Annotated in this window: 360 protein-coding genes, 3 tRNA genes, 4 pseudogenes and 1 riboswitch (1 of these 368 only partly in view); of the genes and pseudogenes, 234 read left to right on the top strand and 133 right to left on the bottom strand. The window is 38.1% G+C overall.

All coding sequences use genetic code 11. The features are described from left to right. From AC3ITD_RS15700 to AC3ITD_RS15665, 8 genes are all read left to right on the top strand, one after another. A protein-coding gene (locus AC3ITD_RS15700; protein ID WP_489361128.1) for a SusC/RagA family TonB-linked outer membrane protein crosses the window boundary here: on the top strand, nt 1–2972 show its 3' portion. The gene continues 679 nt to the left of window position 1, outside the view; the window shows 2972 of its 3651 coding nt (coding positions 680–3651); its start codon lies off the left edge, out of view; the stop codon is at nt 2970–2972. Between the two features lie 13 nt (nt 2973–2985). Further along, nucleotides 2986–4458 carry a RagB/SusD family nutrient uptake outer membrane protein gene (locus tag AC3ITD_RS15695; protein ID WP_489361126.1) on the top strand — a complete coding sequence of 491 codons (1473 nt, stop codon included), beginning with the start codon at nt 2986–2988 and terminating at the stop codon, nt 4456–4458. A 9-nt stretch (nt 4459–4467) separates the two neighbouring features. Beyond that, nucleotides 4468–5847, top strand: a complete 1380-nt coding sequence (locus AC3ITD_RS15690) for a substrate import-associated zinc metallohydrolase lipoprotein (protein ID WP_489361124.1) — start codon at nt 4468–4470, stop codon at nt 5845–5847. Between the two features lie 2 nt (nt 5848–5849). Beyond that, nucleotides 5850–7199: a DUF4302 domain-containing protein gene (locus AC3ITD_RS15685; protein ID WP_489361122.1), complete on the top strand. Its 1350-nt coding sequence runs from the start codon at nt 5850–5852 to the stop codon at nt 7197–7199. A gap of 95 nt (nt 7200–7294) precedes the next feature. Then, nucleotides 7295–7570 (top strand): hypothetical protein, encoded by a 276-nt coding sequence (locus tag AC3ITD_RS15680; RefSeq protein WP_265798424.1) that lies wholly within the window; start codon nt 7295–7297, stop codon nt 7568–7570. A gap of 2 nt (nt 7571–7572) precedes the next feature. Next, nucleotides 7573–7968, top strand: a complete 396-nt coding sequence (locus AC3ITD_RS15675) for a DUF983 domain-containing protein (protein WP_489361119.1) — start codon at nt 7573–7575, stop codon at nt 7966–7968. A 102-nt stretch (nt 7969–8070) separates the two neighbouring features. After that, nucleotides 8071–8733: a DUF2461 domain-containing protein gene (locus AC3ITD_RS15670; protein ID WP_489361117.1), complete on the top strand. Its 663-nt coding sequence runs from the start codon at nt 8071–8073 to the stop codon at nt 8731–8733. Nucleotides 8734–8823: 90 nt separating this feature from the next. Next, nucleotides 8824–9663: an OmpA/MotB family protein gene (locus AC3ITD_RS15665; RefSeq protein WP_489361115.1), complete on the top strand. Its 840-nt coding sequence runs from the start codon at nt 8824–8826 to the stop codon at nt 9661–9663. Between the two features lie 55 nt (nt 9664–9718). On the opposite strand, the gene AC3ITD_RS15660 is transcribed toward AC3ITD_RS15665, so the two are convergent. Further along, the gene (locus tag AC3ITD_RS15660) at nt 9719–12295 is read right to left on the bottom strand and encodes a tetratricopeptide repeat protein (protein WP_489361113.1); all 2577 of its coding nucleotides are present in this window, start codon (nt 12293–12295) and stop codon (nt 9719–9721) included. Nucleotides 12296–12511: 216 nt separating this feature from the next. Between AC3ITD_RS15660 and AC3ITD_RS15655 the strand changes: the two genes are divergently transcribed. The 4 genes from AC3ITD_RS15655 to AC3ITD_RS15640 all read left to right on the top strand — a co-directional run bounded on the left by AC3ITD_RS15655 (nt 12512) and on the right by AC3ITD_RS15640 (nt 31165). Further along, the gene (locus AC3ITD_RS15655; protein WP_489361111.1) at nt 12512–25213 is read left to right on the top strand and encodes an Ig-like domain-containing protein; all 12702 of its coding nucleotides are present in this window, start codon (nt 12512–12514) and stop codon (nt 25211–25213) included. 41 nt (nt 25214–25254) lie between these two features. Further along, nucleotides 25255–26256: a PorP/SprF family type IX secretion system membrane protein gene (locus tag AC3ITD_RS15650; RefSeq protein ID WP_235527259.1), complete on the top strand. Its 1002-nt coding sequence runs from the start codon at nt 25255–25257 to the stop codon at nt 26254–26256. A 9-nt stretch (nt 26257–26265) separates the two neighbouring features. Further along, nucleotides 26266–28266 (top strand): OmpA family protein, encoded by a 2001-nt coding sequence (locus AC3ITD_RS15645; RefSeq protein ID WP_489361108.1) that lies wholly within the window; start codon nt 26266–26268, stop codon nt 28264–28266. A 115-nt stretch (nt 28267–28381) separates the two neighbouring features. Then, the gene (locus tag AC3ITD_RS15640; protein WP_489361106.1) at nt 28382–31165 is read left to right on the top strand and encodes a lantibiotic dehydratase; all 2784 of its coding nucleotides are present in this window, start codon (nt 28382–28384) and stop codon (nt 31163–31165) included. On the opposite strand, the gene AC3ITD_RS15635 is transcribed toward AC3ITD_RS15640, so the two are convergent. Beyond that, a complete protein-coding gene (locus AC3ITD_RS15635) occupies nt 31155–32276 on the bottom strand; it encodes a sensor histidine kinase (RefSeq protein WP_489361104.1) in 1122 nt (373 codons plus the stop codon). The two genes, AC3ITD_RS15640 and AC3ITD_RS15635, sit on opposite strands and share 11 nt — an antisense overlap. A gap of 144 nt (nt 32277–32420) precedes the next feature. Here AC3ITD_RS15635 and AC3ITD_RS15630 point away from each other — a divergent pair, with 144 nt between their 5' ends. After that, the gene (locus AC3ITD_RS15630) at nt 32421–32564 is read left to right on the top strand and encodes a hypothetical protein (RefSeq protein ID WP_489361102.1); all 144 of its coding nucleotides are present in this window, start codon (nt 32421–32423) and stop codon (nt 32562–32564) included. Here AC3ITD_RS15630 and AC3ITD_RS15625 read toward each other — a convergent pair whose 3' ends face one another. Then, nucleotides 32565–33308 (bottom strand): LytR/AlgR family response regulator transcription factor, encoded by a 744-nt coding sequence (locus tag AC3ITD_RS15625; RefSeq protein WP_056848420.1) that lies wholly within the window; start codon nt 33306–33308, stop codon nt 32565–32567. Nucleotides 33309–33705: 397 nt separating this feature from the next. On the opposite strand from AC3ITD_RS15625, the gene AC3ITD_RS15620 reads away from it, so the two are divergent. Then, entirely contained in the window at nt 33706–34194 is a 489-nt protein-coding gene (locus AC3ITD_RS15620; protein ID WP_265798415.1) for a type I restriction enzyme HsdR N-terminal domain-containing protein, read from the top strand. A 124-nt stretch (nt 34195–34318) separates the two neighbouring features. On the opposite strand, the gene htpG is transcribed toward AC3ITD_RS15620, so the two are convergent. The 6 genes from htpG to AC3ITD_RS15590 all read right to left on the bottom strand — a co-directional run bounded on the left by htpG (nt 34319) and on the right by AC3ITD_RS15590 (nt 43517). Then, complete coding sequence (gene htpG / locus AC3ITD_RS15615; RefSeq protein WP_265798414.1) at nt 34319–36205, bottom strand: molecular chaperone HtpG; 1887 nt, start codon at nt 36203–36205, stop codon at nt 34319–34321. Between the two features lie 403 nt (nt 36206–36608). Continuing rightward, nucleotides 36609–37001: a response regulator gene (locus tag AC3ITD_RS15610; RefSeq protein ID WP_265798413.1), complete on the bottom strand. Its 393-nt coding sequence runs from the start codon at nt 36999–37001 to the stop codon at nt 36609–36611. A gap of 82 nt (nt 37002–37083) precedes the next feature. After that, nucleotides 37084–37977 carry an N-acetylglucosamine kinase gene (locus AC3ITD_RS15605; RefSeq protein WP_265798412.1) on the bottom strand — a complete coding sequence of 298 codons (894 nt, stop codon included), beginning with the start codon at nt 37975–37977 and terminating at the stop codon, nt 37084–37086. Nucleotides 37978–37994: 17 nt separating this feature from the next. After that, a complete protein-coding gene (locus tag AC3ITD_RS15600) occupies nt 37995–39305 on the bottom strand; it encodes a TolC family protein (protein WP_489361098.1) in 1311 nt (436 codons plus the stop codon). A 1-nt stretch (nt 39306) separates the two neighbouring features. Continuing rightward, nucleotides 39307–42417 carry an efflux RND transporter permease subunit gene (locus AC3ITD_RS15595; protein WP_265798410.1) on the bottom strand — a complete coding sequence of 1037 codons (3111 nt, stop codon included), beginning with the start codon at nt 42415–42417 and terminating at the stop codon, nt 39307–39309. A gap of 2 nt (nt 42418–42419) precedes the next feature. Then, the gene (locus AC3ITD_RS15590; RefSeq protein ID WP_265798409.1) at nt 42420–43517 is read right to left on the bottom strand and encodes an efflux RND transporter periplasmic adaptor subunit; all 1098 of its coding nucleotides are present in this window, start codon (nt 43515–43517) and stop codon (nt 42420–42422) included. 410 nt (nt 43518–43927) lie between these two features. On the opposite strand from AC3ITD_RS15590, the gene AC3ITD_RS15585 reads away from it, so the two are divergent. Beyond that, nucleotides 43928–45709 carry a M61 family metallopeptidase gene (locus AC3ITD_RS15585; protein WP_489361095.1) on the top strand — a complete coding sequence of 594 codons (1782 nt, stop codon included), beginning with the start codon at nt 43928–43930 and terminating at the stop codon, nt 45707–45709. 261 nt (nt 45710–45970) lie between these two features. Here AC3ITD_RS15585 and AC3ITD_RS15580 read toward each other — a convergent pair. Beyond that, nucleotides 45971–47421: pseudogene (locus AC3ITD_RS15580) on the bottom strand (IS1182 family transposase). 164 nt (nt 47422–47585) lie between these two features. Then, complete coding sequence (locus AC3ITD_RS15575) at nt 47586–48050, bottom strand: hypothetical protein (RefSeq protein WP_010600581.1); 465 nt, start codon at nt 48048–48050, stop codon at nt 47586–47588. A gap of 268 nt (nt 48051–48318) precedes the next feature. Between AC3ITD_RS15575 and AC3ITD_RS15570 the strand changes: the two genes are divergently transcribed. The 9 genes from AC3ITD_RS15570 (at nt 48319) to AC3ITD_RS15530 (ending at nt 61074) form a co-directional block, all read left to right on the top strand. Next, nucleotides 48319–50094, top strand: a complete 1776-nt coding sequence (locus tag AC3ITD_RS15570) for an AMP-dependent synthetase/ligase (protein WP_265798407.1) — start codon at nt 48319–48321, stop codon at nt 50092–50094. Continuing rightward, nucleotides 50066–51787 (top strand): gamma-glutamyltransferase, encoded by a 1722-nt coding sequence (ggt, locus tag AC3ITD_RS15565; RefSeq protein WP_489361092.1) that lies wholly within the window; start codon nt 50066–50068, stop codon nt 51785–51787. Before AC3ITD_RS15570 ends, ggt begins: the two co-directional genes overlap by 29 nt. A 93-nt stretch (nt 51788–51880) precedes the next feature. Beyond that, nucleotides 51881–53197, top strand: coding sequence for a DUF6089 family protein (locus AC3ITD_RS15560; protein ID WP_489361090.1), 1317 nt, complete (start codon nt 51881–51883; stop codon nt 53195–53197). 133 nt (nt 53198–53330) lie between these two features. Next, nucleotides 53331–53765 carry a MarR family winged helix-turn-helix transcriptional regulator gene (locus AC3ITD_RS15555; RefSeq protein ID WP_056848431.1) on the top strand — a complete coding sequence of 145 codons (435 nt, stop codon included), beginning with the start codon at nt 53331–53333 and terminating at the stop codon, nt 53763–53765. A gap of 99 nt (nt 53766–53864) precedes the next feature. Further along, nucleotides 53865–56270, top strand: a complete 2406-nt coding sequence (locus tag AC3ITD_RS15550; RefSeq protein ID WP_489361087.1) for a 3-hydroxyacyl-CoA dehydrogenase/enoyl-CoA hydratase family protein — start codon at nt 53865–53867, stop codon at nt 56268–56270. 178 nt (nt 56271–56448) lie between these two features. Next, a complete protein-coding gene (locus tag AC3ITD_RS15545; RefSeq protein WP_489361085.1) occupies nt 56449–57624 on the top strand; it encodes an acetyl-CoA C-acyltransferase in 1176 nt (391 codons plus the stop codon). 73 nt (nt 57625–57697) lie between these two features. Next, nucleotides 57698–59491 carry an acyl-CoA dehydrogenase FadE gene (locus tag AC3ITD_RS15540; RefSeq protein WP_489361083.1) on the top strand — a complete coding sequence of 598 codons (1794 nt, stop codon included), beginning with the start codon at nt 57698–57700 and terminating at the stop codon, nt 59489–59491. Nucleotides 59492–59658: 167 nt separating this feature from the next. Continuing rightward, nucleotides 59659–60150 carry an FKBP-type peptidyl-prolyl cis-trans isomerase gene (locus tag AC3ITD_RS15535; protein WP_265798401.1) on the top strand — a complete coding sequence of 164 codons (492 nt, stop codon included), beginning with the start codon at nt 59659–59661 and terminating at the stop codon, nt 60148–60150. Beyond that, nucleotides 60151–61074, top strand: coding sequence for an FKBP-type peptidyl-prolyl cis-trans isomerase (locus AC3ITD_RS15530; RefSeq protein ID WP_265798400.1), 924 nt, complete (start codon nt 60151–60153; stop codon nt 61072–61074). On the opposite strand, the gene AC3ITD_RS15525 is transcribed toward AC3ITD_RS15530, so the two are convergent. From AC3ITD_RS15525 to AC3ITD_RS15515, 3 genes are all read right to left on the bottom strand, one after another. Further along, nucleotides 61071–62369 carry a cryptochrome/photolyase family protein gene (locus AC3ITD_RS15525; protein ID WP_489361080.1) on the bottom strand — a complete coding sequence of 433 codons (1299 nt, stop codon included), beginning with the start codon at nt 62367–62369 and terminating at the stop codon, nt 61071–61073. The two genes, AC3ITD_RS15530 and AC3ITD_RS15525, sit on opposite strands and share 4 nt — an antisense overlap. 32 nt (nt 62370–62401) lie before the next feature. Next, a complete protein-coding gene (locus AC3ITD_RS15520) occupies nt 62402–63307 on the bottom strand; it encodes a TIGR01777 family oxidoreductase (protein WP_489361078.1) in 906 nt (301 codons plus the stop codon). 124 nt (nt 63308–63431) lie between these two features. Continuing rightward, complete coding sequence (locus tag AC3ITD_RS15515; protein ID WP_489361076.1) at nt 63432–65069, bottom strand: DUF4139 domain-containing protein; 1638 nt, start codon at nt 65067–65069, stop codon at nt 63432–63434. A 176-nt stretch (nt 65070–65245) separates the two neighbouring features. Between AC3ITD_RS15515 and AC3ITD_RS15510 the strand changes: the two genes are divergently transcribed. The 3 genes from AC3ITD_RS15510 (at nt 65246) to odhB (ending at nt 70917) form a co-directional block, all read left to right on the top strand. Next, nucleotides 65246–66520: a DASH family cryptochrome gene (locus AC3ITD_RS15510; RefSeq protein WP_265798396.1), complete on the top strand. Its 1275-nt coding sequence runs from the start codon at nt 65246–65248 to the stop codon at nt 66518–66520. 262 nt (nt 66521–66782) lie between these two features. Continuing rightward, a complete protein-coding gene (locus tag AC3ITD_RS15505; RefSeq protein ID WP_489361073.1) occupies nt 66783–69581 on the top strand; it encodes a 2-oxoglutarate dehydrogenase E1 component in 2799 nt (932 codons plus the stop codon). Nucleotides 69582–69687: 106 nt separating this feature from the next. Next, entirely contained in the window at nt 69688–70917 is a 1230-nt protein-coding gene (odhB, locus tag AC3ITD_RS15500) for a 2-oxoglutarate dehydrogenase complex dihydrolipoyllysine-residue succinyltransferase (RefSeq protein ID WP_489361071.1), read from the top strand. 156 nt (nt 70918–71073) lie between these two features. Here the strand turns inward: odhB and AC3ITD_RS15495 are convergent, their stop codons facing one another. Further along, on the bottom strand, nt 71074–72609 hold the full coding sequence (locus AC3ITD_RS15495; RefSeq protein ID WP_489361069.1) for an IS1182 family transposase: 1536 nt from the start codon (nt 72607–72609) through the stop codon (nt 71074–71076). A gap of 282 nt (nt 72610–72891) precedes the next feature. Between AC3ITD_RS15495 and AC3ITD_RS15490 the strand changes: the two genes are divergently transcribed. After that, the gene (locus tag AC3ITD_RS15490) at nt 72892–73251 is read left to right on the top strand and encodes a ribosomal maturation YjgA family protein (RefSeq protein ID WP_489361067.1); all 360 of its coding nucleotides are present in this window, start codon (nt 72892–72894) and stop codon (nt 73249–73251) included. Nucleotides 73252–73553: 302 nt separating this feature from the next. On the opposite strand, the gene AC3ITD_RS15485 is transcribed toward AC3ITD_RS15490, so the two are convergent. Beyond that, a complete protein-coding gene (locus AC3ITD_RS15485) occupies nt 73554–74072 on the bottom strand; it encodes a DUF4269 domain-containing protein (RefSeq protein ID WP_489361064.1) in 519 nt (172 codons plus the stop codon). Nucleotides 74073–74237: 165 nt separating this feature from the next. On the opposite strand from AC3ITD_RS15485, the gene AC3ITD_RS15480 reads away from it, so the two are divergent. Then, complete coding sequence (locus AC3ITD_RS15480; protein ID WP_489360578.1) at nt 74238–75689, top strand: IS1182 family transposase; 1452 nt, start codon at nt 74238–74240, stop codon at nt 75687–75689. A 276-nt stretch (nt 75690–75965) separates the two neighbouring features. Here AC3ITD_RS15480 and AC3ITD_RS15475 read toward each other — a convergent pair whose 3' ends face one another. The 3 genes from AC3ITD_RS15475 to ileS are packed head-to-tail and all read right to left on the bottom strand — an operon-like array spanning nt 75966 to nt 80485. Beyond that, complete coding sequence (locus AC3ITD_RS15475; RefSeq protein WP_265801774.1) at nt 75966–76640, bottom strand: lipoprotein signal peptidase; 675 nt, start codon at nt 76638–76640, stop codon at nt 75966–75968. Further along, entirely contained in the window at nt 76640–77023 is a 384-nt protein-coding gene (locus AC3ITD_RS15470) for a TraR/DksA family transcriptional regulator (RefSeq protein ID WP_010600357.1), read from the bottom strand. The genes AC3ITD_RS15475 and AC3ITD_RS15470 overlap by 1 nt, the downstream gene beginning before the upstream one ends. A 30-nt stretch (nt 77024–77053) precedes the next feature. After that, on the bottom strand, nt 77054–80485 hold the full coding sequence (gene ileS, locus AC3ITD_RS15465) for an isoleucine--tRNA ligase (RefSeq protein ID WP_489361061.1): 3432 nt from the start codon (nt 80483–80485) through the stop codon (nt 77054–77056). Between the two features lie 268 nt (nt 80486–80753). Between ileS and AC3ITD_RS15460 the strand changes: the two genes are divergently transcribed. Continuing rightward, nucleotides 80754–81026 (top strand): isoleucyl-tRNA synthetase, encoded by a 273-nt coding sequence (locus AC3ITD_RS15460; RefSeq protein ID WP_489361059.1) that lies wholly within the window; start codon nt 80754–80756, stop codon nt 81024–81026. 681 nt (nt 81027–81707) lie between these two features. On the opposite strand, the gene AC3ITD_RS15455 is transcribed toward AC3ITD_RS15460, so the two are convergent. Next, nucleotides 81708–84059, bottom strand: coding sequence for an efflux RND transporter permease subunit (locus AC3ITD_RS15455; RefSeq protein ID WP_489361057.1), 2352 nt, complete (start codon nt 84057–84059; stop codon nt 81708–81710). A gap of 121 nt (nt 84060–84180) precedes the next feature. On the opposite strand from AC3ITD_RS15455, the gene recO reads away from it, so the two are divergent. From recO to AC3ITD_RS15420, 7 genes are all read left to right on the top strand, one after another. After that, entirely contained in the window at nt 84181–84906 is a 726-nt protein-coding gene (recO, locus tag AC3ITD_RS15450) for a DNA repair protein RecO (RefSeq protein WP_265801769.1), read from the top strand. 63 nt (nt 84907–84969) lie between these two features. Then, nucleotides 84970–85044 (top strand) — tRNA-Val (locus AC3ITD_RS15445). A 49-nt stretch (nt 85045–85093) separates the two neighbouring features. Then, nucleotides 85094–85168, top strand: a tRNA-Val gene (locus AC3ITD_RS15440). 173 nt (nt 85169–85341) lie between these two features. Continuing rightward, entirely contained in the window at nt 85342–85524 is a 183-nt protein-coding gene (locus AC3ITD_RS15435) for a GIY-YIG nuclease family protein (RefSeq protein ID WP_265801768.1), read from the top strand. Between the two features lie 200 nt (nt 85525–85724). Then, nucleotides 85725–86636, top strand: coding sequence for a UbiA prenyltransferase family protein (locus tag AC3ITD_RS15430; RefSeq protein ID WP_489361054.1), 912 nt, complete (start codon nt 85725–85727; stop codon nt 86634–86636). A 21-nt stretch (nt 86637–86657) separates the two neighbouring features. Beyond that, nucleotides 86658–87284, top strand: coding sequence for a class I SAM-dependent methyltransferase (locus tag AC3ITD_RS15425; protein WP_265801766.1), 627 nt, complete (start codon nt 86658–86660; stop codon nt 87282–87284). A 68-nt stretch (nt 87285–87352) separates the two neighbouring features. After that, nucleotides 87353–88249: an NAD(P)/FAD-dependent oxidoreductase gene (locus AC3ITD_RS15420; RefSeq protein ID WP_489361051.1), complete on the top strand. Its 897-nt coding sequence runs from the start codon at nt 87353–87355 to the stop codon at nt 88247–88249. A gap of 13 nt (nt 88250–88262) precedes the next feature. Here AC3ITD_RS15420 and AC3ITD_RS15415 read toward each other — a convergent pair whose 3' ends face one another. Together AC3ITD_RS15415 and AC3ITD_RS15410 are read right to left on the bottom strand one after the other, a co-directional pair. After that, nucleotides 88263–88427 (bottom strand): hypothetical protein, encoded by a 165-nt coding sequence (locus AC3ITD_RS15415; RefSeq protein ID WP_489361049.1) that lies wholly within the window; start codon nt 88425–88427, stop codon nt 88263–88265. A gap of 191 nt (nt 88428–88618) precedes the next feature. Next, nucleotides 88619–90052, bottom strand: coding sequence for an amino acid permease (locus AC3ITD_RS15410; protein ID WP_489361047.1), 1434 nt, complete (start codon nt 90050–90052; stop codon nt 88619–88621). A 501-nt stretch (nt 90053–90553) separates the two neighbouring features. On the opposite strand from AC3ITD_RS15410, the gene AC3ITD_RS15405 reads away from it, so the two are divergent. The 8 genes from AC3ITD_RS15405 to AC3ITD_RS15370 all read left to right on the top strand — a co-directional run bounded on the left by AC3ITD_RS15405 (nt 90554) and on the right by AC3ITD_RS15370 (nt 100532). Continuing rightward, entirely contained in the window at nt 90554–90889 is a 336-nt protein-coding gene (locus AC3ITD_RS15405) for a PadR family transcriptional regulator (protein WP_056848457.1), read from the top strand. A 15-nt stretch (nt 90890–90904) separates the two neighbouring features. Beyond that, nucleotides 90905–92641, top strand: a complete 1737-nt coding sequence (locus AC3ITD_RS15400; RefSeq protein WP_265801761.1) for a PspC domain-containing protein — start codon at nt 90905–90907, stop codon at nt 92639–92641. Between the two features lie 45 nt (nt 92642–92686). Continuing rightward, entirely contained in the window at nt 92687–95134 is a 2448-nt protein-coding gene (locus tag AC3ITD_RS15395) for an outer membrane beta-barrel protein (RefSeq protein WP_489361044.1), read from the top strand. Nucleotides 95135–95217: 83 nt separating this feature from the next. Continuing rightward, on the top strand, nt 95218–95583 hold the full coding sequence (locus AC3ITD_RS15390) for a hypothetical protein (RefSeq protein ID WP_489361042.1): 366 nt from the start codon (nt 95218–95220) through the stop codon (nt 95581–95583). Nucleotides 95584–95675: 92 nt separating this feature from the next. Then, entirely contained in the window at nt 95676–96338 is a 663-nt protein-coding gene (locus AC3ITD_RS15385; RefSeq protein ID WP_489361040.1) for a GDSL-type esterase/lipase family protein, read from the top strand. A 52-nt stretch (nt 96339–96390) separates the two neighbouring features. After that, complete coding sequence (locus AC3ITD_RS15380; RefSeq protein ID WP_489361039.1) at nt 96391–98715, top strand: TonB-dependent receptor; 2325 nt, start codon at nt 96391–96393, stop codon at nt 98713–98715. Between the two features lie 4 nt (nt 98716–98719). Further along, on the top strand, nt 98720–99520 hold the full coding sequence (locus tag AC3ITD_RS15375) for a DUF4249 domain-containing protein (protein WP_489361037.1): 801 nt from the start codon (nt 98720–98722) through the stop codon (nt 99518–99520). A 52-nt stretch (nt 99521–99572) separates the two neighbouring features. Continuing rightward, nucleotides 99573–100532 carry a 2-hydroxyacid dehydrogenase gene (locus AC3ITD_RS15370; RefSeq protein ID WP_489361035.1) on the top strand — a complete coding sequence of 320 codons (960 nt, stop codon included), beginning with the start codon at nt 99573–99575 and terminating at the stop codon, nt 100530–100532. Nucleotides 100533–100592: 60 nt separating this feature from the next. On the opposite strand, the gene AC3ITD_RS15365 is transcribed toward AC3ITD_RS15370, so the two are convergent. The 6 genes from AC3ITD_RS15365 to mutL all read right to left on the bottom strand — a co-directional run bounded on the left by AC3ITD_RS15365 (nt 100593) and on the right by mutL (nt 108875). Further along, on the bottom strand, nt 100593–103319 hold the full coding sequence (locus AC3ITD_RS15365; protein WP_489361033.1) for a carboxypeptidase regulatory-like domain-containing protein: 2727 nt from the start codon (nt 103317–103319) through the stop codon (nt 100593–100595). A gap of 161 nt (nt 103320–103480) precedes the next feature. Continuing rightward, nucleotides 103481–104113: an NAD(P)H-dependent oxidoreductase gene (locus AC3ITD_RS15360; RefSeq protein WP_489361031.1), complete on the bottom strand. Its 633-nt coding sequence runs from the start codon at nt 104111–104113 to the stop codon at nt 103481–103483. A 113-nt stretch (nt 104114–104226) separates the two neighbouring features. Next, complete coding sequence (locus AC3ITD_RS15355; protein ID WP_489361029.1) at nt 104227–105333, bottom strand: endonuclease/exonuclease/phosphatase family protein; 1107 nt, start codon at nt 105331–105333, stop codon at nt 104227–104229. Continuing rightward, entirely contained in the window at nt 105333–106187 is an 855-nt protein-coding gene (locus tag AC3ITD_RS15350) for a rhomboid family intramembrane serine protease (protein WP_489361027.1), read from the bottom strand. The genes AC3ITD_RS15355 and AC3ITD_RS15350 overlap by 1 nt, the downstream gene beginning before the upstream one ends. Continuing rightward, nucleotides 106180–106884, bottom strand: a complete 705-nt coding sequence (locus AC3ITD_RS15345) for a rhomboid family intramembrane serine protease (protein WP_056848468.1) — start codon at nt 106882–106884, stop codon at nt 106180–106182. The genes AC3ITD_RS15350 and AC3ITD_RS15345 overlap by 8 nt, the downstream gene beginning before the upstream one ends. Before the next feature lie 155 nt (nt 106885–107039). Next, on the bottom strand, nt 107040–108875 hold the full coding sequence (mutL, locus tag AC3ITD_RS15340) for a DNA mismatch repair endonuclease MutL (protein WP_489361024.1): 1836 nt from the start codon (nt 108873–108875) through the stop codon (nt 107040–107042). A gap of 275 nt (nt 108876–109150) precedes the next feature. Here mutL and AC3ITD_RS15335 point away from each other — a divergent pair, with 275 nt between their 5' ends. Together AC3ITD_RS15335 and AC3ITD_RS15330 are read left to right on the top strand one after the other, a co-directional pair. Continuing rightward, nucleotides 109151–110785: an amidohydrolase gene (locus AC3ITD_RS15335; RefSeq protein ID WP_489361022.1), complete on the top strand. Its 1635-nt coding sequence runs from the start codon at nt 109151–109153 to the stop codon at nt 110783–110785. Further along, complete coding sequence (locus AC3ITD_RS15330; protein ID WP_489361020.1) at nt 110772–112589, top strand: serine hydrolase domain-containing protein; 1818 nt, start codon at nt 110772–110774, stop codon at nt 112587–112589. Before AC3ITD_RS15335 ends, AC3ITD_RS15330 begins: the two co-directional genes overlap by 14 nt. 100 nt (nt 112590–112689) lie before the next feature. Here the strand turns inward: AC3ITD_RS15330 and AC3ITD_RS15325 are convergent, their stop codons facing one another. The 5 genes from AC3ITD_RS15325 to AC3ITD_RS15305 all read right to left on the bottom strand — a co-directional run bounded on the left by AC3ITD_RS15325 (nt 112690) and on the right by AC3ITD_RS15305 (nt 116639). Further along, the gene (locus tag AC3ITD_RS15325; protein ID WP_489361018.1) at nt 112690–113082 is read right to left on the bottom strand and encodes a tetratricopeptide repeat protein; all 393 of its coding nucleotides are present in this window, start codon (nt 113080–113082) and stop codon (nt 112690–112692) included. A gap of 259 nt (nt 113083–113341) precedes the next feature. After that, entirely contained in the window at nt 113342–114061 is a 720-nt protein-coding gene (locus AC3ITD_RS15320; protein WP_489361016.1) for a sterol desaturase family protein, read from the bottom strand. A gap of 67 nt (nt 114062–114128) precedes the next feature. Next, nucleotides 114129–114722: a Crp/Fnr family transcriptional regulator gene (locus tag AC3ITD_RS15315; protein ID WP_489361014.1), complete on the bottom strand. Its 594-nt coding sequence runs from the start codon at nt 114720–114722 to the stop codon at nt 114129–114131. Nucleotides 114723–114735: 13 nt separating this feature from the next. After that, nucleotides 114736–115578 (bottom strand): DUF6929 family protein, encoded by an 843-nt coding sequence (locus AC3ITD_RS15310; protein WP_489361012.1) that lies wholly within the window; start codon nt 115576–115578, stop codon nt 114736–114738. Between the two features lie 98 nt (nt 115579–115676). Next, nucleotides 115677–116639: an isopenicillin N synthase family dioxygenase gene (locus tag AC3ITD_RS15305; RefSeq protein ID WP_489361010.1), complete on the bottom strand. Its 963-nt coding sequence runs from the start codon at nt 116637–116639 to the stop codon at nt 115677–115679. A gap of 246 nt (nt 116640–116885) precedes the next feature. On the opposite strand from AC3ITD_RS15305, the gene msrA reads away from it, so the two are divergent. Together msrA and cysS are read left to right on the top strand one after the other, a co-directional pair. After that, a complete protein-coding gene (msrA, locus tag AC3ITD_RS15300; protein ID WP_056848477.1) occupies nt 116886–117485 on the top strand; it encodes a peptide-methionine (S)-S-oxide reductase MsrA in 600 nt (199 codons plus the stop codon). A gap of 336 nt (nt 117486–117821) precedes the next feature. After that, nucleotides 117822–119282 (top strand): cysteine--tRNA ligase, encoded by a 1461-nt coding sequence (gene cysS, locus AC3ITD_RS15295; RefSeq protein ID WP_489361007.1) that lies wholly within the window; start codon nt 117822–117824, stop codon nt 119280–119282. A 21-nt stretch (nt 119283–119303) separates the two neighbouring features. Here cysS and AC3ITD_RS15290 read toward each other — a convergent pair whose 3' ends face one another. Next, a complete protein-coding gene (locus AC3ITD_RS15290; RefSeq protein WP_489361005.1) occupies nt 119304–119468 on the bottom strand; it encodes a hypothetical protein in 165 nt (54 codons plus the stop codon). A gap of 16 nt (nt 119469–119484) precedes the next feature. Between AC3ITD_RS15290 and AC3ITD_RS15285 the strand changes: the two genes are divergently transcribed. From AC3ITD_RS15285 to AC3ITD_RS15275, 3 genes are all read left to right on the top strand, one after another. Continuing rightward, complete coding sequence (locus tag AC3ITD_RS15285; RefSeq protein WP_489361003.1) at nt 119485–120465, top strand: M28 family peptidase; 981 nt, start codon at nt 119485–119487, stop codon at nt 120463–120465. An 80-nt stretch (nt 120466–120545) separates the two neighbouring features. Then, nucleotides 120546–121403 carry a DUF4440 domain-containing protein gene (locus tag AC3ITD_RS15280; RefSeq protein WP_489361001.1) on the top strand — a complete coding sequence of 286 codons (858 nt, stop codon included), beginning with the start codon at nt 120546–120548 and terminating at the stop codon, nt 121401–121403. A 224-nt stretch (nt 121404–121627) separates the two neighbouring features. Next, nucleotides 121628–122512 carry a glycerophosphodiester phosphodiesterase family protein gene (locus AC3ITD_RS15275; RefSeq protein ID WP_489360999.1) on the top strand — a complete coding sequence of 295 codons (885 nt, stop codon included), beginning with the start codon at nt 121628–121630 and terminating at the stop codon, nt 122510–122512. 98 nt (nt 122513–122610) lie between these two features. Here AC3ITD_RS15275 and AC3ITD_RS15270 read toward each other — a convergent pair whose 3' ends face one another. Then, entirely contained in the window at nt 122611–122811 is a 201-nt protein-coding gene (locus tag AC3ITD_RS15270) for a hypothetical protein (RefSeq protein ID WP_056848482.1), read from the bottom strand. A 262-nt stretch (nt 122812–123073) separates the two neighbouring features. Beyond that, entirely contained in the window at nt 123074–123649 is a 576-nt protein-coding gene (locus tag AC3ITD_RS15265) for a YdeI/OmpD-associated family protein (protein ID WP_489360997.1), read from the bottom strand. Nucleotides 123650–123831: 182 nt separating this feature from the next. Here AC3ITD_RS15265 and AC3ITD_RS15260 point away from each other — a divergent pair, with 182 nt between their 5' ends. Then, nucleotides 123832–125367: an IS1182 family transposase gene (locus AC3ITD_RS15260; RefSeq protein ID WP_489360995.1), complete on the top strand. Its 1536-nt coding sequence runs from the start codon at nt 123832–123834 to the stop codon at nt 125365–125367. Between the two features lie 150 nt (nt 125368–125517). Here AC3ITD_RS15260 and AC3ITD_RS15255 read toward each other — a convergent pair whose 3' ends face one another. The 3 genes from AC3ITD_RS15255 to AC3ITD_RS15245 are packed head-to-tail and all read right to left on the bottom strand — an operon-like array spanning nt 125518 to nt 128429. After that, a complete protein-coding gene (locus AC3ITD_RS15255; protein WP_489360993.1) occupies nt 125518–126480 on the bottom strand; it encodes an AAA family ATPase in 963 nt (320 codons plus the stop codon). Between the two features lie 5 nt (nt 126481–126485). Next, nucleotides 126486–127853 carry a peptidylprolyl isomerase gene (locus tag AC3ITD_RS15250; protein WP_056848484.1) on the bottom strand — a complete coding sequence of 456 codons (1368 nt, stop codon included), beginning with the start codon at nt 127851–127853 and terminating at the stop codon, nt 126486–126488. A gap of 51 nt (nt 127854–127904) precedes the next feature. Next, entirely contained in the window at nt 127905–128429 is a 525-nt protein-coding gene (locus AC3ITD_RS15245) for a hypothetical protein (protein ID WP_265801725.1), read from the bottom strand. A gap of 167 nt (nt 128430–128596) precedes the next feature. Here AC3ITD_RS15245 and AC3ITD_RS15240 point away from each other — a divergent pair, with 167 nt between their 5' ends. After that, entirely contained in the window at nt 128597–129253 is a 657-nt protein-coding gene (locus AC3ITD_RS15240; protein ID WP_489360990.1) for a hypothetical protein, read from the top strand. Nucleotides 129254–129312: 59 nt separating this feature from the next. Then, a complete protein-coding gene (rdgB, locus tag AC3ITD_RS15235; protein ID WP_489360988.1) occupies nt 129313–129888 on the top strand; it encodes an RdgB/HAM1 family non-canonical purine NTP pyrophosphatase in 576 nt (191 codons plus the stop codon). A 194-nt stretch (nt 129889–130082) separates the two neighbouring features. Here the strand turns inward: rdgB and AC3ITD_RS15230 are convergent, their stop codons facing one another. Continuing rightward, a complete protein-coding gene (locus AC3ITD_RS15230) occupies nt 130083–132398 on the bottom strand; it encodes an OstA-like protein (protein WP_489360986.1) in 2316 nt (771 codons plus the stop codon). A 65-nt stretch (nt 132399–132463) separates the two neighbouring features. Between AC3ITD_RS15230 and tilS the strand changes: the two genes are divergently transcribed. From tilS to AC3ITD_RS15195, 7 genes and pseudogenes are all read left to right on the top strand, one after another. Further along, nucleotides 132464–133795 (top strand): tRNA lysidine(34) synthetase TilS, encoded by a 1332-nt coding sequence (gene tilS, locus AC3ITD_RS15225; RefSeq protein ID WP_489360984.1) that lies wholly within the window; start codon nt 132464–132466, stop codon nt 133793–133795. After that, nucleotides 133796–134284 carry a hypothetical protein gene (locus AC3ITD_RS15220; RefSeq protein WP_010601266.1) on the top strand — a complete coding sequence of 163 codons (489 nt, stop codon included), beginning with the start codon at nt 133796–133798 and terminating at the stop codon, nt 134282–134284. 135 nt (nt 134285–134419) lie between these two features. Beyond that, nucleotides 134420–134971, top strand: a complete 552-nt coding sequence (locus AC3ITD_RS15215) for a hypothetical protein (protein ID WP_489360981.1) — start codon at nt 134420–134422, stop codon at nt 134969–134971. A 14-nt stretch (nt 134972–134985) separates the two neighbouring features. Further along, nucleotides 134986–135315: pseudogene (locus AC3ITD_RS15210) on the top strand (GxxExxY protein). A gap of 315 nt (nt 135316–135630) precedes the next feature. After that, the gene (gene bshA / locus AC3ITD_RS15205; protein ID WP_489360979.1) at nt 135631–136773 is read left to right on the top strand and encodes an N-acetyl-alpha-D-glucosaminyl L-malate synthase BshA; all 1143 of its coding nucleotides are present in this window, start codon (nt 135631–135633) and stop codon (nt 136771–136773) included. A gap of 246 nt (nt 136774–137019) precedes the next feature. Continuing rightward, complete coding sequence (locus AC3ITD_RS15200) at nt 137020–138900, top strand: glycoside hydrolase family 35 protein (protein ID WP_489360977.1); 1881 nt, start codon at nt 137020–137022, stop codon at nt 138898–138900. Between the two features lie 358 nt (nt 138901–139258). Then, nucleotides 139259–139705, top strand: coding sequence for a KTSC domain-containing protein (locus AC3ITD_RS15195; protein ID WP_463485115.1), 447 nt, complete (start codon nt 139259–139261; stop codon nt 139703–139705). 191 nt (nt 139706–139896) lie between these two features. Here AC3ITD_RS15195 and AC3ITD_RS15190 read toward each other — a convergent pair whose 3' ends face one another. The 3 genes from AC3ITD_RS15190 to AC3ITD_RS15180 form a co-directional block, all read right to left on the bottom strand. Further along, on the bottom strand, nt 139897–140391 hold the full coding sequence (locus AC3ITD_RS15190; protein ID WP_489360974.1) for an SRPBCC family protein: 495 nt from the start codon (nt 140389–140391) through the stop codon (nt 139897–139899). Nucleotides 140392–140394: 3 nt separating this feature from the next. Beyond that, nucleotides 140395–141504 (bottom strand): lactonase family protein, encoded by a 1110-nt coding sequence (locus AC3ITD_RS15185; protein WP_489360972.1) that lies wholly within the window; start codon nt 141502–141504, stop codon nt 140395–140397. A gap of 138 nt (nt 141505–141642) precedes the next feature. Further along, nucleotides 141643–143232: a pseudouridine synthase gene (locus tag AC3ITD_RS15180; protein ID WP_265799083.1), complete on the bottom strand. Its 1590-nt coding sequence runs from the start codon at nt 143230–143232 to the stop codon at nt 141643–141645. A gap of 265 nt (nt 143233–143497) precedes the next feature. On the opposite strand from AC3ITD_RS15180, the gene AC3ITD_RS15175 reads away from it, so the two are divergent. From AC3ITD_RS15175 to AC3ITD_RS15140, 8 genes are all read left to right on the top strand, one after another. Next, nucleotides 143498–144280 (top strand): lytic transglycosylase domain-containing protein, encoded by a 783-nt coding sequence (locus AC3ITD_RS15175; protein WP_265799082.1) that lies wholly within the window; start codon nt 143498–143500, stop codon nt 144278–144280. A 307-nt stretch (nt 144281–144587) separates the two neighbouring features. Further along, the gene (locus AC3ITD_RS15170; RefSeq protein ID WP_265799081.1) at nt 144588–145631 is read left to right on the top strand and encodes a ferredoxin--NADP reductase; all 1044 of its coding nucleotides are present in this window, start codon (nt 144588–144590) and stop codon (nt 145629–145631) included. A 759-nt stretch (nt 145632–146390) separates the two neighbouring features. Next, a complete protein-coding gene (locus tag AC3ITD_RS15165; RefSeq protein ID WP_489360968.1) occupies nt 146391–147299 on the top strand; it encodes a hypothetical protein in 909 nt (302 codons plus the stop codon). A gap of 112 nt (nt 147300–147411) precedes the next feature. Then, entirely contained in the window at nt 147412–150339 is a 2928-nt protein-coding gene (gene uvrA / locus AC3ITD_RS15160; RefSeq protein WP_489360966.1) for an excinuclease ABC subunit UvrA, read from the top strand. A 121-nt stretch (nt 150340–150460) separates the two neighbouring features. Further along, a complete protein-coding gene (locus tag AC3ITD_RS15155) occupies nt 150461–151228 on the top strand; it encodes a TatD family hydrolase (protein ID WP_489360964.1) in 768 nt (255 codons plus the stop codon). A 489-nt stretch (nt 151229–151717) separates the two neighbouring features. Further along, nucleotides 151718–152737: an asparaginase gene (locus AC3ITD_RS15150; protein WP_265799077.1), complete on the top strand. Its 1020-nt coding sequence runs from the start codon at nt 151718–151720 to the stop codon at nt 152735–152737. Nucleotides 152738–153068: 331 nt separating this feature from the next. Beyond that, a complete protein-coding gene (locus AC3ITD_RS15145; RefSeq protein ID WP_489360961.1) occupies nt 153069–154481 on the top strand; it encodes an MBL fold metallo-hydrolase in 1413 nt (470 codons plus the stop codon). A gap of 271 nt (nt 154482–154752) precedes the next feature. After that, on the top strand, nt 154753–155661 hold the full coding sequence (locus tag AC3ITD_RS15140) for a YpdA family putative bacillithiol disulfide reductase (protein WP_489366691.1): 909 nt from the start codon (nt 154753–154755) through the stop codon (nt 155659–155661). Here AC3ITD_RS15140 and AC3ITD_RS15135 read toward each other — a convergent pair. Both AC3ITD_RS15135 and AC3ITD_RS15130 read right to left on the bottom strand, forming a co-directional pair. Beyond that, the gene (locus AC3ITD_RS15135) at nt 155658–156470 is read right to left on the bottom strand and encodes an alpha/beta hydrolase (RefSeq protein ID WP_489360959.1); all 813 of its coding nucleotides are present in this window, start codon (nt 156468–156470) and stop codon (nt 155658–155660) included. The two genes, AC3ITD_RS15140 and AC3ITD_RS15135, sit on opposite strands and share 4 nt — an antisense overlap. 23 nt (nt 156471–156493) lie before the next feature. Next, complete coding sequence (locus AC3ITD_RS15130) at nt 156494–157525, bottom strand: alpha/beta hydrolase (RefSeq protein ID WP_489360957.1); 1032 nt, start codon at nt 157523–157525, stop codon at nt 156494–156496. 282 nt (nt 157526–157807) lie between these two features. Here AC3ITD_RS15130 and AC3ITD_RS15125 point away from each other — a divergent pair, with 282 nt between their 5' ends. From AC3ITD_RS15125 to AC3ITD_RS15115, 3 genes are all read left to right on the top strand, one after another. Further along, nucleotides 157808–158779 carry a polyprenyl synthetase family protein gene (locus AC3ITD_RS15125; protein WP_489366689.1) on the top strand — a complete coding sequence of 324 codons (972 nt, stop codon included), beginning with the start codon at nt 157808–157810 and terminating at the stop codon, nt 158777–158779. After that, entirely contained in the window at nt 158779–159828 is a 1050-nt protein-coding gene (locus tag AC3ITD_RS15120) for a TerC family protein (RefSeq protein ID WP_463485127.1), read from the top strand. The genes AC3ITD_RS15125 and AC3ITD_RS15120 overlap by 1 nt, the downstream gene beginning before the upstream one ends. Nucleotides 159829–160327: 499 nt before the next feature. Further along, the gene (locus tag AC3ITD_RS15115) at nt 160328–161776 is read left to right on the top strand and encodes a M20/M25/M40 family metallo-hydrolase (protein WP_489360954.1); all 1449 of its coding nucleotides are present in this window, start codon (nt 160328–160330) and stop codon (nt 161774–161776) included. 147 nt (nt 161777–161923) lie between these two features. On the opposite strand, the gene AC3ITD_RS15110 is transcribed toward AC3ITD_RS15115, so the two are convergent. Beyond that, entirely contained in the window at nt 161924–162352 is a 429-nt protein-coding gene (locus AC3ITD_RS15110) for a CBS domain-containing protein (RefSeq protein ID WP_265799068.1), read from the bottom strand. 318 nt (nt 162353–162670) lie between these two features. Between AC3ITD_RS15110 and ahcY the strand changes: the two genes are divergently transcribed. From ahcY to rpsJ, 9 genes are all read left to right on the top strand, one after another. Continuing rightward, nucleotides 162671–163987: an adenosylhomocysteinase gene (ahcY, locus tag AC3ITD_RS15105; RefSeq protein WP_489360952.1), complete on the top strand. Its 1317-nt coding sequence runs from the start codon at nt 162671–162673 to the stop codon at nt 163985–163987. 342 nt (nt 163988–164329) lie between these two features. Beyond that, on the top strand, nt 164330–164665 hold the full coding sequence (locus AC3ITD_RS15100) for a DUF6370 family protein (RefSeq protein ID WP_265799066.1): 336 nt from the start codon (nt 164330–164332) through the stop codon (nt 164663–164665). 135 nt (nt 164666–164800) lie between these two features. Continuing rightward, nucleotides 164801–167614 carry a TonB-dependent receptor gene (locus tag AC3ITD_RS15095; RefSeq protein WP_489360949.1) on the top strand — a complete coding sequence of 938 codons (2814 nt, stop codon included), beginning with the start codon at nt 164801–164803 and terminating at the stop codon, nt 167612–167614. Between the two features lie 94 nt (nt 167615–167708). Next, on the top strand, nt 167709–168167 hold the full coding sequence (locus tag AC3ITD_RS15090; protein ID WP_489360947.1) for a hypothetical protein: 459 nt from the start codon (nt 167709–167711) through the stop codon (nt 168165–168167). Nucleotides 168168–168570: 403 nt separating this feature from the next. Beyond that, on the top strand, nt 168571–168981 hold the full coding sequence (locus AC3ITD_RS15085) for a RidA family protein (RefSeq protein ID WP_489360945.1): 411 nt from the start codon (nt 168571–168573) through the stop codon (nt 168979–168981). 191 nt (nt 168982–169172) lie between these two features. Further along, nucleotides 169173–169586, top strand: a complete 414-nt coding sequence (gene rpsL / locus AC3ITD_RS15080; protein WP_010599925.1) for a 30S ribosomal protein S12 — start codon at nt 169173–169175, stop codon at nt 169584–169586. Between the two features lie 17 nt (nt 169587–169603). Continuing rightward, nucleotides 169604–170071 (top strand): 30S ribosomal protein S7, encoded by a 468-nt coding sequence (rpsG, locus tag AC3ITD_RS15075; protein ID WP_489360942.1) that lies wholly within the window; start codon nt 169604–169606, stop codon nt 170069–170071. Between the two features lie 131 nt (nt 170072–170202). Continuing rightward, nucleotides 170203–172317 carry an elongation factor G gene (gene fusA / locus AC3ITD_RS15070; protein WP_265799062.1) on the top strand — a complete coding sequence of 705 codons (2115 nt, stop codon included), beginning with the start codon at nt 170203–170205 and terminating at the stop codon, nt 172315–172317. Between the two features lie 131 nt (nt 172318–172448). Beyond that, on the top strand, nt 172449–172754 hold the full coding sequence (gene rpsJ / locus AC3ITD_RS15065) for a 30S ribosomal protein S10 (RefSeq protein WP_008244591.1): 306 nt from the start codon (nt 172449–172451) through the stop codon (nt 172752–172754). Between the two features lie 339 nt (nt 172755–173093). On the opposite strand, the gene AC3ITD_RS15060 is transcribed toward rpsJ, so the two are convergent. Beyond that, a complete protein-coding gene (locus AC3ITD_RS15060; RefSeq protein ID WP_489360939.1) occupies nt 173094–173756 on the bottom strand; it encodes a response regulator in 663 nt (220 codons plus the stop codon). 443 nt (nt 173757–174199) lie between these two features. Here AC3ITD_RS15060 and AC3ITD_RS15055 point away from each other — a divergent pair, with 443 nt between their 5' ends. Beyond that, entirely contained in the window at nt 174200–174469 is a 270-nt protein-coding gene (locus tag AC3ITD_RS15055) for a hypothetical protein (RefSeq protein WP_489360937.1), read from the top strand. A gap of 262 nt (nt 174470–174731) precedes the next feature. On the opposite strand, the gene AC3ITD_RS15050 is transcribed toward AC3ITD_RS15055, so the two are convergent. Both AC3ITD_RS15050 and AC3ITD_RS15045 read right to left on the bottom strand, forming a co-directional pair. Then, the gene (locus tag AC3ITD_RS15050) at nt 174732–174926 is read right to left on the bottom strand and encodes a YtxH domain-containing protein (RefSeq protein WP_489360935.1); all 195 of its coding nucleotides are present in this window, start codon (nt 174924–174926) and stop codon (nt 174732–174734) included. 10 nt (nt 174927–174936) lie between these two features. Next, a complete protein-coding gene (locus AC3ITD_RS15045) occupies nt 174937–175299 on the bottom strand; it encodes a hypothetical protein (RefSeq protein WP_489360933.1) in 363 nt (120 codons plus the stop codon). Between the two features lie 115 nt (nt 175300–175414). On the opposite strand from AC3ITD_RS15045, the gene AC3ITD_RS15040 reads away from it, so the two are divergent. Beyond that, nucleotides 175415–176758, top strand: a complete 1344-nt coding sequence (locus tag AC3ITD_RS15040) for a deoxyguanosinetriphosphate triphosphohydrolase (RefSeq protein ID WP_265799056.1) — start codon at nt 175415–175417, stop codon at nt 176756–176758. Between the two features lie 58 nt (nt 176759–176816). Here the strand turns inward: AC3ITD_RS15040 and AC3ITD_RS15035 are convergent, their stop codons facing one another. Continuing rightward, nucleotides 176817–177428, bottom strand: coding sequence for a hypothetical protein (locus AC3ITD_RS15035; RefSeq protein ID WP_056848522.1), 612 nt, complete (start codon nt 177426–177428; stop codon nt 176817–176819). A 173-nt stretch (nt 177429–177601) separates the two neighbouring features. Between AC3ITD_RS15035 and AC3ITD_RS15030 the strand changes: the two genes are divergently transcribed. The 34 genes from AC3ITD_RS15030 (at nt 177602) to AC3ITD_RS14865 (ending at nt 197298) form a co-directional block, all read left to right on the top strand. Next, entirely contained in the window at nt 177602–178858 is a 1257-nt protein-coding gene (locus AC3ITD_RS15030; RefSeq protein WP_265799054.1) for a prephenate dehydrogenase, read from the top strand. Between the two features lie 38 nt (nt 178859–178896). Then, complete coding sequence (locus AC3ITD_RS15025; RefSeq protein WP_489360930.1) at nt 178897–179439, top strand: hypothetical protein; 543 nt, start codon at nt 178897–178899, stop codon at nt 179437–179439. Between the two features lie 248 nt (nt 179440–179687). Further along, complete coding sequence (locus AC3ITD_RS15020; protein ID WP_265799052.1) at nt 179688–180521, top strand: sulfite exporter TauE/SafE family protein; 834 nt, start codon at nt 179688–179690, stop codon at nt 180519–180521. A 1-nt stretch (nt 180522) separates the two neighbouring features. Then, nucleotides 180523–180918, top strand: coding sequence for a DUF1634 domain-containing protein (locus AC3ITD_RS15015; protein ID WP_056848526.1), 396 nt, complete (start codon nt 180523–180525; stop codon nt 180916–180918). Nucleotides 180919–181090: 172 nt separating this feature from the next. Then, nucleotides 181091–181708: a 50S ribosomal protein L3 gene (gene rplC, locus AC3ITD_RS15010; RefSeq protein WP_056849254.1), complete on the top strand. Its 618-nt coding sequence runs from the start codon at nt 181091–181093 to the stop codon at nt 181706–181708. Nucleotides 181709–181712: 4 nt separating this feature from the next. Further along, nucleotides 181713–182342, top strand: a complete 630-nt coding sequence (gene rplD / locus AC3ITD_RS15005; protein WP_010599909.1) for a 50S ribosomal protein L4 — start codon at nt 181713–181715, stop codon at nt 182340–182342. Between the two features lies 1 nt (nt 182343). Continuing rightward, on the top strand, nt 182344–182634 hold the full coding sequence (gene rplW / locus AC3ITD_RS15000) for a 50S ribosomal protein L23 (protein ID WP_056848527.1): 291 nt from the start codon (nt 182344–182346) through the stop codon (nt 182632–182634). 20 nt (nt 182635–182654) lie between these two features. After that, nucleotides 182655–183479, top strand: a complete 825-nt coding sequence (gene rplB / locus AC3ITD_RS14995; protein ID WP_056848528.1) for a 50S ribosomal protein L2 — start codon at nt 182655–182657, stop codon at nt 183477–183479. Further along, on the top strand, nt 183479–183745 hold the full coding sequence (rpsS, locus tag AC3ITD_RS14990) for a 30S ribosomal protein S19 (RefSeq protein WP_010599906.1): 267 nt from the start codon (nt 183479–183481) through the stop codon (nt 183743–183745). Before rplB ends, rpsS begins: the two co-directional genes overlap by 1 nt. A gap of 7 nt (nt 183746–183752) precedes the next feature. After that, nucleotides 183753–184112 (top strand): 50S ribosomal protein L22, encoded by a 360-nt coding sequence (gene rplV / locus AC3ITD_RS14985; protein ID WP_489360925.1) that lies wholly within the window; start codon nt 183753–183755, stop codon nt 184110–184112. A gap of 9 nt (nt 184113–184121) precedes the next feature. After that, entirely contained in the window at nt 184122–184967 is an 846-nt protein-coding gene (gene rpsC / locus AC3ITD_RS14980) for a 30S ribosomal protein S3 (protein ID WP_056848530.1), read from the top strand. Between the two features lie 40 nt (nt 184968–185007). Continuing rightward, complete coding sequence (gene rplP, locus AC3ITD_RS14975) at nt 185008–185430, top strand: 50S ribosomal protein L16 (protein WP_010599903.1); 423 nt, start codon at nt 185008–185010, stop codon at nt 185428–185430. A gap of 71 nt (nt 185431–185501) precedes the next feature. Continuing rightward, nucleotides 185502–185714: a 50S ribosomal protein L29 gene (gene rpmC / locus AC3ITD_RS14970; RefSeq protein ID WP_025145217.1), complete on the top strand. Its 213-nt coding sequence runs from the start codon at nt 185502–185504 to the stop codon at nt 185712–185714. Between the two features lie 13 nt (nt 185715–185727). Next, nucleotides 185728–185982 (top strand): 30S ribosomal protein S17, encoded by a 255-nt coding sequence (gene rpsQ, locus AC3ITD_RS14965; RefSeq protein ID WP_010599901.1) that lies wholly within the window; start codon nt 185728–185730, stop codon nt 185980–185982. 1 nt (nt 185983) lies between these two features. Next, nucleotides 185984–186352 (top strand): 50S ribosomal protein L14, encoded by a 369-nt coding sequence (gene rplN, locus AC3ITD_RS14960; RefSeq protein WP_010599900.1) that lies wholly within the window; start codon nt 185984–185986, stop codon nt 186350–186352. Between the two features lies 1 nt (nt 186353). After that, nucleotides 186354–186695: a 50S ribosomal protein L24 gene (rplX, locus tag AC3ITD_RS14955; protein ID WP_265799051.1), complete on the top strand. Its 342-nt coding sequence runs from the start codon at nt 186354–186356 to the stop codon at nt 186693–186695. Beyond that, nucleotides 186692–187258 (top strand): 50S ribosomal protein L5, encoded by a 567-nt coding sequence (rplE, locus tag AC3ITD_RS14950; protein ID WP_086547740.1) that lies wholly within the window; start codon nt 186692–186694, stop codon nt 187256–187258. Before rplX ends, rplE begins: the two co-directional genes overlap by 4 nt. Beyond that, the gene (gene rpsN / locus AC3ITD_RS14945; RefSeq protein ID WP_025145214.1) at nt 187258–187527 is read left to right on the top strand and encodes a 30S ribosomal protein S14; all 270 of its coding nucleotides are present in this window, start codon (nt 187258–187260) and stop codon (nt 187525–187527) included. Before rplE ends, rpsN begins: the two co-directional genes overlap by 1 nt. 149 nt (nt 187528–187676) lie before the next feature. Continuing rightward, nucleotides 187677–188075, top strand: a complete 399-nt coding sequence (rpsH, locus tag AC3ITD_RS14940; protein WP_025145213.1) for a 30S ribosomal protein S8 — start codon at nt 187677–187679, stop codon at nt 188073–188075. A gap of 18 nt (nt 188076–188093) precedes the next feature. Then, nucleotides 188094–188651, top strand: coding sequence for a 50S ribosomal protein L6 (gene rplF, locus AC3ITD_RS14935; RefSeq protein ID WP_265799050.1), 558 nt, complete (start codon nt 188094–188096; stop codon nt 188649–188651). A 5-nt stretch (nt 188652–188656) separates the two neighbouring features. Further along, nucleotides 188657–189010, top strand: coding sequence for a 50S ribosomal protein L18 (gene rplR / locus AC3ITD_RS14930; protein WP_025145211.1), 354 nt, complete (start codon nt 188657–188659; stop codon nt 189008–189010). 17 nt (nt 189011–189027) lie between these two features. After that, nucleotides 189028–189546, top strand: coding sequence for a 30S ribosomal protein S5 (gene rpsE, locus AC3ITD_RS14925; RefSeq protein WP_056848532.1), 519 nt, complete (start codon nt 189028–189030; stop codon nt 189544–189546). Between the two features lie 4 nt (nt 189547–189550). Next, nucleotides 189551–189730, top strand: coding sequence for a 50S ribosomal protein L30 (rpmD, locus tag AC3ITD_RS14920; RefSeq protein ID WP_010599892.1), 180 nt, complete (start codon nt 189551–189553; stop codon nt 189728–189730). 135 nt (nt 189731–189865) lie between these two features. Next, nucleotides 189866–190312: a 50S ribosomal protein L15 gene (gene rplO / locus AC3ITD_RS14915; protein ID WP_056849255.1), complete on the top strand. Its 447-nt coding sequence runs from the start codon at nt 189866–189868 to the stop codon at nt 190310–190312. Between the two features lie 7 nt (nt 190313–190319). Next, entirely contained in the window at nt 190320–191660 is a 1341-nt protein-coding gene (secY, locus tag AC3ITD_RS14910) for a preprotein translocase subunit SecY (protein ID WP_056848533.1), read from the top strand. Nucleotides 191661–191761: 101 nt separating this feature from the next. Further along, nucleotides 191762–192547: a type I methionyl aminopeptidase gene (map, locus tag AC3ITD_RS14905; RefSeq protein ID WP_489360917.1), complete on the top strand. Its 786-nt coding sequence runs from the start codon at nt 191762–191764 to the stop codon at nt 192545–192547. A gap of 71 nt (nt 192548–192618) precedes the next feature. Next, complete coding sequence (gene infA / locus AC3ITD_RS14900) at nt 192619–192837, top strand: translation initiation factor IF-1 (protein ID WP_010599888.1); 219 nt, start codon at nt 192619–192621, stop codon at nt 192835–192837. A 1-nt stretch (nt 192838) separates the two neighbouring features. Next, the gene (gene rpmJ / locus AC3ITD_RS14895) at nt 192839–192955 is read left to right on the top strand and encodes a 50S ribosomal protein L36 (RefSeq protein WP_010599887.1); all 117 of its coding nucleotides are present in this window, start codon (nt 192839–192841) and stop codon (nt 192953–192955) included. Between the two features lie 70 nt (nt 192956–193025). Further along, entirely contained in the window at nt 193026–193403 is a 378-nt protein-coding gene (gene rpsM, locus AC3ITD_RS14890; RefSeq protein WP_010599886.1) for a 30S ribosomal protein S13, read from the top strand. 152 nt (nt 193404–193555) lie between these two features. Continuing rightward, complete coding sequence (gene rpsK / locus AC3ITD_RS14885; protein ID WP_010599885.1) at nt 193556–193945, top strand: 30S ribosomal protein S11; 390 nt, start codon at nt 193556–193558, stop codon at nt 193943–193945. A 61-nt stretch (nt 193946–194006) separates the two neighbouring features. After that, nucleotides 194007–194615 carry a 30S ribosomal protein S4 gene (gene rpsD / locus AC3ITD_RS14880; protein ID WP_056848535.1) on the top strand — a complete coding sequence of 203 codons (609 nt, stop codon included), beginning with the start codon at nt 194007–194009 and terminating at the stop codon, nt 194613–194615. Between the two features lie 85 nt (nt 194616–194700). Further along, the gene (locus AC3ITD_RS14875; protein WP_056848536.1) at nt 194701–195693 is read left to right on the top strand and encodes a DNA-directed RNA polymerase subunit alpha; all 993 of its coding nucleotides are present in this window, start codon (nt 194701–194703) and stop codon (nt 195691–195693) included. 119 nt (nt 195694–195812) lie between these two features. After that, nucleotides 195813–196343: a 50S ribosomal protein L17 gene (gene rplQ, locus AC3ITD_RS14870; protein ID WP_489360911.1), complete on the top strand. Its 531-nt coding sequence runs from the start codon at nt 195813–195815 to the stop codon at nt 196341–196343. 85 nt (nt 196344–196428) lie between these two features. Beyond that, nucleotides 196429–197298: a hypothetical protein gene (locus AC3ITD_RS14865; protein ID WP_489360909.1), complete on the top strand. Its 870-nt coding sequence runs from the start codon at nt 196429–196431 to the stop codon at nt 197296–197298. Here the strand turns inward: AC3ITD_RS14865 and AC3ITD_RS14860 are convergent, their stop codons facing one another. The 3 genes from AC3ITD_RS14860 to AC3ITD_RS14850 form a co-directional block, all read right to left on the bottom strand. After that, a complete protein-coding gene (locus AC3ITD_RS14860; RefSeq protein WP_489360907.1) occupies nt 197299–198717 on the bottom strand; it encodes a TlpA family protein disulfide reductase in 1419 nt (472 codons plus the stop codon). It lies immediately after the preceding gene. Between the two features lie 72 nt (nt 198718–198789). Beyond that, on the bottom strand, nt 198790–199422 hold the full coding sequence (locus AC3ITD_RS14855; protein WP_265799045.1) for a gluconate 2-dehydrogenase subunit 3 family protein: 633 nt from the start codon (nt 199420–199422) through the stop codon (nt 198790–198792). An 11-nt stretch (nt 199423–199433) separates the two neighbouring features. Continuing rightward, nucleotides 199434–201170: a GMC oxidoreductase gene (locus AC3ITD_RS14850; RefSeq protein ID WP_056848541.1), complete on the bottom strand. Its 1737-nt coding sequence runs from the start codon at nt 201168–201170 to the stop codon at nt 199434–199436. A 280-nt stretch (nt 201171–201450) separates the two neighbouring features. Here AC3ITD_RS14850 and AC3ITD_RS14845 point away from each other — a divergent pair, with 280 nt between their 5' ends. Then, nucleotides 201451–202656: a class I SAM-dependent methyltransferase gene (locus AC3ITD_RS14845; RefSeq protein ID WP_489360904.1), complete on the top strand. Its 1206-nt coding sequence runs from the start codon at nt 201451–201453 to the stop codon at nt 202654–202656. 234 nt (nt 202657–202890) lie between these two features. Here the strand turns inward: AC3ITD_RS14845 and AC3ITD_RS14840 are convergent, their stop codons facing one another. Further along, a complete protein-coding gene (locus AC3ITD_RS14840; protein WP_265799042.1) occupies nt 202891–203307 on the bottom strand; it encodes a DUF1304 domain-containing protein in 417 nt (138 codons plus the stop codon). Nucleotides 203308–204045: 738 nt separating this feature from the next. Between AC3ITD_RS14840 and dnaK the strand changes: the two genes are divergently transcribed. Beyond that, entirely contained in the window at nt 204046–205950 is a 1905-nt protein-coding gene (gene dnaK, locus AC3ITD_RS14835; protein WP_056848543.1) for a molecular chaperone DnaK, read from the top strand. A 347-nt stretch (nt 205951–206297) separates the two neighbouring features. Here dnaK and AC3ITD_RS14830 read toward each other — a convergent pair whose 3' ends face one another. The 8 genes from AC3ITD_RS14830 to AC3ITD_RS14795 form a co-directional block, all read right to left on the bottom strand. Next, on the bottom strand, nt 206298–207374 hold the full coding sequence (locus AC3ITD_RS14830) for a phosphotransferase enzyme family protein (protein ID WP_489360901.1): 1077 nt from the start codon (nt 207372–207374) through the stop codon (nt 206298–206300). Beyond that, the gene (locus AC3ITD_RS14825; protein WP_489360899.1) at nt 207365–208264 is read right to left on the bottom strand and encodes a nucleotidyltransferase family protein; all 900 of its coding nucleotides are present in this window, start codon (nt 208262–208264) and stop codon (nt 207365–207367) included. Before AC3ITD_RS14825 ends, AC3ITD_RS14830 begins: the two co-directional genes overlap by 10 nt. 138 nt (nt 208265–208402) lie before the next feature. Further along, entirely contained in the window at nt 208403–209974 is a 1572-nt protein-coding gene (locus AC3ITD_RS14820) for a helicase HerA-like domain-containing protein (protein ID WP_489360897.1), read from the bottom strand. Between the two features lie 104 nt (nt 209975–210078). Beyond that, complete coding sequence (locus AC3ITD_RS14815) at nt 210079–210375, bottom strand: chaperone modulator CbpM (protein WP_489360895.1); 297 nt, start codon at nt 210373–210375, stop codon at nt 210079–210081. A 5-nt stretch (nt 210376–210380) separates the two neighbouring features. Continuing rightward, nucleotides 210381–211280, bottom strand: coding sequence for a DnaJ C-terminal domain-containing protein (locus AC3ITD_RS14810; protein WP_489360893.1), 900 nt, complete (start codon nt 211278–211280; stop codon nt 210381–210383). 158 nt (nt 211281–211438) lie between these two features. Continuing rightward, complete coding sequence (locus AC3ITD_RS14805; protein WP_489360891.1) at nt 211439–213856, bottom strand: alpha/beta hydrolase family protein; 2418 nt, start codon at nt 213854–213856, stop codon at nt 211439–211441. A 179-nt stretch (nt 213857–214035) separates the two neighbouring features. Continuing rightward, nucleotides 214036–214332 carry a hypothetical protein gene (locus AC3ITD_RS14800; protein ID WP_489360889.1) on the bottom strand — a complete coding sequence of 99 codons (297 nt, stop codon included), beginning with the start codon at nt 214330–214332 and terminating at the stop codon, nt 214036–214038. Nucleotides 214333–214918: 586 nt separating this feature from the next. Beyond that, nucleotides 214919–215335, bottom strand: a complete 417-nt coding sequence (locus AC3ITD_RS14795; RefSeq protein WP_489360887.1) for a DUF1810 domain-containing protein — start codon at nt 215333–215335, stop codon at nt 214919–214921. A gap of 143 nt (nt 215336–215478) precedes the next feature. On the opposite strand from AC3ITD_RS14795, the gene AC3ITD_RS14790 reads away from it, so the two are divergent. Together AC3ITD_RS14790 and AC3ITD_RS14785 are read left to right on the top strand one after the other, a co-directional pair. Further along, complete coding sequence (locus AC3ITD_RS14790) at nt 215479–215877, top strand: LytR/AlgR family response regulator transcription factor (protein WP_489360885.1); 399 nt, start codon at nt 215479–215481, stop codon at nt 215875–215877. A gap of 114 nt (nt 215878–215991) precedes the next feature. Continuing rightward, nucleotides 215992–217710 carry an FAD/NAD(P)-binding protein gene (locus AC3ITD_RS14785; protein ID WP_489360883.1) on the top strand — a complete coding sequence of 573 codons (1719 nt, stop codon included), beginning with the start codon at nt 215992–215994 and terminating at the stop codon, nt 217708–217710. 45 nt (nt 217711–217755) lie between these two features. On the opposite strand, the gene AC3ITD_RS14780 is transcribed toward AC3ITD_RS14785, so the two are convergent. The 4 genes from AC3ITD_RS14780 to AC3ITD_RS14765 all read right to left on the bottom strand — a co-directional run bounded on the left by AC3ITD_RS14780 (nt 217756) and on the right by AC3ITD_RS14765 (nt 220013). Then, entirely contained in the window at nt 217756–218343 is a 588-nt protein-coding gene (locus AC3ITD_RS14780; protein WP_489360881.1) for a DUF4142 domain-containing protein, read from the bottom strand. A 78-nt stretch (nt 218344–218421) separates the two neighbouring features. After that, nucleotides 218422–219003 (bottom strand): DUF1543 domain-containing protein, encoded by a 582-nt coding sequence (locus tag AC3ITD_RS14775; RefSeq protein WP_265799032.1) that lies wholly within the window; start codon nt 219001–219003, stop codon nt 218422–218424. Between the two features lie 73 nt (nt 219004–219076). Further along, nucleotides 219077–219580, bottom strand: a complete 504-nt coding sequence (locus tag AC3ITD_RS14770; protein WP_489360879.1) for a hypothetical protein — start codon at nt 219578–219580, stop codon at nt 219077–219079. Beyond that, nucleotides 219570–220013, bottom strand: coding sequence for an RNA polymerase sigma factor (locus AC3ITD_RS14765; protein WP_265799030.1), 444 nt, complete (start codon nt 220011–220013; stop codon nt 219570–219572). Before AC3ITD_RS14765 ends, AC3ITD_RS14770 begins: the two co-directional genes overlap by 11 nt. Before the next feature lie 193 nt (nt 220014–220206). On the opposite strand from AC3ITD_RS14765, the gene xth reads away from it, so the two are divergent. From xth to AC3ITD_RS14735, 6 genes are all read left to right on the top strand, one after another. Further along, nucleotides 220207–220989 (top strand): exodeoxyribonuclease III, encoded by a 783-nt coding sequence (xth, locus tag AC3ITD_RS14760; RefSeq protein WP_489360876.1) that lies wholly within the window; start codon nt 220207–220209, stop codon nt 220987–220989. Between the two features lie 196 nt (nt 220990–221185). Then, a riboswitch (cobalamin riboswitch) is annotated at nt 221186–221379 on the top strand. A 97-nt stretch (nt 221380–221476) separates the two neighbouring features. After that, entirely contained in the window at nt 221477–223510 is a 2034-nt protein-coding gene (locus tag AC3ITD_RS14755; protein ID WP_489360874.1) for a TonB-dependent receptor plug domain-containing protein, read from the top strand. 6 nt (nt 223511–223516) lie between these two features. After that, nucleotides 223517–224626, top strand: a complete 1110-nt coding sequence (locus AC3ITD_RS14750) for a YncE family protein (protein WP_265799027.1) — start codon at nt 223517–223519, stop codon at nt 224624–224626. Nucleotides 224627–224647: 21 nt separating this feature from the next. Continuing rightward, nucleotides 224648–225772, top strand: a complete 1125-nt coding sequence (locus AC3ITD_RS14745) for a PKD domain-containing protein (protein WP_489360871.1) — start codon at nt 224648–224650, stop codon at nt 225770–225772. Nucleotides 225773–225908: 136 nt separating this feature from the next. After that, nucleotides 225909–226592, top strand: coding sequence for a Crp/Fnr family transcriptional regulator (locus AC3ITD_RS14740; RefSeq protein WP_489360869.1), 684 nt, complete (start codon nt 225909–225911; stop codon nt 226590–226592). A 9-nt stretch (nt 226593–226601) separates the two neighbouring features. Next, complete coding sequence (locus AC3ITD_RS14735; RefSeq protein WP_489360867.1) at nt 226602–227186, top strand: NTP transferase domain-containing protein; 585 nt, start codon at nt 226602–226604, stop codon at nt 227184–227186. On the opposite strand, the gene AC3ITD_RS14730 is transcribed toward AC3ITD_RS14735, so the two are convergent. From AC3ITD_RS14730 to nirB, 7 genes are all read right to left on the bottom strand, one after another. Next, nucleotides 227181–228662 carry a rubredoxin gene (locus tag AC3ITD_RS14730; protein WP_489360865.1) on the bottom strand — a complete coding sequence of 494 codons (1482 nt, stop codon included), beginning with the start codon at nt 228660–228662 and terminating at the stop codon, nt 227181–227183. The genes AC3ITD_RS14735 and AC3ITD_RS14730 overlap by 6 nt on opposite strands. Nucleotides 228663–228664: 2 nt before the next feature. Then, nucleotides 228665–229171 carry a nitrate reductase associated protein gene (locus AC3ITD_RS14725; protein WP_489360863.1) on the bottom strand — a complete coding sequence of 169 codons (507 nt, stop codon included), beginning with the start codon at nt 229169–229171 and terminating at the stop codon, nt 228665–228667. 9 nt (nt 229172–229180) lie between these two features. After that, nucleotides 229181–232726: a molybdopterin-dependent oxidoreductase gene (locus AC3ITD_RS14720; protein WP_489360861.1), complete on the bottom strand. Its 3546-nt coding sequence runs from the start codon at nt 232724–232726 to the stop codon at nt 229181–229183. 30 nt (nt 232727–232756) lie between these two features. Further along, the gene (locus AC3ITD_RS14715; protein ID WP_489360859.1) at nt 232757–234058 is read right to left on the bottom strand and encodes an MFS transporter; all 1302 of its coding nucleotides are present in this window, start codon (nt 234056–234058) and stop codon (nt 232757–232759) included. A 92-nt stretch (nt 234059–234150) separates the two neighbouring features. Continuing rightward, entirely contained in the window at nt 234151–234546 is a 396-nt protein-coding gene (locus AC3ITD_RS14710) for a hypothetical protein (RefSeq protein WP_489360857.1), read from the bottom strand. Between the two features lie 25 nt (nt 234547–234571). Continuing rightward, nucleotides 234572–234940, bottom strand: coding sequence for a nitrite reductase small subunit NirD (nirD, locus tag AC3ITD_RS14705; RefSeq protein ID WP_489360855.1), 369 nt, complete (start codon nt 234938–234940; stop codon nt 234572–234574). A 45-nt stretch (nt 234941–234985) separates the two neighbouring features. After that, the gene (gene nirB, locus AC3ITD_RS14700; RefSeq protein WP_489360853.1) at nt 234986–237493 is read right to left on the bottom strand and encodes a nitrite reductase large subunit NirB; all 2508 of its coding nucleotides are present in this window, start codon (nt 237491–237493) and stop codon (nt 234986–234988) included. Nucleotides 237494–237766: 273 nt separating this feature from the next. Between nirB and cobA the strand changes: the two genes are divergently transcribed. Next, a complete protein-coding gene (gene cobA, locus AC3ITD_RS14695) occupies nt 237767–238525 on the top strand; it encodes a uroporphyrinogen-III C-methyltransferase (protein ID WP_489360851.1) in 759 nt (252 codons plus the stop codon). 110 nt (nt 238526–238635) lie between these two features. Here the strand turns inward: cobA and AC3ITD_RS14690 are convergent, their stop codons facing one another. The 5 genes from AC3ITD_RS14690 to AC3ITD_RS14670 form a co-directional block, all read right to left on the bottom strand. Beyond that, complete coding sequence (locus tag AC3ITD_RS14690) at nt 238636–239772, bottom strand: M42 family metallopeptidase (protein WP_265799014.1); 1137 nt, start codon at nt 239770–239772, stop codon at nt 238636–238638. Nucleotides 239773–239908: 136 nt separating this feature from the next. Further along, nucleotides 239909–240322, bottom strand: coding sequence for a GNAT family N-acetyltransferase (locus AC3ITD_RS14685; RefSeq protein WP_489360848.1), 414 nt, complete (start codon nt 240320–240322; stop codon nt 239909–239911). Nucleotides 240323–240324: 2 nt separating this feature from the next. Next, nucleotides 240325–240918 carry a hypothetical protein gene (locus AC3ITD_RS14680; RefSeq protein ID WP_489360846.1) on the bottom strand — a complete coding sequence of 198 codons (594 nt, stop codon included), beginning with the start codon at nt 240916–240918 and terminating at the stop codon, nt 240325–240327. Continuing rightward, entirely contained in the window at nt 240915–242093 is a 1179-nt protein-coding gene (locus AC3ITD_RS14675) for an MFS transporter (RefSeq protein WP_489360844.1), read from the bottom strand. The genes AC3ITD_RS14680 and AC3ITD_RS14675 overlap by 4 nt, the downstream gene beginning before the upstream one ends. A gap of 88 nt (nt 242094–242181) precedes the next feature. After that, nucleotides 242182–243723, bottom strand: a complete 1542-nt coding sequence (locus tag AC3ITD_RS14670) for an acyl-CoA carboxylase subunit beta (protein ID WP_489360842.1) — start codon at nt 243721–243723, stop codon at nt 242182–242184. A 388-nt stretch (nt 243724–244111) separates the two neighbouring features. On the opposite strand from AC3ITD_RS14670, the gene AC3ITD_RS14665 reads away from it, so the two are divergent. From AC3ITD_RS14665 to AC3ITD_RS14655, 3 genes are all read left to right on the top strand, one after another. After that, nucleotides 244112–244456: a hypothetical protein gene (locus AC3ITD_RS14665; RefSeq protein ID WP_489360840.1), complete on the top strand. Its 345-nt coding sequence runs from the start codon at nt 244112–244114 to the stop codon at nt 244454–244456. A gap of 125 nt (nt 244457–244581) precedes the next feature. Then, on the top strand, nt 244582–246186 hold the full coding sequence (locus AC3ITD_RS14660) for a SulP family inorganic anion transporter (RefSeq protein ID WP_489360838.1): 1605 nt from the start codon (nt 244582–244584) through the stop codon (nt 246184–246186). Nucleotides 246187–246191: 5 nt separating this feature from the next. Next, entirely contained in the window at nt 246192–246848 is a 657-nt protein-coding gene (locus AC3ITD_RS14655) for a carbonic anhydrase (protein WP_489360836.1), read from the top strand. A gap of 52 nt (nt 246849–246900) precedes the next feature. On the opposite strand, the gene AC3ITD_RS14650 is transcribed toward AC3ITD_RS14655, so the two are convergent. The 10 genes from AC3ITD_RS14650 to AC3ITD_RS14605 form a co-directional block, all read right to left on the bottom strand. Beyond that, nucleotides 246901–247161: a hypothetical protein gene (locus AC3ITD_RS14650; protein ID WP_265799002.1), complete on the bottom strand. Its 261-nt coding sequence runs from the start codon at nt 247159–247161 to the stop codon at nt 246901–246903. A 637-nt stretch (nt 247162–247798) separates the two neighbouring features. Continuing rightward, a complete protein-coding gene (gene pruA / locus AC3ITD_RS14645) occupies nt 247799–249433 on the bottom strand; it encodes an L-glutamate gamma-semialdehyde dehydrogenase (protein ID WP_489360833.1) in 1635 nt (544 codons plus the stop codon). 98 nt (nt 249434–249531) lie between these two features. Next, nucleotides 249532–250080, bottom strand: a complete 549-nt coding sequence (locus tag AC3ITD_RS14640) for a 4'-phosphopantetheinyl transferase family protein (protein WP_489360831.1) — start codon at nt 250078–250080, stop codon at nt 249532–249534. Beyond that, nucleotides 250067–250330, bottom strand: a complete 264-nt coding sequence (locus AC3ITD_RS14635) for an acyl carrier protein (protein WP_489360829.1) — start codon at nt 250328–250330, stop codon at nt 250067–250069. Before AC3ITD_RS14635 ends, AC3ITD_RS14640 begins: the two co-directional genes overlap by 14 nt. Further along, the gene (locus AC3ITD_RS14630; RefSeq protein ID WP_489360827.1) at nt 250323–251603 is read right to left on the bottom strand and encodes a beta-ketoacyl-[acyl-carrier-protein] synthase family protein; all 1281 of its coding nucleotides are present in this window, start codon (nt 251601–251603) and stop codon (nt 250323–250325) included. Before AC3ITD_RS14630 ends, AC3ITD_RS14635 begins: the two co-directional genes overlap by 8 nt. Then, complete coding sequence (locus AC3ITD_RS14625) at nt 251596–252042, bottom strand: 3-hydroxyacyl-ACP dehydratase FabZ family protein (protein ID WP_489360826.1); 447 nt, start codon at nt 252040–252042, stop codon at nt 251596–251598. Before AC3ITD_RS14625 ends, AC3ITD_RS14630 begins: the two co-directional genes overlap by 8 nt. A gap of 1 nt (nt 252043) precedes the next feature. Next, nucleotides 252044–253096 (bottom strand): type III polyketide synthase, encoded by a 1053-nt coding sequence (locus AC3ITD_RS14620; protein ID WP_489360824.1) that lies wholly within the window; start codon nt 253094–253096, stop codon nt 252044–252046. Then, nucleotides 253093–253806: a methyltransferase domain-containing protein gene (locus tag AC3ITD_RS14615; protein WP_489360822.1), complete on the bottom strand. Its 714-nt coding sequence runs from the start codon at nt 253804–253806 to the stop codon at nt 253093–253095. The genes AC3ITD_RS14620 and AC3ITD_RS14615 overlap by 4 nt, the downstream gene beginning before the upstream one ends. Next, a complete protein-coding gene (locus tag AC3ITD_RS14610; protein ID WP_489360820.1) occupies nt 253806–254936 on the bottom strand; it encodes an NAD(P)/FAD-dependent oxidoreductase in 1131 nt (376 codons plus the stop codon). Before AC3ITD_RS14610 ends, AC3ITD_RS14615 begins: the two co-directional genes overlap by 1 nt. A 77-nt stretch (nt 254937–255013) precedes the next feature. Continuing rightward, the gene (locus AC3ITD_RS14605; RefSeq protein ID WP_265798991.1) at nt 255014–256153 is read right to left on the bottom strand and encodes a sterol desaturase family protein; all 1140 of its coding nucleotides are present in this window, start codon (nt 256151–256153) and stop codon (nt 255014–255016) included. Nucleotides 256154–256686: 533 nt separating this feature from the next. On the opposite strand from AC3ITD_RS14605, the gene lpxK reads away from it, so the two are divergent. Genes lpxK through AC3ITD_RS14590 form a run of 3 tightly spaced genes read left to right on the top strand, consistent with a single transcriptional unit; the run spans nt 256687 to nt 260534 of the window. After that, nucleotides 256687–257748 carry a tetraacyldisaccharide 4'-kinase gene (gene lpxK / locus AC3ITD_RS14600; RefSeq protein ID WP_489360818.1) on the top strand — a complete coding sequence of 354 codons (1062 nt, stop codon included), beginning with the start codon at nt 256687–256689 and terminating at the stop codon, nt 257746–257748. Continuing rightward, nucleotides 257720–258535 carry a purine-nucleoside phosphorylase gene (locus AC3ITD_RS14595; protein WP_265798989.1) on the top strand — a complete coding sequence of 272 codons (816 nt, stop codon included), beginning with the start codon at nt 257720–257722 and terminating at the stop codon, nt 258533–258535. Before lpxK ends, AC3ITD_RS14595 begins: the two co-directional genes overlap by 29 nt. Nucleotide 258536: 1 nt before the next feature. Beyond that, on the top strand, nt 258537–260534 hold the full coding sequence (locus AC3ITD_RS14590) for a putative porin (protein WP_489360815.1): 1998 nt from the start codon (nt 258537–258539) through the stop codon (nt 260532–260534). 82 nt (nt 260535–260616) lie between these two features. Here the strand turns inward: AC3ITD_RS14590 and AC3ITD_RS14585 are convergent, their stop codons facing one another. Then, nucleotides 260617–261324: a porin family protein gene (locus AC3ITD_RS14585; protein WP_489360813.1), complete on the bottom strand. Its 708-nt coding sequence runs from the start codon at nt 261322–261324 to the stop codon at nt 260617–260619. Nucleotides 261325–261562: 238 nt separating this feature from the next. Beyond that, nucleotides 261563–262744, bottom strand: a complete 1182-nt coding sequence (locus AC3ITD_RS14580; RefSeq protein ID WP_489366687.1) for an asparagine synthetase B — start codon at nt 262742–262744, stop codon at nt 261563–261565. 234 nt (nt 262745–262978) lie between these two features. On the opposite strand from AC3ITD_RS14580, the gene AC3ITD_RS14575 reads away from it, so the two are divergent. Together AC3ITD_RS14575 and AC3ITD_RS14570 are read left to right on the top strand one after the other, a co-directional pair. Further along, entirely contained in the window at nt 262979–263437 is a 459-nt protein-coding gene (locus AC3ITD_RS14575; protein WP_010601314.1) for a peptidylprolyl isomerase, read from the top strand. A 73-nt stretch (nt 263438–263510) separates the two neighbouring features. Continuing rightward, nucleotides 263511–264053 carry a DUF5606 family protein gene (locus AC3ITD_RS14570; protein ID WP_265798985.1) on the top strand — a complete coding sequence of 181 codons (543 nt, stop codon included), beginning with the start codon at nt 263511–263513 and terminating at the stop codon, nt 264051–264053. Between the two features lie 245 nt (nt 264054–264298). On the opposite strand, the gene rlmH is transcribed toward AC3ITD_RS14570, so the two are convergent. Beyond that, the gene (rlmH, locus tag AC3ITD_RS14565; RefSeq protein WP_489360809.1) at nt 264299–264772 is read right to left on the bottom strand and encodes a 23S rRNA (pseudouridine(1915)-N(3))-methyltransferase RlmH; all 474 of its coding nucleotides are present in this window, start codon (nt 264770–264772) and stop codon (nt 264299–264301) included. Nucleotides 264773–264815: 43 nt separating this feature from the next. Between rlmH and AC3ITD_RS14560 the strand changes: the two genes are divergently transcribed. After that, complete coding sequence (locus AC3ITD_RS14560) at nt 264816–266630, top strand: MutS-related protein (protein WP_489360807.1); 1815 nt, start codon at nt 264816–264818, stop codon at nt 266628–266630. 1 nt (nt 266631) lies between these two features. Here the strand turns inward: AC3ITD_RS14560 and AC3ITD_RS14555 are convergent, their stop codons facing one another. Further along, nucleotides 266632–269175 (bottom strand): PKD domain-containing protein, encoded by a 2544-nt coding sequence (locus AC3ITD_RS14555; protein WP_489360805.1) that lies wholly within the window; start codon nt 269173–269175, stop codon nt 266632–266634. 97 nt (nt 269176–269272) lie between these two features. On the opposite strand from AC3ITD_RS14555, the gene AC3ITD_RS14550 reads away from it, so the two are divergent. Then, on the top strand, nt 269273–270610 hold the full coding sequence (locus AC3ITD_RS14550; RefSeq protein ID WP_489360803.1) for a GH1 family beta-glucosidase: 1338 nt from the start codon (nt 269273–269275) through the stop codon (nt 270608–270610). Nucleotides 270611–270720: 110 nt separating this feature from the next. Beyond that, complete coding sequence (locus tag AC3ITD_RS14545) at nt 270721–271134, top strand: putative signal transducing protein (protein WP_265798979.1); 414 nt, start codon at nt 270721–270723, stop codon at nt 271132–271134. Nucleotides 271135–271347: 213 nt separating this feature from the next. Here the strand turns inward: AC3ITD_RS14545 and AC3ITD_RS14540 are convergent, their stop codons facing one another. The 3 genes from AC3ITD_RS14540 to AC3ITD_RS14530 all read right to left on the bottom strand — a co-directional run bounded on the left by AC3ITD_RS14540 (nt 271348) and on the right by AC3ITD_RS14530 (nt 277691). Next, nucleotides 271348–273627, bottom strand: coding sequence for an aconitate hydratase (locus tag AC3ITD_RS14540; RefSeq protein WP_265798978.1), 2280 nt, complete (start codon nt 273625–273627; stop codon nt 271348–271350). 191 nt (nt 273628–273818) lie between these two features. Beyond that, nucleotides 273819–276584: a bifunctional aconitate hydratase 2/2-methylisocitrate dehydratase gene (locus AC3ITD_RS14535; RefSeq protein ID WP_489360799.1), complete on the bottom strand. Its 2766-nt coding sequence runs from the start codon at nt 276582–276584 to the stop codon at nt 273819–273821. A gap of 438 nt (nt 276585–277022) precedes the next feature. Then, nucleotides 277023–277691, bottom strand: a complete 669-nt coding sequence (locus tag AC3ITD_RS14530; protein ID WP_489360797.1) for a polysaccharide deacetylase family protein — start codon at nt 277689–277691, stop codon at nt 277023–277025. A 20-nt stretch (nt 277692–277711) separates the two neighbouring features. On the opposite strand from AC3ITD_RS14530, the gene AC3ITD_RS14525 reads away from it, so the two are divergent. The 4 genes from AC3ITD_RS14525 (at nt 277712) to AC3ITD_RS14510 (ending at nt 282310) form a co-directional block, all read left to right on the top strand. Beyond that, nucleotides 277712–279121, top strand: coding sequence for a TolC family protein (locus AC3ITD_RS14525; RefSeq protein ID WP_265798975.1), 1410 nt, complete (start codon nt 277712–277714; stop codon nt 279119–279121). Between the two features lie 136 nt (nt 279122–279257). After that, nucleotides 279258–280598, top strand: a complete 1341-nt coding sequence (locus tag AC3ITD_RS14520; RefSeq protein ID WP_489360794.1) for an efflux RND transporter periplasmic adaptor subunit — start codon at nt 279258–279260, stop codon at nt 280596–280598. Nucleotides 280599–280769: 171 nt separating this feature from the next. After that, nucleotides 280770–281768 (top strand): NAD(P)H-dependent glycerol-3-phosphate dehydrogenase, encoded by a 999-nt coding sequence (locus AC3ITD_RS14515; protein ID WP_489360792.1) that lies wholly within the window; start codon nt 280770–280772, stop codon nt 281766–281768. Between the two features lie 200 nt (nt 281769–281968). After that, the gene (locus AC3ITD_RS14510) at nt 281969–282310 is read left to right on the top strand and encodes a hypothetical protein (protein WP_056848597.1); all 342 of its coding nucleotides are present in this window, start codon (nt 281969–281971) and stop codon (nt 282308–282310) included. 68 nt (nt 282311–282378) lie between these two features. Here the strand turns inward: AC3ITD_RS14510 and rimO are convergent, their stop codons facing one another. From rimO to AC3ITD_RS14480, 6 genes are all read right to left on the bottom strand, one after another. Beyond that, complete coding sequence (gene rimO, locus AC3ITD_RS14505; RefSeq protein WP_265798971.1) at nt 282379–283710, bottom strand: 30S ribosomal protein S12 methylthiotransferase RimO; 1332 nt, start codon at nt 283708–283710, stop codon at nt 282379–282381. A gap of 101 nt (nt 283711–283811) precedes the next feature. Then, on the bottom strand, nt 283812–284774 hold the full coding sequence (gene ftsY, locus AC3ITD_RS14500) for a signal recognition particle-docking protein FtsY (RefSeq protein ID WP_265798970.1): 963 nt from the start codon (nt 284772–284774) through the stop codon (nt 283812–283814). Between the two features lie 82 nt (nt 284775–284856). Further along, nucleotides 284857–285012, bottom strand: coding sequence for a DUF4295 domain-containing protein (locus AC3ITD_RS14495; RefSeq protein ID WP_010599808.1), 156 nt, complete (start codon nt 285010–285012; stop codon nt 284857–284859). An 82-nt stretch (nt 285013–285094) separates the two neighbouring features. After that, nucleotides 285095–285277, bottom strand: a complete 183-nt coding sequence (gene rpmG / locus AC3ITD_RS14490) for a 50S ribosomal protein L33 (protein WP_010599807.1) — start codon at nt 285275–285277, stop codon at nt 285095–285097. A 44-nt stretch (nt 285278–285321) separates the two neighbouring features. Next, nucleotides 285322–285555, bottom strand: coding sequence for a 50S ribosomal protein L28 (gene rpmB, locus AC3ITD_RS14485; RefSeq protein WP_010599806.1), 234 nt, complete (start codon nt 285553–285555; stop codon nt 285322–285324). A gap of 95 nt (nt 285556–285650) precedes the next feature. Next, nucleotides 285651–286127, bottom strand: coding sequence for a hypothetical protein (locus AC3ITD_RS14480; protein WP_489360786.1), 477 nt, complete (start codon nt 286125–286127; stop codon nt 285651–285653). A gap of 131 nt (nt 286128–286258) precedes the next feature. On the opposite strand from AC3ITD_RS14480, the gene acs reads away from it, so the two are divergent. Then, a complete protein-coding gene (gene acs, locus AC3ITD_RS14475; RefSeq protein ID WP_489366685.1) occupies nt 286259–288169 on the top strand; it encodes an acetate--CoA ligase in 1911 nt (636 codons plus the stop codon). Nucleotides 288170–288239: 70 nt separating this feature from the next. On the opposite strand, the gene AC3ITD_RS14470 is transcribed toward acs, so the two are convergent. Next, nucleotides 288240–289610: a RagB/SusD family nutrient uptake outer membrane protein gene (locus AC3ITD_RS14470; RefSeq protein ID WP_489360784.1), complete on the bottom strand. Its 1371-nt coding sequence runs from the start codon at nt 289608–289610 to the stop codon at nt 288240–288242. A 20-nt stretch (nt 289611–289630) separates the two neighbouring features. Then, nucleotides 289631–292636 carry a SusC/RagA family TonB-linked outer membrane protein gene (locus AC3ITD_RS14465; protein ID WP_489360782.1) on the bottom strand — a complete coding sequence of 1002 codons (3006 nt, stop codon included), beginning with the start codon at nt 292634–292636 and terminating at the stop codon, nt 289631–289633. A 195-nt stretch (nt 292637–292831) separates the two neighbouring features. On the opposite strand from AC3ITD_RS14465, the gene AC3ITD_RS14460 reads away from it, so the two are divergent. The 7 genes from AC3ITD_RS14460 to AC3ITD_RS14430 all read left to right on the top strand — a co-directional run bounded on the left by AC3ITD_RS14460 (nt 292832) and on the right by AC3ITD_RS14430 (nt 306206). Beyond that, on the top strand, nt 292832–293017 hold the full coding sequence (locus tag AC3ITD_RS14460) for a CsbD family protein (protein ID WP_056848604.1): 186 nt from the start codon (nt 292832–292834) through the stop codon (nt 293015–293017). A gap of 150 nt (nt 293018–293167) precedes the next feature. Continuing rightward, nucleotides 293168–297298, top strand: coding sequence for a hybrid sensor histidine kinase/response regulator transcription factor (locus AC3ITD_RS14455; protein WP_489360779.1), 4131 nt, complete (start codon nt 293168–293170; stop codon nt 297296–297298). A 115-nt stretch (nt 297299–297413) separates the two neighbouring features. Beyond that, complete coding sequence (locus tag AC3ITD_RS14450) at nt 297414–300488, top strand: SusC/RagA family TonB-linked outer membrane protein (protein ID WP_489360777.1); 3075 nt, start codon at nt 297414–297416, stop codon at nt 300486–300488. 20 nt (nt 300489–300508) lie between these two features. Beyond that, nucleotides 300509–301993: a RagB/SusD family nutrient uptake outer membrane protein gene (locus AC3ITD_RS14445; protein WP_489360775.1), complete on the top strand. Its 1485-nt coding sequence runs from the start codon at nt 300509–300511 to the stop codon at nt 301991–301993. Between the two features lie 110 nt (nt 301994–302103). Beyond that, a complete protein-coding gene (locus AC3ITD_RS14440) occupies nt 302104–303162 on the top strand; it encodes a glycoside hydrolase family 130 protein (RefSeq protein ID WP_489360773.1) in 1059 nt (352 codons plus the stop codon). Then, nucleotides 303152–304438, top strand: coding sequence for an MFS transporter (locus AC3ITD_RS14435; RefSeq protein ID WP_489360771.1), 1287 nt, complete (start codon nt 303152–303154; stop codon nt 304436–304438). Before AC3ITD_RS14440 ends, AC3ITD_RS14435 begins: the two co-directional genes overlap by 11 nt. A gap of 52 nt (nt 304439–304490) precedes the next feature. Then, the gene (locus tag AC3ITD_RS14430) at nt 304491–306206 is read left to right on the top strand and encodes a hypothetical protein (RefSeq protein WP_489360769.1); all 1716 of its coding nucleotides are present in this window, start codon (nt 304491–304493) and stop codon (nt 306204–306206) included. Between the two features lie 322 nt (nt 306207–306528). Here AC3ITD_RS14430 and AC3ITD_RS14425 read toward each other — a convergent pair whose 3' ends face one another. Then, complete coding sequence (locus AC3ITD_RS14425; RefSeq protein ID WP_489360767.1) at nt 306529–309462, bottom strand: M16 family metallopeptidase; 2934 nt, start codon at nt 309460–309462, stop codon at nt 306529–306531. Nucleotides 309463–309668: 206 nt separating this feature from the next. On the opposite strand from AC3ITD_RS14425, the gene surE reads away from it, so the two are divergent. From surE to AC3ITD_RS14335, 18 genes are all read left to right on the top strand, one after another. Continuing rightward, nucleotides 309669–310514, top strand: a complete 846-nt coding sequence (gene surE / locus AC3ITD_RS14420; RefSeq protein WP_489360765.1) for a 5'/3'-nucleotidase SurE — start codon at nt 309669–309671, stop codon at nt 310512–310514. 17 nt (nt 310515–310531) lie between these two features. Beyond that, a complete protein-coding gene (locus AC3ITD_RS14415) occupies nt 310532–310804 on the top strand; it encodes a stationary phase survival protein SurE (RefSeq protein WP_489360763.1) in 273 nt (90 codons plus the stop codon). A gap of 50 nt (nt 310805–310854) precedes the next feature. Continuing rightward, nucleotides 310855–311979 (top strand): lipid-A-disaccharide synthase, encoded by a 1125-nt coding sequence (lpxB, locus tag AC3ITD_RS14410; protein WP_489360761.1) that lies wholly within the window; start codon nt 310855–310857, stop codon nt 311977–311979. Between the two features lie 271 nt (nt 311980–312250). Continuing rightward, nucleotides 312251–315286 carry a SusC/RagA family TonB-linked outer membrane protein gene (locus AC3ITD_RS14405; RefSeq protein ID WP_489360759.1) on the top strand — a complete coding sequence of 1012 codons (3036 nt, stop codon included), beginning with the start codon at nt 312251–312253 and terminating at the stop codon, nt 315284–315286. 11 nt (nt 315287–315297) lie between these two features. Beyond that, nucleotides 315298–316950, top strand: coding sequence for a RagB/SusD family nutrient uptake outer membrane protein (locus AC3ITD_RS14400; protein WP_489360757.1), 1653 nt, complete (start codon nt 315298–315300; stop codon nt 316948–316950). 204 nt (nt 316951–317154) lie between these two features. Then, entirely contained in the window at nt 317155–318156 is a 1002-nt protein-coding gene (locus AC3ITD_RS14395; RefSeq protein WP_489360755.1) for a LacI family DNA-binding transcriptional regulator, read from the top strand. Between the two features lie 206 nt (nt 318157–318362). Then, nucleotides 318363–320807: a glutaminase family protein gene (locus AC3ITD_RS14390; RefSeq protein WP_489360753.1), complete on the top strand. Its 2445-nt coding sequence runs from the start codon at nt 318363–318365 to the stop codon at nt 320805–320807. A gap of 94 nt (nt 320808–320901) precedes the next feature. Beyond that, nucleotides 320902–324096, top strand: coding sequence for a SusC/RagA family TonB-linked outer membrane protein (locus tag AC3ITD_RS14385; RefSeq protein WP_489360751.1), 3195 nt, complete (start codon nt 320902–320904; stop codon nt 324094–324096). A 12-nt stretch (nt 324097–324108) separates the two neighbouring features. Further along, complete coding sequence (locus AC3ITD_RS14380) at nt 324109–325929, top strand: RagB/SusD family nutrient uptake outer membrane protein (protein ID WP_489360749.1); 1821 nt, start codon at nt 324109–324111, stop codon at nt 325927–325929. Between the two features lie 106 nt (nt 325930–326035). Next, nucleotides 326036–327202, top strand: a complete 1167-nt coding sequence (locus AC3ITD_RS14375; RefSeq protein ID WP_489360747.1) for a glycoside hydrolase family 76 protein — start codon at nt 326036–326038, stop codon at nt 327200–327202. 8 nt (nt 327203–327210) lie between these two features. Continuing rightward, on the top strand, nt 327211–329388 hold the full coding sequence (locus tag AC3ITD_RS14370) for a hypothetical protein (RefSeq protein WP_489360745.1): 2178 nt from the start codon (nt 327211–327213) through the stop codon (nt 329386–329388). 208 nt (nt 329389–329596) lie between these two features. Continuing rightward, a complete protein-coding gene (locus tag AC3ITD_RS14365) occupies nt 329597–331864 on the top strand; it encodes a GH92 family glycosyl hydrolase (protein ID WP_489360743.1) in 2268 nt (755 codons plus the stop codon). 15 nt (nt 331865–331879) lie between these two features. Further along, on the top strand, nt 331880–332809 hold the full coding sequence (locus tag AC3ITD_RS14360; protein WP_489360741.1) for an ROK family protein: 930 nt from the start codon (nt 331880–331882) through the stop codon (nt 332807–332809). Nucleotides 332810–332921: 112 nt separating this feature from the next. Next, nucleotides 332922–333902 carry a basic secretory protein-like protein gene (locus tag AC3ITD_RS14355; RefSeq protein ID WP_489360739.1) on the top strand — a complete coding sequence of 327 codons (981 nt, stop codon included), beginning with the start codon at nt 332922–332924 and terminating at the stop codon, nt 333900–333902. Between the two features lie 245 nt (nt 333903–334147). Beyond that, nucleotides 334148–334819, top strand: a complete 672-nt coding sequence (locus tag AC3ITD_RS14350; RefSeq protein WP_489360737.1) for a basic secretory protein-like protein — start codon at nt 334148–334150, stop codon at nt 334817–334819. A 102-nt stretch (nt 334820–334921) separates the two neighbouring features. Next, entirely contained in the window at nt 334922–337210 is a 2289-nt protein-coding gene (locus AC3ITD_RS14345; protein ID WP_489360735.1) for a GH92 family glycosyl hydrolase, read from the top strand. A gap of 307 nt (nt 337211–337517) precedes the next feature. Then, nucleotides 337518–338198, top strand: coding sequence for a ribose-5-phosphate isomerase RpiA (rpiA, locus tag AC3ITD_RS14340; RefSeq protein ID WP_489360733.1), 681 nt, complete (start codon nt 337518–337520; stop codon nt 338196–338198). A gap of 150 nt (nt 338199–338348) precedes the next feature. After that, nucleotides 338349–338738, top strand: a complete 390-nt coding sequence (locus tag AC3ITD_RS14335; RefSeq protein ID WP_489360731.1) for a LiaF transmembrane domain-containing protein — start codon at nt 338349–338351, stop codon at nt 338736–338738. 208 nt (nt 338739–338946) lie between these two features. Here AC3ITD_RS14335 and AC3ITD_RS14330 read toward each other — a convergent pair whose 3' ends face one another. After that, nucleotides 338947–339933: a GlxA family transcriptional regulator gene (locus tag AC3ITD_RS14330; RefSeq protein WP_265798932.1), complete on the bottom strand. Its 987-nt coding sequence runs from the start codon at nt 339931–339933 to the stop codon at nt 338947–338949. Nucleotides 339934–340168: 235 nt separating this feature from the next. Here AC3ITD_RS14330 and AC3ITD_RS14325 point away from each other — a divergent pair, with 235 nt between their 5' ends. The 3 genes from AC3ITD_RS14325 (at nt 340169) to AC3ITD_RS14315 (ending at nt 343542) form a co-directional block, all read left to right on the top strand. Next, nucleotides 340169–340585 (top strand): VOC family protein, encoded by a 417-nt coding sequence (locus AC3ITD_RS14325; protein ID WP_265798931.1) that lies wholly within the window; start codon nt 340169–340171, stop codon nt 340583–340585. 382 nt (nt 340586–340967) lie between these two features. Beyond that, on the top strand, nt 340968–342287 hold the full coding sequence (locus AC3ITD_RS14320) for an alpha/beta hydrolase (RefSeq protein ID WP_489360728.1): 1320 nt from the start codon (nt 340968–340970) through the stop codon (nt 342285–342287). Between the two features lie 277 nt (nt 342288–342564). Further along, entirely contained in the window at nt 342565–343542 is a 978-nt protein-coding gene (locus AC3ITD_RS14315; protein WP_489360726.1) for a YihY/virulence factor BrkB family protein, read from the top strand. Between the two features lie 104 nt (nt 343543–343646). On the opposite strand, the gene AC3ITD_RS14310 is transcribed toward AC3ITD_RS14315, so the two are convergent. Together AC3ITD_RS14310 and AC3ITD_RS14305 are read right to left on the bottom strand one after the other, a co-directional pair. After that, nucleotides 343647–344069, bottom strand: coding sequence for a secondary thiamine-phosphate synthase enzyme YjbQ (locus tag AC3ITD_RS14310; protein ID WP_265798928.1), 423 nt, complete (start codon nt 344067–344069; stop codon nt 343647–343649). A gap of 8 nt (nt 344070–344077) precedes the next feature. Continuing rightward, nucleotides 344078–345382 carry a peptidoglycan DD-metalloendopeptidase family protein gene (locus tag AC3ITD_RS14305; RefSeq protein ID WP_489360723.1) on the bottom strand — a complete coding sequence of 435 codons (1305 nt, stop codon included), beginning with the start codon at nt 345380–345382 and terminating at the stop codon, nt 344078–344080. Between the two features lie 304 nt (nt 345383–345686). Here AC3ITD_RS14305 and AC3ITD_RS14300 point away from each other — a divergent pair, with 304 nt between their 5' ends. The 3 genes from AC3ITD_RS14300 to AC3ITD_RS14290 all read left to right on the top strand — a co-directional run bounded on the left by AC3ITD_RS14300 (nt 345687) and on the right by AC3ITD_RS14290 (nt 351520). After that, a complete protein-coding gene (locus AC3ITD_RS14300) occupies nt 345687–348953 on the top strand; it encodes a SusC/RagA family TonB-linked outer membrane protein (RefSeq protein WP_265798926.1) in 3267 nt (1088 codons plus the stop codon). A 31-nt stretch (nt 348954–348984) separates the two neighbouring features. Then, the gene (locus tag AC3ITD_RS14295; RefSeq protein WP_489360721.1) at nt 348985–350508 is read left to right on the top strand and encodes a RagB/SusD family nutrient uptake outer membrane protein; all 1524 of its coding nucleotides are present in this window, start codon (nt 348985–348987) and stop codon (nt 350506–350508) included. Nucleotides 350509–350614: 106 nt separating this feature from the next. Next, nucleotides 350615–351520, top strand: a complete 906-nt coding sequence (locus AC3ITD_RS14290) for a glycerophosphodiester phosphodiesterase family protein (RefSeq protein WP_489360719.1) — start codon at nt 350615–350617, stop codon at nt 351518–351520. Between the two features lie 244 nt (nt 351521–351764). Here the strand turns inward: AC3ITD_RS14290 and AC3ITD_RS14285 are convergent, their stop codons facing one another. Next, nucleotides 351765–352205: a hypothetical protein gene (locus AC3ITD_RS14285; protein WP_489360717.1), complete on the bottom strand. Its 441-nt coding sequence runs from the start codon at nt 352203–352205 to the stop codon at nt 351765–351767. Nucleotides 352206–352541: 336 nt separating this feature from the next. Between AC3ITD_RS14285 and AC3ITD_RS14280 the strand changes: the two genes are divergently transcribed. The 5 genes from AC3ITD_RS14280 to AC3ITD_RS14260 are packed head-to-tail and all read left to right on the top strand — an operon-like array spanning nt 352542 to nt 358709. Further along, nucleotides 352542–354644, top strand: coding sequence for a WG repeat-containing protein (locus AC3ITD_RS14280; RefSeq protein WP_489360715.1), 2103 nt, complete (start codon nt 352542–352544; stop codon nt 354642–354644). Between the two features lie 22 nt (nt 354645–354666). Then, nucleotides 354667–355512: an XAC2610-related protein gene (locus tag AC3ITD_RS14275; protein ID WP_489360713.1), complete on the top strand. Its 846-nt coding sequence runs from the start codon at nt 354667–354669 to the stop codon at nt 355510–355512. 17 nt (nt 355513–355529) lie between these two features. After that, entirely contained in the window at nt 355530–356999 is a 1470-nt protein-coding gene (locus AC3ITD_RS14270) for a hypothetical protein (protein WP_489360711.1), read from the top strand. Nucleotides 357000–357013: 14 nt separating this feature from the next. After that, nucleotides 357014–358072 carry a hypothetical protein gene (locus tag AC3ITD_RS14265; RefSeq protein WP_489360709.1) on the top strand — a complete coding sequence of 353 codons (1059 nt, stop codon included), beginning with the start codon at nt 357014–357016 and terminating at the stop codon, nt 358070–358072. Between the two features lie 10 nt (nt 358073–358082). Then, nucleotides 358083–358709, top strand: coding sequence for a hypothetical protein (locus tag AC3ITD_RS14260; protein ID WP_489360707.1), 627 nt, complete (start codon nt 358083–358085; stop codon nt 358707–358709). Nucleotides 358710–358724: 15 nt separating this feature from the next. On the opposite strand, the gene AC3ITD_RS14255 is transcribed toward AC3ITD_RS14260, so the two are convergent. The 5 genes from AC3ITD_RS14255 to AC3ITD_RS14235 form a co-directional block, all read right to left on the bottom strand. Continuing rightward, a complete protein-coding gene (locus AC3ITD_RS14255; protein ID WP_489360705.1) occupies nt 358725–359243 on the bottom strand; it encodes a hypothetical protein in 519 nt (172 codons plus the stop codon). 117 nt (nt 359244–359360) lie between these two features. Further along, the gene (locus tag AC3ITD_RS14250) at nt 359361–362033 is read right to left on the bottom strand and encodes a carboxypeptidase-like regulatory domain-containing protein (RefSeq protein WP_489360703.1); all 2673 of its coding nucleotides are present in this window, start codon (nt 362031–362033) and stop codon (nt 359361–359363) included. A gap of 10 nt (nt 362034–362043) precedes the next feature. Beyond that, nucleotides 362044–362883: a GLPGLI family protein gene (locus AC3ITD_RS14245; RefSeq protein WP_489360701.1), complete on the bottom strand. Its 840-nt coding sequence runs from the start codon at nt 362881–362883 to the stop codon at nt 362044–362046. Nucleotides 362884–362934: 51 nt separating this feature from the next. Beyond that, complete coding sequence (locus AC3ITD_RS14240; RefSeq protein ID WP_489360699.1) at nt 362935–363273, bottom strand: hypothetical protein; 339 nt, start codon at nt 363271–363273, stop codon at nt 362935–362937. A gap of 59 nt (nt 363274–363332) precedes the next feature. Beyond that, on the bottom strand, nt 363333–363671 hold the full coding sequence (locus tag AC3ITD_RS14235) for a hypothetical protein (RefSeq protein WP_489360697.1): 339 nt from the start codon (nt 363669–363671) through the stop codon (nt 363333–363335). A gap of 220 nt (nt 363672–363891) precedes the next feature. On the opposite strand from AC3ITD_RS14235, the gene AC3ITD_RS14230 reads away from it, so the two are divergent. Together AC3ITD_RS14230 and AC3ITD_RS14225 are read left to right on the top strand one after the other, a co-directional pair. Continuing rightward, nucleotides 363892–365913, top strand: a complete 2022-nt coding sequence (locus AC3ITD_RS14230) for a tetratricopeptide repeat-containing sensor histidine kinase (protein WP_489360695.1) — start codon at nt 363892–363894, stop codon at nt 365911–365913. A gap of 10 nt (nt 365914–365923) precedes the next feature. Continuing rightward, on the top strand, nt 365924–366670 hold the full coding sequence (locus AC3ITD_RS14225; protein ID WP_265798910.1) for a LytR/AlgR family response regulator transcription factor: 747 nt from the start codon (nt 365924–365926) through the stop codon (nt 366668–366670). Nucleotides 366671–366684: 14 nt separating this feature from the next. Here AC3ITD_RS14225 and AC3ITD_RS14220 read toward each other — a convergent pair whose 3' ends face one another. Then, on the bottom strand, nt 366685–370719 hold the full coding sequence (locus AC3ITD_RS14220) for a hybrid sensor histidine kinase/response regulator (protein WP_489360692.1): 4035 nt from the start codon (nt 370717–370719) through the stop codon (nt 366685–366687). 233 nt (nt 370720–370952) lie between these two features. Here AC3ITD_RS14220 and AC3ITD_RS14215 point away from each other — a divergent pair, with 233 nt between their 5' ends. The 7 genes from AC3ITD_RS14215 to AC3ITD_RS14185 all read left to right on the top strand — a co-directional run bounded on the left by AC3ITD_RS14215 (nt 370953) and on the right by AC3ITD_RS14185 (nt 382260). Then, the gene (locus AC3ITD_RS14215; RefSeq protein WP_489360690.1) at nt 370953–374150 is read left to right on the top strand and encodes a SusC/RagA family TonB-linked outer membrane protein; all 3198 of its coding nucleotides are present in this window, start codon (nt 370953–370955) and stop codon (nt 374148–374150) included. A gap of 20 nt (nt 374151–374170) precedes the next feature. Further along, nucleotides 374171–376075: a RagB/SusD family nutrient uptake outer membrane protein gene (locus tag AC3ITD_RS14210; protein ID WP_489360688.1), complete on the top strand. Its 1905-nt coding sequence runs from the start codon at nt 374171–374173 to the stop codon at nt 376073–376075. A 19-nt stretch (nt 376076–376094) separates the two neighbouring features. Beyond that, complete coding sequence (locus AC3ITD_RS14205; RefSeq protein WP_489360686.1) at nt 376095–377018, top strand: DUF5017 domain-containing protein; 924 nt, start codon at nt 376095–376097, stop codon at nt 377016–377018. Between the two features lie 102 nt (nt 377019–377120). Continuing rightward, nucleotides 377121–379127 (top strand): polysaccharide lyase family 8 super-sandwich domain-containing protein, encoded by a 2007-nt coding sequence (locus tag AC3ITD_RS14200; RefSeq protein ID WP_489360684.1) that lies wholly within the window; start codon nt 377121–377123, stop codon nt 379125–379127. Between the two features lie 16 nt (nt 379128–379143). Beyond that, the gene (locus AC3ITD_RS14195) at nt 379144–380331 is read left to right on the top strand and encodes a glycoside hydrolase family 88 protein (RefSeq protein ID WP_489360682.1); all 1188 of its coding nucleotides are present in this window, start codon (nt 379144–379146) and stop codon (nt 380329–380331) included. Nucleotides 380332–380483: 152 nt separating this feature from the next. Further along, complete coding sequence (kduI, locus tag AC3ITD_RS14190) at nt 380484–381323, top strand: 5-dehydro-4-deoxy-D-glucuronate isomerase (protein WP_489360680.1); 840 nt, start codon at nt 380484–380486, stop codon at nt 381321–381323. Nucleotides 381324–381495: 172 nt separating this feature from the next. Further along, nucleotides 381496–382260 carry an SDR family NAD(P)-dependent oxidoreductase gene (locus AC3ITD_RS14185; RefSeq protein WP_056848655.1) on the top strand — a complete coding sequence of 255 codons (765 nt, stop codon included), beginning with the start codon at nt 381496–381498 and terminating at the stop codon, nt 382258–382260. A 194-nt stretch (nt 382261–382454) separates the two neighbouring features. Here the strand turns inward: AC3ITD_RS14185 and AC3ITD_RS14180 are convergent, their stop codons facing one another. The 3 genes from AC3ITD_RS14180 to AC3ITD_RS14170 all read right to left on the bottom strand — a co-directional run bounded on the left by AC3ITD_RS14180 (nt 382455) and on the right by AC3ITD_RS14170 (nt 384370). Further along, nucleotides 382455–383081, bottom strand: coding sequence for a carbonic anhydrase (locus AC3ITD_RS14180; RefSeq protein ID WP_489360678.1), 627 nt, complete (start codon nt 383079–383081; stop codon nt 382455–382457). A 45-nt stretch (nt 383082–383126) separates the two neighbouring features. Beyond that, nucleotides 383127–383636 carry a flavodoxin family protein gene (locus AC3ITD_RS14175; protein ID WP_489360676.1) on the bottom strand — a complete coding sequence of 170 codons (510 nt, stop codon included), beginning with the start codon at nt 383634–383636 and terminating at the stop codon, nt 383127–383129. Nucleotides 383637–383761: 125 nt separating this feature from the next. Continuing rightward, nucleotides 383762–384370: a Crp/Fnr family transcriptional regulator gene (locus AC3ITD_RS14170; protein WP_489360674.1), complete on the bottom strand. Its 609-nt coding sequence runs from the start codon at nt 384368–384370 to the stop codon at nt 383762–383764. A gap of 80 nt (nt 384371–384450) precedes the next feature. Between AC3ITD_RS14170 and AC3ITD_RS14165 the strand changes: the two genes are divergently transcribed. From AC3ITD_RS14165 to AC3ITD_RS14140, 6 genes are all read left to right on the top strand, one after another. After that, nucleotides 384451–385146 carry an HAD family hydrolase gene (locus AC3ITD_RS14165; RefSeq protein ID WP_489360672.1) on the top strand — a complete coding sequence of 232 codons (696 nt, stop codon included), beginning with the start codon at nt 384451–384453 and terminating at the stop codon, nt 385144–385146. Next, nucleotides 385143–385778, top strand: a complete 636-nt coding sequence (locus AC3ITD_RS14160; protein ID WP_489360670.1) for a CatA-like O-acetyltransferase — start codon at nt 385143–385145, stop codon at nt 385776–385778. The genes AC3ITD_RS14165 and AC3ITD_RS14160 overlap by 4 nt, the downstream gene beginning before the upstream one ends. Nucleotides 385779–386146: 368 nt before the next feature. Continuing rightward, nucleotides 386147–386220 (top strand) — tRNA-Ala (locus AC3ITD_RS14155). Nucleotides 386221–386237: 17 nt separating this feature from the next. After that, nucleotides 386238–386906, top strand: coding sequence for a hypothetical protein (locus AC3ITD_RS14150; protein WP_489360668.1), 669 nt, complete (start codon nt 386238–386240; stop codon nt 386904–386906). A 152-nt stretch (nt 386907–387058) separates the two neighbouring features. Continuing rightward, nucleotides 387059–387343, top strand: coding sequence for a tyrosine-type recombinase/integrase (locus AC3ITD_RS14145; RefSeq protein WP_489360666.1), 285 nt, complete (start codon nt 387059–387061; stop codon nt 387341–387343). Next, entirely contained in the window at nt 387333–387590 is a 258-nt protein-coding gene (locus AC3ITD_RS14140; RefSeq protein WP_489360664.1) for a hypothetical protein, read from the top strand. Before AC3ITD_RS14145 ends, AC3ITD_RS14140 begins: the two co-directional genes overlap by 11 nt. 15 nt (nt 387591–387605) lie before the next feature. Here the strand turns inward: AC3ITD_RS14140 and AC3ITD_RS14135 are convergent, their stop codons facing one another. Both AC3ITD_RS14135 and AC3ITD_RS14130 read right to left on the bottom strand, forming a co-directional pair. Continuing rightward, nucleotides 387606–388178 (bottom strand): hypothetical protein, encoded by a 573-nt coding sequence (locus tag AC3ITD_RS14135; RefSeq protein WP_489366744.1) that lies wholly within the window; start codon nt 388176–388178, stop codon nt 387606–387608. Between the two features lie 90 nt (nt 388179–388268). Continuing rightward, nucleotides 388269–388406 (bottom strand): annotated as a pseudogene (locus AC3ITD_RS14130) (HNH endonuclease); the annotation flags it as partial. Nucleotides 388407–388665: 259 nt separating this feature from the next. Between AC3ITD_RS14130 and AC3ITD_RS14125 the strand changes: the two are divergent. The 3 genes and pseudogenes from AC3ITD_RS14125 to AC3ITD_RS14115 all read left to right on the top strand — a co-directional run bounded on the left by AC3ITD_RS14125 (nt 388666) and on the right by AC3ITD_RS14115 (nt 390924). Further along, nucleotides 388666–388830 (top strand): hypothetical protein, encoded by a 165-nt coding sequence (locus AC3ITD_RS14125; protein ID WP_489360662.1) that lies wholly within the window; start codon nt 388666–388668, stop codon nt 388828–388830. A 205-nt stretch (nt 388831–389035) separates the two neighbouring features. Then, nucleotides 389036–390486: pseudogene (locus AC3ITD_RS14120) on the top strand (IS1182 family transposase). A gap of 231 nt (nt 390487–390717) precedes the next feature. Continuing rightward, entirely contained in the window at nt 390718–390924 is a 207-nt protein-coding gene (locus AC3ITD_RS14115) for a hypothetical protein (RefSeq protein WP_489360660.1), read from the top strand. A 228-nt stretch (nt 390925–391152) separates the two neighbouring features. On the opposite strand, the gene AC3ITD_RS14110 is transcribed toward AC3ITD_RS14115, so the two are convergent. The 3 genes from AC3ITD_RS14110 to AC3ITD_RS14100 form a co-directional block, all read right to left on the bottom strand. Beyond that, the gene (locus AC3ITD_RS14110) at nt 391153–391923 is read right to left on the bottom strand and encodes a LytR/AlgR family response regulator transcription factor (RefSeq protein WP_489360658.1); all 771 of its coding nucleotides are present in this window, start codon (nt 391921–391923) and stop codon (nt 391153–391155) included. A 110-nt stretch (nt 391924–392033) separates the two neighbouring features. Next, nucleotides 392034–393125: a sensor histidine kinase gene (locus AC3ITD_RS14105; RefSeq protein ID WP_489360656.1), complete on the bottom strand. Its 1092-nt coding sequence runs from the start codon at nt 393123–393125 to the stop codon at nt 392034–392036. 217 nt (nt 393126–393342) lie between these two features. Beyond that, on the bottom strand, nt 393343–394083 hold the full coding sequence (locus AC3ITD_RS14100) for a LytR/AlgR family response regulator transcription factor (RefSeq protein WP_489360654.1): 741 nt from the start codon (nt 394081–394083) through the stop codon (nt 393343–393345). Between the two features lie 858 nt (nt 394084–394941). On the opposite strand from AC3ITD_RS14100, the gene AC3ITD_RS14095 reads away from it, so the two are divergent. From AC3ITD_RS14095 to AC3ITD_RS14005, 19 genes are all read left to right on the top strand, one after another. Continuing rightward, nucleotides 394942–396537, top strand: coding sequence for a cysteine peptidase family C39 domain-containing protein (locus tag AC3ITD_RS14095; protein WP_489360652.1), 1596 nt, complete (start codon nt 394942–394944; stop codon nt 396535–396537). 220 nt (nt 396538–396757) lie between these two features. Next, nucleotides 396758–396985 carry a hypothetical protein gene (locus AC3ITD_RS14090; protein ID WP_489360650.1) on the top strand — a complete coding sequence of 76 codons (228 nt, stop codon included), beginning with the start codon at nt 396758–396760 and terminating at the stop codon, nt 396983–396985. A gap of 55 nt (nt 396986–397040) precedes the next feature. Beyond that, on the top strand, nt 397041–397883 hold the full coding sequence (locus tag AC3ITD_RS14085; RefSeq protein WP_489360648.1) for a GLPGLI family protein: 843 nt from the start codon (nt 397041–397043) through the stop codon (nt 397881–397883). Beyond that, nucleotides 397850–400531 (top strand): peptidase associated/transthyretin-like domain-containing protein, encoded by a 2682-nt coding sequence (locus tag AC3ITD_RS14080; RefSeq protein ID WP_489360646.1) that lies wholly within the window; start codon nt 397850–397852, stop codon nt 400529–400531. The genes AC3ITD_RS14085 and AC3ITD_RS14080 overlap by 34 nt, the downstream gene beginning before the upstream one ends. Before the next feature lie 10 nt (nt 400532–400541). Continuing rightward, on the top strand, nt 400542–402080 hold the full coding sequence (locus AC3ITD_RS14075; protein ID WP_489360644.1) for an alpha/beta hydrolase family protein: 1539 nt from the start codon (nt 400542–400544) through the stop codon (nt 402078–402080). Nucleotides 402081–402086: 6 nt separating this feature from the next. Continuing rightward, a complete protein-coding gene (locus AC3ITD_RS14070) occupies nt 402087–403049 on the top strand; it encodes a hypothetical protein (RefSeq protein ID WP_489360642.1) in 963 nt (320 codons plus the stop codon). Then, nucleotides 403049–405253, top strand: a complete 2205-nt coding sequence (locus AC3ITD_RS14065) for a peptidase domain-containing ABC transporter (RefSeq protein WP_489360640.1) — start codon at nt 403049–403051, stop codon at nt 405251–405253. Before AC3ITD_RS14070 ends, AC3ITD_RS14065 begins: the two co-directional genes overlap by 1 nt. Nucleotides 405254–405262: 9 nt before the next feature. Continuing rightward, entirely contained in the window at nt 405263–406570 is a 1308-nt protein-coding gene (locus AC3ITD_RS14060; RefSeq protein WP_489360638.1) for a beta-barrel domain-containing protein, read from the top strand. An 18-nt stretch (nt 406571–406588) separates the two neighbouring features. Then, on the top strand, nt 406589–407956 hold the full coding sequence (locus AC3ITD_RS14055) for a glycosyltransferase family 32 protein (protein ID WP_489360636.1): 1368 nt from the start codon (nt 406589–406591) through the stop codon (nt 407954–407956). Nucleotides 407957–407959: 3 nt separating this feature from the next. Continuing rightward, complete coding sequence (locus AC3ITD_RS14050; protein ID WP_489360634.1) at nt 407960–409714, top strand: glycosyltransferase family 32 protein; 1755 nt, start codon at nt 407960–407962, stop codon at nt 409712–409714. A gap of 27 nt (nt 409715–409741) precedes the next feature. Continuing rightward, on the top strand, nt 409742–410875 hold the full coding sequence (locus AC3ITD_RS14045; RefSeq protein ID WP_489360632.1) for an alpha-mannosyltransferase: 1134 nt from the start codon (nt 409742–409744) through the stop codon (nt 410873–410875). Between the two features lie 19 nt (nt 410876–410894). After that, complete coding sequence (locus AC3ITD_RS14040) at nt 410895–411821, top strand: FkbM family methyltransferase (protein WP_489360630.1); 927 nt, start codon at nt 410895–410897, stop codon at nt 411819–411821. A gap of 1368 nt (nt 411822–413189) precedes the next feature. After that, nucleotides 413190–413765, top strand: coding sequence for a hypothetical protein (locus AC3ITD_RS14035; protein ID WP_489360628.1), 576 nt, complete (start codon nt 413190–413192; stop codon nt 413763–413765). Nucleotides 413766–414087: 322 nt separating this feature from the next. Beyond that, nucleotides 414088–414585 (top strand): cupin domain-containing protein, encoded by a 498-nt coding sequence (locus tag AC3ITD_RS14030; RefSeq protein WP_489360626.1) that lies wholly within the window; start codon nt 414088–414090, stop codon nt 414583–414585. Nucleotides 414586–414712: 127 nt separating this feature from the next. Next, the gene (locus tag AC3ITD_RS14025; RefSeq protein WP_056848680.1) at nt 414713–415441 is read left to right on the top strand and encodes an acyl-CoA desaturase; all 729 of its coding nucleotides are present in this window, start codon (nt 414713–414715) and stop codon (nt 415439–415441) included. 401 nt (nt 415442–415842) lie between these two features. Next, nucleotides 415843–418281 (top strand): TonB-dependent receptor domain-containing protein, encoded by a 2439-nt coding sequence (locus AC3ITD_RS14020; RefSeq protein ID WP_489360624.1) that lies wholly within the window; start codon nt 415843–415845, stop codon nt 418279–418281. A gap of 291 nt (nt 418282–418572) precedes the next feature. Further along, on the top strand, nt 418573–421704 hold the full coding sequence (locus tag AC3ITD_RS14015; RefSeq protein WP_489360622.1) for a SusC/RagA family TonB-linked outer membrane protein: 3132 nt from the start codon (nt 418573–418575) through the stop codon (nt 421702–421704). A gap of 11 nt (nt 421705–421715) precedes the next feature. Further along, nucleotides 421716–423152, top strand: coding sequence for a SusD/RagB family nutrient-binding outer membrane lipoprotein (locus AC3ITD_RS14010; RefSeq protein WP_489360620.1), 1437 nt, complete (start codon nt 421716–421718; stop codon nt 423150–423152). Nucleotides 423153–423236: 84 nt separating this feature from the next. Next, a complete protein-coding gene (locus AC3ITD_RS14005; RefSeq protein ID WP_489360618.1) occupies nt 423237–425324 on the top strand; it encodes a S9 family peptidase in 2088 nt (695 codons plus the stop codon). A 5-nt stretch (nt 425325–425329) separates the two neighbouring features. On the opposite strand, the gene AC3ITD_RS14000 is transcribed toward AC3ITD_RS14005, so the two are convergent. Beyond that, a complete protein-coding gene (locus AC3ITD_RS14000; protein WP_489360616.1) occupies nt 425330–426874 on the bottom strand; it encodes an ABC transporter substrate-binding protein in 1545 nt (514 codons plus the stop codon). Between the two features lie 136 nt (nt 426875–427010). Between AC3ITD_RS14000 and AC3ITD_RS13995 the strand changes: the two genes are divergently transcribed. Together AC3ITD_RS13995 and AC3ITD_RS13990 are read left to right on the top strand one after the other, a co-directional pair. Next, nucleotides 427011–427463: a substrate-binding domain-containing protein gene (locus AC3ITD_RS13995; RefSeq protein WP_463485306.1), complete on the top strand. Its 453-nt coding sequence runs from the start codon at nt 427011–427013 to the stop codon at nt 427461–427463. Between the two features lie 80 nt (nt 427464–427543). After that, a complete protein-coding gene (locus tag AC3ITD_RS13990; RefSeq protein ID WP_489360613.1) occupies nt 427544–428617 on the top strand; it encodes a DUF2891 domain-containing protein in 1074 nt (357 codons plus the stop codon). A 153-nt stretch (nt 428618–428770) separates the two neighbouring features. Here the strand turns inward: AC3ITD_RS13990 and AC3ITD_RS13985 are convergent, their stop codons facing one another. After that, complete coding sequence (locus tag AC3ITD_RS13985) at nt 428771–429292, bottom strand: NADPH-dependent FMN reductase (protein WP_489360611.1); 522 nt, start codon at nt 429290–429292, stop codon at nt 428771–428773. Nucleotides 429293–429473: 181 nt separating this feature from the next. Here AC3ITD_RS13985 and AC3ITD_RS13980 point away from each other — a divergent pair, with 181 nt between their 5' ends. The 10 genes from AC3ITD_RS13980 to AC3ITD_RS13935 all read left to right on the top strand — a co-directional run bounded on the left by AC3ITD_RS13980 (nt 429474) and on the right by AC3ITD_RS13935 (nt 444487). Beyond that, complete coding sequence (locus AC3ITD_RS13980; protein ID WP_056848688.1) at nt 429474–430277, top strand: ParA family protein; 804 nt, start codon at nt 429474–429476, stop codon at nt 430275–430277. A 7-nt stretch (nt 430278–430284) separates the two neighbouring features. Further along, nucleotides 430285–431193: a ParB/RepB/Spo0J family partition protein gene (locus AC3ITD_RS13975; protein ID WP_489360609.1), complete on the top strand. Its 909-nt coding sequence runs from the start codon at nt 430285–430287 to the stop codon at nt 431191–431193. After that, a complete protein-coding gene (locus AC3ITD_RS13970) occupies nt 431193–431924 on the top strand; it encodes a DUF5683 domain-containing protein (RefSeq protein WP_489360607.1) in 732 nt (243 codons plus the stop codon). Before AC3ITD_RS13975 ends, AC3ITD_RS13970 begins: the two co-directional genes overlap by 1 nt. A 10-nt stretch (nt 431925–431934) precedes the next feature. After that, complete coding sequence (gene dapB / locus AC3ITD_RS13965; protein ID WP_489360605.1) at nt 431935–432669, top strand: 4-hydroxy-tetrahydrodipicolinate reductase; 735 nt, start codon at nt 431935–431937, stop codon at nt 432667–432669. A 156-nt stretch (nt 432670–432825) separates the two neighbouring features. Beyond that, entirely contained in the window at nt 432826–434019 is a 1194-nt protein-coding gene (gene lepB, locus AC3ITD_RS13960; protein WP_489360603.1) for a signal peptidase I, read from the top strand. 141 nt (nt 434020–434160) lie between these two features. Next, nucleotides 434161–435351: an ROK family protein gene (locus AC3ITD_RS13955; protein ID WP_489360601.1), complete on the top strand. Its 1191-nt coding sequence runs from the start codon at nt 434161–434163 to the stop codon at nt 435349–435351. Between the two features lie 89 nt (nt 435352–435440). Beyond that, entirely contained in the window at nt 435441–438704 is a 3264-nt protein-coding gene (locus tag AC3ITD_RS13950; RefSeq protein WP_489360599.1) for a SusC/RagA family TonB-linked outer membrane protein, read from the top strand. Nucleotides 438705–438723: 19 nt separating this feature from the next. Then, the gene (locus tag AC3ITD_RS13945; protein ID WP_489360597.1) at nt 438724–440319 is read left to right on the top strand and encodes a SusD/RagB family nutrient-binding outer membrane lipoprotein; all 1596 of its coding nucleotides are present in this window, start codon (nt 438724–438726) and stop codon (nt 440317–440319) included. A 56-nt stretch (nt 440320–440375) separates the two neighbouring features. Next, a complete protein-coding gene (locus AC3ITD_RS13940) occupies nt 440376–441800 on the top strand; it encodes an alpha-L-fucosidase (protein WP_489360595.1) in 1425 nt (474 codons plus the stop codon). A gap of 11 nt (nt 441801–441811) precedes the next feature. Then, a complete protein-coding gene (locus tag AC3ITD_RS13935) occupies nt 441812–444487 on the top strand; it encodes a glycoside hydrolase family 3 C-terminal domain-containing protein (protein WP_489360593.1) in 2676 nt (891 codons plus the stop codon). Between the two features lie 107 nt (nt 444488–444594). Here AC3ITD_RS13935 and AC3ITD_RS13930 read toward each other — a convergent pair whose 3' ends face one another. From AC3ITD_RS13930 to AC3ITD_RS13890, 9 genes are all read right to left on the bottom strand, one after another. Further along, nucleotides 444595–445680, bottom strand: coding sequence for an Ldh family oxidoreductase (locus AC3ITD_RS13930; protein WP_489360591.1), 1086 nt, complete (start codon nt 445678–445680; stop codon nt 444595–444597). 82 nt (nt 445681–445762) lie between these two features. After that, nucleotides 445763–447349 (bottom strand): bacillithiol biosynthesis cysteine-adding enzyme BshC, encoded by a 1587-nt coding sequence (gene bshC, locus AC3ITD_RS13925; RefSeq protein ID WP_489360589.1) that lies wholly within the window; start codon nt 447347–447349, stop codon nt 445763–445765. A gap of 197 nt (nt 447350–447546) precedes the next feature. Beyond that, nucleotides 447547–448080, bottom strand: coding sequence for a GNAT family N-acetyltransferase (locus AC3ITD_RS13920; RefSeq protein WP_489360587.1), 534 nt, complete (start codon nt 448078–448080; stop codon nt 447547–447549). A 139-nt stretch (nt 448081–448219) separates the two neighbouring features. Next, a complete protein-coding gene (locus AC3ITD_RS13915; protein ID WP_489360585.1) occupies nt 448220–449131 on the bottom strand; it encodes a helix-turn-helix domain-containing protein in 912 nt (303 codons plus the stop codon). Beyond that, nucleotides 449118–449477, bottom strand: coding sequence for a DUF4345 family protein (locus AC3ITD_RS13910; protein WP_489360582.1), 360 nt, complete (start codon nt 449475–449477; stop codon nt 449118–449120). Before AC3ITD_RS13910 ends, AC3ITD_RS13915 begins: the two co-directional genes overlap by 14 nt. Next, nucleotides 449477–450391, bottom strand: coding sequence for an alpha/beta hydrolase (locus AC3ITD_RS13905; RefSeq protein WP_489360580.1), 915 nt, complete (start codon nt 450389–450391; stop codon nt 449477–449479). The genes AC3ITD_RS13910 and AC3ITD_RS13905 overlap by 1 nt, the downstream gene beginning before the upstream one ends. Nucleotides 450392–450862: 471 nt before the next feature. Next, nucleotides 450863–452314 carry an IS1182 family transposase gene (locus AC3ITD_RS13900; protein WP_489360578.1) on the bottom strand — a complete coding sequence of 484 codons (1452 nt, stop codon included), beginning with the start codon at nt 452312–452314 and terminating at the stop codon, nt 450863–450865. A gap of 146 nt (nt 452315–452460) precedes the next feature. After that, on the bottom strand, nt 452461–454395 hold the full coding sequence (locus AC3ITD_RS13895) for a DEAD/DEAH box helicase (protein ID WP_056848702.1): 1935 nt from the start codon (nt 454393–454395) through the stop codon (nt 452461–452463). A 394-nt stretch (nt 454396–454789) separates the two neighbouring features. Next, nucleotides 454790–455257, bottom strand: a complete 468-nt coding sequence (locus tag AC3ITD_RS13890) for a DUF4293 domain-containing protein (RefSeq protein ID WP_489360576.1) — start codon at nt 455255–455257, stop codon at nt 454790–454792. Between the two features lie 283 nt (nt 455258–455540). Here AC3ITD_RS13890 and AC3ITD_RS13885 point away from each other — a divergent pair, with 283 nt between their 5' ends. The 4 genes from AC3ITD_RS13885 to AC3ITD_RS13870 all read left to right on the top strand — a co-directional run bounded on the left by AC3ITD_RS13885 (nt 455541) and on the right by AC3ITD_RS13870 (nt 461371). After that, nucleotides 455541–458033: a prolyl oligopeptidase family serine peptidase gene (locus AC3ITD_RS13885; protein ID WP_489360574.1), complete on the top strand. Its 2493-nt coding sequence runs from the start codon at nt 455541–455543 to the stop codon at nt 458031–458033. A 69-nt stretch (nt 458034–458102) separates the two neighbouring features. Beyond that, nucleotides 458103–458855 (top strand): tRNA pseudouridine(38-40) synthase TruA, encoded by a 753-nt coding sequence (gene truA / locus AC3ITD_RS13880; RefSeq protein ID WP_489360572.1) that lies wholly within the window; start codon nt 458103–458105, stop codon nt 458853–458855. Nucleotides 458856–458974: 119 nt separating this feature from the next. Continuing rightward, complete coding sequence (locus AC3ITD_RS13875; RefSeq protein WP_489360570.1) at nt 458975–460747, top strand: ABC transporter ATP-binding protein; 1773 nt, start codon at nt 458975–458977, stop codon at nt 460745–460747. A gap of 36 nt (nt 460748–460783) precedes the next feature. Beyond that, nucleotides 460784–461371 carry an RNA polymerase sigma factor gene (locus AC3ITD_RS13870; RefSeq protein WP_489360568.1) on the top strand — a complete coding sequence of 196 codons (588 nt, stop codon included), beginning with the start codon at nt 460784–460786 and terminating at the stop codon, nt 461369–461371. Nucleotides 461372–461373 lie beyond the last annotated feature (2 nt).

The following is a 461373-nucleotide window of genomic DNA, read 5'->3' as shown; positions in this document are numbered from 1 at the left end:
AACGTAATGGTATTCCGGATGTATCAAGAATGTTAGAAGGACAGGTTGCGGGTGTTTCTGTTCAAAACGTTTCTGGTACATTTGGTGCAGCACCAAAAATTCGAGTTCGTGGAGCAACTTCACTTTCTGGAGATAATAAACCGCTTTGGGTTGTTGACGGTATCATATTGGAAGATGTGGTAAATATTTCCAATGAAGCATTATCTACGGGTGATGCCAATACACTAATTGGTTCATCTGTTGCAGGTTTAAATCCAGATGATATTGAAAGCTTTACGATTTTGAAAGATGCTGCCGCAACGGCACTCTACGGTGCCCGTGCCATGAATGGTGTGGTTGTTGTAACCACAAAAAAAGGTAGAGTAACAGATGGTGCTCCGAAGATTAGCTATACCGGAAATTTGACCACTTATTTAAAACCAAGTTATAATAATTTTGATATCCTAAATTCAGCAGATCAAATGTCCGTTTTGTTGGAATTAGAAAATAAAGGATTCTTCCAGCATACTAGTGCATCTAGAGGTTCTGAAGGTGGTGTTTTTTATAAAATGTATAACTCGTTATATGATTACAATCCATCAACAGATTCATTTGCTTTACGCAATGATATTCAGAGCAGAAGTAACTTCTTAGCCCGTTATGCTAATGCCAATACAGATTGGTTTGATGTGTTGTTCAAGAATTCACTTTTACAGGAACATTCCTTAAGTGTAAATTCAGGTACAGAGAAGTTTCAAACTTATGCTTCAACGTCTTACTTGCATGATAATGGCCAAACCATTGGAAACAGTGTGGATCGTTTTACAGGTAATTTTAGAATTAACGGTAAAGTGACCGATAAATTGAGCTTTGAGTTGTTGGCAAACGGATCTGTTCGTGATCAGCGTGCTCCCGGTACTTTAGAAAGAACATCTGATCCGGTTTATGGTAAATTTTCAAGAGATTTTGATATTAATCCTTATTCGTATGCTTTAAATACAAGTAGAACGATGACGGCTTTTGATGAAAATGGCAACCGTGAGTTTTTTACTAGAAACTTTTCGCCATTTAATATCCTTCATGAAATTGATAACAACTATCTAAAATTAGGTCAGATTGATTTCAAAGTACAGGGCGGTTTGAGGTATCAAATTATTCCGTCTTTAAACTATTCTGTTGATGCAGCTTACCGTTTTGCGAAAACTGAACGTCAGCACTATATTTTAGAAAATGCAAATATGGTGTTGGCTTATCGCAATACTTCTGATGCAACAACCATTGGTTCGAACAAATATTTGTATACTGACCCTGAAGATCCGACAAGATTACCGGTAAGTGTATTACCAGAAGGTGGTTTCTACAACACAAAAACCGATAACCTAAAAAACTATTACTTCAATCAAAAATTAACATACGATAAAATCTTCGGCCAAGATCACCACGTATACGGAATGGGTTTAATGGAAATACGTTATACCGACAGACAAGCTGAAAATTTCGATGGTGTTGGTTACCAATATGAAAATGGTGGTATTGTAAACTCTGCCTATAAATATTTTAAATGGGCTCAGGAATCGGGTTTTCCTTATTTTGGAATGCGCAACACCTATGATAGATTCGCAGGTTTCTTATTAAACGGAGCCTATTCCTACAAAGAACGTTATACTATTAATGCTTCAGGTCGTTTAGATGGATCGAACAAAATGGGGAGTAGCAGAACGGGAAGATGGCTACCTACTTGGAATGTGTCTGGAAAATGGTTTATCAATCAAGAAGAATTCTGGCCTCAGGATAGCAAAATCTTTACCGCGGCGGCGTTACGTGCCACTTATGGTTTAACGGCAAATATTGGTAATGCAACTAACTCTTCAGCTGTATATTATAACCAGATAACAAGGAGACCATATGATAATGAGAAGGAAACAGCTACCTACATTTCTGGTTTAGAAAACTCAGAACTTACCTGGGAGAAAAATAAAGAGTTAAACATTGGTGCAGATTTGGCCTTCTTCCAAAACAGGGTAAATGTTACTGTTGATGTTTACAAAAGAAATATCTTTGATTTGATTGGCACCATCAGAACTTCAGGTATCGGTGGTCAGTTTGAAAAAACAGCCAATTATGCTTCAATGAAAAGTAAGGGGTTGGAGTTAACAATTGGCGGTACGCCAGTTAAATTTGGAGACTTCGGCTGGAGAACAAATTTCAACTTTGGTTACAACACCAACGAAATTACAAACCTTGAAGTGAGTCCTAACATCTTTAGTTTAGTTGATGCTGATGGCGGTGTTTTAAAAGGCTATTCTCAAAGAGGTTTATTCTCTATCCAGTTTGATGGATTAGATCACAATAGAGGGTTTCCTTACTACATCGATGAAGATGGAAGAAGAAATACTTACATCAACTTACAAAGTACAAATACGCAATATTTGAAATATGAAGGTCCGGTTGATCCAAAGTTAACAGGTGGTTTTTATAACCAATTCAGGTACAAAAACTTTACTCTTTCGGCTTTATTTACATTTCAAGCAGGTAACTACGTACGTTTAGATCCAACTTATCAGGCATCTTATTCAGATATCTATTCCATGTCGAAAGATATGTTAAACAGATGGATTAAGCCTGGAGATGAAGCGTTTACCAACATTCCTGCCTTGCTCGATCCATACGATGTGAATCAGACCGTTAAGGATGCTGATGGATCAACGGTTTGGGCTGTATATCCCTACAACCTTTACAATTATTCAACAGAGCGTGTAGCAAAAGGTGATTTTATCAGATTTAAACAAATCTCGATAGGTTACGATGTTCCTAAACAATGGGCTGCCAAACTGGGCATGTCAAATGCATCTATTTCATTAATTGGAAATAATATTGCGCTACTGTATTCAGATAAACGATTAAATGGTCAAGACCCTGAGTTCTTCGGATCGGGTGGTGTTGCTTTACCAATTCCAAAACAATATACACTATCATTAAAGGTTGGATTCTAAAAAAAATAAAGTTATGAAACTAAATAAGATACATATCTTATTATTCGGTTTAGGTGTGATGTTTTCTACACAATCGTGTAATAAATATTTAGATACTGAACCGGATAATAGAACACAAATTAATTCGGTTGAAAAAGTTGCACAACTGGTAACGACAGCATATCCTGGTCGTGACTATTACTACTTTACCGAAGCTGCATCAGATAATGCTGAAGATAAAGGTAATGGTGTTGGAAGTTTGGATGACGTAATCAGCAGGCCATACAACTGGCAAGATGTGATTGGTGATGGCACAGGTTCTACAACCGCTTACTGGAATAGCTGTTATGAAGCCATTGCAGCTGCTAACCAGGCATTAGAAGCCATAGAAAAAAACAACTTTGGCAATGCGGTTTTACCTTATAAAGGTGAAGCTTTAGTCGCCCGTGCTTATGCGCATTTTATGTTAGTTACGCTTTTTTCAAAAGTTTATGCCATTGGAGGTGCAAATGATTCTCCTGGTATTCCTTATGTAACGGCTCCAGAAACAAAAGTAATTGCTCAGTATGACAGAGGTACAGTAAAATCTACCTATGAGAAAATTGAAAAGGATTTAGTAGAAGGAATGGCGTTGTTATCGGCAAGTGCATATGAAGTACCAAAATATCACTTTACACCGGCAGCTGCACATGCTTTTGCTTCACGTTTCTACTTATTCAAAGGTGAATGGCAAAAAGTTATTGATGAATCATCAGCTACAGTAACCGGTGGTGATTTCTTCAATAATTTAAGGCCAGTTAATAGTACATATAGGGCTGCTGGAACAGAAGATTTCAGAACGATGTTTACCAGGTCAGATCAGAAATCTACTTTATTATTAACTGAACAATATTCTGGCTGGCAAAGACAAACCTCGCCTCGTTATGGTTATGGCATCAACATGGTAAAAATGTTCCAGCCGGCGGGTAATTTCACAGGCAAATCCAGAGCAGATAAAATTTTATCTTATGGTGTTCCTCATTATACTACTTATAAATTCAATGAGTATTTCCATCGTGTAAGCCCTGGTGCTGATATCGGTTTTCCTTATTTAATTGCACCATTGCTTACCGTTGATGAATCTTTATTAAACAGGGCCGAAGCCTATGCACAATTAGGTCAGTTTGACAATGCATTAAGAGATATGAATATATTCTTAAGTACGAAGATCAGCAATTATAGTGCAAGTGCTGATGCGGCAACACTACCAAAAATTACTGCATTTTACAGTATCTCTGATCCTAAAGCTGTAATTATTAAATTAATTTTAGAAAGCAAAAAAGCAGAATTTTTACAAGAGGGCTTAAGATGGTTGGATATCATCCGTCATGGCCTAACCGTTAGACACAATAAGTATGATACGGCTGGAGTCGAAAGTTTTGATGATTTAGGGCCAACTGATCTTCGCAGAGTTTTCCAGATCCCTCAAGAAGCTGTGTTGTCAAATGTTCCACAAAATCCAAGATAATCTCAAATTATGAAAAAGAACATATTTAAATTATTTGCTTTACTGCTCGTTGTAGTTTTGGCAAACTCTTGTAAAAAAGAGGATCCTTTAAATGTTGATTTTAGCCAATACAATATCGATAATCCGGTAGCGAATACAGCACTTGATAAATGGCTTACCAGTACATTTTTAGATGAATACAATATTGATGTGATCTACCGCTACAATCGTTTCTATCATGGAGATGACCGAGATGTAGCAGCTGTAAAAGTTGATAAAGTTCAGGCGCAGATGCAAACCGTTTTGGAAGGTTTTATTTTGCCTTACCGTAAAATTGCCGGTACAGCTTTTATCAAAAAAATGGTGCCGAAACAATTTGTGTTATTTGGTTCTGGATCTTACAATCCTGATAACTCATATACCTTGGCAACAGCTGCCGCAGGCAGAAACATTACCATTTATGCGGTAAATGATTTCGATGTGAATGTCCCTGGTGATGTGGTGGGCAAATTGAAAACCATCCATCACGAATTTACGCACACATTGAATCAAATAGTGCCGATGCCTGATGATTTCCAGAACATCACAAAATCAACCTATTTAGCTACATGGACAACTACCCAAGATACGGTTGCCAGAAATAATGGTTATGTGACCCCTTATGCTTCAAGTCAACCAGGCGAGGATTTTGCAGAAACGGTATCACACCTACTGGTATTTGGTCAGGCGTGGTTTGATGCTCGTGCAAATAGGTCTACAATAGTTGGTAAAGCAGCATTAAAAGCTAAAGAAGCAAGTGTGGTTCAATATTTTACCAATATGGGGATCGATTTTAGAGCCTTGCAAATGGAAATTCAGAATATTGTGCGCAATCAATATAAATACCAGCAAGCAAGTTTCCGTTATTGGATGGGTCAGAATTTATATAAAACAATGACCATCAATCTAGAGGATGGAATTTATGCTGCTAATGGAATTTCTACTGAATTTGCAACGGCATATAATAATTTCAAAGCAGCCGTATTAGCTTATAGCGCAACACAAAAATATCATGTAGATTATATTCAGCTTAGATTTGAGTCTGCTACTGTTTTAACTGTTAGAGCTGCATTTTCAAACGCTAGCACTCAATATTTTGGTGATTATTCGTTTAATTACACAATTAATACAACCACCGGCGCTGTGACATTTACAAAAGTAGCCAATGCAACTGGGACTACTTTCAGCAATGGTGCACTGTTTACAACTTCATTTACCAATACCATTCAGGCTTACCTAACTGGTAAAACATTTATTGCTGATTGGTTGCCACCAATGATAACTTCTGCCAATTATAACTCATACGGTGGTTTCTATCTTCAAGGTTCAACAACTAATAACTTCTACGGACTTTTAGGCCAAACACTATAAACATGAAAAGGATATTACATTTATTTATGGTCTTGCTGGTATTTGCAGGCTGTAAAAAAGAAGAAGAATTAAATTTCGATGATCGCCCCGAGGTTCGTATGAATCAGTCAATTGAAGAGGTGAATACCATCTTGGCCTCGTCTCCAAATGGTTGGATCGCCACTTTACCAACTGCAGGTGGTGGTGGATACGGGTTTTATATGACTTTTGATCGTGCGAATCAAGTGGTACAAATGGCAGGAGATTTAACAGATGAGTCGGCGACTAAAATTGCACCCTCAACTTATCGGGTCAAAGCTAATGCCGGCGCTGAATTAATTTTCGACACCTATAACTATATCTCTTTATTAAGTGACCCAAATCCAAGTTCATTTGGCGGAGTAACCGGAACCGGATTAAGAAGTGACGTAGAGTTTTTATTTGAAAGATCGACAGCGGATAGCTTGATCTTAACTGGTAAAAAATATCGTCAGGTGCTTAAAATGGTTAAGGCTACGCCAGCACAAAAAACTGCTTACGAAAGCGCTCAATATAAAATGCTTATCGATAAGTTTAAGGCGTTTTTTGTGAGCAATGCAAATCCTTTTATCGAAGTGCTATCTGGCACAACTACTTTAAAAGTAACCCTAACGTTAAACTCTACAAACTCTTTAAATTCCGGCAAGAGAATTGATTTAACAGGCGTTTTGGCTGACGGAACAACGATAGCTTCTGCAAATATGAAGTTTGCATACACCATTAATGGCGTTTCTATTCTTGGAGACGGCTTGGTTTGGAACGGGATTAAATTTGTGCGTATGGCATGGAAAGATGCCAATACATTAGCAATTTATGATAGCACTGGTAAAGAGTATATCGTTAACAACTCTACTGTTCCATTGGTTCCGCTATACTTATTGTTTGGATCTAAATACTCAGGATTGAGATCAGAATACAAAACAATTTATCCTGGAACATCCACCGCTGGTGCAGATATTCTAAACTATTTTCACAACGGTTTGATTCCTGCTATTACCGGTGGTTTTGCATTTAATTATGGCAGAATCGATTTGGATTGGAATATTGTAAATAAGAGATTAATAATAAATGGTTTTAGTAGTCAGAACGGTGGATCATCAGGTTGGGTAACCACTTCAGCCTATACCTATACTACTGAGGCTAATGGTATTTATAAGTTCGCTCAGTTTTCGGCTCCATCTGGTGGTTATGTTTCAGGTCCGCTATCGCGATTCTATACTTTCATTTTAAATAATCGAGTAGCTTTCGATTATTTCTCAAGTGGAGGGGTGTTATATGGTCGCATGACAAGTGTAGAAAATCCTGCAATTGTGATGACCTTTTTATTAAAATAATTCAATAACACTCTCCCACAAACCCCGCCTCATCAGCGGGGTTTTTTTATGACATAATTTTTGCTACCCCTCACACGTTAAATCTTATATTTGCAATGATGAAAAAGACATTCACTTTTATCTTATTTTCAATTGCCTGCATTTTACTTTTTACTGCAAATGCACAAGCACAATGCGCCATGTGTAGCATCAATGCAGAGCAAGGTGTAAAAAATGGCAATACCGTTTCGGCTGGTTTAAATACAGGTGTTCTATATTTACTGGCCATTCCTTACATTATGGCAATAGTAATTGGGGTGATCTGGTACAAGAAATACCGAAAGAAAAATGTGGCGTTAAATATGAAAAAAGAACCTTTTCATTTAAACTAAACATGTCTGGTAAAACTTCCAAGCTTTCTGCAATCGTAAACTGCAAATGCCCACACTGTCGTAGAGGAGATATATTTACGGGCAGTATGTATGGCTGGAACATTCAGCATACCAAAGAAATTTGCAGTTATTGTGCACAGCGGATAGAAATTGAACCTGGATATTTCTATGCGGCCATGTACGTTAGTTATGCCATGAATGTAATCGAAATGCTTCTTGTAAGCTTTGTTACCTACCTGTTTTTCGGCCCACTAACTGATGCAACTTTTTGGCATTATTTGATTGCGATTTTTGCTGGTTGTTTTATTCTTTATCCATTTAACTACCGCTACTCACGTATTATTTTACTGCATGTGTTGTCGCCAAATATTAAGTACAAAGCTTATTACGATCAATAAAAGTCGGGAGTTTTAAGTTAGAGTGTTTAACACAATATATTAATTACCGAAGATTCTAAATTGGATAGTTGTTCTACAATTTATCCGATTAATCATATCTATATGCTAAAAAAAGAAACCTTAAAATTTATCAAAGAGGTAGCGGAAAATAACAACCGCGAATGGTTTGCAGAAAATAAACCTAGATACGAGGAAGCAAAAGAAGATACTCTGAAACTTGTAGCAGCGCTTATACCGGAGCTGGCCAAGGTAGATTCCTTAATTTCCTCAGAAACTGATCCAAAGAAAAGCTTAATGCGTATTTATCGCGATGTGCGGTTCAGCAAAAATAAAGATCCCTATAAAAATAACTTCGGCATTTGGTTTTCTGCCAAGAGCAAAGGCGGTAATGAACCTGGTTACTATTTACACATCCAACCCAGTAAAAGCTTTATTGCAGGAGGGTATTGGATGCCCGAAGCACCACATGTTAAACTTATCCGCCAGGAAATAGATTACAATATTGATGAGTTCAAAAGCATTATTGAAGCTAAAGCATTCAAAGCAAATTTCACATTGGGCACAACAAATGCCCTGAAAAATGCGCCGAAGGGCTATGATCCTGCAGATCCAAACATCGAGTTTTTAAAGTTAAAAAGCTTTGAGGCTACCATGCCACTAAAAGATGAAGACTTTTTTAAAGCTGATCTCGTTAATAAGTTGATAAGTTCTTTTGCAACAATACAACCATTAGTTGCATTTTTACGAAATGCGATTGAGCAATAACCGAGTGTTAATTTAATACTCAAAATAACCAACAGTCAATGTTTAACCCTTGATAGGACTTGTACTTGATACTAATCTTGATTCTATAATATGAAAAATACCTTCTTAGCTTTTGTCATTCTTTTATTCATTTCATCCTTTACCTCATGTGTGGTTTTATCGCCAAAAAAATATAAAGCTTTATTGGGCAGCAAAGATTCTTTATATACTGCCTTTAATGAGGGCTTGGTAAAAATTGAAAATTTAGAGAAAGAGGTTGCGAAACTGAAGAAAGACACCACTTTGATGGCTGAAGAATTAAGAGCTTTGCAAAGCAGTTACAATGAAGTAGATGCAAATTATAAAAAGCTAAAAAATAATTCGACCACCGAAATTACAAAACTATCTGGTGATTTAGCTGCCCGCGAAAAGCGTTTAAAAGAGGTGGAAGAGGTTTTGCGTAAACGCGATGAAGCAACCAATTCATTAAAAGAGAAGTTGCAACAAGCACTGCTCGGCTTCACCAAAAGCGGCTTAACTGTAGAAATTAAAAATGGAAAGGTTTATGTTTCGCTAACTGATAAATTGTTATTTCCATCAGGTAGTATTATCATAGATGAAAAAGGGAAGCAGGCACTAACACAGTTGGCTAATGTTTTAAAACAACAGCCAGAAATTAACATTGCTGTAGAAGGCCATACCGACAATCAAAAAATAAACAACTTAGGTCAGATTAAAGATAATTGGGATTTAAGTGTATTAAGGGCAACTTCGGTGGTACGTTATTTAACAGATAATGAGAAGGTAGAAAGCGTTAGAATGACGGCCACAGGTAAAGGAGAATTTCAGCCGCTCGGTTCAAATGCAAATGCAGACGGAAGAAGCAAAAATAGAAGAATCGAGATTGTACTTTCTCCAAAATTGGATGAACTTTACAACCTGATCAAATAATTTAACAGTATTAATGAATAAGAATGCCCTTTTGATTTAATTATCAGGGCATTTTTTATTTATAAGACTTCAGGATTTTAAATGATTGTTCGAATTCGAAATTGTTTAAGTTGGCATACTCTGGCATCGATATTTTGTTGATCGATATAAACTTAAAAAGTTCTTTTATAGCATTTGATACCTCTTCGGGTTTATCGCAATGCTTCAACACATCTATTTTTAGCAGAAGCAATGAAACTTCGTAAATTATGAAATCATTTTTAAAGGCCATTTTTAACCCTGTTTCTATTTCGGTAACTGCTTGTTCATAATTGTCTGTGTAGTTGTAAAAGCTCGCCTTGAATAAACTAAAACCTACGCTAATAAAATTGGTGTAGTAAGTATAGTCGCATTCTATCACTTTCTCCATAAATTCTAAAACTCTTTTAGCCTTCTTATAATAGTTAAGTTTAAGATAGGTATGGCCCAAATGCAACAGTAGGAACGGAGAAAAGACCGAATGGCGTACATTAAAGATATTAGGATATTTAGTTAGAATAGCCATAATAAAGCGGTGGCACTCAGCATAATTTTTCTGTGCGAATAAAGCCAATAAAACTAATCGATAGGCCAGAATTTCAGGGGTAGTAATTAATTGGTTGCTCAGAGGTTCACTCTCATCAATTTTTTGGCATAGCCTGATAATTTTATCTTCGAGTGTTTTACTTTCATGTGGTTTGCCTAACAGGTTGTTGTGGAAATATAAAATGATGTCGTACGGATTTATGGGGAATAGTTCACTCAATCTCTTGTAATGGCGTTTAAGTGTATGCATTGTACTGATCAAAGAAGATTTGTCGATATCAATTAAGGCGATATTACATTCGATAACCAATAGCATGATCTGGACATCTTCATTTAATACATTATCCGAAATAGTTTTAATAGTTTCCTTGTAAAGTTTACTCATCGTTCGGCCTGCAGCCAAAATATCAATAAAATTTAAGTCGATACTTTGTTTATTGAAGTTTGAGTTGGGCTTGCTAAGCTCATATTTCGAAACATTGCAAATGAAATCAAACGACATGTTTTTTTCTTCATTCGTAAATGACAGCTTTAGGATGTTTTTTAACTCAGAAATTTCATTTCTATTGATACAGAAGCGAATAGCCCAGTTTAAAATGTGATATCGTAATACTGTTCCTTGCAGAAAGGTTGCTAAGATGTATTCAAAAAATTCCTTGCCTGGTTTGTAATCAAAGCGTTCGGTAATTTGAATAAAAATGAAATAGGTATAGATATCATCGTTCAAAAAGCGAACAATTTCTGTGGGTATTGCAGTGCTAAGCCGCTTTTCTTCAATTAGAATACCATCGTACAACAGTTCTTGATAAGCATCAGGATATTGATTTACAATGTCAAGAATAGCTTCTTTAGCCACACGAAGACCTTTATTTCCTTTAGATATACTTCCGCTTATTTTTTTTAACAGATATATTTTCTCGGTACTTTTTTTCGCTAAAAAGATTTTCTTTTCTAAGAAAAAGTTAATAATCTCATAACAGAGAAGCGTATTATTCAATTCGAGGGCAAGATTATCTTTTTTTAATTGATAATATACCTGCAGCCAAAACGGCGTTTTAAATTGCGTCAAGAGGGCGGGGCTTACCTCATCCTGAATAACCGTTTTATCTTCAAGCTGGCTTAATACATTTAATATCTCTTCGGTATTTAGCGGCGGAACATTGCTAAGTACATCAAGATCGTAAAACAAGCCATTATACCAGCTCTTTGTTAAAAAAGCCGAGCCTGTTATAACAGGTTGCAGATTAATCCAACTATTGGTTCGTAAACCAAATACCATTTTTAGGAAGTTGTTTTCTTCTATGCTGTATAAAAAATCTATAAATGTTTGTAAATATTCTGTCTTGGTGAGAAATTCGTCAATTCCATCAACGATTAATATAAACCGGCCCTCTTTTTTTTCTGGATTAACTTTGAAAAAACTGATTAAATCGTTAACGCTTTCAAATTTAAATTCCTTTAAAAACCATTGTTTTAGCGTTAGTCCATCTCGGATAATCGTATTGATACTATTCACGTTCATCAGTAAAACAATATCATTTTTATACAATGCTTGTTCCGAATAAAAAAAGCGGTGAACCAAATGTGCCAGTAGGATGGATTTACCTTGGCCGGGCAAAGCACTCAAAGTTGTAAACTGATAATCGTTATTTAAAAAATAATCAAAATCAGGATAATAGAAACTTCTATTGGCTGTGTATACGAATGGAATGCCTGAATTATTTTTCTTTGAAACCAGTGCAATCTCACTGATATACTTCGCTTTTAATTTAAGTGTTTCCCAGGTGCTTTGTTCAGCTGAAACCTGAGTTTCTTTTTCCTTACAGAATGTATTCCAGTCTGAATAGCCTATGTATTGTGATAAGCTGTTCAAAGTAAACAAAGAAAATTTGTGTTGGGTGTTTGCGAAGCCAAAAAACCTTTTGATAGTGGTTTCACTAACATAGTTTTTAGTTTCTTGAAATATATACTCAGAAATTAGCTTACAGTGAGAAGGATCTATATTTTTTAATCCCGACTTTATAAGTACAAACTTCCTGAGTTCAGAGAGGAGTTCGTTAGTGTTCATTAATTTACAGGGATGACTTCACTAATGTCATCATAATTTCACAATGCAGGAAATTAAATAAATGTTAATTGAACGGATGAACAAAATGAATGAAAATTTCGAAAATATAATGAACAGGAATGGATAGAAAGCATGTTCATGCGAAATGTAGATTTGTCATTGAAATGTTTATGTACAAGTACTGAACACAATCAATCATCCCCAACTACGCCTGACATGATGAAAATCTTTACCTCTCATTTCCATAAAGGAACAATTCGCTGTGCGCTTGCATTCGCAATCATCACTTTATTAACGTTCTTCGGTTCTGTTTCGTATGCGCAAACAAAAAATTATGCAAATTCAGTTACTGAAATTAAGCCTTTTTCATTTAGTCCATCTCGTGTGGATAATATCAACAATGCGATAAGTACCAGTGATGCTAATTTTGCTACACTTAATTCGTTTGGGGGAGTAGCGTTGGGTGCAGGTTCCTATTCTGGCGGAATTAATTTAAAATTTCCAAGCAGCATTGCGGCAAATAAAACCACCTATATCAGAATTGATTTCGATCAATCGGCACTAAACGGCTTGCTGGGAGGAACATTAGGAGGGCTCGTAGCAGACATTGTCGGAACCCTGGTTATTGGAAACCATCAATTTGAAGTTGGAGCTTTACGCCCCAATGGATCCACTATTTTAAATCGGTCGAGTGCTTCAGGTTTCGATAATAACTCAAATATTAAAATTGTTAAGGATAAGAATGGCTACACTTTTATTGCCATTACCCCAAATGAAATTTACGATCAGGTTTATGTTGTTGACAAAACCACTGGTCTTTTACTTACTACCACTGGCAAAACCAATGTTTATTATGCCTACACTATCGATGGAAATGATAATTGCGATGTTAATACCTATGCAAATTTTGATGCAGAGGGTATCTCTTTAGATGCATTAAACCTAGCTGGAGCAGAAAATTTCGATTTCCAAAAGGTAATAGATAATGATAAAAATAGTTTTTATAACTTAAGTACAGGTGTGTTGGGCGTAGCGGCCTCAAAAAGTGTTAACGTTTACTTTCCTACACTTTCTAACACAACCGATAATATAAATTTACGTTTCAGAACTTCGCCAGCTTTGGTAAACCTAAAGCTGTTCGATAATTTAAGGGTTACTGCTTACCGCGGAAATACGCCAGTTTACAGTGCTGCGGCATCCAGCTTACTGGGCTTAGATTTGTTGGGCTTGTTAAACAGTAGTCAGGCAGTAACAGTACCATTTGCTCCGGGGGTTGCTTTTGATCGGGTTTCGGTGAGATTATCAACACTCGTAAGTGCTAACATTACTCAGTATGTAGAGATTTTTGACATTAGTCGAAGCCCTGCATTTCCGACATTTACGGCGCCGGTTTCAAATGCAGTTAATATCTGTTACAATACAAACGCTAATTTACAAGCTACCACTGCACTCGGAAATCAGTTGATATGGTATGACGTTGCCGATGGAGGAAGTGCTGTATCAACACAGACATATAATGGCACATTTACAAGGCCAGCGTTAACGGCAAATAAAACTTATTATGTTGCCTCACGTAGAGCAGGCTGTACAGCAGAATCTGTACGTATTCCCGTGACCGTAACGGTAAATCCAATCATCAATTTTGCTGGTGGCACGCTTACAAATGCCACAAGTGGTTCAACTTATAATAAACAAATTTCTCCTGCTACAGGCGGAACGCCAGGTTTTACCTATGCGTTGGCTGCAGGTAGCACTTTGCCAGCTGGATTAACACTTTCTACAACTGGAGATATAGCTGGCAGACCAACTGTTTCCAATAATTATAGTTTTTCTATAATTGCCACCGATACGAAGGGCTGTAGTGCAACCGCAACATACACCCTTACCGTTACAGGTCCATTAACTTTAGTTCCAGGTGCTTTGCCTGACGGGGTAGCAAATGTTTCGTATCCTACTCAGATTATTCCAGCTGCTACAGGAGGTACTGGGCCTTACATTTATTCAGCTACCGACGTTCCTGCTGGTTTAACATTCAATGAAACAACAAGAGAAATTACCGGAATGCCAACGGTACCAGGCAATAATACTGTTCTGGTTAGTGTTACGGATGCAAACGGCAATACGGTAACATCAAATTATACACTTAAAATAACCGATCCATTCGTTCTGCCACCTGCAACTTTAGCAAATGGAACAACCGGAACAAATTATACTCCACAAATTATCCCTGCGGCTACGGGTGGTACAGGGCCTTATAGTTATTCAGCTACAGGTTTACCGGCAGGATTAACATTTACACCTGGCACCAGAGCGATAGCGGGAACGCCAACTTTGGCAGGTACCTATCCAGTGTCTGTTACAGCTACAGATGCAGATGGTAAAACGGTAACAACTGTTTATTCTATTACCATATTAGATCCGCTGGTATTGCCACCAACTAGCCTTACTGATGGAACTGAAAAAGTTGTTTACCCATCACAAACCATCCTTCGAGCCACTGGAGGTTCAGGAGCTTACACTTACGTTGCTTCAAATCTTCCAGCAGGAATTACTTTTGATACGAGCACCCGCAGCATTTCGGGTACGCCAGCACAAGCAGGTAACTATTCTATTTTAATTACTGTTACTGATGATGGTGGAAGAACGGCAAGCAGATCTTATCCTTTAAAAGTAATAGGAATGCTCAATTTGCCATCAATTACATTAGCAGTTGGAACGGTTGGAACGGCTTACCCAGCCAGAACTTTACCAGCCGTATCTGGAGGAACTTCACCTTATACCTATACAGCAACTGGTCTGCCGCAAGGAATGACTTTTAATCCGAATACACGAGAAATTTCAGGGACCCCAACTGAAGGAGGAACTTTTGGAATATCCTTAACCGCAACAGATGCTGGCGGTAATAGTGCCACAACAACCTATACGCTTAATGTCAATGTTAGTTCGCCAATAGTTGCTTCTGCCACGGTTTGTTCGGGTGCTGGTGCAACATTATCGTTAAGCAATCTTATTTCTGGGGCAAACATCACTTATAGATTATACAGTTCAACTGGCAATACGCCAATACAAACTAATACAACTGGAATATTTAATACACCAGTAGTAACCACTCAAACTACTTTTTACATCGATGCTGTTTCTGGCACCGCGGTAAGTTCTAAAACGTCGGTTGTTGTTTCGGTAAATCCACCGGCAACGTTACCTACAGTAGCAACCAGCAATATTGCTATCAATGCCGGTCAAACAGCTACTCTGACAGCTACTTTTGATACAGGAAATACCATTGCCTGGTACGAAGCTGCAACAGGTGGAAATCCGGTAAGCACGAGCGCTTCATTTACTACATCAGCGTTATCGGCAACTAAAACTTACTATGCTCAAGCAACCAGTTCAGCGGGTTGCCTAAGCGCTTCTCGTGTTCCGGCTACCGTTACGGTTGTTCCAATTTCGGGTACTATGGCCTGTAATGCTGCTGGAAGCCAAAACACAGCAATTACAGGAGTCTGTATTGCATGTGGCATAACAGGCGCAGGAAATTCTACTGATGCTAATCCAAATAATTTTACCAGATTGACATTAGGTGTGGGGGTTGGAGCAACAGGTGTGCAACAACTTATTTTTCCAAATGTAGGTGTCGGCACAGATAGTATTCGGTTAAACTTAGGTTTGCCAGGTGGTTTGGCCGACGTTGGTGTTTTGAATAACATTACCCTAACGGTTTTAAATGGAACAACAGTTGTAAAATCAGTTCAGATAAACGGCGGATTGTTATCTCTAACGCTTTTGGGTGGAGGGAGATTTGCCTCTACATTAGTTGCAGGCGGAGCTTATGATCGCGTTCAGGTAAGTTTCGGAGGTGTAGTTTCAGCAGTAAGCAGCTTAGATATTTATGGTGCAACGGTTATTTACCCAAATCCAACCATTATCTTTGGTGCTCAATCTATTTGTGCTGGTACTACCGCTAAGTTATCTGTTACACCGGTAGCCGGAACTACTGTTAGTTATTTTGATAGCCCGATAAGTGCAACTGTTTTAAATCCTGACGGGGGTGATTTTACAACACCAGCACTTTCATCTACTACAACCTATTACCTTCAGGTTAATAAATTGATCAACGGTGTTTTATGTTCAAATCCAACCAGAACTCCGATTACCTTAACAGTGAATCCTACTATTGTATTTAATGGCAGTACATTAACAAATGCAAGTATCTCTTTCCCATATAATCAACAATTACCATTAGCCACAGGTGGTACACCGGGCTTCACTTATGCCTTAGCATCGGGAAGCACTTTACCAGCAGGTTTATCCTTATCTAGTTCAGGATTAATCACGGGAACACCAACTGCCGCAGGAGATCCCACATTCTCAGTAGTTGCTACAGACACTAAAAATTGTTCGGCAACGGCAACATTTAATTTCGCAGTAACGCCAGCATTGACTTTGGCTGGGGCGGCGTTACCTGATGGCGTAACCGGAATATTATATCCAACACAAACCATCCCTGCCGCAACCGGGGGTACAGGGCCATTAACTTATTCTGCTGTAAGTCTTCCTCCTGGATTAAGTTTCAATCCAACAACCAGAGGAATTACGGGTACACCTACTCAACCTGGGAATTATATTATCCCGGTAACAGTTACTGATGCTAATGGATATTCCATCACTTCAAATTATACTTTAAAAGTAACCGATCCATTATCATTACCGGTAGCAAGCCTGGCAAACGGAACAAATGGAGTACTTTATCCTACCCAGACTATTCCTTCCGCAATTGGAGGAACAATGCCATATAGCTATGCAGCAACAGGTTTACCAACGGGATTAACATTTAATCCGGCGACACGAGAAATCTCTGGAACGCCAACACAATCTGGTACTTTCCCAATCCCAGTTACAGTAACTGATTCTACAGGAAAAACGGCTACTACAACTTATTCTATTACAGTTATCGATCCGTTAACGCTGCCGCCAGCAACATTAGCAGATGGGAATGAAAACGTAAATTATCCTGCTCAAACTATTCCTGCTGCAATTGGCGGCGTTGGTCCATATACTTATACGGCAACCAATCTTCCAGCAGGATTACAATTTAACCCCGGCACACGCGAAATTACTGGTGTTCCAACACAAGCTGGAAATTATGTGGTAACTGTAAGCATTGTTGATAGCGAGGGTAGAACCGCAAGTAATAATTATGCACTGAAAGTAATAGGTGCACTAAACTTGCCTTCAGCAACATTGCCAAATGGTGTAGTGGGTACCAGTTATCCAACACAAACACTTCCGCAAGTTACAGGAGGAACAGGCCCTTACACTTATGCAGCAACCAATCTTCCCCCTGGATTAAATTTTAATACCAATACCAGGGAAATTACAGGCGTACCAACTTTGGGAGGCAATTATACCATCTCGCTAACTGCAAGAGATGCCAATGGTAATGTAGCCACAACAGGTTACAGCATCACGGTAACGGTAAATGCGCCTGTAATAGCAAATGTTGCAGTTTGTTCTGGTTCGCCAGCTACGTTAACTGTAAGCAACCCAATTGCTGGTGTCACTTATAATCTGTACGGGACAACTGGTTCCGCACCGCTAGCAACCAACAATACTGGCGTATTTACGACAGGAGTAATAACCGATCAAACTGTATTTTATGTTGAGGCTGTTTCTGGAACTGCAGTAAGTGCCAGAACAGCGGTAACGGTTTCAATTAATCCACCGGCAACTTTAGCAACTGTATCAACCAATAATCAGGTCATCAATCCAAATCAATCAACTACTTTATTGGCAACAGCTGATTCAGGTAATACTATTACCTGGTTTGATGCAGCTACTGGCGGTACACAAGTTGGATCTGGAACGTCATTTACTACACTAGCATTAAATTCTACAACAACATATTATGTTGAAACCACCAATAGTAATGGTTGCGTAAGTGCAAGCAGGGTTCCGGTAACAGTAACTGTTATTCCTGGTGGTACTGGCACCGAATGTAATGCAGCCAATAGTCAAAGCAGTGGCATTACGGGCATTTGCTTGTTGTGCGGAATTTCCGGAGCAGGGAACTCTACAGATACCGATCCGAATAATTTTACAAGGATCACTTTAGCGGTTGGTGTGGCATCAAGCGGATATCAACAATTAAGATTCCCGATAGCAGGAACCGCTACAGATAGTGTTCGCTTGGATTTGGCTTTGCCAGGCGGTTTATTGGATCTTCAGCTGCTTAATAACACAACCGTAACCATTTTAAACGGAACTACTGTTGTAAGAATGGTACAGTTGGGGTCGTCACTTGTTAATCTTCAACTTTTAAGTGGAAGCCGATTTGCCGCAAGCATTTTAGCTGGCGCACCATTTGATCGGGTAGAGATACGTTTCGGTGGTGTGGTTTCTGCTGTAACCAGTTTAGATGTTTATGACGCAACAATCGTGTATCCAAATCCAACGGTTACCGCTGGCTCACAAACAATTTGTGCAGGTAGTACTGCTACGTTAACAGCAACAGCAAACGGGGGTACAACTATAGCGTGGTATAATGCCGCTGGCGATGAAGTAGGCACGGGTGCTACCTTTACCACTCCAGCATTAACCGCTACAACCACTTATTACATTCAGGTATCAAGAGGTACTTGTGCAAATCCAAACCGTATTCCGGTAACGGTTATGGTAACTCCAGCCCTGGTTGTACCTACAGTAGCAACGGTTACCGCAAGCTGTGCAGGTAGTCCAGCTACATTATCTGTAAGCAATCCAATAGCTGGGGTAACGTACAATTGGTACAGTACTCAAACTGGTGGAACTCCAGTTTTAACAGGTGCAACGGTAACTACTCCGGCACTTACCGCTAACACTACGTATTACGTAGAAGCCTCACAAGGAAGTTGCGTGAGCACAGGCAGAGCGACAGTATTGGTTCCGGTTAATCCCGCACCTTCGTTACCTGTATTGGCAACAAGCTCATCTTCAGTAGCACCAGGGCAAACTGCAATTTTAACAGCTAGCTCATCAGAAGCAAATGTTACTTTCAATTGGTATAATTCAGCAACATCTACTACGCCGGTTTATCTTGGTCCAACGTATGTGACACCAGCATTAACCACTACCAGCACTTATTATGTTGAAGCCGTTTCTGCAAATGGTTGTGCTTCAACTGCTCGGGCTCGGATTACAGTCACCGTGAACACGGGAGGAGCGCCAAATCCTGTTCCTTGCGAAGCGGCAATAGCACAAACCAACGGTGTTGTAGGTTTAGGCTTGCTGGCTGGTGTATTTAACCCAGGTTTAGCCATTGATAATGATACCCAAACAGGATCTTCATTAATTTTACCGGTTGGCGCCTTAGGCGGATCGGTTTTCCAAAGGGCAGGTTTTGGTTCGGTATCTACTTTAGGTGATACCGTGAGGGTGTTGGTTTCAGCGCCTGGAAGATTGCTTTCATTAAGTGTTTTGGGCAATACACAAATCACCACCTATCTTGGAACAACCAGCAACGGCGATTCGAGAACAGTAAATAGTGGGTTATTGAACGTTCAGTTATTAAGTGGAGATACTCAAGCCTTACTTACGTTTGTACCGACGGCAACATTTGATGGGGTTGAGGTGAGATTAAACGGAGGAATTGCTTCCGCATTAACGTCGTTGAATTTTAACTATGCACAACGCATTCTGGTTGCACCAACGGTTGCTTCTGGAAATGTAACCGCATGCGAAGGTCAAACTACTCAGTTAGCAGTAACCAATCCATCATCAAACTTAACATATAGATGGTATGATGGTGCCGGTACTTACCTTCCAGGCAAGGATGGCATTATTTTTACCACACCAACTTTAACTGCCGATACTAAGTTCTTTCTAGCAGTTGTATCTGCATCGGGTTGTGTGAGTTACAGATCGGCAGTAAATGTGTCCGTTACTCCGGCGCCATTGCAACCAGAATTATTATCGCCAGAGGTGGAAACCTGCCTAAATGCTTCGGTTGTATTCCAGGTTAAAAATCCAATTGCTGGAACGACCTACAGATGGTACAATAGTGCAGATGTTTATCAGGCAGGTTTTGATGGACCAACCTTTACGGTTTCTAATGTTACTGCAAACAGCACTTATCGTGTTGAAGCAGTGAACAGCTGCGGTTCAACATCTGCTAAAGCTATAGCAACCATTACCATCGGTAACATTGAAGTTCCGGTTGTAACTCCATCGGTTGTGACTATTACAGAAGGATCGGTAGCCTCTTTAACTGCCACTTCGAGCACAGCAGGTGTAACGATTAACTGGTACACCACCGAAACAGGAACAACTCCGGTTTTCAGCACTGTAAATTCTGCTACAAGTAATTATGTTACGCCTCCACTAACAGGCAACACATCGTATTTTGTTGAAGCGACCATCCCTGGTGGATGTACTTCTGCAACAAGGGCACGTGTTGATGTAACTGTAATTCCTAATGGTTCACCAGTGCCTACCCCATGTGGTGCCGCAATATCGGAAACCAATGGTGTATCAGGAGGTATAAGCGTGGGAGCAGGTGTAATTAATCCAAATAACGCTATTGATGGCAATGTAAATACAGGCTCAACATTAGTTATTCCTGTCGGATTATTGGGGTCGTCAGTTTATCAAAGATTAAAATTCTCATCTATTTCAAATGTGGGTGATACTTTAAGACTAAAAATTACTACTCCAGGTCAGTTGTTATCATTGGGCCTATTGCCTAACGTTGCTGTAACCACTTATTTAAATGGAAACAGTAATGGTGATGTTACTGCAGTATCAAACCCATTAATTAGTTTGAGGTTATTAGCTGGTAGCAACTCGGGAATATTAACCATTGTTCCAACAAGTCGTTTTGATGAAGTGGAGTTAAGATTAAATGCCGGTTTACTTGGTGCTTTAACAGCCATCAATTTTGATTATGCACAAAAAACCATCGTTACACCTACTTTAACTACCAATACTGTAAGTGTATGTCAGGGTTCTGCTGCAACACTAAGTGTTCAAAATCCTCAGACAGGAACTACTTACAAATGGTATGCAGGAACAACCTATACAGGAAAAAATGGGGCGACCTTCACAACCGACCCGACGTTAGCAGCAGGTACTTATGAATATGCTGTAACTGCTAGTGCTGATGCTTGCGAAACAGTTAAAGTAAAAGCAACAGTTACCGTTCTGGCGCCACCAGCACCACCGGTTCCTTCTACAGGTAATCCATTAACAACTTGTTTAAATACACCGGTTGAGTTAAGTGTGGTTGCTGTAACGGGTATCACTTATAATTGGTACAATCAAGCTGTAAATGGTAACCTTTTGGTAACCAATAATAACAAATTTACAACGCCAGCAAATTTATCAGCTGGAACATATCACTATTATGTAGAGGCTGTGAGTGCTAATGCTTGCGCCAACCCAACAAGAACGAAAATTTCGGTTACTGTAAGTCCTGCGGCTTTAGCCAGCGATATTACCGTGACAGGCAATACATCGCTTTGCGAAACTGGACCTACTGTATTAACCGCAACAAGTGCCATCGCTAATCCAGTGTTTAATTGGTATAGCGATGCCGCCTTAACCCAGTTATTGGCTGGTAATACCGCAACCTTTACTACACCTGCAATTGCCGCCCCAACTAAGTTTTATGTTAGCGTTAGCGGCGACAACAGATGTGTCAACACAGCAGGTAATGGAAAAGAGGTTTCGGTGAACATTAATCCTGTGGCAGTGGCAACAGACATCGTTCTAAGCGGACCAACATCGGTTTGTGGCGGAGCATCAGTTACCCTGAATGCCCAAAGCAATACGGTAACTAATCCGGTGTTTACCTGGTATAGCGATGCAAGCTTAACTACCGTAGTCAATACAACTTCACAATTTACTACACCTCTTATAACTGCTAATACAACTTACTATGTAACGGTTAAGGGCGATAATAAATGTGAAAATACTGCGAGCACAGCAAGAGCGATTACGATTACGGTAAACCCATACGCTACAGCTGGTGATATTAATGTAAATGGCATCACTTCAATTTGTAAAGGTGAAAGTGCATTATTATCCGTTTCAGCTGCCTCAATCATAAATCCGATATTTACCTGGTATAGCGATGCGGCATTATCAAATGCAGTGTTTACCGGCGCATCGTTTAATGCGGGTAGCTTAAACAATAGCGCTACTTATTATGTAACTGTTAAGGGCGATAACAAATGTGAAAATCAGCCCAATGCAGCTAAAGTGATCACGGTAACAGTTAAAGAATTTGGAACTGCAGCCGATATCACAGTGGCCAATACACAAATTTGTTCGGGTTCATCAACTGTGTTGGTAGCTTCGAGCCTAACCGTTGCCGATCCTGTATTTACCTGGTATAATGATCCATCATTAACCAGCGTAGCATTTACCGGTCCAATTTTTACTGTAAATAACTTAACAGGAACTACCACATATTATGTAACAGTTAAAGGATCCAACAGATGTGAAAATACTGCTGCGAATGCCAAAGTTGTTGTGGTAACGGTTAACCCGCTTGCTACACCTACAGATATTATTGTAACGGGTGGTACAACTGCTTGTGCAGGATCTTCAATTGTACTCACAGCAAGTTCGCCAAGTGTAACCAACCCGCAATTTACCTGGTACAGTGATGCCGCTTTAACCAACATTACTGCTCTGGGCAGTACCTTTACCACACCGGTATTATCGGCAAATACCACTTACTATGTAACTGTTAAAGGGGAAAATAAATGTGAGAATGCTGCTGGAAATGGTAAGGCAATAGCCATTACTTTAACACCAGCTGCCAGTGCAAGTGATGTTACTGCCAACGATGCTTCTATCTGCGCAGGTTCATCTGCGGCGTTAGTGGCAACAAGTACAGTGGTTATCAACCCGGTATTTACCTGGTACAACGATGCTGCCTTAACTTCGGTTGCATTTGTAGGTGTAACATTTAATACACCGCCATTAACCGCAACAACAAGATACTACTTAACTGTTAAGGGCGATAACAGATGCGAAAGTTCTGCATCAACAGCGAAAGTAGTTACGGTAACTGTAAACGAAGTGGCTATGGCAGCAGATATCACGCTATCAAATCCAACAGTAATTTGTGGTTCTGGAACAGCAACAATCAATGCAAGTTCTTCAACCGTAACTAGTCCGGTGTTTACCTGGTACAACGATGCTTCGTTAACGAGCGTGGCATTTGTTGGTCCGATTTTTATAACGCCAGTTTTGAGCACCACTACCACTTATTATGTCACTGTTAAAGGAAGTAATAAATGTGAGAACACTGCTGCAACCGCTAAAGTGGTAACGATCATTGTAAACCCAAGAGCGGTAGCAACTGATATTGTTGTTGGTGGAACAACTACTGTGTGTACAAGTCGTACAACAACATTAACAGCAACGAGCACCACGGTTACTAATCCAATTTTTACCTGGTACAGCAATGCAGCGCTAACATCGGTAGTGTTCACAGGTGCATCATTTACTACACCTGCATTAACTTTCAATACCACCTATTATGTTACGGTGAGAGGAGATAATAAATGCGAAAATGCAGCCTCAAATGCGGTTGCAGTAGCGATCACACTGAGTGAAATTCCAAATAGTCCTATAGTGGCAACGGCAGGAACCAGTATATGTTCTGGCGAGCCAACCACACTTACGGTTACAAACGCACAAACAGGTGTAACCTACGAGTGGTACACTGCTGCAACAGGTGGTAGTTTATTGTTCACTGGTACCCCTTACACCACTTCGGTAATCAATACTACTACCGATTATTATGTACAAGCAGTGGGCGCTGGAGGATGTAATAATAATGGTGGAAGAGTAAAAGTTACCGTAACGGTTAATCAGAAACCGAACGTTCCAACGGTTACATCAGCAAATGTGAGCGTTTGTATAGGAAACTCGGCAGTGTTAACCGTTTCAAATCCACAAGCAAATGTAGTTTACAACTGGTATAGCGCACCGAATGGAGGTGTAATTGCAGGAACAGGCAGTTCTTTCACTACTCCAGTAATAACAACCAATACCACTTATTATGTAGAAGGTGCAAATGGATCTTGTTCATCATCAACAAGAACCCCGGTAAATGTGGTTGCGTTACCAGTGCCAGTGGCGCCTGCTTCGGTTACTGCTGCAAATGCAACTATTTGTGCCGGAAGCAATACCATATTAACTGTTAATAATCCAGTATCAGGTTTAATTTACAGATGGTACACAACCAGTTCAAACGGAAGTTCGATTGGCGAGGGCATTACATTTACTACACCTAACATTACTACCACCACCATTTTCTATTTGGAAAGTATTGCAGTGGGTGGTTGTGCAAGCCCAACAAGAACAGCGGTTACCGTAACGGTGCTTCCAGTGTTAGCTGCGCCTTCGGTTGTCGTTCAATCTACTACACCAAATAGTGTAACGTTTGCATGGGCGGCGGTTAATGGCGCAACAGGCTACGAAGTTTCAACGGATAATGGTTTAACATGGCAAGCTGCAGTAGGAACCAGTTACTTCGCTTCAGGTTTAAAACCAGATCAGGCTGTTAACATAATTGTTAGAGCTAAAGGCCAGTTAGATTGCCAAACCAGTGCAAATTCTACCCCGGTAACCGGTAAAGCAAGTAATCCATTGGGTAACCAGATTTATATTCCGAATGCATTTACACCGAATAACGATGGTAAAAATGATGTGTTCTTAATTTATGGAAATACCATAGCAAGTGCCAAAATGTCCATTTATACACAATGGGGCCAGTTGATTTTCCAATCTGATAACGTTTCTAATGGATGGGATGGAACTTTCAAAGGTGTTAATCAACCAATCGGTGTATATGTGTTCATGGTAGAGATTCAGTTAACAGATGGATCAACTGTGGTTAAAAAAGGAACAGTTACTTTATTAAGATAACGATGTGCAGGTTAATTTATAAACAGAAAAAATCAAATTCCATGAAAATAATTTCGAATTTAAAAGTATATGTAGCTGTTTTGGGCTTGGTTATCTGCACAGCTAAATCATTTGCTCAAACAGATCCACATTTTTCACAATACTATGCGTATCCACTTTGGCTAAACCCGGCTTTAACGGGGGTGGTTGATGGAGATTATAGGGCAAGTTTAAATTTTAAACAGCAGTGGGGAGCCCTGAATAGCTCGTTCCTTACTGGCGGGGCCTCTTTTGATATGGCGCCGAAGAAAAACCTTGCTTTTGGTGCTACAGTATTAAACCAAAGGGCTGGTGAGTTGGATTTCAACTATCTAACAGCTCTTGTGTCTGGTTCGTATCGTTTGAGGTTCGGTTTCGAGGGCTTGCAAATGATTAGTTTTGGTTTGCAGGCTGGGATTATCAACAGAAGTTTCGATTTTTCACAGGGCCGCTTTGGTAACCAGTTTAATCCAATCTCTGGTTATGATGGTGGCATGATGAGCGGCGAAACTTTCCAGTCTCAGTCTTCTTTAGTACCCGATGTAAATGCAGGTATTATGTACTTTGATGGTAACCCAAATAAGAGTGTAAATGTCTTCGTAGGAGCAAGTGCTGCCCACCTCACCATGCCTGTTGATCGTTTTTCCGGTTCAAATTCTCGCATTCCGGTACGTTTTACCGGGCATGGCGGCGCCAGGATTAGGGCGTCGGAGTTGTTAGATATCGTTCCAAATGCATTGGTAATGTATCAGGGAAATACTAATGAAATTTCTTTAGGTGCATACGCACAGTTGAATATTAATCCATCATCAAATATTCTTTTTGGTGGTAATTACCGTGTAAAAGATGCGGCCATAGCTTTTGTAGGCTTGCAATTGCAAAATATGGTTTTCGGACTAAGTTATGATGTTAATACTTCAAATTTCAGCAGAGCTTCAAACAGTAACGGCGGTTTTGAATTGTCTATCTCGCTTATCGGGCGAAATGGCATCATCGGTCCAAATTTCTTCTGTCCACGTTTATAATAATTTAAAATGAAAAGAATACTACTGCTTTTATTTTTAGCATCTTTTGGCTATGCAAACGCTCAATTTGTAGTCAATTACAAAAGAGTTGCTGATACTTATTTCGAGAACAAAGATTATTATGCGGCATCAACCTTTTACAAAAAGGCATTAAAAATTACCGGCGATAGCACACAGGCCATCTTGCCTTATGGTACGGAGAGAAAAACTGCAAAGGATGATAAAGTGATGGACGATTATGAAGAATCAATCTATAACCTTGCAGAATCTAGTCGTTTATATAGAGAATATGCGGAGGCAGAAAAATATTATGCAGTAGCGATAACTTTTTCCCATACACGTTACCGCAAAGCTCAATTTTATTACGCTGAATGTTTAAGAGCCAATAAAAAATTTACACCTGCTATTCAGGCTTTTGAAACTTTTATCTCGAAGAATCCAAACGATCCATTAGTTAAAAATGCAAACAAGGAGATTGCCTCTTGCAAGTTGGCGCTTGAGGAAATGCGCTTTCCGAGAATGGTGGAGGTTAGAAAGCTGGCCAATAATGTAAATGGATTAGGATCTAATTATGCTCCTGTTAAATTGGGTGATGATTTTTATTTTACATCTTCTCGCCCGGTATCTATCACCGGGAAAAAGGACGTCGTGAAAACCGACGCCGGCGATGTGCAAATTTCCACAAAGGCAAATCCGTTCATTAACAACCTGTATACTACCAAAAGCGATTTAAAGGTATCTGATATTTCGGTTAAAATGATAGACCTCAATCTGCCGAAAAGCATAGAAGTTGCTGCGGCAAGCTTTACTCCTGATGGAAACAGGGTATATTTTACTTACTGGAGAGAACGGGAGAAATATGCGATTTATACCGCAACAAAAATGGATAATAAATGGTCTGATCCTTTACCTGTAGGATTAGAGATCAATAGTAAAGACTTTAACTCGAGCCAGCCATATGTAACGGCAGATGGAAAATTTTTACTTTTTTCATCTGATAGAAGTGGGGGCTACGGAAAGTTCGATTTATGGTACTGTGCGCTCCGCGGAGATGGAACTTTAGGTCAGGCAATAAATATGGGGCCAACCATTAATACAGAAGATGATGAACGTGCGCCATATTACAATATCATAACCAGAAAATTATTGTTTAGTACCGATGGAAGAGTGGGCTTGGGCGGCTTGGATTTTTTTGAAGCTGAAGGAGACTTAATTACCTGGACAGCGCCCAAAAACCTGGGTTATCCGTTTAATTCATCGAAAGACGATATCTATTTTACCGCCATTGATGATCAAGGTACTAAAGGATACATTAGTTCTGACAGGGAATCATCATGCTGTTTAGAAGTTTTCGAAGTTAAAAAGGAGTTTTTTAATATCAGCGGCATTCTTAATGATTGCAAGACAAAATTGCCATTGGCAGGTGCAACGGTGAGTTTCTCCAATATAGAAAACAATCAAAAACAAACCACTGGTACCAATGGTAAATATATATTCAGGACAGATTCAAAACGGCCTGTAAAGTTGCTTTTTGCGAAAGATAATTATTTCTCCATCACCAAAAATTATTCTTTCGAGGAGCTTGCGAAAGCCGATACTATGATTTATAAAGACTATTGTCTGAGTCCTTTTAAACTAGGGATTCCAATTGCGTTAGATAATATTTATTATGAATTTAACAGCGCAGAACTTACGGAGCCATCTAAAAAAGTACTGGATTTTCTTATCCCAATTATGGAAGATAATCCAGAGATGGAGATTGAGTTGGGTTCGCATACCGATAATATTGGTGCCGATGAATACAATTTAAATTTATCGAACGAAAGGGCGAAATCTTGCGTCGATTACCTGGTTAGCAAGGGAATTTCCGAATCTCGGTTAACATCTAAAGGTTATGGAGAATCGATGCCTATTGCGCCAAACGAGATTGGAAAGGGCAAGAAGAAAAAAGATAATCCAGGTGGGAGAGCCAAAAACAGGCGTACAGAATTTAAAGTTACAAAGAAATAGAATTAATTATGTCTCTTCTTAAAGCCGTCTTCAGTTTTGAAGATGGCTTTTTACTTTATATACCATGTGGGTTTTAACATTAATCTTTGTAATTTCCGCCCAATAAAATATCTCTATGAAACCCCTGATTCATCCCTCTATTATTTTCAGAACGCCGAAATTTTCACATCAAGCTGATCTTGAAAGTAGTTGGGATGAACTTAAGAAAGCCATTTCCATTTCATCATCTGCCTTTTACGAAACCATAAAAGACGTAGAAGCCCATGAATTGAAAAACCTGCCGCCAAAAATTTTTTTCACAGTTTGGAAATATTTTAACCGGGCGAAATATCGCTCAACACCCTATGGCACATTTGCAAGTTTCAGCTTTTTGGCAAATGCCTTTAATGAAAGCGAAAGCAAAATCATTGTAAACAGTGAGCAGATTGTACATCAGTTTATTGATTGGCCATATCGGAATGAACTTCATTTTGATTTCGAGAAATTGATGGCTGATAACGTTCAGCTGTTCAGCAACACTAGCTATTATTCAACAATCAACAGCATCAGGTATATTGCCTGCACGGAAGGGGTTTTTGAACTGGCAGAGATTGATCAAAATGAATCTGTAATGCAAATTCTCGAATCATGTGCCAAACCGATTGCGGTAAATGATTTGATTAACACGCTGGGGGTAGATGAAGCGGGTAAGGTAGAATTTTTAGAATTGCTTCAGGATATGCACTCCATCCAACTTCTTTTTACGGAGTTCGATCCCAATGTGATAGGGGAAGATTATTTCGAAAGAATTGGAATCGATGACAGCAATCTCCCAAAATATTTAATTGCAGAAAGAAAAGTAATTGTTGGCGGTTTAGATGAGCGTTTATTGAAGCCGATACCGACACTGATCGATCTTTTATCGAAAATCTTGCAATCTGATGAACGTGAAGCGCTGAAAAGCTTTATTTCGAGATTCAAGAATAAGTTCGATCAGCAGGAAGTTCCGCTTTCCATCGCACTCGACCCTGAAATGGGTGTGGGCTACGATGAATTGGAGCAGGTAAGCGACGATGATTTTGTAGCGCAGTTTAATTCGAAGAAAAAGAATGCTGAAGACAAACAAGATCTGAAATCAACATTAAAAACCAAACTTTCTGTAGCTGGTTTTGAAAACAAGGAGCCTATTTATTTGAATAAGCTTGCGTTTGAAACAAAAGAAAGTGAAAGCATTCTGCCAAACTCATTTAGCTTTTTGATGTCGTTAGCGGATGATTTAATTTGTGTTGATCAAATTGGTGGTGTAACGGCAAATGCTTTAACCGGGCGCTTTTCTATGGCCGATAAAGCTGTAGAACGGTTTTGCGTAGAAACTTCGGCCATTGAGCAAAATGCAAACCCGGAGGTGCTTTTTTTTGATGTTGCCTACCTCGTTGAAACCAATGTGGATAATATCAATCGTAGAAAGCAGATTTACGGGCACCAGTTATCCATACTGAATTTCGATACATCATCAGCACCTCTTTCACTAGGTGATATTCAAATTTCGGTGAGTAATAACGAAGTCATTCTTAGATCAAAGAGCTTAAATAAAAGGCTTATTCCCCGCATGGCTTCGGCTTATAATTACACCCGGTCAGATTTGTCGGTGTTTAGGCTGTTGTGCGATTTGCAACATCAGGGTCTGCAAACTTCCCTGTCACTATCCCTTGATAGTATCTTTCCCGATCTGGACTTTTATCCTCGCTTTCAGTTTCATAACATTGTATTAAGCGGTTCAAAATGGCGAGTAAGCAAAACACATTTCTACCCCAATAAAAGAGCCGTCTCTATTGAAGATTGTCGTTCTTATCTTACGCAAATCGGAGTAGGCAAGTACTTTAAAGCGGGTTTGTCAGATCAAACTTTATGCTTCGGTTTAGATAGTGATGAGGATTTGAATGCTTTTCTTCAATTTATCCAAAAGCAGAATAAATTATATTTAGAGGAAGTCATCTTGCCCAAAAATAATGTTATTGAAGATCAGGCGCAAAAGCCTTATCTAAGTCAATTTATTTTAAACCTGTATCATAACAATAGCATTTACAAAAAAACAGAAATTAGCAGTAATAATGCAAATCCTGTTCAGAAGGTATTTCTTCCGGGAAAGGAGTGGCTCTATTTTGAAATTTATTGTCATCAACAACGTTCCGATGAATTGTTAATTGGGGTGATCCCATCTTTCTTAAATCAATTTTCAGCGCAGATAAGATCGTGGTTTTTTATCAGGTACAATGAAAATGGAAACCATTTGCGTTTGAGGATTTTACTGCGTAACAACGAAGACGGACAAGCATTGGTTTCTGCGCTAGGCGATCTTCTGAAGGATTATATGGCGAGTGGTTTGATTTCAGATTTTCAATTAAAAACCTACCGGCGAGAGTTGGAAAGATATGGAGCAGAAATCATTTCGGATGTTGAAAATCATTTCTCTATTGATAGTGATTTCGTCATATCGCAGTTGCAGCAGCAAACAGATGCTTTTACCAAGTATAAATGGTGTTCTTATTTGGTAGATGAACTGTTAAAAGCTGGCGTTTTCGATTCTGAAGTGATGTTAAAAGTAATAAGAATGATTTCCGATTCATTCAATAAAGAGCATCATTTGGATGCGACAGATTTCAAAAAACTCAACCAGCAATATCAACAATATAAAACTGCGCCAAATTGCGATCCAAAACAAAACGAAAATTTCGACCGTTTTAGGCAATCGTTTATCGGCGTACTTAATTTAACCCATGGAAACAGAAAAGTAAAACTCTTTACCGATCTAATGCACATGCATGTTAACCGATTGTTCAACAAAGATCAACGGACGAATGAAATGGTAATGTATTATTTTTTACTTAAGGACCTTCAACGTAGAAGAGCTATTGGTTGAGGTTTAATTTAGCCAATGGATTAATCACAGGCACATCTATTTCAGTTATGTATCGATTTAAGGGGTCTTTATAGTATCTGAAAATATAATCGTCCTGGTAAAAATTGGCTAGCCTTTTATTGATGTTGTCGATACCAACGTGATGACTTTCATGTTCTTTCCCTTTATTATCATTCACCATATTAATGGTGCTGATGTTTAAATTATTGTTCTCATAATCAATTTTAATGATGGCCGGTTGCGTGGAGTGAGTCACATTGCCATGCTTGAATATGTTTTCTACAAGGGTTAATAAGATAAGTGGTGGAAACCTTAAGCCGAATAAATCACCACTAACCTCTAAGTTTAAATTAATAGTATTTGCTGTTCTGAGTTGATGAAGGTTAATTAAATGTTCAATTTGTTCTACTTCCTCGCTTAATGGAACCATTTCAGATGCTTCTGGCCTCTTTAAAGCATAACGCATCATTTCGGCCAGGTTCATGATAGCATCAGCAGCCATTGGCGCTTTTTTACGGGCGTCGTTGTATATAAAATTTAAGGTATTGAACAGAAAGTGAGGGTTAATCTGGCTGCGAAGAAAATTATTTTGCGATTGGACCAAATCATTCTCTAAAGCCTGTTTTTCTATTTGTGTAACGAGACTTTGACGCTCCAAAGCCTCCACCTTTTTTCTATCTTCAAAAGATTTCAAAATGTAAACATAACCCGTAGAAAAACCGATAAAATACAAGGAGCGCCATATGCTACTTAATAGAAATTCTTTATCTAAAGTTACTGGAGCGCTAAGTTTAATTAATCCAAAATGATTAAAGGTATAACGAAAGCAAAAAGCTCCTAAGGCATATAAAATTATCTCAGCTATAATTAGAATTGGAATAGTTATGAAAAGTAAAGACTTAGTTGAGCGTTCTAATTCCTTCTTAAAGAAAAAACTGTGAGTGTAAAATAAAGAAATCGCAAAAAAATAAGCGATGATATAGCTTCCAGTCTGTGCGAAAACATTATTCATCAGACCCGTAATAAAAACCTCATAAATAATGTAACATCCCCATGAAATAAAGTGGACTTTATAGTTTTTAGAAAAATTTTTGATAGAAGAAATATTCATTATTTTGGCATCAAATCTATTAATAGTGGGCTTTTATCTCCTAAAATTGCTGTTTTGTGTAAAAAAATATGTGTGATTGGTTAAGTGTTGCACCTTTACAGAAATTAATAACAACAATCATTAAATCACATTAATCAAAATATTATGAAAGCTCCATTCGCTACTAAACTTGCTAAAAAAACTATTTTCGTTTACAAAAGTGTTAAAGATCAAAACGGTTTCCAAACTGATCCATCTACAGTTACAATGAAAACAATTTTATCATCGATTGAAGTTTTCAAAAAGTAATTATTGGCTTCTATTCGATTTCAATAAGCTACTTTGTACGTAGGCGAAGAAAGCTTCTTTATAGCCTTCGCCAATTTGAATCATTTCATTATTTACAAGACGGATTATATTTCCATCTACCTTTTTGATTGCTGCTTTAGCAACTATATTCGATTTATTAACTCTAATAAATGCGTGGTTCTCTAAAGCTTTTTCAATCTCCTTTAATGTAAGGTAGGTGGTGTGCGTTTCACCCTTGGTAATGATTTGAATATAATTTTGAAGTGCTTTTATGTAAAGTATTTCATCAATAGCAATATTGGAAAAAGCATATTTGTGGTCGCCTTTGATATAAAGCGCCGCCACCTGTTCGGCATCTTTTGAAGTAGCTTTGGCATTATTAGCCTCCTTCTTCAAAATTCTATCAATACCTAAAGCAAATTTGGCAAATGAAATTGGCTTTAATAGATATTGATCTGATTGAACATCAAAAGCTTGTAAAGCATAGTCTGGATGTGCGGTAGTGAAAACTAAATACTTAGCTTTCTCTCGGATATTTTTGGCGAGTTCTAAGCCATTAATTCCAGGCATATCAATATCCATGAAGAGGAGATCTATCTCGTCGTCAATGCTAATTTCGGTTAAGGCTTGAACTGGACTTGTAAAAGTCTTGAATACTGTTAGTCCAGGCATTTCTGCTATATGGTCTGTAAGTACCTCAATCGCATGTTGTTCGTCATCGATGACAACGCATTTTAGATTCATGATATGATAAATATGAGTTTGGAATGATTTTAATGCAAGTTAAAGAAAAATATAATCAAATTACTTCTTGCCTAAAAAAAAGCCTTGTTGCCGTTTTCTTACTACAAGAAAATCTTGGTTTCGTGTAATAATCCACATGGTTGATGTAAAAAAATAACTTACTCATTTCTTTTTAATAATCTTTAGACTGTTTGCCAAAAACAGATAATTAATGGATTTACCTCTAAAAAGTAAATAGATTAATTAACCCTTTACATCTGCCTACCCAAGCTTGTGTAGCCTGTGGATAAGAAAATTAAAAACAGGCCATACAATATTGGGATCAGCTAATAGTTGGAAGTTGTAAGTGAAGTTGGTACAACACAAATGAAAAACATAGAAATTACAAATACTCAACATGGAACTTAAAGACGAAATAGGTCAGTTTGCAGTAAGAATTAAGAAGATGCTTCCTCAAGTTCAAAATGAAGACTTAACCAGGAACGCATTGGTAATGCCATTTATTCAAATTTTAGGATTTGATCCTTCAGAAGTTCAATCTGAAGCGGTTTTGGATTTTGGTGTTAAAAAAAGTAAGAAAGTAGACTACACCATTATGAAAGATGGTGAGCCAACTATTTTGGTGGAATGTAAGCACCATGAGGATAGTCTTGATATCCACGATTCTCGTTTATCAAAGTATTTTCGTAAAACTAAGGCAAAATACGGTTTGCTCACAAATGGTTTGGTTTATCGCTTCTATACCGAGAAAATGGTTAAATCGAAAAAAAATCAGCAGCCATTATTTGAGTTTAAAATTACTGATACTAAAGCTGCGACAATTGCAAAATTGATTGAAGAACATAAAGATTACTTTAACGTTGAGCAAAAGTCTGTAGCCAGTTAATATATTATTTGATCTAAGAGCCCCGAAATTCTAGAGGAACTAAAGTCCCTTTGCGGGGTTTTTTTGTGCCCAAAAAGGGAGGAGTCTTTCGGCTTCTCCCTTTTTAAATAATCGTTATTGTGAATTAAATCAGTTCAACGCTTCTGCTCACAAATGCTGTTAGTTCTGCACCCGTTAACATGCCTTGCGCTAATAAAGCTAAATCTACAGCTTGCTTAGCCAAATTACTTTGCTCTTCGCCTTCTGCTTTTAGAATTTTGCTTACCAACTTGTGGTTGCCATTAATAGCCACTTTATAGCTATCAGGCATTTGGCCGTAAAAGCCCATTCCACCTCCCATTGCAGCCATATCTTTCATGCGACGCATAAATTCATCCATGGTTATGGTTACCGGTAATTCATCAGGGTTTAGCGCTACCACTTCTACCTGCATACCTGGTTTGGTAATTGCTTTCTCAAAAATTGTGGTCACTTCCTTTACCTGATCTTCACTTAACACATGTTCGTTAACTTCGTCTTTCTCAATTAACTTATCAGCAACGCTCGAATCAACACGTTTAATAGAAGTTTTTTCTAGCTTTTGCTCTAATTGCTGAATAAAATGATTATCAATTGGTGAATCTAAAACCAATACATCATAATCTTTTTTATTGGCCGATTGAATGAAAGCATCTTGTTTAGAAGCATCGTTGGAATATAGATAAACCACTGTTCCGTTTTTATCAGTTTGCAGTGGCGAAACCTTCTCTTTGTATTCGTTTAAAGTAAATAGTTCGTTTTTAGTGTTTCCAACCAAGGCGAAATCTTTGGCTTTATCGTAGAATTTCTCTTCGCTAATCATGCCATATTTAACGAACAAGCCGATATCTTTCCATTTATCTTCGAAAGATTTACGGTCTTTGTTAAACAGTTCCGATAATTTGTCAGCAACTTTCTTGGTGATATAGTTGTTGATTTTTTTAACATTGCTATCTGCTTGTAAGAAACTACGCGATACGTTTAGTGGTATATCAGGAGAATCGATTACGCCGTGTAACAACATCAAAAACTCAGGAACGATATCTTTCACCTCATCGGTAATAAATACCTGGCGAGAATATAATTTGATTTTGTTGCGTTGCATTTCGAAGTCGTTCTTCAACTTAGGGAAATACAATACACCAGTTAAATTAAATGGATAATCTACGTTTAAGTGAATCCAGAACAATGGCTCTTCACTAAATGGATACAACTCGCGATAGAAGTTTAGATAATCTTCGTCTGACAAATCTGCAGGTGCTTTTGTCCAGATTGGATTAGTCGTATTGATGATATTATCAACTTCTACGTCTTTATATTTTTTCTTGCCTTCTTCATCTTCACCGTCCTCAACAGATTCATTTTTGGTGCCGAATTTGATAGGAACAGGTAAAAATTTAGCGTATTTATCAAGGATTTCCTGCAGTTTCGATTCCGCTAAAAACTCTTCCGAATCTTTATTTACATGAAGAATAATATCGGTACCACGGGTAGTTTTAGTTCCTTCAGTAATTTCGAATTCAGTACTTCCATCGCACACCCAACGAGCTGGTTCTGCCCCGTCCTGGTAAGATAAGGTTTGAATTTCAACTAAATCAGCAACCATGAAAGCCGAGTAAAAACCCAAACCGAATTTACCGATGATTTCGTTGGCATCTTTAGCATCTTTAAATTTTTCTACAAATTCACTTGCGCCAGAAAATGCAACTTGATTGATGTACTTTTTAATTTCTTCGGCAGTCATCCCCAAACCATTGTCGCTTATGGTAATGGTTTTAGCGTCTTTATCAACCGCAACCTGTACCAAAGGTTGGCCCACTTCGCCGTTAAACTGACCTAATGAACCAAGTCTTTTAATTTTCTGAACCGCATCTACTGCGTTAGAAACCAACTCACGAAGAAAAATTTCGTTGTCAGAGTATAAAAACTTCTTAATTATCGGGAAAATATTCTCGGTATGTATCGAGATATTTCCTTTTTCTTGTATGCTCATATGTAAATAAATTGTTTAATCTACATCCTGCATATCAAGGCTTGTTCCAAAGCTTTTTGTTTGCCAAATTGACAGGTGAATTTTGCAATAAGTAGCATTATCTATCTGAAGCGAACGGTTAAGCATTTTTTTATGAAATGAGATTGCTTCGTGCCTCGCAATGACGACCGTTCTTAACGACATTTATATTGATTTTCATGAAATAAACTAACCGTCGCAATGACGACCGCATTAAACATGCCTCAATATTTTATCCTATCGGTCGGTATCCTCACTGATCGATACATTAAACTATTGTTGAAAAAGTCGTCATCTTTAGCTTCAAGAGGGATTTTAGTCATCAGCTGAAATAAAAAAGCCAAGAAGTTTTGTCTCCTTGGCTGTATTTTTTTCAAGTCTCTTTTTAGTTCAACAAAAAGCTTGGTTCGTTTTCTTCTAGGCTTAATATTTTGGTAATCTTCTTCAGTAAAACATCCATTTGGAAAGGTTTCGATAAGAAGTCATCCTGACCATAATTAAGGGTTGTAAAATCTTTCTGATCATATAAGCCAGATATCAATAAGATGGGAATTTTAGAAGTACTTTCTATTGATTTCAATTGCTCGCACAATATCCTGCCATCAATATGGCCCAAAGAAATATCAAGTAAAATTAAATCTGGATTGAAACTCTCAATTCTGTTAAAAACTTCTTCGCCATCATTTAGTGCCGAAACTTTAAAGCCACCAATTTCGAGTATTAACTGTATGGTTTCTAAAACCTCAATGTCGTCGTCAACTACCAATATTCTCTTCATATATTTAAAGCAATTTATGCGCCCTTAAAATTATAACAAAATGTATATTGTTATGTTTAAAATCTTCAAAAAAATTTAACGTTTAGTTTATCTTAGAAATAATGCTATCGGTTTCGCCAGCTTGTTGTACAATTCCTTCCTTTTGAAGAATGAAGTTAAACAAGTCTTCTATTGGCTTTTGTAAAATTTTGCCTGGCTCAATTCCATTAGCTTGCAAAACTTCCACCAACTCATCTTGATAGTAAAAAGCTATCGAACCTACAAAATGACAAGGAACATCTTTATGCTTTGGATAATCTTTTATATTGGTATCAACAAATTCTTGAAAGCCTGTTCTTAAAATATCCTGAATAAAAGGATGTTCTCTGTTACTGGCCATAAAACGGCTAAAGCTGGCCAAATAAATGTTTGGAAAAGGTTTCTGATATACATTAGTAATAATCTGGTCTTTTTCTGTCGGGAAAGCTTTTTTAAACGTTGCGGCTAAACCGGAGGGCATTTTGTTGTATAAATAAGCAAGCAATACTTTTTTACCGAAAAATGTTCCAGAGCCTTCATCACCTAGAACATAACCTAAACCATGATGGCCATCGTGGATTTTTTTACCATCGAAATAACAAATGTTTGAGCCAGTGCCTAAAATACAATTCAATCCTTCTGCATTGCCACAAGTAGCATAAACGGATCCTAAAAGATCATGATCTACTGAAATAAAAGCGTTTTTAAATATCTCCGATAAGCCATTCGATACCACCTCGTGCTTATCAGGCGACGAACAACCTGCACCGAAAAAGTATATTTCTTTTACTTGTTCTGCATATTGCATCACCGTTTCGTTTTTCGAAATTAGCTTGCTAATATCCTGCTCGCTTAAAAAGTAAGGATTTATACCGGGAGTGTTAAATTTTATGGTTTCGCCATTAAGATAGCCCATCCAATCTGTTTTCGAAGAGCCACTATCTGCAACAAGTATCATAGGAATAAATATAAAAATTAATTGGATAAATCTACGTTGCCACTAATCTCTTTCAAGGTGGTTTCTGCAATTTTAGCCTGATATTGCATCTCGATAAAACGATTTTTTGCGTCAATGGCATTGCGTTGTGCCTCTCTAAGCTCCAACGGGGCAATACTTCCTAATTTATATTTGGCCATGGTAATATCTAAATTCTCTTTCGCAATATCTACGTTACGTTGTTCCAGTTTAATCAAATCAAGATAAGTTGCGTAGTTTTGGTACGCGGTTAACAATTGTGACTTTACATCAAGTTTAGTTTTGCTCAAATTCAGCGATGAATTTTCAATGTCGATTTTGGCATTGCGCTCTTGTTGACGCTGCAAAAAACCATTAAATAAATTTAAACTGGCCGTTACCCCGTAGGTAAAACCATTTGCTGCAAAACGCTGGTTAAACCCTGTCGGACTTGTGCTTTTGGCCCTACTGTAACCCGAGTTCAAACTAATTGCCGGATATCTTGCCCCTTTAATGGCTTTGAGGTTTAATGAAGCAATTTTTTGATTGATAAACGCATTTTGTACGTTTGGATTTTGTAGCTCCGCAAGTTCTGCCTGTTTGCTAAATAGAATTCCCTTATCAACATCTATACTGTCTGCAACAGTAAAGTCAGTGCTAATATCTCTAACCAATAACTGATTTAAACGGACCTTAGCCACCTGAAGAAAATTCTTAATTTGAATGAAGTTCGAAGTATCGGTATTATAATCTACCTGGGCAGTTAATACGTCTAATTTTGACCCTCGTCCCAGTTGTAATTTAGTTTTAGCGATATTGCTGCGCCATACCGAAACGTCAACTGCACTATCGGCGGCTACCAGTAATTGTTGTTGCCTTACGATATCATAATAAGCTGTAATTACATCAGCTACGGTAGTTAGAATGGTAAGCCGGACATTTATTTCTCCTTGTTTCTGTAATTCTTTTAAACGATCGTAGTTGGCAAACATTGTAAAGCCATCAAAGATTGTCCAGTTTAAATCGGCGCCATAACTATTATTGGTACTTCTCGCTCCGCGAATCACTCTGTCTTCTCCGGTTACGGGTGTTTGCCTGGTATTTTGAATGCTTCCACCGTTACTGTAAACCCCATCAATGGTGGGCAGCATCCCTGCGTTGCCAACGTTAGCGTTGTTTTGCGCAATCTTGATTTCGTTCTTGCTGATTTTTATGTCGTAGTTATTTTGAAGCGCAATGGTGATGGCTTCCCGCAAGCTGAGTTTTTCCTGTGCAAAGCCGGAAATGGATAGGCACCAAAAAAGTATGGATATGGTTAGTTGCTTACTCATCTTATTCTGCTATATGTGTTGCCTCTTGCTCAAAACGGTCAGCATCTTTTAGTTGTTTATTTGGTTTGTATGGTTTTGCCCAGTACGAGTAAATTGCTGGGATTACAAAAAGGGTTAATACCAGCGAAAATAAAGTTCCGCCTACAATTACGGTCCCCATACTCATTCTGCTTTTTGCTGCCGCGCCCAAAGCCAGGGCGATAGGCAGTGCACCTATGGCAATGGCCAAACTAGTCATTAAGATTGGACGTAAACGAGAAACCGATGCTTCGCGGATGGCCTCCGGTATGGCCATACCTTTTTCTTTTAGCTGATTGGCAAACTCAACGATTAAGATACCATTTTTGGTAACCAAGCCAATTAGCATAATGGTTCCAATCTGACTGAAGATGTTCCAGCTTTGACCGCACAACCAAAGCGATAAAAATGCCCCTGCAACCGCCATTGGAACAGTCAAAATGATAATGATAGGATCTTTAAAACTTTCAAATTGTGCTGATAAAATTAAATAAACCAACAACAATGCTAAGCCAAAAGCGAAAAATGTATTTGAAGAACTTTCTTTAAAATCTCTTGATTCGCCGCTTAAATCGGTAGAGAAAGTCTCATCTAAAACGCTGGCGGCAATTTTATCCATGGCATCTATTCCTTCGCCAATGCTTTTGCCTGGTGCCAAACCTGCAGAAACGGTTGCAGAAATGAAGCGATTATTTCTATATAATTGCGGTGGACTGCTTTCTTCTTTTGCCGTAACCAAATTATCAAGCTGGATTAATTCGCCTTTATCACTACGAACGTAAACTGAACTTAAATCCAAAGGATCTTTCCTATCGCCACGGTCAAACTGACCAATTACCTGATATTGTTTGCCATTCATAAAGAAGTAAGAGAACCTTTGACCGCTTAAACCGAGGTTTAGCGTTTGTGCAATGGCAGAAATTGATACACCAAGGTTTTTAGCTTTATCCCGATCTATAGTCAGGTTGATTTCTGGCTTATTGAATTTTAAGTTAACATCAGATACAGTAAAAGTTGGATCTTTGGCAACAGCTTCCATAAATAAAGGTACTTTCTCTCTTAACTTTTCGAAATTTTGTGCCTGAATGATATAACTGATGGGTAAACCACCTCTTCTACCCACAGAAATAGTCGGCTGCTGATTAACAATCACTTTACCTTCGGTATATTTTTTCGTGATTTTCGTGAGCATGTCAGCAATTTCTTTCTGCGAACGTTCACGTTTTTCAGGGTCAACCAAACCCATCCTCACGAAACCCATATTTGTTGAACCCGCACCACCAAAACCAGGTGCTGTAATGGTAATATTTACATTCTTCTCCGAAACGGAATCGATCACCATTTGATTTAATTTCATGATGAATTTATCTGTCGAGGTAAATGATGCACCCTCGGGCAAAGTTGCCGTCATATTGATAGCACTTCGATCATCATAGGGGGCCGTTTCTTTAGGCAACAACTTCCAGAATAAGAAAATCAAACCCATACATACCACAATAATGGGAATAGAAAGCCATCGTTTATCTAAAAATTTATTCAGATTGGATGCATAAGCATCGTTAAGTTTAATGAAATAAGGCTCTGTCCAATTATAAAATTTAGAAGGTTTATGCCCCCCCTTTTTCATCAGATAGGCATTTAACATTGGAGTTAACGTTAACGATACAAAGGCAGAAATTAATACCGCGGCACCAATTACCACTCCAAACTCTCTAAATAATCTCCCAACAAATCCCTGTAAAAAAATTACAGGTAAGAAAACAGCTGCAAGTGTGATAGAGATGGATATTACCGCGAAGAAAATTTCATTTGAGCCCTTAATTGCTGCTTCAAATGGCGACATCCCTTCCTCAACCTTTTTGAAAATGTTTTCAGTAACTACAATCCCATCATCAACCACTAAACCGGTGGCTAAAACAATTGCCAGTAAACTCAAAACATTAATCGAAAACCCGAAGGCGTACATCACAAAAAAAGTGAAAATTAAGGATACCGGTATATCAATGAGCGGTCTGAAAGCAATTCCCCAGTCTCTGAAGAAAAGATAAATAATTAAGATTACCAAAACTAAGGATAGGCCGATGGTTTCAGCCACCTCTGTTACCGATCTTTTAATAAATAACGTATTATCCAGCGAAACATTCAGCTTAATGTCATCAGGCATATCTGCCTTTAGTTTATCAAAACGATTATAAAATTCTTTACTGATATCGAGGTAATTAGCTCCAGGTTGAGGAATGATGGCTACGGCAACCATTGGTTTACCAGATTCACGTAACACAGTTTCTTCATTTTCCGAGCCTAAAGTTGCATAACCAACATCCTTAAGCTTAACAACCTGGTTGCTATCTGATTTAAGAATCAGATTATTGAACTGTTCTTCATTAACCAGTTTACCCAAAGTTTTCACGGTAAGTTCGGTCGTTTCGCCTGTAATTTTTCCCGAAGGCAGCTCTACGTTTTCATTATCTAGTGCGGTTACAATGTCTTGAGAGGTGAGTCCGTAGGCACTTAACTTATTTGGATCCATCCAGATTCGCATGGAATATTTCCGTTGTCCCTGAATTTGTACACTACTCACACCAGGAATGGTTTGGATCCGATCGGCAATCACATTTTCGGCAAAATCACTAAGCTGCAAGGTATTACGCTTATCACTCTGTATCGTCATGGAAAGGATAGGATCAGAGTTTGCATCAGCTTTGCTTACAATTGGCAAACCATCAATATCGCGGGGTAAATTTCTTGCTGCCTGCGAAACTTTATCGCGAACATCATTTGTTGCTTCCTCAATGTTTTTATCGAGGTTAAACTCTACTGTAATGTTACTTGTTCCCTGGTTGCTTGAAGAAGAAATATTCCGAATCCCATCAATTGAGTTGATTGATTTTTCCAGAGGCTCCGTAATCTGCGATTCAATGATATCAGAGTTTGCTCCAGGGTAGGAGGTTCGCACCGAAACCACTGTCGGATCGATAGAAGGAAATTCCCTTACGCCCAGAAATGTATAACCAATTATCCCGAAAAGGACAATCAGCAGGTTCATTACAATGGCAAGAACAGGCCTTTTTATGCTCGTTGTAGAGATACTCATAATTATTCTTTAACCAGATTTACTTTCACAGGAGCATCTTTTTTTAAGGCCATTGAGCCAGTGGTTAAAACCGTATCGCCAGCTTTAAGACCAGAAGTTATTACAATGTTTTCATCTGTCCGCGTTCCGGCTTCTACCTTCACTTCCTGGGCTTTTCCGTTTTTCTTGATGTAAACAATTTTACCTTTCAAAACCGGAATAATGGCCTGGTTAGGAATAAGAATAGCATTTTGAAGGGTGTTTAGTGCAAGCTTTATCTTGGCAAATGAGCCTGGTAACAAGCTGTTATCTGCATTAGGCGCTAATGCCCTAATTTGCAGTGTTCTAGTGGCTGTATTTATTCCAGGTTCTATGGCATATACTTTCCCTGTATTTTGTTTTGAAGACCCATCGGTTTTAAATGCGATTGATGAGCCCAGGTTAATCTGCCCTGCATATTTTTCAGGCACCGAAAATGTAACTTTAACCGGATTGGTGTTTACCAGGTTTGCGATGACAGTAGAAGGTGTTAAATATGTTCCTGCAGAAATACTTCTTAAACCAATTCTGCCCGAAAATGGAGCTCGGATAGTTGTTTTAGCCAATTGTGCCCTAATTAATTGCGTTTGCGATTGTAGCGATCTCAAATCGGCAAGTGAGATATCGTACTCCTCCTGACTGATTGCGCCTTTTTCCAGCAATTGTTTCGACCTGTTTTCGGTAGTGCCAGATAGTTTTTGTTTGGTTAAGGCTTCCTGTAATTGTGCCTGAATATCTCTGTCGTTAATTTTAACCAATACTGATCCTTTAGCTACATTGGTTCCTTCTTTAAAATAAATTCCAGTTACCAAACCCGCAACCTCACTTTTTAGCACTACAGATTCATTGGCTTCAATGGCTCCGGTTACTTCGAGGTCGTTATTAAATGATGTTGGTTTTACCACAATACCATCAACAACCATGGGTGCGCCTGCAGCTCCACCTTTGCCAGCCCCACCTTTAGCAGAAGCGCCAGCAGCCCCGCCTTTACCTTCTAATTTTTTGTTTGCGTTAATTCTGTAGTATACTAAATAGGCCAAGCCAATAGCAAAAACAGCATAAAAAATATACCTTTTCTTCATGTTTATATTTGTGTCGTACTTATCTGAACGTTTAAAATTGAATTAACGTAAGAATAAGAGTGTAAAAATATTCAAATAGTTTAGTCCTAAATTTGTTGTATTAAGGATGTTACCAAGTTAATTTGAAGGCTTTAGCGTGTAGGCCAAAGTATGGATTGTTAATTTAATAAAATGCCTTTTGAATAAGTTGCCATGCTTTTTAAATCAACTTTTATCACAAAGGCTATGGTTTATCGATAATATCTTAAGACTTATGACAGCTGACTTCAGAGTTTTATATGCCCAGGCTCGATCTAATTTTCGTTTAAAATTCAAAAACTTCATCAATTAGCATATTTTTGCTGACAAAATACCCCAATATGTTAATCAAAAAATCAATTTTAAGTTTAGTTTTAATACTAACATGTTTTATGGCAGCAAATGCACAAGTAAAAATTGCTTTTGAGGTTTCTTTTAAAGAGCCTCAAGCACATTATGCTGAAGTTCAGATGAATATTTCTGGTTTGGCAAACGATTATGTTGATGTAAAAATGCCAGTGTGGACTCCAGGTTCTTATCTTGTTCGCGAGTTTGAGAAAAGTGTAGAAGATTTTAAGGCAACGGCTGGCGGTAAGCAGGCCCGTGTTGAAAAAGTGAGAAAAAATACCTGGAGAATATTTTCTGCTAAAGCTGCTGAGATAAAAATTAACTACCGGGTTTACGCTTTCGAAATTTCGGTACGTACGCCTTTCATTGATGAATCTCATGCCTTTCTATCATCAACAGGAATTTTTATGCATCCTGATGGAATGATTAAATCACCAAGTACAGTTAAAATTATTCCATTCAACACCTGGAGTAAAGTTTCAACAGGTTTAGAGCCGGTTGCTGGTCAACAGTTTACTTACCGTGCAAGCGATTTCGATATTTTATACGATAGCCCGATAGAGGTAGGTAACCAGGATATTTTCGAATTTAATGCAGCTGGTGTTCGTCATGAGGTTGCCATGTATGGCGGCGGTAATTATGATAAAGAGAAGTTGAAAGTGGATATGGCTAAAATTGTAGAAGAAATTACTGCGGTTTATGGAGAAAATCCTAACAAACATTACACTTTCATCGTTCACAACTTCTTAAGAGGTGGCGGTGGTTTAGAGCATTTAAACTCTACTACTTTGGGTGCTACGCGAAATGCTTACAACACCGAAGCAGGTTACAAAGGCTTTTTAGCTTTGGTTGCCCATGAGTATCACCATTTATGGAACGTTAAGCGTTTACGCCCGGTTGCTTTAGGTCCGTTTGATTACGACAACGAAAACTATACCACCAACCTTTGGGTGGCTGAAGGATTTACTTCATACTATGAAAATAAATACATGCACAGAGCGGGTTTTAACGATGACGCTACTTTTGTGAAAGATCTTGCTGGCGCGATCGGTACGGTGATTAACACGCCTGGAGCAAAATATCAATCAGCTGCTTCTTCTAGTTATGATGCCTGGATTATTGGTTACCGTCCGAACGAAAACTCTAAAAATAATTCTATTTCTTATTACAGTAAAGGTGAAGTAATTGGAATATTGATGGATTTGGAAATTATCAATGTAACAAGAGGTGCCAAAAGTTTAGATGACGTGATGAAAGCCATGTATTTACAGTGCAAAACTTTAAAACGTGGTTATACCGATGCTGAATTTAAAGCAATGGTCGAAAAAATTTCGGGTATTAGTTTCACCAATTTTTGGGCTAAATATGTTAATGGCGTAGATGATGCAGAATATGTGAAATATTTAGGATACGCTGGTGTGGATGTGACTACAGAAAATGCAACGCCTAATAAACCGGTAAGCGGTGCCGCAGGTCAGTTAACCAATAATGGTACGATTTCGGTTTCTTCAATTATTAGAAATTCTGCTGCTTGGGTTGCTGGTTTGAATGTTAATGATGAAATCATTTCGTTAGACAACATTTCGGTTAACGATGCTTTGGCTAATGTCAGACTAAAAAGCCCGATGTTATCATTAGAAACCTTACCTGTTGTTTCAGGAAAGAATATCGGCGATGTGTTGAAACTTAAAATTAAACGTGATGGTTTGGAGAAAGAGATTTCACTTACTTTGAAAGCAAACCCTAGCGTACGTTTAAAAGCTACCATAAATCAGAATGCAACGCCGGCACAAAAAGCGGTGTTCAAAAAATGGGTAGGTAAGTAAGTTTGGGTCTTGAGGGGTTAGTCTCGAGTTCAAAATTAGTCAATAAAAAAGCCGCTGGAAATTCTGAGGGCACTGAAAAAGTAGACATAAATTGGTCTTCAAACTCAACAGCGGATGAATAGCTTTTAAAAGTTGTTCATCCGCTTTCTTTTTTGAGACATTTCAGTTTCTTATTTGATAACGTACATTCCATTCGATATGGAGAGCTGGAGCAAACTGTTAGTTTGATCTATAGAATTATATAGATTATTATCCTTTTTTTCAAAATTTGAGAATTCTCTTAAGATTAACCACAAATATCGCAAGTGCACCTTGCATTCTCATGTTTTCCAGGCCATAGGAATTTGCTCTGTCATATCCATGAACATTTTTCAATTCACTATTTTTTGCTTCAATTTTATATCTATGTCTTGATTTTCCCTGAAGTACTCGCTTTGCTGGAATATTTCCTGTTCTTTATGCTCATCTGGCTTTATTGTAACCGAGTACGTTCTGCTTTTAGCTTCTGCCTTGTAGCAGCCATCTCTTAGCGGGCATGTTTTACATTTTTCGACGTCGAAATAATAGGTCATTGCCTGGTTTCTCCTGTCTACCTTTCTGCCCTGTACCCGTTTGTACATAGCCAGGTGCCCTGCAGGACATACGAACATATCGGCATCTTTGTTATAATCAAACTTTTCTTCCTCTTTTCTTGCGCCATGGGTAATGGCAGGGTTCATCCTGGCAACTATCCTTAACTTATTTCCCTTCACATCACAGAGCTTGAGATTGTTCTTCCCGGCATAAGCTGCATCACCTATGATGGTATCCACCTCCATTCCGTTTGCCTGGGCCTGGTTCAACAGTTTTGGTAGTTCAGGCCCGTCTCCTTTCTCTGCTGATGTGACAACAGCAGCCGTTATAATACGCTCCTCTGTCATTGCCAAATGAGTTTTGTAGCCAAAAAAGCTGCTGTCGGCTGTTTTGTGGCCAGTCCTAGCATCCATATCTTTGGATATTGTATAATTCTCCCGGGTGTCTTCAACTGTTTCCTTTAACAGGTTCAGTTTCTCCTTTACTGCAGGGATCTCACTTAGTGTTTCATCAGACTCGATAAGTTTTTGCAGTTCGCTAGAGTATTCTATTTCCCTTAGGATATCGTTTGATTCATTCTTCTGGGGCATCCGGGTTTTGAAATCATCATCCATTGAATATACTGCTCTTCGAAGCAACTTCGAACGTTGTCTTAATACCTCAATAGGTGAATATGGGTTGGATCTGGAAAGTGAATGCGTAGCATCGACAATGATGGATTTGGATTTTATAATACCCTTCTCTAGGGCTAAAGAAACGGTTTTTCCAATCAACAGGTTTAAGAGATCCATATCCTTAAGACGAAGCTTTCGGAACTTGGTCAGCGAGCTTGGATTGATCACGTCTTCTTCAGGGGACATCTCCAGAAAATATTTAAAGGACATATCATAGCGGGAACGATCCACGACATCAACATCAGAAATGGTATAGATCGTCTTCAATAACAAATATTTGAACATGCGCACCGGACTCTCAGCATTACGGCCATTGTCCGGGCAGTATTTGCCTATTAGCTCATCATAGATAAAGCTAAAATCTATTAGCTCATTAATCTTGCGAAGTAAATTCTCCTTAGGAATAATCAGGTCATAAAGCCTGGAAAACTCGCTAAACTGGATTTTTTGTTGTTGAAGAAGCATCTTAAAGGCAGTAATTATATAACTTTAAAATACAAAAAAAGGAGCAGAAAAACTAATTTTCTACTCCTTTTATCCTTTTTAAAAAGGGACTTTTTCAGTGCCCTCGAAATTCTCCAGCGACTTTTTTATATCAAGCTTATCGCTTTATTATTTAAGCTGTTTGCTTAAAAGGTATATCTGAAGCCTAAACCAAATCTTCCAGCGTTAAAATCGCTATCGCCATCACCTAGATATAATCTTGGTCTCCAGTCTAAAGCAATTGCTAATGGTGCACCGCTTATTTTGTAATCTAAACCAACCATTGGTACTAAATAAAAGTTAGAACCACCATCATATAATTGTACTGATGGACCACCACCTAAATACCAATCTAAACCTTTTGCGCCAGGAATTGAAGCATTATATTGTAAAAATGCCTGTAAGGTTGTAGAGTTACCACCAAATAAAACTTCACCTTGTAAAGCTGCACTCCTACTGAAATGGTGTCTAACAGATGGGCCAACCAATGTTGCGCCGTCGCCAAAGTCTATTCCTAATCCTAAACCTGTTTTGTAATTCTGTGCTTTAACACTCGTTGTCGTCAATGCGAATAATGCAATGCATCCTAAAATTGTAAATAGCTTTTTCATAATCAAATTTTAAAGTAAATAACGTTTTTCAAATATTTAATCAGCTTAACAACTTTAATGCCGTTTATGTTTTTACGGTAAAAATTTATAGCTATAAAAAACAATGCTTGCATAGTAATTTTTGATTTCTTAAGTTTATTTAAATTTTTCGTTATAGAAGTTGCTTTAAGATTAACTTATAGCTGCAAAATTTTGTCGATCAAAAACATAAGGCTGGCACATCTTTATGTTTGATTTTTTTAACTTAACCAAATAATAATAAAAAGATATGGCTGCAGAAATTACAAGGGTATTCGACCTCCTACGATATAACCTGGAAGATCCGAAGCAAGAGTTTATCAATGGAAAAATTAATGGCAAATGGGTTAATTACAGTACTGCAGATTTTTCTGCAACTGTAGACAAGTTAAGTCGTGGATTAATTAATCTTGGTATTGCAAAGGGTGGAAGGGTTGCAGTGATGTCTCATAATAGACCAGAATGGAATATTGCCGATTTTGCAGCTAATCAAATTGGAGCCTACCAGATACCACTTTATCCCACTTTAGCAGAACACGATATTCAATTTATATTAAAGGATGCAGAAATTTCGATTGTCTTTGTATCCGATGGCGATTTATATAAAAAAATAAAGCCATGTGCAGATGCGATTAATCCAGATATAAAAATTTTCAGTTTTAGTGATGTTGAAGGTGTAAGATCCTGGAAAACGCTTATCGCTGATGGGGAAAACAGCCAGGCAATTAACCTCGACGAATATAGATCAAAAGTAGAACCCGAAGATATATTAACACTCATTTACACATCAGGAACTACGGGCACCCCGAAGGGCGTAATGTTAACGCACCATAATCTGGTGGCCAATTTCGTAAATTCATCTGTAGTGATGCCAGAGGGTGTAAATAAAAGTTTAAGCTTTTTGCCGCTTTCGCACATATTCGAACGCATGATTATTTACCTGTACTTATATAATAGAACAAGTATTTATTATGCCGAAAGCATGGATACCATAGTTGCCGATATTCAACATGTAAAACCAAACGCATTCTCTACCGTACCCCGTTTGCTTGAGAAAGTTTATGATAAAATAATGGAGAAAGGGAAATCGCTTACTGGTATTAAGAAGGGAATTTTCTTTTGGTCGGTAGCGTTGGCCGAAAAATATACCACGAATGCCGGTGCATGGTATAATTTCAAATTGGGCATTGCCAGGAAATTGGTTTTTAAAAAATGGCAGGAGGCGCTTGGTGGAGAGATCGTGGTAATTGTTTCTGGTGGCGCCGCTTTAAATCCGCGTTTGGCACGGATCTTCTGGGCTGCAGGTATGCCTGTTTTCGAAGGGTATGGTTTAACGGAAACTTCGCCTGTAATTACGGTAAATCATTTTGGCGGTACCATGTTCGGTACTGTTGGGGAAGTGATTAAAGGTGTTGAGGTGAAAATCGCTTCGGATGGAGAGGTGTTAACCCGTGGCCACCAAGTGATGAAAGGTTATTACAATCGCCCCGATTTAACGGAAGAAGCCATCGATCAGGACGGATGGTTCCATACCGGCGACATTGGTGAATTAGTGGATGGTCGTTTTCTCAAAATTACCGATCGTAAAAAGGAAATGTTTAAAACCGCTGGTGGAAAATATATTGCGCCTCAAATGTTGGAAAATAAATATAAAGAGTCAATTTTCATTGAGCAGATTATGGTTTTGGGTGAGAATAAAAAATTTCCATCTGCATTAATTGTTCCTAACTTCGAAGTATTAAAAACCTGGGCAGGCAAAAAAGGAATCACTTTTACTACGAATGAAGAGATTATAAAAAATGATCAGGTTTTAGCAAAATACAATGAGGTAGTTGAGGCAGCCAGTGTAGATTTTGGGAAGTGGGAACAAGTGAAAAGATTTGCTTTACTTCCAAAAGAATGGAGTATTGATGGCGGCGAGTTAACACCAAAACTAAGCTTGAAACGAAAAGTAATTACCGAGAAAAATGCCGACATCATCGAAAAAATATATAAAGATGCAGAAAACTATAAAGCGCCTAACTAAACTTAAAATTAGCTCAACGCTCATCGTATTAGTCATTGTTTTTGCCAGCTGTGTAAGCGGTCAGCTCGGGAAAAACAATAGCGGGGAATTTAAAAATGGGATGGTTGTTACAGCACATCCTGAAGCATCAAAAGTTGGTATTGATATTTTAAAAAAAGGCGGCAACGCTGTTGATGCGGCTGTTGCTGTTCAATTTGCGTTAGCTGTAGTGTATCCAAATGCTGGAAACATTGGTGGTGGTGGCTTTATGGTTTATCGCTCCGCAAAAGGCGAAGTGAATGCACTGGATTTTCGCGAGAAAGCCGCTGCATCAGCAAGCAGAGACATGTACTTAGATTCTGCAGGGAATCCAATTGTTGATAAAAGCTTATTTGGGCATTTAGCTGCAGGGGTTCCGGGTTCAGTTGCCGGTATGGTTGAGGCTCATCAAAAATATGGTAAACTTTCTTGGAAAGAGGTTGTTCAGCCAGCAATTGATTTGGCAGAAAATGGTTTTAAAATTACCAAGCGCCAATCCGCCGAACTGAACGGCTTGCACCGAAAATTGATGGATATTAATATAAACGGAACTGCTTTGGTTAACCTGGAAAGCACTTGGCAAGAGAAAAGTTTATTAGTACAAACCGAATTAGCGAATACTTTAAAGCTTATTCAACAAAAAGGTAAGGCAGGCTTTTATGAAGGTGCCGTGGCTGATTCTATCGTGGCAGAAATGCAGCATGGAAAGGGCTTAATTACCAAAGAAGATTTAAAAAACTACCAGGCGGTTTGGCGCAAACCTGTAACAGGGAGTTATCGGGGCCATAAAATTATTACCATGCCGCCAACTTCTAGCGGTGGCATAGCGCTCATTCAATTGCTACAATCGGTTGAGCCATATCCATTGAAAAAATGGGGACATAACTCAGATTCAACAGTACAGGTTTTTGTTGAAGCAGAAAGGAGAGTATATGCTGACAGGGCCACTCATCTTGGTGATCCGGATTTTTATAGTGTTCCTCAAAAAGAATTATTAAATCCTTTTTACAATAAACAGCGAATGGCCAACTTTAACTGGGCTACCGCAACACCTAGCGATCAAATTTTAGCCGGGGTAATCAAAGGTAAAGAAAGCGAAGAAACCACGCATTTTTCTATTGTGGATCATGAAGGAAATGCAGTTTCGATAACGACAACCTTAAACGGCTCTTATGGATCCTTGGTTGTGGTTAAAGGTGGTGGCTTTTTACTGAATAATGAAATGGATGATTTTTCGGTAAAGCCAGGAGCGCCAAACATGTATGGTTTGGTTGGTGGCGAAGCCAATGCTATTGCACCAAATAAACGGATGTTAAGCTCTATGACTCCAACTATTGTAGAAAAAGAGGGAAAACTTTTCATGGTTGTGGGTACCCCAGGTGGATCTACAATTATTACTTCTGTTTTCCAAACCATCATTAATGTAGTCGATTTTGACATGAATATGCAAGCTGCTGTTGCTGCTAAAAAATTTCACCACCAATGGCTGCCAGATGAAGTTTATGTAGAAAAGGATGCAATAGATAGTTCATCAACACAAAAGTTGGAAGCTAAAGGTTATAAAATCATCAACCGTGGCGCGATTGGAAGGGTAGATGCCATTTTGAAAACCAAATGGGGTACTTATCAAGCAGGTGCAGATCCACGGGGAGATGATACCGCTCTGGGTTACTAACTGTTAAGGTGGATAAGTATTTTTTAAATTTCCTCTTTTTGGTATAGCAATTGTATATGCTGGGCAACGCATATCAACGTTATATTAGAAAATATGAAATCAAATCTAATCAAGTCCCTACCGGTTATATTAGCCGGATTATTTGCAGGTACTGTAGCAATGGCTCAGGAACCAGCAACATCCACGTCTCAGTTCAGAACCTGGTCTATTGGTGTTAATGCTGGTGCATTGACTCCGCTGTCGCCATTGGGTGGAAAAAATGATTTTAGTAACAACAAAACCAGCTTTGGTTATGGTCTTTACATCAAAAAGCAATTTACACCGTATTTCTCATTGCGTTTAGATGGAGTGAGAGGTAAATTAAAGGCTGATAATTCAGAGCCTTTTGAAGGTGGATTGGTGAATAGCTCCCCAATAACAGCCTTTGAAACTCAATTAGAGTATTCAGGAAGTTTAAATGCGGTTGTGAATATGTTCAATATTGATATGTTCAAAAAAGAAAACGCATTGCAATTATATACTTCGGTTGGTGCTGGTTTAGCAGGTTACAAACCAACTATTACCACTACAGCAGGAACAACTGAATTTGCTGGTGGTAAAACAATCAAAGAACTAATTATCCCTGTAGGTGTTGGTGCAAAATTCAAAGTATCTGATGGAATTAATATCGACTTAGGCTGGACTATCAACTTTGTTGATGGAGATAATCTTGATGGATTACACAGAGGCCCGGCTAATGATAAATATAACTATGGTTACGCTGGTTTAGAATTTGCATTGGGTACTGGAAAACAATTGGCTTTCCACAACCCTGTAGCTGCAACTTATGATGAGGCATTGGCTGCAAAAAATACAGCAAATGCTTTGAAATCTGATTTAGATGCTCAAAAAGCTGAAAACGCAAAATTACGTTCAGAAATGAATGATCTGTTAAAAGATACAGATGGTGATGGTGTTGCTGATAAATTAGATAAATGCCCAGGTACGCCTGCTGGTACTGTGGTTGATGGTTCTGGTTGTCCATTAGTGGCTCCGAAACCACAAGTAACAATAGTTACTGAAGAAGACCGTAAAGTAGTTAACGAAGCGATTAAAAACTTAGAATTCGATTTAGGTAAAGCAACTATCCGCTCTAAATCTTATGCTTCGTTAAACAGAGTAGCAGCTTTATTAGTAGAGAAAAACTTCAGCTTAAAATTAGCAGGTCATACTGATAACACTGGATCTAAAGAATTAAACTTACGTTTATCTAAAGAAAGAGCAGAATCTGTAAAAGCTTATTTAGTTTCTCAAGGTGCAAATGCATCTCGTATCGAAGCTACTGGCTACGGAATGGGTCAACCAATTGCAACTAATAAAACTGCAGCTGGTCGTCAACAAAACCGTCGTGTAGAGTTTACTTTATACTAGTAGATAAATAAATTTTTGAGAGCCTCCGATGAAACTCGGGGGCTTTTTTTATGACAAAAAATTTTCAATTTCTCTATTGGAATAATAAAATACATTCATTAGCTTTGTTATGCAAGCATAATAAATTATTAAAATGAAACAACAGCAAACAATAGATTATCACGTGAAGTTTGCATGGCAAAACATGTTTAACAAGTATAACCAAATGGCCTCTACTTTTGGTATAACACAGGCTATTGGTTATATGCTGATAAACATAAACGATGAAGAGGGTACAGCCGTTTCCAATTTAGCTGCTTTGCTTGGTGTAAAAGCGACCAGCCTTTCCAGAATGTTGAATAATATGGAAGAAGCTAAGCTTATTTATCGCGAAACCTCCATAGGTGATAAACGTTCGGTGAAAGTTTTTTTAACCGATTTTGGAAAAGAAAAGAAGCACCTGGCAAAAGGGGTTGTGCGAAAATTTAATGAATATTTAGATGAACACTTTTCTAAAAAAGAGAAAGAAACATTCATTAATCTGTTAATAAAACTTAATGATATCACAGTAGCATATACTGTTGATTAAATATATTTTTTTAATGAAGCCTGCTTTGCATGAGTTTACCAACGGGCTCGGGTTTTGAAGCAGGTTCCAACAGAATAAAAGAAAAATAAATAAAGACTGATGAAACGAAGCATTAATAAAGTTGCTGTTTTAGGTTCGGGGATTATGGGTTCGCGTATTGCATGCCACTTCGCCAATATTGGGGTTGAGGTTTTACTCTTAGATATTGCCTCCAAAGAACTTACTCCAGAAGAACAAGCAAAAGGACTGACGTTAGACAAACCAGTGGTAAAAAACCGGATTGTCAATATGGCTTTGCAAACTGCTGTCAAAACAAATCCATCACCGGTTTATTCCAAAAAAGTATTGAATAAAATTAAAACCGGAAATTTCGAAGACGATATGTCGAAAATTGCTGGCTTTGACTGGGTAATTGAAGTAGTTGTTGAAAATCTTGATATCAAGAAAAAAGTTTTCGAACAGGTAGAGCAATTTCGTAAACCGGGTACATTAATTACCTCGAACACTTCTGGTATTCCGATTCATTTAATGGCTGATGGTAGAAGCGATGATTTTAAAGCACATTTCTGCGGAACACACTTTTTCAATCCGCCGCGTTATTTAAAGCTATTGGAAATCATTCCTACGCCGCACACTAAACCGGAAATAGTTGATTTCTTGATGCATTATGGCGATAAATTTTTGGGTAAAACCACAGTTTTGTGTAAAGATACGCCAGCCTTTATTGCCAATCGAGTTGGTGTATATTCAATTATGGCCTTATTGCATTTGGTCGAAAAATTGGATTTAACAGTTGAAGAGGTAGATAAATTTACCGGTCCTGCTTTGGGTAGACCAAAATCAGCTACCTTCCGTACTTCTGATGTGGTTGGTTTGGATACCATGATTAAAGTGGCCAAAGGACTTTACGATAATTGTCCTGAGGATAAAGCACATGAGTTATTTAAGCTTCCTGAGTATGTGAAAAAGATGGAGGAGAACAAATGGCTTGGCGATAAAACCAAACAGGGTTTCTATAAAAAAACTAAAGCTGCCGACGGCAAAACCGAAATCCTTGCATTGGATTTAAAAACTTTAGAATACAAACCTCAGCAAAAAGTTAAATCGGCTACATTAGAAATGACCAAGCCAGTTGAAAATCTTCGCGAACGCATGAAGATTTTTGCCAAAGGAAAGGATAAGGCAGGAGAGTTATTCCGCCATTCTTCATTTGGATTATTTGAGTATGTATCCGATAGGATTCCGGAAATTTCTGATGAAGTGTACCGCATTGATGATGCGATGCGTGCAGGTTTTGGTTGGGAGCTTGGTCCTTTTGAGCTTTGGGATGCGGTAGGTGTAAAAGAAGGGATTGAGGGAATGGAGCAATATGGAAATAAGGTTGCGGCTTGGGTTCATGAAATGCTTGATGCAGGAAATGATTCATTTTACAAAGTGGAAGGTAGCGTTAAAAAGTACTATGATCTTCCAACAAAATCTTACAAAGCCTTACCAGGAACGAATGAGTTTATCATTTTAGATAACATCCGCGAGAATAAAACACTTTGGAAAAATTCTGGCGTTTCTATCATTGATTTAGGCGATGGCATCTTAAATGTAGAATTCCATACCAAAATGAATACCATCGGTGGTGATGTAATTTCGGGCATTAACAAAGCCATTGATATGGCAGAGAAAGATTACCGTGGTTTAGTAATCGGTAATGATGGTGCAAATTTCTCTGCTGGTGCAAATGTGGGTATGATTTTCATGATGGCGGTAGAGCAGGAGTGGGACGAATTAAATATGGCTATCCGAATGTTCCAGAATACGTCGATGCGTATTCGTTACTCTTCCATCCCGGTTGTGGTTGCACCACACAATCTAACATTAGGTGGCGGCTGCGAGTTTAGCTTACATGCCGACCATGTTCAACTGTCAGCAGAAACGTACATGGGTTTGGTAGAATTTGGTGTTGGCGTTATCCCAGGTGGTGGCGGAACAAAAGAGTTTGCGCTGCGGGCATCGGATGAATATAAAGACGACCAGATTGTTCAAAATGCATTGAAAGATCGCTTTTTAACCATCGGAATGGCGAAAGTTTCTACTTCTGGTTACGAAGCCTACCAGTTGGGCTATTTGCAAAAGGATAAATTTTCTATATCGATGAACCGTAATCGCTTACTGGCCGATGCTAAAGCTCAAGCGATTGAGCTTGCTGATGCGGGTTATACCAAACCCGTTCAGCGGACAGATATTAAAGTTTTAGGGAAACAAGGTTTAGGAATAGTTTATGCCGGAGCAAATAGCATGTACGCCGGTCATTTTATCTCCGAACATGATAAAAAAATCTCCGAAAAATTAGGTTACGTCATGTGCGGTGGCGATTTATCCTCCCCAACAGAAGTAAGCGAACAATATTTGTTGGATTTGGAAAGAGAAGCATTTTTATCTCTTGCAGGAGAAAGAAAATCATTGGAAAGAATTCAGTCGATTATAACAAAAGGGAAACCGTTGAGGAATTAGAAAGTAGTGATGAGATTTGCTTATCCACTTCGTCATTGCGAGGTACGAAGCAATCTTACAACTGAGGGTTTTCTATTGCATTAAGATTGCTTTGTGCCTCGCAATGACGGCAATAGTAAGGGAAGTGCGTATAATAAAAAGATAATATTGGCTGATAGCCATCAAAATACTAAATAAAATGGAAGCATATATTATAGCCGGATATCGCACAGCAGTGGGTAAAGCACCCCGAGGCGTATTCCGTTTTACCAGAGCTGATGATTTAGCTGCTGAAGTGATAAGCGCTTTAGTGGCATCGGTTTCAAATTTAGATAAAGAACAAATTGACGATGTAATTGTGGGTAACGCCACGCCCGAAGCGGAACAGGGCTTAAATATTGGCCGGATGATCTCACTAATGGGTTTGAATACGGATAAAGTTCCGGGTGTTACTGTAAACCGATATTGCGCATCTGGCTTGGAAACAATTGCTACTGCTGTAGCGAAAATCAAAGCTGGAATGGCCGATTGTATTATCGCTGGTGGGGTAGAAGTAATGAGTGGAATGCCGTTTGGAGGTTGGAAACTCGTTCCAAATCCAGAGGTTGCAAAAAACAATCCCGATTGGTATTGGGGGATGGGACTAACAGCCGAAGCCGTTGCGAAAGAATACAATGTGAGTCGCGAAGACCAGGATGCATTTTCGTTAAAATCTCATGAGAAAGCTATTCATGCTATAAAAAACGGTCATTTAAAAGATGGCGTTTTGCCAATTACGGTTAACGAAAATTATTTGGATGAAAACCTGAAAAAGAAAACGCGTTCTTATGTAGTGGATACTGATGAAGGTCCTCGAGCGGATACCACGTTAGAGAAACTGGCAAAATTAAAGCCTGTTTTTGATACTATAGGAAGTGTAACCGCTGGTAACTCCTCGCAAACATCTGATGGCGCAGCTTTTGTTTTAGTAGTTTCTGAAAAGAAAATGAAGGAACTTAATGTTGAACCAATCGCAAGATTAGTAAGTTATGGCATCGCTGGAGTTCCACCAAGAATTATGGGAATCGGTCCAATTGAGGCAATCCCAAAAGCATTAAAACAAGCAGGTTTAAAACAAGATGATATCGATTTAATCGAACTGAACGAAGCTTTCGCGTCGCAATCTCTAGCCATCATCAGAACGCTCGATTTAAATCCGGATATCATCAACGTAAACGGTGGAGCCATTGCATTGGGTCACCCTCTGGGTTGTACAGGTGCAAAACTTTCGGTGCAAATGATGAATGAGCTGAAAAGACAAGACAAGAAATATGGTATGGTTACCATGTGCGTAGGTACAGGACAAGGAGCAGCAGGAATTTTTGAGATGTTGTAAGAGATTGACTTAGGCAAAATAAAAAAATAAAAATTAAGCGATTTTCAATGTGTCGCTACTAGATACTACAAAGATGGAAACAACTGAAAAGAAAACAATTAAAGGCGGCGAATTCTTAATTAAAGAAACGGCTTACCAGGATGTATTTATTCCTGAAGAATTTGATGAAGAGCAACAAATGATTGCGCAAACTTGTCGCGATTTTTTGGACGCTGAGGTTTATCCAAACTTAGATAAAATAGATAAACAGGAAGACCCTGGATTAATGCCAACACTTTTAACAAAAGCTGGCGAATTGGGTATTCTTGGGGTTTCTGTCCCGGAAGAATATGGTGGTTTTGGCAAAAACTTCAATACTTCTATGTTAGTTGCTGATGTGGTTGGCGCTGGTCACTCTTTTGCAGTAGCACTGTCAGCACACACCGGAATTGGTACATTGCCTATTCTTTATTATGGAAACCAGGAACAGAAAGCGAAGTATATTCCAAAATTAGGCTCTGGCGAATGGAAAGCGGCTTACTGCTTAACAGAACCAAATTCAGGCTCGGATGCAAATTCCGGAAAAACAAAAGCCAAGCTTAGCGATGATGGCAAACATTATATCATCAATGGTCAAAAGATGTGGATTACCAATGGGGGGTTCGCAGATATCTTTATCGTTTTTGCAAAAATTGATGATGATAAAAACCTGACTGCTTTTATTGTGGAGAAAGATTTTGGTGGCATCACCATGAATCCAGAGGAGCATAAAATGGGTATCAAGGGTTCTTCTACGCGTCAGGTTTTCTTTAACGATTGCCATGTTCCGGTTGAAAACATGTTAAGTGAGCGGGAGAATGGTTTCAAAATCGCGGTTAACATTTTAAATATCGGTCGCATAAAATTATCAGCGGCAGCAATTGGTGCATCAAAAGCAACTTTAAATACAGCGATTAACTACTCAAACGAGCGTAGTCAATTTGGCCGCCCAATTTCGAAATACGGTGCCATTCGCTTTAAGATTGCAGAAATTGCTTCGAAACTTTATGCAGTTGATGCTGCTAATTATCGTGCCGGACAAAACATTGATGACACCTATGAGCAATTGGTTGCTGGCGGAATGGAATCTGGAAAGGCCCGGTTAAAATCTGTAGAACAATTTGCAGTTGAGTGTGCCATTTTAAAAGTTTGGGGTTCCGAAGCATTGGATTATACGGTAGATGAAGGGGTTCAAATTTATGGAGGAATGGGTTTTAGTGCTGATGCACCAATGGATAGAGCCTATCGTGATGCCCGCATTAACAGAATTTTTGAAGGTACGAACGAGATTAACCGTTTGTTAACGGTTGATATGATGCTGAAAAGAGCCATGAAAGGGGAGCTTGATCTGATGACACCGGCCACTGCGGTTGCTGCAGAGTTAATGAGCATTCCAGATTTTGGGGAAGAAGACACCACATTATTTGCCGCTGAGAAAAAAGTTCTTGCCAACCTGAAAAAAGCTACCTTGATGGTTGCCGGTGCTGCGGTTCAAAAATTAATGATGACTTTGAGCAAGGAGCAGGAAATTTTAATGAATATTGCAGATATGGCCAGCTATGTTTATGTTTTCGAGTCTGCTTTATTAAGGACCGAAAAACTGGCTGCTACAAAAGGTGAAGCCGCGATTAATGGTCAGCTAGATTTATTAAGAATATATATGGTTGAAGCTGTTGATGGTATTGCCAAAGCGGGTAAAGAAGCACTTTGGGCTTTCGCAGAAGGCGATGAACAACGCATAATGCTGGTTGGTTTACGTCGTTTCACAAAAGTTGAGCCTTTTAATGTTAAAGATGCCCGCCAAAGAGTTGCACAGCAATTGATTGAGGCGAATAAGTATATTTTTTAAAGGGTATGTTATAGGTTGTAAGTTATAAGTTTGGATGTCGATAAGTCGAGTGGTAATAGATTTAGTTTTGCTTGTTGATAAATTCGACCTATAACTTACAGCTTTTAACTTGAATGTTAAATTTGGTTAAAAATTGTAGCATCCGTATTAAAAGCTTATTTTTGCGGATGATGCTAAAATTCAAGTATATATTATTATTGCTTTGCGTTGTTGGGTTCTTCGCGGCATGTAAAAAAGATGAGGCGGTAGAGGATTACGATCCACTACCTCAGTTTAAAGCCGATACTGCTGCAATTGGCGCTTTCGTAAAGGCAAATAACATATCAGGGATAAAAGATCCTTCAGGTATATTTTACCAAATTATTGCACCTGGTTCGGGCAGTATTACTTACACTACTTCAACGCAGATTACTGCAGATTATGAAGGAAAACTGCTCAACGGCACACTTTTCGACAGTTCAAAAGGTACTCCAATAAAATTTTCGTTAGGTGGCGTAATTACAGGCTGGCAGTTTGGTATTCCGAAAATACAAAAAGGTGGTAAAATCAGATTGATTATCCCATCCTATTATGCATATGGAACAAGATCTCCATCATCTTTAGTTCCAGCTAATTCTATCCTCGATTTCAATATAACACTTACAGACGTTACAAACTAAATGAATAAATTTACCAAATTAAGTTTCTTAACTTGTTTACTGACTGTTGTTTTCCTTTCTGCATGCAAGAAAGAGTATGAAACTATTCAGGCTACAGAGAGTGCAACAATAGCTTCATACATATCAAAAAATAACTTAAGTGCTGTAATGTTGCCCGATCCGGATAAATCAGGATTCTTTTATCAGGTAACTTCACCTGGAACAGGCAATAATTTTAAAAATCCAGATTCAGTTCTTTATAACTTAACGGTTAAGTCTTTATCTACTGGTGCCACATACCTGCAGTCTCCACTATCATCGAACTTAGGCACGTTTGTAGGTTATACCGACCAGTTTTATAATTCATCATTAGTTACAACTTCAAATCCACAGGGTTTCTATTCTATTCCTGCGATAAGAACCGCTTTATTGGCGCTAAAGCCTGGTGGAGTGGCAAGAATACTTTTGCCTTCTTATTTGGCTTTTGGAAGAAACGGAGCCGGAAATATTCCATCAAATGAAATTGTGGATTTAATAGTGACAACCTATCCTTACCAAAAGCAGGCATTATTAGATGACAATCGCATTACAACTTTTTTAACTTCTAAAGGGCTTACTGCAACGAAAGATCCTAGTGGGATTTATTACATCGTAAATACTTTAGGAACAGGAGAGGCTGTTAATGGTATTGGAAGTACAGTAAACGTTAAATATACAGGAAGAACATTAGATGGCGCTGTATTTGATTCATCTGCAGATGGTATTTCACTGCCTTTGTCGGGTCTGGTATCGGGTTGGCAAGTTATGATTCCAAAATTTAAAGTTGGAACCAAGTTCAGAATGATTTTGCCATCTGCCTACGGCTACGGTCGTTCTGGAAATAATGCCATTTCTCCAAATATGTCTTTAGATTTTGATATTGAAATCGTTAGCGTTACCAATTAAGATAACGCTTCTTTAAATACTTTAAGCACTCTTTCTCGTGCAAATGTATGCTCAACTATTGGTTGGGCATATTTTTTTGTCCCATATTCTGGCACCCATTTTTTAATGTACTCAAATTTTGGATCAAATCTTTTGGTCTGCAATTCAGGATTAAAAACGCGGAAATATGGCGCAGCATCATTTCCTGAGCCTGCAGCCCATTGCCAGCCACCTACATTGCTGGCCATTTCATAATCGAGAAGCTTTTCGGCGAAATAATTTTCACCCCAGCGCCAATCGATTAGTAAATGTTTCGATAAAAAACTTGCAACAACCATCCTCACACGGTTGTGCATAAACCCGGTTTCATTGAGCTGTCGCATTCCGGCATCCACTATCGGATAACCCGTGTTTCCTTCGCACCAGGCTTTAAATTCTGTTTCGTTATTGCGCCATTTTATTTTATCGTACTGCTTTTTAAAAGAATCATAGGCAGCATAAGGGAAATGCCAGAGGATCATCATGTAGAACTCTCTCCAGGCCAATTCAGATAACCAAACATTTGATTTTGCCTCTACAGCATCTTTTACGGCCTTACGAATACTTACAGTACCAAATCTGAGGTGCAAACCAATTCTGGTTGTACTTTCCATAGCAGGGAAATCTCGTTGCTCTGCGTAGTCATCCAGTTTATTTTTGTAATTAATTTTTGGGAATTCCTGGCTACTCGCTTTGAATCCCATTTCCTTTAGTGAAGGCAAAACTAAATGTTCGGTTTGAAAAAGGTTTTTGAAGTATTTTTTTGTAGGGTAAGCTTTAAAATAAAAATCATCGAGCTTTGCCTGCCACTGTTTGTGATAAGGCGTAAATACGGTATATGGAGTTTTATCACCTTTTAAAATTTCATCTTTCTCAAATATCACCTGATCTTTAAAAGTTCTAAAAGCGATTTCTTCACTGGTTAAAAATTCTGCCAAATTATCATCGCGTTCACGGGCATAAGGTTCGTAATCATGGTTGGTATAAACCTCTTCAACCTTATAATCTTTTAAAATTTGAGGCCAGATTTTTTCTGGAGTTCCGTACTTTACTAATAAGTCTGATCCATATTGTTGCAGTTCTTTTTTTAAACTTTCAATAGTTTGAAAAATGAAAGTAACCCGGGCATCATCTTCAGATAATTTATCTAAAATGTTTTTATCGAATATAAAGAGCGCAAGTACAGGTGTGACATTATTTAATGCATGATAGAGACCTGCGTTATCCTCTAATCTCAAATCGCGGCGGAACCAAAAAATGGTGATGGGTGTCTTCATTTAAGAATATGCTTTGAGGACTTAGAATAAGATTATTTATGATAGAGACTAGTAAGTGCTTCATCTAAATCTGTAAATGTAAACTTGAAGCCCGCGTCCAGAATTTTTTGAGCTGATGTGTTATTGCTCATCAAAACCGCTTCTGATCGTTCGCCCAACAACAATTCTATTACTTTTTTCGGAACTTTTATTGGCCAAAAGGGGCGCTTCAAATGTTTTGCAATGGCTTTTGTTAAACCAATGTTGGTTACGGGAACTGGGGCACAGGCATTGTATGAATCTTCCATTTTAACATTTTCGACGGCGTAAATATACATGGCAACCATGTCATCAATATGTAACCAGGGTGTCCATTGCTTTCCCGTGCCCAATGCCGAACCTACAAAAAGCTTGATGGGTTTATCCAATTGTGGCAGTGCACCGCCCTCCTTGCTAAAAACGATTCCAGTTCTAAGTTTAACAATGCGTAAGCTTAATTTCTTGCCCTTATTAACAGCATCTTCCCAAAGTTTGCAACATTCAGCTAAAAAGCCATAACCATTGGCGCTGTTTTCGGTTAATATTTCATCGCCACAATCGCCATAAAAGCCCACTGCCGATGCTGAAATAAAGGATTTTATTTGATGATCGGGATTGTTTTGAATAGTTTGGTAAAGTAGTTCCGTTGATTTTACCCGGCTATCAATAATCTGTTTTTTGCGCTCACTAGTCCATTTTTTTTCTGCTACGGGTTCGCCGGCTAAATGAATAATTGACTCTACACCTTCTAAACACCTGGAATCGATTGTTCCTTTGTAAACGTCCCAGACGAAATTATTCGGATCGTTAACCTCTTTTCGGGATAGCGTATTTACCTCGTATCCTTTATTCACAAGCTGGGTTTTGAGCTCTTTGCCCACAAGTCCAGTCGCTCCGGTAATTAGAATCTTTTTTGCCATGTGTGTAAAACACCAAAGATACAAAAGGGTTTGTTTTTAGTCGGAAGTCCGGAGTCGGGAGTTTGAAGTCCATCTGTAAGTCCGTCATCCTCTCATATGCGGGATCTTCATACCGAAAATAAATCTACAACCCTGCAATTATCCTATTTTTTGGTGCCTTAACCGAATAGCTTAGCTTAATGGTTTTGGCTTCATTCGGCGCAATTTTCAATTGCCATGAAAGCATTCCTGTTTCTTTATTCACTTCGGCGCCGTTGCTTTCCAATAATTCAATTTCGATATCACTCTCAGAAGACAACGGATATTGGTCTTTCAATGTTAGATCAATCGCCTCCTTCTTAGTATTTCTAATCTTGATTAAATACGTGAAAAGTTGTTTCCTATTCGATCCAATGAATTTAGTGCTGCTAAAATCTTCTTGTTTTTCTTTAATGATGATAATCTTTTTGTCCTTCCCCATACTTAAACTTAGCGTATCTAGAATATTGGCAGGGTTTATAAATGATTTTCCGGTGTAGGTGCCTTCAAAAATAATATTGGCACTTCCCGCTTGAAGATTCAACTTCTCCCAATCAATAACATCAGCCAGTAAAAAAGCATCGGTACTTAATTTTGGTGCTGCGTAATATTTATATTTAGCAGGCACCTCATATTCTTTAAATGAAACCGTATGCGGCTTATTGTCGCTGTTTACATCATATGGAATATCAATGTCAAAGGTAACACCAAGTTGAGTTTCATTAACGGATGTGTAGTTGTTGATAGTAGATATTGCTGCTTCTGACTTTTTTGCATTCAAATATCCAGTTACCACCACTTCATCCAGACTTTTTTCCTCTCTTATAATTGGGGATGCCATGCCTCTAATGCGTATTCCTGCAGCTTTTCCAGCCAAGGCTGATCCTATAGGATTATATGTTTTCACAAACCACGGACTTAAGTTTGGTGCAGTGATATTGTAATTAGGATTTCCTGTTGATAAGGAAAGCTTTACTTTCTTCCAGTCCAAACCTGTACTTTGTGTAATCGCAGCCTTATAGACTATGCTAAGTGGTTTTGCTGTACTCGTCGACTTAATATCATAACTGGCTAACCAGTTCGCAGCCGGGCATACATATGATACATTATAGTCGGCTTCGGCACTATCTTTAGACATTAACTGTAAAACAAGTTGTCCCAATTGTTCATTTGGGCTGTTTCTTAATTCTGCAATTTGTTGTTGCAAAGCAGTAAGTTTTTGATTTTGTTTTTCTTCCGTCAATGCTAACGCCGAAATAGCAGCTCTAACTTCAGCACTTTTAGTACGGTAATATTCGGCTAATTTAATCAGCTCTGCTACGTTCGTGCCGTTATTTGTACCGCCCGATTTTCGGTTTTCATCCAATAAAACTAAAGTTTGTTCTTCTATAGTTTTTGCATTTTTAATTATAGTCAACTCTCTGGAAACGATTTTTACACTATCATTCAATTTTTTAATCTCTGGGTTAGCTGCATCAGTATTCAAAAAATCTTTGTTGAATTGCACCGCCAAAATCATTACGCCTGCAGTTACCCCAACCTGAATAGAATTTTCATTCACCCGACCAGATATATTGTTGATTACAATTTCCGATGTTCCTGCTGGAAGATGCACTTTACCTGAATGCGTGAGTTGCGCACCGTTATTGTATACCGTTACGCTTTGTAAATTGGCTTTGGTTTTAATTTGTTGTTGAGCAAAAGTGGCAAAAGGAAATAATAGTGCAATTAGGATTCGTTTCATTTTCTTCTTATTATGTATTAGAAATGGATAGCTGAATACAGGATGTGCGATTTTCTATTTTTCCATAACGGTAATTTTTGTTGAGTATTTGTAAAGAAAATTCGTGGTTTTTGATGCCGACAAAAAATAAGATAAATTTGTGATTACGTTCTTATCACCCTTTTCGAAATATTAAGATGTCAAAAAAAATTTTAGTCTGGTTTAGAAATGATCTCCGTTTGCATGATAATGAAATGCTAGTGGAGGCTATTGCTAAGTCTGATTCTATTTTGCCAGTTTATATTTTGGATCCCCGTCAATTTGGTCAAACAAAATATGACACACTTAAAACTGGTAACATCCGGGCTCAATTCATTTTAGAAAGTGTTTTAGGACTTCGCTATTCACTAAAACAAATTGGTGGCAACCTTTTAATTGCTGAAGGAAACCCAGAGGACATCATTCCTCAATTGGTTCAGGAATATGAAATCACCGAAGTTTATCATCATCGCGAAGTAGCGAGAGAAGAAACCCATGTTTCTACTTTAGTAGAAAATGCCCTGTGGAAATTACGTGTCAACCTGAAACATTTCATCGGGCATACCCTGTATAATAAAGAAGATCTTCCTTTTCCAATTAAAGATATTCCTGATGCTTTCAATCAATTCAAAAAGAAAATTGAACGTGACTCGATTATCAAGCCGTGTATACCAGCGCCAGATCGTATCAATGTTGCCGAAGTTATCGATTGGGGAACACTTTCATCATTAGAAGAACTGAATCTGCTTCCGCAGGAGAAAGATCAACGTGCTGATTTTGAATTTACCGGTGGCGAAGCTGAAGGGCTGGCGCATCTTCAAAAAGTGACTGTGGCCATGCAACAAGCTGCTACTTCTAAAAACTTAATTCTTGCTTCGAAGCTTTCCGCATGGCTGGCCATGGGCTGTTTATCGCCTAGAAAGGTATATTGGGAAATCAAAAAAATGGAAGGAATGCCCAATACAAAAGCTATGTTTAATCATGTTTTGTTAGGATTGCTTTGGCGAGATTATTTCCGTTTTATGTTCAAAAAATACGGCAATACCTTCTTTAACCCCAATGGTTTTGGTAGCCAGGGTTTAGTTGATGTTGAATATGAACAAGAGAATTTTACGAAATGGAAAAACGGACAAACTGGCTTTGCCGTCGTTGATGCAGTGATGACAGAGCTTAACCAGACTGGATTTATTTCAAATATTGCACGACAAACAGCCGCACTTTATCTAATAAATAACTTGGAAGTGAGCTGGGTTTTTGGCGCTGCATATTTTGAGGAAAAACTAATTGATTACAACCCGGCGAGTAATTGGGGTAATTGGGCAAATGTTGCCGGCGTTGGAAACGATCAAAAATCGAAAAGCGTTTTTGATCTCGATAAAAACATCAAAAATCTTGATCCGAAAGGGAATTACGCTTTAACCTGGGCCTCGTAGCTAATTATGCAGTTTGAAGCATTGTTTTCCAATTGAATTATTTTATCATTCTTTCATTTCGCTAATTCTCTCATTCACTAATTAATTATTGGCTTGCCTTTTGCTTAACCATGAGAAGTAATTATTTTAATTCCTTGCGATATAAATTCGCCTGAAAGTCAGAATGTTTCTAAATATATTTTTTTGTGCAATTAATCCAGTTTTTTACCATTTATATAAGGTAAAATTCTAATTTTGTAATGCTTATAGTAAACAGTAAATAATGGGTAGTTTATCATATCTTAGTGGCGAAAACGCCGAATATATAGATTCTTTATATCAGTCGTATCAGCAAGATCCTGAATCAGTTGAGTTTGGTTGGCAAAAGTTTTTTGAGGGTTTTGATTTCGGAAGAGGTTCTGAAGCCCCAACGGTTAAAGCCGAAACTCCGGAACAATTTTTAAAAGAGGTGAGTGTCTTAAATTTGATTGATGGTTACAGAACCCGCGGTCATTTGTTTACACATACCAATCCTGTTCGCGAAAGACGCAAACACCAACCTACATTAGACCTTGCAAATTTCGGTTTATCTGATGCAGATTTAGAAACGGTTTTTAACTCAGGTGTTGAAATTGGTATTGGTGCTGCCAAACTGAAAGATATTGTTGCTTTCTTAAAACAGACTTATACAAGCTCAATCGGAGCAGAATATAAATTTTTACGTACGCCTGAAGTGTTGAACTGGATTCAACAGAAAATGGAAAGTGCACGTAATACGCCTAATTTTTCAATCGACGAAAAAAAACGCATTCTTAGAAAATTAAACGAAGCAGTAAGTTTCGAGAATTTCTTAGGTACAAAATTTTTAGGTCAGAAACGTTTCTCTTTAGAAGGTGCAGAGGCTTTGATTCCAGCATTAGATTCGGTAATCGAAAAAGGTGCTGAGTTAGGAATTGAGGAGTTTGTAATCGGGATGGCGCACCGCGGTCGTTTGAATGTGTTGGCGAATATCATGCAAAAAACTTATAAAGATATTTTTGCTGAATTTGAAGGTAAAAGCTACAATCCAGAAACTCCTTTTGGTGGTGATGTAAAATATCACTTAGGCTATTCTACTGATGTAACTACGGTTGCAGGCAAAAGTGTTCACTTAAGTCTTTGCCCGAATCCATCTCACTTAGAAACTGTAGATGGTGTGGTTGAAGGCATGAGCCGTTCGAAAATTGATTTCAAATATGGTGGCGATAATTCTCGTTTAGCTCCGATCTTGATTCACGGAGATGCTTCAGTTGCCGGCCAAGGCATTGTTTATGAAGTAATTCAAATGGCAGGCCTTGAGGGTTATAAAACCGGTGGAACCATTCATCTGGTGATTAATAACCAAATCGGTTTTACTACCAATTATAAAGATGCCCGAACAAGTACTTATTGTACCGACATTGCAAAAGTCACTTTATCGCCCGTTTTCCACGTAAATGGTGATGATCCTGAAGCTTTGGTTTATGCCATTAACCTGGCAATGGAATATCGTCAGAAATATAAAAACGATGTTTTTATCGATATTTTATGTTATCGTCGTTTCGGTCACAATGAAGCTGATGAGCCGAAATTCACCCAGCCGTTACTGTACAAAACAATTGAGAAACACCCTAATCCAAGGGAAATTTATATCGAGCAACTTACTAAAGAAGGCAAGTTAGAAGCGGGTTTAGCGAAAGAATTGGAAAAAGATTTCCGAAGTATTTTGCAGGAACGCTTAATCGAAGCGAAAGAATATGTTGCCGGAAACGCTGAGATCAAATTTGGTGGTGCCTGGGCCGATTTACGTATGGCTACTCCTAAAGATTTCTTAACATCGCCGGTTACGGCAGTTAAAAAATCTACGTTGTTAGAGATTGGAAAGCGCATTACCACTTTACCATCAAATAAAAAGTTCTTCAAAAAAATTGAAAAATTATTTTTGGAACGGACCAAGATGGTTAACGAAACTAATATTTTCGATTGGGCAATGGGCGAGCAGTTGGCTTATGGTACTTTGTTATCAGAAGGTAAACGGGTTCGTCTAAGTGGTCAGGATGTTGAGCGTGGTACTTTCTCACACCGTCATGCGGTTTTAACATTGGAAGATAGCGAGGAAGAATATGTACCATTAGCTAATATTTCAGATCAGCAGGCAACATTTGATATTTACAATTCTCACTTATCAGAATATGGGGTATTAGGATTTGAATATGGTTATGCAATGGCTAATCCGAATGCATTAACCATTTGGGAAGCGCAATTTGGAGATTTCTTTAACGGAGCACAAATTGTTGTCGATCAATACATCGCCAGTGCGGAAACAAAATGGCAACGCGAAAACGGTTTGGTAATGTTATTGCCTCACGGGTATGAAGGTCAGGGACCAGAACACTCTTCAGCACGTATTGAGCGTTTTATGGAGCTTTGTGCAGATTATAATATGCAAGTGGCAAATTGTACAACACCTGCAAACTTCTTTCACGTTTTACGCCGCCAGTTTAAACGCGATTTCCGTAAACCGCTGGTTGTATTTACACCTAAGAGTTTATTACGTCACCCTGCTTGTGTATCGAAACTTGAAGAATTTACAGAGGGCGGTTTTAAAGAAGTAATAGATGATGTAAATGTTAAAGTTGCGGAGGTAACCAGAATCGTTTTCTGTAGTGGAAAAATCTATTACGAATTATTGGAAAAACAACAGGCTGATCAAGTTAAACATGTGGCATTGGTTCGTGTAGAACAATTATATCCTACACCTATTGACCAAATGGAAGCCATTAAGAAAAAATATAAAAATGCCAATGAAATTTTCTGGGTTCAGGAAGAACCAGAGAACATGGGTGCATGGCCATATTTATTCCGCAGATTATATAAAACTGAATTGAAAGGTATTGATGTAATTTCTAGAAAAGAAAGTAGTAGTACTGCAACAGGTTTTGCTAAACAACATGCCAACCAGCAAGCTTATATTTTAGCTAAAGCTTTAGAACTTCCGATTAAGAAAGAAGAAGTTAAAGAAGCGGCAAAAAAAGCGAGCAAAAAGATGGCAGAAGCAGATTAATTTGATGTAAAGGATTGCAGGATTTAACGTAGAGGGTTTAGTATCCAAAGCATTTCAACTTTGCAATCTTAAACATATAACAACAAAAAATTACAATTTTAAAAATATGAGTTTAGAGATAAAAGTTCCACCAGTTGGTGAGTCGATAACCGAAGTTGTTTTATCACGTTGGATAAAAAACGATGGCGATGTTGTTGAAATGGATGAAGTTATTGCTGAATTAGAATCAGACAAGGCTACTTTCGAATTAACCGCAGAACAAGCCGGAACTTTAAAAACCATAGCTGCTGAAGGCGATACTTTGGCTATTGGCGCAGTAGTTTGTAAAATTGAAGATGGTGGCGCAGCTCCTGCGAAAGCAGAGGCTCCAAAAGCAGAAGAAAAAGCCGTTGTAGCTGAGGATAAAACAACAGCTCCTGTTGCTGAGAAAGCATCTGGAGAGAGCTATGCTACGGGAACTCCATCTCCTGCAGCTGGAAAAATTCTTGCTGAAAAAGGTATTGACGCTGGTGCTGTTAAAGGTACAGGTGTTGATGGTCGCATTACCAAAGATGATGCTGTAAAAGCAGAAGCTGGTAAAAAACCAGAGGCTCCTAAGGCTAGTGCCCCTGTTGCGGCTGCAGCTCCGGCAGGTGCTCGTGATGAGCGTCGTGAGAAAATGTCGCCACTGCGTAAAACAGTAGCTAAGCGTTTGGTTTCGGTTAAAAATGAAACTGCAATGTTAACCACTTTTAACGAGGTTAACATGAAGCCGATTATGGATCTACGCGGAAAATATAAAGATTCCTTTAAAGAAAAATATGGTGTAGGTTTAGGTTTCATGAGCTTTTTTACCAAAGCGGTTACAGAAGCACTGAAAGATTTCCCAGCAGTTAATGCTCGCATTGATGGTGAAGAAATTGTTTACAATAACTTCGCTGATGTTTCTATAGCGGTTTCAGCGCCGAAAGGTTTAGTTGTTCCTGTAATTCGTAATGCTGAAAGTATGAGCTTAGCAGAAATTGAAAAATCTGTTTTAGCTTTAGCACTAAAGGCCCGCGATGGTAAATTAACGATCGAAGAAATGACAGGTGGAACTTTCACCATCACTAATGGTGGCGTATTTGGTTCAATGATGTCTACACCAATCATCAACGCACCACAATCTGCAATTTTAGGTATGCACAACATTATTGAGCGCCCTATTGCCGAAAAAGGTGAAGTGGTTATTCGTCCGATGATGTACGTTGCTTTATCATACGATCACAGAATTATCGACGGACGTGAGTCTGTTGGGTTCTTAGTTCGTGTTAAACAATTATTAGAAGATCCAGCGAGATTGTTGTTAGGCGTTTAATCGATAATATTATCCTTAAATATAAAGAGGCTGTCTCAAAATACATGAGGCAGCTTTTTTTTGTATTTAAATAAATCCTATGTGTTCTTCGTTTATTGCTGGCTAGAAATGTTTATTTATCCAGTATTTTATTAAAAAGAGCAAAAGCAAACCTTTTTAGGCTGCTTTTTTTCTAACATTTTGTGCAATTGCCAGTAATCCCCATTCTATTGCCACTTTTTCTTTCCCTCGGAGCATGAAGCGGCGGAACCCGTGGTTCTGTTTAATATTCCCGAATACTGGTTCAACATCATGACACCTTTGCTTTCGTTTTTCAACCCTCTTTTCACTGTTGAGTAGCTGATATGCTTTTGCTTTATGTCGCACCAGATTAGTGTTGACCTCTATGATCCTGTTTCCCTGAGATTTGTGGCAAGTCCCATTGAGTGGGCATGTGGCACAATTCTTTGCCTGGTACCTTTTGCTGGTCTGCTCAAATCCGGTACTGGTTTTTCGTTTGCTATCGCCGATATAATTCATTTTTTGACCCATTGGACATATATAGCAGTCCTGCTCCCGATTATAGAATAGCCTGTCCTGGGCAAATGGTTTCTTCTTGTTGTGGGTTTCACTCTGCTCCTTGTCGAACATGCCATATTTTACGTAAGCTTCAATCTGGCCAGCTTCCATGATCTCATAATTTTCCTCGCTTCCATAACCTGCATCTGCGGTAATGGTCTTCAGGGTTTTACCAAAGCTTGCCTGATGTTGCTCGATATGTTCTTTTAAAGTAGTGGTATCAGTGGGGTTCGGGTGAATGGTATAATTTACGATGAACTGGTTTGAGGTTGATATCTGTACATTATAACCTGGCTTGAGCTGGCCATTTTGCATGTGGTCTTCCTTCATCCGCATGAAAGTCGCATCGGTATCGGTTTTACTAAAGCTGTTGCGTTCCCCCAGGATTTCTTCTTTATGCTCATATTCTGCTATCTTTTCCGGATATTCCCTGGTTATATACCTCAGCTTCACTTTGACTTTTTTGTCCAGATCTGTTTTTTCTGCCAATACTGCATTGAGCGTATCCACGGTCTGCTGTACCTTTTCTGTATCTATATCGGTAAAATCCGGTGGTTCGGGCAGTCCATCTTCTACTTTGGCAACACTTTGGGCATATTGCCAGATTTCACTCAAGGCTTTCTTCATCTTCTCCTTATTGGTCTGGATGGCTTTTTTCCACACAAAGGTATACTTGTTGGCATTGGCCTCTATCTTGGTACCATCAGTATAAACATCTTCAATGCTTAAAAGGCCTTCTGCAGCCAAAAGTTTTACCACCTCCTCAAATACACTGCGAAGTGCATCCTTAAGCCGCACGCCACGAAAACGGTTGATGGTATTGTGGTCGGGATAACTCATCCCACTGAGCCACATAAAATTGATGTTCTCTCTGCAGGCTACCTCCAGCTTTCTGCTACTGTAGATATTGCTCACATACCCATATACCAAAACCTTTAACAGCATTTGGGGATGGTAACTTGAAGTACCCTTAATCTTATAAGCATCCAACAGCCCCTGGATATTGATTCGGTTAATAACATCGTTCACGATGCGAACAGGATGGCCTTTTGCCACAAGTTCATCCAGAGTAGGCGGAATAGCCATAATCTGGTCCTGATAGTAGGGCTTGAAAACTGGTATTTGGACTGGCATAAACCTCAATTATTTATACTTAAATATCTGAAATTCAACGTAATAAACCAAATTTAAAAGGTGAAAAATTATTTTTTTTACTAAAAAAAAGACTGCCTTTTTGAGACAGCCTCTTTTTGATTTCCAACAAATCCGTCATTTAAATCACTTTTCATCGTAGTGCTTTTTGATCGTCTTCTCGACCGGAGTGCAACGGAGCGGAGAGATCTCTAATTTCGCGTCCATCTTTCAAAGATTTTTGAGCTTTGCATGAAATGAAATATTTCTACTATATATTTGAGGATGAAATTAACGTTCAATCTGAAATTCCTCCTTATTTTCATCGGAATATTTATCGTCGAAATTTTAATTGCAAAATACTTGCACGATGCTTACATACGGCCTTTCGGTGGCGATGTATTGGTGGTAGTTTTGATCTATGCTTTCTTGAGGATATTTCTCAAAACAAACTATAAGAAGCTCGCTTTTGGTGTGTTAATTTTCTCTTTCGTTATCGAATTCCTGCAACTCTTGCATTATGTAAATTGGTTGGGCTTACAGGATAACAAGTTTTGGAGTGTTGCGCTAGGAACTTATTTTAACGTGTATGATTTGCTCGCTTACTTTGTTGGTTATTTAATTTGTTTATTGTTTAGGGATTGAAGTGTTAAAAATCTGTCATTCTGAGTGTTAATTTATTTCATAAAAACCAATATAAATGACGTTAAGAACGGTCGTCATTGCGAGGTACGAAGCAATCTCATTCTTGATAGTGTGCTATCAAATGAGATTGCTTCAATCGATGAAGAATCGATTTCGCAACGACGGAAAACAAAAACGTCAATGGTAGGAACGAAGAATCTGTTTCATAGCTTGCAGATACTTCGTTCCTCAGTATGACAAACCATTCATGGTTGCTGCATACTACAATATTACTCCTAAACGGTACCGAGCAATAACAAACTTTATATCTTCAACTTCAGAAGCGACTCATAAGCATCTCCTTTTAGCGCTAACAATTTAGCAAATGCAGGTTCTGTTTTATAACCTTGTCTTTTTAATTCAATAATTCGGGTTCTGAAATCTTCCCCTGCTTCTTGAAGTATTTTATGCTCAACGAGCATATGGCAATAAGCATTTTGTAGTTCGGTAGGAATATTTTGACCAAAAATTTCAAATTCAAAATCATTAATAAAGAAGTTTGCTTTCAGTGAATGTAGCTTCTGGTTTTCGGAGATGATGAAACCTTTCATACTACGAAAATAATGCTCTAATTTTTTCCTGAATTCCTCTCTATCCTGAGCATGGCAAATGATATCTAAATCGCTTTTCTCTATGTCGATGTTGATAGGAATCGTGCCAACCAAAATCGGACTGTATTGAGCAAGCTTTTCTAAAACAGCATGATCAGTTATAACCTGATAAGCTTTTTGCTGCTTTTCGTTTCCAAGTTTTAGGTAAGATATATCAAGAAAGTTTATCATTTTTAATCAGCGCTTTGCTGCTCATAACGAACTATTGAAAAAAAGCCCATCTCAATTAAGGAGGGCACTGAAAAAGTCCCTTTTTAAAAAGGATAAAAGGAGTAGAAAATTAGTTTTTCTGCTCCTTTTTTTGTATTTTAAAGTTATATAATTACTGCCTTTAAGATGCTTCTTCAACAACAAAAAATCCAGTTTAGCGAGTTTTCCAGGCTTTATGACCTGATTATTCCTAAGGAGAATTTACTTCGCAAGATTAATGAGCTAATAGATTTTAGCTTTATCTATGATGAGCTAATAGGCAAATACTGCCCGGACAATGGCCGTAATGCTGAGAGTCCGGTGCGCATGTTCAAATATTTGTTATTGAAGACGATCTATACCATTTCTGATGTTGATGTCGTGGATCGTTCCCGCTATGATATGTCCTTTAAATATTTTCTGGAGATGTCCCCTGAAGAAGACGTGATCAATCCAAGCTCGCTGACCAAGTTCCGAAAGCTTCGTCTTAAGGATATGGATCTCTTAAACCTGTTGATTGGAAAAACCGTTTCTTTAGCCCTAGAGAAGGGTATTATAAAATCCAAATCCATCATTGTCGATGCTACGCATTCACTTTCCAGATCCAACCCATATTCACCTATTGAGGTATTAAGACAACGTTCGAAGTTGCTTCGAAGAGCAGTATATTCAATGGATGATGATTTCAAAACCCGGATGCCCCAGAAGAATGAATCAAACGATATCCTAAGGGAAATAGAATACTCTAGCGAACTGCAAAAACTTATCGAGTCTGATGAAACACTAAGTGAGATCCCTGCAGTAAAGGAGAAACTGAACCTGTTAAAGGAAACAGTTGAAGACACCCGGGAGAATTATACAATATCCAAAGATATGGATGCTAGGACTGGCCACAAAACAGCCGACAGCAGCTTTTTTGGCTACAAAACTCATTTGGCAATGACAGAGGAGCGTATTATAACGGCTGCTGTTGTCACATCAGCAGAGAAAGGAGACGGGCCTGAACTACCAAAACTGTTGAACCAGGCCCAGGCAAACGGAATGGAGGTGGATACCATCATAGGTGATGCAGCTTATGCCGGGAAGAACAATCTCAAGCTCTGTGATGTGAAGGGAAATAAGTTAAGGATAGTTGCCAGGATGAACCCTGCCATTACCCATGGCGCAAGAAAAGAGGAAGAAAAGTTTGATTATAACAAAGATGCCGATATGTTCGTATGTCCTGCAGGGCACCTGGCTATGTACAAACGGGTACAGGGCAGAAAGGTAGACAGGAGAAACCAGGTAATGACCTATTATTTCGACGTCGAAAAATGTAAAACATGCCCGCTAAGAGATGGCTGCTACAAGGCAGAAGCTAAAAGCAGAACGTACTCGGTTACAATAAAGCCAGATGAGCATAAAGAACAGGAAATATTCCAGCAAAGCGAGTACTTCAGGGAAAAATCAAGACATAGATATAAAATTGAAGCAAAAAATAGTGAATTGAAAAATGTTCATGGATATGACAGAGCAAATTCCTATGGCCTGGAAAACATGAGAATGCAAGGTGCACTTGCGATATTTGTGGTTAATCTTAAGAGAATTCTCAAATTTTGAAAAAAAGGATAATAATCTATATAATTCTATAGATCAAACTAACAGTTTGCTCCAGCTCTCCATATCGAATGGAATGTACGTTATCAAATAAGAAACTGAAATGTCTCAAAAAAGAAAGCGGATGAACAACTTTTAAAAGCTATTCATCCGCTGTTGAGTTTGAAGACCAATTTATGTCTACTTTTTCAGTGCCCTCCAATTAAGAAATGGGCTTGTAAATATTTAACTTGTCAACTTTAATAGCGCTGTTGCTGGAAAGTTGACAACTTTGAAATGCTAATCTTCTACAATCTCACTATTAATCCCCACATCATCTTTAACATCTTCTTTAAAGTAGTTTTTCTGGAAGATAAGGATAAGTATTACCCCGACTGAAATCGCAGCATCAGCGAGGTTAAAAACGGGTCTGAAAAATACAAATTCATCACCGCCCCAAATTGGAATCCAGCTTGGAAAATGACCTGTTAGTAGAGGAAAGTAAAACATATCTACAACATTTCCGTGAAGAAATGACGAATACCCATCGGATGAAAATTTAGCGAGACCTTCGTATCTAGCGTAATCATTAAATGAGGCATTGTAAACCATTCCTTTATCGAATATTGCGCCATAAAATACACAATCGATAATGTTGCCCAATGCGCCAACGAAAATCAAGGAAACGTTTAATATCAATCCCCTATGATACTTTTTCTTGATTAGATAATGTAAGCCGTAACCAATTCCGCCAACGGCAATAATCCTAAAGATTGATAAAGCTAATTTACCGAATTCGCCACCAAACTCCATTCCGAATGCCATTCCGGGATTTTCAGTAAAATGCAAGCCAGATTTTCCAAAAAATATAATCTCCTGGCCAATCTCCATATTGGTTTTTACCCAAATTTTAAGCGCTTGGTCAGCAAGTAAAACTAAAAAGATAACTAATAAAGGTTTTGTGTAGCCTTTCATTAACTCTGCTTTAATTTAGCTTCCATGCTTAAAGTAGCGTGTGGAACCGCTCGTAAACGTTCTTTTTGAATTAATTTACCGGTTTCGCGGCAAATGCCATAAGTTTTGTTTTCAATACGAACCAATGCATTCTCCAAATTGTCGATAAATTTTTTCTGGCGGGCAGCTAATTGATTGATTTGCTCTTTTTCCATGGTTGCCGAACCATCCTCTAAAGTTTTGTAAGCACCTGAAGTATCTTCCGTTCCATTAGCGTTAGGGTTACTTAATGATGATGTTAATGCATTAAGTTCTTCTTTCGCCATGCGTAATTTATCTTGAATCAATTCTTTAAATTCTTGAAGTTCACTGTCTGAGTAGCGTGTTTTGTTACTGTTTTCCATTTTTTTAATTTAGTTTTCTAAGATATGGATTTATATTTTAGTTACTGAAATGCTTAATTCAACATCGTCTATAGTGATTTTGTTTGAGCTAAACGCTTCATCTGTTAATTCTAATTCGTCGGCTAAAATTTCTGCGCAAATGTAGGCCTTGTTTTTTGCAACTGCTGCTGTAACCAGATTATCATTTTGTAAAGCCACTTTAATCCTATCAGTCACTTCAAAATTTAATTCTTTACGTAAATTTTGAATTCTGTTCACCAGCTCGCGAGAAATTCCTTCTTGTTTTAATTCTTCAGAAATGGTTACATCCAAAGCAACCGTTAAGCTGCCTAAATTAGTCACCTGCCATCCTGGAATATCTTCTGCAATGATTTCAACATCCAAGAGTTGTACATCGTATGAAATACTGTCGCCGAGTTTGGGGTCAGTTGAGATATTTATTTGTCCTTCTTTTTCTAAAGTGAAAATATCCTCCTGGCTGAAATTGTTGATTGCATCTGCAACGGCTTTCATGCTTTTACCCACTTTTGCACCTAAAACCTTAAAATTCGGTTTAACTTTTTTCTTTACGATGCCATGCGTATCAGTGATGAATTCGATATGTTTAACATTGGTTTCTGAAAGGATATAATCGGCAACTTTCGAAATTTTTTGCTCAAAATCACTACTTAAAGAAGGGATTAAGATTTTTTCTAAAGGCTGACGAACATTGATGTTCGACTTTTTACGCAACGATAAAACCATCGAAGAAATATCCTGAGCATAAACCATGCGCTCATTTAAATCTGTATCAATTAAGCTTTCGTCAGCAGGTGTCCATAATGTTAAGTGAACAGATTGTTTGGCATTTTTATCGTTGATACTTAAGTTTCTGTACAGCCAATCGGCAAAGAAAGGCGCTACCGGACTCATCAGCTGTGCTAAAGTTTCTAAGCAAGCATAAAGCGTTTCATAAGCAGCACGTTTATCATCAGTCATTTCACCCTTCCAAAAGCGGCGGCGACTTAATCTGATGTACCAGTTACTTAGGTGTTCATCAACGAAAGCCTGGATAGCGCGAGTAGCTTTAGTCGGTTCGTAGGCATTGTAAGCCTCATCCACTTCATTGATTAAGGTTTGCAGCAACGATAAGATCCATCGGTCTAACTCCGTTCTATCTGCCACATTGCTTAAATTATTTTTGTCGATTTCGAACTTATCGATATTAGCGTATAAAGCAAAAAAAGCGTAAGTGTTGTAAAGCGTTCCGAAGAATTTACGGCGGACTTCTGCAATTCCCTCGATATCAAATTTTAAATTATCCCAAGGATTTGCGTTCGAAATCATGTACCAACGCGTAGCATCAGCACCATATTCGTTAATGGTTTGGAAAGGATCAGCAGCATTGCCCAAACGTTTAGACATTTTCTGCCCGTTTTTATCCAATACCAAGCCATTTGAAACTACATTTTTGTAGGCTACCTTATCAAAAACCAATGTAGAAATGGCATGTAAAGTATAAAACCACCCACGGGTTTGGTCTACACCTTCGGCAATGAAATCTGCCGGAAAATCTTCGTTTCCATCAATGTTTTCTTTGTTTTCGAAAGGGTAGTGCCACTGTGCATAAGGCATAGCACCAGAATCGAACCAAACATCAATTAAATCACTTTCACGAGTCATTGGTTTGCCTGATGGAGATACCAAAGTAATTTGATCCACTACATTTTTATGCAAGTCGATCAGGTTGTAGTTCTCTTCAGACATGTTGCCAACCTCGAACCCTTTAAACGGATTTTCTTTTTGAAAACCTGCTTCGATAGATTTTTCGATCGCATTATAAAGTTCTTCAACAGAACCTATTAAAACTTCTTCTTTTTTGTCTTCAGTTCTCCATATAGGCAAAGGAATTCCCCAATATCTTGAACGCGATAAATTCCAATCGTTGGCATTTTTTAACCAATTGCCAAAGCGACCTTCACCTGTAGATTTTGGTTTCCAGTTAATGGTTTCATTAAGGTCGAACATTCTGTCTTTAACATCAGTTACCTTGATAAACCAAGAGTCTAGAGGATAATATAAAAGTGGCTCATCAGTTCTCCAGCTATGTGGGTAACTGTGGACATATTTTTCTACTTTGAAGGCCTTGTTTTCTTCCTTTAATAAAATTGCGATTTCTACATCAACGGATTTTTCAGGTGCTGTGCCAGCATCGTAATAGTCATTCTTTACATATTTGCCAGCGAAAGGCCCAACATGTTTAGTAAATTTTCCTTGTAAATCTACCAACGGAACAAGGATGTCATTATCATCCATCACCAACATTGGTGGAATTTCTGGAACGGCTTCTTTGGCAACTTTAGCATCATCAGCCCCGAACGTTGGTGCGGTGTGTACAATACCAGTACCGTCTTCGGTGGTAACAAAATCGCCAGAAATTACGCGGAAAGCATTTTCAGGATTATTATATGGTAAAGCGTAAGTTAAAAGTTGTTCGTACCTAATGCCAACCAGTTCGGTTCCTTTGCATTCGGCAAGGATTTGGTAAGGAATTTTTCCTGCCTTTCCGGCAGGCAGGTTATCACCTGCTTTGAAGTTTGTAAAATCTTCAGCCTCGCTACTTTCAAAAAAACCTTTACCAAACTGTTTCCCAACCAGGCTTTTTGCCAAAATTACATTTGTTGGCAAGAAAGTATACTGGTTAAAAGTTTTAACTAAAACATAGTCAATTTTCGGTCCGACAGTTAGTGCCGTGTTCGATGGTAAAGTCCACGGAGTTGTAGTCCAGGCCAACAAATAAATATCTCCAGCTTCTTTCAGAAATGAAGGCAAAGTATCAGGCAAAGCCTTGAATTGCGCAACAATTGTGGTATCAGTTACATCGCGGTAAGCACCCGGTTGGTTTACTTCGTGCGAACTTAAGCCTGTTCCTGCTTTTGGAGAATACGGCTGGATGGTGTAGCCTTTATAAATTAACCCTTTATCGTAAATCTGCTTTAAAAGCCACCAAACCGATTCCATATATTTCGATTTGTAGGTAATGTATGGATCGTCCATATCTACCCAATAGCCCATTTTTTCAGTTAAGTCGTTCCATACATCGGTGTAACGCATCACTGTTTTTTTACAGGCTTCATTATAATCTTCGATAGAAATCGTTCTGCCGATATCTTCTTTAGTAATGCCTAATTCTTTTTCGGTGCCAAGCTCAACGGGTAAGCCATGTGTATCCCAACCCGCTTTTCTTTTAACCTGGTAGCCTTTAATTGTTTTGTAGCGGCAAAAAATATCCTTGATAGCACGAGCCATTACGTGGTGAATGCCCGGCATGCCATTAGCAGACGGCGGTCCCTCGTAAAAAGTAAACGGATTAGATTTCGGACGAGACGAAATGCTCTTTTCAAAGATGTTTTCTTCTTTCCAAAAATCCAGTATTTCTTGCCCTATTTTGGCAAGGTCCAATTGTTTAAATTCGCTATACATCAATCAAGTACCTCAAAAAATTAAGGATGCAAAGTTAAAAAAAATGGCTGAATTTTGGTAGTTTTGATGTAAATACTTTTAATGTGAAATTATTTAATTTCGGGCTTTCGTTGATGATTATAGCTGTAATTGCACTGCCTATTGTTACTGTTATCAGTCCGGCCAACCACGATTTTATGTTGTTCGCATTTTATTTCTGTGGCCTGCTCGAACTTATTGGACTCATCTTTGTTTTAGTCCATATTATCCAAAACAAAAGAAACTCCCCATGATCAAGCTCCTGAAATTACAAAAAGCCGTTTTAGTTCTTATTCTTGGTGTATTGTCATTTGTCGCTTACCGAATTTTAAGTGCGAATGAAGTAAGCTGGGCTCGCTATTTTCAAATCCTGGCCGGGATACTAGTGATGGTTGGTGCATTATGGATGTTATATCCGGTATTGTTTGCAAAGCAGGACAAAGATGGGAACGCAGAAATTATTACCGACCCGACGGTGGAGGTTCCTGTAGATGATGAGGAGGAAAGGCCTGTTAAGGAGTAGCGGGATAAACCTATAGAGTTTATAACCTTATAGGTTTGAAAAATCCAATTCAGTAAATTTTTTTTTTGATGAAAAGCTACAAATTCTTCAATCCCCCCAAACCAATCGAAAACGGCTTTTCTTTCTAACTTTGAAGATTTGTTTATTGAGATAATTGAATTATAAGATGAATAATCCCATTCTGCTGGGAATTTACAAAAATTATGGTGCACAGTGTTTTGATGAATGTAATTTATTAATCTAGTGAAATACGATTCATCTTAAATTTTAATTCTTTTAGTAAAATCTAAGAAAAGTGCGCCTTTTCTATTTCTCTGCTTATTAAATGCTTTGGCGTAACTGTTGAGGAAATTGCTCAGCTTTTGCATGATAAACTTATGAAAATCAAAGCTTTCATCATAGTTGTTAGCTGAAATTCTTATCGTATTTTCATCTCTGATTTGGATGAGGAGGTGAAAATGATTGGGCATCAAGCAATAACAAAAAGTTTTTGCTATCGGCGATAAATAGTTATCGAGCCTGGAAAGGGAAAAATATAATTATCGTGATTTTTTAAAAGATTTTCTTTGCCAACAGCGTGATTAAAGATGTGGTAAAAATTGTCGGGATGAAATTTATCTAAATATTTCATGTCAATTTTTACCTAAATATAGTAAATAGACCTATAAGGTTTGAAATTTCCTAATGGTCAAACTCACCAGCATTTTTTGCCGATTCTTCATCAGAAATCACTTTCCTAACTTTCTTTTTGTCCAGCCACAAAACCAAAGCAGGTAATAAGGTAAGGTTAAAAATCAAGGCTACAAATAATGTTATCGAAAGTAGTAACCCCAAAATTACTGTGCCCCCAAAGGTAGAAGCGGTAAAAATGCCGAAACCGAAGAACAGAATCAACGCAATGTGTGTCATGCTTACCCCTGTTTCCGTAATGGTATCGGTAATTACTTTCGGAACAGAATAGTTAGTCAAGTTTAGTTCTTGCTGGTAACGGGTTAGGAAATATATGGTTTGATCTGATGCCAATCCAAAAGCAATAGTGAAAATTAAAATGGTTGAGGGTTTAAGGGAAATCCCAAAATAGCCCATAATTCCAGCGGTAATAATCAATGGAACGATATTCGGTAGCAAGGAAATAAACATAATGCCCACGCTTTTGAATTGCGCCAGACGTAAAAGTGAGATTAACACAATTGCCAAGCCAATACTTTCGAACAAATGTTTCAACATGTAATCCGTTCCTTTAGAAAAGATAATGCTCGAACCCGTTAATTCCACATCAAACTTATCGGGAGGCAAAATGCTATCAATACGTGGTTTTAGTTCAGCCATTATTGCATCTAAACGTTTGGACCCCACATCTGCCATCTGAAAACTAATCCTGGTATTTTGATTGCCTTTGCTCACGAAGTTGGTTAATAAGCTTGCGTTTCCTTTCCCTCCGCTGGCAATGTATGCTAGAATAAAGTTTTTCTCCATATTATCCGGCAAACGGAAAAATGCAGTATCGTTGTTGTAAAAAGCCTGTGTAGCGTATTTCAATCCCATGTTAACTGAAATAGAACGCGAAAATTCTGGATAGGCAGCAATCATTTTCTCCATTTTTTCCATCCTTTTCAAATTCGTCAGATTGAAAACACCATTCTTTTTTTTGGTGTCTACGCTCACTTCAAGTGGCAAAATCCCCTCAAAATTTTTCTCAAAGAATTTTAAATCCCTTAAAATTGTCGAGCTTTTTGGTAAGTCATCTACAACATATCCATTCACATTAATTTTCATTATTCCTATTAAAGCAATGATAGAGATTACAATCGTGCCGATATAAATTAAGCTACTTTTATGTTGAACAACCAGATCTGTTTTAACCAGTAGTTTATGTAGAAAACCTTCTTCAACATGGTTTTGGGCTTTCAGTTTAGGCGCTGGCAAATAGCTGAAAATAATCGGAATTAGGCATAGACACATCAACCAGGTAATCATTACATTTATCGATGCAACGCTACCAAACTGCATCAGTAATTCGCTTGCTGTAAAGTATAACACGCCAAAACCAATGGCTGCAGTAATATTGGCAATAAGTGTGGTAACTGCGATCCTTTCGATGGTAACGCTTAATGCCTGTTCTTTCGAAACACCTTTTCTTAATTCGTTTTGATACTTGTTAAGCAGCAAGATACTGTTTGGTATACCGATAATTACAATCAGCGGCGGAATTAATCCTGTTAAAATTGTTAACTCGAAGCCGAATAATACCAAAGTACCAATGCTCCAAATTACGCCCATTACTACCACCAGAATCGGGAAGAAAACAGCGTAGAATTTTCTGAAAAAAATCAGTAGAATAATGGCAGATACTAGAATCGATAATCCTAAAAACAAAACAAACTCATTACTAACCAATTTGCTAACTGCGGTACGGATGTAAGGCAAGCCCGAAATATGTACCAGAATCTTGGTTTTTGATTCAAAAGCTTTAGCTTTTTCTTCAATCTGTTTTAAAATAGGATTCCGTTCTGCAGAGTTGAGTATTTTGGTGTCAAATGTGATTGCCATTAGAGTGGCATTCTGTTTATTGTAAACTAATCCTTCAAAAAATGGCGTATTAAACAAGGCCTTTTTTATCGAGTCCATTTCCGAATCGGTTTTTACCGCCCCATTTGGAATAGCTTTTAAAACAAACTTTTGCTCAACGGTATCTTTCTCTAATTGGAAAATCCGTCCTGAAGATAAAACTGCTTTTATACCTTTTAATTTCTGGATTTCATTGGAGAGTTGAACCCAGTGATTGTAAACATCTTTTTTAAAGATATTGGGCGATTGAATCCCAACCACCATTACACTTCCGTCTTCTCCGAAGGTTTTCTTGAAGTTATTGTATTTTATAAATGCGCTATCGGTAACAGGCAAAATTTTGCTTCCCGTATAGGAAAGTTTTACATTTTTGGCTTGGTAGGCCATAAAAACTGTACCCAGTACGAAAAATATTATGATTGCAATACGGTTCTGAAGAATAAACCTTGATAGCTTAACCCACATGTGTTATCTAGTTTAATTTTAATGATAAGGGCAAAACTAATCTTATTTACAAATTGGAGTGTTTTTTTGCTCAATTTATTTTGCACAAATAACATACTTTTGAAAAAAATGTTTGGGCAGCATGTTGCATAAAGTGAGGGGTATAGTTTTAAAGACGACCAATTACAGCGAAAGCAGTGTAATTGTACAAGTGCTAACCGATAAATTTGGTATGCAATCTTACCTTATAAACGGTGTTAAAAAGCCAAAAGCTAAGGTTAAAATGAATATGTTACAATCCCTTCATTTGCTTGATATGGTTGTCTATCATAAGGCAAACACCAATATTCAACGGGTTTCTGAAGTGAGGCAAACGCCTGTTTTTAAAAGTATTCCTTATGACATCATTAAAACCAGCATTGTTATTTTTCTAAATGAAGTGCTATACAAAAGTATCCGACAGCAATCGGCTGATGAAAACTTGTTTGATTATATTTTTAACGCTATAGCCTGGTTTGATGAAGCTGAAGAAATAAATCCAAATTTTCACCTGTCATTTCTTTTAAAATTAACCCGTTTTCTAGGCTTTTCACCAAATGCAAAGCGAAGAAATGATCAGCTTTATTTTGATTTACAGGAAGGGGAGTTCGTTTCTAGGGTGCCCATTCATGCAAATTACCTTCAGTTAGAAGATGCATTAGGGTTTGTTTTATTATTTGAAACCTCACTGGAAAAAATTTCAGAGATCATGATGAGCAACAATCAGCGGCGGTTTCTGTTGGATAAGATATTGGTTTTCTATACCTTACATACTTCCTCTTTTGGCGAAGTACAATCGCACAAAATTTTAGAAACTTTGTTGAGCTGAAAAAAATTAAAAAAGATTTGCGAAACAATATTATAGCACTATATTTGCATTCCCAAAAGGAAAGGGAAATTAGCTCAGCTGGTTCAGAGCACCTCGTTTACACCGAGGGGGTCGGGGGTTCGAACCCCTCATTTCCCACACTTACTTTCAAGGATTTGAAAGATTTATAATAAAGCCTTTTTTCAAAGGGAAATTAGCTCAGCTGGTTCAGAGCACCTCGTTTACACCGAGGGGGTCGGGGGTTCGAACCCCTCATTTCCCACACTAAGCTTTTCAGGAAACTGAGAGGCTTTTTTATTTAATGAAACTAGGTAAGCTAGTTCAGAGCATCCCGACATTATCAGTCGGGAGGATCGGGGGTTCGAACCCCTCATTTTCCACACTGAGCCTTTGAGAAGCTTTTTTGATTAGTTGAGATTTTGCATACCTTTAAAAATGTTCTCAACATATATATGTGTGTATTCGAAAATCCGTGATAAATACTATGTTGGCTCAACTAGTAATATCGAATCTAGATTAAAAACACATAATTCAAATCACTCTGGTTTTAATGGTCATACAGGTGACTGGAAGATTGTTTGGACGCGAAGTTTCGATTTGAAGAACGATGCCTTTTAGATGGAAAAGCAAATTAAATCTTGGAAAAGCAAAAAGCTGATAGAAAAATTAATTTTTTCAACTGAATTAAGGCAATTAGATCAATTTGGAATTTAGGAAACCCACACTAAGCCTTCTAGGAACTGAGAGGCTTTTTTTATGGATTTTTATATTTTAAATCAATATTATATCCGAAATTGCCTCATGCAAAATGAAAGCTGATGTCAACTAAAATAATCCGCTTTATCTTTTTCGGAAACTATTTCGTCGGCATCCTTGCTGTAGCGTTAACATTGGAAGCCAGTTTTCAATTAAGGCTGCCCTTTAATTCATTAAATTATTACCTGCTATTATTTTTAGCTCCAACTATTTATTATACATATGCTTATAATAAAGTTTCCACTCAACCATCAACTACAAACCCAAGAACACAGTGGTACTTTGAACACAAAAAACTAATCAATATCAGTCAGTTATTGCTTTTTGTGCTCTGCGTTATTTTGGCGATAAATTTACTTTATCAAAACTTACATCATTTTTTAACACTTCCGGCAATCTATTGGGGCGCTATTATAACTGTTGTGGTGGCTGCGGCACTCTATTATGGCCTATTGCCGAAGTCTTTTTTGAAATTTAATCTTCGAAACACTGGTTGGTTAAAGGCATTTGTTATTGGCTTTGTTTGGGCGTGTTGTGCAAATGTTCTACCGCTAATTATGCTCAAAATAGAAACCGGTATTGATTATCATGATTCTGTGCTATGGACTTGGCTTTTTGTTAAAAACTGGATGTTTTGCACCGTTAACGCCATTATATTCGATATCAAAGATTATCCTACCGATGCCAATAAGCATTTAAGAACTTTTGTGGTGCGTTACGGCTTGCGGAAAACTATTTTTAGTATCTTAATTCCCCTATTGTTGGTTGGCTTAATTTCTCTTGGAGTTTTTGCTAGTTACAAAGATTTTGGCCTTCCTCAGGTGCTTTGCAACATTTTTCCATTTTTACTAACCATTTACGTGGCATATTCTATGCATAAGCGTAAAAATATTCTTTACTATTTAATGGTGATAGATGGATTAATCTTAATCAAAGCACTTTGCGGCATACTGGGAATGCAATTTGTGCATTAATTATTTTTGTAGCCACTTACAATGATCAATAACTACGATAGAATTGCAAAATATTACGATTTCTTAAGTCGGCTGGTATTTGGAAAATCACAGGGCAAGGCCCAAATAAATCAGCTCAGATATATTACTCCAAATAGTAGGCTTTTAATTGTTGGCGGCGGCACTGGATGGATTTTAGAAGAAATAGCAAAACGCCAGCAATCAGGTTTGAAAATCACTTATGTGGAAATATCTTCGAAAATGATTGCGCTTTCCAAAGCCCGCAATTGCGGCGATAACGATGTGGTATTTGTTCATTCTGGCGTTGAAGAGTTTAGCGCCGATGGATATTTCGATGTCATCATGACCCCATTTTTATTCGATAATTTTTCGCCAGAAAGATGCAGTGAAGTTTTTAGAAAACTGAATTCAGCTATTAAGGATAACGGCTTATGGTTAATGGTCGATTTTGTTACACAATCCACTAATGGGAAATGGTGGCAGCAATTTTTTCTGAAAACGATGTATACGTTTTTTAGTGTAATTAGCAATGTGGAGGCAAAGAAACTAGTAGATATGAATCCCTATTTTGAAAACCACCAATATGAGATAATCGAACAACGCTTTTACTACGGCCATTTTATCGCAGCTACGGTCTATAAAAAATGACAATTATTTAATGCAACAATATTGCATTTATGTTTATTTATTTTCATTTTTGATCAAAATAGATTGATATGGATTATGATGTAATTATTATTGGAGGTAGTTATGCAGGATTGTCGGCTGCACTTACTTTAGGACGAGCAACCAGAAAAGTTTTGGTAGTTGATGCTAGCAAACCTTGCAATAAACAGACGCCACATTCACATAATTTTCTTACCCACGATGGGCAAACTCCTGCTCAGATCAGTTCGATAGCTAAGGCTGAAGTCCTTAAATATCCAACCGTAGAATTTTTAGATGGGGAGGTGTTAGTAGCTAAAAAAATAGAGAATGTGTTTCAGATTGAACTTAATAACGGTAATCGTTTCACCTCTCGGAAGTTACTTTTGGCAACCGGTTTAAAAGATAATTTACCGGATATCAAAGGCTTAAAAGAATGTTGGGCGATTTCGGTTATTCATTGCCCATATTGCCATGGTTTTGAAGTTAAAGATGAAAAAATAGGCTTGTTCATGAATGGAGATCATGCTTTTGAAATGGCAAAAAATTTAAATCTTTGGAATAAAGACCTAACAATTTTAACCAATGGCAAATCAGCTTTAACTCTTGCGCAAACCGATAAGCTACTGTCAAAATCAATCAAAATTGTTGAAGATGAAATTGAGGAATTGGAACATACTGATGGAAGCTTAGAAACTGTAAAATTTAAAAATCGGAATGAGCTAAAATTGAAAGCCGTTTATATGAGGCCAGAGGTGGATCAGCATATAAATTTTGATCAACAATTGGGCTTTGAGCTAACAGAACTGAAAACAGTAAAAATTGATGAACAACAGCAAACAACTGTTAAGGGTGTTTATGCCGCAGGGGATTGTACAACCTTGTTTAGGTCGCTTTCTGTGATAACAGCAAGTGGAACTTTGGCTGCTGTGATGATAAATAAAGAATTGATTGGTGAAGATTTTTAAGGATCATCAGAAACTAGAATAAAACAGCACCAAGAGCTGTGAAAATAAACATGGCAGCCATTACTATTCTGTCGGCAGTAACCCACTGTTGTTTTGTCAGCGGAGTTGCCACTTTTTTAATGGTTTCAGCTTTATGTCTGCTAAGTTTAAAAACGGAAGTGTCTAATTTAAGTATCATAGGAAAATATTTTAAATAGGTATTTTTTCTATTTCAAATCCTAAGCCACGATTTATACATTTTAATAAATTGTGGATAACTTATTATTATTTGTTAACTACTTCCGATTTTAGTCGCGAATTGTCAAGATATTGTTTTACAATTAATTACAATTGTAGATAAAAAGCAACAAACCATAATTAGGCTGTGTGTTATTTTGCCCGTATTTTGCTATGTTTTTTTCCGTAAAAGAAATAAATAGCTAAACCAATTCCTAACCAAACGATAAGCCGAATCCAGGTATCGGCGGGTAAAAATATCATCATCGCTACGCATGTTAAAATCCCTAAAATAGGAATTATTGGGACCAAAGGAACTCTAAAAGGGCGTTTCGCTTCCGGATCAGTTTTCCGTAAGATTAGAATACCTACACAAACCATCAAAAACGCAAGCAATGTTCCGATACTTGTCATTTCGCCCACCACATTCATCGGTACAAATGCTGCAAAAAGGGATATGAAAATACATAGAATGATGTTTGATTTCCACGGGGTTTTAAATTTCGAGTGAACATCAGAAAACATTTTGGGTAATAAGCCATCTTTACTTATAGAATAAAACATTCGCGATTGTGCCATTAAATCAATTAGAATAACCGAAGTGTAACCGATTAAAATCGCCAATATTATCGCCTGACTTAACCAGCCATAAGGTGTTTTTTCGATAGCGATGGCCACTGGTGCGCCACTGTTGGCAAATTCCTTGTAGTTGGCTAAGCCTGTCATTACATGGCCAAATAAACCAAATAAAACTGTACAGACTAACAGCGAGCCAATAATGCCTATCGGTAAATCTCTTCCTGGGTTTTTAGTTTCTTGGGCCGAAGCTGCTACTGCGTCAAAGCCAATAAAAACGAAGAAAACCAATCCTGCCCCTCGTAAAATTCCGCTCCAGCCGAACTGCCCGAAGGTGCCGGTATTTTCCGGGATGTATGGGTGATAATTTGCAGGATCGATATATTGCCAGCCTAACGCGATGAAAACCAAAACCACGCCCACCTTTAAAAATACGATGATTCCATTTACAATTGCCGATCCTTTTGTACCTCTGATCAAAATTGCAGTCATTATAACTACCACTAGTGCAGCAGGGATATTTATAATTCCATTAACCGTAGATCCATCGGCAAGTTTAGCCGTTTCGAAAGGAGAGAGGGTAAGCTGTGGGGGCAAATAAATTCCTAAACTGCCCAAAAAGCGGGTTAAATATTGCGACCAGCTAATGGCTACCGTTGCACAACCAACTGAATATTCGAGCACTAAATCCCAGCCAATAATCCAGGCAAAAAGCTCGCCCATTGTAGCGTAAGAGTAGGTGTAGGCGCTACCGGCAACGGGTATCATCGAGGCAAATTCTGCATAGCACAAAGCCGCAAAGCCACAACCTAAGGCTGCAATTACAAAAGAAAGGGTAACCGCCGGACCAGAATGATTGGCTGCTGCCAAACCTGTAATAGAAAATAGCCCGGCACCAAGTGTTAAACCTACGCCTATAAGTATTAAATTAATCGGACCTAAGGTTCTTTTGAGTGAGCCCTCTCCACTTTCGTTTGCCTCTGCAACAATGCTGGCAATAGATTTTTTCATGAACAAAGTTAATATGCCACAAAATTATTAAAATATATTAAATCTACCTTGTTTGTAGTGATTTGTTTGTCTTTATTTTTTAATTCAAAACACAGCCTTGGTTTAGTTGTAAATGACTTAGCGTAGAAACAGCAATCGATTTAAGATTTCTGCATGGAATGCCGACTTATTATTTCTGAGAACAATTTCAAGGCTAGGTTTTTTTTAATGAAGTTGTATCCGCTTTTCTTGCACGAACCTAACCAAACTAAACCCGATAGAGTCAAATAGCTCCCAATTTTTCTTCCAAAATTGGGACTATAAGGGGATAGTGGGACTGCTAAAACCGAAGAATTAATGTCTTTGCTTTCCATAAAATTTAGTGATTTCACATTAAAATTAAATACTTATAAATTCTTGAATAAAATTAAAACACTTTAAATCAATTGGTTATATTGATATTTAAATTTATTTTAGTACTATGTATTGCATAGTACAATATAAAACATATATCTTTGTATTATGATAGCAGAAAATACGCAAACACAAATGCGGAAGGGAATTCTGGAATACTGTGTTTTATCAATCATCTCACGTGGCGAAATTTACGCTTCGGATATTATTGCCGAATTAAGGACGGCAAAACTATTGGTGGTAGAGGGCACATTATATCCATTATTAACCAGGCTTAAAAACAATGGTTTGTTAAGCTACAACTGGGTAGAATCTACCTCAGGCCCACCCCGTAAATATTATACCTTAACCCAAGTTGGTAAAGATATTTTATCACAATTAGATCAAACCTGGCAAGAGTTGGCTTATGCTGTAGGTGTTTCACAAAAAGGAGCCAATTCATAAATAGTAAAAAAGGAAATGGAAAAGACCATCATCATAAATATTGGGAATACGATTATTCATATTGAAGAAAGTGCCTACGAACTCTTAAAGGTTTATTTAAACGAAGTGAAGCAACATTTCGTTAACCACGCTGACGATTTAGAAATTGTAACGGATATCGAAAATCGAATTGCAGAGTTATTAACAGAGCAATTGGAAGAACAGAAAAAACAAGTGGTTAGCTCAGTTGATGTAAATGCAGTGATTGCCCAAATGGGTCGTGTACAGGATTTTGATACGGTAGAAGAAAACGACGAAGAGCCGGTTGCGAATACCAATTATCAGTTCCAGGCTGAGAAAAAACTATACCGCGATATGGATGAACGGGTGATTGCGGGTGTGTGTGCGGGTATTGCGCACTATGTTAATACCGACGCAAAATGGATTCGTGTGGCGGCTTTGCTTACACTGTTTTTAGGTGGCGCAGGCTTTTTGATTTATGCAATCCTTTGGATTATTATGCCAAAAGCAAAATCGCGTATCGAGCGTATGGAAATGAAAGGCGAACCGGCCAACTTGCAGGGTTTTCAAAAGAATTTGGATGAGGAATTACTAGCTGTTAAACAAGGTTTAGCCATTGCTGGCAAGCACACAGGATCCATCTTTGGACAAATAGGCATTTTTATCGGTGAATTTTTCGATTGGCTTGGGCGATTTATTTCTGGAACAGGAAAAATCATCTTTAAGGTTGTAGCAGGTTTTATTGTACTATTTGGAGTCGTATTTCTGCTATCGTTAATTGTTGGTTTTGCCGCATTTCAAGGATTTTGGGATTCGAGTGTATATGAGTATTTCCCATTCTCTATTGTAGATGAAAGCAATAGAGGTGTAATATTATTCAGTGCATTTATAGTATTTTTTGTACCCATTTTAGCTTTGGTATTGTTTTCTATCCGTGTGGCTTTTAATAAACAGGCTATTAATAAAACACTTTCTTTCGCTTTGTTAATTATTTGGCTGGTTGGTGTAGCAATGGCTGGTTATCACGCAGCTAAAATTTCTTCAGAGTTTAAACAACATGCAGAATTGGCTCAAACTGCCGATTTAAAATCTTATAAAACCTATATAATTGATATTGATAGAAGCAAATATTTTAGTAAGGAAGATAGCGTGACTTACCGTATTGATGCAAACCAAAGAAGACAAATTGTTACGGAAGATTTTGAGAACGGACCTTTTGTAATGCCAAACAACATCCGTATTGATATTGAAAAAAGTGCAACGTTGGCTACCCGCTTAACGCAGAAATATGAATCGCAGGGGAAAACTTTTCAAAGTGCTTTACAAAATGCGCAGAACATCGATTATAAATATGTCCTAAAAGACTCTAATCTTGTTTTCAATCCGCGTTTTCAATTGAGAAAAGGAACCATTTGGAGAAACCAGGAGGTTCGACTAAAACTAGAAATTCCGGTGGGTACGAAGGTGATTCTAAAGGAGGATACTTACAGATACCTAAACAATTATGGAACCTGGGATTGTGGCGAAATTGAAAATGATAAAAACGATTACAGCACATGGATGATGACCGAAGATGGTTTGAAATGTGTTGCACAATTGAAAGAGGAAGCTATAAAAAATAAAAAGTTGAAGAAGGAGCTGATCGACCTGGAATTTGCGCAGAAAGATAGAACTGCCGATAGCCTCTATCAAGATTCGATATCAAACAGGATCAAAGAAGTTAAAGAAGAGCTTGGCCTAAATAATAATTAAACCATCAGCGTTTCAATTCGCCTCAAAAGGCATTAAGAAAATATCATGAAGAAGTTACTAGTGCTAATGGCATGCCTAATGGTGTGTGGGGTTTCCTTTGCCCAAAATTTCAATAAAATAACAGGGAAAATTGTTGATGAAAAAGAGGCAGCTTTACCTTTTGCCATCATTAGAGTAATGAACTTTGCAGATACAAGTGTGGTAAAAAGCGTTTCCAGCAATCAAGACGGAGATTACGAAATTACTCTGTTAAAAAGCGGAAGTTATCTTTTATCAGTTTCTATTGTAGGCTATAAAAGTTTAAAAACGGATCGAATTTTATTAACAGCTGATTTAAAAATGCCCAATATTAAATTGGAAGGTTTAACCAAGCAATTGAAAGAAGTAAGTATTTCAGGTAAAAAACCATTTATTGAGCATCAAATTGATAAAACAGTTTTAAACGTAGAAAATAGTATCACCGCAACTGGCGGAACAGCCCTGGATGTTTTGGAGAAAGCACCAGGCGTGCAGATTGATCGGCAAAGTGAACAAATTAAGCTCAACAATAAATCGGGCGTTTTAATTATGATCGATGGGAAAACCAATTTCTTATCAGGGGCAGATGTTACCGCATTGTTGAGCAATATGAGTGCGGAACAAATCTCTACCATAGAATTGATCACTAATCCTTCATCAAAGTATGATGCTGCGGGAAACGCAGGAATTATTAACATCAAACTAAAGAGAAACAAAGCTTATGGTACGAACGGAACGATTTCTTTTAATGGCGGACAAGGATTAATGCCCAATTCGCCAACTGATTTATACCGTGCCGGAGTAAATTTGAATTTAAATCATAGGCAAGGAAAATGGAATGTTTTTGGGAACGGCGCCATGGCCAGAAAATCGAATTTTAATAATACATTCTTAAATCGTACCACTTTAGCCAATGGTTTGGCCAGTTCACTCACTCAAAATTTCGATCGTAAGAATAAGGGTTTAGGTTTTCAAGGCAAATTGGGTACGGATTATTATGCATCAGAGAAAACTGTTTTCGGAGTAATGCTGGATGCCAATACGGTTAAAACCAAGCTTACCAATTTTAGTAACACAAATATCAATGCAATGCAAAATGGAATATCCACTTTAAGTGCTATTCTGCAAGATGCTTATTCTACTTCGCCAGCGAGCAATTTAACGGCAAATTTTAATATTAAACACGATTTCGATAAAAATGGAAAGAGCTTAACTTTCGATATGGATTACTCGGGTTTCAGCAATGAAAAGGAAGAGAATTTTTTGGCTAACTATTTAAATGCCAATGGAAACTCAGACAATAAAACAACTTTGCGTAATACTACCGATGCAAAAATTAATGTTTACGCCGCTAAAACTGACTTAACGCTTCCACTTTCTAAAACAATGAAAATTGAAACTGGCTTGAAAAGTAGTTATGTGGTAACCAATAATGATTTTTTATCTGAACAATTTTCATCAGGCGTTTGGCAAAATGATTTAGGGAAATCGAACAATTTCGTTTACAAAGAAAACATTAATGCCGCTTATGCCAACTTTTCTAAAGAGTGGAAAGTATGGCAAATCCAGCTTGGTTTAAGAGCCGAACATACACACTCTAACGGAAATTCGATTACGGATAATAAAGAGGTTGAGCGAAATTACCTTTCCTTGTTTCCTACTGCATTTGTTAACCAAAAAATCAGCGAAAAGCATAATATTCGTTATTCCTACAGCAGGAGAGTAGATCGTCCTAATTATCAACAGCTCAACCCCTTTGTTTTTTATATGGATCCATTGGCTTTGGATCAAGGAAATCCATATTTGAAACCACAATTTACCAATAGCTTCGAAATTAATTATAGCTATAAGGAAGCTTCATTAACATTAGGTTACTCAGATACACGAGATATGATTACCCAAATTAGTCAGCAAAATGATGAAACCAGGGTGATCAGTGTGATCAGGCAAAACTTAGGTCGTTTCCAGAATTTCTCTGCTGGTGTGTACGTGCCGATTAAGATTGCTAAATGGTGGAATATGCAAAACAATGCCAGCGTTTATTATAGCAAATTTGAAGATGGCAATTTAGAAGGCGGAGCATACAGCGCAGGCCAGGCAGCAGTAAATTTATACAGCTCCAGTTCTTTTACATTACCCCAAAACTTCAGCATAGAAATTAATTTTTGGTTAAATACACCCCGTGTTTCTGGTGTAGAGCGAACCACAGTTACGCAATATGCCTTTAACGCAGGAATTCAGAAAAGCGTGCTCAATAAAAAGCTTAAGCTGCGATTAAACATGGACGATATATTTCTGACGAATTACTGGGCAGGAAGTTTGATTTATCAGAATGTGAATATGACCGTTACCAATCGTTACACCAGCAGAAGAGCGAATTTTAGCATTAGCTATGGTTTCGGAAACCAAAATGTGAAGTCGGCCAGATCGAGAAATACGGCTACGGAGGATATTAAAAACAGAGCTGGTTCTTAGCTTGGAGTGGGGAGTTTGGAGTCCACAGTCTTGAGTGGATTAGCAATTGAACAATTATTAATCAGTAACTAAAACAAATCAACATGAAAATATTATTATACATTACTTCAATTTTATTGGCATCTTTTAGCTTTGGCTGCAAAACGAAGGGAGGAAATTTATCCCTGAAAACTGTAGATACCAATACAGCATTTAAGTTTACAGCAAAATTTGATGAAGCTAAAACCCGCCAATTAAACGAATATTTAGACAGTGCATTAAACAATAAACTACCACTCGAGCAAAATATCGATTTGTTAGTGAATTTGAATGGAGAGGATATATTCAATTTAAAAGCTAACTCTGGATGGCTCGAAATTAACTTAGATAAAAGAAATACCTCTATGGCTGGGTATATGAAAGTTAAAAAGCTGACAGAAGGAGTCCAGGAAATAATGACCAAGAAATAGCTAATTAATCACGCGGCAAGTCAGTCACAGTCTTTTTATATAAATTTCATTTGATGATTGTTATCTTGTGCAATTGAACAATGACGATTAATATGAAAAAAATATTTTTTACACTACTGCTCTTACAACTTGTTTTACTTACTGCGTTCAGCCAATCGAAGCCTCCATTTTGGGACGATGTACAAACGATTAAAAAGTACGATAAAATGTTTCAACCGCCGGTTCACCCAGTTTTGTTTGTAGGCAGTTCATCAATAAGAAAATGGGATGACTTAACGCAGGTTTTCGCAAAATATAACGCTTTGAACCGTGGTATTGGCGGCGCAGTTACCAACGATATTACCTACTATTTAAACGATATCGTTTTCCCCTATCACCCACGCCAAATTGTATTGTATGTTGGTGAAAATGATCTTCCAGATCCTAAAACGACAGCAGATAGTGTACTCAACAGAACCATAAGATTATTTAATTCCATCAGAGCAAAATTGCCAAATGTGCCCATCGTTTATATTTCGATAAAACCAAGTCCGAGTAGAGATAAGTTTAGAGAAAAGGCCGTTGCTTCCAATGCATTGATCAAAAAATTTATAAGCGAACAGGTTGATGCCAAATATGTAGATATCTATCCTTTAATGCTTACCAGGGATGGGCAAAACCGTCCTGAATTGTTTGTGGGTGATATGTTACACATGAATGCTGCGGGTTACGCCATTTGGAAAAAGGCTGTTGAAAAGCATTTGATAAAAAGATAGACGCTTCAAATTCGTACATTTGAAAACATCTTAAAAATCAGATCCGTTAAACATGCCGTTAAAACCGTATTTGCTCATTTTCTTTCTCAGTTTTTTTAGTTTAACCCTTTTTGCGCAAAACAAATTTACTTTAAGTGGCACTATTCGCGATGCGAGTTCTGGCGAAACACTTATCGGTGCTACAATTAAAATTACCGGTGCAACTCCTGCAGGTACGCTAACCAATAATTACGGTTATTTCGCCCTTACTCAACCCGAAGGAACTTATACCGTAACAATAAGCTACACGGGATTTGCAAGTGTTATAAAAACTATCAATCTGAATAAGGATACAAAACTTAACGAAGAATTAAATGATGCAAATGATTTAGCCGAAGTTACGGTGAGCGCCAATAACCGGAAAAATGAAAACGTAAAAAGCGCACAAATGGGTTTAGAACGTATTGATATGAAATCGTTAAACTCTATTCCGGTTTTATTGGGCGAAAAAGATGTTTTGAAAACTATTCAACTTTTGCCAGGTGTAAAATCCGGTGGCGAAGGCAATACGGGTTTTTATGTTCGCGGAGGTGCTGCCGATCAAAATTTAATTATTTTGGATGAGGCTGTTGTTTACAATTCATCACACTTATTGGGCTTCTTCTCTACCTTTAACGCCGATGCCATTAAAGATGTAAGTTTATACAAAGGCGGTATGCCAGCGCAATATGGGGGTAGATTATCGTCGGTTTTAGATGTTAAGATGGACGATGGAAATAACAAGGAATTTAAGTTTCAGGGTGGAATTGGGTTGATCGCTTCGCGATTGAAAGCAGAGGGGCCGATTGTAAAAGATAAAGGTTCATTTATGGTGAGCTTTCGGCGAACTTATATTGATTTGTTTTTAAGGGCTTCACCAGATTCTTCAATAAATGGCAGTACTTTGAATTTCTACGATATCAATGCCAAAGCCAATTACAAAATCAACGATAAAAACACCATTTATATCTCAGGTTATTTTGGTAAAGATAATATTGGGGTTAAAGATCTTTTTGAGAATAACTGGGGAAATGTAACGACAACGATCCGTTTAAATCACATTTTTAATGATCGTTTATTTTCCAATACCTCATTAATTTACAATAACTATAATTATACGGTGAGGTTGTTAAATGATGTAACCAATTTCAAGGCGACCTCATTGGTACGGGATTTTAACTTTAAAGAGGATTTTCAATATTTTAGCAACAAGCACACTTTGCGTTTTGGATTAAATGCCACGCATCACCGCATTTCTCCAATTGACATTACCACCAGTCAGGAATCGCAGGTTAATCCGCTTACGCAAGAAAAACGATATGGTTTAGAAAGTGCCGTGTATGTTTCTGATGAATGGGCGGTAACCGAAAAACTGAATTTATTATACGGATTAAGATTGGCTGCATTTTCATTATTAGGGCCTGGTAATTTCAGTAGTTACGATGCTGATGGCAATATCTTATCATCAGATGAAGTAGAAAGCGGTAAGTTTTATAAGAATTATTTAAACCTGGAGCCGCGTTTTTCGTTGAGCTATTTGTTTAATGAAGAGAATTCTGTTAAAGCTTCTTATAACAGAAATACGCAGAATATCCACATTTTAACCAATGCTACATCAAGCTCTCCAACTGATCAATATGTGTTGAGTAGCAATAACATCAAACCAGAAATTGCAGATCAGGTTGCTGTTGGTTATTTCAGAAATTTTGCTGAAAATAACTATGAATTCTCTGGCGAGGTGTATTACAAATGGATGCAAAATCAAATTGATTACAGAGATGCTGCTGAACTGTTAGGCAATTCAAACGTAGAATCAGAACTTTTATATGGAACGGGTAGGGCTTATGGGTTGGAATTGTTCTTTAAAAAGAAGTTTGGAAAGTTGAATGGTTGGGTGGGCTACACATTATCAAGAACGGAAAGAAAGTTTGCTGGATTGAACAATGGTAATTATTTCCCATCCAGGCAAGATCGTACGCACGATGTATCGTTTGTGGGCATTTATAATTTGAATAAACGCTGGACTTTTTCTTCGAGTTTAATTTACAGCACAGGAAATGCGGTGACTTATCCGGCAGGGAAATATGTTGTCGGTGGACAAACCGTATATTATTACACCCAAAGAAATGCTGGTAGAATGCCCTACAATATGCGGTTAGATTTAAGCGCAACGCTTGAAGGTAGAAATAAAGGCAGATTTCAATCAAGCTGGAATTTTGGCGTGTATAATGCTTTGGGTAGAAAAAATCCTTATTCTGTCGAATTTATTAATGATCCAACCGATGCAAGTAAAACTGTGGCCGAACAAACCTCATTATTCGGTATTATTCCATCGGTAACCTGGAACTTTAAATTTTAAAACCATGAAGAAATTAATTCTATATATCGCTGTTTTGAATTTATGCTTTACTTCCTGTAAAAAGATTATTGAAGTGGATACCAATAACGCAGCAGCGCAAATTGTAATCGAAGGCAATATTACCGATCAGCTCATTGATCAGCAGATCGTGATTAGTAAAACTGTTGGCTATGATGAGAAGGGCATTTATCCGAAAGTATCTGGCGCCACTGTTATCGTAACTGACGACAAGGGAAGCAGATATACGTTTATGGAAAAAACACCAGGCGTTTATGTGCAGGCAATGCGTGGCATTTCTGGTAATACCTATAGCTTAAATGTAAGTGTAGAAGGTAAAACTTATACCGCGAGTTCTAAAATGCCAAATCGGGTAAAATTGGATTCGATAGGCGTGGTTAGCAATTCTTTTTTTAGCAACGAACGTAAAACCGCAGCCGCCTATTTAGTTGATCCTGAAAACGAAACCAATTTTTATCACTTCAATCTTTACGTAAATAATCTATTTTCACGGAGAATATATGTAAATAATGATCGCTTGACTAACGGAAATAAATTGCGTATTCAGCTTTTTTACGAATCGGACGATGATGACGATGATGGGTTGAAGTCTGGAGATAAAATTAGCGTAGAGGCCGAAAGTATCGATTCTAATATTTTTGATTACTGGTATACCTTAAGCCAGCAATCTGGCCGTGGGCCAAATCAAGGTACCACACCTGCTAACCCACCATCAAATATTTCGAATAATGCTTTAGGATATTTCAGCGCACACACCTATCAAAAGCTGAGCACTGAGGTTAAGTAATGGCTAATATTTTTTTGCTAAAACACCCATAATTATTTGCTGTTTCAAGAGTATGAAAGTATTTATAAGTGGAAACATTGCGCCTGATGCTTTGCAGAAATTGGAAGATCATCATATACAAATTACCCAGTGGAAAGAAACACGACAAATCACACCTAAAGAGCTAATAGAAGCCTGTAAGGATCAAGATGGGTTTATAAGTGTTGGTCCGAATAAGATTAATGCCGATTTTTTAAATGCTAGTAAACATTTAAAAGTAATCGCACTCCATTCGGTTGGTTTTGATCAGGTTGATGTAGAAACTGCCAAGAAATTAAATCTCCCTGTTGGAAACACGCCTGGCGTTTTAAGCGCCGCAACAGCCGAAACTGCTTTTTTATTGATGATAGCGGTATCGAGAAAAGCTTTCTTTTCGTACAGGAAAATTATAGATGGCAAGTGGGAAAAATACGAGCCTGCAACGGAACTGGGTATTGAAATTAGCGGCAAAACGCTTGGTGTTTTTGGTTTAGGTAAAATTGGTTTGGAAATGGCGAAGAAATGCAAAGCCGCATACGGCATGCAGGTGATTTACCATAACCGATCTAGAAATGAGGATGCCGAAAAAGAGCTTGATGCCAAATATGTTTCATTCGATGAGCTCTTGGAACAAAGTGATGTATTGACCGTTCACACTGCTTTGACGGATGAAACTAAGGGCAAATTTTCGATTGATGTATTCAAGAAAATGAAGCCGAATGCTATTTTTATCAATACAGCTCGGGGCGGCATTCATAATGAAAAAGACTTAACGCAAGCTTTGGAAGAAAAGATTATTTGGGGTGCAGGTTTGGATGTTACCAATCCGGAGCCAATGGGTAAAAATAATCCGTTATTGTTTATGGAAAGTGTTGCCGTTTTACCCCATATTGGCTCTGCTACCGAAGAAACCAGAGCGGCCATGGCCGAGTTAATTGTGGAGAATATTCTGGCTGGCTTAAAGGGAGAGCAAATTCCCTATCCAATTTATTAATCACGTAAAAAAGGGCGTTAGATTCTCAAATCTAATACCCTTTTAGCTTTGGTTTCGTTTCTACTTCACCAAATATTTCATTACCGATCGGCCAATATTTCCGTTGGCATCAATACCTTCAATAATCACTTTGTATTGCCCTTTACCATCTGCGTTGTAAAACTCTACCGAAGAATTTCCAGTGGCATCCGTTACAATTTTTGGATTCCAATAAATAGTGGTGCGCAGATCATTTCTGTTCATGTTAGCGGCAACGTCATAACGTGGCGAGTAAAACTGTTTTTCCTTGTTATATCCCTGCGGAGAGAAGGTAAGCTCGTAGTTTTTAGGTAGCATATCCAAAAGTTGCGCTTTCGATATTTTCTGTCCTTTCGGTGCTTTTTTCTGATTGATTACGATTACCCCGTTTACATTGTTTGCTCTGTTTACCAAGCCGAGCTCATCTCTTAAAAAGATTTCTATCGATTCTATTTCAGATGCATTTAAGGTATTAATCTGATTCACATCCACATTCATTCCATTGATGAAAATTCCCATTGGCGTTCTGTTTCCTTGGTTGTAATCTCTGCTCACATAAAAATTATTATCCATATATGTTACACCAGCCATCATCGTTTGCAAACAGTTAATCAGCAAATTACAGCCTTGTAATCTATCGCCTGTTATCTCATGGTCGGCAATTTGACTTAAACCACTTAAAGCAGGGTAATCTTTGTGGCTCACCTTTGGTATTGTAGCCGCTTTAATGGTCACATCTTTTAAAGTGTGTAAATAGGCATACTGTTTTTTACTATTATCTAAGTAAGTGGTTAATGCACTATCAATATTTAAAACCTCTTCTGCCGCACTAAAATTTCTGGTTAAGGCAGGCGTTGGCGATCCATTTAAACTAATCGTCATGGCTTTATAGTTCACATTATATTTGGCAGAGATGGTTACTTTTGATGAATCATTTAACACGAGATTTTGTATCTTAAAATTACCCACCGGATCTGTAGTCACCTGCGAATTGAAACGCTTGTCTGGGATGGTTACCAGTATCGTACCCTTTCTTACAGGAATACCATTATTCATTCTTAAAACACCCGTAAGGTCGATACCCTGCTCAGGCAAGAAGCTGATTTTTGGCAATTTGTTACTTAAAATGTCAGTGTATTTAAACGATCGATATCCTTGGGTAAGCAATAAAACGTCCAGGTCGGCATTTTTCTTCGCATCGGGTGCGTTGAAGTAATAATTTGGTTTTTCAATGTATCCTTTTAGGTCGCTACTTAAAAGTAGCCCTGTTAAAATGGTTGTAGCGCCATCTTCACTAGAGGGAACTTTGCTCTCATCAACCACCGCAATAGAAAATGTACCTTCTACCGGAGTACCATCTTTTTTGGCGGCGATATTCACCTTAACCTTTTTCTTAACTCCGGATGTTGGTGTAGGCGTGGAGAGTGCTATATTTAATGCATTTTTATTTTGTACAAAAACCAATCTCTCGCTTAAAGGTTTTCCTGCATCTGTAAATAGTGTAAACTGGGCAATTCCCATTGGGAATTTAGATTTCAAAATAGTGGTGCTGTATTCTTTAGATGAGAGTGCAGTTTGGGCACCGTAACAAATAACGCCTTTGCTTTGCGCAACCAGGTAAAATTTCTTGCCCTGGTTCTGCTGGAAAAAAGTATCATTTGAAATAATTTTAACCGCAACATTTTCCGGATTGCTATTATCGATATTTACTAAAATGCCCGATTCGTTAACTGCTGGTAGCGAATAACTTTGTGTCGTTCCATCTGCAAAGGTTACATTGGCTTTGTAAGTTTTTCCACTTTCGGCAAGCAAATTAAAGCTTCCCATTCCTAATCTTTGTGCCGTAAATGTGGCAACTTGTTTGCCATCATTATCGGTTACGGTGCCTTTTGAATTAATCCCCAAACCATCACTTTTAATAGCTTTAAAGGCGACTTTATTGGTTAGGCCAGCAATCAGGCTTCCTCCTTCAGGGAAAAGTTGAAAATCTTTGGTAAGGATGGCATTCTCTAGTTGAAAAATATTGCTTACCAGATCTTTCTCGGTAGTATTAATGGAGGTAACCAGTTCACCTTTTTTAAGCTGGTATTCGGCTTTTTGATTGGCAGTCATCGCGATGGTGAGGTAGCCGTTCGCATCTGTAGTTCCTCTGCCTTTTGCAATCACTGTAAAGCTTGTTACCACCTGCCAGCTTACGTTTCTATTCGCGTAAGGCTTATTATTTGCATCTTTAAATTGAATACGGGCATCAATTTTCTCTAGCTTATCTGTCGAAGTATTCTTGTAAGTGATATGCGTTTTAACCTCCTTGTCTATCGCCTCACCCACGTAAAATGTCTTGTTGAAATAACTCGGATCGTCGAAATTTAACATCCACATGGTGTAAGCCCGAATATGGTAGTTTCCTTGTTTATAATTTACCTGATCTAATGGAAAACTTCCGTTCGCCACGCCACCTACAATAGGCAACTTCAAGGTTTGGATAAGTGAATCCTTTTGGTTGATCACATCAACATAAACGATTTTGCTTATGCCCGATAAGAAATTTTGATTTTCTGTTAAATAAGCCTTAAACCACACGGTATCGGCAATGGCATAATAAGGCTTATCAAAATGAAGATAAATTTTTTCGGCAGGATAATCATTTAGAACTTTGCTGGTTTTCGCTATTAAAGTATTGATGCTAACGGTATCAGTTTGTGCCGACGAAGATAAATTTAGGAGTGATAGGATTGAAAATATTAAAAACGGTAATCTAAAAATCTTCATGAATTGGAAATTAAATACTAAAAGGTAAATATATCCAATTAAAAATAGAGCACCTAAATTGTATGCATCTTTAACATTTTTTTAAATAAAAGAGTTTAGGGCATAAAAAAACAAGCTACTTTTAAATAGCTTGTTTCGTTATACCTTTAGATGTGAATTTCTTATTTGTATTCGATTACGAATTCGTTTAAAGGTGTGCGTACTTTTTTCAGGTTCACCAACCAGTCTCCAGCTTCGTCTCTATGGCCCAATGGCAATAGAGTTACACTTTTTAATTGTTTTTTATCCAAGCCTAATAATTCATCTAATTCTGCAGCATTAAAGCCTTCCATTGGAGTAGAATCTACTTTTAAAAGGGCAGCTTGAGCAAGTGCGATACCAAAGGCGATGTAAGCTTGTTTAGCAGCGTGGTGAAAGTTTTCTTCTGCTGGTTTCGACAAGATCATCCCTTTCAACTGGTTTTTGTAAGCATCAGTTGTATCTAAAGGTAAACCACGTTCCGTGTTCATTCTATCGAACACTTTATCGATACCTTCGTCAGTATAATTTTCTTGGGCTGCAAAAACCAATAGATGTGATGAATCAATAATCTGCGATTGGTTATAAGCAATAGGAGCAATTTTTTCTTTCAATTCTTGATTGGTAATTACAATAACTTTAAACGGTTGCAAGCCCGAAGAAGTTGGTGCCAATAAAGCTGCTTGTATAATTTGATCAACTTTATCTTGTTCTACAGGCTGACCATTCATTTTTTTAACTGCGTAACGCCAGTTTAGTGCATCTATTAAGCTCATGATATTTTCTTTCAATTTTGTGCCTCAAATATCATCATTACAAATTCCCGTTTTGTTGATGTATGGTAAGAAAGCAGTTGGTAGGAGAAATGGTGTTAAACAAATTGGAGAAGTTATTCTGCAAACTTTAAGTCGCTTCTTACTGGAAAATGATCCGATAGTTTAGCCTCCGTGATGTTATAGTTTAACACTTCGAGATTTTTTGAAGTTAAAATATAATCGATTTGAAAGTTGGGAAATTTACCATTGTAAGTTTTGCCCATACCCGAGCCTTTTTTAACGAAAGCATTGTTTAAGCCCTCAGTAATTTGAGTAACCACATAGGATGCTGGAGTATCGTTGAAATCTCCGGCGATTAAATAGGGGGTTTTACAAGACGCCATTTCCTTTTTCATCAAATCTACCTGGCCGCTGCGTTTTAGAAACGCACTTTTAAGCATACGCAAAATTCGTTTTGAAGGTTGAAGCTGGGTATTCATTTCTTTAACCTTGTCCAAATATTCGTAATCCTGTTTTTCAAACGAAATAGATTGGAAGTGAACATTGTACACCCGAAGTGTTTTACCCGAGATATTTAAATCTGCATAGATGCTCATGTTGCCATTGTAACCATCTACGAAAGGGATTTTGCCGCTACCTACTATTGGGTATTTAGTGAAAATAGCCAGCCCGTAAGCCTCGAAGTCGTTTTTATTGGTCGGTACGAAATAGAAATGCTTTAATTTTAAAACCGTTTTTAAGCTATCGATAATATCAAAGTTGCCTTTAAAGCGGGTATAAAACTCCTGGAAACAGATAATATCCGGGTTCTCATCTTTCACTACTTTAAGCATCTTTTCTTTTACCGACTCATCATTCTCACCTCCATAAAGTTTAAAAGTATGCACATTGTAGGTCATCATTCTGATGCTATTTTCTACTTTTTCCGGGCCACCTTTATCGCCGCCAAATGAAAAAGTTGCTTTTAATGTTTTAAAACCAAAAGCAATAACAATGATGCTTACAATAGCGAATACCAATTTTTTACTAATGCACCACCAGGCCAAAAAAATGATATGAAAAAATAATACGTAGGGATAGGCCAGGCCAAAAAATGCAATTAATGCATGTTTGCGTGGATCCATATTGCCGGCAACAGTACCAAGTATTAAAGCAATTGCCAGTAGTACTGCAACAGGTAGTAAAAGTTTATCGAAGAAATTGTATTTCTTTTTCGCCATTAATCTTTGCTTGCTTTAAAAAGTTTTTCTTTCTCTGTAGCAGATAGTTTATCATAACCTGATGAAGATATTTTATCTAAAATGGCATCAATTTCCTGTTGAGAAACCTCGTTAAAAACCGGTTTTCTCGGAGTCGGTTTTTCGTTGCGCACAACCTTTAGCTTAGGTTTGCGTTCGAAGATCTTGCTCCAGTCGCTCCCTTTTTGCAAACTTTTAATAAAGATGAAACCTAGAAGTGCGCCTCCGATATGCGCTAAATTTCCTCCTGCATTAGCAGACGATAAGCCTAAAAACGACAACAGGAAATATACAATGGCCACCCATTTTATTTTTACTTCTCCAAAAAGCAAGAGCATAATGCTATAGTTTGGCACCAGTGTAGCCGTGGCAACAATAATAGCCATTACTGCAGCCGAAGAACCAACAACAGTTCTGTTTATTAATCCATCAGCAAAGGCAGGGATGATATTTAACCCGGCGATATAAATCAAAGCGCCAACTAACCCGCCTGCGAGATAAACAAAATGAAATTGACGGGACTTCAAAAAGTTCATAAAGATATTACCAAACCAGAATAAACCAAGCATGTTAAACAGCAGGTGCAGAAAGCCATCATGGAAAAACATGTAAGTAAAAATGGTATAGAATCGGGTTGGCAAAGCGGTAATTTGAGCGGGTACTCCAAAATACTCTCTAATCCAATCTCCAATAATGAAATCGGTTCTGCCTAAAAATAAGAATACAGCAATAATGGCGGTAACCAAAAAGATAATCACGTTTATTCCTATATATAGAAATAAGGGATTGCCCGATTGAAAAATCTTAAACTTTAAATCTTTAACCGTATTATTCATAGTAAGTATAAAAGTTTGTGTTCTTATCCTTCCAAATTTTAACCAGGATGAAGCCGATTAAAGCACCACCCAAGTGGGCGTAATGTGCAATTGAATCGCCTTCAAAACGACTAACGCCTAAAAATAATTCAACTAAAATATAAAATGGGATGATATATTTCGCTTTAACCGGTACTGGGATAAACATAATATAAAGTTCAGCATTTGGATATAACATTCCAAAAGCTACCAACAACCCAAATACTGCCCCTGAGGCACCTAACATGCCTCCACCGTAAATTTGCCCTATGGTTTGGTAATCTGCCTGACTTTTTATTTGATTTTGCCAGCCTTCGTACAGCGTAAAATGGCCAATAATTTGGTTAACCTCTATGGCTTGAACTGCCCATTGGAGTAATAAAGCACCCAAGCCAGTTATCAAATAAAATATAAGGAATTTTTTGCCTCCCCAACGCGTTTCCAATAAACTTCCGAAGGAGTAAAGTGCAAACATATTGAAGAAAATGTGAGCAATACCACCATGCATAAACATATAAGTGATTACTTGCCAGCCGCCAAATTTGGGAGAGTCAAAATAATAAACCGCTAGCATATCTTCCAAATTAATGGTAGAACTTAGAAAATAAGTTCCCACAAAAAAGAGAATGTTAATGATTAGCAGGTTTTTAACTATTGGAGGGATATACAGGTTGTTCATTTATGAATTTATTAGCGCCACCCAACCTCCCCAGAAGGGAGGAGTTTAAAGCGTTGTTTTGTTTTTCTATTTACTTTATTCAGGAATCTTTTTATTTGCTCTTTGCTCCTGGCTCTTGTTCCTTGCTCCTTGCTCCTTATTCCTTACTCTTCGCCTTACTTTTCAAACTTCTTATCTAATTCTCCCAAGGTTATGGTTTGAATCACTGGTTTTCCACTCACGCTAAAATTAGGGGTTTTACAGGCAAAAAGTTCATCAATCAGCGTATTCATTTCTTCCTGGCTTAATGCAGTTCCGGCTTTTATCGCACTGTTTTTTGCCAGCGTTCGGGCCAGGCTATCTCTTTTAGTTAACTTCAATTCCTGCTGAGAGTTTTTGAAACCTTCAATTAGTTGCTCAAATAGTTGTGTTTCGTTGATATTACTGCTTCCTAAATCAACCGGAACACCTTCTACAACCAACGTATTTTTTCCGAATTCACGTACATCAAAGCCTAAACTTTTTATATCGTCCAATAAACTTTTGGCCAGTTCGAAATCGTTGGCGTTAAGGGTAATGGTTTGCGGAAATAAACTTTGTTGCGATGCGCCTTTCCTATCGTCTAAATGTACTAGAAATCGTTCATAAAGAATACGCTCGTGTGCCATTTGTTGATCGATAACCATTAAACCCGATTTAATCTGCGAAACAATGTAACGGTTATGCAATTGCATATATTGCTTTTGCTTCGTTTCAAAGACCGGTTCGTCTGTGTAAAACGATGTTTGTTCGATCACCGGTTGCTTCACCACTTCATAAAGCGAGCCCCAGTTTTTTGCACTCGGTTTTGCTTCATAGTTTCTTGATGAAGTGGCATATCCTGAAACGGAACTGCTGTCGCTGGCAAAAGGATTAAAATCGGGATTGAAATTAATACTAGGCGGAACAATATCTTCCACTGCCTTTTGCGTAATCATGTTACTGAAACCCGTTTCCTGATCAAAATCTAAAGTAGGAGAGATGTTATATCTCCCAATAGAACGTTTTACAGCAGATTTCATGATCGCATAAATAGATTTTTCATCTAAATACTTAATCTCTGTTTTGGTAGGATGAACGTTTACATCAATTTTTGAAGGATCAATTTCAATGAAGAGGACGTATAACGGGTAGCTATCATCTGGCAAAAGATCTTCAAAAGCCGAACTTACGGCGTGATTTAAATACGGGTCTTTAATAAATCGATTGTTTACAAAAAAGAATTGCTCACCACGGGTTTTCTTGGCGAAAGCCGGTTTTCCGATGTAGCCTTTTAAATTTATTATGGTTGTTTCCTCTTCAACAGGAACCAATCGCTCGTTGTAATTATTGCCAAAAATGTGGACAATACGTTGTTTTAAGTTTCCTTTCGGGAGGTTAAAAATTTCTGTCCCGTCATGATGCAAGCTGAAAAATACCGTTGGGTGTGCCAATGCTACCCTTGTAAATTCATCAATAATATGACGCATTTCTACCGGATTGCTCTTTAAGAAATTACGACGGGCAGGGGTATTGTAAAACAAATTTTTAATGGCAATTTGTGTGCCCGCAGGCGTCGCCACGGGTTCTTGTGCAGTTACCAAAGCGCCTTCAATAGAAATGCAGGTACCAATTTCGTCTTCATGGCGGCGGGTTTTCATTTCTACCTGAGAAATTGCAGCTATCGAAGCCATCGCTTCGCCACGAAAACCCATAGTGCGAATAGCGAATAAATCTTCCGCCTTTTTTACTTTTGAGGTGGCGTGGCGCTCGAAACACATTCTGGCATCGGTAACGCTCATTCCGCAACCATTGTCAACAATCTGAATGAGTGCTTTTCCGGCATCTTTTATCACCAATTGGATTTTATCTGCGCCAGCATCAATCGAATTTTCAAGTAATTCTTTTACAGCAGAAGCAGGTCGTTGAACAACTTCTCCGGCAGCAATTTGATTGGCAACAGCATCAGGCAATAAGTGAATAATATCAGTCATGTATTAGGGCAAAGTGAATTTGCTAAATTATACAAAATAAGCTTAAGGATTTGGCTTTGTTTAAAACTCAACATGTAAATGACTGTTCGAAAAAGTCCAAAGTCAGCAGTCTGAAGTCCTAAGTCTTTTGTCTTGAACATCACCTATCAATTGTGCATCTCCTTTTAATCTTGATAAGAAAATATTGATGATCGCCAGCCGAATTTAAGAGCTAACCAATTTCGTAATCGGCATTTTACAAAGCCAATTCATTTCAATTTTCTATCTTTAACAACATGAAATCATTTCTCTTCGTCCTTTCTTTGGCGTTGTTTTTTTCTTCCTGCAGGAAGAAAGAACAAGCTGACCTGATCATTTATAATGCCATTATTTATACTGTTAATGATCAATTCGAAAAAGTTGAAGCTTTTGCCGTTAAAGATGGAAAAATTCTAGGCTTGGGTTCTTCAAAAGAGATTCAATCAAAATACGAGGCTAAAGAAGAAGTTAATGCCGATGGAAAATCAGTTTACCCAGGTTTTATCGATGCACATGCACATTTTTTCGGTTACGGGCAAAGCTTGCAAACAGCAGATTTAAGGGATACCAAATCCTGGGAGGAGATTTTGGAAAGATTGAAAGCGTTCGCTAAAACCCATCCAGATGGCTGGTTAATTGGCAATGGCTGGGATCAAAACGACTGGGAAAATAAAGCTTTCCCTACAAATGAAAAATTAACGGAATTATTTCCAAACCGACCAGTATTATTAAATCGTGTAGATGGACATGCTGCTGTGGTTAATCAAAAAGCTTTCGATGAAGCAGGGATAAAGGGTGAACAGAAATTAGTGGGTGGTGATATGCTTAGCGCCAACGGAAAATTGACTGGAGTTTTGATCGATAATGCGGTTGGCCTTGTAGATAGCAAAATTCCATCGCCTGATGAAAAACTGGCAACTAAAATTTTAACCGATGCGCAAGCAAATTGTTTTGCCGCTGGCTTAACAACGATTGATGATTGTGGCTTACCCTTTCAAGCGGTAGATTTTATCGAAAAAATGCAAAAGGACGGAAAGTTGAAAATGCGTTTATATGTCATGTTATCCGATGCTGAACAAAATTATGATTACCTGTTTAAACGCGGAGCAATTAAAACCGATCGACTAAATGTTCGCTCATTTAAAGTTTATGCTGATGGCGCTTTGGGGTCAAGAGGTGCTTGTTTATTACATCCTTACAGCGATATGCCAGCGAAAAGTGGTTTCTTGTTGAGCAATCGGAAGCATTTTGAGGAGGTAGCTGGAAAAATTGCAGCGCATAATTTTCAAATGTGCACCCATGCCATTGGCGATTCGGCCAACCGGGTAATGCTCAACATTTATAATAAAGTGCTCAAAGGCAAAAACGATAAACGCTGGAGAATTGAACATGCTCAGGTAGTAAACTCAAATGATTTCGCTCTTTTTGGAAAAGCGAATATTATTCCTTCCGTTCAACCAACACATGCTACTTCAGATATGTATTGGGCGGGAGAAAGATTGGGGCCAGAGCGGGTTAAAGATGCTTATGCCTACAAACAACTCCTTAAACAAAATGGCTGGATACCCCTGGGAACTGATTTTCCGGTGGAAAACATTAATCCATTATTAACGTTTTATGCTGCAACAGTGAGAGAAGATGCAAAGGGGTTTCCGAAAGGCGGTTTTCAAATAGAAAATGCGCTTACACCGGAAGAAGCTTTACGTGGGATGACCATTTGGGCCGCAAAAGCGAATTTTGAAGAAAAGGAAAAAGGCAGTTTAGAAAAAGGTAAATTTGCCGATTTTGTTATTCTTGATCACGATATTTTAAAATCAACCCCACAAAACAGATTAAAAACCAAAGTTTTAAAAACCTATTTGAACGGAGAAAAAGTATATGAAGCGAAATAGATTAGTCATTCTGGGCGTAGCGAGTTTCTTTAATGTTTTATGTTTAATGGCTTGTGCCCAAGACCATGCTACAAACGAAAAAAAGCTTTCTGTTGCCAATAATATTACCAGTTCAACCATTTTGCTGAACAATAAAGATGCTGTTATACCATTAAAATCTCTCGATAAAATAAACATTGCCTCAGTAAGTCTGGGGTTTTCTTACAGCTTAGTTTTTGATAGTTTAGCTAACAAATACGATAAAATTACATCGTTTTCTGCAGATAAATATAAGGATAGCGTAAACCTGAATGACCTGGAAGACGACCTTAAATATTTCAACGTTGTGCTGATTGCCATTGATGATCAGCAAACCACCAATGCCAAATACATCAATTTTATTAACAGTGTAAGCAAAACAAAAAAGGTGATCATTTCCCTTTTTGGAAATGGAACCGCATTAAAATCGTTTGATTTACTTCAGTCGCCCATTATTTGGACTGGAGAAAACAGTGCAGACGCAGCGGCCATTGTGCCGCAATATATTTTTGGTGGCATTGCAGCGGTAAATAAATTAACTAAAGCCTATTCTGCAAAATATACCGTAGGTTCTGGCTTTACAACTGACAAAACCCGGTTGAAATATACCGTTCCCGAGGATGCTGGTGTAAACTCTAATAATTTAAAAGAAATTGATGCGATTGCCGAGGAAACCATTAGAGAAAAGGCAGCCCCAGGTTTGGTGATTTTGGTGGCGAAGGATGGAAAAGTGATTTTTAATAAGGCTTACGGAACGCACACTTACGATACGAATCTTCCTGATAAGGTAACCGATATTTTCGATTTGGCTTCTGTAACGAAAGTTACAGCCACCACACCTTCGGTAATGCGTTTGTTCGAGGAGGGAAAGTTGAAATTGGATACTAATATCGGTGCCTATATTCCGAAAGCCCGAACTACGCCCATGAACAACATTCAAGTTCGTGAGGTGATGCTGCACCAGGCCGGTTTTATTCCATATATTCCATTTCACAATTACGTAAAAACTGGCGATTATAGTGTAGATTCTTCTGCTGCTTTCCCAACTAAAGTTGCCGATGGTTATTACATCAAAAAAGACTTTTTTAAGGATTTCATGTGGCCAAAGATGCTCAATTCGCCCATCAAAACTAGAGGGCAGTATGTTTACAGCGACATTAGTATGTATGTGATGAAGGATATCGTAGAGCACATTAGTGAGGAACCGTTAAACCAATATACGTACGAAAACTTCTACAAACCTTTGGGGATGCAGGCGGCCGGATTTTTACCTAGAAATCGTTTCGGTAGAGATCAAATTATCCCTACGGAGCAAGATACGTATTTCAGAAAAACGCTTTTAGTAGGTTATGTTCACGATCAGGGTGCAGCACTTGCCGGTGGTGTGTCTGGTCATGCCGGTTTGTTTTCTAGCGCCAATGATTTGGCCATCATTTATCAGATGCTTTTAAATCGTGGTACTTACGGGGGTACGCAATATTTTAAACCAGAAACGGTTGACATGTTTACATCAAAACAATCGAATGTAAGCCGCCGTGGTTTAGGTTTCGATCGTTGGGACCCGGATAGTACAAAACACTATCCATCAAACCTAGCTTCGCCGCAAACTTATGGGCATACCGGGTACACCGGCACTTGTGTTTGGGTAGATCCATCGAGAGGTTTGGTATATGTTTTCCTTTCCAATAGGGTTAATCCGAGCGTGAGCGATAAGCTTGGGAACTTAAGAATCAGAGGGCGGATTCAAGATGTAATTAACAAAGCGATTGACGAATCGAAGAAGTAGGATATAATATTCTTTACTGCTAAGTTTAGTATCATTGCAAGGTACAAAGCGATTGAAGCTTAATAGATTGCTTCGTGCTTCGCAATGACGAATGTTTTAATTATTCATCATCCAATAAGGTGATGCAATTATCAGAAAGTTTCTTTATTCGTGTATCAAATGTTTGAAGTGCCACATTGTTTTTAGATGTTTGATACAGATAAGTGATGATACCTTTAGTCGAATCGTCTGGATCGCAAGCGTAAGATTTTTCTAAATATGCTGCGGTTTTCGTCGATAGTTTTTTATAATCTTCTACCAATTTGCCATAAATGACAACGCTTTTTGAGTCGACGGCAGCATTCATCTTTTTAATCATCGCCTGGCAATCCTTAAAATAATGATTTCCTAAAGCAAGGTAAGGCACATAATAGCCAGGCGTCATTTTGATGCTTTTTTCATAATATTGAATCGCAAGAGTCATTTGATCGGTTTCTTCATAAAGCCTTGCCAAGTGATAGGTTACACTACCTATTTGCTTTTGGTTTAATTCAGAGGATCTTTTAATTAATGCTTCTGCTAAATTAATGGCTTTGCTTTTTTCACTGGCTTCAATCTGATTTGCAAAAAGTCCCAGTAGAGATCTTTAATATCTTGAGTTTGTGAGAAAGCGAACTGCGTAGCGGATAAAAGAAGTAAAAGTGTCAAGAAGCGTTTTTTCATGATTGTAAATTTTGGATGAATATACTATTCTTCTGGAAATCGAAAATGACTTAATGTTCATGCACATCTTTAAATTTGATCATATCCAATAGTTTTTGCTCCTTTTCATCATCAAATCCGCAGTTGCTTTTAAACTCCTTTGGATTTTCATAGGTGCCAAATAGCATATCCCACCATACAATGTCGCCATAATTATTGCTATGTTTTTCATATTGATGATGAATTCGGTGCATTTCTGGCCGCTGAAAAATGTAGCCAATCCATTGTGGTGTTTTCACATTGGTGTGGTAAAAAAATTCCCCCAGTGCTGTGCATAAAGTATAAATGGCTCCGGCTTCAGGATTAAGCCCTAATAATGTGTAAACCAAAAAACTTCCAATAATCGAATTTACTGTCATTTCTAATGGATGTTTGTAGAATGAGGTAATCACTTCTAAGCGTTGCGGACTGTGGTGAATTTGATGAAAACCCAGCCATAAAAAATCAACAGTATGCCTCCACCGATGCCACCAATAAAAAATAAACGTGGCAATAAAATAGGCGATAATACCGCCAAGCCAATTGGGAACAAAATTAGAGAGTTGAAAAACGGAGATAGATGAGAGCCATTTTTCCCAGGTAAATCCAGCTAAGACAACTATACTTAACTGAATGAAGTTAACTCCTAAAACCCTGATGGTCCACGTGGAAACGTTTGGCAATTTCCAGCCCGGTTTAATTCTTTCGAGTAGAAAGCAAAAACCAAATACGATAAAAATGATGATTAACATAGATTTAAAATTTATTGATCAAATCTATGATGTGCTAGTCTGCTGGCTTTTGACAAAAGTCAAAAAACTATTTTTGCTTTCTAATTCTGCTTAAGGTTTCTTGAGAGATCCCCAAATATGAAGCAATGTGTCCTAAAGATACCCTTTGAAAGAGTTGAGGATTTCTTTCCAGTAAATTTTGATACCGTTCCTTTGCGCTCAACATACGCAGTTCGTTTGCTTGTATCTCGTTCCGCATGTGATAAAATTCGGTTAACTTCCTGCCTGAAAAATTAAATTCCATGAAGTTTAAGTATAATTCATCCAGTTTTTCTCTTTTTACAGCAATTAGTTTGCAGTCTTCTAAAGTTTCAATGTATTCAAAACTCGGGTTGCCAGTATAAAAGCTGTAAACAGAAATGAGAAGTTGATTTTCGAATAAAAACCAGGTATTTGTTTCTTTGCCTTCTTTATCGAGATAGAATATTCTAGCGGCTCCTTTTACAATAAAGTAAATGGTATTGCTGCGCTCGCCAACACTTAAAAGTTTTGTTTTTTTTGCAACTTCAATTACCTCACTGTTGGCAATGATGGCCGATTTTATTTCATCCTTTAGTGGATAAATATTATCAAAAAGGTTGAAGAGATTTTGATACTCTCCCAGAAATACCTGATCAGCCATAAAAATTTATCAATTATACGGATAATCGCAATTTATAAACGGTGGTTTTCAGTTCATCCGTATCTCTATCTTCACAGAGTAAAAATTCAAGTGTACTTGCCGTTTTCCTGAATAATGAAATCCCTTCAAACTTATGTAAGCCAGGAATCCTGTAGGAAAAGTTGAGCTTCAAACTTTCTGGATTTATACTGCCGATAAAACTGCCCAAAATATCTCCATCGGTATAAGTTGATTTGGTATCTTCGGCCGTAGAGATGAAATAGACATCATTGTTCGCAAGCACTGCATCGGTAAACGAAGATTCTACATGGTTAATATTGGGGAGCTTCAAGCTGGTAAATGATATTTTTTCAGCTTTTGCTAAATCTTTTTCAAGGATCCGGAATATTCCGTTTTTGCCATCGTTGCCATTTCCCCTGTTAAAAAGCAACCAGAACCGACCGTTAAAAATTGCTCCTTCGATGTTGAAATTTTCATCGTTAATTTTTGCAAGGACCTTCATTTTTTGATAGACATTGGTCAAATTTTTTGTTAGAATTCGTTGTGATTTAGTATCAAATTCTACCATCAAATTTCTTCTTGAGGTAGACCCTGATCCTAAAATGTAAAACCGATCTGCATACTGATAAAGCACTTCGAAATCTGGCTTTTGTGGTTTTGGAATGTTTTCCAGGCCCTTTAGTTCACTATCAGATAAGACTTGGATTTTTCGTAATTTTTCACTTTTAATATTGAACTCGTTCAGGTAACCACTGTTATCTCCAATAATGTAAAGCAAATCTGCTTTGGAGATGATACCCGAAGCAGAACCAATTCCCCGTATTTCTTTAAAAATTTCTAAATTGATTGAATACATAATTTTAAAGTAACAATAAAAGCACCGAATTAATCGGTGCTTTTATTCAAATTTGAGCCGGTCAAAGTCCTCCCTCGGGGGAGGATTTAGGTGGGGCTTTATTTCTTCAGCCCAATCTCTCTCAGCCTTTCGTCCAAATATTCGCCAGCTGTCATATCGCTATAGGCCTTCGGGTGTTCGGCATCAATGGTTGAAGGCAGACTTGTCAAATCCATATCACTGCGGGGATGTAAGAAAAATGGAACCGAAAAACGAGAAGTTTTCATCAATTCGCGAGGTGGATTTACCACTCTATGTGTGGTTGATTTTAATTTGTTATTGGTTAAACGTTGCAGCATGTCGCCTACATTTACAACGATATCGGTGTGGTGTGCTTTAATTGGCAACCATTCATTGCTGCGGGTTAAAACTTCCAAGCCGTCTGCACTGGCTCCAATTAAAAGGGTAATTAAATTGATGTCTTCATGTGCGCCGGCACGAACTGCATCATCAGGAATTAACTTTGGGTTTTCAATAGGGAAGTAGTGAATACCTCTTAAAATTGAGTTTCCGTTGTGTACATGTTTATCAAAATAATCAACTGGCAATTCCAGGTAAGTAGCAATGGCACGTAATAAGTGTGTGCCATTTTCCTGAAGTTTTTTGTAGATATCGCCGGTAACTTTATTAAATTCTGGAAGCTCTTCTAACACTTCGTTGTCCGGATATTCATCTTTCACCGGGTCGCCATCGGTAACTTCCTGCCCAATTTGCCAAAACTCTTTCAAATCTGGTGTTTTAGCGCCTTTTGCTGTTTCTTTACCGGCACTAGTGTAACCGCGTTGCCCGGCCAATTCTGGTTTCTCGTATTTCCTTTTGGTTTCTACAGGAAGTGAAAATGCAGCTTTAATGTTTTCGTAAAGCTTATCAATCAATTCCTGACTTAAACCATGGTTTGTGATAGTTACAAACCCCGAATCGTTGAAGGCTCTGCCCAACTCATCAGAAAATTTTTTACGTTCTTCTTCAGTTCCGTTGATATAAGAACCTAAATCCAAACAAGGAATATACGGTGTAGACATAAATTTATTTTTAATGTGATACGAATTTAAAAAAGAATTGTTAATAAGTGCGATCGTGGCTAGTATTGTGGATATAAAAATTTAATTACCAGTAATTTAAGTTATTAACATTAACAGGTAAGTTAACAATTTGTTGCAATTGTCATTCAAAATCCATTATTGTATCCACACAAACTAGTTGCACTTTATTTTCGTAATATTATTAACGAATGCAAATGAAAGCTGCTTCAATAATTAACACACAAAATGAAAAAAATAATTTTAATTCTACTATCAATCCTGACATTGAACCAAGTTCAGGCGCAGGGCAAAAAGACTGAAAAGGCCACATTTGGAATGGGTTGTTTTTGGTGTACAGAAGCCATATTTCAAAGGCTTAAAGGTGTTACCGCTGTAAAATCTGGATATGAAGGAGGGCGGTTAGCCAATCCAACTTATGAGGAGGTTTGTACGGGTGCAACAGGACACGCGGAGGTTTTAGAGATTACTTATAATCCAATGGTGATTACTTACGATGAACTGTTGGAAGTTTTTTGGAAAAGCCATGATCCCACTACACTAAACCGCCAGGGTGCAGATTCGGGTACACAGTATCGATCAGTAGTTTTTTATCATAATGCTGAGCAAAAAGATTTAGCTTCTAAATATAAAGCGGAGTTGAACAAGAAAAATGCTTTTGGCAAACCTGTGGTTACTGCTATCGAGGCTGCAAAACCTTTTTATGTAGCTGAAAATTATCATCAAAATTATTATTTGAAAAATGGCAGCGAGCCTTATTGCAGAGCCGTAATTTTGCCCAAAATGCAAAAACTGGAGAAAATATTTAAAGATAAGTTGAAGAATTAATCATTAGAACGATCGTCATTCCTTACTTCAAGGGAATGACGATCGACTAAAAAAATTGATATAGCCACAGCAGTTGTACTTAGTAGAATGAGTAATGGCTCAAAACTTGGTTTCTAAACCGCATTGACGCGGTATCCCGCGATTCTTTCTTCATCGGGGATTTAGCTCCCGCCTGCCGGACGGGCAGGGAAAGGCGGACTGCATTACCCGAATAGCACTACAGTACCTTTCCAAAAAAATGCTCTTTTTGATTTAAGAATTGTCAATTACCTCATTGGTCAGTTAAACAATGAAGCATTCCTAAAACTTTACGCTGGTAAATATTACATTTGCAGTATGAATACTGGCTTACAGCTTTACAATACCCTTTCGCGTAAAAAAGAACTTTTTCAACCGTTAAACGCTGCTCATGTGGGCATGTATGTTTGCGGACCTACCGTATACAGCGATGTGCATTTGGGCAATTGCCGTACATTTATTTCTTTTGATTTGATTTTCAGATACCTGAAATATTTAGGTTTTAAGGTTCGTTATGTGCGTAATATAACCGATGCAGGGCACCTTGAGGGAGATAGAGATGAAGGAGATGATAAGTTTGCAAAACGTGCAAAGCTGGAACAGTTAGAGCCTATGGAAATTGTTCAAAAGTACACTCTGGGTTTTCATGATGTGTTGCGGATGTTTAATACCTTGCCACCGAGCATCGAACCAACCGCCACTGGGCACATTATCGAACAAATTGAGATGATCAAAGTAATTATCGCCAATGGCTATGGTTATGAGGTGGGCGGAAACGTTTATTTTGATGTAGAAAAATACAGTAAAGAATATAATTATACTATCCTCACCAATCGCAATTTAGAGGATATGTTGAATAATACCCGCGAGCTAGGCGGGCAAGATGAGAAACGTGGGCGTTTGGATTTTGCCTTATGGATTAAAGCGAAACCTGAAACTTTAATGCAATGGCAATCGCCTTGGGGATTAGGTTTTCCGGGTTGGCATATCGAATGTTCAGCCATGAGCGCAAAATACCTGGGCGATGAATTTGACATTCACGGTGGAGGGATGGACTTAGCCGCTACGCACCACACCAACGAAATTGCGCAATCTGAGGCTTGTAGTCACAAACAACCTGCCCGGTATTGGATGCACACCAATATGCTTACTGTAAATGGAACGCGAATGTCTAAATCGGCTGGCAATGGTTTTCTTCCGCTCGAATTATTTACCGGTGCCCATCCGCTTTTGCGAAAAGGTTATAGCCCGATGACGGTTAAGTTTTTCATGCTTCAGGCACACTATCGCAGCACTTTAGATTTTTCTAATGATGCGCTCGATGCTTCTGAGAAAGGTTTCCGCAGGCTGATGGCTGCAGTGAGTTTGTTGGACAAATTAGCCGTTTCTGATCAAAATGATTTTGATATTGTTGCCCTTAAAGAGAGATGCATTGCCGCAATGAATGATGATTTTAATAGTCCGATTTTAATTGCAGAGCTGTTTGAGGCCGTGAGGATTATCAATACAGTTTACGATGGAAAGGCGAAGATTTCAGCTGAATCTCTTGAGCAACTGAAAGCATTAGTGAACGATTTTGTTTTCGATATTTTAGGCTTAAAAGACGAAGATGCAGGGAGCAACGATTTAAATGGTGTTTTGGAAATGGTGATCGATCTTCGTACTGAAGCGAAAGCCAATAAAGATTATGCTACCTCAGATAAAATTAGAATTGGATTACAGGAGTTGGGAATTCAACTAAAGGATAGCAAAGAAGGTACAACTTGGAGTAAGGTTTAGGTTTAGAGGGGATCATGTGGTTTAATAATTAGAAGCATCAATGAGATTGCCATGTCCAGATGAAAAATCCGGACTCGCAATGACGAACTCATTGATGCACTTGATTTTTTTGATACCCCGCTCTTCCGTCCTTGCGAGAATATTCTCCGATTTTTCATCGGTAATATTCGTGGCAATCTCCTTCATAATTTAAGAATTAACAATGAATAAAAAACTTTTATTTTGGCCTCTAATTGCTTTGCTAAGCTTTCAGGCCTGTAAAACTAAATCAGATAAGGCTGGCGATACAGAGACAAATACAGCTATAACTTTAGTTTCGCCAGAATTTAATGCAGATAGTGCTTATGCTTATGTGAAAGCACAGGTTGATTTTGGACCAAGAATTCCGGGTACTTTGGCACACCAAAAATGTGCTGAATATTTGGTTAATAAATTGAAGTCATTTGGCGCAGAGGTCAAAATTCAAGGAGAGAAAACGCAAACTTACGATGGCAAGACCTTTCAGTTAAAAAACATTTTTGCCAGTTTTAATCCGGAAAATAAAATAAGGGTTTTAATTACGGCCCATTGGGATGCCCGTCCGTTTTCTGATCAGGATTCGAATCCTGCAAATCACAATAAGCCTTTTGATGCGGCAAATGATGGGGGCAGTGGTGTTGGTGTGATCCTTGAAATGGCAAGGCAAATTCAGAAAAAATCGCCAAACGTAGGTATTGATTTTGTATTATGGGATTTGGAAGACTATGGGAAAGCAAATGATGAAACGCCCGACGAGGTAACCTGGTGTTTAGGTTCACAATTTTGGGCGAAAAATGCAATTGCTGCAGGCTATAAAGCTGGTTATGGAATCAATCTCGACATGGTTGGAGGTGGGAATGCCCAGTTTACGCAAGATGAAATTTCGAGGCAGGCGGCGCCTGACGTAGTGAACAGGGTTTGGGATATTGGTAATGAAATTGGTTATTCATCGTACTTTGTTCGCATTCCGAGCGGTAAAATTGTTGATGATCATTTCTGGATGAACAAAGCCGGAGTGCCATCCATTGATATTATTCACTATAACGATAACAGTGGTTTCTACATTAACTGGCATACCCAATTGGATAACCTCGCAAATATTGATAAAAATACTCTTAAAGCAACCGGGCAAACGGTTCTGGAAATGATTTATCGTGAAAAATAAAATGTGTAATTGTTAATTACTTTTGAAAAGACAGCATCTAAAAAATTCTATATTCGCCAAACATATATCTAAAATTTATAATGAAACAATTATTTTCAACTGCAATATTATCACTTTTGGCAATTGGTGCATGGGCACAAAAAAATGATGGAACCACGAAGTCATTAGTAAGTGCAGAAAAAGATTTCGCAAAATCTATTGCAAAAAATGGAGATAAAGATGCTTATCTGGAGTATTCATTAGCAAGTGGGTTGGTTTTCAGACCGAACCCTGTTAATGTAAGAACTTTTTATAATGCACAGAAAACAGATGAAAATACCGTTACCTGGGAACCAAATTTAGCAAAGGTTTCCCGTAGTGGCGATTTAGGTTTTACTACTGGTCCTTACGCTGTGAGTGGTTCGGAGAAAAAATATGGTCAGTATCTATCCATTTGGAAATCGGAGAATGGCAAGTGGAAATTAGCCATTGATTTAGGCACATCGAGCAATAAACCTTTAGATAAATCTGCTCCTAAATTTATTGAACCAAAAGACCATGTTGCCCCAAAATTTTTGAATGAGAAACAATTAAAGGCTGGAAAGGATATCATTTCTACAACTGAGAAAACTTTGAACACGCTTTTGAAAACACATGGTATTGCCGCGTTTGGTGGCTTTTTAACAGAAGATGCCCGTCTGTTATTTCCGGGTAACGAAGCCATTAACGGAAAAGGCAAAATCATTTCTTTTTATAACGGAATGATTAGTAAAATTAACTTAAAAACAACTGGTGTTGATAAGGCAATTGGCAGTGATTTAGCTTATACTTATGGCGTGGCCACAATAGATTATAAAGCCGATTTACGCGAAAGTTTTAACTACGTTTTTGTTTATGAAAAAGCTGCAGATGCCAGCTGGAACTTAATTCTGCAGGCTTTTGTACCCGCAGAAAGATAAATTTACATTGTGAATTACAAGGGCTTTCGATAAAAAGATAGCCCTTTTTTTATGTGCTATTGAAGCTGTTCTTTGCACTTTCGTTTCCCTTTAGCCCCGATTGAAGCGGGCACGAATCCCGGTTTTCTCGGGAGAGTAAAGCGAAAAGCGGGAACAACATTAAAAATAGTACTGTTTATGCGCTCCAGAAAATATAATAACAAATCATTTTACGTTTTAAGTTCATGAATAAAAGATTACAGATCATACTTCTGCTCTCGCTTACATTTTTACAGGTTTCAGCTCAAAAGCAGAAATTTGATTTACAGGGTAAAGCTGGTGCACGTGGAATAATGCCCGAAAATACAGTTGAAGGTATGCTCAAAGCCCTTGATTTGGGGGTAACGACCCTAGAGATGGATGCCGTTATTTCCAAAGATAAAAAAGTTGTGCTATCTCAGGAGCCCTATTTTAACAATGAAATATCTTTAATGCCAAATGGTAAACCGATTTCTTTGAAAGATCAAAAGAAATACAACATTTACAAAATGGATTACGAGGAGGTGAAGAAGTTTGATGTTGGAAGTAAAGTTCATGCTCGTTTTCCCGGTCAGGTGAAGTTTAAAGCCTATAAGCCTTTGCTTAGTGAGACGATTGACGCGGTAGAAACTTATGTGAAAGAAAAAAGGTTAAAAAAGCCTGTTTATAGTATTGAAACGAAAACGATTAAAAGTGGAGATAACGATTTTCATCCTGAGCCTGCTGAGTTTGTAGAATTGATTATGGAAGTGGTCAACGCAAAAAAGATTTCGAAACGGGTAATTATTCAGTCTTTTGATATGCGAACGCTCCAGTATTTGCATGAGAAATATCCTAAAATACAAACTTCGCTTTTGATTGATGAAAAAGAACCTTTCGAAGATTATATTGAAAAATTAGGCTTCAAGCCTACCATTTACAGTCCATATTCGGTTTTAGTAGGTAAAGGATTGGTAGATCGCTGCCATGCCATGGGCATCAAAATTATTCCGTGGACGGTGAATGGTTTAAAGGAAATTAACTATTTTATCAGCCTGGGCGTTGATGGTGTAATTACCGATTTCCCAAACTTAATGGGGCAGTTGAAATAAAATTTGAACTACAAAAAAAGCGTCTCGATTTAACCTCGGACGCTTTTTCTATGGCTATATGAACTAGCTGGCATAAACTTTTAACCTTCAACTTAATACTAGTGATGTGATGATTCAGCCTCTTCTGCTTTTGAATGCGGTTTCTCTGTTTCATGGTGACCAGATCCTTCTGGTGCGTGAACGAAAATTGGTCTGGTAAAGGCTACAAGAAGGATTAAAACAATAATCCAAGCTGTTAATGGCAATGCCCAAATGCCTTTTGTTTGATGAACTGGTGCGTGTGAATCGTGAGCTGACATGTTAAATATTTTTGATTTGAAAAATTTTGCTTTCTAATTGGCATAAAGATAAGAACAATTATCCTAAATTATAAAGTAACCATCGGTTGTAGGCTAAATTATTTGATTGCTTTTCCAATCTATCTTTCTCAGATAAAATCGTGACAGGAGGAGTCGATGATTGATCTATAACAATATTAGAAGGCCTTTGTTATTAATTTATAGGCGTAAGATATAGGTCTTAGAACAAACATATATAAATTAGCTCGTGACCTGTCGACTGTTAAAACTGTTTCGGTTTTTGTTTTCTTTCCGCAAGCTCCACAACCTCTACAATTCTTTTAGCTTTTGTTTCAGGTCTCTTTGCAAAAGCAATCCACTGTAAAATGGCTTTCCTCACTGATTTGCTTAAACCTAGAAAAAATTCTTTTGCCTCTCGTTTCTTTTCAAATTCATGCTCCAGTTCTTCGGGAATTGTTAATTCTTCTACTTCATCTAGAATTATCCACGAGCCATTCTCTTTTGCCCGAGCAATACTTTCATGGCCAGCTTTGGACATCAAGCCATCATCTATCAATGCTAAAACCTTTGCTTTATTAATTTTAGACCAAGCGCTTTTCGGTTTTCTCTTGGTGAAAAATTGAATAAATCTTTCCTCGTCAATTGATTTTCTGATGCTATCGATCCAACCAAAACAAAGCGCCTCTTCAACCGCCTCCACCCAAGAAATGGTGGGTTTGTCAGCACTTTTTTTATATTGAATCAACCAGATCGATGTTGCCGTTTGGTGGTTTTCTTTTAACCATTCTCGCCATTCGTTTCTGCTAGCAGGGCAAATTGATTCTATATCCTTCTCCATTATAACGTGCTATTATTCAAAACTAAAATACCATTTAGATATGGAGATTGTATTTTTTAAAACAAAAAAGAGGCTGTCTCAAAAAGGCAGTCTTTTTTTTTGTAAAAAAAATAATTTTTTACCTTTTAAATTTGGTTTATTACGTTGAATTTCAGATATTTAAGTATAAATAATTGAGGTTTATGCCAGTCCAAATACCAGTTTTCAAGCCCTACTATCAAGACCAGATTATGGCTATTCCGCCTACTCTGGATGAACTTGTGGCAAAAGGCCATCCTGTTCGCATCGTGAACGATGTTATTAACCGAATCAATATCCAGGGGCTGTTGGATGCTTATAAGATTAAGGGTACTTCAAGTTACCATCCCCAAATGCTGTTAAAGGTTTTGGTATATGGGTATGTGAGCAATATCTATAGTAGCAGAAAGCTGGAGGTAGCCTGCAGAGAGAACATCAATTTTATGTGGCTCAGTGGGATGAGTTATCCCGACCACAATACCATCAACCGTTTTCGTGGCGTGCGGCTTAAGGATGCACTTCGCAGTGTATTTGAGGAGGTGGTAAAACTTTTGGCAGCAGAAGGCCTTTTAAGCATTGAAGATGTTTATACTGATGGTACCAAGATAGAGGCCAATGCGAACAAGTATACCTTTGTGTGGAAAAAAGCCATCCAGACCAATAAGGAGAAGATGAAGAAAGCCTTGAGTGAAATCTGGCAATATGCCCAAAGTGTTGCCAAAGTAGAAGATGGACTGCCCGAACCACCGGATTTTACCGATATAGATACAGAAAAGGTACAGCAGACCGTGGATACGCTCAATGCAGTATTGGCAGAAAAAACAGATCTGGACAAAAAAGTCAAAGCGAAGCTGAGGTATATAACCAGGGAATATCCGGAAAAGATAGCAGAATATGAGCGTAAAGAAGAAATCCTGGGGGAACGCAACAGCTTTAGTAAAACCGATACCGATGCGACTTTCATGCGGATGAAGGAAGACCACATGCAAAATGGCCAGCTCAAGCCAGGTTATAATGTACAGATATCAACCTCAAACCAGTTCATCGTAAATTATACCATTCACCCGAACCCCACTGATACCACTACTTTAAAAGAACATATCGAGCAACACCAGGCAAGCTTTGGTAAAACCCTGAAGACCATTACCGCAGATGCAGGTTATGGAAGCGAGGAAAATTATGAGATCATGGAAGCTGGCCAGATTGAAGCTTACGTAAAATATGGCATGTTCGACAAGGAGCATAGTGAAACCCACAACAAGAAGAAACCATTTGCCCAGGACAGGCTATTCTATAATCGGGAGCAGGACTGCTATATATGTCCAATGGGTCAAAAAATGAATTATATCGGCGATAGCAAACGAAAAACCAGTACCGGATTTGAGCAGACCAGCAAAAGGTACCAGGCAAAGAATTGTGCCACATGCCCACTCAATGGGACTTGCCACAAATCTCAGGGAAACAGGATCATAGAGGTCAACACTAATCTGATGCGACATAAAGCAAAAGCATATCAGCTACTCAACAGTGAAAAGGGGGTTGAAAAACGAAAGCAAAGGTGTCATGATGTTGAACCAGTATTCGGGAATATTAAACAGAACCACGGGTTCCGCCGCTTCATGCTCCGAGGGAAAGAAAAGGTGTCAATAGAATGGGGATTACTGGCAATTGCACAAAATATTAGAAAAAAAGCAGCCTAAAAAGGCTTGCTTTTGCCCGTTTTAACAAAATAATGGTTAAATAAACATTTCTAGCCAGCAATAAACGAAGAACACATAGGATTTATTTAAATACAAAAAAAAGCTGCCTCATGTATTTTGAGACAGCCTCTTGTAAATTTGATTGATTTTTTATAACAAATCTTTAATGATCTTTTCTATTGATAATCCTTCTGCTTCAGCACGGTAATTTCTAACAATACGGTGGCGTAAAATAGGTTCTGCTACCGCTTGAACATCTTCAATGTCTGGAGCATATTTTCCTGAAATAGCCGCATGACATTTTGCTCCTAAAACCAAAAACTGTGATGCTCTTGGCCCGGCACCCCAGCTAATATATTTGTTTACCGCTTCTGTCGCAAACTCACTATTCGGTCTGGTTTTAGAAGCCAGCTTTACCGCATATTCCAAAACATTATCCGTTACCGGAATATCGCGAATCAGCTTTTGGAAAAACAGAATATCATCAGCTTGAATAATTTTCTCGAGCGCTATGGTTTTATTGCTTGTAGTATTTTTAACAATATTAAGCTCATCGGCAAATGCCGGATAATTTAATTGGATATTGAACATGAAACGATCGAGTTGCGCTTCGGGTAGGGGATAAGTCCCTTCTTGTTCAATTGGGTTTTGCGTAGCCAACACAAAGAATGGCTTTGGTAAGGTATGGGTTAAGCCAGCTGCTGTAACCGATTTCTCCTGCATGGCCTCTAGTAAAGCGGCCTGCGTTTTTGGCGGAGTACGGTTAATCTCATCAGCTAAAATAATATTCGAAAAAACAGGACCTTTAATAAATTTAAAGTGCCTGTCTTCTCCTAATATCTCTGCGCCAATGATATCACTTGGCATTAAATCGGGGGTGAATTGAATTCTATTGAAATCCAGATCTAAAACCGAGGCAACAGTTTGAACGAGTAAAGTTTTAGCCAATCCGGGTACGCCAACCAACAAACAATGTCCGTTGCTAAAAATGGCGATCAAAACTGATTTAATGATATCATCTTGTCCAACAACAACCTTACTAATTTCGGTTTTAATTTTGTTGAAAGTGTGATGAAGTGCGTCAACGGCTTCTACTTCGTTTTTGTACTGCATTCGTGTTATTTTGCGGCTGTAGTGGTCTTAGTCCAAATTTTTAGTTCATCGCAGGTATTAAACTCGTCGTCGATTTTAATGTAAGTGCTTTCACGACGTTTTTCAAACCATTCGCTTAAAGTACGATTTATTTTATCACTTTGAGCGGCGTCTCTAATTTTTGGAAAATCTTGTGCCATGTTCGCTTTGTGAGGGGGAATTTTAGACTTCAAATAAAGTAAACGATAGCCTTGTTTGCCATCAGCTGCAGTATATAAATCAGGTTTAGAAATGCCGCCAATTTTCATGGTATCGATTACCAAAAATACAGATGGATCTAATTTATCAATAGGGATAAAAGTAGTTCTGGCTTGAACGTTTTCTGCGTTCAGCATCATACCGCCATTATATTTCGATTCTTTATTGTCTGAATATAAGTTTGCCGCAGCGGCGAATGATAGTTTGTTAGCGATAATTTTGTTGTAAACACTATCGGCATGAAGTTTTAAACGGGTTAAACTTTCTGGTGTTGTTGCGGGTCTTACCAGGATGTGACGGGCGTGAACCTGCTCACCACGACGCTCAATTACCTGAAGGATGTGGAAACCAAATTCAGTTTCAAATACCGGAGAAATTTCTCCCGCTTTAAGTTTGAACGCCCAGGCTGTAAACTCCTTTGCCATCATACTTCTATCAAAGAAACCTAAATCTCCACCATCTGCAGATGATCCCGGGTCTTCAGAATATGTTTTAGCCAGAACTCCAAAATCGTCGCCACCTTTAATTCTTAAACGTAACGCTTCAATTTTATCCCGAAATCTTTGCTTTTCAGCTCTTGATAATTTTGGATCAAGAATGATCTCTCCAACTTCAACTTCCGTGTTAAATTCTGGAATGCTATCACCCAACGATTTGAAGTATTTCTCAACTTCCATTGGCGTAACATTAATATTTTCGGTGATTTTACCTTGCATTTTCTGAGCGATTAAACCATCTTTAATCGTTGGTCTCATCTCATCCTTATATTGCAAAACCGATTTATTTAAGAATTGCTCTAAACGCTCCTGCCCACCGGCACGTTGCATCATCGAACGCATCCGCTTATCCACCTCATCGTCTACCTGGCCATCTTCTACCATAACCGAATCGATTTCTGCTTGTTGTTTCAGCAGTTTCTGAGTCAAGGTGTTTTGTAAAATTTTACACTTTATGCTTTCATTTGGAGGGTTTCCCTGGTATAGGTACTGCGTATACTCCTGATTCAAATCTGATAGTAAAATAATATTATTACCTACCACAGCAGCAACTTTATCGATGTTATGTTTCCCTGGTTGGGCATAACTGTTTAACAGTGTGCAAATTAATGCTGTTGCTACTAAAAAAAACTTCTTCATTCTTTGTGTTATATTTTGCAAATTTAATACTAATCTTTTACCAAAATAGAGTTACTGTTTTGCGAGTTTTCTTAACTCTTGCTCATTAATCTTAATCTGGTGTTTTTGTCTGAGCCCTTTCAGCCAGTTTTCCTCCAGGCTTTGCTGATAGTCGGCAATTACCTGACCTCTCACATCACTCAATGGCTTATTGTAATTCTGTTGGTTTTTATTATAAAATTCCTGTAATGCTTGCTCATCGTCTTGCGCTTTGTTCCATATCTTTTTTTCGGAGATGTTAAACATCAAAACGCCTTCTTTGTATTCATTGAGCAAAAAATCCTGATCCTTATGTCTTGCATCAGCCTTTTTATGTGCTACCAGTGCAATTTCGTAAGTTTTAATCTCTTCCTGATAAATGGAATTCTTATCCAAACCCATTTCTCTGGCATCCAAAACTTTCAATTTAAAATTTATATACAAGTTCAAATAGTTTTCCAAACTGGCATAATCAGTGCTAGAAATACCATTATGACTCTTTTTATAAGCCCATAAAAACTCTTTGCTACTTATTGATTTACCATTGATTGCAGCCACGTTTTGTGCAAACGAATAACCGAAAATAATACTAAAAATAAATAAGCAACAAGCCTTTTTTGAGCAGAGCACTCTATAAATTTTAAGGGATAAAAGTAACAATTAGCGGCGCTATTATAAGATATTTAACTAATTTTAACAGAAATTATTATCCTACAAAAATACGAATGGAAAACCAGCTTACCAACAATGCGAATGCTTTACGTTTATTTTTTACTGAAGATATTTTTTTAGTGAAGGATGAGTCTGTTCAAATCGCACTTGTTGATAACGAAAAGCCTGTTAGTAACCCGATTGTATCTGAGACTGATTTAACTGGAGAAAAAATTTTACAACCTAAAAGTGAGGCAATTTTAGTAGAAACAAATGAAGAATCTGCCAAAAGCTACACCCCTCAAGTAGAAATTCCTCGTGTTTTGGCTGAACCAAAATCGCCAAAAACCTTTAAATTTTTGGGCGGAAACAAAAAGTCAGTTTTGATTTTGGTGAATGATAAACTGAATGATGTAAGCACTGCTGAAGGAAGGGAATTACTGCGCAAAATTGTTAAGGCAGTTGATTTGGGTACGCCAGACTTTGCGGTAGTGAATTATGCACAATATATGGGAACCGAATATGTTGATTTCCATGAGTTTTTTAAACCTGCAATTATGCTTTCGTTTGGGGTAGAAATTTCTGATCTGAAACTGAATCTGGTTTGGCAGAATGAAATTATTCAGCATGAAAGTACAAAAATCATCTTCGCACCCAACCTTCATCAATTGGATAGCGATTTAACCGCTAAGAAATTACTTTGGGGAAATTTGCAGAAAATTAAGTTATAGATTTTAAATATCAGAATCTGTTTGTTCCATTACCTATTTACTATTTTCCATCTAACATCATGAAGAAGCTTGTTTTTGCCACCAATAATCAACATAAGACAGAAGAAATCCGGCTGGCGATGGCTGGAGAATATGAGGTTTTAAATCTGAATGATATTGGCTGTGATACAGATATACCCGAAACTGCTAACACATTTGAAGGGAATGCCAGTTTAAAGAGTAAATATGTTGTAGAGAATTTTAATTTAGATTGCTTTGCTGATGACAGTGGTTTAGAAGTTGAAGCTTTAAATAATGAGCCTGGTGTTTTTTCTGCCAGATACGGTGGGAGTAGAGATAGCTTGGAAAATATGCAACTGGTTTTACAAAAACTCGAAGGACAACACAATCGTAAAGCAAGGTTTAAAACCGTTATTTCCTTAATGCTGAATGGTGTCAATCATATTTTCGAAGGAACGATTGAAGGTAAGATAACCCAAAACTTAACTGGATCAAATGGATTTGGCTACGACCCAATTTTTCAACCTGATGGTGATTCTATTACTTTTGCTGAAATGGATATGGCTAAAAAAAACAAGATTAGCCATAGAGCCATTGCGCTAAAAAAGATGATTGAGTTTTTGAAAGCCAGCTAAACGTCATTGCGAGTCCCGATTTTTCATCGGGCGTGGCAATCTCATTGAGGTAAATAACAACAAAAAAAGAGAACTACAATGACGATTGGAAGGTTACGCTATGTTAGAGATTGCCACAAACATTACCGATGAAGAATCGGAGAATGTTTTCGCAAGGACGCTCCAGGTGCTTGTAAAACTCCGTTTGCATTAATTTACAACTTCTTTGTCGCTTTCTTTAAAGTATCGACTTTCGGCAAAATAGGTTTAATCCCGGAATTAACTGTATCTAAAGGGTTAGCCAAAGGCACATTTTTGTTCAAATTAAAGTTTACTTTTCCATTGGGTAGTGTTAACTTTTTAGCAGGAATCTTGTTAATATTTTTTTGAGCTGGAACGGTACCTTTGCTTGCCAAATTAGTTTTAGCGGGAGGTGTTTTACTTTTTGATTTCGTTTTGCCCGATGAGCCAACGGCATCTTTCTTAGCTTTTGGTCTTTCTTTAGGTTTCCATGAAAAGCCTTTTAACACGTTATCTTTAGCAACCTTATTTTCTGGGTTTAGCGCACCTTCAACACCTTTAATGTAAACAATGTCTTCAATGTCGTTTTCATTATCCTGAAAAATAAATTTAATCCTACTGCTCAAAGTCTGATTCATTTCCTTGTAAACCTTTGTGCTATCATCCTGCGTGTAGTAAATACTTTCAGCATTACCATCAACGTACATGGTTTTGAGCTTGCCATTTCTAAAAAAGCCAGTCATTAATCTGCCTTTTATCTGGTTAAAACGCAAAGAATCTTTTGGTGTGTTTACTAAGAAAGCATTTTTAATGGCTTGCAGGTTGTTTAACTTCTTGTTTTTAAACTGAACATAAATCGTATCTGCAATTTGCTGTGATCCTTCTGACCAAATAATCGGATTTAGAAAACAACGAAGGGTAGAGTCGGCGCTGGTATAAAATAAACTATCCGTTTTTGCCTGGATATTTGTTTTGAAAATTTTCACGCCGTGATAAGCCTTAATTATCCTGGCCTGAACGGTATCTGCGGGATTGAATTTTGCGGTATCGTTTTTTAGGGCACCTTTTAAACTGGCTAAGTTTTTAGTTAAACCATCTTTGGTTACTACTTTCGAGGCAGGCTTTAATAAACTATCAACTTTTAATGGATTAATGTTTTTTATCTCGCCAGCCTTTGCAGTAAGTTTTTTTGTTAAGCTATCCTGCTTTAATTTCGGCAGATTTTTAACAATAGAATCTGCCTTCGCCTTAAGCAGATTTATTGTACTATCCCCCTTTATTTTAAGTGGAATTTTACTTAAAGAATCAATATTTAAACTGTCTGTGGATCTACTGAGGGATAAATTCTTTTCATCATTTTGACTAGGCTCACTCTTTGATTTGTTTTTGGCTTTTTTATCGTTTTTAACCTTTTCTCCAATTACTTTATCAGTGCTTCTTGTTGGTGTTGGCTGATCAGGGCTTGCTTTCTTTTCTTTAGTTGCGCCATCTTCTTCATCGTCTTCTCCAACTTCGTTATCTGCTTTGATAGAAATTTTTGGAATCAACTTTAACGTTTTCTGCAATACCATTTGGGTTTCCAGGGTATCGGCACCCATCCATAAACTATCCGGGCGTTTTTTTCCCTTTACCAGAACAGAATCTTCAGTGCCAATACCTAAATATGCATTTCGGGTTACCAGTGTCCGCTGATCAATTTTGTAGTAGTAGCCTAAATCGCCAAACATTTTCATTTTGTCCTTGGTATCAGAGAATACGATATTTTTAACAGCTTTCCCGTAACCTATCTTTCCAAAATAATAAAGACTATCCCCCTTCAAAGATCTTGTTCCTTGCGTGTATAAATTTTTCTTTCCGAAATAAGCATCTTCTGTCGTCGTATTATAGGCGCCATTTTCTGTGTAAAGGTTATCATCTTTTCCTTTAATGTTAGTAGGGCCGTAAAAATATGTCCATTTGGTTTGTGTATTATAACGTAATGTATCCGATTTAATGGTTACTTGAGGCGTAACTACAACTACATTGTAGCGAAAGTAAGCATCGCTAGAAGTACTAAAATAGTAGCCATTTTTACTCGTTAAGGTAACTTGTTCGTTCACTATTTTTCCGCCACTGGTATAGGTTCCGATTTTGCTTAAGGTATTATAATCCAAAACATTTGTTGTTAAAACCGATGTCGGATCAACCATTCTCACATTTCCGGTTAGGTGCGCCTGTTTTTTATTTCCATCATATTCCAATTGATCGGAGTAGATATCAGTTGTTAATTGATTAATGTGAACGTTTTTAAAAGCTTCGAAATAATTTCTCTCACTGTAAAATACAGCACTATCGCAGGTTAGTGTTGCATTATCTTGCTGAAAAATGGGAAAGCGTAAGTAGCTGATTTTATTTTTTGTATCACCGCTTATTTTCGCAAACGAAACAATTTTGATCTTCGTTGCCTTTTGTTGGCTAAAAAGATATACCGGAAAGAATATTAAAAATAAAAAGACAAATAGTTTTTGCACTTTACAAAGTTAGTTTTTTGTTCCGAACGTTCGGAATACCAGTTAAAATTAAATATTTTTGGTGGATGTTACCCTTAAAGCCATTTCAGGATTTTATTAATCAGCACGAGCTGTTTGCCAGGGATGATAAGATTCTTTTAGCCATAAGCGGCGGGAAAGATTCGGTTTTAATGTTGCATTTGTTTAAGGCAATAGGCGTTAATATAGGTGTGGCGCATTGTAATTTTAATTTAAGAGGTGATGAAGCGCAACGTGATGAAAATTTTGTTAAAATGCTTAGTGCAAGTCTTGATGTTCCTTTTTACCTAACGCATTTTGATACCAAAAAATATGCCGCAGAAAATAAAATTTCTACCCAGATGGCCGCCCGAGATTTACGTTACCAGTGGTTCGAAGAAATTAGGATAAAATACAGTTACGATTTGGTTGCTTCGGCACACCATCAAAACGATACGGTAGAAACCATGCTGATTAACCTTACTCGTGGTACAGGAATAAGTGGCTTGCACGGTATTTTACCAAAGCGACAACATCTAATCAGGCCTTTATTATTTTTAAATCGAAATGAGATTGATGAAATAATGGACAAAAATCATTTAGACTTCGTTGAGGACAGTTCGAATCAAAGTACACAATATACCCGGAATAAAATTAGGTTAAAAGTAATTCCACAACTTAAAGAGATCAATCCCGACTTAGAAAAAACTTTTGCTGAAAATGCAATTCGGTTTGCCGAGGTAGAAACATTTTTGAACAGGCATGTAGAAGAATTATCTACAAAAATTCTCAATAAAAAAGCTGATGGTATTTACATTGCAATGGATGAAATAGTAAATCTGAATCCACAAAGGTTGCTGCTATTCGAATTGCTAAAACCATATGGATTTACAGAATCAGTTGTTCAGGAAATTTTAAGTCATTTAAATTCATTGAGTGGTACGCATTTTTTCAGCTCAACTCATCAGGCTATTATCAATAGAGATTATCTGGTAATCGCCGAAAAGAATGTCGACTCAGTCTTCAATCAGTTCATTCACCCATCAACACAAAATATCCTATTTGGAAAGGATGAAATAACACTTTCGTTTTCTTCTGAAATCAAATTCGAAGTTGATCATTACAAAGCTTTCGTTAATTCGGATAAATTAATTTTTCCGCTGATAGCAAGAAATTGGCAGAATGGCGATAAGTTTATCCCCTTGGGTATGCGACAACCCAAAAAGGTGAGCGATTATTTTATTGATGAAAAGGTGCCAATACATTTAAAAGCCACCACACTGATTTTAGTAAACGGGAATGGCGATATCGTTTGGATCGTGGGTATGCGTCAGGATAATCGATACAAATTAACAGCAGCAACAAAAAAAGTTGCTATATTCGAACTCAAAAAAAAATAAGTGGAAAGCAAATACGCCTACATCGAAAAACAATATATCGGTCGTGATTATGTTCGCATTTTCATCAGGTTAATAATGGCCGCTTTCTGTTTTGCAGCTTATGTTTACGAACGCGATCGCGATAACACCCAAGACTTATTTTTGGTGGTTGGCTTCGGCATTATCGGTGTTTCCATGTTACTGCTTTTCTTAATCCAGTATAAAATTATAGTTGATAATGGCAGTATGATCTTAGATGGCCTTTGGACTACAAAACGCGTTAAAATTGATTTAAATAGCATTGTTGATGTTCGTAAGGCAACTTACAGCCGTTATTTTTTTAATAACCCGGTTTATAATCTTCATACTAAAGGCACCATTCGCTTTTATTCTTCAGGTAAAGATGCCGTTGTTTTAACGGATCGGGATGGCCTGGAATATTTCATCGGCACCCAAAGACCAAACGAACTTTTCCTTGTGATTAAAGAGGAAATGAGAAACCTGAAATAATTTCCGGGTAAAAATTTTTTCAAAAATCAGCATCTATAACTTTTCCATAATTCATTTAATGCCACAGCTATAGGTTGAAGGTGTTTTTTTGCATTGGGCATTTTGATTGAAATATGCAATCGATAAATGATTGTTATGTCGAAATTAATATTTGCTGGTTTGCTAGGATTTGCATCTATTCCGGCTATGGCGCAAACCTATAACGCAAAATTTTCAAAAGACTCATTAGGGATTTTAAATACCAGAGTTGAGGTATTGAAGATGAGTCTGAAAGTTTTAGAGCTTAAAATTAAAGAAGCGGAAGAAGAGGCTGATGTAGAGAAATTGCGATTGAAGCTTCTGGAAGCAAATGGAAATGCCAAAGCTTCTTCTGAAAAGCATATTGAAAATATCAACAAATCTGGAACAATGGTCGATCAAAAAGCTGCTGAAAAATTGACTAAAAAAGCCAAAGGAGATGCTGATGATGCGCAAAAGGCTTTAGAGCGATACAATAAACAAATTGCGAAAGCAGAAGACATTCGTACTCAAATACAAGGCGAGGAACGCAAACTAGGGTATAGAAAACCGCAGATTATTTTGATTACAAAGAGTGTTAGCCGCAGATTCGCAGATTTTTTAAGATTATTTACTATGAGCACCTATTACAATGTAGATGATTATCCTTTCAAGAAGAATGTTATTTAATAACAGGGATTGCTATGGAAATTCATTGGATCCTTGGAAAAGGGTTTTCTGAAATAGTATATAAAGATGCATTTGAATATGAGCTAGTATCTAGATGTATTTTCTTATGAGAGGAAAAAAAAATTTTGGTTAATTATAAGGAGCTCATCCTTAAGCATAAATTTTATGCCGATTTTGTGATTGATGATAAAATAATTCTTGAGGTTAAATCCAGCAGTGGAATAGTTGACGGACATTATGCTGAAGTTTTAAATTATCTAGCGATCTCGAATTTGCGGATTGGCTTAATTGTTAATTTTATTGAAAAATCTCTTCAACACAAAAGAATAATCAGTAGTAAATAGTCATAAATATTCCTCGAATCCACGGCATACCTTAAAATAGTAGTCTTAACTTGCTGATTTTGGAGATACTCTTATCTAAAAACAAAATTTGCGAATTTGCTGCTACCGTTTTAAGACTCGGCTATTTTTCTTAACCTTCAAGATTTAATGAAAAAAATCTGCGAATCTGCGGCCCACCTTAACAAGCTTGCATTATCACTTATTTCTCTAAAGCTCCAAAAACTTATCACTATAACACTATTTTTATTGCAATATCCCGACATGCATTTCAGCTAAAAATGGGCTACATTTGTGTTGTTAACAACACATTTACAGATGAAGATAGGAATTGTTTGCTACCCCACTTTTGGTGGTAGTGGAGTAGTTGCAACGGAGCTTGGAAAAGCACTCGCCAACGAGGGTCACCAGGTTCACTTTATTACCTATAGCCAGCCTGCAAGGCTTGACTTTTTTTCTGCAAACCTTTTTTATCATGAGGTTTCTGTAAGGGATTATCCACTCTTCGACTATGCACCCTATGAATCTGCTTTGGCGAGCAAACTGGTAGATGTGGTTCGTTTTGAGCAGTTGGATGTCTTGCATGTACATTACGCCATTCCGCATGCATCTGCAGCTTTTATGGCTAAGCAAATTCTAGCCAGTTATGGTATTCATATTCCGGTTGTGACCACTTTGCATGGTACTGATATCACTTTGGTAGGTAAAGATCCAACCTATAAGCCTGTAGTAACCTTTTCAATCAATCAAAGCGATGGTGTAACAACCGTTTCTCAGGATTTAAAAGATGATACTTATAATCATTTTGAAATCACAAAAGAAATTAAGGTGATTCCGAATTTTATCGACTTCAGTCGTTTTAGCCTGCAGGCAAAAGATCACTTTAAAAAGGCAATTGCGCCCAATAATGAACGTATTTTAATTCATACTTCAAATTTCCGGAAAGTGAAGCGCACTTCAGATGTGATTCGAATTTTTGAAAAAGTACAGGCTGTTATTCCTTCAAAACTATTAATGGTTGGCGACGGTCCGGAAAGGTCTTACGATGAACAGCTTTGCCGATCATTAGGTATTGATGATCATGTGCGTTTCTTGGGTAAACAAGATGCCGTTGAAGAAATTCTATCAGTTTCTGATTTGTTTTTAATGCCTTCGGAATCAGAAAGCTTTGGTTTGGCTGCCCTGGAAGCAATGGCTTGCAAAGTGCCTGCAATTACTTCAAATGCTGGTGGTTTGCCTGAATTAAATATTGATGATTATTGTGGCTATATGTGCGATGTTGGTGATGTAGAAGATATGGCTAATAAAGCGATAACCATTTTAAGTAATGATGAAACCCTGAAATATTTTAAGGAAAATGCATTTATAAGAGCACAGGATTTTGATTTAAAAAAAATCCTACCTTATTATGTTGATTATTATAAAGAGGTGATTGAAAATTCGCTTCAAGCGAAATATTAGAATTTAGCTTTTTATGGCTTAAACGCTTATATTTAAAGGTTTGAGCATCTTATTTATAGAAAAAATATTCGTTTCCGTGAAGTTGAACGCAATCAAACGTTTGACTTCTGTATGGGAAAAATCTTTAAAAACGAGCAAAAAATTGCTTTATTTGAGAGAACTTAGATTCTAAGTAAATTATTTTTTAAATAAATATATGCCTGTTATTCGGATGATTCCGAGTAAAATAAATCCTTTAATAAACATATGAGATCCAAAATTTTTATGCTTGCACTGTTATTGAGCATTGCGGCAACAGTTAATGCCCAATTTAAAAAGGCAGCTGTGAAACACACTTTCGCTATTGCAGATGGTAATTTTCTTTTAGATGGAAAGCCAATTCAAATTCATAGTGGCGAGATGCACTATTCGAGAATCCCGAAACCTTATTGGCGCCACCGTTTGAAAATGATGAAAGCAATGGGTTTAAATGCAGTAGCAACGTATGTTTTCTGGAATTATCATGAAATTGCTCCTGGCGTTTGGGATTTCAAGTCGGGAAACAAAGACATTGCCGAATACATCAAAATTGCTGAAGAAGAGGGGTTGTTTGTAATCCTTCGCCCAGGGCCATATGTTTGTGCCGAATGGGAATTTGGCGGCTATCCATGGTTTCTAACCAAAGTTCCTGGGATGGTAATTCGAGGTAATAATCCTCAATATTTAGCAGCAACAAAGGCATATTTTACAGCCTTATATGGTCAGGTTAAACCGCTTTTAGTTAGCAACGGTGGACCAATTGTAATGGTCCAGGGAGAGAATGAATTTGGATCGTACGTAGCGCAACGGAAAGATATTAGTCTCGAGAATCATAAAAAATATAGCGCTGCAGTGTTTCAGCAACTGAAAGACGTTGGTTTTGATATCCCTTTCTTTACTTCTGATGGCAGCTGGCTTTTTGAAGGCGGCGCATTACCCGGTGCTTTGCCAACTGCAAATGGTGAAGATGATGTCACTAAGCTGAAAGAAATTGTTAATCAATATAATGGAGGCAAAGGCCCTTACATGGTTGCCGAATTTTATCCGGGTTGGCTAGACCATTGGGCAGAACCTTTTCCAAAAGTTTCTTATAAAAGCACAGCCAAACAGACCCAGAAATATTTGGATGCTGGTGTTTCTTTTAATTATTATATGGTTCATGGAGGTACAAATTTTGGTTTCACCTCAGGAGCCAATTATGATAATAAGCATGATATTCAACCCGATTTAACCAGTTACGATTATGATGCGCCTATTAGCGAAGCCGGCTGGGCAACCAAAAAGTACGATACTTTACGCTCAATGCTTAAAAGCGTAACAACTCCAGCGGTACCAGCAAAAAATCCGGTTATTGCCATTCCAAATATCGTATTAACCAAGGCAGTAGATTTAGAAGATATCAAAAGCAAAATTGCTCCAGTTAATGATGATAAACCCTTAACATTTGAAGAACTTAACCAAGGAAATGGTTACGTTTGGTACAGTAAAAAATTCAATCAGCCTATTAGCGGCAAATTGGAATTGGCTGGCCTTCGCGATTATGCCATTGTTTATGTGAATGGGACGAAAGTGGCAGAATTGAACAGTTATTATAAAAAATACGACTGCGAAATTGACATTCCATTTAATGCGACGTTGGATATTATTGTGGAGAATATGGGACGCATCAACTACGGTGCTAAGATCGTGAACAGCTTTAAGGGAATTGTTTCGCCCGTAATCATCAATGGCCAAACCATCACCGGAAACTGGGATATGTATCAATTGCCTATGGATGTGGTACCAAATATCACATCGGCTAAAAACACGGCTACTGCTGGCAAACCAGCAATTTACCAAGGGAATTTTACGCTAGCTAAAGCGGGAGATACATTTTTAGATATGCGCACTTTTGGCAAAGGCATTGTGTTTATTAATGGAATAAATATTGGCCGTTATTGGAGCGTTGGCCCTCAACAAACTCTATATGTTCCCGGTTGTTGGTTAAAAGTTGGAAAAAATGACATTGTTATTTTCGAGCAGAAAAATGATGTGATGCAGAAGTCAGTTAAATCTTTAACAACACCAATTTTGGAAGAACTGAAGCCTGAGAATGGTTTAACAAAATAATTTTAATCTCCTGTTTGTCTAGCGAAGTCACCTGATGGTTTTTAGGTGACTTTTTTGTTTTATCAGGTTTCGACTTATGAGGTTTAGGCGAAATTTGGGCTTGCAAAACTTCGTTAGTCTTATTGATTTTTTGGGAAAACTGTTGAAGTTTTTCTGCGCTACAGGCCTTTAAGACTTCGGTAGTTGACCGACTTACGGAGTTTTGCTGCCTGTCTTTCCTTTCCAACTGACTGGACTTAATTAAATTAAACTTTCTCAAAATCAAACGATTATAAATTGTATCTTTGCGCCTTCGAAATCATCGATCACACAAAAATGAACATTGATTTCTTGAAAAACTAAAAATAGGTTAGCATAAATGAAAAAAATAGTTGATTACAGAAAGCTTTTGAACGTAGATAAAGAGGCTGAATTAAAGGATCTTAAATCGATATACCGTACGTTAATGAAAGATTGTCACCCAGACAAATTTCAGCAAGAAGAAGAGAAATTAGATGCAGAAGCAAGAAGTAAGGAGATTATCGAAGCTTACCACTTTTTAGTAAGTATTGCACCAGAAACCCGTGAGCAAAATATAGAAACCTATACGCAAACTACAACTTTATCAAACATTCAGGATTTTGAATACAAGCAACAAGTATTAAACATTCAGTTTTACGATGGCAGTGCTTACGAATATTTTGATGTGCCAAAAGCAATCTATGTTAAATTAGTTAACGCAGATTCTCCAGGTCGCTTTGCCCGTAGACATATTTTTAATGAATACCCTTATCGTAATGTTGCAAGGGTAGCAGAACCTGCGTAATTTTAAATAAAAATATAAATGAAAGACTTGCTTGGCAGGTCTTTTTTTTTGTTTGTAGCAAATTTTCACAAAAACTGCTATTCCGTCGTTTTCTAAAACGGTCGTCATTGCGAGTCACGAAGCAATCTCTTTCGTAATAGATTGCTTCGTGCCTCGCAATGACGAATTTATTTACGGAAATGATTAGAAATCTAATTATTCAGCATTGGTTTAAAGCGATTGTCTTTATTGCGCAGATCTAAGCCACCCTCGTAAACCGATTTCAAATTTACTAAGTAAAAACTCCAGCCGCCGTGGCAGCCAATCCGAATATTTCGCTTTGATTGATCATCGGTTGGGATATTTTTTTGGGTGAGTTCAACTATTACGTATTCGTGCTCCTCCCGTAGGAGAACATCTACTACACAATCGCCAGCAAAGGTGAATTGAAAATGATTTTTACCATTTGCTTGAGTTATTCGTCCATGCTCAACATCATCATACAAATACCAGATCCATTGGTACAAATCACCCTTAAGTACGTTTTGCGATTTGCTCAACTGCACATGGTTCTCGTCAGAAAATTGCGAACTGCTTAAGAACCATTTTTCAATTTCTTCTGCCTTGGTCCTGGCGTCATAGATACCCTCCAACTTTCCTTTGATAGCGATCTTCAAAGTAAAGCTGGTCCAGTCGAAATTTTCCATTTTTTAATTAAAGACAAGACAAACAGGCGCACCCACGTCAATTCGTTTACCACTATCGGTAAGCTTTCCAGTGGTTTTATTCCGGTTAAAAACGACAATGTTATTGGTGTATTGATGGCCAATTAATAAGTACTTGCCACTTGGATCTATGGTGAAATTTCGTGGTCCTTTACCTAATGTACTCACTGTCTCTATAAATTTGAGTTTACCTGTTGGGAGGATTGAAAATGCAGAAATGCTGTTTGCATCGCCACGGTTAGTTTCGTAAAGGAATTTTCCATCTGCAGAAACGTGGATATCAGCCGCATCGACTGACCCTGAAAAGTTTTTAGGCGTGGTTCCGATTTCCCTTAGCTTAGTTAGGTTTCCGTTCAAATAGCTAAAAGCAGTTATGCTTCCATTAAACTCATGTACGAGGTAGGCAAACTTTCCATTAGGAGTAAAAGTGATGTGTCTTGGCCCGGTTCCGGCATTTGTTTTTAACACCTTTTTTTCGGTAAGGGTTTTATCTTTGCCTGTCGGATTATAATTGTAAATATAAATCTGGTCTTCTCCCAAGTCATTAACGACAAGATGTTTTTTGTCAGGCGTAAATTTCACCATGTGAACATGAGCACTTTTTTGTCTGCCTTTCGGATCGATGCTTTTTCCGGTATGCTGAATCACCTGGCTGGCTTCGTTTAAAGAGCCATCAGCATTGCGTGGAAAAACCGCTAAACTACCGCCACTATAATTTGCTACAATTACATTTTTATTATCAACAGTAACGAAACAAGGATCGGCACCATGACTATCAACTTTATTTAAAAAACTTAATAATCCGGTTTTTTGATCATAACTAAATGCGCTAACCGTGCTGGTATTTCCAGTTTCATTTACGGCGTAAACGAAATTATTATCGGGCGAAACTGCCAGATAGCTTGGATTGGCAATCCCTTTTGCAATCAGCTTTAAATTCGATGCTGCGGTAGCAGTATTAAAGTTGTAGGTATAAATCCCTTCGCTTTTGCCGGGAGCAGTGTATGTGCCGACCAGCAGATTGTAATTGGTTTTCTGTGCAAAAGCAATGGTTGATAGAAGTGACATTAAAAATATGATGATGTTTTTTTTCATGATGATAACTGTTATAGAAACAAATATGGCGAAAAAAAAGTTTGCTGCAATTTTAAGCAAGGGGGTTAGTGATTTAAAAAATCCTCAGTAACGAGTTTTACTCAAACAAAAAGGCAATCTTTCGATTGCCTTTGAATGTTATTTGATTAAATGTTTGATCTGGATTAACTCATGATCTTCCAGGTATCTCCATCTTCCCCGAGGTAAATCTTTTTTAGTTAAGTTGCCATAAACTACGCGATCTAATTTCTCAACGCTATAACCCAGGTGTTCGAAAATACGACGAACAATTCTGTTTTTACCGCTGTGAATTTGAATACCGATTTCTTTTTTGGTTCCACCAGCAACGTACGAGATATTGTCTGGTTTAATCAAACCATCCTCAAGCTCTAAACCGAAAGCGATTTTATTCAAATCTCCCTGAGATAATGATTTGTCTAACTCAACATTGTAAATTTTGGTGATGCCATTTTTCGGGTGCGATAATTTATCCGCTAAATCACCATCATTTGTCATCAACAATAAACCAGTTGTGTTACGATCTAAGCGGCCAACTGGGTAAATGCGCTCACGACTAGCTTTATCAACTAATTGCATTACGGTACGGCGCTCCTGAGGATCATCGGTTGTTGTGATGTAATCCTTCGGCTTGTTTAACAACACATAAACTTTTTTCTCCCGCTTAAGTAATTCGCCATTGTAACGAATTAAATCTTTTGCCGGATCAACTTTATGGCCTAATTCTGTAACTGCTTCGCCATTTACTGTTACTACGCCTGCAGCAATTAACTCATCAGCTTTACGGCGAGAGCAAATGCCTGCGTTTGAAATATATCTATTAAGGCGAATAAGGCCTTTGTCTTCGTTTGTTTTGCGTGCAGGTGCAATCACCGTTCTTTCCGGACGGTTGAACTCTGTATCTCTAGGTTGCGGTTCTTCGCGTTTTCTAAACGGACGAGAATCGCCTTCTCTTGCTTCCCTTGGTTTTACATCTCTTGAACTTCCAGCACTTGGTCTGAATCCATCAGATTTGCCTTTGGATTTGAAATCCTTGTAACCACCTTCTCTTGGTTTGAAATCTCTTGATCCAACATCTTTCGATTTGAAATCGCGTTCACCGGTTCTTGGTTTATAATCTCTCGGTCCGCCTTCTCTTGGTTTGAAGTCACGGTCGCCAGTTCTCGGTTTAAAATCTCTCGAATCTCCATCCTTAGATTTGAAATCACGCTCTCCTGTTCTTGGTTTATAATCTCTTGAGCCACCTTCTCTTGATTTAAAATCTCTATCTCCAGTTCTTGGTTTGTAATCTCTTGATCCACCTTCTCTCGGCTTGAAGTCGCGATCGCCGCTTCTTGATTTGTAATCCCTCGACCCACCATCTTTTGATTTATAGCTACGTTCTTCTGATCTTGCTCCAGAATCTTTCGATTTGAATTCACGATCGCCGAATTTAAAACTTTGTGGTTCCGAATCTTTCGATTTGAAATCGCGGCTTCCTGATCTAGGTTTGAAATCTTTTTTGTCTCCGAATGATTTTGATTTGAAATCTTTATTGTCTGAGCTTCTAGGTCTGAAGTTATCTCTTGAATCGGATGATTTTTTGAATTTACTGTCTTTGTCGTCTGACTTTCTTCTATCAGATCCGGCATCATTGCTTCTGCCTTCTGTTCTCCGGTTTCCCGATTTGGACTTGTCATCCCGACTGTTCCTGTTGTCTTTATTTATCATGATACGCTTTTAGCCGCATCCTAAAATGCGGGCTGCAAATTTATGAAAAATTGATGAACATTACAATTGTTGAGCAGCGAAAATTTTGATCAAAAAATAGCCTCTAAAATAGAAAAAAGCATCGAAAAATCAAAATTTAAAATCCACGTTTAAAGCACTTTAGGCGCAGATTTTGGGTAGTATTTCTGTAACTATTTGATAATGTGGTTATTATTTTTTAGCTTTGCCGACGTTTTTATATAAGTTCACCAAAAAAAGGAGGAAGATGTTAAAGAAACACAGCGTACCATTTGCGGTAGTGGCAACACTATTTATCTTGGCAAAAGTGTTCACTTACCAAATGCCCTTAGTACCAAAAAGTCTTTCAAAAGAAGCAAATTTAAACACTACAATAACAAAAACTGACAGCGTAAAAGTTGTAGAGGTAGCCAAACCTCAGTCGTTAATGGCTCAGTTAAACTTCGCGGATGAAACCTTGCCATTAGGCGATAAAAAGGTAGAGAGAAAAATGAAAAAAATTCTTGCCGCACACAATTTCAAGCATATGCAAACAAATGTTTTGCATCAAAAAGCAGCCAAATGGTTCCCGGTAATTGAACCAATTCTTGCTGCTTACGGAATCCCTAACGATTTCAAGTATTTAGCGCTGGTTGAATCTGGAACGGCTATGGGCGTTTCGCCAAAAGGTGCTGCCGGTATTTGGCAATTTATGCCTGGTACAGCCCGTACTTACGGCCTAAAGGTAAACAGCAGTGTTGATGAACGCTACAATTTGCGAAAATCTACAGTTGCTGCCTGTAAATACATTAAAGAAATGTATAGAGGTTTAGAGAGCTGGACTTTAGTTGCTGCAGCCTATAACGTAGGCGATGGCCGCTTGCGTAAGCAGATCAATAATCAAAATCAAGACAATTATTACAAAATGAAGTTAAACCGCGAAACCGGTGGCTACGTTTATAAAGTAATTTCGATGAAGCAGATTATGGAACATCCGAAACGCTACGGATACAAAAAAGAGCGAGTATTATTGGCCTACAACGGCGAATAACATTATTGAGGTAAAAACAAAGCATTTGGTAAGGCGTCCGGATTTAATTCTGGACGCTTTTTTTATGCAAATGATTTCATTTTTGGCTATACATTAATAGAATTCTTTCTTAAATAGGCGATGATCATTCTTTTTCTAAGTCTTCCAGCTTTAGTCTCTGTGCTTTTAAATTTCATCCAGTTGTTTTTTGGCCGCAGATTAACAGATTCTTTTTTAATTAATGATGGGAGATCTTGCGCCCATTCTTAGGGTATTAATCTTTGCTCCTTGTTCTTTAATCCTTGTTCCTTTATCTTTGATCCTAACTATGTTCAAACTTCGCATTAACAATATCATCAATCAACCCGGAGATAACATTACATTCCAATTTGAGGATGTAGAAGGCAGTTATCCGAAATATCTTGCTGGTCAGTTTGTGTCCTTGATTTTTGAAGGTAAAAACAGAGAAGTACGTCGGTCGTATTCATTCAACAGCTCACCAGATGTAGATGAGCCGCTTGCCATTACCGTTAAGCGGGTAGAGAATGGAGAGATTTCCAGGTTTTTGCACCATAAAACAGCGCTGAATGATATTCTTTATGCACAAGAACCCCAGGGTTTGTTTAGTTATTTGCCTGAGGAGCAATTAAAAAGAGATCTGTTTCTTTTTGCAGCCGGAGTTGGCATTACGCCACTTTTCTCCATCTTAAAAACCGCTTTGGTAAGAGAGAAGAATTCCTTGATTACTTTAATATATAGTAACCGATCAAAAGAAGATGCGCTATTTTACGATGAACTTAACGAGTGGCAGCAAAAATATCCCGAAAGATTAAAAATTGTTTGGGTATTTAGCAATAGCAAAAACCTGATGACTGCCCGTTTGAACAAATTTTATATCGAAAAGTTACTCAAAGAACATTTGCACTTCAAAAGAGAGGATGCTTTATTCTATACTTGCGGGCCAATTATTTATATGGACTTGTGTAGAATTACTTTGTTAGGGATGGGTTTTGATTTCAAGCAGATTAAAAGAGAAACTTTTGTATTGCCGGAAGATGAAGTAGATGAAGATGATAGTACGGAGAAAGTGGTTGATAAAAATACCTACTCTGTGATTTTAAATTTTCAGGGTACACGTTACAACCTCGATATTCCATGGCCAAAGCGAATTTTAGATGTGGCCCTGGAAAATAAAATTAAACTACCTTACAGTTGTCGCGGCGGCGTTTGCAGTACTTGCGTAGCCAACTGCACCAAAGGCAATGTTCGTATGGATTACAACGAAGTGCTAACTGATGAAGAGATTGAGCAGGGTAGGGTTTTGGTGTGTACCGGTCGACCGACAGAAAATGGAACGACGATAGAGTGGTAGGGGATGGGACTTTCTTAATGTAACGTTATAATGCTCGGAGGTGTGGGAGTGAGTTAAATTACTAGAAGCATGGAGAGCTTGAAGAAAAGATTTTCGGACTTTATCAAATCATTGTTACCTATAGTTTTATTACGCTGTTCAGTTTTTTCTTGCAAGAAATAGTAGTCCGAATGTCAGAGGTGCAATTATAAAATATAAAAGTCCTGAGATGTATGTCCAATTATGATACTTGGAGATTGTCCTTGTCTGCCGATGTCTATAAGCAATTAGCCCCATAAAAATTGGTGCTACAAGAGTTAAATACAAACTCCCTAAAGAAGCCATTCCTGACCATTTCCAAAGTAATGTCGTAGGTACAACAAGTAAAAGTCCTCCATAAGTTACAAAAACTATAAGTAGTTCTGGTATCGGGGCATTCAATATCTCTTCATTTTTTATCTGCCTAGTTAGCATCAAAAAATATAAAAGTCCTATTAACGGGAGAATGACATGGATTACCAGCACTATAATTATCTCCTTAGTTGTCATTGGTTATAGTTAGCTTGTTGGTAAAGTTGCAGTCAACCGCTAGCTTTACGCAACCCATTTCGTTTTAAACATCTTTAAGCGAATATAAGAGTTTGACTCAACTATTAACTCCTTTAAAACCCGTTGCCCAAAAACCAAGAGTCAAAAACCGACGTTTATTGATTGATGAAAAAACATTTTCTTTATTTTATTTTTTTTAATCTTTCCTGCCTATTTGCTTTTGCGCAAAGTATGGATAAAGATTCCCTCTCCATCAAAAGAGAAGTTGCAAATAAACAATACGTAAATCTATATAAAGAAAACGCCGATTTTTCCTACACTTCTCCTGCAGGCGAACTCGGTGCACCATCAAAATATGTAATCAATGGCAGGTTAACTACAACTTATATGCTTTTGGGCAGTTATAAATCGCCAATAGCGTTCGCAATTATTCCCGATTTTACCGTAAGGGTTAGGAATGAATTTTCTGCGGGGGTTCGAACGCCGAGTTATCGATTAGGGTTTGCTGCTTATGCTCGCTTAAATACCAATCCTGGAAATTACAAGTATGCAGAGATGGCGTTTATCCACCATTCTAATGGGCAAGATCAAGAGGCGATCAGTCCAGATGGAACGGTCAACACCCTCACCGGGAATTTTAATGCCAACTATTTAACCGCATCATATCGATTTGGTCATCTTATTCCAGGCCGCACCGATGAAAGTTATTATTCCATTAACCATCGCGTAGGCTTGCAATGGCATAAATTCTTTAGATATGAACCTGCTCTGGATTTGGGTTTTGGCTTTACAAGGATCATCTACAATTTCTCCCTACGGAAATACGATGACATTGAAAAAAAATCCAGAAACAAAGCGAATGTTAAAACCGAGAAGGAAACCTGGCGTTTAAATAGTGAGATTTCTTACGCAGTGAATAAAATTCCATCGAAAAGTTTAATGAATTTACAAAAGCGGTTTAATGGTGAGGTTAACTTCAATTACAGTTTTCCGTTTATGAATAATGTGTTTCTGATGGCTGCCGTTGGTTATTATGGAGAAGATAATTATAACATTTACTTCCAGGATCACTATGGCTATTTGCGTTTCGGTTTTTCGTCAGGTTTTCTGCGAAACAGGAGTAAACATTATGACAATTAATCCTTAATACAGATTGGTTTAGACTTTCTTTTTGATAAAATTTTTAGCATTTTTGCGGATTGAAATTTAGTGTCTTTTAAGCCTGAATTTCATCCCAACTTTTGAACAAAATATGAGCAATAAATCTGTCGACCTCGGCGAGCAAAAAGATGTAGAAGTATATGGTGCGAGGGTACATAATTTAAAAAATATAGATGTAAGTTTCCCCCGAAACCAATTGGTAGTGATTACCGGTTTAAGTGGAAGCGGGAAATCATCCTTAGCTTTTGATACCATTTACGCAGAAGGACAGCGCCGCTACATGGAAACATTTAGTGCTTACAGTCGCCAGTTTATGGGTGGTATGGAACGCCCTGATGTAGACAAGGTATCTGGTTTAAGTCCGGTGATTGCCATTGAACAAAAAACTACTAGTAAAAATCCACGCTCTACCGTTGGAACTATCACTGAGATTTATGATTTTATGCGTTTGCTGTACGCCCGTGTAGCCGATGCTTACTCGTATAATACAGGTGAGAAAATGGAACGCATGAGCGAAGATCAGATTCTGCAAAACATCTTCAATAAATTTGATGGGAGTGCCGTAAACATTCTGGCGCCTGTGGTTAAGGGTAGAAAAGGCCATTACCGTGAGCTTTTTGAACAAATCCGTAAACAAGGTTATGTTAAAGTTCGCGTTGATGGAGAAATCAAAGATATTACGGCGAAAATGCAGGTCGATCGTTATAAAATCCACGATATTGAAGTGGTCATTGATCGTTTAATTGTTGATGATAAAGACAAGAAGCGTCTTTTGGATTCGGTTCAAACGGCCATGAAAATGGGTAAAGGCGTCATTAAAATCAGTGATAAGGATAATAATGTCGCTCACTTCAGCAAATTCCTGATGTGCCCAACTACTGGGATTTCTTATGATGAGCCTCAGCCGAATAGTTTTTCGTTTAACTCGCCTTATGGTGCTTGCGAACGTTGTGATGGTTTGGGATATATCTTCGTGGTGGATAAGGAATCGGTTATGCCAAATCCAAAACTGAGCATTTTAAATGGTGGTTTGGCTCCACTCGGTGAGTATCGCGATATTTGGATGTTCCAGGTGTTAAAAGCTTTGGCAAAAAAATACAGTTTCTCTTTATCTACACCGATTGATAAACTCAGTGATGAGGTGATCAGTATTATTTTAAATGGTTCTCATGATCTGATCAAAGTTGAAGTAGAATATAACAAATGGAACGTTCAGAATTATAACATCACTTTCGACGGTATAATTAAAATGTTAGAGGAGCAGAACGAAAAGCGAAGCGAATCTGCATCTGATGATATGGACGCTTTCCGGAAATTAAAAACTTGTCCGGAGTGCCATGGTGCTCGTTTGAAAAAAGAAAGTTTACATTTCAAGGTTGATGGCAAAAATATTTTTGAGCTGGCCTCAATGGATATCAATAATCTTCATGCCTGGTTTGAGCATGTTGATGATCGGCTTTCTGATCGCCAGAATATTATTGCAAAAGAAATTTTAAAAGAGATAAAGGCAAGGATTGGTTTCTTAACCGATGTTGGTTTAACCTACCTTACGCTAGATCGAACTGCCCGTACGCTTTCTGGTGGAGAAGCACAACGGATCCGTTTGGCTACTCAAATCGGTTCGCAGCTGATGAATGTGATGTACATTCTTGATGAGCCAAGTATCGGTTTACATCAGCGAGATAACGAGCGCCTGATTAATGCGTTAAAAAATCTCCGTGATTTGGGAAATACCGTTTTGGTCGTTGAACACGACAAGGATATGATTTTGGAAGCCGATTGGGTGATTGATGTCGGGCCAGGAGCAGGGATTCATGGCGGAACAGTAGTTGCTGAAGGAACTGCGAAAGAAATTTTAAAATCGAAAACCTTAACCGCGGCATACTTAAATGGTGAGAAAAAAATTGAAACGCCGAAGGTTCGTAGAAAAGGGAATGGACACAAACTTTCCATTATTAAAGCTACAGGCCATAATCTAAAAGAAGTTTCCGTAGATTTTCCTTTAGGTAAATTTATTGCAGTAACCGGAGTTTCAGGATCAGGGAAGTCAAGTTTAATTACAGAAACGTTGTATCCTATTTTAAATCACCATTTTTTTAGAGCGAAGAAAACACCGCTTCCATACGAAAAAATTACTGGATTGAAAGAAATAGATAAGGTGATTGAAATTGATCAGGCCCCAATCGGGAGGACGCCACGTTCAAATCCATCCACTTATACTGGTGTTTTTTCGGATATCAGAAATCTGTTTGTACAACTTCCTGAAGCTAAAATTCGGGGTTATAAACCTGGCCGTTTCTCTTTTAACGTAAAAGGAGGAAGATGCGAAACCTGCCAGGGCGCTGGATTGAAGGTAATCGAGATGAACTTTTTGCCAGATGTTCAGGTTCCTTGCGAAGAATGTGGAGGAAAACGCTACAATAGAGAAACATTAGAGGTTCGTTTCCGTGGAAAATCCATTAGTGATGTGTTGGACATGAGTATTGAAGACGCCTGCGTGTTTTTCGAAAATATTCCGATCATTTATCGTAAAATCAAAACCCTTAAGGATGTTGGCTTGGGTTATATCACTTTAGGACAATCATCGGTTACTTTGTCTGGTGGTGAAGCACAGCGGGTTAAATTGGCTACTGAACTTTCGAAAAAAGACACTGGGAAAACATTTTATATTCTGGATGAACCAACTACCGGACTTCATTTTGAAGATATCAATGTGCTTTTGGGAGTGCTTCAAGAGCTTGTAGATAAAGGCAATACCATTTTAGTAATTGAACATAACCTTGATGTGGTTAAGGTGGCCGATTGGGTAATCGATTTAGGAGAAGAAGGCGGAGCCGGAGGAGGAAGAATCCTTTTCGAGGGTACGCCTGAAGGTTTGATCCAAAACCCGATTAGCTTGACCGGAAAATTTTTGAAAAAGGAAATGGAGTGGGAGTTTGAAAAGCAGTCTGAAGTCGTGAGTCCAAAGTCCGAAGTCAAACAAAAGAAGGTCATCAAAAAAGTTAAGCAAAAAGATTAGGCTTTTGTCTTTGCGAGGCACGAAGCAATCTTAAGGCGTAAGGTTGCCAATAGGGAATTAGGATTGCTTCGTTCCTCGCAATAACGGCCAGTTCATACATCATCCATTTTACACTAAAGAAATGATTTTTACCGATACCCATACCCATTTATATTACGAGCAAGAGACCGAAAAGCAAAGCCAGCTGATGGAACGTTGCCTTGAAAATGATGTAAATAGACTTTTTCTTCCCAATGTTGATGTCAAATCGATTGCAATGATTGATGATTTAGTAAGCAAATATCCTGAGAATTGTTTTGCAATGGCTGGTCTTCATCCATGTGATGTTAAGGAAGATTATCTGTCAGTTTTGGATGAAATTTTCGAAAGCATTGCTGGTAGAAAAATTTATGCCATCGGTGAAATAGGAATTGATTTATATTGGGATAAAACCACCTTAACTATCCAGCAAGATGCCTTCCGCAAACAAATTGCTTGGGCGAAAAAACTCGGCTTACCAATCGTAATTCACTGTCGTGAGGCTTTCGATGAAGTTTTTGAGGTATTAGAAAGCGAGCGTGACGAAAGGCTGCGTGGAATATTTCATTGCTTTACTGGCCATGTAGCGCAAGCCAAACAAGCCATCGATCTAAATTTCTATTTGGGCATCGGAGGCGTAGTAACCTATAAAAAAGCAGGACTAGATCTTGTTTTAGCAGAAATCCCATTGGAGAATCTAGTTCTCGAAACTGATTCGCCATATTTAGCGCCTGTTCCTTTTCGTGGAAAACCAAATGAAAGTAGCTATCTAATTTATGTCGCTCAAAAATTAGCTGATATTTATGGTGTTTCGGTGGAAGCGATCGCCGATGTAACTACTGAAAATTCAAAAAAGATTTTTGGTGTTTAAATCGCTTTAGTTTCTAGATAAATCACCTTAATCTGCACGAGATCTTTGTATCGAATTAAGTTGATTTGATTTTTTCCGCTGATGCCGCAAATTTCGCAGATTTTTTAGCATGAATAGCTTCGATTGTCGATTTTTTCCTCAGCTTATACTGATTTTTCCTTTCTACGTTTTTAGCATAACCATTAAGATCCTGAAATAAATTCAGGATGACGATCGTTCATCCAGAGTTCTTCGTGTAGATTGCTTATTATAACAATTCATCCTAGCCAGCTGTCCTGCTGAATTCATTTCAGCATCTATTGGATGAAAGCACTGCAAATTATATTCGTTGTATTAACAGTTATAATTAATATTTCAATTTTGTCTAGTTTAATAATCAATCTGATAATTAATATGCGAAATTTGTCTAAATAATTATCAATATTAAAAATAACTATATTCATCTCTAAATTTTTAGTTTCTTTGCGTTGAGCAACCAAAACCAACCAAATGACAAAGATTCTAATAATTTATACCGGTGGTACCATCGGTATGGTAAACGATCCCGTAAACGGAATGTTAATTCCTTTCAATTTCGAACAGATTAAAGAAAATGTTCCGGAATTAAGTCGTTTAGATTATCATCTAGATGTCCACTCGTTCACTCCGGTATTAGATTCTTCTAACATGGATCCAGAGATTTGGAAAACTTTGGCAGAGTTGATTAACACCAAATATGATCTTTATGACGGATTTGTTATTTTGCATGGATCAGATACGATGGCGTTTACTGCTTCGGCACTCAGTTTTATGCTCGAAAATTTAGGTAAAGCTGTTGTTTTAACAGGTTCTCAGCTACCCATCGGCGAAATCAGGACAGATGCAAAGGAAAATCTCATCACTGCGTTGGAAATAGCGGCAACAAAAGAGGATGGGAAATCACTGTTTCCAGAAGTTTGCATTTATTTCGACGCCCAATTGTTTAGAGGTAATCGTTCTATAAAATATAATAGCGAAAAGTTCGAGGCTTTCCGTTCGCCAAATTATCCTGTTTTGGCCGAAGCTGGAGTGCATTTGCAATTTAACACCAATTATGTAATGAAAGCGCCAGACGGGAAACTTAAACTCAATACCAATTTTAATTCTAACATTGGTGTGTTGAAGTTATATCCAGGCATCACGCCTCAGGCTGTGTCAGCGATCACGGATTCTAAGGTCGACGCCATCATTTTAGAAGCTTTTGGATCTGGCAATACCACTACTGCCCAATGGTTTTTAGATAGTCTTCGTAAAGCTATTTTAAATGGCAAAATCATCATCGATATTTCTCAATGTAAAAAAGGATCGGTGCACTTAGGTAGGTACGAAACCAGTCGCGAGTTATTAAAAATGGGCATCATTAGTGGTTACGACCTTACTTTTGAAGCTGCGGTAACTAAACTAATGTATGTTTTAGGCCTCGGCTTACCTTTAGAAGAAAGCCGGAAGTTAATGGATGAATCATTACGTGGTGAATTAACAAAAGATTAATTATTGGTTTGAAAGGCAATTGCGGGTGCATTTTTTAATGCAACTCCCGCTATCCGTTTAATCTTTTTGTCAATGTGTCCGCAACTCCCATCGGTTGATCTACAAAAAGTATTTCACTACTATCGGGCTTAGGTGGCCAATTACTGCAAAAAACATCATATAAGCGTTCATCAAAAAAATCGGTAAGTAAAACTTCTGCAATTATGAGCACCATCATTTCGGTTGTTCGTATTTAGCACTATTTTTGTTAATAAATCCGTCATGCTGAACTTGATTCAGCATCTATTCAATAAGAACCTGAAATAAATTCAGGGTGAGGAACAGATAAATCATGAAAATAGAACAAATATATACTGGGTGTTTGGCAGAGGCCGCTTATTACATTGAAAGCAATGGCGAAGCTGCGATTATAGATCCACTGAGAGAAGTTGGAACTTATTTGAAGAAAGCGGAGAAAGCTGGCGCAACAATTAAGTATATTTTTGAAACCCATTTTCATGCAGATTTTGTTTCTGGCCACGTGGATCTAGCCGATAAATCTGGCGCTAAAATTATCTATGGACCAACAGCCAAAACAGAGTTCGAATCGCACATTGCTAAAGATGGAGAGATGTTCCAAATAGGCGATTTAACGATTACGGCTTTGCATACACCTGGTCATACCTTAGAATCGACCACTTATTTGTTGACTGATGAAAATGGAAAAGACCATTGCATTTTTAGTGGCGATACGCTGTTTATAGGAGATGTTGGTCGCCCGGATTTGGCGCAGAAAGGTAATTTAACCATGGAGGATTTAGCAGGAATGCTTTACGATTCATTAAACGAAAAAATCAAGCCCTTGGCCGATGATGTGATTGTGTATCCTGCCCATGGTGCGGGTTCTGCTTGCGGAAAAAGCATGAGCAAGGAAACTTTTGATACCTTAGGCCATCAAAAAGAAGTAAATTACGCCCTTAAGGCACAAACCAAAGAACAATTTATATCAGAAGTTACGGATGGTATTATGCCTCCTCCACAGTATTTTGCTAAAAATGCTGCGATAAATAAAGGCGGTGTAGAAAGTATCGACGGCATTTATGAAAAAGGTTTAAATGCTTTAACACCGCAAGCTTTTGAAGATACCGCTAACCAAACTGGAGCAATTATGCTCGATACCCGTGATCCACAGGTTTTTGCAAAAGGATTTATTCCTAATTCCATTAATTTTGGCTTAAACGGACAGTTTGCACCCTGGGTTGGCGCATTAATTACCGATTTAGATCAACCTATTTTATTGATTACTGATGAAGGAAAAGAGGAGGAAACCATCACCCGCTTAACTCGTGTGGGCTATGACAGTACAATTGGATATCTGGATGGTGGTTTTGAACGGTGGACTGATGCCGGAAAAGAAATTGATACTATCGAAACCATTTCAGCAGAAATTTTTGAAAAAGCCGTAACAGAACAAGAAATAATAGCTCTTGATGTTCGTAAGCCGGGTGAATATGAATCGGAACATTTGGAATTTACTTTAAGTCGCCCTCTGGATTTTATTAATGATTGGATGGGAGAGATTGATCCAAATAAAACTTATTATATTCATTGTGCCGGCGGTTACCGATCGATGATTGCGGCCTCTATTCTAAAATCCCGTGGCGTAGAGCATGTAATTGATATCGCTGGTGGTTACGGGGCTATTAAGAATACAAATTTAAAACGAACCGATTTTGCTTGCCCGAGTAAGGCGATGAAAGTTTAAGACGGGGAAATGGGAAATAGAGAATAGATATACGCATATGGGAAATGCATATATTTCATTTAATGCGTTTGATTATAACATTTGTTTATACCTATTTACAAATTCCTATTGAGAAGTAAATTGACATAATTACTTATCTATTTCCTATTTCCATAGAAATAAGCAACTTCATCTATTTCCCATTTCCAAATCTCTATTATCTTTTAAATCATAAAAATTGACAAAATCACATCAATACGATATCATCATCATTGGCGCTGGGCCGATTGGAATGGCTTGTGCAATTGAAGCGCAGAAGGCTAATTTGAGCTATCTGATTATTGAAAAGGGTGCTTTGGTAAATAGCCTTTTTAACTATCCGGTTTTCATGACATTCTTTTCCACGTCTCAAAAACTGGAGATCGGTGATACGCCCTTTGTTACAATCAACCCGAAACCAAATCGCAACGAAGCCGTTGAATATTATCGTAGAGTTGCTGAAAAGTTCGATTTAAAAATTAACCTTTTTGAAACAGTTAAACAGGTTTTGAAACAAAGCGAAGGCTTTGAAGTCAATACGACGAAGGCAAGTTATACTGCGAAAAATGTAGTGGTAGCCACAGGATTTTATGACGTTCCATTATTAATGAATATCCCTGGCGAAAATTTGCCCAAAGTGACTCATTATTACAAAGATCCGCATTTGTATGCCTTTCAAAATGTGGTAGTAGTTGGAGCAAATAATTCTGGCGTTGATGCTGCCTTAGAAACTTACCGTAAAGGGGCAAATGTTACAATGGTGGTTCGCAGCGGCGAAATGGGTCCTCACGTTAAATATTGGGTTCGTCCGGATATTGAAAACAGGATTAAAGAAGGAGCAATCACTGCTCATTTCCATTCAGAATTACTCGAAATTAGAGAAGGCGAAGTTGATATTAAAACGCCTGATGGTGTTAAAACAATTGCCAATGATTTTGTAATTGCTATGACAGGTTACCAGCCAGATTTTTCGATGCTGAAAAGGTTCGGAATTGATTTGCCGGAAAGTCTCTGTCCGGTTTATAATGAAGAAACCATGGAAACCAATGTCAAAGGTCTCTATTTAGCCGGTGTGGTTTGTGGAGGATTGGATACACACAAACTCTTTATCGAAAATTCAAGAGTACACGCCGAGATGATTATAAACAATATCATCAATTAATTTTCCTTGCTATCAAATAAGAACTCGAGCCCTTGATAGGCGCCGTTGTGCAAAATCGTGAGGTGGTTCTCTTTTGGTAAAGGATTAAACTTCAATGATATTTTTTTATTCAATCGAATCAAGTTAGCGAGCTTTTTAGCATCAGCTTCTATCTTTTGGCCTTCTTTGCCAACAGCTATATAAACTTTTTTGCCATCAGTTTTATTTATTTCTGTTAATGGGTTGCGGAGCAAGGATTCGTTGTTCCACCAAAGACTCGGACTTACAATCAGGTAATTGGAGAAGAGCTGCGGTTTCTTTAAGAAAATTTCTGTGGCAAGCAATCCGCCCAGCGATTGCCCTATAATGGTTTTTGAGCAACTTGTACTGTATTTAGCATGGATAAAGGGTTGCAATTCCTCCTCAATAAAAGAAATGAATTTTGTCGAAAAACCTGTGGTTGGAAAATCCAGCAGATCTTTTTTAATGGTTGTTGGAAAGGTGAAGTCACGCTTCCTATCTACATTAGCAATGCCTACAACAATGGTTGGAGGAATTTTCTCAATCATGGTTAAGAACTGAACGAGGCCGGCGATGTGTATAAAATCTTCATTTGCAGATCCATCTAAAAGATAAATTACAGGGCATGTTTTCAAAGTATCGGCCGAATATCCAGCCGGCAGATAAATATTTAATGTTCTGGTTTCATTTAAAATAGCTGAATGAATTTCTTCGATTTTACCGATTTCGAAAGATTGATTGGGCTTTGTGTTTTGTGCAGAAACAAAATTCGCAGTAAAAAGAAAAAGGATTGAAAAAAGAACTCTCATTATTTTATGGCTTTAGGCGTCAATTATACAGGATTAATTTCTTCCTCAGCGATAGGTAAAGGATGTTTCAGCTGCAGTTTTAAAATATTTTCTACAAAGTTATGGATAGCAGTTTCTACACTTGGTAAATCTTTTGAGGTAAGATATGAACCCAAAACATGATTACCGGCTCCTGGAATGGCTATTTTCTGCTTCAAATGATCTGGGGTGCCTAACTCAGTAAACATCTTTAACATCGCATCTACGCGTACAACCGGATCTTGCTCTGTTAAGCTTTTGTAGTAATATAACATCAGTACAGGTTGTTTTACTTTTTGGAAGGTGTTTCTGGTCATCGTTCCTTCAATAAATTCCTGTAGTTCTACCAAAGATTCTATCCGGTAATTGGTGTACCAGTATTTTCGATATTCGTCAGTTCTACCCTCCACTTTTCTTTCGTCGCCTCCAACCACTTTTCTGGCAATTTGTAAACCCCATGGATTATTTAACAACCAGGCATTTTTATCGTTTATGGCCACATTCGGAGAAAGTAAGATTAAACTATTAATCTCTGGGTAGGTTGCCGCTAATTTTAACGCAACTGTACCACCCGTAGAAGTGCCAATAAGAATTACCTTTTTACCCAGTTTCTTGCCGATGGCATAGGCTAATTTACTACTTTCCCACAATCGGTTAGCAGTAAAATTTTGCATAGGTGCAATGGTATCAATACCGTGATCGGCTAATCGTGATAGGTATAAGTTGGCGCCAATCGCCTTTGCTAAATTCAAGTGAACCGGGTTTCCTTCAGTTTTTGATGCAGAAAATCCATGTAGATAAACTACAGCATATTCGGTTTGCTGGTGTGCGCCATTAGCCCAAACAATTTCTGCTTCATTGCCCGGCTTAATTTTATTGAGTTGCTCAATATTTTGAACATAGCCCTCCAGCTCATTCAATTCCGGAACTTGTATTAACGCTGCGGTATACAATGGTTTTTTTGGCTTTGGGCCAAGCAAATAGCTGATCGCCAACAGTGCTGAAACCCCGAATAGAACTTTGTAACGCCTTTTCATTCTAACAAATTACTGGATTAAATGTAGCGGTTTAGCCGAAATAACAAAGAATATATTAAAAAATGGTTTGCCTTTCGAGGGAATTTATTGTACAGACTGATGTTGTTAAACCTGATCGGAGCGAACACGAATCCCAACTCTTCATTGGGAGAAGTAAAGTGGAGCGCAGGACTGGAGCAGTTTATGGCACTTTCGATGCTTTTCAAATCCTTAATATTAACGTTATTGATTCACTTTTTATGGGAAATTAGCTTAAGTTTGCAATCAAAATTTTTCGACTTAATGCCGGGAATCGATCAGATAAAAAAACCTATAGCAGCCGATATTAAAGCGTTTGAAAAAACCTTTAAAGATTCTATGCACAGCGATGCTCCATTGCTAGATAGGATTACCCATTATATTGTAAAGCAAAAGGGCAAACAAATGCGACCGATGTTCGTGTTTTTTGCAGCGAAACTGTGCGGCGGAATTACAGAATCTACCCACCGTGGTGCTGCTCTGGTGGAACTTTTACACACGGCAACACTGGTGCATGATGATGTGGTTGACAATGCTTACGAGCGCCGGGGTTTTTTCTCTATTAACGCCTTATGGAAAAATAAAATTGCGGTTTTGGTAGGTGATTATTTGCTGGCCAAAGGTTTGCTACTTTCTGTAAACAATAACGAACACAGATTGTTACAAATTGTATCAGAGGCAGTAAAGCAAATGAGCGAGGGTGAATTGTTGCAGGTAGAAAAAGTGCGTAAAATGGATATTTCGGAAGAGTTGTATTTTGATGTAATCAGGCAGAAAACAGCTTCTTTAATTGCATCGTGTTGTGCTGCAGGAGCAGCTTCTGCTGGTGCAAGTGATGAGATAATTGAAAAGATGCGCCTATTTGGCGAAAAAGTTGGAATTGCTTTTCAAATTAAAGATGACACTTTTGATTTTGGTACTGATGACGTAGGCAAGCCTTTAGGAATTGATATTAAAGAAAAAAAAGTGACTTTGCCATTAATATACGCGTTAAATAAGGCTGACAAAGCAGGTAGAAAGCGGATAATCAATCTGGTAAAAAACCATCAGGATGATCCGTTAAAGATTCAACAGATTATCGATTTTGTTAATGCACAACAAGGTGTTTATTATGCCAACCAAAGAATGCTGGAATACCAGAATGCTGCATTTGATATTTTGCATCAATTTGATGCAGGAGAAGCCAGAACTGGCTTAGAACAATTAGTACTTTACACTACCGAACGTAAAAAATAATGAGCAGCGAATTACTCTTCAGTTTAGGTTTCCTTTTATTTATTGTGCTGGTACTGGCCTTAGATTTGGGTCTTTTTAGTAAAAAGGAACATGTAATCAGTCTGAAACAGGCAGGTATCATGAGTGTTATCATGGTTGGTTTAGCCATCGGTTTCTACTTTCTTCTACTTACCGAAGGTCATCAGCTGCATGGAATAAGGGATTTTGCCCATTTACAAGAAATTGTAACCAAGCATCAACACCATATTACCTTAAATGCTAATGATTTCCAGGCCAGTCTCTCTACGTACAGGCAAAATTTAGGATTGGAATTTTTAACTGGTTATGTAATTGAGTATGCCTTATCTGTTGATAATATCTTTGTTATTGTATTGATATTTTCTGCATTTGCGGTGGAAGAGAAGTATTATCATCGCGTTTTATTTTGGGGTATCCTGGGCGCTATCATCATGCGTTTTATCTTTATTTTTGTTGGTGCAGCGCTTATTGCAAAGTTTGCATGGATCTTGTATCTGTTTGGTGCGTTTCTAGTTTTTACCGGTATAAAAATGTTCTTCAGCAAAGGAGAAGAAAAGATAGATCCAGAAAATCATCCGGTGGTGAAATGGGCATCGAAAATATTCTCTATCCATCCAAAATACGAGGGCAAGAACTTTTTCGTCACCATTAACCATAAAAGATTCGTTACGCCATTATTTTTGGTCTTACTCATAGTAGAATTTACCGATTTATTATTTGCTGTCGATTCTATTCCAGCAATTTTCGCGGTGACTAAAGACCCTTATATTGTGTTTTTCTCTAATATTTTTGCCATTATGGGTTTGCGGTCAATGTTTTTCTTACTGGTTAACATTATCCATAAATTCCATTATTTAAAAGCAGGTTTGGCTGTTTTATTGGCATTTATTGGTGTAAAAATGTTAGGCCACGTTTATTTAGAGAAATTGGGTTTCACCACGCAACATTCATTAATTGTGATTTTGAGTATTCTGGTGATCAGTATTGTGGCATCATTGGTTTTCCCGAAGAAGAAAGCAGCCCATCAATAGTTTTCCCAGCGCTAAATCTTATATCTCCTTACATTTCTTTTATGGTACAGCTTATTCAAATCAAGAATGCGAGAGCTATTTAAAGCTCATTGCTCTGAAGCTAAATTTTCTTGTACGATTATAGAGGTTTGGGAAAGCAAAGGCGGTATTTCATTTGAAACTTAGTCCTGCTTTTTATTTATAGCCCCGAGAAAATTGGGGGCTGCCATTTCAATCAGTTTATATAATTCAGTTCTCCTTAAGGTTACGTTAAGTATCCTTGAAAATCGAAAGGATAATTGTGTAACCGTTTTTAATCTGCGAAAATCCTATTAAATCTGCGGGAAATATTATTCGCTAAAACCAGTAATATCTATTTGCACTAAGGTCTCCCGCAGATCACGCTGATTTTCGCAGAATTTCAAGAGAATACATTAATCCAAAAGCAAAATAAACGTTACAGCTTAATAGCTAACCGTAAAATTTGTACTTTCAACCCATCAATCAGCAAATCATATTCATGAAATACCTTTTATCAGCTGCACTTCTTTGTAGTGCTTTGTTAGCAAATGCTCAAGATCAATTCGGCGGCGTTTTCGCTAAAATCAATACCGAAGTTCAACAAAATTCCAAAGCATATCAAACACTTAAGTACGAAACTGAAAATATCGGGCACCGTTTAACGGGCTCAGCTAATGGAGCAAAGGCAGAGCAATATGCATACGGCTTATTAAAATCTTACGGTTGCGAAGTAAAGTTCCAACCTTTTGAAGTGGAGAGTTGGGCAAGGAAAACAATTGATGTAGAAATTGGTGCGGACAAGAATAGTTTAGCGAAAGTTAAGGCCGTTACTTTAGCACATTCTCCTGTTAGTGCAAATACAACTGCAGAAATTGTTGATGCCGGAAATGGGTTGGAGGTGGATTATCAAAACAATCCTTCAAAATTTAAAGGGAAAATCGCCTTGATTTATCTTGGTGTTTTGCCAGGTTCTCCAGCCGGAACAAAATCATTGCATCGTTCAGAAAAAACTGCCATTGCTACTAAATATGGTGCCATTGGGGTGATCATTATTAATACCGTAAAAGATGGTGTTTTGTTAACGGGCACAGCATCTGTTACGGGTAAACTTATTCCAATTCCTGCGGTTTGCATTGGTTTGGAAGATGGGATGGCGCTAAAAGAAAAACTAAAAAGCCAAACGCAAATGGCGCATATTGGCATGACGAATTTTTCAGGTTTAATTAAGGCAAGAAATGTGATCGCTACTTTCAAAGGAACCGAAATGCCGAAAGATAAAATCGTTATTGGTGGGCATTTAGATAGCTGGGATTTAGCTACTGGAGCCATTGATAACGGGATCGGCTCGTTTGCCATCATGGATATGGCCCGTACCTTTAAAAAGTTAAACTTAAAAACGAAACGAACAGTAGAATTTGTGCTGTTTATGGGCGAGGAGCAAGGGTTACTAGGTTCCAAAGCCTATATCGATCAGGCGAAAAAAGATAAAAACTTAAATCAGGTTAAGTTCATGCTGAATTACGACATGACCAATGATCCCAAAGGATTTTCGACCTCTCGTGCTGAGATGAAAGATTTATTTACGACTTGGGGTACTAATATTGTAAAAATTGACTCCGGCTTCAAAAATCTGTTCAACGCGGGCGCCGGCTTGCATAGCGATCACCAACCATTTATGTTAGAAGGAATTCCGACAGGCGGTGGCTTTGGCGGAAAGTTGCCAAATAACTCCGGACCTTTTTATCATTCTGATGGAGACTCTTTTAAACTAGTTGATGAGCAAGAACTAAAAAACACCGTTCGTTATAGCGCTATGCTAACTTATGCTTTAGCTAATACGCCCAAAATTCCAGTGGGCGTACAAAACGAAGAAGAATTAAAAACGTTTCTAGAATCGCAAAACTTAAAGGAGCCACTTACCATTGCTGGCGAATGGAGGTGGAAATAGTCTGGCATGAAAGTTTAAGATTAAACCTATCATTCTGAGCGAAGCAAAGCAAAAATGCTATATTTTGCTGGTTGGAATGATAGGCTTTAAGGTTATGCTCCAAGCTTTCAACTTTAAACTTTTCAACTTCAACGTTTCATTTTCTATTTACCCACTAATATAACTTTCCAACTGCGATATCGTTTGCTTTTGGTCGGCAATTATGAATTTTACCACATCGCCGATTGACATCATTCCTTTTACTTCGCTGTTTACAACAATAGGTAAGTGGCGAATGTGCTCTTCGGTCATGAGTTGCATACAATGGTCAATGGAATCACTGGTATTAATGGTGATGGGATCAGCAGTCATTACTTCTTTGATCAGGGTGTCCTTTGAAGATTTACCCTGAAGGATGATCTTTCGGGCATAGTCGCGTTCTGTAAAAATACCTGTAAGTTTTTCGTTTTCCATCACCAGCATGGCACTTATGTTTTTCTCTGTCATTATTTTGAGCGCATCTAATACTGAAATATTCTCAGGTACTGATATCACTCTTGCTTGTTTAGTATCGAGAAGGTGTTTTACTGTTTTCATAAATTGATTTATTTGGTTGAATCAATTTAAGAAATAATAAACTGAAAATCAAAGGTTTGTTTTACATTGTGCAGTTTTACAAAAGTGATACAGGTGTTGGTAATTTAAACCCGGCAGAAACGGCAGCCTCCTATTTTTTTATCGGAGCTACAGTGTATGGCGGGATTGAAGTAGCCGAAAATAAGCTGAGTTTACTTTCCAAAATCTTTCTAGAAACGCTCCTTTATTTTACATTCTATAAACCACCTTGCTCTTTTAATTATTTGGCTTTCACAAAGCTATGCCGTAACTTTGTTCCACATTTAAAACAAATAAAATATGTCATCAGTAGAGACAACTTATATCCCTTACAAAGTTAAGGACATTTCACTGGCAGAATGGGGCCGTAAAGAAATCGAATTAGCCGAAGCAGAAATGCCAGGTTTAATGAGTTTACGTAAAGAATTCGGCCCAACGCAACCGTTAAAAGGTGCTCGTATTGCAGGCTGTCTGCATATGACGATTCAAACGGCTGTTCTAATTGAAACGTTAGTGGCTTTAGGTGCTGAAGTTACCTGGTCATCTTGCAATATTTTCTCAACACAAGATCATGCTGCTGCTGCAATTGCCGCTGCTGGTATTCAGGTTTATGCCTGGAAAGGTTTAAACGAAGAAGAATTCGACTGGTGTATTGAGCAAACTTTACACTTTGGTCCGGAGCAACAACCACTAAACATGATTTTAGATGATGGTGGCGATTTAACCAATATGGTTTTTGATAAATACCCAGAATTAATTGCTGGCATTAAAGGTTTATCAGAAGAAACCACCACTGGTGTTCACCGTTTATACGAAAGAATGAAAAACGGAACATTGCACTTACCTGCAATTAACGTCAACGATTCTGTAACTAAATCAAAATTCGATAACAAATACGGATGTCGCGAATCATTAGTTGATGCAATTCGTCGTGCAACTGACGTAATGATGGCTGGTAAAGTAGCTGTTGTTTGCGGTTATGGCGATGTGGGTAAAGGTTCTGCAGAATCTTTAAGTTCACAGGGTGTACGTGTAATTGTAACTGAAATTGACCCGATTTGTGCTCTGCAAGCTGCAATGGAAGGTTACGAAGTTAAAAAATTCGCTACTGCCGTTAAAGAAGCAGATATTATTGTAACTACTACTGGTAACCGTGATATTGTTCGTGGCGAGCATTTCTTAACCATGAAAGATAAAGCCATCGTCTGTAATATCGGTCACTTCGATAACGAAATTGATGTTGCCTGGTTAAACGAAAAATATGGTTCAAGTAAAGTTGAAATCAAACCTCAGGTAGATAAATATACTATCGAAGGTAAAGATATCATCTTATTGGCCGAAGGTCGTTTGGTGAACTTAGGTTGCGCAACTGGTCACCCAAGTTTCGTAATGAGTAACTCATTTACCAACCAAACTTTAGCACAATTAGAGCTTTGGACGAACACAGATAAATACGAAAACAAAGTTTACGTTTTACCTAAGTATTTAGATGAGAAAGTTGCTCGTTTACACTTAGAAAAAATCGGTGTAGAATTAGATGTTTTAGATCAACACCAGGCTGATTATATTGGCGTTCCGGTTGAAGGCCCATTCAAATCAGACGAATATCGTTATTAATCACTCCTCGTCATTGCGAGGAACGAGGCAGTCTCATTAATGAGCTGCTAAGAGGGATGTGCAATTTGCATATCCCTTTTTTGTTTTTTAGGATGTCATCCTGAGCTTTGCGAAAGATTTAAACTTCTGTGTTTTCTGTTTTTCCGTGTCAAAAAATATTTCGAAAACGCTACTGCGGTACTTCTTGGGAAATATTAGTTCTTTTATTCCCACCTCCGGCAGGCTGACGCTTTACTCCTCCCGATGAAATATAGGGATCCGTGTTCGCTGCTACCAGGTTTATTTTACATAGATTTGTGATTCTTTTGCTAACAAAAGCTAGATTTGGAAAAAATAGACATAATGAAAAATGTAGCTATCCTTTTTCTTTTTACACTATTCAGTTTCGGTTTAAAAGCCCAAACTAGCTCTAAAAAACAGGCATCAAATCAATTGATCACTAACCAAGTCGTAGAAATTGCTTGTGGCGAGTGCCAGTTTAAAATGAAAGGTAAAGATTGTGAACTAGCCATTAGAATAAATGGCAAGTCTTATTTTGTTGATGGAAAAGGCATCGATGATTTTGGCGATGCGCATGGCGAACACGGTTTCTGTAACGCTGTAAGCAAAGCACAAGTTTCTGGTAAAATTATAAAGAATAGGTTCAAAGCTACCAATATCAAATTGCTCAGTAAATAGGTTGATGTTAGGCTAACCTTTTAACTGTTTTTTATTAAAAATAAATCGTCGACTGTCACACTTTAATTTTTCTTGCGTCTTATATCTGAACATTGAGCTTAACTTCTCAATACCAAACAAAAAACAAATTCAGATATGAAACCTTATTTATTGATTTTTCTATTCCTTTTATCTACGAAAGTCTTCGCACAGGAGAATGCTTTCATCACCGGAAAAATCGTTGATAGTAAAACAAGCTTACCAATTGAATATGTAGGTGTTATTTTGTCAAGCAAAATTGATTCAAATAAAAAAGTTGGTGTGGTTAGCAATAAAGCAGGGGAATTCTTTTTTAAAGATATTGCTAAGGGGGATTATACCTTGAAAATATCCGCAATGGGCTATAATCCAATTTTAAAAACCATCACTTTTTCAGGAAAGAATATTGATTTAGGGGTATTGAAAATAAAAGAGGATGCGATAGCTTTAAAAGATGTTTCGGTGGCAGGCAAATATGCTACGGCAACAGTAAAAATAGATACCGTTGAGTTTAATGCCGATGCTTACAAAACGCAACCCAACGCTGCAGTTGAAGATTTGTTAAAGAAACTCCCTGGCGTAACCATTGATAAAGATGGTAGCATTTTAGTGCAAGGGCAAAAAGTAACTCGATTGACCGTTGATGGAAAAGATTTTTTTGGTACCGACCCAAAAACGGCCACCAAAAATTTACCTGCTGATGTGATAGCAAAAGTTCAGTTAATAGATGCCAAAACCTTGGAGGCAAAAGCCACGGGAATTGATGATGGACAACGAGAAAAGGTGCTCAACCTAACCATTAAAGAGGATAAAAAGAATGGTTGGTTTGGTAATGCCAATTTATCTGGGGGCACTACCGATCGCTATAGCGGTTATTTAAGCGCCAACCACTTCACCAAAAAAATGCAGTTTGCCATTTTAGGGATGAGCAATAATGTCAGTAATGCCAGTTTTCAATACGAAGATTTAAATAGTTTTACCAGTGGAAACATTGGTAACCTTTTTGCCCCTCCCGGAGGTGGCGGATTTTCCATCAATGTAAATAACGGACGAACAACCATTGGCGGTTCAGGCGTTTTTGATAATAGTGCCATTGGCGAAGTAACTACGCACAGTGGCGGACTAAATTTTAGCAATAGCTGGGGTGCAAAGGATAAATTGACTTTAAGCAGTAGCTACTTCACATATTTCAGCAAAGGTTTAGGTAATCGGTTTTCGATTGTTCAGGATATTAATCAAGATGATGTACTTAGAACTGACGAAGTTTCAAACCGCAATTCTGATAACCAAGCGCATCGATTCAATTTCAAAGTGGAATACCATCCCGATTCGCTTACCGATCTAACTTTTCGCTCAAATGCAATTCTTAATTACACCACCAATATCAATAATAGGAATTTCAATTCTGCATTTGATCTTACCGGAAAAATTAATGAAGGTAGTCAGCTTCTGGATCAAAGAAATTCTACCCCTGCTTTTTTTGGAGAGCTTTCTGCCACAAGGCGATTAAAGAAAGGATCGATTATTATTGGTTTGAATGGTTCGCAAAATACTTTCAACTCCAATTGGTTAAATAAATCGCTAATAAACAATTATAGATCTGGGGTTGTTGATGTAACAGATTTAAACCAGCAGGCAGAGCAGGAAAATAAATCTCAAAACTATAGTGTTGCTGTGAATTACATTCGCCCGATTGTAGACAAGAAATTGAATAGCAATATAGCTTATATCCGTAACGAGGGTAAAGTAGATGCGCAGCAGTTAACCTTAAGTTACAATCCATTAAATAACACTTATGATGCTGTTGTCCCTGACTTTTCGAATACACTCGAGAACAAAACATGGACACAAACCGCCAGGCTAGGGCTCATTTATAACCGTACAGAATGGACGTATAATTTTGGTTTAGGATTTCAGGAAACAGGGTTGGATGCTTCAACTTTTAGCAGTGCTGGTATCAACACCAATAACATTGATAAGAAGTATTATAATATTCTGCCAAGGTTAAATATCAATTTCAGGAATAAGAATAAGCACACGTTGCAGTTGAATTATAACGCCAACGTGAATCTTCCTTCTGTAAATGATTTGCAGCCTGTTCAAAATAACAGCAATCCTCTTTATCAAAGGATAGGTAATCCAGAGTTGGAGGCTAGGAAAAGTCATCGCATGTCAGTTAATTTTAATACGTTCAGTGCCGACAATAATAAATACTGGAACGGTTACTTCTTAGTGAATTATGCCCTGGATGATGTTGGGAACAGCATCAATTATGTAGATGGTGTACAATATGTTCAGCCCGTTAATGTAGATGGTAACTATTACATCAATACCGGCACTTATTTTGGGCAGCCAACCAAGTTAAAGGGATTAAGAATGGGGTATGGAGTCAATCTGTCACTTTCGCACAACACTTCATTTATTAACCAGGAGAAAAATATCACCAATCGATATAATTTTGGACCGAATGCAAACTTTAGTTATGATATTGATGACAAATTAAACGCCGGAATTTATATTGGAGTACAATATAGCAAGGTAAATAATTCGCAGCCAAGTGCGCTGGATAATAAATATTTTAATTTCTCAAATAGTGTTAGCTTAAGCTATGAGTTTATTAAAAATACGAGAATCAATACAGAATTAAACCACAATGGGGCTGCCGGTAGAGCCGATGGCTTTAACAACAATGTATTTCTACTTAATGCTGGTTTAGATCAGTATTTTATGCAGCGTAGAATAACACTAAGCTTAAAAGGATTTGATATTTTAAATCAAAATACCAATATCGACAGAACTGTAAATGGCAGTAGGATAGAAGACATTCGTTTTAATTCAATCACCAGATATTTTTATGTTTCGTTGAATTATAAGATTACAAAGGTTGGCGTTAAGAGTGAGAAAAGTAATCCGAGAAGTACGGTGAATTAGGAAATAATGAAAGATTTAATCCGCAAGACTACCTAAGTTTTTGCGATTTTTTATTAAGGATAAATCTTATCTTTAAATATAATCCAATTTGCGTATGAAAGCGAATCTAATATTTATGGTGAGTGTTTTGATTGTTTTACTTTTCGCAACCTGTAAGAAGGGCAAAATCAAAAATTTAAATAGTATTAGTTATGGTACTTCTTTTGGAATGTGCGGTGGATATTGTGTTCAAAGTATTTCAATTAGTGATGCTAAACTTACTTTTACAAAAAGCAAACATGGACAAACACCTGATACAAAAACTTGTTCCAAAAACATTTCTGATGAAGAAGTGAATTCAATTAAAGATTTATTAAATGGGAGCCAGATTGCTAATTTGCCTGAAGTGATTGGTTGCCCAGATTGTGCCGATGGCGGAGCGGAATGGATTTCGGTAACAGCAGATGGGAAAACTCATAAAATCACTTATGATTATGGCAAACCACCAAAAGAATTGGAGGCTGCAGCCGCTAAATTGAAAGTTCTAAAAGATGGTTTTAAGGATTGTAATTAAAAGAAACTCAATATGAGAGGGAAATAAGCTATGTTAAAAATAGTTAAAATACAGGAAGAGTATGAGTTAGCTTTAGAAAGGCCTATTCGTTAGTAGGAAATGATATTGTGCTAGACTCTAAGCAAGGTCATGAACTTGAATTGCTTACACTATCAATTGAGCATTGTGAAGAATCTCAAAATAAAATTTTACTACCGTCTCCACTAGAAATCATAAAATTAGAGCACAAACTGTAGGATAGAAGACATTCGTTTTAATTCGATCCGAGAAGTACGGTGAATTAATTTTCATCCCTCGTGCTACGTTAACTGTCTTACATTCGTTGTTACATCAAATCAGCTATTACGTTTCGCTGACGATTAGGGAATCCAGTCTGTTTATCTTCCACCTTTAATTATAGCAGATGAAAAACGAGAATTTCGAAATAAAAAATCCTGAAGGATTATACGATCCAAAACCTCATGGGTACTCTCATATGGCAACCGTTAACTCCAATAGTAAAATGGTATTTATAGCAGGGCAAGGTGGTAGCAATATGGATGGTGTTTTAAGTGATGATTTTAAGGTACAGGTAGATATTGTGTTTGATAATATCGAGATCGCACTTAAAAGTGAAGGATTGCTGTGGAGTGATGTTGTAAAGTTGACCACACTTGTGGTTGACTATGATTCAAGTAAGCATGAAGTATTGATTGCTGTGTCTCAAAAAATTTGGCCTGATTTGAAGTTTCCGGTGAATACTCTAATACCAGTTTCGAGACTAGCATTAGATGGGATGCAGATAGAAATTGATGTTACCGCTGTGGACAGGTAAATTTGGTTTCCGCTTAAATTCGCAACTCCTTAATCTTCAACTCAAAACTAAAAACTCAACCCGCTAAATTTTTTGCGCTAACCCCTTGATTTATAAAAAGAATTGTTCTACTTTTGCAGTCCGTTTTATGGGCTATCTGCGAGGATGCCGGGGGAGCGGTAAATAATTAAATAAAAAATTAAAAAAGCACAATGCCAACTATTCAACAATTAGTTAGAAAAGGTAGAGTAGCACTGGAGTTCAAGAGTAAGTCTCCAGCGTTGGACAGCTGTCCACAGCGAAGAGGTGTATGTACACGTGTGTACACCACTACCCCTAAAAAACCAAACTCAGCAATGCGTAAAGTAGCCCGTGTTCGTTTAACGAACGGTAAAGAGGTGAATGCATACATTCCTGGGGAAGGTCACAACTTACAAGAACACTCAATCGTTTTGATTCGTGGTGGTCGTGTGAAAGATTTACCAGGTGTACGTTACCACATCATCCGTGGTGCATTAGATACATCAGGCGTTGCTGGTCGTAACCAACGTCGTTCGAAATATGGTACTAAACGTCCTAAACCAGGTCAAGCTGCTGCAGCTCCTGCTAAAGGAAAGAAAAAATAATCGGGAGGAAATAAGAAATGAGAAAGTCAAAACCAAAAAAGAGAATTATTCTTCCTGATCCAAAATTTAACGATGTTCAAGTAACTCGTTTTGTAAACAATATGATGTACGATGGAAAAAAATCTATCGCCTACTCTATTTTTTACGATGCTGTTGAAATTGCTGAGAAAAAAGCAGGCGAAAACGGTTTAGAGATCTTCAAACGTGCTTTAACTAACATTATGCCAGCTGTAGAGGTTAAATCTCGTCGTGTTGGTGGTGCTAACTTCCAGGTTCCAACTGAGGTTAGACCAGAACGTAAAACAGCTTTAGGTATGAAATGGTTAATTTCATACGCTCGTAGACGTGGCGAAAAAACCATGAAAGAGAAATTAGCTGGTGAAATGGTAGCTGCTGCTAAAGGTGAAGGTGCTGCTGTTAAGAAGAAAGAAGATACGCACAAAATGGCTGAGGCTAACAAAGCGTTCTCTCACTTCAGATTCTAGTAATTAGGATTAACAGATTAGTAAGATTACACAGATTTAATTAGAAGATTATACTGATTAGATAAATTACACCGATTTGTTTTTACATAATCGGTGTAATCATTTAAAATCAGATAAATCAAAAACATAAGATGGCAAGAGATTTAAAATTTACAAGAAATATTGGAATTGCAGCTCACATTGATGCAGGTAAAACTACAACAACAGAGCGTATCCTTTATTATGCTGGTGTGAGTCATAAAATTGGTGAGGTGCACGAAGGTGCTGCAACAATGGACTGGATGGCACAAGAGCAAGAGCGTGGTATTACCATTACTTCTGCTGCAACTACTGTTGATTGGAATTACAGAGGTCAAAAATATCATGTAAACGTTATTGATACACCAGGTCACGTGGATTTTACCGTAGAGGTAAACCGTTCGTTACGTGTATTAGATGGTTTGGTATTCTTGTTTTCTGCAGTTGATGGTGTTGAGCCTCAATCAGAAACCAACTGGCGTTTAGCCAACAACTATGCGGTTCCTCGTATTGGTTTCGTTAACAAAATGGACCGTTCTGGAGCTGACTTCTTAAAAGTTGTTAAGCAGGTTAAAGATATGTTAGGTAGTAATGCAGTTCCATTGCAATTACCTATCGGTTCTGAAGATGCATTTAAAGGTGTGGTTGATTTAATTAACAACCGTGGTATTGTTTGGAATGAGCATGATAAAGGTATGACCTTTACTGAAGTACCAATTCCTGATGATATGTTAGATGAGGTTGCTGAATGGAGAGAAAAATTACTAGAATCAGTAGCTGATTATGATGAGACTTTGATGGAGAAATTCTTCGAAGATCCTAACTCGATTACTGAGCGTGAAATTTTAGATGCTTTACGTGCGGCTGTTTTAGATGCTAAAATTGTTCCTATGGTTTGTGGTTCATCTTTTAAAAACAAAGGTGTACAAACTATGCTTGATTATGTGATGGAATTATTGCCTTCACCTATGGATAGCGAAGGTGTAATTGGTACTAACCCAGATACTAACGAAGAAGTTTTATTAAAACCAAGCATTACTGAGCCATTTGCAGCTTTAGCATTTAAAATTGCAACTGACCCATTTGTAGGCCGTTTATGTTTTATCCGTGTTTACTCGGGTAACTTAGAAGCTGGTTCTTACATATACAATGCTCGTTCTGAAAGTAAAGAGCGTATTTCTCGTATCTTCCAAATGCATGCTAACAAGCAAAACCCAGTGCCAAACGTGGCTGCTGGTGATATTGCTGCTGTAGTTGGATTTAAAGATATCAAAACTGGTGATACACTATGTGATGAGAAACACCCAATCGTTTTAGAATCTATGGATTTCCCTGAGCCAGTTATCGGCTTAGCTATTGAGCCTAAAACTCAAGCTGACGTTGATAAATTGGGTATGGGCTTAGCTAAATTGGCTGAAGAAGATCCTACTTTTAGAGTTCAAACTGATCAAGAAACTGGTCAAACGGTTATCTCTGGTATGGGTGAGTTACACTTAGATATTTTAATTGACCGTTTAAAACGCGAATTTAAAGTTGAAGTTAACCAAGGTGCACCACAGGTAGCTTACAAAGAAGCTATTTTCGGTACTACTCAACACCGTGAAACTTATAAGAAACAATCTGGTGGTCGCGGTAAATTTGCCGATATCCAAGTTGTTATCTCGCCAATCGATGCTGATTTTGAAAAAGGTGGTTTACAATTCGTAAACGAAATTACAGGTGGTTCAATTCCACGTGAGTTTATTCCTTCAGTAGAAAAAGGTTTCGCCGCAGCGATGGTTAACGGTGTGTTAGCGGGTTATCCACTTCCTGATATGAAAGTACGTTTGATTGATGGTTCATTCCACGCAGTCGATTCAGATGCTTTATCATTTGAGCTTGCAGCTAAAATGGCATATCGTGAAGCTTTACCTAAATGTAAACCAACTTTGATGGAGCCAATCATGAAAATCGAAATCTTAACCCCTGAAGAAAACATGGGTGATGTAATCGGTGATATGAACCGTCGTCGTGGTCAGTTATTAGGTATGGATACACGTAACGGTGCCCAAGTAATTAAAGCAACTGTGCCTCTTTCTGAAATGTTTGGTTATGTAACGCAGTTACGTACTATCACTTCAGGTCGTGCAACTTCTACAATGGAATTTGATCATTATGAAGCAGCGCCTAAAAACGTACAAGATGAAGTAATTGCTAAATCAAAAGGAAGAGTAAAATCTGAAGACTAATATTAGATGTGAGCATTGAGATATGAGTATTGAGATTTGTCTCACGTCTTATATCTCATTTCTCAAATCTCAAAAATAAATCCGATTTCTGTTGTTAATAGCTCTAACAGGAAATCATAATTAAAAATAAGATGAGCCAAAGAATCAGAATTAAATTAAAATCTTACGATTACAACTTGGTAGATAAATCTGCTGAGAAAATCGTAAAAACTGTTAAACCTACGGGTGCAGTTGTAAGTGGTCCAATTCCACTTCCTACAGAGAAAAAAATCTTTACTGTTTTACGTTCTCCACACGTTAACAAAAAAGCCAGAGAGCAATTTCAATTATGCGCTTACAAACGCTTATTAGATATTTATAGCTCTAACTCTAAAACAGTTGATGCTTTAATGAAACTTGAATTACCTAGCGGTGTTGAAGTTGAAATCAAAGTTTAATTGATTTTAAAAAGATTAAAAATCCTGATGAAAGTCAGGTTTTTTTTTTGCCCTATTTTTTGTGAGGCGTATGGAATAGCAGTTTCTGACCTGGATGTTTTTGGTTGCCATTATGGGATGTTCAATAAGCATTTAAGAGAAGCTTACCGTAATAAATCACGGATTCTCTGGCGGCAAATAGGTTTAAACTAGCCGTTAAACAAATTAGGTTTTTATTCGTTTAAATGATATGAATAAACCCACTGAAAAGGAAGAAAATCTTCCTATCGAAGGTCAGGATTTCGCCAATCCTGAAGAAGAATTAAAGGAAAAACCATCTTCGCATGGGGAAGTTGGAAATCAGAAAGGAAGCGATTTTTCAGAATTGGAAGAGAGCAGAATGGACAGTCCACCTAAACATAGAGATGAGAATGGATCAAGTATAAAGGATACAGATGTTCCTACTAAATCAGACCAAAGTAAGGGAGTGGATTGAAAGCTAATCAATAATGCATTTCTAATTGCAAAACCGATTAATTCGGCAGTATTTTTTTTGCCTGTTTTATGTAGCAAATTTTGTCGATTCCCCTCTATTGTTCTTTTACTGGTAAATAGTTTATCGGCAATTTCAGTATTGGTAAAGCCTTCGGCAATGAGATTTAGTATTGTCAATTCTCGTTTCGAAAACTGAACACTCCGTTTCATGCTCCCTGCTTCCACCGAATATTTTTTCTGAATTGGATCCAGAAATTTCATCCCAATTGAAGTGCTAAGGTATTTGTAACCTGCGTTAAGTTGTTCAACTGCGAATACGATTTCTGATCTGGTTACATTTTTTAATAAATAACCATCGGCACCAGCATCAAAGCATTTAGTAATTAATTTTTCTTGGTCAACAGATGTTAATATTAAAACTTTAATTTGTGGATAGTTAGTTTTGATAAATTTGGTCAATTCAATTCCATCCAGGTCTGGCATTTCAATATCTGTTATAAGTATATCTGGAAGATTACCTTTCTCCAAAAAAATCGATTACCTCGAAGCCCTTTGAAGCTTCAGCAATGACTTCGATATTATCTTGAGTTTCAACTAACGATTTGATACCGTTTCTAATAATGGGGTGGTTATCGGCTATTATTACCTTTATTCGGAATTTCAAATTTGAGGTTGTTGGGTAGTCAATTAAACATCGATATATTCAAGTGTCAATGATCTCTGTTTAAATACTTAAAAGCGCTGTATTTATATGCCTTTTTTGTGGAGGCGCTGACGATTGTTAACTACCTTTATCACAACAGAACGGTTATGCAAATTTTTTCTTGAAATAGTGTAGTCAATTAAACCTGAAAAATTTTCCGCTAAACTTTAGCTAGTGAGATTAGGTAATCTAACGTATTTGCAAATTGTTTAAACCTTATTAACCATCTAGGTGTTATTCATATTAACGGATTAAATATTTAGGTGTGATGAATAAGGAGCTTGATAATAACAGAAATGATGAAAATGAAAATACTGATCGTAATATAGAATGGGATAATGGAGAGGCAACTTATGGACATACCATTAGCGACTCTGAGTTTAAGCGTAAAAACACGCCTAGTAAAGATCATATTTCTAATACAGAAAATGAATCCAATACAATAGACAATCTAAAGAACGAGAATCTAAGTCAAGGTGAAGATATTGGAAGTAGAAATAGTATTGATGAGAAAGGTTTGGGTGGGAAAGATTTATAAAGAAGGATTCGTTAAAATCCCTCTTTATAGTTAATGATTTTTCCGGTAGAGGAATAGTTCTGATAGTACTCAACAGCTAGATATTTTTTAGAGTAGCTATTTTTATAGCCCAATAAATTAGTTTTAGCCTTAGGATGATTAAGATGTGGCTGCGAGTGCTAATATGTTTGCAAATTTGCTAATTAAACCAACTTATAGCAAATTTTCAGTCCTAAAGTAATTGATATAAATCAAATTTTGTAGTATAAAGTAGTTATTGGTGTCAGTAAAGTTTTGTAGTTTGATTATAGTCCATCTCCAATCTGTTTTTGTATTCCTTGGCTTGACAAAAAGCATCATTCAAACCATCTTTTAAATCATCCAATAGTGATTTTCCGTCAATTTCTCTTTTTTTGCTGGCATATTTAAAACCGTAAACGGCCACCGCCCCAATTACAACATATTTTAGTAATCTCATAATAAGCCTCTTAAATTCCAGTATTTAAAACATCGTCTTCATCTCTTTGGTTAATTTCTTTTTTGCTTGGTGAATCAAAATCATCCGAAGAACTTCCAGTTTTACTTGCAGCACTTTCAACTGTCGGGTGCTCATCTTTACTGTTATAAGCGTCGTCACTTAAAGAATCCTTTCCCTGTGTTCCGCTGTTATCATAGCCATCCTTAGCAGCCGTATTGCCGGCTATTGCATCGCTTTCTTGTCCATAACTGGTTACTTCGTTGCCCTCATTTCCTTTTTCGTATTCCTTTTGAAGGTTTGATTTTGTGCTATCATCATCATTGCCAACATAACCTTCAATATGCTCTTCCTTATTATAAATACTCGTTTTCATAATTGCATTTTTTATTAAGAACAGCTTTAAGCAAAAATGGTTTTAAAGTCAAGTTTCTCAAAATTATTATTGATGGGATTTTCTGCTTTTGAGTAACTTGCGCCAAATTTTAAAAATGGAGTGGAAAAATTTACTTTCAAATAAACGATTTGGCCAGGAAAGCTGGACGGGTGATAGAGATAAAGCAAGATCGGATTTTCAAAGAGATTACGATAGATTAATATTTTCATCGCCTTTTAGGCGTTTGCAAAATAAAACTCAGGTGTTTCCATTACCAGGGAGTGTTTTTGTTCATAACCGTTTAACGCATAGTTTGGAAGTAGCAAGCGTTGCTCGTTCCATGGCGAATATTTTTCTGAATACTTTGGAGGAAAAAAATCCTCAGTTAATTAAAGATGTTCCACTTATAAATGAGGTCGGAAATATTGTTGCAGCTGCATCCCTCGCTCACGATTTAGGAAATCCTGCCTTCGGGCATTCTGGAGAAGCTGCGATTTCACGTTATTTTACTGATGGAGATGGCAAGGTTTATCAAAATGAAATGAATGAATCGCAATGGCATGATTTGATTAATTTTGAAGGTAATGCGAATGCGATCCGCATTCTTACCCATCCACTTAAGGGCAAAGGTAACGATGCCTATGCACTCACCTATTCTACACTGGCCTCAATTGCAAAATATCCTTGTGCTTCTATTGCAGGCAAACAAAAAGGTTTGTTGCACCGGAAAAAGTATGGTTTTTTCCAGTCGGAAGAAGAAACGTTTAAAAAAATTGCCAACGAACTTCATCTTGAAAAAGAAGAAGGCGAATATTTAATTTACAAACGCCATCCTTTGGTTTATCTGGTAGAAGCTGCTGACGATATTTGTTATAGCATTATTGATTTGGAAGACGCACATCGTTTAAAAATTCTTTCATATGAGGAGGTGAAAAATTATTTGCTTCCTTTCGCTAATTCAAAAACTATCGAAGATAGACTTAAAAATGATTATGAGGATGATGATGCCAAAATTGGTCTTCTCAGGGCGAAGGCGATAAATACATTAACCAACATTTGCGCAGACATTTTTTATCGCGAACAAGAAAGTTTGCTTCAGGGAACTTTGAATAATAGCCTGACAGATCTGATACCAGAACCATATCGCTCTGCTTGGAAAGAAATTGAGAAAGTTTCTATTGAACGCATTTACAATTTCTCTTCAGTGATTCAAAAAGAAGTTGCAGGTTACAAAATTATGGCGGGTTTACTGGAGGAGTTTGTGCCAGCTTTGATAAATAACAACACGCACTATTATAAAAAATTGGTAAAACTGATACCAAAGCAATACCATACTGATTTGCCTGATATTTACTCCCGCACCCAAAGTGTTTTAGACTTTGTTTCGGGGATGACTGATCTTTATGCTGTAGATTTATATAGAAATATTAAGGGAATATCATTTCCATCTGAAACCTAATTTGGTAAGACCAAGATCAAGGTTGAGATTGTTGGCTCAGCCTTGATCTCTACCTCAATTACCTTCCTCGGGAATCATCCCATCTATTTCTTTCGTCCTGAAGTTCACGTGCCAACTTCATTTCTTTATCTTTCGCTTTAACCTTGTGTGCCTGGAATTCATCTGCAACTTCCTGGTAAAGCTGTGTTCTGTAAGTCGCTTCCTTTCTATATTTACCAGATTGAAAAATTACTATTGCCAAGCCAGCGCCCAGAATAATAATAATAGCCCAAACGATGGTGTTATAGGTTCCTTTGTTAAAAGATATCCCCAGAAATTTAATTTCATTAACGGAAGCTGTGGCATCTGCCAATGAGTTTTCTTTTCCAGAAACTTCACCTTTCAACGTAGAAATGGTTTGTGCCTGGGTTTTAATTTCTTGTTTTGCCTCTTGCAGTTGTTTGCGTTCTTTCCTCAAAGTGTCATTTACACTTTTCCACACTCCAGATAATCTTGAAGGGTTAATCAGCCTTGCGCCATATAAACTCTTAGATTTCTTTAACATAAACTGATATTGACCATTTAGCGATGGATCGGTGTTTTTTGTTGTATCTGGCAAAGTTTGACCAAAAGCAATGTTTAAAAATAGCATAGCGCCTAAAAACAATAGGGTGTGTTTAATTTTCTGCATAGTTTAAATATAGGTGTTTGAGTGTAAAACTACATTTTTATCTATTTCCCAGTTAATAATTTTTAACTAATGGCTTTATAGGTTTTAATTGTTGTGTGTTTTCGTTATCTGTTAAATAACAATTTTATCTACGTTTTATTATAATTTACTTATCGATAGATTACATTTGCCTCATGCAAATAGGAATTATCGGTTTGGGCGATATGGGCAAATTATATGCGCTGTCGTTTGCAAGCGAAGGTTATAAAGTATGCGGGGCAGATATGCCTTTAAGGTTTTCGGATTTAAAAAATGAATTAGAGCCGAAAGGAATCGAGGTATTAATTGATGGTCATGAAGTGGCCCGCAAATCAGACTTTATTATTTACTGTGTGGAAGCAGAAAAGATTGATGAAGTAGTTTCTACGTTTGCCCGTTCTACAAAGTTTGGCGCAATTGTATCCGGACAAACCTCTGTTAAACATCCGGAAATTGCAGCTTTTGAGAAACACCTTCCAAATGATACACAGATTGTAACCTGCCACTCTTTACACGGGCCTGCTTTTAGTCCCGAAGGGCAAACTTTGGTGGTCGTTCGCCATCGGGCTACCGATGAAGTTTATGCTAAAGCTTTAGCCGTTTACCGTTCGCTTAAATCGAATATTATCGAAATGGACGATTATCGTGAGCATGACCGTATTGTGGCCGATACACAAGCCGTTACCCACATGGGCTTCGAGAGCATGGGTTCAGCATGGAAAAATGCAGGTTTCTTTCCATGGGATAACCCAGCTTATGCTGGCGGAATCGATAATGTGAAAATCTTGACCACGCTCAGAATTTTTAGCTACAAATCACATATTTATGCTGGCTTAGCAATATTGAATCCTTACGCTCAGAAGCAGGTAAAATATTACGCTCAGGCAGAATCGGAATTATATAAGCTGATGATTTGTGAAAATGAAGTTGAATTTAGGGAGAAAATTTATGCTGCCCGCGATTTTGTATTTCATGAAAGCAGAACGCTTCTGCTCCTTGATGATAACATCATGAAAGAATTTAGCCTTTCTGACGCAGATCATAAGCAAAAGCCAAATTCGCACTTAAGTTTGCTAAGTATGGTTTACGCCTGGTATAAAATGGGCGTAAATCCATATGATAACCTAATTTGTCAAACCCCACCTTTTAAATTGAGGCTTGGCATAGCAGAATATCTTTTCAAAAACGAGGAGATGTTGGAAGAATCTATCCACACCGCGTTGTACGACAAATCTATCCGCGGCGACGATTTGGAATTTCATACTGCTGTTCATGAATGGGCATCGATAATAGGATATGGTGATTTGAAAGGATATAAGGAACATTTCGAGGCCGCAAAATCATTTTTTGCGAATCGATTGAATGATGGGAGAGACCTCAGTGCAGAAATGATTAGGAGGTTAGGGAAGTAGTGGCAAAATCAGAATCAGTTTTCGAATTGCAAACTCATTTGGCTGATGTTGAAAGTTTATGCCAGGAATATGATTTGGGAAATAAACTGGTGGTTTCTCAAATTGCTAAACGAGTGTTGATCCTATTTCACAATGCCGAACAATCCAAATCATTACTTACTCAATTGAAGCTTAATCACATTCAGCTTAACTGTAGTTCAGAAACTTATCAATCAAAAAGTGTAAACAACTTTATTGGCTTGCTAAAGCTGGAGCATAGAAAAGGAGCAGGCTGGGATTATCTGCCGAAGCTTGAACAATCTAGTCTGATTAAAGTATCGTTAGAAAACTGGTGGAGTAATAAAAAGATACTGGTTGATTCCAGTTCAATTGCATTTACGAGAGCTAAAATCATAAAAGCGCTAGCCGGGAATGAGCAAATAATGATAGATACATCAGGTTGGAAGCTTACTGATGCTAATGGAAACAAAAATACAATTAATCTAATACCAGGGACGGTTAGACAGATTGCTTACGAAGTCATCGAGACTTTTAAAAATATGGATATTAATAGGGAGAGTAAGCTTCATCATAAATCCTGAGTTAAATATTCAGCTCGCACCTGGTTCTGAGAAGTGCCGTGTCATTATAAGATTGCACTGTTGAAACAAGTACTGCTAACACGCTCGTTAAAAAAGAGAGCTTGAAAGTAGAGCGTAGCTAACAACCTGTAATATGCCATTAAATTTTAATTACCACGTTCCAATTTATATCATCCATATATTATATAGACTTTATTTTATTCCATAATCCTTCGTTTAGCCAAAAACTGTCCCTTATCTTTGCCCGCATGTCGGTTTTGTTATTTACCATCATCGTTTTGTTAGGCGCTTTTTTGGCAGGTTTATTAGGTTCATTAACAGGCTTGGGTGGGGGTGTAATTATTATTCCGCTATTAACACTGGCGCTCGGGGTTGATATACATTATGCCATCGGTGCATCAATTGTTTCGGTAATAGCAACTTCATCAGGTTCTGCGGCAGCTTATGTAAAAGAAGGAATTACAAATATTCGAATCGGTATGTTTCTTGAAATTGCGACTACGATAGGAGCCATTTCTGGCGCTGTAGTAGCCGTTTATCTCAATGCAAATTATATTGCCATCATTTTTGGGTGCATCTTAATTTTCTCCGCAATCATGACGTTGAAGAAAAAGATCGATCATACCACTTTAGACAAGACTGATAAATGGGCAAAATTTTTCAAACTGAACAGTAGCTATCCTGATAAGGGCGTAGATCATGCTTATGCAGTTAAAAATGTACCTGCTGGCTTTGCGATGATGCTTTTTGCTGGGACGCTTTCTGGTCTTTTAGGTATTGGCAGTGGTGCGCTAAAAGTAATCGCGATGGATAACATCATGCGTTTGCCTTTTAAGGTATCTACAACCACGAGTAACTTTATGATGGGGGTAACGGCAGCTGCAAGTGCGATTGTTTATTTGCACCGCGGTCAGATAGATCCCGGAATTGCAATGCCCGTTTGTATTGGAGTTTTAACCGGCGCTTCGATTGGATCGAAAGTTTTGTTGCGAACTAACACCGACAAACTAAAAATTGTTTTTGCAGTTGTAGTTACTTTTTTAGCACTACAAATGATTTACAAAGGAATCAGCGGCTTGTAAAATGAACGAAGAGAAAAACGAAAATATTAATGATAAGGATATCCAGGTTGTATTAGGAACGCTTTTGCGTGCTGGTGTAATCATATCGATGAGTATCGTACTGATTGGTGGTGTCATTTTTCTTATTCATAACAAAGGGGTAATAACCGATTATAAAGTTTTTAAGCCAGAACTTTCAAAATTTTCGTCTATTGGTGAGATTTTTAAAGGCTTATCGAGCTTTCATGGTGATGCCATAGTTCAGTTCGGAATCCTAATGCTCATTTTTACCCCAATCGCCCGCATCATTTTTGCCATATTTAGCTTTTTGATAGAGAAAGATTATCTCTATGTTCTTATCGGATTTATCATCCTTGCCATCATAACTATCAGTTTAAATGGTGGTTTGGCACATTAACATCTGGTTAAAAGTTAAAAGCCAACATATCAACAATTTATTTGAAAAAATATTTGGCTAACTATTTGAAAATTAATAATTCTTGTCTATCTTTGCCGTCCCTTTCGGGGGATGTACAACCACCTTGAACGAAGCCCTACTGCTTCGATGGGTGTTAAAAAGAAAAGATAAAATGTCAGGAATTATTGGAAAAAAAGTAGGAATGACCAGTATCTTTGATGCCGAAGGAAGAAACATTCCTTGTACGGTAATCGAGGCTGGGCCTTGTGTAGTTACACAAGTGAAAACCGAAGAAAAAGACGGGTATTCATCAATCCAATTGGGTTACGATGAGAAAAAAGAGAAAAACACAACTCAACCGTTAAAAGGCCATTTCGCGAAAGCAAACACAACTCCGAAACGCAAACTTGTTGAATTCGATTCGTTTACAACTTCACTTAACTTAGGTGATGTCGTAACTGTTGATGCATTCGCAGAAGGCGATTTTGTTGATGTTGTAGGTACCTCAAAAGGTAAAGGTTTTCAAGGTGTTGTAAAACGCCACGGATTTGCCGGTGTTGGTATGCAGACTCACGGTCAGCATAACCGTTTACGTGCCCCAGGTTCATTGGGAGCATCATCATTTCCTTCACGTGTATTCAAAGGAATGCGCATGGCAGGAAGAACAGGTGGAGACAGAGTAAAAGTTCAAAACTTACAAGTTTTGAAAGTTTATGCTGAGCAAAACCTATTAGTAGTTAGTGGTTCCATTCCAGGAGCTAAAGGTTCTTACGTAATCTTAGACAAGTAATCAGATGGAAGTTAAAGTATTAAACATTTCAGGTAAAGAAACAGGTGCCAAGGTGCAACTTCCTGAATCGGTATTTGGTATCGAGCCTAACGACCACGCGATTTATTTAGATGTAAAACAGTATTTGGCTAACCAACGTCAAGGTACTCACAAATCTAAACAACGTAATGAGATTGCTGGTTCAACTCGTAAACTATACAAGCAAAAAGGTACAGGTGGTGCCAGAGCAGGTAGCATTAAATCTCCGTTATTTAACGGTGGTGGTCGTGTTTTCGGTCCTCAACCACGTGATTATAGCTTTAAATTGAACAAGAAATTAAAATCATTAGCACGTAAATCTGCTTTAGCTTATAAAGCAAAAGATAACAGCGTGGTAGTTTTAGAAGATTTCAACTTCGATACAGCGAAAACAAAAAACTACACAAGTTTATTGGCTGCGTTAAACGTAGGTACTCAAAAAACTTTATTGGTTTTACCTGCACAAAATAATAATATCTATTTATCAAGCAGAAACGTTCAGAAAACTAAAGTAATCTCGGCAGCAGATTTAAATACTTATGATGTATTAAACGCTGGTGTACTTGTGTTAACTGCAGATTCTGTTAAAACTTTGGAGGAGGCATTTGCCAAGTAATATGGAAATTTTAAAAAAACCAATATTAACCGAAAAAGCTTCAGCTTTAACTGAAAAATCTAACCGTTTCACATTCGCTGTTAACCACAAGGCTAACAAAATCCAAATCAAAGCGGCTATTGAGAAATTGTACGGTGTTACCATCGTTGCAGTGAACACCATGGTTGTTGATGGAAAAGCGAAATCTCGTTACACTAAAGCAGGTTTTGTTTCTGGCCGTAGCCCGAAATACAAAAAAGCAATCGTAACGTTAAAAGACGGCGAAACAATAGATTATTACGCAACTCTTTAATTTAATAATTAATTATAACTATGGGCTTAAGAAAATTTAAACCAGTTACTCCAGGTACCCGCTTCAGAGTTGGTGCTAGTTTTACGGAGATTACAGCAACCAAGCCCGAAAAATCATTGGTTGTATCATCAAAAAAGTCTGGTGGACGTAACAACACAGGTAAAATGACTATGCGCTACATGGGTGGTGGTCATAAAAAATCATATCGTTTAATCGACTTCAAACGCGATAAATTCGATATTCCTGCAACAGTAGCTACTGTTGAATACGATCCAAACCGTACTGCCCGCATCGCATTATTACATTATGCAGATGGCGAGAAGCGTTACATTATTGCTCCAGAAGGTTTGCAAGTTGGTTCGGTATTATTATCGGGCGAAACAGCAGCTCCAGAAGTAGGTAACACTTTAAAATTATCGAACATTCCATTAGGTTCTATCATCCACAACGTGGAGATTCACCCTGGAAAAGGAGCACAATTAGCTCGTAGTGCAGGTGCTTATGCACAATTAGCTGCCCGCGATGGTAAATATGCTACTTTGAAAATGCCTTCAGGCGAAACCCGTTTAATCTTGACTACTTGTCTTGCTACTATCGGTGCGGTATCTAATTCAGATCACGCAAATGAAGTATTAGGTAAAGCTGGTCGTAAACGTTGGTTGGGCCGTCGTCCGAGAACTAGACCGGTAGCGATGAACCCTGTCGATCACCCAATGGGTGGTGGTGAAGGTAGATCATCAGGTGGTCACCCACGTTCAAGAAATGGCGTTTTAGCTAAAGGCTACAAAACCAGAGAACTTAAAAAATATTCTAATCGTTACATCATAGAGAGAAGGAAGAAATAATGGCTCGTTCGATAAAAAAAGGACCTTATATTGACCATAACGTAGAGAAAAAAGTAAACTCTATGAATGATTCAGGCAAAAAGTCTGTAATCAAAACTTGGTCTCGTAGATCAATGATTTCACCAGATTTCGTTAATCATACATTTGCAGTACACAATGGTAATAAATTTATCCCTGTGTATGTTACAGAAAACATGGTTGGTCACAAGTTGGGAGAATTTGCTCCAACCAGAACATTCAGAGGACACGCTGAAAAGAAAAAATAATTAGACAATGGAAGCAATAGCAAAATTAAACAATTGTCCAACCTCGCCGCGTAAGATGCGTTTGGTTGTAGATCTTATCAGAGGTGAACGTGTAGAAAAAGCATTAAGTGTTTTAAAGTTTACCAATAAAGAAGCAGCAATAAGAGTTGAGAAATTATTATTATCTGCTATCAACAACTGGGAAGCTAAAAATGGCAAAACTTCTGATGGAAGTGAGTTATTTGTTAAAACCATTATGGTAGATGGTGGTCGTCAACTTAAACGTTTACGTCCAGCACCTCAAGGCCGTGGATATAGAATTCGTAAGCGTTCAAACCACGTTACGCTGATTGTAGATAGTAAAAGTACAGAAAAAACTCAAAACTAATTTTAGGAAATGGGACAAAAAGCAAATCCAATAGGTAACAGGTTAGGTATCATCAAAGGATGGGATTCTAACTGGTTCGGTGGCAACAACTACTCCGATAAATTAGTTGAAGATGAGAAAATAAGAAAATACCTTTCTGCTCGTATCGCTAAAGGTGGTGTTGCTAAAGTGGTTATCGAGCGTACGTTAAAACGTATCACGGTAACAATCCACACAGCTCGCCCAGGTATCGTAATCGGTAAAGCAGGTGCTGAGGTTGATAAAATCAAAGAAGAGTTAAAGAAATTGACTAAAAAGGAAATTCAAATTAACATTTTCGAGATTAAACGCCCAGAGCTTGATGCACAATTAGTTGCAGAAGGTGTTGCAAAACAATTAGAAGCAAGGATCTCATTCCGTAGAGCAATGAAATCTTCTATCGCATCAACCATGCGTATGGGTGCTGAAGGTATCAAAATCATGACTTCTGGTCGTTTAGGTGGTGCTGAGATGGCACGTACTGAGCAGTACAAAGAAGGAAGAGTGCCTTTGCATACATTCCGTGCTGATATTGACTATGCTTTAGCTGAAGCTTTAACCACTTATGGTAAAATCGGCGTTAAAGTGTGGATCTGTAAAGGTGAGGTTTATGGAAAACGTGATTTGTCTCCAAACATCGGTTCGACAAACAACGGTCCAAAAGGCGCATCAGATAAACCAGCTTTCGGTGGAAGAGATAACCGTGGTGGTGGAAGAGATAACCGTGGCGGTGGTAACGACAGACGTGGTGGAAACCAAGGCGGCGGTCGTGGTCCAGGCCAGGGTGGTGCAAACAGAGGTGGTGGCGCAGGCGCTAACAGAGGTCCTCGTAAATAATTGATTTATTAACATCGTTTAACGATTAGAACAAAATAAAATGTTACAGCCAAAAAGAACGAAGTTCAGGAAGATGCAAAAAGGCAGAATGAAGGGTTTAGCTTCTCGTGGAGCTGAATTAGCATTCGGATCTTTCGGTATCAAATCTTTAGAAGCAACTTGGATTACAAGTCGCCAGATAGAGGCTGCTCGTATCGCGGTAACCCGTTTCATGAAACGTGAAGGCCAGGTATGGATCAGAATTTTCCCGGACAAACCAGTAACTAAAAAACCTGCTGAAGTACGTATGGGTAAGGGTAAAGGTGCTCCTGAGTATTGGGTAGCAGTTGTAAGACCTGGACGCGTAATTTTCGAAGCTGAAGGTGTGCCTTTAGAAGTAGCTAAAGAGGCATTGCGTTTAGCAGCTCAGAAATTACCAATCCAAACCAAATTCGTAGTACGTAGAGATTACGTAGAAGCATAGTAAAATGTTGAGGTGAATGTTGTAAATACTTGTTTATTATAACCGCTACACTCAACTTAAAAAAAAGAAAAATGAAAAATTCAGAAATCACAGGGCTTTCAAAAGAAGAATTAGTAGCTAAGATTGCGGAAGAAAAAGAGAACTTATCAAAATTGAAGTTCGCACACACTATTTCAGCTATCGAAAATCCTTCGCGTATTGCGAAAGTAAGGAAAGACATAGCCCGTTTAAACACTGAGTTGACTAAAGTGAAAAACACTGAGTCAGCTACTGAAACTAAATAATTTGAGAGTCGACATGGAAAGACAATTAAGAAAAACAAGAACGGGATTAGTGGTAAGCAACAAGATGGATAAATCTGTTGTAGTGAGCGTGGAACGTAAAGTAAAGCACCCGATTTATGGTAAGTTCGTTAAGAAAACTACCAAATTTATGGCTCACGACGAGAAAAACGAATGCGGTATCGGTGATACAGTATTGATTATGGAAACTCGTCCCTTGAGTAAAAACAAGAACTGGAGATTGGTACAAATTTTAGAAAGAGCTAAATAAGATGGTACAACAGGAATCGAGATTAAACGTTGCTGATAACAGCGGCGCAAAAGAAGTATTGGTAATTCGCGTGCTAGGTGGAACCGGCAAACGTTATGCTTCAATTGGTGATAAAGTAGTTGTTACCGTAAAAAGCGCATTACCGTCAGGTAATATTAAAAAAGGTACAGTTTCAAAAGCAGTTGTTGTAAGAACTAAAAAAGAAATCCGTCGTAAAGATGGTTCTTATATCCGTTTTGACGATAATGCTGCTGTATTATTGAACGCACAGGATGAGCCAAGAGGTACACGTATCTTTGGCCCGGTTGCGAGAGAACTACGTGAAAAACAATTCATGAAAATTGTATCATTAGCACCGGAGGTATTATAAAATGGGAAACAAAGTAAATACACCATCAAAACTTAAAATCCGCACTGGAGATTTAGTTAAAGTAATTGCTGGCGATTCAAAAGGTCAACAAGGAAAAGTACTTTCAGTACAAATAGATAAAAACAGAGCCATTGTAGAAGGCGTTAACTTAGTGTCTAAACACACTAAACCAAATGCTGCAAATCCGAACGGTGGTATTATTAAAAAAGAAGCTGCTCTTCACATTTCTAACTTGATGTTGGTTGATCCAAAATCTGGTAAAGCCACTCGCGTTGGTCGTAAACTTAACGCTGATGGTAAAATCGTTAGAGTTGCTAAAGTTTCAGGGGAGGAAATTAAATAATGGCTACACCTAGATTAAAAAGCAAATACAAAGAAGAAGTTGTAAATGCATTAAAAGAGAAATTTCAGTACAAAACTGTAATGCAGGTTCCTAAATTGGAAAAAATCTGTATCAATCAGGGTGTTGGTCGTTTTTCTGTTACTGATAAAAAGATTATGGATACCACAATCGTTGAGTTGACTACTATTACTGGTCAGCAAGCGGTTCCGGCTAACTCTAAGAAAGATATCTCTAACTTTAAATTACGTAAAGGTATGCCAGTAGGTGTACGCGTAACATTACGTGATAATAATATGTATGAGTTCTTAGATCGTTTGATTTCTGTAGCTTTACCACGTATCCGTGATTTTAAAGGTATTAACGATAAAGGTTTCGATGGTAAAGGAAATTACACATTAGGTGTAACTGAGCAAATCATCTTCCCAGAGATTAATATAGATAAAATCAATAAAATTTTAGGGATGGATATAACTTTCGTAACTTCGGCAAAATCTGACGTTGAGGCTCTTGAGTTATTGAAACAATTCGGATTACCATTTAAAAATCAAAAAACAGCAGAATAATGGCAAAAGAAGGTGTAAAAGCACGCGAAGTTAAGCGCCAAAAATTGGTAGCTAGATACGCTGAAAAACGTGCAGTATTAAAAGCTGCGGGAGATTTCGAGGGTTTAGATAAATTACCTAAAAACTCATCTCCAGTACGTTTACACAACCGTTGTAAATTAACTGGTCGTCCACGTGGTTATATGCGTACCTTTGGAATTTCAAGGGTAACGTTTCGCCAAATGGCACTAGACGGTAAAATACCAGGTGTTAAGAAGGCATCTTGGTAATAAAAGTATAAAGTAATTAGTATAAAGTATTTAGATCATTTGATCTTTATACTTTATACTATTGTCTATATACTAAAAAAAGAATTTTAACCGATAGCAGGTCCCACAGCTGAGTAGCAGAAGGAAACCACTATCAAAAACAATAAATAATGAATACAGATCCAATAGCAGATTATTTAACAAGAGTAAGGAATGCCATTAAGGCCAACCACCGTGTTGTAGAAATTCCTGCATCAAACCTTAAAAAAGAAATTACTAAAGTTCTTTTCGATAAAGGTTACATCGCGAACTACAAGTTTGAAGATACAACAGTTCAAGGCATTATTAAAATTGCTTTGAAATACAATCCAATTACTAAAGTTCCTGCTATTCGTACATTAGTGCGAGTAAGTAAACCAGGTTTGAGAAACTATGCTGGTGTTGAAAATATGCCAAGAGTATTAAACGGTTTAGGTATCGCAATCTTATCTACTTCTAAAGGTGTAATGACTGATAAAGAAGCAGCCAAATTAAACATTGGTGGTGAGGTATTGTGTCACGTTTATTAATATTAGGAGAACAGCACAATGTCAAGAATAGGAAAAGCCCCAATTACAATCCCTGCAGGTGTTACCATTACTGTATCGAAAGATAACGTAGTAAGTGTAAAAGGCCCTAAAGGTGAATTAACACAAGCAGTAGATTCAGATATCACTGTAAGTCAAGAAGATGGAATTTTAACAGTTCAACGTCCATCAGAACAAAAGAAACATAAAGCATTACACGGTTTATATCGCTCACTGCTTAACAACATGGTTGTTGGTGTTACAGATGGTTATAAATTAACTCAAGAATTAGTAGGTGTTGGTTACCGTGCTACAAACCAAGGTAATACACTAGATCTAGTTTTAGGTTATTCTCACCATTATGTATTTCAATTACCAGAAGAGATTAAAGTAACTACATCTTCAGAAAAAGGTCAAACTCCTAAAATCATTTTAGAAAGTATTGACAAACAATTGATAGGTCAGGTAGCAGCTAAAATCCGTTCGTTACGTGCACCAGAGCCATACAAAGGTAAAGGTATCAAGTTTGTAGGTGAAGTGTTAAGAAGAAAAGCAGGTAAATCAGCGTCTAAAAAATAGTAATCATGGCAGGTAAAAAATTATCAAGAAGAGATCGTATTAAAAAAGGGATCAGAAAAAGACTTACCGGTTCGGAAGAGCGTCCAAGGTTATCTGTATATAGAAGCAATAAAGGGATTTATGCGCAGGTAATTAACGATGTAACCGGTACTACAATAGCTTCAGCATCATCTTTATCAAAAGATTTTTCTGGAACAGGTAACAAAAGCGACCAATCAGTTGCAGTAGGAAAATTAGTTGCTGAAAAAGCAATCGCTGCTGGTGTTAAAGAAGTTGTTTTCGATAGAAATGGCTATTTATACCACGGTCGTGTAAAATCGTTGGCAGAGGGTGCCCGCGAAGCTGGTTTAGTATTTTAATCTGAAGAAAAAGTAAGATGTCAACTATCAATATAAAAAGAGTTAAAACCACCGATATCGAATTAAAGGATCGTCTGGTTAGTATACAACGTGTTGCCAAAGTAACCAAAGGTGGTCGTACTTTCAGCTTCTCAGCAATTGTTGTTGTTGGAGATGAGAACGGTGTTGTTGGTTTCGGTTTAGGTAAAGCGAAAGAAGTAACTGAAGCAATCGCTAAGGGTGTGGATGATGCTAAAAAGAACTTAGTTAAAGTTCCAATTTTACACGGTACAGTTCCTCACGAGCAGATCGGTAAATTCTCAGGTGGTTTTGTTTTAATCAAACCAGCTGCAGTAGGTACCGGAGTAATTGCTGGTGGTGCGATGCGTGCTGTATTAGAGAGTGCTGGCGTTCATAACGTATTAGCAAAATCTAAAGGTTCATCAAACCCACACAACGTGGTAAAAGCGACTGTTGATGCATTAACAAAGATGCGTGATGCTTATACAGTAGCTCAAACTCGTGGTATAGATTTAAACAAAGTATTTAACGGATAATATCATGGCTAAGATCAAAATAACACAAGTAAAAAGCGTTATCGACAGAAGCGAGCGCCAAAAAAGAACCGTTCAAGCTTTAGGTTTATCTAAAATGAATCAAAGTGTTGAGGTAGAAGCTACACCACAAATTATTGGTATGGTTCGCAAAGTGAACCACTTAGTAGCTATCGAAGCAATTTAAGACAATTATCAAACGAATGAGTTTTGAGCGAATGAATAGGCAAATTGCTAACATTCAATAATTCAAAATTCAATCGTTATTTATTTATCGTTGTACCTGTTTAGTGAAAGCGAAGGGCAACACAAATTCAAAAAAATGAATTTAAGTAATTTAAAACCTGCAGTAGGTTCTACAAAAAACAACAAAAGAATTGGTCGTGGTACAGGTTCTGGTCGTGGTGGTACTTCAACCCGTGGTCACAAAGGTGCGGGTTCTCGTTCTGGTCACAAAACCAAAATCGGTTTTGAAGGTGGTCAAATGCCTTTACAACGTCGTGTGCCTAAGGTTGGTTTCAAACCAATTAACCGTACCGAATACGTTGGTGTTAACTTAGATGTTTTACAAGCATTAGCCGAAAAACATAACTTGACAACTATTGATTTCGCTGCTTTACAAGCGCATGGTTTAGCTTCAAAAAACGACTTAGTTAAAATTTTAGGTCGTGGTGAAGTAAAAGCAAAATTAGAAATAACTGCACATGCGTTTTCTGCAACCGCACAAAAAGCTATTGAAGCTGCAGGTGGTTCAATTGTAAAATTGTAATTATTAAATGAAGAAGCTATTTACTACTTTAAGTAATATCTGGAAAATTGAAGAATTAAAAGAGCGTATATTGTTTACGCTCTTAATTCTTTTGGTATACCGTTTTGTATCTCACGTGGTTTTACCAGGTGTAGATCCAACTGCTTTAGGTGCCAACGAAAAATCAGGACTTTTAGGCATTCTGGATATGTTTGCCGGAGGTTCGTTCTCTCGTGTGTCTATTTTAGCATTGGGGGTAATGCCTTATATCTCTGCATCCATTGTGGTGCAACTATTGGGTATTGCTGTTCCTTCTTTCCAAAAAATGCAGAAAGAAGGCGAAAGTGGTAGAAAGAAAATGAACCAGATCACTCGTTACCTTACGGTAGCGATTACAATCGTTCAATCTGTAGGTTACGTTAAAACGCAGGTTCCGGCGGAAGCTATTTTATTACCAAATACTTTGTTTTTAGTGTTATCTACATTTGTTTTAACAGCAGGTACATTATTTGTAATGTGGTTAGGTGAAAAAATAACTGATAAAGGTATTGGTAACGGTACTTCACTAATCATTATGGTTGGTATTATTGCTCGTTTACCTATTGCAATTTCTCAAGAGTTTAGTGCACGTGTAGGTTCTGCCAGTGAAGGTGGAGGCCCGGTGGCTTTAGTATTAGAGATTGTTGCCTTGTTTGCAGTGGTAATGTTTACCATTCTAATTGTGCAAGGTGTACGTAAGGTACCAGTGCAATACGCAAAGAAAATTGTTGGTAACCGCCAGTTTGGTGGTGTTCGTCAATATATTCCATTAAAGGTAAATGCTGCTGGTGTTATGCCAATCATTTTTGCTCAGGCTTTGATGTTTATTCCAGGTGCTTTAACACAATTCGTTCCTTCATTGCAAGGTTCATGGTTAATTCAGTTTAGCAATACTACTTCATTAGCTTATAGCTTAACTTTCGCATTTTTAATTATCGCATTTACTTTCTTCTATACTGCTATTACAGTAAATCCAACTCAAATGAGTGACGATATGAAGAAAAATGGTGGTTTTATTCCGGGTGTTAAGCCAGGTTTTGCAACGTCAACTTTCATTGATGATGTAATTTCTAAAATCACTTTTCCAGGGGCGGTATTTTTAGCAATTATTGCTATACTACCTTCAATTGCAGTAAAGTTTGGTATTAAACAAGAATTTGCTCATTTCTTTGGGGGTACATCACTATTGATTTTAGTGGGTGTTGTTTTAGATACACTACAACAAATTGAAAGTTATTTATTGATGCGTCACTACGATGGATTAATGAAAACTGGTAGAGTTACCGGCAGAACAGGCGTTCCTGCTGCAAGTAGCAACGCAGCTTTGTAGGCTGGGCGAAATTGATTATAAAAATTTTGAATGATAGAATGAGTGAATGGCCCATCAGCTCTTCACTCATTTACAATTTACGCATTCGAAACTTAAAATGAATGTCTAAAATCTATTACAAGTCTCTTGAAGAGATTGAGTTAATAAGAGAAAGTTCAATGCTTGTTTCAAAAACCTTGGCTGAAGTGGCAAAGGTAATCAAAGCAGGCATCACTACTTTAGCCTTAGATAAGCTGGCATTTGAGTTTATTAATGATCATGGTGCGATACCTGCATTTTTAAATTATAATGGCTTTCCTTACTCTTTATGCATATCGCCAAATGAACAAGTTGTTCATGGTTTCCCGAGCGAATACATCATGCGAGAGGGTGATTTAATTTCGGTTGATTGTGGTGTGATCAAAAACGGATACTTTGGCGATTCGGCTTATACATTTTCTATTGGAGAAGTTGATGCCGAAAAACAAAAGTTAGTTGAGGTAACCAAACATTGCCTTGATTTAGCAATTGATAAGGCGGTAAGTGGAATGCGTGTTGGCGATATCGGCTTTGCCGTTCAGCAGCATGCAGAAGCTAACGGTTTTGGTGTGGTAAGAGAGTTAGTAGGACATGGTGTTGGGGTGAAACTTCACGAAAAACCAGAGGTTCCAAATTATGGGAAACGCGGTGTTGGTCCGAAACTGGAAGAAGGGTTAGTGATTGCTATTGAACCAATGATCAATGCCGGTGTTGCTGGAGTAATGTTTCACAATGATGGATGGACGGTGACTAGTAAAGACAATAAACCTTCAGCACATTTCGAACACACGGTTGCGATAAAAAAGGGCAAAGCAGACGTTTTATCAACGTTTTCATTAATTGAAGAAGTTTTACAACAAAAAAAATAAATAATTAAAATTTTTTATTTAATTTTGCAACCCTGTTTAGAAGCAGCTAATTAAGTAACAATCAACAAAATATGGCTAAACAAGCCTCAATTGAACAAGACGGAGTAATAAGAGAAGCATTATCTAATGCGATGTTCCGAGTAGAACTTGAGAACGGACACGAGATTATTGCTCATATTTCAGGAAAGATGCGGATGCACTACATCAAAATTCTTCCTGGTGACAAAGTAAAACTGGAAATGTCGCCTTATGATTTAACAAAAGGGCGCATAACCTATAGATACAAATAAAATGAAAGTTAGATCATCAATTAAAAAACGTAGCGCTGATTGCAAGATTATTCGCCGTAAAGGTAAACTTTACGTTATTAACAAGAAAAATCCTAAATACAAGCAACGTCAAGGGTAATTAAAAAACATTGTAATGTACCGCACAACGGTGGCCCGCCGTTCGGAATTACTTCAAAAAATAAATAAATATGGCAAGGATTTCAGGTATTGATTTACCAAGAAACAAAAGAGGAGAGATTGGTTTAACTTATATCTACGGTATTGGAAGAACTACTGCACAGCGTATTTTAACTACTGCAGGTATCGATCTAAACAAGAAAGTGCAAGATTGGTCTGATGATGAGTTATCAGCCATCCGTACAATGATTAACGATGAAATTAAAGTAGAAGGTGCTTTAAGATCAGAGGTTCAATTAAACATTAAGCGTTTAATGGATATTGGTTGTTACCGTGGTTTACGTCACAGAAAAGGTTTACCTTCTCGTGGTCAGCGTACTAAAAACAACTCACGTACTCGTAAGGGTAAGAGAAAAACAGTTGCTAACAAGAAAAAAGCTACTAAGTAATAGATAGATAGGAGATGTGAGGTTTTAGATGTGAGCATCATGTCTATTTAATCTGCTCAAATCTGGAACAAAAGATAAAAAGTAGGATACTGAGTATCGGGGTAGAGAAAGTCTCATATCTCAAGTCTCATATCTAAAATCTAAAAGATAACATGGCTAAGAGTAAAAAAGTAACAAAAAAACGTATCGTTGTAATTGAGCCTGTTGGTCAGGCGCATATCAATGCTACTTTCAACAACATCATCGTTACGTTAACCAACAACAACGGACAGACTATTTCATGGTCTTCTGCTGGTAAAATGGGCTTTAAAGGTTCTAAGAAGAACACACCTTATGCAGCTGGTCAAGCAGCTTCAGATTGCGGTAAAGTTGCATTTGATTTAGGTTTACGTAAAGTTGAAGTTTTTGTAAAAGGTCCTGGTTCAGGTCGTGAATCTGCAATCAGAACTTTGCAAGTAGCAGGTATCGAAGTAACATCTATCAAAGATATTACTCCACTTCCTCACAATGGATGTCGTCCTCCTAAAAAGAGAAGAGTTTAATTAATTTTAAAGCTAAGAATCTTCAGTTACAGGCTGAATGGTACTTTAAAAACAGAAAAAAATGGCAAGATATACAGGCCCAAAATCAAAAATCGCCCGTAAATTCAGAGAACCAATCTTCGGTCCTGATAAGGTGTTAGACAGAAAAAATTATCCTCCTGGCCAACATGGCGTTTCAAAAAGAAGAGGAAAACAATCTGAGTATGCAATCCAGTTAATGGAGAAACAAAAAGTAAAATATACTTATGGTGTATTAGAAAAGCAGTTCAGTAACTTGTTTAAAAAAGCATCTTCGCGTGCTGGTATTACAGGTGATAACTTACTTCAATTATTAGAAGCACGTTTAGATAACACAGTTTACCGTTTAGGTATTGCAACAACCCGTTCTGGTGCACGCCAGTTAGTTAGCCATAAACACGTAACCGTGAATGGTGAAGTTGTAAATATCCCTTCATATCAGTTAAAAGCTGGTGATGTTGTTGCGGTTCGTGAGAAATCAAAATCATTAGAATCAATTAGTAACTCAGTTGCAGGTAGAACAATTAATAAGTTCTCTTGGTTAGAGTGGAATGCTGGTGAATTAACTGGTAAATTCTTAACCTACCCACAACGTGATGAAATTCCCGAAAACATTAAGGAAAACTTAATCATCGAGTTATACTCAAAGTAATAAATAAGATAGTTAATTACCTGGAAAGGGTAATTAACTTTTTTCTTGTTACTATATATTCAATAACGAATTTAAAAAATTATAAATGGCAATTTTAGCATTTCAGAAACCTGATAAAGTGATCATGCAGAAATCAACAGATTTCGATGGCACATTTGAATTTCGTCCTTTAGAGCCCGGTTTCGGTGTAACAATTGGTAATGCCTTAAGAAGAATATTACTTTCTTCGTTAGAAGGTTATGCTATTACTACTATTCGTTTTTCAGGCGTTTCGCATGAGTTTTCTACCATGAAAGGTGTTGTAGAAGATTTAACTGATATCATCTTAAACTTAAAACAAGTTCGTTTTAAGAAAACTGGTGATTCTGGTGATGCTGAAAAAGTATTCATCATTGTTAACGGCCAAGATCAATTCAAAGCTGGTGATATCACTAAATTCTCAAATAACTTTACAGTTTTAAATCCTGAGCATGTTATTTGCAACATGGACAAATCTGTAACTTTAGAAGTGGAATTAACCATCAATAAAGGACGTGGTTATGTACCTGCTGAAGAAAATAAAGTTGCTGATGCTGTTGTAGGTGTTATCGCTATCGATTCGATCTACACACCAATGAAAAACGTTAAATACACAATTGAAAACTTCCGTGTTGAACAAAAAACGGATTATGAGAAATTGGTATTAGATATTTCAACCGATGGTTCAATTCATCCAGAAGAAGCATTAAAAGAAGCGGCTAAGATTCTTATCCAACACTTTATGTTATTCTCTGATGAGAACTTGGTATTAGAATCTCAGGCAAAAGAAGAAACTAAAGAAGTTGATGAGGAAATTTTACACATGCGTAAAATCCTTAAAACTGAATTAGTAGATATGGATCTTTCAGTTAGAGCATTAAACTGCTTAAAAGCTGCTGATATCCGTACTTTAGCTGATTTGGTTTCTTACGATGTTGCTGATATGTTAAAATTCAGAAACTTCGGTAAAAAATCTTTAACAGAGATTCAAGAACTGGTAAAATCAAAAGGTTTGTCTTTCGGTATGAACCTGTCTAAATTTAAATTAGACGAAGAATAAAAAATAGTTTAGAGTTCGGAGTCATTAGTCTTGAATCCAAACTCTTCTATAAATATAATAATATTCACTGTGTATAATTCCCTCTGAGACAGAGACGGTATACACTTTATAAAAAAACAATGAGACACGGTAAAAAAGTAAACCACTTAGGTAGAACTGCAAGTCACAGAAAAGCGATGTTAGCCAATATGGCATCATCACTTATTTTGCACAAAAGAATTACAACAACTTTAGCTAAAGCAAAAGCTTTACGTACTTATGTTGAGCCAATTATCACTAAATCAAAAAATGATACTACTCACTCACGTCGTACTGTATTCGCTTACTTACAAGATAAAGAGGTAGTAACTATTTTATTCCGCGAAATTGCTGAGAAAGTTGCAAACCGTCCAGGTGGTTACACTCGTATCATTAAATTAAACAACCGTTTAGGTGATAACGCTGAGATGGCTTTAATTGAATTGGTAGATTATAACGAAGTTTACGGTAAAGATGTAGAGGCTAAAGAAGAGAAGAAAACTACTCGTCGTGGTAGAAGTAAAACTGCTGCTCCTAAAGCTGCTGAAGCGAAAGCTGAAACTGCTGAAGAAGTTGCTCCAGAAGCTACTACTGAAGAAGCTCCTGCTACTGAAGAACCAAAAGGAGAATAGTTCATTCTGCTTTTAAATTTTAAAAGGTCCTGTTCGAAAGAGCAGGACTTTTTTGTTTATATTGGATTTTAATTTAATCCCTAAAATGAGCAGGTCATTCTTCGTTATTCTACTTTTTTTGAGCTTTTCAAGTATCGCTCAGCAGAAAGTGTTTTCTGTTGCTGATAAAGTAATATCTATTTCCGGTAGAAAATTAGAAATTAATGCTGATGGTTTTCCAAAGCAAATCCAATCCTACTATGATTCTGATTTAAAAGCTTTCGGTGATAAATCTACCAATCTGCTTTATGAGCCCATACATTTTCATCTGTTTACATCTTCTAAAATACAGGAGAAGCTAGTTGCGGACTCATTTAACATATTATCCGAAAGTGCAAATTCCATCTCCTGGGATGCTACAAGCTCTTCTACCAATATGTTGCAGCATGTACAGGGGCTAATGAATGCAAATAGCATTGCTAAGTTTCATGTAGAACTGAAAGCTTTAAATGATATTAGCTTTTCAAATATTAACTTCCATATTCCATTTGAAAAAAATGCCTCAAAGTACTTAGTGGGATTAGGAAACGGCGGAAATATAAGACCAGATACTGTAAAATGGAGCTGGAAAATGGTCGATAAAGTTAAGCCAGAAGTTTTAATCGGAAATGATAATGCGGCGCTATTTCTAAGTTTTGATCAGTATAAAAATGCAGATAGTCTACATGTTAGAAATGGCTGGAGAAATGAAGATAAAGATGTATTGCAAATTAATATTAAGGGAAGTTCAATGCTTACTGATTTCTCTACAGGATTAGTGAAGTGTAAGAAAGGCGAAATATTGGTTTTTGATTTTACCATATTAGTATCACCAATGGATATTAAAGACGGGAAGAAAAAATTAGAGAAAAGATTTAAAGCCTATAAAAGGGAGGTAATAGACTCTCAACTTTTCTCTAAAAAAGGTAGACCATGATCAATTAATATAATCAGCTATATATTTTTGCCAATCTACACCAAAGGGGATTACCACATATTTTCCTTGCGGACTAACCAAAAATTTCGATGGCCATGAAGCGACTTTGTACGCACTTTCTATTTGATTATCTGACATAGCAACCGGAAAGGTATAACTAAACTCTTTCATGTAAGCCCTAACAGCCTGTTCGTTGTCATTACTTGCAATAGTGATAATATTTAGGTTCGGCAATTTGCCATCTTGAGTTTTTTGGTAAGTGCTTTGCAAATCGGGATGCTCTTTCCTACATGGCGAACACCAAGTACCCCAAAAGTCTACCAATGTCCATCGATTACTGTTGTTTACCATCTGATATATACTTCCATCCAATTTCGCCAAGGATATTAAGGGAGCGATTTTGCCGTATTTATTAAATTCAGTTAACCAATATTCACCAAACTTGCCAGGTTCTTTGTATAAGGCCTTGGCATTTGCTTTATATTTTGGATCTTTCATAGACATGGCCATAACCATTTTAAGCTTGTCGTCATCGCTTGCTATCGTAGCTAAATAGTCTTCTTCGAAAGAATATTTCTCTTTGTTAAAAAGAAAAAACATATCGTAAAAATAGGCATATTTAACGGTGTTGTCTATCGCATCAGGGCTGAATTCAGATGCCAATTTTAAGAACTTATTTTGATCGGCGTTCTCTATCGAGTTGCCTGCAGAAATAAAATTTATGGCGGCAAACATGTATCTATACCATGCTCGGTCCATTTTCTCTTCTCGCGACAGCTCGTTTTGTGTAGAGTGAGCACTGATATATTGGTTTAGATTATCGTAAATCAAATCTTGTAATTTAACCGCCAGAGGCTTCAGCTGATCACTCTTATTCATTATACCCGAAATCATCAAACCGTATCTAGCTTTCCTTTGACTGTAAAAATCAGAATCTCTATTTAGGTAGGATAGATATTCGTTACCTATTTTTTGTAGTTCGATGGCATTGTCTTTATTTTTCATGGCTTCAACCCATTTCCAAATAGGATAGATATTTTCCTTGATCTGCTTATTTACACTGTTTTTTGTTTTGTCGAGAATGATGTAAGCATTAGATTGCTGTTCAGCAAACTTACGTCGGGCAGAATCTAAAGTAATGTTGGATTTTTTGAGGTGAGCAAGGAATTCGGGATCTTTCAATAACTCTTCCCTTGATCCGAGCATAAAACTTTGAGCAAAACTGTTGTGCAACAAATCATCAGTTGCATTTGATTCAAGCATAGCCAAATTGGTGAGAAAGTAAATCGCTGAATCAGGATTTGTATCTTTTGTGCGTTGGAAATCATTAAAATAGTTGGCGTGTTGGCTAGGATTATTCTGTGCAAATACACTGTAGGTTATGCACACAAGGAAAGATAACAGGGTTAATTTTTTCATTTTTTGATTGAGGTTATTAGCGTTAAATTAAAGAAGCCAGAATTGGTTTTCTGGCTCCACTTAAGAGAAGAATTAAACTTTTACATTTTCCATTCCATATTGCTTCAATACATCAGCTGGTACACCAGTCCACTGGTTTGGTGCGTTTCCTGCATAACCAATATCTTTTATGCCGATTTCTGTAGTATAGAAACCAGAAGCGGTTAAGCTTCTCATTCGGCTAAAAAAAGTAACGCCTGCCCGAACTTCAGGTTTCGCCTTTTTTGGATAAGCAATTTCATCAATAATTGAAATTTGCTGGTCTGGAGAAGCATCTACAAAAGATCTGCTAAATTTATTGAAGCAATAAACGTCCAACCATTTTAAGCCACCACGCATAGGCACTTTATGTTCGGGGATATCTTTTACAATAAATTCAATAAACTCTGGTACTTTGGCATCAGAGGCACTTCCAGAGACATCATCTTTAGGAATAATAATATCTGCTAGAACGGTTATGGTTGCCATTTCATGTTTACTGAAATAAGTTTCCGCTTTTAGTTCTTTATCCCGGTCTATTTCCCACTGTTCACGTCCAGCCTCTGCTTTGGTTTCTTCTGGAATAGGTTTGTCGTTGGTGTTTTCGGGTTGCTTGCAGGCTTCTAATAACACTGCACTACTTACTGCTGTTAAGCCAATTGCTTTTAGGGAATCACGTCTGTTCATGTTGTAATTCTTTAAATGTTTTGTTTTTTCTTTTGTGCTAAAATGTATTCTGCCGTGCGCATGGAGAGCGCAAGGATAGTCCAGGTTGCGTTTTTATCACCTTGTTGTACAAATGGACCTGCATCAACAACAAAAAGATTTTTGCAGTCGTGTGCCTGGCAATACTTGTTCAGTGCTGATTTTTTCGGGTCATCGCCCATGCGGATAGTACCCACTTCGTGAATGATTTTTCCAGGAGGTAATAAACCATAGTTGGTTTCTGGTCCCTGGATTTCTGACGTAACCACGCCACCCATTTCTTTCATCATGTGGAGGAAAGTATCCTGCATGTGTTTAGCCTGTAGAATTTCTTCTTTAGCCCATTTATAGTGAAACCTGAGAACAGGAATTCCGAATTTGTCAACCGCATTTGGATCAATTTCGCAATAGTTATCTTCCCGGGCAATGGCAGTTCCGCGGCCTGCCATACCGACGGTGGTGCCATAAAAACGACGGTAATCATCTTTTAATGATTTTCCGTAGCCACCTGCATCTTTCATTTTTCCATCTCTACCTGGAACCATGCCATTCATTTGCGTTACGCCACCACCAAAACCGTAAGCTGGCATACCCATGCCGCCCCAATACTCGATGTGATATCCCCGAGGAAAATTGAGTTTTTTATTATCCAGCCACCATGGCGAATAGATGTGTACACTTCCCAAACCATCCTCATTGTAACGTTTTCTATCCATTAACTGTGGGAGGAAACCTGAAACACTTACTCCGGTAGAATCATGTAAATACTTACCCACAATGCCACTGCTGTTTGCCAAGCCATTAGGATGTGACGGAGATTTCGAATTCAATAAAATACGGGCAGATTCGCAGGCACTGGCACCGAGAATGACCATTTTTCCATTTACCTGATATTCTTGTAAATCTTTTCTGTTTACATAAGAAACACCTTTCGCCGATCCATCTTTATCAGTAATCACCTCACGAACCATTGCATCAGTAATGACCGTTAAATTTCCAGTTTTTACAGCCGGGATAACCAAACAAGAAGAAGAAGAGAAATCACCGTAAACCTTACAGCTTCTTCCACATTGGCCACAATAAAAACAAGGTGCCCTGTCGCTGTTATTGGGTAATGGTTCTGTTAATACCGATCCACGACCAGCAATCACTTTAACGCCTGCTTTATCAGCTCCTTTTTTGATAAAAAGTTCTGTTAACCTTGGCTTTGGTGGTTTCATGAAGATTCCATCGGGCTCATTTGGCAATCCTTCTTTAGTACCATAAATACCAATCAAACGATCAACTTTATCGTAAAACGGTTTCACATCATCGTAGGTAATTGGCCAATCATCTGTTAAACCATCTTTTGCCTGAAAATCCAGAGGACCCATTCTGAGCGATATTCTTCCCCAGTGATTGGTTCTGCCGCCAAGCATTCGAGATCTGAACCATTCAAATTCCGTTTTATCTTTGGTAGTGTAGGGTTCCCCTTCTAATTCCCAGCCGCCATATGAGGCATCAAAATCGCCAAATGGACGGACCGTACTTGCTCCTCTTCGTGGAGATTCCCAAGGCCACTTAAGTTGATGGGCATCTATCCTAGGATCAAAATATTGCCCCGCCTCAAGCATTAAAACTTTTTGTCCAGCATTGGCTAAAACGTATGCCGCCATCCCACCACCAGCTCCAGATCCTACAATAATAGCATCATACACTGTTGGCGATTTTTTTATTTGAAATTCACTCATTTGTTTTGGTTAGAATTAAATGATATCCTAATCTAAAGCTAATTTTTAGGAAAAAAAAGCAATTATTGAATTTAGATGATTTGTCATTAAACTTCATTTTAGTATAAACTAAATCGTATTAGGAAAATGTTTTGCTTCATTTGATTAGAGACGGATATTTGATATCATACTTAATCATTTAACGAAGTAGTAAGCTAAAATAGTCGCTTCATTGTTACATTATTTGGATCTCGTTAATCTCCAAATAAAATGAATTATCTTTGGGGTTTATTAATTATAGATGATATTTTCAGAACAGATTGAACAATTTACTTCCGCTTTAGATTTAAGCTTATCTTCTAAAAACTTTGTGAAAGTTTCCCTGGGTAATTACAAAGGAAATGAAGAGGCGCTAAAGCAAATTCTGGCTCGCCAGGTTTTGATTAAACGAGAAAGTAAATTGGCTTTCACATTTCGGTACAAAACCCGTGATGTGGTGAAGAATCTTAATTTGAATGAAGGTATTAATTTAATTTCTGAATACCTGATAACTGGTTTTAAAATCGGAACGCTTTTTACCACCGAGAGAGACTTAATTCTTGAAGAGTTGAATAATGGTAAAATTGTTTTGAGAGAAACAAAACCTTCAACTAAAGAAGTTCCGACAGAGAATCATGATAAAGAGAAATCGAGATTGATAAAATCGGAGTCAAAACCTTATTTAACAGAACTAAAGATTAGTGATACTGATGGAAAGGTTTTTAAAAATGCACAGGACAAGTTCCGTCAGATTAACCATTACGTTGAAATTTTAAGTTCGTTAATTAAGGAACTACCTGAGGGAACCATTAAAAAAGTTGCTGATATGGGCTCGGGTAAAGGTTATTTAACTTTTGCCTTGTATGATTATTTGCATTCAGTTTTAAAGTTAAATTCTGAAGTTGTAGGGGTGGAGTATCGCCAGGATATGGTTGATTTGTGTAATTCAGTTGCCAAGAAATCTGCTTTCGATCGGCTTAAATTTGCTCAGGGAACCATTGAAGATTACAACGCTGAAACTGTGAATTTACTCATTGCACTCCATGCTTGTGATACCGCCACGGATGATGCGATATATAAAGGCATCAAAGCCAATGCAGAATTAATTGTTGTTGCACCATGTTGCCATAAACAAATCAGAAGAGAAATTGAACAAAATAAAGTGAAAAACGATGTTTCATTTTTAACTAAATACGGCATCTTCTTAGAACGTCAGGCTGAAATGGTGACCGATGGTATTCGTGCTTTAATTTTGGAATACTTCGGTTATAAAACTAAAGTTTTCGAATTTATTTCTGATGCACACACGCCTAAGAATGTACTGGTTGTTGGGATAAAAAAAAGTCCGAAGTCTTCAGTCGGAAGTCAGATCAGTGAAGAGCAAGAAGTGATTTTACAAAAAATAAAGGCGAGTAAAGAGTATTTCGGAATTGGTTATCATCATTTGGAACGACTTTTAAATCTATAGGATTTACCGACTTCGTCATTGCAAGGCACGAAGCAATAGTAATGCATTCGCTATTGAAACCCGTAGTAGCAAGATTGCTTCGTGCCTCCCAATTGACGGCCGTTTCAACGAACTTTTTATTCAAGAGTTTGTTCAAAAAAAAGACCATATATAAGAAATGTGAGAAAATATAAGGCGAGCACTTAAATGGAACTTAAATATCTTATATGGTTAGATATTGTTGTTGTTATTAAATTATCTCAAATGCAATAGAATCATAGCTACCAATGCTGGGATAGATTGTACATAAAGAATTTTCTTACTCGCTGTTGTGGCGCCATAAATGCCTGCAATGATTACACAGGTTAAGAAGAATATAGCAACATATAGTCTCCAGTGATGATCGGTAATGCAGAGCGACCAAATTAAACCAGCCGCCAAAAAGCCGTTGTATAAGCCTTGGTTTGCTGCCAAGGTTTTTGTTTTTGGGAATAATTCTTCAGGGATGCTTTTGAAAACTTTTGGGGCTTTGGTTGTCCAGGCGAACATTTCCAACCATAGAATATAAATGTGAATGGCGGCCACCAGGCCAATGATGATTTGTGCTGCTAATTGCATGATAATTTGATTTGGTAATTGAAGGTACAATAAATTTGGGTTATTTATCTTCATTGGCGTTGGTTTCAACCAACGGATTTTGATTTGATAATTAGTATAGCTTATGCTGATTTTCATCGGTAGGTTTCTGCGAGCTCATGAATACCGTTAAAAAAATAGACACTAATGAATAATCAAAGCTTGCGAAGCTTTGTCGTAAATCCTCAACAAATCTTTAGGCGTAATCCTAAGCCGTGTGAATGTTTGTTGTAATTGAAAATTTATGCAACACTCGTAGGATTTCTTGTTTCATTGGTTTATGAAATGAAACTGCAACAAAGATTTATTGGTGTTGACTTTCAAATCTTCTGATGCCAGTCCTCGCTACTTTGAAAGTTTGTGGTACGGGGAAGTGTGCTACAAGCAAGAATCTTTGTACATAAACCCGATAAGAGTGAAAATACTTTTATTTGTTTTGATAGTTGAGAACTTTAATAGCGGATTAGAAATAAAGTTGTTAACTCTACAAATAAAAGATTGAAACGTCCAACTCCAAAGGAGTGCCTTTGGCACGGGGGAGGTGCTTCCGAAGGACTACTACTGTTCATTTTCAAATTATTTAATTGCCTTTCACTTGAGTCTTTCAACTTTAACCTTTAGTCTTCTTTCTGTCATGCTGTCAGTAATAAAAGACATCATTTTTTACATTTTATCAGTCTTTTAGCAATAATTTCTGCCAAAACCCAATTGGCACAAGCATTGTTTAATAGCTGTAGAAATTATAATACTTTAAAAAGAGAAAACAAAAATACAATGGGAAAAATTATTGGAATAGACTTAGGAACAACAAACTCTTGCGTGAGCGTAATGGAGGGCAATGAGCCTGTAGTTATCGCGAACAGTGAGGGTAAACGTACTACACCGTCTATTGTTGCTTTTGCAGAAAACGGTGAGCGTAAAGTTGGCGAGCCTGCTAAACGTCAGGCTATAACCAACCCAACAAAAACGATATATTCGATTAAACGCTTTATGGGTAACAGCTACGACGAAAGTGCGAAAGAAGCTGGACGTGTACCTTATAAAGTTGTTAAAGGTGATAACAACACACCTCGTGTAGAAATCGACGACAGAAAATATACTCCACAGGAGATTTCTGCGATGATTCTACAAAAAATGAAAAAAACTGCTGAAGATTTCTTGGGTCAGGAAGTTACTGAAGCAGTTATTACTGTACCAGCTTACTTTAATGATGCACAACGTCAGGCTACGAAAGAAGCAGGCGAAATTGCAGGTTTAACTGTAAAACGTATTATTAACGAGCCAACTGCAGCTGCTTTAGCTTATGGTTTAGATAAAGCACACAAAGACATGAAAATTGTTGTGTTCGATTGCGGTGGTGGTACACATGACGTTTCTGTTTTAGAATTAGGTGATGGCGTTTTCGAAGTAAAATCTACTGATGGTGATACACACTTAGGTGGTGATGACTTTGACCACATCATTATAGATTGGTTAACTGAAGAGTTTAAATCAGAAAACAGCATGGACCTTGCGAAAGATCCAATGGCATTACAACGTTTAAAAGAAGCTGCTGAGAAAGCTAAAATTGAATTATCAAGCACTACTTCTACTGAAATTAACTTGCCATATATTACTGCTGATGCTAGCGGCCCTAAACACTTAGTACGTACATTATCTCGTGCTAAATTTGAGCAATTAGCTGATAGCTTAATCAAACGTACTATCGAGCCTTGTAAATCTGCTTTGAAAAATGCTGGTTTAAGCACAAGCGATATTGATGAAATTATCTTAGTAGGTGGTTCAACTCGTATTCCTGCAATTCAGGATGCTGTTAAAGCTTTCTTCGGTAAAGAGCCAAGTAAAGGTGTTAACCCTGATGAGGTTGTAGCAATCGGTGCCGCTATTCAAGGTGGTGTATTAACTGGTGATGTAAAAGATGTATTGTTATTAGACGTTACACCTTTATCATTAGGTATCGAAACTATGGGTGGTGTAATGACTAAATTAATCGAGTCGAACACAACCATCCCAACTAAAAAATCGGAGACTTTCTCAACGGCAGCTGATAACCAGCCTTCAGTAGAAATCCACATTTTACAAGGTGAGCGCCCAATGGCTGGTCAAAACCGTACAATTGGTCGTTTCATTTTAGATGGAATTCCACCAGCACCTCGTGGTGTGCCTCAAGTAGAAGTATCCTTTGATATTGATGCGAACGGTATTTTACACGTAAGTGCAAAAGATAAAGCTACTGGTAAAGAGCAAAAAATCCGTATCGAAGCATCTTCAGGTTTAACTGATGCTGAGATCAAAAAAATGAAAGAAGAAGCTGAAGCTAATGCAGCAGATGATGCTAAGCAAAAAGAAGAAGCTGATAAAATCAACGGTGCTGATGCTTTAATCTTCTCTACTGAGAAACAATTGAAAGAGTTTGGTGATAAATTATCTGCTGATAAAAAAGCGCCAATCGAAGCTGGTTTAGAGAAATTAAAAGCAGCACACTTATCTCGTAACTTCGCAGATATCGATGCGGCTTCTGCTGAATTGCAAGCAGCATGGAACGTAGCTTCTGAAGAAATGTACAAAGATGGCGGTCAGCCTCAAGGTGGTGAGCAACCACAAGCTGATGGTCAGCCTCAAGGTGGCGGTGATAACGTTACTGATGTTGATTTCGAAGAAGTAAAAGAAGAGAAATAAGTCTTTGAGTCTTCAGTCCTGAGTCGAAAGTCTTGGGAGTATAAAATTAAAGCGTTTCTGATTAAGTTCAGAAGCGCTTTTTTCATTTTAAGGATTCACCATATAAGGAGAATGCAAGGAAATATAAGACTTTGAGCTTATATGTTGCTGGAATGTCTTATATGGTTTAAGTGAATTTGAAAATGAACGGCTGGGTGCTTTTCGGAAGTTGTAATCCCGCCATTCGCTGCAATCTTTTTAAACTTCTGTCATGCTTTGTGCCTCAGCATTGACAGTTTATTCAGCGTTGCTGAATTAAAAAGTATTTTCGCTGTTTTCGGGTGTACAATGGATGGTTTGCTTGCAGCCTAAACTAAATTTTCTTCAATAATATCTTGTAACTCTTTCTCGTTTAGCGATAATTCGCTTAATAGCTTAAATTGATTTTTTGTTCTATCTAAGTTTTGTGTAGGGTATGAGATAGGATAATATACGTTTCCATTGAGGTAGTCGGTCAAAAATCTGAGGGCTTGCATGTATATAATGTACTTTCCTGAAAATAAAATGAGTTCTTTCTCAGTCTCAGTAAGGATGGTTTTCATTTCTGATAAATAACCCTTAACCATAGCTTCAAAATAAGAAAGCCTAATTTTGATTCTGCTTAGATCAGTTTCATTTTCCGAATAAGCACAAAGATAAGTACGCATCATATCGCCTAAGTCGGAAATGAATTTCCCAGGCATAATGGTATCGAGGTCGATTACGCAGACGCCGATATAAGTTTCGGCGTTTAGAAGTACGTTCGTGATTTTAGTATCGTGGTGCATTACACGATCAGGAAAATCGGCACGATGAGTATATGAATTGTAATACTTAAGAATATAGCGGTGATCAAGTGCATTGTCAATTTCTAGCTTCGCCAAGCCTTTAAGTTGTTTGCTAGTTTGCTTTAAAGCCAGCATAAATTGCTCATAACGCAAGCCCAAATCATGAAAGCCTGGTATGGTATGCTTTAGTGAAGTGGTATTGAAATTATTTAATAACCTGCTTAATTTTCCAAATTGTTTTGCTGCTTCATAAGCTTGTTTTGGATCACTTAACACGTCCAGCGAAACTGTATCAGAAACGAATGGCAGCATCCTCCAATATTCGTTCTGAATCAAAGCCATTTCTTCGCCGTTTAAGGTAGAAATAGGTTTAATAAATAGATAATTTTTGTAATTTTTTGATAAATAATCAGCTATTGCTTTGAGATTATTGGCAATTGCTTGTGGATTTTTAAAAACAGAAGTGTTAATGTTCTGAAGAATATACTTTTTGTCTTCCAATAGGGGCGAAAGCAAATAAGTACGGTTAATTAAACCCGTACCTATTTGTGTTATTTGAATATTTTCTTTGGTATATCCGTATGCGCTTAAAACTTCGGAGTCTAAATCTAGCTCCATAATTTAGTCGGATATGTTCCGTTTTTAACCAATTGATCAATCGAATCCTGAACAAAGGGTTTATCTTCCTTATAGGTTACACCAAACCATTTGTTAGAAGTTGGTACTACTTTAAAAGTTGCGGTATTACTTTTAACCAGGTTTTCGCCAATCAAAGGAATAAAAAATTCTGCTTTAGGTTTATCTTTATTTGCCTTTGCAAACTCAACAAATAATTCTTCAGTAATTTTGAAAACAGCAGGAGTAAAGCCCCAGAAGTTCATCGAAACTGGTGTGCTAAAATCTAATGGAAATTCTTCTCCATCTTCCTCATAGAAAATTTTTCCATCTTTAGGATAAACTTTTGTACGTTCCACAATTTCGGTTAAGTTGCCCGTTTCATCTACTTTACAAACCCCTCTTGATACGGCTCCAAACTCAGAAAGTGTTTTTCCTATTTCATAGCCAATGATTGAGAAATTGCTATCTGTAGCTTCGGTATTTAAAAAGTCAGCCATTTTTTTGAAAGCATCAAAACCATAATAATCATCAGCGTTAATTACGCAAAACGGCTCTTTAACCGCTTCTCTGCCAGATAAAATAGCATGTGCTGTTCCCCAAGGCTTTTCTCTATAAATTTCTTCCTCGATACCAAAATGCTTTAAATCGAAGTTTTGAAAAACATAGTCTGTTTCAATTTTTCCTTGGAGTTTAGGTTCAAAAATAGCTTTGAAATTTTCTACAAATTCTTCTTTAATGATAAATACAACTTTACCAAAGCCAGCGTTAATAGCATCGTAGATTGAATAATCGATAATGGTTTCGCCATTCGGACCAAAGCCATCAATTTGTTTCATACTTCCATAACGGCTTGCCATTCCAGCTGCCAGTATTAATAAGGTAGGTTTCATTCTTTATCTTTTTTTATGATCTAATCAATCTATTTCGCTACAATTGATATCAGTAGCTAGAGAACATTACATCGCGAAAATACTCTTTTGAGCGTTAATTATTATATAGGTGTTTTGTGCTATTGCATTAAATTTATCTTAAAAACCAAAGAAGCCACCGCTTTTACTCCTTGTTTTTTTTCCTGTTAGCATACCGAAAATTCCTCTTACAATTTCTTTACCAATTTGGCGTGTAATTGTAGCGCCCATTACCTGTTCAACAATACTTTTTTCGCCAGGCTTTGGTTTATTTTCGGCTTCCTCTTGTTTTTTTGTCTCAACCTCTTGTTTCTCTTGTTCTGCCGCGGCAGTTTGTTCGTTAATTCGTTTGGTTAAAATATCATAAGCACTTTCCGGGTCAATCGCGTCTTTGTACTTCGCATACATCTGACTTGATTGAATCACTTTATCGAAATCTGCCGTAGTCAACGGACCCATCAATGCCCGGGGTGGGGTAAGCATGGTTGCCGAAACTTCTGTAGGGATTCCTTTTTCATTCAGTACCGTAATCAATGCCTGGCCAGTACCAAGAGAAGTTAATACCTTATCAATTTCATAAAATTCAGATTTTGGATAAGTGTTTACCGTTTTCTTAAGTGCATCAACATCGTTTGGTGTAAATGCTCTCAAAGCATGTTGCACTCGGTTGCCTAACTGTCCTAAAACACTTTCAGGTACATCTGTTGGCGCTTGTGTACAAAAGAAAACACCAATTCCTTTTGATCTGATTAATCTGATTATGGTTTCGATTTGCTCTAAAAAAGCCTTCGATGAATTCTTAAATAATAAATGGGCTTCATCGAAAAAGAACACGAGTTTTGGTTTATCTAAATCGCCAACCTCAGGCATTGTATTAAATAACTCTGCTAATAAACTCAATAAAAATGTGGAGTATAAAACGGGTTGGTTTTGAACATCTGAAATATTTAACAGACTAATTATTCCTTTTCCATCTACACGTTCAAATAAATCCTGGATATCAAATGATTTTTCTCCAAACATTCCGCCTAAACCCTGCTGCTCAATGGCCACAATTTTCCGAAGAATGGTGCCAGATGTTGAGGTAGAAATGCTGCCGTAACTTTCCTTAATTTCTGCTGCACCAGCACCTTCCGATAGATAAGAAACCAGCTTTTTCAAATCATTTAAATCGATAATCGGCATTTTATTGTCGTCAGCATATTTAAAAATTACTGCCATTACGCCCGACTGCGTGTCATTTAAATCCAACACCTTTGATAAAAGGGTAGGCCCAAACTCCAAAACGGTAGCCCTCATTTGAGCACCCATTTTGCCAGACAAAGAATATATTTCTAACGGGAATCCCGAAGGAGAAAAAGCTTTATTCAGCTGTTGAGATCGTTCTTCAATTTTTGGATTGATGGTTCCCGCCTGGTTCAATCCCGATAAGTCACCCTTTACATCCAACATGAAAACTGGGACACCCGCATCTGACAGTTGCTCGGCAAGTAATTGCAGTGTCCTTGTTTTTCCGGTACCGGTTGCACCAGCAATGAGCCCATGTCTATTCATCATCTTTAAAGACAGGTTTACTTCTGCATCTCCGTAAACTTGCCCATCTAACATTCCTGCCCCTAAATAAATGTAAGAGCCAGTTGGTGCGTAAGATAATTTTATTTTTTTGATGAACTTGGAAGACAAATCACTCATTTTTTAAAAATTAGATTGCCAATTTAAGAAACTAATCTTAAAAAGAATGCGTTTTGGCCACTGCTTTTACGGCAAATTTTTGCACAAACGATTGTCTTTGCTATTTAATTGATTTGCTTAAAATAATTTAGTTCGTTTCTGAGAGATAGAATCTCTTCCTGCATATCGTTTAACTGAGTTAATAAATGAGCAACAGCATGCAATCCTTCCAGGTTGATGTCTAAATCGTGGCTCAAGCGCAAGTATTTTTCTAGCTTTGAAAGTTCATCACTATCCAGCCAAATGCTTTTTTTGATTACTGTAGTGTGAATCAAACCAAAGTCTTCTAAAGACTGAATAAAATTCATTTGTACCTGATGATGTACACAAACATCCTCAATTGATATCAGATTGTTTTCCATATTGGTTAGCTTTTGGAAAGTTTTTCGAATAATTCTTTTTGTTCAGCATTAAGATTGGTCGGTAACTTAACCTGCCACTTTACATATAAATCACCGAATTGATCTTCTTTTTTGTAAATAGGGAAACCTTTTCCTTTTAAACGTAAGGTGGTATCTGGTTGGGTACCTTCGGGTATTTTTAATTTCACTTTTCCATTAAGGGTTTCAACAATTTTTTCTCCTCCTAAAATTGCAGTGTATAAATCTACCTCTTCCTGTATGTAAACATCATTGCCCTTTCTTTTAAATCGGGGATGATCGCTGATATTAAATTTGATGTATAAATCTCCGGGAGGACCATTATTTACGCCTGGCGCTCCATATCCTGCCAATTTAATTTTTTGTCCATTTTCTACTCCAGCTGGAATATTGATACGGACTTGTTTGCCGTTAACCGCTAAGGTTTGCTTGTGCGTAGTGTAAGCATCTACCAAATTAAGCTGTAAATCGGCATTATAATCTTGCCCTTTAAATGGAGAATTTCGACTGCTGCGACCGCCACCGCCGCCAAACATCGACGAGAAAAAATCAGAGAAGTCTTCTCCGCCAAAACCGCCAGAGTAACTGCTACCACCATCGTAGCCACCACCTGGAGACTGATATTGCCGGCGCTGTTGTTCCTTTGCATCTAGCTGATCAGCGTGCTGCCAATCTTTTCCATACTTATCGTATTTTTTTCGCTTATCAGGATCACTTAAAACTTCATTGGCCTCATTTATCTGCTGAAATTTTTTGTTGGCTTCTTCATTATTTGGATTTAAATCAGGATGATGTTTTCTGGCTAACTTTCGATATGCTTTTTTGATATCATCAGTTGAGGCATTTTTTTTTAAATCAAGGATTTTATAGTAATCGATATAGTCCATGGCATTTAAACAAATAAGTAGTTGTAATGTTCAATTTTGATGAGATAAATGTAAGCCTAAATGACAGAATTTTTGAAATAAAAATGATTCATTATTCGCTAGACATAAAAAAAGCTCCGAGAAATTTCGGAGCTTTTGGTGATAACGATAAAGAGAAATTATTTTTTGCCTTTAACATATTTTTCTAACCACTGATCTTCTTCCCAAAGGGTGTGTAGAATATTTTCTTTACCACGGTATCCATGCGCTTCATAAGGCAAGAATACAAAACGTGTAGTTCCGCCTGCACCTTTTATTGCATTGAACAAACGCTCACTGTTAATTGGGAATGTTCCTGGGTTATCATCAGAATCACCGTGAATTAATAGAAGCGGTGTTTTTATCTTGTTTGCATAACTAAAAGGACTCATCTCATAATACAATTGTGGTGCCTGCCAGTATGTGCGTTCCTCATTTTGGAAGCCAAATGGCGTCAAAGTTCGGTTGTAAGCACCACTGCGGGCAATTCCTGCTGCAAAAAGATCGGTGTGGGCTAATAAATTAGCGGTCATAAACGCGCCATAACTATGGCCGCCTACAGCCATCCGTTTTTTATCTCCAACACCTAAATCAGATAGCTTTTTTATTGCAGCGTCTGCATTTAACTTTAACTGTTCTATAAAAGTATCGTTAGGCTTTTTACCATCTTTTGCTACGATTGGCATTTCTGCATTATCTAAAATGGCATATCCCCGAGTTACCCAATAAATTGGTGAACCCCAACTAATGGCGGTAAATTTATCTTTGGAACCTCGGATTTGAGCTGCATCTGCTGCAGAATTAAACTCACGTGGGTAAGCCCAAATCAATGTTGGTAAAGGTCCGTCTTTATCTTTGTTATAACCTTTTGGTAAATATAAATCGCCAGTTAAATCTACACCATCGGCACGTTTGTAAGATATTTTTTCTTTGGTGATGCCATCTAACGAAGGATATGGGTTTGCAAAATCAGTGATCGGCTGATCTGCTATCCGAAGCATTAAATTTTTAATAAAATAATTAGGGACCAATTTCTGACTTTCCTTACGGGTAAGTAAAACCAATTTATCAGGATTAATTACGTCACTCACATATTCGAAAGTTCCTTCTGCGCTGCGCCAAATGATTTCATTCTTTTTGGTTGATAAATCAAATTTAGCTAAGAAAGGTAAATCACCTTTTTCTGATGAGCCTACAGGATTGTTCATCAATAATTTTGTGCCGTTATCAACAGTTTTAATCACCTGGCGACCATACTTATTTTTTACCATAACAGGCGAACCTGGATTTCCGTAAGCATCGGTTTGGTTGCGGCTATATAATTCTTCAACGACCCCTGTTGCTGGGTTGTATCTACTCACTTTCGAAGTTTGTTTGCTTCTCAAGCCTTCCATAATCAAGGCCAGGTTTGCATCACCCCACTGTACACCACGGAAACGAGTTTGCGTTTTAAACAATTCTTTTTCTGTTCCGGTAAATGGTGCACTTAAAGCATAAACTGCATCATGAAACGGTACATTTTTTTTAATTAAGCCGCTGTCAAGCGGTTTTGCCCAAACGATTGTTGCAGGCTCATCATCTCTCCAATCAAAGCCGCGAGCTACATTTTGTGTGTTGTCGTAACCTGATGGCGTTCCTTCTGATGATGGTAATTCGGCAATAACTTTTACCGGTTTACCTGTCAAATCGGTAATGGTTACTGTTGATGGAAAGCCAAAAGCCGAAACCAGGTAAGAGAAAGGTTTGCGAATGGTTTCTACCATCATGTAGTTTTTATCTGGAGAAATATTTACGCGTTGATAAATGGCTGGTTTACCAATAGGTGTTTCTACCCCAGCAGTATTTTTAACCAGCTGCGAAGTCGCAAAGAATTCGAACAGTTGCTCATCAAAAGGAGATTTAATCAAATCCTGGTAGGTAGCACTTGGAGCAGCCTTTCCTAAGTTTTGTTGGATGGTTGGGCCTTTTGGCATCAATGGTTTTGTTGGTGCTACGCTTGCTGGTTTAGTAACCGTGCGATAAACAATGGTATTATCATTTAACCAAGTTAATCCACTTCCTAAAACGACGTTTAAAAATGCTTTGTTAATTTTCATGGCTTTTTTTGTCGCCATATCAATCATGTATAAATCAACACCTTTCTGTGTAGTGTTTGTAAAAGCGATTTTATTCTCCGCCGGATTCCAGCTTATGTTGCCTGCATATAGCGGACTTGGCAAGCCGGTAACCTGAAAAGTTTGGTTTGACTTGATGTTCTTCAGACTGAAATTGTTTATATAATTCTGTCTGCTTAGCGAATAGTTGTTGGGGTTTAGCCTTAATCCCGCAATACGATATTCTGGCATCGCCAACTCTTCAACAGAAGGATAAGAATTGCGTTCGCTAAATAATATCCACTCGGCTTTACCATCTATACTTACACCCGGAGTAGGTTTTGCCAGTAATAAATCGGCTATTTCTTTTGGGGGTGTTTGATAACTAATAGCATCTTGCGAATTTGCATGGACTGAAATGCACAATCCTGCTAGTAAAAAATAAAATCGTAGTTTTTTAATCATTTCCTTGGTTTTAGTTGAAATATGACAAGTTCAAATATTGGAAAATTTAATTTTACTACGCGTAACTTCTTATTTACAACTATGTTTATTTCGTTAACGACGAATACTGATTTTGGATAGCAGTTATGGAGTTTTTTATAACTAGTTTTAATACTTCTATATTAATATCTCCCAGTTTTTTACATAAACGCAGGATTTGGCCGCTTTATGTTTTCCAAGTTTCGAAAGCAGATCTTCTTTATCAGTAAAATCAGAGAAAGGTATAAGGAAATTTCATTTTTACGGGGAGAGAAACCAACCAAAGGTGCGTCTCCTGCTCTTCCGCTATCGTATTTATAATGGTAGCTCCCAAAACCAATAATTGCCGTGCCCCACATTTTTGCTTCGTAACCGCTTGTTTCATTCATAATAGTGCAGAGTGAAATACTGTCTTGCTTTGTTAAGTTGATTTCTATTGTATTTAAAAAGCCAGTCACTTAAATTGTTTTTTTGGTCGTTTTGTTGGGTGCCATCAATCTAATATAATTGAAGGATGAATTTAATAAACGATTTCAAAATAATTTTTACGCTTTTGATAATCAACTATTAAACATTGAAGTATATAGGCTAAACGACTTAAATCAGTAGAAATACGAATAGCCACTCATCTTGAAATAAGTGGCTATCTTGTTTTTTAAAGGATTTACCTTTTTATGGTGTGCCTGCCCTCCGCGGATCACCCGCTCACAGGACTTTTTTTGTCTCTTGTTTATGGAAAACAATTTAGTGAAATGTTAGTTTGGTTGAAAAAAATAATTTTACACAAAACGAAATAAATGTTGATAACTTAAAGGCCAGTCTCAAATATCTACTAGCGAGTATGGCTAATCTTGCATCAGTTTTATATAGTGAAAATGTATAGAAATTGAAGTCTGCAGAGGGTCCAATATTTTATTTGTCGTAGACTGAACAAAAAAGGATAGGCATTAAGCCTATCCCATATCTAAACCCAAACATGCGCTCAAACATGAATGAATTATAATTGAAACAGCAAATTAGCACATTGGTTTTAATCTATCCAAATTATTGTGTGCAAATTTCAATTGTTTTTACATCTGGCCTGCCGTTGAAAAAAGTCTGCAATGCGGTATTAAATAATGCATCGCTTCCAGGTATCATAGAAAATAATGTCATCGATGAGTGAAATTTCAAATCGTCAGGAGATCCAAAAATTTCATGGGCAGTTTTGTTTTTATGTTTGATCACTTCCGCTGTAATTTCTATTAGTCTTTTTCCTAATAATGGATGCTCAAAAAAATCTTGCGCTTCCTTTAGATCGCGTAGCGCATAAAATTTAGCGGTTTCACTGTGGCCTAGTCCCATAATCTGAGGAAATATATACCACATCCAATGGCTGGTTTTCTTTCCTTTTTTTATTTCTGAAAGCGCTAGTTCATGGTCGTTTTCCTGCGCCGACAGAAATCTTTCTAATCGTTCCATAGCTCATTATCTCTTTTTATAACACTAATTAATCAAGAAGGTTTTTGATAATAAAGGAGTGAAAAAAATGATGTAGCCAAAAAACTATAGGTTGTAACGCAATATTTGGCTTATGGTTTGCTTCCTATCGTAAAAAAATCTAAATGGACTACTCAAAAACTACTTTATATAAATGTGTAATCGTTGATGATGATCAACTCAGCATAGATATTCTTGCCAACTTCCTAGATCAAATACCAGGACTGCATGTAGCTGAAACTTATACCGAACCAATTCAAGCTATTATCACCATTAAAGTTGAAGATAAGATCGACTTTTTATTTTTAGATATAAAAATGGATATCAGTGGGCTGGATGTTGCCAAGGTGCTTCGCGATAAAGTGAGGTTTATATTTTTTGTAACCTTCTACGATCAATACGCTTTAGAGGCCTTTGGAGCTAATGGAGACAAGTTTCTAGTGAAGCCGGTGATGTTTTCTAAACTTCAGACTGCAATTAATGAGGTTTTACATCGAGAAAACCGTCAAAAGGTGATGCGCTAAGCGAGCTGGTTTTTAACATAGCATCAAAACAATTTTCGCTTTTATTGATTGTAAGAAAGGTTTCTTTATAATTAGAAGAAACTTTTTAATTATATCGCCTTTTTACATCATTAAATGAGCCTAAAAACTACTAAAAAAAGAATTGCTATACTTGGTGGAGGCCCCAGTGGCCTTTTTATGTATAAGAGACTTATTGAGTCTGAACTAAAAAATCTGGAGATAGAAATTTTTGAACGGAAAGCACATCTTGGCTCCGGTATGCCTTACAGTAGTGAAGGTGCAGAAGTAGAACATATTACAAATGTATCTGATAATGAAATACCCATTATTTTTAATTCTATTGAAGATTGGGTTAAAATTGCCCCAAAAAGTATTTTAAAAAAGTTCGACATCGATTCTGAAAAATTTAATGAATACAAGGTTTTGCCTCGATTATTTTTTGGAGAATACCTTTCTGCACAATTCGATCTGCTGATCAAACAAGCAGTAAAGAAATCAATTGTTACAAAAATTCATTTAAACACCACAATAACTGATGTTCTGGATGATAAAGGCACAAAAAAGGTTACGGTAAAAGTAGATGGAAAAGAGGATGGAATTTTTGATGAAATTATAATTTGTACCGGCCACAATTGGCCCAAAAAACATGAAGGGAAAATTCCGGATTATTTCGATTCGCCATACCCACCAAAAAAGTTGGCTTTACGTTATAACCACCCTATCGCACTTAAAGGATCATCTCTTACCGCGGTTGACGCGATACGAACACTTGCTCGTAGCAATGGCACGTTTACACAGAATGATGACGGAACATATTTTTTCAAATTAGATGCTGATAGCAGTAAATTTAAAATTATCATGCACTCTAGAAATGGCCTTTTACCAGCCATTCGCTTTCATTTGGAGGATAGCCATTTAGGAAAAGATAATACGCTCACTAAAAAGCAGGTACGAGATCATATCAAGAAAAATGGAGGTTTTATTTCTCTGGATTTTGTTTTTGACCAAAACTTCAAACGACAATTTAAAAAGAAAGAGCCGAAGTTTTACGAACGGATAAAAGATTTGGATCTTGAAACATTCGTAGAGGCCATGATGGATTATCGGGAGAAATTGCCGCCATTCGATTTGTTCAAGAAAGAATATGCGGAAGCAGAAAAATCGATCGAAAAAAGAGAATCAATTTATTGGAAAGAAGTTTTGGCAGTTTTGAGCTTTGCCATGAATTACCCTGCAAAATATCTTCCTGCTGAAGATATGCAAAGGCTTCAAAAAGTATTAATGCCACTCATTTCAATTGTAATTGCATTTGTTCCTCAAAGTTCTTGTCGAGATTTAATGGCGCTTCACGATGCCGGGGTGCTCGATATTGTATCTGTAGGCGAAGATAGCAGGGTAGAGCCAAATGCTAAAGGAGGTGCTACTTACTATTACGAAGACGAAAATGGCAAACAGATTGCCGAGAACTATAAAATGTTTGTCGATTGTGTAGGGCAGCCTCATTTATCGTTTGAAGATTTTCCTTTTCAGGGTTTAATTGATGCGGGTATTGTTAGCCCTGCAAAATTGAACTTTAAGGATATAAAGAAAGGAAATGAAGCTTACAAAAAAGGAAATAAATTAGTGGAGAAAACTGAGAGTGGGCATTTCTCTCTCCGTGTCCCAGGGATTACCATTAACGATTATTTTCAGGTAGTGGATAAAGATGGTACTGCCAGTGAACGTGTTTATATCTTGGCTGTTCCTTACATAGGTGGCTATAATCCTGATTATTCGGGGATTGACTTTTGTGAAGCAGCATCAGAACAGGTAATGAAAAAACTAAGCGCATAAAAAAAATCGAGGCATTTGCCTCGATTTTTTTATCGGATTGGAAATTTATTTCATTCCATCTTTAATTTTATTGATCATGGTTAAATGCGTTTGTACTACCGGAGCCGTTTTGGTAGCAAAAGCTTTAAGTTCTGCATCAGCGCCATCTTTCGATTCATCTTCCATCAATTTTAAAGTCGATTTATGTCCATCAACCATGGCATCAACATAAGCTTTATCAAAATCAGATCCTGACTTTTTACTCAAATCGTCCATTTTCTTTTTGTGGTCATCATCAACAGTAGATGGTAAAGTGATATTTTTAGCAGCCGCGATTTCCATTAATTCGGTATTGGCTTTTCCATGATCATTTACCATCATGGTAGCAAACTCTTTTACTTGTGCATTGCTGCTTTTTTGTAGGGCAAGTTTGCCCAATTCAACTTCTGCCATTCCGCCTACTGCTGCCTGTGTTGCAAATTTTGCATCTTCATTGTCAACTGATATGCCACCAGTTGCAGCCGTGTTGCTTGTCGTATCTTTACTCATGTTTAAGCTATCAGCTGTTTCTTTGGCGTCTTTATTTCCACCGCCACATGCTTGAAATGCTAAGGCCGAAACGGATACGGCCATCAAATAAACTAACTTTTTCATATTATTGGTTTTTGTTGTAAACTAATAACATGTATTACTTAGAAAGGTTTAGCATAGTTATTTAAGGAGTACGTATTTCTAGATCTTATCCAGTTTAAAATAGCCTAAATGGATCTCATCATCAGGAAGGGTAGCGTCTGGTATAATCTCAATATGGTATTTTTCTTTATGCTGCGGACTTAAAATATCCTCAACCCGGTAAATGTCATCAATGTCGATACCATATTTTTCATCAATATGGGAGTTAGCGCCTTTAACCGAATTAGTCTTGAAAAAAACAGTTTTTTTTGCGTCTTGAATGGCCGAGGCCCGATCATCTTGTACGCCAAGAACGATATAATGTTGTTCTTCTAACTTCCCGGATTGATAACCACCGAGGTTGATAAAAAATAGTTTATGCGGAGTGGATGAATTTTTAGCCGTTCGAGGTTTAACTTCAATTCGAAAACCGTCAACCTGGTTTACCTCACGCCAGCCGTCGATATGAATACTATTGCCAGCCTCAGGCCAAAATGCTTTTATTTCTGGCACCAATTCTTTTAATGAGGTGGCAATGCCGAAGAAATAGTCGTGTTGCTCCACATTTCTTTTAGGCGCTTTTGAGCCCAACAGTAACATATATAACTTGGGATTTCCGTTTTCTGATAACTGATTGTTCATATTGCTAAATTATATTGACTATAACCAGCAAACCCTGTTATCGTTTTAGGAAATACTATTTTATCAATATAGATTACTTAACTGTTTTGATTTGGTTGATCTCTAATTTCAAATCTTTAATCTGTTCTTGTGCCTGTCTGTTTTCGAGATAAAAGTAAATCGCGAAGCCTAAAAATATCTTGCCTAAAACAAAAACAGCCGCGAAAACCCAACGCCAGGCTATGCTGATGCGCATCTGGTTCGATTCGGACTCAACTTCTATATAGCGGTCTTGCTTAACTTTTTCTTGTTCCGCATGCTTAAATTTGCTTTCAGTTTCAGTATATAGCTTTAAATTCTGCTCGCGAAGTATAATCTCATTTACTTCTTGTTCAATTTTGGATAATACGTTGGCTGGAGGCGGAACAGCCATACTTTGCGCAAGGATTTCCATATCCATTTCTAACTTTGTTAACGCTTCGGCAAATTCTGGAAACTGTTTTTTTGCCCGCAAAACCTGCTGAATTTCATCGTCGGTAGCCACTCCCATAACATAGGTTTCCATTAGGCCGCTATCTATCAATTGTTTAATTTCCACGAGCTTTCCTGATTTTATCTATTGATGATTTCAACTGGGTACGCAATATATTTTCACTCTTATTTAACAAATCTGCAAGTTGATTGATAGACTTTCCTTGATAATAAACCATTTGGAAGATATATTGCTCCTCCTCATCCAGCAGATTTAAATACTCATTATTCGTGGGATTACCGTTTAGTTTTTCATTATTTAGAGAAGAAAATTCGGGCAATTTAAATCTTGCAAATTGCCTTAACTGCAACCAGGAAGTAGGCTGGCCATTTGTTTCCAATACAAATGCAGAGATAATTTTAACTAAAATTTCTTCTGATCTTCGATGATCTTGAACCGTACCTCTTATAAAACCTAAAAGCATTCCAGCATACTTATCATATAACTGATGAATATCCTTCTGGTTACCTTTTGGGATGTTTATCGCAACTTCAGACATTTACTAACGGGAGTGATTAAATATAATTGCAAGATAAGCGCAAAAATTAGAAATGCTTTCAATTAATAAAAAATTAATCAGTTTTTCGTGATTTTTAGATGTTTTAAAGTCAGAATAAGTTAAATTTTAATTCCGTTTTAACTTGTGGGAAAAAATTTGTTCATTAATTTAGCCTCACCAATTTTTTATAGCGATGAGAATAGCAACCTACAATGTAAACGGCGTAAATGGGCGCTTACCAGTTTTATTAAAATGGCTCGAAGAAACGAAGCCTGATGTAGTTTGCTTACAAGAATTAAAAGCGCCTGATGAGAAATTTCCCGAAGAGGCTATCCTCGAAGCCGGCTATAACGCTATCTGGCATGGACAAAAAAGCTGGAATGGGGTGGCTATTTTATCTCGTGGACATGAAATAAAGGAGCTTAAACGGGGTTTGCCTGGTGATCCTGAAGATTTGCACAGTAGATATATTGAAGCCATGATCAATGGGGTTGTGGTAGGCTGCTTGTATTTGCCAAATGGAAATCCTGCGCCAGGGCCAAAATTTGACTATAAATTGGCTTGGTTTGAACGGTTAAAACTCCATGCAGCGAAACTCTTAGAATTTAATTTACCCGTAGTGCTTGCAGGAGATTACAATGTGATGCCGACTGAATTGGACGTTTATAAACCCGAACGATGGGTTGATGATGCACTTTTCAGGCCAGAAGTGCGTGAAGCTTTCCATAACTTGGTAGCACAGGGTTGGACAGACGCCATTAGAAAGCTCTATCCCAAAGATGTGATCTATACATTTTTCGATTATTTCAGAAATGCCTACGGCCGTAACGCCGGTTTACGCATTGATCATTTTCTTCTGAGTCCACAATTAGAAAGTAAACTTTTAAGTGCGGGAGTAGATAAGCATGTTGGGGGCTGGGAAAAAACAAGCGATCACTGCCCGGTATGGATCGAAATTAGTGATGTAGAAAAATAAGCGTCTGCAAAGTAGCTTTCCGAATTTTTGAGCTTGTTAAAATTGATTAATTAACAAACTTAAAAGTTCAAATTTTATGCGGGCATCAAACGCTAGTGCCTCGAGATAGTTGGTTCCCAACAACCGCAAGAAATATTTACTATCTGAGAAATTTAAACAGCGACTAAACTTTTCTAAAATCTTTTCAAAATTTGGCTACCTTTGCCATGCTTTTGGTTTCCGGTTAACACCCGGAATTAAAAGGGAATTTGGTGTAAATCCAAAACTGTCCCGCAGCTGTAAGCTCCATTAACGGATTTTCTATTCTTTAAGCCACTGCCCGGATTTCGAGGTGGGAAGGCAAGAAAACCGGGAGTAAGTCAGAAGACCTGCCTCTTGCAATATTTCATAGCTTTCGGGGATTGAAGCTAGAGATGAGGTACTTTCGGTATTCCGTATTTTCATTTCTTGTAATTCTGTTTGCTGTGGGGATTAAACTCACAACAAAATGTTTAGGTTTCTACATGCCTTCAACGGCATCAAGTATTATCTTTTCCTACCGTTCATTTTCTGGACAGGCATTCTTATGCCTCAATCTGCTCTTGCTCAAACTGACTCGTTAAAGGCAAATATTTTAAAAGAGGTCGAGATTCGGCACCAGCGAAAATTACTATCAAATATTTCCCCAACACCCTTGCAAATATTAAGCGGAACGGCATTAAGAAAATTAAATGCGCTCTCTGTTGCTGATGCCATCAGATACTTTTCTGGAGTACAATTAAAAGATTACGGTGGCATTGGCGGCTTAAAAACCATTAACGTTCGCAGCATGGGTAGCAACCATACAGCGGTTTTTTATGATGGGATACAATTAGGAAATGCACAAAACGGGCAGGTAGATTTGGGTAAATATTCTTTGGATAACCTCGAAGAAGTTTCGCTTTACAGCGGTCAGAAAAGTGACATGCTAATGCCAGCAAAAGCATTCGCATCTGCCAGTTCGCTTTATTTAAAAACGCAAAGTCCTGTATTCGATATTGGCCAGCGCCGAGGTTTAAAGTTAAGTTTAAAGGGCGGCTCCTTTGGCTTGTTCGATCCATCGGTTGTTTTTCATCAACGTTTAACCGACCGTTTATCGTTAAGCCTAAACGCAGAGTTGATTCATGCGGATGGAAAATACAAATATCGGTACACCAATAGTGTTTATGATACTACAGTAGTAAGGCATAACGGTGATATTGTTGCCAAAAGATTTGAAGCATCCGTGTTTGGTAATACCGCCGATAGCAGCAAATGGCAACTAAGGATTTATAATTACAATAGCGAGAGGGGTTTGCCCGGCGCTATTGTGGCCAATAAGTTTGATTTTAGCCAGCGTCAATGGGATGATAATTTCTTTGTTCAATCCTCCTATCAAAGCAAAACAGATCAAAGATTTCAATTCCTGGCAAATGCAAAATATGCTTACGATTTTATCCGGTATCTGGATCCGGAGCGGGTTTCACTCTTTGGCGCTTTAGATAATCGTTATGCCCAGCAAGAAATATACTTCTCGTTAGCCAATCAATATCAGATTCTTAAATTTTGGGATATTTCCTTATCAACCGATTACAGTTATCAGCAGTTAGATGCCAATCTGGAAAACTTTGCCTATCCTAAAAGGCAGACTGCTTTAATCGCTCTTGCTTCAAAATTAAACTGGCAACGCCTCAGTATCCAAGGTAACGTGTTGGCAACGTTGGTTAATGATCAGGTGAAAACCAATTTCTCAGCTGGCGATAAAACAGAATATACACCCACAATTATGGCTTCGTGGCAGCCTTTTAAAAACAACGATTTCCGACTAAGGGCTTTTTACAAATCTATTTTTAGGATGCCAACCTTTAATGATTTGTACTACACGCTGATTGGGAACAGTAATTTGAGTCCTGAATATACCAAGCAATACGATTTAGGTTTCACTTATTCCAGGTTTTTTGAGGCCGTTAAACTCACTCAAGTTTCTATCCAAACAGATATTTATTACAACACCGTACGCGATAAAATTATTGCCATTCCTACGCTCAGTCCCTTCAGGTGGAGCATGGTTAACCTTGGTAAAGTAGAAATCAAAGGTTTGGAAACCAACATCCAAAGCAACTGGAATTTTAATGGTTTCGTTTTGAATACGAAATTTAATTATACCTATGAAAAGGCCATCGATATTACTAAGAACAGTACAGTTTACGGTCAGCAGATTCCTTACATCCCATTGAATAGCGGCGCGTTAATGCTGGGCTTAGACTATAAAAATATCAGTTTCAATTACAGTTACATCTACACCGGCGAACGTTATAGCCAAAAGGCAAACATCCCGGTAAACTATGTAGAGCCATGGTACACACATGATTTGGCTGTCAGGTTTGCTTTCGATTACGCAAAAGTAAATTATAGTATTGCTGCAGAAGTGAATAATGTATTTAATCAATACTACGATGTGGTACTCAATTACCCTATGCCTGGAAGAAATTTCAGGATCACACTCATCACCAAATTTAATTAACATAAAATGAAAAAATTGCTATCAATTAAAGTATTAACTGCAGTTTGCCTCACTACAATTTTGTGGTCTTGCAGGAAAGATAAAGGCGTTACCCCTGAAGAACAAACCCAACTTCCTGGGCAGGACATTACAGCTGTAAATGGGCTATATGTTTTAAACGAAGGAAATTGGGGTTCGAATAAAGCCTCAATAGATTATTATGATTATGCTACGGGCGTTTATAGGAAAAATATTTACGGGCAAGCAAACCCATTTGTAACATTAGGTTTGGGCGATGTAGGGAATGATATCAAAATTTATGGTTCTAAGCTTTATGTAATTGTAAATGGATCTGGAAAATTGGAAATCCTTGATGTTAAAACTGCAAAAAAATTAGCTCAGGTAGATATTCCGAACTGTAGGTATCTTACATTTTATAAAAACAAAGCATATGTAACTGCTTACGAGGGTTTTGTTGCTGTTGTTGATACGGCAACTTATAAATTGGATGCTAAAATTACAGTAGGACGTGAGCCAGAAGAGATGGCAGTTGTCGGCGATAGACTTTATGTAGCCAATTCTGGAGGTTATACCAGCAGCAATTACGAGCGAACTTTGTCTGTTGTTGATCTGGCAACCAATAAGGAAATCAAGCGCATTGATGTTGCCATCAACCTTCACCGTGTAAAAGCAGATCAATATGGTGATTTATATGTTACTTCCAGAGGAAATTATGGTGATATAAAATCGAATTTGTATGTGGTTGATACGAAGACGGAAGCGGTAAAAAAGAAGTTCGATATTGAAGCAAGCAATTTCGCAATTGATAAAGATTTTGCTTACATCATTAGCACCGCCTGGAGCAATGCAACCATGTCTAACATAATTTCTTATTCAAAAGTCAATGTGAAAGATGAAACCATTATTCCAGGCGGCTTCATTAGTGATGGCACTGAGAAAGAAATAGTAATGCCTTACGGAATTGCAGTTGATCCCATCTCATCTGGCGTTTACATCACCGATGCAAAGGACTATGTTACGCCAGGAACATTATATTCCATTGATAAAAATGGTAAAAAGAAGTTTTCTGTATCCACAGGAGATATTCCAGCTCACCTGGTTTTCTACACTAAATAATTTAATAATCAATATATAATAATGAAAATTAACAATTACCTAGTTGCAGTATTAATGGTTGCAACACTATTTTTCGGTTGCAAAAAAGATGCAGAAACTGCTCCTGATGGAAAAATGGGGATCACTGAAAATTCCCTCACTGGAAAAGTGAATGCGAAAACAGAACTATATGCAGTTTCGAATGACGGCAGAGGCTTTCAGCACGAATGGAAACTGGATGGAAAAATAGTAAGTACCGCTTATAATTTCGCTTTTACGCCCACTACTTCTGGCACATATGTTATCGAATACAAAGGTTATAATGGGGCAGGCAGTTTTTCGCATACCTATACGATTAGTGTTCCAGTGCCTGTAGTTGCGGCAACGCCAACCAGCAGCAAATTTATCAGTAAAGTTTTCGAGTATGCACCAGCACCTGGTCAGCACATTAACAATGCAAGTTTAGGCTCGCCAGAACAAGCGCAAAAATTGGTTGGAAGTACAAACAACATGGTTTCTTTGGGTGGTTTTGGCGGTTACATTATTTTCGGTTTCGATCATTCTGTTGTTAACCAAAACGGCTCAGATTTGGCCATTTACGGAAACCCTTTCGGTCCGCCGTATGCTTTTGCAGAGCCTGGTATTGTAATGGTAAGTCAGGATAAAAATGGTAATGGTTTGCCAGATGATGAATGGTTTGAACTGGCTGGAAGCGAGTACGAAAAGACAACTACTATTAAAAACTATGAAATTACTTACACCAACCCAAAAACTGCTGCAAATGTAGCTTGGACAGATAACCAAGGCAATAGTGGTGTTGTAAATAACAGTGCTAAACGCATCAATTTTTATCCTTTGTTTGCTTCCAATCAAGATAAGATTACCTTCAAAGGAACATTACTGCCGTCCACACTAAATACTTCGGGTATTGTTACCAATGCTGCCTTCGATTGGGGATACACCGATAGCTATTCAACTGGCGATGATTATAAAACCAAATTGTACAATAGTTTCGATATCGCTTGGGCGGTTGATGCCGCAGGTAAAAAGGTTAGCTTAAGTACAATTGATTTTGTTAAAGTTTACACAGCGCAAAATGTAAACGCTGGCATTCTTGGGGAAATATCTACCGACGTTAAGGGGGCAACCGACTTGAATATCAAGTAATTTTTTTACGTTTCTCATCAATGACAAGGCGCTGCTTATGGAAACATTTGTAGCGCTTTTGTTTTTACACGGAAACCAGTTATTTAGTTCTTTTCAAAGTATAATGATTTACTATTTTTACAACAGTCATTATATCATGAAAAAAAATAGCAGCTGCGATCTTCAAACTTGCTTTATGTGTAAGCACACTTTACCCGAGTGGCATGCAGCAATAAATAGCCACAAGCGAAATTTTATTGCCAAGAAAGGCGAGGAAATCATAAAAGAGGGTGATGCAGTTACTGGTGTTTACTTTGTAACATCTGGCAATGTGAAGGTGCATAAACAATGGGGAGATAAAGAGCTTATTCTGCGCTTTGCTAACAGCGGGGCCATTATTGGCCATCGTGGCATTAGTTCGAATCATTCGGCATACCCCATATCTGCTACCGCTTTAGAAACCACCTCGCTTTGTTTTGTTGATATTGATTTTTTTAAAAGCACGATAAGGGTTAATCATGATTTTGCCTATGCGTTACTCATGTTTTATGCTGATGAACTTCAAGCGTCAGAAAAGAAGATGAGAGATTTAGCACTCATGTCGGTAAAGGGGAGATTAGCCGTAGCTATCTTAAGCCTTCGCGATCAGTTTGGATTAAATGACAATGGTTTTTTAAATTTAACAATAAGTCGCCAAGATTTGGCGGCATTTACCGGTGCTACTTATGAAACCGTTTTTAGAACGATGAATGAATTGCTTGCCGAAAAACTTATTCATGTTCAAGATAAAATGATTGGTATTTTAGATGAAGCTAAACTACTGGATTTAAGTAATAGATAAGATAATTTTATGTTGGGACTTGTTTTATGTGGAGGCAAAAGTATACGCATGGGTACCGACAAAGCTTTGTTGAGCCATCAGGATAAACTATGGGCACAATTAACCAAAGAGAAACTTATTTCAATTGGTTTAAATGTAAAATTTTCGGTCAATGCTGATCAACAAAAAAAGTATGTAGCTTATTTTAATGGGGAGCAGCTTATTGTTGATCATGCCATGTTGGATATTCAAGGGCCACTGTTGGGCATTTTATCCACACATTTAGAAAATCCAACAGCCGATTTATTTCTTTTGGCCTGCGATTTATTGTTAATGGAACCCCGTGTTTTAGATAAGGTGATGAAAGCTTATACAGCTGATCATTCTTTTGAAGCCTATGTTTTTCAAAAGGACGGTGAGAGAGAGCCATTATGTGGCATTTACAGTGCTGCCGGTTTGCAGAAAGTATTGCATATGTTGCAAACAGGCACATTAACCAGGCACAGCATGAAATTTGTACTTTCTCAATTAAAAGTTTTTGAAATTAAAGTGGAGCATAATGACTATCACTGCTTCGATAATTTTAATTCGCATGCAGAAATAAACGGGTTATAATGTTTGTAACGCAGCCTGATTAATTTTTGAAAAATTGCTTTTTTCTCCATCACAAAGTACACAACAATAATCTTCGGGTAGGTTTATAAATTTTCTTCCGGGCGGAATGTTATTTTGGATTTCGCCAATTTCCTCATCATAAATGGTTAAGCAACTGTTGCACTGGTAAAAGAAGCTAGCGGCTGCTTGTTTGCTTTCTTCAGCCTTTGGCTGGATCATTTTTTCAGGAGTATTCAGGGAAATTTGCCTGTGTTTATAAAACTTATAAATGGCTCGCCTAATTTGCTCGGGCAATATTGCTTTCGGATTACTGCGACTAAATATTTCTCCGGTACGCTCGTTGGGGTTGAAACCTTCTGCGCAAAGGATATCATATACCGGGAATAATCTTAAAAAAAGAAGGTTTAATAAATAACGTTTCCGGATTAATATGCTGCTAAAAATTTCACTTTTTTTGCGGGTTTTTATGCCAAAACAAATTCCAAATGTGCGGGTATCGTTTATGCTTAAATGCCTTACCAAATAGTTTTTCAGCTCAAGGCCTTCAATGCAGTTATCTTCTACCTGGAAATTAAGTTCATTAGCCGCATGCCGTATATTCAGCTCAAATTCCTCCAGTAAATTGTTCCAATTTAATTTATCACTTTCTTCAATTCCCTTTATCATAATCGTTTTCCAGGAGGTACAGCACAACTGTCCAAGTTTGGTATCCAGGCATAGTTTGCATAATTTTTTCAAAAAAGCAATGCTGAATAACTCATCTCTACGGTAAATCCCCAACCAGTATTTGTTATTGTAACGATTTAAGCCTTCATAATAGGGTAGGTTAAAATTGGATAAAATCACAGGCTGTTCGGCTATTTTTAAAACGAAGTTATCCTCGTCCAGCAAATCAAAAAGATCTTCTCCTTTGGCCATTTCATTGTCGATAAAGAGTGATGGATGGGCCATGATAATTTTTTCTATTGCTTTGGTAAGCTTAGCAATTTGTGTGGTATAACCCAGTTTTTTCCATTCATAAATTACGTTGGTTTTAGGGAAACGGATAATCAAATGCCAATAATGTTCTGCCTGTACAGAGGCTACCCAGTTAATGTTACCCGTAAGCATAGGGGTAAAGCTCTGATTGCCATCGCAAATATTCACTTTAACACGGGGCTTAAAATCAATATCATCTAAAATATCTTTATAAACACCACCGGTTACCCAGGTATTTCTAATGAATATTTCTTCAGCAGGATAGGAGCTAATAATGTTCGGAAATTGGTTTTTGCCAACCTCGTACTCAATACCAATCATATCCAGTTCGCCGGTAAATGTTGCCAAATTATACGTCGCTGCATCAACCAACAGCTGTTGCCGAAGGCCAAAACGTACAAATGAGATCTTGACTTTCGTTGCAGCAACCAGAATATTATACAGGTTGCCCGGAGAAATTATTCCGCCCGGAAAGTTGATGATAACTGTTTGATCCATCTCTACTGGTTTATAAGTCCGAATTCTACCATGGCCTTCGGGAAATTCTTATTCTCGTGCCCCGGTCTACAGAGTTTTAAAAGTGCAAACCGTTGGATGTCTGTTAAAACGTGCCATTGAGATATGGAAATTTCAAGCTTATCTTCACTTAATTTTTCTTCGAGTATTTTCGGAATTTCAGTTGAGTTTTGCCAGGCTGGCTGATTATCTACTGGAATGGAGGTAGCTTCTTTTCCGGTATGCTTCGTAATTAACCGGATCAGATTTTTTCGATAATATTTAATTTCTTCAGAGGATGAAGTTGGCAGCAAAGCCAGTTCCACCCGCTCAGCTGGATGGAATCTTCTCCATTCGCCGAGTTTGAGTTTAATGCCTGCCAAATCCATTTTAAAGCGAACCACCATCGGGATGCAACGAATATTTTCTTCCATAAAATCTTCTTCAAAATCGAAATATTCGATGCCCTGTAGGTGTTTAAATTCTGAGGGCCTTGTTATTACATTCATCATCATTAAAATTTATGCTAAAATAACTTCAGGTATGGTTTTCGGTATGTTTACAAAAGAATCTAAAATAGCCTTTACTTCTGGCCTGCAACTGCCACAGCCCATACCAGCACCGGTAAGTTGGCACAATTGCAGATGATCTTTGCATCCATCTTTTATCTTGTTAATCAAATTGCCTTCACCAACATTATTACAGCTGCAAACTGTTTTGCCAATAATGGATTCTGCTGTTTTTCCACTTCTTAAAAGCTGAAGTCTTTTTTCGCTCAGCTCCATCTTATTTTCGATAAGATTTTTAAACTCCAAAAATTCGCTTTTATCTCCAATTAAGATTGCGCCAACCAATTTATCATTCTGTACAATACACTTTTTATAGTAACGTTTTGCCTTATCAATAAAAATAATTTCCTCAAAAGTTGGGTCATTGCCAGGTATTTCGGCCAGGCCCAAAGAGCATAATTCCAGGCTATGCATCTTTAAAATATTCATTAACAAACTGCCCTGATAAAATTTAGCAATATCACCGCAAAGGTATCTTGCTACGATTTCGGCCTGCTGCTCTGCCGCTGCGGTGATGCCATACATTTGCCCATCAAATTCGGCTATCTCACCAACGGCGTAAATGTTCTCTTCACTCGTTCTCAAGTACTCGTCTACAACAACGCCTCTTTTGTAATCAATACCCGCATTCTTAACCAATTCAACATTGGGAACGGTTCCTATGGCAATAATCAACGATTCGCAATCGATCATCAATCCGCCTTTTAAACGCACCCCTGAAACATTCCTTTCTCCGATTACCCTTTCAATTTCATCGTTATAAAAGATTTCAATACCCTTGCTGATCAGTTCTTCATGAAGCAGCTCACTGCCTGTTGCATCTAACTGGCGCCCCATTAACCTTGAAATTCTTTGAATAATAGCCACCTGCGAGCCTTTCTCTGCCAGTGAAGCGGCCATTTCAATACCCAGCAAACCTCCACCAACAATCACCACTTTTCCTCTTGCTACATGGGCATGTTGCGTAAAACGGTCTGCATCATTGCGGCTTCTCACGGTAAAAATTCCGTTTAACTGCGGAAGGTCTTTCAACATAAAGGCCCTGCTTCCGGTAGCTAAAAGCAACACATCGTAATAATGAATTTGGCCATTGCTATCTACAACAGTTTTTGCAGCTTTATTAATTTTTTCTATGCCTACTCCGCGGTGTAGTTTAATGCGAAGATCAATTTCTTCATTATCGGTCATTTTAACCAGGTTGTGCCAGGGCAATGTGCCAGTAATGTAATCGGGCAACAAAACCCGATTGTAGAATGGCAAATTTTCCCTGCTAAAAATTGCAATATCGTCTTCAGCATTTAGTTCCCGGTAGCTTTTTACGAAACCGCAAGCGCCTGCACCCGCACCTACTACAATAATTTTTTGCTGCTGTTTTTGATAACGTCTTACCTCGACGGCAGTATATTTGAAATCGGGTTCCTTACTTAATGGGTCTATAAGATTATGGGTAACATTATTTGCCCGGTTTAAATCGTTTTTTAAAATTTTGCCCCAGTGCATAGGCATAAAAACCACGCCTTCTTTAATATCGTCAGAGAGTTTTGCTTTCAATCTTACATTTCCCCTCAAACTGTTCATTTCTACTACATCATTGTTTTTGATCTTTCTTTTTTCCGCATCTGCGGGATGAATTTCTAAAAACGATTCGCTGATATGTTGGTTGAGTTTGTTTACTTTTCCAGTTTTGCTTCGGGTATGCCATTGGTCTCTTATTCTGCCTGTGGTTAAAATAAGAGGATGTTCGGGCGTAAGCGCTTCCGATTGATTCTCATCATTAAAAGAAACAATATTGGCCTTTTTATCGGCTGTGTAGAACTGATGATCTGTAAATAACCTGGCAGTTCCAAAGGTTTTGCCGTCTTTTGGGTATGGCCACTGAACAGCTCTTTTCGCTTTTAGGATAGCATAATTTAACCCGCTGATATCGATGTTAGTGCCCGCTGTAAGTGCAGCATGTTCATTGTAAATTGCAGCAGAATCTTTAAAAGAGAAGCCTTTGAAACCCATTTTTTCTGCAAAGCGACAGATGATTTCTGCGTCAGGCAGTGCTTCACCAGGAGCTTCTAAAACTTTGCTCAAGTGAGAGATGTATCGACCAGCATTGGTCATTGTGCCTTCTTTTTCGGCCCATGCTGCGGCGGGCAAAACTACATCTGCATATTCCAAGGTTTCTATTTTGTTGCTGATGTCTTGTACGACTACGAATTTCGCTCTTTTAAGTCCTTCTTCCGCTTTACGTACATCTGGAAGGCTAATTAATGGGTTCGTGCACAAAATCCATATTGCTTTCAGCTTTCCGGTATTCAGTTCATCAAACATTTCTGTTGCAGTTAACCCAGGTTTTGCCTGGATACTTCCTAAAGGGATTTGCCAGAATTTTTCTACTTCATTGCGATGGTTTTTATTAGCCAGATTTCGATGAGCAGGCAAAAGGTTACTCAAGCCGCCAACTTCTCTACCGCCCATGGCATTGGGTTGCCCGGTTAGGGAAAAAGGACCACTTCCAGGTTTACCGATGTGGCCGGTAATCAGGTTGAGATTAATGAGCGATAAGTTTTTGTTTGTACCCACCACACTTTGGTTAAGGCCCATGGTCCACATGGCAATAAAACCTTTCGCATTGCCGATGTAGGAGGCTGCCAAACGAATATCGCTTTCTTCAAGTCCACAAATTAATGCCGCCTGTGCCAGGGAAGTCTCGAAGACAGTGGTTCGATAGGCTTCAAATCCATTGGTATGTGAAGAGATAAATTCTTGATCTATTTTTCCGTTTTCTATTAAACATCTCCCCAAGGCGTGATGCAAGGTAATATCCGTACCTGGATTTACCTGTAAATGAACATCGGCAAGCGCACAGGTTTGCGTTTTCCTGGGATCACTCACGATAATTTTCAGGTTTGGATTTTTTTCTTTTGCGGCCTCTACCCGGCGCCATAAAATAGGATGGCACCAGGCAGGGTTTGCACCAGCCACGAAAATACAATCGGCAATTTCAATATCATCATAACTAATGGGTACGGTATCTTCGCCCAAACTCATCTTGTAACCCACAACTGCACTGCTCATACATAAACGGCTATTGGTATCGATGTTATTACTGCCGATAAAACCTTTAATTAATTTATTAACAACATAATATTCTTCCGTTAAACATTGGCCACTGGCATAAAACGCAACACTATCAGGCCCATGTTTAGCAATTAACGCCTTAAAAACCATCGCTGTGCGCTCCAAAGCAGTATCCCAGCTTACGCGTTGTAAGGGCATACTTTTATGGTATCGCATAGCGGGATAAAGCAATCTATCGCTCTTATCATTCGCAGTGTAATGCAAATTCATCCCTTTGCTACATAACATTCCTTTATTTACCGGATGATCTTTATCTCCCTCAACTGTAATCCGTTGTTGGTTATCCTTGCCAAGCACAATACCGCAGCCAACCCCGCAATAGCAGCAGGTAGTGGTGTTGTTATCGGGAATGTTCGATTTCTCTTTCAATTGCTAAGCCTCAAATAATGGATTATAAATTTAATTTCCTGCAGCGAGTATCATGGTTTCTACTGTAGATTTCTTTTTTGCCATCACTGTTCGGAAAATGAACACAGCGATACCAATTACGAGAATGATATAGCCAAGAAGCGTAAATGCTGAAGTATAATCGATTAAATCTTTTTGAATGGTTTGCCCGTTTTGGATAACATTTTTGGTTAAGTGGCTGGCTTCCGATTTAAACAGGAAAGCGATCAGCATGGCGCCAATGTTTCCGCCGGCACCAACAATGCCAGCAACACTGCCAACTGCCACTGGATTGATGAAGGGAACCAAGCTGTAGGTGGCGCCATTGGCCATTTTCAAGCTCAAACCGAAAACAAACATCATAATGATAGCCATTCCGATGTCGCCAGATTTAGCAAACCAGATTAAACCGATTCCTTCAATAAGTAAAAGCACCGATAACAGAAGTGTTTTCCCGTCAAAACCCCATATTTTACCAATTTTATCAGCGAAAATGCCACCTAATGGTCTGGCAAAAATGTTAATCCATCCAAAAATTCCTGCTACTAAACCGGCAATGGCAATGGTGGCTCCGAAAGAATCAGTAAAAAAGATTGGCGCAAAATTATCAACCGTTATTTCCACACCAAAACAGGCGGCGTAAGCAATGGTTAAAATCCAGGTGCGGTAATCTTTTGCAGCGATTAAAAATGTGTTTTTACTGGTTTTTATGATTTCGTCTTTAAGATTTTTATAATCCCCCTGTGGACTATCCTGTGTATATCGATGATATAAAAATGCGCATACTAATAGCATTATCCCAGGGAAAATCATGGCATAACGCCAACTATCTGCTGAGCTACAAAAACCTAAAGCAGTTAAGGCTGATGCAAGTAATGGCATAAATACGTTAGCAGCTCCACCACCAGCATTACCAAAACCTCCTGCAGTAGCGTTTGCTGTCCCTTTAACGTTTGGCGCAAACATGATAGAGGTATGGAATTGGGTAATGACGAATGATGCGCCTATAACGCCAATGGCTAACCGGAAAAGTAAGAAAGAAGTGTAAGATTGGCTAGTGCCGATTAAGAGGACCGGAATGGCACAAAGCACTAAGAGCCACGTGTATATAATTTTCGGTCCAAATTTATCGATTAACCTGCCAATTAATAAACGGGCGACAATGGTTGCAGATACGGATGCAATTTGAATGTTGCCAACCTCATCTTTGGTGAGGTGTAGTTGTTCTCTTGCTATTTTCATTAATGGTGCCATCCCGAACCATGCAAAAAAGCAAAAGAAGAAGGTGAGCCAGGTAATATGAAAGGTTTTCATCTGTACTCCTTTCAACGAAAAGATATTAAGTTTCTCTAGGGGTTTATTTATAGTTTGAGCTGTCATAAGGGTCTAGATTTAATTCGTTCTTATTAAAATTTATAGCCGATTCCGGCACCAACATTCCATTCGCCATCTTTTACAGCCGTTTTTGCATTATAATATAAGGGCACCTGAATGGCCAGATGATGAAAAACTGCGGTAAGGCCGAAGCCCAGATTGGGAGTAAGCAAACTATTTTTTGGTGCTCCCGGATTTACTTTATCTTCTTTGATTCTTAAACTCGGCAGCAATCCTGCTGCTATGGAATAGGGTTTCTTAACAAATTTAATATTCGGCCCCACGCAATTGATATAAGCGCTTTTATCTACATATCCGGCTACGATTATCCCATCAAATAGTGCTAATTTGGTTTGAGCTTTACCCTGAAATGAAAGCATAGCTATGGCCAGGCAGCTTAAAAAAGCCACATATTTCTTAATTTTCATTATCTATTTTTTGCTTTAATAGTGTTTACAAATGATGATTTTGTGGTTCATCTAAGTTAACCGCGATATATACAGTTCCATCTTCAATTTTTACAGGATAAGTTTTTATGGCGCATTCATCGCCACTTAAACATTCGCCTGTTTTTAGTGAAAAGTTCATTTTATGAAAAGGGCATGCTACTTTAGGTTCGTCTGTAATGGTTCCAATCATGCCTCGGCTTAAAGCCATTTGTTTTTTGTGCGGGCATTCATTCTGCGTGGCATACCACTCGTTTCTTCTGGTAAAATAGAAGAGTGCAATTTGCTCCTCTCCATATTTTACGCACACACCTCCATTTTCCACTGCATCCTCCACACGGCATGCAGCTAACCAATTAGTTGTTGTTTCTGTCATAATCTTTAGTTTAGGGTTGATGATTTGTTGGTTGATTATATTTGGTTAGACTTTTTTCCATTCAGGAGTTTTTTTCTGCCCACGCATCTCTACAAACTCAATCGTTGGGTCTTTATCCTCTGGTGCATTAACGAAGTGAGAAAAACGCTTTCTAATAGCTGGATTCTCCACCGCTTCTTTCCATTCACACTGGTAGGTTGAAACCAGATTTTCTATTTCTGCTTCCCATTTTTCAGCCATTCCCAGGCTATCGTTGATAACAACATTGCGTAAATATTCCATTCCGCCTTCCATTTTGTTTAACCAGGTTGCTGTTCTGGTTAATGGATCGGCTGTCCGGATGTAAAACATCAAAAAGCGATCGATATATTTTATGCAGGTATCGCTGTCCAAATCGGCAGCCAACAATAAAGCATGTTGCGGTTTGCTTCCGCCATTTCCGCAAACGTAGAGGTTCCAGCCTTTTTCTGTCGCGATGATTCCAAAATCCTTGCTTTGGGCTTCTGCACATTCTCTAATGCAACCGCTTACGGCCGATTTAAATTTATGCGGCGCTCTGATTCCGCGGTATCTCTCTTCAATTCTAATGGCAAAACTGACACTGTCGTGTAAGCCAAACCGGCACCAGGTGCTTCCAACACAGCTTTTTACGGTACGCAGTCCTTTGCCGTAAGCATGTCCGCTTTCGAAACCAGCGGCAATCAGTTCCTCCCAAATGATTGGAAGATCATTCAGGTGAGCGCCAAACATATCGATTCTTTGTCCACCCGTTATTTTGGTGTACAGGTTGTATTTTTTAGCTACTTCGCCAATAACAATTAATTTATCAGGTGTAATTTCCCCGCCTGGAACGCGTGGTACTACCGAATATGATCCGCCTTTTTGAATGTTGGCCAGGAAACGATCGTTACTATCTTGTGCAGTGTCATTTCCTTTTTTAAGGATCATTTCATTCCAAAGGCTAGCCAATAGCGATGAAACCAATGGTTTACAAACCTCACAACCATCAGATTGACCAAATTCATTCAATACATCATCATAATTTTTTAAATTATGGATGTGAATCAGGTCGTAAAGCTCTTGTCGGCTGTAGTTAAAATGTTCGCAGATTACATTCCTTACATATTTACCTTGTGCTTTTAAGGTGTGAAGCATTAAATCTTTAACCATCGGCATGCAACCACCACAGCCTGTTCCTGCTTTGGTACATTTTTTTATGTCATCTAAAGTTTCGCAGCCCTGATCGATTATTGAACTGCAGATCCCCCCTTTTGTTACGCCCTCACAACTGCAAATTAAAGCTGCATCTGGTAAGCTTTCAATCCCTGCGCCAACTTGCTCTCCACCGCGGCTACCCAATATTAATTCTTCAGGATCTGCAGGTAACAAGATTTGGTTAACACTGGTTTGCAACAGCATATTATATGCTGTTGCGTCGCCAATTAAAATACCTCCTAAAAGGTATTGCCCGTCATTACTAATGTTTATTCTTTTATAAATTCCTTTGTGTTTATTTTCAAAAACAATGGTTCTGCAATCTGGCTCATTAATAAAAGGATCGCCGAAACTGGCTACATCAATGCCGATTAATTTAAGTTTGGTGCTCATATCAAAGCTTTTAAATGATTTCGATTGAGCACATAGATTAGAAGCCAGCACTTCAGCCATTTCGTAACCTGGAGCTACAAGTCCATAAATCATTTCTTCGAACAGAGCACATTCCCCGATGGCGAAAATGCAGGGATCATTGGTTTGCATTTCGGCATCCACTATAATTCCCCCTCTTGGTCCCACATCTATTCCACACTTTCTAGCTAACTCATCCCTGGGTTTAATCCCGGCAGAAATAACCAATATATCGGTGGCCAGTTCACTACCATCGCTAAATTTTAATCCGCCAATATTAGTTTCGCCTTCAATGCTGCTGGTGTTTTTGTTCAAGTAGATCTGAAGGCCCAAATCTGCTAACATCGATTTCAACATTTCACTTCCGGCCATGTCGATTTGTCTTGGCATCAATCGCGGTGCAAATTCAATAATGCTGGTTTCCTCAATTCCTAAATCAATTAAAGCTTTTGCGGCTTCGAGGCCTAGTAGGCCGCCACCAATTACCGAAGCTTTTTTTGCGTTTTTGGCGTAGCCGGCGATAAGATCAAGATCATCAATGGTGCGGTAAACAAAAACACCCTCTTTCTCTATGCCTTTTATATGAGGTACAAATGCAGAAGAGCCCGTGGCGAAAACCAAAAAATCGTAACGATAAACTTCGCCAGTTGAGGTGGAAACTGTTTTCGCCGCTCTATCTACCTCGACAACGGGATTGTTAAGGTGTAAATCAATTTCCTGTTCTTCATACCAACTGGCCGTAGACATAGAAAGGTCTTCTGCTGTTTTACCGTTAAAATACTCACTTAAATGAACACGGTCGTAAGCCCTGTGCGGCTCTTCTCCAAAAATAATTAGTTTGAACGAATCTGATTTGGATTTAAGTTTGTCACAGAACTTATATCCAACCATTCCATTTCCGATTATAATTATCTTTAATTTATTCATGATTTAAGGTGATTTTAGTTTATTGATGATTTTAGGGGTTAGTTTTTGTAAATTTTATGTTCAAACAGTTCTATTCGGCATATAAATTCTTAATTAACTATAAAATTTCATGTACATTTTGTAATTAATATGATTTTTGATATTCAAATATAGATTTTTTTTGGTTAAAAGTTTATTAAATATGATTTTTGTCATAAAATTTTGTGATTTTTAATAATTTATCATCACTTTTATATCTTAATAATTAAATCATTTAAAATAATAGACAAAAAAATGGCTGAATTTGGACTTTTTATAATGGGTGCAGGTCCTGGTGACCCAGAATTATTGACAATGAAAGCATATAATGTGCTCAAAAGGGCAGAAGTTGTGCTTTATGATAATTTAAGTAATCAAAAATTGCTTGAAATTGCGCCCAAAGGCTGCGAAATGGTGTACGTGGGTAAAAAACCTTATGAAAAATGTACGCCTCAAGAAAAAATTAACGAATTAATTGTTAAATACGCCAAACTAAAGCGAGTTGTGGTGAGGTTAAAAGGTGGCGACCCTTTTATATTCGGTAGAGGTTTTGAAGAAACTTTGTATGCTGAAGCACATGGGATCAAATCGCATTACATACCAGGAATTAGTAGCATGCAGGGCTCAGGTTTTATTGATGTGCCTTTAACCCACCGCGGAATTAGTGAGAGTGTTTGGATTATTACCGCCACAAAAAAAGATGGAAGCCTTTCTAAAGATTTGGCTTGTGCTATGAAAACCTCGGCTACCGTAGTGATTTATATGGGAATGAAAAAACTCGCTGAAATTTCTGCGGCATATAAGTTAGCCGGTTTAGGATCAACACCTGCGGCAATTATTCAGCATGCTACATTGCCTCATCAAAAACAAGGAACTTGTGAAATTAAAGATATTCAGGAAATGGCGCTGAAAGAAGGGTTATCTTATCCAGCCATTATTGTAATAGGTGATGTAGTAAAGGTTAGGGAAATTGTGTCATCACAACAATATTTTAAACAGGCAGTTGCGGTATAAATCAAAAAAAAGGTCTAAGAAATTAATCCTAGACCATATTTTATGAAATAGATTGCTACTTTGCTAGGTTCTCCCCATCACGGAGGAAAAGACAATGAAGATTGTTTGGATTATTTAAATTCTCTGAAATCCTGCCCGTCTTTAATGTTCAACAAGCTTTCGTAAATTAAGCTGATCACATTATCAACATCTTCTTTGTGCACCATTTCTACTGTGGTATGCATGTAGCGTAAAGGCAAAGATATCAATGCCGAAGGAACCCCGCCGTTTGAGTAAGCAAATGCATCAGTGTCCGTTCCCGTTGAGCGTGAAGAAGCTTGACGTTGGAATGGGATTTCGTTTTTCTCAGCCGTTTTGATTAGTAATTTATTCAAATTGGTTTGGACTGCCGGAGCGTAAGAAACCACCGGACCTTTACCTGCTGATAAGTCACCTTGCGTATTCTTGTTGATCATTGGTGTGGTTGTATCGTGGGTAACATCAGTTACAATGGCCACATTTGGTTTAATGCGTTGCGCAATCATTTCTGCTCCACGTAAGCCAATTTCTTCCTGTACAGAGTTTACAATGTATAAACCGAATGGAAGTTTTTTCTTGTTTTCTTTCAACAAACGGGCAACTTCGGCAATCATGAAACCACCAACGCGGTTATCTAAAGCACGACCAACGTAATAGCGATCGTTTAATACCATGAATTCATCTTCGTAGGTGATTACGCAGCCTACATGGATGCCCAATGTTTCTACTTCTTCTTTTGTAGTGCAACCGCAATCCAGAAAAATATTTTTCAATTCTGGTGCCTGTTCTTTTTCGCCATGACGGGTATGGATAGCTGGCCAGCCGAAAACTGCTTTAACCAAGCCTTTCTCGGTATGGATATTTACGCGTTTTGATGGCGCAATTTGATGGTCAGAACCACCATTACGGATGACATAAATTAAACCATCACTGGTAATATAGTTTACATACCATGAAATTTCATCGGCATGGGCTTCTATTACCACTTTGTAAGGGGCTTTTGGGTTAATTACACCGACTGCTGTTCCGTAGTTATCTACAAAATGCTCATCAATGTATGGTTTTAAATAGTTTAGCCATAATTTCTGGCCTTCCCATTCGTAACCTGTTGGAGCAGGATTGTTAATGTATTCTTCTAAAAATTGTAACGATTTTTTGGTCACAACGGTTACATGTTTTTTCTTATCCTGCGTTTTTGGCAGGTTAGCGTCTTCTTTTTTCTTAGCCATATTTATTTATGATGTTAGATTCACAATTTCGGATTTGCGGGTAGCATCCCCAGTCATCAATCAGATTATATTTATGATTTTAGCTTTACAAATTCGAATAGGCGAGGTGTTAAATCGTCATTCGTCAATCTACAATCTAAAATTCTTTCTCCATTACTACGAAATCATAACCATCTTTAAAAAATGTTTTTTCCGTTTCATGGAATCCAAATTTATAATAAAATTCCTTAGCATTTACCCTTGCATTGCACCAGAGCTTGCTTGCTTTCTGAATTTTACAAAAATCCAAGATATATTCCATTAATTGCGATCCATAACCAGATTTTTGTGCTTCGTTTGAAATAGCGAGTTTTCTAAATTGATAAACATCGCCATCATGAAATAATGAAACCACGCCAGTTAATTTGTGATCAGCGTATAAGCCAAAGTGAAGCCCATCAAAATCCTCATGAAGTTTGACAGATTCAAAGGGAAGTTCCGGATACATCACTTCATGACGGATACGCCAGGTTAGCGAAGGGAATATTTGTTCGATTTGTACTAATGCCATAATTAAAGTAGAAAGTTGAATCCTAGCTTTCCCCCGACATTGAAATAGGTATCTACTTTTGTTAGTGATACCAATGGACCAAGCGCTAATTTGAAATTTATTTTTCTGCCTATCCAGGTTTGAAAACCCCATTGTGGCATTACGTTAATTTGATAGCCGTAAATGGTATCGCTTTCCGTTGGAATAACGCCTAAAACATCCAAGCCTAGATAACCGGCGTTGTTGTTTATTGTTTTTCTGCCCTTTTTTACTCTTTTCTCGAAGTTGTAATAATGCCTAAATCCTGCATTCAAAACTGGGTAAATCTTAAAATCGGATTTTGTATTAGTGGTGAAATTAAAATTGTTATCGAAAAATATATCTGTTTGATAGATAAAAGTTCCCTCTGCACCACCACCAAAGTAAACTGATGTTGTTTTGCCTACTTTTTGTTCTCTTTCGAAATTAAGACCAAGTAGCGATAGCCTTATTTTATTCAAAGAAACTACTTCTATCGGTTGCGTAACCTTTGTACTATCTTGGGCTTTAGATTTAGAAATAGATAAGCTACAAATTAAAATAGCTAGTGTAAGTTTGATTGCGTTTTTAGATGTCATGTATTGAGTATTGATTTAGATAATTTTTTTCTGCCGTAGAATAGATAAATTAAAATATTGATGATGATAATTACCGTCATGCCGTAGCAAAACATGGCCCAGCCGCCTTGTGCCCAAAGCCATAAGCCTAAGGCCGAACCGCAACTGGCGCCAATAAAACTAACCGACATAAAAATCGTATTTAAGCGGTTTCTCGCCTCTGGTATGAGGGTGTAGATTCGGGTTTGGTTGGTCACGTGAATGGCTTGCTGACCGATATCGATGAGTACAATGCCAATCACAAAAAGGTATAAGTGGTTGCCAGTGAAGTAAAATAAGGCTACACTGATGAGTTGCAGGATAAATCCGATCATTAAGTTTTTACGAGGGTTGTTGCCATCGCTTAACTTCCCTACAAGCGGCGCAGCTAAAGCACCAGCAGCGCCGGCAATGCCAAACAAACCAATTTGCAAGGTTTGAAAATTAAACGGGGGATTGGCTAAAAACAAAACCATGGTTGTCCAGAAAGCACTAATAATAGCGAAGGCCAAAAAGTTGATAATGGAAGTTTCGCGGAGCACTGGTTGAGATTTAATATAGCTAAACATCGAGCCCATTAATTGCTTGTAACTTCCCTTAAAAGCCGGAAAGCTTTGAGGAAAGCGTTTCGCCATTAAGGCAATAAGTAACAAACAAATGCCTGCAGCAATATAATAAACCGCCCTCCAGCCAAGCCAGAAACCAATACTTCCGCTTACTGCTCGAGAGGCCAGAATACCTACCAGCAAACCGCTCATAATCATGCCAATGTTGGCGCCACGATTTTCATCGGTACTCAGGTTGGCGGCTAAAGGCAGTATTAATTGAGGTACAATGGAGCAGATGCCAATCAGCAGAGAGGCGATTTCCAATAAGAAAAAAGAATGTGAAACGGCTGCTGTTAACAGCGCCAAAATAGCCATAGCTGTTATAATCAAAATCTGCTTTTTGCGCTCAAACATATCGCCCAGCGGCACAAGTAAAAACAAACCCAAAGCGTAACCAATCTGAGTGGTGTAGGTAATTCTACCTGCATAAGTTTCGGTTAACTTAAACTCTTCTGCAATTAAAATAACTAATGGTTGGCAATAATAAATATTGGCAACAATGAGGCCGGTACAGAAGGCCATCAGGAGGATGTCTATGCGTTTTAGCATGTTAAGGAGAAGTTCGAAGTAAAAAGTTCAAAGTGTGGGGGACGAAGGTAGCTAAAGGTTAATGTTTGCTCTTTTATCTTTACTCCTCTTATAAAGGTATATTTCCATGTTTTTTACGAGGACTGTTGACCACTTTGTTTTCCAACATCTTAAAAGCTTTAATCAGTTTTATCCGGGTTTGCGAAGGCTCAATTACCTCATCAATAAAGCCACGTTCGGCGGCCCGGTAAGGGTTGGCAAAGATATCCGAATACAGTTTTTCTTTTTCCAGCCATTTCTCATTAGGGTTCTCTGCAGTAGTAATTTCCTTTTTAAAGATAATTTCTGCAGCTCCTTTTGCGCCCATTACCGCAATTTCACCACTTGGCCAGGCGTAATTCATATCAGCGCCAATGTGCTTGCTGTTCATCACATCGTAAGCACCGCCATAAGCTTTCCTGGTAATTACGGTAATTCGCGGTACAGTAGCCTCGCTAAAAGCATAAAGCAATTTTGCGCCGTTGGTAATAATACCGTTCCATTCCTGATCGGTTCCTGGTAAAAAACCTGGAACATCTTCAAAAACCAGTAAAGGAATATTAAAACAATCGCAGAAACGAACAAAACGAGCCGCTTTTGTAGAAGAATTACTATCTAAAACGCCTGCCAGATAAGCAGGCTGATTGGCTACAATGCCAATGCTTCGTCCAGCCAAACGGGCAAAACCAACCACAATATTTTCCGCAAAGTCTTTATGAACTTCCAGAAAACTATCTTGATCAGTAACCTCTGCAATAATTTCGCGAATGTCATAAGGTTGAGAGGCATTTTGAGGCATAAAAGTATCTAACGCAGTTCTGCTTTCGTCGCTACTTTCGTAATGAAGTTGAGTAGGTATTTCCTCGCAATTTTGAGGCATATAACTTAGGAGTTGCTTAACATGGTTAATGGCTTCAATTTCATTGGTGCAGGCAAAATGTGTCACACCCGATTTTGTGGCATGCGTAGTTGCACCACCCAATTCTTCCGATGTTACCTCTTCATGCGTTACCGTCTTCACTACATTTGGCCCGGTTACAAACATGTAGGAAGTATTCTCTACCATCAAAATGAAATCGGTAATGGCAGGGGAGTACACCGCACCTCCGGCACATGGCCCCATAATAGCAGAAAGCTGCGGGATAACCCCCGAGGCCTGAACATTTTTATAAAAGATATCAGCATAACCGCCTAAAGAAACTACTCCTTCTTGAATTCGGGCACCTCCACTGTCGTTTAAGCCAATTAAAGGTGCACCATTTTTCATGGCCAAATCCATTAACTTGCAAATTTTTTCGGCATGCGTTTCAGAAAGCGATCCTCCAAAAACAGTAAAATCTTGAGAGAACACATAGGTAAGCCTGCCGTTAATGGTTCCATAGCCAGTGACTACACCGTCTCCTAGAAATTTTTCGCGTTCCATTCCGAAATCCGTACTGCGATGGGTAACGAGCATACCAATTTCTTCAAAACTACCTTCATCCATTAAAAAGTGAATGCGTTCCCGGGCAGTAAGTTTACCTTTTTTGTGTTGGCTATCTATTCGAGCCTGACCGCCACCAAGCTTTGCCTGATTAATTTTATCTTGAAGTAATGCTATTTTCTTATCCATTGCTGATAATATGTGGATTTAAAATTAAAAATTAACAACGGTAATGCAAGCTTAATTGGAGAAGTTTGTGGGAGAGTGATCTTAACGTTTCCACTTGTAGTTAAATGTTTATAAAACGAAAACTGAGGAAGCTTTTATTTCTTTGTAGTAATATAGCGCAAGCAACCAATTTTAACAGCATACATAAAGCGCTCTTTAAACCGGGCAATTTAAGTAAAGACTCATTAGCTTGATGCTTCAAAAATATTTTACTAAATTGAATATCAGAAGAATATGGGTTTTATCAGCGAATAAATTGTTGTATTGCAAATATTTTACAACCCATTGTGCTTGAAAAACCAATTATCCGTTTATTTTTGCAAACAACATTAGAATAAGATTAGAACAAATGTTTTTGAGGAAATACAAATACACAATCGTTGCAGCATTTATGCTTATCTTCTCCGCGAAGATGGCTATTTCTGGTGCGCCTGTGTTTTGTTCCAGTATCGATAAAGAAATTATGAACGCAGTAATCATGCAAATCGAGTTAGAGCATGAAGGCGGTAAAGACTCCGCCAAAGACATTGCAAAATTCTCCGATTTCAAGCTTATCGAGCTAAACCATCCCATCTTTTCTTACGAGTTCTCTTCCAGTCATTTCTTTTTGAAGAGCAGTTTTATTGAGCATTTCAAGCGGTATGTAGATCCATATCACCCTGCAGTTCCAACACCGCCACCAAATTTTATCTAGTTTTTTCTTCTTGGGATAGGTTTAATATACAAACATGTTTAAGCTGCTGAGCAAATACTCAACAGGTTCAACAACACCTCTCCCCGCGATTTATTCGTTAAAATTTACTAGATAATTATATCGTTATGCAAAAGTTTAACCCGGCCTTTTCAGGTTCGGACGTGAAGAAATATTTTCTTGCCAAGAATTTAAAGAAAGATCTTCCATCGAGTATTGTTGTTTTTTTGGTGGCATTGCCACTTTGCTTAGGTATCGCACTAGCCTCAGGTGCACCGTTATTTGCCGGCCTTATTACCGGTATAATCGGAGGGATTGTTGTTGCTTCTGTTAGTGGATCTCAGCTTAGCGTAAGCGGACCAGCCGCTGGTTTAACCGTAATCGTTTTTGGAGCCATCACCTCTTTGGGGCCATATCCAACATTCCTTTTAGCCGTTGTGCTCGCTGGTGTTTTCCAGTTAATTTTAGGATTAATAAAAGCAGGTACCATCGGCAATTATTTTCCTTCAAGTGTTATCGAAGGAATGCTGGCCGCTATCGGTTTAATTTTAATTTTAAAACAGCTTCCGCATGCCTTGGGTGTTGATACCGATTTCAGTGGTGATGAAGGTTTTTTTCAGCAAGATCACGAAAATACATTTTCTGCTATATCAGCAGCAATCAGTCATTTTAGTCTCGCTGCGGTTGCCATCAGTTTATTGTCCATTGCCATACTAATCATCTGGCCGAAAATAAGGCAACTGGCCATTGTACCTGCACCGTTAATTGTAGTAATAATCGGCGTAATCGGAACCATGATTTTTGCTGGTACTGCGTATCCGTTAAGGGCTGATCAGATGGTTAAAATCCCAGTGATAGATGGTTTCAATGGATTTTTAGGTTTGTTTACCATGCCCGATTTTAATCAGCTAGGCAACAAAAATGTTTACATTGTGGCATTAACGATTGCGGTGGTAGCCAGTTTGGAGACGCTGCTGAGTATAGAGGCGGTAGATAAAATTGACCCCATTAAACGTGTATCTCCAACAAACAGAGAGTTAATTGCTCAGGGAATTGGCAATATTACCAGCGGTATGGTTGGTGGTCTACCAATGACTTCCGTAATTGTGAGAAGTTCTGCAAATGTAAACTCTGGCGGCAGAACTAAAATGTCTGCAATTTTTCATGGCGTTTGGCTGCTGCTTTCATTGCTGTTTATTCCGAAAGTTATCAATATGATTCCCCTGTCATGCCTGGCGGCAATTCTATTGGTAACGGGTTATAAACTCACCAGAATCGGTTTATTTAAACACATGTACCACAAAGGATGGGACCAGTTTGTGCCTTTCGTAGTTACGGTTGTGGCCGTATTGTTTACTGATTTGCTAAAAGGTGTTGCGATAGGCATGTTGGTGTCGATCTTTTATCTGTTGCGTACAAACATGCGTAATCCTTTCTTCTACAGAATTACCAACGAAGGCGATAAAAAGAACATCAGAATTAAACTGGCAGAAGAAGTCTCTTTCTTAAATAAAGCAGCGATACAAGTAGTTTTAACGAATATTCCTCGCGAAACAAATGTAATAATTGATGGTTCAAACGCCAGATACATCGACCCGGATGTTTTGGAAACCATTTTTAATTACAAGCATAATGCCTTTACCAAGGGTATTATTGTAACATTAGAGAACGTACAGAAACATTATACTGTACCGAAATTAACCAACAAAGTAGTAGAGGATATTAATAAATAACAGCCATGTGCGCAAAAACAATAGAGACAGAGAACATCAGTTACGAAACCCTTTTGCAAGGAAACAGAGATTGGGTTAAGGATACGATTGATAATGATCCGAATTTTTTTAATAAATTATCTGAAGGTCAAAATCCACCCGTTTTGTGGATTGGTTGTTCAGACAGCCGGGTTCCGGCAAACCAGATTACAAATACTAAACCAGGCGACATTTTTGTACATAGGAACATTGCCAATGTAGTGGTACATACCGATATGAATATGCTTTCGGTACTGGATTATTCAGTAAATGTTTTAAAAGTAAAACACGTAATTGTTTGTGGTCATTACGGCTGCGGTGGGGTAAAAGCCGCCCTTGGTAATAAACAAGTAGGGATTATTGATAACTGGTTGCGAAACATTCGCGATGTATATCGTACCCACGAGCGTGAAATGGCAACCATCAAAGATTCCGATCAACGCTTTGATCGGTTAGTAGAACTGAACACCATTGAAGGAGCATCAAATATTATGAATACTTCCATTGTACAGGCTGCCTGGGCCAACGGTCAGGATTTAGCAGTTCATGCATGGGTTTACAGCCTTAAAACAGGCATCATTAAAGATATGAAAGTTACTTGTAACTGCCTCGATGATGTTGCGCCTGCGTTTAAGGTGGGTTAAAACACATCCCGATCGTATAATTAGTGTTAAAAGCCCCGTTAAAGTCGGGGCTTTATTTTTCTTCGCTATTTGGCATGTTGCCAGCTTCTCCTTTATTGCCTTTTTCCGCATCTGCACGTGCTTCTTCCGATCCAAAATCACCGCCTCCGAAATCTCTCCCCAAGTGTCCTGCATCAGATTTTACCTTGTTTTTATCGCTCTGCTCATCACTACGGTGGCGTGGCACTTGTTGTTCGGGCATATTAGATCTCTCGGCCGAATTATTAATATTTTCATCTCGTAAATTCGAGTTTTTTTCTTCCTGGTTTTCCATGATGTTTTTATTTCTCTATAGAACAGTTAAACCTTGTTATAGTTTTGTTGGATTTGGAAATGAATGTTTCGCCCTTTGTGGATACTGTAGCCCTGCCATTCGTTCCAATCTTTTTGTTTTCAACGTTTTACTTACGCTGAATATGCATATGCTCGTTAGCGTTAGTAATTTTAAGCTGCAAAAAAAAGGATTTTCCCTATTGTCGGGTTTAAAAATTAAAAAAAGTGCCTTTTACACACTGCAGACCTAAATAGTTGCGAAAGGTTGAGCAATTAAATGGGATTGTAGCGACATTTTTTTTGTTGTCATCCTGAAAGATAATTTATTGCATAAAAATCAATATCGATGACGGCAAGAACGGTTGTCATTGCGAGGTACGAAGCAATCTCATTTCACAAATAACACCACAAATGAGATTGTGCCAAAGGCATTCTTGTGGAGCTTCTATCGATAAAATATCGATTTCGCAAAGACGGTAATTTAAAAACGCAGCAGAGGGAAAAAAATATATCGTAAAGCCCGACTAACAAAAGCATTACTACTTTCATTGCTTTCTAAATCCTTTTAAAGAGAAAAACCCCTGATTGCTCAAGGGTTTCAAAATATATTGATGCTTCGACAGCTTAGGTGAAAAATATTAATCTTCAGCTAAGAACGGGTAACGATAATCAGTTGGCGATTCGAAAACTTCTTTAATGGTACGTGGAGAAACCCAACGTAATAAATTAATCATCGAACCGGCTTTATCATTAGTACCCGAACCTCTGGCGCCGCCAAATGGCTGCTGACCAACAACAGCTCCGGTACATTTATCATTGATGTAAAAGTTACCAGCCGAATTTCGTAAAGCATGGCTTGCCTTATCAATCGCATAGCGGTCTTGTGCAATTAATGCACCTGTTAAAGCGTATGGCGAGGTTGTATCAATCACTTCCAAAATTGAATCGAAATCTTTGTCAGCATACACGTAAACCGTTAAAACAGGACCGAACAATTCTTCACACATGGTGGTGTATTTCTGGTCGTCGACCACTAAAACGGTTGGCTCAACAAAATAACCTTTGCTCTTATCATAATTACCACCGGCAATAATTTCTACGCCCGTATCTTTTTTAGCTTGGTCGATGTATTTAGCCAGCTTATCAAAAGAGCGTTCATCAATAACCGCGTTAATAAAGTTGGTAAAATCTTCGGTTCCACCCATTTTAAACGATGCGATATCGCGAAGCATTTGTTCTTTAATTTCTGGCCAAAGACTTTCAGCAATGTAAACACGACTTGCAGCCGAACATTTCTGCCCTTGATATTCGAATGCACCACGAACAATTGCTGTGCTTGCGATGTCAGTTTGTGCAGAAGGATGCACCAAAATGAAATCCTTTCCGCCAGTTTCACCCACAATACGAGGATAAGATTTGTATTTATGGATGTTTGTTCCAATCGTTTTCCAGATTTCCTGGAACACTTTTGTAGACCCAGTAAAGTGAATACCAGCAAAATCAGGATGATTAAAAATCACCTCGCCTGTTTCTGGTCCGTCGGCGTAAACCAAATTCACAACACCATCGGGTAAGCCCGCCTCACGGAAAATTTCCATTAAAAGATTAGCCGCATAAACTTGTGTATCGGCAGGTTTCCAAACCACAACATTTCCCATCATCGCTGCCGAGGCAGGTAAATTTGCCGCGATGGCGGTGAAGTTGAAAGGTGTTAAAGCAAAAACGAAACCTTCAAGTGGGCGTTGTTCCACTCTATTCCAGCTTCCACGAGGCGAAACCGGAGGTTGTTGTTTGTAAATATCGGCCATGTAGCTTACGTTAAAACGTAAGAAATCAATCAGCTCACAAGCGGCATCAATTTCTGCCTGATAAGCATTTTTGCTTTGACCTAACATTGTCGCAGCATTTAGCTTATAACGATATTTGCCCGCAATTAAATCAGCAGCTTTTAAAAATATTGCTGCTCTATGTTCCCACGAAAGGTTTTCCCAATCTTGTTTTGCAGCCAAAGCTGCATCAATTGCTTGTGTTATGTGTGTTTTATCGCCAATGCTAAATTGGGCTAAAATATGTTGATGATCATGTGGTGGAACAACTTTACCTTTCTTATCGGTGTGAACTTGTTTGCCGCCAATGTACATCGGAATGTCTTGTTGGTGTGAGCGAGCCTCGGCAAGCGCTTCTTTTAAAAGTACGCGTTCTTTGCTGCCTGGGCCATAATTTAATATAGGTTCGTTTACCGGAGTGGGTACGTTAAAAAATCCTTTAAGCATATTTTATTTTTTATGATTTACACAAAGATAAGGCTTTTTGAGGGATGCAATTCTATTATTCTGTAAAGAAAATAGGGGACTATTCCTGTTTTAGACAGTCAAACTTTTAAAAAAGCGATACATAAATATCTTCCATCGTGGCTAATTGAAGCCATGTGTTTGTGCTGTGTTTTTTTATCTATTACCTCAGGGAGATGGTTTCTGTCTTTTTGTAATGAACAGTTGGTGGAGTGTGTAAAAGCAATTGAATATTCTGCATTGTTTTTATGATGATGGACAGATAAATGATCCAGCATCAACGTGCAGGAATAAGCGAGTGTATGAACATAATTTTTGCTTATTTCGGTTTTTGTAAAAAAAGATTGACCACTCCGTTTTACCACGCCACTCGCACTATTGTTGCAAGAACCGAAAAGTGCACATTCGAAAGCCTGTGGATTAAAAAGCCTTTCGGAAGTTAACCGGTTATAACACTTATAGGCTGCTTCTTTCATGCTCCACAATAGCCACACCATTGTATCTTCGCTTTTGGAACTATTTATAAGTTCCAGTTCTCTGGCGGAAAAAATTTTATTGAGGTAACCTTTTCTCCGCCAGTTGTAGTGAAGTTTTGCAAACTTCAGATCTACAATATCATTGCCCAGCATTTTCCTGACGTTTATTCTCAATGATATCCACTGTGGCTTTAACTGTCAGCATTTTTGCCATCGAATCGTTATCTATTTCGATGTTAAACCGATCTTCAATATCAAGCACAATATCAACCAGGTTGGCAGAATTTATTTTTAGATCTTTTAAAAAATCAGTGTCATCATCAATGCTTTGCAAAGCGATGGTTTCTTCGCTGTATGGGGTAATGATATTTTTAAGTTCTGCAATAATTTCTTCTTTACTCATAATTGTATTTCTTAAGGATGATACATGCATTTACATCGCCAAAACCGAAACTTGCCTTGGCGAGATAATTAAATTGTTTGTTGATCAATTGCTGTGGAATTCGAGATTCGTCGATTAAATCGGCTATGGCTGGATTTAAATCTTCGCAGTTAACGTTTGGCAAGATAAAGCCTTCGGCTAATTGTAGCACAGCAGCTACGGTTTCTATGCTTCCGGCTGCGCTAATACAATGGCCAACCAAACCTTTAAGCGAATTAATATAAGGAAATTTATCTTTCGATGTCTCCAGGGCAGCCTTCCAATTTTCAATCTCCAGCGCATCTTTAGCGGTAGCAGTTAAATGCCCGTTTATCACCTCTATTTCATTGGCCCGGATGCCAGCATTATCGATGGCTTTTTTGATGCATCTTTGTACGGCAACCGGGTTTGGCGCAGTCATGGTTCCTAGGCCGCGTTGTCCGCCAGAGTTTAAATCGCCTCCTAAAATTTCTGCATAAATTCGTGCATTACGCAAAATTGCGCTTTCAAGCGACTCCAGTACGAGTGCTCCAGCGCCACTTCCAGGCACAAATCCGCTGGCAGTTGCGCTCATTGGCCGGCTACCTTTTTCCGGCTCAGCATTGTGTTTATAATTGCAAACTTTCATGGCATCAAAGCCGCCCCAAATGTAAGGGCCGCTATCACTGGTGCTTCCGGCAAGCATCCGTTTTGCTCTACCCGATTTAATTCGATCATAAGCCAGTAAAATACTTTCCACACCAGTTGCACAGGCAGATGAATTGGTGCTTACCTGGTTGCCCAGACCAATTTTGCCTGCAATAAATGCACTTACGCCACTAGCCATCGTTTGCACCACTACTGAACTGCCTAGCTTTCTTATTTCCATATCATCGATTTTGTTGATAGCCCATCGAAATTTATCTATCCCAGAGGTGCCGGTGCCAAAAACGGTTCCGCTATCCCAATCTGGTTCATTGATGTCGCTAAGCTTCAGGCCGGCATTTCCCCATGCATCTAAAGCGGCAATTACACCATAAACTATGCCTGTACTGTTAAGGTTTTTTAATTCGAGTGGACTGAAATATTGTGCAATTCTATCTTCCGAAAGTGAAGGTTTCCCTGCTATTTGGCATGAAAATCCCAAGGCTTCTAAATCGATTTGATGTGTAATGCCCGAGATGCCATTTTTAAGTGCATGCACAAAATCGGGGACGTTGGTAGCATTCGGCCCGCAAACACCTAAACCTGTTATCACTACTCTGTTGTTATCCATTGCCCTGTTGAATTAGCATACCTGCAATAGTTCCTTTACACAATATTTCACCGATAGAATTTTTCATCACAACCTTGCAGCTTAATTTATCAAACCTGAAGTATAATTTTTCACTGGTTACCCAAACTTTGTCTCCGGGATAAACAGGTTTCAGAAATTCTATTGAGTTAGAAGTCATGGCAAAAGCAGGTTTAGCATCATCCTCCTGATCTTTTAATAAATAAATTCCGAAACAAACCAACCCAATCTGTGCCATTGTTTCCGTTAATATTACCCCCGGCGTAACTGGATTATTCTTGAAGTGGCTCTCATAAAAAACTAAATCCCTTCTGAATAAATAGGTGCCGGTAATTCCATTTTCGTCGAATTTTAGTATTTCATCAACGAAAAGGAAATCTTTGCCATAGGGCATTTTTGCAAGTATTTCCGTAGTGGTCATATCACCATTGTAAAAGGATTCGTTGCGCAGAAAATCCTGGTCCGAAACTTAACATTAATCCGTTTTCTCCTGGTGCAGGTTGTTTATCAAGATATCGCTCCAGGACGTATAAAACAGTAGCGCTACTCATATTTCCATAAAGTCTTAACACTTCCTTGGTTTCATTAATGTCTTTCCCCAGTTCGCTAAACAAAGCTTCCACCACCTGAATTATTTTTTTACCTCCGGGATGAAATATGAGGTGGTCGATATCCTTAATTTCAAGATTGTTTTTTGCTAAAAAGGGATGGATAATCTCTGGGAAATGGGCAGCAATTGTTTCCGGAACTTCAATATCCAAAACCATTTGAAGCCCTGAATTGGTCAATTTGAATCCCATCATTTCTTCAGCATCGTAAAAGTGATACATTTCCTCAGCCAAAATTTTTGGTCCTTCGTCATTTTCGTGGGAGCTTAACAATACACAAGCGGCGCCATCACCAAAAATGGCTGCACTCACAATGTTGGCCATCGAAAAATCGTTCAGCAAAAACGTTGATGTTGGCGATTCAACCGCAACAACTGCTGCCCGTTTGCCAGGATTGGATTTTAAAAAATTTTTGGCATAAATCATTCCTGAAACACCTGCGGCGCAACCCATTTCGGTTACTGGCAGCCGCACAATATCTTGCCGGAGCTTCAGATTGTTGATCAGGTAGGCATCAAGAGATGGGATCATAATCCCTGTGCAACTTACGGTGATGATATAATCTAACTCTTCTGGTTGCCAAGCTGCCTTTTCAAGTGCGTTTTTTAAGCATTGACTTCCAAGTTTTATACCCTCTCTTGCATAAATATTATTCCGCTCCTCAAAACTTAAATCGCTAAAAACCTCCTCCGGCGACATAAACGAATAACGTCTATCAACGGCAGCGCCTTCAAAAATTTTTTTTACTTTTCTAACAAAGCGTTCATCATGATCTTTTAGCCAGCCATCTAAAAATGGAATAATATCTGCTGTTTCTCGCCAAAAGTCGGGTAAGGCTTTGGCTACTGCTTTTACAACTACGCTCATATTGTTTTAATAATCCATTGATATCGAAAAGCCCACTTCCATTTGATTGAGCTGTAATTAAAATTCAATTCTTTCGTATATTTTTCTAAATCTTCCCGCTTAAATCCACGGAGAATGGAGACTAAACCATCTTCTTTTGACATGTGATTTAAGCCGAATACAAAACACAAGGCTTGAAAAAGCCGATAAGCTAAAGCGCTTCTTTCCAAATCATTGATCACAATGCCAACTTTAGCAGAAGATTTAAACCGATTTAAAAGGTGAATTATCTCTTCATCTTTAAAATGGTGTAAGGTTAGTGTACAAATAAAAATGTCACAGTATTCTTCTGTAACCGAATCATCAAAAATATCTCTACACTGATAAGTGATATTGGAATAATTTTCTGATAAACTTTCTGCGTGATCGATGGTAAACTGATTCGCATCTATTCCGGTTAAACTGAAATTCAAGTTATTTTTATCCGCATAATCTGCCAACGTTCTCAGCATGTCGCCATTGCCGCAACCTATATCAGTAATACGCAGCAATTGGGTTTTCGGTTTGTTTTTTAGTAATGTTTTTATGCCATCGAGCGTAACTTTATTACCTCCTAGTAACTTGTTAATATTGGCAATTTTGTCTAATGCATCACGCAGAATGTCTCCTTTCATTTCAAAGTCATCCATTAATTCTGGCGCAGTACTTCTAAACTTGGTATTTATCGACATTAGTTGTTTATAGTAATTGGTTGTCCATGGGTATGTTTAATTATCTTGTTCAGTATAAATGGCATTGCATGTAAAGAAATCATGGCTATATTTTCATAAGTCTTGGTTTTTAAAATATGGCTTAAAATTCTTCCAAACTTTAATCTATTTTTAAAGAGTTTTTGCCATGCTGCCGTATATTCTTTTTCAAGAATGTTTCTTGGTGAGGGATTTGCAATTTGCTTTGCGATTAATTCGCTCGCTATTTTAGCGCTATGGACTGCCATTGCCATACCGTTTCCACAAAGTGGATGAATTAAACCGGCAGTATCGCCAATCATGAAAATATGGTTTAATATTGGTTCTTTGGCTGCGAAAGATATCTGACTGATCGTTAGCGGAGCATCGAAAAGCATCTCTGCACCTTGAAGAATTTTTTTTAGATTACTGTTTTTATACAATACATTTTCTTGAAAAGCCAATATATTTTTTTGCCGTTTAAAGCTTTCGTAGTTTGCCAAATAACAAACGTTTACATGATCATTTTCGACTTTTGAAACGCCACAATAGCCCCCATCAAAATTATTTAAGCTAACCGTATTGTTCGGAAAATCGCATTTGTAATGGGCTTTAACTGCTAAATAAGGAGATTTTTTGTTGATGAAATTTCGATTTAGTTTTACATCGATTGACGAACGTTTTCCATAAGCACCTATTACGTACGCAGCACTGTAATTTTCTCCAGACATTGTTTCTACCAGAAATTCATCTTTAAGGTAAAGCACATTTGATACCGTATTTTCGATCACATTTATCCCTCTTTTGATAGCTAACCTGTACAAATGATAATCAAGCGTATAGCGGCTCAAGCCAAAACCACCAAGAGGCAGCGCTGTATTAATCTCTTTCCCGGAGATAGAGGTAAACTGTAAGTGGGTAATTTGAGGTGGGAAGAAGTTGTTGATATTAATACCAAGCCAATTAAAATAGGGCAAAACCTCGTTTGAAATGTACTCTCCGCAAACTTTGTGGTGAGGATAAGCAGATTTCTCGATTAAGGTAACTTCAAAACCTAATTTATTAAGGTGGAGCGACGCTGTTAAGCCAGCTAAGCCACCTCCAATAATTAAGATTTCTGTTTTAAGTGGCATAAAGGATTACAGATATACAAGGTAACACTTTATATCTGTCCTTTGTTCAAAATTTGTTAGGGCATCTTTATGTAAACCTATCGGTCACTTCTTTCTTCCATTTTCAGGTCGGTATCAAAAGGACTTTTTGTAAATGGATAAATCGTTTGTTTTACAAAACCTTTCGGGTATTCTGCCTCGTGCACCCCAGTTCCCGCAGGCCACTCTTTGCCTGGTAAATAATAGGTTCCGAATATCATATCAATAAATGGAAATATTGATGCGAAGTTATGACCATAATATTTAGGATCTTCACAGTGGTGCCAGTGATGGTATTGGGGTGTGGTGAAAATGTACTTCAGCGGACCGAAATTTATTCTTGTATTGGCATGAATAAGAACAGCGTGAATGGCTATGAAGATGATATAGACGTTAAAAACTGTAGAAGAAAAACCCAAAATGTATAACGGGATGAAAGTCATGGCCCGGGTAAAGAAAATATCAATAAAATGAGTTCTGCTTCCTGCCAGCCAATCCATGTTCTGGGTAGAATGATGAATAGAGTGGAAACGCCACAAAGAAACACGTGTATGGAAAAAACGATGTGCCCAATATTGGAATAAATCTGTGGTAAAAAAGGCTAAGAAAAGTGCCGCAATGAAAGGCAAGCCTTGAATCCAGGTATGTAATCTATCTAGCCCCATCCAGCCAAAGAATAATACAGCGGGTTTTTGAGTGACGATGCCGAAAAACTGGATAAATAAATGGCTGATTACAAAGTAGGTTAAATCGGTGCGCCATTCCTCATGGAATTTGGTTTGATCATTATTTTTAGGAAAAAACAATTCTAAAGGAACAAAAATGGCGACCATCAATAGGAGATCCAAGATCATCCAATCTAAGCCAAAATGCCAGCTGGATTTAGCTACATCTCTACCTTCAACGCTTAAGGCACCCAATATTACCGCCAGTGCTGCCAAAGCAAAACCAGGCCAGCCATATTTAAGTTTTTTGCTTAGAATGATACTTAAAGCAGCAAAAAAGAATGAAGCTATAACGCCGCCAAGCATCAGCGCTTCCATGCTATTTTTGGTGTAAATTTCACGAAATTCTGGAGTAGTCAGTTTTTCAGGGTAGTGGAAACACAAAATCCCTAATAATGCTAAAACTGCTAAAAAAATAGAAGTATAGCCACTGATTTGGCCTTGACCGACTACTAAACGCTTATTTGGAGACATTAAACTATATGTTATTAATCAACAATTATACTGAATTTTAAGTGTTTGTCAGAAACTGAATTGAGATTTTGTTTTAAATAGACGTTAAAGTAAATGAATTTTTAGCTAACGCCACTACCTTAATTAATGGGTAATTGAAGCATTTCTTTTGCCAGGGAAATAGCTATCTTTAATTTATGGTAGATAGTAAAAAGTTAATCTTGCTAATTTTTATTTCAGTAATCGCAATAGGTGTAATTTGGTTTTCAGGTTATTTTATAGGTAAAGCAGTGTATTATCTTTTACACTAAATGGGCGATATTATCCACAGTCAGTTACTTATAAACGGGATTGCAGCGGTATCTTTTTATTAATAAAAAGATTTAGGAAAAAGCCCGACTAACCAAAATTGAAATGCAGGTATTGGTTTCCAGGTTTAAAATTTCTTATCAAAATCCAACAAACCTTTTTGTGTTTTAGAGGTTGCTTTATTGGGCATGTTTAACAACAATGCCTCATATTTTTAAATATTCCCTACTTTTGAAAGCACAACTATGTTACTAAAATATCTACGTCTTTTACTTCTTCCTTTTTCACTGATTTATGGAATAGCAATTACGCTTCGTAAAAAGTTGTACGATTGGGGTATTATGCGTGCTATCAAATTCGATCTTCCTGTTATTTGCGTAGGTAATTTAGCCGTTGGGGGATCAGGGAAAACCCCAACTACAGAATATTTGGTAAGGCTTTTGGTCGACTATAAAATTGCAATTTTGAGTAGGGGATATGGCCGCAAAACGAAAGGTTTTATTTTGGCGGATGCAAATGCCACTGCCGAAACAATTGGAGATGAACCTTTACAGTATTATCAAAAATTCGAAAATGTTACTGTAGCCGTTTGCGAAGATAGGGTAGCTGGAATAGAAAAGTTAAAAGAAAACCACGATTTAATTATTTTGGATGATGCTTACCAACATCGGGCAGTAAGGGCTGGTTTTAATATCTTATTGTTCGAATTCAGGAAATTGGGCACCCTTCAGTTTCTTCTTCCGGCAGGAAATTTAAGAGATGTTTTTGCATCACGTAAACGGGCAGATGTTTTATTAGTAACCAAAGCCCCGGTGCCTTTGTTACATGTTGCGCAGCAGGCATCTATCAACGAGTTGCAGCCTAACTCGACTCAAAAAGTGTTGCATTCTTATTTAAAATACGGCAAGCTAGAACATTTATACCACAATGAAAGTCGTTCGTTGGATGATATAAAAGATTTTCAAATCTTCTTACTCACTGGAATCGCAAATCCTGCCCCGCTAATCGAAGAGCTTGAGAAGTATTCCAAAACGATTAAACATGAAGAATTTCCAGATCATTATGCTTTCAAAACTGATGATATAAAGAAATTCAAGGCGGCATTTGATGAGGAGGAGAAAAAAGAAAAAATTATCATCACAACAGAAAAGGATAGCAAACGTTTAAAAGCTGCGGGATTTGAGAATTTACTGATAAAGTTACCAGTATATTTTTTACCCATCGAGGTTGATTTATTTGAAGAAGATAAGATTACCTTTGATGAACTTATTTTAAACTATGTTAAGAGCAATAGAAGAAACCGTTGAGTATATTAAACGTAAAACTGAAAATTTTGCGCCAGAAATAGGCATTATTTTAGGAACCGGATTAGGCGGTTTAGTAAAAGAGATAGAAGTAGAACATCAGTTGATGTATTCAAACATTCCAAATTTTCCTATCTCTACCTTAGAATTTCATAGTGGCAAACTCATCTTCGGCTCTCTAAACGGGAAAAAAATTGTGGCCATGCAGGGTCGTCTGCACTACTACGAAGGTTACAGTATGCAGCAAATCACTTTCCCTGTTAGGGTAATGAAAGGTTTAGGCATAGAAAACCTAATTGTTTCAAACGCTGCGGGCTCTTTAAACCCTGAGTTTAAAAAGGGCGATTTAATGATTATCGAAGATCACATTAATCTTCAGCCTGATAATCCATTAAGGGGTTTAATTGAAAGCTCTTTGGGCCCTCGTTTTCCTGATATGAGTGAGCCGTATAACCGTTCCATAACTTCGAAAGCTTTAAACATTGCAAAAACTTTAGGCATTAAATGCCACAAAGGGGTATATGTTGCCGTTTCTGGTCCGAATTTGGAAACCAAGGCTGAATATAAATATTTGCGTTTGATTGGTGGTGATGCCGTTGGAATGAGTACTGTGCCAGAAGTTATTGTAGCCAACCACGCCGGCTTGCCGGTTTTTGCTATTTCGGTTTTAACTGATGAAGGTTTTCCTGAAGATTTGCAGCCTTTTAACCTGGATGAAATTTTAGAGGCTGCGGCTAAAGCTGAACCTAAAATGACCGAAATTTTAACCCGCTTAATTGCTGAACTATAAGATGCTTAAAGTTGTTCAATTCTGCTTTATTATTTTGTTGCTTTCGGGTTTTCAAAAATCTTTTGCACAAGATTTAAAAACAAATATCAACGATAAATCAGAAGCCGATTCTATTAGAAAAAAACTTGATGCAAAGGATTCTGTCGTTTTTACAGCTAAATTTATTCGCTTTACTAAACTCGGTTTAAGTAGGGATAGTATTGTATTATTGCCGCTAGATACCTCGACGAGGAATATTCAGAACTATAGCCCACTGTTACAGCCGCAAAATCCAACCATAAATAATGGGAACATGGGTTTGGCAGGCCGCCCTTTGCTTTACGAACCCAGCAAACGCATTGGTTTCGATGCTGGTTTTCATTCATTGGATTACTATGCACTAACCCCCGAGGATATTATTTACTATCAGGCACGCTCCCCATATACCAGCTTATACTTAGTTAGTGCCGGACAAAAGGAGCAGCTGTTTAAAGCCATTCACAGCCAGAACATTAAGAAAAACTGGAATGCCGGCGTTAACTTTAATAGGGGAGATTCGAGGGGATTTTACAGCAGACAGCGGGGAGATAACTTGAATGTTGCCGTTTTTTCTTGGTATCAATCGCCAAGCAAACGCTATAATATGTGGGCTTCGGCAATTTTTAACACCATGCGGGCTTACGAAAACGGATCAACATTAGATTCGACTATCTTCAATCCGGGCTATAATAAAATCAGCAGAGATGCAGAAACCGTTAAGTTAACCACAGCGAGAAATTTGTATCGAAAGAATACGGTGTTTTTAAAACAAACGTATTACGTTGGCCGGATAGATACCTCTGCAAATTTCAACAGTGCTGTTTTACCCACCAACAAAGTAACCTACACGGTTGAATACAATAACGACAGTTACGATTTTGCTAAAAATGAAACTGACAGTTACGGCGTATTGCCGGAAGGATTTGCAAGTCCGATTTTTACCAACGATTCCACCCATGTTCAACATGTAAAAAATGAATTTCTTTACAGTTTTTTTCTTCGTCCGAAAAATTCAACTGTAATTAAAAATGAACTAAAAGTGGATGCAGGTATACGCCACGATTATTATCAACATAAATATTTAGGAAATAAAGAAGATGGGTCAGCATATGAACAAAGTCAGTTTGCTTATCAAAATATCACTATTTTAGGAGCCGCAGGTTATCGTTTTACATCGAATATCGATTTAAATTTAGATGTGCAACAAATATTGCAGGGTGAAAATGCAGGCGACTATTTATATGAAGCTAAGAATAGAATATTGCTCAGTAAATCTGTTGGGAGAATTGAGTTAGGTGCTTATGCGCAAAACCAATCGCCGGCTGCAATATTTAATTATTATCACGGAAACCACTACAGATGGGATAATCAGAACTTTAAAAATACAAAAGTTGCCAATGCTTCTTTCAATTTTATTAATGATAAATATGGTCTCACAGCTGGTGCCAAATATTTTTTAACCAGTAATTATTTGTATTTCACTGCAGATAATGCTTACGGAACAACCGCAATTAAGCCGGTGCAGGAAGGGGAAGATATCAGTTTAATCAGATTCGATATATCTAAAAAATGGCGTTTTGGGAAGTTTGTTTTAGAAAATTATATCGCTTACCAAAAAACGGATAAAAATGCAATTTTGAGAACACCAGAATTTTATACCTACAATAGTTTTTATTTGGACCAAACCTTTTTCAAAGTATTAAAAGCGAATATCGGTTTTGATGTGCGGTACAATTCTGAATATGCTAATTACTCTTATTCTCCAGCCACCGCCCAATTTTATGTGGGCAGCGATCGCGTATTCAAATCAGAACCTGTTATAGACGTATACATCAAAGCGAATTTAAAACGGGCGAATCTGTTTATTAAATACGATTATGTTAACCAGGGATTATTCTCTCCGGGTTATTATACCGTTAATCGATATCCTATGCAAGATGCTTTATTGAAGTTTGGCGTGAGCTGGAATTTCTATGATTAAAAAAGATTTATTCGCATAAAAAAATGGCATTCTGGAGAAACCAAAATGCCATTTTCTTTAAGCTTTTATAAATTGCTTAGGCCTAGAAAGAATAACCCACTGAGAAACCTAATACGCGGTTAGTTAATTTGCCATCACCAGATCTTGAATCTTTTGGAACCAGGTTTGATAAACCTAAACCATAATTTGCACCTACCAAGAAGCCAGAATTAGTACGATATGCTAAACCAAAGTTAGCACCGAAATCTGTTGAGGCGTAGTCTTTATCTGTGCTGCTACCAAATTCTAAATCATTCTCATCAGAAACTGTTCCTGCAGCATTACCACCAGTAGTTACTGTTTCAAACTTGTTTTTTCCAGAGATATTAAAACCAACGTAAGGACCAGCTGAAATCTGGATAGCTCCAGCATCACCTGTAGGGATCCTGAATACTGCATTGATAGGCACTTCAATAGCCATTAAATTTACTTTGTTTGACGTAGTATTGGTAACACCAGCAACAGTATTAGTCTGCTCAAACTTAGCACCTTTATTTTGAAGTGATACTCCAGGTTGGATAAAGAAGTTGTTTCCTACACCAAAATCGGCGAAAGCTGTAACGTTAAATCCTACATTGTTTTGTACATTATCGTTAAATTCTGTGCTGCCATTAAAATCGCTTGCACGGAATTTTGATAAATTGACACCCGCTTTTATTCCAAATCTTGCGTCAGATCCTGTCATTGTTGATTGGGCAAATGCACCTGTTGCTAATAAAACTACAGAGGCGCTTAGTAATAACTTTTTCATGATATTTTTTCTTTAGGTAAAAGAATTTTTGTTTTCAATGTTAATTACCTGCCACTTTCCAAAAGCTGTGCCAAACTATATATTGCTGATCGCTCAATCAGTATAAATAATTGGTTAACAGTGGTTTTTATTTGATTTTTATCACTTGAAGTTGTATAGTAATGACTGACTGTTCAATGTTTTATTTTGTATACAGAAAAGGAATATTCGCTAACAGGATACAAATTTAGCTGTCAGATTACGTTTTTTGCGGTTTCTTTTTTGCCGCGGGAAACAAAACATTATTTAATATTAACCGATAACCTGCAGAATTTGGATGTAAATTTAAATCCGTAGGTGGGTCGCCAACGGCATGCTGGTAATCTTCAGGATCATGGCCTCCATAAAAGGTAAATTGCCCTTTGCCTATTTCTCCATGAAGATAACGTACTTCTGCGGCACCTTTGTTTTCCCCTAAAACAGTTACGCTTGGTTTAACCACAGATTTTTTAAATGCTGTCGTTTGTCCCATGAAACCTTTGATTACCTTATCGTGGTTTTGGGTAAGCATGGTTGGAACCAAATCCCACTTAGCAGAGAAATCAAATAAAGTAAAGTAGTCATTGCTCTGGTTAAGCGATCGGTTTTGGGTAACATCAATATCCGAAAATTCGTAATTCATTGGGTTGTTATCCAATTTGAAATTTTGAAAAGCCAGGCTTTTATTAAAGTCTAATTTCGATTGTGCATTTGGGTCAGCGGCATCTCCATCAAACATTTGGGCGCAAATATCAACTCCTTCGGCAGCTAGGGCAATGTCAAAACTATCCGTTCCAGAACACATGGCAAACATAAAGCCACCGCCGGCACAGTATTCTTTAATGTGTTTGGCTACCGAAAGTTTCATTTCTGAAACTTTTTTGAAACCTAATTTTTTAGCTAACGCTTCCTGGTTTTTAACATCCTCCTGGTACCACGTGGCATATCGAAATGAAGACCAAAAGCGACCATATTGTCCAGTGAAATCTTCGTGATGCAAGTGGAGCCAATCGTATTTGGTCAGTTTATCCTGTAGAATATCATCGTCGTAAATCACATCGTATGGTATCTCCGCATAAGTTAATACCAGCGTCACGGCATCATCCCAGGGTAATTTACTTTTAGGGGAATAGACGGCGATTTTAGGTGTTTTCTCCAGTTTCACCATCTCCATATTAACTGATGGATCGCTGATTTCGTTTAGAAGATTAACCACTTTGGCATCAGACATTACTTCGTAAGAAACGCCTCTGATTTTAAGCTCGTCTTCAACTGTTTTATTATACTTGATTAGAAAACTTCCGCCACGATAGTTCAAAAGCCAATCTACTTCCACCTGTTTGCTGATGGTCAAGTAGGCAATGCCGTAAGCTTTGAGGTGGTTTTTTTGATCTTCATCCATATAAACCAATAACGATGAGGCATGAGCAACAAAACTGCTTAACAGGCAAATGAGTAAGATATAATATTTATTTTTCAAATCGATGGAGTGTAAAACACTAAAATACCTCATTTAAATTGTTTAGAAAAATTTAATGCTGTATGAGTTCTACAAATTTGCTATTTTTGCCCTCTACTTTTAAAAACACGGAGTTTTTAAAGTGATCAAAATTTAAAACCAGTACACACAATTGATATGAGTAAAGCAATAATAAAAACTGAAAAAGGAAATATGACTGTTGAGTTCTTTGAACAAGATGCTCCGAAAGCAGTTGCAAACTTTAAAAAATTAGCAAACGAAGGTTTCTATGATGGTGTAACTTTCCACCGCGTAATTCCTGATTTCATGGTTCAAACAGGTTGCCCAAATTCTAAAGATGGTGCAACAGGAATGCCAGGTACAGGTGGTCCGGGTTATAAAATAGATTGTGAGTTAACTGGCGAAAACCAATACCACGATCGTGGTGTGTTATCGATGGCACACGCTGGCCGTAACACTGGGGGTTCTCAATTCTTTATCTGCCACAGCAGAACAAATACCGCACACTTAGATCGCAACCACACTGTTTTTGGTAAAGCAGTCGAAAATGTTGACCTTGTGGACGATATCCGCCAGGGAGATAAAATTTTAGGAATCGAAATTATTGAAGATTAAATTGCGTTGAGCGTTTGGCGATAAGCGTTTAAACCGCTAACCCCCAACCGCTAACCGCTTAACAAAATAGAATATGAATTTAAGAGGAATTGTTGCCGTATCTGGCAGACCAGGTTTATTTAAGCTGGTTGGACAAAATAAAGTAGGCTACATTTTGGAGGGTTTAGATGCCCAAAAGACTAAAGTTGTAGCTAATATTACCAATACTAAGTTAGCTTCGTTAGAAGATATTACGGTTTATGGTGAGGAAGAAGAAATCAAATTGGCTGATATTTTTGCTAAAATTTCTGAAAAAGGATCTACTCCAGATTTAAAAGGTGATTTACGTTCGTACTTTTTGGAAGTGGCTCCAGGTCACGATCAGGAAAAAGTATACGCTTCTGATATGAAGAAAATCATCACCTGGTATAACTTATTGAAAGATTTACCTTTGTTTACCGAAGATACCCCTGATACTCCAGGTTCTCCGGCTGAGGTGAAATTAGCTGAAGAAAAAGTTGCTGCTGATAAGAAAACAAAATCCACTGCTACAAAAGCATCTGGAAGTGCCAAAGCAACTACAAAAACATCTGCTCCTGCTAAAAAAGCAAGCATGACAAGTAAAAAAGGCGTTTAGTTTTTTCTAAATGTTGTCTAAAACACCAGGCAAAAGCTTGGTGTTTTTTTGCCTTAAAAGAAATAATAGAGGATTACCACAATAATTAATGAAATGATAATACTGATCCAAAGCATTTTATTGTTGCCACTCTGGTTACTTCTATATCGGTAATTGCGTTTATATTTATCTAACATATCGTTTTATTTTATGATGTTTTTGGAATGCAAATTCCATATTTACCTCTCGTTTCTCTCTTTTGCAAGTTAGGCGTGATGATAGGGTTCACCTTTCAAAATGCTAAATCCCCGATACAACTGCTCTACAAAAAACAAGCGGATCATTTGATGTGAAAAAGTCATATCAGATAAAGAAATCAGTCCATTTGCCCGCTTGTAAACGGTTTCGTCAAATCCGTATGGCCCTCCAATAATAAAAATTAAATGTTGAACACTGCCAATCATTTGCTTATTCAGGTAATTGGAAAACTCGATCGAAGAATATTTTTTACCTTTCTCATCCAATAAAATAACAACATCGCCATTATTAATTTGTTTGTGCAGCAATTCAGCCTCTTTTGCTTTCTGCTGCGCCTCGCTTAAATTCTTAACATTTTTCACATCAGGCAAAGGCAAAAATGTAAAGTTTATATAGTGCTTTAATCTATTGATGTATTTTTCAATCCCCTCAATTAAATACTTATCCTCCGTTTTGCCAATGGCGATTAAAGTAATCTTCATTTAATATTTTGCTATCTTTAGAATTTTCTGCCATTCAAAGATAATGTTAAAAACACAAGCACAAATTATATCTGGCTATAGCCAAAAAATTAATGAGGTTACAACTAAGATTGAAGCAACAAAAAAGCTTATCGATCAGCTTTCGCTGGTACGAATAGGTTTATTTTTAGCTGAGATACTATTCTTTGTTTTACTGTTAAATTCTGCCGATGATAACAGCAGAACATTGATCCAGTTTGCGTTGCTGCTTCCGGTAGTAGGATTTGTATTTGTGGTAAGGAAACAGGCAAGATTAGACCGTGAAATTGACTATCAAAAGCAATTATTGTGGGTTTACCAAAACGAATGGAACCAACTGAATGGCAAACCAAATGGTTATGAGGATGGGAGTGTGTTTGAATCTGAATCTCATCCATATTCATCAGACTTAGATATTTTTGGCCGTGCCTCGCTATTTTCTTTGGTAAACAGATGTTATACTAAAACCGGAAAGGATTTGCTAGCGGGGCGTTTAGCTACTAAATCAACAAAAGCTGAAATTTTGGCCAGACAAGAAGCCATTAAAGAAGTGCAAGGAAAAATTGAAGAAACATTTGATTTCAGAGCCAACTTGCACGGCCATAATATTGAGAAAATTGAACAGATCAAAACGCAATTAGCAGGAGATTTGGGTCTGCAGCTTGCCTTTGTACGTAAAAAATTGCTGGGTATTTATGTTGCCGTTGCTCCATATATTACCTTTGGCTTAGTTTTATCCTCCATTTTTATTGGTGGTTTATCTGGAAATATTTTAGGGCTTTTTGTTTTTATTCACTTAGGTATAAATATCTTTTTAAATTCAAAAATTAATCTGGTTTTTTACAGTTTTGGTGGCGGTTCGGGATTATTAAACAGTTACGCCGAGGCTATAAAGTGGGCCGAAAATCAGCCATGGAAAAGCAGCTATATTCTGCAGTTATTTACCTCAAAAACCCCGGTAAGTAAAGAAATAAAAACATTATCAAAAGTAATTCAGAAGTTCGATGCGAGGCTAAATCTTATTGTTGGAGGCTTTTTAAATGGATTATTTCTGTGGGATTTGCAATGTTGTATTAGTCTGGATAAATGGTACCAAAGCTCTTCAAAAGATGTTATTTCGGCACTCAACCATTTGGGCGATTTCGAAGAAATTATTTCGTTGGCCACTTTAGCATATAACCAGCCAGACTGGGTTTTTCCTTCAATCGATGAGGGTTTTCAATTAAGCGGGAATGAAATTGGACACCCGCTAATTGCTGTTGAGCGAAGGGTTAATAATGACTTCTACCTTGAAGCAAAGCCGACAGTCGACATTGTAACAGGATCAAATATGGCAGGGAAGAGTACTTTTTTAAGAACGCTCGGCATCAATATGGTTTTAGCTTATGCAGGCGGTCCTGTTTGCGCCAGGTCATTACAGTTGTCTGTTTTTTCCATTAACAGCTATATGAGAATTAAAGATTCTTTAAATGAAAGTACCTCCACTTTTAAAGCTGAGCTAGATCGTTTGAAAATGATTTTAAAGAATATCGAACAAGACAAAAATACGTTTGTACTCATCGATGAAATGTTACGGGGAACCAATAGCAAGGACAAATATTTAGGGTCGAAGGTTTTTGTAGAAAAGCTGATTGCAGAAAAAACGCCAGGTTTATTTGCCACACACGATTTGCAGTTGGCCGATTTGAAAGAGGATCATCCTACTACTTTGAGAAACTTCCATTTTGATATTCAAATCATAAACGGAGAAATGGAATTCGATTATAAATTGAAACAAGGGCCTTGTTCTACCTTTAATGCGGCAATTTTATTGAAACAAATAGGCTTAAGCTTAGATTAATTTATCGCAATAGCGTAACCGATCCTGTATATTTAACGGTTGAATTGTTTAAATGAGTTCCGAGAATCACATAATAATAAACACCTGTTGGTAGTTCGGTATTTTTAAAGGTTCCTTTCCAATTGTCGAAGATATTATCGGTAAAAAATACCTGATTGCCATATCGGTTATAAATTTGAATTCTATACCTTTTTAGATTAGTAATGCCTACTACAAACTCATCGTTTACACCATCACCGTTTGGCGAAAATGCATTTGGTGTAAATATCGACGCTTCTTTCCTTACAATCAAATCGCCTTGAGTGATCGAATTCCAACAACCATTATTTGAAAATGCTGTCAAAGTAATCCTAAAAGTTCCATCCGTTTGAAAGGTATGTGTAGGGCTTTTTTCAGACGAAAAAGTTCCATCACCAAAATGCCACTCAAAATAATCTCCAAATTGAGACGTATTTGTAAAAACAATTGGGGCAGGCACTGAAAACTTGACATTAAAAGAAGGTTCGGTATAGAAACCCGCTATCGGGATTCTGGCAATTGGAGGAATAATTATACTTGTAGGATCAGAGCTGCAAGTTCCTGAAGTAAGTACAATTTTGTATTCTCCGGCTTTGTTGAAATTATTTACCGGTATTTCCACGCTACTGGTGGCTGCGGTAAAATTGTCTGGTCCTGTCCACAGGTAACTCATGTTTTCCTGTTGGGGAACGGAAAGTCTTATCAAATCGTTTATGCAGAAAGCAGGCTTGTTGATCGAAATTTCTGGAATCTCAGGCTTCAATTCCACCAAGATGTCTTGGCTAGCGATAGATATACAGCCATTATCAGTTTCAATTGTTAAGGTAATAGTCTTTGGTCCTGGTGAATCAAAAGTGATTATTTTACTGTTGTTTGCCGCATCAGCATTTGTTCGCACTGATAAACCGAAATCCCATTTAAGCTTGGTATAATTTTTAGATGCATTAACAAACGAAAAACTCTGATTCGATTCACATTTGTTATTTACTACAATAGAGAAGGCCGCCTCCGGTTTCAAATCAACGGAAAGAATTTCCAATGAATTTTCTTCACTAATGCAGTCGCCAACTTGTACAAATAGTTTATAAATTCCAATATGTTCAAGACCCACGTTCGGTATCGCCGGGTTTTGTTCGGTAGAAGTGAAGCCATTCGGTCCGCTCCAGTGATAAGTAGCAAGGTTCAGAAATGGCGTTGAAAGTTGCAGCACATCGCCTTGGCATAAGGTCACATCAGATGCAGTGATAGTGGGTTTGTCGGGCGTTTTAGCGACGATAAAGTTCTTTGTGGTTATCACACTACAACCATTGCTCCCTTTGGCTTCGAGCACAACTACTTTTTCTCCCGGCGTGTTGTAGGTGATGGTGTAGGGGCCAATGCCATCCGCTGTTGATAAACTTGCGCCTTCACCAAATGACCATTTTAATTCTGCATAATTAGCGGCAATACTTTCAAATACATATGCCTGGCTGTCTGTACACGGGTTTAACTTCTGTACAGCTATTTCAGCACTTGGTCCTGCCAAATCTGCATCACCCCCAAATTCTAAAGTGAAGCCATTGTTTCCGCTAGAAAAATTATCAATCAAAATAGCATAGGTATGCCCTTCAACTAAATCGACATATTTAACAAAGCCGTTTTGTCCAGCCGGACAACCAGAAGCTTCCGATAAGTCGGTTTCAGTCATACTTAGCCCAGTTTTATAGTATGTAGGCGTACATTGAACGCCGCTGCCGGCAGCGCAACGAATGGCATTTGATGCATTTACCATGCTACAATCTCCATTTACCCCTAGATCGTAAAATATCCAATCAATATCGTTGGTAGTTACAGTTGGCGTAATTACAAAAGTAAAAGATCCCGCTTTGGAAGCCTTAAACATATACCAGGCTGAATTCGATTCTGTGCCTAAGCATGTACCTGCAGATTCATTTCTATTTGAACCTGTGCCTGTAACATTTAATTGTGTAAAAGTTTCTTTTGAACATAAAATCGAAACTGTACCGCAATCTTGCCCCGGTTTTAAAGGAGGAAAATAATTGTCTAAACACAGTTTGAAAGTTCCCACCTGATCATTTTCTGCACTAACACGTACATAATAAATTTGTCCGAGCTCCAATGCTCCCTTATAATAGGTAGTAACATTGGCAGAAGTAGTAGAAGTACCAATCATCTCACTAATTCCTGTCGTAGATGAATCAAAAGCATACAATGCAATTAAGGGACTTATCAAAGTATTGGTACTGCTCGAATTAACCAGGCCACTTATTGAAATATTGACATCGTATTTTGTAGCGGTAAACTTAAACCAAACATCTTTTCCGGTTGCTATCCAACTTGTGGGTTTATTGTACATAGTCGATGTGGTGGCTTCAACATTACTATAGGCCGCATCAACGCTACAAAATCCGGTAGTGTTTGGGATGTTTATCGCATTTACTAATTCATCATTTATGGGCGGAGCAAAATTTGCCCAAAGTTTCGAGCAAAATATTAAGAATAAAAAGAGAATTAATGAAAAGCGCATTAGTAAAACTATTAAAAAATGTTTTCTTTTTGTGCTGTAATGTAAGTTAATGTTTTGTTAATATTAAAGTTGCAACTTGAGGCAGTAAGATAAGACTATGATTAAAGCAAGTGATTTTGGATCGGACTTTTTATGGGGAGTAGCTACAGCGGCACCACAAATTGAAGGCGCTACCAGTTCTTATGGTAAGGGGCCGTCCATTTGGGATAACTTTTCCAATCGAAATGGGAAAATTAAAAATGGTCATAAGATGAATGTTGCCTGCGATTTTTATCATCGTTATCAGGAAGACATTGCCTTAGTGAAGTTATTAGGGTTTAAGATATTCAGGTTTTCCATTGCATGGTCGAGGATTTTACCTGCTGGCAGAGGAGAGGTTAATCAAGAGGGATTACGCTTTTACCATCGTGTAATAGATGAATGTTTAACTCATGGAATTACGCCTTATATTACGCTCTATCACTGGGATTTGCCTCAGGCATTGGAAGATGAGGGTGGATGGACCAGTTTCAGTATCAATGCAGCCTTCAATGCATTTGTAAGTATTTGTGCGCTCGAATATGGCGACAAAGTCAAAAATTGGATCGTGTTGAATGAGCCGTTTGGTTACACTTCACTGGGATACATGTTAGGTATCCATGCGCCAGGAAAAACCGGATTAAGCAATTTTTTTCCTGCTGTGTTACATACCGCTATAGCACAGGCTGAGGGTGGAAAAATTCTTCGGGCAGAAATTAGCAATGCTAATATTGGTACTACTTATTCTTGCTCAGAGATTATTCCTCACACGCAAAGCGATAACGATTTATTGGCTGCTAAGCGTGTAGATTGTTTGATGAATCGACTTTTTGTAGAGCCGGCACAAGGTTTGGGCTTTCCAACTGGAGATTGGGAAGTTTTGGAGAAATTTCAAATGGAATATGGAACCTGGCGTTTGCAGGATAGGATGAGATTTGACTTTGATTTTATTGGTTTGCAGAATTATTTTCCGCTTACAATTAAATACAATGCATTTATCCCGGTAATTCAAGCCTGGGAGGTAAAAGCCAAAAGCCGTAAAAAACCACATACCGCAATGGGCTGGGAAATTAATGCCAACAGTTTTTACAATATTATTAAGCAATTTGCTGCTTATCCAAACATTAAGAATTTGATGATTACCGAAAATGGAGCCGCCTACCATGATAAGGTAGATAATGGCAACATTGTAGATGTGGAGCGGATTGAGTATTTTAAGATTTATCTGGCGGCTTTACTTAAGACAAAAAGAGATGGAATTAACATTATGGGTTATATGGCCTGGACATTGATGGATAATTTTGAATGGGCTGAAGGCTTCAACGCCAGGTTTGGACTTGTTCACACTGATTTTAAAACATTGAAACGCACCATCAAGTACTCGGGTTATTGGTGGCAGGAATTTTTGAAAAACTAAGGCTGTTTTCCCGCAGAGCTTCGCAGATAAGAAACGCTGATTTAAAAGATCGGAGAGAATCTGCTAGTTTTTCCTTTTAAATCTGCTAGAAATATGGTTATATTGGACATATGAACGACAAGACCATAGTTTATAGTACTTACTACGATCCGATGGAAGCCAATATTATCAGGGCTAGATTAGAAGATTCGGGTTTTGCGTGTTTCCTTGCCGATGAAAATGTGGCCACGATCAACCCACTCTACAATCAGGCCATAGGAGGTATTAAGCTTATCGTTTTTGAAAGGGACGTTGAAGCGATTAATAAGCTGTTGGTAGAAGATCACCAGCTTGATGATCTTGATAAACAAGTTGAAGAAAAAACTATGGCTGAAGAGCCAGTCATTTGTCCAAAATGCAGATCTAAAAATCTTCACCGATTTGAAAAAAGGCATAACAAATTTAACCTATTCGGAATATTTAATTATCGGTTACCGAAAATAGAAGTGATCCGATGCCTTGATTGTGGTCATGAATTTGAGTAGGTCTTCTCGCAGCAGTCTAAGTACCTAAACCCGATATTCGCGAAAAGCTCCCAATTTTCTTCGGGGCTTGTAGCATTAGCGGGACCTAAGCTAAACCTAAGATTTACTGCAATTGCTTTTCAAAGATGAAGGAGTAAAGATGAAGGAGCAAAGATCTATAGTTACAGAACCTATATTTGTTCTTTTTTCTTTGCTCCTTTATCATTGTTCTTTCTAAAGTCCAGCTTTCGCTGCGGCTTCAGCTCTAATGATATTTAACGCACCACCCGCTTTAAACCAGTCGATTTGCTGTGCATTATAACTGTGGTTAACCGGGAAAGATTCCTCGCTTCCATCTGCATGGTGTAAAACCAAAGTGAGCGGCTTATCTGGAGCAAACTCTGTCAACCCTAAAATATCAACCGTATCGCCTTCTAAAATTTTGTCATAATCATCTTTATCAGCAAACGTTAAGCCTAACATTCCTTGCTTTTTCAGGTTGGTTTCGTGGATACGGGCAAAAGATTTTACCAAAACTGCACGAACTCCAAGATGACGAGGTTCCATCGCGGCATGCTCACGTGAAGAGCCTTCACCATAATTTTCATCACCAATAACGATCGATCCGAAACCTGCTGCTTTATAATCACGTTGCGTTGCCGGAACAGGACCGTATTCTCCTGTTAATTCATTTTTAACACTGTCTGTTTTATCGTTGAAGTAATTCACTGCACCGATTAACATGTTATTCGAAATGTTATCTAAGTGACCGCGGAATTTTAACCACGGACCAGCCATTGAAATATGATCTGTTGTACATTTGCCTTTCGCCTTGATTAAAAGTTTCAATCCTTTTAAATCTGTGCCTTCCCAAGGTGTAAATGGATCAAGCAATTGCAAGCGGTGAGAGGTTGGAGAGACTAAAACTTCTACCTTTGAACCATCTTCTGCCGGCGCCTGGTAACCCGCATCTTCAACAGCAAAGCCTTTAGTAGGCAACTCAAAGCCGGTAGGAGGGTCTAGCTTGACTTGTTCACCTTTATCATTTGTCAGCGTATCTGTTAATGGGTTGAAACCTAAATCACCTGCAATTGCAATGGCCGCAACCATTTCGGGTGATGCAACAAAGGCGTAAGTGTTCGGGTTACCATCGGCACGTTTTGCAAAGTTTCTGTTAAACGAGTGGACGATCGTGTTTTTCTCTGCCTTTTCTGCACCGGTTCTATCCCACATCCCAATACATGGGCCGCAGGCGTTGGTGAAAATTGTAGCGTCCAAATCCTCGAAGGTTTTTAAATAACCATCACGATCGGCCGTGTAACGTACTTGCTCAGAACCCGGATTGATGCCAAAATCAGCTTTCGTTACCAAACCTTTTGAAATAGCCTGGTTAGCGATGGATGCAGCTCTTGACAAATCTTCGTAGGAAGAATTGGTACAAGAACCAATTAAGCCCCATTCCACTTTTAAAGGCCATCCGTTTTTCTCTGCCTCTACTTTCATCTGCGAAACCGGAGTAGCCAAATCTGGCGTAAACGGACCGTTTAAGTAGGGTTCTAATGTATCTAAATCAATTTCGATTACCTGATCGAAATAGTTTTCAGGGTCAGCATACACTTCAGCATCACCTGTTAAATATTCTTTTATCTTATTGGCTTCGTCAGCTACTTCATTGCGATCAGTTGAGCGTAAGTAACGTTCCATGCTTTCATCGTAACCGAAAGTAGATGTGGTTGCACCGATTTCAGCACCCATATTGCAAATGGTACCTTTACCTGTACAGCTTAAGTTGATTGCACCATCGCCAAAATATTCTACAATTGCGCCAGTACCACCTTTTACGGTTAAGATACCTGCAACTTTTAAAATCACATCTTTTGCTGCGGTCCAACCATTTAATTTACCGGTTAACTTAACACCGATTAATTTGGGGAATTTAAGTTCCCATGGTAAACCAGCCATCACATCGCAAGCATCGGCACCGCCAACACCAATTGCAACCATGCCCAAACCACCAGCATTAACGGTATGTGAGTCGGTTCCAATCATCATTCCGCCAGGGAAAGCATAATTTTCTAAAACTACCTGGTGAATAATACCTGCACCTGGTTTCCAGAAACCGATACCATATTTATTGGATACAGAAGATAAGAAATCAAAAACTTCTGCACTTTCTGTTCTTGCATGAGGAAGATCTATCGCTGCACCCTCTTTAGCAGTAATTAAGTGATCGCAGTGAACCGTCGAAGGAACAGCAACTTGTGGACGACCAGCTTGCATAAATTGCAGAAGGGCCATTTGTGCAGTAGCATCTTGCATTGCAACCCGGTCTGGAGCGAAATCTACATAATCAGTTCCACGAGAAAATGATTTTTTAGGATCGCCATCCCAAAGGTGGGCGTATAATATTTTTTCTGATAATGTTAAAGGTCTGCCTACAATTTTGCGGGCCGCATCTACACGCGGGCCGAAATTTGCGTAAACCTTCTTAATCATGTCTATGTCGAAAGCCATACTTTATTTTTTAAAAATTATTATCAATTTCAATACAAACTAAATTAAACAATTTTTGACAGACTTATTTTTATGATTTGTCAAAAAATCTAATTTAAAAACATTCTATGCTGTTTTTGCATAATTAAAGAGGCTATCTGATAAGTCAGACAGCCTCTAATTTAATAACAATAAATGCAGATTTTTGTTTCTTATAATTTGGTAGAAACAGGGGTAAACTTAGTTAAGTTAATACCTTCAACTGCAGTTTTATATTCTTCAATGCTTGGAATACGACCTAAAATTGCAGAAAGAACGACTACAGGGGTAGAGGCCAATAAAGATTCACCTTTTTTGCCATCTCTATCTTCTACCACACGGCCCTGGAACAAGCGGGTTGAAGTTGCCATTACGGTATCTCCTTTTGCTGCTTTTTCCTGGTTACCCATACATAAGTTACAGCCTGGACGCTCTAAGTACATGATGTTTTCATATTCTGTACGGGCTGAACTTTTTGGTAATGCATCGCTAAATTCAAATCCAGAATACTTTTGCAGGTATTCCCAATCGCCTTCCGCTTTTAGTTCATCAATGATATTATAAGTAGGGGCAGCAACCACTAACGGAGCTTTGAAGGAAACTGTTCCTGTTTTTTGCTCTACATTTCTTAACATTTGTGATACGATTTTCAAATCGTCTTTATGAACCATACAAGACCCAACAAAGCCAAGGTCTACCTTTTTATCGCCTCCATAGAAAGTTAAATCTCTGATAGTATCATGGGTGTAGCGTTTAGAAACGTCTACATTATTCACATCCGGATCGGCAATCATTGGCTCTTCAATCAAATCCAAATCAATGATTACCTCTGCATAATATTTCGCATTATCATCTGGCATTAAAGCCGGTTTGATGCCTGTTTTTATTTCCTCAATACGTTTGTTTGCTTTGTTGATTAAACCCTGTAGCACCTGGTTATGGTTGTCCATACCTTTGTCTATCATGATCTGAATCCGATTTTTGGCAATATCTAAAGATTGAATTAAAGTATCATCCTGTGAAATACAGATAGATGCTTTTGCTTTCATCTCTGCTGTCCAATCGGTAAAAGTAAAAGCCTGATCGGCTAATAAAGTGCCAATGTGAACTTCAATAATACGACCCTGGAATACATTTTCACCATCAAATTGCTGCAACATTTGTAATTGAGTGGCGTGCACCACATCACGGAAATCCATGTGCGCTTTCATGGCACCTTTGAAAGTTACCTTAACCGATTCAGGAATTGGCATTGAAGCCTCACCAGTTGCCAGGGCTAATGCCACAGTGCCAGAATCGGCACCGAAAGCCACGCCTTTAGACATACGGGTATGCGAATCGCCACCGATAATGATTGCCCATTCATCAATGGTAATGTCATTCAGTACTTTATGAATCACATCAGTCATTGCATGATATTCACCTTTCGGGTCGCGGGCGGTGATTACACCAAACTCATTCATAAATTTCATCAATTTAGGAATGTTTGCTTGCGCTTTTTTATCCCACACAGACGCGGTGTGGCAACCAGATTGATAAGCGCCATCAACAATTGGTGATATAACAGTCGCAGCCATTGCCTCCAACTCCTGGGCGGTCATCAAACCGGTGGTATCCTGAGAACCAACGATGTTTACTTCCACACGAACATCAGAGCCAGCGTGTAAAATTTTACCTTGAGTTAAGCCAACTGCATTTCTGTTGAAGATTTTTTCTACAGCAGTTAAACCTTGGCCTGCAATAGAAACTTCTTTAGCTGGGGCAAAAACAATTGGAGCTTCAATACCCAAAGTTTTAGCGGCGAAGGTTTGGATTTTTTTACCAAATACAATAGCGTATGAACCACCAGCTTTGATAAACTCCATTTTTTGCGGAGTTAGCGCTTTTGAAATATCAATTAATTCAAACTCGCCGTTATATAATTTTTTTGTTCTGGTATTGATGGTCAGTACAGTGCCTGTTTCAATGGAATAAACCTGTTCTAAGATAGGTTCATCATTTTCATTGCGGATCACGTTGCCATTTTCATCAATCTTTTTTACCCAGTTTTTGAGATCGATACCGATACCACCTGTTACATCAACTGTGGTAAGGAAAATTGGGGAGATCCCGTTTGTGCCACCAACAATAGGTGCAATGTTTACAAATGGAATGTAAGGACTAGATTTTTTACCTGTCCAAAGTGCTACATTGTTTACTCCCGACATGCGAGAAGAACCCACACCCATCGTGCCTTTTTCAGCAACCAACATTACACTTTTATTTGGATGCTGTGCCTGTAAAGCTTGAATCTCTTCCTGAGCTTCTGGCGTAATCATGCATTTTCCATGCAGCTCACGATCAGATCGGGAGTGCGCCTGGTTTCCTGGAGACAATAAATCTGTAGAAATGTCGCCAATACCAGCAATAAACGTTACTACTTTAATTTCTTCCGCTACCTCAGGGAGTTTTGTGAAAAACTCAGCTTGTGCATAGCTTTCCAATATCTCTTTAGCGATTTCATTTCCATTATGATAAGCCTCTTTTAATCGATCTGTATCTGCATCGTATAAGAAAACCTGTGTTTTAAGCACATTAGCAGCTTTATGGGCTTTATCGCCATTATCCGCCAGGGCGATATCTAATAAAACTTTGATAGAAGGTCCGCCCTTCATGTGCGATAGCAGTTCGAAAGCAAAATCTGGAGTAATTTCGGCAACTACCGCTTCACCTAAAATTATTTCTTTTAAAAACTGTGCTTTTACAACTGCTGCGCCAGTGGTTCCGGGCAAAGTATTGTAGATGAAAAAATTAACAGCTTCTTCTCTGTTAAAATTATTTACATTTTTAATTTGAGTGATGATTTCACTCAGCAGCTCAGCGCCATCAATAGGTCTAGGGTGAAGACCTTGAGCTTTTCTGTCTTCAATCTCCTGGATATAATCGTTATAAATACTCATCTTAGATATTTTATTCTCTTTCTTGTAGGTTCAGGTAGCTAAAATGTTTAATTCCTGTCGTGTGAAAAAGAATATATTGTTGTAAATTAATTTGTGTTATTGAGCCAATTAAGCTCAATATTTTGGTCAAAACAAAAATAGCAAAATTCAACCCTTAAATATAATTCGGGCCGGCTATTGAGTAATTTGGAATTGTTCTAAATTAATGTAAATGATTGAAAATGAAGTCACGAAAACGTAGTAATTATTTGTTCATTTAGCTTAATAGATAAATTTAAATAACCCTTCATTTATACCTTTTAGTATAGCTTATATAACTGTTCGTAAACGAACATGAGTGTTCATTTACGAACGTATCTTAAAATGCGCTCATGCTATTATAACCTTATGCGGGGGACTGACGATGCTAATTTTCTATGGCACACGTTTGGCTAAAGGCTACAACGTTGAAAAAGTGAAACCTTTATCCGAAAAATATTTTAACACCCTTGGGAATGTGAACTCCAAACGATCGAAAGCTTTCAAACTATCATGAAATACCACTATCGAACCATTTTCGGTGTGTTTGATCACGTTTTGGAAGCATTTTTCGGGCGAGAGATTAATGTCAAAGTCGCCACTGAGTACATCCCACATTATAATTTGGAGTTTGGAGTTTTCAGTTGGGAGTTTGGAGTGGTTAGACGCCTTAAACTCCCAGCTCCGAGCTCTAAACTGCAAGCTACGAATCTGGCTTTTCTTTATCCTTCCATAAGGAGGTCTGAAAAGATTGGTTTGGGTGAGCTCCTGGCACTTAAGGATGTTTTCAATATAGGTTTCATTATCGGTTTTCCATCCTTTTAAATGGTTAAAGGTATGGTTCCCGATGGCATGTCCTTCGTTTATTACACGAGCATAAACTTCAGGATGTTTTACAATATTATCGCCAATACAGAAAAAAGTGGCCTTTGCGTTAAAAGCTTTCAAAGTTTTTAAAACAAAATCTGTAACATTGGGTATAGGTCCATCGTCAAAGGTCAAATAAATAACTTTTTCGGTGCGGGATTTATTCCATAACAATGATGGATAATACCATTTTAGCAGAAGCGGCGATTTGATCAGGTACATTTTATAACCAAAGTTAGTAAATGCCTGTACAGATTGAAATTATTAAAGTTGTTTATATAGATTTGAAACAAATTATGAAAATGTTTACCAAGAATAAGTTACTTACCGGATCTGCATTGTTATTAGCACTAAACTTTGGTCAAAATGTTAAGGCGCAAGAAGTAATTACCATTGAACAAGCGGTTGAAAATACGCTAAAAAATAACTTAAACATTAAACAAGCTGCTTTTAGTGCGGCGCTGAGTGAAGAAAACTTGCTCCAATCTAAAAATGCATTGTTGCCAACTTTAAATGGAAGTGTGAATCAATCTATGCAATGGGGTAGGAGTCAGCAGGTTTCGGGTTTATTCGAAAACACGCAGAACTATAATTTGAATCCCAACTTAAATGCGAACGTTACTTTGTTTGGTGGGGGAACAAAAATTAACCAGATCAAGCAAAATAAATTTTTGTTAGATGCTGGAAAAACCAATGTAGATAAAGTAAAAAACGATTTGATTTTGCAGGTGGTTACCGCATATCTTCAGGTTTTAAATAATCAGGATCAGGTGAAAGCCACTCAACAACAACTAGAGGTTGCTAATTCGACTTTAAAACGTGAGCAGGCTTTATTGGATGTAGGTAACAAAACCCTGGCCGATATTTCTCAGGCAAAATCACAAGCTGCAACAGCAGAATTGAATCTAACCAATGCTGAGAATCAACTTACGATATCTTATTTAACTTTAGGTCAGTTGATGGAAATTCAGCCACCAATGACTTTTAAAGTTCAACCGCCAATGGTTAATGAAATAGAAAATGTTAAAACGGCCTATGTTCCAAGCGATATTTACAAACAGGCAATGGAAACCTTTCCTGACATTAAATTGGCTTTAAACTATTCGAAAGCAGCTGAAAAAGCAGTTGACGTGGCAAGAGGTAGTTTCTTTCCGCAAATTACTTTAGGTGGTGGTTTAGGTTCTGCATATTACTATCAGTTTAATGCCAATCCATTGTTTCCGAATTCCAGATTTGCAGATCAATTATCTGATAACTTTGGCCAATTTGTAAGCATGGGAATTCAGATTCCTATTTTTAATGGATTCTCTACACGTTCCAATGTTCGCCGGGCAAAAATTACTTTACAGCAGCGTAGAACTGATGAAACTTTGGCCAAAAATAATTTAATTAAGGTTATCAATCAGGCAGTTGCCGATTTAAATGCCGCTAAAAGTCGTTACAGCTCCACTCAAAATGCATTTCAAGCTCAAAAAGATGCTTTTTATGTAATCGATCAACGTTATAATGTAGGCTTGGTGAACTCATTAGATTACAGCACAGCACAAACTAATAGAAACAAAGCAGAAATTGATTTTATCTTAGCGAAATACGATTTAATATTTAGAGCAAAAGTGATTGATTATTACTTGGGCAAACAAATTACATTTTAGATAAGAGCAAGGAGTAAGGATCAAGGAATAAAGATCAAACACTAGTGTAAAGAAACACAAGAATCTGTGGAATCACTAAATCAGTGTTATCATCTGCGAAGCGAAAAATAAAACAAACGAAATACATTAAACTATTATGAAACTGAAGCACATATTAATTACCATTGGTGTCATTCTTGCCATTTTAGCCGTGTTGGCTGTAACTGGCGTTATAGGTGGCGAAAAAATTGAAAAAGTTACCGTAGATAAAGCATCAGATAAAACTGTGGTAGAAACAGTAACTGCTAGTGGTAAAATTCAACCAGAAACCGAAGTTAAATTAAGTTCTGAGGTATCGGGAGAAGTGGTAGAACTGAAAGTTAAAGAAGGCGACATTGTTAAAGCCGGACAATTACTTTGTAAGGTTCGTCCAGATATTTTGCAATCAGGTTATGAGCGTACAGTGGCTTCATATAACGCTCAGAAAGCGAGTGTTGCTGCCGCACAACAACAATTGGCTCAAAATCAAGCTAATTTTGTTAATGCCGAAGCTACGTATAAACGTAATGTAGAATTGTTTAATAAAAAAGTGATATCAGCATCAGAATTTGATGCCGCCAAAGCTGCCTATTTAACAGCTAAAGCAACCTTAGCCAGTGCAAAAGAAAATGTAACTGGTGCTAAATTTACTTTAGAGCAAACAGGTGCAAATGTAAAAGAAGCAGGTGCCAATTTAGCCAGAACGACTATTTATGCTCCTGCCGATGGGGTAGTTTCAAAGCTATCAATCGAATTGGGAGATCGTATTTTAGGAACCTCACAAATGGCCGGTACCGAAATTATGCGTATTTCCAATCTTTCATCGATGGAAGTAAACGTAGATGTAAATGAAAACGACATTACCCGCGTTAAAGTAGGCGATAAAGCTTCTATTGAGGTTGATGCTTTTGCTGATAAAAAATTTAGAGGTGTAGTAACAGAGATCGCAAGTTCATCAACAGCAGTTGGAACAACTACTTCAACTTCAGTAGATCAGGTAACAAACTTCTCTGTAAAAATCAGAATTACAGAAGTGATGGAGGGCAAACAACAATCTATTTTCCGTCCAGGAATGTCGGCCACTGTTGATATTGAAAGTGAAACTGTTAATGGTTTAGCTGTTCCAATTCAGGCCGTATTTACTGAAAGTGGTAAAGCTGGCGAAGGCGACAAAAATAGCGGAAGCCAGGAAAATACTGATAAGCAGAAGTCGAAATTAACCGATAAAAAAATAAAACAATTCGTATATACTTTTGATTCCAAAACGAATAAGGTAAAAAAAGTTGAAGTGAATACAGGGATCCAGAATGATCAATTTATCATCGTTAAATCGGGTGTAAAAGCTGGTCAGGAAATTGTAACAGGCCCTTATTCAGCAATCCAAAATAAGTTAAAAGACGGTATGGTTGTAGAAAAAACGGCTAAAGACCAGTTGTTTAACAAAGACGGCAAGAAGTAGTTTATAATTCATCGCAAGAAATAGTAACTTGCACAACGGTTTAGGGTGTAAACCAAGGTTAGGGGTGTAAGGTTTAAGGTTTAGAGACATCAAGTCTATACCTTAAGTCTTACACCTTTTACCTTACACCTTTTTTGGAACACCTTTTACCTTAAAACCTTTTTTATAAACATGGTACCTAAAATAGCGATGATAGGGGGCGGGAGCTGGGCGACTGCCATTGTTAAAATGCTTTCTGATAATTTATCCGAAAAAGAAATTTATTGGTGGATGCGCAATGAAGTGGCTATCGATCACATTAAAAAGTTTAAGCATAACCCACACTACTTAAGTTCCGTTGAGATAAAATTGGCAGATGACCACTTATCTTCAAACGTAAAAGAAATTATTAGTGCTGCTGATTTCGTGATCCTAAACGTACCTGCCGCTTTTATAAAGGAAACGCTTTCATCAATTACTAGTGATGATCTAAAAGGCAAAAAAATTGTTTCCGCAATTAAAGGTATTGTACCAGAAGATAACCTGATTATTGGAGAATTTTTACATGAGCGTTACGCCATTCCATATCATGATATTTTGGTTGTAAGCGGCCCTTGCCATGCCGAAGAGGTTGCTTTTGAAAAACTATCTTACCTCACTATTGCCTGTACAGATATTGAAAAAGCTTCAGGTTTTGCATCATTATTAAATACCCATTACATCAAAACCAACGTTTCTGATGATATTTTCGGGACGGAATATGCAGCTGTTTTAAAAAATATTTATGCTGTAGCAAGTGGAATTTGTCACGGTATAGGTTACGGCGATAACTTCCAGGCAGTATTAATTAGCAATGCCATTAGAGAGATAAAACGTTTCGTTGATGCCGTTCACCCCATCAACCGGGACATTATGGAATCTGCCTATTTAGGCGATTTATTGGTGACGGCTTATTCTCAATTTAGCCGCAACCGTACTTTTGGCAACATGGTTGGCAAGGGTTATACCGTAAAATCAGCGCAGCTAGAAATGAATATGATTGCTGAGGGCTATTATGCGGCCAAATGTATGCACATTAAAAACCTTGAATTTAATGTAGATATGCCAATTAGTAAAGCTGTTCACAATATTTTGTATGAAAACCGATCGCCTCAAATGGAGATGAAGTTACTTGCCGAGAAAATAAATTAATAGCTATAATGCAATGAACTTCTAATCGGTTACTACAGTCCTTCTTTTCGTTTAATCTTTTTGTTTGTGGTACTGCTAGGGTTAAAATTTTTGCTTCGAAAAGGATATCACTTCAATAAGGTTAATTTAACATTTTGTGGTAATCCTATTTAAAACAAATTGGCTGTTATCGCGTTCTACACTAAATAAAAATAACTGTCATGAAAAAGAAATTTGCAATAGGATTGTTAACACTCGCATTATTTGGCGGTGTAAGCTTAAGTGTTAATGCACAAGAGAAAAAAACAGATGTTGGTAAAGCACTAGATAAAACAGGAAAAGCCATTGGAAAAGGTGCAAAATCGGTTGGTAATAAAACTGCCGAAGTTGCGGTGAAAGGCGGTTCGAAAGTAGCAGACAAAACCTGGAAGGGCAAAATGGCACCAGATGGTTCTGATGTTTACATCAATGCTAAAAACGAAAAATATTACGTAAACTCAAAAGGCGCGAAAATTTGGTTAAAACCAAGTCAAATCAAAACCAGAGTAGAAAAAAAGAACTAAAATAATGAACAGCAAAAAGCCTCGGTTGAAAATTTTCAAACCGAGGCTTTTTTATTTTTCTGATTTTTTTAGATTATTGTTCCGTATAAATCGAAATCTTCAGCTCTGTCTATTTTAACATTTACAAAACTGCCATTTGAAGCATAACCTGTTGCAGCATCGATTAAAACTTCATTATCCACTTCTGGTGAATCGAATTCTGTTCTTCCAACAAAGAAATCGCCCTCCTTTTTATCAACCAAAACTTTAAAAGTATGCCCCACCTTTTCCTGGTTGATATCAAATGAAATGCCTTGCTGTATTTCCATGATCTCATCTACACGCTGTTGTTTAATTTCATCGGCAACATCATCAACTAGGGTGTGTGCATGAGTTTTCTCTTCATGAGAATAGGTAAAACAACCTAAACGATCAAACTTGGTTTCTTCAACCCACTGTTTCATTTCCTCAAAATCTTGTTCTGTTTCGCCCGGATAACCACAAATTAAAGTAGTTCTCATCGCAATATTAGGCACTTTATCTCTAATTTGGTTCACCAAATCAATTGTTTTTTGTTTCGTTGTACCACGACGCATTGATTTCAACATATTATCTGTAATGTGCTGAAGCGGCATATCCAGATATTTGCAAATATTATCACGCTCGTTCATGGCATCCAAAATTTCCATCGGGAAACCAGAAGGGTAGGCGTACTGTAAACGAATCCATTCTATACCAGGAACATCAGATAAACGGCGCATGAGCTCATCTAACTTTCTAACGCCATACAAGTCTAAGCCATAGTAAGTTAAATCCTGTGCAATTAGAATTAGCTCTTTGGTGCCATTTTTAGCTAGAATTTTGGCTTCGTTAACCAACTCTTCGATCGGTTTACTCATGTGTTTTCCACGCATCAGCGGGATAGCGCAAAATGAACAAGGACGGTTACAACCTTCGGCTATTTTGAAATAGGCAAAGTGAGATGGCGTAGTTAATAAACGTTCGCCAATAAGTTCATGTTTGTAGTTTGCACCTAACTCGTGAAGTATATTTTGTAAATCGTTGGTGCCAAAAAAAGCATCCACGTTGGTAATTTCCGATTCTAGTTCTGGCTTGTAACGTTCAGATAAACATCCTGTTACTACCACTTTGCCAATTTTGCCTGCTTCCTTTAGTTCGCTGAACTGGAGAATGGTATCGATAGATTCTTGTTTAGCATTATCAATAAAACCGCAGGTATTGATTACTACAATATCATCTTTCCCCATCTTATCAGACTCGTGAACAACGTTTAAGTTATTTCCACGTAGCTGCCCCATCAATACTTCTGAATCGTAGATATTTTTAGAGCAACCCAAAGTAATTACATTTATTTTGGGTTGTTTAATTGCGGTTTTACTTTTTACTATTTTGGTATTCATAATATTATTTTGATAGAACCAATCAATACTGGTTTGATTAAGAACCGGTATTTTGTCATCGTCCGTCATTGCTTCGTACCTCGCAATGACGATTTTCTTTCTTATTTAAACAAACTATTCACAAACTCTTTCTTATCAAAAAGCTGCAAATCGCCTATCTTTTCTCCTACGCCAATATATTTTACTGGAATTTTAAACTGATCGGAAATGCCAATTACCACACCACCTTTAGCCGTTCCATCTAATTTAGTAATCGCCAAAGCATTTACATCTGTGGCTTCAGTAAATTGTTTGCATTGCTCAAAAGCATTTTGCCCTGTTGAAGCATCTAATACAAGCAAAATTTCATGTGGCGCACCCGGAACAACCTTTTGCATCACCTGCTTAATTTTGCCCAACTCATTCATTAAGCCAACTTTATTGTGTAAACGTCCGGCAGTATCAATAATTACTACATCTTCGCCATTGGCAACAGCCGATTGTAAAGTATCAAAAGCAACAGAGGCAGGATCAGATCCCATCGGTTGTGCAACAACTCTTACACCAACACGTTCTCCCCAAAGTTTAATTTGATCTACAGCAGCAGCTCTAAAAGTATCTGCAGCACCCAAAACAACTTTAAGGCCGGATTCTTTTAACTTGTGGGCCAACTTGCCAATGGTGGTTGTTTTACCAACGCCATTAACACCAACCACCATAATTACATAGGGTTTGTGGTCGCCATACTCAAATTGACGGAAATCGTTGCTGTTATTTTCAGAAAGTAGTAACTGAATTTCATCTCTTAAAATGAAATTTAATTCAGACGTATTAAGGTATTTGTCTTTAGAAACGCGTTCTTCAATCCGTTTGATGATTTTTAACGTGGTGCTTACCCCAACATCAGAAGTAACCAAAACTTCTTCGAGATTATCGAGTACTTCGTCATCAACTGTTGATTTTCCGGCAACAGCTTTGGTAATTTTATTGAAGAAACCATCTTTAGTTTTTTCTAAACCTTTATCCAAAGCTTCTTGAGCCTCTGGAGCAGTTTCTTTCTTTTTGAAAAAATCAAATAAGCCCATATCTAAATTTGCTATAACAAAAAAAGCCCTCCCGGTTAAAACGGAACGGCCTTTAATATTTTCTGATTAAAAAATATTAACCTTATTTAGATGCGATAGCATCTTTTACGTGGTCGTTATGAACGATAAGTTCTTTGAATGAGTAAGCACCAGTTTTCGGTGATTTAACCATTGTGATCACTTTCGAATATTCTTTACCTGTACCTGTTTTAAGGGTTGCAACTACTTTCTTTGCCATGTTCTTATAATTTTAATGATTGAATGATAGATTGATAGAATGGGGGTTCCTCACCCTAACCTTCTACTATAAATCACCAATCTTATTTAATTTCTTTGTGTACGGTTACTTTTCTCAATACCGGGTTGAATTTTTTCAATTCTAAACGCTCAGTAGTGTTTTTACGGTTTTTCGTAGAAATATATCTAGACATACCTGGCATGCCACTTTCTTTGTGCTCAGTACATTCTAAAATAACCTGAACTCTGTTACCTTTTTTTGCCATTTTAATATTAATTGTAAACTGTTAATCTCAACAGTTAATGTTTTTTACAAAAATCCTTTTTTTACGAAACGGTTAATTGCTTCGCTAATACCCACTTTATTGATGGTCTTAATCGCTGAAGTAGAAACTTTCAACGTAATCCAACGGTCTTCTTCAGGGATATAAAATTTCTGAAGTTTCAAATTAGGATAAAATTTGCGTTTGGTTTTAACGTTCGAGTGTGATACGTTATTACCTTTCATTGCCATTTTTCCTGTTAAATCACAAACTCTTGACATGACTTGTAAATATAGTTGTTAAAATATCGTCGCTTAATTTTTTTAAGAGTGTGCAAATATCTGAATAATAATTGTAAACAACAAGAGGGTGGTAATTATTTTTTTAAATTTAAGGCAATATCCCATTTACCAGGTTCTAAAAGCTCAAAATCAAGCGTTTCTCCCATGGTAATAATCTGCAAACGTAATGGGAATTCGAGTTTAGTGAAGGTATATAAGCTTGCCGTTTTTGTTGCCGCTTCTCCTTTCATATCTTCATATTTTCCTTTCAAAATTTTGACGCTGGAAATAGTTGGATGCTCATTTTCGCCATACTGTTTATTGCCTTGTAAAACGGCGGTTTTAATAGCATTGGAATTGGATTGTAAGGTTGCGAAACGAATTTTTATATAAACAATCTGTTCTTTCGATTTTTTGTTTTTGCTTATAAAAACCTCACCAATGTTTGCTGTTTTATTTAATAAAATATATTCTGCTGTCTTTTTTAATGTATCAGTTGGATTTTCTGAGGACATAGATTGAAACGATATCGTTGCCAAAACAAAAAAGACGGCGAGTGTTAATTTTTTCATAAATACAAAAATATAATAATACCGCACTTCAATATTTTTTTTGAGCAAAAACTAAACAACATTTTTGATACAATTTGAATATTTAATTCCGTCATTATTTATTTAAATTAGCCGCTACTAATCCCAAATATATTACGAGCACCATGCAAATTACATCTTTTAAACAATACGAAGAAGATTATAAAAAAAGTATCGAAAACCCTGAACAATTTTGGGGAGAGGTTGCACAGAACTTTCAGTGGAGAAAACCTTGGTTTAAAGTTTTATCATGGAATTTTAACGAGCCAGACATAAAATGGTTCGAAGGTGCCAAACTAAACATCACCGAAAACTGCCTGGATCGTCACTTAGAAAAAAATGGTGATAAACCCGCTATCATTTGGGAACCCAATAATCCTGAAGAAGAGAGTGTTACCCTAACGTATAAGATGTTGCACGAACGGGTTTGCCGTTTTGCCAATGTTTTAAAACGTAACGGAGCAAAAAAAGGCGACCGGATTTGCATATATATGCCCATGGTTCCTGAGCTGGCAATTGCAGTGCTGGCTTGTGCCAGAATAGGAGCCGTTCACTCGGTAATTTTTGGTGGTTTTTCTGCCAAATCCATTGCCGATCGGATTAACGATTCGCAATGTAAATTGGTAATTACTGCAGATGGTGCCTATCGCGGAAATAAACAAATTCCGTTGAAAGATGTAATTGACGATGCGCTCATCGGCTGCCCTACCGTAGAAAAATGTATTGTGCTTACGCATGTGCGTACTCCGGTTTCCATGTTGAAAGGTAGAGATGTATGGTGGGAAGATGAAGTTAAACATGTAAATGATATCTGTGAAGCCGAAGAGATGGATGCAGAAGATATGCTGTTCATTTTGTACACTTCGGGCTCTACTGGTAAACCAAAAGGCGTTGTACATACTTGCGGCGGATACATGGTTTATGCTGGTTATACCTTCACAAATGTATTCAATTATCAACCAGGAGAAGTTTATTTCTGTACCGCTGATATTGGTTGGATTACTGGCCATTCGTACATCGTTTACGGACCGCTTTCTCAAGGAGCAACATCTGTATTATTTGAAGGGATTCCAACATACCCGAATGCTTCTCGCTTTTGGGATATTGTAGAAAAACATAAAGTAAATACATTATACACCGCACCAACTGCTATACGTTCGTTAATGAGCTTTGGCGAGGAACCTTTACAAGGAAAAGATTTAAGTTCTATTCGTGTGCTCGGTTCTGTAGGGGAGCCGATAAACGAAGAAGCCTGGCATTGGTTTGATGAAAAGATTGGACATGGTAAAGCACCAATTGTTGATACCTGGTGGCAAACCGAAACCGGAGGAATTATGATCTCGCCAATTGCCAAAGTAACGCCGACAAAACCAAGTTACGCAACTTTGCCTCTGCCAGGTATTCAGCCCATTTTGGTAGATGAAAATGGTAAAGAAATTGATGGCAATGGCGTAAGTGGAAATCTCTGTATTAAATTTCCATGGCCGGGAATGTTACGTACCACCTATGGCGATCATGAGAGATGCAAGCAGACCTATTTTTCGACTTATGAGAATTTATATTTCACTGGCGATGGCTGCTTACGCGATGAGGAAGGATACTATAGAATCACTGGTAGGGTTGATGATGTTTTGAATGTTTCTGGTCATAGAATTGGTACTGCGGAAGTAGAAAACGCCATTAATATGCATGCTGGTGTGGTTGAAAGTGCAGTTGTCGGTTATCCGCATGATGTAAAAGGACAAGGGATTTATGCTTTTGTAATTAATCCAGAAATGCATGGCGAAGCAGAACTGACTAAAAAAGATATTTTGCAAACCGTTACCCGGGTAATTGGTGCTATTGCTAAACCAGATAAAATCCTCTTCGTGTCCGGCTTGCCAAAAACACGTTCGGGTAAAATTATGCGTCGAATTTTGAGGAAAATCGCTGAGGGTGATACCGCTAATTTAGGCGATACTTCAACTTTGTTGGATCCAGGCGTGGTAGAAGAAATTATAGCGGCTTCGAAAGGGCTGAAATAGATTTAAACATTCAAAGTAACCAAAAAATGCCGATCATTTGATCGGCATTTTTTGGTTTAATAAATTGGGGTTAATATCCTGGATTTTGAACTAAACCTTTATTAGCAGATAACTCACGATCTGGTATAGGGAAAACAAGTTTAGGATCGTTGTAAACAAAGGTACCTAGTGTACGCTTTGTACGTTTGTAATCATGCAATCTAAATCCTTCATAAGCTAATTCTTTTTCACGCTCATTTAGTATTAAGGCAAGTGTAGGAACCACATTACCTAAGCCAGCTCTTGTCCTTAATCTGTTGATGTCAGCAGCTGGTGTAGCTCCAATTACTGTACCTAATCTAAAGTTGCATTCTGCTCTAATTAAGTATTGTTCAGTAATGCGGGCAACAGGAATGTTTCCAAAATAATCATACCATTTTTTAGTGAATAAACCGTTTTTTGCACCTGTACCTGTATAAATTAAATCTGTTTGTCTTTTATCGCCAATTTCGAATGCATTAAAAAAAGCTGTGTTAACACTTGCATCTCCACGACCAACATTGCCGCCCGTTGAATTTTCATAACTTGCATAGAAAGTAGCTAATCCATCATTTGATGATCCTGCATTGCTCTGCTCATTTTGAGCGATTTCAAAAATACCTTCACTTGAATTTCTGGTTCTAAATGGAGCTTCTAAAGATGTAGTTATTAACGAATACGAACTGTTGTTAATAATGTCATTAGCAAGATCTCTAGCCAATGCATATTTTCCTTCTTGAAGATATACTCTGGCCAAAAACGCCATTGAAGCATACATTTCATCAGCACCTTCAAGTTTTGTAATTGATGATTTAAGATCATTTTCAACAGCTGTATAAACATCTGCAATAGTATTTCTTGGTACATTAGTAACAACATCACTTGTGCTTTGCACTGCTTTCGTAATAATTGGTACACCTAGGCCATTGTTTGTTCCTGCAGCATCAAAGGGTTGCGCATATAATCTTACGAGTTCAAAATGCATAATCGCTCTAATAAATAGGGCTTTACCCTCAATATTATTTTTGGTTGTTGCATTGCTAACCACGCTTGAAGCTGACAAAACTGTATTTGCTACGTTTATGGCCCTATAAGCAGATACCCAGGTTCGTAATACGTCAGCATTAGTAGAGATAATTGCTTTATTTGAGATATCTCTGTAGGTACTAAATGAACCTGTCCAGTTCAAATATCCATTGCTGGCATATATATCTGGAAGAAAAACAAGGTTAGTGCCGTATAAATCTCCAGTTGCTAATACTGTATATGCACCTATTAATGCGTTTTGAACATCAGCTGTTGTAGATAGCGCTACATCAGATGAAATTGATTGCTTTGGCTCGATTTCCAATTGCTTTTTACAAGAGGAAGCAGTAAGTATAATAATACTAGCGGCCAATATACTTTTATAATAATTTTTCATATTTCTAATATTTATATCCATTAAAGCCCAATGTTTACACCAAAAGTTATTGTTCTGGCTTGTGGAGGTGTATAAAAATCGTGTCCTATTTGGATATTATTGGTTTGTAGAGATGAACCCGCAGGTGTATTTACTTCAGGATCATATCCATTGTATCCTGTGATTGTGAATAAATTCTGTGCCGAAGCGTAAATTCTAACATTCTGTAATTTGTATTTTGTTATAAATTCTTTTGGTAAATTATAACCGAAAACAACACTCTTAACCCTTAAATAAGAACCATCTTGAATGTACCTCGAAGATGGTCTTGTACCATTTGCAGAATCAAATCTTGGTTGTGGTATAGATGTAATTCTATTTGAGGTTGTCCAATAATTTAGCTGATCAATTGTTTGGTTGTCAAAATAATCTCCATTGGCAGATTGAAAGCCACCAGCCATATTATAAATATCATTGCCCTGAACAAATTGGGTTTGAATATCCAAATCAAAATTTTTGTATGAAAAACGATTTCCAAATCCCCCGTAATATTTTGCATTTGGATCTCCGATTTTTTGGTTTTGTGCTGTATTGTAGCTATTTGTGGTTGCAGTTCGGCTTGCATCGATATAATAAATTGCATCACCATTATTTGGATCTACACCAGCGTAAGCTTTACCATAAAAATATCCAAATGGTTCACCTTCTGCAATTCTGCCCAGAAATCTTCCGCCAGTAAAAATTGGCTGGCCATCTACCAAACGTAGAATTTTGTTTCTATTAAAAGCAATATTAAATGATGTAGTCCAGTTGAATTCGCCTACAAAATTTCTGGTATTCAGTGAGAATTCCAAACCTTTATTCTGCATATCGCCAATGTTCTGTGTAATTGAAGTAAAGCCATTGGTTGCTGCAATTGGAACATTAAGTAATAAATCTGTAGTTTTTTTCTTATACGCTTCAACAGTACCTGTAATTCTATCTGATAAGAAACCAAAATCTAAACCGATGTTAAAGTTTGAGGTGTTCTCCCATGTTAAGTTAGGATCGCCCAGCTGATTTGGAAGAGTTCCTGCAGTACCAGCATAATTAACACCACCATACAATGTTCTCGATGCGAAATTTCCGATTTCCGCATTACCAGTTAATCCATAACTTGCTCTAACTTTCAATAAACTCAGCCATGTGCTTGTTTTTAAAAAATCTTCATTTGTAGCAATCCATCCCAATGATGCCGCAGGGAAAGTACCATACCTGTTGTTTGCCCCAAATCTTGATGAACCATCTGTTCTAACCGAAGCGCTTACTAAATATTTGTCATCATATTTGTAATTTACTCTAGCCAGATATGAAACAAATGAGTATTCGGTTTCAAAAGAACTTCCTGACGAAATTGTTGCTGCACTGGCAATTTTAACAAACCTATCAGACGGAAAACCTGTTCCAGTTACTGTGCCATATCTAAATTTGGTATCTTGAAAAGTAAAACCACCTAATACGTTTAGGCTATGTTTTTCATTAAATACTTTGGTATAGTTTAACGTATTATTGGTATTAAAGTTGATCGATTTTGCATTGTAATCATTTCCATACCCACTTGTACTACCACCATCTTGCGTTTTTGAGCCAAGATATTGCTCTTCTTCCAAATTGTTAAAATCAAAACCATATTCGCTTCTAAACACCAAATCAGGTGTAATTTTTAAACTGGCGTAAGCATTTGCAAATGTTCTGTATGTTGTAGAAAGGTTACTGCCGTTCGCAATATCAATTAATGAGTTATAATAAACAGTATTACTATTTAGCTCACCAGATGCATCATAAATTGGTTGTATTGGAGGGAGTGCATTTAATTGCAAAGGATTTGAAAATGCATTATCTGTAGGGATACGATAATTATCTACTTTTGATATGTTTATTGCCCCGCCAATATCAAGAAATTTTGAAACAGTGTGATCTAGGCTCATTCTGCCGCCAGTACGAACATATCTGTTGCTCACAATGATACCATCATTATTACTGTAATTACCAGATATTAAAAAACGGGTTTTGGCATCACCTCCATTAATATTCAGGTTATATTGTTGTACATGGCCTCTTCTAAAAGATGCATCTACCCAATTTGCATCTGCAGTACCATCCCAATCATTTGTTCCTGTATAATCAGCCCACAATTCAGAAGAATTAACATAACCATCGTAATCAACGTTCTTGAATGATTCTTCCATTAATTGTTTATACTGTGCAGCATTCAAAAATTCGCCTTTTTTCGTCGGATCGCTAAAGCCTGCATAATATCCAAAGTCAATATTGGTTCTGCCTTGTTTACCTTTTTTAGTAGTAATTAGAACAACTCCATTTGAACCCCTTGCACCATAAATAGCCGCAGAAGCCGCATCTTTTAATACTTCCATTGATTCTATATCATCAGGACTAATAGCTGCAAGTGGATTGTCTGCCTCAGTATAGGTTCCTAAGGCATCACTAACGATTGGGACACCGTCAATTACAAATAAGGGTTGGTTGCTAGCGGAGATAGATGATATTCCTCTAACCCTAATTTGAAGCGCTTGACCTAACTTGCCACTGCTTGAATTTATAAATACCCCTGGCGCTTTTCCTTGCAATGCACTTTCGATAGTAGCAAGCGGCCTGTCTTTCAAATCTGCAGACGTAATTTTGGCGATCGACCCCGTCACATCTCTACGATTTTGCGTACCGTAACCCACTACCACCACATCAGATAATGTGGTATTTTCTTCGTCTAAACTGGCATTGACTGTACTGCCTGCGATAGCTATTTCCTTGGTTTTAAATCCGATAAAAGTGAAAACCAACGTTTTCGCGTTTGCCGGTACGCTTAGTTTGTATGAACCAGTTGCATCGGTTTGAGTACCATTTGAAGCGGCGCCCTTTACGTACACACTAACACCAGGTAAAGGCCCTGAACTGTTGGAGGTAACTTTCCCGGTTATGACTTTATCTTGTGCGAAAGCAAGTGAAATCAAACCGAAAGATAAAATCATACTTAATAGTAGTTTTTTCATCAAATTTTAGTTTTAGTTAATAATGGTTTATAGTTAGAGGAATGATAAATCAATGTAACAAAATTTTTATTTAAAACATTTAAGAATGATTGATTTTAACATTTAATATCGTTTCGAAAGCGCATTTCGAAACAAAAATTGGAGATGGTTGTTGGTAAAATAGATTAAAATTTGATTTACTTAAAAAAACTCAAAATGGATAAGTTAGAAATTAAAGGAAAGTGGAACGAAATAAAAGGTAAAGTTAAACAAGCTTATGCCGATTTAACTGATGATGATTTGAAGCACGATGAGGGACAAGATGATGAGTTATTAGGGAGACTTCAGCAAAAAACAGGTAAGGGAAGAGACGAATTAGTAAAGTGGATTAATTCTTTGTAATCATTTGTTTATAGATGAAAAACAGGCGGTCAAATTTGATCGCCTGTTTTGGTTTAAGCTTATTTCTGTCCGGCTAATTGAATTTTTTTGAGTAGTTTTAATCATCCCAAATTTATAGCCAACCAACAAGTTTTTAATTGCAAGCCTACTATGAGTAAAGCGTTTGTTGTCCTTTTGTTTTTGATGGGATTTATCTCGTTAGAGCATATTTATGCCGAAGACGTGAAGCCGAAAGTTTCTTTTTATTATCGTCAGCTCGATAATCGGAATGGATTATCAAACAGCTCAATTAATTCAATTTTTCAAGATAAAGACCAGCTTTTATGGATTGGCACCTGGGATGGTTTAAACCGGTATGACGGAGCTAACTTTACGGTATACAATCATAATATTGATAAGATAGAGAACAGCATTGGGAGCAATGTAATTTTATCCATTAAAGAAGATAAAAAAAATAATATCTGGATAAATACCATCGGTGGTATCTCTCGCTACAATAAAGTTTCAGGTAAGTTTAGCCGTTATTTTTATAAAAATACTTCACCACAAAAAATACGGGAGAATGAATACGACCTTATTATAAGCAATGATGGGATAGTTTTTTGTTTTTCAGCAAATGGAGTTTTAAGCAGATACGATTTTGAAAAAGACAAATTTATAGCATACCAACAATTCAAGACCCATGAGGTCATTGTTAAAATGAATTTTGTTGGCGATCAACTTTGTTACCTTAATAAATCTGGAGAACTGAAGTTGGCCAAAGTTGGGCAGAAGACTTTACAGATTGAAAAGAAGTTCACCGATCCTAAGGGAATAAGCAATTTCTTTATCATCAATGGTAAAATTATTTTCACAACTACTACCGAAAGGCAATTTCTAGTTGATCAAAACTTTGCTGTAGTGCCCATTGACTGGCCAAACAAAAAGATCAAAGCAGTTTCGTTTTATAAATCTCATTATGTAGTGGCCTGGGAAAACCAAGGTTTGAGTGTTTTTGATTCAGACTTTAAAGCATCGAGTTTTTTAAAAAATGAAGTTGCTACCGTCGAAAATCTTAAAATTACTGCTTTAAATGTAGGTACCGATCAGATATTATGGTTGGGTACAGACGGAAACGGTTTAGTTGAGATTTACCCAAAAGAAAATTTTTTCGGCTTATTAACCAAAGTAAATGGCACCAATATAAATAAACCCATAAGGGCTTTTGCAGAAGAAGGTGGTAATTTATGGGTAGGGACCAAAGGAAATGGGGTTTTAATTTTTAACAATTTTTGGTCGGAGAACAGGGCAACTAACAAGCCGAAAAAAATTGATGCGAGCTCCGGGTTAGAAAACAACTCCGTTTTTGCAATTCAAAAAGGTGCAAACCAATTTATTTATATAGGCACCGATGGTAAAGGACTTTCTGTGTTTGATTTAAAGTTGAATAAACTATTCAATTGGAAAGATATCCGCAATACTAACAAGCTTCCTGAGTTTAAGTCGGTTTATGCCATTATTCAAGATCCTGATGGTTCTATTTGGATGGGAACCAGTGGTTATGGTTTGGTTCACCTCAAGCTCGTTCGAAATCCGGATCAATCAATTTCCATTCAGCATTTTAAGCAGTACTCGTCCTCATCAGTGGAAAAAAATGGACCCGTAAATGATATTATTTATGCCTTGGCTCAAGGAAAGGATAATCGTTTATGGATCGCTTGTAGATATGGTGGATTAAGCGTATTAAACAAAAAAACCGGAAAATTTAAAACCTATAAGGCTTTTGGCTACGAAGGTAGCTTGTCGCACAGTGATGTTTTATCACTGTTTTATGATAGTAAAAACCGGCTATGGATTGGTACCAGTTATGGCCTGAATTATTTATCGTACGAAGAATCTTTAAAAGATAAACCGAAATTTATAAAAATAACAACTGATAAAGGATTACCAAATAACACGATACATGCTATTCAGGAAGATGTGATGGAAAATATTTGGCTAAGTACCAATAAAGGTTTGGCCAAAATAAATCCAGCCAACAACAGCATAGCCAACTATCAGGAAAGCGATGGTTTACAAAGCAATGAGTTTAGTGATGGCGCAGCTTTTAAAACAGCAAATAATAACCTGCTTTTTGGGGGGATTTATGGTTTTAATTATTTCTTGCCAAAAAATATTGTCGAAAATATCAAACAGCCCAACTTGTTGATTTCTGATTTGCAGCTTGGTGGAAAGGAATTTCAGAATAATCAGTACCTTATTGTTAAGGGTACACAGAAAAGCGCTCCAACATTCGAGTTGGAGCGCAAAAGCAATTTCTTCCAATTTTCTTTCAATGCACTAAACTATTTTAGTGCATCCAAAAATGAGTTCGCCTATAAACTTCAAGGCCTTGATCGAAGCTGGCGTTATACCGGCACCGACGGGAAAATTGCCTACTACAATATTCCTCCAGGTAAATATGACTTGTTGGTGCGTTGGAGTAATGGCGAAGGAATCTGGACCAAGGACGTTGTTGCGCTTAGGCTAGATGTAAAACAATATTTCTGGCTAACCTATCCAGCTTATGCATTTTATATGTTGCTTTTTATTATTGGTGGATATGCCTTTCATGTATACCGAAAAAACAGGTTGGAAATGAAATTTAAACTCGAGCGGGAGTATCTGTTCAGGCAAAAAGATGAAGAAGTGCATTTGCAGCGAATTAATTTCTTTACCAATATAGCCCACGAAATTCAAACCCCCTTAACGCTCATTTTAGGCTCTGTAGAGCATTTTATGCAAAAACGCAATGCTCTAGATAAATCAATTGATAAAAATTATTTTCTTTCGATTGTGCATCAACACACTGCCCGCTTAACCTATTTGGTGCAGCAGTTACTAGAATTTAGAAAAGCTGAAGCCGGTTATTTAACAAGAAGCGACGATTATTTCGATATTAGCAAATTACTGAATAGCTTGACTCAACTTTTTGTGCCTGCTGCAGAAAAAAACCAACAAAAATTTGCCCGCGATATTCAACAAGGAATTGCTGGATTTATAGATAAGGATAAGTTTGAGAAGGTTCTCTTTAATTTGCTTTCGAACGCATTTAAACATTCAGGTAAGGAGCAAGAAATTGTTTTTAAAGCAAATTTTGATTCCGAAACCCAGGATTTGGAAATCGTTGTAGGCAATTCTGGCTGCCAACTTCAAGAGGTAGATTTGAAGCATATTTTTAAAGAATTCTACATCGGCGGAGGCAATCAGTTTGAAAAACAAAGCACAGGCATTGGCTTAGCCTTCACAAAAGAACTAATCTCGATTATGGACGGGAACATTCAGGTCTATTTAAAAGACGATTGGATTTATTTCAACTTCAAACTTAAACTTCAACAGACTATAGAAGGTAAAGAAAATGAGGTTGTTGCCTCAGCTCCATCCTATTTATTTGAATCGATACTGAAGCCCTATAACGAAGAAACTGCCGAAGAAAATAATAAAATTGCTTTAATTGATGATTTAAAAGGCTATTCCCCATCGAGTATTTTAGTTGTTGAAGATGATGCTTCCTTACGATTCTTGATTAGAAACATCTTGAAAGATTCATACATTGTTTACGAAGCCAAAAACGGTAGGTCGGCCTTGGAATTTCTAAAAAACAATACGCCGGATATTATCATTAGCGACGTAATGATGCCGGATATGGATGGGCTTGAACTTTGCAAACACGTTAAAACAGCACCTTCAACCTGCCACATCCCTTTTATCATGTTATCGGCCAAGGGTACGGAAGAAAGCAAAATTGAAGGTTATGAAACGGGGGCTGACGCCTATATTTCAAAGCCTTTCCATGTAAACTATTTACAAATGCGGGTGCGGAAACTATTAGACTACCGAAACCGCATGAATCATTTAATTAAAGACCGAAATATAAACAACCACTTTGTGGATGTTGATTTGGAGCAGGGTGATAAAGAATTTCTAAATGCGTTGGTAAAAGCGGTGGAGGATAATTTAGCAGAACCAGATCTAGATGCCTCGAAGCTGGAAGATATTTTATGCATCAGCAAAATGCAATTGTATCGAAAATTAAAAACTTTGGCGGGGATGACACCCTCTGAGTTCATCAAAAGAATTCGGTTAAAACATGCTGCGGTTTTACTCCAGAATTCGAAATTAAATGTCTCCGAAATTTTCTATTTAACAGGCTTCAACAATAAATCTTACTTCTTCAGGGAGTTTAAAAAGATTTATCATCTGGCCCCAAATGAATACCGTCAGAAACAGCACGAGGGAACAAGCCCAACAGAAATTTTTTAAGCAAAATGCCTTCAAAACGCTCTTTTGCAATAATAGTGAACTAAAATGTTATTATAGTACACTATTGTTGCACAGCTTCCAAGCTATATTTGCTCTCAATCAAATATAAATCTTTATGAAAAAAAACAGACGTATCTATGCATCGTTGGTTTTCTTGTTCTTAGCCGTTACCGGTTTTACAAGTTATGCGCAAACTAAAATAACAGGTAAGGTTACAGATGAAACTAATCAGCCTTTGCCTGGTGTTGTGGTGATGCAAACCAATACACAAAACAAAACTTCTACCGATGGAAATGGAGTATATGTTTTAACCCTTCAGCCGGGTTCAACTCAAACAGTAACTTTCACTTACATAGGCTACAACGCCACTACTTCATCACCGACAGGCGGGAGTTTGAATATTTTATTAAAACCTTCATCACAATCATTAAACGATGTAGTGGTAGTTGGTTATACCTCTCAAAAGAAAGCGTCAATTACAGGTTCGGTTGCAACGGTTGATATGAACGATTTGCAGAAAACCAGAATTGTTGATGTTGCTCAGGCACTTCAAGGTCAGGTTGCAGGTGTATTCGTAGCTGCCAATACAGGTGCTCCTGGTGATGGTATAAAACTTAGAATTAGGGGCGAGGGCACTTTGGGGAACAACGATGTACTTTATGTAATTGATGGGGTACCTACCCGCGATATTTCTTTTTTAAACCAAAGCGATGTAAAATCGATGACGGTTTTAAAAGATGCTGCTGCAGGCGCAATTTATGGATCTCGTGCGGCTAATGGTGTCGTTGTAATTACGACTATTAGTGGCAGTAAAGGAAAGGCAAACATCAATGTTGAGTACTTTACAGGCTTTCATCAAGCCACAAACTTACCAAAAATGCTTAATGCCGATCAATACTTAACAATAAAAGACCGAGCATGGCATAATACTTTAGGCAATGCAGCAAATGCAGTAAGTCCATATCAGGCTGCCAGAAGTAGGAATGATTTATCCGATACAGATTGGTTAGGGGAATTATTCGAAACTGGAAAATCGAAAAATCTTCAGGCTTCTGTAAATGGAGGCTCCGATCAGGTTCAGTATTTAATTTCGACTGGCTATTACAAACAAGATGGTATTGTGGTTCAGGATCATGATGGTTACGAACGTTTTAATTTCAGATCAAATGTAAATGCCAACATCACAGATCGTTTTAAAGTGGGCACAAACCTACAATTAAGCTTTGCTAAGCAGGATAAATTGTCTTCAAGTGGTGATGTACCGGGGGTTATCCGCCATGCATTATTGCGTCCGCCAGTTTTGGGTGTATATAAACGTGTAACTGACCCTACTTATTCGGCAGCAAATCCCTACACCGATTTACCTTTTTATATGGGCAACAATAATGGCTGGGATAAAAATTTCGAATTCAGTTCAAATCCTATCGCTATCGTGAATTTTACTAACGATAAGCGTAAAACCTTCCAAACTTTTGGAAACCTCTATGCCGAATATGCGTTCTTAGGCGATAAATCTTTAACATTCAGGTCAAGTGTAGGTGTAGATATCAGTTTTACGCATAATAAAAACTTCGCTCAAAATTATGGAGATGATAACGACAACAACCCTGATGAGCTTTACCCAGGTAAGGGCAGAAACAACAAGCCTAATAATTTAGATGAAAACAGAGGTGAAGTGATGAACTTTACTTTTACAAATACCTTAAATTATGTAAAAACCTTTGCGCAAAAGCACAATGTGAATTTCTTATTAGGTGCTGAAAATATTTCTAGCAAGTCGTCTGCAATTGGTGGCAGCAGACAGAATTTTGATAAAAGTACATCAGGTTTTCAGTATTTGGATTATGGAAGCTTAACTAATATTTACAATTCGGGTTCGGCAAGTGAGTTTAATTTGGTCTCGTTTTTCGGTAGCGGAACTTACAATTTCGACAATAAATACTTTGCTACTGCCACTTTAAGGGCTGACGGTTCATCCCGTTTCGGACCAACAAACAAGTGGGGTTATTTCCCGTCGGCATCTGCCGGATGGATAATCTCCAACGAGGAGTTTATGAAAGATGCGCAATGGATTTCTGAATTAAAACTGAGAGGAAGCTGGGGCCAGGCTGGTAACCAGGAAATTCCAAATAACACTTATCAAACTTTGGTTTCAGAATCTGGAGGTATAGTAAATGTAGTACGCTACGGTAATCCGGATGTGAAATGGGAAACCACTACACAAACCAACTTCGGTATCGATTTCGGAGTGCTTAAAAACAGACTATCATTTACTGCAGATTATTTCGTGAAGAAAACAGATGATATCTTATTAACAGTTGGTTTGCCAGCGGTATCTGTAGGTGTTATCGATCGTACCTACGTAAATGCAGGCGAATTGACCAATAAAGGTTTTGAGTTTGGTTTAAACTTCAGAAACCAGGAACATGCTTTTAAATACAATGTGAATGCAAACATTGCTACTTTAACAAACCGAGTTAATAAGCTGCAAGAGTTTGTAAAAAACATCAACGATGATAGAACGCATACCAGAACAGAAGCTGGACAGCCGATTAATTCGTATTTTGGTTTAGTTTTCGATGGCATTTATCAAACACCAGCAGAAGTAAGTAGTTACTTATATTCAAATGCGAATGGTGCTTTGCCAGGTGATATCAAATTTAAAGATTTGAATGGCGATGGGCAGATCAATGCTGATGACAGAACATTTATTGGAAATCCGGTTCCAAAATTAACTTATGGATTCGCTTTTTCATCATCATTTAAAAAGTTCGATTTCTCATTCTTATTACAAGGGGTACAAGGTGTAGATCGCTATAACGATTTAAAACAGATTATCAATTTCGACAGCCGTCCATTTAATTCGATGACATCGGTTTTGGATAGCTGGAACGGACCTGGTACGAGTAATACTTTACCTCGAGTAACCTTCAATAACAATGGTGGCGGTAACGTTTCCAGCGTATTTGTAGAAGATGCATCGTACTTAAGACTGAAAAACATCGAAGTAGGTTATACTTTCGATGTGAAGAAGATTGGCGTTAGAAATGTGCGTTTGTATGCATCAGGGCAGAATTTACTAACAGTAGCAGATTATACAGGTTTAGATCCAGAGTCGACCTCATTAATTGATCAAGGCACTTACCCACAATCGAAAGCATTTATTGTTGGTTTGAAAATTAGTTTATAAACCTTTTTTGCACAAGTATTATGAGAAGAATATTATTTATAAGCGCAGTGTTTAGTGTATTAACATTTGCGGGTTGCAAAAAGCAACTTACTACCGAAGCGATAGGTTTAACTACGTTGGAACAGGTAAATACCACACCAACACTTGGAACAGTAGAAAACTCGGTTAACTCTGCCTATCAGTTATTATCTAACCGCTTAAATATTTTGGCACAATGGGATTGGGCAGGTGGCTTAGTTTTTCAAAATGATCTGGTGATGCAGGATATTGCCTCAGATGATATGGAGAAGAAGTGGAATCCAGATGGTGATCAGCCTTGGATGGACGATGTGAATAACTTCACCTTTACATCTACCAATGGCGGACCTAATGGTTTATGGAAATATGATTATGAAGGGATAAAAAGATTAAATATCGCCATCGAATTATTAACTAAAACCGATATTGAGGCCATTACGGGAATAACCACAGCTCGTAAAAATCAGCTCCTTGGAGAAGCTTATTTTTTAAGATCGTATTATTATTTCTCATTGGTTACCAATTTTGGCGATGTGCCATTAATTTTGAAACCAGTAAGTACATACCAGGAAGCATTTGAAGTTGCTGTCAGGGCAGATAAAAACCTGGTTTGGGATAGAATTAAAGCCGATTTAAATTTAGCAAAAGGTTTATTGCCAAATGCAAAATACAGCTCGGCAACTGAGAGATGGAGAGCCAATAAGGGTTCTGCTATTGCACTGTTGGCAAAATCAGCGTTATATACCGAAAAATGGGCCGATGTAGTAACAAGTGTAAATGAACTTCAAGGATTAGGTTTTTATAGCTTAAACGCAAATTATTTCGATAGCTTTAATCAAACGAAAGAGTTCGCCGAAAACGAAAATATCTTTGTTTACGATCATCAGTCAAATCAAAATCCACTAAAAGGCAATGGTATTTGTGCGCCTTTGGGTTGGGGTTTCTTTGCTCCTAGTACTGATTTTCTTAATGCTTTTGAGGCCAACGATCCAAGGAAACTTTATACGGTCGATGTGGCAAATCAAAACATAAATAAGTTATTGGGTAGTACAAATGGATCGAACAAAGGAAATGATGATGCTGCTAACAACAAAATTTACATCAGATATGCTGATGTACTGCTATGGAAAGCTGAGGCTCAAAACGAATTGGGTCAATATGCAGATGCAGTAACCATTATTAATCAAGTTAGGACAAGAGCAAGAACAAGTTTAAGTGCTTTAGGTGTAATGCCACCAGCAGGTACATTGCCAGATCGTGCTGCTTCAAGCGACAAGGCAACTATCAAAAACTGGATAGTCTCTGAACGCAGAGTCGAATTGGGTTTCGAATCGCAAAGAATGTTGGATCTTAAACGCTGGAAATTAGCTAAAACGGTAATGACTGGTAAAGGCAAAAATTTCCAGGATAAGCATTATCTATATCCGCTACCACAGGCTGAAGTAGATGCTTCTGCAGGTACACTAAAACAAAACCCAGGTTACTAACCGTTAATTAATTGTTGTTTGTTATTGATTTGGCAGGCAACAATTAATTTTTTCAAACGCTATTCAAGTCGGTTTTTTATCGGCTAATGGATAACTATTCCCTAAATATTATGACAGATAGTGCTAAAAGATTTCCGCAGAACCCTATTTTATCTCCAAAGGATTTAGTTCCAAGTATACCAGGATTAGAGATTGCTTGTTTGCTCAATCCCGGAGTTTTTACGTTCCAAAATAAAACCTGGTTACTCATTCGCGTAGCGGAAAGGCCCGAGCAAAAAAATGGAATTATATCCTTTCCGGTTTTAAAAGGCAATGGTATTGAGATTATTGCAATACAAGAAAATGATCCCGACTTGGTAGCTGATGATCCTCGGGTAATCAATTATAAAGGTGCCGATTATTTAACCACGCTCTCACATTTGCGTTTGGTTTGTAGCGATGATGGCATTAACTTTTATCAGCCAGAAGGCTACCCTTTGTTACAAGGTGAAGGCCCTGATGAAGCTTTTGGTATCGAGGATTGTCGCGTAGCATTAATTGATGGTACTTACTATCTAACTTTCACCGCCGTTTCCGAACATGGCGTGGGTGTGGGGATGCGAACCACAAAAGACTGGAAAACCTTTGAAAAACATGGGATGATTATTCCTCCCCATAATAAGGATTGTGCGGTTTTTGAAGAAAAAATCAATGGGAAATTTTATACCCTTCATCGCCCGAGCAGTGTAGATTTAGGGGGTAACTACATCTGGTTGGCCGAATCTCCAGATGGAATTCATTGGGGAAACCATAAATGTATCATCAAAACCCGCAAAAATAATTGGGATAGTAAACGGGTTGGTGCAGGTGCGGCTCCAATTAAAACTGGTAAAGGTTGGTTGGAAATTTACCACGGCGCAAATGCCGAACATCAATATTGTTTAGGTGCTTTTTTGATGGATTTGAACGATCCTTCGAAAGTACTGGCACAAACGGATGAACCGATTATGCGTCCGACTGCCGAGTATGAAATGTGTGGCTTTTTTGGTCAGGTGGTTTTTACAAATGGCCATACCATCAATGGTGATGAACTCACCATTTATTACGGTGCTGCCGATGAATTTGTGTGCGGCGCCAAGTTTTCTATTCAAGATATTTTATCGCAATTAAAATATAACCATGCTAACTAAACTAAAATCAGAAATTGCGCACTTCAAAAATCAGTCGTACAATTTCCGGGTACTTACTTTAACCAACTTAATTTACAGTATCGTACTTCCTGTAATCGATATTTTTGTGGCGGCTTATGTTATGCGAAGTTCCAACGATCCGGTTAAAGTTGTAATTTATCAATTGACAATTTATACCGGTATTCCAATTACGTTTTTCTTGAATGGCTGTTTGCTGAGTAAATTTTCTATTAAAACATTGTATTCCCTGGGTATGATGTTAAGTGGAGTTTCGATGATGGTGATGATGTCGTTAACCACTTTGGATAATACCGGAATTGGTATTGCAGGATTAATTATGGGCATGTCGTTCGGTTTTTATTGGGCCAACCGAGATTTCCTTGCATTGGCCATTACCAATGATGAAAACCGAAACTATTATTATGGTTTAGAAACCTTTTTCTACACCATTATCGCGGTGGTAATTCCTGTACTTATTGGCTGGTTTATCGAATTTAATGCTGTAACTGGTGGCGCACATTTGGCTTACAAAATTGTAACGGGAATGGTTTTCGTGATTACCATACTGGCTTCCATCATGTGTTTCAGAGGCAACTTTCAAAATCCTACAGAAAAGAAATTTGTTTATTTTAAATTCGATCCGTATTGGTATAAATTACTGCGTTTGGCTACTTTAAAAGGGTTGGTCCAAGGCTTTCTGGTAACTGCACCTGCCATGTTAATTATGCTGTTAGTTGGTAAGGAAGGTGCGTTAGGCACAGCGCAATCTATCGGGGCCATTATTGCTGCGATAGCGATGTACATTATCGGTAGAAATACTTCGGCTAAACACCGTCTTTATATATTTGGGACAGGCTTGGTGCTCTTTGCAATCGCTGCGGTAATTAACGGGGTTTTATATAGCAGCCTGGGAGTAATCCTTTTTATGTTGTTCTTGTTACTGGCTAAACCATTGCTGGATTTAGCATATTTTCCAATTCAGTTTAGTGTAATCGATATCTTGACCAAAAAAGAGAAAAGAAGCGAATTTGCTTACATCTTAAATCACGAAGCAGGCCTCTATGTTGGCCGATTAACGGGAGCGGGTACATTTTTGATCTTGGCTTATTGCTTTTCTGTTGAAATTGCTCTGCGTTATGCCATTATTATTGTAGCAATTTTACAGTTAGTCTCTTATTGGGTAGCAAAAGGAATTATTAAGCAAGGAAAAATAGAAAATATAGAAGAAGCACCCATTTTAAGTAATGAAGAACCTGGTGTGGTTGCCCCAATATAAAATAAATTGATCAATCTTAGTCGGTATTTTCACCGACCGAAACACAGAAAATATGAGATTTAATTTCAAAATTTTTTTCGCATTGTCGCTTGCCTTGAGTTATGGCGTAGCGCAAGCACAAGTAAAACAGCTTAAGTTAAGTAGGGTAGAAGAGATGGCAAATCTGCCTCAGCCATTAGAAATTATTGATTGGAAACTGATGGCCCAAAACTTCGATAAAACCGTTTATGATCTCAATGCCAAAGGCGAATATTGGCCAATGATCTGGATGGATAGCACCCGAAAGAATTTCGATCAGCCGGTGATGGGGATTTATACAGCTGTTGGTGACGTTCGTCAGGGGAAGAACAACAAAGGAATGTTTCATGAGGCTTTGGCCAACATGGGTGCGGTGATGGGTGCCAGTTTAATTGGGATCGATAAAAGTAAACAGAACGGTGTGAACTATGCCGCCATGCTGAAAAATTATTTCAACCGCGATACCAAATGGAATATTATGATGAATAATACTGCTCCGGAAGTAGCGCTTTTAGGTGGCGGTTATGGTAGAGATTGGTGGTATGATGTTTACCCGAATGTGTTGTTTTATGCCGTTTACGAGCAATATCCTAATGAAAAAGATTTCGATTGGATTGCTAAAAGTATTGCTGAGAAGTTTTATAAGGCAGATTCTATTCTGAAAGGCGATTACAACTACTCGTATTTTGATTATGCCGCAATGAAGCCCATGAAAAACCAGATTTGTGCACAACAAGATGCCGCTGCCGGCCATGCCTGGGTATTGTATTCGGCTTATAAAAAGTTTGGCGATAAAAGATACTTGAAAGGTGCCATTAGTGCGATGACCGCTTTGGAAAGCAATAAGATTAATCCAACTTACGAACTGCTGATGCCTTTCGGAGCCTATTTGGCGGCAAGGATGAACGTTGAGCAAGGAACAAATTTTGATGTTCAAAAACTTTTAGGCTGGACGTTTGATGGAACCGCGGTTTGCCGCGAAGGCTGGGGTGTTTTAACGGGTAAATGGAATGGCTATGATATTTCTGGTGTGGTAGGAAGCACGGTGGATCATGGTGGTTATGGCTTTTTAATGAACACATTCGATGCAGCCTGGCCATTGGTGCCAACCGTTCGCTATGAACCGGCTTATGCCAACGCCATTGGAAAATGGATGTTGAACGCGGTAAATGCTTCGCGGTTTTTTTATCCGCGATATATGCCTGCCGATAGGCAAACTATTCCTGAAAAAACAGCAGTTACCAAAGGCGTAATTGCTTATGAAGGTTTTGCCAAGACTTCTACGTTCGATACGCTTTACATGGATAAAAAAGGTCCAGTGGCACAAGGCGATGGACCAAAGTGGGTACCTGGCAAAAATCCTGATGTTTCTCAATTTAGTGTTTATGGAAGCGGCCACGTAGGGATATTTGGGGCAATTGTAGAAAAAACAAATGTAGAAGCCATTTTAAAATTGGATGTTTTAGCCACAGATTTTTATAAAAACAAAGCGTACCCAACCTATTTGATTTACAACCCGTATGCCCAGAATAAAGCTATTGTTTATCAAGTGAAGGGAACAAAAAAAGTAGATCTGTATGATGCCGTTTCGCAAAAATTTATCGCCATAAACGTTACAGTTAAGAGTAGTATTTCTATTGCTGGCAATCAATCCGTTTTAATTGTAGAAACGCCTGCAGGAAGTAAGTTAGCAAGCGCAGACAAAAAGCTAATGGCAAATGGTGTGGTAATTGATTATATGAAGAAATAAGGTTTTTAATAGCGCTCATTCTTGGTCAAGCACTGCCTTTAGGCGGTGCTTTTTTTGCACAAAACAATGTTATTAAACCCGATAGAAGCGACAGCTCCCGATTTTTTCAAGCGGAACTACAGCGGATAGTGGGACTGCTTTATTCATAATCTACTGCACAAGTCATTTTCAAATTGGGCCGCAGATCACTTTGGATTTATTTAGTTTTTGATAAGAATGCCCAATAAAAAAGCGTTCCGGCTTTTACACCGGAACGCTTTCAATTATTTAAGGTCTTTGGGTTTTTAACTTAAACCCTCAGCCTTTTTACCCTCAACCTTTCTTAGTATCCAAATATCTGCTCTAAGCTTAATTTGGTAACAGCACCATATTTGGCTAAATCGGCCATGTTAATTTTTTTCTCTGAGGCTACCACACAATAGTTATAAGGCTTGCCTGAGATATTTCCGTTGTGAAATGATTTTACATCTGCGAAGCTTAAGGGTTTCAACGCAGCATATTCATCAATACGAGAATCATGATCGAAACCTAGTTTTTTATCGGCCAAATAGGAATATATGATACCATCTTTGGTTATCCTTGCAGTTTCAATTCCATTTAAAGAGTTGTTTTTCGAAAGATCGAAAGATTTGTCTGACTCAGGCAATACCGTTAAAAGTTCGTTCATTCCAGCTACCGCTTCATTCATCTTGTCCGCTTGCGTACCTACATAAGCCACCATGCTATTTTCTTTGTCTTTGCTATTTGGTGAAGAATAAACAGCGAAAGTAGAATAAGCCAGGGCTTTAGATTCGCGAATAGTTTGGAACACGATAGAACCCATGCCACCACCAAAATAATTGTTAAACAGACCAATTTTTGCTGCGTTGGTAGGGTCGTATAAGCCTGCATTGCGTACCCAGCGAATTTCTGCCTGTACCATATCGTAATCTGCAAAGTAAACTTTGTTAGAATCTGTCGTGGTATAAACAAACTTTTTCATTGGAGCTGCTGGTGTAAAATCCTTACCCAAAGCATGAACTTTCGCTATGTCTGTAGAGAATGCATCTAAAGCTTTCGGACCGAAATACGTAATCGTGTGTTTGTAGTTGGTTAAGTTGTGCAACAAATAAATCAAATCAGACGATTTCATGTTCTTGATTTCATCATTGCTTAATCCATAATTAAAAGGATTATCAGAGCCATATTGTGCATAGCTCATCAAACCTCCTAAAATTGATGATTTATTTAATTTCGCATTTTCTCGTGATTTTAATAAACGGCCTTTTAAATCTTCGAGTGCTTTTTCGTTTGGCTTACAATTCGCTAAAACATCTTCTAAAAGGGCTACAGCTTTATCAAAGTTTTCTTGCAAACCGCTTAAAGAAACAGTTGTTACTTCCGTACCTACGTTAATATTGTAGTTACAGGCCAAGTTATAAAAAGCCTTGCTAATATCTTCTGCCGAATATTTATCGGTACTTAAAAAAGCTAAATATTGAGCAGCGTAAGGCAATAACTTGTAGTTGTACGAACCCATTTCAAAACGATAGCCCATTCGGAAAATACCGTTTTCAGTATTCTGCACTGCGATTACATCAGCGATGCCAGCTTTACCAAAATTTAAGTCCTTTTTGTAATCTAAAAATTTAGGTGCAATTGGTTTAATTGGAGAACTGATAATTGTTTTTGTGAAAGGAGAAACTTCGTTTGCATTTGTTTTTACGGCAGTGATAGTCGGTTTTTCTACTTTCATGATGCTTTTGTCTTCTCCTTTATGTTTCAGAAGAACCGCATAATTGTTGATGAAAAACTGGTTTGCAAAATCAACAATTTCCTTTTTGGTAACCTTCGCCATTGCATCGGTAGAGGCCAGTGTTTTGTCCCATTCTGTACCGCGGTTTTGGATAAATGAATTCATCGTTGCATCAGCTCGAACATCGTTGTTATCATAACCTTGCAATTCAGCCAACTTAATGTTGGCAACAGTAGCTTTTATTAAGCTTTCGTCAAATTCACCTTTTTTAAGCAGATCTAATTGTTCTAATAACAGTTGCTGAGCCTCTTCTAAAGTTTGTCCGGCTTTTGGGGAGCCTGATAATATGAAAACGCCATAATCCTTCATCGAATTATAACCCGCGTTAGCCCTCAACATTTTTTGTTGTTTATTGATGTTGATATCCATTAAACCAGCTTTGCCGTTTGATAGGATGCTACCGATTAAATCTAATAGCAAACTTTGACGGGTATTTTGGGCATAACCGCGATAAGCAATATAAAGGTTTTCTGCACTAGGACCGTAAATATCAACCTTCTGAATCTGAGTAAGTGGTTTCTCTGGTGCTGGGTTATACAGCGCTAATGGTTTCGAAACCATGTAAGAGAAATTTTTATCAATTCTTTTGATCAAATCATCATAATTAATATCTCCAGACATGATTAAGGCCATATTATTAGGCACATAATACTTGTTGTAATATTTTCTGATTTCTACCAGCGACGGGTTTTTTAAATGCTCAATAGTACCAATTGTGGTTTGTTGGCCGTAGTTATGTGTTGGAAATAGGGCATAAAGCATTTTCTCATACATTTTACGTCCATCGTTGTCCATACCAATGTTCTTCTCTTCGTAAACGGCTTCCAGTTCGGTATGGAAAATACGGAAAACTGGGGCACGGAAACGCTCTGCCTGAAGAGATAAAAACCGATCAATATTATTCGATGGAAGATCTTCTTCGTACACTGTTTCTTCAACTGAGGTGTGCGCATTGGTAGAGTTACTGCCAATGGATTTCATCATTTTATCATATTCATTTGCAATAGAATATTCAGATGCTTCGCCAGAAACCTTATCAATTTCTTTATAAATCTCCTTACGTTTAGCCGGATCAGTTGTTTTGTTATAAGTTTCGTAAAGTGCCTCCACTTTGTCTAGCAAAGGTTTTTCTTTCGCATAATTTAAGGTTCCGAATTTATCAGTTCCTTTAAATAGAAGGTGCTCCAGATAGTGGGCTAAGCCGGTATTTGTTCTAGGGTCTGTATTGCTACCAGCCCGTACAGCCATTTTATAGGTGATGTTCGGTTCTTTATTATTTTGCGATAAAATTACAGTAAGCCCGTTTTTTAGCGTGTAGAAGCGAGATTTAGTAGGATCGTTGGTTACGTATTTATAGCTGTAACCCCCAGAAGTTCCTGTTTTCCATTGATAAGAAGTTTGGGCCTTTGCCACCGAACTTGCAACAAGAAAACAAGCTAATGTAAATAGTTTGATTTTCATTTATTTGGTTTATGATAGTGATTGAAGTACTGAACTTTTAAATCCAATCCTCACATTAATAAGTTGTTTAATCAAATATATATGCTTTCCGGCATCGAATGAAATGCTTTAAAAAAATATATTCTTTTAGAGGGATAATAAATGATTTTCGCATATAAAATAGCGCTTTATTGTGCCTTGATTTTATATTCTGTATTTTTACCAGCATGACAAAGCATAAAGCAAAGCCAACTATTTTAGTAGTAAATGATGATGGTATTACCGCTACCGGAATTAAAAATTTGATGGAGGTAATGCAGGAAATTGGAAATGTAGTTGTGGTTGCACCCGATAGTCCACAAAGCGGAATGGGGCATGCAATTACCATCGGTAAACCCATTCGTTTTGATAAAGTAAATCTTTATGATGGCGTGGAGATGTATAAATGTAGCGGCACTCCAGTAGATTGTGTAAAGCTTGGAGTAAATAAAATTTTCAAGGGCAAGAAACCAGATCTTTGCGTTTCGGGTATTAATCACGGTTTAAATAATTCCATTAATGTTTTATACTCAGGTACCATGTCTGCCGCGGTTGAAGGTGCCATCGAAAAAATACCGTCTATTGGTTTTTCAATGGATGATTTTGCTGCTGATGCGGATTTTAGTCATACTAAAAAGTACATTAAGGATATTTGTCTTCAGGTGCTTGAAAATGGGCTGCCAGAAGGCGTTTTGTTAAACGTAAATTTTCCGAAGGGTGATCAACTCAAAGGGGTGAAAGTTTGCAGGCAAGCAAATGCTAAATGGATGGAGGAATTTGATGAGCGTGTTGATCCATACAAACGGCCATATTATTGGTTAACAGGTGTTTTCGAAAATTTTGATAAGGGTGAAGATACCGATGTTTGGGCATTGGAACATGGCTATGTTTCAGTTGTGCCAGTACAGTTCGATTTAACGGCGCACCATGCCATTCAAACTTTAAACGGATGGAATTTTATTGATGGTGATATTTCGAAATCCGATCAAGGGAAAACCACTATTTCTGCTCCTGATGGAATCAATTTAGGCTAATCATATCTCTATATAACATGAGCGATAAGTTAAGGAGACTCACAGATTCTGTTTGGATTGGGCTGGCGATAGGTTTAATAATACCAACTATTTTATGTGGACTGGCTTGGTATATCATTCATCATGTAGCATCGCTGGCCAAGGCTGATTTGCTTTACATCGGTGGCATTGCTGTTAATGCTTATGTAATGCAATATTTTTTTAAATACAATAAGGTTAACATTGGCAGAGGAATTTTAGCTGCAACATTTTTGTGTGCATTTATTTTCTTCGCCTACAAGGTTTTTTAAAAAGATGGCGACCTGCATGTTATACTTGATACTAACTACTTAATACCAAAATGAAATACTACCTCGTAGCAGGCGAAGCATCAGGCGATTTACACGGAGCAAACTTAATGAAAGCATTAAAGCTCGAAGAAGACGGGGCCGTATTCCGTTATTTTGGCGGCGACAAAATGCAGGCTGAAGGTGGCGAGTTAGTAAAACACTATGCTGATATGGCTTTTATGGGTTTTACAGAAGTAATTTTGAATTTGAGAACGATTTTTAAAAACCTTAAAAAGTGCAAAGCCGATATTTTAAACTGGCAACCCGATGTATTGATCCTAATCGATTTCCCAGGTTTCAATTTAAAAATAGCTGAATTTGCCAAAGAGAATAACATCCGGGTTTGTTATTATATCTCTCCAAAAATTTGGGCCTGGAATCAGAAGCGGGTGCTAAAAATCAAAAAGGTTGTTGACCATATGTTTTGCATTTTACCTTTCGAGGTAGATTTTTATAAAGAATGGGGTATGAAAGTGGATTATGTTGGAAATCCACTTTTGGATGAGCAGGCTGTTTTTTCTCCCGATCCGGATTTTTTCTCCCAAAACAATTTAGCTGAACAGAAAATCATTGCATTATTACCTGGGAGCAGAAAACAAGAAATTGAGCGATTATTACCGGTAATGCTCAGCATTACAGATCAATTTCCAGCCTATCAATTCGCCATTGCTGCTGCACCGACTTTCGATGAAAGTTATTATCAGCAGTTTATCGGCTCCAAAAAAGTTAAACTTTTATTTAATAACACTTACAACTTATTGTATCATGCCCATGCTGCAATTGTGGCCTCGGGCACAGCAACCTTAGAAACTGCTTTGTTTAAAGTTCCACAGGTGGTGGTTTATCGTGGAGGGGCAATTTCTATTGCTATCGCCAGGATGTTAGTGAAGATTAAGTTCATTTCCCTGGTTAATTTAATCGTGAATAAAAAGATTGTAACCGAACTTGTTCAGGAAGCTTGTAACACTAAAAAGGTGGGCGAAGAGCTTCAAATTATTATGGAAGGGGATGGGCGAGAAAGGATGCTTCACAACTACAAGGAGTTACTCCGTTTGATGGGAAAACCTGGTGCATCTGCCAAAACCGCAAAGCTGATTAAGGGGTATCTTTCGGCGATCCCAGATCAACCAAATTAAAATCAGATTAGTAAAATCACAAATCGCAGCTAATTTTTAGTCAATGCCGTGTTTTTTAGATGACAAATCTAATAAAACGTTTTTGTAACGTTTTTTTTACGACTAAATCGATTTATCGCGATGGATAATTTTTAATATTGATTAATTAATCATCCTACTTCATGAATACTAGCCCTATCAGATATTTCGTACTGGATTTCTACGCCTTTTGGATTTGATCGAAAGGCATCAAAAAAACCTAATCAATTTCCAACATATAACAAAATAGCTAATGAAAGTTAATTTACTTAAACTTACTGGGCTCTCCGCAATTTTATTAGCGAGTTCCCCAGTGTTTTCTGCAAATTCAGAAAAAATCGATCTAAGCGATTTTCTCGCAAGTGAATTTCCAAGGAAACAAATCTTTGCTGCAAAACCAATTATCGGTAAGGTGGTAGATGAAACAAACAATCCAGTTCCAGGCGTGGGTGTAAAGAACATCACCTCTGGGCAGGCCACTGTAACCGATGCCAATGGCCAGTTTAAAATTGAAGCAAATGATAACGATGTGCTTCGCTTCACGTACATCGGTTATAAAGCGCAAGATATTAAGGTTGGTGCCGAAACAACCTTAAATATTAAGCTTGCTGTTGCAACTGATAACAAACTGGATGATGTAGTTGTAGTGGGTTATGGTACGCGTAGCCAAAGAGAATTAACATCAGCAATTACCAAAGTAGACACCTCACAATTTAGACAAAGTGGTGCCAGAAATGCCCTTGATTTATTGCAAGGTAAGGTAGCGGGTTTGCAAATTACAAGAAATGGTTCAAATCCGAATTCTGGTGTGGCCATTCAACTTCGTGGTGTAACTTCTATTTCGGGTACAGCAAGTCCACTTATCGTTATTGATGGTATTCCAGGTGGTAATCTGGATCTACTCCAACAAGATGATATTGAATCTTTCACAGTGTTAAAAGATGGTTCAGCTGCGGCAATTTACGGTACCCGTGCAAATGCAGGGGTTATTTTGGTTACTACCAAAAAAGGTAAAAAAGGACCCGCTCAGTTTAATTACAACGGATATGTAAGACACGAAACGCTATATGAGCGTCCCGATTTTATGACAGCATCCCAGTTCCGCGAGAAGATAGCGAGCGGACTTTATACTGCCAAAGACTATGGAGGCGATTATAATTATTTCTACGATATCATCAACAAAGATAATTTAACTCATTATCAGAACTTGTCCGTTGCTGGTGGTGGCGATAAATCAAGTTATCGCGGATCATTCACTTACAATAAGCTGGATGGTTTCGCAAAAGAAAATAGCAGAGAACAATATCAGTTCAGGATGAGTTTGACGCAAAAAGGTTTTAAAGACAAAGTAACCGCGTTGTTCAATGTGGCATCCAATATTAACAATGCCAACCTTTTAGGTGGTGGAGGTTGGGAAAATGTTTTAACAAAAAACCCTACGGAATCTTTCTTTAATCCTGATGGCTCTTACCTATTTACCAGAAATATCACCAATGAGGTAGCGAGGTTACAACAAGAAACCAGTAAAAGAAATCAACAAACATATTCTGTAGATGGTAAAATCGATATAGATCTTATGAAAGATTTGAAGGCTTCTGCATTTGTGGCTTATCAAAGAAATCAGTTTGTTGATAACCAGTACAGAACAATTGGAAGCCAAAACTCTGTAGAAAATGGTGATGCACCAAATGGTGGATATGCATATAAAGGAACTGAGCTAAATGAAAATTTCAACTTTGAGCCAACTATCGAATATAGTAAAACCATTAAAGAGAAACACCGTTTAACAGGGATGCTAGGATATTCATATCGTTATGAAGTTAACGAATCGTTTAGCGCCAACAACCGTGGATACACCAATGATCTTTTCGAAGAAAACAATTTAGGTAGTGTGCCAGTAAAAGTTAACACTATAGGTATAGCAAGTAATAAAAATGATAATACTTTAATTGCATTATTCGGCCGTGTACATTATACCTTTGATGGAAAGGTTAACTTTGAAGCCGTATTAAGAAGAGAGGGTTCTTCTAGATTTGGAAAAAATAACAAATGGGCAAGTTTCCCGGCTTTATCTGCCTCATGGGAGATCACCCGTGAAAAGTTCATGGAAAATACGAAGTGGCTCAACTTTTTGAAACTTAGAGCAGGATATGGAGAAACAGGGAACTCTGGTTTCGCCAATTACGCATCTTTAGTAACGTTGAGCACAGGTAATTTATATCCATTTCCTGGAAATAACTGGTTACAAACTTATGGGCCATCGCGTAATCCAAATCCCGATTTGAGGTGGGAGCGCAAACGTGAATATAATTTAGGTGCAGATTTTGCAATGTTCGACAACAGATTAAGTGGATCAATAGATGTGTTTAAACGGGATATTGTTGACTTGCTTTACACTTATACCTCTCCTCAACCTCCATTTGTTCAAAGTTCGATTTACACTAACGTTGGTACTATATCAGCGAAGGGTCTGGAGCTATCTTTAAGCTATCAGGCAATTAAAGGTAAAGATTTCAATTGGAGCATTGATTTCGCAGGAAGTACAATTGATAACAAACTGGTAACATTCTCCAACGATATTTACAAAAGAGATATGGTAGAGTTTGGTAGCATTGGTGGTGCAGGTGCACTAGGAAATGCTTTCCGTACTTATGAAGGCCGTAACATTGGCGAGTTCTGGGGTAAACGTTTCGCTGGATTTACGCCAGAAGGTAAATGGTTGTTTACGAATCGTGCAGGTCAGGCAGTACCTAATGCTCAAATTAATACTTCGCCATTCCGCGATCAAACTGATCTTCAGGTGATTGGTAACGCAATACCAAAGTATTATTTATCACTTGGAAACACATTTACCTACAAGCAATTTGATTTAAGAATCTTTTTAAGAAGTAAATTAGATTTTGATGCGCTTAACACCGTAGCATTATCTTATGGAAACAAATTCGGAACACAAGGTAACTTACTAAACAGTGCCTTTACCAAGTACGCGGAGATAAACGACACCTACATGTATTCGGATTATTATATGGAAGATGCAAGTTTCTTGAAATTAGATGAGATAACCTTAGGCTATACCTTCAAATTTAAAGATAAAGCCTTTAGAAGTTTACGCGTTTACGCTGTAGGGCAAAACCTTGCGTTATTAACAGGTTACTCAGGTAATGATCCTGATACGATTCAAGATGTTGGTTTAGGACAGGAAATAAACGGCCGCAGTTTAGGTATCGATACCAGAAGTCCTTACCCAACTACCAGGAGTTTTGTTTTCGGCGTTAATTTTGGATTTTAATAATAAAAGAAATGAAAAGATATAGAAAAATCATCCTTTCGGCATTAGTAGCCTCACCAATACTATTTAATGCATGTACCAAGCTAGATGAAAAGGTATACAGTCAATTAATTACAGATAATTATTACAACAATAAAAACGAAGTTTTATCAGCGGTTTTAAGACCATATACTCATGCCAATGCATGGGCAACACCCTCCGGTCAGGATGGGTGGTGGAGACCAGCTGAGCTTTCTGGAGATCAGTTGGCCTGGCCTACAAAAGGTCGCCACGGTGAAGATGGCGGTAAATGGAAGCGCCTGCATTACCACAGTTGGTTAGTAGATGATGGACCGTTGAACAATGCCTGGGCATTAATGTTTGGCGGTGTTGGTTATTGTAATGATCCAATTGAAAATTTGGAAAAACGTAGTCTGCAGCAGATGGGCGTAACCCAAGTTGAAAAAGATGCTTTTATTGCCGAATTGAAGCTTTTAAGGGCATATCACTACCTTAAACTGATGGATTTATTCGGGAATATTCCAATTGTTACTCAGATAGGTGTCCCTGCAAAGCCAGAAACCAGGCCTCGTGCCGAAGTTTTCGCTTTTATCGAAAAAGAAATTAAGGACAATATCGATAAGGCACCAAAACTTTCAAGAGATATGATTGGGCGTATGACGCAAGCTGGCGGATATGCCATGTTGGTTGAACTTTATTTAAACGCAGAAGTTTGGACAGGCACAGCTCGTTGGGATGACTGTATTGCGGCTGCTAACAAATTAATCAATAATGAAGCTGGAGGTCAAAACGGAACCATGCAGCTAGATCCTAATATCACCGATCAGTTTAAGACAACCAACGATCTCTCGAAAGAGGTGATTTTTGCAATTGCTTACGAATTCAAAGTTGCAAACTCGCAACCATCATGGACTGGTGAATTTTTCCATTTCCAACAAGATAGAATCTATGGAGGTTCTAGAAATGGAAATAATGGCGTAGTAATGGTTCCTGGTAACTATACTAAGTATGTTAATGATGATTTAAGGAAGTCGACCTGGCTATTGCAAGGCCCACAGGTTAGATTTGATAATGGTGCACCTGCACTTGCTTCGGGTGGTAATGAGTACGATGGGCAGCAAATTAATTTTGTCGACGAAATTCGCCGTGCAAGAGCAAATTCAACTGTATCTAACATGAGTGAGGGGGAAGAAAATAGTGGTGTTCGATTTAATAAATACAAATTAGGAAATAACGTTGTGGGTACTGTTAATGGTCAGCCAATACCTGTAGACCTTAACTACAATTGTACTGACTGGAACTTATATCGCTTAACCTGGGTATATTTCGCTAAAGCAGAAGCTTTGATGCGTAAAAATGGAGGTTCTGCTAATGCAGAAGCTGTTCAGTTAATAAACGAATGCAAAAAACGTGCTTTTACTGATGCAACTTGGCCTGCAAATCAGTATACCATTGCTACTTTAACATTAGATGAATTGCTAAATGAAAGAGGCCGTGAGTTTGTCTTCGAAGGTTTCAGAAGAGATGATTTAATAAGATTTGGTAAATTTCATACGGCAACATGGTGGGATCATACCCCGTCTGCTCCATTCAGACAAATATTTCCAATTCCTTTAATACAAAGAACATTAAATGAAAACCTAAAACAAAATCCAGGTTATTAATTCAACAGAAAAGGCACTTAAATGTGCCTTTTCTGTTTTAATAAAATCTTAATAATCAAATATGAATATTTTACAAAACGGCAGAACCTAAATTGATTAATATTAAGAAAATATTAATCAAGATGCTTTATATTAGCAAAAATTGAAAAATCCCTGTATAAATACGGGAGACTTATCACAATATATTATCTGAAGCGCTAAAAAATGAAAACCCTTTCCATAAAAGATATTGCCGTTAAGGCAGGTGTATCTATCACAACAGTTTCATTTATCATTAATGGTAAAGCGAAAGAGAAATCGATTAGCGAAGCTGTGATTAAGAAAGTGGAAGAGATTATCAAAGAAAGTGGTTATAAACCCAATCAAATTGCCAGGAGTTTACGTACAGGTAACTCAAACATTATCGGATTAATTATTGAAGATATATCCAATTCATTCTTTTCCCGTATTGCTCGCTTAATAGAAGATAAAGCATATAAAAAGGGCTATAAAATCATTTATTCCAGCACCGAAAATGATGTTGAAAAGGCCAAAGATTTAATCAACATGTTTAAATCGAGGAAGGTAGATGGTTATATTATTTCACCTACAAAAGGAATCGAAGAAGATATTAATGCTTTAGTGGCAGATAATAAACCTGTGATTTTGTTCGATAGAAATTTATCGGATGTGGAAACTCATTATGTAGGTGCGGATCATTTTAAAGCTTCTTATCAATCTATAGAAAGTTTCATCAGAGATGGTAAGCGAAAAATTGCGCTTGTAACCACCGATATCGATGTAGAACAAATTGTGGAGCGTTTTGATGGTTACAAACAAGCCTTAGTCGATCATCAGATTACCTATTTGGATGAGTTGGTACTCAAAATTCATTTCAATCAGGATGAAACGGAAACCATTGAAGAAATGAAAAACCTATTTCTTTCAAAAGAAATTGATGCGGTACTGTTTGCTACCAATTATTTGGCCATTAGTGGTCTAAAAGCTCTAAAACAACTCAATAAGCAAATAGGAGATGACTTCTCTGTTATTGCCTATGATGATCATGAGGTTTTTGAACTTCATACGCCTAGTATTTCTGCTGTTCAACAACCCCTCGAAGAAATTGCCGAAACTGTTATTCAACTGATTCTAAATCAGCTCTCGTCTAAAGCCAAAGCAGAAAATCAAAACGTGATTATTCCTGCAAAGCTTATTGAGAGATAGTTTCTGTTTGCTGTAACTAAAATGTTGCGGATCTGCTATTTTAATATGGAATTTAATTCTTTAATATTGGACTAGTAAAACGTTTTATGTTTTCGGGCTTAGGTCAATCTCAAATCGATATTTAGAATTTTTTTCTTTTAACTTAAATTAAAAGAAAGTGATTTGTCAGATTAGTAAAACGTTTAACGTAACCAAATATTCGATTTATGAGAAAACTATGCTTTTTTGCGTTTTGCTGCATCTTACATTTTAATGTTCAAGCTCAAGACAAGGTTCCAGCTTATCCCTTAATTGCTCACGATACCTATTTAAGCATTTGGTCTTTTGGCGATGGATTAAACAATTCGGTAACCAAACATTGGACAGGCAAAGAACAATCGCTTTTAGGTGTGGCTAAAGTTGATGGCAAGTTTTATCGTTTTCTAGGTGCTGAATCGAAAAACTATAAAACAATTTTGCCAGCTGCCGATGAAACCAGTTACCAGGCTAGCTATACATTTAAAAAGCCAACAACAGACTGGAACAGCTTAGCTTATGATGACAGTGATTGGAAAAAGAATGAGGCTCCATTCGGCGACGATAATACGGCCAAGACAAAATGGAATACAGATGAAATTTATTATCGCAGGAAGTTTTCAGTTAGTAAGTCTTCCTCTGCTAAAAAATATTTAAAGCTTAGCCATGATGACAATGTTATTGTTTACCTAAATGGTAAAACGATTTATGAAAAAGACGGATGGGTACACGAATACATTTATATTCCTATTGAAGAGGGTATTTTAACTCCTGGCGAAAACATTCTAGCTATCGATTGTAAGAATACAGCAGGAGGCAGGCATCTTGATGCAGGCATTGTAGAAGAAGTTCCGAATGGGTCTCAAGTGTTAAAAGCAACACAAACCAATGTAGCCGTTGAAGCCACCAACACCATTTACGATTTTAAATGCGGTGGTGTAAATCTAAAAGTAACTTTCACTTCTCCACTGTTATTAAATGATATCAAGCTTACTGCAAGGCCAATCAGCTACATCAGCTATGCGGCAAAATCTGCTGATGGGAAAGCACACAAGGTTGATATCTATTTTAGTGCTTCATCCAATTTAGCGGTCAATACCCCAAATCAGGCTGTCTCCGTTTGGAAAAATACCAATAATAATTTATCCATTTTAAAAGCAGGTACGGTAGAACAACCGATCCTAAAAAAGAAAAATGACGATTTACGAATTGACTGGGGTTATATGTACGTGGCGGTTCCGACAAAATTTGGACCAAAGCAATTTATTGGTAGTCAACTTGCGAATTTAAATAGTTTCAAGTCTGGTCAATACCCCCAAGCTTCACAAGCTTTAAATGTTAAAACACAAGATCTCAGTACCGTAATTCCTTTTGGTGCGGTTGGCGCAAAGTCGGTAGAAAAATATATGATGCTGGGTTATGATGACTTAAAATCAATCGAATATTTCGGAGATCAATTATTACCAATTTGGAGAACTTCTCCATCAAGCACTTTCGAGAGCCAACTTACACAAGCTAACAACGATTACTCAACACTTAAAGCAAAAACAAAAGCTTTTGATGCCAAGTTAGTCGCTGATGCCACTAAAGCTGGCGGCAAGGAATATGCCGATATGTGCAAATTGGCTTATCGCCAAAGTATTGCAGCGCACAAAATTGTCTATGCCCCAAATGGCGATATTTTATTTCTGTCGAAGGAGAATTTCAGCGGCGGTTTTATCAATACAGTAGATGTTACTTATCCATCGGCACCGCAATATTTGCTTTACAACCCTGAATTATTAAAAGGCATGTTGAATGGAATTTTCTACTATTCAGAAAGCGGAAAATGGAACAAAGATTATCCGGCACATGATATAGGCACTTATCCAATAGCCAACGGGCAAATTTATGGCGAAGACATGCCAGTGGAAGAAGCCGGAAATATGATCATTTTGGTGGGTGCCATTGCCAAAGCTGAAGGTAATGCCGGTTATGCAGAGAAGCACTGGAAAGAAATGTCGAGATGGGCTAACTATCTTTTGAAAGAAGGTTTCGATCCAGCGAACCAATTATGTACTGATGATTTCGCTGGTCATTTGGCTCGAAATGCAAATTTATCGGTAAAAGCAATTGTTGGCTTGGGCGTGTATGCACAGCTTGCGCAGCAGTTGGGGAAAACAGATGTAGCCTTGAAGTATAGAAATGCTGCATTAGATATGGCCAAAAATTGGCAAAAACTTGCCGATGCCGGCGACCACTACGCATTAACTTTCAATGATAAAAATACCTGGAGCCAAAAATATAACCTGATTTGGGATAAATTATTGAAACTGAATTTATTTCCGAATGATGTTTACCGCAAAGAAATCAACTACTATTTAACCAAGCAAAATGCTTTTGGTTTACCGCTTGATAGTCGCAAAGCTTATACAAAATCTGATTGGATGATGTGGACGGCAACCTTGAGCGACAATCAGCAGGAATTTCAAAAGTTCATCAAACCCATACACAAATTTGCCAGAGAAACTTCGGATAAGGTGCCATTAAGCGATTGGCATGAAACCATCAGTGGAAAAAAAGCGGGTTTTCAGGCAAGAAGTGTGGTAGGCGGATACTTCATCAAAATGCTTGCTGATCGCTGGGCTAATAAATAAACAAATTATTCACTCACTAAATAATATAAACGAACAAAAAAAAACTAACAAATCCATCTGAAAAGATAACTAACCAAGTACAAAACCAACCAATATGAACAAAAAATTTACTAGGCTCATTAAGCTCACGCTTATGACGAAGGAGAGCGGCTGCAAGTTAGGTGCACTATCCCTGGCAATTGGATTAACATTTAATGCATCGGCAAATGCAATAAATATTAATACATCGCCAAAGGCTACAAAGGAACTAAGAACACCTTTTGCCGACATTGTAATCAGAGGTATTATTAAAGATGAAACCGGAACGCCGATTCCGGGTGCGAGTGTGAAGGTCAAAGGATCCTTAGCAGTTGCAGCTACTGATGTTAACGGTGCATTCAGCATCAGTGTGCCTTCAGAATCTTCTGTATTGATCATTTCTTATGTTGGTTATGAACCAAAAGAAGTAACTGTAGGAAGTCAGAAAAATCTTGCGATTCAACTGGTTCCTAGTTCAAATGCATTAGAAGAAGTTGCAGTTGTAGGTTTCGGTACCCAACGTAAAGTTTCCTTGATTGGTGCTCAATCTACCATCAATTCAAAAGAATTAAAGCAACCCGTAGCCAGCGTAACCCAATCTTTAGCGGGTAGAATTGCAGGGGTAGTGGGTGTGCAAAGAAGTGGTGAGCCGGGTAGAAGTTCTGCTGATATTTGGATACGGGGTATTGCCACCTTTGGCGGCGGTAGTAGTGCTCCCTTAGTATTGGTAGACGGAGTGGAGCGCTCAATTTCTGCTATAGATCCTGAAGATATCGAATCTTTCACCGTATTAAAAGATGCATCAGGCACAGCTGTTTATGGTGTTAGAGGTGCTAACGGCGTAATTATTGTAAAGACGAAGACTGGTAAAGTGGGTAAGCCATCTATCTTCTTCGATTATAACGAAGGCATCAGTACGTTCGTTAGACATCCGGAATCATTGGATGGAGTCAATTATATGAACCTTGCGAATGAGGCGCTAACTGGACGCGGTCAGGCTGCCAAATATTCACAGGATTATATTAACCGAACAGCTTCTGGTGCAGATCCTCTAGTCTATCCAAATGTTAACTGGATGGATGAATTGTTTGATAAATACAATAGTACAAGAAGAGCTAATTTAAATGCAAGTGGTGGAGTTGAAAATGCCCAATACTATGTTTCTTTGGCTTATTACAATGAAGGTGGTTTTTTAAAAACGGATGATTTAGCACAGTATAACTCTGCGCTAAATTACACTAGGTACAACTTTACCAGTAATTTGAATTTAAAAATCACCAATACGACTAAATTAGATTTGGGTATTCAAGGTTATGCATCCAATGGTAATTATCCAGGGGAGAATACGGACGATATTTTCCGTTCAGCACTCGATGTATCACCTGTAGAATATCCTGTCATGTATCCAGGTGGATTAGTTCCAGGCCGTTCATCAAATGGTGGTTTCCGTAATCCATATGCCGATTTAACAAGAAGAGGTTACCGTACTGAGTTTAAAAACCAATTGTATACCAACTTAAGACTAACTCAGGATTTGAAGATGGTAACTGAAGGTTTAACAGCAACTGCAATGGTAGCGTTTGATTCATATAATGAAAACTTCACCAAAAGATCAAAAAGGGAAAGTACATATTTCATTAGAGACATTAACAATCCTTACAAAGCAGATGGAACTTTAGATCTATTTCAATCATTTACCAGTGGGGGTAATTATTTAAGTTATGAACCATCTCGTTATGGGAATAGAAAGCTGTATACAGAAGGTGCTGTTAACTATGATAGAGCATTTGGAAAGCACCGCATAGGCGGATTAGTTTTAGCTTATACACAAGATTATACGAATCCTTTCGCCGGCGACTTCACCTCATCTATTCCGGAAAGATTTATTGGTGTAGCAGCTCGTGCAACCTATTCTTATGATGATCGTTATTTTGCTGAAGTCAACTTTGGTTATAATGGATCAGAATTGTTTTCTCCAAATAAGCGATTTGGAACCTTTCCCGCATTCGGTGTGGGATGGATTCCTTCAAACGAAAAATTCTGGGAAGGCATGAAAAGTACAATTTCTTTCTTGAAATTTAGATATTCTGATGGTATTACAGGTATCGGAAAAATCTCTGATGGTAACCTGGTAGGTAGAAGATTTGCTTATTTAACCTTGGTTTCTGATGGTGCTGCTGGTTATCAATTTGGTAGAGGTTATGATAATGGAATCAGTGGAATTAATGTTACTGACTATGGTGTAGATGTAGTTTGGGCCGAATCTCGTAAACAAGATTTAGGTTTTGAGATCAAGACATTGAAAGATAACCTATACTTAATTGTCGATTTATTTAAAGAACAACGTACTGGGATCTTTTTCCAACGGCAGTCTATCCCAGGTTATGTAGGATTAACTAACCAGCCTTACGGTAACTTAGGAGAGGTTGATAATCGTGGTATTGATGCAACCTTGGAATATAATTTTAAAGTTGGACAGGTCGATTTTGGTTTAAGAGGAACATTTACCTACAATAAAGATAAAATTTTAAAGGATGATCGTCCCGTTCAACCTTATCCCTGGATGAGTCGAATTGGTACAAATGTATTGTCTAGATTTGGTTACATAGCTGAAAAACTATATGACAGTCAGGCAGAGATTGATGCGAGCGCTGCTCCTGGAGCAAAAAGTAGTTTAAGACCTGGTGATATCAAATACAAAGATCTGAATGGCGATGGTTTAATCAACGATTACGACAAAACTCAAATTGGTAGAGGTGATGTTCCGAACAAAATTTATGGCTTTGGCTTAAACGTATCTTACAAAGGTTTTGCTTTAAGCACTTTCTTTCAAGGGGCAAACGGAGCAGATATTATGCTTGGTGGTTCTGGTATCTTCCCATTCAATGGTGGTGGCGGTTTAAGTAATGCTTACGAAATCGCAACTGATAGATGGACACCTTCAAACCCTAATCAAAATGCATTTTATCCTCGTTTAGCCTATGGCGAAGCCGATAATACAAACAACACATTAGAAAGTTCATGGTGGGTTAAGGATGTTGATTTCTTACGCTTGAAATCTGCTCAATTAAGCTATAATCTTCCTGCCAAATTTGCGGAGAAAATATATCTTAAAAATGCAGCCATTTATTTAATCGGAAACAACTTACTAACTTTTAGTGATTGGAAACTTTGGGATCCAGAACTCAATACGAATAGTGGTGGTAGAGCAAATGGTTCAAAATATCCAATCACCAGAACATTGTCGTTAGGTGTTAATGTTAAATTTTAAGAATCAGAAATCATGAAAAAATACATATTAATTGCATTTGTAGCCTGCTTAACCTTGGCTACATCTTGTAAAAAAGGTTTTCTAGATCAGGTACCTAATGATAGGCTAACCCTCGAAGAAACCTTTACTAACCGTGCTACGGCTGAGAAATTTCTAGCAAATGTTTATAGTTTAATTCCTGATGAGTTTGGTCAGCGTAACCCAAATACGGGTAGAAGTGCTGGCGTATGGACTGGCGCCTCAGACGAAGCTGAATTTGTTTGGGGTTTCAACCAGGCGAATAACGTAAATATTGGAAGCTGGGATGCGAATTCTGGTTTCGTAAATGATTATTGGAACAACTTTTACAGAGGTATTCGTTCAGCAAGTTTCTTTATGGCCAACATTGATAAAGTTAGTCAGGATATCACACCACAATTAATTACCCAGTATAAAAATGAGGCAAAAGCTTTAAGAGCGATATATTATTTCTATCTGGTTCGTACTTATGGTCCGGTAATTCTTTTAGGCGAAAATGTAATCGAGCCAGATGCACCAACCGAAAGTATTCGTTTACCAAGAAACAGTTTCGATGAATGTATTAATTACATTACTGCTGAATTGCAAAGTGCTGCAGATAATTTGCCTGTTACCCCACTTAATGATAGAAACTATGCCCGGATTACAAAAGGTCAGGCTTTGGCATATCGTTTACAAGCTTACCTTTTAGCAGCAAGCCCACTTTATAATGGTAATACCGATTTGGCCAACCTCAAAAACAAGGACGGTAAACAATTGATTAGCCAAACTTATGATGCTTCTAAATGGAAAAGAGCTTCTGATGCTTACAAGGCCTATATTACTCAATTTGTACCAGGTACTTACAGCTTATTAAGAAAAACCAATGCTGATGGATCTATAAATGGATATTTATCTTGTCGCGATATTTTCCTAGATAAATTCAATAGTGAAATCATCATGTCGAGATTAGATGCTGATATTGAAGGAAGACAATATGAAATGACGCCTTATCACAGCGGTAAAGCATCTGAGGTTAGAGGTTCAGCTGGTTTAGGTGCAACACAAAATCAAGTTGATGCTTTCTTTACAGCAAACGGCCGTGCAATTGATGACCCGGCTTCAGGCTATGTAAATACTGGTTTTACAGATTATAAAGCACCAGGAAGCCCAATTGCAACCAATACTTTTAATCAATGGGTTAACCGTGAGCCGCGTTTTTATGTAAATATTACTTACCATAACAGTGTTTGGTTAAACACGGCTTTTGGTAATGTGATTACAGAGTTTACTAACAATGGTAATTCAGGTAAAGCAACTGGCGGTAACGATTACACGGTTACTGGCTATGCCGTTAGAAAAGCAATGGGCTTGGGTAACTGGAGAGAAAGCAACCGGGCATGTATCCTGTACCGTGTGGGCAATTTGTTTTTAGATTATGTAGAAGCTTTAAATGAATCTACTCCAGGGGATCCTGATATTTTAAATTATCTAAACCAAATCAGACAAAGAGCCGGCATTCCTCAATATGGTTCAGGTACTGGCCAGATTACTGCTCCAGCAGATCAGGCGGCAATGAGACAGGCCATCAGAAATGAACGTAGATCAGAATTGGCTTTCGAAAACGTTAGATATTTCGATACCAGAAGATGGAAAATTGCAGAAACAACTGATAATGGTCCGATCTATGGTTTAAATATTACTCAGAATGCACCAAATTTCTTTAACAAAGTTGCTTTCGAAACCAGAACATTTAGTAAAAGACATTACTTTTTTCCAATCCCTTCAAAAGACGTTAACTCTGATGATTTAATGGTGCAGAATCCAGGTTGGTAGTTTCAGAAATGAAACATCAATATAACTAAAATCAGGTGGCGCTTACATGATTTACCTATGTAAGTGCCGCCCTGATATTCTTTTCATGCCATAAGAACCACATATTATGGAAAATAGATCTTTACCTAAAAATCTTCGTAAAATTAAAATATTGGTTGCGTTTTTAAGTTTAACTATCGCAATTTCAATCAGCTCTTGTAGCAAAAAAGGCACTGAAGAGCCTACAACAAAACCACCAACCTTACCACCAGCCACCCCAACAAGTTTTACTGCTGCCGAAGCCACTATCGCCTTCAATTCTTTCAATACCATTTACTATAGCCCTGCAGATAAACTTTATTACAGTACTACCGAAAAAAAAGGCCTAGCCGCTATCTGGACCCAAGCTATTTATTGGGACAACGTAATGAATATTTATGAGCGTACCAAAGACCCCGCTTACTACAAATTAATTACTGATATGTACGATGGAGGCGCCAAACGTTACGATAATTACAATTGGGATAACTCTGTTGAGTGGTTTATTTACGATGATATGATGTGGTGGATTATGTCGCTTACCCGTGCTTACGAAATCACCAAAAATCAAGCCTACCTTGACAAGGCTAAATCTGGCTTTGCTAAAGTGTGGAGCGGTTCTTATGATCCGGTTAAAGGTGGTATGTTTTGGGATTTTAAGCACAGCGGAAAAAATGCATGCATAAATTTCCCTACCGTAATTGCCGCAATGCGTTTGTACAATATCACCAAGGAAGAAGCTTATTTAACCAAAGCGAAAGAAATTTACGCATGGTCTCGAATAAATCTGTTTGATATAGCCAAAGGCAGGGTAGCCGATCATAAGGTTGGCGATAACAATCCTGGTTTCGAAGATTATACTTACAACCAGGGAACACTCATTGGTGCTGCGGTTTTATTGTATAAAAATACCAATACGCAAAGTTATTTAGACGATGCAAAAATCGCCGCCAGTTATACCAAAAATACCATGAGCGATGCGAGTGGTATTTTGCCTGCCGAAGGCGACTGGAATGAGCAAGGCGTACTAAAAGCAATTTTTGCCCAATATTTATCCGATCTGGCCAAAGCTTATCCGGCAGGTGATTACGCTAAATGGGCAATTTTTAATGCCAACACTGCCTGGGGAAACCGCGATTTTGGTCGGGGGATTATGCACCGCAATTACAAAGCACCCTGCCCAACAGGCATTGTTCAATCTTACGAATCGAGTAGTGCTGTGACTTTTATGCAATTATTCGCTCCTGCTAACTAAAAATCGATATGAAAAACCTCAAGTTTTATGTGGCTCTTTCGGCATTGGCAATCGGTTTAACTCCGGATAGCGATGTATTTGCCCAGATTAAATCGAAGCAAAAAACGTCGTTTCAAGTTTCTGCACCATGGAGCCCGTATTACGATGTACGATCGGACATTGCAATGGTTTACGGCATTAATGATGATGGTGGGAAATTTGAAGAACGTGTTAAAGGCTATCTCGATAAAGGTTATGAAGTACAATTTATGACAGGTATTGCCTGGGGCCAGTACAAAGATTATTTCTTAGGCGAATGGGATGAAAAAAACCATTTGGATGAAGGCCAGATGATGCATAATGACGAAACCATTTGGCATGGAAAAGATGTACCCTATATCGTTCCTACAGCGAGTTTTCTTACCTATATGAAGAGCCACGTAAAGCGGGCCATTGATGCTGGTGTCACTGCAATCTATTTAGAAGAACCCGAGTTTTGGGCGCGTGCAGGTTATAGCCAAACCTTCAAAAATGAATGGCAAAAATACTATGGTTTTCCCTGGGTGGCTCAACACGAATCGCCTGAGGCAACTTATTTATCTTCCAAACTGAAATATCAACTTTATTTCAATGCACTAAAAGAAGTGTTTACCTATGTAAAAGCCTATAGCGAAAGCAAAGGAAAAAGGGTAAAATGTTTCGTGCCAACGCACTCGCTCATTAATTATTCCTCCTGGCAAATTGTAAGTCCGGAGGCGAGTTTGGCCAATTTAGAAGGAATGGACGGTTACATTGCTCAGGTGTGGACAGGTACCTCTCGGGAGCCGATTTATTACGACGGTTTGATGAAAGAGCGAGTATTTGAAAATGCATTTTTGGAGTATGGTTCTATGGTTTCTATGACGGTACCAACAGGTAGGAAAATTTATTTTTTGACAGATCCGATTGAAGATAGAGCAAGATCGTGGGATGATTACAAAGTGAATTATGAGGCTACATTCACTGCTGAATTACTATATCCAATGGTCGATAATTACGAAGTGATGCCTTGGCCAAACCGCATTTATAGAGGTAAGTTTCCGGTGGAAGGAATGAAAGAGCGTCAGCCGATTTCTCCGGCGTATGCCACTCAAATGCAAATTATGGTAAACTCCTTAAACCAAATGCCGCTTTCAAAAAACACATTGAATGGGAGCCATGGTATTGGGGTTTTACTTTCCAACTCGATGATGTTTCAACGTTTTCCAACTCATCAGGGCTACGATGATCCTCAGTTGTCTAACTTTTATGGAATGGCCATTCCGTTAGTTAAACAAGGCATTCCGGTGGAAACTGTTCATATTGAAAACCTCGCCAATAAAAATACTTTAAAAGATATTAAAGTCTTGATCATGAGTTATGCCAACATGAAACCGCTTTCGGCTAATTTCCACCAGGAGTTAAGCAAATGGGTAAAAGCGGGAGGCGTTTTGCTTTATTACGGTAGAGATAACGATCCATTCCAGAATGTGAAAGAATGGTGGAATAGCAATGGAAACACCTTCAAAGCCCCATCAGAGCATTTATTTGGCTTATTAGGTGTGCCTTTAAGCGAAAGCGGCGGGATCTATGAAGTGGGTAAAGGCAAAGTTTACCTGGTACGCAAAGACCCAAAGGAGCTTATTATGCTAAAAAATGGAGACGAAGATTTTACCTCGACAGTTAAAAGAGCTTATGAAGATGATGCGAAAGCAGGAAATTTGGTTTTAAAAAACAACTTTGTTTTAGAACGTGGACCATTTGTCATTGCCGCGGTATTAGATGAGAGTCAAAGCAAATCGCCAGTAACCTTAACGGGAACTTTTATTGATCTTTTCGATCCTGCACTTCCTGTGTTGAATACAAAAACCATTAAGCCCAATTCACAGGCTTATTTATTTGATGTAAATAAAGCAGAGAATAAAAGCAAACCTCAGGTTTTGGCTGCGGCGGCAAGGGTAACGGATGAGGTTTCGACAAAAAAATCTTATCAATTTTTAGCAAAAAGCCCTTCGAAAACCAATAATATCATGCGAGTTCTGTTAGCGAATAAACCAACAAAAGTTACGGCAAGCTCAAGCTTAAAAGAATTATCTCTTACCAAAAATGAGTGGGATGAAAAATCAAAAACACTGTTGTTGGGCTTTGAGAATTTCAGCGAAGGTGTACAGGTTAACATCAGCTGGTAAGCGGAATAAACGTTTTAAATGAGCCTTTCTCGATTGAGAAATCTCATTAGAAGGATTGATTTTTTGAATTGAGATCTCTCCTCAATCAATGAAAAATTGATTGAGGAGAGATGACAAAAAAGAGTGCAAGTTGCTTTCGTTCGAGATGACGATATATGATTAAATATTGCTTTCGTTCGAGATAATTAATAAAAACATACATACACAAATGAAACTTAAATTTCTAACCACCATTTTAATTTGCGTTGCAGCCAAAGGGTTATTGGCACAGCAAAAAGATTTGGTTAATTATGTAAACACCCTGCAAGGAACCAATTCCAAGCACGAATTAACAAGGGGCAATACTTATCCAACCACGGCTTTGCCTTTCGGCATGCATACGTGGACACCTCAAACCGGTAGAAATGGCGATGGATGGAAATATCAATATTTTAAGGATAGAATTAGGGGGTTTCAGCAAGCGCACCAATGTAGTTCATGGAGCAGAGATTATGCGGTTTTTTCTCTAATGCCGATGATAGATGAGTTAGTAGTTGATGAAAACAAAAGGGAAGCAAGGTTTGCTCATGCGGATGAAATTGCAAAGCCTAATTATTACAAAGTTACATTTGAGAACAAAATCACAACCGAAATTTCTCCGTCAGAACGTGGGGCACATTTACGTTTCACTTATCCCAAAGGCAAAAAAAGTTTTTTAATTCTTGATGGCTACACCAGGTTAAGCGCGGTTCAGATTTATCCGAAGGAAAACAAAATAACGGGTTATGTAAACAATGGCGAAGGCTTTAAAAAAGGCTGGAAAAGTTATTTCGTATTAAAATTTGATCAGCCGATAAAAGCGTATGGCACCTGGGAAAATAAAGGGAATACGGTTAAAGCAGATTCGACCTTTGCTGATGGATTGGGGAAAGGCGCCTATATAGAATTTAAAGCAGGCGCAAAGGTGCAGGTTAAAACGGCTTCCTCTTATATCAGCTTAGCTCAAGCAGAATTGAACCTTAAAACCGAATTAGGTGTCGACAAAACTTTGGAGCAAACAAAGGCAAAAGGTGCTGCCGTGTGGAATAAATCGCTAGGGAAAATCGTTGTAGAAGGTGGAACGCAAGCCGATATGGAAACGTTTTATTCGTGTTTTTTCCGTGCCAGCCTTTTCTCACGAAAATTTTACGAGATAGATGCAAGTGGCAAACCGCATTATTTTAGTCCTTACGATGGGACGGTGCATGCAGGTTATATGTACACCGACACGGGTTTTTGGGATACTTTTAGGGCGCAGTTCCCGCTAAATACTTTACTTCATCCTGAAATGCATGGCCGATACATCCAGGCGATGATTGAAGCTTACGAACAATGTGATTGGTTGCCCTCCTGGTCTTTTCCAAGTGAGGCTGGAAGTATGATCGGGAACCATGCCATTTCTTTATTTGCGGATGCATGGGCCAAAGGTTTACGCACTTTCGATCCAAAAAAAGCATTGGAAGCCTACCTACACGAAGCTACCAATAAGGGGCCCTGGGGGCCAGCAAATGGCCGTGATGGTTGGCGAGACTATTATCAATTGGGTTATGTGCCCTATCCAAAATATCGCGAAGCAACTGCTAAAACATTAGAGTATGCGTATGATGATTATTGTGGATATGAATTGGCAAAAATGACGGGAAATAAGTTTTACATGAATATTTTTGAGCGTCAGATGTATAATTATAAAAACGTTTACGATCCTGCCACCCGGTTTATGAGAGGCAAAGATTCAAATGGAAACTGGGCACCAAATTTTGATCCTATTGAATGGGGTGGGCCTTTTACCGAAGGTAATGCCTGGCACTGGCAATGGTCGGTTTTTCAGGATACAAAAGGCCTGATCAACATGATGGGCGGAAATGAAAATTTTGTTGCTAAGTTAGATTCCGTATTTTCGCAGCCTAATGATGTAAAAGTGGGTACGTACGGCGGTATGATTCACGAAATGACAGAGATGGTAATGGCAAACATGGGCCAATATGCACATGGAAACCAGCCCATTCAGCACATGGTGTATCTTTATAATTATGCCAACCAGCCTTGGAAAGCACAATTTTATGCCCGTGAGGTGATGAGCAAGCTCTACAATGCAACTGAAAATGGTTATCCGGGCGACGAAGATCAGGGACAAACCTCATCTTGGTATGTATTAAGCGCATTGGGTTTTTACAGCGTTACACCCGGAACAGGCGAATATGTTTTTGGCAGTCCGATGTTTAAGAAGACAACTATTAACCTGGAGAATGGCAAACAATTTATTATTGAAGCGCCAGAGAACAGTGCAACAAATGTGTATATCAAATCGGCAACGTTAAATGGTAAAACATACACCCGAAATTTTATAACACACCAAGTTTTAATTAATGGTGGTACATTAAAACTCAAAATGAGTAACAAGCCTGATTTAAATAGAGGTTTATTGAAGGCTGATAAGCCATTTTCGTTAACTAATTAGTTTAACGTTTTAGTAATGGCTGGAAATGATTATTTTTACAGAAATATAGAGAAAAGAATGGAAAAGCCTGTGGCATTAGGTGTCGATATTGGCGGTTCGCATATTACGGCCGCATTGATAGATTTAGAAACGAGAAGCTTAATTACGAATTCAATCAAACGTAGTGCTGTCAACTCACAAGAGGGTAAAGAAGTTATTTTAAACGCCTGGGTAGAAATTATTGATGATGCTTTTGATGGTGTCGCAAAAGATTCAAGGTTTGTTGGAATTGCTATGCCGGGGCCTTTTGATTATGAAAATGGCATTTCACTTATAAAAGATCAGGATAAATTTAAGTCGCTGTATCAAATAAATGTGAAAGATGAATTAGCTGGCCGTCTTGATATTCCTGCTGATCATATTCATTTTATCAATGATGCTGCCGGCTTTTTGCAGGGCGAGGTATTTGCGGGAGCAGCAAAAGGTAACGCGAATGTTTTAGGATTGACATTAGGTACTGGCTTAGGTTCATCCATTTGTATCAACCAGAAAGCAACCGACGCTGATTTATGGAATTCATCATTTTTAGATGGTATTGCAGAAGATTATCTGGCAACACGTTGGTTTGTGAAAAGGTACAAACATTTAAGTGGAACTAATCTAGATGGCGTAAAGGAACTGGTAGAAGCAGTGAAGAGTGATCATCTGGCTACACAGGTTTTTATGGAGTTTGGTTATAATCTTGCACAATTCTTAATTCCAATTATCAATAAAAATAAAATTGATACGGTAATCGTTGGAGGAAACATTGCTCAGGCATTTAATGAATTTTCGCCCGAACTTATTGCAACTTTAAAAGGGAATGGTATTCATGCGCCTATCAAAATTTCAGAATTGAAAGAGCATGCAGCATTAATTGGTGCAGCAAGCTGTTGCGATGAAAAGTTTAACTCTATTAGTTCTTAAAAAAAAATCAAAAAAACGGCACATTTTCGATGAATGGAAAACGGCCGTTTGCTTCGCATTCAGACTTATAAAAGATAAGTGAAACCATCATAGCATTAAAACATTTCCATCCATGATAAAAAGAATATTGCTTTTCGTTCTGATTTCGTACTCATTAGGCGCATTTGCTCAGAAAAAACGAGAATTTGCCATTACGATCACCGATCCTTCAAATTTAATAAGTGTTGAAACGAAAAGCCATTTAACATTAGCTTTCAATATGCAATATCCTTATTTTGCATCAGCCGATAGTTACCGAACAAAGCGTGATGTAGTGCTCGAAATCGCCAATGGCGAAACAGAGACGATTAAAGCAAAAGCGGGAGAGATTAAAGTAAACAGCGATTGGGTTAAGGGAAAATCTTTAAAAAAGATTAATAAGGAGTTGCAGGTCGCTCTAACCAGAAACTGGTCTTTCTACAGTACCAAGAAGAAGAAAGGTTATAGGCTTACGTTCATTAGCAAAGATCCAAATCTGGATCCAACTGTAAGACAAAATTTAATCGATACTTATTTTGAAATTTATCCGACATTGGTTAAAACTTTCAATAATAAATCGACCAAAGATGTACTTTTTGTGGTTGATACGGCTTATAAAGCGGTTGCAGAAGCCAGCGGTAATAGAATTTTGTTTAGCGCAGGGTATTTGAAGGCACATCCAACTGATATTGATGTGGTTACACATGAAACGATGCATATTGTTCAGGGTTACGGCTATTCTGCTGGTCCGGTATGGTTAACAGAGGGCATTGCCGATTATGTTCGTTATAAATATGGCGTTGATAATGTGGGTTCAAAATGGAGTTTGCCCGCATTTAATGATAAACAAAGCTATACCAATAGCTACAGGATTACAGCCAGATTCTTCGCCTGGTTGGAACAAAATGTAACACCGGGTTTAATTGCGGCATTGGATCAACAGTTAAGAACCCACCAATATTCAGGAGAATCATGGACTAGCTTAACGGGTAAAACTATTGATCAACTTTGGGAAGATTACAGTCGAAACCCGAATCAGGTGGAATTGAAATACAGCGACAAAAAATCAAAATAATATAAGAATCTTGATTATTGCTCTCCATTATCAGGGCTTATTAAGTCCAAAATTCAGACAGAATGCAGTAATTTAATTGCGGTGTTGGATGTACCTTGGTTTGTAAAAGAAAGGTAGAGATTAGTTAAAAATTCTCTCAATCAAAAATGTTATAAAAAATAAATAGAAGTTTACTAAAACGTTTTACATATTATTTTTATTTTGCAGGATAATAATGCTAACTATAACAAAAACTTAGATATCCAATGAAAAGAACATCAGTCCTGATATTATTATTTACAATAATAAGCGCCTCATTATTTCATTTACAAGCACAGGAAATGATTAAGCGTAAAGGCTATACTTTAACGTTCGAAAGCAACTTTGCAGCACTCGATCCACAACTAAAGAAACGAATGGTCGAGACTTTTTTTGAGGTCTATCCTAAATTAGCAAAGGAATATAATCCTAAAACGTTGAAAAGTGTTAAGTTCTTCGTTGATACTGCATACAAAGGTGTTGCCGCAACGGCTAATGGCGTGGTAACTTACAGTTCTATTTGGATGGTAAAACACCCGGAAGATATTGATGTAGTTACTCACGAAGTGATGCATATCGTTCAGGATTATGGCAGAAGTGTAGGGCCAGGCTGGTTAACCGAAGGCATTGCAGATTATGCCCGATATAAATTCGGTGTAGACAATGTTGGTGCCAAATGGACTCTACCTGCTTTAAAGCCAGAGCACACTTACAAAAACAGCTATAGAATTACTGCTCGTTTTTTTGCCTGGATAGAAAAAAATGTAAAGGCAGGAACCATCAAGGCTGTCGATGCATCATTAAGAGATCATAGCTATAAAGCTGAAATTTGGATTAAATTAACAGGTAAAGATTTAGATACGCTTTGGTCAAATTACATCAAAAATCCAGAAATTTAGACTCATATCAACATACAAATCAATGATGATTATTGCATCAGCAAATGTACGGTCAGCGACTGTTAACAATAATCTCAATATTATCTCAAACACACCAAATAAATGAAAAAGTTATTTATCGCTCTGTTAAGCTTTGCAGCTACTGCTGGTTTTGCACAAACAGTTGGCAAAATTACCGATCCGGTAGATTGGATCAATCCTTTAATGGGAACACAATCTAAACCTAGTTTATCAAACGGAAACACTTATCCTGCCATCGGTTTGCCGTGGGGAATGAATATGTGGACGCCACAAACCGGCAAGATGGGCGATGGCTGGGCTTATACTTATGATGCTGACAAAATCCGTGGATTTAAACAAACGCACCAGCCTTCGCCATGGATGAACGACTATGCAGCTTTCACCATTATGCCTGTTACAGGTAAATTAAGGTTCAATGAAGATGACCGTGCGAGCTGGTTTAGCCATAAAGCAGAAGTTTCCAAGCCGTATTATTATAGTGTTTATCTGGCTGATGCAGATGTAACGACCGAAATTACTCCTACGGAAAGAGCTGCTCAATTCAGATTTACATTTCCTAAAACGGATAGTTCTTATGTAGTTGTAGATGCCTTAAACAAAGGATCGTACATTAAAATTATTCCTGCTGAACGCAAGATTATTGGCTACACTACTAAATATGCCCGTGGTCCGCTACCAAAAAACTTTAAAAATTACTTTGTAGTTTATTTTAACAAAGATTTCAAATTGGCTAAAACCTGGAGCGGCAAGAATCTTAAAGATAATGAGCTGGAACTGGAAAGCGACCATAGCGGTGCCATTATTGGTTTCAGTACTAAAAAGGGCGAGCAGGTTACTGCTAAAGTGGCTTCATCATTTATCAGTTTTGAGCAAGCTGATTTGAATCTAAAAAGAGAATTGGCGAACGATGGTTTCGATGCTACAAAAGCAAAAGGAAGAGCAATCTGGAACAAAACGTTAAACAAAATTGCGGTTGAAGGTGGTTCAATTGATCAGATGCGCACTTTTTATTCTTGCTTATACCGTACATTATTTTTCCCTAATAAATTATATGAGGTAGATGCAAGTAACAAAGTTGTACACTGGAGCCCTTATAATGGCAAAACACTTCCTGGTTATATGTTCGCAGGAACTGGCTTCTGGGATACATTCAGAGCATTATATCCTTTCTTAAACTTGGTTTATCCATCCATTAACAAAGAGATGCAGGAAGGATTAATCAACGATTATAAAGAAGGTGGTTGGTTGCCAGAATGGAGTAGTCCAGGTTATGCTAACATTATGGTAGGTAACAACTCGGCTTCAGTAGTTTCTGATGCTTACATTAAAGGCTTACGTGGTTACGATATCCAAACCTTGTGGGATGCATTAAAACATGGAGCCAATAATGAAGGTCCGGTGGAGGCTGTTGGTCGTGATGGCGTGAAGTACTACAACGAATTAGGTTACGTGCCATTTGATGTAAAGAAAAACGAAAATGCTGCTAAAACTTTAGAGTATGCTTATGATGATTTTACAATTTATCAGTTGGGTAGAGCTTTAGGTAAACCAGCTTCAGAGATTGATATCTACAAAAAAAGAGCAATGAACTACAAAAATCTTTTTGATCCGGCTTCGGGATTGATGAGAGGCAAAAATCAGGATGGTACTTTCCAAAGTCCGTTCAGCCCTTTTAAATGGGGTGGAGCATTTACAGAAGGCAACAGCTGGCATTACACCTGGTCAGTTTTCCAGGATGTTGATGGCTTAGCGAAGCTGATGGGTGGTCACGATAAATTTGTAACCAAACTGGATTCCGTTTTCTCTATGCCTCCAGTGTTTGACGAAAGTGCTTATGGTGGTGTGATTCACGAAATTCGTGAAATGCAGATTGCAAACATGGGTCAGTATGCACATGGAAACCAACCGATTCAACACATGATTTATTTGTACAACTATGGTGGTGCACCTTATAAAACACAATATTGGGTTCGCGAAACGATGAATAGAATGTACAAAGCTACGCCAGATGGTTATTGCGGAGATGAAGATAATGGACAAACATCTGCCTGGTATGTTTTCTCAGCTATGGGATTTTATCCGGTAACGCCAGCGGTTGATCAATATGTATTGGGTGCGCCATTATTTAAAAAGGTAACGCTAACATTAGAGAACGGCAAACAAGTGGTTATAAATGCTGCGGCAAATAGCGATAGCAACCGTTATGTGCAGTCGCTGCAAATGAATGGTAAGCCATATTCTAAAAATTGGATCAGCCACAGTGGATTGCAAAAGGGAGCAGTATTAAATTTTAGCATGGGAGCAACGCCAAATAAAGTTAGAGGTTCAAAACCAGTAGATTTCCCTTACTCTATGTCCACGGAGAAATAAAAAAAATCGGACTGAAGCTTGCTACCTACAGTCCGATTTTTTACCCAAAAATAAGATCTAAAAGAAATGGGGATTCCACATTATCGCAGAATCCCCATCATCTAAATTAACGCTCTCAGTTATATAAACGTTAGAAAAAGGAATTATTGCTTAACGGCAATAATTTTTTTTGTTTTACCTGCGCTCGTTTCTAACTAGTGCATCGATAACAAAGCGATTTAATCGCTTCCATCAGAAACAAGCGTAAGCACAAAATTATCTGCGAATCTGTGGCTACTAAAACGCATAATTCTCTATTTTTACTGCTATGGAAACCACTCAACAAGATGCTGAAAAATTAGCGGCAGCTAAAGCCGCAATAAAATTTGTAAAAGAAGGAGATTTAGTTGGTTTAGGTACGGGCTCTACGGCAACATTTGCTACAAAAGAACTCGGTAAAATGGTACAAAATGGCTTTAAAATTCAAGCTGCTGCAAGTTCTGTTCATACCGAAGAATTGGCTAAGTCTTTTGGTATCGAAATTCTCCCACTTGGCGATTTATCATCTATCGATATTAGTATCGACGGTGCTGATGAATTTACCGAATCGCTCGCTTTGATTAAAGGTGGAGGAGGAGCATTGTTCCGCGAAAAAATTATGGCATCCTTAAGCAAGAAATCAATTATTGTTACCGATGCTTCAAAAAAAGTTACTCTACTAGGCGCTTTTACCGTTCCAATTGAGGTGATCCCGCTGGCCTACCAATATGTTTTTAATCAAATAAAAGAACTCGGCGGTAAAGGAAATAAAAGAATAAAAAATGATCAAGCGTTCATCACCGATAATGGTAATTTTATTATTGACGCAGATTTCGGACTCATCAACAATCCTGCTCAATTAAGCCATGAACTTAACCAAATTGATGGTTTACTTGCTCAAGGGTTGTTCATTGACCTTACTTCTACGGTGATCATGAGTAAAGGCGATGAAATCATCATTTTCGAATAATTTTACCGAGAAAATAACATCCCCCCAAAAAATAAAAATATTTTAACCGACGGTTTTATTTCACTTACCGACGTTTTAAACTTATTCAAAGGAAAGCCATTTCCCAACTCCTGTTTCTGTGATACATTTGAATCATAAAACAAAACGGTTATGGAAACTTTCTTCAAAAAAAATCAAGCAGATAAACAATTAGGGTTGGGCATTTTAATTGTCGCTATCGGATCAGTATTCTTATTAAGAAATTCAGGATTAGATATTCCTCATTGGATTTTAAGTTGGCATACCATTATGCTTGGGGCTGGTTTATGGCTCGGTTACCGCAAAAATTATCAAGGCAGTAGCTGGTTGGCATTAACCGTTATCGGCGCAATATTTACTTTAAAGCATATTGTTGTTTTCGATTTTGAAATCTCCAGAATTACAGCGGCTTTAGCCTTTATAGGAGTAGGTTTATACTTGATATTAAAACCAAAAAGATTGAAAAGTGTTAATGATTATACTCAAAAGAAAACAGCTGATTTTTCGGATGTGAACAATTAAAATTCGTACCTCCATCATATATCAAAAAGGGACATTTTACAAAATTGTCCCTTTTTTCATGCCATATAATTTCGAAAAAACCTCTGCAAAAAGAAACGGGGATCCCACCATTAAGGCAGTATCCCCGTCATCTAAATTAACGCTCTCACATACATAAACGCTGAGAATTAAAATTATTGTATGGTGGTATCTTTTTTTTTAAAAAAAGTTAAGCTTGCAATACCGGAACTTCTTTATGATACTTATTCCTATACTCAATCGGGGTTAAACCCGTAATTTTCTTGAAAACATCTCTGAAAGATTTATTATCGGTATAGCCCACATCAAACATCACCTCGGTGATGTTTTTTCGGCTCGATTCAAAGCTCCGTTTGGCGGCTTCTATTTTAACCCGTTGAATATATTCGATTACCGTATTTTTCGTAGCACTTTTAAAACGGCGCTCAAAACTTCTTCTTCCCAAAGCCAGGAGATCGGCCAATTGGTCTACCGTAATTTTTTCCTGGTAATTACCATCAATAAACTCCTGAGCCTTTTTTATCTTTTCATCTTCATGGCCTTTTTGGCCCTGAAACATCATAAATGCCAACTGGCTTTCTCGATCAATATCTATCGCAAAATATTTAGCTGCTAAAATCGCGGTATCCCTGTCTGTATATTTCTCTACAAGGTACAAAAGTAAATTCCAATACGAATTGGCGCCTCCGCTGGAGTAGATTCCATGCGATTCGGTAATAATACTTCCATCAACCAAATCTACGTTCGGAAACATGGCTCTAAACTGGCTGGAAAATAACCAATGAGTAGAACATTTTTTACCGTCTAATAAACCTGTAGATGCCAATAAAAATGCTCCCATGCAAAGCGATGCCACCTCCGAACCCCGGGCGTGGTGTTTTACAATCCATGGAAGAAGGATTTCATTTGATTCAATTGCATTATTCACGTTTCCGCTTATGGCAGGTATAAAAATCAAGTCAGTTTGATCTACATCTCCTAAAAGCTTATCTGGGTGGACCGAGAACAGATTATTATTTAATCTTACTTCTTTTGATGCGGCGACAAGCTCCACTTTAAAAAGCGGTTGTTTTCCAGATGCCTGTAAAAATTCATTCACTGCGGTAAATAAATATCTAGGATCCGCGATCGCTTCAATTACAGCAGTTTCCGGAACTAAAATCGATACATGTTTCATGTAATTTTTTTGTATTTGGTTATCTACTTGGTTTTCATCGGTTTCGACTAAACAAATATAACAACGGTCTTTGTCGTAAACAACCCCAATAATTGTCGTTTCTTCTTCTTCTGATCTTACACCAAGCAGCTATTTTTGTTCAAGCTAACAATATGGTGGTTGAGTATGGAATCGAACAATATCAACAAAGTCGCGATTTGCGCCGGATCGTTGGAGATTAAAAGGAGGAATTAAATTGGCTCACATCAACTCATATTTATCTTTTAACGGAAATTGTAGAGAGGCCATGCGCTTTTACCACGATTGCCTTGGTGGCGAATTAACACTCCAAAGCATCGGCGAATCGCCAATGGCAGGCAATATGCCTCAAATTATGGCAGATAAAATTTTGCATGCGGTGCTTACCTCCAACGAGATAGTAATTATGGGAACCGATTTGGTGGTTGATGCTGGTTTGGTCAAGGGCAATGCGGTTTCACTAATGCTAAATTGCGATTCGGAAGAGGAAACAATAGCGTGTTATGAAAAACTTTCAAAAGGAGGGACGCCAGTAAATCCACTACAGAAAACCTTTTGGGGCGCATTATTTGGCGATTTGATAGACCGATTTGGCAATACCTGGTTAATTAATTTCGATAAAAAGTATATTTAAAACCGTTTGATTCCCATTTTGTGAAGCGCAAAGCTTGTTCTCGCCATTTTCTTTGTTCCTGTGCTTCGCTTGTACGCTTCGCCCATGGATAAGTAGCCAAAATTGTACTGGTTTTTAACGTGGGGGGCGTTAAACGGCAATACTCAAACGAAGTGCATTTGGCGTTACATAAATCCTACAGACTCTATTTTTTATAAATGAGTAACCTATAAATTTCGAAAAAAACAAAGCGTGTCTTGTGATTGTATTTGACCGCTAACTTTATAGTAGAGAGGTGAAATGTTAAAAAACGTTAAAACCTATTCTCCCTTCATTAATCCCTTTTTAAAAGGCAAATATTCTTAACTTTGATACTTGTGAATTCCAAACCGACACAAGATTTATGATGAAGAGAAGTATTTTATTTGTTATTGCACTACTGTTTACCACTACAGCATTTTCTCAGAATGTGATACAATTGTTTAACAGCGCAAACGATTTTTTTAAGGTGCTGCAGGAAGAGAAATTTAATGATGCACATGCATTTTTTGATGATACCTTAAAAACAAAACTCAGTGAAGAGAATTTAAAGAAACTTTGGTTTGATATAGGTACCAAATATGGTAAGGCAGAAAGTTTCGATGCCATTCAAAGTAAAGCACAAGGTCAGTTTTTTGCAGTAACAGTTGAAGGAAAATTCGCAAACGGAGCACAAAATTTTATTCTTGGGTTTAATAAAGCACAAAAAATTGTTGGTATTTTCCTTGCGCCAGCTAAAAGTAATGTGGCTTATGCTAAGCCAGTTTATGCCGATACCAACTTATATAGCGAGAAACAGGTGTATGTAGGTGTTGGCGGAAGGCAGCTAGCTGCAATAGTAACCACGCCTAAAAATGTAAAAAACTTTCCGATGGTGGTTTTTGTGCATGGTTCGGGCCCCAGCGATATGGACGAAACTATAGGTGCCAATAAGCCTTTTAAAGATTTGGCAGGCGGTTTGGCCTCCAAAGGTATTGGTTCTGTTCGTTATGTAAAAAGAACCTTAGTATATCCTAATGAATTTTCAAAACCTTATACTGTAAAAGAAGAGGTTTTGGATGATGCAGCAGCAGCAATTGCAGCAGCTAAAGCCGTTGTGGGTGCAAACCCTAAAAGCATTTATGTTTTTGGCCACAGTTTAGGTGGCATGTTGGCACCAAAACTTGCAGCAACCTCGCCAGATGTGGCTGGAATTATATTGGCCGCTGCCCCTGCCAGAAAGCTGAGTGATATTATTGCAGAACAAAACAAATACATGTTCGATTTGTCGAAGGATACGACTACAGAAAACAAAAAATATCTTGATGATGCCATAGTACAAATCAATAAAAGCAGAATCACACAATTGGGTACAACCATTAAACCAGATTCATCTATATTGGGTTTGCCTGCTAAATATTGGGTCGATTTAAATACTTACAATCAGGTGAATACCGCTAAAGGTTTAACTAAAAAGATTTACGTATTGCAAGGTGGAAATGATTTCCAGGTAAGCAAAACTGATTTCGATTTATGGAATTCGGCATTATCGAAGAAAAAGAATGTCACGCTAAAATATTATCCGGATTTGAATCACTTGTTAAGTCCGCAAACAGAAAAAGGAAGTATGGGCCAATATCAAACACCGGTAAATGTATCTGAAGGTTTGGTAAATGACCTGGCCGTTTGGATAAAGGCAAAATAAATACAAACACTCGTTATCGAGCCCTGGCAAAAAACCAGGGCTTTTTTTATTCCCCGAATTTCAGCACAAATTATATCAAGGTATATTCAGACCGCTTGAATCATCATCATCTATAAATCGGTTCGAAAGAATGTTTTGAATATTAGTTGGAGCATCTCCAAGGCAGAAAAATAAGTGGCCGGATATCTTATTCCTCTTTTGATAAATCGATAAAATACAAACAATTCAAAATGTATGCGGTTTAAAGTTTAGATCATTCATCTTACTCTACGTATTTATGGCAAAGCAAAAGGTAACATTAAAAGGAATTTGGGGCGTATTAAAAGCATCATTTACTGGCTTTGGCGATCATAAAGTAACCAAACTAAGTGGCTCTCTAGCTTATTATACCGTATTCTCTATGGCTCCGCTATTGGTTGTGATCATTTCGCTATGCGGCATCTTTTTAGGAAGAGAAATTGCAGAAGGTAAGGTGTACGAACAATTGGTTGGTTTTCTCGGTCGCGAATCAGCTACCTCACTACAAGAGTTAATCAAAAATGCATATTTGGATGATAAAGGTACTATTGCTTTAATAATTGGTATCGTGACCTTGCTTATCGGTTCTACCACTATTTTCGGCGATATACAGGATTCAATTAATACCATTTGGGGTTTAAAACCCAAACCAAAACACGGTTGGGTGAAAATGCTTCAAAATAGGTTTCTATCATTTTCAGTTATAATCAGTTTAGGCTTCGTGTTATTGGTTTCATTGGCGGTAACTTCAGTTTTAGATGCATTTAGCGACCGGCTTCAAGCTCGTTTTGCCGATGTTTCTTTTTACGTATTTTATGTGATTAACCTGGTGGTTACCTTGAGCGTAATTACTTTAATTTTTGCAGTTATCTTTAAAGTTTTGCCAGATGCCATCATCAAATGGAAAGATGTTTTGGCTGGAGCTGTTGTAACGGCTGTGCTTTTTATGATTGGTAAGTTTGCCATATCCGTTTATATTGGTCAAAGCGATGTTGGAGGTACATATGGTGCAGCAGGCTCATTAATTATTGTATTATTATGGACTTATTATTCCTCTATCATTTTATATTTTGGAGCAGAATTTACTAAAGCTTATGCCATTGCCTACGGATCGGAAATTTACCCGGCACACTATGCCGTTACCACAAAAGAGGTGGAGGTGGAGTCAACCAGAAAATCGATCCAGGATAATCATCCCGAAATAGTAGAACAGGTAAAGAAAGAAAAAGACAACTAGATTTGATCAATTCCTTATTTCACGATCGAGTAATATGATTTAAGATGTAAATGCGATTGCCGCCACAGCCAATAAAAAATTGGCTTCCCACTGATGAGCCTGTTCTATTCGCCCCAGGCCGTAACCACTAGTCTTCTCTGGCCGCCTCTGTTGCGGTGTTCGCAGAGATAAACACCTTGCCAGGTACCCAATGCCAATCTTCCGTTACGAATAGGAATAGTAACTGAACTCCCCAACAGTGCCGATTTTAAATGCGCTGGCATATCGTCCGATCCTTCGTAATCATGCTCATAATCCGTATCGTTCTCTTTAACTGTTTTATTAAAAAACATTTCAAAATCAATACGAACCGTTGGATCTGCATTTTCATTTATCGTTAGCGAAGCTGAAGTATGCTGAATAAATACTTGACAAATGCCCACCTTTATAGCTGAAATTTCTGGAAGTGCATCCTCTATTTCGTCGGTAATGATATGGAAACCACGTCTTCTCTCTCGAAGCGCAAAGGCTTGCTGAAATATTTTCATGTTCAAAATTATTTAACTATCCAGCCAATTTGCGAATTTTCATCGCTGATTAATTGATAGCTGTTGAAATTACCTAAAACATTTACCGTGGCTCCAGTCTTTAAATTCAGCTTCACTGCTGCAAGGCTGTCTGGTTGATCGAACACTTTTTGCTGGTTCATATTTATTCTTATCTTTTTTAATGGTTTGGTAGTTTGAACAAGCGATTTACTGTCGATAAAACCAGTAGTTCCATCAGGTAGTTCCGCTTTATACAAATTTTCTGTTGCGGAGTTGACGTTAATAATTGTACCCGAATTTAGCGTTGCGATGGTTCCACTTTTTTGGATGGAGCTATAGAAGGTACTTTTTGATGATGTTCTCAAAGTTTTGTTCAGGTTCGAAATGGCGGCAGAAATGTTAGCTGGGGTTTTGGTAACCGGATCGATAAACGGTAAGGGATTTATTGCACCACCGAAGGTGTAAATGCCAAAATGAAGGTGAGGAGCGGTAGTTTTTGCATTCCCCGTATTCCCCATTAAACCCAAGGTATCTCCTAGTTTTATTTCCTGACCTTCCACTGCAATTTGCTTGTCCAAATGCGCATAATAGAGCGTGTAATCTTTTCCTTTTGGGCGCAACCATACCACTCTTCCACCTAAATTATTTTCATTTACCCGGGTGACGGTTCCATCAGCGCTCGCTAAAACCGGACTTCTCGCCGGCCCGAAAATATCAACACCTTCATGTTTACGGGCATTATTATCTCTTCCATCGCCCCAAAAACTGCCAATACTTTTGCTTTTTGATGTGGTCGGAAAAGCCAGCGATGGGCCAGCAGTAATGGTTATCGTGTATTCCACACTTTGTAATAATTCAGGCTGCAATCTGATCAAATAATTTCCGGTATCCTCGATTTCATGCTGAATGGGATTGTTAAGGGTGTCAGCCGAAGCGATTCTTTTTGGGTTGTTGATATCGGCGAGGTACCACAGATCCACATAAAGCGCCGATGCTGAAGGTTTTTTTTCCAAACCGATGGTGAGTTTTTGTCCTTTTGTGGCTGAAAACTGATAAGCAGCTGCTGGAATTTTTCCGGCATCAAAATAACCCGTTTCCTTGTAAGGAATTTTGATGGTCAGTGCTTTCTGCATACTGGCTGATGAGGCATTAATCCAAGCTGATCCCATGGCGGTTTTATCCAGTCCTGCGGTTTCTAATTTGCGTTTATATTGTTCATGCGGACTAGCCGCCTTAAATAAATTTACAGTGCCTGATTTACAAGAGACGAGCGAGATATAGACGAAGAAAATAAATATAAAACGTAGCTGCATACCGGATGATTTACTTAAGGAAACAAAATTTCGCACTACAAGTTTTCATCATCTTACTCCCGTTCAGCAGCTTAATTTTATCGATTGAAAATTATTTAACACAGGCTTAACAATACCTGGCTGTTGTTATTGTAGAGTTAACATGTTCCATACATAGTGTTAAAAGTACACACCTAGTTTTGCATCCGTAAAAGGCGCTCCGAATAGCTTTTGCCAAAATAATTAGCCTATGTAAATTAAAGCTTACAACCCTTCAAAACATCAACAAATATTAAATTCTAAAAAACAAACTAATACAAAAAAGATGATATCATTTTTTTCAGCAGCAGGTATTAAACATACCTGTAGGAAAATGCTTGTGCCCATTGGTTTATTGGCTCTTTGCAATTCCACAGCCTTTGCCGTTATTTCTGGCGAAAATTCTTCAATCGTTAAATTAAACAATCGCCTGGCTGCTATTAGCGGAACAGTTACAGACGAAAAAGGCCAGCCACTTCCAGGCGTTAGCATTTATGACAAACAAACCAAAAGAACAACCTCAACCGATGGCGATGGAAGATTTACGATAGATGTAGCCAATGGTGCGACCTTGGTTTTCTCATTTATTGGGTACGAAACGCAGGAAATTTTAGTGTCAGGAGGTAAAACGATTAATGTTAAACTAAAAGAAAGTAACAATACTTTAAATGAGGTAGTGGCAATCGGTTATCAAAAGATTAGAAAATCGGATGTAACAGGAGCCATTAGCAGTGTAAAGGCAAGCGAAATGAATCTAAGTGCGCCAACGGTTGGTCAGGCTTTAGTAGGTAAAGTTGCTGGTGTGCAGGTATCGCAAACCAGTGGTGCACCATACGCCGGAACTAAAATTCGGGTTAGGGGTGTAGGTTCAATCAATGCAAGTTCAAATCCGTTATATGTAATAGACGGTTACCCTTCTGGAAATAATGTATTCATCAACCCTGAAGATATTGAAACCATTGATATTTTAAAAGATGCGGCTTCTGCTGCTATTTACGGTTCGCGGGCTTCTGGTGGCGTGGTGATGATTACCACCAAAAGAGGTAAGGATGGTAAGGGCCGTTTCCAATATGATGTACAAGCTGGGGTAACTCAATTGCACAAAAAGGTGAAGCTATTGGATGCATCACAGTTTATTCAACTGATGATTGATGGCCGAAACAACGCTTATAAAGATTTAGTAGTAAATGCCGGCAAAACCTGGAATGATTCGATGTTTTCTGACAATAACACCGCCAGAACTTCCAATGTCGGTAATGGATCATCGGTAAGTATACCGGAAGATATTTATGATTTTGCTAGTCAAACGGCAAAGGCACCTGCATTTAATACCGACTGGCAGGATGAATTGTATCGAAACGCGTTTTTCCAGCGCCATAACCTTGCGTTTTCTGGCGGAAACAAAGACATTAAATACTTTGTAAGTGGTGGATACCAGGATCAAGATGGTATTGTAACCAATACCGCTATGCGGGCTTTAAATTTCCGCTCGAATATTGAAGGGCAGGTAAGTAAAAAATTAAAAGTAGGCGCCAATATCTCCCTTACACAAACCAATAATAAAGAGGTTGGAGAAGGTCGCTTTAGTCCGATGATGTCGGCATTGCTTTACTTGCCATACCTGCCTGCAAGAGATGCAAACGGTAACCCGATAAAATACGGCATGTCTGCTTTGGCCAATCAATTTGGTTATCAAGGTTTAGAAAATCCGGTAGCAACGGTTAATGAAACGAAAGTAAATCGTCTTGGAAACAGAAACACTTATAATGCTTATGCCAACTTCGAAATTTTAACTGGTTTAAATTTCAAGGCCAATTTAGGTACGAACAATTACAGTGAAAAGTATGATTATTATCGCCCCACCAGTTTAAGTAATGGCGGCGGAAATGCACCCGGTTCTCCATCATCAATTGCGGCTGCAAATGCAGTAGCCCAAAACTTAACGCAGGTAGATAAGCTGGCCGAATTTACATTGGATTACAACAAAACTTTTGGCAAACACAATCTGGATATTTTGGGTGGATATTCTGCTCAACATACCACAAGTGATTTAGTAAGGGTAACCGCAACGGGTTTTACAAGCGATAAAATAGGTGAAATATCTGATAAAGGCGCCGCGAATACAGATTTTGTGCTGAATTCGGCAAATAAATACGTCACCACCTTATTGTCGTATTTTGGTCGTGCCAGCTACAATTTCGATAGCAAATACTATTTGAGTGGTACTTTCCGTATGGACGGTTCATCAAGGTTTGGTCCAAACAATAAGTGGGGTGCTTTTGCATCAGCAGCGGCAGGCTGGAATCTATCTCAAGAAAGCTGGTATAACGACTTCCTTGGTAACGGTTCTACCGTTAAATTAAGAGCAAGTTGGGGTTTAAGCGGTAACAACAATATTGGCGATAACAACCATACGCAAACCATGAGCAGCCCGGGTGGTGTTGTATTTGGAAATGCCATTGCAACTGCAGTTTGGGCTGGCGGTATTAAAGATCAGAACCTGGGTTGGGAGTCCACATCACAATACAATTTCGGTACGGATTTAAGTTTCTTCAACGGTCGCCTTTCATTTATTGCCAACTACTATTACAGTTTATCTTACAATTTATTATTCAACCAGCCTATTTCTGCAATTTCTGGATCATCAAGCATCTTAACTAATTTAAGAGATAGTAAAGTCAGAAATAAAGGTTTCGATTTCCAATTGGACGGCCGTGTAGTCAGCACCGATAATTTCAACTTAGGCTTAAGCGGAAATATCTCTTTTAACAGTAACAAAGTGCTTAATTTGGGTGGAAACAGCACCATTTTTAGTGTGGGTGCAGAGCGACAGTACATTACGCATATTACACAAGAAGGTCAATCAATTGGTATGTTTTATGGTTACCAGGTTGCTGGTAGGGTAACACCAGAATTATTAGGTAAAGTTGCACCATCTTCTGCACAATCTAATCCTTACAAGGTAGGCGATTTGTATTTTGAAGACACCAATGGCGACGGCGTGGTTAACGATGCTGATAAGAAAGTAATTGGTAACCCTTACCCGGATTTTACCTACGGTTTCGCAGTGAATGCAAATTATAAATCATTTGATATCAGGGCTTCTTTCAATGGGTCGCAAGGTAACGATGTGTTGGATGGTCAGGATTATTACCTGTATAACTTTGAAGGATCAGGCAATCAATACGCAGAAGTTGCAGATCGTTACCGCAATGCAGCAAATCCCGGGAGCGGTTTAAATTACCGTGCTTCCCGTGCAGGTACGCAAAGTAACAGTACGCGTTTGTCCTCATTTTATGTACAGGATGGATCGTATTTAAGGTGTACAAACATCACATTGGGTTATAATTTTCCTAAAATGGTTGCCAAAACCCTTCATGTAGAAAATATAAGAGTTTTTGGAAGTGTTGATAATGCATTTACCATTACCGATTACAAAGGTTACAATCCTGAAGTAGATTATAATGCTGGTGCAAACTTAACTCCTGGAGTAGATTATGGTAATTATCCATTGGCCAGAGCCTATAACCTAGGTATTAAATTAACTTTTTAATCTAGCCCTGAAATCATTAAAACAGATCAAAATGAAAAAAAGTATATTCTTAATTTTTGTAGGCTTGATTTCTTTATCAGCCTGTAAAAAAGATTTCCTTGAACAAACCGACCCCAATGCGGTAACGGTAGAACAGTTCTTCACTTCGCCAAATGATGTTTTGCTTGCCGTAAATGGCGTTTATCAATCACTAAGAAGCAGCAACAACATTGGAGAAAGCAGCAACTTGTATACCGAGCAACGTTCAGATAATACCGGTATAAACGATAATCAATCGAATGCAGGAGAGCCTTTCCAGTTTGGAGATTTTAGTATTCTACCCAGTAACACTTATTTAAAAAACCATTGGGTAAGTCTTTATTCCACCATTACCAGATGTAACGTAATTACTTCGAATATTGATAAAGTGCCATTTACTGATGCCAATTTGAAAGCCCAATACCTGGCGGAAACAAAATTTGTTAGGGCATTAATCTACTTTCATTTGGTAAGAAAATGGGGCGATGTGCCATTGGTAACCAAACAACTAACGAGTAATAATGAAGTGGTTGAAAATACTTTCAGACAACCACAAGCAACGGTTTATGCACAAATTGTAACTGATTTAAAAGATGCATTAAATAGTAATCTTCCAAACTTGGCTACGGGTGCTATGGCAGGCAGAGCTTCTAAAGCTGCTATAAATGGTTTGCTAGGTCAGGTTTATTTAACGATGGCCACTACGTTAGAAAATGGCAAAGCAGAGAATTTAACCAATGCAAATACATACTTATTAGCAGCGTACAACTTAAAGACTTTCAACACACTGGCAGCTATTCCTTATGCAGATGTGTTTGATGTAACGAAGAAAACAAACAATCCAGAGGTAATATTCGAAATAGTAAACCTTCAGGGAAACATCACTTACGCTTCGAGCATCGCCGCAAATAACCAGGCTTTCGGCGAAACCATTAATTCGAGAAGAGCACCAACTGGAGTTGGAGGCAACGTAACGCCAGATTTAGTTTTAGATTATGAAACCGGCGATCCACGTAAAGATTTCTCCATTAAATATGCTGCTGATACCAGAGTGCTGGATTGGTTTATTACAAAATACCGAGATGCTAGTGAAGCGGCAACGGTTAACGGCTACGGCGGAAATAATTTCCCTTTAATGCGTTTTGCAGATATTATTTTAATGTTGGCAGAAGTGAATATGTTGCAAGGCAATGACGCGGTTGCGATACAATATTTGGATATGGTTAGGGCAAGAGCTGGTGTGCCTTTATACGCTGCGGCCCGTAACAACGCGGCTTATAGCTCCAAATATCCAACACTAAAACTGGCAATTTTACATGAGCGTAGGGTAGAGTTGGCTTTTGAAAACCACAGGTGGTTTGATTTGCTGCGTAACTTTACCACTGCTGAACTGGTTACTTATTTCAGAGCAAAATCTCAAGCTAACTTTGGCAATGCAAAGTTGAGTAATTTCACCACAAAAGATAGATATTTCCCTATTCCTTTTGATGAGTTCAAGTTAGATCCTGCAAAAATGTACCAAAACTCAGGATATTAATTATTTTTATTAGCAAACATTAGCGCCTGTATCATTATTTAAGATTTTCATTCTGAGCTTTTCGAAGGATTAAAATGGTGATACAGGCACTTTTTATCAAAATTAAATGATGAAAATCAGATTTTATTTTCTTGTGTTTTTCGCGGGTGCGATAAACCTAACTTCTGCTCTTGCGCAAAATCCTGCCCAAAAACTCGAGCAGATTTTTAATCGTACCCATAAAGAAATTCTAGTGGTAGCACATCGTGGCGACTGGAGAAATTCGACTGAAAACTCGCTGCATGCTTTGTTAAATAGCATTGATAAAGGTTTCGATATGATGGAGCTTGATGTAAAAATGACCAAAGATAGCCAGATGGTGGTAATGCATGATAATACAATCGATCGTACCACCAATGGAAAAGGTAAAGTGAGTGATTTTACATTAGAAGAAATTAGAAAATTTAAGCTGAGAAATGGATTAGGCAGAGTAACCGCAAACCCAATTCCTACCTTTAAAGAGTTGATGATGGTAGCGAAAGATAAAATTCTGATTAATGTGGATAAGGGCAACGATCACTTGCCAGAGGTATTTAAAGTTTTGCAGGAAACCGGAACCCTACAGCAAGCAGTTGTAAATGTTGGCGACAATATTCCTTATGAAAAATTGATTTCAACAGAGAAAATCCCTGCTGAAGCTTACATTATGGTGGTGGTTAATATGACCAATCCTGACGCTTTAAAAATTATAGAAGGTTATGGAAATTCAAAGAAAAGTGTTATCCAACCGATTTTTAATACAGATACCTTATCTAATCTCAAACAACTTCCGCAGATTGCTAAAAATCAAGTCGTTTGGCTTAACAGCTTGTGGCCATCACTCAATGGCGGTCATGATGATGATCTGGCAGTGGAGCAAAATCAAAAACCCGAAAGCTGGGGTTGGTTACTAGAGTTTAACCCTGTGTTTATTCAAAGCGATCGCCCTGCAGATTTAATCAAATATCTAAAGGAACGAAAACTGCATCAATAGGAATTTATAGATGCCTTAAAAATGCAATCATCATGCCCTAGAACTGGGATAGGCATGCAATGGGCAAGCGATGGAGGCTGATTAGGTTAACACATAATAACCTAAAGTTTACCATTTCTAGTGTCAAAGTTAACTATTTGGGTAAGCAAAGGGTTAAAAAGGGGTTAACCATAGGTATAGAAAGGGTTAGCGAAGGGTTAACAACGTGTAATGTTGTCTCGAACAAAGGGTAGCCGTTCTTCAGTTATTTCTTTTTAAACTGATCAAATACCGCTGCGGTTACCAAGCCACCGATTAAATACCATGCTACAGTGAGCAACTTGGTTTTATCGGTTTTGGTTACAGGTTCATCATCTAAACCCATTTCATTCGGGAGTTTAATGGCACCCAGGCCAGCAGTTAAACCAGCAAGGGCTCCTTTCAGATAAACATTTTTACTTCCAGCCATGCCAATTGCACTGTAATAGATGGTATTGCTAACAATGTCGCCGGCTAAAGTAGCGGCATACAGTTCTTTGCCTGTTGGCGCTTCGAGGTTGAGGCTGTTCATGGAGCGGGTTAAAGCTTCTTCTCCAACCAAATCTACTCTTGGTGCATCGGCATCAAGCCTGCGAGCCGTTTCATGTAATATATTTAAGGCGGCTGCGCCAGCGAAACCAGCCAAAATTGCTTTTAAAATCTTCATCTTTATATAATTTTCTAATGAGTAATGAAACGCTGCTATTACAAGCCGGTATCAGATTTATTTATCCCGCTATGTGGAGCGAAAAATCATAATGTTTCATATTTATAAAAGCAGAGAATCGGCAGAATTGTTTTGAAAGGATTGATAGACTGATATACGGGTAAATTTATGTCGTTCACCTACTAGTCAATAGACAAATAATAGTCAAAACCCACCAGATATCACCCCAACCCCTACGAATTCTAATCGCTTTTTTTTCACTTCCTAAAGATTGATAAATTCGTAGAGATGCATGCTCCAAAATCTATCTTGCATCGTCATATTTAATCCTGTATCATGAAAATCAACAAATACCTGCTCGTTTTAAGTGTTGTATTCTTTAGTTCTTGTATGGCGCAATCGAAAAAAGATTTGCTGGCTAAAATAGATGATGATATTAATAATTTGAAAGGCATTATCAAGCTGAGCGATACCAGGATTATGATTACCGCTGGTACTACTGAGAAATTCTCAGTAGAGAAAGCCAGTAATTTCCAGTCAACACGGACAGAAGCCGTTAGCGACAGCGCACTCTATCGTTTTTTTAAAAATTTGGAAGTGAGCACTAGCTTGCAGTATCCCTTCAATATGATTTCATTAGATAAAGATGAATATGATTTGCTGACTTTAATGGGTGAGGAGAGTAGCTATTTTCTACACAATGCAGATATGGAACCCGTTTTTACCCCTCAAAAGTTTGTTTTTATGGATGGAACTGAAACCAATAAGGGTTATTTGACGCTCGACAGTATCGGTAAAAAACATACTAAAATAGAGAAAGATAAGGGCGAAGAATATGAGTTTATTGATGAAGAAGGAATGAATGCCCTGGAGAAATACATTTATAAGGCCAGTAGCTTCAACGAAAATATCGCGTTGATGTCATCAAAGCCAATCCGCAGTATTCAATACAAAATAAGCCTTCCAGTGGCCAGCAAAACACTCTACAAAGTTTCACTGAACAGTCCTGAAGTGAAAACGCCTTATGGAATCATCCGGTTAGATACCATTGTTGGTAATCAGGTACATTGTAGTTTACCTGATGTAGAGAACGATCGGGATATCAAAATACAAGCCTATTATAAAGATGGAAGGGTTTTAGCGGAAAAAGGAAGCAGCAGCAATACCGAAATTACGCCGGCAAAAAGAAAGCTTTACGAAAATTATATTAAGATACTAGAGAAAGCAAAAGATGGGGTTAAAGCCGATGAGATTAAAACTGAAAAGGATCTCGATAAATGGCTCAAAGCACACGCACCGGCAGCTTTATCAGATGCTGAAAAAGGAAGTAGAAAAACGGCAATCTACACCTTTGCAGGTCCGGTAAGTAGCGTTGGCTTCTCCGTGAGCGATAGTGTGCCTCAAATGAAAAATTTCGATGTTGACTATACCTTTAAATATGATGAAGCGCCAGGGGAATATTTTCTCGCAATGGATTTTGCTAAACAAAAAGCTGGTTTTTTAAATAAAGAAGGCAAGTGGGTAATTCAGCCACAGTTTAACGAGCATTTCCGTAAGTTAAACCGCTATTATTACTGGGATCAATATGGGGATGTTGACAACACTTACTGGATAAATTATAAAACACAAACGGTTGAAAAGGTCGCTTATAAAATAGATGATACGGAGATTTTTGATGGTAGGTATGTGAAGATAGAACCCAGAACAAATGGGCTAAACGGAGTAGCTGACATTAATACCGGCAAAATTGTTCTTCCGATGGAGTATGATAATTTAAAATTTACAAGCTCGAAATTTTGGTGGGGAAAGACAGAGGATGGAAAGGAGGGTGTGTTGGACAGGAATTTCAAAGTAGTACTGCCTTTTAGGTATGACGATGTTGAGATAGATGGAACTTCTTTCCTGGCCAAGAGCAATAACAAAATCAATGTTTTTGATCTAAACGGAACGAATTTAACGCAGAACAAGTACGACGATATTTACGGTGGTTATAACAGCGGTTTACTACTTGTGCGAAAAGCCACAAAAGAACCAAACGGCAATACCGATAGTAAATATTATTTTGTAGATAAACAGAACAATATCCGTATTAATTTAGAGGCAAAGGGATGGGATGATGCAAAACCCTTTAGCGAAGGCCTTGCTTTGGTTGAAAATAGCAATAATGAAAAAGGATATATCAACCCGGCCGGGCAGCTGGCTATTCCTTTTAAATTTCAATATGCACAAAGCTTCTTCACCACTTCAAAACTTGCGCTGGTACAAATGAAAGATAATTCATATGCGCTTATTAATAAAAAGGGTAGTGTAGTAAAACGCTTTGATAGCGAATTATACGATTTAGACAGGGAAAGCGCTGACAGAAAAACGCGAATCAAATTTAAAGATAGAACCAGCTACAATGAGTATGGTGAACAGGTAGAATATACTTCCTTTTAAAAGCGTTTAAAAATCCGAATTCATGATCAACAAATGTTCTACAATATTAATCTGTTTAGTCATTTTTGCTTTTTGTAAAAGCAATGCTCAGCCTTACATCCTGCAATCTGTGGGTTTAGCAAAGCCATTTCAATTAAATCTATACTTCGGCGATCAAGGTAAAGGAGCTTTTGTTAGATATGTGGGACAAACAGGAAATATCGCCCTGCGAATCAAAAGCTATAAAAGAGACACCAGCGGCAGGAGTGATGGGCAGCCAGATGATGAAACCTTTATCTGGGATGAAATGATTGATGGTAAAGTGAATGGAACTTACACGCTGATGCACAATATAAATGCTGTAGAAAAGGCTTCGTATTGGAGAAAAAAAGATGTTAAGAAGTTTAATCTCTTACAGTTAGAAAGCAAAGGGGAAGTAGGGAACGACCAATATCTTTTGCATGGTGCGCTAATCAGTTTCAATCATTTTGATCATCATAAATTAAGTATCCAATATGCTGATGGTAAGCTGTTCAATACACTCCTTCCATCATTGGATTCACCTAATCCAGTCCGTAGAAGCTACATTGCCGATTATAACTTTGATGGATATGATGATATCGCTTTCTCTATACCTGATGCCGGAATGGGCGTATACCAGGAGTTTAGCATTTTTCTATACAACCAAAACTCTAAGCGGTTCGAAAAATTATTGGAACCCGACAACTCCAATGCCAAATGCAATTGCCTTTGCGATGTCACTTTAGATCCAAAAAAGAAATTGTTGTTTACGGCTTGTCGCGGAGGAGCCAGGTGGTGGCAGGATGTATATCGTTTCGCACCGAATAATAAGCTCGTGTGGGTTCGCTCAAAAGATCTAAGTAAATAAACCTAAAGATAGAAGCTATGCTCAATAAATATTTAAGAAGAATGCTGTTTATGATTACTGCTTTATTAGTAGTAGGAACAGCTGCTGCTCAAAAGAAAACAGTAAAGAAAAAAGCTGTAAAAACGGTTAGGAAATATTTTGGACCGCCGCCACCCATTGTTAAAGACGTTGTTGAAGCACCTCCACCTCCGCCTTCACTTTCTGACAGTAAACAACCAGGATATGCTGCACGTCCAATGATTATGGTTTCTCCGCAAGAAGCTAAATTTGAAAAAGAAAAGATTTGTACCGACTGTGATACCTTGGTGTTGGAAGCAGGAAAACCTCAGATTGTTATTTATGATGTGAAATGGATGGCAGATCGCGAAAGCAGAACTTATCGCAGTCAGCCAAAGGCCGCCGATTTAAGTACGGATTATTACAGCATGCGTGGTTTGGTGAAGAGGGAATGGGATGAATTGCATCAAAATTTTCCCGAAAGCGATGTTAATTATCACCATGTCTACCGAAATACTTTTATCAAAGTAGCTAACAATGATAAGCAAAATTTAAATCTCCTTGACAGGCAGTTGCGCCATGAAGGCTTTATTTATTGGAGCGGAAAGCCTGAAGCCGAAATTTTGCAGGGCAACAAAATGGTTAAGTTAACAGAGCAGATTGGGAAAGCTGCGAACGTAGATAAAACATCATCTTATTATGCCAGCTTTAAAAAAGACAGCTTAACGGTTGAAAAACTGATGCAAACTACCCGTGCGGCCAAAGATGTTGAGCCCAATATCAATGCCTTTTTGCAACAGGAAATATTAGGAGAGTACATTATACCTTTTCAGTTTATCAATCTAAAAAATGTGAGCAGCATTTCCTTGTTGCCTAACGGAAAGGAAAAACTTACTTTTAAGTTTAACCAGATGGGACAGTTGACAGAATATATTGATGAAGGTGATGAGCATCTAATCATAAAATACAGTAGTAATTTGCCTCAAACTATTTCCCGAGATGGAAAGATTAAAACCCGCTTATTTTATCAGGATGATGTGATCATTACGGAGGATGACTACAGGTTGAAGACTTTCAAGATGGTTGGCAGGTTGTTTCTTGAATCTGATAGGTACTCAATTGAAAAGGCAGATTACGAAGAAATGAAAATTAATAGTGGTCAAACCTATAAAATTGCAGCGAGAAATAGCCAGACTTGTTTAGATTATAGCGATGGAGACCGAAATTCCAGTGTTTGTTACAGCAACAACCAATGGACTTTACCATTAACCATGACCGAAAGCTATGGTGGAGATTCTCAAACGAAGACCTTTACCATGAACAACGAAGGAGAATTAGTGGTTGAAAATATAAATAAATATAAATCTTCTAAAATGGTTTATCAACTCGAAAACGGGATCATTAAAGCTTTTCAAAGTGTTCAAAAACGAGGCGATGATAGTTATTCCACCCCAAATGAAATTAAGGTTCTTTATACGTTTTTTAAATAATTTTCAGTTTTAAAATGAAAAAGATGTGGCTGGGGATTGGTATTACACTGGTAATTGGTTTGGCGGTATCGCTATATTATTATAACAACAGGCTAATTATCGACCGCAACGATGCTCCTCTGGAAGGGAGATATACTTCATTTCAAGAGATTAATGAACATTATCACTCTGCTGTTTTTGATGTAAAAATTTTGGCTCGGGTAGTGGTATCGAGTGCCGCTTCACCTAATCCGATTCGGATTTTTGAATCGGTAGATGATCAGTTAATTATAGATTGTGACGCCAAGGTTGATGAGGATACCAAACATGATAACCGATATTATAAAATAGATAAGACCGGCAAAGTTCTGGATTCCATTTATGTTGATTATAGTAGCCATTGGGGTAACTTTATAGGGGAATTTATTGTGTACACCAGCGATAAAGGTGGCTATTATAATTCCTGGCCATTAGATGGCGATACCACAAGACATGAAGTGATTGAATGGAATAAAGATAATAGCTGGACGAACGAAAGAGTAACAGCTAAAATCAAAGGGATCAAGGCAACTGGAAAGTATCATTTTTCGCGTTCACTGGTAAATCAGAGTGTATGGTATTTGCAGACGTATTTTTATGAGGATAAAAAGTGGCAGTTGTTGTGGCAACAACTTCCGGGATATTTTAATGTGCCAGATGAAGGGAGCCCATTTAGGTATCGAAAAGATGTATTCAGGAGTGGCGATGTCGATTTCCAGATCCCTAAAGATGTAAATCTTTTATACTTTTATCAGGAGGAGAAGATGAAATACTATCATGTTATTGGTGGTGGCGATGGCGGTTTTAGCGTGTATAATTGGCGAGGGAAAGGTTTTTTTGAAACTGAAATTGCCGGGAAAAAGTTTGAATTTATGGTTCCAAAGCTGGTTGTAGAAAAAGAGCGGCACAATGGCTTTAAACCAAGTTTGTTTACTGTTGAGGAAGCTGGTTCTGCCACTGATCTTTTTAATCCGGCATTTTACCACTCCCCAAATGGGTTTTCCTTTTACTCGCCAAGTGCCAAATTGTTGTATCTGATTAAAGTAAGGCAATAGCATGAAAAATATGCCTGAAAAAATTTATTATCTATCTAGTGTTAGGGCTACTTTAATTGGACTTATTTTAATGCTAATGGGTTTTGGTCTGTCGTTTATTGGTTTCGATGTTAACCAATCTTTCTGGCAAAATTTTCAAAGTATGGTGGTCGATTTTAGAGGTGTGGCGAACTTATTTGCTTCTTTGCTAATGCTCTTTTTGAAGCTGATGTTCATCATCTTCGGTTATTTTACTTTGAAAAGTAGAAATGGAATTATTCGGGCCAAAATAGATAATAAAGGGTTTTACTTTAAAGAAATTACAGGGAAAAGTAAGATGGAAAAAACAGCTTTTGATTTAAATCCATTAACGTTTTTGCCTTATTCCCAATTGTTAAATATCTATTTGTTAGAAAACAAATGGACTGGTATTCATTTGGAAATTGAAACTAAACTGGAGAAAAAGCGACTGGTCACTTTAGATGCTTTAACCCATTCTCAACAGAAGGAAATTTATCAAATCATTCGTCAAAAAATTAAATATTTGTCTAGCGTTGGGCTTATTCTAATGAGTTTTGGTGTGTCGTTTATTGGTTTCGATGTTAACCCATCTTTCTGGCAAAATTTTCAGAGTATACTTGTCGATTTTAGCGTGTAGCAAACATCTTTACAATCAATAACTGCGTTGATAAACGATCATATCGTAAGTGGTGTTTAGCAATTTCTTTTGCATAACTGATTTCCTGAACGTATTGCTTTTCAAAATCTCATTTACCAATTCCGGCATCAATTGATGATTGTTAAATGGCTGGATATGGAATAGCACTTCGTTCGATTTCCCATAAAGCGTAAGTGTATTTAAACGTTGTGCATTAAGTGCAACTGCATAAATTTCATTGTAATGAATGAGTAAATCTGGCTGGGTTTTCTTTACGATGGTTAGCATAGTCGTATTGGTGTTAATGCTTACTTTTGGATAAATCAACCTGATCAGAAAGAAAATGGGTAGAATGAGCACTATACCTGCCAAAAACCCCAAGACTTTACCACTGCCAAAATTATTTACAGCATCTGCAAGACCTCCAAAACCTCCGAAAATAACAGATAAGATTACAACTATTAGGGCAATGTATGCCAGTGCAAAGCCAACTCCCTTGCCTTGATTTACTTCCAGGTAATTATAGGTTTTCATATATTTTGATCTAAAATTAAATAGAGTACTGATCATCGCTACGAAAGGCAAAGGTTTGTATTTGATCCTCCTACATTATTATTTAATCGTTCTGTACGATTATTTGCAAATTTTTAATTAAAAAGTAAATGAATACTTGATTAGAAAAGTTCTTGGTCGCAATGGCATTTGGTAAGTTGATAATTGGTTTGCAGAAGAAGTGATTTGTTGGTAGGCTCGCTGGTTAATCAAATTGACACATTGAAATTCGAAGAAACTTTTCCAGTTAGTGGGGGCATATTTTAAGTTGAAATCTAAAAACTGATTACGGATGGGTTCTTGCGAAAACTGACGGTAAGAAACGAAGTTATAGGTTAGGGCATAAGATAGCGCTGAATTTAAATTGTGTAACCATTCGCCCTTTATTTTTTCGTTTGCCGATTCATTTTCAATCGGTCCGCTCAGACTTTCTTGTTTGTTTAACGATCTGCTTAAGTTTCCGGTCACCGATAGTGTAACTTTCGAAAACAGCTTTTTTCTTAAGCTTAATCCCGTGTTAAGCTGATAGCTTTTAAAGGGCGTAATCTCACCGTTATAAAAATTGTTTCCTTTTTGCATGCTTAAGCTTCCGTTTGCAGCAATATTTATTTCGAGTGGAAAAATATATTTAGAAATGTTGCCATTTAAGGAATACTGGTCGATAGTGTTCCTGAAATCGATGGCTACCGATTTTGTCAGTCCGCTATCCAAAGTATAAGAATTGATAAAGTTTTGATTTGTTCTGTCGAAGCCGAACATAAGGTTGTAAAAAAGCATTTTTAGTGGCTTTCGGTAAGAATACCTCAAATTAAAGTTAGTCAGATCTGTTTTCGGTAAAGGTGTGTCGTTAAAATTAAATTGCCGGTAGTTAACTAAGATGGTGCCACTGTAAATGTCGTTAACTTGTCCAAATTGCGTTTGCTGGGCAAATCTTGCATTCAGCTCGCTGTACTTTCCCAGGTTTTTTCTAAATTCTATAATCGGATTTAACACAAAGTATGTGTTCTTTTTAGCAGTGCTTTTCTCTGCCTCGGAATAATTGATGTTGTTAAGAGTTGGACTTGCCTCCAGATTGATCGATCCTTTTTTCAAGAGATAAAGTACCGACATTCGTCCATATAAGCCTAAATTATCAAACCCGATATCGTTTTTAAATTGGTTCCCAACCGATGTGATATTATTGGTGCTATCGGTTTTGTAGAGTTGGCTGTTTAATCGATTATGTTCGTAAGAAGCACCAGCTGCAGCCGATAAAACAAAGCGATTAAACTTGGTTTTAAAAGTGGAAGATTGATTGATAAATATGTTTTTAGTGCTCGATTGCTGATTTAACGCGAAGTAGTCAGCACCACCATTTACAATATTTTGCTGAATGCCTGGCGCAATTTTCAGGTTTTCATCTAGTTTATAATATTGTACCAGACCATTGTATTGCAAAATGTTATTCACACCTAAAGCCTTTACCAAATTGGTTTCATTACTGATGGATAACTGATTGGTGGGTTGGCTCTGCCCGAAATCTTGCTCATTTTGTATGGTATTGCCATTTCTTTTCCATTTTGGAATTTCAAATTTTGTAATTGATTTGAAATAAACGGATTTGCTGTTTTTTTCAAGTTGCGCTTCGGCGTGCCATTGATTTAATTTGTAAACGTTGTCTTGAAACTCATTAAACCGGATGGTATCGGTATTGCCTAAAAAATAATTTACGGTGTTATTGTACTGAAATTTTCGTTTCAATTGGAGTGTAGATAAATTTAAGCGCAAGCCCCAGTCGGCTTTCATTTTTATCAAAGCATTTAGGCTGCCAGCATAATCATTATTTAACAAATAATACTTTTCTTTCAGGTTAGGCAGGGTTTCACTTTCCATTGATAGGAAGGTTTTGGGGAGTTTTAATGCCACTTCATTATTAAAAGACTGCCCTAAAACCGCTTGTTCGGCTTCTAAGTTTTCGCCAATGTTGTTGGTTTTAAAGGTATTAATGGCTTTAATTTTTTTATTGAAGATTAGGTTATTTAGCTCGGCCACGTAAGCCTTATTGCCTGCACCCAGATAAGCCGAATTCACCATCATCGTTTTGGCACTATCGGTAAGTTTAATGTTTAGCGAAACATTATTGCTGTTTACAAAACCATTCAGTGCCTTTACGGGTTGATCCCGTTCTATCACCTGCACCTGCTCTACAGCACCAACAGGAACATTGTTGGTGGCCATTTTGTAGCGGCCATCTAATAAATTATCACCATCTATATAAACATTTGTAATGCGCTTACCGTTGTAACTTATGGCGCCATTTTCATCGATTTTGATTCCTGGTAAGCGGTTGATCACATCACCGATTACCCGATCGTTAGATTCCTGAAAACCTTTAACGCTGTATTTCAAGGTATCGCTCGATAGGCTGATTTTAGTGTTTGATTTGATGGTAACCTCTCCAAGCTTATAACTTTTTTGCTTAAGCACCACGTTTAAAAGCTGGGTGTTTTTTTGTTCAATGGCCTGGTTAAACTGCTGGAAACCCATTGCGGTTACTTTTATAGCGTAGCTTTCATTACCGATTTGGAAATCACATTTAAACAAACCCTTATCATTCGTGGTACCAAAGATAATGCCTGCTCCAGTTTGGTTTACGATAGCTATTGATGCTGAAGCCACCGGATTGCCGATACTATCTTTTACCGAACCACTTACAGATACGGTATTTTGTGCGGATAAAAATGCCGCACAAAATAATAGTGGTAAACATAAAAGGAAGCCTTTCTTTAGCAAATCTTTGAGCTTAATCGGTTAATTCCAAGGGATAATTAATGGTAAATTTTTTTCTTGGGGCAGCGTTACCATTTCCTCCGCTTGAAGTGATCTTATCAACGGTAATTCCGCTATCATTGCCGAACATATTAAAACCATCAGCCTGAGCTTTCTTCATTTGCTCATACTCTTTCATGTTTGTTAAAATTGCATCTGCTGGAATATTGATTGGTTTAGCGTTTTGTAGATTCTCTTGAGTGACCAATTTTGTACAGGTAAATTTGATGAAATGACGGTCATCATAAGCTTCTAAAATTAATCCGGGTAAACCTTGTAGTTTCCATGGGCCAAAGCTCGCCGGAATATCTGTTGTAAACCAGGCCGTATATTTTCTGCCCTTACAAATGCCGGTAGCCTTTTGGCAAGTGTAACCCAGCAAATCTTTAGTTTCCTTATCAATCTTCCAATTGATTTTATCGGGAATTTCGGTAATTAAATAACGTTGTTGAGGAGTATTTTTTACAATTGAAGTTTTGCTGTTTTCGATGTAAATGTCATCTTCGGTAACGGGTAAATAGGTGCCCATATCAACTATGTCGCTGTTTTTGGCTTCTGCTGCGGCTAAAATAGCCTGAACGGTAGAATCTTGCTTAACTCGGGTTTGACTACTGTAAACACTTTTTTGGGAATTAAAAGCCAGGATAAAATCTTCACTATATAATCTACCCGTTTGGGTACTATCTTTAATGTGGTAAAAATGATAGTAAGCCATTGCGGTAGGTTGATCTTCTTGCCCGCTGCTTTTATATTTAAAGGAATATAAAGCGCCTAATAGTAATGCCGGTAATATAAACTTGAAGTATTTTTTCATTTTATTTTTAATTAAAGAAACCATCCTCTTACTTTATTTAATTTTTACAAATTATGGTTGGTTATGGTAGCAACCGTCAGAACTTGAATTAACGCCTTGCCAAAAAAAGTTGTTGCCAACCAGGAACATGCTCAGGTTATCAGTGCCATCGGGAGCAAATACGTGAATCTGCCATTTAACACCACAGGGATCCGTATATAGGAAAACTTTCTCTCTGCGCAATAGAGCGCTGGTTTCACTTCCAACATTTACCTTCACTATTTTTGTAGATAACGAACTTGTTTCAACGGTGTTGTTGATGATAGATGGTGTTTTAGCTGGTTCAGCATCACTGGCGAATGATGCAGTTCCTAGCATGGCAAAGGCCAGTGCGATTAATATTTTTTTCATGATTGTTTATTTAATTTTTTGATTGAATACTATTTTGTTGGCAGGTGCCTTAAAAACGATTACATTCTGTAGCAACCCCAATAGTCAGCCATTACATTTCCACGAAAATGAATGTTTGCGGTTTCCCATAATGAGTAGTTAGATGCGCTACTAGGACCAGAAACGTATACAACGTATGATTTGCCACAGGCATCAGTAAAAGTGAAATTCATTTGTCTGCGGAAGAAACCCAGTTTTTCTGCGCTTAGCTTTCCAGTTTCAATGCTGTTATTCATTTTAAATGTAGGTGCAACTTCAATTTTAGTTTCTGTAGTTGCATCTCTTTTTGATGTTAAATTACTGGCTGAAGCGCTAAAGCCAATTGCGGTGCAAATCAATGCAAAGAATAGTTTTTTCATGATTTTTTTGTTTTAAGTAAATGGTTAATAGTTTTTAGAAATCAGAGGATGGTTTCTTGTTTCCGATTTGAAGTTGTAGAGAAATGTATTTCAAAAAAACGACTAACCTATAGCCGCTGATGTGCAACTGATATTCGTTTGGTTTCTTTCTATTTCTGCTGTTCGAGTTGAATAAGGTCCTTGAAAAATCAAATAAGTATAGAAGTAATACGGATATGGAATGAAAAACTACGAATGTTCAACTGATTCTTTTAGGGAAATTTCTATTTCTATATTTAGAGAATATTTACAAATTTTAAAGAAGTCAACCTCCGCATTAATGAATATCACTGCAAGAACTGCATTAGCCATTTGCGCTATCTTAAGTTTCCTTTTTATTTCCTCTTGCAGAAATAGGGATGGTAAAAGCAACGGCAAGCAAAAGGCCAATCAGGTTGTAATTGGTAAAAAAGATTACTTGTCATTCATCATTGCTCTAGATACACTCCCGGCGTTTAAGGTTAAAAAAATAGTTTTTAAAGAGGATAGTCTATTAAGTAATTCTGCAAATAAAGGGGCTAATCCATATTATCACTATTTCAAAGCCAGAAAATATGGCATGGAAAAAAAACGCGATAGTGCGATAAACGAATATCAAAAGATAAAATCTAACAAACCGAATGATGAATTAGCGCTTTTAAAAACCTATGGAATTCTGGCACAAAACATGGGTAATGGCTCCATGGTTGAGTCTGCGTTGACAAGCAAAATATTTGCTGCCATGAAATTAGCAGAAGGTGCAAATAGCCGACTAACTTATCGTTTTTACGATTTGCTGGCACAGGCTTACTTCCAAAATCAGAACGCAAAAAAATCGTTGGAATATGCAGCTGTTTACTTTAATAATCATCCGTTTAAATCTCATCCAGCAGTTAAACAGCGCTATTTTGATATCTCTTTTCTATTGGCTTCCCGGTTGGCGAACTTCAAAAAAATGGAGTTTTACAACAACCAGGCTCGAATATTGGCCAGGCAAATTGGCGATAGCTTAGCTTTGGCCCGCACTTATGATAACGAGGCGCAGATTTATAGTCAGCAAGGCCTTTCGGCAAAAGCTGTGGCTTCTAGTAAACGATATTTTAACTATCTGAAGAGAACCGATAACCTCAACGATATTGCTTTTAACAATTTGGCCACGAGTTTTACCAGGAACAATCAACCCGATTCTGCTATCAAGTATTATAAAGAAGGTATTGCATTCGAAAAAAATGATTTATCTGGAAAGCAAAAAAGCGTTTATTACAATGGGCTGATTGATGCGTATAAATCAAAGGGGGAATATGCCAAAGCATTGGAAGCGGCGCAAGCATCGCACAGAATTGAACTTAAAAATAATGAAGCCATCGAATCGGTTAAGGTTGCAGAAATGCATGAGCAGTACGAAACGGAAAAAAAAGATCGGAATATTGCAGAATTAAAAGGGCGAAATAAACTGAATGAAACGATTATTAAGCAACAACGTTCATCGATGTTTTTACTCGTACTTATTTTTATCGGGGTAATTTCTTTCTTCGTTATCATCTATCGCCAGCAGCGTTTGAAATCGAAAAATAATTTATTGAAATCAGAAAATCAACGCCTTAACATGGAGCAAAAAATGCTTCAAGCCCAGTTAAATCCGCACTTTATTTTCAATGCCATTGCCAATTTGCAAAGTATTGTAGCATCAGGACATATTGATGAATCGGTACGCTATCTTAAATCATTCTCGGGCCTGCTCCGCGGCATTTTAGAACAAAACAGAAAAGATTTTATTGAAATAGCCGAGGAGGTAACTTCATTAAACAATTACATCCAGCTGCAGCAAATGCGCTATGCAGGCGTGTTCGATTATCAAATTGATGTAGATCAGCAACTCAATGTAAACGAAACACTCATTCCACCCATGCTGATCCAACCTTTCGTAGAAAATGCAATTGAGCATGGTTTCCGAAATATTGCCTACAAAGGTTTGCTCCTGATTTCTTTTAAATTAAAGGGTGATTTGTTGTTGATTGAGGTGGATGATAACGGTAGTGGATTGGTAGAAAAGCCAGCAAATACGCCGAAAAAACAATCCTTGGCCCAAATTATATTAAAAGAACGGTTTGAATTACTGTTTAAATCAAATAACCAGCATGCAGAATTTGAAGTAAAAGACAAAAAAGCACATGGTTGGAGGGGGGTTAGCGTCGAAATTACAATACCAGTTATTAACGATTAAAAAGATTGATATGAAACTTTATATTTTGGAAGATGAAATCCGCATTTTGCAACATATTTTGCAAATTGTTAAAAAGATAGATTATTTAGAGGTAGTTGGCTTTGCTGCTGAAATAGCAGTGTCCGAAAAGGAAATTCCTGAATTAAAGCCAGATATTATTTTAGCTGATATCCGCTTAAAGGATGGTGACAGTTTCAACCTTTTTCACACCATTGGAATCAACGATTTTCAGGTAGTTTTTCTCACCGCTTACGATCAATATGCTATTCAGGCCCTAAATTTGGGCGCTTTTGGTTATTTGCTTAAGCCTATTGATGAGGTATCACTGACCACCACTTTAAACAAATGTTATCACCACCGGGAGCATGAAAGTTTCGGTCAGCAACAATTGGCCATTGCTAAAGACCATTATTTGGCACAAGGTGTAGGGGCAAGCAAGCGTATTGCTTTAAAAAGTGTCGAATATATTGAAGTGGTAGCGATAGAAAACATCATGTTTTGCAAAAGCGATAAAGGTTATACCAGTTTTTTTCTAAATGACGGGCGTGAAATTGTAGTATCAAAAGGCCTGAAAGAATATGAAGGTTTACTTACGCCATTCGGTTTCTTAAGATGTCATCAATCGTATCTGGTTAATTTTAAATACGTTAAAAAATACTATCGGGAAGGTTATTTGCAAATGGAAAACAAGGAAAATATCCTGGTTTCAAGCAGGAAGAAAGAAGAGGTTTTAAGGTATCTAGAAAATATTGCTTAACAGGTGGTTTCAACTTAAATGGCTTTTTCTTCCTGTATAAATTCGCTTGGCGTTTTACCAAAATGTTTCTTAAACTCCAAACTAAAGTATTTTCGATCATTAAAACCTACAGCGTAAGCAACCTCAGCGATATTACCAGCGTTTTGTTTCAATAATTGTGCGGCTCTTTTTATCCTTAAAGATTTAATGAAGTCGTTTACCGAAAGGTCGGTAAGTGCCCTGATTTTTTTGTACAATATGGGCTGGCTCATGCCAATCTCTGCCGATAAGGTGGGTACATCAAACTGGGGGTCGGAGATATGATTTTCTATGATATGCATAATCTTCGTTAAGAAACCTTCTTCAGTTTTATTGATGACCAGATTACTGGGTTCAAGCGTAATTACCTGTGCGAACTTATGCTTGATGGTTTCCCTTGCTATTAATGTGTTTTTGATATTCAGTTCCAGCATTTTTAAATTAAAAGGTTTCATGATATAGGCATCTGCACCATTTTCAAAACCATTAATTTGATGAACATAAGCTGATCTGGCGGTTAATAAAATAACAGGGATATGGCTGGTTCTCTCGTCGGTTTTGATTTTGCGACACAGCTCCAACCCGTCCATAACGGGCATCATCACGTCACTAATAATCAGGTCGGGAATAAGGTCAATAGCGCTTTCCAATCCTTCCATTCCATTATCACTTTCCTTAATGTTATACTCAGTAGAAAGAGCATTTTTAATGAAGCTCCGTACCTCTGCATTGTCTTCCACCAGCAAAATAGTATATCTTTTTTTATCCTGAGGGGCTGGTGTCGTTTCTTCGGGTTGAGGTTCAAACGTTTCTTGTAGATTGTAATTTATGGCGTCATCGTAATACACATAATCTGTAATAAAATCCGAAGAATTAAAATGCACTTTTCCCGTTTTCAGTTTTACACTAAAACAGGTTTGGCCATTTTGACTACCATTTGCCGACGAACTTTGAAATGAAATTTTACCATGGTGCAGTTCTACAATGCTTTTTGAAAAAGATAAGCCCAAACCAGTGCCAATGGTGGTATTGGCATTTGCCTGGTAAAAATTGTTGAATAAATTGGCTTGATTTTCCATAGGAATTCCCTTTCCATTATCACAAATTTTAAGGGTAACCAGCTTATTTTCCTCAGAGATCTCCAAACTGATTTTTCCACCATTTGGCGTAAACTTAAAAGCATTCGAAAGTAAGTTGAACAATACCTTTTCCATTTGTACTTTATCAAAATAAAGTTCTATCTGAGGGCTTGCCACTTGAAAAGTGTAGTCGATTTCTTTTGATAATGCCATATTTTGAAAGGCCATAAAAATCTCCTTACAAAACTTTACGAAATCTCCGGGACTCACATGAAGTGCTATTTTACCACTTTCAGCCTTCCTAAAATCGAGCAGTTCGGTTACCAGATTCATCAAACGATCGGCATTATTTTTAATCGGTTGTAAATCGCGGTTTAATGTGGGGTTATCTTTTGCATTCTCAATCAATTGCTCCAATGGCCCAACAATTAACGTTAATGGAGTTCGGATTTCGTGTGAAATATTGGTGAAAAATTCTAGCTTGTGTTCATTCACTTCCTTCTCTTTTTTGAGCAGTGCCCTGATCAAAACATAGCGGGCAATCACAAACAGCACGGCCGCAATTATGCAGAAATAAAATAAATATGCCCACCAGGCTCTGTAAAACGGAGGATTTACGATGATTTTTATTTTTCCGGTGTTGGCGCTTAAAACACCATCGTTATTAATGCCTTTAACCAGAAAAGTATAGCTTCCAGCAGGCAGATTGGTGTAGGTTGCTGTTGGCATACTTACCTCGTTCCAGCTTTTTTCGAAGCCATCTAACTTATAGGCATATCTGTTTTTTTCTGGTTTGATGAAATTCAAAAGCGCAAAGCTTAAGCTAAATGTATTCTGATCACTTTCAAAAATCAGTTTATCTTTCAAACTGATGTTTTCATCAAGCAAGCCATCGTTACCATTAATTTTAACCGTTTTATTCTGAAGTTTCAATTCGGTGATAATCACTTTGGATGCTTTATCATTGCTCTGAATATGATCAGGAAAGAAGCTGATAAAACCGTTGTATCCTCCAAAAAACAGTTCGCCACTGCTGCTTTTAAAAAAAGCATTTGCATTAAATTCATTGCCTGGTAAACCATCGGCCACCGTATAATTTTTAAAAGTCTTTTTCAAGCGGTCGAACATGGAAAGTCCATTGGCTGTGCTAATCCAAAGGTTTCCCTTGTCATCCTCTATCATGCCCAAAACGTTATCGTGAGGCAAACCATTTCTGGTGGTATAAGCCTTGATAGAATTTTTGTTCTGATCGTACAACAATAATCCACTGTTGTAAGTGCCAAGAAAAATTTCATTCGCTTTGGTTTTTGATATGCAGTTTACATAATAATTGAGCGGTTTATTTAACTGATGATCAAGAACGGTGTAAAATCTATCCGTATCTTCATCATAAATGAAAAAACCATTTGTTGTACCAAAATAGATTTTAGAATCGTTAACCATTAAAGCTTTTACTTTCGCCGAGGAGGGAACAGAAGCAGGTAGCCTCAGGTCTTTGAATTCGGTTTTATCTGGATTGGAGATTTTGATGCCATTGCGTTGTGTAGCCACAATTAAACGATGGGACTTGGTTTCAACAATGGCACTGATTTCATCGGGTACGTCTTCATTTTGATTGCTGAAATTGAAGCTTTTAAAGCGGTCAGTTTTGGGGTCATAAACATTTAGGCCTCCAGAATGCGTACCAACCCATAATTTTCCCTCGCTGGCGAACAAAACTGTTTTAACCAAATTTGATTTTAGGGCATTTGAACCGCCAGTATTTTGATAGGCTTTAAATGTTTGAGTCGATTTGTTATATAAACTTATCCCACCGCCCTCAGTACCAATCCATAAATTTTTGTTTTGGTCTTCCGCAAACCCGCTAATTACATTGTTGTTGATGCTTGATTTACTTCGGCTTCTATCGTGAACGGTAAACGCTGTGCTGTAGGGATAATTAATGTTGACTCCACCAAAATAAGTACCCACCCAGATCGATCCATTATTGTCTTTATATAATTTGTGGACAGAGTTCTGATTTAAACTTTTTTTATTGTCAGGATCGAATTGCCAATTTTGGAAGCTGAAGTTTTGGGTGTCCATAATGCTAATCCCATTCAGTGTTCCAATCCACAACTTGCCTGCATCGTCAACTACCATATTCCGAATGGTATTGCTTACGATTATATTTTTATTGGTAGCTGAAAATTCGAAACGTTTAAACTTTTGGCTTACAGGATCAAATAAATTTAGTCCGTTGCTTTGTGTGCTGACCCAAATTCTATGGTTTTTATCTTCGGTGATGTTTGAAATGTAATTCGCACTGATATCTCCGGGGTTTCCATTGTTTCTGAAAACAGTAGTTTGATATTCGCCGTTTATCAGCACCATTTTAAGCAGACCATTTGAACTGCCTACCCAAATATTTCCTTGATGATCTTCCTTCACTGACCGTATATTATGGAAAAGACCATCGCCATTCTTAGTGTTGAAGAACTTTGTAACAGCGGATAGTTTACCATTTTTTAACAGGTTCAATCCATTTAATGTTCCGATCCAAATATTCCCTTTGCTATCTTCAGTAAGGCAATTAATAACATGACTGCTTAAACCTCTTGCTGTTTTCGGCTGGCTTGCAATTCTTTTAAAGGCATCATTTCTTTCATCGTAAAGATTTAAGCCTACACTGGTTCCAATCCAAAGCCTTTTTTTTGAATCGGAGAATATAGAGGTTACATAATTGTTGGATAGCGAATTGCTATCGCTTTCAGCGTATTGATAAATTTTAATATGATGACCATCGTAGCGGTTTAGGCCGTAACGTGTACCAAACCACATAAACCCATTTTTATCCTGGCTAATAGAGAGTACTGAAGTTTGCGATAATCCTTTCTCTACTCCCAGATGATCAAATAAAATAGGTTGTTGTGTTTTTGCAGAAAAAGTAATTCCAAAAAATAAGATTGCCAATAGCAAGTTTTTAAAGGAATTCGAAAACATAAGGAATAATTGGTGAATTTGGTTGTGATCCCTTAAAAGTATGGTTTAAAAGCATTTCTGCCAAATTTTTAGAAAATTCACCCTATTTATTTAGAAAATTATCCCTCCTCAAAATGGCTTTCCGCTTATGTTTGTTCAAGCAAGAAGCGCAATCTTAACTGGCTTGTGCGAAAGCAAGAAATAACCAATATAAACTATTAATTATGAATAAACTCTACAATCAGGGTAAGGAGATCATGCGGAAGCGTTTGCCTCATTATTCAACACTATTGTTAGTCATTGCGATTTTTTTAACGGGCACTTCAACCGTTTTTGCACAAAGCAAAAGCATTGTCGGTGTGGTTACAGATGAAACCAATCAAACTGTTCCGGGTGTTTCCATTTCGGTGAAGGGCACTAAAACCAGCACGCAAACTGACGGAAACGGAAGGTTCAAAATTCAGGTTTTAAGTACTGATCAGCTGGCGTTTAACTATGTTGGTTATGCCTCGCAAACCATCACGGTTGGCAACAGAACCACCCTTAATGTTTCCTTGAAATCAGCAGTCACGGGTTTAAGCGATGTGGTGGTAGTAGGTTATGGAACTACCAAACGTGCCGATTTAACCGGGGCAATTGGTTCGGTAAACATGAAGGATTTGGAACAGGCACCAGTAAAATCATTCGATCAGGCTTTAGCAGGTCGTGTTGCTGGGGTTCAGGTTTCCACCAGTGATGGTCAGCCTGGCGCTACAGCAAATATTGTGATTCGCGGTGCGGGATCAATTTCTCAGGATAATTCTCCGCTTTATGTAATCGATGGTTTTCCCTCTGAAAACGCGAACTCAAATTCCATCAATCCATCAGATATTGAAAGCATTGATGTTTTGAAAGATGCTTCCGCAACAGCTATTTATGGTGCCCGTGGATCGAATGGTGTGATACTGATTACTACTAAAAAAGGAAAAGCTGGCAAACCTCAACTTAGCTATAATGCTTATTATGGTTTGCAAAAGGCACCAGAAAAAATCCCGGTAATGGGGCCTTATGAATATGTGAAATACCTTCGCGATCTTGATCAGGCTGTAGCAGATTCTACTTACCTTAAAGGTGGAACAACGCTAAACGATTATAGAAATGTGCAGGGATTGGATATGCAGGATTATGTTTATCAAACCGGGCAAAACCAAAATCACGATATTGCTTTACGTGGCGGAAACGATAAAACCACTTACTCTATTTCCGGGAATTTTAACGACCAGAAGGGAATTATTATCTATAGCGGATTCAAGCGTTATCAGGGAAGATTTGTATTGGATCAGCAGGTAAACGACAAGCTTAAAGCAGGTATCAATGTCAATTACGCTTACAGCGAAAGCTTCGGTACGCCAATTTCTGCCACCAATTTTTATGCTTCATCCGTGTTATTATATTCGGTTTGGGGATATCGCCCAACCAATGCTTTATCTGGAAAGGACGCCAACTCTGATTTGTTAGGCGGTTTGTACGATCCGGCAAATGAAGGTAATTCGGCGCAGGATTACCGGGTAAATCCATTGATCAGTTTATCAAACCAACAAACAAAATACAAAACAACCAACCTTGCAGCCAATGGTTATGCAGAATATGCTTTTACGCCAAAATTAAAATTAAGAGTAGCCGGAGGGATAAACAATAACGTGAATGAGACCAATATTTTCAATAATTCCCAAACGCAATCGGGCAGTAAATGGAATTCATCTGGGCCAAATGGTACTATTGCCAGTAGTCCGGTATTTAATTGGTTAATTGATAATACCTTAACTTATAAAAATACCTTCAATAAAGATCATAACTTAACGGTATTGGCGGGTTATTCCGCACAAAGAAATAAAAGTTCATATCGATCTATTTATGCTACGCAGGTAGCCAACGAAAGTTTAGGACTCGATGCCCTTGATCTTGTTCCAGCAGCAAATACGGTGATTTCTGTAAACAGTTCTCGTTGGACACTAATGTCTTTTTTAGGTCGGTTAAATTATGATTTTAAAGGTAAATACCTGGTTACAGCAAGTTTCAGGGCTGATGGATCTTCGAAATTTTCGCCAGCTAACCGTTGGGGTTATTTTCCATCAGCAAGTATAGGCTGGAGATTTAGTCAGGAGAACTTTTTAAAAGATCAGAAATGGCTGTCGGATGCTAAGCTCCGTATTGGTTATGGCGAATCAGGAAATAACAGAGTAAGCGACTTTGCCTATTTGCCTCAATTAAATTTAGCCAATACCCAATATTGGTACTCTTTTAACGGCAAGCCTGTAGCCATAGGTTCGGTAATCACCGCTGCCGGAAACTACGATCTAAAATGGGAAACCAATGTGCAAACGAATATCGGTTTAGACCTTAGCTTTCTTAAAAATCGTTTGGGTTTAACGCTTGATGTTTACAAACGCACCACCAACGATTTATTGTTAAATGCAAATCTGCCTTTCGCAAATGGCGTGCAAAGTGGAACGGGTTTCAAAAATATTGGAAGTTTAGAGAACAGGGGATTGGAAATTACGTTGAACAGTACAAATATCGTGACCAAGGACTTCCGTTGGAGCAGCAGTTTCAACATCAGTTTCAACAAAAATAAAATCCTCGAATTAACAGAAGGGCAGAATTCATTGCTTTCTGGTTCAGGAACTTTCTTCGATACCAGTTTTAGAGGTTTATCACCATACATTTCGGTAAAAGGTCGCTCGGTAGGAGAGATGTATGGTTTAATTTTCGATGGCATTTACCAGTACAGCGATTTTGATAGGATGCCAAACGGCACTTATTCACTCAAACCAAATATCCCGAATAATGGTGCAGCAGTTCAACCTGGAGATATTAAGTACAAAGATTTAAATGGCGATTTAACCATTAACGCAAATGATTATACCATCATCGGTAGGGGATTACCAATCCATACAGGGGGTTTTAGCAATAACTTCAGCTATAAAAACTGGGATCTGGGTGTTTTCCTGCAGTGGAGTTATGGCAATAATATCATCAACGCCAACCGTTATGTTTTTGAAGGCGGAATTGTAAGAAATTTCACCCTTAACCAATACGCAACTTACGAGAACCGTTGGACGCCCACCAACCCAAGTAACGAACTTTATAAAGCAGGGCGCTTTGTTAACCCAAACTATTCATCAAGAGTTGTGGAGGATGGTTCGTATTTGAGATTAAAAACCGTTCAGCTTGGGTATAACTTCAGCAATAAACTGGTAAAAAGCATTGGCATGTCTAGATTACGATTAAATGCTTCAGCGCAGAATCTACTCACTTTTACCAATTATTCAGGTCTCGATCCCGAAGCTTCTGCCCGTCCGGGTAACTTAACACCAGGTTTTGATTATGGTACTTACCCGCAATCATTTACCGTAACATTTGGTTTAAACGCAACATTTTAATCATCATTAAAAATAAGACAATGAAACATAAATATATTTTGGCTTTTTTATTCGTGATGGGATTATCGTCATCATGCAAAAAATTTCTTGATACCGAACCAACGGATTTCTATTCGCCCGTAAATTTCTACAGCACTGCCGATCAGCTTCAGGTCGCTTTAAATGGAGTTTATAGCACCATGATGTTGGAGCGAATGTACGGCCAGGTACATCACTTTAACTTTGTAAGTACAACTGACGAAATGTTGCCCGATCGGGCGACCAGTAATGAAACCCGTGGATTGTATTACACTTATGACGCCGGGCACTCTTACGTTCAGGATTGCTGGCAATATCCTTATATCGCCATCAATAATGCGAATGTTTTAATTGATAACATTACTAAACCCAGCATGGATGAAAGGCAGCGTGGTTATATCAAGGGACAAGCACTGTTTTTGAGAGCTTACAACTACTTTTTGCTAACCATTCAATTCGGCGAAGTTCCGTTGGTGTTGCATCAGCCAGGTATCTCTGAAGTTAACATTCCGGCGGCGTCTCAACCGGCCATTTACACCCAGATTGTTGCCGATTTAAAAGAAGCAGAAACTTTATTACAGGGTCGCACCGCAGCTAGTTTAGGTTACAATGATCAGGTTACCATTACGGCAGTACAAGCCATGTTGGCTAGAGTTTACTTGTATTGGGCAGGTTATCCGGTTAACGATACCAGTAAGTATGCAGATGCCATTACTTATGCCGATAAGGTTATTGCTTCGGGTCAGCACGCTTTGAATCCAGATTATAAACAAGTTTTTATCAATCTTTTTCAGGATAGGTACGATTTAAAAGAAGATATATTAGAGTGGGGTTCTGCAGGAGCCGCTGCCGGAGTGACCAATAAAACAGGTAACGATATCGGTAATTTCAACGGTATCATTTCAGCTATTTTGTTGATAAATGGAACTTTTGAACAAAATTCATATTCAGCAGCTGGTTGGGTAAGAATAACCAAGAAATTATTTGATAGCTATGAAGTTGAACCTAGCAGCACATTGGTTAATAAAGCTTCGCTTGATACCAGGAGAGACTGGAATTGCCCGGATTATATCTGGACAACCAACGCATCAGCTGGAACGAGGATAAAAACAGATCGCTCAGCGCCCTGGCAAATGAATACAGGCAAATTTAGAAGAGAATATGCACCAGCAGAAATGCGTAATACCGGAACTTACAATGCCAATTGGCCGGTAATTAGATATGCAGATGTGCTGTTAATCAAAGCAGAGGCTGAAAACCAGGTGAACGGACCAAACGCCGCTGCTTACGATGCTATCAATCAAGTGCGCAGACGCGGTTATGGAACCATGTACGGCAATATTGTTAAAAATATCACGGTAGTTAATGGTGGTTCAGGTTATTCAGCAGCTAATCCACCGGTGGTTACCATTAGTGGCGGTGGCGGGGCTGGCGCAACTGCTACAGCAGTGGTTTCAACCGCTGGTGTGGTAACAGGAATTAAATTAACGGGCCGCGGAAACTTAACAACTGCCGGACCTTATTTTACTGCAGTACCCACCGTTACTATCGCGGCACCAACTACAGGGGTAACGGCAACTGCTACAGCAACCATTACTAACGGATCAGAACATTTGCTAACTCCGGGTTTAAATAAAGCAGATTTCCAGTTGGCACTTCGTGATGAACGCATGCGTGAAATGTGTTTTGAAGCCTCCAGAAAGTACGACCTAGTAAGATGGGGCAATTTCGCCGGCGATTTACAGGCTTTCGGGAATTATGCGGCCGCCAATGGAGTAACTGCAGGCAATGGAAATATCAACGGATACCAGGGTTTGATTACCGTAACGCCTCGATATAGCCTGATGCCAAAACCAACATACGAGCTAAATCTGAATAAAGCACTGAAACAAAACCCAGGCTATTAATCACTAAAATTATTAGGAAATGAAAAATTCATTCTATTTTATCTTAATTGCCTGCACTTGTCTTTTAGCTTGCAAAAAAGATCTGACCACTGATGTACCAACGGTTGATATTGCTTTAACAAATGCCCGTTCGACAATTGGCGATACGCTGGTTTTTAAACTGGGCGATATCTGTAAATTCAACTTTGGTGGTTATGCAGATAATGTTGTTTTCTGGGCAGGAACGCCAGGGAATAAATATGAATTTAAAACCCGTTCATCCGCATTTGGAACACCAACCTTATCTTTTACCAGTACAGCGCAATTTGGTGCTCAAAATAATACGCTACAGGTTTTGGCTACCAATAAACTTCCAGCCAAAGATTCGGCGAGTGTGGTAAATGCAGCCTGGACAAATATCACAGCAAGAACACCCATCGCAACGAATGCAACAGCGGTTAACACAGGGCAGGTAAATCTGTCCGATTTGGTTAGTGATGCCAACGATAGTTTATTCATCGCCTTTAAATATACGGGCCTTACCGGATCAACACAGAGAACATGGACCATTACCAATTTTCTGGTTAATAATGTGCTTATCGATTATACTTACAATTTAAGTTCATTGGCGGCAGATAATGCTTTTTGGACTAGATTCGGAAATGTTTGGTCGCCTGCCAGCTCGAGGTGGGTGGCTACAACTACGGCATTAACTATTGTTGGTGGTGCGGCTACTGCTCCATCCAATACCAGCTGGATCATCAGTAAACCAATCTTTGTCGGAAGAATTGCTCCAGATATTCCAACGGCAACTGTAAAAAATATTACTGCTTCGGCATTGTCTGCCTACGCTTATAAATACGCGGCTGCTGGCAGGTACAAAATTACGTTTGCAAGTTATAATACTACACCAAACGACAGCCAAATGGTGCTGAAAGAATTTAATGTTAAAGTTATTTTGTAACCGGAAGAGCTATATCCCACACTTATGAACAAAATGATCCCTTGCTTATTACCGGTTAATTTGCTTTGGCTAAAGCAAAAGCTTTTCCTCATTTTTTTATTGATGATCTGTGTATCAGCTTTTGCGCAGAAAGAACCCTTTTTAACTATAGAAAAGCGCATCAGCGCAGATTTACAGACCGGTATTAATGATGTCTTTCTAGCAAAAAGGATTACAAAGGATCTGACAAAATTGAAAGCCGATGGAAGCTGGACAGATATCAATTATGCCGATGCACAGTATGATCCTTTGAAAAGAATTAAAGAAATGGCTACGGCTTATATCCGTCCGGCCAATAAATTTTATGGAAACCAGGAAATTTATGGTGCAATAACCAAATCGCTTCAAAATTGGCTGGATAGAAATCCGAAAAATAAAAACTGGTGGTACAATGATATTTTTTATCCGCAGGCTATTGGTCAAACCTTAATTTTAATGCGCAATGCCAAAACTCAGCTGCGAGTTGAGCTGGAGAAAGCTTTAATTCAAAGGATGGTTCGCAAACTAAAAGTTGGCGATGGAGCCAATACATCAGATGAAGCTTTGCATTATTTGTACCGTGCTTGTTTAACACAAAATAAAAACACTTTGGATTCGGCTGCAAAATATATTTTTGAACCCATTGCGGTTGAAGATGGTAAAGAAGGTGTTCAGGTAGATGGAAGTTATTATCAGCATGGTAAGCAGCAGGCCATCGCAAGTTACGGACGGGTATTTGCCGGTAATTCGGTAAACGCAGCTTATTATTTAAGGGATACGGAATACGCTTTACCAAAAACCCAACTCGATATTTTGGTCAGTTACCTAAAGGATACTTTTTTGAAAACTATTCGAGGCTCGTTTTACGATTTTAATGTGAGAGGAAGAGGGATTAGTCGGCAGGATTCGTTAAATGCTCATGTATCTGGAATGGTGAATAAAATAAAAATGTTCGACAGGGGAAATTCTGCCTATTGGGAAGCTTCAGCATGGAGAACATCACATCAAAAACCCGCAAATTATCAGATCGAGCCGTCGAATACGGTTTATTGGAAAGGTGGTTACACACTGCAGGTTCGGCCTCAATATACTTTTAGCGTACAAACTGCTTCTTTGAGAACCTTACGCACCGAACGAGGAAACAATGAAAATGTGCTTGGTAAATTTTTGTCGGATGGCGCAACCAATATTCAGCGAAGCGGATCAGAATATGCCAACATTATGCCGCTATGGGAGTGGGATAAAATTCCAGGAACCACAAGCAGAGATTACACTGGCGATAATGGAGCAACCGTCAAAAAAGAATGGGGAATTCCCGGAACAACCAAATTTGTAGGCGGGGTAAGCGATGGAGTTTATGGCGTTTCAGCTTACGACCTGGACTATGATAGTGTTCAGGCAAAAAAAGCCTGGTTTTTTTTCGATAAAGAAGTTGTTTGCCTCGGCGCCGAGATTAACAGTGCTTCTTCACAAGTCATTACAACAACTATTAATCAATCATGGCTGCGGGGAAAGGTTATTGAAGATAAAAGTTTTTTGCTTCATGATAGTATTTGCTATTTTTTTCCTGCAGGTGGAGATGTAAAAGTTACCCAACAAACCCAGGTCGGAAATTGGTATCGCATTAATCAGTTTCAAAATAAAAAGGAAGTTTCGGGGAAGGTTTTTAAAAGCTGGTTTAACCATGGCGTACAACCTCATGATGCGAGTTATGCCTACGTCGTAGTTCCTAATATTGGAGCTGCTGCTGTGCAAAAATATCCTCTTGATGCAATCAAAATCATCAAAAACACAAAAGCTATCCAAGCGGTAGTGCATAGTAGATTGAGCATATTGCAAGTCGTTTTTTATCAACCAGGGAAGTTTAGTTATGATGGTATAGCAGTAAAAGTAGATAAGCCATGCATTATTCAGATCAACGATTTGAACGCCATCAACCCGCTTATTTTTATTGCAGACCCTACACAAGAAAATTCAAAAGTTCAGATCGAAATAAAAACCCCTAAATTAAAAAGCAATAAAATAATAACCTGTAATCTTCCGGTTGGTGCACTGGCAGGATCAACCATCAAATACAATATTTCAAATTAAAAACACAGCTAAACTCATGAATAAAAATAGTTTAATAATCGCATTCCTAGTTCTTTTGAATTCAGTTTCCTTTGCACAAAACAATGTGCGAAAGCCAATGGCTCAGCTTATTAGTGATGAATTTAATTTTGCTGCCGATCAATATAAATTTTTAGCAAAAGGCATTCCTGCCGGTAAAACGCCGCAAACCTATCAAAATGGAAAACATGTTAATTATGATATTCAATGGTGGTGCAGTGGGTTTTACTCGGGTAGCCTGTGGTACATTTATGAGCAGACCAAAAACGAAAGCATCAAAAAAGAAGCTGAAGATGCTTTAAAAGTCATCGAGGCGAATCAAACCTTTACGGGTAATCATGATTTGGGTTTTATGATGTATTGTAGCTTTGGAAATGCTTATCGCCTGACGGGGAAGCCTGAATATAAAGCCATTATTCAACGTTCTGCAGAATCGCTTTCTACCCGTTATCATGATAATGTAAAGGCGATCCAATCTTGGAATAAAGGTAAATATTGGAATTATCCGGTAATTATTGATAACATGATGAACCTCGAGATGTTAAATTGGACAACGGATAATGGCGGAAATAAAAAATTTAAGGAAATTGCGATCATCCATTCCAATACAACTTTAAAAAATCACTTTCGCCCGGATTTCAGTTCGTTTCATGTGATTGATTATAATCCGGAAACCGGCGTGGTAAAAAGAAAAGCAACCTGGCAAGGGGCTGCAGATTGTTCTGCCTGGAGCCGCGGGCAAGCATGGGCTTTATACGGTTACACCATGATGTACCGGTTTACAAAGGATGAAGACTATTTGAAACAAGCCAAGGGAATTGCCCATTTTATTTTAAATCATCCTAATTTGCCAGCAGATAAAATTCCTTTTTGGGATTTTGATGCTCAAGGAGTTCCTTTTGCAAAACGTGATGCTTCTGCTGGAGCAATTATGGCTTCGGCGTTGTTGGAACTTGCACAGTTTACAGCCGATAAAGAAAAAACTGAATTTAAATCTGCTGCAGAAACCATGATTTATTCGTTGGCGAGTAATGCTTACAGAGCCAAACTTGGCGAAAACGGGGGCTTTTTGCTGATGCACAGTACTGGCGCTTATCCTTTAAACAGCGAAATAGATGTGCCATTAGTTTATGCTGATTACTATTATTTAGAGGCTTTGGCTAGATATAAAAAGTGGTATTTGTAAAACGCTGGTAGGTTTGGCTAGCATATTTAGCTTTTGTATTCCTCTCATGCTTAATAAAGTTTAGCTTTCGTTACATTTTTAAACATCGTATAAATATATTTGCGAAAAAGGAATTGATTTTCGATTCTAAATCTTATCTCAAATTTTAACCAATGAACAAATTCGAAAGCCGTTACGCTCAAAGTCCAAAGGAAGTTAAACAAATGGATACCGCATCTTTGCGTGAAAATTTTTTAATCGAAAACGTGTTTGAGGCTAACCAAATTAATTTAACTTTATCTCATTTTGACAGGTATATAGTTGGCGGTGCAATGCCGGTAACCGGAAAATTGGCGCTCCCAAATCCCGATGATTTAAAAGCTAATTATTTCCTGGAGAGGAGAGAGTTAGGGATGATTAATGTTGGTGGAAAAGCCATTGTTACTGCAGATGGTGAAACCTTTGAACTGGAATATAAAGAGGCTTTATATATTGGTAAGGAAACTAAAGAGGTAACTTTCGAATCGGCTGATGCCGCTCAACCCGCAAAATTATATTTAAATTCTGCTCCAGCGCACCACAAATATCCTACAAAAAAAGTAAGCAAAGCTGATGCGGAAATTGTGGAGTTGGGTACACCTGAAACGGCCAATCATAGAGTTATCAACAAACTTTTAGTGAATAGCGTGTTGCCTACTTGCCAGTTGCAAATGGGAATGACGGAGCTGAAATCGGGTAGTGTTTGGAATACGATGCCAGCACACACACACGATAGGAGAATGGAAGCTTATTTTTATTTCGAAGTTCCGCAGGGGCAAAGTGTTTGCCATTTTATGGGGCAGCCACAAGAAACCCGCCATATCTGGATGCAAAATGATCAGGCCGTGATTTCTCCAAACTGGTCTATCCATTCGGGTGCAGGTACAAGCAATTATACTTTCATTTGGGGTATGGCTGGTGAAAATCTAGATTATGGCGATATGGATCATTGTGCCATTACCGAGTTGAAGTAGGAGCTTTTTATTTAACGTAGTCAAAGAGAAATGAAGTGAACGTCGTTGCCTGCCTGCGGCAAGCAGGCGAGGTACGAAGTAATCTCATTTGATAAATAATTACGAATGAGATTGCTTCTCCCGATGAAGAATCGGGATCGCAATGACGGATTATAAAAATAACAATATAAAAATGTCAAACATATTTGATTTAGCAGGTAAAACTGCATTAGTAACCGGTTGCAAAAGAGGAATTGGTAAAGCTATGGCTTTAGCTCTGGCAGAAGCTGGTGCAGATATTATTGGCGTTTCTGCAAGTCTTGAACTTGAAGGAAGCGCAGTAGAAAAAGAAGTAACCGCTTTAGGCAGAAAATTTTATGCCTATCAATGCGATTTTGGAAACCGCGAAAGCACATTGGAGTTTACAGCGAAAGTTAAAGCAGACCATCCGGTGATTGATATTTTAGTCAACAATGCAGGGACCATTTTACGTAAGCCAATTGCAGAACATCCTGATGATATGTGGGATGAGGTAATTGCAGTTAATCAAACTGCTCCTTTTATTCTAACCAGAGAAATTGGTCGCGATATGATTGCCAGAGGCAGTGGGAAAGTTATTTTCACCGCATCTTTGCTTACTTTTCAGGGCGGAATTACCGTACCGGGCTATGCTGCAAGTAAAGGAGCGATTGGTTCATTAACCAAAGCTTTTGCTAACGAGTGGGCATCGAAAGGCGTAAATGTGAATGCGATAGCACCTGGTTATATCGCAACCGATAATACTACGGCGTTAAGAGAAGACCAGGATAGGAGCACTTCAATTTTGTCTCGTATTCCTGCCGGAAGATGGGGAACGCCTGAAGATTTTAAAGGTCCAACCTTATTCTTAGCTTCTAGCGCTAGCGATTACGTACACGGTACAATTTTAACCGTTGATGGCGGTTGGATGGGACGTTAGTAGTCCTTAGTCCGGAGTCTCTAGTCCCGAGTCTGGAGTCCAAGTAAGAAAAGACCGATGCATGAAATTGGAAGGATAAATTTTCCAAGCTTCATACATCGGTCTTTTTTGTTTTATACTTTTGAATCGAGTGCTGAGTGACAATCTGCGGACTTCCGACTAAAGATTAAGGACTGATGACTCAGAACTCCCTCCTAATAAAGATTATAAATCTCTTTGATATCCTTTAAAATTTCTTCGAAATCGATTTTTAAATCAACTAATTTACCGGTACGGATGTCGAAAACCCAACCGTGAACAGTTAATCCACGTTCGGTAATGGCTTCCTGAACAGCTGCGGTTTTAAGCAAGTTTACACATTGCTCCTGAACGTTTAATTCAACCAATCTGTCGTAACGTTTTCCTTCATCCTCAATAGCATTTAATTCATCTCTGTGAAGGCGATAGACATCGCGGATATTTCTTAACCAAGGGTTTAAGATACCCATATCTGCCGGTTGCATAGCCGCTTTTACGCCGCCACAATTATAGTGACCGCAAACTACCACATGGTTTACCTTTAAATGCCGTACCGAATAATTTAGAACAGTCATTACATTTAGATCGACATTGTTAACTAAATTGGCTACGTTACGGTGTACAAAAGCTTCTCCAGGTTTAATACCCATTAAATCTTCGGCAGTTACGCGGCTATCAGAGCAACCGATATATAAAAATTCAGGCGTTTGTCCTTTTGCTAACTCTGTAAAATAATCTGGATTTAACGACAATTTATCGGATATCCATGTTTCATTGTTTTTAAAAACGTCTGCTACATTCATGTTTCTTGCTTTAAAATTATTATAAGTTGTTTTATTGTAGGTGAACTATTCTGATATAAAACTAAAAAAAGATTTTCGAATTTCAGTGAGTTCATCGTCAGTAATCAAGTCATCACTCTTAAAATATTGGTATCCTTTAAAATCCATTTCCAAATAAGTGGCAGTACGTATAAATGGGGTGGTAAATCCATCGGGTAAATCTCCATCTGTACCTACAGCTATCAACTTAACCGTTTTGCCTTTTAAATTTTTGCCTACTTCTTTTTTTGAGGTTACCCAATCCGTTAACCTATCGAAGAAATTTTTCATTCTCCCACTCATCGCGTACCAATATACAGGCGTTGCAAATACAATATGTTTATGGGACAGAATCTCCTTTGCAAATCCTTCAAACTGATCATCGGGTGGATATTGATTATTATAATGATAAGGCAGAAAATAATGCTCCAATAAATTGATTTGTTGGTAATCCAGTCCTTCCAACAACCTACTGATATACTTTTGGGTGTCTCCATTTAATCTGGCGCTTCCGTTTATAATTAGGATTTCGGACATAATTGATAAACAAATATCCTGTTCAAAAGTTCAGTTGAATTTATTTTGGAGCGCAAACGAGGGTTTGCTTATCAACCTCAACTTATTGAGTAATACTAAAGCTAAGCTTGTCATCTTGCTCATTTTTAGCCTAAGCTCTCCAATACTTTCACTAAACTGCGATCCTCATTTTTAGCCTTAACTTGTTGTAGCGTTCGGTTAAAGCTCCTCACAGAAATACCCAGGTAAGCGGCCATATCTTCTTTCGAAATCGAAATCTGCTCTTCGGTTTGCAGTTTTAAAAGTTTTAACAAACCATATTCCAATGTGTAAAGCTGCTGAAACGAAGCCCTTGAGCTGGTTTGTATAATTCTTGTTGATAACTCCTGTAACAGAATTTTGTTAAACTCAATGTTAGTTTCTGTTAAAGTAATAAAAACATGATCAGGGATGGCAAATACCATTATTTCGCTAATGGCCTCCACATTGCAAAGACAGTCGATCTTTTTTATCGCTTCTAATTCTCCCGCAACTTCTCCTTTCCCTAAAAACTCGATAATGAAATCCTTCCCGTTTTCTTCGGAGATAAAGCATTTGGTAATGCCTTCTTTAATGATGTATATATTTTTGATTTTTTCTCCCTGCGTAATGAATCTGAATCCTGAAGGAAAGGTCTTTAAAGTTATATTCGACGCCGTATTTTCCTCGACATAACGTTCGATGAAAGACAAAAAGACAAGATTAGTACGTAACATAATTTACAATAAGGGACAAATGTCCTTTCTGATAGCGAAAGGTTGATTTACATTTGCAGCACTAAATTACTGTTATAACCATGAACAATCAAATTACGGTAATCGCATTTGATGCTGATGATACCCTTTGGGTAAACGAACCTTATTTCCGCGAAACTGAAGAAAAGTTTGCAGGCTTGCTGGAAGATTTTATGCCCCATCACAGTGTTGTTGCAGAGTTGCTAAAAACCGAAATAGACAATTTGCCGCTTTATGGCTACGGGATTAAGGGTTTTATGTTGAGCATGATTGAAACCGTTTTGAGAATCACCGAAGGGAAGGTAAGTTCAGCAGTGATCAACAGAGCCATACAGTTGGGGCAGGAAATGTTAAACAAACCCATTGAACTATTGGATGGTGTAGAAGAAGTTTTGAAAGCACTACATCGCAAATATCGGTTAGTTGTGGCCACAAAAGGCGATTTATTAGATCAACAACGCAAGCTTACAAAATCTGGTTTAGATCACTATTTCCATCACATCGAAATTATGAGTGATAAGCAGGAGCGGGATTATCAAAAGTTGATGAAACACCTCGATTGCAAGCCAGAAGAATTTTTAATGCTTGGCAATTCATTAAAATCGGATGTTTTACCTGTACTGGCGGTTGGTGGCCATGCGGTTCATATTCCCTTCCACACTACCTGGGTGCACGAGCGGATTGATCATACCATCGAACATCCTAACTTTTACCAAATGGAGCGTCTGGCTGATGTTTTACCAAAATTAATTGAATGAAAGAAAAAATAGATATAAATACTTGGATCAGAAAAGATCATTTTGAATTTTTTAACACTTTCGAGGAGCCATTCTTCGGTGTTACGGTAGATGTAGATTGTACATCAACTTACCAGGAAGCAAAGGAAACCGGTGTTTCATTCTTCTTGCTTTATTTACACAAATCGCTAGCCGCAGTTAACAAAGTTGAGGAATTTCGCTATAGAATTATTGATGGTGAAGTGTGGAAATACGATTCGGTAAACGCTGCTACAACCATCAATCGCCCAAATGGAACCTTCGGCTTCGGCTATATGGATTTCAACCCTAATTTTGATAACTTCAAAAACGAAGCGCTTAAGGAAGTTGAGAATGTTCAGCAAAGCACTGGATTAATCCCTTCATCATCGGGCGAAAACGTGATTCACTATTCGGCATTGCCCTGGTTAAACTTCACCTCGATGTCTCATGCGAGAAAATTTTCTTATCACGATAGTTGCCCTAAAATTTCATTTGGAAAGGTAAGAGATGAAAATGGGCGCAAGCTGATGGGAGTTTCAATTCACGTCAATCATGCTTTGATGGATGGTTTTCATGTATCTCAATTTGTAGATGAATATCAGTCGCTGTTGAATCAAAGATCAAGAAGTTAATATTTAGGTAATTACCACTTAATATCTGCAGGTTATTTTCGGTTAATGTTTCTAACCGCAGTTATAATCCCCATTTATATTGTAGCCACCATAGCCATGTGTTGTATGGGTTCTTTATTTAAAGCATTTATGTTTTGCATGTTATTAATTACAGCAACATTTTTGCTTTTTTTATTTATTCAATATCCGTTACCCTCCGCAATGAGCATTGTTTGTTTCATGAGTTTGTTTACTGTTAAACTGAAATTTTAATTTCATTTGGTTTAGAGAAAGTATTTGCTATTTTTGCTGGCGCAAGGAGATGCATGAATCATTTTGCAGAAATAACACTGATCATTTGGAATTTGATCGATGAGTAATAAAAACATGGGGGATTAGCTCATTTGGCTAGAGCGCTTCGCTGGCAGTGAAGAGGTGATCGGTTCGAATCCGATATTCTCCACAGGTTCATTTAAGTTATTGAAAGTCAATAACTTAAATGAATTTTTACCTCCAAACTCTGACACAAGTCTGCCACTAAACGCCTCGGGAACCAAAAATTCACCCCGTCCGGCAAGGCGAAAAAATCAAGATTCTTCTGAGGAAACTGAAAAAAATATTGGGTATTCCGAACGTAAGTTCCAGGGAAGAACTCCTCGCGGTCCTAATTTTGACCTCATGGAGATCCCTGAACTACCATATACAATCCCCCGTGTCGTAAAGGGAAGAAAAATAACAAAGGTTCCTGTAGGAAGCACCCTAGATAAAGAAATGGCAAAGCAAAGTTGGTATGTGGAGTTCTTTTTTCACAATGCAGCAGAAGAACGAATGGAGCGGATCAGGGTGACCAGAATGCTCAACCGGATTAAAGATCCAAGGCAAAAGCTTAAAAACTTTAATAATCTGTGTGAAGCCTACCGCATTGCACTCGAGGGCGGCTGGAATCCATTGGATGAGCAGGCAAATGCAAGGCTAAAAAAGGAGCTTATAGGAATTGATCTTACTGAAGCATTAGTTCTTTTTGAATCCTATCATAAAGCTAAGGGAACCAGACCTAAATCAATCAGTACTTATCGTTCAACAATCACTTCGTTTATCAAGTATCATGGAGGTAGTAAAAAGGTAAATACGATCAGTGATTTTAGATAACCGATTTTCTCAACTTCAAGGAGAGGGAGGAAAAGTGGGCTGGGGTAACCTATAATAACTGCAGGATCGGCCTCAATAATTTCTTTCGTTATTTAAAGGTCAATAAATATATTCCCGAGAATCCTGTAACTGACTGCGAGACAAGAAAAAAAATGCCGACACAGTCCCATCAGGTTTTTACGGAACGTGATTTTAAGGTTATCATGGACTGGCTTGATAAGCATGATAAATATTGTCAACTATTTGTGCGGATGATCTATTACACCTGCATTCGTCCAAAGGAGCTTAGATTTCTTCAGTTGAAGTATATTGACTTGGACGAAAATACGATTACAGTGCCTGGTACCGTGTCGAAGAATAAAAAATCAATCCCTGTAAATATCGATGTGAGCCGTTATTGTGGATTCAAATGGAAGGGGAAGCAAAATGATGATTGAAGATTGGGAGATTGGTCAGTTATATTGGAAATGTCTGGCTAAACACGAAGGAAATGAAGGCAAAGCATGCGATGATGTTAAAACCAAGTACTTGTCTGATTTTGCCGAAACGAAAGATATTTACCTATTTCTCGGGACGACTCAAGTGCATCATCACGTTTCCCACAATCCGTTTATGATTGTTGGAACTTTTACGCCTAAAATCGAGCTCCCTAAACCAAAGTCAACGCAGACCAGTCTTTTTTAGTTAGGCTGCATTTGGCTATGCCTTTAGGATATATTCTTTACCACGTCTGATAGGGCACCGACCATCATTTTCTAGCAGCCATTTCGTATATGAATCAACATTTGGTCGGTGTAGGTTAATAACATATTCAATACCCATTATTACCAATACGTAATAGATATCATTCGCATTTAACATTAAAAAGTCCATTTCATGCAGGATTTCATAGGGTTCATCCTGAATATCTTCATTTATGAATCTGTCGGTTTCCTCATAAACCTTCCGTTGATGGTATGGCCAATAGATTCCACTTCCAAATCTTGCATAAATTCTTATTGAATCTAAATTATTTTCTTTAATGAAAGAGTCATCATAGTTATTTCCATTAAAGGAAAAATGTGCAACAGATTCCAACGGAGCTTTCGACAGAAAACGTGAAAGTGTATTGTCATTTGGCAATAAAGGAGGAATAGTGGGGATAACCATACTATTAATGGAACCGTTCTTAATCATTGAAATCAGCTGTTGATCCTCACCGTCGAAAATTATTCCCCTTTCATCAATCCATACCTTTGCCCAGCCACCATTCGGATGAGGGAATAATGCCATATAGGGAACTAGACGATCCTTTTTTGTTTTAATAAAATTTCTATGGCGTAAATTGACAAAATAGGGTTTTTCGAGCAGAACTTTTTCCACTTTCACAGCAAAATAATTATTACACGAGTCACAAACAATTCCCTTAGGTAAGACATGATTTATATTACCCAATGACTCTGGGATAATATGTTCAACTGTTTTGAAGCTGTTGCCAGCTCTGCAAAAGATACAAAGCACAATTTACAATTTTGACCTTTAATTTGCATCAAACATAAATGTTCGATTTAGTTTGATTTTATTAATGGGAATTTACAGTAAAAAAATGTTTTACAATTGTTTTTTATGAAAATAGATTGAGATTTTAAGACTAGTAACAAAGTGTTGCATTGAAATAATCGATGGTTCGGGAATATCGTTATAAAATAACGCCACTACGTTCGGGAGTACCACTTTCCCATTTCTTAACCCATCACTTTTGCTTTTTAAATCTTTTATTATGATTAGACCTAAAAAAGCATTTACCTCAAGACCAAGAACTAAGCCTGGCTCACCTGTTTATTGCCGGGAATTAAGACTGATGAACCTGCGGATGACAATTGCAAATATTCCAATCCCGGAATGTGCAATTGAAAAGCCTGGTTTTTCAGGGCATCAACAATAGTAAATACCTACAAATTCGAGCTACCTACAGGAATACTTTAACCACCCGAGTGATTTGCAAGATGTATTTTTGTATACACAAAAAATCTTGCGCCCTTGAGGAGGGCACTGAAAAAGTCCCTTTTTAAAAAGGATAAAAGGAGTAGAAAATTAGTTTTTCTGCTCCTTTTTTTGTATTTTAAAGTTATATAATTACTGCCTTTAAGATGCTTCTTCAACAACAAAAAATCCAGTTTAGCGAGTTTTCCAGGCTTTATGACCTGATTATTCCTAAGGAGAATTTACTTCGCAAGATTAATGAGCTAATAGATTTTAGCTTTATCTATGATGAGCTAATAGGCAAATACTGCCCGGACAATGGCCGTAATGCTGAGAGTCCGGTGCGCATGTTCAAATATTTGTTATTGAAGACGATCTATACCATTTCTGATGTTGATGTCGTGGATCGTTCCCGCTATGATATGTCCTTTAAATATTTTCTGGAGATGTCCCCTGAAGAAGACGTGATCAATCCAAGCTCGCTGACCAAGTTCCGAAAGCTTCGTCTTAAGGATATGGATCTCTTAAACCTGTTGATTGGAAAAACCGTTTCTTTAGCCCTAGAGAAGGGTATTATAAAATCCAAATCCATCATTGTCGATGCTACGCATTCACTTTCCAGATCCAACCCATATTCACCTATTGAGGTATTAAGACAACGTTCGAAGTTGCTTCGAAGAGCAGTATATTCAATGGATGATGATTTCAAAACCCGGATGCCCCAGAAGAATGAATCAAACGATATCCTAAGGGAAATAGAATACTCTAGCGAACTGCAAAAACTTATCGAGTCTGATGAAACACTAAGTGAGATCCCTGCAGTAAAGGAGAAACTGAACCTGTTAAAGGAAACAGTTGAAGACACCCGGGAGAATTATACAATATCCAAAGATATGGATGCTAGGACTGGCCACAAAACAGCCGACAGCAGCTTTTTTGGCTACAAAACTCATTTGGCAATGACAGAGGAGCGTATTATAACGGCTGCTGTTGTCACATCAGCAGAGAAAGGAGACGGGCCTGAACTACCAAAACTGTTGAACCAGGCCCAGGCAAACGGAATGGAGGTGGATACCATCATAGGTGATGCAGCTTATGCCGGGAAGAACAATCTCAAGCTCTGTGATGTGAAGGGAAATAAGTTAAGGATAGTTGCCAGGATGAACCCTGCCATTACCCATGGCGCAAGAAAAGAGGAAGAAAAGTTTGATTATAACAAAGATGCCGATATGTTCGTATGTCCTGCAGGGCACCTGGCTATGTACAAACGGGTACAGGGCAGAAAGGTAGACAGGAGAAACCAGGCAATGACCTATTATTTCGACGTCGAAAAATGTAAAACATGCCCGCTAAGAGATGGCTGCTACAAGGCAGAAGCTAAAAGCAGAACGTACTCGGTTACAATAAAGCCAGATGAGCATAAAGAACAGGAAATATTCCAGCAAAGCGAGTACTTCAGGGAAAATCAAGACATAGATATAAAATTGAAGCAAAAAATAGTGAATTGAAAAATGTTCATGGATATGACAGAGCAAATTCCTATGGCCTGGAAAACATGAGAATGCAAGGTGCACTTGCGATATTTGTGGTTAATCTTAAGAGAATTCTCAAATTTTGAAAAAAAGGATAATAATCTATATAATTCTATAGATCAAACTAACAGTTTGCTCCAGCTCTCCATATCGAATGGAATGTACGTTATCAAATAAGAAACTGAAATGTCTCAAAAAAGAAAGCGGATGAACAACTTTTAAAAGCTATTCATCCGCTGTTGAGTTTGAAGACCAATTTATGTCTACTTTTTCAGTGCCCTCCCCTTGAGGTCGGGCATTTTTCTCGAAACTCTACAATGCTGAAATCAACTAAAAAGCAAGATTATGCCAAGGAAAAATCCAAAGATCCAGCGCAGCTGCTGACCCACCCAATCATTGTCAGGATCAATGAAAGTACCTATAAACGCTTGGAAAAAATCCTGCTTCATAGTAATTGTCAGTCGATCGGCGAAGTTGCAAGAAATATCCTTTCAAAAAAGAAAATTCTGATGCTAACTGGATAAACCGATTTCAATTGATCCCAAGTCGCCAAAAATAATTTTATTATAATGTCTTCGTTTTCAAGGTTCTTACAGGCAATTGCAAATTGGTGAAACGTAGTCAAGTTAATTTTTATTCCATTCAATGCCAACACTGGCAATTGATAAACTTATCTGCACCGATGCGGGATGTCTAAGTCAGATAAATTTGTTTGGCCTAATCTTTTAAAGTGATGATTCAACAATAATTTGTCATCTTATCAAACCGACTATCCCTTTGATGGCATTAACTTTAGTTCTAAGTAAATTAGCCTTAGTGAAATCCATAAATTGCTCGATAAAATCGTTTCCAATCGTTACTTTTAGATTTCCTTCAAGGGTAACAATATTGCTGTTAATTCCTAAGATATGTCTTTCATTAACAAAGCTGAGTTGATCTATTTGTATAATGCCAGAAAATTTAAGCATGACATTTATTATGCCTTTCGCACTGGATATAGGCCTCTTAATGTAACTCGAAGTCGTGTAGAGAACGAATTTGTCATTTTCTTCCTTTGCCGCAACCACGTCGGTAATGACGATTTTTGTAAACCTCTGATCTTTTTCACTATGATCAATATAGAATGATTCCTGACCGTCTACTGAAAAGGTTCTCATGTAACCCTCATTATAATAAAATATACGATTGAGAGTTTCTTCAAGCTTGTTAATCGTATATGGTTTCAGTAAGTATGCATTTGCTGATAAACCAAATGCATCAATCGCATATCTGGAATGGGAAGTTGTAAAAATCAAATGTTTTGTCTTATGGCGGATAAGATCGGCTAATTCAAGTCCTGAAATATTTGGCATTTCAATGTCCATGAATATAATATCAACACTATCTTCATTAAGTATTTTATCTAATGCATCAATTGGATCGGTAAAACATTGCAACAATTGAATACCCTTTAATTGATTCAAATATTGACTTAGATTTTCAATAGCATCTAAGTTGTCATCTACGGCTAAGCATTTGATCATGAGCTTTTTGTTTTGTCGTAAATTTATTATTAATTATAAATAACGAGAAACTTTTGTCTTTAATCACGGTCAAGCTTGCCTTAGTGTAGGCAGATTGTTTTTTCACTCCATCAGCAAGTATTGTTGACGCGCAGTTTAACGATAAAAACAAGTCCTTTTTTTTCTTCATAATTAAACATTGCATCTGAACCATAAGCGAATCCAAGTCTTTTTGTGATATTTTCCATCCCTGACCCTAAGCTTCCATTGAATTTTTTTGTAGACATTAGGTTTGACGTTTCAATCACTAAGTCTGAACCATCAATATCAATATTAATTCGACCTGGGTTTTTACGGTCGCTAAGATCGCCATGCTTGAACATGTTTTCCACTATGGTGATCAGCACAAGTGGAATGATTAGAATATCTTTTGCCTCGTCATCATAGAAGAGCCTGATATTCAAAGTATGATTTGCTCTTAATTGATGGATATTGATTAAGTTTTCTACTTGCTCAATCTCACTACCCAGCGAGATAAAATTTTTTTCAAAGCTGCTGTCTACAGCATGTCTCATCATTTCTGATAATGCGCTGATAGATTCTGCCGCTACAGGTGCAGTCTCTCGGGCATTATGATAAATAAAATCGAGTGTATTAAATAAAAAATGAGGGTTGATCTGTGCCCGCAAGTAAGCACTTTGAGACTGGGCAATCTGCACCTCATTCTCTAGTCTAGTTTTTTCAAGTTGCTCCGTTTTTTTCAATTGAGTCAAATAATTGTGTAGGAAATAATAACCACTGGAGAAAAGAATGAAATAACATGCACGAAATATCGCACCGAGACAAAATTGATAATCAAACCTGACTTCGCTGCTGCCAAGTACATTTGTAAATTGTTTTAACATCAGGTGAGCGATGTAAAATATTAATATATAAAGCACTATTTCCATAGTAAAAAAAGTTGGGGCAACAAACCAAGATTTTTTATTATTTCTTAGTCCATAACCTAATACGATCAGATAGTGGAAATAGAACAAGCCGATATTGATTGAATAATTTACCAGGTATCGCATAGGATGCCCAAAGCGACCGGCATAAAGACCTACTATAATAATCTCATAAAAAAGGAATATGCCCCAAGTCAAAAAATGAACTCTATTTAAGTTAAGCCAATGCCAGAATGATTTTTTTGTGGTGTTGCTGCTGTCTGTGTAAGGTAACATGTCGTGTGTATAAAATAATGTTATCGTATTGGTAATCAAGCGATTTTCGGAGCAAAAAATAGTTCATGAAAACTTATCAAAAAATCACAAAACGCACAATCTTTATCTTTAAATCTCAATCTGCTGTTTCTGGTTCCAACACTGATCCTACCGATCAAAGTACAATAACCATAACCCTAACAACAACCGGCATATTAGGGTCAAAAATAAAATAGTATTAAATTCTGTTCGTTCTAATTGTCTTTTCTTTAATGAAATTCATTACCTGTTCACGGTAGTGTTTACCTATGGTCAGCTCCATACCATCTGTCATGAAGATCGTGTTTCCCTCAATTTTGGAAATATAATTTTGAGAAATGACGAATGAACGATGAATCTGAATAAAGTCTGGGTGATCCTTTAGGATCATCCGCATTTCACTTAAACTGATGTATGTAACAACCGGCTCGTTTAGTGTATATATGCGAATATAGTTCTGTAAGCTTTCTACAACAGTGATATCCACATATCGAATCCTTACAAGGTTATTCCGCTCGTTTTTGTTCCGAACGAAAAAATAATCATCGCTTTGTGTCAACTCAGGATTTTTAACAAACTCTCTTCTTGGGAAAAGACGATGGATTGTTTCTGCAAAACGGGCTATTGTATATGGTTTTAATAAAAAGTCGTTAGCATGGAGTTCAAAAGCATCGATTGCATATTTAGCATGTGAAGTGGTAAAAATAAGTTTCTCGGTCTTATGACGTACAGCTTTGGAAAGCTCTATTCCATTTATCAGGGGCATGTCGACATCCATAAAGATAATGTCAACAGGCTTTAAGCCTCCTATCTCACTTAAAGCCTCCAATGGATCGGTAAACACTTGGGTTAGCTCCAATTGCGGCATGATATTGATGTACGACTTTAGTCCATTTATAGAATGGACATCATCGTCCACGATGATGCATTTAAGTTTCATTGGTTTGGTAATCGTTGGTATTTAAAGAGAGCAAATTAGTGTTAGGGTACCAAACTATGAAAAATTATACATTTGTCAAGTATGAATATATCTTTATCACGGCAATGTATGTGATTATCCGGGTAGAAATGTTTCATGAATTCTAAAATGTTATGATTCAGGATTGTCAAACGTTTAGATTAGTTCCAATAAGATTCAACTGTAATCTTTACGACGAAATAGTTCTTTAAACGGTTTGACTCCGAATGAGTTCATTGAAACCTTAAATTTAACGCCCAATTCTCTAGTTTTAACTGGCTAGTTTTCGGGGAGGGGCTCACTCGGTCTAGAATTTTACTTTTAACTGGTCTGAAGTTTGGGAAGTGCACATTGATAAAAAAGTGCATGTTCGGAGTAGGAATTATTTATGTCATGGATGGAAGTAATTTTGTGTTGTGTGAAAGGTTGTCTGTATAGTTACAACTAAAAACAACTTTCGTTCACCCCAGGAGATCTGTGACTTTCCCTATATTTATTTCAATATTATTTTTTCCACTATTTGAAAACGCCCCTGAACAGGGGTAGCAAAATATTTGAATATTGGTAAAACGTTTTATTGTTCAAACCATCTAACCTCATCAATTATGAAAAACCACCTATCAAAACCAAGCAGAACTCATTGCGGCGTTATTGGAACGCTTGTCAAGCATGTTGACGGCTACATGGATATAAGTGTGAGCACAAATAATTTTCCTTAGCGAACATATAATATCAGGTGTTTCTTAATTGGAGATTTGTCTAAATGTCCCAACCCAAAAGTTAAACCTGCTGGCAAATTTCTGTTTATTCCTCAATCTGCTCAATTAACTATATACTGGCATGGCTGTGTCTTTTTTTCCCTACCAAACTAATGCGGTAAGGGTTGCAAACTTACTCTTAAATCATCTGGGTGTGAAGGTCAGTGCCTTTACCCTCCAAAAGGAATTGGTCGCACATCCGGAATATCCAAGCATGCTGGCTATGAGTGATTGCCTGTCCGAATGGAGGGTCGCTAACGAAGCATTCATGATTGAAAAAAGTCTTTCTGGACTGCGGGCACTCCCACTTCCATTTATTGCCCATTCCGAAACCGCAGGTGGACGTTTTTATCTGATCTCGGAGATCACCTCAAACTATGTTATCTACAGTGATGAACAACAAAAGAATCGGCGACGACCACTAGAGGATTTTATTGAGGAGTGGGATGGTGTGGTACTTCTTGCGGAAGCATTACCGGAATCCGGTGAAAGCGACTATCGGCTGAACAAGCGAAAAAGTCTTGCAGAAATACTGCGTTTCCCTTTTCTATCTTTGGCGCTTCTGTTCTGTATCTCGTCTCTCTTCTACAGCCTAGAATTCGATGCTACTATAAGCATTCAGCTTACACTTGCGATGGTTGGTGCGTGCACCTGTTCGGCACTTGTCGCCATCGGCATATTCGGCATTCGGGGAAATCTATCAAAGCTGTGTCGGATCAATGATCAAAATGGCTGCGAAAACCTGATGGAACAGCCCGCTGCGTACCTATTTGGATGGATAGGTTGGAGTGAGGTAGGTCTATTCTATTTTTGTGGGTATCTACTGTCTCTAATGCTAGTGGCACAAGGACTGAGCCTAATTTCACTGCTCCCATTTTTATGCCTTCCATATACCTTTTACTCGATATATTACCAAAACAAGAGTGGTCAATGGTGCTTAATGTGCTGCATCGTTCAGGCAGTCATCTTCATGCAGGCCATCGCTTACCTCTTCATAGGAGGGAATATATTAAACGTTGTCCTGCCTTCTGGACCGGCAATCTATTTTCAGGTTTTGAGCTGCTTTTTGTCAGTGGTCATATCTTACGTTTTATTAAAGCCATTGATTATGAGAGCTAAGGATGCGCAGGTTCTGGAATTAAAGGTGAAAATGTGGAAATACAATCGAGATCTTTTCAATAATTCGCTCAAATCAGGACCCCGTTACATCGTTCCGGAGGGATTGTCCAGTTACTCATTTAACAATATCGATGTGGACTACGAAGTGGTTGTTGTCGGAAATCCATTGTGCCTTCCTTGCCAAAAGGCGCACGAGCTCTTTACAAGGTTATACGCTCAGTCCGACAAAATCAGCATACATTTCGTCTTTGCTTCCTCTGATGACCCAGGCAATCTGGTCAATAAGATTGCCACCAGGATATTGTCCCTAAGTTATCAAGACGTGCACCTGGCTGACCTCGCAATGAACGATTGGTATTCGAAAATACCTAAAACCTATGAGGAATGGTTATTCAAATTCCCAACTTCAATCGACGATAAGGCAGTTGCAACCTTGAATATGCAGAGAAAATGGTGTAAGGCAGTCGGAATATTGGGTACGCCAACCGTTTTGGTCAACGGATACAAGCTTCCTAACCAATACCAAATTGAGGACATGAAATACCTATTGAATTTATAATAATAAAAACGCCTTCAATCATCTGGCGGAGAAGATGACCATTAACAAATTCAGACCAAATAGTGTAGAAGCAGGTACCCCAGCTGTGATGGGATACCTGCTGAAAATTGAACCATCAGCCACATGTCAAACCATCAGTTATCAAGGATAACGAAAGGTTAAGCAGATACGAGCTTCAGAGTATCAGAAAAACTTACACAAATCTTTCAGAAACAAAATTATGAAAAAACTCACTTTAAAATCTATGGACTTGTCGAACTTAGAAAAATTGACACGCAAACAACTGAAAAATGTAATGGGCGGAACAGGCTTCGGAACAGCTACCGAAACCGAAACCACGAACTATTACTGCGTTTGCCCAGATGGCAGAACGGCAGGCATCAGTAATACTGGTGGTTGCGATTCAGCCTGTCAACAGCAACTTTGCCGAAATTTCTGTGCTGGTTAATTTAGTAACTTATCAGGGCAGGCCTCCTGCCCTGATACTCATCCACTAATAGACTATGAAAACAATTAAATTTATTGTGATCTTCCTCTCGATCGCTTATCAGGTAATGGCACAAGAGCCGGAATCGCCTTTATACACTATTCAGGTTGACTACAAGATGACCTATGTCCCTGATAGCAACGATCGCAAGCAGAAACAAGAGTTTATGGAGCTCTTGGTCAACAGCGGCGGTTCTCTTTTTAGGTCAAAGAAAAAAGGCGTAATGGACTCGGCTAATTATGCGGCATCCCTACCCGGCAATCCCAAGGTTTCTGATGCATTGTTCAGTGAAAATATGACCAAGATCAATTACCAGGTAAGAAAAAAAGGCGCAAAAACCGTAACCTATGACGAATATCGCCTCAATCCCGATCGATTCAACTATTATTCCGAAAGCGGGAAACTGATGGATTGGCAGATCACTCAGGATACGCTTAGTATCTCTGGATTAAAATGCCAGAAAGCGACCACCAACTTTGGCGGACGCAAGTGGGAGGCCTGGTTTACTTCCGAACTGAACATTAACGATGGTCCTTATAAGTTTTCGGGGCTGCCTGGACTTATCGTGAAGTTGAGCGACCAAGGGAACAATTGGAACTTTGAGCTTATCAGCACCAAAAACATTAATAGAATTGTCGTGATGAACTATGAAAAACGCTGGCCATTGCACGAGACCACAAAAGAGAAATTTCTAAAAGAAAAGCGTGATTACCTGGACAACAAAATGCAAATCGAGGAAGCCTCGGGCTTATTAACCTTCCCAGATGCCAAAGCACGTGAACTCTCCCAAAAATATTACAAGGATCAGGCAATTAAGGATAATAATTGGATAGAACTGTATCGCGCCAAGGGAAAATGATCATAGATAAAAGAATCATGCTGTTGTTCATGTCGGTGGCATTATCCATTCCCGTTCTGGGGCAGGTGAAAATCTTGGGCAGAACGATAGACACACTTGGAAAGCCGATTCCCAACGTGAGCGTTTCATACACCGCACGCTCTGGAGCGACTATACTTGGATTCACCGTAACCGATGAGCAGGGTCAGTTTGGGCTGACTAAAAGGGAAGGTCTGGACTCTATCGTTCTAGTAGTATCTCATCTGGGATATCGATCCGAGCGCATGACGATTTCCACAACTTCTGGATTCAAGACCATCGTACTCACCGCCAGTCCACTTGAGCTCAGGGAGATTCAGGTGCAGCGGATTCCTATCGTTCGGACCGGCGACACGATCAGTTATGATATATCATCCTTTAAAACCGCCCAGGACCGTGCGATCGGTGACGTCATTAAAAACCTCCCGGGAATAGAGATGAATGGTAAAGCTATATTATATCAGGGGAAACCCATTCAGAAATTTTATGTTAATGGTCTCGATCTCATGGAGGGAAAATATGCAATGGTAAATGAGAACCTGCCCGCAGATGCGGTCGCAAAGGTACAGATACTGGAAAACCATCAGCCCATCAAGATTCTTGATTCCCTGGTTCATTCTGATAGGGCATCACTCAATATCAGACTCAAGCGGTTTACCAGCACCGGAATGGCCAGGATCGGTACTGGTTTGGCTCCATTTTTATGGGACATTGCGCTCACGCCAATGACATTCAACAAAAGTTTCCAATCGCTAAACTCGTTACAATCCAATAATTTCGGCAACGACATCACCAAACAGGCCAGGACGATCACAGCAGCCCAATATGCCATTCTTGACCTATCCGACATCATACAAAGCGAGCCGACAACGTATGTTTACCTCAATGAGGTATCTTCTCCGGCATTGGAAGAAAACAAATGGCTGGACAACCACTCCAATCTGGTCAGTACCAATATGCTGCAAAAATTGGGGAACGGGCTTGAGCTCAAAGGAAATTTCTCTTACTCTGATAATTCCATAAACCGAACCGGACAAAAATATACTTCAATCCTGGCACCCAGTGGCTTGATCAAGATCGATGAGGATCAAAGTAGCGACTACCGTACACGGGATTTCCAAGGAGGAGTGATCGTTCAAAAAAACGAAGAAAGTATCTTTCTCAAAAACAATTTAAGGCTTAACTTTAGAAACCAGCATGATATCGGAAACCTGCTCAGAAACAACAGCAGTCGAGTACAGCAATCGCGCACCCTCGATCAATTCGGCATTTTTAATAAATTTTCCATTGGAAGAAAGATTGGCAAGAACCTTTATACGCTAAATTCCTATATAGGAATTGAGTCAACGCCTCAAAGGCTTTCCATAGCCCCGGGGCAGTTCGTTTCATTGTTCAATGCAGGAAGGGATTTTGATCGCCTTACACAGGACCTGCATTTTCGAAAGGTCTATACCGATAACAATATTGGATTTGGGATTAAGATAGGTGAATTCAGCCTGATGCCAAGCTTGGGAGTCGAGTATGAGCGCAATGATATAGAAAGCAATCTTTCCATTGATGCGCTAGGTCAGCAGACAAAGATATCCGGTAACTATGAAAATAACCTTATCCATCAAAAGGGAAGGATGTACATCAACCTTAACACACAGTTGTCTTACCGGAAGTTCAGGTTCTCACTATATACCCCAGTCAATGCCAACATTTTTTTAATTGACGGAACCGTCAATCGCGCTGAACCCCAATTGAAACTTACCTTTGAGCCGCAGTTGACAACTAGGTTCAAGATCAGTTCAAACAGCGAATTTATCGGCTCCATTGGCCTAGCAAATCGGTTCGGACCCTTGAGCAATTTGTACACCGGCTATGTCCTGAGCTCATACCGAGAGCTAGGAAGGCAGACAAGTATTTTGGCTGCCTCGAAATGGATCAATTCAGGACTATCGTTCAGCACTCGAAACACGATAAAAGCGAGTTTCTTCAACATCGGCTATAACTTTTCTAGGGCAAGTCGGCCGTTTCTGGAACGAAATAACATACAGCCGGACGGACTTTCCGCGGTGGAAATCATAGCCCTTAGCAATAGTCAATATTCACACCAGTTCAATTCTGGACTCGGAAAATTGATATCCACGCTGAAAACCGTTGTGAAAACCACTTTCAGATTTGCCTATAGCTCATCTGAGGCCCTAGTCAACGATTCCTATGGGAAAACGACTTCACTCTTACTTGGCGGAGGCCTTGAAATCAACAATTCAAGTTTCGATTGGATGGGACTTTCCTATAAGGGCTCTATTGGTTATGCTGAGAGCGGGTTTGCTACAAGTTCATTTCAACATTCTTTGTACCATCGACATCAATTGGACTTAAACGCCACGCTCTCAAAGGCACATAGCTTGACATTCAGCCCATCTTATTACTATACGGATGTATTAGTTACCAACCAGCTTTTTGCGGACTTTGTTTATCGAATCGCTCTGGAGAAACCAAAATTGGATTTGGAACTAGCTATGGTAAATCTGCTCGATAATCAGGGCTTCATTCAACAATTTAACTGGAACTACACTGTGGTGGAAAGTTATTTTGCCATCCGTCCTAGGCAGTTTATGGTTGCAGCAAAGTTTAAATTCTAACGCACGCTATATGATTTACTTATCCGCACAGCCCGATCACTACTACTTCATTTGGCAATTGGAGATCCAACTTCGTAACTTTCACGGAATCGGCATCGGTAGGGATAACATTCATGTATTGATTTCCTATGATCCCATCACCGGCCTTAAAAGCATATTCCATGATTTTATATCTCAGAACAAGGATCTGGCCAAGTTTTTTACTTACCCAGATACCAGAAAGAAAAGAAAATATCCGTCATCCATTCGTCCGCACATTATAGCAAAGCATTATCTTTCATTTCCCGATCTTTTGCTACAGCCCATATTCTACCATGACTCCGACATCCTCTTAAGTAGGGTTCCCGATATAAAGCGGAGTGACTTGACCCTGTGCTTGGTTTCCGACACGCGGAATTACCTGGACAGTGAATATATTCTCAGGGTATCCTCTATGGAGCTTTTGAAAGGGATGGCTAAGATCGTGGGTATTTCCGTCCCCCAGGTGGTTTCGGGAGATGCCGCGGCTGGCGGGGCACAATATTTCATAAACGGCGTTGATGCTTCCTTTTGGGAGAAGGTTGAACGTGACTGCGAAGATCTATATGTCCTGATGTGCCAATGGAACACTGACGACTGGAATGCCGCTTACCCAGATAAGCGATTTAAAAGAAGCACCCACCGTGGAATACAGGCCTGGTGCTCGGACATGTGGGCCGTGCTTTGGAATTTATGGCTCATCGGACTTGAGGTCAAGGTCGATCCGGAAATGGAATTTTCATGGCCGAACAACCCAATAGCGGACTGGAAAAAAATGGCAATCCTTCACTATTCTGGCGGACAGGTCGATAGGGCAAATTTTTTTAAGAAGACTGATTATATCACTTATTCCCCATGGTATGATACGAACTTAAATAGCATTCCAAAGAGCAATTGCAGCCGTGTCATCGTAGAATCGATTCTGGCAAGAAAAGAGGAACTTAACTTAAAGCGAATGAAATTGGATAACACCTGCTTTTTGATCGTCGTCAACGAAAGGGAATGGGATTTTGCGAGGATAAATGGCGACTATCTCCGAAAGATGGTCACCTCTCCAATATTCTATCAGATCGGTCAACCAAATATGCTACCACCAAAAATGGAAACGGGGGGCTCGGGGGAAGGCCTTGAAAGCTGGACCGATTTCCTGAGGCCTAAGTATGGTCAAGTTAAACGGGCCATAGTCATCAATAGTAACGTTCTTATTACAATGGACGTGCTGTCGCTTGTTTTGAACGATTTCCACACCAAAGACGGTAATCCGATGTCTTTTACATTCCAAAATAATCTAAAACTTGACTGGTTGTTTGTAGAAGCATTTTCAAAGGTTTTGGATGAGAAAGTATTGCTTCAGAACCAGGGAAAGTTCCAGCTGGAGAAAAGTGGCATCAACGACCAGATCTTGATGTTGACTAGGGAACATCTGCTCCAAGTGTCAAATGACCCCAATTTACTAGAGTTGATGAAAGTTAGGCAGTTCATTAAAGTGCAGGTCGATAAGCATAGTCTCTTCACCTTTCCAAGTTTTTAGCGAATCATGAATAAGATAGAACCAATCATTTCTCGGGATTGCGGTCTGGGTGGGCTAGCCGGTGAGCTGCTTATAGGAGCGATTAGTAACATTTGCGGACTGGAACCGCGGACCGACATCCCTGGAACAATCAGGAACCTCTTCGATGAGGTTGTGTGCATCGATGATTATTCCTTTGAAAAAGGTCTCACGGGAATCGGCTGGGTACTTGAATTTTTGTGCCAGAAGAACCTTATCGATGAAGACAGCGATACTTTATTGTACGATTTTGATGATAACATCTATAAGTGGGCCATCACCCAAACGGCAAGGACAGCTATTGACCTTCCAATGGTGATGGGCATGGTTGATTATTTCTATTTAAGGGGAACATCAAAAAACATCGGGCATGATTTTCTTAGGGAATTTACACACTACGAATGCATGAAAATGCTATTGTCAAGGCTTAACGACGAGACGATCGATCTCTTAAGGCTATATCGAAGCAAGTCGCCCGATACCCTACAGATCAGACAATTGTGCTTAATCTCTTTAAAACTTACTGGCCTCTCGGTTCGCGGTATTGACGAAAAGATCTATGAGCAAGCGCTTTACTCGGGCATGGAATTCCTGGTAGAGTATTTTAGAAACAAGGCAAATCATCTGATAAACCAGCAGGATGGAATCTGTAACCTCATGTTGTGTAAACTTGCTGCGCAACAGTATAATAATACCTATTGGATTGAACAGCTCCAAAAGATTTTAAAAATAGTGCATCCATTGTTCTTGGGCAGAAACCATCAAGCCAGGAATTGTGATTTATACCATTTATTGGGCCTCTTGTTGAAAAAATCCGTCATTGACAAAAACGACTTTGAAGTCTTTTTTACAAATACCGGAAATGCACAGATGTTGGTCTTGATCCTCACAAGCTATGTCCCAATCGAAATTCAGGCAATACACAATCTGGCGACCTCAACAAACAACTGATGCAGAAACACCCTTTTATCAAACAACCGGACCAGATGGACTGCGGACCCACTTGCCTCAGGATGATAGCCAAATTCTACGGAAGGAATTACAGCCTCCAACGTCTTCGGGAGATTAGTGGCATAAACATGAGCGGGGTCTCCCTTCTTGGCATAAGTGAAGCTGCTGAGAAGATAGGCTTTAGGACCACTGGTGCCCGCATCACTTTAGAGAAACTCTTAAGCATAGAAGTTCCCGCTATTCTCCACTGGAGGAAAAACCATTTTGTCGTACTCTACAAGACACCGGACGGTATTGCAGAAAGAGGTAAAAACTATCTGGTCGCCGATCCAGCGAAGGGACTGATCAAATATTCAGAACAGGAATTCTGTCGCAATTGGTTGAGTGCACAGCATATGGGTGAGACCAAGGGAATTGTATTGTTAATATCACCGTCCCCTGAGTTTTACGAACATGGCGGAGATCCAGAGAAAGGGCTTGACCTGAGCTATATGTTCAGCTACATCTTCAAGTATCGGTCCCTGGTTGTACAGCTACTGATAGCACTGGCCATAGGAAGCCTTCTACAATTTGTACTGCCATTCCTTACACAGTCTTTGGTTGATGTGGGTATCAACGGCAAAAATCTTAATTTTGTGCACCTGATCATCATCGGCCAAACCATGCTCTTTCTTGGAAGGATGACGGTTGATTTTATTCGGTCCTGGATACTGTTACATATCAGTACCCGCATTAATATCTCTATTTTGACAGATTTCCTGATCAAGTTGATGAAACTCCCCATGACTTTCTTTGATACCAAAATGATGGGAGATATCATGCAAAGAATGAGTGACCAAGGCAGGATTCAGTCCTTTCTTGCCGGTCCGTCCCTGAGCACCCTATTCTCACTGTTCAATCTATTAGTCTTCGCATTCGTACTGGTACATTATAACCTTACCATTTTCCTAATTTTTCTTACCAGCAGTGTCATCTACAGTCTCTGGGTTATTTTCTTTCTGAAAAAAAGGCGTGAACTTGATTTCAAAAGATTTGATATCTCCGCTGAAAATCAGAATGCCATGGTCGAGCTGATCAGCGCCATTCAGGAAATCAAGCTCAATAATAGTGAGAGACAAAAAAGATGGGAGTGGGAACGCATTCAAGCCAGCCTGTTCAAGTTTAGCATAAAAAGCCTGGCATTAGGGCAATACCAGCAGCTCGGCACTTTCTTCATCAATGAGGGAAAGAATATCCTGATTACCTTTATCGTCGCCAAATCAGTCATAGATGGCGACCTAACCCTGGGCGGAATGATGGCCATTCAGTACATTGTTGGGCAGATGAACAGCCCGGTAGAGCAGCTACTCGGGTTTGTGCAACAGTTTCAGGACGCCAAGATCAGTTTGGAACGCCTGAACGAGATCCATCAGTTGGAAGACGAGGAGCCCATATCGAGACAGTTTGTCTATAACCTGCCAATAAGGAAAAACATTTCGATTAACAATATCACCTTTACCTATCCCGGAGCAGGAAACGCTCCAGTCCTGGATGAATTCTCCCTAGAAATACCCGAAGGCAAGATTACGGCCATAGTGGGAATGAGCGGAAGCGGAAAGACAACGATCCTTAAGCTACTCTTGCGCTTTTTCAAGCCAAAGAAAGGAGATGTCAGAGTGGGTAACACACAGCTTGAACAAATAGGTTTTGGGTTTTGGCGAAGCAAATGCGGGATTGTCATGCAGGACGGCTATATTTTTTCGGATACTATCGCAAATAATATCGCAGTGGGTGAAGAAACGCCGAACCTTCCCAAGCTGATAAATGCCATCCAGATATCTAATATCGTCGATTTTATTGATGAACTTCCCCTTGGCCTTAATACTAGGATAGGTGCTGGCGGTAATGGGATCAGTCAGGGACAAAGGCAACGTATATTGATTGCCCGGGCAGTATATAAGGATCCGGAATATATATTTTTAGACGAGGCGACCAATGCACTGGACTCAAATAACGAAAAGGCCATCATGGAAAACCTCGACGTGTTTCTTAAGGGAAAAACTGTCGTTGTGGTGGCCCATCGTCTGAGTACGGTGAAAAATGCAGACAACATCGTCGTCCTCGATAAGGGACGTATTGTTGAACAAGGGAGTCATCAAGAACTAACTAAAATAAGAGGCGCATATTATAACTTGGTAAAAAACCAACTTGAACTCGGTAATTAAAGCATGGATATGGAAGAAAATGAAAATCAAGAGGTTTTGGAAGACCTCAATAAATACGAGGTTAATAGTGAGGAGATGCATGATATCCTCACGGCCGTACCGTCTTGGATCATTAAGTGGGGGATCACCACGATGTTCTTTTTGCTATTGGGCGCGATCGGGATCTGTGCGCTGATCAAATATCCTGATATATCCAGGGCCGGACTAAAGATCAATTCAGTAAACTCCCCAAAATCCGTGTTTGTTAGGAATACCGGCAAAATACTTAAGATATTGGTTCGCAATGGCATGCAGGTGAAGAAAGGGCAGTCCCTATGTTTTATGGAGAGCGTCGGAAACCATACGGACATACTTGCGCTTCGCGAGGATCTGATGAGAATGAAGAACGAAGCTATCAGGTCCTCCACTACCGTTCAATTTATCTCAAGGAATTTAAACTTAGGTGAGCTGCAGCATGCCTTCGAAAATTTTAATACGAGTTACATCGCCTATATTTCCACGGGAAGCGAAGGACATCTCATTAAGAGTGAACGATATATTTTGAACGATCTTAAAAAGGTAGAACAGACCCGAGCTTTTATATTGAAGCAACAACATTATCAAAAAAGACAATTAGACAACTCAAAATCCGAATTTAGTGCATATGAGCAGCTTTTTCAACGTGGCGTGATTTCAAGAAACGAATTTAGGCAACGTGAAAACGAGTTTCTCTCCTCCATTCTTCCCGTGGAACAGAATGAGGTTGCGCTATTGAATAACCATACCCAGCATCAAGCAAAGGAAAAAGAGTTGTTGGACCTCAAAGAGCTTGCTCAAGAAAGAAAACTCCAGTTCCTACAATCACTTAACAACCTCATCAGCGAAGCCGACATCTGGATCTCAAACTATGTCATAAGTTCCCCGATCGATGGCGTGGTAAATTTTATAACAAGTGTCCAGGAGGATCAGACAGTCTCCCAGAATCAGGAGCTTTTTGTCTTGAGTCCCAATAACACAAGATATTTCGGTGAGATTCAAATACCACAGTACAATATGGGCAAAATTCAAAAAGGTCAAAGGGTATTGATCAAAATAGATAGCTATCCTTGGGAGGAGTTTGGATTGATCAGGGGACGTATCGAATTGATATCAGACGTGGCATTTAGAGACAGTGTTTTTGTTGCCCGCGTAAGGTTTGAGCAGATTGGCAATAAGGAAAAAAGTGATACGATCGTATTGAAAAACGGCATGCATGCGCAAGCAGAGATTATTACGCAGGATGCTACCCTGTTGCAACGGCTAACCAGATCCGTATCATCCATCTTTTATCAAAAATAACAAACAAAAATTCAGAAAATGCAAAATGAATTAATAATACTAATTGCCTGGCACAAGGAGAAAGACCAAAGAAAGATAGAATGCTTTGAAGAAAATCGAAAGAGTTTTGAGAAATTCAATCCAGGTGTACCAGTCATTTCGGTCATAAGCCCGTTTAAGAAGAAAGATACCGCCTGGCTAAATTCAGACCTCACCTTGTTTTTGTGGTTTAAAAAGAATGACCGAAAAATGTCCGCTAGAAGATATCTGCTTGTGGAATGGGATTGCTGGTGCGATCTGTCCATTGAAAAGTATTTCTCCCAAACATGGAACATGGATGTCGTGGCCCCATGCGTCAAATACCCTGAGAGAGATTCCTGGGGCTGGTTCAGAGACATAGCAAGCATGCCAAGGGAAGCTAGGCTGTTTGCAACAGGGATTGTTCCTTTCTCCGGGATCCTGCTATCGTACAGGGCGATGGAGGCGATATCTGAAAAAATACTCCAGCCCGAATACGAAGGTCTGAATAGTGAACTTAGGTTTGCAACAATCGCCACGATGTTGGGCTTCGATCCAGTTCCCAACCCCGTATCGAGCAGGGCAATTACCTGGAGGACTTCTGTCCCCTTCGATAAACGATATCCCGGTCTTCATCATCCTAGAAAGGTTATTCCCTCCAAATCGCTGGATCGGATCACTCATCTGATGGGAAGGAACAAAAATGAGATACCAAAGATCCTTCATCAAACCTGGAAAGACGATTCGCCACCGATTCCATACACCAAGATCATGAGCACTTGGGCCGATAAACATCCTGAGTGGGAGCGGGTGCTTTGGACCGATGAAATGAACAGAGCTTTTATCGAAGTGTATTACCCAGAGTTTATATTGCAATATGACAGTTATGAATATCCAATTCAAAGGGTTGATGCCGTTCGGTATTTTATCTTGCACGCCATTGGCGGAGTATTCATCGATCTCGACTTTGAGTGCTTCAAAAACATCGAACCGCTTCTAGATGGCCACACTTGTGCATTCGCTCTCGAGCCGGAAGCTCACTGTAAACAGTTTGGCTTTGATAAGATCATCTGCAATGCCTTTATGGCGGCAAGGCCCAATCACCCTTTCTTTGCTGAGATTTGTGATAAACTACCCTCGCACACCTCTAAAAACACTTCGCACACCAATAACATCCTGTATTCCACTGGACCATTTGCCCTGACCAAGATATATGATTCCTGGTACGAGAAAGATGACATCAAAATACTAGAAGCACACACTGTTTACCCACTTTCTGTCCAGGAGACTAGGAAGGCGATGAAGAATATGATGGACGGTGATATTCAAGAAAAGATTGATAATGCCTATGCCGTACATTATTTTTTCGGTTCATGGTACCAGATTTAGACTATGAAAGATACTATGATTATACCAAAAAAAATTCATCTGCTCTTTCTGAGCGAATCGGATGAATTTCCTGAGGTGTTCAACATCTGCTTGCAGCAAATGACTAAGCTTCATCCCACCTGGAGCATTAAGATCTACAATGATACAGAGTGTCTGAGGATCCTTGAACTCCACATGCCGCACTTGAAACAGCTCTATCAAGGCTACATGCACTTTGTACAGCGTGCTGATATGATGCGAGTCGTCTTGGTATATCTCTTTGGCGGGTTCTACCTGGATTTGGACATTTATTGTTTGAAGTCCTTTGATGCTCTTCGTCAGTTCGAATGCATTTTGGGCGAAGAAAAAACGATCTCTGAGGAAGAATGCAGAGCGATCGGACTTAAGGAGCATCTGCGAATAGCAAATTACATGTTTGGCTCCATTCCAGGGTATCCGTTCTGGATAGAACTCCTTATGGAGATGGCATTATTGTCCTCGACAGCCATAAAGTCCGAAAACGATATCTTGGAAAGTACGGGTCCAGGGATCCTCACAAATGTATATGCCATGCACAAGTTCCGGTTTCCAAGTTTGGTTCTTATTCGAAACTTCGATAGAAAATGCGTAATTCCCGGCCATGAAATCCTTTCATGTTACTTTGGCAATTATGCCGCACACCTTCATCAAGGGACTTGGAGGTGGCATGGCAACACTGATAAGAGAAACGCCTTTCTGGAAAAGAAAGCAATACCTGGATCTGTACCCATCATGGCGTTTGACTATTTGAAATCATTTCTTCCTGCTATGAATGTTTCAAGCTTTCCATTACGGGTAATACAGGCAGATAGATCTTCTTCCAAAATAACTTACTTTTCACGAGCAATTTCAGCCCTCTCAGGAATGGAACTTTCCTCACCAGTTGTACTAATCACTGATAGCGGAAGAGCAAATTTAGAAAGCAGTATGGAGGATTCGGTATGTATTTTATGTTTGGACGACAAGGTATTTCAGCGTCTCCAAAACACATCCTTTACTGGTATCTCGAACATCGATGGAATTATCCATTTTACCGCATCGGATTCAAGAGAGGGGTTTGTTGGAAAGGTTCAAGATGATATTGCCATATTTCGCTTAAGCGCTGGTTTTAATCGGCCAATCAGGACGTTCACCGAACCTGCCGAGCCAAACGCTTTTAATATTGGCGTGGTCTTAAACGGCCAAGCGACTCCTTCCACCGTGGCAAGTGTACTTGGAGCCATTTATTCATTGGGCATCGCTGAGATTCCCGGTATAAAACTGATGATGACATCAGAAGATATGCAAATTGTGAAAACGATGGAGATCGATCTTCCCTCGCATGTTTCTATTGGGATCTTGGACATCCTTGGGTCGTCCGGGTCTGCTGAACTTGAGGATATCAACTGTATCATATGTATCGGCGAAATGACTGATGTTGAATTTGCCTATGGTGCAGTTTACTGCGGAATCCCTTTTATCGCAGACTTTATACTCGAGAGGTCAAACCCGCGAATAGCGAAATATTGCTTTCTCATCGACATGACAACTAAAATTGATCAGTCTGAAACCGATGCAAGTAGACGCTTTCAAATGGAACTTATCTCCATAATCAGAGCTATTTTTAGCGCTGATGAGGATGTCATGGCTCGATCGAACAAAGGTGCTGAATTTTTGGAGGACTATAACAATCTACCAGCGATGGGGCAAAAGATACTTAAGGTCATTAACAAAATCCAAAGTGGTAAACAAATAGTTTAGGAATGAATATTTTTAATATAATGAATAATGGGATTTAAGAGAAATGGTATCAGAACGGTTAGTAAGGAGTTTTGCCAAGAGGATATAGAAACCTTGAAGCAGGATTGGAAAGAACATCTTCAACAGATTCCTCCTTTACCGAAAGATAAGTTTAGTGGACGGGGGATTGTTTATACGGCCGGCGGCAGACGATATATTACCTGTGCATGGGTATCCATTAGCCTGTTGAGAAGAACCGGGTGCACGCTGCCGATTGAACTTTGGTACATGGGTAACGAGATCTCGACTAGCCTCATCCTCAAGTTCTCCTCCCTGGGGGTAGAGTGCAGAAATTTTCTAGATCATGTGAAGACAGACCTCAGTGGCTATGTGCTCAAACCCCTGGCCATATTGCTCAGCCGTTTTGAGGAAGTGTTGTTCATCGATGCAGACAATAATCCCGTATCGGATCCCACATCGTTATTCAATGATGAGAAGTACAAGGCGACAGGCACTATCTTCTGGCCGGATTTCTGGAAAACCGACCGAAAAAATCCAATTTGGTCAATTATAGAAAGCGATGCCTATCACAGCATAGAGCAGGAGAGCGGGCAGATTATGATCAACAAGTCTACATGCTGGAAAGAATTGAATCTGTGTTATTATTTCAATCAACTTTCCGAATACTACTATCACCTGCTTTTGGGTGACAAGGATACCTTCAAGTTCTCTTGGATTGCAACGGGACGGCCCTATAACATGATCCCCTACGATGTGGGAACTTGCGGCTATGTTGATTGCGATAAGTTTTATGGCACTACGATGGTTCAACATGATTTTCAGGGAAATATAATTTTTCTCCATCGGAATCTTCTAAAATGGGATGTGACACATGACAACGAACGGAGTTGGCAACTAATCCGTAGGTTCGCCGACGAGCCAGGTGAACGGGAAGTGTTCTTTATAGATGGCCCAGACGGTGCGTTAACCCTTGATATTGGTGGACAGGTCATTGAGGAGAGCTTCGTAGGACGCCTAGGGGATCTAGAGGTTGTTTGCCTAGACTTTTTGTTGGATTTGAAAAAAAGTAAGGAATATCACGATTTTATTGAATTTGTCCATTTTGCATCTTTTAGGTACAGAAAGGACAAGATAGTTCCCGATATGAATACTCAATTATAAACCTAAAAAAATTATTGTCATGGCTAAATATCATACAGAACCAAATCTAGATAACATCATCCCACATCATTCCAAAGGAGATTTGGAGATGGTCGAAGAACTCCTTGGATTGGGTATTTTCGAAAAAAGTATGCTAAATTTTGAAGAAATGAAAAGAATGGGCCGAATCACCCATATGGTTTTGGGGCAATTTGCCGTTGGCGCGATCATTCAAAGTGGCGAATTTATGTTTGCCGTTGATCCAAAGGACTTTGGGGTAGGACTTGAGCTAAGGCAGCATGGCCTTTATGGGGAACAAGAGCTTTCCTATCTAAGCCAGCTGATCGATCATGACAGCAATGTTTTGATAGTTGGAGCGCACATAGGAACCTTAGCAATTCCATTGTCCCGGATATGCAGCAAGATCGTCGCGATAGAGGCGAATCCCAGTTCATCGAAATTATTGACTTTAAACCTTCGGATAAATTCAATATACAACTGCGAGGTGCTTCAGGTGGCTGCCACCGATAAAAACGGTAAGTTGGAGTTTCTGGTTAATACCGCTAACTCAGGAGGAAGTAAGCGAAAGCCACAAAAAAAAGACTTCAAATACTATTATGATGATCCTCAGTTGATAGAGGTGCATGGAAAACGCCTAGACGATTTACTTGAGGAGAGGGAATTCGAATTGATAATAATGGATATCGAGGGCTCGGAATTCTACGCTATGGCCGGTATGCCGAATATCCTTAAAAAGTGCAGAAAACTTGTGATTGAATTCGTACCCCACCATATTAAGGATGTTGCAGGTATTAGTATAAGAAAATTTGTGTCAATGTTCGCGGCATTTGATAAGATGATCATTCCAAGTAGGCAATTAGAAGTCAGAAAGAAAGACTTCCTCTTTGTGTTAAAACACATGTATGAGAATAGCATATCGGATGATGGGCTGATTTTCATTAAATAAAATCAACGTTTCAGCTTCTCGTTAATATATTCATCTCTATACCGTTGAAGAAAAAATAATATCCCAGCATGCTCGTTTCGGCTGGGAATTACATTTTTCTGATATTGCCTTTCACTACGAACCAGGGCCTTGGAATTGCAGTAGTATGATAGGTTTTTTTTATCGCCAGATTATTTTTTTTGAGAAGCATTACTTTAGATTCCGTTAGAATAGATATTTTGCTGCTTTTTGATTATTAATTAATGTATTTCCGAATTCCATCGGTGATAAATAACCCAGTGTCAAATGACTTCATTTCGTTCTATACCATATGTCTATATGCTCGAGGATAGCTAGACTCGCCTTTCCCTGGTCTTGAATTTTTTATGGTACACTATTTCTGTTTTCATCGTTTCAAAGAAACTTTTGGACACTGCGTTATCCCAGCAATTTCCCTTTCTGCTCATACTTTGCGTAATTGGCAGTTCTTTTAGTGAGCCCTGAATTCGGCACAGGCAGAGCTCCTCGATCTGAGTGAAAAATCAGATTGTTAGTTAACTGGGATAGAAACCAATATGTTGAACCCTTTTCGCTAACTTTATTGGTTGATTCAATTGTTTGATAATGAGTGTATTGTGGGTTTGTTTTTTTGGTGAGATGGGATCAATCGGCTTCGGTTTTTCCACAATAACACTTGATTTCTTATTTTCAATAAGGGAAAACAAGTCAACTTCGGATTTTATATAGGATGTAGTTTTGTATTAATTTCTTTCGTATTGCAGAGCATAGTCACTTAAGGGCAAAAACACTTGACAACAAAATAAGCTTCATAGTTCCAACTGAAATTCAGTTTGAAATTTATCATTTAACGGTCGTTTTCTGGAAAAGTGTTTGATTAATGCGCCTTCGAATAAAAATATCATACTATTACTTAATTTACTTATTTACAAGAATTTAATGATTATTAATAATGCCCTTGTTTATGTCCTTAATTAAAAGTCTGACAGGTTAATTTTCTAACGCTAAAAAGTGACAATTAATGATACTGCTTTTCCCTTGCAAAAAAGGATGTTTTTTCTTAATTTTAGAATAGAAATCAAGGGGAAAAAGTCTGACAAATACCCCTTAAAAATAGCGAAATGAGAAAAGTAAAACCCCTCTCAGAATATCAAAAAGGCATCTACGGTGAAATATTAAGCGAATTTTTCAATCCGATATTCTCCACACAGGAAAAAGCCGATTTATTAAGTTAAATCGGTTTTTTTTGTGCAAAAAATTCTGCTGAGATTAACCATACAACTTATAGTTGTTCAACTGTAAAGTAAATTGTAAACTTTATTATACATATTTTAAAAATTTTTGTGTTATTTTGAAGCTCAAAAATTAAGCATGAAAAACATCTTCATTATCGCTAGTCTTCTCTCCACTATTATTTATCATGTTGATGCACAGAATATAAATCAGGCTATTGATGGTAACCAGTATGTTAAGCAATTGGCTGATCAGCGGTACCAATTCAATAAAAGCTTAATTAAACGGTTAAGCATTCCGCTCCCGGTAGCCAAATCAATTTTTAACTCCAATTCATTAGTTGCTTTTGACGGACACACTTATGTTTTAAAAAACAATGAAGTGGTAGAAATAAAAGGTTTTTTATTGTCCAAAAAAGCATTAGAGGCTATTACAAACAAGTTGTTAATGTTGGATGCCTACCAGAAAAACTGTGCTGAAAATGTAAATAGGAGCTATAGTGAATCCGGCAGAGATTTACAATATGCTAAAAATAAGGATCGTCAATTCTTTGCCGCACTTAAACAAATATTATCTGTTACAGCGTCTATCTCTGATCAATATCAGAAACCAAATGCCTCTGTTACTATTGAAATGGCCATGAACAAAATCCAAGTCCACGAGCTTAGTGCAGAACAGGATTCACAAAATCTAGCTTTCGCTAAAGTAAAATAAGGTTTTTATCTCTTCGTTTCGTCAAGCTGAAATTCGAAGCGCTTCCATAGAAATAAGCATGCAGTACCAAAGGCTTGATGTCAATCCAATTAAGACAGAGATGTTTTTCTGATTCTAAATTGAGATTAAATCTTTTCCTCTCGACAGCAGCAGATTAAACTTTACGCTTTCTCCAGATTCTGAACGGCTCGAAATTATTACTAAAAAATGCAGCCGTAAAAAGGAGTTTTTAATTTATAAGCATTATTTTTGCCAAAACTGTAGAATTCGATCAACCAAAATTGTTTACAGTCTCTTTGCTTTAAAAACAACTTAATTAGTAATGACAAACGATAAAAAAGAAATATTTGACAGCGTTGCACAACGTTTAAAGATTGAAGGTTTTAATGTGGTAAACCGCGATGAAACACGTCCATGGGGCGGTTTCTTTGTAATTGATGAGGCGCAGGCTCAACAATTTGCTGATACTTATTTTGATGGCTTAGATGTAGAGAGTTTAAAAATTGGTGGCAAGTTAAGTCCGAAAATATTAATTGTTGCTCCAAATACCCGTTTATCCTGGCAATATCACCATCGCAGAGCTGAAATCTGGCAAGTGGTTACCGGTACAGTAGGCATTAAAACCAGCCGGACTGACGAAGAGGGTGAAGTGAAAACATACGCCCCAAAAGATCAAATTAAATTACAACAAGGTGAACGTCACCGTTTAATCGGTTTAGATGACTGGGGTGTTGTAGCAGAGATCTGGCAACATACAGATGCATCAAACCCATCCGATGAAAGCGATATCGTTCGCGTTCAGGATGATTTTGGCAGATAATATTTTTTTAAATCCTGCTCGTTTTAATCGGGCAGGATTATAATAACTCCTCCTTCCAATACCTTGGTTTTCTAACCGCCAAAACTAAACGTAGATAAAATACGTTAATAAAGCATACACACAATACATGATTATCCTCATTTTCTTTCTTTGCCATTGGTTTTTATCCTTATTTAGCCAAACCTTTTTCCTTCACCGTTATTCATCGCATAAAATGTTTAAGATGGAGCCTTTCTGGGAAAAATTCTTTTATTTAATTTTACTTATTTCTCAAGGTTCGTCATTCTTAAATCCGAGAGCTTACGCTATTTTACACCGTATGCACCATGCCTATAGCGATACGGAAAAAGACCCGCATTCACCGCATTTTTTTAAGGATGTTTTCGGGATGATGATTGCTACAAAAAATATGTACATGAATTATTTGCAATTTAAAATACAGCCTGAACCGGCTTTTCAGGGCAATTATCCTGAATGGCCTATAGTTGACAAGATTGGAAATTCTTGGTTATGGAGAATTGCCTGTGGTTTATTTTATATCGGTTTTTATATTATGTTTGCAAACCACTGGTGGTTGTTTATTTTACTGCCAATCCATTTTTTAATGGGTCCGTTACATGGCGCCATTGTTAACTGGTGCGGACATAAATATGGTTATTCCAACCACGATAACGATGACCATAGCAAAAACTCTTTACCATGGGATTTCTTATTAATGGGCGAGTTGTTTCAGAATAATCACCATAAAAAACCCAATAGTCCAAACTTTGCTACTAAATGGTGGGAGTTTGATCCGACCTATCCGGTAATGAAGGTTTTGCACTGGATGCGAATTATTAAAATAAGAAAAGTATAGTCAATTTCTGTTGGCAGAATCCATTTTTCCCCTGATAAAATCAATATGCGCTGGTCAGCCAGTGCATATTGATTCTATCCTCTAGTGTCTCTTACTTAAGCTCTCTCGGTTGTTTCAATGCTCTAAGAAATATATTCTTTTGAGGATATATGCACTGGGTAATCATATCGCTATCTCTGCAAATGAAATTGATGAAGGATGAGAAGCATGTTATTCTTGCTTGTTCCTCATCTATTTTTCCTTCCTTTTACATTTTTAGTGGTCTATCATTTTTAAGCTGTTATTGTCTGAAAAATTTGCACCTTTGCCGACTAAATTAACGAAGTCGCGAAAAAGTATTCTCCTGCATTGTAACAAATGGCCTCTTCCGCCGACTAATAACCAAAGATTAACTAACTAATATGAAAAGAATTTTACTCTTAATCCTATCGCTGGGAATATTTATCAACGCTCAGGCCCAATTTCCTGGTGGTTTAGGTGGAGGTGCAAAAAAACCAACCGTTTTTGGCCGTGTTACGGCAACTATTTTAGACTCTGTTACCAAACAGCCTATAGATTACGCAACAGTTTCGCTTATTAATACAAAGGATAATAAATCGGTAAACGGTGGGGTAACAGATCCGAAAGGAAAATTATCATTGCAAAATGTTGCGCCTGATTCTTATAAGTTGATGATCGGTTTTATGGGTTACAAAACCAAAACTATTTTGGTTAACACCACGCCAGCAAAACCCGATCAGAACTTAGGAACCATTTATATTTCTTCAACAGAAAATACGTTGGCTGATGTACAGGTTCAGGGAACAAAAGCAGTGATCGAAAATAAGATCGACAGAATGGTTTACAACGCTGAAGCTGACGGAACTAATGCCGGTGGCGATGCTACAGACGTGATGCGTAAAGTGCCCATGTTATCGGTTGATGCTACGGGAAATGTACAATTGCGTGGCGGGGCTGTTCGGGTGTTAATTAACGGTAAGCCTTCGGGAACAATGGCCAGCAGTGTAGCTGATGCTTTGAAAATGATTCCGGCAGAACAAATTAAGAGTGTGGAAGTGATTACCAGTCCCTCGGCAAAATACGATGCTGAAGGGTCGGGAGGGATCATAAATATCATCACTAAAAAATCGACTGCACAAGGTGTTAGCGGAAGTGTTAATGCATCAGTTGGGACACGCCAAAACAATGGAGCATTTAACTTAACTGCTAAAACTGGCCGCTTAAGTGTGAACACCAGTTTAGGTACTAACCTGGCTTATCCGCAAAAATCGCTTACAGAATTTATAACCAACACCACTTATTTAAACGGTACAACTAATAGCATTTCGCAAAATGGATTTTCTAAATGGAGACGTGATGGCTACAACGGAAGTTTGGGATTAGATTATGATTTTAATGCTTACAATAACATTAGTACAACAGCTAAAATCAATAGCTTTTCTAACGGAGGACCAAGTGAAACCAATTATATCATCAACAACATTGCTGCGGCAAATATTGGAGATATGGAAATGACTTTCAGGAATTTGGATTGGAACGTGGATTACAGAAAAACGAGTAAAAAGGAGGGAGAAGAGTTTTCTGTTTCTGCACAGCTTTCCACGGGTAGAAATCCCACACGTTTTAGTAATACACTTACTTCTGCAGCTTTCCCTACAGGTTTAATTACCAATAGCAATAATACGGGTAAGCAAAACGAGTATACTTTTCAAACGGATTATACCTATCCGTTTTCAAAAGCTACTATTTTAGAGGTGGGTGCAAAAGCTATTTTACGTGATATCAAAAGTCAGTTTGATATTGCTGCACAAGATTTTGATTATAACCAGAATGTAGGTGCAGCTTATGGTGTAATTGCTTTCGATTTATCGAAAAAATGGAAATTCAAAGGCGGTGTAAGAGCAGAATATACACAGATTGATTTTAATACTCAAAACAGCGGAATCCAGAAAAATGATTATTTGAACCTTTTTCCAAGTGCCATTCTTTCCAGAACTTTAAAAGGTGGGGCTACTTTGAAATTGAGCTATAATCGCCGTGTCCAAAGACCAACCCAGAATTATCTGAATCCTTTCCGTAACGAAAGCGACCAGTTTAATATCATGCAAGGTAACCCACAATTGGATCCTGAGTTAAGTCAGAATTTTGAATTGGGTTATAACACTTATATCAAAGGTTCAGTTATTACGGCTTCCTTATTTTATCGTCGTACGGGTGGCGTAATAGAGCGTTCTATCTCACCTGTTACAGAAAATGGAATTAACAAAACTTTGAGTTCGTATATTAATGTGGGTACTGCAGAAACCTATGGCTTTAACCTTTTCGGTTCTTACAATCCTAAACCAAAATGGACATTGATGACCAATTTTGTTGGCAGCACTTACTCAGTAACCAATAACGAAACGAATGTTAATACCGGTACTTACTTCAATTTTAATTGGTTCGTACGTTCGGCTTATGGTTTTGGAAAAGGATATAATTTTGAACTTTTCAATGTAATTACCTCGAGAGTACGTACTTATCAGGGTGTTACAGATCCATTTTATATTTACGGTGCCTCATTTAAAAAGGATTTATTTAAGAAAAAAGGAAGCATTGGTGTAAACGTGTTAAATCCATTTACAAAAGATCTTCATATTAAAACAGTAAATAATGCGGTAAATGCTACTGGTACAATATATCAAAGCATGAATATCTACTATCCGCTTCGTTCTTTTGGGGTTAACTTCAGTTATAGTTTTGGTAAACTGAAATTTACAGAAAAGAAAAAAATTAAAAATGATGATGCTAAACAAGACCAACAACAAGGTGGTGGCGGAATGGGCGGCATTCAACAATAAAATTTTGAAATAAATTGCAAAGCCTTCGATGAAAATCGAAGGCTTTTTTGTTTACGGTGTATAAAATACACTTAGTGCCTGAAAATTATCTAGTAATCCTTTTGGTTAGCAAAGATTATGCTTGTTTTTGCGGTAAAATGTTAGTATAGCTGATCCTTATTGCAGGTTTTATGTTAATTTCATTTATTTATTTAGTGTTAACCGGTTTTTGCTCGGCTTTTATGCGGTTTTTTATTTTTAAAAACTATATATTGCATCTAACTAACAAACCTTAACCTAAATAATAGAGATATGAGAAAAATCTTTACCTCACTATTTTTTTTGTGTGTTTTGCTAACGGGTCTTTCTTCTATGGCTCAGGTAAAAACAGTAACAGGAAAAATTACTTCTTCTGATGATTCTGGGCCATTACCTGGTGCCAGCGTTAAAATAAAAGGAAGCACTACCGGAACATCAACTGATAGTAATGGTAGTTTTACTATTCAGGTACCTTCTTCATCTGCAGTTTTAGTAGTCAGTTTAATTGGTTACAAAACACAGGAAGTTACCGTTGGCAACAGAAATACAATTGCTTTGGCGTTGGCTTCAGATTCACAACAGCTTGAAGAAGTTACCGTTTCTACAGCTTTAGGGATTACCAGGCAGGCAAAATCTTTAGGTTATGCCGCACAAACGGTTAAATCAGAAGATTTAAACTATAATCATCAACCGAATTTAGTTAATGCGTTACAGGGAAAAGTTGCTGGTGCAACTATTTCAAGTACTGGGGGCGGTCCTGGTCAGGGTGCAAGTATCAGGATTAGGGGTGTAAACTCCATTGACCCAAATATTTCTGGCGATCCGCTTTATGTCATTGATGGAGTACAGATTGATAACTCAACTTCAACTGTTGGTGCAAATCCAGGTGGTAATTCTTATGGCTCAAGAGGTGTAACCAATAGGGCTTCTGATGTAAATCCTGAAGATATTGAAACCATTAACATCTTGAAAGGTGGTGCAGCGACAGCTTTATATGGTTTAAGAGGGGCAAATGGCGTAGTGGTGATTACCACAAAAAGAGGTAAACAAAATGGAATCCAGGTAAATTTCAACAGTACTTATGGTTTCGAGAATGTGTTAATTAGCCCGAAAGTTCAAACAGAATATACGCAAGGGGTTCTAGGTGTTTATACCAATCCTCCAGGTGGTATCGGACCAGCGTGGGGACCAACAATTGCTGAAGCAAAATTAATTGATCCAACTCATCCTGATAAGCTTTTTAATAATTATGATCAGGCTTTTGGCACTGGACAGCAGGCTAAAAATTCGGTTTCATTAACTGGTGGAAGTGATGCTATTAAATTTTTCTCCTCAATCTCGCAACTTTACCAAAAAGGGATGATGCCTAATACGGATAATAAAAACTTATCTGCAAGACTAAATACCGATCTCATTATCAGTCCAAAGTTTAAGGCTTCTGTTAACATGAACTTTACCAATTCTGGTGGTTACACTTATGCCGCCGATCGGTTTGGAGAAGGTTTAGCTTATTTTTCACCTCGATACGATGTTTCTGATTATGAAAATGCAGATGGTTCTCAAAAATATCTTGGAACAAATAATCCGATTTGGGGAACCGCTAATAATAAACTTAAAGGCGATGTGAATCGCTTCATTGGTGGTGCAAGTTTAAGTTATGATCCTGCAAAATGGTTAAATCTATCGTACCGTTTTGGTATCGATACCTACAATGATAACAGGGTGAGAACAGCTCGTGGCCCAATGTATACCGGTGAAGCTATGTATGATAACGAGCAAGGCTTCTACGGAGAGTACAATACCAAATTTAGAACATTGAACAGTACCTTAGTTGCTACTCTTACAACTAAATTAGGGGAAGACATTACAGGTACTTTAAGATTAGGGCAAGAACTTTACGACAGACGAATTAAAGAAATTGGAACCTTGGGCAGTATTTTAGGGATTTATAACTTTTTTAATCTTACTAATGCAGGGGTGGTAACGCTAAGCCAAAACCTCCGCGAAAAGCGTTTGGTGGGTTATTTTGGAGAGGCTACGTTTGATTATAAGAATTATCTGTTCTTAACTGTTACAGGAAGAAATGATATCACTTCAACCTTGCCAAAAGAAAACAGATCCTTCTTTTATCCTTCTGCAAGTTTAAGCTACGTTTTCTCTGATCATTTAAAACTGCCATCAGTGATCAATCAGGCTAAACTAAGGTTGTCTTATGCACGGATTGGTAAGGATGCTTCGGAATATTCTACTTTTACAGGCTATTCACCTTACATTAATTTGCCAACAGGTACGGGTGGTTTAACAATTGCTTCTAACCTGGGTAATCCTGATTTATTACCAGAGTTTACAAACACATACGAGGCAGGTTTGGAAATGTCGTTTTTCAAAAACCGATTGGGATTTGACTTCACTTACTACTATTCATTAAGTCAGGATCAAATTATTCAAACCCAGATTTCATCAGCTGTAGGCTATGTAACCAAATCAATTAATGCGGGCGATATTCGTAACCGAGGTGTAGAATTGGTAATTAATGGTAAACCAATTGTAGGTAAAGATTTCAACTGGAGCGTAAACCTTAACCTTTCTGCAAATAGAAACAAGGTGCTTAACATGCCTAATGGCATTAAAGAGATTGTGTATGGCGCTGCGAGAGGTTATGGAAATGCTGGGGTAACCATGAAACTGATAGAAGGTCAGCCTTACGGAAATATTTATGGAAGTTATTTCCAGAGGTATTCTCCAAACCCTCAAGATCCAATCGTTTTAGATAAAAATCTTCCTTTACTAATCGGAGCAAATGGTTTTCCAATCATTTCTGGTGGTACACAAAGATTGTTAGGTAACTCTCAACCAGATTATATTATTGGTTTAGGAAACACGTTCAACTACAAAAACTTTAGCTTAAATGTATTGTTTGATGCCCGTTTAGGTTTTGAGAAATATAACTGGTTAGAAGATTTTTATTCTGCATTTGGCTTGCCAGATTACACAACAGACAGAAGATCGTTTAAAACATTTGAAGGTTTACTTGCAAATGGAACGCCGAATACCAAACAGGTTTGGCTCGGCCAAACTACCGGACCCGATGGTGTGAATTACGGCGAGGGTTATTACCGGATTTATTACAGAAACGTATCTGAACCATTTGTATCTGATGCTTCCTGGGTACGTTTACGTTCAGCTAGTTTGTCTTACCGTTTCCCAGCAAAATGGTTACCTGCAAAAGCAATTAAAAATGCTTCGCTGTCTGTTACTGGAAACAATTTGTGGTTATGGACAAAATATTACGGCGTAGATCCTGAATCAAGTTCATATGATGCAGGAAGCAACAATGATGGCTCTGCAGGATTTACCTATCCATCTTCACGTCAGATTCTGTTCACGCTTAATGTTGGTTTTTAAAAAGAATTAAGATGCAAAAGATTATAAAATATACCTTGTTTTCGGCCATGATTGCAACATTAGGTTTGCAAGGCTGTAAGGATAGTTACTTTGATAAACTATCAGATAATCCAAACCAGGTTGCTAACCCAACCTTAAACGCCTTATTAGCAACATCTACTTATAAAGCGGGTTTAAACAATTACAACGTCGCGAGTATCATTTTGCCTTATGTGCAGTATACAGCCAACCCTGCTGCCAATGGCGCCGGCGATACTTACCAAGCCATAGATTTTAGCGGTACCTGGGATGCTTTATATTTTGCTATGGCCGATGCCAATGAAATGAAAAAGCTAGCGATTGCTCAAAATTCAAGTGAATATAAGGGCGTTGCCGATGTGATCATTGCCTACAATTTGATCATGGTGAATGATTTATGGGGCGATGCGCCTTTTTCTGAAGCTTTCAATATCAACAATTTAGTGCCGAAGTATGATAAGCAACAAGATGTTTATGCATCTTCTATGGCTTTGATTGATGAGGCCATTGTGGAGTTGGCAAAAACAAACTCAGCGGTAAAATTAGCGGCAGCCAGCGATTTAATTTATGGCACTACTGCTGCTACTGAAAGGGCCAACTGGTTAAAGTTTGCTTACGCTTTGAAAGCCCGACTATTAAATAAAGTAAGTAAAACTGCTAGCTACAATCCGGCAGCTGTTTTAGATGCTGTGAGCAAATCAATCGCTAATAACAATGAAGATGCAAGAATGCAGACTTTTAGAGAACGTAATTTTTGGGCCGGAGTTGCGCTAAGCAATTCACAGCAATCTTTAGGTGGTTGGTTGTCTGAGCAACTGATAGACGCATTAAACGGAACATCATATCCTGGTCCGATTGATCCACGACTACCAAAAATTACTGACTTAACTGTTGATGGAAAATGGATTGGCACTGTAAACGGAGCCGGTAATCGACCTCCCGGAGCAAACACTTTGAAAAATGAAAACTATATTTCACAGAATTCTCCATGGAGCGGAAACACTTCTCCAATTTTTCTGGTAACCTACGCAGAGCTAAAATTTATTGAAGCAGAAGCTGCTTTCGATACCGACAGAACGAGATCATATAACGCGTATTTGGCAGGAATTTCTGCGAACATGGATAAATTTCAGGTTGAAGCAACAGATAAGACAGCTTATTTAGCAAGGCCGACGGTTTCTGTAGGTGCAGCTGAACTTACTAAGGATTTGATCTTTAAAGAAAAATATATCGCCACCTATCTCAACCCAGAAGCCTGGAATGATGCTCGCCGTTTCGATTACAAATACAAAGATTTTACATTGCCAGTGAATAATGCATTGCCAACTTTCATTCGCCGCCTGGATTACACTCAGGGTGAAAGAAGTAAAAATGGAGCAAACGTTCCTGTTGATGTACCAAGAACCACAAGATTATGGTGGGATCAGTAACAATTTTATAAAAAACCATTTTCAAGCCCTTCCCATTTACTGGTTAGGGCTTTTTTTTGATAAATTATCCAGAAATTTCCTACAATGAAGAAAGCGCTTTTTACTTTACTGGTATTTGCTTCAATAGCCTCAGCTTTTGCGCAATCATTTTCCATTAAATCCGTACTTAGTTATCCTTTTCCGTCGCAATTGGTAGCATCTCCAGTAGGTTCCAAAATTGCCTGGGCAGCTAATGAACAAGGTAAACGAAATATTTATACTGCCGAAGCGCCAGATTATAAAGCGGTTAAAATAACCAACTTTAATGACGATGATGGTCAGGAGCTGACCAGTCTTTCTATTTCTGCTGATGGCCAATGGATTGTTTTTGTAAAAGGCGGCGATCATGGTGGAAGAGACGGCGGTTCAGTGAATGCGGCTTCCTTACCAAGCCCACCCAAGGTTGAGATTTTTACTATTCCATTTTCGGGGGGTAAAATAAATTTAATTTCCGAAGGTGATTACCCTGTTTTTTCACCAAAAGAGAATCAGCTCCTCTTTGCAAAAGGAGGTCAGATTTATCTGACCCCGGCAGATGGCGCTTCACCAGCAAAAAATATTATTAGCGTAAAAGGATCTAACACTTCCTATAAATGGTCGCCTGATGGGGAGAAAATAGCATTTGTAAGTAATCGTACCGATCATTCGTTCATAGGGATTTATCAAGATCACAAAACGCCAATTAAATGGTTGTCGCCTTCGTTTTCCAGGGATAATTCTCCTGTTTGGTCGCCCGATGGAGACGCTATCGCCTTTATCAGAATGCAAGGAGTTGGCGGAGAAACAGATTCTTTATTAAAAACCAAACACCAACCTTGGGCCATTTGGACAGTCGATCTTAAAACAGAAAAAGGCAAACAGGTTTGGAAGGCCCCGGAAACATTGCGTGGATCGTTTCCATCGATAGAAGGTGGGGCGAACTTAATGTGGGGCAATAACAGAATTGTTTTTGCTTCGTGTGAAGATGGCTGGCCGCATTTGTATGCCATGAAAGCTGATGGATCACAAAAAATATTACTTACGCCTGGTAACTTCACCGTTGAAAACATCAAATTAAGCAGTGATAAAAAAACTTTGGTGTTTGCATCCAACACCGGTAAAGACGTTCATGATTTAGACCGAAGACATATCTATACTGTTGATGTGGACAAAGCAAATATGAAACCTTTGAGTTTGGGTTTGGGTATCGAAGCTTATCCAGTATTTTCTGGTGATGCAAAACAGGTATTTTGTTTAAGTGCTACTGCACAGCGGCCCTTGCTGCCTGCGCTTTTGAAAGCTGGAGGAACCATAAATCTGATTGGTGAAGAATTGATTCCAAAAGATTTTCCGCTATCGGAAATGGTGATTCCAAAACATGTTAGTTTTAAAGCCGCTGATGGCAACATCGTTTATGGACAACTTTTTTCTCCTAAAAAAGCTGCTAAAAACCACCCGGCCATTGTATATGTTCATGGCGGACCACAGCGCCAAATGTATCTGGGCTGGAGTCCGATGGATTATTACTCCATTGATTATGCTTTGAATCAGTACCTGGTGAGTATGGGTTTCACGGTACTATCTGTAAATTACCGTTTGGGTTTGGGTTATGGATATGATTTCCACAAACCTAAAAATGCCGGAGCTCAAGGTGCTTCCGAATATCAGGATATAAAGGCTGCAGGGGAGTGGTTAGCGAATCAAGCCAATATCGATCCGAAAAGAATTGGGATTTACGGAGGTTCTTATGGCGGTTATTTAACGGCTTTGGCCCTCGGGAAAGATTCTAAACTGTTCGCTGCAGGTGTAGACATTCACGGTGTTAACAGTCGATTTAGTAGCGCAGCGATCGAAGGGAAAACGCCTGCTCCCGATGCGGATCTGGCGGCGAAAATCGCAGCTGAATCTTCCCCGGTTACCTATGTTAAAAGCTGGACTTCCCCGACCTTGATCATCCATGCTGATGATGATCGCAACGTAGCTTTTAATCAAAGTGTAGATTTAGCGAAACGCTTTGAAGATTTAAAGATGGATTTTGAATTTCTGGCTATTCCTGATGATACCCACCATTGGATGAAGTTTTCTAATGGCGTAAAAGTGAGCGATGCCACGGCAGATTTTTTAAAACGTAAGCTGATGGATAGAGAAAAGTGAGGATATTAGCCCTTTTTAATACCTTTTAAAATTATCAAGCTTAAGGCATTAAATGCATAGCCGCTAATGTTATTTTGTAGCATCACTACCGATTGATCGTAAAATAATGGTACAACAGGTGAGTTGTCCATCACCAGCTGATCCATTTTTCGGTAAAGTGCAAAACGCTTTTTGTTATCGGTTTCGTAATAACTTTGTTCAAATAACTGATCAAATTCCTTATTGTAAAAGGCAAAGTAATTTGGGCCGAAGGGAACTTTGTTTTTGGAATAGAACATCGAAAGAAAATTTTCGCCATCAGCATAATCGGCTAGCCATGAACCACGGAAAAAATTCACACTGTTTTTCGACATTAAATCCCTCAGACTTGCGCTCGGACTCACATCGATTTTAACTTTGATGCCCACGTTTGTCAATTCTCCTTGAATAAACTCAATTAAGTCTTTATAAGTAGTGGTAGTATTCAAGGTGATTTCCGGCAAACCTTTTCCATCAGGGAAACCAGCTTCCTTTAACAGTTTGGCAGAAAGCTTTGGATTGTAGGAATAGCCCCGAACGGCAACACTATCAAATCCAGGCATCCCTTTCGGTATGAACCCAGATGTTGCGGCGATGCCGATCCCATTGCGCAAGTATCTAATCAACTTGTCGCGATCAATGGCATAATTAATAGCCTGTCTAATTTTCTTAATTTTCAGTGGAGAGTTTTTTACCAGGGCTAAATTTGAATCAACCAAAATGCCGACGTATTCCGTACACAGATACGGGCTTTTGGTTAAGGTAAACTTGCCTTTATATTTAGTGCTCATCTTACCACTTTTCGTCAGGATGTCATCACGGTAGCTTCCATCAATGTTGTAATAAAAATCGAGGTCTTGCTTTAAAAAACTCATAAAACCACTTTGTTTATCGGTGATAAAAGTAGCTTTAACGGCATCTAAATACGGTAATTGTTTCCCTGCCTTATCTTTTTCGAAATAATGTTCATTTTTTAATAGAACCAAAATTTCTCCCTCTTTCCAGTATTTAAATTTAAAGGCACCTGTACCCACCGGGTGACTTCGAAAATCTTTACCGTAATGTTCCACCACTTCTTTTGGCACCACCGAACAATATTGTGTAGTGAGTAAATTCATAAATGGTGGAAAAGGACGAACGAGCTGAATTTTAAAAGTACTGTCGTTTATTGCAATAAAACTCGATTGATCTTTGACTTTGTCGCTAAAAATCCAACCGCCAGAGGAAGCTACTTTTGGATCGATTAACCTGTAGAATGAATAGGCAAAATCGCTGGCAACAACTTTTCTCCCCTTTCCTTTTTTGAAAATTTCATCATCCTGAAAGTAAACATCATTGCGTAAGTTAAACGTGTAGGTCAGTGCGTCTGCAGAAACCGCCCAGCTTTTTGCAATACACGGAACAGTTTGCAAAGTTGAATCTATCTGTACCAGGCCGTTAAAAATTTGGTTGGTCATCCAAATTGCATTTTGATTTCGGGCAAATGCCGGATCGAGAGAAGTCAGGCCTTGATCCAGATTGATATTGAACACTTTTTTGTCGCTATTATTATTTTTTTGTTTGCAGGAAATGCAGATGATAAGACAAAAAAACCAAAATATATATCTAAATGAGCCTTGCATGCGGTAAGGAATGTTATTTTTGCACAAATTAATAAATTTAATGCAGATGTCTTTTTTAAACGATTTATTTATTGGCTTGGATGCTACAAAACGTGATGATTTACAGGAGCGTTTGGATATTGTTGAGCATAAAATTAAGTTTATGGATAAAATGCCGGTGGCTTTATTGGATGTAAACAATAATCCAAGTTATTTCCTTACAGAAGAGATTGCTTTAGCTGGAGGAATGATCGAATCCGACGTGATGAGTGCTGCTTTTATAATTTATTATCAACCTGGAAAAACCCTTACCGATCTGATGAGAGAGGTTCCATCTGTTTTAGATGCCGATTGGCAAGCAGTAAAAAACAATCGCATCATTTTGCTTAATGATGATGTTAACCGGGAAAGATCAGCTGAAAATGCTGTATCGCTCATTGAAGATATGGCTGAAATGCTTCATCCAGGTTCTTTTATCTTCGGTCACGAAGGTGATAAATGGATCAGGTTTGGAGCTTAAAAACCGATGATGTGGAAGATTTGAGATGGTTATGAGATCATTCCGTATGATAATTTAAATGGCTTATAATTAAATCAAATATGAAAAAAAGCTTCTCCTTTTGCATTCTTATATTCTCGTTCGTATTTGCTTCGGCCCAGGTTGTACCCACTTTAACTGCTGATGTTGCAGAAAAGCTGGCCAAGATGCCGCTTGGATGCATTATTCAGGAATTTCCCAATAAAACTTCGCATGTGGCCAATACAGCAGTTGATGGAAGGTTGCTGCCAAGTGAACTGCATCCCGCTTTTTATGGGTGTTTAGATTGGCACAGTTCTGTTCATGGACATTGGATGTTGCTGCGATTGCTCAAAACTGTTCCTGATCTTAAAAGCAAGACTGAAATTATTGCGGTTTTGGATAAAACCTTTTCACCTGATAAGATGAAAGCCGAGGCCGAGTATTTTACTAAATATCAGGTGGCTAGTACTTATGAGCGCACTTACGGCTGGGCTTGGTTATTAAAGCTTGATCAGGAACTGTATACCTGGAATAATCCGGATGCTAAAAAATGGCATGCCGCGTTGCAACCCTTAACGCAACAAATTTTAAAGCTCTGGAAAGCCTATTTGCCAAAGCAAACCTATCCCAACAGAACGGGTGTACATCCGAATACTGCATTTGGTTTAGTGTTCGCCCTAGATTGGGCAAGAACTTTCAAAGATGTAGCATTCGAAAAACAGATTGAAGAAAAGGCAAAAGCTTTCTATTTGGATAACAAGGCAACTCCAGCTTACCTCGAACCAGATGGATCCGACTTCTTTTCGCCAAGTTTAGAGATTGCCGATTTAATGAGGCGGGTTCTTCCAGAAAAGGACTTTGTAAACTGGCTTAATAAGTTCTATGAAAAAAGAAGTCTAGAAAGAATTAGCGATCTGCCGATCATCAGCGATATCAACGATTATCAGGGCGTTCATTTAGTGGGTTTATCCTTTACCCGTGCATGGTGCATGAAAGGAATTGCGAAAGAATTGCCGGAAAACCATAAATGGAAAAAACATTTTGAAAGTACAGCTGATAAATTCTTAGCTAATGCCTTACCTCTGGTTTTTGCCGGTAATTATGGTGGCGATCACTGGCTAGCTTCCTTTGCGGTTTACGCTTTAGAAAAATAACGGCTTTATGTGCTTATTGGAGACAAGCGCAGGCACAGAATCGATTAAATCGATAAGCTATTTTGCATTCGTTAGAAATGAGCGCAGGCATGCATTCGATAGAAACGAGCGAAACCATTGATCTTAAAATCTTTAAATCCTTTGAAATCCTGGTTAAAAGTTGATAAATTTATCTATTTGTTCATTCGTAAATTTAACAGTGTCTTCTTGCAATAAATTTCCATTTTCATCCAGTTCTTGTTTGATGTTAGGAATATGTATCCTCAGTGGAAGTACATTCAGATGAATATAATGGCACACCCCAGTGAAATGATCTACTCCCCGAATGTTTCCATATTTACCAGATGATAAACCAACCAGTGCTGCTTTTTTATCATAAAAACTTCCTGGAAAATCGGCGGCGTCAATCATTACCTTTAACACTCCGGGATAACTTCCATTGTATTCAGGCATCACAAAAATAAACTTGTCTGTCTCGCTAATCAAATTCTGAATTTCTTGAAAAGCTGGTGACCGCTTTCCAAACATATCCGTATTTAAAATATCTGCAGGCAAATCTTCTAAACTAAAAATGCCGGCCTCGTAGCCTTTTATTTTCAGTTGCGCCTGGTAATATTTAGCAATTTTTAGCGTGTTACTATTGGGCCGGTTGGTGGCAGCTATAATTGTGATCATGGATGAATTGTTAATAAGATGTTTAAAACCCGATAGACCTTCTTGCTAAAATTACCATATAGTTTGTATCTTAGCTGATTGATAAAAAGGGCGTAAACAGCGCAAAAATAGAACTTTTTGCCGATTTAAAGGCATAAATAAACAGCGCCCAAATACGCGTTATTAAATTTCGGATAGATAGATGAGCAAAATAATTGCATTAGCAAATCAAAAAGGTGGTGTTGGTAAAACAACTTCATCTATAAACCTTGCGGCGAGTTTAGCCGTTTTAGAATACAAAACTTTATTGGTAGATGCTGATCCTCAGGCGAATTCAACTTCAGGTATTGGTTTTGATCCCCGGAATATCAAGGACAGTATCTACGAATGTATCATCAACGATATCGACCCTGCCCAGGCTATCCAAAAAACAGATACTCCAAATTTAGATTTGTTACCTGCGCATATTGATTTGGTTGGTGCCGAAATTGAAATGATCAATCTCAATAACCGTGAGTATAAAATGAAAGCGGTTTTGGAAAAAATTAAAGATCAGTACGATTTCATTATCATCGATTGTTCTCCTTCGCTGGGATTAATTACCATCAATGCTTTAACAGCAGCCGATTCGGTTATTATTCCGGTTCAATGCGAATATTTCGCTTTAGAGGGTTTGGGCAAATTGTTAAATACAATTAAAATTGTTCAAAACCGTTTAAACCCTGAATTGGAAATAGAAGGAATCTTATTAACCATGTACGATGTTCGTTTACGTTTATCAAACCAGGTGGTTGAAGAGGTTCGTACGCATTTCCATGAGTTGGTTTTTGATACCATTATTCAGCGAAATACCCGTTTAAGTGAGGCGCCAAGTTATGGCGTTTCGGTAATTATGCATGATGCCAATTGCAAAGGCGCAATTAACTACCTCAATCTTGCCCGAGAAATCGTGAAGAAAAACGGACTGTTAAAAGAGGAAGAAAACATAGATACAGCAACTTTATAAATTATAGATGACATCTTTTCAGCGAAAAACAGGTTTAGGAAGAGGGTTAAGTGCGCTTTTAGATGATAGCGAATCTTCTCATCCACCAAAACAGCAAGTAAATGCTGTAAGTGAAACCGAGCAGATTGGTAATATCAGTCATGTAAGTTTAACGGAAGTTGAAACCAATCCTTATCAACCACGTACCGAGTTTGATCAGGTAGCTTTAAATGAGCTAGCAGATTCCATCAAAGTGCAAGGCTTAATCCAGCCCATTACGGTAAGAAAAATCGGCGCAAACAAATATCAGTTAATTTCTGGTGAGCGTAGATTTAGGGCTTCAAAACTCGCAGGCTTAACACAAGTACCGGCATATATTCGCAGTGCTAACGACCAACAGATGTTGGAAATGGCATTGATCGAAAACATCCAAAGAGAAAACCTAAACGCCATTGAGGTGGCATTAAGTTTCCAGAGGATGATTGATGAAGTGGGGTTAAAACAAGAACAGTTAGGTGACAGGGTTGGGAAAAACCGTACCACAGTGACCAACTATTTGCGTTTGTTGAAACTTCCGCCGGCCATTCAAGCTTCCATCCGAGATCAGAGAATATCGATGGGGCATGCCCGTGCTTTGATTAATGTTGATGGTGTTGATAAGCAATTATTTATCCACCAGGAGATTTTAGATAAAGGTTTGTCGGTGCGTAAAGTTGAAGAACTGGTTCGTAATTTACAGCATTCTCCACTCAAAATCGAAGAAAAGACAGCAGTAAAGGGCGTTTCTTTTCAATATCAAAAACTGCAGGATGATCTGGCTTCTAAATTTGCTACACGTGTTAAATTAAAAGTTTCGCAGAATGGCAAAGGCGCCATCGAAATTCCTTTTATGAGTGACGACGATTTAAACCGAATTTTAGAATTATTAGACTGGTAATGCATTTCAATAAGCTTTTAATACTGGTTTGTTTATTTACGCTTTTTCTGGTAAACCAAGCTTCGGCTCAGGTAGAAGATACAGTATCAAAAGCAACTGATACGCTGAAAAGTCGTAACTATAGGCCTATGAAAGTAGATTCGCCTAAAGTAATGACGCGGCGTGATTCGGTTAAATCCAAATATGTAAACCCTGGTAAAGTTGCCGGGAGAAAAGCAGTTTTAAAATCATTAATATTGCCCGGACTTGGCCAGATTTACAATCTTCAATTATTGAATGATGGTTCCAGGGCGGGTAAAAATCTGACCTTCCAACGCATTTACACCATAGGTAAAATAGGTGCCATTTATGGTGGGTTTACCGTATTGACGCTGTCGTATATCGAGAGTAGTAAACAATATGATTTGTACCTGAAAGAATTACAGTATCGGAATAATAACGGCGGCAAGGCAGATCCTAATGGACCATTTATCAAAGCTGATGGAAGTGAGTTTTCTACTTCAGGAATAACTACCGGTAAAGACACTTACAGGAGAAACAAGCAAATTGTACTTTTCTCATACGGTTTGGTTTATATTGCGAATGTGGTAGATGCTTACGTTGCGGCTCGTTTGCACTTCTTTAATATCGATGATAAATTATCCTTCAGGGCGGTTCCTACATTGATAAATTCAAACAGCATGTACAGCTTTAGAGCCATGCCAGCCTTAAAATTATCTCTAACTTTTTAAAAATAAATCCATGAAAATTGCGCTTTTAGGTTATGGCAAAATGGGACAGATTATCGAAAAATTTGCCCTTGAACGCGGTCATGAAATCGTGCTAAAAATATCCATTGATAACCAGGATGATTTAACTAGGCAGAACCTAAAATCGGCAGATGTGGCTATCGATTTTAGTACACCTGATTCGGTTTTAAATAACATTAGTGCGTGTTTCGATGCAAATGTTCCTCTCGTGGTAGGTACAACAGGTTGGTACGGCAAGCTGCAGGAAGTTAAAAATGACTGTAATACGAGTAACAATACTTTGCTCTATGGGTCTAACTTCAGTATTGGGGTTAATTTGTTTTTTAAGTTAAATCAAACTTTAGCAAAGCTGATGAATAACTACCCGGCCTATGAAGTGCAGGTAGAGGAAATTCATCACACACAGAAATTAGATTCGCCAAGTGGTACAGCAATTACAATAGCTGAAGGTATCGTAGATAATTTAGAGAGAAAGACAGAGTGGTTAAATGAAGTTGTGGGAACAGATGTAGAAGCTTTCCCGAAAGCAGAGCAACTGCTTATTGAATCGCACCGCATTGAAAACATCCCGGGAACGCATACGGTGATTTACAGCAGCGAGGTAGACGACATTGAAATTAAACATACAGCACACAGTCGAGCAGGTTTTGCTTTAGGTGCTGTGGTTGCAGCAGAGTGGCTTAAAGACAAAAAAGGATTTTTTAGTATCACTGATATTTTTGAATAGGAGTGAGAAGGAAGAAAGAGTGAGGAGCAAGGATTAAGGGCAAGAATTAAGGAGCAAAGAACAAAGAGCAAGAAATAAAGAACAAAGATTTTAAATCGCTTTGCGCTCCCTCCCTTCTGGGAGGGTTGGGGCGGGGCTTTAATAGCATAAAATGATATGAATTATAAATTCTGGCAACGAAAAAAAGATGCCACTAAAAAGAAAAAAACAAAAACAAGAGAATGGGTCGATGCCATTGTTTTCGCTGTAGTGGCAGCAACCATTATTCGTGTTTTCTTTATTGAGGCTTACACTATTCCATCTGGATCAATGGAGCGTTCTTTATTAATTGGCGACTTTCTGTTTGTGAGTAAAGTAAACTATGGAGCCCGCATCCCGATGACACCGGTTGCTTTTCCTTTTGCACACCACACGATGCCGTTAACAACATCAACAAAAGCCTATTGGGATGGCGTTCAATGGAAATATCACCGTTTGCCTGGCTTATCCGAAATAAAAAGAAACGACGTAGTGGTTTTCAATTTTCCCGAAGGTGATACTGTTGCCGTAGAAAATCAGTCAGATAGTTACTACAATATGGTTCGTAACATGGGTAGGGAGCAAGTTCGTAACAACTTTACGATTGTTGATCGGCCTGTTGATAAAAGAGAGAACTTTATTAAGCGTTGCATCGCCATTTCAGGTGATGTAATTTCAATGGCTAACGGCGTTGCTGTTGTAAACGGAAAGCAAGAGCCATTAAAAAACACGGGCATGATGCCTTATAAAATCGTATTTAAAACCATGGATTTTAATTACGCTGCGCTTGATGAATTTAAATTGGATTTGGGGAATAGTCCTGCAATTGCTGAAAATACCTATATCGTAAATGCTTCACCAGAAATTGCTGATCAATTAAAAGCTTTTGATTTTATCAGTTCGGTAACGCTAAGTCCTGATGCTGCCGGTCCTGAGCAAGGTGGAGTTTTCCCTCACGATCCAAATCGGGTTTGGAACCGGGACAACTTCGGACCGATTAAAGTGCCCGCCAAAGGTTGGACAGTGAAAATAGATAGTTTGACAATGCCACTTTACTACCGAGCCATCAGAACTTATGAAGGAAATAAAGTAGAGAAAAAGGGTGACGTCTGGTACATCAACGATAAAGTGGCAACCACTTATACTTTTAAAATGAATTATTACTGGATGATGGGAGATAATCGCCACAATTCTGCAGATTCGCGTTACTGGGGTTTCGTTCCCGAAGATCATATTGTAGGTAAAGCATTATTTATTTGGATGAGTTGGGATAGTGATGCTTCTTTCTTTAGTAAAATAAGATGGAGCAGATTATTTAGAGGAATTGAGTAGTTTTTCCTGGAAAATCAAAACAAAAAAAGGCTTGGAGAGATCTAAGCCTTTTTTTGTTTTGGAACAAACTTTTAAAAAAAATTAATAAGTTTATCATAAGTTTTAAATTTATTTATTAAGTTTGTTTATAAACCGAATAGAATGTCTATCATAATTGAGAAAAATCAGCGATTAAGAGCTGATATTATTAAGCATCTTTATTATAAAAAGACTCTGTCGCTAACGGATTTAAGCAAACTCACCAAAAAAAGCCTGCCTTTAGTCACCTCTATTGTAAACGGGTTGATATCAGAAGGTTTTGTTCTGGAGCAGGGCCTTGCGCCTTCAACAGGCGGCCGGCGGCCATCCATGTACCTGCTCAATTCTGATCACAAAAAGTACATCGTTGCGGTAGCGATGGATCAGCTTATCACTCGTTTAACCATTTATGATTTGTCAAGGCATACGGTGATACCCATGCAGTTTCTGGAATTCAATATGTCGGGTGAAAACAGCAATGTTGCAGAGCTGATCAACTTTATTAATGCAAGTATTGAAAATTCTAACATCAAAAGAAAAGACATTTTAGGCGTTGGTGTTGGAATGCCGGGTTTTGTAAACGCAGAGTTAGGTGTAAACTTATCCTACCTTCCTGTTAACGATGAAACGCCACTTCGCGAATACCTCACTAAAAAAATAAAACTCCCGGTATTTATCGACAATGACTCGAGCTTAATTGCTTTAGCTGAATTAAATTTTGGGGAGGCTATCAATTTAAAAGATGTAATGGTGGTTAACATTGGTTGGGGAACTGGCCTGGGCATGATTGTTAACGGTCAGTTATATCGGGGAAGTAGCGGCTACGCCGGAGAATTTAGTCATATTCCATTGTCAGATACCAACAATCTTTGCTCCTGCGGCAAAAGGGGATGTTTAGAAGTGGATACCTCGTTACTTGTAATGGCAGAAAAAGCTGAAAAAGCCTTATCTGACGGTGCTGAATCGAGCATGAAGGAACTTTTTAAAGATAAAAGTAAACATCCCCGTGATCATTTTTTGGATGCCGTGATCGCCCAAGATCCTTTAGCGATTTCTATCCTGTCAAAAGCTGGATTTCAACTGGGCAAAGGATTGGCTACATTGATCCATATTCTTAACCCGGAATGTATTGTGTTAAGTGGAAGAGGAGCAAAGGCGGGTCAGTTATTGCTTCCATCCATACAGCAGGCTATCAACGAATTTTGTATTCCTCGAATCGCGGGACAAACCACTATAAAGTTATCAAAGCTGACTGATGAAGCTGAGTTATTATCAGCGGCCAGTTTAATTGTAGAAAACAGCCATTTTGAATAAACCAAAACCCTAAACCTATGGATAAAAAGCTATCAAAATTTTAAATCTCTCCTAATCAACTAATCCAACTTTAACTAAAAAACTAAACTATGAAAAGAATGTACTTAATGTGTTTAAGTATATTGTTGTTAAGCTTATTGACAATAACAGCTTTTGCGCAAAAAACAATTACCGGTACGGTAAGGGATGCTTCTGGACCTCTTCCGGGAGTAAGTGTCTCTGTAAAGGGAACTGCGAGGGTTACTCAAACAGACGGTGGTGGAAAATTTTTCATCTCTGTATCTCCAAATGAAACCTTGGTTTTATCAGCCATAGGCTACTCTAAACAAGAGATTTTAATAAATAATCAGTCTACTATTAATATTACACTCAAAGAAAGTTCAAACCAGTTAGATGAAGTGAATGTAGTTACCACTGCACTCGGTATCAAGCGGCAAGAAAAATCTTTAGGTTACGCCGTAAGTACAGTTACTGCTAAGCAACTTACAGAGGCGGGAAACACCAACTTCGCATCCGCATTGTATGGAAAAGCTGCCGGTGTAAAAATTACTACTGCACCGGGTGGCGCAAGTAGTGCGGTTAACGTTCAAATTCGTGGCGTAAACTCAATCGGCTATAACCAACAACCTTTATATGTTGTTGATGGTATTATGATTAGAAACGACGGACAGAATGGAGTTGATGGTGCGAACAATAACAATTACTGGGGAGATCAACGTATTCGTGGTAATGGTATCCTGGATATTAACCCTGCTGATATCGAAAGTTTAACGGTATTGAAGGGTGCAAGTGCGTCTGCGCTATACGGATCTGACGCAGGAAATGGCGTTGTGGTAATCACCACTAAAAAGGGATCCAAAAATCGTGGTTTAGGAATAGATTTTAACTACCAGGGTTCAGTTGATCAGGTAGCGTTTCTTCCAAAATTCCAGAATGTTTATGGCCCGGGTTATGATCGTGCAACAAACTTAGCTAATGGTGCAACCGAAGAAGGTTGGATTCCGGATGCGCTTTCTCCAAGCGGTTTCCGCCCTTATTTTAGGGCTTACGCTAACTTTGGTCCAAAAATGGAAGGCCAGCAAGTGAGGTGGTGGGATGGTTCAACCCGTTCTTATTCGCCTCAGCCAGACAATTACAAAGATGTTTACGAAACTGGCTATACTTCAAATGCAAACGTTGCTATCTCTAATCAAACAGATGCAATCAATTACCGCCTTTCTGCTTCGCGTTTAGATTACAGAGGAACTCAGCCAGGTAACACCGGCTCTAAAAACTCTTTCAATCTGAACACCACAGTGAAATTAGCGCCAAAATTATCTGCTGATGTGATTGTGAGTTATGTGAATACGGTTACTAAAAACAGGCCATATCAATTAGGCCAAGTTTTGGGGTCATTCGGTGGGTTTTTCAGCCGTGCTGAAGATATGGACTTAATGAAACAAAAGTTTCAAACCAGTAATGGTTACAAATATGCTACGTTTGATCAAGTGGCACGTCCTGAGCCTTTTATCTTTAACATCCGTGCGACCAATTTGTTGGATTTTTACTGGCAACAGCTTAAAAACGAGTACAAAGAGAACGAAAACAGACTCTTATCTAGTTTTACTTTAAACTACGACTTCGCTAAAAACCTGAAATTTAGAGGTCGTATAGGTAATGATTATACTGGTATCAGATCTGAAAATCGCATGTACACCGAAATACCGAGTGCATTAAACGGCAATACCAGCACAGGCGGGTATTCTACAAGTCAAGGTCAATACGCAGTGTTATACGGGGATGCATTGGTTACCTACGCAAATAAAATTGGCGAAGACATTAACGTATCGGTAAGTGGTGGTTATCAGGGTAGAAAAGAAAGCTTTAAAGATCAAACATCCAACACAAGAGATGGTTTGGTTTCTGAAAACTGGTTTTCTTTGGCAAACTCTTTTGGTGTAGCTGAAACTTCAGACACGCGTAAGGAGCAATTAAAATATGCCTACTTAGGAATATTAAACTTTTCATACAAAGATTTCCTATTTATAGAAGGTACGGCCCGCCAGGAATATGCATCATCACTTCCTCCGAAAAATAATTCATATGGTTATTATTCAGTGAATAGTGGTTTTGTTTTCAGTGATTTATGGAAACTTCCATCTTTCTGGACTTACGGTAAATTAAGAGCTTCATACGGTATTGTGGGTAATCCACCTCCAATATATCAAGCGAATGTTTTGTATACACAAACATCACTTCAAACCATTAATGGCTCTGTGCCTTCATTAGTAACTGGCAGAGATTATGGAAATTTAGAATTAATGCCTGAGAAAAAACATGAGGCAGAGTTTGGTTTAGAAACGCGTTTCTTTGGTGGAAGATTAGGTTTAGATGTAAGTTACTACGATAATAAAGTAAAAAATCAAATCTTACCATTAGAAGTTGCTACTTCAAATGGTGCAAAAAGCCAGATTGTTAACATTGGAGAAATTGGTAGTAAAGGTTTTGAAATCGCCTTAAACGCAACTCCAATCTCTGGTAAGTTTAGATGGGATACCAGACTTAACTTCTCAACCAACAGAACAAATGTAATTTCATTAAGAGGCGGCATTTCAGAAATCGCACCTTATTCATCAGATCAAGCAACAGCTAAAATTGTAGCGAGACAAGGTGAGGAACTGGGTAACATTTACATTTTGCCTAGAAAAACAGATGCAAATGGCAATTACCTCATAAGTGATGAAGGTTATTATGTGATGGATAACAACTATGTGAAAGCCGGCAACGTTTTACCGAGAGCAGTAGGCGGCTTTTCTAATACTTTAAGCTTCGGAAATATAGCGTTGGATTTTACAATTGATTATCGTTTCGGCGGTAAAATGATTGCTCCAAACCTAAAATTTATGCGTGGAGCAGGTATGCTGGAAAATTCGATGGAATTTAGAGATGGCGCAAGTGGTGGTATAGCTTATACCAGCAATGGAAAAACTTATAACGACGGTGTATTACTGCAAGGTATAAACGAAAATACTGGCCAACCAAACACCACTGTTCTTTCAGCAGCAGATTACTACATCACCACTTATAACTGGGGACAAGGATCATTAGCTGAAGGTGAGCTTTTCAAAAACAACTACATTAAAATGAGGGAAATAACTTTGAGTTATAAAATTCCTGCAACTTTCACTAAGAAAATAGGTTTTACCAATCTTCGTGTATCGTTAATTGGAAGAAACTTGTTTTATATTCACCGTACCTTGAAGGATCTTGATCCTGAAGCTCCACTTGGAAATAAATGGTGGTCGCAAGGTGTTGATGTAGGTTCTACTGCAGCATCTAGAAACTTCGGTTTTTCTTTAAACGCAAATTTTTAGCCTTTAGAAATTGATTATCATGAAAAAATTTATAATAAAAGCAAGCTTTCTTTTAGTTACGGCAACGGCTTTCGTTGGTTGTAAAAAGGACCTTGAAGAGAAATTTAACAATCCGGAGAAAGCACAGGAGGCGAATGTTGCAGGCTTATTTACAGCCATGTTAAATAACGATCGTGTTGCTGCAAAATACTGGAATGTCCGTACTTTTTTAACACAAATGCCAGGGGTTTATGCACAAACAGCCTACATTGCAAACGGCAATTCTATTTATAGACAAAGCGACGATTATGCACAGCAATATTGGGACGATTTTTACGCTACCGGTGGCAACGGAAGTGGCTCGATGTCTCTTTATAGGGCAATGGAATTAAAATACAATTCATTGGCAGCCACAGAACAAGCGGCACAGAAGAATTTAATGCAAGCTGGTAAAGTTGTTTTAATAGAGCAAGCCGCCAAGATGGTTGATTTATGGGGTGATATTCCTTACACAGAAGCAGGAAGCCTTCCAGCAACGAGCGTAATTAAAAACCCAAAGTATGATGAGCAAAAAGCGTTATATAACAGTTTTTTAACTGATCTTGCCAGTATTGCTACTTATTTTAGAACCAGCACTACTAATTCGACATTTAGCAAAGCTGATATTCTTTTAAAAGGAGACGTTAACAAATGGGCTCGTTACGCAAATTCGTTGCGGTTAAGATTGTTGATGCGCATTTCCAGAACAGATGAAGCAACCGCCAGAACATCCGTTTTAGAGATGTTAAACAATCAAACTGACAATCCATTAATAGATGGAGGTAATACTGCATTGTATAACCCAGGAAATTCTGATGTGCTTCTTCAACCGCTTACTAACAGCACAAGTGATTTGCACGACGCTTTCTTTGAAGGAAGCTGGTACGCAACAGACTACGCATTAAATACGGTGATGCTTCCAGCCAATGATCCTCGTATCAGGGTGATTTATGATAAATTCGGTCGTGGAGCAGGTACTAACTTTGTACCAAATGCAAATTACAGAGCCATGCCTATTACCTTTACTACAGCGCAACAGGAAAGTAGCTTTGCAGACTATTCGGTATTAGATTCGGCTACGTTTGTGTATAACCAAAAACTTCCTGGAATTCTAATCACTGCATCAGAAGTTAACCTGCTCAAAGCAGAAGCATACGAACGTTGGGGCACCACTGCCGATGCAAAAGTTGCTTATGACAATGCTTTGAAGCAGTCAGTTGCGTTTTATTACTACCTGAATAATTTGAATCAAGGCGGCGGATTTAAAAACGAGGTTGCTCCAACTCCTGCCGTTGTAGATGCATGGGTGAATACATCTACTGCTGCATATAATGGCACTTCAACAGATAAAATTGTGAAGATTCTTACTCAAAAGTGGTTGCACTTCGGTGTACTCCAATCTACAGAAGCATGGTCTGAGTACAGAAGAACGGGTATTCCGGCATTAACATTTCCTACAACAGGTAAGTTAGCAGGGTTTGATACTCCACCAACGCGTCTGTTATATCCAGCGAAAGAAAGAACGCTTAATATTGAAAACTATCAAGCGGTTGCATCAAAAGATACCCGTAAAACGAAAATCTTTTGGATGCCATAAAATAATTAAGTTTATCAATCCCGACCTCACAGGGTCGGGATTTTTTTATTTGAAATATGACTAGAAAAGTTCTCTTATCGCTCTTTATCGCTTGCTCTGCTTATTTTTCCTCTGCCCAGGAACGCAATGATATCGTAAAACAATCTTCCACTTACGAGTGGTCAAAAGACCCTTTGGTAAAAGAAAAATTAGAGCAGTGGCAGGATAAAAAGTTTGGCATGATCATCCATTGGGGTTTGTATGCTGTTCCAGGAATTATCGAATCTTGGTCTATCTGCTCTGAAGATTGGATCGAAAGAGATTCTACCATTGCTTACGAGGACTATAAAAAATGGTACTGGGATTTTAGCAAGCAGTTCAATCCAACTAAATTCAACCCCGAGCAATGGTCGGCTGCGGGGAAAGCTGCAGGGATGAAATATCTCATTTTTACGACCAAACACCATGATGGTTTTGCCATGTTTGATACTAAACAAAGCGATTTCAGCATTGCCAAAGGACCTTTTGCCAATAACCCAAAGGCAGATGTTGCAAAATATGTTTTTGATGCTTTTAGAAAAGATGACTTCATGATTGGTGCCTACTTTTCTAAACCCGATTGGCATTCGCAATATTATTGGTGGCAAAAGTATGCTACGGCAGATCGAAACAATAATTACGATATTAAAAAATATCCATGGCGTTGGAATAAATTCAAGGATTTTACCTACAACCAAATTGGAGAATTAATGAATAACTACGGTAGTGTAGATATTCTTTGGCTTGATGGAGGCTGGGTTCGTCCTTTGGAAACTGTTAACGAAGAGGTGCTGTCATGGGGTGCAAATGTCCCTAAATGGAGCCAGGATATTGATATGCCGAAAATTGCTGCAATGGCAAGGAAAGCACAGCCAGGGTTGTTAATGGTAGATAGAACCGTTCATGGTCCTTACGAAAACTACCAAACGCCTGAACAACGGATTCCGGAAAAACAGTTGGATTATCCCTGGGAAAGTTGCATGACTTTAGGCGGTGCCTGGGGTTTTGTACCTAACGATCAATACAAATCTTCCACAGAAGTAGTTCATAAACTGGTAGAAATTGTTTCAAAAGGCGGCAGTTTATTACTTGGCGTTGGGCCAAAACCAGATGGAACGCTCCCTGATGAGGTGACCAAACAGCTTAATGAAATTGGAAAGTGGACTTCTAAAAATGGAAAAGCAATTTACGGCACCCGCATCACAAAAGATTATCACGACAGACAAACCTGGTTTACTCAAAGTAAAGATTCCAAAAAGAGATTTGCAATTCATTGCTTAGCAGAGCAAACAATACCAGATATGGTGAAATGGAAAGGAAACGCACCCAAAAAAGGCACTGAAATCATTTTGCTTTCGACAGGCAAGAAAGTAAAATGGAAAAATATTGATGGAGAAACCTGCGTTTTTATTCCTAAAGTTGATCGTACGGCAGCGCTTGCTTTTGAGTTCACAGCGCAATAAAATTAAACCCTATGAAGATAAAATGTTTTGTAGCCATTCTTGGGATAACTATTTTTTCTCTTGATGCAATAAACACATTTGCACAAAAGCAAACAACCCCTGTTTACAAAGATGCGAAGGCAAGTATCGATGATAGGGTAAAGGATTTGCTGGCGAGAATGACTCCGGAAGAAAAATTCTGGCAACTATTTATGATTCCCGGGGACCTTGATGGGGTTGATAAAAAGCGTTATCAGAATGGGATTTTCGGTTTACAAGTAAGCGCTGTATCGCAAGGTGGAGGTGGTGCCAATCAAATGATGAGCTACAATACTTCAGAAAATGCGTTCACACTGGCTAAGAAAATTAACGCCATTCAGAAATTCTTTATGACTGAAACCAGGCTGGGCATTCCGATTATTCCTTTTGATGAAGCCCTTCATGGTTTGGTGCGCCAAGGTGCAACCGCTTTTCCTCAGGCAATTGGTCTGGCAGCTAGTTTTGATACCGAAAATATGGCTAATGTTGCTCAGGCAATAGCTGGAGAAACTAAAGTGAGAGGAATTAGAGATATTTTGACGCCGGTAGTAAATATCGCATCGGATGTGCGTTGGGGCAGAACCGAAGAAACCTACGGTGAAGACCCCTTTCTTTCTTCGCAAATGGGCTTGGCTTTTGTTAGTGCGTTCGAAAAGCAAAATATTATTACTACGCCTAAACACTTTATTGCAAATGTGGGCGATGGCGGTCGCGATAGTTATCCCATCCATTTCAATGAGCGGATGATGACGGAAATCTATTATCCACCTTTTGAAGTGGCGATAAAGCAAGGCAAAAGCAGATCGCTGATGACGGCTTACAATTCTGTTGACGGAACTCCAGCTACATCAAACTATCAATTGCTTACACAAAAGTTAAAAAACGACTGGGGTTTCGGAGGTTTTGTAATCTCTGATGCAGGAGCCGTTGGTGGAGCCAGCGTATTGCATCATACCGCAACAGGTTATGCACAATCTACTAAACAAGCGATTGAAGGCGGGTTAGATGTGATTTTTCAGACTGAATTTGATCACTATAAACTCTTCATTCCGCCATTTTTGGATGGTTCAATTCCGAAAAGCCGAATCGATGATGCCGTTTCAAGGGTTTTAAAAGCAAAGTTTGAACTAGGTCTTTTCGAAAATCCATATGTATCAGAAAAGGATGCTGAAAAAGCCGTAAGCGATAAGCATAATAAATCTGTCGCAAAGGCAGCAGCCCAAAGGTCATTTGTGCTGTTAAAAAATGAGCAATCAATACTCCCCCTAAAAACCGACAAGAAGATTTTAGTATTGGGTGAAGATGCCATTGAAGCACGTCTAGGTGGTTACAGCGGTTCTGGAAATGGCAAAATCAGTATTCTGGAAGGAATCAGGAAAAGAGTTGGGCAACCAGCCAACGTGCTTTATGCAAAAGGTAGCAGTCGCGATCCTAAATTCTACCAGATTATCCCAGCTAAATCTTTACGTACCGATACAGCAAGTGGTTTAAAGGCCGAATACTTCGATAATTTGAACTGCAGTGGCTCGCCATTGGTTACCAGAATCGACAAGAAAATCGATTTCATGTGGACCCTTTATGCACCCGACCGGAAGCTTGCAAAAGATCAATACTCGGTAAGGTGGACCGGAGATTTAATTGCTCCGCAAACCGGAGCATTCAAGATCGGTTTAGAAGGGAATGACGGTTTCAGGCTTTTTGTCAACGATAAGTTGATGATCGATCAATGGGAGAAAACTTCTTATCACAGCCGCCTGATCTCTTTTGATTTTAAAAAAAATAAAAAATATGCCATCCGCATCGAATTTCATGAAACGAGAGGGAATGCTTACATCAAATTCATTTCTGATTTCGAAGTAATTAGTAATGTTGACAAGGAGCTTGCTGAAGCCGTTTCGCTTGCCAAACAAGCAGATGTTGTGGTGATTGCTGCCGGTATAAAGGAGGGTGAATTTCAAGATCGGGCGATGCTGAATTTGCCCGGAAATCAGGAACAGTTAATTAATGAAATGGCTAAAACTGGTAAGCCCGTTGTGGTGCTATTGGTTGGTGGAAGTGCAATTACGATGAGTAATTGGATCGATCATATACCTGCTGTTCTAAATGTTTGGTATCCAGGGGAAGAAGGAGGAAACGCAATAGCAGAAACGCTTTTTGGCGATTATAATCCCGCGGGTCGACTGCCGATAACCTACCCGGTACATGAATCGCAATTGCCATTGGTGTATAACCATAAACCTACCGGACGTGGTGATGATTACAACAACCTTAGTGGAGAGCCGCTATTCCCATTTGGCTACGGCTTGAGTTATACAAAATTTGAATACAGTGACTTGGTTTTGAGTAAACGTAAAATTAATCAAAGTGAGAAGGTTACAGCCACTTTTAAACTAAAAAACATCGGCAACCGGGCAGGTGAAGAAGTTGCTCAGCTTTATATCCGGGATATGTTGGCCACCGTTGTAAGGCCAGTATTGGAACTTAAAGGATTCAAGAGAATTGCCTTAAAACCAGGAGAAAGTAAAGAGATTGTGTTTGAAATCGAGCCGGAAATGCTGAATATGCTCAATGCAGAAATGAAATCTGTGATTGAACCAGGGGATTTTCGAATCATGATTGGCGCTTCTAGTAAAGCGTTATTGTTAAAGGAAACCCTTAAAGTATTGTGACGCTACACTTCATTTTAGCAGAAAGATTTTGCCTTTTTATGGTAGGTTAACCATATGTACTTAGTTAGTTATCGCCGTGAGTGCTGGTTACACTCGCGGCTTTTTCTTTAATTTAAACCTTCAATTCCTAATTTTTCGGCTAACTCATTCAAATCTTTTACTACGACGTCAATTAGGGGTATTCCGCTCATTTTTCTCTCTTGTTCAAACTCATGTTCCGGTTCGCCAGGTATAATTACTTTCTTATCAGGATCAATTGTTCTTGCATTTTTAAAACGTTCCACCCAGTTATCCAGGTGATTTTTAAATTCTTCGGCAGGGCGGAAACCATCCACACGCATTGCGCCTAAGAAATGGCCTAAACCTTCACCAACTGGGTTTGGCGAGGGTTCTAAAAAAGCCACAAAAGGGGGTACCCATGGACCATAGTTTGCACCTGAAAGCACAGCCGATAAAATATCTACTGTAGCGCTCAGTCCGTAACCTTTATGGCTTCCATGATCTTTATCACTACCCAAAGGCAGGAGGGACCCCCCACCTTTCAATTCGTTAGGGTCGATGGAATTTTTTCCGTTTTTATCTTGTACCCAGCCTTCAGGTATAGGTTTGTTGGCTCTTTGAGCGATTTCTAATTTGCCATTTGCAGCAGCAGAGGTAGCCATATCTACAATTACCGGAGGATATTTTCCTGCCGGAAAAGCGTAACACAGTGGATTGGTTCCGAGAAGCCTTTCATTGGCGTATGTTGGCGCAACCAGTGGACTTGCATTGGTCATGCTGATGCCGATCATATCTTTGTCTACCGCCATTAAAGCATGGTAGCCCGCAATGCCGAAATGGTTTGAGTTTTTTACTGAAACCCATCCGCTTCCGTATTTCTCTGCTTTTTCGATTGCTACTTTCATTGCGAAAGGTGCCACAACTAAACCCAAACCCGCATCCCCGTCAACTGTTGCAGTAGTTGGCGTTTCATGTACAATTCTAATATTTGGTGTGGCATTGATTCTGTTTTTCTCCCATAAACGAACATAGCCACTTAAACGAGCTACACCATGTGAATCAATTCCACGTAAATCAGAACGAATTAATACATCTGTAGCAAGCTCGGCATGTTCATCAGAACAGCCCATTTTTTTAAAAACGTTGTAAGTAAAAGTTCTAAGGTGTGATTCGGTAAAGGTTATAAAGTTCATTTTTGCATCAATTTGTCGTCATTGCGAGGCACGAAGCAATCTCATTGAATAGACTGCTTCGTGCCTCGCAATGACGATTTGTTTAGGGTAAGAGTAGCGTAAAATCGCCGCCAAGTGGCTCGAAGTTTTCTATGCAGGATGAAAGAAAATCTTCCCCGTAGTTAACATACATTGGTGCGATGTTCAAAGTTCTTTCTTGCATGGTACCATTAGGAAAAAGTCGTTTTTTAACATTTTCAATTTGTACCAACGCCATTTCATGCTTCCGTTTTTCTGCCCTAAATAGTTTCTTTTCCAGGTTGGCTAGCAAGCGATTGGTCTTTTGCTTTGCGGTATCTGTAGAAACCGATAAAGTTTTATCAATCTTGTAAGCATTTAACTTAATCTGGTCAAAAATACTATTGATGGCACGGGTTTCATCGGCAAGGCTAAGTTGGGCAGTCGAGTTTTTCCTTACCCAAAGATTTTTCAACTCTTCAACCGATAAAAAGATATCCTCCAAAGAAAACCCAAGACTGTATAAATTTTCGGCACTGCGTTTATCAATCAATAAAGCCGAATTACGGAGCAACAACACCGGAAAATCTACTTTATAAAAATCAAAATTGGCCTTCAGCTGCATCCAGTAAGCTACTTCAGCGCCCCCACCGATGTAAGCGATGTTGGGCAAAATTATTTCCTGGTACATTGGCCGCATCACCACATTCGGACTGAACCGTTCGGGGTTAGATGCAATTTCTGCTAAGAGTTCATCCTCGGTAAAACTGATGTCAGTATGATTGACCAGGTATTTTCCATCTTCAAATATCAAACGTTCCCGCAAATCATCTTTGAGATAAAAGAAATTGATATCCCTGCCGTTAACTTGGGTTTTGTAACCCTTTTCCTCAAGCTGGGTGGAGGTGGAGTCGATATTTTTAGAACTGTTATGCTGCCTCACATCATCAGCTATTACGCTGGCGAAAATCTTTTTTAAAGCCGCTTCGTCTGCATTAACGATTACCAAACCGTATTTTTCAAATAATTTATTTACCAGATAACGTGTAGCATCAGCTAAATTATCATGTTCCAGGTAAGCTTTTTCTACCAGTTTAGCAATGTGCTTGCCATTTTTCGAAATACCTAAATAGCCTTTGTAAGCGGTTACTGCAGCAGCGACAGTTTTGGTACTTAACCTGCCAGTAGCACCATTGGTGGTTTGTATCCAGCTGATGTTTTTTTCATCAACACTTACGTGATTAATTTCTTCAAAATCATGATCTTCTGTGGCCATCCAATAAACAGGGACGAAATTTTTATCAGGATGGGCCATCTTTAACTCGATAGCTAGATTTATTGCGGTAACGATCTTGTAAATAAAATATAAGGGGCCAGTAAAAAGATTAAGTTGATGGCCTGTAGTTACTGTAAAGGTATTTTCAGAAGCCAGAAGTTCGATGTTTTTTGTTACCGATTTATTGGTTTGAATATGCTGATATTGCTTTTTCAGAACATCAACCAGAATGTTTCGATCTCCGGAAAAATTCCTGTTTTCTATTGCCTGGGCTAAACCATCCATATCAGGACGATAACTGTAAAAAGGCCTAAGCTGTTCTTCATCATTGATGTAATCCAAAACCAGTTTTGAAAAAGAGCCAGTTTCCTGATAGGAAATATATTTTGCCTGCATAATTAGCGAAAGTAATGCAATTTAAGAATATTTGTAAAGCGGAACTACTATTTTACAATAGTTAAATAATTAGCAATCATTAACCAATCACAATAACCAAGTATTTATAATACTATTGATCAACATAGGGTTTTATTTTTTGCAAATAGTTTATTTATTGACTGGAAAATATTAATCGTTTTGTCTAGTTTTTTTATTTAAGTCAATTGAGCTAATTTGAAAATATTGATATCAGGGTTTTCTGCCAATAGATCTTCAGATTGAGAAAATTGAAGTGTCGTTAATAATTTGGTAGATTGTTGATTTTCTTTGTGTGTAAATGCAATGATTTCGCAAAACTGCAAGGTTTCAAAAGTGTAATTTATAACTAGCTCCAATGCTTCTTTCATAATGCCCTGCCCTTGAAAGTTTGTTTTTAACTCGTAACCCACTTCGCAACTGTTATTTACAGTGGAGAAATTGTAAAGGCAAATGGTGCCAACTAAAGTATTTGTTTCAGTTAGGGTAATTGCCCAGTAAATGGAGGTGTTATTTTTTACATTTTCATTAACGTTGTCTATAAATCGTAAGGCATCCTCAACTGTTGTGCTCGGTTTTCTATCGAGATATTTGTTTATTTCTGCATCAGAACGCAAAGCGAAAATATCCAGCTGGTCATCATGAGATAATTGTCTAATTCTAAGCCTGTTGGTGGTTAAAATTGGGAATTTTGTGAAGTTTAGATTTAGCATTAGGTGTGTTTCTGTTTTGGAGTGATTTTTTATATGGCAGGCAACTAATTTGTTCACCAACTTGGGTAAGAAATTACAAACGGCAAGAGGACTTTTGCTTTTTATTTTCTTGTTGTTAAAACAATCGGGAAGTGAAAATTTAATTAAACGATTGTCTGTACTTTAAGGGAGACATTTCAGTTTTCTTTTTGAAAAGTCGGTTAAAGGATTGCGATTGCTCAAAACCTAATTCATAAGCAATTTCGTTCACGGATAAGTTTGTCGTTAAAAGTTTTTCTTTTGCTTTTTCAATAAGTTTTTCGTGAATGTGCTGTTGGGCATTTTGTCCTGTTAGCAAACGCAACATATCGCTTAGATAATTTGCAGAAAAATGAAGTTGATTGGCTATATATTCAACTGTCGGCAATCCACTTTTTAGCGTTTCCGTAGTATTAAAGTAATCGTTCAAAAGATTTTCCATTTTAGAAAGCAAATCATTGTTTACAACTTTTCGGGTAATGAATTGACGTTCGTAAAAACGATTGCAATAGTTTAAAAGCAAATCAATTTGCGACAGAATAATATCTTGTGTATGCTTGTCGATATGCTGGTATTCTTTTTCTATTTTTTGAAATATCTCAATAACATTTTTTTCTTCTTGTTCAGAAAGATGCAGCGCTTCATTTATGGAATAGGAAAAGAAACCATAGTTTTTGATTGTGCTTTGCAATGGGTGTTTTTTCAAAAAATCGGAGTGAAAAAACAATACGTATCCTGTTCCAATCGTTTCGTTAAAAGCATTGGTTTTATCCAGTTTAACAGATTGGACTTGTTTAGGTGCAGTAAAAATCATTGTTCCCTTGTCAAAATCATAATATTGCTGTCCGTATTTTACTTTGGATTGGATATTGTTTTTTAGAGATATCGTATAAAAATCAGTAGAAAAATGTTTCCACAAATCAGAATCTACAGCGTGTATTTCAGAAACCAAAACCACACTAACCAACGGATGTGAAGGTGGTGGAATGGATAGTAAACGATGAAATTCGGATAAAGAATTAATGGTCTGCATATCTAAATAAAATTCTAAAGATAATTATTGCAACAACTTCTATGGTTAGCCAAAGTAATTGTTGCGAAGAGAAACCGTCTAAAACAAACCCAATTAATCGGGCTATGATAATTCCTAAAGTTAGAAAAAACAATATAGCAAAAACGCTTAATTTCCAATTACTCCAGTCATTGAAAAAAGTTAAGAAAATCCCTAATCCAATTAAAAATCCCCATTTAACCCGTATTTCAATCATCTGATAGGGGTTTTGGGGTAAAGGAATTTTGCTGATTATGTTCGGTTTGAATGTTAGAACGCAACCTGCAATGAGCAAGATTACTCCGGTGATTTTCAGAAAAAAAGTCATTATTTCTGCAATAGGTTTTCTTGAAAGAATGGCAACAATTCATCTAATGCTTCTGCTGTTGCTTCGGGTTTGTCGTATAAATCATAATGACCCGCACCATTTACGGTATGGATTTTTTTGTTTTTGGAAGCGGCTTTTTTGTATAAGTCAAAGCCATCTCTGTAAGAACCGAAAGAACCAACTTTGTCTCCAACGATAATCAATAATGGTTGTGTCAACAAAAAATCAGCGAGGTGAAAAGCGTCAAACATGATTAAGTTCGCCATACTTGCTACAAGCAATTTATTGTTCGAAGTAGGGAATTCGCCTCTTTGCGTTCTGTAATAATCAATAGCCTCTAACATATCCAAATCGTTTATGCCTGCCTGCTTTGCCTCTTCGGAAGAATTGGGTGTCCAATTGGTAATCATTGGCTCTGCACCGTTGGCTTCCGCAGTTCGTTGCGTAGAAATAGATTCTAATGTTTCTGAAAAATTTGCTTCTCTGAATGCTCTGCCTATGTTTACTCCTGAAATTGTAGCCAAAGCTTTTATTCGCCTTTCTTTCAGTGCTGCATTTGCAGCATAACCACCGCCTGCGCAAATACCCAATAAACCGATGTGGTTTTTATCTATAAAATTTAATGTTGTAAGATAGTCTACGGCATAGCGTATGTCTTCTACACGACTGGTTGGGTCTTCAAAATATCTTGGCTCTCCACCGCTTTCGCCTTGAAAAGAAGCATCATAAGCCAAAGCAATAAACCCTTTTTCGGCAAGATTTCCGGCATAAAAACCTGCGGTTTGTTCTTTTACGCTGCCTCCCGGATGAACGCAAACAATAGCGTGATAATTCTTTGTTTTATCAAAATTGTTTGGCAAATGAAGATTGGCTACTGTGTCCCAATTTCTGTTTTTGAATTTTACTTTTTGCATGGCTTTACATTTTATTAAGTTTTACAATGCAAAGTTCGTCTTCCTTTAAAGAGTAAATGTAACCAAATTAAGGTTGTTTGTACCCGAATCGGGGTTGAGATGTTGGGTTTGTGTGGCATTTCCCCACTACCGCTAACTAAAATAAAAACGAAAGCCTTTCATTTTTGGATATTTATAAGCGATCAAAACCTTTTAAATGAAAATTAATCACTTACAGCCATCAAATTTCATCTTTTCAAAAACCTCTATAATAAAAAAAGCCGTCCTGAATAAACGAGGGCACTGAAAAAGTAGACATAAATTGGTCTTCAAACTCAACAGCGGATGAATAGCTTTTAAAAGTTGTTCATCCGCTTTCTTTTTTGAGACATTTCAGTTTCTTATTTGATAACGTACATTCCATTCGATATGGAGAGCTGGAGCAAACTGTTAGTTTGATCTATAGAATTATATAGATTATTATCCTTTTTTTCAAAATTTGAGAATTCTCTTAAGATTAACCACAAATATCGCAAGTGCACCTTGCATTCTCATGTTTTCCAGGCCATAGGAATTTGCTCTGTCATATCCATGAACATTTTTCAATTCACTATTTTTTGCTTCAATTTTATATCTATGTCTTGATTTTTCCCTGAAGTACTCGCTTTGCTGGAATATTTCCTGTTCTTTATGCTCATCTGGCTTTATTGTAACCGAGTACGTTCTGCTTTTAGCTTCTGCCTTGTAGCAGCCATCTCTTAGCGGGCATGTTTTACATTTTTCGACGTCGAAATAATAGGTCATTACCTGGTTTCTCCTGTCTACCTTTCTGCCCTGTACCCGTTTGTACATAGCCAGGTGCCCTGCAGGACATACGAACATATCGGCATCTTTGTTATAATCAAACTTTTCTTCCTCTTTTCTTGCGCCATGGGTAATGGCAGGGTTCATCCTGGCAACTATCCTTAACTTATTTCCCTTCACATCACAGAGCTTGAGATTGTTCTTCCCGGCATAAGCTGCATCACCTATGATGGTATCCACCTCCATTCCGTTTGCCTGGGCCTGGTTCAACAGTTTTGGTAGTTCAGGCCCGTCTCCTTTCTCTGCTGATGTGACAACAGCAGCCGTTATAATACGCTCCTCTGTCATTGCCAAATGAGTTTTGTAGCCAAAAAAGCTGCTGTCGGCTGTTTTGTGGCCAGTCCTAGCATCCATATCTTTGGATATTGTATAATTCTCCCGGGTGTCTTCAACTGTTTCCTTTAACAGGTTCAGTTTCTCCTTTACTGCAGGGATCTCACTTAGTGTTTCATCAGACTCGATAAGTTTTTGCAGTTCGCTAGAGTATTCTATTTCCCTTAGGATATCGTTTGATTCATTCTTCTGGGGCATCCGGGTTTTGAAATCATCATCCATTGAATATACTGCTCTTCGAAGCAACTTCGAACGTTGTCTTAATACCTCAATAGGTGAATATGGGTTGGATCTGGAAAGTGAATGCGTAGCATCGACAATGATGGATTTGGATTTTATAATACCCTTCTCTAGGGCTAAAGAAACGGTTTTTCCAATCAACAGGTTTAAGAGATCCATATCCTTAAGACGAAGCTTTCGGAACTTGGTCAGCGAGCTTGGATTGATCACGTCTTCTTCAGGGGACATCTCCAGAAAATATTTAAAGGACATATCATAGCGGGAACGATCCACGACATCAACATCAGAAATGGTATAGATCGTCTTCAATAACAAATATTTGAACATGCGCACCGGACTCTCAGCATTACGGCCATTGTCCGGGCAGTATTTGCCTATTAGCTCATCATAGATAAAGCTAAAATCTATTAGCTCATTAATCTTGCGAAGTAAATTCTCCTTAGGAATAATCAGGTCATAAAGCCTGGAAAACTCGCTAAACTGGATTTTTTGTTGTTGAAGAAGCATCTTAAAGGCAGTAATTATATAACTTTAAAATACAAAAAAAGGAGCAGAAAAACTAATTTTCTACTCCTTTTATCCTTTTTAAAAAGGGACTTTTTCAGTGCCCTCGAATAAACAGGACGGCTTCTAAAATATTTGGTTTTAGTGATTTACCATTTTTTTCTGCGTTCGCCACTTCCGCCTTCTCTGCTTCCACCTTCTCTGCGTCCGCTTCCACCTTCTCTACTTCCACCTTTTTCATCACGGCTACGTCCAGAGAAATCTCTGAAACCACCACCAGCGTTTCCACCTTCTCTGCTTCCGCCTTCTCTACGACCGCTACCGCCAGAACTTCTTCTGTCGCCACCGCCGCTGCCGCCACGGTAACCACCGCCACCGCCGCTTCTGCGTTCACCGCCGAAACCACCGCTACGTCTTTCACCGCCACCGCGTCTTTCGCCAGCACCTTCACCACGACCACCATCTCCGCTTTTCTCGATACGTACTGCACGACCGTTAAACTCAACAGATTTAAAGCCTTCGAAAACTTTATCAGCTACATCATCTTCTACTTCAAAGAAAGAGAAAACACCTTTTAAGTCGATTTTACCAACGCTTTTGCCAGCAATTTTTCCGTTGTTACAAATAAATGATAACATATCGCCACGGGTAAATTCATCTACCGAACCTAAATTGATAAACAAACGAGTGTAACCTTCGCTACCACGTCCGCGTCTTTCCCCACGTTCACCTCTTTCGCCACGATCATCGCCAACAGCTGCATTTAAATCAGGTGCTTTAGAATAGTAGTCTAAGAAACGGTTAAATTCTAAGGAAGCAAAACGTTTGATTACATCCTCTTTAGATAAATCTTTAAATTCATCCATAATACGCGGAATGTATTGATCAATTTGCTCCACATTAACTTCTACATTATGTACTTTATGTACAAGTGAGAATAATTGTTTTTCACAAACATCAAATCCGGTAGGAAGCTCAGCTTTAGTAAATTGTTTACCAATAATGCGCTCCAACTGACGGATTTTACCTAGTTCTTTAGAATTGATGATACAGATTGAAATACCAGTTTTACCAGCACGACCAGTACGGCCAGAACGGTGGGTATAACTCTCAATTTCGTCAGGTAAAGAATAGTTAATTACGTGAGTTACATTGTTTACATCAATACCACGGGCAGCAACATCAGTAGCAATTAACAATTGCATGTTGCGCTCACGGAAACGTTGCATTACTTTATCCCGTTGTTGTTGCGATAAATCGCCGTGTAAAGCATCAGCATTGTAACCATCTTTAATTAAGTGCTCAGCAACATCTTGTGTATCCAATTTGGTCTTACAAAATACTACGGCAAAAATTTCAGGGTTGAAATCTACAATACGTTTTAAGGCAGCGTATTTATCACGGGCACGAACAATGTAATATTCGTGTTCGATGTTAACGTTACCAGTGTTTTTTGTGCCCATGGTTAATTCAACAGGCTCGTTCATGTATTTTTTAGCAATACGGCGAACTTCTGCTGGCATTGTAGCCGAGAATAACCAGGTTTTTTTGTCATCAGGAGTAGTCGATAAAATGTCGTTAATGTCATCCTGGAAACCCATGTTTAACATCTCGTCAGCTTCATCAAGCACAACATATTTAACGTTTGAAAAATCAATTGCCTTACGGCCAATGATATCCAACATACGGCCGGGCGTGGCCACTACGATTTGAACGCCTTGGCGTATTTCGCGTAGTTGTTGCATAATGTTCGCGCCACCGTAAACGGCAACAACGTGGGCATTAGCAACGTTTTTAGAAAAGTTTTTAAGGTCGTTAGCGATCTGTAAGCATAACTCACGGGTAGGGCATAAAATTAATGCCTGTGGTTTATTAACTTTAAAATCGATTAGTTCTAACAGCGGCAAACCAAATGCGGCTGTTTTTCCTGTTCCTGTTTGGGCCAAACCAACAAAATCATTAGTGCCTTCTAACAGTACAGGAATACTTTGCTCCTGAATAGGCGTTGGAGTTTCAAATCCAAGGTCCTTTACGGCATTAACGACGTCATCACTTATCCCCAATAATTGAAATGGGTTTGTCATTCGTCTTTTTATTTTTAATTGAGCCGCAAAGGTACGGTTAATATTCCGTATTTTACTGATAGTTAACTAAATAGTTTTTTGGGCTAAATAATTGAAAATAAGGAAGAAAGAAATTAAGCGGAATAGGGTGTTGGAAATAGAAAATAGACGAAGGTGAATTAGTAGCGAAACATATGTTGATATCTTTAAAATTTGAAAATCAAAACCTGCTCTATGTGGTTTAGATCAGTCCCGCTTTACACTGCACTCTTTTTGCTTTAAACCTCGTAGGTTTAATTCGAGTGGTCTATTGTTTTAATTGCTTAATTGAGGGCTTCGCCGTTTAAAAACCTACGAGGTTTGCAAAAAGTATTTTCGTTTCAATCTGGTTTAAAAGGCAAAAACAGCAACAATATTATCGCAACCTTTCAGCAGAGCGGATTAACCTCTCATCTTTATTAATGCCGAAAATGGCTAAAATGATAAATAAGATTGCAAGAGCGGGTAGGTAGGCACCCACTCCAAAGCTTGCGCCATCAATTCCTTCAGGAAGTTGTTTGGCATAAACACTGCACCAAAAGGCAAAACCAATAACCAACACGATGTTTAAAATCGCTATTCTTTTTTGAACACTTCTTCGTTTGAAATTGAAGATGTTGGCAAAACTCATTAAAGCTACCGCGATATTGGTGATAAATAATGGAAGGAAATCACTAACAGTTACTCCTGAACCGGACTTTCCTATAACCGCTTTATGTAAGCCATTCGTATAAATCTCAGCTACAGTTGGCCCTGTTTCTTTGAATGCAATTGGAAAGAAAATCATTAACGCCAATGTTAAAGCTGCCAGTAGTAGCCAAATGGTTTGTATTCTTTGTATCATGTTAATCTAAAATAATAGGCAATTATAGGAATTCTATTTCATCCTTAAAAAAACATTTTCTCGCTCTGCTAATCAACTACTGTCAAATTTTTAAATTTATCACCGTAAGCTTATTTCATTAATGTAACAAATAGGTGAAAATGAGTGGTAGATCCTTTTTTTAATGGTGATCTGAAAATTATAGCTGATATTAGTCAAAACCAATTCTTCAGATAAATTACGACACTTTTTCAGTTATAAAAACTAATTTAATTCAAACTCGCGTCACTCATTAAAACGATTTATGTTAAAACACTTATTTACATTAATTATTTTAATTGCGGCATCAAAAGCTTTTGCTCAAGATACCCTTAAATTCGAAAATGCACTTACGGTGGCCAGCGGAAGTCGCTATGGCCGTGAGGCAATATACACCGATCAGCTAGCATATAAAATGGCAAACGGCACCTTACAAATGCCAAATGAAAGGGGCGAATTTACTAGCGGTGTGAACGGTGAAAAAATTCTTTGGAAAGCAATTAAAGCAGATGCAAATGGTCGTTTCAGTGTATTTACCAGAAGGTCGACGCAAACCACCAACAATCCTTTTTTAAATCCGGGAGGTATAGACAGAGGTTCCGATTACATCTACTTAAGCTATACTTCTCCAAAAGCACAAACGGCCATTTTGAACGTAATTGGCGGCAATACACTGTTTTTTAATGGTACTCCACATATGGGCGATCCTTACGGGTCTGGTTATATGCACATCCCTGTGCAATTGAAAAAAGGAGTTAACGAACTTTTTGTTCGCGGTGCAAGCATTCTGCCAAGAATCATTGTAAATGTTAAACCGTTAATTATCCATACAGATGACCTCACGCTACCTCATATTGTAATCAATGAAATAAACGGAATATTGAAAGGTGCCATAACCATCAGCAATTCTTCTTTAAATGATGAAGATGATTTACAGATAAAAACAATTTTGAATGGCAGGCAGAAAGAAACAAAGATCGCGAAAATCTTAAAATTAAGTTTGAGAAAGTCGATTTTTGAGTTCGACGCCAGCGCAGTTCGAGCGGAAGGTAATTATAATCTGGAAATCCAGCTATTAAAAAACGGAAAAATTGCTGATCAGCAAACCTTGTCAGTTGAAGCCGTAAAGGGCTCATCAAGTTATAAGCAAACTTTTGTCAGTAAAATAGATGGCAGTTTGCAGTATTTTGCTGTAACTCCTCAGCTGGGTGGTTGGAAGCCTAATTCTGCCTTGTTTCTTTCTGTACATGGTGCAGGGGTAGAAGCAATAGGGCAGGCACGGGCTTACAAATCGAAAGATTGGGGTACAGTTGCAGCTGCTACCAATCGCCGGCCACGAGGTTTTAACTGGGAAGATTGGGGGCGTCAGGATGCGCTTGAGGTTTTAGAACTGGCGAAAAAACAATTTAAACCGAATGAAAAGCAGATTTATCTTACTGGTCACTCTATGGGCGGACACGGTACCTGGTTTTTAGGTGCTACATATCCTGATAAATGGGCAGCCATTGCTCCCGCCGCTGGTTATGCTTCCTTAAAAGATTATGGCTCTGCGGATGGAAAAATTCCTGAGAGCAGCAAAAATATGATCGAAAAGATGTTGCTGAGAGCTGGAAATCAAAGCGATGTGCCAAAACTAGCCACTAATTATAAACAGCTTGGGGTGTATATTTTGCATGGCGATGCAGATCGAGTTGTTCCTGTAAGTTACGCCAGACAAATGAAAAAAGTGCTGGCAGATTTTCATCCTGATTTTAGCTATTACGAGTATCCAGGTGGCGAACATTGGTTTGGTGATCAAAGTGTAGATTGGCCGCCAATATTCAATTTTTTTAAATGGCATAACATCGAAACTGATTCTGCTGTCAACCATATTGATTTCATTACCTCCAGTCCGGGTATTTCTGCAACTTATCGCTGGGCTACAATTCATCAGCAAATTCAGCCTTTACAATACAGCCGGATAATTTTGAACAGAGATAGAAAGTCTTCAACCATAACAGGCAAAACTGAAAATATTGAGGTGTTGCGTTTAGCCTTAACAGAATTTGGCGCTAAAACTAGTGTTAAAATCACTTTGGATAGTTTAGCTGATATCAATTACATCACGCAAACAGATCATGATACTTTGACAATGGAAAAGTCTGATCAACAGTGGCAGATTGTAAAAGGGATTAACGTTCAAAATAAGAATCCGCTTAGATCTGGTACGTTTAAAGAAGCCTTTAATTACAAGATGATTTTTGTTGTTGGCACTAAAGGCAATGCTGAGGCCAATCAAGCCAACTTAAATAAAGCAAAATATGATGCGGAAAGCTGGTATTACCGTGGCAACGGAGCTGTGGATATCATTACGGACAAAGAATTTTTGGGTTCGAAATATGCAGGGAGAAATATCATTTTGTATGGTAATTCGGAAAATAACAGCGCATGGAAAGCACTCCTGAAAGATTGCCCGATTCAGGTAAGCAATACCCAGATAACGGCTGGAAAACGTCAATGGAAGGGAACTGATCTAGCTGCATATTATATTTGGCCTCAAAAAGACCCCAAGCTTTTAGTTGGTGTAGTTGCAGGAACAGGTGCTGTAGGTACAAAAGTGGCTTATGCCAATCAATATTTTGCTGGCGGAAGTGGTTTTCCTGATTTTATGATTTTTTCATCCGATCTGCCCAAACAAGGAAGCAAGGGTATAAAATTAACCGGATTCTACAACAACAAATGGCAACTTGATGAAAAGGGTGTCGCTAAATCAGAATAAGAATCATTTGAATGTAATTTGCAATGCTTGTCCTTTGAAGTAAAAGGAAAAAAGTATTTTTGCAGCGCTTTGAGTAAAAAAAGGTATTTCATACAAATTGCTTATGATGGCAGCTTATATCACGGTTGGCAAATTCAGCCCAATGCAATAACTGTGCAGGAGCTTTTGGATAAAGCGATGTCTACTTTTTACCGTCAGCCAATAGAAACTTTGGGCTGCGGCCGGACGGATTCTGGGGTTCATGCTACTGAGTTTTTTGCACATTTTGATGTGGAAGATCTGGAAGAATCGAAAGTGATACAGGCGGTAGCAGGAATAAATGCCATGCTACCTTACCAGATTGCTGCAAAAAGAATCATCCCTGTCCATGACGACGCACATGCTCGTTTTGATGCCACTGCTAGAGCCTATAAATATTATCTCCATTTCGAAAAAGATCCTTTTAAATTAAATCGATCATGGCTGGTTAAAGATAGGCTTGATATAGCATTAATGAATCAAGCAGCTGCTATATTGAGGGAGTACATCGATTTTTCTTGTTTCAGTAAATCAAATACCCAAACTTTCACTAATAATTGTGAAATTGTAGAAGCTAGCTTCGAAACTCTAAAAGACGGTTTGGTTTTTACCATTCAAGCTGATCGCTTTTTAAGAAACATGGTTCGGGCAATAATGGGCACGTTGGTTAGAGTAGGAAAACATGAAATAACACTCGAAGAATTTAAAGGAATAATTGAAAGCAAAAATCGCAGCAAAGCTGGGCAGTCAGTTCCTGCATGCGGTTTATATTTAGTTAAAGTTGAATACCCTTATATGAAATAAAATCAGTTAACAGTTACCGGTTACCAGTCGGGGTGCAAAAAGAATTTTTAGATAATTAAACCTTTAGGCGGAACAATTTCTAAACAGACAACAGACAACAGACAACAGACAACAGACAAATGGCAGTAATAGGCGAAGTATATAACACAGGATTGCTTAAACGTATTTTTCAATACGTAAAGCCTTATCGTGCTGTTTTTGTTTGGTCGGTTATTTTAACGGTTTTGCTAGCAGCCATTTCCCCAGTTCGGCCTTTTTTAATCAAATACACCCTCGATCATTATATCCTCTTGGGAAACTATTCTGGCCTGGTACAAATGACCATGCTGATGATCTTTATGTTGATTTTGCAAACGCTGATTCAATATAATCATACCTTGCTAACCAACACTTTAGGCCAATCTGTTATCCGCGATTTGAGGATAAAAGTTTTCAATCATATTACCAGTCTGCGGTTGAAATATTTCGATAAAACGCCTATTGGGCAGTTAATTACCAGGACTGTTTCTGATTTGGAAACCATCGCTGATATATTTTCTGAAGGTTTGATCTCGATGATTGGCGATTCGTTACAAGTGGTGGTAATTGTTGGCGTAATGCTTTATACCGATTGGGAATTAAGTCTTGTGGTGCTATTGCCGATCCCTTTATTGATTGTAGCCACCAGAAAATTTCAGAAGGCCATTAAAGTTGCGTTTCAGGAAATTAGAAATGAGGTTTCTAACCTAAATACCTTTTTGCAAGAACATATTACCGGGGTTTCTATCGTTCAATATTTTGCTCGTGAAAGGCAGGAATACAAAAAGTTTTATGCGATAAATAAACGCTATCGCGATGCCAATATCCGTTCCAACTGGTATTATTCAATCTTTTTTCCGGTGGTAGAATTGATTTCGGCAATGTCTTTGGGTTTGCTGGTTTGGTACGGCGCAAAAAGTATTTTAGCAAAACCGATCGACGTAACTCCCGGAACCATCACCCAATTTATTATGTATCTGGGGATGGTTTTTACGCCAATTCGACAACTGGCTGATAAATTTAATACCCTGCAGATGGGAATGGTTGGAGCAGAGCGGGTTTTTAAGGTTTTGGATACCGACGAAGTGACCATTAACGATGGAACAGCAACGCCAGCGAAACTGGAGGGAAATATCGAGTTTAAAAACGTTTGGTTCGCTTATAACGACGAGCAGTACGTATTGAAAGATTTGACTTTTGAGGTGAAAGCCGGAGAAACGGTTGCGTTGGTTGGTGCGACAGGTGCAGGGAAATCATCTACCATTAACATCTTAAATCGCTTTTACGAAGTTAAAAAAGGCGAAATTACAGTCGACGGAATAAAAATTGAAGATTTTAAACTCGATTATCTGAGAAGCAATATTGCCACAGTTCTGCAGGACGTTTTCTTGTTTTCGGATACAATCCTAAATAACATCACCTTAAATAATGCTGAAATTACGATTGAGGAAGTGGTGAACGCAGCAAAAAAAGTAGGTGCTCATGAATTTATAGAGCGTTTGCCAGGCGGCTATCAATATAATGTAATGGAAAGAGGTGCAACACTTTCTGCAGGCCAGGCGCAATTGATTTCCTTCATCAGAGCTTTGGTTCACAATCCAGCCATTTTGGTTTTGGATGAGGCGACCTCATCCGTAGATACGGAAACCGAATTATTGATTCAAAAGGCGATTGATAACCTGATGGAGGGAAGAACTTCCATCGTAATTGCACACCGTTTATCGACCATTCAGAAAGCCAATCAAATTATCGTGCTCGATAAAGGCGAAATCAAAGAGAAGGGAACTCACCAACAATTGCTGAAGCTAAACGGTTATTACAAAAAACTTTACGATTTGCAATTCTCATCTGGAGGGATCGCTAAAAATTCTTAAAAATGACTATGTTTGGTTTTCTTAGAAACCTGATTATTGAACGCGTCGAGAAATAGTGAGAACGATAACGTACTTTTTGACTTACTAAAGCAAGGAGACGAGACAGCATTTGGAAAAATTTACAAACTTTATTGGGTAGAGCTTTATAATGCTGCTTATAAACGTTTGCCAGAAAAGGAAAAATGCCAGGATGTAATCCAAAATGTTTTCGCCGATCTTTGGAACAGAAGAGAAATACTGGAATTGGAAAATCCACTGGCTTACCTGCATACTGCGGTAAAGTTTCAGGTGCTGAAACATATTTCCAGAACACCAAAAAATAGCTTTTTTACAGAATCTTTTGAAAACCAATTGATATCTCCAATGCAGGCAGATGGAGAATTGTTAGATCGGGAAGTAAAAGGTTTGCTGGAATTATTTATCAAAGCACTCCCCGAAAAGCGTAGAAAAATCTTTTTGTTACACTATTTTGAAGGTTTATCTACTTCAAAAATTTCTGTCCAGCTAAATATATCGCAAAAAACGGTACAAAATCAATTAACTACTGCCACTCATGCGCTAAAATTTCGATTAACACATCTGTTTGTGCTTTTGATCTCGTTTTATTTCGCCTTTTTCAGTTAAAA

It is taken from the genome of Pedobacter sp. KH_004, assembly GCF_057840755.1.
This window is presented reverse-complemented; position numbering and strand designations above follow the sequence as displayed.

Excerpts from the sequence above, each read along its gene's own strand:
- AC3ITD_RS14845 (WP_489360904.1), top strand. The coding sequence starts at position 201,451 with ATGATATTTTCAGAACAGATTGAACAATTTACTTCCGCTTTAGATTTA.
- rplP (WP_010599903.1), top strand. The coding sequence starts at position 185,008 with ATGTTACAGCCAAAAAGAACGAAGTTCAGGAAGATGCAAAAAGGCAGA.
- AC3ITD_RS14370 (WP_489360745.1), top strand. The coding sequence starts at position 327,211 with ATGAAAAACCTCAAGTTTTATGTGGCTCTTTCGGCATTGGCAATCGGT.
- AC3ITD_RS14255 (WP_489360705.1), bottom strand. The coding sequence starts at position 359,243 with ATGAAAACCTATAATTACCTGGAAGTAAATCAAGGCAAGGGAGTTGGC.
- AC3ITD_RS14035 (WP_489360628.1), top strand. The coding sequence starts at position 413,190 with ATGAAAAACATCTTCATTATCGCTAGTCTTCTCTCCACTATTATTTAT.
- AC3ITD_RS15475 (WP_265801774.1), bottom strand. The coding sequence starts at position 76,640 with ATGAAAGGCTACACAAAACCTTTATTAGTTATCTTTTTAGTTTTACTT.
- AC3ITD_RS14335 (WP_489360731.1), top strand. The coding sequence starts at position 338,349 with ATGGAAACTTTCTTCAAAAAAAATCAAGCAGATAAACAATTAGGGTTG.
- AC3ITD_RS14755 (WP_489360874.1), top strand. The coding sequence starts at position 221,477 with ATGTTTAGGTTTCTACATGCCTTCAACGGCATCAAGTATTATCTTTTC.
- AC3ITD_RS14175 (WP_489360676.1), bottom strand. The coding sequence starts at position 383,636 with ATGTCCGAAATCCTAATTATAAACGGAAGCGCCAGATTAAATGGAGAC.
- AC3ITD_RS14520 (WP_489360794.1), top strand. The coding sequence starts at position 279,258 with ATGAAACTGAAGCACATATTAATTACCATTGGTGTCATTCTTGCCATT.
- AC3ITD_RS14605 (WP_265798991.1), bottom strand. The coding sequence starts at position 256,153 with ATGTCTCCAAATAAGCGTTTAGTAGTCGGTCAAGGCCAAATCAGTGGC.
- AC3ITD_RS14470 (WP_489360784.1), bottom strand. The coding sequence starts at position 289,610 with ATGAAAAATTATTATAAAAGTATATTGGCCGCTAGTATTATTATACTT.
- AC3ITD_RS14655 (WP_489360836.1), top strand. The coding sequence starts at position 246,192 with ATGTGCGCAAAAACAATAGAGACAGAGAACATCAGTTACGAAACCCTT.
- AC3ITD_RS15350 (WP_489361027.1), bottom strand. The coding sequence starts at position 106,187 with ATGAATAATACGGTTAAAGATTTAAAGTTTAAGATTTTTCAATCGGGC.
- AC3ITD_RS15175 (WP_265799082.1), top strand. The coding sequence starts at position 143,498 with ATGTTAAAGAAACACAGCGTACCATTTGCGGTAGTGGCAACACTATTT.
- AC3ITD_RS14400 (WP_489360757.1), top strand. The coding sequence starts at position 315,298 with ATGAAAAGATATAGAAAAATCATCCTTTCGGCATTAGTAGCCTCACCA.
- AC3ITD_RS14465 (WP_489360782.1), bottom strand. The coding sequence starts at position 292,636 with ATGAAAAAACTACTATTAAGTATGATTTTATCTTTCGGTTTGATTTCA.
- AC3ITD_RS15355 (WP_489361029.1), bottom strand. The coding sequence starts at position 105,333 with ATGGCGAAAAAGAAATACAATTTCTTCGATAAACTTTTACTACCTGTT.
- AC3ITD_RS15510 (WP_265798396.1), top strand. The coding sequence starts at position 65,246 with ATGTCAAAAAAAATTTTAGTCTGGTTTAGAAATGATCTCCGTTTGCAT.
- AC3ITD_RS14295 (WP_489360721.1), top strand. The coding sequence starts at position 348,985 with ATGAAAAAAAGTATATTCTTAATTTTTGTAGGCTTGATTTCTTTATCA.
- AC3ITD_RS15365 (WP_489361033.1), bottom strand. The coding sequence starts at position 103,319 with ATGAAGATTTTTAGATTACCGTTTTTAATATTTTCAATCCTATCACTC.
- AC3ITD_RS15330 (WP_489361020.1), top strand. The coding sequence starts at position 110,772 with ATGAAGCGAAATAGATTAGTCATTCTGGGCGTAGCGAGTTTCTTTAAT.
- AC3ITD_RS14170 (WP_489360674.1), bottom strand. The coding sequence starts at position 384,370 with ATGTTACGTACTAATCTTGTCTTTTTGTCTTTCATCGAACGTTATGTC.
- AC3ITD_RS14855 (WP_265799045.1), bottom strand. The coding sequence starts at position 199,422 with ATGAACAGACGTGATTCCCTAAAAGCAATTGGCTTAACAGCAGTAAGT.
- AC3ITD_RS14075 (WP_489360644.1), top strand. The coding sequence starts at position 400,542 with ATGATTTACTTATCCGCACAGCCCGATCACTACTACTTCATTTGGCAA.
- AC3ITD_RS14260 (WP_489360707.1), top strand. The coding sequence starts at position 358,083 with ATGCCTGAAAAAATTTATTATCTATCTAGTGTTAGGGCTACTTTAATT.
- ftsY (WP_265798970.1), bottom strand. The coding sequence starts at position 284,774 with ATGGGCTTATTTGATTTTTTCAAAAAGAAAGAAACTGCTCCAGAGGCT.
- AC3ITD_RS15055 (WP_489360937.1), top strand. The coding sequence starts at position 174,200 with ATGAATAAGGAGCTTGATAATAACAGAAATGATGAAAATGAAAATACT.
- AC3ITD_RS14395 (WP_489360755.1), top strand. The coding sequence starts at position 317,155 with ATGAAAACCCTTTCCATAAAAGATATTGCCGTTAAGGCAGGTGTATCT.
- AC3ITD_RS14060 (WP_489360638.1), top strand. The coding sequence starts at position 405,263 with ATGGAAGAAAATGAAAATCAAGAGGTTTTGGAAGACCTCAATAAATAC.
- AC3ITD_RS14375 (WP_489360747.1), top strand. The coding sequence starts at position 326,036 with ATGGAAAATAGATCTTTACCTAAAAATCTTCGTAAAATTAAAATATTG.
- AC3ITD_RS15260 (WP_489360995.1), top strand. The coding sequence starts at position 123,832 with ATGCCAGTCCAAATACCAGTTTTCAAGCCCTACTATCAAGACCAGATT.
- AC3ITD_RS14290 (WP_489360719.1), top strand. The coding sequence starts at position 350,615 with ATGATGAAAATCAGATTTTATTTTCTTGTGTTTTTCGCGGGTGCGATA.
- AC3ITD_RS15380 (WP_489361039.1), top strand. The coding sequence starts at position 96,391 with ATGCCGTTAAAACCGTATTTGCTCATTTTCTTTCTCAGTTTTTTTAGT.
- AC3ITD_RS15410 (WP_489361047.1), bottom strand. The coding sequence starts at position 90,052 with ATGAAAAAATCTATTGCCAGCATTGTTGCAGAGGCAAACGAAAGTGGA.
- AC3ITD_RS14385 (WP_489360751.1), top strand. The coding sequence starts at position 320,902 with ATGAACAAAAAATTTACTAGGCTCATTAAGCTCACGCTTATGACGAAG.
- AC3ITD_RS15455 (WP_489361057.1), bottom strand. The coding sequence starts at position 84,059 with ATGTGGGTTAAGCTATCAAGGTTTATTCTTCAGAACCGTATTGCAATC.
- AC3ITD_RS15595 (WP_265798410.1), bottom strand. The coding sequence starts at position 42,417 with ATGAGTATCTCTACAACGAGCATAAAAAGGCCTGTTCTTGCCATTGTA.
- rpsM (WP_010599886.1), top strand. The coding sequence starts at position 193,026 with ATGGCAAGGATTTCAGGTATTGATTTACCAAGAAACAAAAGAGGAGAG.
- AC3ITD_RS14020 (WP_489360624.1), top strand. The coding sequence starts at position 415,843 with ATGAAAAGAATTTTACTCTTAATCCTATCGCTGGGAATATTTATCAAC.
- AC3ITD_RS13875 (WP_489360570.1), top strand. The coding sequence starts at position 458,975 with ATGGCAGTAATAGGCGAAGTATATAACACAGGATTGCTTAAACGTATT.
- AC3ITD_RS14210 (WP_489360688.1), top strand. The coding sequence starts at position 374,171 with ATGAAACATAAATATATTTTGGCTTTTTTATTCGTGATGGGATTATCG.
- AC3ITD_RS14145 (WP_489360666.1), top strand. The coding sequence starts at position 387,059 with ATGCCGACACAGTCCCATCAGGTTTTTACGGAACGTGATTTTAAGGTT.
- AC3ITD_RS14380 (WP_489360749.1), top strand. The coding sequence starts at position 324,109 with ATGAAAAAATACATATTAATTGCATTTGTAGCCTGCTTAACCTTGGCT.
- dapB (WP_489360605.1), top strand. The coding sequence starts at position 431,935 with ATGAAAATTGCGCTTTTAGGTTATGGCAAAATGGGACAGATTATCGAA.
- AC3ITD_RS14530 (WP_489360797.1), bottom strand. The coding sequence starts at position 277,691 with ATGTACCTGATCAAATCGCCGCTTCTGCTAAAATGGTATTATCCATCA.
- AC3ITD_RS14430 (WP_489360769.1), top strand. The coding sequence starts at position 304,491 with ATGAGATTTAATTTCAAAATTTTTTTCGCATTGTCGCTTGCCTTGAGT.
- AC3ITD_RS14665 (WP_489360840.1), top strand. The coding sequence starts at position 244,112 with ATGTTTTTGAGGAAATACAAATACACAATCGTTGCAGCATTTATGCTT.
- AC3ITD_RS15385 (WP_489361040.1), top strand. The coding sequence starts at position 95,676 with ATGAAAAAAATATTTTTTACACTACTGCTCTTACAACTTGTTTTACTT.
- AC3ITD_RS15125 (WP_489366689.1), top strand. The coding sequence starts at position 157,808 with ATGCCGGGAATCGATCAGATAAAAAAACCTATAGCAGCCGATATTAAA.
- AC3ITD_RS14125 (WP_489360662.1), top strand. The coding sequence starts at position 388,666 with ATGATTAGACCTAAAAAAGCATTTACCTCAAGACCAAGAACTAAGCCT.
- rpsC (WP_056848530.1), top strand. The coding sequence starts at position 184,122 with ATGGGACAAAAAGCAAATCCAATAGGTAACAGGTTAGGTATCATCAAA.
- AC3ITD_RS14715 (WP_489360859.1), bottom strand. The coding sequence starts at position 234,058 with ATGAAAACCTTTCATATTACCTGGCTCACCTTCTTCTTTTGCTTTTTT.
- AC3ITD_RS14100 (WP_489360654.1), bottom strand. The coding sequence starts at position 394,083 with ATGAAACTTAAATGCATCATCGTGGACGATGATGTCCATTCTATAAAT.
- AC3ITD_RS15335 (WP_489361022.1), top strand. The coding sequence starts at position 109,151 with ATGAAATCATTTCTCTTCGTCCTTTCTTTGGCGTTGTTTTTTTCTTCC.
- AC3ITD_RS14345 (WP_489360735.1), top strand. The coding sequence starts at position 334,922 with ATGAAAAAGTTATTTATCGCTCTGTTAAGCTTTGCAGCTACTGCTGGT.
- AC3ITD_RS13975 (WP_489360609.1), top strand. The coding sequence starts at position 430,285 with ATGACATCTTTTCAGCGAAAAACAGGTTTAGGAAGAGGGTTAAGTGCG.
- AC3ITD_RS15625 (WP_056848420.1), bottom strand. The coding sequence starts at position 33,308 with ATGAATCTAAAATGCGTTGTCATCGATGACGAACAACATGCGATTGAG.
- AC3ITD_RS14105 (WP_489360656.1), bottom strand. The coding sequence starts at position 393,125 with ATGTTACCTTACACAGACAGCAGCAACACCACAAAAAAATCATTCTGG.
- lepB (WP_489360603.1), top strand. The coding sequence starts at position 432,826 with ATGAATTATAAATTCTGGCAACGAAAAAAAGATGCCACTAAAAAGAAA.
- AC3ITD_RS14240 (WP_489360699.1), bottom strand. The coding sequence starts at position 363,273 with ATGAAAAAAATATTAATCGCACTGGCCTTTGCCATGCTAGGAACTGCA.
- AC3ITD_RS15585 (WP_489361095.1), top strand. The coding sequence starts at position 43,928 with ATGGCAGCAAATGCACAAGTAAAAATTGCTTTTGAGGTTTCTTTTAAA.
- rplF (WP_265799050.1), top strand. The coding sequence starts at position 188,094 with ATGTCAAGAATAGGAAAAGCCCCAATTACAATCCCTGCAGGTGTTACC.
- AC3ITD_RS14450 (WP_489360777.1), top strand. The coding sequence starts at position 297,414 with ATGAAAAAAAACAGACGTATCTATGCATCGTTGGTTTTCTTGTTCTTA.
- AC3ITD_RS14415 (WP_489360763.1), top strand. The coding sequence starts at position 310,532 with ATGAGCGATAAGTTAAGGAGACTCACAGATTCTGTTTGGATTGGGCTG.
- AC3ITD_RS15550 (WP_489361087.1), top strand. The coding sequence starts at position 53,865 with ATGAAACGAAGCATTAATAAAGTTGCTGTTTTAGGTTCGGGGATTATG.
- AC3ITD_RS13990 (WP_489360613.1), top strand. The coding sequence starts at position 427,544 with ATGAAAAAAAGCTTCTCCTTTTGCATTCTTATATTCTCGTTCGTATTT.
- AC3ITD_RS13920 (WP_489360587.1), bottom strand. The coding sequence starts at position 448,080 with ATGCTAAATCTAAACTTCACAAAATTCCCAATTTTAACCACCAACAGG.
- AC3ITD_RS14200 (WP_489360684.1), top strand. The coding sequence starts at position 377,121 with ATGATCTGTGTATCAGCTTTTGCGCAGAAAGAACCCTTTTTAACTATA.
- AC3ITD_RS15280 (WP_489361001.1), top strand. The coding sequence starts at position 120,546 with ATGAAACAATTATTTTCAACTGCAATATTATCACTTTTGGCAATTGGT.
- AC3ITD_RS15695 (WP_489361126.1), top strand. The coding sequence starts at position 2,986 with ATGAAACTAAATAAGATACATATCTTATTATTCGGTTTAGGTGTGATG.
- AC3ITD_RS14740 (WP_489360869.1), top strand. The coding sequence starts at position 225,909 with ATGAAAAAAAATAGCAGCTGCGATCTTCAAACTTGCTTTATGTGTAAG.
- AC3ITD_RS15560 (WP_489361090.1), top strand. The coding sequence starts at position 51,881 with ATGAAATCAAATCTAATCAAGTCCCTACCGGTTATATTAGCCGGATTA.
- bshA (WP_489360979.1), top strand. The coding sequence starts at position 135,631 with ATGAAGATAGGAATTGTTTGCTACCCCACTTTTGGTGGTAGTGGAGTA.
- AC3ITD_RS13980 (WP_056848688.1), top strand. The coding sequence starts at position 429,474 with ATGAGCAAAATAATTGCATTAGCAAATCAAAAAGGTGGTGTTGGTAAA.
- AC3ITD_RS14235 (WP_489360697.1), bottom strand. The coding sequence starts at position 363,671 with ATGAAAAAACTATTCTTTGCATTGATTTGCACCGCAATTGGCTTTAGC.
- AC3ITD_RS15130 (WP_489360957.1), bottom strand. The coding sequence starts at position 157,525 with ATGAAAAGGCGTTACAAAGTTCTATTCGGGGTTTCAGCACTGTTGGCG.
- lpxB (WP_489360761.1), top strand. The coding sequence starts at position 310,855 with ATGAAATACTACCTCGTAGCAGGCGAAGCATCAGGCGATTTACACGGA.
- AC3ITD_RS14360 (WP_489360741.1), top strand. The coding sequence starts at position 331,880 with ATGGCTGGAAATGATTATTTTTACAGAAATATAGAGAAAAGAATGGAA.
- AC3ITD_RS13955 (WP_489360601.1), top strand. The coding sequence starts at position 434,161 with ATGTCTATCATAATTGAGAAAAATCAGCGATTAAGAGCTGATATTATT.
- rpsH (WP_025145213.1), top strand. The coding sequence starts at position 187,677 with ATGAATACAGATCCAATAGCAGATTATTTAACAAGAGTAAGGAATGCC.
- AC3ITD_RS14795 (WP_489360887.1), bottom strand. The coding sequence starts at position 215,335 with ATGGAACGATTAGAAAGATTTCTGTCGGCGCAGGAAAACGACCATGAA.
- AC3ITD_RS15240 (WP_489360990.1), top strand. The coding sequence starts at position 128,597 with ATGGAAAACCAGCTTACCAACAATGCGAATGCTTTACGTTTATTTTTT.
- rpsL (WP_010599925.1), top strand. The coding sequence starts at position 169,173 with ATGCCAACTATTCAACAATTAGTTAGAAAAGGTAGAGTAGCACTGGAG.
- AC3ITD_RS14165 (WP_489360672.1), top strand. The coding sequence starts at position 384,451 with ATGAACAATCAAATTACGGTAATCGCATTTGATGCTGATGATACCCTT.
- AC3ITD_RS14050 (WP_489360634.1), top strand. The coding sequence starts at position 407,960 with ATGAAAGATACTATGATTATACCAAAAAAAATTCATCTGCTCTTTCTG.
- AC3ITD_RS14725 (WP_489360863.1), bottom strand. The coding sequence starts at position 229,171 with ATGATGAATGTAATAACAAGGCCCTCAGAATTTAAACACCTACAGGGC.
- AC3ITD_RS14805 (WP_489360891.1), bottom strand. The coding sequence starts at position 213,856 with ATGATTAAAAAACTACGATTTTATTTTTTACTAGCAGGATTGTGCATT.
- AC3ITD_RS15035 (WP_056848522.1), bottom strand. The coding sequence starts at position 177,428 with ATGCAGAAAATTAAACACACCCTATTGTTTTTAGGCGCTATGCTATTT.
- AC3ITD_RS13915 (WP_489360585.1), bottom strand. The coding sequence starts at position 449,131 with ATGCAGACCATTAATTCTTTATCCGAATTTCATCGTTTACTATCCATT.
- AC3ITD_RS14540 (WP_265798978.1), bottom strand. The coding sequence starts at position 273,627 with ATGGCTTTCGACATAGACATGATTAAGAAGGTTTACGCAAATTTCGGC.
- rpmC (WP_025145217.1), top strand. The coding sequence starts at position 185,502 with ATGAAAAATTCAGAAATCACAGGGCTTTCAAAAGAAGAATTAGTAGCT.
- map (WP_489360917.1), top strand. The coding sequence starts at position 191,762 with ATGTCTAAAATCTATTACAAGTCTCTTGAAGAGATTGAGTTAATAAGA.
- AC3ITD_RS14275 (WP_489360713.1), top strand. The coding sequence starts at position 354,667 with ATGATCAACAAATGTTCTACAATATTAATCTGTTTAGTCATTTTTGCT.
- rplR (WP_025145211.1), top strand. The coding sequence starts at position 188,657 with ATGGCAGGTAAAAAATTATCAAGAAGAGATCGTATTAAAAAAGGGATC.
- ileS (WP_489361061.1), bottom strand. The coding sequence starts at position 80,485 with ATGTATAGCGAATTTAAACAATTGGACCTTGCCAAAATAGGGCAAGAA.
- odhB (WP_489361071.1), top strand. The coding sequence starts at position 69,688 with ATGAGTTTAGAGATAAAAGTTCCACCAGTTGGTGAGTCGATAACCGAA.
- AC3ITD_RS14115 (WP_489360660.1), top strand. The coding sequence starts at position 390,718 with ATGCTGAAATCAACTAAAAAGCAAGATTATGCCAAGGAAAAATCCAAA.
- AC3ITD_RS15345 (WP_056848468.1), bottom strand. The coding sequence starts at position 106,884 with ATGAACAACCTGTATATCCCTCCAATAGTTAAAAACCTGCTAATCATT.
- AC3ITD_RS14330 (WP_265798932.1), bottom strand. The coding sequence starts at position 339,933 with ATGAAACATGTATCGATTTTAGTTCCGGAAACTGCTGTAATTGAAGCG.
- AC3ITD_RS15485 (WP_489361064.1), bottom strand. The coding sequence starts at position 74,072 with ATGATAAACTTTCTTGATATATCTTACCTAAAACTTGGAAACGAAAAG.
- AC3ITD_RS14180 (WP_489360678.1), bottom strand. The coding sequence starts at position 383,081 with ATGAATGTAGCAGACGTTTTTAAAAACAATGAAACATGGATATCCGAT.
- AC3ITD_RS15420 (WP_489361051.1), top strand. The coding sequence starts at position 87,353 with ATGGATTATGATGTAATTATTATTGGAGGTAGTTATGCAGGATTGTCG.
- AC3ITD_RS15505 (WP_489361073.1), top strand. The coding sequence starts at position 66,783 with ATGGGTAGTTTATCATATCTTAGTGGCGAAAACGCCGAATATATAGAT.
- AC3ITD_RS13890 (WP_489360576.1), bottom strand. The coding sequence starts at position 455,257 with ATGATACAAAGAATACAAACCATTTGGCTACTACTGGCAGCTTTAACA.
- AC3ITD_RS14830 (WP_489360901.1), bottom strand. The coding sequence starts at position 207,374 with ATGGAGCTAGATTTAGACTCCGAAGTTTTAAGCGCATACGGATATACC.
- AC3ITD_RS14085 (WP_489360648.1), top strand. The coding sequence starts at position 397,041 with ATGAAAACAATTAAATTTATTGTGATCTTCCTCTCGATCGCTTATCAG.
- rplB (WP_056848528.1), top strand. The coding sequence starts at position 182,655 with ATGGGCTTAAGAAAATTTAAACCAGTTACTCCAGGTACCCGCTTCAGA.
- AC3ITD_RS14810 (WP_489360893.1), bottom strand. The coding sequence starts at position 211,280 with ATGGACTATATCGATTACTATAAAATCCTTGATTTAAAAAAAAATGCC.
- rimO (WP_265798971.1), bottom strand. The coding sequence starts at position 283,710 with ATGAATACCAAAATAGTAAAAAGTAAAACCGCAATTAAACAACCCAAA.
- rplW (WP_056848527.1), top strand. The coding sequence starts at position 182,344 with ATGGAAATTTTAAAAAAACCAATATTAACCGAAAAAGCTTCAGCTTTA.
- surE (WP_489360765.1), top strand. The coding sequence starts at position 309,669 with ATGACAAAGCATAAAGCAAAGCCAACTATTTTAGTAGTAAATGATGAT.
- AC3ITD_RS15430 (WP_489361054.1), top strand. The coding sequence starts at position 85,725 with ATGTCAACTAAAATAATCCGCTTTATCTTTTTCGGAAACTATTTCGTC.
- AC3ITD_RS14245 (WP_489360701.1), bottom strand. The coding sequence starts at position 362,883 with ATGAAAAAATACTTCAAGTTTATATTACCGGCATTACTATTAGGCGCT.
- AC3ITD_RS14595 (WP_265798989.1), top strand. The coding sequence starts at position 257,720 with ATGTTAAGAGCAATAGAAGAAACCGTTGAGTATATTAAACGTAAAACT.
- rpmG (WP_010599807.1), bottom strand. The coding sequence starts at position 285,277 with ATGGCAAAAAAAGGTAACAGAGTTCAGGTTATTTTAGAATGTACTGAG.
- AC3ITD_RS15110 (WP_265799068.1), bottom strand. The coding sequence starts at position 162,352 with ATGAAAACAGTAAAACACCTTCTCGATACTAAACAAGCAAGAGTGATA.
- AC3ITD_RS15100 (WP_265799066.1), top strand. The coding sequence starts at position 164,330 with ATGAAAAATGTAGCTATCCTTTTTCTTTTTACACTATTCAGTTTCGGT.
- dnaK (WP_056848543.1), top strand. The coding sequence starts at position 204,046 with ATGGGAAAAATTATTGGAATAGACTTAGGAACAACAAACTCTTGCGTG.
- AC3ITD_RS15605 (WP_265798412.1), bottom strand. The coding sequence starts at position 37,977 with ATGATACTTGTTGCAGATAGTGGCTCTTCGAAAACAGATTGGATGGGC.
- AC3ITD_RS15185 (WP_489360972.1), bottom strand. The coding sequence starts at position 141,504 with ATGAAAAAAAACATCATCATATTTTTAATGTCACTTCTATCAACCATT.
- AC3ITD_RS14350 (WP_489360737.1), top strand. The coding sequence starts at position 334,148 with ATGAAAAGAACATCAGTCCTGATATTATTATTTACAATAATAAGCGCC.
- AC3ITD_RS14620 (WP_489360824.1), bottom strand. The coding sequence starts at position 253,096 with ATGAGCGTAGTTGTAAAAGCAGTAGCCAAAGCCTTACCCGACTTTTGG.
- AC3ITD_RS15390 (WP_489361042.1), top strand. The coding sequence starts at position 95,218 with ATGAAAATATTATTATACATTACTTCAATTTTATTGGCATCTTTTAGC.
- AC3ITD_RS14135 (WP_489366744.1), bottom strand. The coding sequence starts at position 388,178 with ATGGCATTATTCCCTCATCCGAATGGTGGCTGGGCAAAGGTATGGATT.
- AC3ITD_RS14215 (WP_489360690.1), top strand. The coding sequence starts at position 370,953 with ATGAATAAACTCTACAATCAGGGTAAGGAGATCATGCGGAAGCGTTTG.
- AC3ITD_RS14820 (WP_489360897.1), bottom strand. The coding sequence starts at position 209,974 with ATGAGTGATTTGTCTTCCAAGTTCATCAAAAAAATAAAATTATCTTAC.
- AC3ITD_RS14315 (WP_489360726.1), top strand. The coding sequence starts at position 342,565 with ATGGCAAAGCAAAAGGTAACATTAAAAGGAATTTGGGGCGTATTAAAA.
- AC3ITD_RS15425 (WP_265801766.1), top strand. The coding sequence starts at position 86,658 with ATGATCAATAACTACGATAGAATTGCAAAATATTACGATTTCTTAAGT.
- msrA (WP_056848477.1), top strand. The coding sequence starts at position 116,886 with ATGAAAAAAATAATTTTAATTCTACTATCAATCCTGACATTGAACCAA.
- AC3ITD_RS14610 (WP_489360820.1), bottom strand. The coding sequence starts at position 254,936 with ATGCCACTTAAAACAGAAATCTTAATTATTGGAGGTGGCTTAGCTGGC.
- AC3ITD_RS15145 (WP_489360961.1), top strand. The coding sequence starts at position 153,069 with ATGAAAATAGAACAAATATATACTGGGTGTTTGGCAGAGGCCGCTTAT.
- AC3ITD_RS14555 (WP_489360805.1), bottom strand. The coding sequence starts at position 269,175 with ATGCGCTTTTCATTAATTCTCTTTTTATTCTTAATATTTTGCTCGAAA.
- AC3ITD_RS14435 (WP_489360771.1), top strand. The coding sequence starts at position 303,152 with ATGCTAACTAAACTAAAATCAGAAATTGCGCACTTCAAAAATCAGTCG.
- AC3ITD_RS15680 (WP_265798424.1), top strand. The coding sequence starts at position 7,295 with ATGATGAAAAAGACATTCACTTTTATCTTATTTTCAATTGCCTGCATT.
- AC3ITD_RS14065 (WP_489360640.1), top strand. The coding sequence starts at position 403,049 with ATGCAGAAACACCCTTTTATCAAACAACCGGACCAGATGGACTGCGGA.
- AC3ITD_RS15360 (WP_489361031.1), bottom strand. The coding sequence starts at position 104,113 with ATGAGCTTAATAGATGCACTAAACTGGCGTTACGCAGTTAAAAAAATG.
- AC3ITD_RS15670 (WP_489361117.1), top strand. The coding sequence starts at position 8,071 with ATGCTAAAAAAAGAAACCTTAAAATTTATCAAAGAGGTAGCGGAAAAT.
- AC3ITD_RS13985 (WP_489360611.1), bottom strand. The coding sequence starts at position 429,292 with ATGATCACAATTATAGCTGCCACCAACCGGCCCAATAGTAACACGCTA.
- AC3ITD_RS15650 (WP_235527259.1), top strand. The coding sequence starts at position 25,255 with ATGAAAATAATTTCGAATTTAAAAGTATATGTAGCTGTTTTGGGCTTG.
- rpsJ (WP_008244591.1), top strand. The coding sequence starts at position 172,449 with ATGAGCCAAAGAATCAGAATTAAATTAAAATCTTACGATTACAACTTG.
- AC3ITD_RS15495 (WP_489361069.1), bottom strand. The coding sequence starts at position 72,609 with ATGCCAGTCCAAATACCAGTTTTCAAGCCCTACTATCAGGACCAGATT.
- AC3ITD_RS15370 (WP_489361035.1), top strand. The coding sequence starts at position 99,573 with ATGAAAGTATTTATAAGTGGAAACATTGCGCCTGATGCTTTGCAGAAA.
- AC3ITD_RS14205 (WP_489360686.1), top strand. The coding sequence starts at position 376,095 with ATGAAAAATTCATTCTATTTTATCTTAATTGCCTGCACTTGTCTTTTA.
- rpsQ (WP_010599901.1), top strand. The coding sequence starts at position 185,728 with ATGGAAAGACAATTAAGAAAAACAAGAACGGGATTAGTGGTAAGCAAC.
- AC3ITD_RS14030 (WP_489360626.1), top strand. The coding sequence starts at position 414,088 with ATGACAAACGATAAAAAAGAAATATTTGACAGCGTTGCACAACGTTTA.
- AC3ITD_RS15140 (WP_489366691.1), top strand. The coding sequence starts at position 154,753 with ATGGCTTGTGCAATTGAAGCGCAGAAGGCTAATTTGAGCTATCTGATT.
- AC3ITD_RS15535 (WP_265798401.1), top strand. The coding sequence starts at position 59,659 with ATGATGCTAAAATTCAAGTATATATTATTATTGCTTTGCGTTGTTGGG.
- AC3ITD_RS15610 (WP_265798413.1), bottom strand. The coding sequence starts at position 37,001 with ATGAAGAGAATATTGGTAGTTGACGACGACATTGAGGTTTTAGAAACC.
- AC3ITD_RS14730 (WP_489360865.1), bottom strand. The coding sequence starts at position 228,662 with ATGGATCAAACAGTTATCATCAACTTTCCGGGCGGAATAATTTCTCCG.
- fusA (WP_265799062.1), top strand. The coding sequence starts at position 170,203 with ATGGCAAGAGATTTAAAATTTACAAGAAATATTGGAATTGCAGCTCAC.
- AC3ITD_RS13970 (WP_489360607.1), top strand. The coding sequence starts at position 431,193 with ATGCATTTCAATAAGCTTTTAATACTGGTTTGTTTATTTACGCTTTTT.
- AC3ITD_RS14750 (WP_265799027.1), top strand. The coding sequence starts at position 223,517 with ATGAAAAAATTGCTATCAATTAAAGTATTAACTGCAGTTTGCCTCACT.
- AC3ITD_RS14305 (WP_489360723.1), bottom strand. The coding sequence starts at position 345,382 with ATGCAGCTACGTTTTATATTTATTTTCTTCGTCTATATCTCGCTCGTC.
- AC3ITD_RS14185 (WP_056848655.1), top strand. The coding sequence starts at position 381,496 with ATGTCAAACATATTTGATTTAGCAGGTAAAACTGCATTAGTAACCGGT.
- AC3ITD_RS14630 (WP_489360827.1), bottom strand. The coding sequence starts at position 251,603 with ATGGATAACAACAGAGTAGTGATAACAGGTTTAGGTGTTTGCGGGCCG.
- AC3ITD_RS15660 (WP_489361113.1), bottom strand. The coding sequence starts at position 12,295 with ATGAACACTAACGAACTCCTCTCTGAACTCAGGAAGTTTGTACTTATA.
- AC3ITD_RS13930 (WP_489360591.1), bottom strand. The coding sequence starts at position 445,680 with ATGAACTTTATAACCTTTACCGAATCACACCTTAGAACTTTTACTTAC.
- AC3ITD_RS15255 (WP_489360993.1), bottom strand. The coding sequence starts at position 126,480 with ATGCAGTACAAAAACGAAGTAGAAGCCGTTGACGCACTTCATCACACT.
- rpsE (WP_056848532.1), top strand. The coding sequence starts at position 189,028 with ATGTCAACTATCAATATAAAAAGAGTTAAAACCACCGATATCGAATTA.
- AC3ITD_RS15270 (WP_056848482.1), bottom strand. The coding sequence starts at position 122,811 with ATGTCAGCTCACGATTCACACGCACCAGTTCATCAAACAAAAGGCATT.
- AC3ITD_RS14440 (WP_489360773.1), top strand. The coding sequence starts at position 302,104 with ATGACAGATAGTGCTAAAAGATTTCCGCAGAACCCTATTTTATCTCCA.
- AC3ITD_RS14675 (WP_489360844.1), bottom strand. The coding sequence starts at position 242,093 with ATGCTAAAACGCATAGACATCCTCCTGATGGCCTTCTGTACCGGCCTC.
- infA (WP_010599888.1), top strand. The coding sequence starts at position 192,619 with ATGGCTAAACAAGCCTCAATTGAACAAGACGGAGTAATAAGAGAAGCA.
- AC3ITD_RS14045 (WP_489360632.1), top strand. The coding sequence starts at position 409,742 with ATGGGATTTAAGAGAAATGGTATCAGAACGGTTAGTAAGGAGTTTTGC.
- AC3ITD_RS15600 (WP_489361098.1), bottom strand. The coding sequence starts at position 39,305 with ATGAGTAAGCAACTAACCATATCCATACTTTTTTGGTGCCTATCCATT.
- AC3ITD_RS14815 (WP_489360895.1), bottom strand. The coding sequence starts at position 210,375 with ATGGAAAACAATCTGATATCAATTGAGGATGTTTGTGTACATCATCAG.
- AC3ITD_RS15665 (WP_489361115.1), top strand. The coding sequence starts at position 8,824 with ATGAAAAATACCTTCTTAGCTTTTGTCATTCTTTTATTCATTTCATCC.
- AC3ITD_RS15155 (WP_489360964.1), top strand. The coding sequence starts at position 150,461 with ATGATTTTTACCGATACCCATACCCATTTATATTACGAGCAAGAGACC.
- nirD (WP_489360855.1), bottom strand. The coding sequence starts at position 234,940 with ATGACAGAAACAACAACTAATTGGTTAGCTGCATGCCGTGTGGAGGAT.
- AC3ITD_RS15095 (WP_489360949.1), top strand. The coding sequence starts at position 164,801 with ATGAAACCTTATTTATTGATTTTTCTATTCCTTTTATCTACGAAAGTC.
- tilS (WP_489360984.1), top strand. The coding sequence starts at position 132,464 with ATGTTACCCTTAAAGCCATTTCAGGATTTTATTAATCAGCACGAGCTG.
- AC3ITD_RS15575 (WP_010600581.1), bottom strand. The coding sequence starts at position 48,050 with ATGAAAAAGCTATTTACAATTTTAGGATGCATTGCATTATTCGCATTG.
- rdgB (WP_489360988.1), top strand. The coding sequence starts at position 129,313 with ATGAAGAAGCTTGTTTTTGCCACCAATAATCAACATAAGACAGAAGAA.
- AC3ITD_RS14110 (WP_489360658.1), bottom strand. The coding sequence starts at position 391,923 with ATGATCAAATGCTTAGCCGTAGATGACAACTTAGATGCTATTGAAAAT.
- AC3ITD_RS15540 (WP_489361083.1), top strand. The coding sequence starts at position 57,698 with ATGGAAACAACTGAAAAGAAAACAATTAAAGGCGGCGAATTCTTAATT.
- AC3ITD_RS15165 (WP_489360968.1), top strand. The coding sequence starts at position 146,391 with ATGGATAAAGATTCCCTCTCCATCAAAAGAGAAGTTGCAAATAAACAA.
- AC3ITD_RS14015 (WP_489360622.1), top strand. The coding sequence starts at position 418,573 with ATGAGAAAAATCTTTACCTCACTATTTTTTTTGTGTGTTTTGCTAACG.
- AC3ITD_RS13905 (WP_489360580.1), bottom strand. The coding sequence starts at position 450,391 with ATGCAAAAAGTAAAATTCAAAAACAGAAATTGGGACACAGTAGCCAAT.
- AC3ITD_RS14095 (WP_489360652.1), top strand. The coding sequence starts at position 394,942 with ATGGCTGTGTCTTTTTTTCCCTACCAAACTAATGCGGTAAGGGTTGCA.
- AC3ITD_RS13945 (WP_489360597.1), top strand. The coding sequence starts at position 438,724 with ATGAAAAAATTTATAATAAAAGCAAGCTTTCTTTTAGTTACGGCAACG.
- AC3ITD_RS14425 (WP_489360767.1), bottom strand. The coding sequence starts at position 309,462 with ATGAAAATCAAACTATTTACATTAGCTTGTTTTCTTGTTGCAAGTTCG.
- mutL (WP_489361024.1), bottom strand. The coding sequence starts at position 108,875 with ATGACTGATATTATTCACTTATTGCCTGATGCTGTTGCCAATCAAATT.
- AC3ITD_RS15640 (WP_489361106.1), top strand. The coding sequence starts at position 28,382 with ATGAAACCCCTGATTCATCCCTCTATTATTTTCAGAACGCCGAAATTT.
- rpmB (WP_010599806.1), bottom strand. The coding sequence starts at position 285,555 with ATGTCAAGAGTTTGTGATTTAACAGGAAAAATGGCAATGAAAGGTAAT.
- AC3ITD_RS14650 (WP_265799002.1), bottom strand. The coding sequence starts at position 247,161 with ATGGAAAACCAGGAAGAAAAAAACTCGAATTTACGAGATGAAAATATT.
- AC3ITD_RS15305 (WP_489361010.1), bottom strand. The coding sequence starts at position 116,639 with ATGTCTACACCGTATATTCCTTGTTTGGATTTAGGTTCTTATATCAAC.
- AC3ITD_RS14195 (WP_489360682.1), top strand. The coding sequence starts at position 379,144 with ATGAATAAAAATAGTTTAATAATCGCATTCCTAGTTCTTTTGAATTCA.
- AC3ITD_RS15085 (WP_489360945.1), top strand. The coding sequence starts at position 168,571 with ATGAAAAACGAGAATTTCGAAATAAAAAATCCTGAAGGATTATACGAT.
- AC3ITD_RS14850 (WP_056848541.1), bottom strand. The coding sequence starts at position 201,170 with ATGAGTGAATTTCAAATAAAAAAATCGCCAACAGTGTATGATGCTATT.
- AC3ITD_RS15290 (WP_489361005.1), bottom strand. The coding sequence starts at position 119,468 with ATGAAGGAGATTGCCACGAATATTACCGATGAAAAATCGGAGAATATT.
- bshC (WP_489360589.1), bottom strand. The coding sequence starts at position 447,349 with ATGCAGGCAAAATATATTTCCTATCAGGAAACTGGCTCTTTTTCAAAA.
- AC3ITD_RS15490 (WP_489361067.1), top strand. The coding sequence starts at position 72,892 with ATGAAATTAACGTTCAATCTGAAATTCCTCCTTATTTTCATCGGAATA.
- AC3ITD_RS15375 (WP_489361037.1), top strand. The coding sequence starts at position 98,720 with ATGAAGAAATTAATTCTATATATCGCTGTTTTGAATTTATGCTTTACT.
- AC3ITD_RS14405 (WP_489360759.1), top strand. The coding sequence starts at position 312,251 with ATGAAAGTTAATTTACTTAAACTTACTGGGCTCTCCGCAATTTTATTA.
- AC3ITD_RS14495 (WP_010599808.1), bottom strand. The coding sequence starts at position 285,012 with ATGGCAAAGAAAGTAGTTGCAACCCTTAAAACAGGTACAGGTAAAGAA.
- AC3ITD_RS15015 (WP_056848526.1), top strand. The coding sequence starts at position 180,523 with ATGAACGAAGAGAAAAACGAAAATATTAATGATAAGGATATCCAGGTT.
- AC3ITD_RS14025 (WP_056848680.1), top strand. The coding sequence starts at position 414,713 with ATGATTATCCTCATTTTCTTTCTTTGCCATTGGTTTTTATCCTTATTT.
- AC3ITD_RS15195 (WP_463485115.1), top strand. The coding sequence starts at position 139,259 with ATGAAAAAAATAGTTGATTACAGAAAGCTTTTGAACGTAGATAAAGAG.
- AC3ITD_RS13900 (WP_489360578.1), bottom strand. The coding sequence starts at position 452,314 with ATGCTTCTTCAACAACAAAAAATCCAGTTTAGCGAGTTTTCCAGGCTT.
- AC3ITD_RS15655 (WP_489361111.1), top strand. The coding sequence starts at position 12,512 with ATGATGAAAATCTTTACCTCTCATTTCCATAAAGGAACAATTCGCTGT.
- AC3ITD_RS14660 (WP_489360838.1), top strand. The coding sequence starts at position 244,582 with ATGCAAAAGTTTAACCCGGCCTTTTCAGGTTCGGACGTGAAGAAATAT.
- AC3ITD_RS15690 (WP_489361124.1), top strand. The coding sequence starts at position 4,468 with ATGAAAAAGAACATATTTAAATTATTTGCTTTACTGCTCGTTGTAGTT.
- rpsS (WP_010599906.1), top strand. The coding sequence starts at position 183,479 with ATGGCTCGTTCGATAAAAAAAGGACCTTATATTGACCATAACGTAGAG.
- AC3ITD_RS15470 (WP_010600357.1), bottom strand. The coding sequence starts at position 77,023 with ATGGAAAACAGTAACAAAACACGCTACTCAGACAGTGAACTTCAAGAA.
- AC3ITD_RS13935 (WP_489360593.1), top strand. The coding sequence starts at position 441,812 with ATGAAGATAAAATGTTTTGTAGCCATTCTTGGGATAACTATTTTTTCT.
- AC3ITD_RS14560 (WP_489360807.1), top strand. The coding sequence starts at position 264,816 with ATGTTAAAAACACAAGCACAAATTATATCTGGCTATAGCCAAAAAATT.
- AC3ITD_RS14160 (WP_489360670.1), top strand. The coding sequence starts at position 385,143 with ATGAAAGAAAAAATAGATATAAATACTTGGATCAGAAAAGATCATTTT.
- AC3ITD_RS14580 (WP_489366687.1), bottom strand. The coding sequence starts at position 262,744 with ATGGATGAAGATCAAAAAAACCACCTCAAAGCTTACGGCATTGCCTAC.
- AC3ITD_RS15520 (WP_489361078.1), bottom strand. The coding sequence starts at position 63,307 with ATGGCAAAAAAGATTCTAATTACCGGAGCGACTGGACTTGTGGGCAAA.
- rpsG (WP_489360942.1), top strand. The coding sequence starts at position 169,604 with ATGAGAAAGTCAAAACCAAAAAAGAGAATTATTCTTCCTGATCCAAAA.
- AC3ITD_RS15395 (WP_489361044.1), top strand. The coding sequence starts at position 92,687 with ATGAAGAAGTTACTAGTGCTAATGGCATGCCTAATGGTGTGTGGGGTT.
- ggt (WP_489361092.1), top strand. The coding sequence starts at position 50,066 with ATGCAGAAAACTATAAAGCGCCTAACTAAACTTAAAATTAGCTCAACG.
- AC3ITD_RS15545 (WP_489361085.1), top strand. The coding sequence starts at position 56,449 with ATGGAAGCATATATTATAGCCGGATATCGCACAGCAGTGGGTAAAGCA.
- AC3ITD_RS14780 (WP_489360881.1), bottom strand. The coding sequence starts at position 218,343 with ATGAAAAAGTTAGTTTATTTGATGGCCGTATCCGTTTCGGCCTTAGCA.
- AC3ITD_RS15265 (WP_489360997.1), bottom strand. The coding sequence starts at position 123,649 with ATGGAGAAGGATATAGAATCAATTTGCCCTGCTAGCAGAAACGAATGG.
- AC3ITD_RS13940 (WP_489360595.1), top strand. The coding sequence starts at position 440,376 with ATGACTAGAAAAGTTCTCTTATCGCTCTTTATCGCTTGCTCTGCTTAT.
- AC3ITD_RS14615 (WP_489360822.1), bottom strand. The coding sequence starts at position 253,806 with ATGTCGATAAATACCAAGTTTAGAAGTACTGCGCCAGAATTAATGGAT.
- AC3ITD_RS15320 (WP_489361016.1), bottom strand. The coding sequence starts at position 114,061 with ATGTTAATCATCATTTTTATCGTATTTGGTTTTTGCTTTCTACTCGAA.
- AC3ITD_RS15135 (WP_489360959.1), bottom strand. The coding sequence starts at position 156,470 with ATGAGAGTTCTTTTTTCAATCCTTTTTCTTTTTACTGCGAATTTTGTT.
- AC3ITD_RS15315 (WP_489361014.1), bottom strand. The coding sequence starts at position 114,722 with ATGGCTGATCAGGTATTTCTGGGAGAGTATCAAAATCTCTTCAACCTT.
- AC3ITD_RS15400 (WP_265801761.1), top strand. The coding sequence starts at position 90,905 with ATGGAAAAGACCATCATCATAAATATTGGGAATACGATTATTCATATT.
- secY (WP_056848533.1), top strand. The coding sequence starts at position 190,320 with ATGAAGAAGCTATTTACTACTTTAAGTAATATCTGGAAAATTGAAGAA.
- AC3ITD_RS15590 (WP_265798409.1), bottom strand. The coding sequence starts at position 43,517 with ATGAAGAAAAGGTATATTTTTTATGCTGTTTTTGCTATTGGCTTGGCC.
- AC3ITD_RS14010 (WP_489360620.1), top strand. The coding sequence starts at position 421,716 with ATGCAAAAGATTATAAAATATACCTTGTTTTCGGCCATGATTGCAACA.
- rplC (WP_056849254.1), top strand. The coding sequence starts at position 181,091 with ATGTCAGGAATTATTGGAAAAAAAGTAGGAATGACCAGTATCTTTGAT.
- AC3ITD_RS15180 (WP_265799083.1), bottom strand. The coding sequence starts at position 143,232 with ATGATAAATAAAGACAACAGGAACAGTCGGGATGACAAGTCCAAATCG.
- AC3ITD_RS15190 (WP_489360974.1), bottom strand. The coding sequence starts at position 140,391 with ATGGAAAATTTCGACTGGACCAGCTTTACTTTGAAGATCGCTATCAAA.
- AC3ITD_RS15310 (WP_489361012.1), bottom strand. The coding sequence starts at position 115,578 with ATGTATTCAATCAATTTAGAAATTTTTAAAGAAATACGGGGAATTGGT.
- AC3ITD_RS13995 (WP_463485306.1), top strand. The coding sequence starts at position 427,011 with ATGTCTTTTTTAAACGATTTATTTATTGGCTTGGATGCTACAAAACGT.
- AC3ITD_RS14640 (WP_489360831.1), bottom strand. The coding sequence starts at position 250,080 with ATGCTGGGCAATGATATTGTAGATCTGAAGTTTGCAAAACTTCACTAC.
- AC3ITD_RS15480 (WP_489360578.1), top strand. The coding sequence starts at position 74,238 with ATGCTTCTTCAACAACAAAAAATCCAGTTTAGCGAGTTTTCCAGGCTT.
- AC3ITD_RS14570 (WP_265798985.1), top strand. The coding sequence starts at position 263,511 with ATGAATTTAAGAGGAATTGTTGCCGTATCTGGCAGACCAGGTTTATTT.
- AC3ITD_RS15215 (WP_489360981.1), top strand. The coding sequence starts at position 134,420 with ATGTCGAAATTAATATTTGCTGGTTTGCTAGGATTTGCATCTATTCCG.
- AC3ITD_RS14825 (WP_489360899.1), bottom strand. The coding sequence starts at position 208,264 with ATGAAACCTACCTTATTAATACTGGCAGCTGGAATGGCAAGCCGTTAT.
- AC3ITD_RS14875 (WP_056848536.1), top strand. The coding sequence starts at position 194,701 with ATGGCAATTTTAGCATTTCAGAAACCTGATAAAGTGATCATGCAGAAA.
- AC3ITD_RS14355 (WP_489360739.1), top strand. The coding sequence starts at position 332,922 with ATGATAAAAAGAATATTGCTTTTCGTTCTGATTTCGTACTCATTAGGC.
- AC3ITD_RS15415 (WP_489361049.1), bottom strand. The coding sequence starts at position 88,427 with ATGATACTTAAATTAGACACTTCCGTTTTTAAACTTAGCAGACATAAA.
- nirB (WP_489360853.1), bottom strand. The coding sequence starts at position 237,493 with ATGAATAAATTAAAGATAATTATAATCGGAAATGGAATGGTTGGATAT.
- AC3ITD_RS14765 (WP_265799030.1), bottom strand. The coding sequence starts at position 220,013 with ATGTCTGAAGTTGCGATAAACATCCCAAAAGGTAACCAGAAGGATATT.
- AC3ITD_RS14390 (WP_489360753.1), top strand. The coding sequence starts at position 318,363 with ATGAGAAAACTATGCTTTTTTGCGTTTTGCTGCATCTTACATTTTAAT.
- recO (WP_265801769.1), top strand. The coding sequence starts at position 84,181 with ATGTTGCATAAAGTGAGGGGTATAGTTTTAAAGACGACCAATTACAGC.
- AC3ITD_RS14005 (WP_489360618.1), top strand. The coding sequence starts at position 423,237 with ATGAAGAAAGCGCTTTTTACTTTACTGGTATTTGCTTCAATAGCCTCA.
- AC3ITD_RS15200 (WP_489360977.1), top strand. The coding sequence starts at position 137,020 with ATGAGATCCAAAATTTTTATGCTTGCACTGTTATTGAGCATTGCGGCA.
- AC3ITD_RS15030 (WP_265799054.1), top strand. The coding sequence starts at position 177,602 with ATGCAAATAGGAATTATCGGTTTGGGCGATATGGGCAAATTATATGCG.
- AC3ITD_RS15285 (WP_489361003.1), top strand. The coding sequence starts at position 119,485 with ATGAATAAAAAACTTTTATTTTGGCCTCTAATTGCTTTGCTAAGCTTT.
- AC3ITD_RS15050 (WP_489360935.1), bottom strand. The coding sequence starts at position 174,926 with ATGAGATTACTAAAATATGTTGTAATTGGGGCGGTGGCCGTTTACGGT.
- AC3ITD_RS14055 (WP_489360636.1), top strand. The coding sequence starts at position 406,589 with ATGCAAAATGAATTAATAATACTAATTGCCTGGCACAAGGAGAAAGAC.
- AC3ITD_RS14775 (WP_265799032.1), bottom strand. The coding sequence starts at position 219,003 with ATGAACAATCAGTTATCAGAAAACGGAAATCCCAAGTTATATATGTTA.
- AC3ITD_RS14680 (WP_489360846.1), bottom strand. The coding sequence starts at position 240,918 with ATGACATCTAAAAACGCAATCAAACTTACACTAGCTATTTTAATTTGT.
- AC3ITD_RS14480 (WP_489360786.1), bottom strand. The coding sequence starts at position 286,127 with ATGAAAAAATTAACACTCGCCGTCTTTTTTGTTTTGGCAACGATATCG.
- AC3ITD_RS14735 (WP_489360867.1), top strand. The coding sequence starts at position 226,602 with ATGTTGGGACTTGTTTTATGTGGAGGCAAAAGTATACGCATGGGTACC.
- AC3ITD_RS15250 (WP_056848484.1), bottom strand. The coding sequence starts at position 127,853 with ATGAAGAAGTTTTTTTTAGTAGCAACAGCATTAATTTGCACACTGTTA.
- AC3ITD_RS14865 (WP_489360909.1), top strand. The coding sequence starts at position 196,429 with ATGAGCAGGTCATTCTTCGTTATTCTACTTTTTTTGAGCTTTTCAAGT.
- AC3ITD_RS15150 (WP_265799077.1), top strand. The coding sequence starts at position 151,718 with ATGACAAAGATTCTAATAATTTATACCGGTGGTACCATCGGTATGGTA.
- AC3ITD_RS15405 (WP_056848457.1), top strand. The coding sequence starts at position 90,554 with ATGATAGCAGAAAATACGCAAACACAAATGCGGAAGGGAATTCTGGAA.
- AC3ITD_RS13895 (WP_056848702.1), bottom strand. The coding sequence starts at position 454,395 with ATGACAAACCCATTTCAATTATTGGGGATAAGTGATGACGTCGTTAAT.
- uvrA (WP_489360966.1), top strand. The coding sequence starts at position 147,412 with ATGAGCAATAAATCTGTCGACCTCGGCGAGCAAAAAGATGTAGAAGTA.
- AC3ITD_RS15645 (WP_489361108.1), top strand. The coding sequence starts at position 26,266 with ATGAAAAGAATACTACTGCTTTTATTTTTAGCATCTTTTGGCTATGCA.
- pruA (WP_489360833.1), bottom strand. The coding sequence starts at position 249,433 with ATGCTTAAAGGATTTTTTAACGTACCCACTCCGGTAAACGAACCTATA.
- rpsD (WP_056848535.1), top strand. The coding sequence starts at position 194,007 with ATGGCAAGATATACAGGCCCAAAATCAAAAATCGCCCGTAAATTCAGA.
- ahcY (WP_489360952.1), top strand. The coding sequence starts at position 162,671 with ATGTCATCAGTAGAGACAACTTATATCCCTTACAAAGTTAAGGACATT.
- rpmD (WP_010599892.1), top strand. The coding sequence starts at position 189,551 with ATGGCTAAGATCAAAATAACACAAGTAAAAAGCGTTATCGACAGAAGC.
- AC3ITD_RS14090 (WP_489360650.1), top strand. The coding sequence starts at position 396,758 with ATGAAAAAACTCACTTTAAAATCTATGGACTTGTCGAACTTAGAAAAA.
- AC3ITD_RS14270 (WP_489360711.1), top strand. The coding sequence starts at position 355,530 with ATGCTCAATAAATATTTAAGAAGAATGCTGTTTATGATTACTGCTTTA.
- rplV (WP_489360925.1), top strand. The coding sequence starts at position 183,753 with ATGGAAGCAATAGCAAAATTAAACAATTGTCCAACCTCGCCGCGTAAG.
- rplQ (WP_489360911.1), top strand. The coding sequence starts at position 195,813 with ATGAGACACGGTAAAAAAGTAAACCACTTAGGTAGAACTGCAAGTCAC.
- AC3ITD_RS14545 (WP_265798979.1), top strand. The coding sequence starts at position 270,721 with ATGAACGACAAGACCATAGTTTATAGTACTTACTACGATCCGATGGAA.
- AC3ITD_RS15515 (WP_489361076.1), bottom strand. The coding sequence starts at position 65,069 with ATGAAACGAATCCTAATTGCACTATTATTTCCTTTTGCCACTTTTGCT.
- AC3ITD_RS14690 (WP_265799014.1), bottom strand. The coding sequence starts at position 239,772 with ATGGCTAAGAAAAAAGAAGACGCTAACCTGCCAAAAACGCAGGATAAG.
- AC3ITD_RS14445 (WP_489360775.1), top strand. The coding sequence starts at position 300,509 with ATGAGAAGAATATTATTTATAAGCGCAGTGTTTAGTGTATTAACATTT.
- AC3ITD_RS14265 (WP_489360709.1), top strand. The coding sequence starts at position 357,014 with ATGAAAAAGATGTGGCTGGGGATTGGTATTACACTGGTAATTGGTTTG.
- kduI (WP_489360680.1), top strand. The coding sequence starts at position 380,484 with ATGAACAAATTCGAAAGCCGTTACGCTCAAAGTCCAAAGGAAGTTAAA.
- AC3ITD_RS14575 (WP_010601314.1), top strand. The coding sequence starts at position 262,979 with ATGAGTAAAGCAATAATAAAAACTGAAAAAGGAAATATGACTGTTGAG.
- AC3ITD_RS14525 (WP_265798975.1), top strand. The coding sequence starts at position 277,712 with ATGCCTGTACAGATTGAAATTATTAAAGTTGTTTATATAGATTTGAAA.
- AC3ITD_RS15170 (WP_265799081.1), top strand. The coding sequence starts at position 144,588 with ATGTTCAAACTTCGCATTAACAATATCATCAATCAACCCGGAGATAAC.
- AC3ITD_RS15525 (WP_489361080.1), bottom strand. The coding sequence starts at position 62,369 with ATGAAGACACCCATCACCATTTTTTGGTTCCGCCGCGATTTGAGATTA.
- rpsK (WP_010599885.1), top strand. The coding sequence starts at position 193,556 with ATGGCTAAGAGTAAAAAAGTAACAAAAAAACGTATCGTTGTAATTGAG.
- AC3ITD_RS14280 (WP_489360715.1), top strand. The coding sequence starts at position 352,542 with ATGAAAATCAACAAATACCTGCTCGTTTTAAGTGTTGTATTCTTTAGT.
- rlmH (WP_489360809.1), bottom strand. The coding sequence starts at position 264,772 with ATGAAGATTACTTTAATCGCCATTGGCAAAACGGAGGATAAGTATTTA.
- xth (WP_489360876.1), top strand. The coding sequence starts at position 220,207 with ATGAGAATAGCAACCTACAATGTAAACGGCGTAAATGGGCGCTTACCA.
- AC3ITD_RS15040 (WP_265799056.1), top strand. The coding sequence starts at position 175,415 with ATGGAGTGGAAAAATTTACTTTCAAATAAACGATTTGGCCAGGAAAGC.
- AC3ITD_RS15555 (WP_056848431.1), top strand. The coding sequence starts at position 53,331 with ATGAAACAACAGCAAACAATAGATTATCACGTGAAGTTTGCATGGCAA.
- AC3ITD_RS15630 (WP_489361102.1), top strand. The coding sequence starts at position 32,421 with ATGAAAGCTCCATTCGCTACTAAACTTGCTAAAAAAACTATTTTCGTT.
- rpmJ (WP_010599887.1), top strand. The coding sequence starts at position 192,839 with ATGAAAGTTAGATCATCAATTAAAAAACGTAGCGCTGATTGCAAGATT.
- AC3ITD_RS14625 (WP_489360826.1), bottom strand. The coding sequence starts at position 252,042 with ATGACCACTACGGAAATACTTGCAAAAATGCCCTATGGCAAAGATTTC.
- AC3ITD_RS13950 (WP_489360599.1), top strand. The coding sequence starts at position 435,441 with ATGAAAAGAATGTACTTAATGTGTTTAAGTATATTGTTGTTAAGCTTA.
- AC3ITD_RS15090 (WP_489360947.1), top strand. The coding sequence starts at position 167,709 with ATGAAAGCGAATCTAATATTTATGGTGAGTGTTTTGATTGTTTTACTT.
- rplX (WP_265799051.1), top strand. The coding sequence starts at position 186,354 with ATGGGAAACAAAGTAAATACACCATCAAAACTTAAAATCCGCACTGGA.
- rplD (WP_010599909.1), top strand. The coding sequence starts at position 181,713 with ATGGAAGTTAAAGTATTAAACATTTCAGGTAAAGAAACAGGTGCCAAG.
- AC3ITD_RS14635 (WP_489360829.1), bottom strand. The coding sequence starts at position 250,330 with ATGAGTAAAGAAGAAATTATTGCAGAACTTAAAAATATCATTACCCCA.
- AC3ITD_RS14300 (WP_265798926.1), top strand. The coding sequence starts at position 345,687 with ATGATATCATTTTTTTCAGCAGCAGGTATTAAACATACCTGTAGGAAA.
- AC3ITD_RS14140 (WP_489360664.1), top strand. The coding sequence starts at position 387,333 with ATGATGATTGAAGATTGGGAGATTGGTCAGTTATATTGGAAATGTCTG.
- cobA (WP_489360851.1), top strand. The coding sequence starts at position 237,767 with ATGGCTGAATTTGGACTTTTTATAATGGGTGCAGGTCCTGGTGACCCA.
- AC3ITD_RS14365 (WP_489360743.1), top strand. The coding sequence starts at position 329,597 with ATGAAACTTAAATTTCTAACCACCATTTTAATTTGCGTTGCAGCCAAA.
- cysS (WP_489361007.1), top strand. The coding sequence starts at position 117,822 with ATGAATACTGGCTTACAGCTTTACAATACCCTTTCGCGTAAAAAAGAA.
- AC3ITD_RS14685 (WP_489360848.1), bottom strand. The coding sequence starts at position 240,322 with ATGGCATTAGTACAAATCGAACAAATATTCCCTTCGCTAACCTGGCGT.
- AC3ITD_RS14840 (WP_265799042.1), bottom strand. The coding sequence starts at position 203,307 with ATGAAGATAAATAACCCAAATTTATTGTACCTTCAATTACCAAATCAA.
- AC3ITD_RS14070 (WP_489360642.1), top strand. The coding sequence starts at position 402,087 with ATGAATAAGATAGAACCAATCATTTCTCGGGATTGCGGTCTGGGTGGG.
- AC3ITD_RS15115 (WP_489360954.1), top strand. The coding sequence starts at position 160,328 with ATGAAATACCTTTTATCAGCTGCACTTCTTTGTAGTGCTTTGTTAGCA.
- AC3ITD_RS14790 (WP_489360885.1), top strand. The coding sequence starts at position 215,479 with ATGGACTACTCAAAAACTACTTTATATAAATGTGTAATCGTTGATGAT.
- AC3ITD_RS15685 (WP_489361122.1), top strand. The coding sequence starts at position 5,850 with ATGAAAAGGATATTACATTTATTTATGGTCTTGCTGGTATTTGCAGGC.
- AC3ITD_RS14590 (WP_489360815.1), top strand. The coding sequence starts at position 258,537 with ATGCTTAAAGTTGTTCAATTCTGCTTTATTATTTTGTTGCTTTCGGGT.
- AC3ITD_RS14460 (WP_056848604.1), top strand. The coding sequence starts at position 292,832 with ATGGATAAGTTAGAAATTAAAGGAAAGTGGAACGAAATAAAAGGTAAA.
- AC3ITD_RS15020 (WP_265799052.1), top strand. The coding sequence starts at position 179,688 with ATGTCGGTTTTGTTATTTACCATCATCGTTTTGTTAGGCGCTTTTTTG.
- AC3ITD_RS14585 (WP_489360813.1), bottom strand. The coding sequence starts at position 261,324 with ATGAAAAAGTTATTACTAAGCGCCTCTGTAGTTTTATTAGCAACAGGT.
- AC3ITD_RS14550 (WP_489360803.1), top strand. The coding sequence starts at position 269,273 with ATGATTAAAGCAAGTGATTTTGGATCGGACTTTTTATGGGGAGTAGCT.
- AC3ITD_RS15620 (WP_265798415.1), top strand. The coding sequence starts at position 33,706 with ATGGAACTTAAAGACGAAATAGGTCAGTTTGCAGTAAGAATTAAGAAG.
- htpG (WP_265798414.1), bottom strand. The coding sequence starts at position 36,205 with ATGAGCATACAAGAAAAAGGAAATATCTCGATACATACCGAGAATATT.
- AC3ITD_RS14670 (WP_489360842.1), bottom strand. The coding sequence starts at position 243,723 with ATGGATAAGAAAATAGCATTACTTCAAGATAAAATTAATCAGGCAAAG.
- AC3ITD_RS14515 (WP_489360792.1), top strand. The coding sequence starts at position 280,770 with ATGGTACCTAAAATAGCGATGATAGGGGGCGGGAGCTGGGCGACTGCC.
- rplO (WP_056849255.1), top strand. The coding sequence starts at position 189,866 with ATGAATTTAAGTAATTTAAAACCTGCAGTAGGTTCTACAAAAAACAAC.
- AC3ITD_RS15120 (WP_463485127.1), top strand. The coding sequence starts at position 158,779 with ATGAGCAGCGAATTACTCTTCAGTTTAGGTTTCCTTTTATTTATTGTG.
- AC3ITD_RS15275 (WP_489360999.1), top strand. The coding sequence starts at position 121,628 with ATGAATAAAAGATTACAGATCATACTTCTGCTCTCGCTTACATTTTTA.
- AC3ITD_RS15435 (WP_265801768.1), top strand. The coding sequence starts at position 85,342 with ATGTTCTCAACATATATATGTGTGTATTCGAAAATCCGTGATAAATAC.
- AC3ITD_RS15635 (WP_489361104.1), bottom strand. The coding sequence starts at position 32,276 with ATGAATATTTCTTCTATCAAAAATTTTTCTAAAAACTATAAAGTCCAC.
- AC3ITD_RS14320 (WP_489360728.1), top strand. The coding sequence starts at position 340,968 with ATGATGAAGAGAAGTATTTTATTTGTTATTGCACTACTGTTTACCACT.
- AC3ITD_RS15460 (WP_489361059.1), top strand. The coding sequence starts at position 80,754 with ATGATCAAGCTCCTGAAATTACAAAAAGCCGTTTTAGTTCTTATTCTT.
- AC3ITD_RS14785 (WP_489360883.1), top strand. The coding sequence starts at position 215,992 with ATGAGCCTAAAAACTACTAAAAAAAGAATTGCTATACTTGGTGGAGGC.
- AC3ITD_RS15570 (WP_265798407.1), top strand. The coding sequence starts at position 48,319 with ATGGCTGCAGAAATTACAAGGGTATTCGACCTCCTACGATATAACCTG.
- AC3ITD_RS14745 (WP_489360871.1), top strand. The coding sequence starts at position 224,648 with ATGAAAATTAACAATTACCTAGTTGCAGTATTAATGGTTGCAACACTA.
- AC3ITD_RS13885 (WP_489360574.1), top strand. The coding sequence starts at position 455,541 with ATGTTAAAACACTTATTTACATTAATTATTTTAATTGCGGCATCAAAA.
- AC3ITD_RS14285 (WP_489360717.1), bottom strand. The coding sequence starts at position 352,205 with ATGAAGATTTTAAAAGCAATTTTGGCTGGTTTCGCTGGCGCAGCCGCC.
- rpsN (WP_025145214.1), top strand. The coding sequence starts at position 187,258 with ATGGCAAAAGAAGGTGTAAAAGCACGCGAAGTTAAGCGCCAAAAATTG.
- rpiA (WP_489360733.1), top strand. The coding sequence starts at position 337,518 with ATGGAAACCACTCAACAAGATGCTGAAAAATTAGCGGCAGCTAAAGCC.
- lpxK (WP_489360818.1), top strand. The coding sequence starts at position 256,687 with ATGTTACTAAAATATCTACGTCTTTTACTTCTTCCTTTTTCACTGATT.
- AC3ITD_RS15675 (WP_489361119.1), top strand. The coding sequence starts at position 7,573 with ATGTCTGGTAAAACTTCCAAGCTTTCTGCAATCGTAAACTGCAAATGC.
- AC3ITD_RS14230 (WP_489360695.1), top strand. The coding sequence starts at position 363,892 with ATGAAAAACTACGAATGTTCAACTGATTCTTTTAGGGAAATTTCTATT.
- AC3ITD_RS14310 (WP_265798928.1), bottom strand. The coding sequence starts at position 344,069 with ATGAAAATATTTCAGCAAGCCTTTGCGCTTCGAGAGAGAAGACGTGGT.
- AC3ITD_RS15045 (WP_489360933.1), bottom strand. The coding sequence starts at position 175,299 with ATGAAAACGAGTATTTATAATAAGGAAGAGCATATTGAAGGTTATGTT.
- AC3ITD_RS14225 (WP_265798910.1), top strand. The coding sequence starts at position 365,924 with ATGAAACTTTATATTTTGGAAGATGAAATCCGCATTTTGCAACATATT.
- AC3ITD_RS14710 (WP_489360857.1), bottom strand. The coding sequence starts at position 234,546 with ATGAAAATTAAGAAATATGTGGCTTTTTTAAGCTGCCTGGCCATAGCT.
- AC3ITD_RS15530 (WP_265798400.1), top strand. The coding sequence starts at position 60,151 with ATGAATAAATTTACCAAATTAAGTTTCTTAACTTGTTTACTGACTGTT.
- AC3ITD_RS14040 (WP_489360630.1), top strand. The coding sequence starts at position 410,895 with ATGGCTAAATATCATACAGAACCAAATCTAGATAACATCATCCCACAT.
- AC3ITD_RS14860 (WP_489360907.1), bottom strand. The coding sequence starts at position 198,717 with ATGAAAAAATTAACCCTGTTATCTTTCCTTGTGTGCATAACCTACAGT.
- AC3ITD_RS14510 (WP_056848597.1), top strand. The coding sequence starts at position 281,969 with ATGAAAAAGAAATTTGCAATAGGATTGTTAACACTCGCATTATTTGGC.
- AC3ITD_RS14455 (WP_489360779.1), top strand. The coding sequence starts at position 293,168 with ATGAGTAAAGCGTTTGTTGTCCTTTTGTTTTTGATGGGATTTATCTCG.
- AC3ITD_RS13910 (WP_489360582.1), bottom strand. The coding sequence starts at position 449,477 with ATGACTTTTTTTCTGAAAATCACCGGAGTAATCTTGCTCATTGCAGGT.
- AC3ITD_RS14535 (WP_489360799.1), bottom strand. The coding sequence starts at position 276,584 with ATGAGTATTTATAACGATTATATCCAGGAGATTGAAGACAGAAAAGCT.
- rplN (WP_010599900.1), top strand. The coding sequence starts at position 185,984 with ATGGTACAACAGGAATCGAGATTAAACGTTGCTGATAACAGCGGCGCA.